The sequence below is a fragment of the Janthinobacterium sp. 75 genome (genome assembly GCF_004365495.1).
Taxonomy (GTDB): Bacteria; Pseudomonadota; Gammaproteobacteria; order Burkholderiales; family Burkholderiaceae_D; genus Janthinobacterium.
This window is the reverse complement of record NZ_SORD01000001.1, coordinates 1,648,706-2,110,078: the sequence shown is the minus strand read 5'-3', so window position 1 is coordinate 2,110,078 and position 461,373 is coordinate 1,648,706. Positions and strand designations below refer to the sequence as shown.

The 461,373-nt window shown below is 62.0% G+C and carries 399 protein-coding genes, 4 tRNA genes, 1 other RNA gene and 8 pseudogenes (2 of these 412 only partly in view); 190 read left to right on the top strand and 222 right to left on the bottom strand.

Annotated features, from left to right (window positions below; genetic code table 11):
• Positions 1–197, top strand: the end of a protein-coding gene (locus C8C89_RS09600) for a diguanylate cyclase (protein ID WP_133989621.1). It extends 1,306 nt beyond the left edge of the window; only the last 197 of its 1,503 coding nucleotides appear in the window; its start codon lies off the left edge, out of view; its stop codon occupies positions 195–197.
• Position 198: 1 nt separating this feature from the next.
• Here C8C89_RS09600 and C8C89_RS09595 read toward each other — a convergent pair whose 3' ends face one another.
• The 5 genes from C8C89_RS09595 to C8C89_RS09575 all read right to left on the bottom strand — a co-directional run bounded on the left by C8C89_RS09595 (position 199) and on the right by C8C89_RS09575 (position 2,585).
• Positions 199–663: an EVE domain-containing protein gene (locus C8C89_RS09595; protein WP_133989619.1), complete on the bottom strand. Its 465-nt coding sequence runs from the start codon at positions 661–663 to the stop codon at positions 199–201.
• Positions 664–741: 78 nt separating this feature from the next.
• A non-coding RNA gene (ssrS, locus tag C8C89_RS09590) (6S RNA) lies at positions 742–919 on the bottom strand.
• Between the two features lie 189 nt (positions 920–1,108).
• Positions 1,109–1,420 carry a cell division protein ZapA gene (locus C8C89_RS09585; RefSeq protein ID WP_034747344.1) on the bottom strand — a complete coding sequence of 104 codons (312 nt, stop codon included), beginning with the start codon at positions 1,418–1,420 and terminating at the stop codon, positions 1,109–1,111.
• The gene (locus tag C8C89_RS09580) at positions 1,420–1,710 is read right to left on the bottom strand and encodes a DUF904 domain-containing protein (RefSeq protein ID WP_306821367.1); all 291 of its coding nucleotides are present in this window, start codon (positions 1,708–1,710) and stop codon (positions 1,420–1,422) included. The genes C8C89_RS09585 and C8C89_RS09580 overlap by 1 nt, the downstream gene beginning before the upstream one ends.
• 128 nt (positions 1,711–1,838) lie before the next feature.
• Positions 1,839–2,585: a hypothetical protein gene (locus C8C89_RS09575; protein WP_133989617.1), complete on the bottom strand. Its 747-nt coding sequence runs from the start codon at positions 2,583–2,585 to the stop codon at positions 1,839–1,841.
• Between the two features lie 534 nt (positions 2,586–3,119).
• Here C8C89_RS09575 and groES point away from each other — a divergent pair.
• The 3 genes from groES (at position 3,120) to C8C89_RS09560 (ending at position 5,834) form a co-directional block, all read left to right on the top strand.
• The gene (gene groES / locus C8C89_RS09570; RefSeq protein ID WP_010400979.1) at positions 3,120–3,410 is read left to right on the top strand and encodes a co-chaperone GroES; all 291 of its coding nucleotides are present in this window, start codon (positions 3,120–3,122) and stop codon (positions 3,408–3,410) included.
• A 50-nt stretch (positions 3,411–3,460) separates the two neighbouring features.
• On the top strand, positions 3,461–5,110 hold the full coding sequence (gene groL / locus C8C89_RS09565) for a chaperonin GroEL (RefSeq protein WP_010400981.1): 1,650 nt from the start codon (positions 3,461–3,463) through the stop codon (positions 5,108–5,110).
• Between the two features lie 214 nt (positions 5,111–5,324).
• Positions 5,325–5,834 carry a hypothetical protein gene (locus C8C89_RS09560; RefSeq protein WP_133989615.1) on the top strand — a complete coding sequence of 170 codons (510 nt, stop codon included), beginning with the start codon at positions 5,325–5,327 and terminating at the stop codon, positions 5,832–5,834.
• A 6-nt stretch (positions 5,835–5,840) separates the two neighbouring features.
• Here C8C89_RS09560 and C8C89_RS09555 read toward each other — a convergent pair whose 3' ends face one another.
• Both C8C89_RS09555 and C8C89_RS09550 read right to left on the bottom strand, forming a co-directional pair.
• On the bottom strand, positions 5,841–7,091 hold the full coding sequence (locus tag C8C89_RS09555; protein WP_133989613.1) for an MFS transporter: 1,251 nt from the start codon (positions 7,089–7,091) through the stop codon (positions 5,841–5,843).
• On the bottom strand, positions 7,088–7,525 hold the full coding sequence (locus C8C89_RS09550) for a PadR family transcriptional regulator (RefSeq protein ID WP_133989611.1): 438 nt from the start codon (positions 7,523–7,525) through the stop codon (positions 7,088–7,090). Before C8C89_RS09550 ends, C8C89_RS09555 begins: the two co-directional genes overlap by 4 nt.
• A gap of 202 nt (positions 7,526–7,727) precedes the next feature.
• Here C8C89_RS09550 and C8C89_RS09545 point away from each other — a divergent pair, with 202 nt between their 5' ends.
• Positions 7,728–8,297 carry a GNAT family N-acetyltransferase gene (locus C8C89_RS09545; RefSeq protein ID WP_133989609.1) on the top strand — a complete coding sequence of 190 codons (570 nt, stop codon included), beginning with the start codon at positions 7,728–7,730 and terminating at the stop codon, positions 8,295–8,297.
• Between the two features lie 81 nt (positions 8,298–8,378).
• The gene (locus C8C89_RS09540) at positions 8,379–9,953 is read left to right on the top strand and encodes an oligopeptide:H+ symporter (protein ID WP_133989607.1); all 1,575 of its coding nucleotides are present in this window, start codon (positions 8,379–8,381) and stop codon (positions 9,951–9,953) included.
• Between the two features lie 49 nt (positions 9,954–10,002).
• Here C8C89_RS09540 and C8C89_RS09535 read toward each other — a convergent pair whose 3' ends face one another.
• Entirely contained in the window at positions 10,003–11,634 is a 1,632-nt protein-coding gene (locus C8C89_RS09535) for an alpha-D-glucose phosphate-specific phosphoglucomutase (RefSeq protein ID WP_133989605.1), read from the bottom strand.
• A 129-nt stretch (positions 11,635–11,763) separates the two neighbouring features.
• Between C8C89_RS09535 and C8C89_RS09530 the strand changes: the two genes are divergently transcribed.
• The 11 genes from C8C89_RS09530 (at position 11,764) to C8C89_RS09480 (ending at position 25,686) form a co-directional block, all read left to right on the top strand.
• On the top strand, positions 11,764–12,288 hold the full coding sequence (locus C8C89_RS09530; RefSeq protein WP_133989603.1) for a sigma-70 family RNA polymerase sigma factor: 525 nt from the start codon (positions 11,764–11,766) through the stop codon (positions 12,286–12,288).
• Entirely contained in the window at positions 12,288–13,403 is a 1,116-nt protein-coding gene (locus tag C8C89_RS09525) for a FecR domain-containing protein (RefSeq protein WP_243857960.1), read from the top strand. The genes C8C89_RS09530 and C8C89_RS09525 overlap by 1 nt, the downstream gene beginning before the upstream one ends.
• Positions 13,404–13,484: 81 nt before the next feature.
• Complete coding sequence (locus tag C8C89_RS09520) at positions 13,485–15,881, top strand: TonB-dependent receptor (RefSeq protein ID WP_133989601.1); 2,397 nt, start codon at positions 13,485–13,487, stop codon at positions 15,879–15,881.
• 266 nt (positions 15,882–16,147) lie between these two features.
• Positions 16,148–18,409: a TonB-dependent siderophore receptor gene (locus C8C89_RS09515; protein WP_133989599.1), complete on the top strand. Its 2,262-nt coding sequence runs from the start codon at positions 16,148–16,150 to the stop codon at positions 18,407–18,409.
• A 62-nt stretch (positions 18,410–18,471) separates the two neighbouring features.
• Positions 18,472–19,218, top strand: a complete 747-nt coding sequence (locus tag C8C89_RS09510) for a DUF4198 domain-containing protein (RefSeq protein WP_133989597.1) — start codon at positions 18,472–18,474, stop codon at positions 19,216–19,218.
• Between the two features lie 2 nt (positions 19,219–19,220).
• Positions 19,221–19,568: a DUF3649 domain-containing protein gene (locus C8C89_RS09505; RefSeq protein ID WP_133989595.1), complete on the top strand. Its 348-nt coding sequence runs from the start codon at positions 19,221–19,223 to the stop codon at positions 19,566–19,568.
• Positions 19,565–21,187 (top strand): PepSY-associated TM helix domain-containing protein, encoded by a 1,623-nt coding sequence (locus C8C89_RS09500; RefSeq protein WP_133989593.1) that lies wholly within the window; start codon positions 19,565–19,567, stop codon positions 21,185–21,187. Before C8C89_RS09505 ends, C8C89_RS09500 begins: the two co-directional genes overlap by 4 nt.
• Positions 21,187–21,540 (top strand): DUF3325 domain-containing protein, encoded by a 354-nt coding sequence (locus tag C8C89_RS09495; protein ID WP_243858283.1) that lies wholly within the window; start codon positions 21,187–21,189, stop codon positions 21,538–21,540. The genes C8C89_RS09500 and C8C89_RS09495 overlap by 1 nt, the downstream gene beginning before the upstream one ends.
• A 111-nt stretch (positions 21,541–21,651) precedes the next feature.
• Positions 21,652–22,194 carry a sigma-70 family RNA polymerase sigma factor gene (locus C8C89_RS09490; RefSeq protein ID WP_101482534.1) on the top strand — a complete coding sequence of 181 codons (543 nt, stop codon included), beginning with the start codon at positions 21,652–21,654 and terminating at the stop codon, positions 22,192–22,194.
• Positions 22,191–23,144, top strand: a complete 954-nt coding sequence (locus C8C89_RS09485; protein WP_243857959.1) for a FecR domain-containing protein — start codon at positions 22,191–22,193, stop codon at positions 23,142–23,144. Before C8C89_RS09490 ends, C8C89_RS09485 begins: the two co-directional genes overlap by 4 nt.
• Before the next feature lie 91 nt (positions 23,145–23,235).
• On the top strand, positions 23,236–25,686 hold the full coding sequence (locus tag C8C89_RS09480) for a TonB-dependent receptor (protein ID WP_101482536.1): 2,451 nt from the start codon (positions 23,236–23,238) through the stop codon (positions 25,684–25,686).
• Here the strand turns inward: C8C89_RS09480 and C8C89_RS09475 are convergent.
• The 10 genes from C8C89_RS09475 to C8C89_RS27300 form a co-directional block, all read right to left on the bottom strand.
• Entirely contained in the window at positions 25,677–27,491 is a 1,815-nt protein-coding gene (locus C8C89_RS09475) for an EAL domain-containing protein (RefSeq protein WP_133989589.1), read from the bottom strand. The genes C8C89_RS09480 and C8C89_RS09475 overlap by 10 nt on opposite strands.
• A gap of 168 nt (positions 27,492–27,659) precedes the next feature.
• Positions 27,660–29,273 (bottom strand): methyl-accepting chemotaxis protein, encoded by a 1,614-nt coding sequence (locus C8C89_RS09470; RefSeq protein WP_101482538.1) that lies wholly within the window; start codon positions 29,271–29,273, stop codon positions 27,660–27,662.
• Positions 29,274–29,500: 227 nt separating this feature from the next.
• On the bottom strand, positions 29,501–30,973 hold the full coding sequence (gene xylB, locus C8C89_RS09465; protein WP_133989587.1) for a xylulokinase: 1,473 nt from the start codon (positions 30,971–30,973) through the stop codon (positions 29,501–29,503).
• 18 nt (positions 30,974–30,991) lie between these two features.
• Entirely contained in the window at positions 30,992–31,882 is an 891-nt protein-coding gene (locus C8C89_RS09460) for an AraC family transcriptional regulator (protein WP_101482540.1), read from the bottom strand.
• Positions 31,883–31,917: 35 nt separating this feature from the next.
• Positions 31,918–33,042 carry a sn-glycerol-3-phosphate ABC transporter ATP-binding protein UgpC gene (gene ugpC / locus C8C89_RS09455; RefSeq protein WP_133989585.1) on the bottom strand — a complete coding sequence of 375 codons (1,125 nt, stop codon included), beginning with the start codon at positions 33,040–33,042 and terminating at the stop codon, positions 31,918–31,920.
• 31 nt (positions 33,043–33,073) lie between these two features.
• Positions 33,074–34,108, bottom strand: coding sequence for an NAD(P)-dependent alcohol dehydrogenase (locus tag C8C89_RS09450; protein WP_133989583.1), 1,035 nt, complete (start codon positions 34,106–34,108; stop codon positions 33,074–33,076).
• 11 nt (positions 34,109–34,119) lie between these two features.
• Positions 34,120–34,947: a carbohydrate ABC transporter permease gene (locus tag C8C89_RS09445; RefSeq protein WP_133989581.1), complete on the bottom strand. Its 828-nt coding sequence runs from the start codon at positions 34,945–34,947 to the stop codon at positions 34,120–34,122.
• Positions 34,935–35,825, bottom strand: coding sequence for a sugar ABC transporter permease (locus C8C89_RS09440; RefSeq protein ID WP_133989579.1), 891 nt, complete (start codon positions 35,823–35,825; stop codon positions 34,935–34,937). Before C8C89_RS09440 ends, C8C89_RS09445 begins: the two co-directional genes overlap by 13 nt.
• Before the next feature lie 135 nt (positions 35,826–35,960).
• Positions 35,961–37,223 (bottom strand): sugar ABC transporter substrate-binding protein, encoded by a 1,263-nt coding sequence (locus C8C89_RS09435; RefSeq protein ID WP_243857958.1) that lies wholly within the window; start codon positions 37,221–37,223, stop codon positions 35,961–35,963.
• A gap of 415 nt (positions 37,224–37,638) precedes the next feature.
• Complete coding sequence (locus C8C89_RS27300) at positions 37,639–37,842, bottom strand: very short patch repair endonuclease (RefSeq protein WP_243857957.1); 204 nt, start codon at positions 37,840–37,842, stop codon at positions 37,639–37,641.
• A 349-nt stretch (positions 37,843–38,191) separates the two neighbouring features.
• Between C8C89_RS27300 and C8C89_RS09425 the strand changes: the two genes are divergently transcribed.
• The gene (locus tag C8C89_RS09425) at positions 38,192–39,409 is read left to right on the top strand and encodes a DNA cytosine methyltransferase (protein ID WP_243857956.1); all 1,218 of its coding nucleotides are present in this window, start codon (positions 38,192–38,194) and stop codon (positions 39,407–39,409) included.
• 101 nt (positions 39,410–39,510) lie between these two features.
• Here the strand turns inward: C8C89_RS09425 and C8C89_RS09420 are convergent, their stop codons facing one another.
• From C8C89_RS09420 to C8C89_RS09405, 4 genes are read right to left on the bottom strand one after another with little or no spacing between them, the layout of a single operon-like run.
• Positions 39,511–40,428 carry an Eco29kI family restriction endonuclease gene (locus tag C8C89_RS09420; protein WP_133989574.1) on the bottom strand — a complete coding sequence of 306 codons (918 nt, stop codon included), beginning with the start codon at positions 40,426–40,428 and terminating at the stop codon, positions 39,511–39,513.
• Between the two features lie 35 nt (positions 40,429–40,463).
• A complete protein-coding gene (locus tag C8C89_RS09415) occupies positions 40,464–41,009 on the bottom strand; it encodes a GNAT family N-acetyltransferase (protein ID WP_133989572.1) in 546 nt (181 codons plus the stop codon).
• A complete protein-coding gene (locus C8C89_RS09410) occupies positions 41,006–41,524 on the bottom strand; it encodes an N-acetyltransferase (protein ID WP_133989570.1) in 519 nt (172 codons plus the stop codon). The genes C8C89_RS09415 and C8C89_RS09410 overlap by 4 nt, the downstream gene beginning before the upstream one ends.
• A 36-nt stretch (positions 41,525–41,560) precedes the next feature.
• A complete protein-coding gene (locus tag C8C89_RS09405; protein ID WP_101482548.1) occupies positions 41,561–42,835 on the bottom strand; it encodes an amidohydrolase family protein in 1,275 nt (424 codons plus the stop codon).
• Positions 42,836–43,219: 384 nt separating this feature from the next.
• Here C8C89_RS09405 and C8C89_RS09400 point away from each other — a divergent pair, with 384 nt between their 5' ends.
• From C8C89_RS09400 to C8C89_RS09390, 3 genes are all read left to right on the top strand, one after another.
• On the top strand, positions 43,220–44,104 hold the full coding sequence (locus tag C8C89_RS09400) for a phasin family protein (protein ID WP_133989568.1): 885 nt from the start codon (positions 43,220–43,222) through the stop codon (positions 44,102–44,104).
• Between the two features lie 165 nt (positions 44,105–44,269).
• A complete protein-coding gene (locus tag C8C89_RS09395; RefSeq protein WP_101482550.1) occupies positions 44,270–46,021 on the top strand; it encodes an ATP-binding cassette domain-containing protein in 1,752 nt (583 codons plus the stop codon).
• Positions 46,011–47,822, top strand: a complete 1,812-nt coding sequence (locus C8C89_RS09390) for an ABC transporter transmembrane domain-containing protein (protein ID WP_133989564.1) — start codon at positions 46,011–46,013, stop codon at positions 47,820–47,822. The genes C8C89_RS09395 and C8C89_RS09390 overlap by 11 nt, the downstream gene beginning before the upstream one ends.
• A gap of 796 nt (positions 47,823–48,618) precedes the next feature.
• Here the strand turns inward: C8C89_RS09390 and C8C89_RS27295 are convergent.
• Entirely contained in the window at positions 48,619–49,281 is a 663-nt protein-coding gene (locus C8C89_RS27295) for a hypothetical protein (RefSeq protein ID WP_243857955.1), read from the bottom strand.
• On the opposite strand from C8C89_RS27295, the gene C8C89_RS27290 reads away from it, so the two are divergent.
• On the top strand, positions 49,280–50,077 hold the full coding sequence (locus tag C8C89_RS27290) for a GGDEF domain-containing protein (protein ID WP_243857954.1): 798 nt from the start codon (positions 49,280–49,282) through the stop codon (positions 50,075–50,077). The two genes, C8C89_RS27295 and C8C89_RS27290, sit on opposite strands and share 2 nt — an antisense overlap.
• A 45-nt stretch (positions 50,078–50,122) precedes the next feature.
• On the opposite strand, the gene C8C89_RS09380 is transcribed toward C8C89_RS27290, so the two are convergent.
• Both C8C89_RS09380 and C8C89_RS09375 read right to left on the bottom strand, forming a co-directional pair.
• Entirely contained in the window at positions 50,123–50,452 is a 330-nt protein-coding gene (locus C8C89_RS09380; protein WP_133989562.1) for a hypothetical protein, read from the bottom strand.
• A 137-nt stretch (positions 50,453–50,589) separates the two neighbouring features.
• The gene (locus tag C8C89_RS09375) at positions 50,590–51,861 is read right to left on the bottom strand and encodes a cytochrome c peroxidase (protein ID WP_101484703.1); all 1,272 of its coding nucleotides are present in this window, start codon (positions 51,859–51,861) and stop codon (positions 50,590–50,592) included.
• A gap of 166 nt (positions 51,862–52,027) precedes the next feature.
• Between C8C89_RS09375 and acpA the strand changes: the two genes are divergently transcribed.
• Positions 52,028–54,172 carry an acid phosphatase gene (gene acpA, locus C8C89_RS09370; protein WP_133989560.1) on the top strand — a complete coding sequence of 715 codons (2,145 nt, stop codon included), beginning with the start codon at positions 52,028–52,030 and terminating at the stop codon, positions 54,170–54,172.
• Positions 54,173–54,239: 67 nt separating this feature from the next.
• Here acpA and C8C89_RS09365 read toward each other — a convergent pair whose 3' ends face one another.
• Both C8C89_RS09365 and C8C89_RS09360 read right to left on the bottom strand, forming a co-directional pair.
• On the bottom strand, positions 54,240–55,181 hold the full coding sequence (locus tag C8C89_RS09365) for a hypothetical protein (protein ID WP_133989558.1): 942 nt from the start codon (positions 55,179–55,181) through the stop codon (positions 54,240–54,242).
• 237 nt (positions 55,182–55,418) lie between these two features.
• The gene (locus C8C89_RS09360) at positions 55,419–55,838 is read right to left on the bottom strand and encodes a hypothetical protein (RefSeq protein WP_133993264.1); all 420 of its coding nucleotides are present in this window, start codon (positions 55,836–55,838) and stop codon (positions 55,419–55,421) included.
• Between the two features lie 281 nt (positions 55,839–56,119).
• Between C8C89_RS09360 and C8C89_RS09355 the strand changes: the two genes are divergently transcribed.
• Positions 56,120–57,190 (top strand): hypothetical protein, encoded by a 1,071-nt coding sequence (locus C8C89_RS09355; RefSeq protein ID WP_101482554.1) that lies wholly within the window; start codon positions 56,120–56,122, stop codon positions 57,188–57,190.
• On the opposite strand, the gene C8C89_RS09350 is transcribed toward C8C89_RS09355, so the two are convergent.
• Positions 57,183–58,142 (bottom strand): LysR family transcriptional regulator, encoded by a 960-nt coding sequence (locus C8C89_RS09350; RefSeq protein ID WP_243857953.1) that lies wholly within the window; start codon positions 58,140–58,142, stop codon positions 57,183–57,185. The genes C8C89_RS09355 and C8C89_RS09350 overlap by 8 nt on opposite strands.
• Positions 58,143–58,251: 109 nt before the next feature.
• Here C8C89_RS09350 and C8C89_RS09345 point away from each other — a divergent pair, with 109 nt between their 5' ends.
• From C8C89_RS09345 to C8C89_RS09285, 13 genes are all read left to right on the top strand, one after another.
• Positions 58,252–59,091 (top strand): phytanoyl-CoA dioxygenase family protein, encoded by an 840-nt coding sequence (locus C8C89_RS09345; RefSeq protein WP_101482556.1) that lies wholly within the window; start codon positions 58,252–58,254, stop codon positions 59,089–59,091.
• On the top strand, positions 59,091–59,909 hold the full coding sequence (locus C8C89_RS09340; protein WP_101482557.1) for a TIM barrel protein: 819 nt from the start codon (positions 59,091–59,093) through the stop codon (positions 59,907–59,909). Before C8C89_RS09345 ends, C8C89_RS09340 begins: the two co-directional genes overlap by 1 nt.
• A 78-nt stretch (positions 59,910–59,987) precedes the next feature.
• Complete coding sequence (locus C8C89_RS09335) at positions 59,988–60,449, top strand: MarR family transcriptional regulator (protein ID WP_101482558.1); 462 nt, start codon at positions 59,988–59,990, stop codon at positions 60,447–60,449.
• Between the two features lie 165 nt (positions 60,450–60,614).
• A complete protein-coding gene (locus C8C89_RS09330) occupies positions 60,615–62,990 on the top strand; it encodes a M1 family metallopeptidase (RefSeq protein ID WP_133989556.1) in 2,376 nt (791 codons plus the stop codon).
• Complete coding sequence (locus C8C89_RS09325; protein ID WP_166674700.1) at positions 62,990–63,475, top strand: DUF6702 family protein; 486 nt, start codon at positions 62,990–62,992, stop codon at positions 63,473–63,475. The genes C8C89_RS09330 and C8C89_RS09325 overlap by 1 nt, the downstream gene beginning before the upstream one ends.
• Before the next feature lie 43 nt (positions 63,476–63,518).
• Positions 63,519–65,552, top strand: a complete 2,034-nt coding sequence (locus tag C8C89_RS09320; RefSeq protein WP_133989552.1) for a TonB-dependent receptor — start codon at positions 63,519–63,521, stop codon at positions 65,550–65,552.
• Positions 65,553–65,657: 105 nt separating this feature from the next.
• Positions 65,658–66,392, top strand: coding sequence for a 2OG-Fe dioxygenase family protein (locus C8C89_RS09315; RefSeq protein ID WP_133989550.1), 735 nt, complete (start codon positions 65,658–65,660; stop codon positions 66,390–66,392).
• Between the two features lie 142 nt (positions 66,393–66,534).
• Positions 66,535–67,896, top strand: a complete 1,362-nt coding sequence (locus C8C89_RS09310; protein ID WP_133989548.1) for a response regulator — start codon at positions 66,535–66,537, stop codon at positions 67,894–67,896.
• A gap of 262 nt (positions 67,897–68,158) precedes the next feature.
• On the top strand, positions 68,159–68,887 hold the full coding sequence (locus tag C8C89_RS09305; RefSeq protein WP_101482564.1) for a CerR family C-terminal domain-containing protein: 729 nt from the start codon (positions 68,159–68,161) through the stop codon (positions 68,885–68,887).
• Positions 68,884–70,305: an efflux transporter outer membrane subunit gene (locus tag C8C89_RS09300; RefSeq protein ID WP_243857952.1), complete on the top strand. Its 1,422-nt coding sequence runs from the start codon at positions 68,884–68,886 to the stop codon at positions 70,303–70,305. Before C8C89_RS09305 ends, C8C89_RS09300 begins: the two co-directional genes overlap by 4 nt.
• Before the next feature lie 13 nt (positions 70,306–70,318).
• Complete coding sequence (locus C8C89_RS09295; RefSeq protein WP_101482565.1) at positions 70,319–71,494, top strand: efflux RND transporter periplasmic adaptor subunit; 1,176 nt, start codon at positions 70,319–70,321, stop codon at positions 71,492–71,494.
• Positions 71,495–71,503: 9 nt separating this feature from the next.
• A complete protein-coding gene (locus C8C89_RS09290; RefSeq protein WP_101482566.1) occupies positions 71,504–74,620 on the top strand; it encodes an efflux RND transporter permease subunit in 3,117 nt (1,038 codons plus the stop codon).
• A 131-nt stretch (positions 74,621–74,751) separates the two neighbouring features.
• The gene (locus C8C89_RS09285) at positions 74,752–75,720 is read left to right on the top strand and encodes a hypothetical protein (protein WP_133989545.1); all 969 of its coding nucleotides are present in this window, start codon (positions 74,752–74,754) and stop codon (positions 75,718–75,720) included.
• Positions 75,721–75,759: 39 nt separating this feature from the next.
• On the opposite strand, the gene C8C89_RS09280 is transcribed toward C8C89_RS09285, so the two are convergent.
• From C8C89_RS09280 to C8C89_RS09220, 13 genes are all read right to left on the bottom strand, one after another.
• The gene (locus C8C89_RS09280) at positions 75,760–76,500 is read right to left on the bottom strand and encodes a tetratricopeptide repeat protein (protein WP_166674699.1); all 741 of its coding nucleotides are present in this window, start codon (positions 76,498–76,500) and stop codon (positions 75,760–75,762) included.
• 108 nt (positions 76,501–76,608) lie between these two features.
• On the bottom strand, positions 76,609–76,788 hold the full coding sequence (locus tag C8C89_RS09275) for a hypothetical protein (protein ID WP_133989541.1): 180 nt from the start codon (positions 76,786–76,788) through the stop codon (positions 76,609–76,611).
• 75 nt (positions 76,789–76,863) lie between these two features.
• Complete coding sequence (locus C8C89_RS09270; RefSeq protein ID WP_101482570.1) at positions 76,864–77,994, bottom strand: glycosyltransferase; 1,131 nt, start codon at positions 77,992–77,994, stop codon at positions 76,864–76,866.
• Positions 77,995–78,103: 109 nt separating this feature from the next.
• A complete protein-coding gene (locus C8C89_RS09265) occupies positions 78,104–79,246 on the bottom strand; it encodes a glycosyltransferase family 1 protein (RefSeq protein ID WP_133989539.1) in 1,143 nt (380 codons plus the stop codon).
• The gene (locus C8C89_RS09260; RefSeq protein WP_101482572.1) at positions 79,246–80,109 is read right to left on the bottom strand and encodes an NAD-dependent epimerase/dehydratase family protein; all 864 of its coding nucleotides are present in this window, start codon (positions 80,107–80,109) and stop codon (positions 79,246–79,248) included. The genes C8C89_RS09265 and C8C89_RS09260 overlap by 1 nt, the downstream gene beginning before the upstream one ends.
• On the bottom strand, positions 80,106–81,140 hold the full coding sequence (gene gmd / locus C8C89_RS09255) for a GDP-mannose 4,6-dehydratase (RefSeq protein WP_101482573.1): 1,035 nt from the start codon (positions 81,138–81,140) through the stop codon (positions 80,106–80,108). The genes C8C89_RS09260 and gmd overlap by 4 nt, the downstream gene beginning before the upstream one ends.
• A 303-nt stretch (positions 81,141–81,443) precedes the next feature.
• A complete protein-coding gene (locus tag C8C89_RS09250) occupies positions 81,444–82,868 on the bottom strand; it encodes a mannose-1-phosphate guanylyltransferase/mannose-6-phosphate isomerase (RefSeq protein WP_133989537.1) in 1,425 nt (474 codons plus the stop codon).
• A 189-nt stretch (positions 82,869–83,057) separates the two neighbouring features.
• Positions 83,058–84,209, bottom strand: a complete 1,152-nt coding sequence (locus tag C8C89_RS09245) for an acyltransferase (protein WP_133989535.1) — start codon at positions 84,207–84,209, stop codon at positions 83,058–83,060.
• Positions 84,210–84,355: 146 nt separating this feature from the next.
• Entirely contained in the window at positions 84,356–85,732 is a 1,377-nt protein-coding gene (locus C8C89_RS09240) for a TolC family outer membrane protein (RefSeq protein WP_243857951.1), read from the bottom strand.
• A gap of 2 nt (positions 85,733–85,734) precedes the next feature.
• Positions 85,735–87,084, bottom strand: coding sequence for an HlyD family type I secretion periplasmic adaptor subunit (locus C8C89_RS09235; RefSeq protein ID WP_243857950.1), 1,350 nt, complete (start codon positions 87,082–87,084; stop codon positions 85,735–85,737).
• A gap of 11 nt (positions 87,085–87,095) precedes the next feature.
• On the bottom strand, positions 87,096–88,898 hold the full coding sequence (locus C8C89_RS09230) for a type I secretion system permease/ATPase (protein WP_133989531.1): 1,803 nt from the start codon (positions 88,896–88,898) through the stop codon (positions 87,096–87,098).
• A gap of 274 nt (positions 88,899–89,172) precedes the next feature.
• Positions 89,173–90,870, bottom strand: coding sequence for a DUF4214 domain-containing protein (locus C8C89_RS09225; RefSeq protein WP_133989529.1), 1,698 nt, complete (start codon positions 90,868–90,870; stop codon positions 89,173–89,175).
• Between the two features lie 441 nt (positions 90,871–91,311).
• The gene (locus C8C89_RS09220) at positions 91,312–92,718 is read right to left on the bottom strand and encodes a FecR family protein (protein ID WP_133989527.1); all 1,407 of its coding nucleotides are present in this window, start codon (positions 92,716–92,718) and stop codon (positions 91,312–91,314) included.
• 197 nt (positions 92,719–92,915) lie between these two features.
• Here C8C89_RS09220 and C8C89_RS09215 point away from each other — a divergent pair, with 197 nt between their 5' ends.
• The 12 genes and pseudogenes from C8C89_RS09215 to C8C89_RS27285 all read left to right on the top strand — a co-directional run.
• A complete protein-coding gene (locus tag C8C89_RS09215) occupies positions 92,916–94,853 on the top strand; it encodes an adenylate/guanylate cyclase domain-containing protein (RefSeq protein ID WP_243857949.1) in 1,938 nt (645 codons plus the stop codon).
• On the top strand, positions 94,850–96,076 hold the full coding sequence (locus C8C89_RS09210) for a tetratricopeptide repeat protein (protein WP_133989525.1): 1,227 nt from the start codon (positions 94,850–94,852) through the stop codon (positions 96,074–96,076). Before C8C89_RS09215 ends, C8C89_RS09210 begins: the two co-directional genes overlap by 4 nt.
• A gap of 43 nt (positions 96,077–96,119) precedes the next feature.
• Positions 96,120–96,449 carry a VanZ family protein gene (locus C8C89_RS09205; RefSeq protein ID WP_133989523.1) on the top strand — a complete coding sequence of 110 codons (330 nt, stop codon included), beginning with the start codon at positions 96,120–96,122 and terminating at the stop codon, positions 96,447–96,449.
• 54 nt (positions 96,450–96,503) lie between these two features.
• Positions 96,504–97,250 carry a Crp/Fnr family transcriptional regulator gene (locus C8C89_RS09200; protein ID WP_133989521.1) on the top strand — a complete coding sequence of 249 codons (747 nt, stop codon included), beginning with the start codon at positions 96,504–96,506 and terminating at the stop codon, positions 97,248–97,250.
• A gap of 164 nt (positions 97,251–97,414) precedes the next feature.
• Positions 97,415–98,215: an ABC transporter permease gene (locus C8C89_RS09195; RefSeq protein WP_133989518.1), complete on the top strand. Its 801-nt coding sequence runs from the start codon at positions 97,415–97,417 to the stop codon at positions 98,213–98,215.
• Positions 98,215–99,438, top strand: coding sequence for an ABC transporter ATP-binding protein (locus tag C8C89_RS09190; protein ID WP_101482583.1), 1,224 nt, complete (start codon positions 98,215–98,217; stop codon positions 99,436–99,438). Before C8C89_RS09195 ends, C8C89_RS09190 begins: the two co-directional genes overlap by 1 nt.
• Positions 99,435–100,769, top strand: a complete 1,335-nt coding sequence (locus C8C89_RS09185; protein ID WP_133989516.1) for an FkbM family methyltransferase — start codon at positions 99,435–99,437, stop codon at positions 100,767–100,769. The genes C8C89_RS09190 and C8C89_RS09185 overlap by 4 nt, the downstream gene beginning before the upstream one ends.
• A 6-nt stretch (positions 100,770–100,775) precedes the next feature.
• Positions 100,776–103,943, top strand: a complete 3,168-nt coding sequence (locus C8C89_RS09180) for a glycosyltransferase (RefSeq protein ID WP_133989514.1) — start codon at positions 100,776–100,778, stop codon at positions 103,941–103,943.
• Between the two features lie 99 nt (positions 103,944–104,042).
• Positions 104,043–105,497: a UbiA family prenyltransferase gene (locus C8C89_RS09175; protein ID WP_133989512.1), complete on the top strand. Its 1,455-nt coding sequence runs from the start codon at positions 104,043–104,045 to the stop codon at positions 105,495–105,497.
• A gap of 27 nt (positions 105,498–105,524) precedes the next feature.
• Positions 105,525–105,866: an SMR family transporter gene (locus C8C89_RS09170; RefSeq protein ID WP_101482587.1), complete on the top strand. Its 342-nt coding sequence runs from the start codon at positions 105,525–105,527 to the stop codon at positions 105,864–105,866.
• Positions 105,867–106,061: 195 nt separating this feature from the next.
• A complete protein-coding gene (locus C8C89_RS09165; RefSeq protein ID WP_133989510.1) occupies positions 106,062–107,594 on the top strand; it encodes a hypothetical protein in 1,533 nt (510 codons plus the stop codon).
• 43 nt (positions 107,595–107,637) lie between these two features.
• A pseudogene (locus C8C89_RS27285) lies at positions 107,638–108,020 on the top strand (integrase core domain-containing protein); the annotation flags it as partial.
• Positions 108,021–108,098: 78 nt separating this feature from the next.
• On the opposite strand, the gene C8C89_RS09155 reads toward C8C89_RS27285, so the two are convergent.
• The 8 genes from C8C89_RS09155 to pepN form a co-directional block, all read right to left on the bottom strand.
• The gene (locus C8C89_RS09155; protein ID WP_133989507.1) at positions 108,099–109,496 is read right to left on the bottom strand and encodes an efflux transporter outer membrane subunit; all 1,398 of its coding nucleotides are present in this window, start codon (positions 109,494–109,496) and stop codon (positions 108,099–108,101) included.
• Positions 109,493–110,695, bottom strand: a complete 1,203-nt coding sequence (locus tag C8C89_RS09150) for an HlyD family secretion protein (RefSeq protein WP_243857948.1) — start codon at positions 110,693–110,695, stop codon at positions 109,493–109,495. Before C8C89_RS09150 ends, C8C89_RS09155 begins: the two co-directional genes overlap by 4 nt.
• A complete protein-coding gene (locus tag C8C89_RS09145; protein WP_208327690.1) occupies positions 110,682–112,376 on the bottom strand; it encodes an MFS transporter in 1,695 nt (564 codons plus the stop codon). The genes C8C89_RS09150 and C8C89_RS09145 overlap by 14 nt, the downstream gene beginning before the upstream one ends.
• A gap of 197 nt (positions 112,377–112,573) precedes the next feature.
• Positions 112,574–114,985 carry a catalase gene (locus C8C89_RS09140; protein ID WP_133989505.1) on the bottom strand — a complete coding sequence of 804 codons (2,412 nt, stop codon included), beginning with the start codon at positions 114,983–114,985 and terminating at the stop codon, positions 112,574–112,576.
• Positions 114,986–115,224: 239 nt separating this feature from the next.
• Positions 115,225–115,578: a YtxH domain-containing protein gene (locus C8C89_RS09135; protein WP_101482593.1), complete on the bottom strand. Its 354-nt coding sequence runs from the start codon at positions 115,576–115,578 to the stop codon at positions 115,225–115,227.
• 396 nt (positions 115,579–115,974) lie between these two features.
• Positions 115,975–116,050: transfer RNA gene (locus C8C89_RS09130), tRNA-Thr, on the bottom strand.
• 116 nt (positions 116,051–116,166) lie between these two features.
• A complete protein-coding gene (locus C8C89_RS09125) occupies positions 116,167–117,168 on the bottom strand; it encodes a class 1 fructose-bisphosphatase (RefSeq protein WP_101482594.1) in 1,002 nt (333 codons plus the stop codon).
• A gap of 35 nt (positions 117,169–117,203) precedes the next feature.
• Positions 117,204–119,858 carry an aminopeptidase N gene (gene pepN, locus C8C89_RS09120; RefSeq protein ID WP_133989503.1) on the bottom strand — a complete coding sequence of 885 codons (2,655 nt, stop codon included), beginning with the start codon at positions 119,856–119,858 and terminating at the stop codon, positions 117,204–117,206.
• A 198-nt stretch (positions 119,859–120,056) separates the two neighbouring features.
• Here pepN and C8C89_RS09115 point away from each other — a divergent pair, with 198 nt between their 5' ends.
• Positions 120,057–120,686, top strand: a complete 630-nt coding sequence (locus C8C89_RS09115; RefSeq protein WP_101482596.1) for a DUF4136 domain-containing protein — start codon at positions 120,057–120,059, stop codon at positions 120,684–120,686.
• 318 nt (positions 120,687–121,004) lie between these two features.
• Here C8C89_RS09115 and C8C89_RS09110 read toward each other — a convergent pair whose 3' ends face one another.
• From C8C89_RS09110 to C8C89_RS09095, 4 genes are all read right to left on the bottom strand, one after another.
• On the bottom strand, positions 121,005–121,934 hold the full coding sequence (locus C8C89_RS09110; RefSeq protein WP_243858281.1) for a quinone oxidoreductase: 930 nt from the start codon (positions 121,932–121,934) through the stop codon (positions 121,005–121,007).
• A gap of 92 nt (positions 121,935–122,026) precedes the next feature.
• Positions 122,027–122,416 carry a methylglyoxal synthase gene (locus C8C89_RS09105; RefSeq protein WP_035821766.1) on the bottom strand — a complete coding sequence of 130 codons (390 nt, stop codon included), beginning with the start codon at positions 122,414–122,416 and terminating at the stop codon, positions 122,027–122,029.
• Between the two features lie 29 nt (positions 122,417–122,445).
• On the bottom strand, positions 122,446–123,366 hold the full coding sequence (locus C8C89_RS09100) for an EamA family transporter (RefSeq protein WP_101482598.1): 921 nt from the start codon (positions 123,364–123,366) through the stop codon (positions 122,446–122,448).
• A gap of 104 nt (positions 123,367–123,470) precedes the next feature.
• Positions 123,471–125,942, bottom strand: coding sequence for an alkaline phosphatase D family protein (locus C8C89_RS09095; protein ID WP_133989501.1), 2,472 nt, complete (start codon positions 125,940–125,942; stop codon positions 123,471–123,473).
• Positions 125,943–126,127: 185 nt separating this feature from the next.
• Here C8C89_RS09095 and C8C89_RS09090 point away from each other — a divergent pair, with 185 nt between their 5' ends.
• The 14 genes from C8C89_RS09090 (at position 126,128) to C8C89_RS09025 (ending at position 137,832) form a co-directional block, all read left to right on the top strand.
• Complete coding sequence (locus C8C89_RS09090; protein WP_101482600.1) at positions 126,128–126,853, top strand: YebC/PmpR family DNA-binding transcriptional regulator; 726 nt, start codon at positions 126,128–126,130, stop codon at positions 126,851–126,853.
• Positions 126,854–126,913: 60 nt separating this feature from the next.
• Positions 126,914–128,182, top strand: coding sequence for a phosphoribosylamine--glycine ligase (gene purD / locus C8C89_RS09085; protein ID WP_101482601.1), 1,269 nt, complete (start codon positions 126,914–126,916; stop codon positions 128,180–128,182).
• Positions 128,183–128,270: 88 nt separating this feature from the next.
• A complete protein-coding gene (locus tag C8C89_RS09080) occupies positions 128,271–128,504 on the top strand; it encodes a hypothetical protein (RefSeq protein ID WP_133989499.1) in 234 nt (77 codons plus the stop codon).
• 127 nt (positions 128,505–128,631) lie between these two features.
• Positions 128,632–129,915 carry a hypothetical protein gene (locus C8C89_RS09075; RefSeq protein WP_133989497.1) on the top strand — a complete coding sequence of 428 codons (1,284 nt, stop codon included), beginning with the start codon at positions 128,632–128,634 and terminating at the stop codon, positions 129,913–129,915.
• A 4-nt stretch (positions 129,916–129,919) separates the two neighbouring features.
• A complete protein-coding gene (locus C8C89_RS09070) occupies positions 129,920–130,564 on the top strand; it encodes a hypothetical protein (RefSeq protein ID WP_101482603.1) in 645 nt (214 codons plus the stop codon).
• The gene (locus C8C89_RS09065; protein ID WP_133989495.1) at positions 130,561–131,364 is read left to right on the top strand and encodes a hypothetical protein; all 804 of its coding nucleotides are present in this window, start codon (positions 130,561–130,563) and stop codon (positions 131,362–131,364) included. The genes C8C89_RS09070 and C8C89_RS09065 overlap by 4 nt, the downstream gene beginning before the upstream one ends.
• Positions 131,365–131,465: 101 nt before the next feature.
• On the top strand, positions 131,466–132,380 hold the full coding sequence (gene hemF / locus C8C89_RS09060; protein WP_133989493.1) for an oxygen-dependent coproporphyrinogen oxidase: 915 nt from the start codon (positions 131,466–131,468) through the stop codon (positions 132,378–132,380).
• On the top strand, positions 132,377–133,048 hold the full coding sequence (gene nadD / locus C8C89_RS09055) for a nicotinate (nicotinamide) nucleotide adenylyltransferase (RefSeq protein ID WP_279587384.1): 672 nt from the start codon (positions 132,377–132,379) through the stop codon (positions 133,046–133,048). The genes hemF and nadD overlap by 4 nt, the downstream gene beginning before the upstream one ends.
• Positions 133,049–133,735, top strand: coding sequence for a ribosome silencing factor (rsfS, locus tag C8C89_RS09050; protein WP_133989491.1), 687 nt, complete (start codon positions 133,049–133,051; stop codon positions 133,733–133,735). It begins immediately after the preceding gene.
• A gap of 6 nt (positions 133,736–133,741) precedes the next feature.
• The gene (rlmH, locus tag C8C89_RS09045; protein ID WP_034747108.1) at positions 133,742–134,212 is read left to right on the top strand and encodes a 23S rRNA (pseudouridine(1915)-N(3))-methyltransferase RlmH; all 471 of its coding nucleotides are present in this window, start codon (positions 133,742–133,744) and stop codon (positions 134,210–134,212) included.
• A 5-nt stretch (positions 134,213–134,217) separates the two neighbouring features.
• A complete protein-coding gene (locus tag C8C89_RS09040) occupies positions 134,218–134,838 on the top strand; it encodes a nucleoside triphosphate pyrophosphatase (protein WP_133989489.1) in 621 nt (206 codons plus the stop codon).
• Between the two features lie 42 nt (positions 134,839–134,880).
• Positions 134,881–136,344, top strand: a complete 1,464-nt coding sequence (gene rng / locus C8C89_RS09035; RefSeq protein WP_034747098.1) for a ribonuclease G — start codon at positions 134,881–134,883, stop codon at positions 136,342–136,344.
• 2 nt (positions 136,345–136,346) lie between these two features.
• Positions 136,347–137,129: an AraC family transcriptional regulator gene (locus C8C89_RS09030; RefSeq protein WP_133989486.1), complete on the top strand. Its 783-nt coding sequence runs from the start codon at positions 136,347–136,349 to the stop codon at positions 137,127–137,129.
• 79 nt (positions 137,130–137,208) lie between these two features.
• On the top strand, positions 137,209–137,832 hold the full coding sequence (locus C8C89_RS09025) for a LysE family translocator (protein WP_133989484.1): 624 nt from the start codon (positions 137,209–137,211) through the stop codon (positions 137,830–137,832).
• A gap of 4 nt (positions 137,833–137,836) precedes the next feature.
• Here C8C89_RS09025 and C8C89_RS09020 read toward each other — a convergent pair whose 3' ends face one another.
• Together C8C89_RS09020 and C8C89_RS09015 are read right to left on the bottom strand one after the other, a co-directional pair.
• Entirely contained in the window at positions 137,837–138,376 is a 540-nt protein-coding gene (locus C8C89_RS09020) for a hypothetical protein (RefSeq protein WP_243857947.1), read from the bottom strand.
• A 72-nt stretch (positions 138,377–138,448) separates the two neighbouring features.
• Complete coding sequence (locus tag C8C89_RS09015; RefSeq protein WP_133989482.1) at positions 138,449–139,474, bottom strand: LacI family DNA-binding transcriptional regulator; 1,026 nt, start codon at positions 139,472–139,474, stop codon at positions 138,449–138,451.
• A 207-nt stretch (positions 139,475–139,681) separates the two neighbouring features.
• Here C8C89_RS09015 and C8C89_RS09010 point away from each other — a divergent pair.
• The 4 genes and pseudogenes from C8C89_RS09010 to C8C89_RS08995 form a co-directional block, all read left to right on the top strand.
• Positions 139,682–140,920: pseudogene (locus C8C89_RS09010) on the top strand (malic enzyme-like NAD(P)-binding protein); the annotation flags it as partial.
• A gap of 254 nt (positions 140,921–141,174) precedes the next feature.
• Positions 141,175–142,386 carry an O-antigen ligase family protein gene (locus C8C89_RS09005; protein ID WP_133989480.1) on the top strand — a complete coding sequence of 404 codons (1,212 nt, stop codon included), beginning with the start codon at positions 141,175–141,177 and terminating at the stop codon, positions 142,384–142,386.
• 50 nt (positions 142,387–142,436) lie between these two features.
• Complete coding sequence (msbA, locus tag C8C89_RS09000) at positions 142,437–144,170, top strand: lipid A export permease/ATP-binding protein MsbA (protein ID WP_133989478.1); 1,734 nt, start codon at positions 142,437–142,439, stop codon at positions 144,168–144,170.
• Between the two features lie 35 nt (positions 144,171–144,205).
• Positions 144,206–145,306, top strand: a complete 1,101-nt coding sequence (locus C8C89_RS08995) for a glycosyltransferase family 9 protein (RefSeq protein WP_101482616.1) — start codon at positions 144,206–144,208, stop codon at positions 145,304–145,306.
• 14 nt (positions 145,307–145,320) lie between these two features.
• Here C8C89_RS08995 and C8C89_RS08990 read toward each other — a convergent pair whose 3' ends face one another.
• The 4 genes from C8C89_RS08990 to C8C89_RS08975 form a co-directional block, all read right to left on the bottom strand.
• Entirely contained in the window at positions 145,321–145,932 is a 612-nt protein-coding gene (locus C8C89_RS08990; protein WP_133989476.1) for a response regulator, read from the bottom strand.
• On the bottom strand, positions 145,919–147,514 hold the full coding sequence (locus C8C89_RS08985) for an ATP-binding protein (protein WP_133989474.1): 1,596 nt from the start codon (positions 147,512–147,514) through the stop codon (positions 145,919–145,921). The genes C8C89_RS08990 and C8C89_RS08985 overlap by 14 nt, the downstream gene beginning before the upstream one ends.
• A 112-nt stretch (positions 147,515–147,626) precedes the next feature.
• The gene (locus C8C89_RS08980; protein ID WP_133989472.1) at positions 147,627–149,015 is read right to left on the bottom strand and encodes an ATP-binding protein; all 1,389 of its coding nucleotides are present in this window, start codon (positions 149,013–149,015) and stop codon (positions 147,627–147,629) included.
• Positions 149,012–149,698 carry a response regulator gene (locus C8C89_RS08975; RefSeq protein ID WP_101482620.1) on the bottom strand — a complete coding sequence of 229 codons (687 nt, stop codon included), beginning with the start codon at positions 149,696–149,698 and terminating at the stop codon, positions 149,012–149,014. Before C8C89_RS08975 ends, C8C89_RS08980 begins: the two co-directional genes overlap by 4 nt.
• Before the next feature lie 156 nt (positions 149,699–149,854).
• Here C8C89_RS08975 and C8C89_RS08970 point away from each other — a divergent pair, with 156 nt between their 5' ends.
• The 4 genes from C8C89_RS08970 (at position 149,855) to C8C89_RS08960 (ending at position 152,780) form a co-directional block, all read left to right on the top strand.
• Positions 149,855–150,676, top strand: coding sequence for a MipA/OmpV family protein (locus C8C89_RS08970; RefSeq protein WP_166674698.1), 822 nt, complete (start codon positions 149,855–149,857; stop codon positions 150,674–150,676).
• A 103-nt stretch (positions 150,677–150,779) separates the two neighbouring features.
• Complete coding sequence (locus C8C89_RS26930) at positions 150,780–151,325, top strand: universal stress protein (protein ID WP_166674697.1); 546 nt, start codon at positions 150,780–150,782, stop codon at positions 151,323–151,325.
• A gap of 46 nt (positions 151,326–151,371) precedes the next feature.
• Positions 151,372–152,370, top strand: coding sequence for a VirK/YbjX family protein (locus C8C89_RS08965; protein ID WP_166674696.1), 999 nt, complete (start codon positions 151,372–151,374; stop codon positions 152,368–152,370).
• A gap of 179 nt (positions 152,371–152,549) precedes the next feature.
• Complete coding sequence (locus tag C8C89_RS08960) at positions 152,550–152,780, top strand: DUF6139 family protein (RefSeq protein ID WP_101482623.1); 231 nt, start codon at positions 152,550–152,552, stop codon at positions 152,778–152,780.
• Positions 152,781–152,845: 65 nt separating this feature from the next.
• On the opposite strand, the gene dnaE is transcribed toward C8C89_RS08960, so the two are convergent.
• On the bottom strand, positions 152,846–156,394 hold the full coding sequence (gene dnaE / locus C8C89_RS08955) for a DNA polymerase III subunit alpha (RefSeq protein WP_243857946.1): 3,549 nt from the start codon (positions 156,392–156,394) through the stop codon (positions 152,846–152,848).
• 137 nt (positions 156,395–156,531) lie between these two features.
• Here dnaE and C8C89_RS08950 point away from each other — a divergent pair, with 137 nt between their 5' ends.
• The 21 genes from C8C89_RS08950 (at position 156,532) to C8C89_RS08850 (ending at position 179,209) form a co-directional block, all read left to right on the top strand.
• Positions 156,532–157,428, top strand: coding sequence for a sulfurtransferase (locus C8C89_RS08950; protein ID WP_101482625.1), 897 nt, complete (start codon positions 156,532–156,534; stop codon positions 157,426–157,428).
• A gap of 485 nt (positions 157,429–157,913) precedes the next feature.
• Positions 157,914–158,996: a dTDP-glucose 4,6-dehydratase gene (gene rfbB / locus C8C89_RS08945; protein WP_101482626.1), complete on the top strand. Its 1,083-nt coding sequence runs from the start codon at positions 157,914–157,916 to the stop codon at positions 158,994–158,996.
• A complete protein-coding gene (gene rfbA / locus C8C89_RS08940) occupies positions 158,996–159,889 on the top strand; it encodes a glucose-1-phosphate thymidylyltransferase RfbA (protein WP_101482627.1) in 894 nt (297 codons plus the stop codon). Before rfbB ends, rfbA begins: the two co-directional genes overlap by 1 nt.
• Before the next feature lie 3 nt (positions 159,890–159,892).
• Positions 159,893–160,441, top strand: coding sequence for a dTDP-4-dehydrorhamnose 3,5-epimerase (gene rfbC, locus C8C89_RS08935; protein ID WP_101482628.1), 549 nt, complete (start codon positions 159,893–159,895; stop codon positions 160,439–160,441).
• Positions 160,438–161,352, top strand: a complete 915-nt coding sequence (gene rfbD / locus C8C89_RS08930; RefSeq protein WP_133989466.1) for a dTDP-4-dehydrorhamnose reductase — start codon at positions 160,438–160,440, stop codon at positions 161,350–161,352. Before rfbC ends, rfbD begins: the two co-directional genes overlap by 4 nt.
• Positions 161,353–161,426: 74 nt before the next feature.
• Entirely contained in the window at positions 161,427–162,197 is a 771-nt protein-coding gene (gene rfbF, locus C8C89_RS08925; protein ID WP_101482630.1) for a glucose-1-phosphate cytidylyltransferase, read from the top strand.
• Positions 162,197–163,264, top strand: a complete 1,068-nt coding sequence (gene rfbG / locus C8C89_RS08920) for a CDP-glucose 4,6-dehydratase (protein ID WP_133989464.1) — start codon at positions 162,197–162,199, stop codon at positions 163,262–163,264. Before rfbF ends, rfbG begins: the two co-directional genes overlap by 1 nt.
• A gap of 30 nt (positions 163,265–163,294) precedes the next feature.
• The gene (gene rfbH / locus C8C89_RS08915; RefSeq protein ID WP_101482631.1) at positions 163,295–164,620 is read left to right on the top strand and encodes a lipopolysaccharide biosynthesis protein RfbH; all 1,326 of its coding nucleotides are present in this window, start codon (positions 163,295–163,297) and stop codon (positions 164,618–164,620) included.
• A gap of 8 nt (positions 164,621–164,628) precedes the next feature.
• A complete protein-coding gene (locus C8C89_RS08910; protein ID WP_208327689.1) occupies positions 164,629–165,162 on the top strand; it encodes a dTDP-4-dehydrorhamnose 3,5-epimerase family protein in 534 nt (177 codons plus the stop codon).
• 13 nt (positions 165,163–165,175) lie between these two features.
• Positions 165,176–166,093, top strand: a complete 918-nt coding sequence (locus C8C89_RS08905; protein WP_208327688.1) for an NAD(P)-dependent oxidoreductase — start codon at positions 165,176–165,178, stop codon at positions 166,091–166,093.
• A complete protein-coding gene (gene wzx / locus C8C89_RS08900) occupies positions 166,090–167,466 on the top strand; it encodes an O-unit flippase-like protein (protein ID WP_133989458.1) in 1,377 nt (458 codons plus the stop codon). The genes C8C89_RS08905 and wzx overlap by 4 nt, the downstream gene beginning before the upstream one ends.
• A 3-nt stretch (positions 167,467–167,469) precedes the next feature.
• The gene (locus tag C8C89_RS08895) at positions 167,470–168,498 is read left to right on the top strand and encodes a glycosyltransferase (protein ID WP_133989456.1); all 1,029 of its coding nucleotides are present in this window, start codon (positions 167,470–167,472) and stop codon (positions 168,496–168,498) included.
• A gap of 57 nt (positions 168,499–168,555) precedes the next feature.
• Complete coding sequence (locus tag C8C89_RS08890; protein ID WP_133989454.1) at positions 168,556–169,818, top strand: glycosyltransferase family 4 protein; 1,263 nt, start codon at positions 168,556–168,558, stop codon at positions 169,816–169,818.
• Positions 169,811–170,503: an acyltransferase gene (locus C8C89_RS08885; RefSeq protein WP_101482637.1), complete on the top strand. Its 693-nt coding sequence runs from the start codon at positions 169,811–169,813 to the stop codon at positions 170,501–170,503. Before C8C89_RS08890 ends, C8C89_RS08885 begins: the two co-directional genes overlap by 8 nt.
• Complete coding sequence (locus tag C8C89_RS08880) at positions 170,500–171,636, top strand: glycosyltransferase family 4 protein (RefSeq protein WP_133989452.1); 1,137 nt, start codon at positions 170,500–170,502, stop codon at positions 171,634–171,636. The genes C8C89_RS08885 and C8C89_RS08880 overlap by 4 nt, the downstream gene beginning before the upstream one ends.
• 60 nt (positions 171,637–171,696) lie before the next feature.
• Positions 171,697–172,908 carry an O-antigen ligase family protein gene (locus tag C8C89_RS08875; protein WP_133989450.1) on the top strand — a complete coding sequence of 404 codons (1,212 nt, stop codon included), beginning with the start codon at positions 171,697–171,699 and terminating at the stop codon, positions 172,906–172,908.
• A 1-nt stretch (position 172,909) separates the two neighbouring features.
• Positions 172,910–173,983: a DUF1972 domain-containing protein gene (locus tag C8C89_RS08870; RefSeq protein ID WP_101482640.1), complete on the top strand. Its 1,074-nt coding sequence runs from the start codon at positions 172,910–172,912 to the stop codon at positions 173,981–173,983.
• Positions 173,967–174,944, top strand: coding sequence for an SDR family oxidoreductase (locus C8C89_RS08865; RefSeq protein WP_133989448.1), 978 nt, complete (start codon positions 173,967–173,969; stop codon positions 174,942–174,944). The genes C8C89_RS08870 and C8C89_RS08865 overlap by 17 nt, the downstream gene beginning before the upstream one ends.
• A gap of 10 nt (positions 174,945–174,954) precedes the next feature.
• Positions 174,955–175,515, top strand: a complete 561-nt coding sequence (locus tag C8C89_RS08860) for a sugar transferase (protein WP_133989446.1) — start codon at positions 174,955–174,957, stop codon at positions 175,513–175,515.
• Between the two features lie 100 nt (positions 175,516–175,615).
• Complete coding sequence (locus C8C89_RS08855) at positions 175,616–177,562, top strand: nucleoside-diphosphate sugar epimerase/dehydratase (RefSeq protein WP_101482643.1); 1,947 nt, start codon at positions 175,616–175,618, stop codon at positions 177,560–177,562.
• Positions 177,563–177,967: 405 nt separating this feature from the next.
• The gene (locus C8C89_RS08850) at positions 177,968–179,209 is read left to right on the top strand and encodes a lipopolysaccharide biosynthesis protein (protein WP_243857945.1); all 1,242 of its coding nucleotides are present in this window, start codon (positions 177,968–177,970) and stop codon (positions 179,207–179,209) included.
• 253 nt (positions 179,210–179,462) lie between these two features.
• Here the strand turns inward: C8C89_RS08850 and C8C89_RS08845 are convergent, their stop codons facing one another.
• Positions 179,463–181,013, bottom strand: coding sequence for a DEAD/DEAH box helicase (locus C8C89_RS08845; protein ID WP_133989444.1), 1,551 nt, complete (start codon positions 181,011–181,013; stop codon positions 179,463–179,465).
• Between the two features lie 318 nt (positions 181,014–181,331).
• Here C8C89_RS08845 and C8C89_RS08840 point away from each other — a divergent pair, with 318 nt between their 5' ends.
• Positions 181,332–181,583 carry an oxidoreductase-like domain-containing protein gene (locus C8C89_RS08840; protein WP_243857944.1) on the top strand — a complete coding sequence of 84 codons (252 nt, stop codon included), beginning with the start codon at positions 181,332–181,334 and terminating at the stop codon, positions 181,581–181,583.
• 8 nt (positions 181,584–181,591) lie between these two features.
• Here C8C89_RS08840 and C8C89_RS27280 read toward each other — a convergent pair whose 3' ends face one another.
• Entirely contained in the window at positions 181,592–183,274 is a 1,683-nt protein-coding gene (locus C8C89_RS27280; RefSeq protein ID WP_133989442.1) for a methyl-accepting chemotaxis protein, read from the bottom strand.
• A 564-nt stretch (positions 183,275–183,838) separates the two neighbouring features.
• On the opposite strand from C8C89_RS27280, the gene C8C89_RS08830 reads away from it, so the two are divergent.
• Positions 183,839–184,558 (top strand): Crp/Fnr family transcriptional regulator, encoded by a 720-nt coding sequence (locus tag C8C89_RS08830; protein WP_101484713.1) that lies wholly within the window; start codon positions 183,839–183,841, stop codon positions 184,556–184,558.
• A gap of 48 nt (positions 184,559–184,606) precedes the next feature.
• Here the strand turns inward: C8C89_RS08830 and C8C89_RS08825 are convergent, their stop codons facing one another.
• Entirely contained in the window at positions 184,607–185,038 is a 432-nt protein-coding gene (locus C8C89_RS08825) for a GFA family protein (RefSeq protein ID WP_208327687.1), read from the bottom strand.
• 120 nt (positions 185,039–185,158) lie between these two features.
• Here C8C89_RS08825 and C8C89_RS08820 point away from each other — a divergent pair, with 120 nt between their 5' ends.
• Together C8C89_RS08820 and C8C89_RS08815 are read left to right on the top strand one after the other, a co-directional pair.
• On the top strand, positions 185,159–185,653 hold the full coding sequence (locus tag C8C89_RS08820; protein ID WP_101482647.1) for a DUF4265 domain-containing protein: 495 nt from the start codon (positions 185,159–185,161) through the stop codon (positions 185,651–185,653).
• Positions 185,654–185,778: 125 nt separating this feature from the next.
• Positions 185,779–186,147: a BPSL0067 family protein gene (locus tag C8C89_RS08815; RefSeq protein ID WP_133989440.1), complete on the top strand. Its 369-nt coding sequence runs from the start codon at positions 185,779–185,781 to the stop codon at positions 186,145–186,147.
• Positions 186,148–186,580: 433 nt separating this feature from the next.
• Here the strand turns inward: C8C89_RS08815 and C8C89_RS08810 are convergent, their stop codons facing one another.
• Entirely contained in the window at positions 186,581–187,306 is a 726-nt protein-coding gene (locus tag C8C89_RS08810) for a pyridoxine 5'-phosphate synthase (protein WP_133989438.1), read from the bottom strand.
• Between the two features lie 128 nt (positions 187,307–187,434).
• On the opposite strand from C8C89_RS08810, the gene C8C89_RS08805 reads away from it, so the two are divergent.
• Together C8C89_RS08805 and C8C89_RS08800 are read left to right on the top strand one after the other, a co-directional pair.
• Complete coding sequence (locus C8C89_RS08805) at positions 187,435–188,148, top strand: YjjG family noncanonical pyrimidine nucleotidase (protein ID WP_133989436.1); 714 nt, start codon at positions 187,435–187,437, stop codon at positions 188,146–188,148.
• Positions 188,149–188,245: 97 nt separating this feature from the next.
• Positions 188,246–188,734, top strand: a complete 489-nt coding sequence (locus C8C89_RS08800; protein ID WP_133989434.1) for a DUF2726 domain-containing protein — start codon at positions 188,246–188,248, stop codon at positions 188,732–188,734.
• Positions 188,735–188,749: 15 nt separating this feature from the next.
• On the opposite strand, the gene C8C89_RS08795 is transcribed toward C8C89_RS08800, so the two are convergent.
• The 5 genes and pseudogenes from C8C89_RS08795 to C8C89_RS08775 all read right to left on the bottom strand — a co-directional run.
• Positions 188,750–189,085: an FKBP-type peptidyl-prolyl cis-trans isomerase gene (locus C8C89_RS08795; RefSeq protein WP_101482653.1), complete on the bottom strand. Its 336-nt coding sequence runs from the start codon at positions 189,083–189,085 to the stop codon at positions 188,750–188,752.
• Between the two features lie 312 nt (positions 189,086–189,397).
• A pseudogene (locus C8C89_RS08790) lies at positions 189,398–189,673 on the bottom strand (transposase); the annotation flags it as partial.
• Between the two features lie 106 nt (positions 189,674–189,779).
• Positions 189,780–191,495: a methyl-accepting chemotaxis protein gene (locus C8C89_RS27510; RefSeq protein ID WP_133989432.1), complete on the bottom strand. Its 1,716-nt coding sequence runs from the start codon at positions 191,493–191,495 to the stop codon at positions 189,780–189,782.
• Positions 191,496–191,544: 49 nt separating this feature from the next.
• A pseudogene (locus C8C89_RS08780) lies at positions 191,545–191,957 on the bottom strand (chemotaxis protein CheW).
• Between the two features lie 176 nt (positions 191,958–192,133).
• A pseudogene (locus tag C8C89_RS08775) lies at positions 192,134–192,460 on the bottom strand (helix-turn-helix domain-containing protein); the annotation flags it as partial.
• Between the two features lie 106 nt (positions 192,461–192,566).
• On the opposite strand from C8C89_RS08775, the pseudogene C8C89_RS27505 reads away from it, so the two are divergent.
• Positions 192,567–192,782, top strand: a pseudogene (locus tag C8C89_RS27505) (tyrosine-type recombinase/integrase); the annotation flags it as partial.
• A 396-nt stretch (positions 192,783–193,178) separates the two neighbouring features.
• Here the strand turns inward: C8C89_RS27505 and C8C89_RS08765 are convergent.
• Positions 193,179–194,063, bottom strand: coding sequence for a site-specific integrase (locus C8C89_RS08765; protein WP_133989430.1), 885 nt, complete (start codon positions 194,061–194,063; stop codon positions 193,179–193,181).
• 176 nt (positions 194,064–194,239) lie between these two features.
• Here C8C89_RS08765 and C8C89_RS08760 point away from each other — a divergent pair, with 176 nt between their 5' ends.
• Complete coding sequence (locus tag C8C89_RS08760; RefSeq protein ID WP_133989428.1) at positions 194,240–194,500, top strand: hypothetical protein; 261 nt, start codon at positions 194,240–194,242, stop codon at positions 194,498–194,500.
• A gap of 3 nt (positions 194,501–194,503) precedes the next feature.
• Here C8C89_RS08760 and C8C89_RS08755 read toward each other — a convergent pair whose 3' ends face one another.
• From C8C89_RS08755 to C8C89_RS08720, 8 genes are all read right to left on the bottom strand, one after another.
• The gene (locus C8C89_RS08755; protein ID WP_166674694.1) at positions 194,504–195,406 is read right to left on the bottom strand and encodes a hypothetical protein; all 903 of its coding nucleotides are present in this window, start codon (positions 195,404–195,406) and stop codon (positions 194,504–194,506) included.
• Positions 195,407–195,623: 217 nt separating this feature from the next.
• Positions 195,624–195,893, bottom strand: coding sequence for a hypothetical protein (locus tag C8C89_RS08750; RefSeq protein WP_133989425.1), 270 nt, complete (start codon positions 195,891–195,893; stop codon positions 195,624–195,626).
• Between the two features lie 237 nt (positions 195,894–196,130).
• Positions 196,131–197,438 (bottom strand): hypothetical protein, encoded by a 1,308-nt coding sequence (locus C8C89_RS08745; protein WP_133989423.1) that lies wholly within the window; start codon positions 197,436–197,438, stop codon positions 196,131–196,133.
• Complete coding sequence (locus C8C89_RS08740; RefSeq protein WP_133989421.1) at positions 197,435–198,580, bottom strand: zonular occludens toxin domain-containing protein; 1,146 nt, start codon at positions 198,578–198,580, stop codon at positions 197,435–197,437. Before C8C89_RS08740 ends, C8C89_RS08745 begins: the two co-directional genes overlap by 4 nt.
• Before the next feature lie 9 nt (positions 198,581–198,589).
• The gene (locus tag C8C89_RS08735; protein ID WP_133989419.1) at positions 198,590–198,925 is read right to left on the bottom strand and encodes a hypothetical protein; all 336 of its coding nucleotides are present in this window, start codon (positions 198,923–198,925) and stop codon (positions 198,590–198,592) included.
• Position 198,926: 1 nt separating this feature from the next.
• Positions 198,927–200,081, bottom strand: coding sequence for a hypothetical protein (locus C8C89_RS08730; protein ID WP_133989417.1), 1,155 nt, complete (start codon positions 200,079–200,081; stop codon positions 198,927–198,929).
• Between the two features lie 54 nt (positions 200,082–200,135).
• Positions 200,136–200,351 carry a major coat protein gene (locus tag C8C89_RS08725; protein ID WP_133989415.1) on the bottom strand — a complete coding sequence of 72 codons (216 nt, stop codon included), beginning with the start codon at positions 200,349–200,351 and terminating at the stop codon, positions 200,136–200,138.
• A gap of 514 nt (positions 200,352–200,865) precedes the next feature.
• On the bottom strand, positions 200,866–201,207 hold the full coding sequence (locus C8C89_RS08720) for a hypothetical protein (protein WP_133989413.1): 342 nt from the start codon (positions 201,205–201,207) through the stop codon (positions 200,866–200,868).
• Positions 201,208–201,294: 87 nt separating this feature from the next.
• Between C8C89_RS08720 and C8C89_RS08715 the strand changes: the two genes are divergently transcribed.
• A complete protein-coding gene (locus C8C89_RS08715) occupies positions 201,295–201,777 on the top strand; it encodes a DUF2726 domain-containing protein (protein WP_166674693.1) in 483 nt (160 codons plus the stop codon).
• A gap of 468 nt (positions 201,778–202,245) precedes the next feature.
• Here C8C89_RS08715 and C8C89_RS08710 read toward each other — a convergent pair.
• The 7 genes from C8C89_RS08710 to ybiB all read right to left on the bottom strand — a co-directional run bounded on the left by C8C89_RS08710 (position 202,246) and on the right by ybiB (position 210,496).
• Positions 202,246–202,324: transfer RNA gene (locus C8C89_RS08710), tRNA-Ile, on the bottom strand.
• Positions 202,325–202,432: 108 nt separating this feature from the next.
• On the bottom strand, positions 202,433–204,673 hold the full coding sequence (gene rpoD, locus C8C89_RS08705) for an RNA polymerase sigma factor RpoD (RefSeq protein ID WP_101482658.1): 2,241 nt from the start codon (positions 204,671–204,673) through the stop codon (positions 202,433–202,435).
• A gap of 464 nt (positions 204,674–205,137) precedes the next feature.
• Positions 205,138–206,934, bottom strand: coding sequence for a DNA primase (dnaG, locus tag C8C89_RS08700; protein ID WP_101482659.1), 1,797 nt, complete (start codon positions 206,932–206,934; stop codon positions 205,138–205,140).
• Positions 206,935–207,063: 129 nt separating this feature from the next.
• Complete coding sequence (locus C8C89_RS08695; protein WP_034746974.1) at positions 207,064–207,516, bottom strand: GatB/YqeY domain-containing protein; 453 nt, start codon at positions 207,514–207,516, stop codon at positions 207,064–207,066.
• Between the two features lie 320 nt (positions 207,517–207,836).
• Positions 207,837–208,049: a 30S ribosomal protein S21 gene (gene rpsU / locus C8C89_RS08690; RefSeq protein ID WP_008451879.1), complete on the bottom strand. Its 213-nt coding sequence runs from the start codon at positions 208,047–208,049 to the stop codon at positions 207,837–207,839.
• Positions 208,050–208,232: 183 nt separating this feature from the next.
• Entirely contained in the window at positions 208,233–209,447 is a 1,215-nt protein-coding gene (locus C8C89_RS08685) for an NAD(P)/FAD-dependent oxidoreductase (RefSeq protein WP_133989409.1), read from the bottom strand.
• A 56-nt stretch (positions 209,448–209,503) separates the two neighbouring features.
• Complete coding sequence (ybiB, locus tag C8C89_RS08680) at positions 209,504–210,496, bottom strand: DNA-binding protein YbiB (protein WP_133989407.1); 993 nt, start codon at positions 210,494–210,496, stop codon at positions 209,504–209,506.
• A gap of 157 nt (positions 210,497–210,653) precedes the next feature.
• On the opposite strand from ybiB, the gene C8C89_RS08675 reads away from it, so the two are divergent.
• The gene (locus C8C89_RS08675; protein ID WP_133989405.1) at positions 210,654–211,331 is read left to right on the top strand and encodes a hypothetical protein; all 678 of its coding nucleotides are present in this window, start codon (positions 210,654–210,656) and stop codon (positions 211,329–211,331) included.
• A 150-nt stretch (positions 211,332–211,481) separates the two neighbouring features.
• Complete coding sequence (locus C8C89_RS08670) at positions 211,482–212,543, top strand: 3-deoxy-7-phosphoheptulonate synthase (RefSeq protein WP_101482663.1); 1,062 nt, start codon at positions 211,482–211,484, stop codon at positions 212,541–212,543.
• Positions 212,544–212,626: 83 nt separating this feature from the next.
• On the opposite strand, the gene C8C89_RS08665 is transcribed toward C8C89_RS08670, so the two are convergent.
• Positions 212,627–213,034 carry a nitrite reductase (NAD(P)H) small subunit gene (locus C8C89_RS08665; RefSeq protein ID WP_101482664.1) on the bottom strand — a complete coding sequence of 136 codons (408 nt, stop codon included), beginning with the start codon at positions 213,032–213,034 and terminating at the stop codon, positions 212,627–212,629.
• 210 nt (positions 213,035–213,244) lie between these two features.
• Between C8C89_RS08665 and tsaD the strand changes: the two genes are divergently transcribed.
• Positions 213,245–214,285: a tRNA (adenosine(37)-N6)-threonylcarbamoyltransferase complex transferase subunit TsaD gene (gene tsaD, locus C8C89_RS08660; protein WP_133989403.1), complete on the top strand. Its 1,041-nt coding sequence runs from the start codon at positions 213,245–213,247 to the stop codon at positions 214,283–214,285.
• Here the strand turns inward: tsaD and eutC are convergent, their stop codons facing one another.
• Positions 214,286–215,074, bottom strand: a complete 789-nt coding sequence (gene eutC, locus C8C89_RS08655; RefSeq protein ID WP_133989401.1) for an ethanolamine ammonia-lyase subunit EutC — start codon at positions 215,072–215,074, stop codon at positions 214,286–214,288.
• A gap of 83 nt (positions 215,075–215,157) precedes the next feature.
• Here eutC and C8C89_RS08650 point away from each other — a divergent pair, with 83 nt between their 5' ends.
• Positions 215,158–216,093: a hypothetical protein gene (locus tag C8C89_RS08650; RefSeq protein ID WP_133989399.1), complete on the top strand. Its 936-nt coding sequence runs from the start codon at positions 215,158–215,160 to the stop codon at positions 216,091–216,093.
• Here the strand turns inward: C8C89_RS08650 and C8C89_RS08645 are convergent, their stop codons facing one another.
• The 22 genes from C8C89_RS08645 to ybaK form a co-directional block, all read right to left on the bottom strand.
• A complete protein-coding gene (locus tag C8C89_RS08645; RefSeq protein ID WP_101482668.1) occupies positions 216,094–217,338 on the bottom strand; it encodes a RimK family alpha-L-glutamate ligase in 1,245 nt (414 codons plus the stop codon).
• A 13-nt stretch (positions 217,339–217,351) separates the two neighbouring features.
• Entirely contained in the window at positions 217,352–218,794 is a 1,443-nt protein-coding gene (locus C8C89_RS08640; protein ID WP_133989397.1) for an aspartate aminotransferase family protein, read from the bottom strand.
• A gap of 71 nt (positions 218,795–218,865) precedes the next feature.
• A complete protein-coding gene (locus C8C89_RS08635) occupies positions 218,866–220,254 on the bottom strand; it encodes an ethanolamine ammonia-lyase subunit EutB (RefSeq protein ID WP_133989395.1) in 1,389 nt (462 codons plus the stop codon).
• A gap of 34 nt (positions 220,255–220,288) precedes the next feature.
• Positions 220,289–221,752: a TIGR01777 family oxidoreductase gene (locus tag C8C89_RS08630; protein WP_133989393.1), complete on the bottom strand. Its 1,464-nt coding sequence runs from the start codon at positions 221,750–221,752 to the stop codon at positions 220,289–220,291.
• The gene (locus tag C8C89_RS08625) at positions 221,749–222,393 is read right to left on the bottom strand and encodes a DUF4166 domain-containing protein (protein ID WP_166674692.1); all 645 of its coding nucleotides are present in this window, start codon (positions 222,391–222,393) and stop codon (positions 221,749–221,751) included. Before C8C89_RS08625 ends, C8C89_RS08630 begins: the two co-directional genes overlap by 4 nt.
• Entirely contained in the window at positions 222,390–222,953 is a 564-nt protein-coding gene (locus C8C89_RS08620; RefSeq protein WP_133989391.1) for a MarR family transcriptional regulator, read from the bottom strand. Before C8C89_RS08620 ends, C8C89_RS08625 begins: the two co-directional genes overlap by 4 nt.
• Before the next feature lie 67 nt (positions 222,954–223,020).
• Positions 223,021–224,136 (bottom strand): acyl-CoA desaturase, encoded by a 1,116-nt coding sequence (locus tag C8C89_RS08615; RefSeq protein ID WP_243857943.1) that lies wholly within the window; start codon positions 224,134–224,136, stop codon positions 223,021–223,023.
• Positions 224,133–225,248: a sterol desaturase family protein gene (locus C8C89_RS08610; RefSeq protein WP_133989387.1), complete on the bottom strand. Its 1,116-nt coding sequence runs from the start codon at positions 225,246–225,248 to the stop codon at positions 224,133–224,135. The genes C8C89_RS08615 and C8C89_RS08610 overlap by 4 nt, the downstream gene beginning before the upstream one ends.
• Entirely contained in the window at positions 225,245–225,883 is a 639-nt protein-coding gene (locus C8C89_RS08605; RefSeq protein ID WP_243857942.1) for a phosphatase PAP2 family protein, read from the bottom strand. Before C8C89_RS08605 ends, C8C89_RS08610 begins: the two co-directional genes overlap by 4 nt.
• Positions 225,880–227,175: a F390 synthetase-related protein gene (locus tag C8C89_RS08600; RefSeq protein ID WP_133989385.1), complete on the bottom strand. Its 1,296-nt coding sequence runs from the start codon at positions 227,173–227,175 to the stop codon at positions 225,880–225,882. Before C8C89_RS08600 ends, C8C89_RS08605 begins: the two co-directional genes overlap by 4 nt.
• Complete coding sequence (locus tag C8C89_RS08595) at positions 227,172–228,002, bottom strand: MBL fold metallo-hydrolase (RefSeq protein WP_133989383.1); 831 nt, start codon at positions 228,000–228,002, stop codon at positions 227,172–227,174. The genes C8C89_RS08600 and C8C89_RS08595 overlap by 4 nt, the downstream gene beginning before the upstream one ends.
• Entirely contained in the window at positions 227,995–229,032 is a 1,038-nt protein-coding gene (locus C8C89_RS08590; RefSeq protein ID WP_133989381.1) for an SDR family NAD(P)-dependent oxidoreductase, read from the bottom strand. The genes C8C89_RS08595 and C8C89_RS08590 overlap by 8 nt, the downstream gene beginning before the upstream one ends.
• Before the next feature lie 10 nt (positions 229,033–229,042).
• Complete coding sequence (locus C8C89_RS08585; protein ID WP_101482680.1) at positions 229,043–230,023, bottom strand: 3-oxoacyl-[acyl-carrier-protein] synthase III C-terminal domain-containing protein; 981 nt, start codon at positions 230,021–230,023, stop codon at positions 229,043–229,045.
• 49 nt (positions 230,024–230,072) lie between these two features.
• Positions 230,073–230,981, bottom strand: coding sequence for an ion transporter (locus C8C89_RS08580; RefSeq protein ID WP_133989379.1), 909 nt, complete (start codon positions 230,979–230,981; stop codon positions 230,073–230,075).
• A gap of 92 nt (positions 230,982–231,073) precedes the next feature.
• A complete protein-coding gene (locus C8C89_RS08575; protein ID WP_101482682.1) occupies positions 231,074–232,825 on the bottom strand; it encodes a cation:proton antiporter in 1,752 nt (583 codons plus the stop codon).
• Positions 232,826–232,933: 108 nt separating this feature from the next.
• Positions 232,934–234,178, bottom strand: a complete 1,245-nt coding sequence (locus C8C89_RS08570; RefSeq protein ID WP_133989377.1) for a metal-dependent hydrolase — start codon at positions 234,176–234,178, stop codon at positions 232,934–232,936.
• A gap of 54 nt (positions 234,179–234,232) precedes the next feature.
• Positions 234,233–235,897 (bottom strand): GDYXXLXY domain-containing protein, encoded by a 1,665-nt coding sequence (locus C8C89_RS08565; protein ID WP_133989375.1) that lies wholly within the window; start codon positions 235,895–235,897, stop codon positions 234,233–234,235.
• Positions 235,894–236,856 carry a DUF2157 domain-containing protein gene (locus C8C89_RS08560; protein ID WP_133989373.1) on the bottom strand — a complete coding sequence of 321 codons (963 nt, stop codon included), beginning with the start codon at positions 236,854–236,856 and terminating at the stop codon, positions 235,894–235,896. Before C8C89_RS08560 ends, C8C89_RS08565 begins: the two co-directional genes overlap by 4 nt.
• A 37-nt stretch (positions 236,857–236,893) precedes the next feature.
• Positions 236,894–237,184, bottom strand: coding sequence for a DUF427 domain-containing protein (locus C8C89_RS08555; protein WP_101482686.1), 291 nt, complete (start codon positions 237,182–237,184; stop codon positions 236,894–236,896).
• 70 nt (positions 237,185–237,254) lie between these two features.
• Positions 237,255–237,920: a DsbA family oxidoreductase gene (locus C8C89_RS08550; RefSeq protein WP_133989371.1), complete on the bottom strand. Its 666-nt coding sequence runs from the start codon at positions 237,918–237,920 to the stop codon at positions 237,255–237,257.
• 90 nt (positions 237,921–238,010) lie between these two features.
• On the bottom strand, positions 238,011–238,655 hold the full coding sequence (plsY, locus tag C8C89_RS08545; RefSeq protein ID WP_243857941.1) for a glycerol-3-phosphate 1-O-acyltransferase PlsY: 645 nt from the start codon (positions 238,653–238,655) through the stop codon (positions 238,011–238,013).
• A gap of 97 nt (positions 238,656–238,752) precedes the next feature.
• On the bottom strand, positions 238,753–239,244 hold the full coding sequence (gene ybaK / locus C8C89_RS08540) for a Cys-tRNA(Pro) deacylase (protein WP_133989369.1): 492 nt from the start codon (positions 239,242–239,244) through the stop codon (positions 238,753–238,755).
• A 37-nt stretch (positions 239,245–239,281) separates the two neighbouring features.
• On the opposite strand from ybaK, the gene C8C89_RS08535 reads away from it, so the two are divergent.
• On the top strand, positions 239,282–240,268 hold the full coding sequence (locus C8C89_RS08535; RefSeq protein ID WP_133989367.1) for an endonuclease/exonuclease/phosphatase family protein: 987 nt from the start codon (positions 239,282–239,284) through the stop codon (positions 240,266–240,268).
• Positions 240,269–240,308: 40 nt separating this feature from the next.
• Here C8C89_RS08535 and C8C89_RS08530 read toward each other — a convergent pair whose 3' ends face one another.
• Positions 240,309–240,539: a hypothetical protein gene (locus C8C89_RS08530; protein WP_133989365.1), complete on the bottom strand. Its 231-nt coding sequence runs from the start codon at positions 240,537–240,539 to the stop codon at positions 240,309–240,311.
• 4 nt (positions 240,540–240,543) lie between these two features.
• On the bottom strand, positions 240,544–240,678 hold the full coding sequence (locus tag C8C89_RS27500; protein ID WP_279587383.1) for a hypothetical protein: 135 nt from the start codon (positions 240,676–240,678) through the stop codon (positions 240,544–240,546).
• A 259-nt stretch (positions 240,679–240,937) separates the two neighbouring features.
• On the opposite strand from C8C89_RS27500, the gene C8C89_RS08525 reads away from it, so the two are divergent.
• From C8C89_RS08525 to C8C89_RS08510, 4 genes are all read left to right on the top strand, one after another.
• A complete protein-coding gene (locus tag C8C89_RS08525; RefSeq protein WP_133989363.1) occupies positions 240,938–242,170 on the top strand; it encodes an efflux RND transporter periplasmic adaptor subunit in 1,233 nt (410 codons plus the stop codon).
• 3 nt (positions 242,171–242,173) lie between these two features.
• Entirely contained in the window at positions 242,174–245,302 is a 3,129-nt protein-coding gene (locus C8C89_RS08520; RefSeq protein WP_133989361.1) for an efflux RND transporter permease subunit, read from the top strand.
• 361 nt (positions 245,303–245,663) lie between these two features.
• A complete protein-coding gene (locus C8C89_RS08515; protein WP_099762251.1) occupies positions 245,664–246,386 on the top strand; it encodes an MgtC/SapB family protein in 723 nt (240 codons plus the stop codon).
• Complete coding sequence (locus tag C8C89_RS08510; protein WP_133989359.1) at positions 246,386–246,697, top strand: hypothetical protein; 312 nt, start codon at positions 246,386–246,388, stop codon at positions 246,695–246,697. Before C8C89_RS08515 ends, C8C89_RS08510 begins: the two co-directional genes overlap by 1 nt.
• Here C8C89_RS08510 and C8C89_RS08505 read toward each other — a convergent pair.
• Together C8C89_RS08505 and C8C89_RS08500 are read right to left on the bottom strand one after the other, a co-directional pair.
• Positions 246,689–248,086, bottom strand: a complete 1,398-nt coding sequence (locus C8C89_RS08505; protein ID WP_133989357.1) for an ATP-binding protein — start codon at positions 248,084–248,086, stop codon at positions 246,689–246,691. The genes C8C89_RS08510 and C8C89_RS08505 overlap by 9 nt on opposite strands.
• Positions 248,079–248,759: a response regulator transcription factor gene (locus tag C8C89_RS08500; protein WP_133989355.1), complete on the bottom strand. Its 681-nt coding sequence runs from the start codon at positions 248,757–248,759 to the stop codon at positions 248,079–248,081. Before C8C89_RS08500 ends, C8C89_RS08505 begins: the two co-directional genes overlap by 8 nt.
• 241 nt (positions 248,760–249,000) lie before the next feature.
• Here C8C89_RS08500 and C8C89_RS08495 point away from each other — a divergent pair, with 241 nt between their 5' ends.
• Genes C8C89_RS08495 through C8C89_RS08485 form a run of 3 tightly spaced genes read left to right on the top strand, consistent with a single transcriptional unit; the run spans position 249,001 to position 254,483 of the window.
• Positions 249,001–250,125, top strand: a complete 1,125-nt coding sequence (locus C8C89_RS08495) for an efflux RND transporter periplasmic adaptor subunit (RefSeq protein ID WP_133989353.1) — start codon at positions 249,001–249,003, stop codon at positions 250,123–250,125.
• Positions 250,118–253,219 (top strand): CusA/CzcA family heavy metal efflux RND transporter, encoded by a 3,102-nt coding sequence (locus C8C89_RS08490; protein ID WP_133989351.1) that lies wholly within the window; start codon positions 250,118–250,120, stop codon positions 253,217–253,219. Before C8C89_RS08495 ends, C8C89_RS08490 begins: the two co-directional genes overlap by 8 nt.
• Positions 253,206–254,483 carry a TolC family protein gene (locus C8C89_RS08485; RefSeq protein ID WP_133989349.1) on the top strand — a complete coding sequence of 426 codons (1,278 nt, stop codon included), beginning with the start codon at positions 253,206–253,208 and terminating at the stop codon, positions 254,481–254,483. The genes C8C89_RS08490 and C8C89_RS08485 overlap by 14 nt, the downstream gene beginning before the upstream one ends.
• 66 nt (positions 254,484–254,549) lie before the next feature.
• On the opposite strand, the gene C8C89_RS08480 is transcribed toward C8C89_RS08485, so the two are convergent.
• The 6 genes from C8C89_RS08480 to C8C89_RS08455 all read right to left on the bottom strand — a co-directional run bounded on the left by C8C89_RS08480 (position 254,550) and on the right by C8C89_RS08455 (position 259,615).
• Entirely contained in the window at positions 254,550–254,738 is a 189-nt protein-coding gene (locus tag C8C89_RS08480) for a hypothetical protein (protein ID WP_101482699.1), read from the bottom strand.
• A gap of 80 nt (positions 254,739–254,818) precedes the next feature.
• Positions 254,819–255,736 (bottom strand): site-specific tyrosine recombinase XerD, encoded by a 918-nt coding sequence (xerD, locus tag C8C89_RS08475; protein WP_180338532.1) that lies wholly within the window; start codon positions 255,734–255,736, stop codon positions 254,819–254,821.
• Positions 255,733–256,233: a methylated-DNA--[protein]-cysteine S-methyltransferase gene (locus C8C89_RS08470; RefSeq protein WP_133989347.1), complete on the bottom strand. Its 501-nt coding sequence runs from the start codon at positions 256,231–256,233 to the stop codon at positions 255,733–255,735. The genes xerD and C8C89_RS08470 overlap by 4 nt, the downstream gene beginning before the upstream one ends.
• 425 nt (positions 256,234–256,658) lie before the next feature.
• Positions 256,659–257,939 carry a TRAP transporter large permease subunit gene (locus C8C89_RS08465; RefSeq protein WP_101482701.1) on the bottom strand — a complete coding sequence of 427 codons (1,281 nt, stop codon included), beginning with the start codon at positions 257,937–257,939 and terminating at the stop codon, positions 256,659–256,661.
• Complete coding sequence (locus tag C8C89_RS08460; RefSeq protein ID WP_071075592.1) at positions 257,936–258,508, bottom strand: TRAP transporter small permease; 573 nt, start codon at positions 258,506–258,508, stop codon at positions 257,936–257,938. The genes C8C89_RS08465 and C8C89_RS08460 overlap by 4 nt, the downstream gene beginning before the upstream one ends.
• A 114-nt stretch (positions 258,509–258,622) precedes the next feature.
• On the bottom strand, positions 258,623–259,615 hold the full coding sequence (locus C8C89_RS08455; protein WP_101484717.1) for a TRAP transporter substrate-binding protein: 993 nt from the start codon (positions 259,613–259,615) through the stop codon (positions 258,623–258,625).
• A 145-nt stretch (positions 259,616–259,760) separates the two neighbouring features.
• On the opposite strand from C8C89_RS08455, the gene C8C89_RS08450 reads away from it, so the two are divergent.
• Complete coding sequence (locus C8C89_RS08450; protein WP_243857940.1) at positions 259,761–261,773, top strand: PAS domain S-box protein; 2,013 nt, start codon at positions 259,761–259,763, stop codon at positions 261,771–261,773.
• Positions 261,774–261,801: 28 nt separating this feature from the next.
• Positions 261,802–262,386, top strand: a complete 585-nt coding sequence (locus tag C8C89_RS08445; protein WP_101482703.1) for a response regulator — start codon at positions 261,802–261,804, stop codon at positions 262,384–262,386.
• 135 nt (positions 262,387–262,521) lie between these two features.
• Here the strand turns inward: C8C89_RS08445 and C8C89_RS08440 are convergent, their stop codons facing one another.
• A complete protein-coding gene (locus C8C89_RS08440) occupies positions 262,522–263,349 on the bottom strand; it encodes a siderophore-interacting protein (protein WP_133989345.1) in 828 nt (275 codons plus the stop codon).
• Between the two features lie 22 nt (positions 263,350–263,371).
• A complete protein-coding gene (locus tag C8C89_RS08435; RefSeq protein ID WP_133989343.1) occupies positions 263,372–263,923 on the bottom strand; it encodes a PadR family transcriptional regulator in 552 nt (183 codons plus the stop codon).
• Between the two features lie 230 nt (positions 263,924–264,153).
• Between C8C89_RS08435 and C8C89_RS08430 the strand changes: the two genes are divergently transcribed.
• Positions 264,154–264,531: a DUF3052 family protein gene (locus C8C89_RS08430; RefSeq protein WP_133989341.1), complete on the top strand. Its 378-nt coding sequence runs from the start codon at positions 264,154–264,156 to the stop codon at positions 264,529–264,531.
• A 19-nt stretch (positions 264,532–264,550) separates the two neighbouring features.
• Here C8C89_RS08430 and queG read toward each other — a convergent pair whose 3' ends face one another.
• Positions 264,551–265,642 (bottom strand): tRNA epoxyqueuosine(34) reductase QueG, encoded by a 1,092-nt coding sequence (gene queG / locus C8C89_RS08425; protein WP_133989339.1) that lies wholly within the window; start codon positions 265,640–265,642, stop codon positions 264,551–264,553.
• 78 nt (positions 265,643–265,720) lie between these two features.
• Between queG and tsaE the strand changes: the two genes are divergently transcribed.
• From tsaE to C8C89_RS08410, 3 genes are read left to right on the top strand one after another with little or no spacing between them, the layout of a single operon-like run.
• Positions 265,721–266,209 carry a tRNA (adenosine(37)-N6)-threonylcarbamoyltransferase complex ATPase subunit type 1 TsaE gene (gene tsaE / locus C8C89_RS08420; RefSeq protein WP_133989337.1) on the top strand — a complete coding sequence of 163 codons (489 nt, stop codon included), beginning with the start codon at positions 265,721–265,723 and terminating at the stop codon, positions 266,207–266,209.
• Positions 266,173–267,573, top strand: a complete 1,401-nt coding sequence (locus tag C8C89_RS08415; protein ID WP_101482709.1) for an N-acetylmuramoyl-L-alanine amidase — start codon at positions 266,173–266,175, stop codon at positions 267,571–267,573. The genes tsaE and C8C89_RS08415 overlap by 37 nt, the downstream gene beginning before the upstream one ends.
• 13 nt (positions 267,574–267,586) lie before the next feature.
• A complete protein-coding gene (locus C8C89_RS08410; protein ID WP_243857939.1) occupies positions 267,587–268,423 on the top strand; it encodes a D-hexose-6-phosphate mutarotase in 837 nt (278 codons plus the stop codon).
• Here the strand turns inward: C8C89_RS08410 and C8C89_RS08405 are convergent.
• Together C8C89_RS08405 and C8C89_RS08400 are read right to left on the bottom strand one after the other, a co-directional pair.
• Positions 268,420–269,451 carry a carbonic anhydrase family protein gene (locus C8C89_RS08405; protein WP_166674691.1) on the bottom strand — a complete coding sequence of 344 codons (1,032 nt, stop codon included), beginning with the start codon at positions 269,449–269,451 and terminating at the stop codon, positions 268,420–268,422. The two genes, C8C89_RS08410 and C8C89_RS08405, sit on opposite strands and share 4 nt — an antisense overlap.
• 157 nt (positions 269,452–269,608) lie before the next feature.
• Positions 269,609–270,259: a VTT domain-containing protein gene (locus tag C8C89_RS08400; RefSeq protein WP_071075583.1), complete on the bottom strand. Its 651-nt coding sequence runs from the start codon at positions 270,257–270,259 to the stop codon at positions 269,609–269,611.
• Positions 270,260–270,528: 269 nt separating this feature from the next.
• Here C8C89_RS08400 and C8C89_RS08395 point away from each other — a divergent pair, with 269 nt between their 5' ends.
• The 9 genes from C8C89_RS08395 to C8C89_RS08355 all read left to right on the top strand — a co-directional run bounded on the left by C8C89_RS08395 (position 270,529) and on the right by C8C89_RS08355 (position 281,022).
• Positions 270,529–271,467, top strand: coding sequence for a peptidylprolyl isomerase (locus C8C89_RS08395; protein WP_101482711.1), 939 nt, complete (start codon positions 270,529–270,531; stop codon positions 271,465–271,467).
• A 69-nt stretch (positions 271,468–271,536) separates the two neighbouring features.
• Positions 271,537–273,444 (top strand): DNA mismatch repair endonuclease MutL, encoded by a 1,908-nt coding sequence (gene mutL, locus C8C89_RS08390; protein WP_133989335.1) that lies wholly within the window; start codon positions 271,537–271,539, stop codon positions 273,442–273,444.
• Positions 273,445–273,542: 98 nt separating this feature from the next.
• Positions 273,543–274,490: a tRNA (adenosine(37)-N6)-dimethylallyltransferase MiaA gene (gene miaA, locus C8C89_RS08385; RefSeq protein WP_133989334.1), complete on the top strand. Its 948-nt coding sequence runs from the start codon at positions 273,543–273,545 to the stop codon at positions 274,488–274,490.
• A 377-nt stretch (positions 274,491–274,867) separates the two neighbouring features.
• Positions 274,868–274,944, top strand: a tRNA-Met gene (locus C8C89_RS08380).
• A gap of 59 nt (positions 274,945–275,003) precedes the next feature.
• Positions 275,004–275,080, top strand: a tRNA-Met gene (locus C8C89_RS08375).
• 183 nt (positions 275,081–275,263) lie between these two features.
• Positions 275,264–275,791: a sigma-70 family RNA polymerase sigma factor gene (locus C8C89_RS08370; RefSeq protein ID WP_133989333.1), complete on the top strand. Its 528-nt coding sequence runs from the start codon at positions 275,264–275,266 to the stop codon at positions 275,789–275,791.
• Positions 275,788–276,792 (top strand): FecR domain-containing protein, encoded by a 1,005-nt coding sequence (locus C8C89_RS08365; protein ID WP_133989332.1) that lies wholly within the window; start codon positions 275,788–275,790, stop codon positions 276,790–276,792. Before C8C89_RS08370 ends, C8C89_RS08365 begins: the two co-directional genes overlap by 4 nt.
• 83 nt (positions 276,793–276,875) lie before the next feature.
• Positions 276,876–279,347 carry a TonB-dependent receptor gene (locus C8C89_RS08360; RefSeq protein ID WP_133989331.1) on the top strand — a complete coding sequence of 824 codons (2,472 nt, stop codon included), beginning with the start codon at positions 276,876–276,878 and terminating at the stop codon, positions 279,345–279,347.
• 115 nt (positions 279,348–279,462) lie between these two features.
• Positions 279,463–281,022, top strand: a complete 1,560-nt coding sequence (locus tag C8C89_RS08355; RefSeq protein WP_243857938.1) for a histidine-type phosphatase — start codon at positions 279,463–279,465, stop codon at positions 281,020–281,022.
• Positions 281,023–281,079: 57 nt separating this feature from the next.
• Here C8C89_RS08355 and C8C89_RS08350 read toward each other — a convergent pair whose 3' ends face one another.
• The 7 genes from C8C89_RS08350 to C8C89_RS08320 all read right to left on the bottom strand — a co-directional run bounded on the left by C8C89_RS08350 (position 281,080) and on the right by C8C89_RS08320 (position 288,094).
• Positions 281,080–282,366 (bottom strand): MFS transporter, encoded by a 1,287-nt coding sequence (locus tag C8C89_RS08350; protein ID WP_133989330.1) that lies wholly within the window; start codon positions 282,364–282,366, stop codon positions 281,080–281,082.
• 506 nt (positions 282,367–282,872) lie between these two features.
• Entirely contained in the window at positions 282,873–283,196 is a 324-nt protein-coding gene (locus C8C89_RS08345) for a thioredoxin family protein (RefSeq protein WP_133989329.1), read from the bottom strand.
• An 80-nt stretch (positions 283,197–283,276) separates the two neighbouring features.
• Positions 283,277–283,972 carry a fumarylacetoacetate hydrolase family protein gene (locus tag C8C89_RS08340; protein ID WP_133989328.1) on the bottom strand — a complete coding sequence of 232 codons (696 nt, stop codon included), beginning with the start codon at positions 283,970–283,972 and terminating at the stop codon, positions 283,277–283,279.
• Positions 283,973–284,049: 77 nt separating this feature from the next.
• On the bottom strand, positions 284,050–285,345 hold the full coding sequence (locus C8C89_RS08335) for an MFS family transporter (protein ID WP_101484721.1): 1,296 nt from the start codon (positions 285,343–285,345) through the stop codon (positions 284,050–284,052).
• A 153-nt stretch (positions 285,346–285,498) separates the two neighbouring features.
• Positions 285,499–286,701 carry a 3-oxoadipyl-CoA thiolase gene (pcaF, locus tag C8C89_RS08330; protein ID WP_133989327.1) on the bottom strand — a complete coding sequence of 401 codons (1,203 nt, stop codon included), beginning with the start codon at positions 286,699–286,701 and terminating at the stop codon, positions 285,499–285,501.
• Between the two features lie 41 nt (positions 286,702–286,742).
• Positions 286,743–287,384 (bottom strand): 3-oxoacid CoA-transferase subunit B, encoded by a 642-nt coding sequence (locus C8C89_RS08325; protein ID WP_133989326.1) that lies wholly within the window; start codon positions 287,382–287,384, stop codon positions 286,743–286,745.
• A gap of 11 nt (positions 287,385–287,395) precedes the next feature.
• Positions 287,396–288,094: a 3-oxoacid CoA-transferase subunit A gene (locus C8C89_RS08320; protein WP_101482721.1), complete on the bottom strand. Its 699-nt coding sequence runs from the start codon at positions 288,092–288,094 to the stop codon at positions 287,396–287,398.
• A gap of 165 nt (positions 288,095–288,259) precedes the next feature.
• Between C8C89_RS08320 and C8C89_RS08315 the strand changes: the two genes are divergently transcribed.
• The gene (locus tag C8C89_RS08315) at positions 288,260–289,087 is read left to right on the top strand and encodes an IclR family transcriptional regulator C-terminal domain-containing protein (protein ID WP_133989325.1); all 828 of its coding nucleotides are present in this window, start codon (positions 288,260–288,262) and stop codon (positions 289,085–289,087) included.
• Here C8C89_RS08315 and C8C89_RS08310 read toward each other — a convergent pair whose 3' ends face one another.
• Genes C8C89_RS08310 through C8C89_RS08295 form a run of 4 tightly spaced genes read right to left on the bottom strand, consistent with a single transcriptional unit; the run spans position 289,088 to position 291,216 of the window.
• Positions 289,088–289,945 carry a ChaN family lipoprotein gene (locus C8C89_RS08310; RefSeq protein WP_133989324.1) on the bottom strand — a complete coding sequence of 286 codons (858 nt, stop codon included), beginning with the start codon at positions 289,943–289,945 and terminating at the stop codon, positions 289,088–289,090. It lies immediately after the preceding gene.
• Positions 289,946–289,988: 43 nt separating this feature from the next.
• Positions 289,989–290,420 carry a YeeE/YedE family protein gene (locus tag C8C89_RS08305; protein ID WP_133989323.1) on the bottom strand — a complete coding sequence of 144 codons (432 nt, stop codon included), beginning with the start codon at positions 290,418–290,420 and terminating at the stop codon, positions 289,989–289,991.
• 8 nt (positions 290,421–290,428) lie between these two features.
• Positions 290,429–290,854, bottom strand: a complete 426-nt coding sequence (locus tag C8C89_RS08300) for a YeeE/YedE family protein (protein ID WP_133989322.1) — start codon at positions 290,852–290,854, stop codon at positions 290,429–290,431.
• Positions 290,855–290,862: 8 nt separating this feature from the next.
• Positions 290,863–291,216, bottom strand: coding sequence for a metalloregulator ArsR/SmtB family transcription factor (locus tag C8C89_RS08295; protein WP_070310209.1), 354 nt, complete (start codon positions 291,214–291,216; stop codon positions 290,863–290,865).
• Between the two features lie 332 nt (positions 291,217–291,548).
• Between C8C89_RS08295 and C8C89_RS08290 the strand changes: the two genes are divergently transcribed.
• Positions 291,549–291,968 (top strand): hypothetical protein, encoded by a 420-nt coding sequence (locus tag C8C89_RS08290; RefSeq protein ID WP_133989321.1) that lies wholly within the window; start codon positions 291,549–291,551, stop codon positions 291,966–291,968.
• Between the two features lie 82 nt (positions 291,969–292,050).
• On the opposite strand, the gene C8C89_RS08285 is transcribed toward C8C89_RS08290, so the two are convergent.
• The 4 genes from C8C89_RS08285 to C8C89_RS08270 are packed head-to-tail and all read right to left on the bottom strand — an operon-like array spanning position 292,051 to position 294,793.
• Complete coding sequence (locus tag C8C89_RS08285) at positions 292,051–292,230, bottom strand: hypothetical protein (RefSeq protein WP_101482727.1); 180 nt, start codon at positions 292,228–292,230, stop codon at positions 292,051–292,053.
• Complete coding sequence (locus tag C8C89_RS08280; RefSeq protein WP_133989320.1) at positions 292,227–292,628, bottom strand: DUF3224 domain-containing protein; 402 nt, start codon at positions 292,626–292,628, stop codon at positions 292,227–292,229. The genes C8C89_RS08285 and C8C89_RS08280 overlap by 4 nt, the downstream gene beginning before the upstream one ends.
• A 2-nt stretch (positions 292,629–292,630) precedes the next feature.
• Positions 292,631–293,215, bottom strand: coding sequence for a DUF1697 domain-containing protein (locus tag C8C89_RS08275; protein ID WP_133989319.1), 585 nt, complete (start codon positions 293,213–293,215; stop codon positions 292,631–292,633).
• Positions 293,216–293,230: 15 nt separating this feature from the next.
• Positions 293,231–294,793, bottom strand: a complete 1,563-nt coding sequence (locus tag C8C89_RS08270; protein WP_133989318.1) for a HAMP domain-containing sensor histidine kinase — start codon at positions 294,791–294,793, stop codon at positions 293,231–293,233.
• Positions 294,794–294,997: 204 nt separating this feature from the next.
• Between C8C89_RS08270 and C8C89_RS08265 the strand changes: the two genes are divergently transcribed.
• Both C8C89_RS08265 and C8C89_RS08260 read left to right on the top strand, forming a co-directional pair.
• On the top strand, positions 294,998–295,336 hold the full coding sequence (locus C8C89_RS08265; protein WP_243857937.1) for a hypothetical protein: 339 nt from the start codon (positions 294,998–295,000) through the stop codon (positions 295,334–295,336).
• Positions 295,333–296,178 carry an HDOD domain-containing protein gene (locus tag C8C89_RS08260; RefSeq protein WP_101482732.1) on the top strand — a complete coding sequence of 282 codons (846 nt, stop codon included), beginning with the start codon at positions 295,333–295,335 and terminating at the stop codon, positions 296,176–296,178. The genes C8C89_RS08265 and C8C89_RS08260 overlap by 4 nt, the downstream gene beginning before the upstream one ends.
• Before the next feature lie 141 nt (positions 296,179–296,319).
• Here C8C89_RS08260 and C8C89_RS08255 read toward each other — a convergent pair whose 3' ends face one another.
• Complete coding sequence (locus C8C89_RS08255) at positions 296,320–296,646, bottom strand: hypothetical protein (protein WP_133989317.1); 327 nt, start codon at positions 296,644–296,646, stop codon at positions 296,320–296,322.
• 663 nt (positions 296,647–297,309) lie between these two features.
• Here C8C89_RS08255 and miaB point away from each other — a divergent pair.
• The 11 genes from miaB to C8C89_RS08200 all read left to right on the top strand — a co-directional run bounded on the left by miaB (position 297,310) and on the right by C8C89_RS08200 (position 308,746).
• On the top strand, positions 297,310–298,677 hold the full coding sequence (gene miaB, locus C8C89_RS08250) for a tRNA (N6-isopentenyl adenosine(37)-C2)-methylthiotransferase MiaB (protein WP_101482734.1): 1,368 nt from the start codon (positions 297,310–297,312) through the stop codon (positions 298,675–298,677).
• Positions 298,674–299,738, top strand: a complete 1,065-nt coding sequence (locus C8C89_RS08245; RefSeq protein ID WP_133989316.1) for a PhoH family protein — start codon at positions 298,674–298,676, stop codon at positions 299,736–299,738. The genes miaB and C8C89_RS08245 overlap by 4 nt, the downstream gene beginning before the upstream one ends.
• Positions 299,722–300,186, top strand: coding sequence for an rRNA maturation RNase YbeY (gene ybeY / locus C8C89_RS08240; RefSeq protein WP_101482736.1), 465 nt, complete (start codon positions 299,722–299,724; stop codon positions 300,184–300,186). Before C8C89_RS08245 ends, ybeY begins: the two co-directional genes overlap by 17 nt.
• A gap of 4 nt (positions 300,187–300,190) precedes the next feature.
• A complete protein-coding gene (locus tag C8C89_RS08235; protein WP_101482737.1) occupies positions 300,191–300,610 on the top strand; it encodes a DUF4259 domain-containing protein in 420 nt (139 codons plus the stop codon).
• A 117-nt stretch (positions 300,611–300,727) separates the two neighbouring features.
• Positions 300,728–301,606 (top strand): transporter associated domain-containing protein, encoded by an 879-nt coding sequence (locus tag C8C89_RS08230; protein WP_071075558.1) that lies wholly within the window; start codon positions 300,728–300,730, stop codon positions 301,604–301,606.
• A 79-nt stretch (positions 301,607–301,685) separates the two neighbouring features.
• A complete protein-coding gene (gene lnt / locus C8C89_RS08225; RefSeq protein ID WP_133989315.1) occupies positions 301,686–303,212 on the top strand; it encodes an apolipoprotein N-acyltransferase in 1,527 nt (508 codons plus the stop codon).
• Positions 303,213–303,360: 148 nt separating this feature from the next.
• A complete protein-coding gene (gene glyQ / locus C8C89_RS08220; protein ID WP_099376578.1) occupies positions 303,361–304,278 on the top strand; it encodes a glycine--tRNA ligase subunit alpha in 918 nt (305 codons plus the stop codon).
• Between the two features lie 53 nt (positions 304,279–304,331).
• The gene (glyS, locus tag C8C89_RS08215; protein ID WP_133989314.1) at positions 304,332–306,434 is read left to right on the top strand and encodes a glycine--tRNA ligase subunit beta; all 2,103 of its coding nucleotides are present in this window, start codon (positions 304,332–304,334) and stop codon (positions 306,432–306,434) included.
• A complete protein-coding gene (gene gmhB / locus C8C89_RS08210; protein ID WP_101482739.1) occupies positions 306,434–307,021 on the top strand; it encodes a D-glycero-beta-D-manno-heptose 1,7-bisphosphate 7-phosphatase in 588 nt (195 codons plus the stop codon). The genes glyS and gmhB overlap by 1 nt, the downstream gene beginning before the upstream one ends.
• Before the next feature lie 16 nt (positions 307,022–307,037).
• Positions 307,038–307,778, top strand: a complete 741-nt coding sequence (locus C8C89_RS08205; protein ID WP_100874414.1) for a lysophospholipid acyltransferase family protein — start codon at positions 307,038–307,040, stop codon at positions 307,776–307,778.
• Positions 307,779–307,822: 44 nt separating this feature from the next.
• Positions 307,823–308,746, top strand: coding sequence for a SprT family zinc-dependent metalloprotease (locus C8C89_RS08200; RefSeq protein ID WP_133993230.1), 924 nt, complete (start codon positions 307,823–307,825; stop codon positions 308,744–308,746).
• Here the strand turns inward: C8C89_RS08200 and waaA are convergent.
• The 4 genes from waaA to C8C89_RS08180 all read right to left on the bottom strand — a co-directional run bounded on the left by waaA (position 308,743) and on the right by C8C89_RS08180 (position 312,862).
• A complete protein-coding gene (gene waaA / locus C8C89_RS08195; protein WP_133989313.1) occupies positions 308,743–310,020 on the bottom strand; it encodes a lipid IV(A) 3-deoxy-D-manno-octulosonic acid transferase in 1,278 nt (425 codons plus the stop codon). The two genes, C8C89_RS08200 and waaA, sit on opposite strands and share 4 nt — an antisense overlap.
• 18 nt (positions 310,021–310,038) lie before the next feature.
• Complete coding sequence (gene waaC, locus C8C89_RS08190) at positions 310,039–311,061, bottom strand: lipopolysaccharide heptosyltransferase I (RefSeq protein WP_133989312.1); 1,023 nt, start codon at positions 311,059–311,061, stop codon at positions 310,039–310,041.
• 4 nt (positions 311,062–311,065) lie between these two features.
• Positions 311,066–312,460 carry a phosphomannomutase/phosphoglucomutase gene (locus C8C89_RS08185; RefSeq protein ID WP_101482743.1) on the bottom strand — a complete coding sequence of 465 codons (1,395 nt, stop codon included), beginning with the start codon at positions 312,458–312,460 and terminating at the stop codon, positions 311,066–311,068.
• 93 nt (positions 312,461–312,553) lie between these two features.
• Positions 312,554–312,862: an H-NS histone family protein gene (locus C8C89_RS08180; RefSeq protein ID WP_101482744.1), complete on the bottom strand. Its 309-nt coding sequence runs from the start codon at positions 312,860–312,862 to the stop codon at positions 312,554–312,556.
• A gap of 390 nt (positions 312,863–313,252) precedes the next feature.
• Here C8C89_RS08180 and C8C89_RS08175 point away from each other — a divergent pair, with 390 nt between their 5' ends.
• The 7 genes from C8C89_RS08175 (at position 313,253) to C8C89_RS08145 (ending at position 319,716) form a co-directional block, all read left to right on the top strand.
• Positions 313,253–314,092, top strand: a complete 840-nt coding sequence (locus tag C8C89_RS08175) for a symmetrical bis(5'-nucleosyl)-tetraphosphatase (protein ID WP_101482745.1) — start codon at positions 313,253–313,255, stop codon at positions 314,090–314,092.
• A gap of 89 nt (positions 314,093–314,181) precedes the next feature.
• Complete coding sequence (locus C8C89_RS08170; protein WP_133989311.1) at positions 314,182–315,102, top strand: AraC family transcriptional regulator; 921 nt, start codon at positions 314,182–314,184, stop codon at positions 315,100–315,102.
• Between the two features lie 141 nt (positions 315,103–315,243).
• Positions 315,244–315,798 (top strand): carboxymuconolactone decarboxylase family protein, encoded by a 555-nt coding sequence (locus C8C89_RS08165; RefSeq protein ID WP_133989310.1) that lies wholly within the window; start codon positions 315,244–315,246, stop codon positions 315,796–315,798.
• 1 nt (position 315,799) lies between these two features.
• A complete protein-coding gene (locus C8C89_RS08160) occupies positions 315,800–316,885 on the top strand; it encodes an acyl-CoA dehydrogenase family protein (RefSeq protein WP_133989309.1) in 1,086 nt (361 codons plus the stop codon).
• Positions 316,882–317,691: an ABC transporter ATP-binding protein gene (locus C8C89_RS08155; protein WP_101482749.1), complete on the top strand. Its 810-nt coding sequence runs from the start codon at positions 316,882–316,884 to the stop codon at positions 317,689–317,691. The genes C8C89_RS08160 and C8C89_RS08155 overlap by 4 nt, the downstream gene beginning before the upstream one ends.
• A 13-nt stretch (positions 317,692–317,704) precedes the next feature.
• The gene (locus C8C89_RS08150) at positions 317,705–318,949 is read left to right on the top strand and encodes an ABC transporter substrate-binding protein (protein WP_133989308.1); all 1,245 of its coding nucleotides are present in this window, start codon (positions 317,705–317,707) and stop codon (positions 318,947–318,949) included.
• A 2-nt stretch (positions 318,950–318,951) separates the two neighbouring features.
• The gene (locus tag C8C89_RS08145) at positions 318,952–319,716 is read left to right on the top strand and encodes an ABC transporter permease (protein WP_101482751.1); all 765 of its coding nucleotides are present in this window, start codon (positions 318,952–318,954) and stop codon (positions 319,714–319,716) included.
• Here C8C89_RS08145 and C8C89_RS08140 read toward each other — a convergent pair.
• The 6 genes from C8C89_RS08140 to C8C89_RS08115 form a co-directional block, all read right to left on the bottom strand.
• Positions 319,713–320,459, bottom strand: a complete 747-nt coding sequence (locus C8C89_RS08140; RefSeq protein WP_133989307.1) for a lysophospholipid acyltransferase family protein — start codon at positions 320,457–320,459, stop codon at positions 319,713–319,715. The two genes, C8C89_RS08145 and C8C89_RS08140, sit on opposite strands and share 4 nt — an antisense overlap.
• Before the next feature lie 147 nt (positions 320,460–320,606).
• Positions 320,607–321,908 carry a dihydroorotase gene (locus C8C89_RS08135; protein ID WP_133989306.1) on the bottom strand — a complete coding sequence of 434 codons (1,302 nt, stop codon included), beginning with the start codon at positions 321,906–321,908 and terminating at the stop codon, positions 320,607–320,609.
• Positions 321,909–321,932: 24 nt separating this feature from the next.
• Positions 321,933–322,898 (bottom strand): aspartate carbamoyltransferase catalytic subunit, encoded by a 966-nt coding sequence (locus tag C8C89_RS08130; RefSeq protein WP_034746695.1) that lies wholly within the window; start codon positions 322,896–322,898, stop codon positions 321,933–321,935.
• Positions 322,891–323,415: a bifunctional pyr operon transcriptional regulator/uracil phosphoribosyltransferase PyrR gene (gene pyrR, locus C8C89_RS08125; protein WP_133989305.1), complete on the bottom strand. Its 525-nt coding sequence runs from the start codon at positions 323,413–323,415 to the stop codon at positions 322,891–322,893. Before pyrR ends, C8C89_RS08130 begins: the two co-directional genes overlap by 8 nt.
• Before the next feature lie 39 nt (positions 323,416–323,454).
• Positions 323,455–323,838, bottom strand: coding sequence for a Holliday junction resolvase RuvX (ruvX, locus tag C8C89_RS08120; RefSeq protein WP_070256114.1), 384 nt, complete (start codon positions 323,836–323,838; stop codon positions 323,455–323,457).
• A gap of 165 nt (positions 323,839–324,003) precedes the next feature.
• The gene (locus C8C89_RS08115) at positions 324,004–324,606 is read right to left on the bottom strand and encodes a YqgE/AlgH family protein (RefSeq protein WP_101484723.1); all 603 of its coding nucleotides are present in this window, start codon (positions 324,604–324,606) and stop codon (positions 324,004–324,006) included.
• 448 nt (positions 324,607–325,054) lie between these two features.
• On the opposite strand from C8C89_RS08115, the gene C8C89_RS08110 reads away from it, so the two are divergent.
• On the top strand, positions 325,055–326,518 hold the full coding sequence (locus C8C89_RS08110; protein WP_133989304.1) for a deoxyribodipyrimidine photo-lyase: 1,464 nt from the start codon (positions 325,055–325,057) through the stop codon (positions 326,516–326,518).
• 92 nt (positions 326,519–326,610) lie between these two features.
• Here the strand turns inward: C8C89_RS08110 and C8C89_RS08105 are convergent, their stop codons facing one another.
• The 6 genes from C8C89_RS08105 to C8C89_RS08080 all read right to left on the bottom strand — a co-directional run bounded on the left by C8C89_RS08105 (position 326,611) and on the right by C8C89_RS08080 (position 335,894).
• Positions 326,611–331,914, bottom strand: coding sequence for an Hpt domain-containing protein (locus tag C8C89_RS08105; protein ID WP_133989303.1), 5,304 nt, complete (start codon positions 331,912–331,914; stop codon positions 326,611–326,613).
• 40 nt (positions 331,915–331,954) lie between these two features.
• Positions 331,955–334,192: a methyl-accepting chemotaxis protein gene (locus C8C89_RS08100; protein ID WP_133989302.1), complete on the bottom strand. Its 2,238-nt coding sequence runs from the start codon at positions 334,190–334,192 to the stop codon at positions 331,955–331,957.
• A complete protein-coding gene (locus tag C8C89_RS08095) occupies positions 334,192–334,770 on the bottom strand; it encodes a chemotaxis protein CheW (protein ID WP_243857936.1) in 579 nt (192 codons plus the stop codon). Before C8C89_RS08095 ends, C8C89_RS08100 begins: the two co-directional genes overlap by 1 nt.
• A gap of 62 nt (positions 334,771–334,832) precedes the next feature.
• Positions 334,833–335,198 carry a response regulator gene (locus C8C89_RS08090; RefSeq protein ID WP_101482759.1) on the bottom strand — a complete coding sequence of 122 codons (366 nt, stop codon included), beginning with the start codon at positions 335,196–335,198 and terminating at the stop codon, positions 334,833–334,835.
• A gap of 35 nt (positions 335,199–335,233) precedes the next feature.
• Positions 335,234–335,656 (bottom strand): response regulator, encoded by a 423-nt coding sequence (locus C8C89_RS08085; RefSeq protein ID WP_101482760.1) that lies wholly within the window; start codon positions 335,654–335,656, stop codon positions 335,234–335,236.
• 85 nt (positions 335,657–335,741) lie between these two features.
• Positions 335,742–335,894: a rubredoxin gene (locus C8C89_RS08080; protein WP_010401308.1), complete on the bottom strand. Its 153-nt coding sequence runs from the start codon at positions 335,892–335,894 to the stop codon at positions 335,742–335,744.
• 96 nt (positions 335,895–335,990) lie between these two features.
• Here C8C89_RS08080 and C8C89_RS08075 point away from each other — a divergent pair, with 96 nt between their 5' ends.
• Positions 335,991–336,848 (top strand): hydroxymethylpyrimidine/phosphomethylpyrimidine kinase, encoded by an 858-nt coding sequence (locus C8C89_RS08075; RefSeq protein WP_101482761.1) that lies wholly within the window; start codon positions 335,991–335,993, stop codon positions 336,846–336,848.
• A gap of 50 nt (positions 336,849–336,898) precedes the next feature.
• Positions 336,899–338,188 carry a glutamate-1-semialdehyde 2,1-aminomutase gene (gene hemL, locus C8C89_RS08070; protein WP_101482762.1) on the top strand — a complete coding sequence of 430 codons (1,290 nt, stop codon included), beginning with the start codon at positions 336,899–336,901 and terminating at the stop codon, positions 338,186–338,188.
• A 125-nt stretch (positions 338,189–338,313) separates the two neighbouring features.
• Here the strand turns inward: hemL and C8C89_RS08065 are convergent, their stop codons facing one another.
• The 9 genes from C8C89_RS08065 to mpl form a co-directional block, all read right to left on the bottom strand.
• Positions 338,314–339,030, bottom strand: a complete 717-nt coding sequence (locus C8C89_RS08065; protein ID WP_133989300.1) for an HAD-IA family hydrolase — start codon at positions 339,028–339,030, stop codon at positions 338,314–338,316.
• A gap of 310 nt (positions 339,031–339,340) precedes the next feature.
• The gene (gene corA / locus C8C89_RS08060) at positions 339,341–340,306 is read right to left on the bottom strand and encodes a magnesium/cobalt transporter CorA (RefSeq protein WP_101482764.1); all 966 of its coding nucleotides are present in this window, start codon (positions 340,304–340,306) and stop codon (positions 339,341–339,343) included.
• A 222-nt stretch (positions 340,307–340,528) separates the two neighbouring features.
• Positions 340,529–341,260 (bottom strand): monofunctional biosynthetic peptidoglycan transglycosylase, encoded by a 732-nt coding sequence (mtgA, locus tag C8C89_RS08055; RefSeq protein WP_133989299.1) that lies wholly within the window; start codon positions 341,258–341,260, stop codon positions 340,529–340,531.
• On the bottom strand, positions 341,257–342,123 hold the full coding sequence (gene aroE / locus C8C89_RS08050) for a shikimate dehydrogenase (RefSeq protein WP_133989298.1): 867 nt from the start codon (positions 342,121–342,123) through the stop codon (positions 341,257–341,259). Before aroE ends, mtgA begins: the two co-directional genes overlap by 4 nt.
• On the bottom strand, positions 342,120–342,977 hold the full coding sequence (locus C8C89_RS08045; RefSeq protein WP_133993228.1) for an energy transducer TonB: 858 nt from the start codon (positions 342,975–342,977) through the stop codon (positions 342,120–342,122). The genes aroE and C8C89_RS08045 overlap by 4 nt, the downstream gene beginning before the upstream one ends.
• Before the next feature lie 131 nt (positions 342,978–343,108).
• A complete protein-coding gene (locus tag C8C89_RS08040; protein ID WP_133989297.1) occupies positions 343,109–345,196 on the bottom strand; it encodes an RNB domain-containing ribonuclease in 2,088 nt (695 codons plus the stop codon).
• Between the two features lie 2 nt (positions 345,197–345,198).
• Complete coding sequence (locus tag C8C89_RS08035) at positions 345,199–345,813, bottom strand: chorismate lyase (protein WP_101482769.1); 615 nt, start codon at positions 345,811–345,813, stop codon at positions 345,199–345,201.
• Positions 345,810–346,394 carry a YqiA/YcfP family alpha/beta fold hydrolase gene (locus C8C89_RS08030; protein ID WP_133989296.1) on the bottom strand — a complete coding sequence of 195 codons (585 nt, stop codon included), beginning with the start codon at positions 346,392–346,394 and terminating at the stop codon, positions 345,810–345,812. The genes C8C89_RS08035 and C8C89_RS08030 overlap by 4 nt, the downstream gene beginning before the upstream one ends.
• Complete coding sequence (gene mpl, locus C8C89_RS08025; protein ID WP_133989295.1) at positions 346,391–347,779, bottom strand: UDP-N-acetylmuramate:L-alanyl-gamma-D-glutamyl-meso-diaminopimelate ligase; 1,389 nt, start codon at positions 347,777–347,779, stop codon at positions 346,391–346,393. Before mpl ends, C8C89_RS08030 begins: the two co-directional genes overlap by 4 nt.
• Before the next feature lie 115 nt (positions 347,780–347,894).
• Between mpl and C8C89_RS08020 the strand changes: the two genes are divergently transcribed.
• The 8 genes from C8C89_RS08020 (at position 347,895) to C8C89_RS07985 (ending at position 354,834) form a co-directional block, all read left to right on the top strand.
• Positions 347,895–348,533 carry a hypothetical protein gene (locus tag C8C89_RS08020; RefSeq protein ID WP_035822115.1) on the top strand — a complete coding sequence of 213 codons (639 nt, stop codon included), beginning with the start codon at positions 347,895–347,897 and terminating at the stop codon, positions 348,531–348,533.
• 19 nt (positions 348,534–348,552) lie between these two features.
• On the top strand, positions 348,553–349,104 hold the full coding sequence (locus C8C89_RS08015; RefSeq protein WP_101482772.1) for a TlpA disulfide reductase family protein: 552 nt from the start codon (positions 348,553–348,555) through the stop codon (positions 349,102–349,104).
• A gap of 82 nt (positions 349,105–349,186) precedes the next feature.
• A complete protein-coding gene (gene aroQ / locus C8C89_RS08010) occupies positions 349,187–349,624 on the top strand; it encodes a type II 3-dehydroquinate dehydratase (RefSeq protein ID WP_101482773.1) in 438 nt (145 codons plus the stop codon).
• A 90-nt stretch (positions 349,625–349,714) separates the two neighbouring features.
• Entirely contained in the window at positions 349,715–350,179 is a 465-nt protein-coding gene (accB, locus tag C8C89_RS08005) for an acetyl-CoA carboxylase biotin carboxyl carrier protein (RefSeq protein WP_101482774.1), read from the top strand.
• Between the two features lie 101 nt (positions 350,180–350,280).
• Complete coding sequence (accC, locus tag C8C89_RS08000) at positions 350,281–351,696, top strand: acetyl-CoA carboxylase biotin carboxylase subunit (RefSeq protein ID WP_101482775.1); 1,416 nt, start codon at positions 350,281–350,283, stop codon at positions 351,694–351,696.
• The gene (prmA, locus tag C8C89_RS07995; protein WP_133989294.1) at positions 351,693–352,637 is read left to right on the top strand and encodes a 50S ribosomal protein L11 methyltransferase; all 945 of its coding nucleotides are present in this window, start codon (positions 351,693–351,695) and stop codon (positions 352,635–352,637) included. Before accC ends, prmA begins: the two co-directional genes overlap by 4 nt.
• Positions 352,638–352,645: 8 nt before the next feature.
• A complete protein-coding gene (locus C8C89_RS07990) occupies positions 352,646–353,884 on the top strand; it encodes a DUF3426 domain-containing protein (protein ID WP_133989293.1) in 1,239 nt (412 codons plus the stop codon).
• An 11-nt stretch (positions 353,885–353,895) separates the two neighbouring features.
• The gene (locus C8C89_RS07985) at positions 353,896–354,834 is read left to right on the top strand and encodes a carbohydrate kinase family protein (RefSeq protein WP_101482778.1); all 939 of its coding nucleotides are present in this window, start codon (positions 353,896–353,898) and stop codon (positions 354,832–354,834) included.
• A 117-nt stretch (positions 354,835–354,951) separates the two neighbouring features.
• Here C8C89_RS07985 and C8C89_RS07980 read toward each other — a convergent pair whose 3' ends face one another.
• From C8C89_RS07980 to ccsA, 8 genes are all read right to left on the bottom strand, one after another.
• Positions 354,952–355,485, bottom strand: a complete 534-nt coding sequence (locus C8C89_RS07980; protein WP_243857934.1) for a YggT family protein — start codon at positions 355,483–355,485, stop codon at positions 354,952–354,954.
• 83 nt (positions 355,486–355,568) lie between these two features.
• Positions 355,569–356,807, bottom strand: coding sequence for a transcriptional regulator (locus C8C89_RS07975; RefSeq protein ID WP_133989292.1), 1,239 nt, complete (start codon positions 356,805–356,807; stop codon positions 355,569–355,571).
• A 782-nt stretch (positions 356,808–357,589) separates the two neighbouring features.
• Positions 357,590–358,741 (bottom strand): ribonucleotide-diphosphate reductase subunit beta, encoded by a 1,152-nt coding sequence (locus C8C89_RS07970; protein ID WP_101482781.1) that lies wholly within the window; start codon positions 358,739–358,741, stop codon positions 357,590–357,592.
• Between the two features lie 224 nt (positions 358,742–358,965).
• Positions 358,966–361,926: a ribonucleoside-diphosphate reductase subunit alpha gene (locus C8C89_RS07965; RefSeq protein WP_133989291.1), complete on the bottom strand. Its 2,961-nt coding sequence runs from the start codon at positions 361,924–361,926 to the stop codon at positions 358,966–358,968.
• Positions 361,927–362,308: 382 nt separating this feature from the next.
• Entirely contained in the window at positions 362,309–362,920 is a 612-nt protein-coding gene (gene ampD / locus C8C89_RS07960; RefSeq protein ID WP_133993226.1) for a 1,6-anhydro-N-acetylmuramyl-L-alanine amidase AmpD, read from the bottom strand.
• Positions 362,920–363,987: a sigma-54 dependent transcriptional regulator gene (locus C8C89_RS07955; RefSeq protein ID WP_243857933.1), complete on the bottom strand. Its 1,068-nt coding sequence runs from the start codon at positions 363,985–363,987 to the stop codon at positions 362,920–362,922. The genes ampD and C8C89_RS07955 overlap by 1 nt, the downstream gene beginning before the upstream one ends.
• Positions 363,988–364,102: 115 nt before the next feature.
• Positions 364,103–364,366 carry a PP0621 family protein gene (locus C8C89_RS07950; protein WP_099762142.1) on the bottom strand — a complete coding sequence of 88 codons (264 nt, stop codon included), beginning with the start codon at positions 364,364–364,366 and terminating at the stop codon, positions 364,103–364,105.
• Positions 364,363–365,166 (bottom strand): cytochrome c biogenesis protein CcsA, encoded by an 804-nt coding sequence (gene ccsA, locus C8C89_RS07945; RefSeq protein ID WP_070218587.1) that lies wholly within the window; start codon positions 365,164–365,166, stop codon positions 364,363–364,365. The genes C8C89_RS07950 and ccsA overlap by 4 nt, the downstream gene beginning before the upstream one ends.
• Positions 365,167–365,493: 327 nt before the next feature.
• Here ccsA and C8C89_RS07940 point away from each other — a divergent pair, with 327 nt between their 5' ends.
• On the top strand, positions 365,494–366,033 hold the full coding sequence (locus C8C89_RS07940; RefSeq protein ID WP_133989290.1) for a hypothetical protein: 540 nt from the start codon (positions 365,494–365,496) through the stop codon (positions 366,031–366,033).
• A gap of 65 nt (positions 366,034–366,098) precedes the next feature.
• Here C8C89_RS07940 and C8C89_RS07935 read toward each other — a convergent pair whose 3' ends face one another.
• The 9 genes from C8C89_RS07935 to C8C89_RS07895 all read right to left on the bottom strand — a co-directional run bounded on the left by C8C89_RS07935 (position 366,099) and on the right by C8C89_RS07895 (position 376,756).
• Positions 366,099–367,037: an ABC transporter substrate-binding protein gene (locus C8C89_RS07935; protein ID WP_101484725.1), complete on the bottom strand. Its 939-nt coding sequence runs from the start codon at positions 367,035–367,037 to the stop codon at positions 366,099–366,101.
• Between the two features lie 190 nt (positions 367,038–367,227).
• Positions 367,228–369,231, bottom strand: a complete 2,004-nt coding sequence (locus tag C8C89_RS07930) for a MacB family efflux pump subunit (RefSeq protein ID WP_133989288.1) — start codon at positions 369,229–369,231, stop codon at positions 367,228–367,230.
• A gap of 5 nt (positions 369,232–369,236) precedes the next feature.
• The gene (locus C8C89_RS07925; RefSeq protein ID WP_101482786.1) at positions 369,237–370,424 is read right to left on the bottom strand and encodes an efflux RND transporter periplasmic adaptor subunit; all 1,188 of its coding nucleotides are present in this window, start codon (positions 370,422–370,424) and stop codon (positions 369,237–369,239) included.
• Positions 370,425–370,515: 91 nt separating this feature from the next.
• The gene (locus C8C89_RS07920) at positions 370,516–370,857 is read right to left on the bottom strand and encodes a DUF3325 domain-containing protein (RefSeq protein ID WP_133989287.1); all 342 of its coding nucleotides are present in this window, start codon (positions 370,855–370,857) and stop codon (positions 370,516–370,518) included.
• Positions 370,854–372,557 (bottom strand): PepSY-associated TM helix domain-containing protein, encoded by a 1,704-nt coding sequence (locus tag C8C89_RS07915; RefSeq protein WP_133989286.1) that lies wholly within the window; start codon positions 372,555–372,557, stop codon positions 370,854–370,856. The genes C8C89_RS07920 and C8C89_RS07915 overlap by 4 nt, the downstream gene beginning before the upstream one ends.
• The gene (locus C8C89_RS07910) at positions 372,554–372,835 is read right to left on the bottom strand and encodes a hypothetical protein (RefSeq protein WP_133989285.1); all 282 of its coding nucleotides are present in this window, start codon (positions 372,833–372,835) and stop codon (positions 372,554–372,556) included. The genes C8C89_RS07915 and C8C89_RS07910 overlap by 4 nt, the downstream gene beginning before the upstream one ends.
• Positions 372,836–372,945: 110 nt before the next feature.
• Positions 372,946–375,147: a TonB-dependent siderophore receptor gene (locus tag C8C89_RS07905; RefSeq protein WP_208327686.1), complete on the bottom strand. Its 2,202-nt coding sequence runs from the start codon at positions 375,145–375,147 to the stop codon at positions 372,946–372,948.
• Positions 375,148–375,260: 113 nt separating this feature from the next.
• The gene (locus C8C89_RS07900) at positions 375,261–376,250 is read right to left on the bottom strand and encodes a FecR domain-containing protein (protein WP_243857932.1); all 990 of its coding nucleotides are present in this window, start codon (positions 376,248–376,250) and stop codon (positions 375,261–375,263) included.
• Entirely contained in the window at positions 376,247–376,756 is a 510-nt protein-coding gene (locus C8C89_RS07895) for a sigma-70 family RNA polymerase sigma factor (protein WP_133989283.1), read from the bottom strand. The genes C8C89_RS07900 and C8C89_RS07895 overlap by 4 nt, the downstream gene beginning before the upstream one ends.
• A gap of 239 nt (positions 376,757–376,995) precedes the next feature.
• Here C8C89_RS07895 and ffh point away from each other — a divergent pair, with 239 nt between their 5' ends.
• The gene (ffh, locus tag C8C89_RS07890) at positions 376,996–378,363 is read left to right on the top strand and encodes a signal recognition particle protein (RefSeq protein ID WP_010401368.1); all 1,368 of its coding nucleotides are present in this window, start codon (positions 376,996–376,998) and stop codon (positions 378,361–378,363) included.
• Between the two features lie 456 nt (positions 378,364–378,819).
• Positions 378,820–379,215 carry an SWIB/MDM2 domain-containing protein gene (locus tag C8C89_RS07885; RefSeq protein WP_071653383.1) on the top strand — a complete coding sequence of 132 codons (396 nt, stop codon included), beginning with the start codon at positions 378,820–378,822 and terminating at the stop codon, positions 379,213–379,215.
• Between the two features lie 138 nt (positions 379,216–379,353).
• Here the strand turns inward: C8C89_RS07885 and C8C89_RS07880 are convergent, their stop codons facing one another.
• Together C8C89_RS07880 and C8C89_RS07875 are read right to left on the bottom strand one after the other, a co-directional pair.
• Positions 379,354–379,971, bottom strand: coding sequence for a lytic transglycosylase domain-containing protein (locus C8C89_RS07880; protein ID WP_101482793.1), 618 nt, complete (start codon positions 379,969–379,971; stop codon positions 379,354–379,356).
• Positions 379,968–381,707, bottom strand: coding sequence for a proline--tRNA ligase (locus C8C89_RS07875; protein ID WP_101482794.1), 1,740 nt, complete (start codon positions 381,705–381,707; stop codon positions 379,968–379,970). The genes C8C89_RS07880 and C8C89_RS07875 overlap by 4 nt, the downstream gene beginning before the upstream one ends.
• Positions 381,708–381,911: 204 nt before the next feature.
• On the opposite strand from C8C89_RS07875, the gene C8C89_RS07870 reads away from it, so the two are divergent.
• Positions 381,912–382,544, top strand: a complete 633-nt coding sequence (locus C8C89_RS07870; protein ID WP_101482795.1) for an RNA pyrophosphohydrolase — start codon at positions 381,912–381,914, stop codon at positions 382,542–382,544.
• Between the two features lie 223 nt (positions 382,545–382,767).
• Here C8C89_RS07870 and mqo read toward each other — a convergent pair whose 3' ends face one another.
• Both mqo and C8C89_RS07860 read right to left on the bottom strand, forming a co-directional pair.
• A complete protein-coding gene (mqo, locus tag C8C89_RS07865) occupies positions 382,768–384,348 on the bottom strand; it encodes a malate dehydrogenase (quinone) (RefSeq protein ID WP_347876581.1) in 1,581 nt (526 codons plus the stop codon).
• On the bottom strand, positions 384,341–384,607 hold the full coding sequence (locus C8C89_RS07860) for a hypothetical protein (RefSeq protein WP_133989282.1): 267 nt from the start codon (positions 384,605–384,607) through the stop codon (positions 384,341–384,343). The genes mqo and C8C89_RS07860 overlap by 8 nt, the downstream gene beginning before the upstream one ends.
• Positions 384,608–384,821: 214 nt before the next feature.
• Here C8C89_RS07860 and C8C89_RS07855 point away from each other — a divergent pair, with 214 nt between their 5' ends.
• Positions 384,822–385,244, top strand: a complete 423-nt coding sequence (locus tag C8C89_RS07855) for a DUF1841 family protein (protein WP_034780276.1) — start codon at positions 384,822–384,824, stop codon at positions 385,242–385,244.
• Between the two features lie 27 nt (positions 385,245–385,271).
• Here C8C89_RS07855 and C8C89_RS07850 read toward each other — a convergent pair whose 3' ends face one another.
• The 3 genes from C8C89_RS07850 to nirK are packed head-to-tail and all read right to left on the bottom strand — an operon-like array spanning position 385,272 to position 389,767.
• Entirely contained in the window at positions 385,272–387,557 is a 2,286-nt protein-coding gene (locus C8C89_RS07850; RefSeq protein ID WP_133989281.1) for a nitric-oxide reductase large subunit, read from the bottom strand.
• Positions 387,558–387,571: 14 nt separating this feature from the next.
• Positions 387,572–388,249: an iron-sulfur cluster repair protein YtfE gene (gene ytfE, locus C8C89_RS07845; protein WP_133989280.1), complete on the bottom strand. Its 678-nt coding sequence runs from the start codon at positions 388,247–388,249 to the stop codon at positions 387,572–387,574.
• A 30-nt stretch (positions 388,250–388,279) separates the two neighbouring features.
• Positions 388,280–389,767, bottom strand: a complete 1,488-nt coding sequence (gene nirK / locus C8C89_RS07840) for a copper-containing nitrite reductase (RefSeq protein ID WP_133989279.1) — start codon at positions 389,765–389,767, stop codon at positions 388,280–388,282.
• A 150-nt stretch (positions 389,768–389,917) separates the two neighbouring features.
• Between nirK and norR the strand changes: the two are divergent.
• Positions 389,918–391,476: pseudogene (gene norR, locus C8C89_RS07835) on the top strand (nitric oxide reductase transcriptional regulator NorR).
• Between the two features lie 154 nt (positions 391,477–391,630).
• Here the strand turns inward: norR and C8C89_RS07830 are convergent.
• Both C8C89_RS07830 and C8C89_RS07825 read right to left on the bottom strand, forming a co-directional pair.
• Entirely contained in the window at positions 391,631–391,972 is a 342-nt protein-coding gene (locus C8C89_RS07830) for a cytochrome c (protein ID WP_071075485.1), read from the bottom strand.
• A gap of 14 nt (positions 391,973–391,986) precedes the next feature.
• Positions 391,987–392,316 (bottom strand): cytochrome c, encoded by a 330-nt coding sequence (locus C8C89_RS07825; protein WP_046684254.1) that lies wholly within the window; start codon positions 392,314–392,316, stop codon positions 391,987–391,989.
• 233 nt (positions 392,317–392,549) lie between these two features.
• Here C8C89_RS07825 and C8C89_RS07820 point away from each other — a divergent pair, with 233 nt between their 5' ends.
• The 8 genes and pseudogenes from C8C89_RS07820 to C8C89_RS07790 all read left to right on the top strand — a co-directional run bounded on the left by C8C89_RS07820 (position 392,550) and on the right by C8C89_RS07790 (position 402,027).
• Positions 392,550–393,419, top strand: a complete 870-nt coding sequence (locus C8C89_RS07820; RefSeq protein WP_133989278.1) for a MoxR family ATPase — start codon at positions 392,550–392,552, stop codon at positions 393,417–393,419.
• A 9-nt stretch (positions 393,420–393,428) separates the two neighbouring features.
• Positions 393,429–394,091, top strand: a complete 663-nt coding sequence (locus C8C89_RS07815) for a GNAT family protein (protein ID WP_133989277.1) — start codon at positions 393,429–393,431, stop codon at positions 394,089–394,091.
• Positions 394,085–395,254, top strand: coding sequence for a VWA domain-containing protein (locus tag C8C89_RS07810; protein ID WP_133989276.1), 1,170 nt, complete (start codon positions 394,085–394,087; stop codon positions 395,252–395,254). The genes C8C89_RS07815 and C8C89_RS07810 overlap by 7 nt, the downstream gene beginning before the upstream one ends.
• Positions 395,255–395,566: 312 nt before the next feature.
• On the top strand, positions 395,567–396,754 hold the full coding sequence (locus C8C89_RS07805; RefSeq protein WP_166674688.1) for a cation:proton antiporter: 1,188 nt from the start codon (positions 395,567–395,569) through the stop codon (positions 396,752–396,754).
• Positions 396,755–397,885, top strand: coding sequence for a YbdK family carboxylate-amine ligase (locus C8C89_RS07800; RefSeq protein ID WP_101482803.1), 1,131 nt, complete (start codon positions 396,755–396,757; stop codon positions 397,883–397,885).
• Between the two features lie 258 nt (positions 397,886–398,143).
• Positions 398,144–398,626, top strand: a pseudogene (locus tag C8C89_RS27265) (sigma-70 family RNA polymerase sigma factor); the annotation flags it as partial.
• Between the two features lie 54 nt (positions 398,627–398,680).
• Positions 398,681–399,460, top strand: coding sequence for a FecR domain-containing protein (locus C8C89_RS27260; protein WP_243858275.1), 780 nt, complete (start codon positions 398,681–398,683; stop codon positions 399,458–399,460).
• Positions 399,461–399,555: 95 nt separating this feature from the next.
• Entirely contained in the window at positions 399,556–402,027 is a 2,472-nt protein-coding gene (locus C8C89_RS07790; RefSeq protein ID WP_133989274.1) for a TonB-dependent receptor, read from the top strand.
• Positions 402,028–402,040: 13 nt separating this feature from the next.
• Here the strand turns inward: C8C89_RS07790 and C8C89_RS07785 are convergent, their stop codons facing one another.
• Positions 402,041–403,120 (bottom strand): alginate lyase family protein, encoded by a 1,080-nt coding sequence (locus tag C8C89_RS07785; protein ID WP_133989273.1) that lies wholly within the window; start codon positions 403,118–403,120, stop codon positions 402,041–402,043.
• A complete protein-coding gene (locus tag C8C89_RS07780) occupies positions 403,117–404,109 on the bottom strand; it encodes a type 1 glutamine amidotransferase (RefSeq protein ID WP_101482806.1) in 993 nt (330 codons plus the stop codon). Before C8C89_RS07780 ends, C8C89_RS07785 begins: the two co-directional genes overlap by 4 nt.
• 219 nt (positions 404,110–404,328) lie before the next feature.
• Here C8C89_RS07780 and C8C89_RS07775 point away from each other — a divergent pair, with 219 nt between their 5' ends.
• From C8C89_RS07775 to C8C89_RS07765, 3 genes are read left to right on the top strand one after another with little or no spacing between them, the layout of a single operon-like run.
• A complete protein-coding gene (locus tag C8C89_RS07775; protein ID WP_243857931.1) occupies positions 404,329–404,637 on the top strand; it encodes a hypothetical protein in 309 nt (102 codons plus the stop codon).
• A complete protein-coding gene (gene dapA, locus C8C89_RS07770) occupies positions 404,634–405,671 on the top strand; it encodes a 4-hydroxy-tetrahydrodipicolinate synthase (RefSeq protein ID WP_101482807.1) in 1,038 nt (345 codons plus the stop codon). The genes C8C89_RS07775 and dapA overlap by 4 nt, the downstream gene beginning before the upstream one ends.
• Complete coding sequence (locus C8C89_RS07765; protein ID WP_101482808.1) at positions 405,649–406,191, top strand: ParA family protein; 543 nt, start codon at positions 405,649–405,651, stop codon at positions 406,189–406,191. The genes dapA and C8C89_RS07765 overlap by 23 nt, the downstream gene beginning before the upstream one ends.
• A gap of 57 nt (positions 406,192–406,248) precedes the next feature.
• Here C8C89_RS07765 and C8C89_RS07760 read toward each other — a convergent pair whose 3' ends face one another.
• The 7 genes from C8C89_RS07760 to kdpF form a co-directional block, all read right to left on the bottom strand.
• A complete protein-coding gene (locus C8C89_RS07760; RefSeq protein ID WP_101484729.1) occupies positions 406,249–406,998 on the bottom strand; it encodes a TorF family putative porin in 750 nt (249 codons plus the stop codon).
• 131 nt (positions 406,999–407,129) lie between these two features.
• The gene (gene kdpE, locus C8C89_RS07755) at positions 407,130–407,828 is read right to left on the bottom strand and encodes a two-component system response regulator KdpE (protein WP_010401402.1); all 699 of its coding nucleotides are present in this window, start codon (positions 407,826–407,828) and stop codon (positions 407,130–407,132) included.
• On the bottom strand, positions 407,825–410,566 hold the full coding sequence (locus C8C89_RS07750) for a DUF4118 domain-containing protein (RefSeq protein WP_133989272.1): 2,742 nt from the start codon (positions 410,564–410,566) through the stop codon (positions 407,825–407,827). Before C8C89_RS07750 ends, kdpE begins: the two co-directional genes overlap by 4 nt.
• 84 nt (positions 410,567–410,650) lie before the next feature.
• On the bottom strand, positions 410,651–411,226 hold the full coding sequence (kdpC, locus tag C8C89_RS07745) for a potassium-transporting ATPase subunit KdpC (RefSeq protein WP_101482810.1): 576 nt from the start codon (positions 411,224–411,226) through the stop codon (positions 410,651–410,653).
• 10 nt (positions 411,227–411,236) lie between these two features.
• The gene (gene kdpB / locus C8C89_RS07740) at positions 411,237–413,315 is read right to left on the bottom strand and encodes a potassium-transporting ATPase subunit KdpB (RefSeq protein ID WP_133989271.1); all 2,079 of its coding nucleotides are present in this window, start codon (positions 413,313–413,315) and stop codon (positions 411,237–411,239) included.
• Between the two features lie 9 nt (positions 413,316–413,324).
• On the bottom strand, positions 413,325–415,130 hold the full coding sequence (kdpA, locus tag C8C89_RS07735; RefSeq protein WP_101482812.1) for a potassium-transporting ATPase subunit KdpA: 1,806 nt from the start codon (positions 415,128–415,130) through the stop codon (positions 413,325–413,327).
• Positions 415,130–415,219 carry a K(+)-transporting ATPase subunit F gene (gene kdpF, locus C8C89_RS07730; RefSeq protein ID WP_034746483.1) on the bottom strand — a complete coding sequence of 30 codons (90 nt, stop codon included), beginning with the start codon at positions 415,217–415,219 and terminating at the stop codon, positions 415,130–415,132. The genes kdpA and kdpF overlap by 1 nt, the downstream gene beginning before the upstream one ends.
• A gap of 463 nt (positions 415,220–415,682) precedes the next feature.
• Here kdpF and C8C89_RS07725 point away from each other — a divergent pair, with 463 nt between their 5' ends.
• The 5 genes from C8C89_RS07725 to C8C89_RS07705 all read left to right on the top strand — a co-directional run bounded on the left by C8C89_RS07725 (position 415,683) and on the right by C8C89_RS07705 (position 423,993).
• Positions 415,683–417,680 carry a DNA topoisomerase IV subunit B gene (locus C8C89_RS07725; RefSeq protein WP_101482813.1) on the top strand — a complete coding sequence of 666 codons (1,998 nt, stop codon included), beginning with the start codon at positions 415,683–415,685 and terminating at the stop codon, positions 417,678–417,680.
• Positions 417,680–419,389 (top strand): molecular chaperone HscC, encoded by a 1,710-nt coding sequence (locus C8C89_RS07720; protein WP_133989270.1) that lies wholly within the window; start codon positions 417,680–417,682, stop codon positions 419,387–419,389. Before C8C89_RS07725 ends, C8C89_RS07720 begins: the two co-directional genes overlap by 1 nt.
• Positions 419,390–419,401: 12 nt before the next feature.
• Positions 419,402–421,213, top strand: a complete 1,812-nt coding sequence (locus tag C8C89_RS07715; RefSeq protein WP_133989269.1) for a J domain-containing protein — start codon at positions 419,402–419,404, stop codon at positions 421,211–421,213.
• Between the two features lie 47 nt (positions 421,214–421,260).
• Positions 421,261–423,615, top strand: coding sequence for a DNA topoisomerase IV subunit A (gene parC / locus C8C89_RS07710; protein WP_133989268.1), 2,355 nt, complete (start codon positions 421,261–421,263; stop codon positions 423,613–423,615).
• 189 nt (positions 423,616–423,804) lie between these two features.
• On the top strand, positions 423,805–423,993 hold the full coding sequence (locus C8C89_RS07705; protein WP_101482817.1) for a LuxR C-terminal-related transcriptional regulator: 189 nt from the start codon (positions 423,805–423,807) through the stop codon (positions 423,991–423,993).
• Here the strand turns inward: C8C89_RS07705 and C8C89_RS07700 are convergent.
• The 12 genes from C8C89_RS07700 to C8C89_RS07640 all read right to left on the bottom strand — a co-directional run bounded on the left by C8C89_RS07700 (position 423,990) and on the right by C8C89_RS07640 (position 441,710).
• Complete coding sequence (locus C8C89_RS07700) at positions 423,990–424,334, bottom strand: hypothetical protein (protein WP_133989267.1); 345 nt, start codon at positions 424,332–424,334, stop codon at positions 423,990–423,992. The two genes, C8C89_RS07705 and C8C89_RS07700, sit on opposite strands and share 4 nt — an antisense overlap.
• A gap of 25 nt (positions 424,335–424,359) precedes the next feature.
• Positions 424,360–426,609 carry a M43 family zinc metalloprotease gene (locus C8C89_RS07695; protein ID WP_208327685.1) on the bottom strand — a complete coding sequence of 750 codons (2,250 nt, stop codon included), beginning with the start codon at positions 426,607–426,609 and terminating at the stop codon, positions 424,360–424,362.
• Between the two features lie 165 nt (positions 426,610–426,774).
• Positions 426,775–427,251 carry a hypothetical protein gene (locus tag C8C89_RS07685; protein ID WP_101482819.1) on the bottom strand — a complete coding sequence of 159 codons (477 nt, stop codon included), beginning with the start codon at positions 427,249–427,251 and terminating at the stop codon, positions 426,775–426,777.
• A gap of 213 nt (positions 427,252–427,464) precedes the next feature.
• Entirely contained in the window at positions 427,465–428,685 is a 1,221-nt protein-coding gene (locus tag C8C89_RS07680; RefSeq protein WP_101482820.1) for an acetate/propionate family kinase, read from the bottom strand.
• A complete protein-coding gene (locus tag C8C89_RS07675; protein WP_133993216.1) occupies positions 428,682–430,097 on the bottom strand; it encodes a bifunctional enoyl-CoA hydratase/phosphate acetyltransferase in 1,416 nt (471 codons plus the stop codon). Before C8C89_RS07675 ends, C8C89_RS07680 begins: the two co-directional genes overlap by 4 nt.
• A gap of 9 nt (positions 430,098–430,106) precedes the next feature.
• A complete protein-coding gene (locus C8C89_RS07670) occupies positions 430,107–432,341 on the bottom strand; it encodes a DUF3141 domain-containing protein (protein ID WP_243858262.1) in 2,235 nt (744 codons plus the stop codon).
• A gap of 102 nt (positions 432,342–432,443) precedes the next feature.
• Entirely contained in the window at positions 432,444–433,568 is a 1,125-nt protein-coding gene (locus tag C8C89_RS07665) for an ABC transporter permease (RefSeq protein ID WP_101482821.1), read from the bottom strand.
• A gap of 4 nt (positions 433,569–433,572) precedes the next feature.
• Positions 433,573–436,320: a ribosome-associated ATPase/putative transporter RbbA gene (rbbA, locus tag C8C89_RS07660; protein WP_133989266.1), complete on the bottom strand. Its 2,748-nt coding sequence runs from the start codon at positions 436,318–436,320 to the stop codon at positions 433,573–433,575.
• Between the two features lie 2 nt (positions 436,321–436,322).
• Positions 436,323–437,396 (bottom strand): HlyD family efflux transporter periplasmic adaptor subunit, encoded by a 1,074-nt coding sequence (locus C8C89_RS07655; protein WP_101482823.1) that lies wholly within the window; start codon positions 437,394–437,396, stop codon positions 436,323–436,325.
• Between the two features lie 17 nt (positions 437,397–437,413).
• Positions 437,414–438,859, bottom strand: coding sequence for an efflux transporter outer membrane subunit (locus C8C89_RS07650; RefSeq protein ID WP_101482824.1), 1,446 nt, complete (start codon positions 438,857–438,859; stop codon positions 437,414–437,416).
• Positions 438,860–438,869: 10 nt separating this feature from the next.
• Positions 438,870–439,655 carry an enoyl-ACP reductase FabI gene (fabI, locus tag C8C89_RS07645; RefSeq protein ID WP_101482825.1) on the bottom strand — a complete coding sequence of 262 codons (786 nt, stop codon included), beginning with the start codon at positions 439,653–439,655 and terminating at the stop codon, positions 438,870–438,872.
• A gap of 612 nt (positions 439,656–440,267) precedes the next feature.
• Positions 440,268–441,710 carry an IgA Peptidase M64 gene (locus tag C8C89_RS07640; protein WP_133989265.1) on the bottom strand — a complete coding sequence of 481 codons (1,443 nt, stop codon included), beginning with the start codon at positions 441,708–441,710 and terminating at the stop codon, positions 440,268–440,270.
• Positions 441,711–441,933: 223 nt separating this feature from the next.
• On the opposite strand from C8C89_RS07640, the gene C8C89_RS07635 reads away from it, so the two are divergent.
• Together C8C89_RS07635 and C8C89_RS07630 are read left to right on the top strand one after the other, a co-directional pair.
• Positions 441,934–442,536 carry a TetR/AcrR family transcriptional regulator gene (locus C8C89_RS07635; RefSeq protein WP_133989264.1) on the top strand — a complete coding sequence of 201 codons (603 nt, stop codon included), beginning with the start codon at positions 441,934–441,936 and terminating at the stop codon, positions 442,534–442,536.
• 8 nt (positions 442,537–442,544) lie between these two features.
• Positions 442,545–443,747, top strand: a complete 1,203-nt coding sequence (locus tag C8C89_RS07630) for a DUF418 domain-containing protein (RefSeq protein WP_133989263.1) — start codon at positions 442,545–442,547, stop codon at positions 443,745–443,747.
• Here the strand turns inward: C8C89_RS07630 and C8C89_RS07625 are convergent.
• The 3 genes from C8C89_RS07625 to C8C89_RS07615 all read right to left on the bottom strand — a co-directional run bounded on the left by C8C89_RS07625 (position 443,738) and on the right by C8C89_RS07615 (position 448,968).
• Positions 443,738–444,991: a cyanophycinase gene (locus C8C89_RS07625; RefSeq protein ID WP_101482828.1), complete on the bottom strand. Its 1,254-nt coding sequence runs from the start codon at positions 444,989–444,991 to the stop codon at positions 443,738–443,740. The genes C8C89_RS07630 and C8C89_RS07625 overlap by 10 nt on opposite strands.
• Positions 444,992–445,144: 153 nt before the next feature.
• On the bottom strand, positions 445,145–447,934 hold the full coding sequence (locus C8C89_RS07620; RefSeq protein WP_133989262.1) for a TonB-dependent receptor: 2,790 nt from the start codon (positions 447,932–447,934) through the stop codon (positions 445,145–445,147).
• Between the two features lie 44 nt (positions 447,935–447,978).
• Positions 447,979–448,968 (bottom strand): MurR/RpiR family transcriptional regulator, encoded by a 990-nt coding sequence (locus C8C89_RS07615; RefSeq protein WP_133989261.1) that lies wholly within the window; start codon positions 448,966–448,968, stop codon positions 447,979–447,981.
• Positions 448,969–449,170: 202 nt separating this feature from the next.
• Here C8C89_RS07615 and C8C89_RS07610 point away from each other — a divergent pair, with 202 nt between their 5' ends.
• Complete coding sequence (locus C8C89_RS07610) at positions 449,171–450,307, top strand: succinylglutamate desuccinylase/aspartoacylase family protein (RefSeq protein ID WP_101484733.1); 1,137 nt, start codon at positions 449,171–449,173, stop codon at positions 450,305–450,307.
• Positions 450,308–450,311: 4 nt separating this feature from the next.
• Positions 450,312–451,700, top strand: coding sequence for a YfcC family protein (locus C8C89_RS07605; protein ID WP_101482831.1), 1,389 nt, complete (start codon positions 450,312–450,314; stop codon positions 451,698–451,700).
• Between the two features lie 62 nt (positions 451,701–451,762).
• Here the strand turns inward: C8C89_RS07605 and C8C89_RS07600 are convergent, their stop codons facing one another.
• Positions 451,763–452,188, bottom strand: a complete 426-nt coding sequence (locus C8C89_RS07600) for a GNAT family N-acetyltransferase (RefSeq protein WP_133989260.1) — start codon at positions 452,186–452,188, stop codon at positions 451,763–451,765.
• 165 nt (positions 452,189–452,353) lie between these two features.
• Positions 452,354–452,551 carry a hypothetical protein gene (locus C8C89_RS07595; RefSeq protein WP_101482833.1) on the bottom strand — a complete coding sequence of 66 codons (198 nt, stop codon included), beginning with the start codon at positions 452,549–452,551 and terminating at the stop codon, positions 452,354–452,356.
• A gap of 274 nt (positions 452,552–452,825) precedes the next feature.
• Between C8C89_RS07595 and argH the strand changes: the two genes are divergently transcribed.
• Both argH and C8C89_RS07585 read left to right on the top strand, forming a co-directional pair.
• Entirely contained in the window at positions 452,826–454,223 is a 1,398-nt protein-coding gene (argH, locus tag C8C89_RS07590) for an argininosuccinate lyase (protein WP_101482834.1), read from the top strand.
• Between the two features lie 499 nt (positions 454,224–454,722).
• Positions 454,723–455,946, top strand: coding sequence for a Xaa-Pro peptidase family protein (locus C8C89_RS07585; RefSeq protein WP_133989259.1), 1,224 nt, complete (start codon positions 454,723–454,725; stop codon positions 455,944–455,946).
• Here the strand turns inward: C8C89_RS07585 and C8C89_RS07580 are convergent.
• The 5 genes from C8C89_RS07580 to paaZ form a co-directional block, all read right to left on the bottom strand.
• Positions 455,943–457,523, bottom strand: a complete 1,581-nt coding sequence (locus C8C89_RS07580; protein ID WP_133989258.1) for a methyl-accepting chemotaxis protein — start codon at positions 457,521–457,523, stop codon at positions 455,943–455,945. The genes C8C89_RS07585 and C8C89_RS07580 overlap by 4 nt on opposite strands.
• A 62-nt stretch (positions 457,524–457,585) precedes the next feature.
• Complete coding sequence (locus C8C89_RS07575) at positions 457,586–457,993, bottom strand: hypothetical protein (protein ID WP_101482837.1); 408 nt, start codon at positions 457,991–457,993, stop codon at positions 457,586–457,588.
• A gap of 10 nt (positions 457,994–458,003) precedes the next feature.
• Positions 458,004–459,266: a hypothetical protein gene (locus C8C89_RS07570; protein ID WP_133989257.1), complete on the bottom strand. Its 1,263-nt coding sequence runs from the start codon at positions 459,264–459,266 to the stop codon at positions 458,004–458,006.
• A 360-nt stretch (positions 459,267–459,626) separates the two neighbouring features.
• Positions 459,627–461,102, bottom strand: a complete 1,476-nt coding sequence (gene iaaH / locus C8C89_RS07565) for an indoleacetamide hydrolase (protein ID WP_101482839.1) — start codon at positions 461,100–461,102, stop codon at positions 459,627–459,629.
• 78 nt (positions 461,103–461,180) lie between these two features.
• Positions 461,181–461,373, bottom strand: the final stretch of a protein-coding gene (gene paaZ / locus C8C89_RS07560; RefSeq protein ID WP_101482840.1) for a phenylacetic acid degradation bifunctional protein PaaZ. It continues 1,859 nt past the right edge of the window; only the last 193 of its 2,052 coding nucleotides appear in the window; the start codon falls outside the window, past its right edge — the gene reads right to left on this strand; the stop codon is at positions 461,181–461,183.

Genomic DNA, 461,373 nt, shown 5'->3' with positions numbered 1-461,373 from the left:
TGGCGCACAAGATACAGGAAGCGATCGCCGCTGCCGCCATCGTCCACGCGCCGTCGCGCGGCGGCCTGGTCACGGCCAGCATCGGCCTGGCGCTCAATAGCGAGGGGCAGACGCCGGAACAATTGCTGGCCGCCGCCGACCAGGCCCTGTACCGGGCCAAGCAGAATGGCCGCAACCGGGTCGAAGAGCAGGCGTAGATCAGGCCTTCAACTTGCCGGTAATGACTTTCCATTGCGCCGGCGTCACGGGCGTGATCGACAAGCGGCTGCCCTTCTTGAGCAGCAGCATGTCTTCCAGTTCCGGCATCTGGCGCATTTCGGACAGAGGCAGCAGCGCTGTCTTCTTCACACCCCGCACGTCGACACTGATCCAGCGCGGCTGGGCCAAGGTGGCCTTGGCATCGAAATATTTGCCACCCTCTTCAAACTGGCTGTGATCGGGATACGCGCCGCTGGCCACTTCGGCGACGCCCGCCACGCCTGGCTGCGGGCAACTGGAGTGATAAAACAACACGCCATCGCCCACCTGCATGCCGTCGCGCATGAAGTTGCGCGCCTGGTAGTTGCGCACGCCGAACCACGGCATGGTGTGCTGCGGCGCGGCCATCAGGTCGTCTATGCTCACGTCATCGGGTTCGGATTTCATCAGCCAATATTGTTTCATCTAGACTCCGTATCAAAGCGACAGACGTAAAAAAACGGTTGCGCACGATGCGGCAACCGTTTTCAGTGGTAATGCAAATTGGGCCCCGCCTGTGCCGCTATGCCGGCATCCCGAACCAAACGGTTCAAGGTGGTCACGTTAGTTCAATTTCGGGTTCGTCGAACGAGCGACGCTCACTCCCATCAAACAAAATTCGCAACCGATGCGCATAAATGGTTCAAGGAATATATGGCAATCGCGAACACCGCAGGGTAGACCCAAGTTTACTCCTTTGATCGCGCATCGCAAAGACAAATCGTACTGTGTCCGCTTAAAATCCAATTAATAACACTGACCAAAACCGTAGCGAGCGGCGATGAATTGTGGCCAAGAAGCGCAGCTGTGCTTGAGCACAGCGAGCATCGCAGGCCGCAAGGCGCGACGCGCAGCAGGTTTGGTTCGGTGTTTAAAAAAGATTTTCCTGGGGCGTCAACGCACTATCGAGCACAGTATGCATGGCCGAGATTTTTTGCTTCACTTCCAGTATCGTCAGCTCCGACAGCGGACCTTGCGGCGACTTCACGGAGAGGAATTCTGCGGCCACGCCCAGAGCGGCCAGCACGGCGATGCGGTCATTGCCCTTGACCTTGCCCGCGTCGCGGATGGCTTTCATTTTGCTATCGAGATAGATTGCCGCTTCGCGCAGCGCACGCTCTTCACCGTCGCGGCACACCATGCTGTAGGACTGGCCCATGATATTGACATCGACACGCGGCATTACGCTTCCCTCTCGTTTTCGGCAATATAGGCGCCCGCTTCCGAAGCGGCTTGCTCCAGGCCAGCTTGCACCAGTTCGGGAATTTTTTCCAGCAACGCTTCCACCCGCTCCTGCGCCTCGCGCATGCGTTGCACATACAGGGCGTTCTCGGCGGCCAGCGCGGCATTGTCCTTGCGCAATTGCGCGTTTTCACGGCGCAGCGCATGGGTCATTTCGGCCAGCAGGCCGATCTTGTCGGATAATTCGTTGAATTCGGAAATCATCCCGCCACTATAGGGCGGACGCTCCATGGGCGTCAATCGAATCACGCCGCTGTCACACATATTTACATCAATGCAGGGCAGTTGGCGGACAATACACACTTTTTCCGGCGCTTTTCGCCAAGTGCGCGCATCTTCCAGCGCCCCGATGGCAGCGTTTACTCGTCGACGTAATCAGGTTCGATATCGAGTCCGCCATAGCGGTTTTCGCAAGAGCGGCGCGTCAGCGTCTGTTGTCCGCCCTTGCCGTCAAGCACCATCGTCAAGTCGCGGCAAGTACGGCGGTAGCTGCCAGGTTTGGCGTCCGTCCGCGAGGGCGTCAGGCGCACTGCCAGCGGCACCGCATTGCCCAAGCCCTTGTTGCTCCACTGGCGCGTCTTGCCATCCTCTTCATCTTTCAAAGTGCGCACGGCGGCCGTCAGCAGCGCTTTCTGTTCCTTGGCATTGAGCTTGGCGATGGTGACGTCCGACAGGAACGGCGGATATACGATAGGTGCCGGATCCTTGCCCTGCACATCCCACTTGCCGCTGTTTTGCGAACAGGTGCGCCGGCTCAGGTCCTGCGACTTGCCGTCCGCCGTGACGACGAATTTCAGGTCGCGGCAGACATGCGCCTTCAGGCTGTGTTCCGTCATGCCGGAATTGCTGAAGTTATACGTCACTTTCACCAGCACGCCACTGTCGCCGCCGTTGTCCCATACATGTGCTTCCTGGTCGTCGTCATCCTTGTTCAAATCGTTGAACAAGTCGTTCAGCAGCATTTCCTTTTCCAGCGGTGTCAGGGTCGCCACGGTAATCTCGTCGACGATGGTGGGCGTTTGCGCGGCGGCATTGCCCAGGCAGGCCAGGCCGATGAGGGTGGCGCCCAGCAGGCGCAGGGCGGGATGGGAAATCGGGAATGGCATGGTGTTCTTTCTGGTGCAAGTAATGATGTGTGACGATATTGATATGCAATTACAATCATCTTATCAAATTCCATAGTAAAACTCTGTATCCTGCGCGTACAGGAACGCCCCCCATGCGGACGGCATGCTAGAGTCGCTGCTGTTGCTGACGCCCGGGAAGTTGGCTTGCGCCAGCGCAAACCCAGTGCAGATGCAGGCTCTGCTTATCGTGTATGTATATATTCCTCTTGAATAAGCCCTTGAAGTTGACCCATACCGTCCCTATAATTAGCACTCGTTAGTAGAGAGTGCTAACAAACTCTTTCGTAGCAATCCTCAGGACTGATGGTGCTTGCCAGACCACTGCAGGGAACGCTACGCGGCGGGCGACGCCGCGATGCACCACTGCCGGATACAGGCAAGGACAGGATGACATGGGGTTTGCTTGACCGTTGCGGGCTGCTTTCAACGGCGGTCACTGAAAGCACGTCTGGCGCTGTGCCGGACATGTATTCATTTAGCAACACTTATCCATTGAACTTTAAGGAGTTTTGTATGAATCTGCGCCCATTGAACGATCGCGTCATCGTCAAACGCCTCGACCAGGAAACCAAAACTGCGTCCGGCCTCATCATTCCTGATGCAGCTGCTGAAAAACCGGATCAAGGCGAAGTCCTTGCCGTAGGCAATGGCAAGATTCTCGACGACGGCAAAGTCCGTCCTCTGGATGTCAAAGTAGGCGACCGCGTCCTGTTCGGCAAGTACGCCGGCCAAACCGTCAAAGTTGACGGCGATGAGCTGCTGGTCATGCGCGAAGAAGACATCATGGCGATCGTCGTCAAGTAATTGTTTCCACGTTGTAGACAGATACATCCCGAAACTCAGGAGAATTGAACATGGCAGCTAAAGAAGTAGTATTCGGCGACGCAGCGCGCGCCAAGATGGTAGAAGGCGTCAATATCCTCGCCAACGCAGTCAAAGTAACGCTGGGCCCGAAAGGCCGCAACGTGGTCCTGGAGCGCTCGTTCGGCGCCCCTACCGTCACCAAGGATGGTGTGTCGGTAGCGAAAGAAGTTGAACTCAAAGACAAGCTCATGAACATGGGCGCGCAAATGGTCAAGGAAGTTGCTTCCCGCACCAGCGACAACGCCGGCGACGGCACCACCACCGCCACCGTACTGGCACAAGCCATCGTGCGCGAAGGCATGAAGTTCGTTGCCGCCGGCATGAACCCGATGGACCTGAAGCGCGGTATCGACAAAGCAGTTGCTGCAACCGTCGAAGAACTGGCGAAAATCGCCCGTCCTTGCACCACGACCAAAGAAATCGCCCAAGTTGGCGCGATCTCGGCGAACTCGGACTACTCGATCGGCGAGCGTATCGCTGAAGCGATGGAAAAAGTCGGCAAAGAAGGCGTGATCACCGTTGAAGACGGCAAGTCGCTGAACGACGAGCTCGATATCGTTGAAGGCATGCAGTTCGACCGCGGCTACCTGTCGCCATACTTCATCAACAACCCAGAGAAACAAGTTGCCGTACTGGACAGCCCATTCGTCCTGCTGTGCGACAAGAAAATCTCGAACATCCGTGACCTGCTGCCGGTACTGGAACAAGTCGCTAAAGCTGGCCGTCCACTGCTGATCATCGCAGAAGACATCGAAGGCGAAGCGCTGGCGACCCTGGTTGTGAACAACATCCGCGGCATCCTGAAAACTTGCGCAGTGAAAGCACCTGGCTTCGGCGACCGCCGCAAAGCCATGCTGGAAGACATCGCTGTCCTGACCGGCGGCCAAGTGATCGCTGAAGAAGTCGGCCTGACCCTGGAAAAAGTGACCCTGGCCGAACTGGGCCAAGCGAAACGCATCGAAGTGGGCAAGGAAAACACCATCGTTATCGATGGCGCCGGCGAAGCTGCCTCGATCGAAGCACGCGTGAAACAAGTGCGTGTACAGATCGAAGAAGCGACCTCGGACTACGACCGTGAAAAACTGCAAGAGCGCGTGGCCAAACTGGCTGGCGGCGTTGCCGTGATCAAGGTTGGCGCAGCCACCGAAGTCGAAATGAAAGAGAAAAAAGCCCGCGTTGAAGATGCACTGCACGCTACCCGCGCTGCCGTGGAAGAAGGCATCGTGCCAGGCGGCGGCGTAGCCCTGCTGCGCGCACGCGCCAACATCACGGTCAAGGGCGACAATCCTGATCAAGATGCCGGTATCAAGATCGTCCTGCGCGCAATGGAAGAGCCACTGCGCATGATCGTGCAAAACGCTGGCGAAGAAGCTTCGGTCGTCGTGGCAGCCGTATTGGCTGGCACGGGCAACTACGGCTACAACGCTGCCAACGGCACGTATGGCGACATGGTGGAAATGGGCGTTCTGGACCCAGCCAAAGTGACCCGTTCGGCGCTGCAAAACGCTGCTTCGATCGCTTCGCTGATGCTGACAACCGACTGCATGGTCTGCGAAATCGCTGACGACAAAGCAGGCGGCGGCATGGGCGGCGGCATGGGTGGTATGGGCGGCATGGGCGGCATGGACGGCATGATGTAATCCCGGCGGCCCCGCGCGCAGGCGACGGCACGCGGGGCCGCACACGCCGGGACAGGACAGGCAGACCAAAAGCTGTTTGCACCTGCCCGGCAGCCCCGAAAGCTATCTTCTACGGAAGGTAGCTTTTTTTTCGCCTATAGATTTTTTGGCAAACCCGTTTGGCGAGCCTGTTTGACAAGCCCGGCGATTGCCCGCCCGCGCGTTTTGCTTTAGCATGGCCGCCATCGTCCTTCTTTCTCACGCCACCATCATGCCGCCACGCGCCTCTTCTTCCAAAACCACCATCATCGCCGGCATCCTGGCCGGTTTGCTGGCCGCCGGGCTAGGCGCTTTCTACCTGCACCAGCAATCCGCGCCGCACGCTGACAATGGCCCGGTCGCGAGCAGCCAGGCGGCGCAGGAGCAGAACGCGCGCGCCGTCGATGCGCTGATGGCATTGCCGGAAATCAAGGCATGGTCGGCCCACATCGAAAAGGCTACCGGCGGCCGCGCCCATGGAGCCGTGATGGAAACGTCGCCCGAGACGCGCCTCGTCGATGGCGTCGCGTGCTATCAGCTGAGCTTTTTCGAAAGCACGCCGGACGCGGCCCACCGCTGGGAAAGCTTTGTCGTCACGCCCGACGGCAAGCGCATCCTCGTCGACGACATCGTCACAGGCGACCTGCTGAGTCTGGAACAATGGCGCAAGGACAACGCGCCCATGCAGCGCATCGCCACCCAGTAATTGCCCCTACGCCGGCGCCCCTTGCGGCGCCGCGCCGCGCACGCGCGCCACCCACCACACCGTCCACAGCGACAAGCCTGCCGCCAGCCAGCCATTCATGCCATAGCCGCTGATATGGCCGGCCGCATCCGTCTGCAGGGTCAGGCCTCCCATCCACGCGCCCAGGCCGCTGCCCAGGCTTTGCAGGGCCGAATTGGCACTTAGAAACGCACCGCGCTTGTGCGGCTCCGGTATCGTCGTCAGCAGCGCCTGCAGCGGTATCGTGCGGCCCGAGACGAGGGCCATAAAAAACGGAAACACCAGCATCAGCGCCAGCAGCGGCAACTGAGGCAAATGCGTCATGAACAGCAGCGGCGCGATCGACATCAGGGAGACCCAGCGGTACACCTGCTGCTTGCCGGCCCGGTCCGCCCAGCGGCCGATCAGGCGCGCCGTGAAGATCGTGGCGCAGCCGCCCGCCAGATACACCCACGTGACGTCGGCCGGCGCCAGCCCCATATTGCCCACCAGCACGGGCGAAATAAAGGGAATCACCAGCATGCCCGCCGTCATGTTGACGATGGACAAGGCAAACGCTTCCAGGTGACGCCGTTCCCGCAGCAGCGCCAGCAAGTTGGGCAGCACCTGGCGCAGCGGCGTGGGAGCCGCGCCCATGTGCGCCGTCAACGATGGCAGCACGCGCGCAGCGCCCAGCCAGATCAGCAGCGACAGCACAACCAGCAGGAAAAACGGCGAGGCCCAGCCAAAGTGGGCGGCCAGCACCACGCCGGTGGGCACACCGCCCACGGCCGCCATGGCAAACGAGGTCATGACAATGCCCGTGGCCGCGCCACGCCGCTCGGCGGGAATCACGTCACCGATGATGGCCATGACGATGGCGCCCAGCACGCCGCCCGTCAGCCCCGCAAAGGCGCGCGACCACAGCAGCACATGGAAGTTCGGCGCCAGCGCACAAGCCAGGTTAGACACGGTAAACAGGCAAAACATGGTCAACAGCAGCCTCTTGCGGTCGAAGCGGTCGATATACGTGGCCGCCAGCAAGCCGGACAGGCCCGCGCACCAGGCATACGCGGAAACGGCGCCCGAGACGGCAGCGGGGCCGATATGGAACGCCTGCATCAGCTGGGGCGCCAGCGGCATCATCACCATGAAATCCATGATGACGGTAAATTGCGTGAGCGCCAGCAGCCACAGCATCGCGCGTTCGCGCGCCGGGGTCAGCATGGGAACAGGCGCGACCTTCGATGCGGCCATCATGCCAGCGCCTCGATATCGGTACGGGCCTGGCGCAGGATGGCGCGCACGGCATCGAGGCGACGGGCATCGGGCTCGCCCGCTCGCCCGCGCGCCAGCACGGCCGCCTTCAATTCGTGCATCAGCTGGCGCAGATCGTCTTCCGCGCCGGCCGGCGCATCGACCCTGGCGGCAATCGCGTCGACATAGGCGCGGTTCGCTGCCAGGAAGGCCAGCCCCTCGGGCGTGATGCTGTGCAGTTTCTTGTTGCCATCGAGGCTGACGACGACATAACCATGGCCCACCAGGCCATGCATGAGCGGATAGATGGCGCCGGGACTGGGCGCATACGCGCCGCCGGCGCGTTGGGCTATGGACTTGATGATGTCGTAGCCATGGCGCGGCTTGTCGGCGATCAATTGCAGCACCAGATAGCGCAAGGTGCCCGCATCGAACATTTTGGGTCCGCGGGCAAGCGGACTGCCAAGCGGGCCCGGCGTGTCTCCCTGAGGGTGGATTGCCGCGCCTACGGGGTATGCCCCGCGCAAAAGATGGAACATGGTGCATCCTTAAGATATATCGCAATAAGATATATCTTATGATTGAAAATGGCACATTGCAAGGTTTACTTTCCGGCATCGAAGACCGATACTCGCCCACATGCCCGCCACCTCTGTCCGCCCCCTCACGCCAGACGACGCCAGCGCCTACCGCGCGCTGCGCCTGGCCGGCATCGCCGAACTGCCCGCCGCCTTCTGCACCACGCACGCGGCGGAAAGCGGCTTGCCGCTGGCACAGATAGCCCAGCGCTTGCGTGCCACTCCCCACCAAATAATATTTGGCGCTTTCAATGGAGAACAGTTGATCGCCATTGCCGGCCTGCGCCGCGAACCGATTGCCGTCGTGCATGACAAAGCCAGCCTGTGGGGCGTCTATGTGGCGCCGCAGGCGCGTGGATGCGGCGCGGGACGGGAGCTGGTACAGGCGGCCATCGACCATGCTTGCGCCATTCCCGAACTGGGCCGCGTGCGCCTGGCCGTGGCGCAGGACAACCACGCCGGGTTGAACCTGTACCTGGGCTGCGGTTTTGCCCTGGCGGACAGCCCCGCATCGGAGGGCATGCTGCAATTGCAGCTGTTACTGCCCCGCCCGGCGCGTGCAAGTGCAAGCGCAAGTGCCGAAAGTAATGTCTTTATGAAAATCAATACCTTACAAATCCCTGCAAAATAGCAGCCAGACCGTTTTTCCTGTTGCAAGCAAACGCGGCAGGCCTTAGCATCGCGGCTTACAAAAAAAACTTGGGGAGAGCCAATGTCATCGGCCGAGACACAAACCGCCACGGGCAAGATGCCCCGGCAAATACCGTACATCATTGCCAACGAAGGCTGCGAACGTTTCAGCTTTTATGGCATGCGCAACATCCTGACGCCATTCCTCATCAGCACCTTGCTGCTGATGATCCCGATCGACCAGCGCACGGGCGAAGCCAAGCACGTCTTCCACACCTTCGTCATCGGCGTGTATTTCTTCCCGCTGCTGGGCGGCTGGCTGGCCGACCGCTTCTTTGGCAAGTACAACACCATCTTCTGGCTCAGCCTTGTGTATTGCGCGGGCCATGCCTGCCTGGCCGTGTTTGAAAATAGCGTCAACGGCTTCTATTTCGGCCTGTTCCTGATCGCCTTCGGTTCCGGCGGCATCAAGCCGCTGGTGGCCTCGTTTGTGGGCGACCAGTTCGACCAGACCAACAAGCACAAGGCCAAGCTGGTATTCGACCTGTTCTACTGGATCATCAACTTCGGCTCCTTCTTCGCTTCGCTGCTGATGCCGATGTTCCTGCGCGACTTTGGTCCGTCAATCGCCTTCGGCATTCCCGGCTTGATGATGCTGGCCGCCACCATCGTCTTCTGGATGGGCGCCAAGAAATACGTGCACGTGCCGCCGGCGCCGCCGAATCCAGACTCGTTCACCCGCGTGGCCCGCACCGCCCTGCTGGCGCGTGTCGATGGCGGCTCGCGCCCGGGCCTGTATGTGGCCTACGTCGGCGTGATCGGCGCCCTGTATGCGTTCTACAGCATTCCCGAATGGGGCTTCGTGATTTCGGCATGTACGGCGCTGGTCTTACTGCTGGCCTTCGGCAGCATCGGCACGGCCATGCAGCTGGAACGCGCGCGCGGCATCCACCCGGACGAAGCCGTCGAAGGCGTGCGCGCCGTGCTGCGCATCCTCGTCATCTTCGCCCTCGTCACGCCGTTCTTCTCGCTGTTCGACCAGAAGGCTTCGACGTGGATCGTGCAGGCGAACACCATGGAAAAACCAAGCTGGTTCCTGCCGGCGCAGATGCAGGCGCTGAACCCGATGCTGGTGATGCTGCTGATCCCGTTCAACAATCTGGTGCTGTACCCGATGCTGAACCGCTTCGGCCTGGAAGCGACGGCCCTGCGCCGCATGACGGCCGGTATCGGCTTTTCCTCGCTGGCCTGGATCGTCATCGGCCTCTTGCAGCTGGCGCTTGACAGCGGCAACGCCGTCTCCATCATGTGGCAAATCCTGCCATACGCCTTGCTGACATTCGGCGAAGTGCTGGTCTCGGCGACGGGCCTGGAGTTTGCATACAGCCAGGCGCCCGTCTCCATGAAGGGCGCCATCATGAGCTTCTGGAATTTGTCCACCACCGTCGGCAACCTGTGGGTGCTGATCGTCAACCGCAGCGTCATGAACGAAGGCGTGATCGGCAAGATCGCCGAAAGCGGCATCAGCGTGACGGCCTTCCAGATGTTCTTCTTTGCCGCCTTTGCTGCCGTGGCAATGCTGGCCTTCGGCCTGTATGCAAGGCGCTACAAAATGGTCGACAACTACCGCCAGGCGGTCATCCCGGCAAAAGCCTGATGCCTGTTTGAACTGTCGCAATGAAGAAGGGCGCCCTCGGGCGCCCTTCTTACGTCGTCACCGTCGGCGCGTCGCGCCCCGTGCGCTCGCGGATCTGCGCCAGCTGCTGCGCCACCGCGATCAGTCCCGCCAGCGCTTGCTGGGTCGGGATGTCATGCTGCGCCAGATCGGCTTCATAGCGCTCCAGGTACAGGCGCAGGGTGGCGCCTTCGGTGCCCGTGCCGGACAGGCGCAGCACGATGCGCGCGCCATCCGTCATGATGATGCGGATGCCCTGCTGCTTCGCCACGGAGCCGTCGACGGGGTCCGTGTAGCTGAAATCGTCGGCCAGCGCCACCGTGTAGCCATCGAACACCTGGCCCGGCAAGGCGGCCAGCTGGCCGCGCACGGCTTCCATCAACTGCTGCGCCCCGGCGCTGTCGATATCTTCATAATCGTGGCGCGAATAGTAGTTGCGGCCATACGTGGCCCAATGCGCGCGCACGATGTCTTCCACCGATTGCTGTTTTTGCGCCAGCAGGTTGAGCCAGAACAAGACGGCCCACAGGCCATCCTTTTCGCGCACATGGTTCGAGCCCGTGCCATAGCTTTCCTCGCCGCACAGGGTGGCCATGCCGGCGTCGAGCAGGGTGCCGAAGAATTTCCAGCCCGTCGGCGTCTCGTGGCACGGTATGCCCAGCGCGCTAGCGACCCGGTCGGCCGCGCCGGATGTGGGCATGGAGCGGGCGATGCCGCTCAAGCCCCCACGGTAGCCGGGCGCCACGGTAGCGTTGGCGGCCAGGATGGCCAGACTGTCCGAGGGCGTCACGTCGAAGCGCCGGCCGACGATCATGTTGCGGTCGCCGTCGCCGTCCGAGGCGGCGCCGAAGTCGGGGGCATCCTCAGCGGCCATGATGGCGATCAACTCTTGCGCGTTGACGGGATTCGGATCCGGATGGCCGCCGCCGAAGTCTTCCAGGGGCACGCCGTTAATGACGCTGCCCTTCGGCGCGCCCAGCATGCCTTCCAGGATGGCCGTCGCATACGGGCCGGAGACAGCGTGCATGCCGTCAAAGCAGATGCGCAGGCCGCCCGCGAACAGGGAGCGGATGGCGTCGAAATCGAACAGCTGCTGCATCAGTTCCCCGTAGTCGGCAACGGAGTCGATCACTTCGACCGTCATTTGCTCGATGCGCACCGAACCCGGTTTGTCGAGGTCGATGTCGGCAGCGTCGCTGATGCGGTATTCGGTGATGGCTTGCGTGCGGGCGTAGATGGCTTCGGTGACCTTTTCGGGCGCCGGGCCGCCATTGGCGATGTTGTACTTGATGCCGAAGTCGCCATCGGGGCCGCCCGGGTTATGACTGGCCGACAGGATGATGCCGCCGCTGGCGCCATGCTTGCGGATCACGCAGCTGACGGCCGGCGTCGACAGGATGCCGCCCTGCCCCAGCAGCACGCGCGCATAGCCGTGCGCGGCCGCCATGCGCAGCACCGTCTGGATGGCCGCGCGGTTGTAAAAGCGGCCGTCTCCGCCCAGCACCAGGGTCTGGCCATGGCAGTCGCCGAGCGTGTCAAAAACACTCTGCACGAAGTTTTCCAGGTATTGCGGTGCGCTGAAGACAGCCACCTTCTTGCGCAAACCTGAAGTGCCGGGCCGCTGGCCGGCAATCGGCGCCGTATTGATAATTTGAATAGCCATCTTGTCTCCCTATCAACTTCCGATGGTAACGCATGCCAGGCGCGCGGCAAAGCGTTGTACGTCTGCCACGGTGCGGTAAACCGCTTAGCGCGACATCCCGGCATGCCATATAATGAGAATCATTCTCATATGCGGCATTCCTGGCTGCGGACTTATACATCGGACGCCGTGGTTGCACGCTATTACCAAGAACTGTTGAACTTTTGCTGGCGCAGCTTGCGCAACCGCGAAGCTGCTGCCGACCTGGTGCAGGAAAGCTATGCGCGCGTGCTGGGCGAAGCGGCCGTGCGCGAACCGCGCGCGCTGCTGTACCACACGGCGCGCAACCTGCTGATCGACCAGCACCGGCGCGCCACCTTGCGCCAGCACGAAGCGCTCGACGCCTTGCCCGATACGGCGCATCCGGCCGCGCCGCGCCATTTGCAGCCGGAACAGGCGCTGGAAAGCAGCCAGGACTGGCAAGCCTGCGTGGCCGCCATCGACGCCTTGCCGCCCCGCTGCCGCGACGCCTTTGTGCTGCACGTCTTCGAGGAATTGCCGCACGCGCAAATCGCCGCGCGCATGGGCATTTCCGTGAGCATGGTGGAAAAGCATATCGCTCGCGGCATGCTCAGTTGCCAGGCGCAGTTGCGTTCTCTGCGGGAATGCGCATAATGCCGTCCATGACCGCCCACCCGCCACGCCATGATTTCGGCCCCTCTGCCCAGGAGCAGGCGGACTTGCGCGAGCATGCCGCTTTTGCCGCCACGCAGGATGGCGTGGCGCTGGCGGCCGCCACCTGGTTCAGCCGGCGGGGCAACCTCGATGCACAGCAACAGGCCGACTTTGCCGCCTGGCTGGCGGCCGATGCGCAGCACGCGCAAGCGTATGCGCAGCTAAAGGATACGCACCGCGCAGCGCGCAAGATTCCCGCGCAGGTGGCCGCCCGCTGGGCAGTGCCACCGGCGGCGCCAGCGCCATTTCCCCGCCGCCCGCTTCTGCGCTCCCTGCGCGTGCTGCCGTATGCGGCCGCCGCCATGCTGCTGCTCAGCGTGGGCGCGGGCGGCTATCAGTGGTGGCAGCAACAAGCCGTGTTCAGCCAGGCGTATGCCACCATGCGCGGCCAGCGCCTGACCGTTGCCCTGCCAGACGGCAGCAGCGTGCAGCTCGATACGGCCACGCAGCTGCACGTCACCCTGTACCGCCAGCGCCGCGAAGTGCGTCTGGCGCACGGTGAAGCGCTGTTCCAGGTGCAAGCGAAGCAGGGCCAGCCCTTTGACGTGCTGAGCGGTCCTTTGAAAGTGACGGTGGTGGGCACGCAGTTTTCCGTACGCAACACCGTGGTCCACGACGGCCAGCTGCGCGTGGCCGTGCAACATGGCCAGGTGCGCGTGGCGGTCGCAGGAAAAGATCTGGTCGACCTGCGGGCCGGCCAGGGCATCAGCAGCGATGCCAGCGGCCGCCTGTCGGCCATCGCCAGCCTGGCCCCAGGCAGCGTGGCGCCCTGGCGCGACGGCCGTGTCACCTTCGACAATGTGCCGCTGGACGCGGCGCTGGCCGAATTCGAGCGCTATGGCGACACGGGCCTGGCCGTGCGCGATCCCGCCGTGGCCAGGCTGCGCATCGGCGGCAGTTTCAGCCTGACACAGCTCGACCGCTTCGCCTCTGCCTTGCCGCAGCTGCTACCCGTACACGTCGTACGCGATGGTGCCATCAGCGAGATCCGCATGGCGGAAAAATGCCTGCGCAAGCCCCTGCGATGCGGCTGCCTGAAAAATAAATGCAAATAGTTCGCATTCTCAGGTGAGGATTTGGCTCGCTACCGCGTCTACCAAGTTAATCGACAACAAATTAACCTGGAGAAATGCAACATGTGGTCCCCCCGCCTCAATCTGACACCCGCCCCGCTCGCCCTGGCCGCCATGCTGGCCCTGGGCAGCATTTCCCTGGCAAAGGCGCAAACGGCGCCCACCGTCAAACTGGCCATCGCCGCCCAGCCGCTGGGGCAAGCCCTGAATGAGCTGGCGCGGCAAGCCAATTTACAACTGCTGTTCGCGCCGGAACTCGTGGCCGGCAAGACGGCGCCCGCCGTCAGCGGTACTCTCAGCGTGGCCGACAGCCTGGAACGCCTGCTGGCCGGCAGCGGCCTGGCAGCTGCCATTGACGGCAACAGCGTCATCATCCGCCCCACGCCTGCCGCCACGGGCAAGGTGGCGACCCTGGCGGAAATCACCGTCAGCGCGCGCCAGGAGGCGACGACCGATACCGAGCTGACCAAGTCGTATGCGGCGCAGGCGGTCAGCATCGGCAAGGGCCGGCAAAGCCTGCGCGAGATTCCCCAGTCCGTCTCCGTGCTGACGCGCCAGCAACTGAACGACCAGAATTTGCTGAGCCTGGACGACGCCATGCGCGGCGTGACGGGCATCACCGTCGAAGCGAGCAGCACGGGCGGCAACCACGGCAACTTTTATTCGCGCGGCTATGCGCTCGACGCGGTGCAAGTCGATGGCGTGATGACGCCGGCCAGCACGGGCAACGACCTGTCGGCCGGCTTCGGCCTGGCCATCTATGACCGTGTGGAAGTGTTGCGCGGCCCCGCCGGCCTGTTCCAGGGCGCGGGCGACCCGGGCGGCACCATCAACCTGGTGCGCAAGCGCGCGCGCGACACCTTCGCCGCCAGCGGCGTGCTCAGCGCCGGTTCCTGGGACCGCTACTATGCGGAGGCGGACGTCACGGGCCCCCTGAGCGCAGACGGCAGGTTGCGCGGCCGCCTGGTGGCCGCCTATGAGCACCGGCGCTCCTTCGTCGACCACGTGTATGCAGAAAAACCGCTGTTGTACGGCACCGTTGCCGTCGACGTGGCGCCTGGCACCGTACTGACGGGCGGCGTCACCTACCAGGAATACAAGGGCCGCCCCGCCTTCGGTCTGCCCGCGTATGAAGACGGGCGCCTGCTCGACGTGCCCCGCTCCACCTATCTCGACCCGGCCTGGAACCACATCACGGAAAAGGTCACGGAGTACTTTGCCGAATTCGAGCATAAACTGGACAACGGTGGCCAGTTCAAGGCGACTGCCCTGTACCGTGAGCAGGACGAACCGTCGCGCAATTTCGGCTGGTCCGACTGTTCGGCCGATCCTGTCACGGGCGACAGTTGCCTGGTCAGCTGGAACTACCGCAGCCACTGGAAGACGCAGGGACTCGATGCCTGGCTGGCCACGCCCTTTCAGGCGTTTGGACGCAGCCACGACCTGATCGTGGGCGCCGACTACCGCCAGGTGCACAAGAATTTCCAGTATGGAGGCGGAGACAATGCGCCGATCAATATTGTTCATCCTGACAACAATATCGCGCAGCCCAGCTACACTTTTTCCAACGGCAACGACAACCGCACCAAACAGTTCGGCCTGTATGCGCGCACCCGCCTGCAGGCGACGGACCGGCTAGCCGTCAACCTGGGCGGGCGCCTGACGCATTGGGACAACCACACCGTCAATCGCAATGCGTATTTCAATCAGTTCACCGATGTCAGCAACACCATCAATGCGAAATTTACGCCGTACGCGGGCCTGGTCTACGAGCTGGACAAGCAAGTGTCGGCCTACGGCAGCTACACGCGCATCTTCACGCCCCAGTCCACCACGGACGCGGCCGGCCAAACCCTGAAGCCACGCACGGGCCAGCAGTTCGAGCTGGGCCTGAAGGCGGAACTGTTTGACAAGAACGTCAACGCGCATGCGGCCCTGTTCCGCATGGAAGATGAAAATCGCGTCATGCCCGATCCGGCCAACCCGCTGTTTTCCATCGGCGCGGGCAAGATGCGCAGCCAGGGCATGGAAGCCGAACTGAGCGGAAGCCCCCTGCCTGGCTGGAACATCACGAGCGGCTATTCCTACACCAGCACGCGCACCCTCGAAGGCAGCGACGACCAGAAGGCCCAGCTGTACACCTTCATCGCGCCGCGCCACAATGTCAACGTGTGGACCAATTACCGGCTGGCCGGCGCGCTCGATAAAATCAGCGTGGGCGGCGGCTTGCGCAGCGTCAGCAGCATGTACCGCCTGAATGGCCCTGTGAAATTCGAGCAGGGGCCCGTCACCACGGTGGGCTTGCAGGCTGGCTACCGCCTCAGTCCCAAGCTGGAGCTGTCGCTGACGGTGAACAACCTGTTCGACAAGAAATACTACACGCGCGTGTGGGCCGCCTATGGTTCCAACTTCTATGGCGAACCGCGCAACGCCATGCTGACCCTGCGCGGCCAGCTGTAACCCTTGCACCGCAGGACGGCCGCCGCCAGGAATGAGGCGGCCGTCCTCGCTTACAACACTGCACTCTTGCATGTCTCACAACCCCGAACTATAATAAGAATAGTTCTCATTCACATTTAGACTCCTCCAGAGCCTGCGCGCAGTCGCCTGACCGATGCGCGGCTGGATGACACGCTGCGCCAGCCAGGCACCACCGCCAAGCAAGCCTCCCACACCAAAAAAACGCCAGCCGCTCGACGGTGGGCACACGAGAAGAAGGTTGTTTCATGGCGCAAGCACGTTCGTTGGCCGGCATGGTTGCCGGCCCGTTTTCCCCACATATTGGCAACATCAGCCTGCGTCCGCTGGTCGTCGCCGTGCATTCAGCCTTGCTGACGGCGGCGCTGGGCGCAGGTGCAGCCCTGGCAACGGAGGTGCCTGCCAAGCCCGAGGAAGCCACCCTCAGCGAGATCAAGGTGCAAGCCCAGCAAGACAAGGCATCGACCGAGCACACAGGTTCCTACACGACAAAACAGATGGCCACGGCCACGCGCATGGGCTTGTCGATCCGCGAAACGCCGCAATCGATTTCCGTGGTGACGCGCCAGCGCATGGATGACATGGGGCTGAACAGCCTGGCAGAGGTGCTGGTGCAGTCGACGGGCGTGACGGTGCAGGAAAATGACAGCGAACGCACCAATTTTTCGGCGCGCGGCTTTTCCATCGGCAATTACCAGATCGATGGCGTGGCCGTCAATTCCGGGTCCAATGCACTGTTCGACACGGCCATCTATGACCGCATCGAAATCGTGCGCGGCGCCACGGGCCTGGTCAGCGGCAATGGCGACCCGTCGGCCACCATCAACATGCTGCACAAGAGTCCCGGCAAGGAGTTCGCCGCCTCGGCCGGCCTGACGCTGGGTTCCTGGAGCAAGGTCCGGCTGGAAGGCGACATCAGTGCGCCGCTCAATGCCGATGGCAGTATCCGCGGGCGTGTCGTCGTGGCGGGCCAGAACCGCCATTCCTATATGGACCTGTACCAGGAACGCAAGCTGGTGGGCGCCGTCATCGTCGAGGCGGACCTGACGCCGGATACTCTGCTGACGGCCGGTATCGACTACCAGAAAAATACGCCGAAGGGCACGAGCTGGGGCACCACGCCCCTGTTTTTCTCTGATGGCACGCCCGCCAACATGCCCCGCTCGTTCAACATGGCGGCCAAGTGGAGCAGCTGGGAGCGCGAGTTCCAGAACAGCTATGTCTACCTCGAGCACCGCTACTCCAACGACTGGAAGATCAAGGCCGCCTACGGGCGCCTGGACAGCTCCTCGAACGGCAAGCTGTTCTACGGCGGCAGCGGCTATCCGAAACGCGACGGCAGCGGCCTGGAAGTCTGGAGCGGCGCCTTCCCCTACGATGAAAAACAGGACAACTTCGACCTGTCGGCCAACGGCACCTTTCCCCTGTTCGGCCGCCAGCACGACCTGGTGCTGGGCGTGAACGGCTGGAAGCGCGTTGGCACGACGAATGAAACCTTGCTGCCCGATCCGCTGCCATTTGCCACCACCATCCCCGACTTCCGCAACTGGACGGGCGACGTGCCCGAACCCAGCCTGACGCGCACGGGTGCGCGCGACGTCGCCACCACCAAACAGTCGGGTGCCTTCATCGCAACCCGCATCAATGTCACGGACAGCTTCAAGGTGCTGGCCGGCGCGCGCGTCTCCAAATGGGAAACCTACAACGACCGCTACGACACCCAGGGCCGTTTTGAAAAACGCAGCTCGGCCTACAAGACGGACGATGTCGTCACGCCATATGCGGGCATGGTGCTCGATGTGAGCAAAAGCACTTCGCTGTACGCCAGCTATACGGACCTGTTCAAGCCGCAAAACCTGAAGGACAAGAGCAACGCCTTTCTGGACCCGATCACGGGCAGCAACGTGGAAGCGGGCGTGAAGAGCGAATTCTTCGACGGCGCCGTGAACGCCTCGTTCGCCGCGTATGAAGCCAGGCAGGACAACCTGGGCGAGGAAGACAGATCTGTGCCACTGACCTTTGTGCTGCCGGACGGCAGCCGTCCCTATGTCTCGACGGGCAAAGGCACGAAAAGCCGCGGCTACGAGGCGGAAGTGTCGGGCAGCCCCTTGAGCGGCTGGCAGCTGTTCGCCGGCTACACGCACAGCAAATCGAAGACGGGCAAGGGCGTGGTGACCAACACCATCCAGCCGACCAACATGCTGCGCGTCTCGACCACCTACCGCCTGCCGGGCGAGCTGCAAAATCTCACCATCGGCGGCGGCTTGAACTGGCAGAACGAGATTTACACGACGGCCACCCTGCCAAATAAAAGCAAAATCCGTGTCAGCCAGGGCAGTTACGTGCTGGCCAACCTGATGGCGCGCTACCAGATCAGCCCGAAACTGTCGGCCAGCCTGAATGTCAACAACCTGTTCGACAAAACGTATTTCCGCCGCGTGGGTTTCTATAACGGCGGCTATTACGGCGAACCGCGCAACGTGGCGCTGAACCTGCGCTACCAGTACTGATGCACGCAGTCCTTGGGAACCCGGCCGATTTTCCATTCACATAAAAAGATAAGGGATACACCATGCACATCACTTCCATCGCGCGCCTCGGCGCCCTCGCCACCGCCCTGCTGGGCGCGGCCATCGCCTGCGGCAACGCCAGCGCGCACCAGATCTGGCTGCAGCAGGACGGCAAGGCGGCCAGCGTGTATTTCGGCGAATTCGGCGACAACCTGCGCGAAGCGTCGCCCGGCCTGCTGGACAAGTTCAGCATCAAGAACGTGACGTGGCTGTCGGCCAAGGGGGCGCAGCCGCTGCAGGCGAGCAAGACGGCCGGCGCGTTCATCCTGAATGGCAAGGTGGGCGCAGGCGAAAGCATCATCGTCGAGGAAGACAACTACCCGTCATGGGAAGAGAAAAAGGATGGCAAGGCCACGCGCACCGTGTGGATTCCCGCCGCGCGCCTGGTCGCCGACGGCAAGGCGCAGGCGCCCGCACTGACGCTGGACCTCGTGCCGACAGGCAAACCAGGCCAGTTCCAGGTCAGCTACCAGGGCAAGCCGCTGGCGCAGGCCAAGGTCAACGCCGTGGTGCAATCGGGCTGGGGCAAGGAAGCGTGGAGCGATGCGCAAGGCCTGGTCAGCTTCCCGCTGCCATGGAAGGGAAGCTATGTGCTGGAAGTCCAGCACACGGACAAAACGGCTGGCCAGCGCGGCACGCAAGCCTATGACAAGGCCATGTTCGTGACCACACTGAGCCTGGTGCAGCCGCAAGGCGTGACGCCGCTGCCGGCCGGCCCTGCCCTGCCACCGAGCAAGGATCACGACTGACCATGCAAGCGCCTGCCAATACTGAAATCACTGAAAAAATGGCGCGTCTGCGGCTCTCCGCCGGCGCCGTATACCGCCTCGGCGTGGCTACGCGCAGCGTGGCGGCCATCGTTGGCGGCTACGTGCTGGCAGCGCTGGTCACCATGCTGCTGTCGGTGAGCCTGCCCATGGCCCGTTCCGAAGCCGTCATGACAGCCACCCTGCTGTCGTTTGCCATCTACACCTGCGCCGTGATGTGGGTCTTCGCCACGCGCAGCGCCCTGCGCGCCTGGCTGGGCCTGGCGATCCCCGCCGCCGTCATCGCCGCCATCCTGCAGTGGATGGATGCACTATCCTGGAGTCTCGCATGAAAGAAGGTTTCCGCCAGTCGATGGCATGGCTGCACACCTGGTCCGGCCTGCTCGTCTGCTGGATCTTGCTGCTGGTGTTTTGCGCCGGCACGGCCAGCTACTACCGCAATGAAATCACACTGTGGATGCAGCCCGAGCTGCATGGCGCCGCCACCAGCCGTGTGAGCACCGAGGAAGCGGCCACTGTCGCGCAAAAAGCCATGCAGGAGCGGGCCACGGGCGCCACGCGCTGGTTCATCAGCCTGCCCGGCGAGCGCAGCCCCGCCACGCAGCTGGGCTGGAGCAAACCGTCGCAACCCGGTGAAAAGAAACGCGGGCGGCGCGGCAATTTTCATAGCGAAAAAGCCGACCCGGCCACGGGCGAGGTGCTGTCGAAGCCACGCGACACGCGGGGCGGCGAATTCCTCTACCGCCTGCATTTCGACCTGCACTACATGTCGGCCATCTGGGGCCGCTGGATCGTGGGTTTCTGCGCCATGTTCATGTTCGTCTCCATCATCAGCGGCATCGTCACGCACAAGCGCATCTTCAAGGACCTGTTTACCTTCCGGCCGAAAAAAGGCCAGCGCTCGTGGCTCGACGCGCACAACGTGACAGCCGTGCTGGCCCTGCCCTACCACATCATGATCACCTACACGGGTCTGGTCACCCTGATGTTCCTGTACATGCCGTCCGGCGCCACGGCCGCCTACAAGGGCGACCAGGACGCCTTCTTTGCCGAAGCCTTTCCCGGCCGCTCGGGCGACAGCAAGCCGGCCGGCGTGGCCGCGCCCCTGACGCCACTGGCACCCCTCGTGCGCCAGGCGGAACAGCAGTGGGGCGGCAAGGTCGAACGCATCTCCGTCAACCACCCGGGCGACGCCAACGCCACCATTTCGCTGACGCGTGCCGGCGGACGCGATATGTCGTCGAAGCAGCCATCGATGGAATTCGATGGCGTTTCCGGCAAGCTGCTGTCCACCGATGGCGCCGCGCAGCCTGGCGCGGCCGCCACGCACGGCGTCATGGTCGGCTTGCACATCGCGCATTTCGGCGGACCGCTGCTGCGCGCCCTGTTCTTCCTGTCCGGCCTGGCCGGCTGCGCCATGGTCGCCACGGGCGCCTTGCTGTGGGCCGTCAAGACGCGCCAGAAGCAAGCCAAGGCGCTGGCCGCCGGCAAGCGCGCCAGCGTCGGCCTGCGCCTGGTCGAAGCGCTCAACATCGGCGCCATCGCCGGCATCCCGATCGCCTTCGGCGCCTACTTCTGGGCCAACCGCCTGCTGCCGGTGACGATGGAAGACCGGCCGAAGGAAGAAATCGCCTGCTTCTTCGGCGCCTGGGCCCTGGCCGCCATCATCGCCCAGCTACGCCCGTCGCGCGCCATGTGGCGCATGCAGCTGGCCGTAGGCGCCTTCCTGCTGGCGGCCCTGCCCGTGCTGAACGTCTTCACCACCAATTCGCACCTGGGCGTGACACTGTTCCTGGGTCGCGGCCCGGTAGCGGTGGCCGCCTTCGACCTGGTGGTGCTGGTGCTGGGCCTGGGCCTGGCGTATGCGGCGTTCAAATTGAAACCGCTGCCAGTGAAGGCGCCCAAACCCGCACCCATCGCCAAGCCGGCGTCAACGATGGAGGCCGCGTGATGGAGCTGTTAGCCAATTTCCTCGTCTTCGCCCTATGCTATGCGGGCCTGTCTTCGCTGTGCCTGGCCATGGACCGCCACTACGCCGACCTGCACGGACGCGGCGCCGAACCGCCCGCGCCGCTGCGCCGCCGCCTGCAGTGGACGGGCTGGCTGGCGCTGGCGGCCGGACTTGCCTGGGCCATGCACATCGCCGGCGGCGGCTACGGCCTCGTCTACTGGATCGGCAGCCTGACGGGCTGTGGCTTGCTGCTGATCTGGCTGCTGCCCTACGCGCCTCACCAGGCCATGCGTCTGGCGCGCATGATCGGCGTGGCGGCCATGCTGGCCGCCAGCGCGATGGCCATTCTGTAGAGATAGTCCTGTGCCGCCACGGCGTGGCGGCACAGCAACAGCGCATTGCGCCAGCACGCTCACCGCGCTAAAATGAGAATAATTCTTATTTGCATTAAGGCCTTCTCCACCATGCCAGGCAGTCCGTTCGCGCCCTCCCCCATGCTTCCCACGCAACTTGAAAGCCATTACCGAGCACACCACGGCTGGCTGGCGCACTGGCTGCAGCGGCGCCTGGGTAATGCTGCCGAGGCGGCTGACCTGATGCAGGATACCTTCACACGCCTGCTGGCCGGCCCCACGGGGCAGCCGCAAACGCCGGCCCTGCGCACGCCGAAGGCCTATCTGGCGACAGTTGCCAAGCATTTGCTGATCAATCATTTACGGCGCCAGTCGCTGGAACGCGCCTGGGCCGATGCGCTGGCCGCGCAGCCAGAGCAGTACCAGCCCTCCGCCGAGCGGCGCGCGGAAATCCTGCAGGCGCTGCAAGCGGTCGACGCCATGCTAGATGGCCTGAAACCGAAGGTACGCGCCGTCTTCATCCTGGCGCAGATAGAAGGCCATGCGTACGCGGACATCGCCGCGCAGCTGGGCATCGGCGAGCGCTCCGTGAAGCGTTACATGGCCGAGGCGCTGACCGAATGCGTGCTGCTGGTGCCGGACTTGCCGGCATGAGCGCCGCTGCTCCGCTTTATCCTCCTCTGTCGCGCAAGGTGGCGCGCCAGGCCGTCGAATGGTATTTATTGGAGCAATCGGGCCAGGCCACATCGGATGACCTGACGGCGTCGGCGCAATGGCGCGCACTCGACCCGGAACATGCGCGCGCCTGGAGTAAGGTACAGCAAGTGAGCCAGACGGCCGGCCGGCTGCCGCCGGAGTTGGCCGTGCCCGTATTGCGCCGGCCGCAGCGACGCGCGGCCATGCAGATACTGCTGGCGCTGATGGCGGCACCCGCCACCTGGCTGCTGGCGCGCCATGAACTGCTGGCCGACTACCGCAGCAGCGTGGGCGAACGGCGCGAGGTGTCCTTGCCCGATGGCGGCACCCTTGTGCTCAACACGGAAAGCGCCGTCGACCTGGCGTATGGCGCCGACGAACGCCGGCTGACGCTGCGCCACGGCGAAGTACTGATACAGACGCGCCCCGACCACGCGGGCAGCCGCCCCTTCATCGTCGCCACCTGCCATGGCCGCATCCGCGCGCTGGGCACGCGCTTTACCGTGCGCGTCGACGACGACAGCAGCCGCGTGACGGTGCTCGAACACGCGGTGGAAATCACGCCGCGCGCGCCCTCGGCCACCGTGCGCACGCTCATGGCGGGACAGCAAAGCCGCTTCGACGCCAGCCACGCCAGCCTGCCCGCGCCGGCGCCGCCGCAAGCCGATGCATGGGCGCGTGGCATGCTGGCGGCGCAGGACATGCGCCTCGATGCCTTCGCCTTTGAGCTGTCACGCTACCGCCCCGGCCTGCTGCGCGTGGAACCGCAGGTGGCTGGCTTGCGCCTGACGGGCGCCTTCCAGCTCGACGACACGGACGCCGTGCTGGACAGCCTGGCGCGCATGCTGCCCGTCGACGTGCTGTACCGCACCCAATACTGGGTCACTCTCGTGGCCCGCAAAAAATAGTTTATAAAAGATGGCCCTTTTTTTCGGCATGGCCTGTCCTGAGGGTATTGCAACGATATCTTCAACGACACTCCACCGGAAAGGCCAGACCATGCACCCACCCCGTTTGACTCCCCTCGCGCGCACCATCGGCAGCGCCGTGATCTTGCTGTCGCTGGCGCAGGCGCCGGCCCTGGCGGCAGCTTCCGCCACCGCCCCAGCCAGCACGCAAATCAGTTTCAGCGTGCCGCCGGGCGAGCTGTCCGCCGCCATCGCCAGCTTTGCCATCGAAGCAAAAGTGAGCGTGGGCGCGGCGGCCGAACTGCTGCAAGGCATGCGCACGCCAGGCCTGAACGGCAGCTACACGGTGCCGCAGGCACTGGCCCGCCTGCTAACCGGCACAGGACTGGAGGCGCTGCCCAGCGGAGAGCGCAGTTACGTGCTGCGCAAGGCGGGCGCTGCATCGCACGGCGCGCCGATCGCCGCCACGCTGGACGAAGTAGCCGTCAGCTCCAGCGCCCTGCGCGACGGCACCACGGAAGGCAAGCGCGGCTACGCAGGCCTGACCAGCGCCACGCGTTTGAACCTGTCGCTGCGCGAAACGCCGCAGGCGGTCAGCGTCATCACGCGCCAGCAGATCGACGACCAGGGTTTGCGCACGTTGCAGGATGTGCTGGTCCAGGCGCCCGGCATCACGGTCGACCATTCGTCGAGCACGCGCGAATACGACCAGGTGTTTTCACGGGGATTTGAAGTGACGTCGTACATGTTCGACGGCATCCCGACCAGCAAGAACCTGGAAGCACGCACCTACGACATGGCCATCTACGACAGGGTCGAAATCATCCGCGGCGCGACGGGCCTGATCAGCGGCACGGGCAGCCCGTCGGCGGCCGTCAACCTGGTGCGCAAGCGCCCGGGCCGCAGCTTTGCCGCCACGGCCGGCGCGCAGCTCGGTTCGTGGGACCGCTACCGCGTCGAAGGCGATGTCTCGACACCATTGACGTCGGACGGCAAGGTGCGCGCGCGCGTCGTCGCCGCGCATGAAGACCAGCGCTCGTTCATCGACCGCTACCAGCAGAAGAAGGACGTGCTGTACGCCATCGTCGAAGCGGACCTGACGCCATCGACAGTGCTCAGCGCCGGCATCAACTATCAACAGGAAAAGCTCAAGGGCGCGGGCCGCGACTTCCCCATGTTTTATGCCGACGGCTCGCAGACGCGCTTCCCCCGCTCGATGAACGGCACGGCCGCGTGGAGCACGTACGAGCGCGAACAGAGCATGCTGTTCGCCACGCTCGACCACTATTTCGACAACGACTGGATCGCCAAGGTCGCAGTCAGCCGCAGCAGCAACCAGTACGATGCCTTGCAGGGCTTTTCCGGCAATGGCTACCCGGACCGCGTGACGGGCGGCGGCATGCGGCTGTGGCTGGCCAACTGGCACAGCAAGCCGCAACAGACCTCGCTCGACGCCTATGTCAGCGGCCCGTTCCAGGCCTTCGGCCGCCAGCATGAACTGGTGCTGGGCGTGAGCGCCTCGGAACTCAAGACGAACAGCCCCATCTATCCGGGCTGGCGCCTCGATGGCTATGACTACACGGTGCCAGATATCCACGCCTGGAATGGCGATATGCCGGTGCCCGACTACAGCGGCACGCGTCTGGGCAGTTCGTACGACAAGGAACGGGAAAGCGGCCTGTATTCGACCCTGCGCCTGCGCCCGACGGATGCGCTGTCGGTGATCCTCGGCGCGCGCCTGTCGTACTGGAAGCGCGACATCCGCAGCGACTATTTCAATGACACGGACCTGTACGATGCGATGCGCGAAAACGGCAAGATCACGCCGTATGCAGGCCTCGTCTACGACCTGGGCCAGCACTGGTCGGCCTACGCCAGCTACACCAGCATCTTCACGCCGCAAAGCCAGCGCGACGTCAACAGCCGCTTCCTGGCGCCGCTCGAAGGCAAGAACTACGAAGTGGGCGCCAAGGGCGAATTCTTCGGCGGCAAGCTCACCACCAGTGCCGCCCTCTTCCAGCTGAAACAGGAAAACCTGGCCGAAGCCGATCCGGGCAATGTCTGGATCATCGGCACGGGCGGCGGTTCCTACGCCTATCACACGGTCAAGGGCGCCACCACGCGCGGCTTCGAAGCGGAAGTCTCGGGCCAGCTGCGCCCCGACTGGCAACTGACGGCCAGCTATGCCTACAGCCGCATCCGCAATGCTGCCGGCGCGCGCATCCAGACCAACCAGCCGCAAGCCATGGCCAAGCTGTGGAGCACCTGGCGCCTGGCGCAAGGCGTGCCGGGCCTGGTGCTGGGCGGCGGCGTGAACTGGCAGAGCAATATCTACATGGATGACCGCGGGCCGAACGGCGAACGCTTCACGCAGAAGGCGTATGCCGTGGCGGGACTGATGGCGCAGTATCAGGTCAGCAAGCAGCTGCTGGCGACCCTGAACGTCAACAACGTCTTCGACAAGAAGTACTACTCGACGGGCATGGGCGGATACTACGGCGATCCGCGCAACGCCGTGCTGTCGCTGCGCTATCAGTTCTGAATGACTTCACTACTTTTGAGCAGCGCCTCGATGCCCTCGGGCGCCATGGCGCGGCCGAGAAAATAGCCAAACGCCTCGTCGCAGCCCATCTCGGCGAGCAGTTCCAGCTGCGCGCCGCTTTCCACGCCGCTGGCGATGGTGCGCAGTCCGAGCGTGCGTGCCATCGCGACGATGGCGCGCACCATGGCACTGTCGTCGCCCGGCTTGCCCAGGTCGTCGACGAAGCACTTTTCGATCTTCACGGCATCCGTGGGGAAGCGTTTCAGGTAAGTGAGCGACGCGTCGCCCGTGCCGAAATCGCTGATGGCAATCGCCATGCCCAGTTGGCGGAACTGGCGCAGTATCAGTTCGCAGTTCTGGTTGCGGTCGATCAGGATGCCGGCGGCGATTTCCAGTTCGATGCAATGCCCCGGCACGCCGGCCGCCTCCAGCGCGGCGGCGAAATTGCGCGCGATATCGCGCTGGTAGAACTGGCGCGCCGACAGGCTGACGGACACCGTTAACACTTGCCCCTGCGCCATCCAGCTGCGTGCCTGTTCCACCGCCGTGGCCATCACCCAGGCCCCCACCGGCAGGATCAAGGCGCTTTCTTCCAGCACCGGCAAAAAATCGAGCGGCATCATCAGTCCAAGTTCCGGGTGCTTCCAGCGCAGCAACGCCTTCACTCCCGTGATCCTGCGCGTCTTCAGGTCCATGCGCGGCTGGTAGAACAGGGCGAATTCCTTGCGTTCGAGCGCATGGCGCAGGGCCGTCTCGAGGATGGTGCGCGAATACGACTGCGTCTGCATGCGCACGGCGTAACGCAAACAAGTACCCGGCGCATGGCGCTTGGCCGCGTACATGGCCAGGTCGGCCTTTTCGATCAGTGCATTGACGTCGTCGTCATCGTCCGGGTAGAGGGCCACGCCCACGCTGGCCGCCACCGACAGACTGTATTCGCTGATGACGAAGGGCGAGGCGATGGCGGCGACGATTTTTTCGGCCACCCGCTCGGCATCGTGCGCCGTGCGCAGTTCCGTCAGCAGGATGATGAATTCATCGCCGCCCTGGCGCGCCACCGTATCGACCTTGCGCACGCACTGCTGCACCCGACGCGCGAACTCCGTCAGCACCTGGTCGCCCACGTCGTGCCCCAGACTATCGTTGATGGATTTGAAGCGGTCGATGTCGATGAACAGCACGGCCAGCAAGCCCTGGTGGCGGCGCGCGTAGGCGATGCCGTGCTCAAAGCGGATCTGGAAATGCAGGCGGTTCGGCAAACCCGTCAGGCCGTCGTGGTGGGCGATGAATTCCAGTTGCTGCTCGGCGCGCCGGCGGGCCGATACATCGTGCAGCAGCAGCACGGCACCCCGCTGCGCCAGCGGCGCGCAACTGTACTGCACGTCAATGCGCTTGCCATCGAGATGGCGCAGCAGCACCGCGCCGCGCGCCACTTCCAGCACTTCCTGCTGCGCCACGCACTCGCGCACCTGGCGCGCCGCATCGATGGGCGTGCCGTCCTGGAACAGCGGCAGCAGCTCCGTCACGGGCTGGCCCAGGCCATCGCCGCCCAGCAGCCCACCGATGGCGCTGGCGCGGGGATTCAGGTACTGCACCACGCCGTCGTGGTCGGTGCCGATGACAGCCGCCGGCAGCGCGTGCAGCAGCGCCAGCGCATCTGCCATGGGCTGCGCCTGCGCCGCCTGCAGCACTACGCCATTCGCCTGGTGCATGCGCCAGGCGCGCGCCGCATGCCACTGGCAGGCCAGCAGCACGCTGAGCACCACGGCAAGGGCCAGGCACAGCGCCAGCAGCAGCGCCGTCATGCGTCACCCGGCAGACGGAAAGTGAGGAACATGGTTTTCCTTTGCAACGCGCGCCATGCGGCCGGGCGCAGATCCATGCGGAAAGGAAATAGTATAAGAATTTCGCCGAATTTTTTGCCTGATCGGGCACCGCTTGACTGGCATCAAGCGCTGCGGGACGGACCAGCGTCAGCTCAGCGAAAGCCTCCGGGCCGGTGCAGCGACGCCGGGAACGGCATGCAGTTTGAAGATGCTGACAGCGTCAGCCAGGCTGGCTGCCTGCTGCTGCAGCGCGTCCGCAGCGGCGGCAGCCTGCTCCACCAGAGCCGCGTTCTGCTGCGTCACGCCATCCATCTGGCTGATGGCGATGCTGATCTGCTCGATGCCATCGCGCTGCTCCACGCTGGCCACGGCGATCTCGCCGATGATGGCGTTCACGCGCTGCACGCTACTGACCACGTCATCCATCGTGCGCCCCGCCTGGCCGGCAAGCACGCTGCCCTCTTCCACCGTGCGCACGGATTCGCCGATCAGCTGCTTGATTTCCATGGCCGCCGCGGCCGACCTGTGCGCCAGGCTGCGCACTTCGGTGGCAACGACGGCGAAGCCGCGTCCCTGCTCGCCCGCGCGCGCTGCTTCCACTGCCGCATTCAAGGCCAGGATATTCGTCTGGAAAGCGATGCCGTCGATGACGGCGATGATGTCGACGATGCGCTTCGACGAGGCATTGATATGGCTCATGGTCTGCACCACCTGCGCCACGGCCTCGCCACCGCGCTGCGCCACGTCGGACGCGCCGCCGGCAAGCTGGCGCGCCTGGTCCGCGTTGTCGTTATTCTGCCGCACGGTGGAGGTCAGCTCGATCATCGAAGCGGCCGTTTCTTCCAGCGAACTGGCCTGTTCCTCCGTGCGCGAAGACAGGTCCATGTTGCCGCTGGCAATTTCGCTCGACGCCGTGGCGATGGCGTCCGTACCGGCCCGTACCCGTCCCACGATATCGGCCAGGTTGCCGCTCATTGCCTTCAAGGCACGCAGCAGGTCGCCGATTTCATCACGGCTGCTGTCGGCCACGACGGCGCGCAAGTCGCCAGCCGCCACTTGCTGGGCGATGCCGACGGCCGCACCCAGCGGCACCGTGATGCTGCGGATCAGCCACCACACGGTGATAGACCCCACGACCAGGGTCACCAGCACGGTTGCCAGCATGGCGATGCTGGCGCTGCGGTGCGCGGCCGTATCCTGCTCCTTCATCTGCGCCATCAGGCTGTGCGACTGCTTGCCGATCGTGGCGACGATGGCGTCGATCTGGCGCGTCGGTTCGCGGTCCATGCCCTTGACCAGCGCATCGACCGTGTGGGCGCTGTCGGCGCGCGCGCCGTCATACTGCTGCAGCGCCGCCAGGTAGCTCACGCCCAGCGCGTCGTGCGCCTGCATGGCTTGCGCCACGGGCGCCGTATCGAGATGCAACGCGGCCATCATCGCCTGCAGGCCGGCCAGTTCCTTGCGCGTCTGCGCGCCGCTGGCCACAAACGCTTCGCGGTAGCGCTGGAAGGCGGCCGCATCGCCGCCGCGCAACAGGATGTTTTTCCATTCCTGCACCTGGATCTTGAATTCCACCTGCGCGCTGCGCGCCGCGTCGACCGCTTCCGTCAGGGCCACGGAGCGCTGCATGGCATCCGCACTGCGCGCGCTGGCCGCGTCGAGCGCGCTCCAGCCGCGCACGCCAACGAACACCAGCGCAAGAAAGAAGAAGGCGCCCAACAGACCCAGGCGGACGGAGATTTTCAAATTCGCAAGTTGCATGTGTTTCTCCAAACGACAAGAACAGGATGGCAACAACGGCGCCGCCAAAAACTATCCAATTCTCACCAAATGGGGAAATCATGCAGCGTGCCCCGTGAAAAACCAAGCGGCGCTTTCGCTAGAGAAACACTTTCAGCATAGAAACAACAAATTACACGAGAAGGTTGACTGTCTGGCCATATTGCAGGACGCGCAGCATGGCCGGGCCGGCAATCTTGCCGATTACGCTAGCGCGCCACGGCCGCTCCCGCGAATTCCTCGCGCAGCAGCGGGTATAACCGCCGGTAGCGCGCCAGCCTATCGTCCAGCATGGCGGAGGCTTGCGGCGCGATCGTTTCCTGCACGGGCGGACGCGTGCACACCTGCGCGGGCGGCAAGCCCGTCACCGCCATCTGCGCCAGGCGCGCCGCGCCCAGGGTGCCGCCGGCCACGCCATGGTCGTGGCGCAGCACGTTCAAGCCCGAGGCATTCGCGCACAGCTGGGCCCAGAAGCGGCTGCGCGAACCGCCGCCCACGAACGACGCTTCTTCCAGGCGCGTGCCGGCGCTGCGCAGGGCCGCATTGCCGTCGGCCATGGCAAAGGCCACGCCTTCCATCACGCTGTAGGCCAGTTCCGCGCGCCCGTGTTCCGTCGACAAACCGAAGAACACGCCGCGCGCCGTGGCGTCGTTGTGCGGCGTGCGTTCGCCGCTCAAATACGGCAGGAAGATGGGGGCCATGCGCGCCTCGACGCCTTCGGCAAGGGTCGCCAGTTCACCGATGTCGGACGACTGCGTCAGCCGCGCCACCCAGCTCAGGCTGGATGCGGCGCTGAGGATCACGCTCATCTGGTGCCAGCGTTCGGGCAGGCAATGGCAGAACGCGTGCACGCCCTGGCCCGGATTGGGCGCAAAGCCATCGCTGCCGGCGAACAGCACGCCCGAGGTCCCCAGCGACAGCAGTCCGGCGCCCGGCTCCACCACGCCCAGGCCCACGGCGGCCGCCGCGTTATCGCCCGCGCCGCCGGCCAGCACTACCGTGTGCGCGATGCCCCATTCCTGGCACAGGGCCGGGCGCACCTGCGCGGCGGCGGCGCTACCCTCGACCAGGCGCGGCATATGCTCGCGCGTCAGGCCCGTGGCGGCCAGCATGCGTTCGGACCAGTCGCGTTTGGCCACGTCCAGCCACAGTGTGCCGGAAGCGTCGGACATGTCGGAAACATACTCGCCCGTCAGCCGCAGCGCCACGTAATCCTTGGGCAGCAAGACCTTGGCCGTGGCACGGAACAGCGACGGCTCGTATTTTTGCAGCCACAGCAGCTTGGGCGCCGTGAAACCCGGCATGGCCTGGTTGCCCGTGATGGCGCGCGACTCGGGCACCAGCGCCTCGAGTTCCACGCATTCGGCAAAGGCACGCGTATCGTTCCACAGGATGGCCGCGCGCAGCACGTGCTGCTGCTTGTCGAGCAGGGTGGCGCCATGCATCTGGCCCGACAGGGCAATGCCGCGCAAGCCGGAAAACGCCACCGGCTGCGCGGCGCGGATGGCGGCGATGACGTCCAGGGTGGCGTGCCACCAGTCTTCGGGATTTTGCTCCGACCAGCCGGGATGGGGACTCGACACGCGCAGGGTCACGCCGGCGCTGGCAAGGATGGCTTGGGCGTCATCGGTGAGGATGGCCTTGACTTCGGAAGTGCCGATATCGATACCGAGATAAGTCATTTGATTCCAAGAGAAAAGTTAAGAATGGCCGTCGCCGGACGGCTCGGGCATGTTCATCAGCAGGCAGGAGCGGAATTTCGACGGCGACATCTGCTTGTGGGCCAAGAACTGACGGTTGAAATTGGAAAGGTTGTTGAATCCCGTGCGGTAGCAGATATCGGTGACCTTCATGTCCGTGTTCATCAGCAGCTCGCAGGCCAGCGCGATGCGCTCCTGATTCACGTATTGAATGAACGAGGTGCCCGTATGCTTGCGGAAGAAACGCGTGAACTTGAGCGTGTTCATCTCCGCCACGTCGGCCACATCCTGCTCGCAAAAATCGAGCGTGATGTTCTGCTTGATATAGGCCAGCACCAGGTTGATGGTCGATGACATATAGCGGCCCGCCTGCGCCAGGTAAGTGACGCTGGCCAGGGGCCGCCGCTCGCGGCAGTCGCACAGCTCGCCGAACAGGCGCGTAAACAGTTCGACCCGGCGCAAGCCCTGCGCCGTCGTCAATTCCTTCATCAGCGGCACCAGGCGCAGGCCAAGCGCATCGGGAAATTGCAAGCCCCTGCCAGCCTCTCCCAGCAGGGTTTTCAGGGGCGCCATTTCTGGGAACAGCAGCGCGCAACGTTCGATGAAGTCGCCGGAAAACTGCAGCACCAGGTCGCGCTCGGGCAAGACCACGCCTTCCGGAAGTTCGCTGACCCAGTTGTGCGGCAGGTTCGGACCTGTCAAGATCAGATTGCCCGCCCCGTAACTGCCGATATGGTCGCCGATAAAAAATTTGCCGTTCGACGTGATGATGAAGTGCAGTTCGTATTCAGGATGAAAATGCCATTTCGCCACGGTATGCGGAAAGCCGTGCGCCCATGCGCGAAACGATTCGTGGATCGGTTTGTGGATCAGTTCCAGGTCAGGCGTCACGGCAGTTCCCTTGCACAGTCTCGGTGCCAGCTATTCTAACCACTTAGTTGAGCACTGAGCGCAACTGCCAGCCCGCTGTCGGCATCGAACAGATGCACGTGCTCTTCATCGAAGGCCAGCGCCAGGGTCTGCCCCACCTGCGCCGCGCTGTTGGCCGCATTCGCCGGCAGCAGCGCCGACAGGCTCAAGGCGCCGCACTGAAAGCTGATCAGCGCTTCGGCACCCAGCAACTCGACCAGGTCAATCACGCACGACAGGCCATGCGTGCCTGCCTGCTCTTGCGGCTGCGCCGCACGCAAGTGGTTCGGGCGCAGGCCGAAGACCACGCGCGTGCCTGCCGACAAAGCCGCGAAGCGTGACGAAATCAATGGCCAGCAGTAGCCGGCGCACACAAGCACCGTTTGCCCGCCGTCTTTTTCGACGACGCCATCGATGAAGTTCATGGCTGGCGTGCCGATGAAGCCTGCCGCAAACAGGGTGCGCGGATGGTTGTACAGTTCCGCCGGCGTGCCGATCTGCTCGATATGCCCGCCCTTCATCAGCACCACCCTGTCGGCCAGGGTCATGGCCTCGAGCTGGTCGTGCGTGACGTACAGGGTGGTGGTGCGCAGGCGTCGGTGCAGGCGTTTGATGTCGGCGCGCAGCTGCGCGCGCAGCTTGGCGTCCAGGTTAGACAGCGGTTCATCGAACAGAAAGACCTGCGGCGTTTTGATCATGGCGCGCGCAATCGCCGTGCGTTGCTGCTGGCCACCCGACATGGCGCGCGGCTTGCGCTCGAGCAGGCTGTCCAGGCTGAGAATGGCCGCCACCTCGCGCACGCGGCGCTCGATCTCGTCGTTCGGCACCTTCAGGCGGCGCAGGCCGAAGGCGATGTTCTCGTACACCGTCATGTGCGGATACAAGGCGTAGTTCTGGAATACCATCGCCACGTTGCGCGCACGGGGCGGCAAATCGTTGACGATGGTGCCGCCGATGTGCAGCTCGCCGCCGCTGATGTCTTCCAGTCCGGCGATCATGCGCAGCAGGGTCGACTTGCCGCAGCCAGATGGCCCCAGCAGGACGATGAATTCGCCGTCGGCTATCTCCAGGTCGAACGGCTGCAGCACGGCCGTTTTCTCATCATAAGTCTTGTGCAGCTGCCTGCAAGCGATGTTTGCCATGGTGTTGTCTCCAGTGTACTGAGTGACTGGCTCAAGCCAGTTCGATCTGAATCTTGACGTCGTGCGGATGGCCCTTGGCCGCTTCCTCAAACGCCTGCACGCCATCGGCAAAGCCGAAGGTGCGCGATATGAAGGGCTTCACGTCGATCTTGCCGGAGGCCAGCAAGGCGATGGCGCGCGGGAAGATGTTCGCGTAGCGGAAGACGGATTCAATACGCACTTCCTTGGCCTGGATGGCGACGATGTCGAAAGGCACGTTCTCGGGCGGCATGCCGACCAGCACCAGGCAGCCGTTCGGGCACAGCAGGTCGACGATATTGTCGTAGGCGCGCATGCTGCCGCTGGCCTCGAAAACGATGTCGGCGCCCCAGCCTTCCGTCAGGTCGCGCACCGTGTCGGCCAGGCTGGCCTGGCGCACGTCGACCGTAGTCACGGCAGGATTGCCGGCGAACAGGGCCAGTTTTTCCGGTACCAGGTCGGCCAGGATGACGCGCGAGCAGCCGCCTGCCAGCGCGGCCAGCGCATTCATGGCGCCGATGGTGCCGGCGCCAATCACCACCGCCACGTCACCCGGTTTGATGGCCGCCTTCTTGGCTGCCTGCAAGCCGATGGCCAGCGGTTCGACGATGGCGCCTTCGCCAAAGCTGACGCTGTCGGGCAGCTTGAAGGTAAATGCGGCCGGATGCACGACATAAGGCGTAAGGCAGCCGTGGATGGGTGGCGTGGCCCAGAAGCGCACGGCCGGATCGAGGTTGTACAGGCCGCGCATGGTGGCTGGAGAATCGAACTGCGGCACGCCCGGCTCCATGCAGACCCGGTCCCCCACTTTCAGGTGCGTCACCTCATGTCCCACTTCCGCCACCACGCCGGCAGCCTCGTGACCGAGCACCATCGGCGCTTCGACGGCGAAGGGACCGATCTTGCCGTGTTTGAAATAATGCACGTCGCTGCCGCAGATGCCCACCGTGTGGATCTTGATTTTCACATCGCGCGGGCCGACCGCGAGCGGCAGGTCGATATCGCGCAGGGTGATGGAATGCGCTTGTTCCAGGACGAGTGCTTGCATGATTGATTTCCTTATTTATGTTTAAGCATGGAGTTGAGCAGGCGTCCCAGGATGCCGACGAACAGCAGCGGCGGCAGCGCCAGCAGCACGGTGGACGCGTTCACCACGCCCCACGGCACTTCCTGGCCCATCGAGGTAAAGGCCGATGCCACCACGGGCAGGGTCATGCTTTTCGACGAGGTGAGCGCCAGCGCGATCATCAGTTCATTCCAGACCAGCACGAAGCTGAAGACGATGCCGCCCATCAGGGACTTCGACGCCACCGGCAGGGCCACATACCAGAACACCTGATAAGGGCCGTAACCATCGAGCGCGGCCGCTTCCTCGATCTCCTTCGGGATGCGGGCAAACGCGGGAATCGACAGCCAGATGATGGTCGACAGGGTCACCAGCAGATACGTCACCACCATCGACAGGCGCGAGTCGTACAGGCCCAGGTCGATCCAGATCGAGATCAGCGGAATGGCGACGGCCACGGGTGGCAGAAAGCGCAGGGACAGCAGGAAGAACTGGATATCCTTCTTGGCCGGAATCGGATAGCGGGCAAGCGCATACGCGGCCGGTACGCCCAGCAAGGCACCCAGCAGCACGGCCACGCCGACGATGGCCACGCTGTTGCCCAGTCCCGTCAGCACTTCCGGACTGGCCAGCACCTGCTGGTAATTGGCCAGGGTGGGGCTGAAGAAAAAGCGCGGCACGGGCGTGACGATGTCCATCAGCTCCTTGAAGGAATTGAGCACGGCCCACAGGATGGGGAACAGCGCCACCAGCACGATGGCGGTGGTAATGGCCGTGGTGGCGGCATGGTCCACGCCGCGCCGGATAGTCAGTTTTCCCATTTGGCGACCCGCTTCCAGAGTAAAGTGAAGATGACAGTCGTGGCCAGCATCATCAGCACGGCCATGCTGGACGCGTACGACACCTTGCCCATCAGGCCGATGCCTTGCGCATACGCGTACATATCCAGGGTTTCGGTGGAGATGCCGGGGCCGCCCTTGGTCATCACGTAGATCAGGTCGAACGAGCGCAGCGACTCGACCATCTTGATGAACACCAGACTCATGATGGGTACCTTCAGCATCGGCAGCGCGATGTACGCATACACCTGCAGGGTGCTGGCGTAATCGAGACGCGCCGCTTCCAGCGGTTCGCCAGGCAGGGTTTCCAGCAGCTTCAGGATGACGGCGCCGAAGAACAGGCCCCACTGCCAGATGTCGACCAGCGCCACCGCGTACAGGGCCGTGGCGGGGTCGGACAGCAAAGCCGTGCCGCCCAGGCCCACGCATTCGAGCAACCAGTTGAGGATGCCCATCAGCGGCGAGTACATGAACTTCCAGATAAAGGCGGCCGAGACGCGCGGCAGCAGCACGGGCACGATCAGGAGCAGCGCGAGAAGATCACGTGTGCGGCCCTTGACTTTCTCGAACAGGAACACGGCCAGCAGCACGCCGACGATCAGCGAGCCGACCACGGTCACCACTTCCCAGATGGCCGACACCTGCACGGCATTGACGAAGCGGCGGTCGCCGAAGAGGCGGATGAAATTGGCAAAACCGACATAGTCGCTGTCGCTGTAGCGCAGCACGCGGTTTTGCAGGGCCAGGTTGATGGCGGCGATGCTGGGCACCAGGCCCAGTATCAGCAGGACCAGCAGCGGCAGCGTCAGAAAGACGGCCGGCAGCCAGGTGTGGCGTTTTTTACGGATGATATGCGGCATAAGGATCAGCTTTCAGGCTCGTTAGCGTAAATCCGGGGTCAGACCCGACGGGGGATTGCGCCCCAGTGGGGCGCAATCCGATCGCGAAGCGACTGACCCCGGCACTTCCGCCGTTGGGTGAAACGGCGATACGCCTTATTTGCGTTTCTGCGCCCGCTGCATCACTTCCGTGGCGTACTCATTGGCCTCATCGAGAGCGCTCTGCACGTCGCCGCGCGTGCCCGTAAACACCTCCTCTAAAACGACGCCCAGGTTGTCGCCAATGTCCGGCCATTCGGGACTAGGCCAGATGGTGACGCGCGAGACGGGCGTGGTGTCCGTCAGGCCCGCCTGGATTTGCGGCTTGACGTGCTTGCGGAAGTAGTCGCTGGCGATGGTGCTGCTGCGGTTGTAGTCGCTGAAAACATTGTCCTTCAGGCGCGCCTGCTCCTGTTCCTTGCCCGTGGCCCACGCGATGAACTTGCCGGCCGCCTGGCGCGTGCATTCATCCTTGGCGCCCGTGGCGGAAATGGCCAGGCCGTGGCCATATGCGGCCGATGCCAGCGGCGCGGGCGGACGCACATAGCCCACCTTGTCGACCACCGAGGATTTTTTCGGGTCTTCCATCCAGTCGGCGAACGGCGTCGACTCGATCATGAATGCCACCTTGCCCGACCTGAATGCTTCGAGCGCGTTGCTCCAGTCGTAGGTGGCGCCACCGGGAGGCGAATACTTGAACAGGTCGCGGTACAGGGTCGTCGCCTTGACGGCCTGCGGCGAATTGAAGGTTGGCACGCCATTGTTTTCCCACTTGCCGCCGGCGGCAAGCATGAACGGAGCCCAGCGCCACACATTCATGCCCGAGCCGCGCTGGCCGCGCGCCGCCCAGCCATACACGTTCGGCGGGCTGTTGAGTTTTTTCACGGCGGCGACCAGTTCGTCGAGCGTCTTCGGCACGGCGATGCCAGCCTTTTCCAGCAGGTCGCGGCGGTAGAACAGGAAGTCGCTGCCGCCGATCAGGGGGGCGAAATACGCCACGCCCTTGTACGAGGCGACGGCGCGGCGGCCCGGCAGGAAGTCGTCGTAGTCGGCGTCCTTGGGCAGGTATTTGAGCAGGGGCACGACCCAGCCTGCCGTAGCAAACTCGGCCACGTTGGCTTCGTCGATGTAATAGATCTGGTAGGAGCCGGCCTTGGTGGAAGCGTCCAGGCGGGCCTTGGAGCGGCGGTCGTTTTCGCCGAAATAGCTGATTTGTACCTTGGTGCCGTTTTTCTTTTCATACTCGGCCAGGGTCTTTTCCATCACGGTCAGGCCCAGGCTTTTTTGCGCCAGCACCTTGAGGACGGGCACCGAGCAGCTTTGCGCCGAAGCGTCGGCAAACCCGGCGGACATGAGGGCGCCCCATGCAATAGCAGTCATGATTTTCATAACACGTCTCCATTTTTATAGTCCGGCGGTTTTCCACCGGTATGCCAACTATAAAAACAAAGACGGCGCGCCACCACTACAAAAGGCGCGGGTTTCTAAATACTTTTTTTCAGCCATCCCTCACCTGCTGGGGGATCGTCAAGAGCCAGGATGTCCTCATTTTCCCGACGACTCACACCCCAGGCAAGACACGCCTACAAGGTTCGCCGAGAAATTCTTTTATCGCTTTCACTACGTTATCAGGATCACGAAGCTCGCACTCCCACACGACCATGACATCCCATCCACATTGACGCAAGGCATAAACTGCTCGTGCATCGCGTAACTTATTGCCACTCAATTTTGAGTCCCAAAAGTCGATACGTGACTTAGGCATGCGAGCCAAATCACAACCTTCATGCCGATGTCAAAAACATCCATGTACGAAGATGACTTTTTTCCTGCGAGGAAACGTCAAATCGGGAGATCCCGGTAGCTTTTTGACATGAATCCGATAGCGATATCCTGCTGAAAACACCAGCTTTCTAACCAACAGCTCTGGCCCAGTATTTTTGCCTTTAACCAGTGCCAACACTCTGCTACGCGATGGCTGATCTATTGTGTCAACCATAATACACCTCATGAAACCGTGCAGAAATAGTGCCTTTCCTTGCATTTTCAACGGTACCTTGAATAACAACAAATCAGTTCATTGAATGCTGTACAAAAACACAGTACAATGAGCCATGCAGAGAGTTTGGCATTGATGTATGTGGGGCGCTGCTGCCTCCCTCGGTTTGGTCCACTTGTGTTCATTGCTTTATACTGCTGCACTACTTAAATACATCCACACAGAAGTTGCCATACACACCATTGCATGCAGACGAGAGTAACAGTTTCCACCCTGCAATGTCAGGTTACTATCAACCACATCGATTCAATAATGTACCGAAAAAGCAGCAGCGTTTCAGCCACCCCAAATGACCATGTATAACACGCCCGCCCTCTTAGTCCAGTCAAACACGCGTACCATTGAGTCAATTGAACTATTCGCAGGGGCGGGAGGACTGGCGCTTGGTTTTTCCAGCAATGATGTTCAGCATCGCGCAGTTGTCGAATGGAACAGCCATGCGTGCAATACCTTGCGCAATAACAAACTTCAGCAGGTGGAACCGATCAGTCATTGGCCTGATGTCATAGAAGGCGACGTACGTGATTTTAACTATACAAATCATATCAATATCGATCTAATCACCGGAGGTCCACCATGCCAACCTTTTTCCATGGGTGGGAAGCACGGTGGATTTCTCGACGAGAGAGATATGTTCCCACAAGCGATACGTGCTGTCCGAGAGGCCCGGCCGCGCGCGTTTACCTTCGAAAATGTGCAAGGTCTAAAACGTGCGGCATTCGCCGACTACTTCAACTACATTCTGCTGCAACTTGAATTTCCCTCACAGATCGCCAAAACGAAAGAGCTGTGGACAGAACACTTGGTAAGGCTGCAAACATACAAGACCAAGGGGGCGCCGAGTGAATATCATGTCTATCACCGCCTGGTCAATGCAGCCAATTATGGTGTTCCGCAAAAGCGCATGCGTATCTTTTTCGTTGGTTTCAGGGCTGATGTTCACAAGCCTTGGGACTTCCCAGCAGAAACACATAGTAGTGATGCGCTGGTGCTGACAAAATGGGCAAACGGAAGCTACTGGGAACGTCACCGCGTTGCTTCCAAAAAGCGTCCGCCACGGCCCGAAGGCATAGATAAAAAGATCCAAAAAATTTTAGATGCTGATCACGGCGCAAACATGCTTGCTTGGCAAACCGTCAGAGATGCTATCTCCGATCTTCCCGACCCTGAGAGATCCTCTACAAGGGACTTGGAGTTAGCGCAAGCACATCGCTTTCAGCCAGGCGCGAGAGCTTATGCCGGGCATACAGGAAGCCCTATTGATGAACCAGCAAAGGCACTCAAAGCAGGTGACCATGGAGTTCCTGGGGGTGAAAATATGCTACGCCACACTGACGGCTCAGTTAGGTATTTTACTGTCAGGGAATCGGCACGTATTCAAACCTTCCCTGACAATTTCATATTTGAAGGTACATGGTCTGAGACCATGCGTCAGCTAGGCAACGCCGTTCCTGTAAAGTTAGCGGCAGTAATGGCGCGCGGTGTATGCGCACTTCTGCGAGAATAAAAGTGGACGCCAGCATGGCAGGAAGATTGCATGAGATGCGCCAAAAGCCCCTGCCCTTCCGCCCTATTTCAAGAATAAATCTGAGTCAAAAAATCGCGCCCCTACTCTGAAGGGGGCATGACCTCAGCGGCTACCTGATCGAACAAAGCACCACCTTTTGCGGGAGTAAAAAAACGCTCCCGGTTAATCTGACGCATATCTGCCATAATCCGCTCAAAAATCTGATGGACATCTGTGTAAGGTGTATGGACTGACAAGTGACCAGCAATTTGATCATTGATCACCTCGATCGATTTCTGGTTTTCAAAAGTTCTATCCGCCCATTCCCGTCCTGGATGCATGGTATCCCAAGGTGACCGCTTATTGACACGCGTATCGGAACTGTCCCCATGCTTCCCAAGACCAAAGCAAATCTTTGTCTCCGAGTTCCAGATCGGTTTAAAAAAGTTGATCAAATAATCTTCGGCCGACTTTTGATATCCGCTTTGCACAATCAAAAATCGACATTCAAAATCTTCAATTTTCAATGTAGTAGTTGCTTTTCGAATACTACGAGCATGTTCATTGAGGCGCGCTGATAACTTTGTTCCTTGGGTTACAGCATCCTTGGCGCCTTGTCGGTCAGGGTCAGCTTTTCCCACGTAGATAGGATGATCTTTATCTTTCAATGGTAAGTAAGGTGAAAAATCACCTCGATAGTAGATCGCATACACCCCGGCACCATAAAATTCAGGGATAGCCGCCAACGAATGCCTTTCCTGCGCAACCATAGTCAAGGCTACTACCCTGCCGGCAGTGCTGGGATCGGAAGGATCGAAAATCGATTCCGGACGCCAAACGGGGTCCAACCTTTCCGTGGTCGCTTTGATCTCAGACACAGCCTTTTCTAGTTCCAAACGGATTTTTTTGACACTACGAGCATCAGTACCTGCGTCAACATTGGCTATTCGAATGGCTAAATCTTGCAATTCAGCAAGCATAGTTTCGAGATGTGGAACGACTTTTTTACTTGTGGCCATCTATTTCCTTACTCTATTTAATATTGACGTTCACACTACGAAAACTGGCGAAAATCCTTGCGGTAGATATTCGTCTCCCTGCCCTCCGGCGGCAGGCGCGAGAAGCGTTCGAAGCGCAGCCCCAGCTTGTTAAGCAAGTTGATCGAGGCCTGGTTCTGCAGCGAGGTGATGCCGTACAGAGTGGGCAGGCGCAGCACGTGCTGCGCATGCTGCACGATGGCGGCCGCCGCCTCCCAGGCATAACCCTGACCCCAGTAGGCGGGACGCACGGCATAGCCAATATCGGGGCCGGGCAGGCTGTCGCGGCGAACCAGCCCGGCCATGCCTACCAAGGCGCCATCGCTGCGGCGTTCGAGGATGTACAGCGAATAGCCATGGTCGCGGAACTGCGCCATGGGCCCCGACTCCAGCGCGGCACTGGCCACTTCCACGGTGTGAATATTGCGCTGGCCGATGTTGGCGATCCACGACGGGTCGTTGACCAGTTCCATGTAGAACGCCGCGTCGTCCAGGGTGGCTGTGCGCAGACGCAAACGGGGTGTCTCGATGACGGTGACCGGCTCTGTCGTGGCGCCACTCATGCCGGCCACTGCATCGGGTCGGTCAATAGCTGGTACATCACGTAGGCGTCGACATAGCCCAGCTGCGCGTGGCGGTAGGCCAGCGGCAGGGTGGCGACAACCGTGAAGCCCAGTTTTTTCCACAGGGTGACGGCGGCCAGGTTGGTGCTGACGACGAAGTTGAACTGCATCGCCAGGTAGCCCGCGCGGCGCGCTTCTTCCATGCAGTGCACGCCCAGCAGGCGCCCCACGCCCACGCCCTGCGCGGCGGGATCGACCATGAACGAGGCATTGGCCACGTGCGATCCATGGCCCGGCTGGTTCGCCACCAGCTTGTACATGCCCAGCAGGCGCTCGCTGCCCATCACGGCGACAAAGCTTTGCACGCCGGGGCCGAACCAGTAGGCGTGGCACTCTTCGCGCGAGGTGTCGGCGGGGAAGGTGTAGGTGTCGCCAGCGGCCACCAGTACCTGGAAGATGGCCCACATGGCGTCGAAATCGGCTTCGTTGGCCGGACGGATATCAATTTCTTTCAAGGCGGTGCTCCCGATAACAAGTGATGGCTGATTGTATCAGCGCCCCAGGCGGAAATTGACCGTTTCGGGCCGGCCCGGCAGTTGCAGACGCGATTGCGCGCGCGGCGCCTCGCTGATGATTTTCCCGCGACGCAGCACCAGGCGCCGCGCCGCGCGCAGGCGCAGCGCTTCCACCGTGGAGCTGCAATCGAGGATCAGCAAGTCTGCATGGCAGCCGGGTGCGATGCCATAACCATCGAGCCCCAGGATGCGCGCCGGCGTTTCCGTCACGGCCAGGAAGCAGTCGTGCATGGCTTGCTGGCCCGTCATCTGCGCCACGTGCAAGCCCATGTGCGCCACTTCCAGCATGTCGCCCGAACCGAGGCTGTACCACGGGTCCATCACGCAGTCGTGGCCAAAGGCGACAGGAATGCCGGCGGCCAGCATCTCGGGCACGCGCGTCATGCCGCGCCGTTTCGGATACGTATCGTGGCGCGCCTGCAGGGTAATGTTGATGAGGGGGTTGGCGATGGCCGCCACGCCCGCCTCGCGGATCAGGGGCAGGAGCTTGCTTACATAATAATTGTCCATCGAATGCATGGACGTCAGGTGCGATCCCGTTACCCTGCCCTGCATGCCAAGGCGCTGGCTGTGGAAGGCCAGGGTTTCGATATGGCGCGACAGCGGGTCATCCGACTCGTCGCAGTGCATGTCGACCATCAGGCCCCGCTCGCAGGCGAATTCGCACAGCAGGCGCACGGATTCCGCGCCATCGGCCATGGTGCGCTCGAAATGCGGGATACCGCCCACCACGTCGACGCCCATGGCAATCGCGCGTTGTAAATTATCGAAGGCGCCGGGACTGCGCAGGATGCCATCCTGCGGGAAGGCTACCAGTTGCAAATCGAGATACGGCGCTACTTGCCGCTTGACGTCGAGCAGCGCCTCGACGGCCAGCAGGCGCGGGTCGCAGATATCCACGTGCGAGCGGATGGCCAGCAAGCCGCGCGCCACGGCCCAGTCGCAATACTGCAGGGCGCGCTCCACCAGGGCGTCCTGCGTCAGTTGCGGTTTCAGCTCGCCCCACAAGGCGATGCCTTCGAGCAGGGTGCCGGACGCGTTCACGCGCGGCAAGCCATAGCTGAGCGTGGCGTCCATGTGAAAGTGCGCATCGACAAACGGCGGCGTGACCAGGTCGCCGGCGGCGTCGATTTCCTGCGCGCCCTGCACAGGCAAGGCGGGGCCGACGGCGGCGATGCGGCCATCCTCGATGGCGATATCGATGGCGCGGCGCCCATCGGGCAGGCTGGCATTGCGGATGACTAGGTCCATGCGGAAACTCCTTCGGTAGACTACGGTGCCTGGTGCTTCAAATTAATTGCCATTTCATACATCTTTTGTGGAATGCTGCAGTGCACGAACGGAGCCACTCGCAAAAGCATAGCCATAGATTCGCTTGCAACACCTTGCGCATGCGCAAACTTCCCGCAAATGCTGCCAGGCGCATGAATAGGGCAAGCATGCGCCGCACGGGCTGAATAAAATAGCTTTCAACTAACTCGAATCACCGCTAGAATATTCATATTGCGTTGCATCATAATCAGGCTCTGATCAGTTACTCAGCACGCTACCCACTTTACAAAACGCGGCCAACTCTGGTTTTCGGGATTTTGCAGAGCGTTTTGCCAGCATTTTAATCCGTACAAAGGAGTAAATATGTTTCCGCTTCCAGAACAAATTTCCAGCGCCGCCAAATCGCAACTGGAAAGCCAGCTGCAAATCTTCAGCACCGTGACCAGCAAAGTCTTCGAAAGTGCCGAGAAAATCATCGCCCTGAACCTGAACGCAGGCAAGGCCGCCCTGTCGCACACGGCGGAAACGGCCCAGCACCTGCTGGAAACGCAAGACCCGCGCGACTTCTTCAGCTACAGCACCAGCCAGGCGCAACCGAATATCGCCAGCCTGCTGGCCTACAGCCGCCAGCTGTTCGGCATCGCCTCGAGCACCCAGGCTGAATTGCTGGCCTCGGCCAAAGCCCGCCTCGATGCGGCCGCGCCTGCAGCCATTCCAGCCCCGGCAGCGGCCAAGCCGGCGCTGGCCGTCGCCGCCCCCGTTGCTGCCCCTGCCCCTGCACCTGCACCTGCACCTGCACCTGCGCCAGCGCCTGCACCTGCGCCAGCAGCGGCACCTGCGCACGTTGCCGCCAAGCCTGCCGCCAAGGCAGTGCCCGCCCCCGCCGCTGTTGCTGCGCCAGCAGCCAAGCCAGCGGCAGCGCCTGCAAAAGTTGCCGAGAAGGTTGCCGACAAACCCGCAGTTAAAGCGGTCGAAGCCAAGCCAGCGGCCAAGCCTGAAACGGCCAAGCCCGCACCGGCGCCTGCCGCCGCGCCAGCGAAGGCCGCCGCCCCCGCCCCGGCCAAGCCGGCTGCCAAACCATTTCCATCGAGCAAACCGGTCGCCAAACCGGCCAGCGCCGCCGGCAAGACTGTGGCCCAAGTAGCCGTCAAGCCAGCCGCCAAGCCGTTGGCCAAGGTTGCACCCAAGGGCATGCCATCGAAACAGCTCGATATGCTGCGCGGCGGCAAAGGCAGCGGCCGCAAGTAAGTCTCGCGCAAGGCAGTGACGCAGCAAAACAACGGGCTACGGCCCGTTTTTTGCGTGCCCGTCCACAGCGCGCTTTTCCGCCTTGTTGTATCCTACGCGTACTTTCCGTCCGCGTGCCCGTCCTTCCGCCCCGCGACACCCCATTACTAAAAACAAAAGGTAACCATGAGTTTATCGAGGCTCATCGCCGGCTTCGTGCGTCAGCATTGGCCGGCGTATGCCGCTGCCGCCGTCATGCTGACCGGCGTGGCAACACTGACCGTCTGGATCCCCCGCCGCGTGGGCGCCATCATCGACGCGCTGGCCGCACACCGCATGACGACGAACGAACTGTGGCTTGAGCTGCTGACCCTGCTCGCCGTGGGCGTCGTCATCTACTTCCTGCGCGTGGGCTGGCGCATCACCCTGTTCAAGGCGGCCTACCAGCTGGGCGTGATGCTGCGTACGCGCTTCTACACGCGCATGTCGCAGCAGGGCGCGGCGTTTTACCAGAACCAGCGCACGGGCGACCTGATGGCGCTGGCGACGAACGACATCGACGCCATCGAAATGGCCGCCGGTGAAGCCATGCTGGCCGGCTTCGACGGCACCTTGACCTTGCTGATGGTGCTGGGCGTCATGCTGCTGGGCGTGGACTGGCGCCTGGCCTGCATCGCCCTCTTGCCCTTCCCCCTGATGGGACTGGCCTTCTGGCGCATTTCCAGCCATATCCACACGGCGTCCACGGATTCATTACAGCGCTTTTCCGCGCTGAACGACCATGTGCAGGAATCGCTGTCGGGCGTGCGCACCCTGCGCGCGCTGGGCCTGGAAGAGCGCAGCAGCAAGCAGTTCTCCACCCTGGCCGGCCATGCAGCCAACGCCAGCCTGACGGCGCAGCGCTGGGAAGCGGCATATGAACCGGCCGTCGGCCTGACCCTGACGGCCGCCACGGCGCTGACTCTGGGCCTGGGCGGCTACCTCGTGTGGCAAGACCAGCTGACCATCGGTGCGCTGACGAGCTTTTCCATGTACCTGGGCCAGTTGATCTGGCCCATGTTCGCCGCCGGCTGGGTGCTCTCCCTGATCGAACGGGGCCGCGCCGCCTGGCAGCGCTTGCAGCCCATGCTCGACGCGCCGCTGGCCATCGACGACCATGGCAGCATCGCCACCCTCACGCCCGGCCCACTGCAGCTGACGGACATCGGCTTCGCCTACGCGGGCCAGACTGCGCCTGCGCTCTCCGGCATCTCGCTGCGTTTGCAGCCGGGCCAGACCCTGGGCCTGGTTGGCCCCACGGGCAGCGGCAAGTCGACCCTGCTGCGCGTGCTGCTGCGCCAGGTGACGCCGCAAGCGGGCACGGCCACGTGGAATGGCCAGCCGCTGGACGCCTACACCTTGCATGCGTTGCGCGCGGCCATCAGCTGGGTGCCGCAGGAATCGTTCCTGTTCTCCGCCACCATCGCCGACAATATCGCCCTGGCCCGCCCCGGCGCCACGCGCGAGGAAGTGGAACGGGCGGCGCAGCTGGCCGACATCCATGCCGATATTTTGCAATTCCCCGATGGCTATCAGACGCACGTGGGCGAGAAAGGCATTACCCTGTCCGGCGGCCAGCGCCAGCGCGTGGCGATTGCCCGGGCCCTGCTGGCCGACAACGGCTTGCTGCTGCTCGACGATGCCCTATCCGCCGTCGACACGGGCACGGAAACGCGCATCCTGCAGCATCTGGAAGAACTGCGCGCGCGCCGCCCCGAGCGCAGCGCCATCATCGCCAGCCACCGGCTGAGCGCCGTCGTCAACGCGGACCTGATCCTGGTGCTGCGCGATGGCCACGTCACGGAAACGGGCAACCACGACGCGCTGATGCAGCGCGACGGCTGGTATGCCAGCCAGTGGCGCTATCAACAACTGGAGGCCAGCCTCGATGCCATCTAAGACCGACCAAGCCACCACCACCGCCACGCAATCCGTGCGCCGCCAGGCCGTGCAAGCCATCGGCCTGCTGCGCCGCGCCGCCGCGTCCGACCTGCGCCATTTGTACTGGGCCACGTTCTGGCTGATCCTTGCCGCCGCGCTGGAAGTGACGGGCCCCATCCTGGGCAAGGCCCTGATCGACCAGCATCTGCTGCCGCGCCACCTGGACTGGACGCGCATGGCGCTGCTGCTGGGCGGCTGCCTGCTGACGGGCTGGGTCGCCTCCGGCCTGCGCTACCTGCAGCTGGTGCGCCTGTCCGGCCTGGCCATGCGCTCGGTGCAGCGCCTGCGCGAAACCGTCTACCAGCACGTGCTGCGCCTGCCCATGGCCTTCTTCGACCGCGCCATCACGGGCCAGCTGGTCAGCCGCGTCACGAATGACACGGAGGCGGTGAAATCGCTGTACGTGCAGGTGCTGTTCGTCATCCTCGACAGCTCCATCGTCCTGGTCGGCACCATGGCTGCCATGGCCTTCCTCGACTGGCGCTTGATGCTGATCGTGCTGGCCCTGCTGCCGGCCGTGCTGGTCATCGTCTTCCTGTACCAGCGCTGGAGCGCGCCCGCCGTCACGCGCGCGCGCGCCCTGCGCAGCGAGATCAATGGGCAGATCGCCGAATCGATCGGCGGCATGAGCGTGCTGCAGGCGAATAATGCGGAACGCCGCTTCGGCACGCGCTTCACGGGCATCAACCAGGACCACTACACGGCGCGCATGCAGGAATTGCGCGCCAACGCCTGGCTGCTGCGCCCCGCGCTCGACATGCTCAACATCGTGCTGCTGGCCGTGGTCATCTTCAGCTTCGGCCGGCGCGAGATGGGCGCCGTGGAAGTGGGCGTGCTGTATGCGTTCATCAGCTACATCGCGCGCGTGATCGAGCCCTTGATCCAGATCACCATGCAGTTCAGCCAGTTGCAGCAGTCGGTGGTGGCGACGGCGCGCGTCTCGGCCCTGCTGGATGAAACGCAGGCGCTCGAACATGCACAGGGAAGGGAAACACCGGCCCTGCGGCAGACGAAAGCGGACATCGACCTGCCCGCCGTCGACATCAAGAACCTGACCTTCGCCTACGTGGAAAACCAGCCCGTGCTGCACGACCTGTCGCTGAGCATACCGCAAGGCGCTTTCTTCGGCATCGTCGGCCACACGGGCAGCGGCAAGTCGACTTTGCTGTCACTGCTGCTGCGCTTTTATCCCGTCACGCAGGGCAGCATCGCCATCAATGGCGTCGCCCTCGACAGCATCGACAACGAGCATTTCCGCGCCGACGTGGGCCTGGTGCCGCAAGATCCCTTCCTGCTGGCCGCTTCGGCGCGCGAAAACATCGACATGGGGCGCGGCTACACGCAGGCGCAGATCGAAACGGCGGCGCGCGCCGCGCATGCGCACGACTTCATTGCCGCGCTGGAACACGGCTACGATACGCCGCTGGGCGAAGGCGGCTCGCGCCTGTCGTCGGGGCAAAAGCAGCTGATCGCGATTGCCCGCGCGCTGGCCGGCCAGCCGCGCATCCTGCTGCTGGACGAAGCGACGTCGCGCATCGATAGCCAGACGGAACAGATCGTGCAGCTGGCCCTGAATGAATTGCGCGGCAAGGTCACCATCATCGCCATCGCCCACCGCCTGTCAACCATCCGCGAGGCCGACCGGATCATCGTGCTCAACCATGGCCGCATCACGGAAGCGGGGCCGCACGAGGCCTTGATGCAGATCGATGGCGGCTTGTACCAGCGCCTGTATCTGCTGCAGCAGCTGGCGCAATAGGGTGTGTTGTCCATGCCCGCCGTGTGCACTTCCACACATTTCTGCGCCCCGCATGATATTTCTTGACTGCAACAGAATATAATCGTTGCGAAGAGTAGTTCATTGTGGGGGGGGCGGGGCGTTGGCAGGCAGACAGAGACGGGCATCGTGGCGAAACGCGCATTGGCTGCTGGTATTGGCCTGCCTGCTGGCGCCTGCCGCCCAGGCCCAGGTCCAAGTCCATGTCGGCAACCTTGAGCAGCATATTGCCGCCGTGCGCGAAGATGGCCGCTTCGTGCCCACGCGCGCCCTGCAGCGCCTGCAAGAGGTGGAAACGCAGGCGCGCAGCGCGCCCCTGCCAGTGCGCGCGGAATTCCTTACCCAACTGAGCACCGTACGCATGCGCCTGGGGCAGAATGACCTCGCCATGCAGCTGGCCGAGGAACTGATCGCCTACGCCCGCCAGAACAAGGACGACGTGGCGCTGGCCAAGGGCATACTCAGCAAGGCCTACATCACGTTTGCCCTGAACGAACGCCGCGCCTCGCACCTGCTGGCCTTCGAAGCGGAAAAGATCGCCAACCGCACGGATGACCTGCCCGTACGCGTGCAGGCCACCATCAGCGCGGGGCAATCGTGGGCAGAGGAAGGCAATTTCCCGTTTGCGCTGGCCAAACTGCAGGCAGCCGTGGACCTGGCGCGCCAGAGCAATTCTCCCTCCAGCCTGGCCGCCGCCCTGAATGCCCTCACCCTGCTGTACACGCAGATGCGCGAGTACGACAAAGGCTTCGAAGTGCTCGACGAGCTGCTGGCCGTATCAAGCACCCTGGAATCGCCAGGCCGCATGGCGCAGGCGAAAAATACGGAATACGGGCTGGCGCTCGACGCGCGGCAGCCGCAACGGGGCCAGCGCGCCCTGCTGGCGGCCCTGGCCCTGGAACGCCAGCTGGGCGCCAGCGGCATGGTGGCCGTTACCCTCGTCAACCTGTCGGACAGCTACCTGAAAGAAGGCGACTACGCGCGCGCCCTGCGCTATGCGTATGAAGCCATCACGGCGGGGCGCCTGGTCAACAATGAACAGGTGGAGGCGACGGCACGCCTGAACATCGGCCAGGCCCTGATTGGCCAGGGACGCTTGCAGGAAGGCAAGCAAAGCGTGGCCACGGGCCTGGCCTACTACGAACGCACGGCCAACCAGCCGGACATGCAGGCCGTGCTGCTGGAATACGGCATGGCGCTGGAAAAGGCCGGTGACATGCGGGGCGCCGTCACGGCGTATCACCGCGAGCGGGGCATTTCCAACCTGCTGTTCGAGAAGCAGCGGCAAAAAGCCGTGTACGAATTGCAAGAAAAATATGAGGCGGAAAAGAAACAGCGCCAGATCGAGCTGCTCAGCCGCGAGAACCAGCTCAAGAGCACCGAGATCGACAACCGCCGCCTGCAGCAGCGTATGGTGGCTGCTGGCGCTGGTGCTGGCCATGGCGTCCGTCATCGTCGGCTTGCTGTACCGCAAGGTGCGCCACGCGAACGTGCAGCTGAACGTCAAGAACCAGGAACTCAAGCGCCAGAGCTCGCGCGACCCGCTGACGGCCTTGTACAACCGCCGCCATTTCCAGGAATTCATGCGCAGCCATGCGGGCAAGCCGCTGCCGGCCTATGGCGACGCCGATGTCGTGGGCGCGCTGTTCCTGCTCGATGTCGACCATTTCAAGCACATCAACGACCGTTACGGCCATGCGGCGGGCGACCTGGTGCTGACGACGATCGCCGAAACCTTGCACGACGTGTTGCGCGAAACGGACATGATCGTGCGCTGGGGCGGCGAGGAATTCCTCGCCTTCCTGCCAGCCGTCTCGCGCGACGGACTCGACGATATCGCGCGGCGCATCCTCAACGGCATGGCGGCACAGGTCATCCATTACCAGGGACAGGCCATCCAGGTGCACGTGTCCGTGGGCTTTGCGCCCTATCCGCTGGCGCCTCTGGGAAGGCCGCTCACGTGGGAACGCAGTGTCAACCTGATCGACATGGCGCTGTACCTGGCCAAGGCGCACGGGCGCAACCGGGCGTATGGCTTGCGCGGTTTCCGGCAGGTGGAAAGAACGACCCTGGAAGCGGTGGAGCAAGACCTGGAACGCGCGTGGCGCGACGGCTATGTGGATTTGAGCGTGGTGCTGGGGGGAACGGACGGGATGGATAGTACAAGTACGGGAACAACGGCGCATGGCAGGCCAGCTGGCGCCAGCGATGGCGTGGCCGCAGCTGCCATCACCTGACGACAGCTGCGGGAGCCGGGCCGGCGCTGGCCGGCCCTGGCGCGATTACTTGTGCGCGGCGTCCTGCATCTTTTCGCCGGCTTTTTCCACTTTCTTGCCAACGGCATCGGCCGCTTCGCTCATTTTCTTGTCGGCGTCAGCGGCGACCTGGTCCATCTTGGCGCCCGTGTCGGCAGCGGCCTGGCTCACGGCGGCGTCAGCCTTGATAGCGGCGGCCTTGATGTCGGCTTCAGCCTTGGCAGCGGCCGCATCGATCTTTTGGCCAGCCTGTTCCGCAGGACCGGCGGCAACATCGCTCTTCTTCTGGCAGGCAGCCAATGCCACGACCATCATCCCGGCGGCGCACACGGTCATCCAATTTTTGCTTACTTTCATGATATTCCCTTTCATTGTTATCAAAAGACACAGATCAGTTCGCAATATACACCTGCCTAAAATTTTCTAGCGTGCGCTAACGCACATAAAAACATGCTTTTGTGGCGTAGTTGTAAGCAATGGTATCTTGATATCTCTCAGCCACTCTTTCCCTGCGCCGGGCGCGGCAGCGTATAGCCATCGGTCAAGGTATGCAGGAAAACAATCACGTCGGCGATCTCCCCTTCGTTCAGGGCGGGCGCCTGGCCCGGCTGGCGGTCGAACGGCGCTTCCACATTCACATTCGCTGCCAGGCCGGGCGGCAGATCGTTGTACTTGTGCACCTTGCCACTGCTATCTTTCGGATACCATTTTTGTGGCGCCGTGTCGCGCTGCACGTAAAAACGCAACACCTGCTCCAGGCTGTCAAAGCTGCCGTTGTGGAAGAACACCTTGCGCAGGGCGACATTGCGCAGGGACGGTGTCTTGAAACTGCCGCAATACTCCTTGTGCTCCGTCAAATCGGTGCGGTCCGGGCCGCACAATCCCAGGTCAAAGAACGCCGGGTCCGCATTCGCCGGCAGTTTGGCATTGCGCGGCACGCCGATATTGATCAAACCATAGTCGGTAAATTGGGGAAAGGCGCCGCCCGAGCTCACCTGGCTGATGTGGCAGGACGCGCAATTGCCCTTGCGTTCATCGTTGAACAGGGCCAGGCCCCGCGCTTCCTGCGGCGTCAAGCTGGCCTGCTTGCGCAGGAAGGCGTCGTACTTGCTGGTGTACGGATAGAAGTCCAACGGGCTTTCCTGGAATACTTCCAGCGACATCAGCGCCCAGCGCAGCGCCTGGCCAGGCTGCTCGAAGATATCCGCGCCATACGTCTGGCGGAACTGCGCCGCCAGCGGCCCCGCCTGCAGCTTGGCGACCACGGCGGCCGCATCGCGGTTGCCCATCTCTCGCCTGGATAACAGGGGCGCAAGCGCCTGTTCGTGGCCAGACTGGGCGCGGCCGTCCCAGTTGCGCCCGCCCGTGGGACCCGCGTCGACGCTGTCGTCGCCATCGTCGTCGTGGTAATGCTCGGTAAACGGGGGGGCATTCTGGAGATAGCGCAGCGACGGCGCGGCGCGCGTGCCCGCATCCTTCAGTTCCGGGCCGCCCAGCTGCACCGCCAGCGCGTTCGGCGGACCGTAGGCGTGTTCGGGACTGTGGCAACTGGCGCAGGCCAGCTTGCCCGACACGGACAGGCTGGGCTCGAAAAACATGGCGCGGCCCATGGCCGTCATTGCCGCTACCGAAGGCTGACGTTTCAGGGTGGGCGCATACGCGCCCGCCAGGTGGGCGGCGGGCACGGCGGGTGCGTCTTTTTGCGGCGCGGGCTGGCAGGCGGACAGCACGCAAATGGCGAGCAGCAGGGCAGGTATCGTTTTCATCATGGGCTGGCAGCGTAGCAACGGCATGTGACAACTGCGTGACAAGTCCCTGCAAAACGTCATGTATCAAGTCCGTACATTACGTCATGTAACAGACGCTGACATGTCACGCAGCTGACATATTGCCTGCCTAGCATGCGACGTTTTCCACCCAGAAGGCATGAACATGAACTTGCACGCCAACACCGCTTTACGTCCCGTTTTACATCCCTCTTTACGGCCCCTGCCGCTGCTACTGTCGCTGAGCCTGGCCGCCTGCGGCAGCAACTACGCCGTCACGCCCCACATCACGGGCCAGGTCATCGGCAGCTACTATGAAAACGCCCAGGTATGCCTGGAAAGCAGCACGAGCAAGCTCACCTGCGACAGCGGCTCGGCAGCCGTGCGCACGGCCGCCGACGGCAGCTATACGCTCGACGGCCAGGGCGCCGTGCTGGCGACCATCGGCACGGACGCGATCCGCCATGAAACCATGGGCGACGCGGGCAGCAAGGTCACGCAAAAGCTGCTGCTGCGCGCCCCCGCCGGGCACAGCGCCTTCGTCAGCGCCCTGTCGACGGAACTGGCGCAAATCATGGACGGCAACGGCGGCGACTTTGCGGCGGCCAGCAGCAAGCTGGCCGCGCGCCTGGGCGTGTCGGAAGCGGGCCTGGCGTCGGACTTCAACAAGGCCAGCGGCGACGAGTTGACAAAACTCAAGGCGGAAAACGCCAGCGTGACGGCCTTGGTCGCCAGCGCCAGCACACAGGCGGCGCCCGCCGATGCGCTGGCCGCCCTGAACGGCGCCCTTGCGCTGAACAATATTCAGACCATCGTCGTCATCTACGCGGAAAACCGTGGCTTCGACAATCTGTACGGCCTGTTTCCGGGCGCGAATGGCATACCGGGCGTCAACCCCACCTCCAGCACCGCCTACGTGCCGCAGAAAGACGTCGACGGCAGCACCCTGCCCGTGCTGCCGCCCACCTGGGGCGGCATGACGGCGGCCGGCCAGAGCACCGTCATCACGCAGGCGCAATCGGCCAATTTGCCCAACAAACCGTTCCAGATCGACGATGCCAGCAGCCCCCTGTACCTGCCGCAATCGGTCATCACGCGCGACCTGGTGCACCGCTTCTACAATAACCAGATGCAGATCAACGGCGGCGCCAACGACAAGTTCGCCGCGTATTCCGATGCGGGCGGCCTGTCCATGGGCTATTACGACGGCAGCAAGATGCAGCTGTGGGACATCGCCAAACAATATGCGCTGGCCGACAATCTGTTCATCGGCGCCTTCGGCGGTTCCTTCCTCACGCACCAGTACCTGATCTGCGCCTGCGCCCCTACCTATCCGAACGCGGACACCTCGGTGGCGAAAGGGTCGATCGCGAAGATCGACGTCGATGCCAAGGGCAACTTCCTGCGCCTGACGCCATCCGCCACGGCGCCGACCACCGTGCTGAACGGCGCGCCCGCCTATGCCAACGACGGCGCGCTGACGCCGGCCGACAGCAGCGGCATGTTTTACGCCGTCAATACCATGCAGCCAGCGTTCCAGCCCAGCAGCAACGCTCCCGCATCCGGCGACAGCAGCAAGCTGTATGCGGACACGGGCAAGGCCAACACCCTGCCGCCGCAAACGCAGACGAATATCGGCGACTTGTTATCTGGCAAGAACATCGACTGGGCCTGGTATGCGGGCGCCTGGAAGGATACGACGGCCCTGGCCACGGCCAGCGCGCGCGCCAGCAGCTTCCCGAACCCGCCGAACTTCCAGTTCCACCACCAGCCGTTCAATTACTTTGCCAATATGGACCCGATAAAGGCACCCGCCTACCGCGCCGCCCACCTGCGCGACTTCGACAGCCAGTTCCTGAGCGATGCCAGCGCCGGCAAGCTGCCGCCCGTGGCCTTCTACAAGCCGCAGGGCAATTTGAACCAGCATGCGGGCTACGCCAGCGTGGCCGACGGCGACGCGCATATCGCCGGCGTCATCGCCCAGCTGAAAAAGAGTCCGCAGTGGAAAAACATGCTGGTCATCGTCACCTACGATGAAAACGGCGGCTTTTACGATCACGCCGCGCCGCCGAAGGGCGACCGCTGGGGTCCGGGCACGCGCGTGCCGGCCATCCTCGTCTCGCCGTACGTGAAAAAGGGATTGGTTGATCATACACAATACGATTCGGCGTCCATCCTGCGCGCCATCACGCACCGCTTCGCCCTGCCCGTGCTCGACGGCCTGAGCACGCGCGACAAGGCGCTGGTAGCCAACGGCGGCAAGCCGATGGGCGACTTCAGCGCGGCGCTGGCCCTGGTGCCGCAAGAGTAAGCGTTGATTCAAACGGCAAGATGACGCCCGCCCGGCCTGGCCGCGGCGGGCGTTTTACCTGCTGGTGCTACTGGTCCGGGGCAAGGCTTGGAATCGCGTCGAGTAGCGAGCGTTCAAGCAATTGCGACAGCGACGCGCGCAGCGCCTGCGTGCGCGCCGCCAGTTCCGGCCGCTTGTAGCGCTCGGCGGCGATCAGGCTGTTTTCCAGGCAGACCCGGTCGCCCTTGGCCAGACAGGCATCGGCCAGGTCGAGCTGGGCGCTGGCTTGCGCCACTTTCACCCTGGCATCGAGTTCCAGGGTGTCGGGATCATCGCCCCAGCGCTTCACGTAGATGGCCAGGCGCGTGGCGGCGAGCTCCGGCTTGCCCGCATCGAGCGCCTGCTTGACGCTGTCTTGCAGCGCCGTCCATGCCTGCGCCCGCTGCTGTTGCCGGTCGCAGGAGGCAGCGGACTTGGTGATGCTCGCCTGCAAGCGCTTGATCTGCGCCGCCGGCGCCTTGGCGCTTTTCAGCACGGCCAGCGCACTGCGCGCCCCGTCCAGGTCGCATTGCGCTGCCAGCGCAGTGGCAGCCTCTACCTGTTCCGCCACGCTGGTCGGCTTGTCGGCGGGCTTGTTGAAGAACCAGATACCGGTCAGCACCACGGCCGCGGCGATCCACGTGCGCAAGCGCACGGGCGGGCGCGGTGGTGGCACCGAACCCTTGGCGGCCGGTTTCGCGGGCGGCACCTTGGCTGGCCCTGGCGCTGCTGCGGCAGCCGGTGGCGGGACGGGCTTGGGAGCGGGAGCAGGCTGCGGCGCGGGTTGCGGCGCTGCTTGCGGCATAGGAATGGGCGGGGCAACGGGCACCGGCGGCGGCATGCGCGGCACCGGCGGCGGCGCTGGCACTTTCTCCAGAACAGGCGCTGCAGCCACCTGGCGCGCGCCGCAAAACGGGCAATGCACCACGCGCAGCGGCAAGCTCCGGCCGCAAGCGGCATTGATGCAAACATCATTCACTGTTTCAAGCACATTCCAACCTTTTCCTGGAGTCATTCCACTGCGTTCTGCCGCAATATTACCTTACGCGCGTACCGCAACGGCGCACCCGCAGCGAGTTCCACTGCCTTGATACCGATCAAAAAAAAGCTCTGTCTCCGGCAAGCAGGGAACAGAGCCAATATTATCGTGATATCAAAGAAGTAGCCGAAACGGCAGAGCAAATGCCCAAGGGCAGGCAACAACGCCAGGGGGATTTATCAGGGTCTCTTACACCTTGACCGCATCAACTTTTGCAATCACCGTGCGCGCAATGATATCCGTTGTCGGACAAGTCTCCATCGCGTCCGAATAAGCAAGCCAGCGCTGCAGGCTTTCCATGCGGCGGATGGTGATGCCCTTGCCATTGATGTAGCCGATCTGCTCGAAATTGGCAGGGCTGGTGGTCAGCTTCGAGACGGTGGGCGCATTGTCGACCAGGCGGTCGTAGGCCTTGCGTGCCTTGTGCTCCCACTTGGCCAGCACAGGGTCGTCAAAGCGGTTGCTTTCAAAATACACGGTGATAGTGCGGTCGTGATTGGCAAAGCCGACGATCGCCGCACCCTTGCGTATGGTCAGCAAGACATCTTCCTTGACGCCCGTGACGGGAACGAACACGGCAGCGCGCCCATCCGTATCCGGCCGCTCCATGGGAATATCTTGTCCGATTATGCTCATCACATCACACTCTTAGTCATCGCCTGTTGGCTTGTTGTCCCTGCATCACTGAAAGCGTGGCCTGCACAGGCTTGCCTTTGCCGCTGCGACGGGCCACTCCCAGGCTGTTTATCAAATAATACATTGCCGGAAAGCACTACACAAGACAATCAGAGGCACGGCAGCCACAGCGCCTCCGCCGGATGGGGAATGGTATGCCCTGCGGCAATCACTTTATAATGCTGCGATTACTTCACGCCAGATACCTCCGCACCATGACGCTTCCCGAGAATGACACCAGCCGGCTCGACGCCATCAGCGCCGCCGCCACCGAAGTGGCCGCGCAAAACGTGGCCGACCTGCTGGCCATGGCCATCTGCCACCGCCCGGACGAGCCGGCCCTGATCGTCTGCGACAAGCGCAGCTGGCTCAACGTCGTGTTGACGGAAGCCTATCGTCAGGCCTTGCCGGACGCGAGCTTCATCGATTTCGACGAGGTCACGCCCGACACCGTGCTGGCCGCGTTTGCCGAGCTGCCCGCCGGCAGCCTCGTCGTGCTGATCCAGTCGACCAGTTTCCGCCTGGAAGCGTTCCGCATCCGCATCGAGCTGTTCAAGCGGGGCCTGAAAGTGATCGAACACGTGCACCTGTCACGCATGCCCGGCGTGCAGGGACTGCACTACATCGCTTCGCTGGCCTACGACCCGGCGTACTACCGGGGCGTGGGCCATGCGCTCAAGGCGCGCATCGACCGCGCCCGCCACGGCATGGTCGACAGCGGCGGCGAGCAGCTGGTATTCGCCTCGCCGTTCGAATCGGCCAAGCTGAATATCGGCGACTATAGCGGCATGAACAATATCGGCGGCCAGTTCCCCCTGGGCGAAGTGTTTACGGAAGCGCAGGACCTGGAAGCGGTGAACGGGCGGGTACGCATCTTCGTCTTTGGCGACACGCACTTCATGGTCAACCGCCCCGATACGCCAATCACCCTGATCATCGAAAAGGGCCGCGTGACGGGCACCGAGCACGCCACGCCCGAATTTACCGCCATGCTGGAGATCATCCGCGCGCATGAAGGCGAAGTGTGGGTGCGCGAACTGGGCTTCGGCATGAACCGCGCCTTTTCGCGCGAGCAGCTGGTCAACGACATCGGCACGTATGAACGCATGTGCGGCATCCATCTGTCGCTGGGCGCCAAGCATGGCGTCTATACCAAGCCCCAGTTCAAGCGCAAGGATGCGCGCTATCACGTCGATATCTTCGCCGTTACCGAAGCCGTCTACCTGGACGACGAACGCGTGTATGCCGATGGCGCCTGGACGGTGGAACCCGTCGCTTTCAGCTGAAAAATCCAGCCGCTTCCAGCTCCCGGTCCCATGGCGGCACGGGCTGGTATTCGGCCACCAGGAAATCGATCAGCGCGCGCACCTTGGGCGACGGCTGGCGGCTGGCCGGGTACAGCGCGCTCAGGTGATTCAGCGGCAGCTCCCAGTCGGACAGCACGGGCAGCAGGCTGCCATCGAGCAGATTGCGCCAGGCGAGAAACGTGGTGCTGTAGACGATGCCCAGCCCCCGCTGCGCCGCCTGGTGCAGCACCAGCCCGTTATTCGCCGTGAAACCCGCCTGCACGCGCACGCTGGCCTCCTCGCGCTGCTCCGCTGCTCCACGCTGGAAATGCCAGTTCGTGCCGTCGGTCAGGTGGCTGAAATGCAGGCACTGATGCTGCAGCAAGTCTTGCGGCGTCTGCGGTACACCCCATTGCGCCAGATAGGCGGGGCTGGCACACAGCACGGCGCGGCATGGCGCCAGCGGGCGCATCGCCAGCGCGCTGCTGTCCGGGATGCCGCCCACGCGGATAGTCAGGTCAAAACCATGGCGTATCGGGTCGAGCAGCGCATCGTCGACAAACAAGTCGGCCTGCACCTGCGGGTGCAACAGGCTGAAACGGGCGACGGCATCGGCCAGCCACGCGCTACCGAAACTCGATGGCGCCTGGATGCGCAGTGGCCCGGCGAGCTCCGCCCCCGCTCCCGCCTGCGCCACGTGCGCCACCATGCGCGCCGCTTCCTGCGCCTGGCTAACGGTGGCCATGCACGGCGCCAGGTAGGCGCGGCCCGCGTCCGTCAAGCTCACTTCGCGCGTGGAACGGTGCAGCAGGCGCGCATGCAGGCGTTCCTCCAACTGCATGATGGTCTTGCTGACCATGGCCCGCGTCAGGCCCAGGCGTTGCCCGGCCACCGTGAAGCTGCGCTGGCGCGCCACCTCGACAAAGATTTCCATTGCTTTTAGTTGATCCATGTCAAAGATTGTCTTCGCTTTGGCGACAATCTGTCAACCGCAGGAAGATTGTCTGCCGCCCTCGCCCATCCTACAATGACGCTTTCCATTGACCTCCGGAGCCGCCGCCATGCTAACAACTGAACAACAGGAACAATACCAACGCGACGGTTACATCATCCTGCCCGGCTTCAAGGGGGCGGACGAAATCGCCGCCTTGCGCGCGCGCGCCGAGCAGATTGTCAACGAATTCGATCCCAGCGTCAGCCAGTCCATCTTCACCACGCGCGACCAGGCCAAGAACACCAACGATTATTTCCTCGCCTCCGACAACACCATCCGCTGCTTCTTTGAAGAAGAGGCCTTCGGCCCGGACGGCCAGTTAAAGCAGGCCAAATCCCTGTCGATCAACAAGATCGGCCACGCCATGCATGACCTGGACCCCGTCTTCCGCAGCTTTTCCAGCGACCCGAAGCTGGCCGAAGTGGCGCGCGACCTGGGCCTGGCAGACGCGCAGGTCTGGCAATCGATGTACATCTTCAAGCAGCCCGGCATCGGCGGTGAAGTGCGCTGGCACCAGGACGCCACGTATTTCGAGACCACGCCGATCAGCGTGACCACCTTCTGGTTCGCACTGGAAGACGCGACCCTGGACAACGGCTGCCTATGGGCGGAACCGGGCGGCCACCGCGGCCCCTTGCGCGAACGCTTCATCCGCAACGGCGACCAGGTTCGCGTGGAAAAACTCGATGCCATGCCCTGGCCGGACGACAGCACGGCCGTGCCCTTGGAAGTGAAGGCGGGCGCCCTCGTCTGCTTCCACGGCTTGCTGCCCCATTACAGCGCGCCGAACCGCTCGTCCGTCTCGCGCCACGCCTATACTTTGCACGCCACCGACGGCCAGACGGAATATGCCGCCCACAACTGGATACAGCGCGACGCAGCGTTCCCCGTGCGGGGCTTCGTCTGATGCGCATCGAAGTCTACGCCGCCCACTGGGGCAATAACGAGCTGCCGCCCGAGGTCTTCATCGACAAGGTACTGGAGGCCGGCTTCGACGGCATCGAGATGTCGCTGCCGCTGGATGCGGCCCTGCGCGAGGAATGGACGGACCGCATCGCCAAGTCTGGACTGCAACTGATCGCCGCGCAGTGGGAAACCGTGTTCCACAGCGACTTCGAACTGCACCGCGCCGCCCTGGCGGAACTGCTGGAAAACGCCTGCCTGGCGCGCCCCGTGCTGGTCAACACGCACACGGGCAAGGATTACTATAGCCAGGCGCAGAACGCGCAACTGCTCGACCTGGCCGCCGCCATCTCGGCAAAGCACGGCGTGCCCATCGTGCACGAAATTCATCGCAGCCGCTTCAGCGGCCACCCGATGCTGCTGCTGCCTTACCTGGCGCAGTATCCCGCGCTGCCATTGACGGCCGACCTGTCGCACTGGTGCTGCGCCTGCGAATCGCTGCTGGAAGACCAGCCGCAGACCCTGGCGCAGGTGCTGCCGCTGGTGCGCCATGTGCACGCGCGCGTGGGCCACGCGCAGGGTCCGCAGGTAGCCGACTTCCGCGCGCCGGAAGCGAAGGCGGCGCTCGACGCCCACCTGGCCTGGTGGGATGCCATCGTCGCCCTGCGCCGCGCGGCCGGCGCCGAGCGCATGACATTCACGCCGGAATTCGGCCCCGCACCGTACACGCAAACCCTGCCCTGGACACAGCAACCCGTGACGGATGCCTGGGAACAGAACGTCGCCATGCTCAATGTGCTGCGCGCGCGCTACGCCGGATAGGTAGCCGCGATCCGGCGCCGGATCGCAGGTCCGGCGCCGCGCATTGCTATTAAGTAGCGCACTATATATACTGTACCCATGGATACCACCACCGCCCCCAACCCTTTGCACCAGGTGCCGCGCCTGGACGGCCAGCTGTGCTTTGCGCTGTACTCGACCTCGCTTGCCATGAACAAGCTGTACCGCAAGCTCTTGCGCAAGCTGGGCCTGACCTATTCGCAATACCTGGTGATGATGGTGCTGTGGGAGCGCGACGGCCTGACGGTGTCGGAAGTGGGAGAGCGCCTGTTCCTCGACTCGGCCACCCTGACACCCTTGCTCAAGCGCATGGAACAATCGGGCCTATTGACGCGCACGCGCGCCGCCAGCGACGAACGCCAGGTCATCATTTCCCTCACGCAGCAGGGCGACCAGTTGCGCCACGAGGCGGCACTGCTGCCCGAGGCCATCCTGGCGGCCAGCCACTGCAGCGTGGAACAAGTTGTGGACATGAAACAACAACTGAACCAGTTGCGCGACAGCCTGATGAAAAGTGAGTAAAAGCCCCGCTTTTCCGAGCAAAATCAGGCAAAGCATTCCACTGACAGTGCCAGGCAAAAGATGGCGCAAAATCCGCCTTTCTTTATTACAAATCGATACAAGGATGGCCTCACCCTGCGTATAGAATAGTTGCCACTATTTCTTTACAACAACATCAGGGTGAATATGCGCTTACCTTTCGGCCCCGTAGCCTCGTTGGCTCTCTGCTTTACCGTGTCGGCCTTCGCTGCCGAACCATTCGACGACAAGTTCCGCCAGCTCGAAGAGGTGCTGCCCACCCCGAACACCTACCGCACCGCTTCCGGCGCGCCAGGCCACGCCTATTGGCAGCAACGCGCCGACTACAGCATCCGCGCCACGCTGGATGAGGCCAAACGCGAGATCGCCGGCAGCGGCACCATCACCTACCATAACCGGTCGCCCGACACCCTCGCTTACCTGTGGGTGCAGCTGGACCAGAATATCTACAAGCAGGACTCCGACGCGCGCCGCATGACCACGGCGCCATCGCGCCAGGCGTGGGCCAGGACGACGGGCGAAGAGACCATGAAATTCGAAGGCTTGCGCGGCATGCTGGCGCGCGGCGACTTCCAGGGCGGCTTCAATATCCGCGCCCTGAAGGGCGCCGATGGCCAGCCCTTGAAATATGTAGTAAACCGCACGATGATGCGCATCGACCTGCCCCAGCCCCTGAAGCCGGGCCAGGACTTCGTCTTCCAGATCGACTGGGATTACCGCATCAATGAACAGAAAGTGCTGGGTGGACGCGCCGGCTATGAAGTCTTCGACGACAAGAACGCCCTGTTCGAAGTGGCGCAGTGGTTCCCCCGCATGGCGGCCTACTACGACGCGGCCGGCTGGCAGCACAAGCAGTTCCTGGGATCGGGCGAATTCACGCTGGAATTTGGCGACTACGACGTGCAGCTGACCGTCCCCGCCGACCATATCGTCGCCTCCACCGGCGAGCTGCAAAATCCGCAGGACGTGCTGTCTTCCGCGCAGCGCGAGCGCCTGGAAAAAGCCCGCAGCAGCGACAAGCCCGTCATCATCGTCACGCAAAAAGAGGCCGAAGCGGCCGAAAAATCCGTCAGCCGCGCGCAAAAGACCTGGCACTTCAAGGCGTCCAACGTGCGCGACTTCGCCTGGGCCTCGAGCCGCAAGTTCATCTGGGATGCGCAGGGCTACAACAAGGGCGGCAGCAAGCTGATGGCCATGTCCTACTATCCGAAGGAGGGCAATCCGCTGTGGGAAAAGTACAGCACGCAAGCCATCGTGCACACGATAGAACAGTACAACAAGTACAGCATAGCCTACCCGTACCCGACGGCCATTTCCGTCAACGGCCCCGTGGGCGGCATGGAGTATCCGATGATCTCGTTCAACGGCCCCCGTCCGGTGAAAGACAAAAAGACGGGCGAGCTGACCTACTCCAAGCGCACCAAATATGGGCTGATCGGCGTGATCATTCACGAAGTGGGCCACAACTACTATCCGATGATCATCAACTCGGACGAGCGCCAGTGGACCTGGATGGATGAAGGCTTGAACACCTTCGTGCAGTACCTGGCGCAGCAGGCGTGGGAAGAAAACTACCCGGCCTCGCGCGGCGAGCCACGCGAGATCGTCGACTACATGCGTAGCCGCGACCAGGTACCCATCATGACCAACTCCGAATCGCTGCTGCAATTCGGTAACAACGCCTACGCCAAGCCGGCGGCGGGCCTGAATATACTGCGCGAGACCATCCTCGGGCGCGAATTGTTCGACTACGCCTTCAAGGAATACGCGCAGCGCTGGAAATTCAAGCGCCCCACGCCCGCCGACTTTTTCCGCACCATGGAAGACGCCTCCGGCACGGACCTGGACTGGTTCTGGCGCGGCTGGTTTTATACCACCGATCCGGTCGACATCAGCATCGACGGCATCAGCGAATACGGCGTGAGTTCCAAAAATCCGGAAACGGAAAAAGCCTGGAAAAAGGCGCAGAAGGACGCCCAGCCGGAGTCCGTTACGAGCCGCGCCAACAAGGGCATGCCGCGCCGCGTCGACGCGCATCCGGAACTGAAGGATTTCTACAACCAGCACGACGACTTCACGGTGACCAACAAGGACCGCAACGCCTACACCGAAGCGCTGGCAGGCCTGGAACCGTGGGAAAAGGATTTGCTGAAACAGGGCAAGCATCTGTACCTGGTCGACCTGTCGAACCTGGGCGGCATGGTGATGCCCTTAATCCTGGAAATCGAACTCAAAAGCGGCAAAAAGTACGTCGAGCGCGTGCCGGCCGAAGTGTGGCGCTACTCGCCGAAAAAGATCACCAAGGTCGTCATCACCGATGAACCGATGGTGGGCCTGGTGCAGGATCCGTACTGGGAAACGGCCGATATCGACACCAGCAACAACGCCTGGCCGAGAAAAATCACACCCTCGCGCCTGGAACTGTTCAAGAGCGAAAAATCGCCCAAGGATAACCTGATGCGCGACTTCAAGACGCCGTTGAAAGGCAGGAACGGCGGCTCCGACAAGGGCGACGAGGCGTGATGCGCTGGCGCACGTTCGCGGCAAGCCTGCTGGCCTGCGCCAGCACGGCGGCTGGCGCCCACAACTTCCACATGGGTATCGCCGACATCAGCTATAACGCGGCCAGCGGCAGCACGGAGGTGGTGCACACCTACACGGGCCATGACGTGGAAGCGCTGCTGACGAATCTGTACCAGCGCCAGTTCGACCTGGGCCAGGAAAACAGCGAAGCGGCGCTGCGCCGCTATGTCGAAAAACAGTTCTACCTCGTGGGGCCGGATGGCAAGCGCCTGCGCCTGAACTGGGTCGGCATGAAGGTCAACGCCGACAACGTGGTGATCTTCCAGGAGATCGAACGTACGCGCCTGGCCCCCGCCACGCGCATCCATAACCAGTTGCTGATCGATTTCCTCCCCAGCCAGAGAAATACCCTCAACGTTCAGGACAGCGGCAAGATCCAGACGCTGATTTTCGACAGCCAGAATACGGAACTGCCGATCCGTTAAGCACTGGCGGGACATTACCCTTCGCCGCCACACCCAAATACCCATGACGCCACGCTATCTCCCCCTCCTCCTTGCCGTCCTGTTTCCAGGCGCCGCCCACGCCGACGACATCTTCCAGCGCGTGCTGGTCGACGGTTCGCGCATGAACCAGCTGGGCGTGGCCGATTCGGCCAACGCGGGCAGCGTCACGCAACAGCAGCTCGACGCGCGCACCAGCTACCGGCCCGGCGAATTGCTCGAAGCCGTGCCGGGGCTGATCGTCAGCCAGCATAGCGGCGAGGGCAAGGCCAACCAGTTCTACCTGCGCGGCTTCAACCTCGATCACGGCACGGACTTGCGCACGACCGTTGACGAAATGCCCGTCAACCAGCGCAGCCATGGCCACGGACAGGGCTGGACGGACCTGAACTTCCTGATCCCCGAACTGGCCATGCGCCTCGATTATAAAAAGGGCCCGTATTCGGCTGCGCAAGGCGATTTTTCCTCGGCCGGAGCGGCATCCGTCGTCTATGCGAACCGCCTGACGCAGGGCATCGCCAGCATGGGCGTCGGACAAAACGGCTTTCGCCGCGCCCTGCTGGCCGATACACTCGATGCGGGCGACGGCAGCTTGCTGTACGCGCTCGAAGCGCAGCATAACGATGGGCCGTTCACGCAGCCGGACCGCTACCACAAGCTCAATGGCGTGCTGCGCTACAGCGAAGGCTATGCCAACAACGGTTTCAACGTCACGGCCATGGCGTACGACGCCAGCTGGCATGCCACCGACCAGATTCCGCTGCGCGCCGTGCAGGACGGCACGCTGGGCCGCTTCGACGCCATCGATGCCAGCGACGGCGGCAAGGCGCAGCGCTACAGCCTGTCGGGCGCCTGGCGCCAGACGACGGACGACATATCGTCCAAGGTCAGCGCATATGTGATCGCCAACCGCCTGGCCCTGTTCTCGAATTTTACGTATGCGATGGACGACCCCGACAACGGCGACCAGTTCGCCCAGCCCGACCGGCGCGTGACAGCCGGCCTCGATGCCAGCCACACCTGGCACCGCCATACGGACAGGGGCAGCAGTGACACCACCATCGGTCTGCAGCTACAGAACGACAATATCCACAATGGCCTGTACAACACACGCCAGCGGCAGATCGTATCAAGCACGCGGCAAGACCATATCGTCGAAACCAGCATCGGCGTCTATGCCGAAAACAGCACCCGCTGGTCGCGCTGGCTGCGCAGCGTGGCCGGCCTGCGCGCGGACGCCTACCGCTTCGACGTGCGCAGCGACCGTGCGGCCAATTCGGGTACGGCCAGCGACCATTTGTTCAGCCCCAGCCTGAGCGTGATCGCCGGACCGTGGCGCGAGACGGAAGCGTATGTCAACATAGGCAATGGTTTTCACAGCAACGACGCGCGCGGCACGACGATCACGGTCGACCCGAAGACGGGTGCAGCGGCCGACAAGGTCACGCCTTTGGTGCGCTCGCGCGCTCTGGAACTGGGCTTGCGCAGTGCCGCCATCGCCGGCCTGCAAACGTCGCTGTCGCTGTACCGCCTGGACTTCGATTCCGAACTGCTGTTCATCGGCGACGCCGGCGCCACCGAGGCGGGCCGCCCCAGCCGGCGCTACGGCGTCGAGTTTTCCAGCTACTACAAGGCGGCCAGCTGGCTGTCGCTGGACCTGGACCTGGCATATGCGCGGGCACGCTCGCGCGGCAGCGACCCGGCGGGCGACTTCATCCCGGGCGCCATCGAAGGCGTGGCCCAGCTGGCCATGACGGTGACGCCGCCAGGGCCATGGTCGGGCTCTTTGCGCTTGCGCTACTTCGGCCCGCGGCCCCTGATCGAGGATAACAGCGTGCGCTCCGCAGCCAGCGTGGGCTTGAACGGGCGCGTCGCCTACCAGATCGACAAGACCTTGCGCGTGGAGCTCGAAGGCTACAACCTGGCCAACCGGCGCGACTCGGCCATCGATTACTACTATGCCTCGCGCCTGCCAGGCGAAGCGCAGCCGGTCGACGATATCCACTTCCATCCGGTGGAATCGCGCTCGCTGCGCCTGACCCTGGTAAAGAATTTTTAACTCAACAAGCATAATTCCTGGCGGACATAACACAGGAGTCGCCGCGAAGTCGTAGAATGCCAGGCTGGATAAACTGATACAGGCCGCGTTCCGGCCCGCACCGCCATGAGCACTTCCGCACCGATCTTTACCGACCCGTCCCACCTCAAGGACGCCTTGCGCGATGACGGCTATGCCGTCCTGCGCCCGCAGGACGTGGCGGCGCTGGCCGGCTGCCCGCTAGCCGCGCTGCGCGCGCTCGAACCCAGCTGGAACACGCTGGCGCTGGACAATTACCTGAAAGATGGCGGCCGCTATCGCCGCCGGCGCCACTCGTGCTTCGTGCAGGATGGCGCGCGCCTGACGCAGACGGCGCACCGCCCGCACTGGCAACCGGTCGAATACAACGCCCTGCACGGCGGCATGCACCGCCTGTTCGAGCCGATCGAGCCGGCCATCGTCGCACAGCCAGCCTGGCAGCAGCTGATCCGCGCGCTCGGTGACGCCTGCTCGCAGGTCAAGGGCAGCCAGCCGTGGTTCATCGAGGCGCACCAGTTCCGCATCGATACGACCGATGGCATCGGCCGCCCCACGCCGGAAGGTGCGCACCGCGACGGCGTCGATTTCGTCGCCGTGCTGCTGATCGGGCGCGAACAGGTCAAGGGCGGCGAGACGCGCATCTTCGAAGCCAATGGTCCCAACGGCAAGCGCTTTACCCTGACGGAGCCGTGGTCGCTGCTGTTGCTCGACGATGCGTCTGTCATCCACGAATCGACGCCGATCCAGCCCATCGGCGAGCATGGCCACCGCGATACGCTGGTGCTGACATATCGCGCTGGCCAGTTCCAGGGCGAGAATTAAGCGTTGGCCACAGCATTCCCTGTGGCCAAAATAGTTACTTGCAAGTTACTTTTGCAGACCTAAATCCGATATAGTCACAGGATGTCGATATTGCGCGCTCACCGCGCCCAGCATCACCACACTGAAATTCTAGGAGAGGTCTGTGGACTCCAACAATCAAATCAAGCCTGACGAAATCGAGATCCTGATCGTCGAGGACAGCCCGACCCAGGCGGAGCGCTTGCGCCGCCTGATCCAGTCGCTGCACTACAATGCCCGCGTGGCGGCGAATGGCCAGCTGGCCCTGGCCGCGATCCGCGAGCGCAAGCCACACCTGGTACTGTCCGATATCGTCATGCCTGAAATGAATGGCTACGACCTGTGCCGCGCCATCAAGTCCGACCCGACCCTGCGCGACATTCCCGTGATCCTCGTCACCTCACTCAACGACCCGAAGGACATCATCCGCGGCATCGAGTGCGGCGCCGACAATTTCATCCGCAAGCCCTACGCGGAAGACTACCTGCTCAACCGCATCAGCCACATGCTGATGAACCAGAAGCTGCGCAAGAACCAGAACGTGGAAATCGGCATCGCCCTGTACCTGGGCGACCAGAAGCACTTCATCAATGCGGAGCGCCAGCAAATCCTCGATTTGCTCATTTCCACGTATGAACAGGCGGTGCAGGTCAACGGCGAACTGCAGGCGCGCGAACGCCAGGTGATCGAACTGAACATGCGCCTGGCGCACCATGCGGCAGAACTGGAAACCATCAACCGCGAAATCGCGCTGAAAAACCTGGAGCTGGCAGAAGCGAGCCGCATGAAGTCCGCCTTCATCGCCAATATGTCACATGAACTGCGCACGCCGCTGAACGCCATCATCGGCTTCACGGGCGCGCTGCTGATGAAACTTCCCGGCCCCCTGACGTCCGACCAGGACAAGCAACTGAACACCATCCGCGCCAGCGCGCGCCATCTGCTCTCGCTGATCAACGACATCCTCGACGTGGCCAAGATCGAAGCGGGCAAGCTGACCCTGTCGATCGAGCCCGTGCACTGCCAGGAACTGATGGCTGAAGTGGCCGACACTTTGCGCCCCCTGGCCCAGCAAAAGGGCCTGGCATTGGAAATGGCACTGGGAGAAGCAGGCCGCCCGCCCGCCATCATCGACACGGACCGCCGCGCGCTGACGCAAATCCTCATCAACCTGCTCAATAACGCCATCAAGTTCACGGAACAGGGTACGGTGCGCATCAGCCTGGCCCAGCGCGAGGAAGACGACGTGCTGGTGACGGAAATGAGCATCGCCGACAGTGGCGCCGGCATCAAGGAAGAAGACCAGGCCAAGCTGTTCCAGGCCTTCTCGCAGCTCGATTCCACCTCCACGCGCCACGTGGAAGGCGCGGGACTGGGCCTGTACCTGTGCCAGAACCTGGCCAACGCCATCGGCGGCGCCCTGTTCTTCAATAGCGACTATGGCTCGGGCAGCACCTTTACGCTGGCCCTGCGCAGCAAACGCTGAGCTTCTGTGCGACGCAACATAAAGTTTGATTTTTTGCCATCCATGACAAGTTCATACAGTAGTTTTACGGTATTGCACCGCACCATTTTTAGCGCTATAGTGGAACTGTCTCCTCCAATTCGTTCTCCGAACATTGGATTCAGCCCGCGCTAGTACGCGGGCTTTTTTTTGCCTGCGTTTTCCACGCATCTTCATCTTTCCTTAACTAAATCAACCGATTTAGTTATATCAATCGTTTGAGATATATGATTAAATCTCCGGCATGATTGAAAAAAACGCCATCCCAACTCCCCATGCCGACGACGGGCGCAAGCCCCGTTCCGATGGCGAGCAATCGCGCGAGCGGCTGCTGCATAGCGCCATCCGCCTGTTTGCCGAACAGGGTTACGCCAAGACCTCCACGCGCGAACTGGCGCAGGCGGCCGGCACGAACGCGGCAGCCATCAGCTACTATTTTGGCGACAAGGCGGGCCTGTACCGCGCCGCCTTTGTCCAGCAATCGTCGAATCCGCAAGACAATATCGCCCTGTACGAGCAGCCCCATTTCACCCTGCGCCAAAGCCTGGAAGGCTTTTATGCGCAAATGCTCGCGCCCATGCAGCAGGGCGAGATTGCGCGCGACTGCATGCGCCTGTGGTGCCGCGAGATGCTCGAACCGACGGGCCTGTGGGCACGCGAGATCGACCAGAACATCCGTCCCGAACACGAGGCGCTCACCCGCGTGCTGGCGCGCCATCTTGGCGCGCCCGACAACAGCGACGACATGCACCGCCTGGCGTTTTCCATCGCTTCGCTGGCCCTGCAACACATGGTGGGCGCCGAAGTGCTGCAAACTTTGCGCCCGCAGTTGCTGGAAACGCCGCACGCCATCGACACCTGGCTGTCGCGCATGACCGACTACGCACTGGCCATGGCCGAAGTGGAACGCCAGCGCATGGGCCTCCCCACTTCTACCACTACCGCTCAACGACAAGCAGAAGGACCAGCATGACGACTATTCGATGCACCGTTCAACGCGCCCTGGCCGCCAGCATCGTGCTGGCGCTGGGTGGCTGCGCCCTGCAGGGTCCGCCCGCAGTGGTGGCCGCCAGCGCACCCGCGCAGTGGCAGGCGCCGCTGCCGCACAATGGCAAGCTGACGGACCTGGCCAGCTGGTGGCAGGGCCAGGGCGACAGCCTGCTGGTGCAATTGATCACCGATGCGCAGCAGGTCAGCCCCACGATCGCCGCTGCCAGCACGCGCATCGTGCAGGCGCGCGCGGAGAAAGTCGCCAGCGGCGCCGCGCTGGCGCCCGCCCTCGACGCGACGGGCAGCGTGGTACGCACCAGCCAGCAATCGGCACAGCCCAGCGGCACCACATCGCAGGCGGCCTTGCAAGCCTCGTGGGAAATCGATGTGTTTGGCGCCAACCGTGCCACGCGCGATGCGGCGCAGGAGCGCTACGACAGCGCCCGCGCGGGATGGCATGAGGCCCGCGTCTCGGTGGCCGCCGAAGTGGCGAACCAGTACTACGCCTTGCGCACCTGCCAGCAACTGCAGGCCGTGGCCGAACAGGATGCCGTCTCTCGCCGCGATTCGTCACGCCTGACGGAACTGAGCGCAGGCGCCGGCTTCCAGCCGCCCGCCAACGCCGCCCTGGCCCGCGCCAGCGCTGCCGAAGGCGCCAGCCGCGCCATCGAACAGCGCGCCGCCTGCGATGTGAATGTCAAGGCGCTGGTGGCCCTGTCGGCCATGCCGGAAGAGACGCTGCGCCAGAAGCTGGCGACCAGCCCCGCCGTTCTTCCCTCGCCCGTGGCGATTGCGGAACTGCCGGCGCAAACACTGGGCCAGCGTCCCGACATTTACAGCGCCGAACGCGAAGTGGCGGCAGCCAGCTTCGAAGTACGCGGCGCGCAGGCGCAGCGCTATCCTCGTCTGAGCCTGGCCGGCTCCATCGGCAAGGGCAATATCCGCGCCGGCGGCACCAGCATCACGGCCAGTACCTGGAGCATCGGCCCGCTGGCCGTCAGCCTGCCCATCTTCGACGGCGGCACCCGCCGCGCCCAGGTCGATGCAGCCACGGCGCGCTACGACGAAGCGGTGGTGAAATACCGCGCCGGCGTGCGCCAGGCCGTGCGCGAAGTGGAAGAAGCCTTGGTCAACCTGGCCAGCACGGACGAGCGCAGCGGCCACGCGAAAACGGCACTGGAAGGCTACCGCGTGTCGTTCGTCGCCACCGAGGACCGTTACAAGAATGGCCTGGCCAGCCTGATCGAACTGGAAGACGCGCGCCGCACGCGCCTGGCCGCCGAAAACACTGTGGTCAACCTGGAGCGCGAACGCAGCGCCGCCTGGGTAGCGCTGTACCGCGCCGCCGGCGGCGGCTGGAACAGCAGCAGCCCCAATGCCCTCGCCAACAACGCCCCCTGACGGATACGACAATATGAAAAAAATGACCTTGAAACCCGTGGCACTCGCCCTTGCCGCCCTTTGCGTGATGCTGGGCGCGGGCGTGGCCCTGTACCCCTCGGCTTCCACTGCGGCCAACGATGCCAAAGACAAGAACGCAGCGCAAAAACCTGCCCTGACCGTCACCACGGCCAAGCCGCAAACGGCCAGCCTGCCCATCAAGCTGAGTGCCAACGGCAACGTGGCCGCCTGGCAGGAAGCCGTCATCGGCAGCGAATCGAACGGCTTGCGCCTCACGGAGGTTCGCGTGAATGTCGGCGACGTGGTGCGCGCCGGCCAGGTGCTGGCCGTCTTCTCGAACGACACGGTGAACGCCGACGTGGCACAGGCGAAAGCGGCGGTACTGGAAGCGGAAGCAAATGCGCTTGAGGCGGCCGCCAACGCGCAGCGCGCCCGCTCGCTGCAAAGCACGGGCGCCATCAGCGCCCAGCAGATCAGCCAGTACCTGACGGCCGAACAAACGGCCAACGCGCGCATCGCGTCGGCCAAGGCGCAGCTGGCGTCGCAGCAGCTGCGACTGAAATACACGCAGGTGGTGGCCCCCGACAGCGGCATCATCTCCTCGCGCTCGGCCACCGTCGGTTCCGTCGTGGGCACCGGAACGGAGCTGTTCCGCATGATCCGCCAGGGCCGCCTCGAATGGCGCGCCGAAGTGACGGCCACCGAGCTGCTGAATTTAAAACCGGGCACCCTGGCGCAGGTCAAGGCAGCCAATGGCAGCGTTTTGACAGGCAAGGTGCGCATGATCGCCCCTACCGTCGATCCGCAGACGCGTTCGGCCCTCGTGTATGTGGACCTGCCGGCCAGCACGGGCAACAATGCGCCATTCAAGGCCGGCATGTACGCCAGCGGCGAATTTGAACTGGGCACATCGGGCGCGCTGACGGTGCCGCAGCAGGCCATCGCCGTGCGCGATGGTTTCAGCTATGTCTTCCGCCTGAATGCCGACCAGCGTGTCAGCCAGATCAAGGTGCAGGCCGGACGGCGCCTGAGCGACCGCATCGAGATTGTAGGCGGCATCGCGGCCGACACCACCATCGTCGTCAGCGGCGCAGGCTTCCTCAATGACGGCGACCTGGTACGGAATGTACAAAACCCGGTCGTGCCACCAGCAGCCAAGACTGCGGCAGCATCTGCCGTGAAAAAATAGGGGGAGGCCATGAACTTTTCCTCCCTATCGATCAAGAACCCGATCCCGGCCATCATGCTGTTCGCGCTGCTGACCCTGGCCGGTCTGCTGGCCTACAAGGCCAATCCGGTGCAGGATTTCCCTGACATCGAACTGCCCATCGTCACCGTCAGCGCGGTGCTGCCGGGCGCGGCGCCGGCCCAGCTGGAAACAGAGGTGGCACGCAAGATCGAAGACTCCGTCGCCACCCTGCAAGGCGTGAAAAACATCTACACCAAGGTGCTCGATGGCGTCGTCACGGTGACCGTTGAATTCATCCTGGAAAAGCAGATTGCCGAAGCCGTCAACGATGTGCGCGACGCCGTCGCCCGCGTCAAGGCGGACATGCCGGCCGAACTGCGCGACCCTACCGTCACCAAGGCGTCCACCGCCGGGCGCGTGGTGCTGACCTTTATCGCCACGGCGAAACCCGGCGTGGACAACCCGCTCGACGCTCCCGACCTGTCCTGGTTCGTTGACAACACGGTGGCCAAGCGCCTGCTGACCGTGCCCGGCGTGGGCGCCGTCAACCGCGTGGGTGGCGTTTACCGCGAAATCCAGGTGGAGCTCGACGAAGCGCGCATGGCCGCATTGAAAGTGTCGGCCCTCGACGTCTCGCGCCAGCTGCGCCTGGTGCAGCGCGAAGCGCCTGGTGGCCGGGGCGACATCAGCGGCGCCGAGCAGTCGGTGCGCACCATCGCCACCGTCAAGACGGCCGAAGAATTGTCACGCGTGGAAGTGCCGCTGCCGGACGGCCGCCATGTGCGCCTCGACCAGGTGGCCACCGTGCGCGACACGATCGCCGAACCGCGCGCGCTGGCCGAGCAGGATGGCAAGACCGTGGTCGCCTTTGAAGTGTTCCGCACCAAGGGCGCCAGCGAAGTGGCCGTCGCCAAGGGCGCGCGCGCGGCCATCGCCGATCTGCAGAAGGAAAACCCCAACGTGGTGCTGCAGCAGTCGATCGACAATGCCTTCCCCGTCGAGGAAAACTTCGACGGCTCGATGGAGCTGCTGTACGAAGGCGCGCTGCTGGCCGTGCTGGTAGTGTGGTGGTTCCTGCGCGACTGGCGCGCTACCCTGGTGGCCGCCGCCGCGCTGCCCCTGTCCGTGATGCCGGCATTCCTCGGCATCTACTGGTTCGGCTACACGCTCAATACCGTCACCCTGCTGTCGCTGGCCCTGGTCGTCGGCGTGCTGGTCGACGACGCCATCGTCGAAATCGAAAATATCGAACGCCATCTGCGCATGGGCAAGTCGCCCATGGAAGCGGCCATGGAAGCGGCCGATGAAATCGGCATGGCGGTCATCGCCACTACCTTCGCGCTGGTGGCCGTGTTCCTGCCAACGGCCTTCATGAGCGGCATTCCCGGCCTGTTCTTCAAGCAGTTCGGCTGGACGGCCGTGCTGGCCGTGCTCGCCTCACTGGTAGTGGCACGACTGCTCACGCCGATGATGGCCGCCTACATCCTGAAACCCCTGCCGCACAAGGAAGAACAGGATGGCTGGCTGATGACGCGCTACCTGACGGTCATGCGCTGGTGCCTGAACCATCGCGGCATCACGGCTATCGCCGCAGCGCTGTTCTTTATCGGCGCCATCGCGCTCGTGCCGCTGCTGCCGACGGGCTTCGTGCCGGCCGCCGACCGCGCGCAGACGCAGATCAACCTGGAACTGCCGCCCGGTTCTACCCTGGCCGAAACGCAGGCCGTGGCGGCCATGGCACGCGACGCGGCCATGCAGACGCCGGGCATCAAGGGCGTTTTCAGCTCGATTGGCGGCGGCTCCAGCGGCGACGCCTTCGCCCCCGGCGCGGCGGCCGAGGCGCGCCGCGCCGTGCTGACACTGACCACCGTGCACCGCACGGAGCGCAAGGAATCGATGGCGGGCCTGGAAACGCAGCTGCGCCACAAGCTCGATACGATACCCGGCGCCCGCTTCACGGTGGGGCCGCCCGACACGGGCGTCAAGATGCAGCTGGTGCTGCGCTCGGAAGACCCGGTGGCACTGATGGCGGCGGCACAAAAGGTCGAGCGCGAACTGCGCGGCCTGAAAGGCATCGGCAACGTCAACTCCAGCGCATCGCTGGTACGTCCGGAAATCATCGTGCGTCCCGACTTTGCCAAGGCGGCAGACTTGGGCGTGACGGCGGCGGCCATCGGCGAGACGGTGCGCGTGGCCACGGCCGGCGATTACGACACGGACCTGACCAAAATGAACCTGCCCGAGCGGCAAGTGCCAATCCGCGTCAAGCTGCCCAACAGCGTGCGCGCCGACCTGGCCGCCATCGAGCGCCTGACCGTGCCCGGCAAGAACGGCCCCGTGCGCCTGGCGAACGTTGCCACCGTGACGATGGAAAGCGGCCCGGCGCAGATCGACCGCCTGAACCGCAGCCGCAACGTGACGCTCGACGTCGAACTCGGTTCGCGCACCCTCGGCGAACTGAATGAAGAAGCGCGCGCGCTGCCGTCGATGAAGAATTTGCCGCCATCCGTGAAGATCGCCGAACTGGGCGACGCGCAGGAAATGGCTTCGCTGTTTGCCAGCTTCGGCCTGGCCATGCTGATCGGCGTGCTGTGCATCTATTGCGTGCTGGTGCTGCTGTTCAAGGACTTCATGCAGCCGGTGACCATCCTGGCGGCGCTGCCGCTGTCCATCGGCGGCGCCTTCGTGGCGCTCCTGATCACGGGCAGCGCTTTGTCCATGCCGTCGATGATCGGCCTGATCATGCTGATGGGGATCGTCACCAAGAACTCCATCCTGCTGGTCGATTATGCGATCCTGGCGCGCCAGGCCGGCATGAACCGCTTCGATGCGCTGGTCGACGCCTGCCACAAGCGCAGCCGCCCCATCCTGATGACGACGATCGCCATGGGCGCCGGCATGATGCCGCTGGCACTGGGCTGGGGCGCCGACCCGAGCTTCCGTTCGCCGATGGCCATCACCGTCATCGGCGGCCTGATCACCTCGACCTTGCTCAGTCTGCTGGTGGTGCCGGCCGTGTTCACCTATATCGACGACCTGGAGCACCTGCTCAAGCGCGGCATGGCGAAACTGCGCCGCCACAAGGCGCCGCTGCGGCGCGATGACAAGGTGGCGCTGGAAAAATAAGCGCCGCCATTGTTTGCAAAATCGCCCCCAGCGGGCAAGGAAGCGAAGGACCGGCCGGCAGGCCGCGCTCCCTCGCTTCCATCTATCTGGCATACTGCGCCCATTCTCCATGAACGCAATCTGCCCTGCCTATGAATTACCGCACCCCGCTCGTCCTGCTACTGGTATCCGCACTGCTCGGCGCCTGCTCGGACAAGACCGCCCCCGCCAGCGCCGACGTGGCAGCTGACGTGGTAGCCGATGTCCCCGCCGCCGCAGATACGGCATCGGCAGAGCACGTGCCGCCGCCGGCCGCCACTGCGCCCAAGACGGAAGAGATGAACACGCCGCAAGCACGCAAGCGCGAGGCGGGCATGATGCGCGCCGTGTTTGGCAAGGACTACCGTGGCGACAGCGACGATGCGCTGGCCGACCTGTCCGATCCGGACAACCATGTCGACAAACTCAGTTATGTGGTCAGTGCCATCAGTCACAAGCTGCTGCCCGATGGCCGCGCCATCCTGGTGGCGAATGCGGAAACGGCCAACACGGAAGGCACGGCAGAATCGGCGCACGCCTCGCCGGGCTTGTTGAATGTCTTTTTCCTGGCGCCCAAGGGCCAGCCGGAAGACGGCCAGTGGCAAGTCGTGAAGCGGTTGGAAAACATCGCCGCCCTGGGTTCGTCAGGACAGCTGGGTGAAGTCCACTGGGTCATGCTGGGCGCGAACAAGCCGGGACTGGCGATACGCCACGGCTATACGGGCCAGGGCTACACCATCACGCAGCTTGCCCTGTTTGAAATCGGCGACGGCATGGTGACCGCGCTCGATGGCGGCATCGACCTGTACTCGGACAATATGGGCGCCTGCACGCCGGACATGGACGAGTGCTGGATGGTCGACGGCAAGTGGCGCTTCGCCCCCGCGCGCAACGGCGGCGCCTACGACGACTTGCTGCTCGATTTCACGGGCGCGTCCGAAAAGATCAAGCCCGGCGTCACGGTCAAGCCGGACGAAGACCCGCCGCGCATCGCCACGCCACTGAACGGTCGCGCGCGCTATGCTTTCGATGGCAAGGGGTACAAACTGGTTGAAGGCAAGAATACGGTGCCTGGCGTCTAATGGGGTCCGACCCGCCGGGTCTGACCCCACGCAAGCCAGCTATCGGCGTGCCGCTTCCAGGCGCACCAGCAGCGGCGCATACATGGCACGCGTATGGCTGCTCCAGCGGGCCATGGCGCTGTCGATATCGAGCAGCAGGCGCTCCGACAACACCTTGTCGCCCTGCTGCAGCGCCCAGATCGCGCACTCGGCGCGGCACTCGAAGCTGTTGTAGCGCGTCAGTGCCTCGTCGAACTCCGCCTTCGCTTCCGCCTGGCGCCCGCTTTGCGCCAGCGCGCGGGCCGTCAGCAGGGACACCATCTCGGGACGGAAATGGGTGTCGTTGCGGCGGATGAATTCCAGGTGCGTCAAGGCCTCGGTGCCGCGCCCGCATTCCAGGTAGGCGCGTGCCGCGCCCAGGCGAATTTCCAGGTCCGATGAAAACGCTCCCTGCAGGCAGGCTTCATACGTCGCTGCCGCTTCCTGCGCATCGCCCGCTTCGAGCAGCGCGCTGGCCAGGCGCATCTGGTTTTGCGCCGTCGGCGTGTACTCGAAAGCGGCCTTCGCCTCGCGCAGTTCGCGGTTGGGATCAAGCACCTGCACGGCCACCGACGCAACCTTGCGCGCGCCTTGCGGCAGGCGCGAATTGGGCAGGTAGATGGCGAAGAAATACACCACGCTGCCCAGCAGCGGGAACATGAATAAAATGAGCAGCCAGTACAGCTGCTGCCCGTTGCGCACCACGTGAATCGCAAAAAATACCGCGATCAGGATGTGGATACCTATGCCAAAAATTGTCATGCTGCGACCTCGTTCGTTCGTGACGGCAGCGGCTGGCACCATGCCGCCGCTTCTCCAGGCCAGATATTACACCGGCCGGTGGCACAGGCTGCGCCGGACACGCGGGCGCTACAAGTCGACCGAAGCGACGAGGATGCGCGCTTTCAGCTGCAGCAAGCCCGCGTCGGCGCTCCAGAGGGTAGGCTGCGCGTTCGCCAAGGCCGCCGCCAAAGCCTGCTTGTCAAGCACCACGGAATGTACGCTTTGCCGGGGAGTGTCGAGTTTGGCCCGCGCCGGCATCAGCATCAAGCAGCAAAAGCCAAGCAACAGCCAAGCAACAGCGAAACAGGCACTGGCGGCACAAGAGCCTGACCATTGCCAGCCTTACATCGCTGCCACTTCCCGGAACAAGGCCGCGTAGACCCGGCCCAAGGCTGGCCCCGAAAACAGGGCTTCGTAGCGTGCTCTGGCGGCACATCCCATGCGATGCGCCAGGCCCTCATCGAGCAGCAGGGTCTGCATTGCGCGGCGCAGCGCATCCGGCGACTCGGGCTGCACGACAAAACCCGTTTCCTCGTGCGCGTTGACAAAGGAAGTCCCCGTGCCGATTTCGCAGGAAATGAGCGGACGCCCGAACATCGAGGCCTCCACCAGCACCATGCCAAACGCCTCCGAGCGCAAGTGTGAAGGCAGGACCAGGGCGCGGCAACGTTGCAGCAAGGCTACTTTTTCAGCATCGCTGACCTGGCCGGCAAACACCACATTGTCCGCGGCGGCCTCCCTGGCCTGGTTGCGCAGGCTCGCTCCCATCGGTCCCGAGCCGACAATGACGATCTTGGCGCCGAGGTTTTTGGCCGCCCGTATCAGGAACTCTAGGCCCTTGTAGTAGCGCAAGACGCCGATGAAGAGAAAAAATGGCTGATCCTCGGCCAGTCCCAGGCGCGAAAATATCTGTGAATCGCCGATTTTGGAATAGGAACTTTCCTCGATTCCCAGCGGAATGATACGGACCTTGTCGCGGATATCGCGATGCGACAGGATCGGGCTGGTTTCGGCATACACGGGCGCATTGGCCACGATCAGGCGCATCGAGCGCAGGGTACGCCACATCAGGGGCGCATAGGCCGGCCCCAGAAAGCGTTGTCGCACCACATCGGAAATATAGGTCATGACCGCCGGACGGTCGGGGCGCACGGCGGCATGCAGGACATCGGCAAACGGCCATGGAAACAGCAGATGCAGCACATCCGCCTCGCGCGCCAGCCGGGCGTAGGTGGAAAACGCAGCGGGACCGCCAAGGTCGCAGGAAGCCGGCGCCAGCCACGAACGGCAACGCACCACCCGCGCCTCAGGGGCTGCCAGCACGGCAGGCACCGGCTGTGGCGACAGGGTGAAAATCGTATTCTTGATACCTTGCTGTCCCGTGCAGAGGGCGATCTGACGTATCGCTTCTTGCAGGCCGCCGGGCGGATCAGGGAAATACGTGCGGTACACATGCAAAACTGCTGGGTTCAAACTGACTGCTCCTCTTACTTATCAATGGACGCGCGCGCCCTGTTCCAGCCTGGAGCCTGCTGCCTGGGCAGGCGCGGGCGGACCAAAAAGAAATAGCGCTCCCGGCGGCTCAGGCCTTTGCGCCCAGTACCTGGCGGTAAGCCGCGACGGTCTTTTCCGCGCACAGGTCCCAGGTGAACTGTTTGCTACGCGCCAGGGCCTTGGCCGACAGCACTGCCCGCAGCGCGTCATCTTCCAGCAATTCGGTGATGGCGTTTGCCAAGCCATCCACATCGCCCGGATCGATCGCCAGGCCCGTGTCGCCCACTACTTCAGGCAGCGAGGACACATTCGATGCGATCACCGGCACGCCGCAAGCCATGGCCTCCAGCGGCGGCAAGCCAAAGCCCTCGTAAATGGAGGGGTAAATCAGGGTTTTCGCGCCGGCCAGCAAGATGGCCAGATCCTCGCGCGACAAATAGCCCAGCTGGCGCACTTCCCCGGAACGCAGCAAGGGTGCGATCTGCTGTTCCAGGGCCGAGGTGTGCCAGCCCTTCATGCCGACCAGCAGCAAGGGATAACGCTTCCTCAAGGCGGGCGGCAGCAACATGAAGGCATGCAGGGCAGACTGCAGGTTTTTCCTCGGTTCCAGCGTCCCGACGGCAATCAGATACTCGCCGTGCTGCAAGCCATGGACTTGCAGCAGGGCCTGCGTTTCGGCTGGCGAGCGGGGGCGAAACATGGACTCGACGCCCAGCGCCACCGGCACGATGCGCTCCGGGGCGATCTGGAAGACATCGATCAGTTCGCGTTTGACGAAGGCCGAATCGGTGAGTATCAGGGCCACCTGGGACAGGCTTTTTTCAAAGAACTGGTTCATCGCCCGCACGCGCTTCACCGGATGCGTATGCGGATAGCGTATCCAGGACAAATCATGCACCGTGATGATCGATGGCGGCTTGCATTTGAACGCCAGGAAATTGGGCTCATGATAAACGTCAGGCTGCTGCGCCCGAATGCCGGACTGGAAGCGAATCTGCTGCACAAACCGCCCTACGGCATATGGGTTCGGCACGAAGCGGGTAATCAGGGACTTGATGGTCAGAATGCCCGGCGCCGCCTGGCTGCGCAACTGCCGGCTCCAGCCCGTGCCATAGAAAAAATTGAGATCGACGTCGCCCCGCGCCTGCAGCGCCTGCGCAAGCTGATAGCTATATTGCCCGATACCCGTCAGCGGCGACAGCAGCGCGGTTGCATTAAAGGCAACCCGCATCACACCCTGCCGCTGGCGGCATGCTCAAGCATCCAAACCAAGGTTTCGCGCAGGGGGGGCTGGCTGAGGCCGGGCGCAACGGCGTCCAGCTTGGCCGAGGAGCCGGACAGGCGGTGAATTTCGTTGGCGCGTACAAAAGCGGGGTTGACGCTGACCTCCAGTTGGTGGCCGGTAATGTCGGCCAGCAGCGCCAACACCGAACGCAGGGTCGCCGGACGTCCGCCGCAGATATTGTACATTTCACCGGCTTGCGCATGGCCGAGCAATTGCAGATAGGCATCACACACGAAGCGCACATCGTTGAACTCGCGCTCGACGTCGAGATTGCCCAGCTCTATCCTGTCTGCCCGGCGGGCAAAGTGATCGACCAGCTTGGGGATCAGGAACGACGAAGCCTGGCCAGGGCCGGTGTAATTGAAGGGACGGGTAAAGAAGATCGGCAAACGATCCAGATAAGTGCGCGCCATATGCTCCATCGCCAGCTTGCTGGTGGCGTAATGGTTCACCGGCGCCGGCGGCTGCGTCTCCGCTATCGGCGATTGCAGGCAATTGCCGTACACATTGGCACTACTGGCCAGCAATACGCTGCGCGGCGGCTGCGCCAGCCCGGCCAGGGCATCGAGCAGATTGAGCGTGCCGATCACGTTCACGTCATAAAAGCTGCCGGGGTCGGCATGGCCGACAAAGCTGATGGCAGCCAGATGCACCACCGCTTCCGGCGCCGCCTCAGCCACTTCGGCTGCCAGGGCGGCCCGGTCATCGAGCTTGGCCCGCAGGGACACAATCTCGTGGCCACAAGCGCGCGCGCGCGCGACAAAATGCTGCCCCGTGAAACCGCTCGCGCCTGTGACTAGCAGCTTCAAAATGAAAAGCCGTGCGTATTGCGCTGTACATCGGCATGCACCATCATCTGGCACAGCTGTTCCAGCGTCGTCGTTGGTTCCCAGCCCAGTTTCTCTTTCGCCTTGAGCGGATTACCAATGAGCAACTCCACTTCGGCCGGACGATAGAACTTCGGATTGACGCGCATCACGGTCTTGCCGGTCGCAACATCGATTGCGACCTCATCTTCCGCGCTGCCCTTGAATTCAAGCGCGATGCCGACTGCCTTGAAGGCCATGGAGACAAAGTCGCGCACGGTTTCGGTGCGGTTGGTCGCCAGCACGAAGGTATCGGGCTCATCGACCTGCAGCATGCGCCACATGCCTTCCACATATTCCTTGGCATAGCCCCAGTCGCGCTTCGCGTCGATATTGCCCAGTTCCATGCAATCGAGCTTGCCCAACTTGATCTTGGCCACCGCATCCGTGATTTTGCGCGTCACAAACTCACGTCCGCGCAATGGGCTTTCATGGTTGAACAAGATACCGCTGGCGCCGAAAATACCATAGCTTTCGCGATAGTTAACGGTCATCCAATGCGCATACAGCTTGGCCACGCCGTAAGGGCTGCGTGGGTAAAATGGCGTGCTCTCGACCTGCGGCACAGCCTGCACCTTGCCAAACATTTCCGATGTCGACGCTTGATAGAAGCGGATCTTCGGATTCACCAGACGAATCGCTTCCAGCAAATTGAGTGCGCCGATGCCGGTGATATGGGCCGTCGCTGCCGGCTGATCGAAACTCACGCCGACGAAGCTCTGGGCGGCCAGGTTGTAAATTTCATCAGGCTGGACGCGCTGTACCAGGGCAATGTTGGAACCGGCATCCGTCAGGTCATACTCCACCAGATGCAGATTCGGATGGTCCTGGATGCCCAGCTCTTCAATACGCCAGAAATTAACCGAGCTGGTACGACGATACGTGCCGTAAACGGTATATCCCTTTTCCAGTAAAAGCTGGGCCAGATAGGCCCCGTCCTGGCCGGAAATACCGGTGATGATGGCTTTTTTCAACTTAGGCACTCCAATTGTAATATATTTTCAGCAAATAATTGCTGTATTGCTAACAGGTAAAGGCAGGCGGCATTCAGGCGCCCATGACGACGCTACGCCCGGCCTGCGGGCTACTGCCAGGGCCAGACAGTTTCCGTCGGTGCGGCGCCTGCAAAGTGACGCGAGGTGCGATGGGGAAGCTTGCCGCAGCAGCTGCCGGTGGCACGCCTATGCTATCTCAGCGGACATTATACTGAAGGAAGCCCCGCACGATAAAAAATACTGGCAGGGTAGCAGCACGCCGCCTGGCAACTTCAATGTATTTCAGACACGTCCATAATTATCCTGGAAGCGGACGATATCGTCCTCGCCCAGATAATCGCCGCTCTGCACTTCGATCATGACAAGGTCGAGCACACCAGGATTTTCCAGCCGGTGCTTGTGGCCTGCCGGAATATAGGTGGACTCATTGGTGCTGACAAACAATTCACGCTCGCCGTTGACGACCTTGGCCATACCGCTCACCACGATCCAGTGTTCGCTGCGGTGATGATGCATTTGCAGGCTCAGGCTGGCGCCAGGCTTGACTTCGATGCGCTTGATCTTGAAACGCGTGCTGTCTTCCAGTACCGTGTACGTGCCCCACGGACGGTGCACGGTGCGGTGCAGCTTGTGAGCGTCATGCCCGCGCGACTTCAGGCTGGCATACAAGTGCTTGACATCCTGCGCATGGCGGCGGTCGGCCACCAGCAAGGCATCCGGCGTATCGACGATGATCAGATTATCGATGCCGACGGCGCCGACCAGGCGCTCCTTGCTCTGGATGAAACAATTACTCACGCCATGCAATTGCACTTCGGCATCGACACGGTTGCCGTCTGCGTCCGGTTCGATCAGCTCACCCACCGCATTCCAGGAACCGATATCGCTCCAGCCTATGCTGCAGGGCACGACCGCGACCTTGTCCGATTTTTCCATCACGGCATAATCGATCGAATCGTCGGCCACCTGCTCAAAGGCCTGGGCATCGAGTTCAATCTGCTGGAAGTTCTTGCCCTGTGCCGTGCTCGACTGCTCCAGGCATAGACGGGTGGCGGCCAGAATCTCGGGGCAATGCAGCTCCATCTCACTGATCATCGCGCCGGCGGCAAAGCAGAACATGCCGGAATTCCACAGGTAGCGACCGCTTTGCAGGTACTCCCTGGCCTTTTCCAGCGATGGTTTTTCAACGAAGCGCAGCACTTTATTGCCTTCGGCCTCGATGTAGCCGAAGCCGGTTTCCGGTGCTTCGGGCTGAATGCCGAAGGTGACCAGCAAGCCCTCGCGGGCCAGCGGCACGGCTTGCGCCACGGCAGCGCCAAACGCCGCCTCGTCATGTATCAAATGGTCGGCAGCCAGCACCAGCAGCAAGGCATCTGGCCCATGGGTCGCGGCCACATGCAAGGCGGCGACGGCAATCGCCGGCGCCGTATTGCGTCCGCACGGTTCCAGGATATAACTATTATTGAGGGCCAGACCAGGCTTGCCGGCGACGGCACGGTATTCGTCGGCAGTCTTGAAAAATAATTCGCGATTCGTTACCGTGAGCACTTCTGCAACATCGGGCAATACGGCGCCACGCAACCAGGCTTTTTGCAGCAAGCTGTGACCGTCGGCCAGGCGGATGAAAGGCTTCGGATGCAGTTCCCTGGAGACTGGCCACAGACGCGATCCCGCGCCGCCGCATAATATAGTTGGTATGAGTTTCAATGATGCTCCCTTAATTGCATGCTCGCCGAAGCTTAAACCTCAAATTGTATCCATAACGGACAGAAAGGGGAATTGCTTCGGGCAATCAATTGTAACAATAACAAACACCGGGCATATAGCCCGGGAAATTAGAGTATTTGATCAGGCATCAACTCAATACCGGGAGACGGATGATTCGCCGCAATTATTTCATTTGCTGCTGGCGACGCCGCCTGTGACAGCAACTGGCGCAGCTTGTCCCGCCCCCTTGTCCATGCCCGATGTACCGTAGTTGCGGCGCATGCGCAGGAAGGGCTCTTCGATGGCGCTATAGCTCAGGGTGGCAAGCGCCCAGGTGGCAGCATAGCTCAGGACCAGCAGGATGGCCGCATTGAGCCACACGCCGGGCACGATGGAGACCAGGCCAAACCATTGCTGCAGCAGATGGATCAAGGCCATGTGCAAGAGATAGAACGAGTAGCTGACCTTGCCACCGTGGTTGAGCATGCGCTCCAGCCAGGCCGGCAACAGCGAGCGTTCGCGCGCCAGCCACGCGACGATGAAGCAGGCCCAGCCGCCGCTTTCCAGCATCGACCAGAATATCCAGAATGCCGACTTGGGCGCAGCGCCGAAGGCGGCATAGTGCGACTGCGCCGCACTGTTGCCAAACACCAGCACGGCTGCAGCCGGCAGCAGCCAGATGGCGTAAGCCTGCAACCTGGCGTGGTGGCGCTGGTAGAGCAAGGCCGCCAGCATACCAATCAAAAATTGATCGAAACGGCCGACGAAGGTGCTGAAATACATCAGCTCGCTATTCTCATTGACCGTATAGGCTGCCAGCTTGAAGAACAACATCAAGGCCAGCAGTTTGAGCAGATAGCGCGGCCCCTGCTCCATGGCAAAGCGGGCCAGGAAGGGGAAAACCATATAAAACAGGAATTCGAGCGAGATGCACCAGGCCGCCCCGGTAACAACCGTGCCCGACGTCGGCGACATGCCGAGGTTGGTAGTGAACAGGTACAAAATATCCTGCGGCTGAAATTTATCGCGGCCGATCGAGGTCGCCAGCAGGAAAATCGTCAGGAACAGGGGAAAAATGCGCAGCAAGCGGTTGCGCACGAAATGGCCATATTCGATGGTGCGCTGGTGCAGCGCGATTTGCATGAACAGGAAACCGGACAGCGTAAAGAACAGGCCGACCCCGGTATGCCCTTCGCTCACCAGGCCAAACCAGGAACTACCCAGCGCGGCACCGCCAGAGCCGCGATAGGCCAGATAGAAGTGGAACAGAAACACCAGCATGGCGGCCAGCCAGCGCAACTGATCGATGCGGGGATTATAGGGAAGATTCAGAGATTTCATCAGAACAATACCGGGCTGCTGGGGAACGTCATTATACGGCGCTGTCCACGCCAGCCAGCGAAAAAAACGACCGGCGCCGTCAGCATGGGCGCCGGTCGCTTTTTTCACTGTCTACGCCAGGTCCGGCTACTGGCTGATGCTGGGCATCAACGGAAATAGTTGGCGATTTCCGTCACGTCGGCGCCGTTCAAGGTACCGGCGGCGGCCTTCAGGCGCACCACACCGAGCAGATAGCTATAGCGCGCCTGCGCCAGGTCGCGCTGGCTGGTCACCAGTTGCTGCTGCGCATTCAGCAGGTCGAGGTTGATGCGCACCCCGCCCTTGATGCTTTGCTCGGTCGCCTTCATCAGCATGGTGCCCGAATCGACCGCCTTGAGCAGCGCGTCGACCTTGGCCATGCTGCTCACCACCACGCTGTGGGCCTTGCGCAGCTCTACCAGCATCCGGTTGGTGCGCACATCGAGCTCGGACTTGTAGCGCTCGGCAGTAGCAACTGCCTGGCGCGACGCCGCACTCACCTGCCCGCCGGAATACAGGGGAATATTCAACTGGAAACCAAGCGAGCGGTTCAGCGTACTCTGGTTAACCGTGGTGATGGAGTCGGAATCGCTGTTGCTGTAGGTCGCAACAAAGTCGAGCCGCGGCATGTGGCCGGCCCGCGCCTTCTGGATTTCCTGCTCGTAGATTTCCACGGTATGACGCGCCGCCCTCAGCTCCGGATTGTTCTCCATCGCGATGGTGCGCCACTCCTCGTAGCTGGCCGGCAGCAAACGCTCGACGCGGAAATTCGGCGCCAGCGGCGCAAGGTTATCCACTTCCATGCCGACCACGCCTTCGAGCGCGTTACGCGCGGACGTCACGGCGTCGCGCCCTTCTATCACCTGGGCCTCCGCCAAATCCAGCCGGGCCTCGATTTCCAGCATGTCGGTCTTGGTCCCCTCGCCTTTTTCAAACATGCGCTTGGTGACCTTCCTGTGCTCTTCAAGTGCATCGCGCTGCGCCAGCACCAGCGCCACCTGGTCACTCGCAAACAGCATGTCGAAGTAGGCGCTCACCACACGCATGGCCACATCGCTGCCGCTCAGTTCGTACTTGGCCTCGGCTTCCTTGCTTTGCGCAACGCCCTGGCGATAGCGCGCCAGCGCGTCCATGGCGAACAGCGGCTGGCGCAGCTGCAGCACGGCGGAACGGCTGAGGTATTGCGGATGGCTCTCTGACTTATACGTGCCCAGGCCTTGGGGCAGGGTCTGGATTACGGTCTGGTCGGCACGATTGCGGCTGCCGCTGTAACTTGCACTCAAGCTGGGCAACAGGCCGGCGCGCCCGATGGCGCGGCTCTCCTTGCCTGCCTCGCTTTCGTAAAAACCCATCTTGTAGGTCGGATCGTTCTTCAGCGCCGCATCGTATGCCTGCTGCAGATTGAGCGCTGCGGCAGAGCCGGCCCCCATGGCCATCAGGGCGCCAAGGGCACACGCCATGGCGCGCAGGCGAAACTGTTGAGTCGTCTTGGTCAAAATCGGCACGGTTATTCCTCGCTCAGCGACGACTTCGACCGGTCGAAGACAGGCTTCAACAGATAGTTCATCATCGTGCGTTCGCCCGTCTTGACGAACAGCTCCACCGGCATGCCGGACTGAATGGCCAGCTTATGCTTGGCGATCAGCACCGCACCTGCGGGCGTCACCTTGACGCGCACTTTATAGTAGGCAAAGCCGGTGCGCTCGTCGACTGTCCGGTCGGCGGCGACGTTGACTACCTGTCCCGGAATATGCGGCGTGCGGTTGGTATTAAAGGCCGAGAATATCAGCTCCACCGGCAAGCCGGCATGCACCCGGTCCACCAGGTTGACCGGCAATTGCCCCTCGACGACCAGGGGGGCGCCGCTAGGCACGATATCCATCATGCGAAAGCCCGAGGGCACGACGCCGCCGTTGGTGAATACATTCAGACCGACCACGATGCCATCGACCGGCGCCTTGACATCCGCATTGGCCAATTCATATTCCTGCGCATCCATGCGGCTGGCCAGCGCTTCCGCTTCCCTCTGCACGTCGGAGAGGGTGGTGCGCACTTCTTTTTGATAATCCTGTATGCGCTGGCTGCGGCGCAAGCCGTACTCGATGATCTGGTGCTGTACGCGGCCGATCTGGCCGAGATCGTCCGACACGGAAGCATTCACCTGGGCGTAGGTACGCTCGAGTTCGAGCAAGCGGTTGCGGGCCACATAGCCTTCCTTGGCCAGGTCGCGCATGCCGGCCAGCTGCTCCGTCAACATGCCCAGCTGAAGCTTCTTGTTTGCAAGAGATTCCTTGATGCCGGCCAGCTGCAGCGTCAAGCCGGCGACGGTCTGGTCGAACGCGCCCAGCTCATTTTGCAGCGAAGACTGGCGCGAGCTGAACAACTGACGCTGCAAACCCATCACTTCCATGACCCGCGGATCGTCCTTCTTGGCCAGCAATTCGGCCGAAAAAGCAGGCTGCTTGGCGCCGTCGCGTTCGGCGACCAGGCGCGCCTCGGTGGCGCGCGCCGTCAGATACTGGCCGCGCGAGATGTCCGTCTGCGACTGCGCCGTCACCGGATTCATGCGCACCAGCACCTGGCCCGCCTTCACCACCGAACCTTCATGCACCAGGATCTCGCGCACCGTGCCGCCGGACAAATGCTGCACCGCCTGGCGGTTCGATTCGCTCGCCACCACGCCAGACAGGGGCACGCCCTTGTCGAGCGGTGCAAACAAGGCCCACAGCATGAAACCGCCAAAGCCGAACAGCACCAGGAACCAGCCGAATCTGGTGTAGCTCCTGGCATCGGTATCCACCGTGACCGGCGTGACTTCATGCGTGACGACCTCGGCCGCCTCTGTTTGTTGTTTCATCAAATTGCGCATTATTGATCCTGTTCCGTCGTTACTTCTGCCGCCGCCTGCGTGGCAGCCAGTTGCGCTGCAGCCAGTTGCGCCGCATGCCGGTGGGCCGCCTCCTGCTGCGCCAGCGCTGCCTTCTGCGCCTGCTCCGTCAATGCCGCCAGCACCTTGTCGGTGGGGCCGAACATCTGCACCTCGCCTTCACGCAACAGCAACAGCTTGGTGGTGGCGCCGATGATGTTGGTACGGTGGGTAATCATGATGATGGTCTTGCCGCGGGCCCGCAGGTCGGCAATGGCTTTCACCAGGGCTTGTTCGCCCACTTCATCCAGATTCGAGTTGGGCTCGTCGAGCACGATCACGGACGGATCGCCATACATCGCGCGCGCCAGTCCCAAACGCTGCTTCTGCCCGCCGGACAGGCCGGCGCCGCCGTCGCCCAAACGGGTGTCATACCCTTCCGGCAGGTGCAAAATCATGTCGTGGACGCCCGCGCGCTGGGCCGCGAGCACCACTTTTTCAGGATCGATGTCACCGAAGCGGGCGATATTTTCGCTCACCGTGCCACCGAACAATTCAATATCCTGCGGCAGATAGCCCATGTAAGGGCCCAGTTCGGCCTTGTTCCACTGATAGATATCGGCGCCATCGAGACGCACCTTGCCCAGCCCCGCCGGCCACACGCCCACCAGCAGGCGCGCCAGTGTCGACTTGCCCGAGCCGCTGGCGCCGATGACGCCCAGCACGTCGCCCGGCATGATCGCAAAGTTAATATTCCGGATCACTGCATTGCGGGTGCCTGGTGGCGCGGCAGTCACGCCTTCCACGCTCAGGGCGCCGCTCGGCTTGGGCAAGGGCATGCCCGCATCGCGTGCAGGGTTGTCGTTCAGCAGGCTGGTCAGGCGATCATAGGCGCTGCGGGTGCTGCTGAAGCTCTTCCACACGCCAATCACTTGCTGCACCGGTGCCAGCGCGCGCCCCATCAGGATGGAGGCGGCAATCATCATGCCGGCCGTAATTTTATTTTCAAGTACCAGCAGTGCGCCGAAGCCCAGCACCAGCGACTGCAAGGAAGTCTGCACGAATTTGGTGGTCGCCTGGATCTTGCTGGCCTTCTCGCTGGCCTCGGCTTGCAACTTCAGGAATTTTGAGTGCAGCTTGTACCAGCGCCCCATCAAATTGGGCAGCATGCCCATCGACTCGATCACTTCGGCGTTGCGCAAGTTGTTGGTGGCCAGGGTGCCGGCCTCGATCGCCATGCTGTTAGCAGCCGCGAGCGGGGCCTTGGTGACGCGTTCGTTAACATAGGCCAGCACTACCAGAATCGCCGTGCCACACAGGGCGAAGACACCCAGCTGGGGTTCAAAGAAGAAAATAACGATCAGGTAGACGGGGAACCAGGGCGCATCGAAGAAGGCGAACAGGGCGTTGCCGGTCAGGAACTGGCGCACGCTGGTCAGGTCAGACAGCGACTGGCCGGCATTGGCGCCTATCTGCTTCAAATTCTGCTCGAAGGCCGCCGTGTAGACGCGCTTGTTGAGCTGCATGTCGAACATGGCACCGACGCGTACCAGGATAAAGCTGCGCACCAGCTCCAGGCCGGCCACAAACAGATACGCCCCCAGCATCAGCAGGGTGAGCATGAGCAGGGTGATTTCGTTGCGGCTGCCCAGCACGCGGTCATAGACCTGCAGCATGTACAGCGATGGAACAAGCATCAGCAGGTTGCTGATGGCACTGAAGACGCCGATCGTCATGAAGGTGCTCTTGAAACCCTGCAGCACACTCGCGAGTTCGGTCTTGGCGTGGGAAATTTTATTGGTCATTTTATCGTGGCAGGTCAGCGGTAAGATACGAGCCATCGGCTCGAAGTACCCAATCATGTCCGGCAGCCTGGCAGCCCAGCTTGGCTGGCCTTAGATTATTGAGCATTGCCATTATCGCTCAAAAACACAAAAATTTGTGATGCACATCACAAATTTTACCCATGAGCAATCGAAATGTCGCCTCTGGAAGACAAAAAACCCCGCCACCTTGCGGTAGCGGGGTTCAGGGATCAGCAAGCCGGCAGGGCCGGCCGCTGCTCGCCTACGGCATCACTTATACAGTGACGATGCCGTTTGCGAAGTGCACGTCGGTCGAGTTCACACCTACCAGGGTGATGTGGATGACATCAGCTGTTTCGGAACCGTATGCCTTGGTTTCCACCGTGACGACGGTGTTTTTACCAGTTTGCTCCAGGAAGATTTCCAGAACTGCATTGTTGCCTGCAGGCAATTTGCCGGTGTTCAGCTGGTAGTCGGTGCCGACGAACAGCACGTCTTTCTTGTCCATACCGGTAATTTGGCTATCGACCTTGCCTGCGACAAAAATGTCGGCTGCATCAGTAGCAAGAGCGGTGGCACCCAAAGTCAATGGCTTGACAAAATCGTGGCTCACGAAGGTGTTCTCGGCATCAGCAACAGCATCCGTCAGGCCTTTCAACTGGGCAACCAGCGCATCGGCAGCACCCAGCTTGGTGACCAGCGTAGCCAGATCGGTGATGGTCTTGTTGGCAGCTGTCACTGCATCGTTTGCAGTAGCCAGGGCACCCGACTTCGCGTTGCCGGCATCCAGCGCAGTAACGGCAGCGGCAGCAGCCAGTTTTGCGGCAGCTGCATCGGTCGAAACCACATCAGCCGCTTCTTTGGCGATGCTTGCATTCAGCAGATCGGTGATGCCTGGGTTGGTCTTTTCGGTGATGTCAGTTGCCAGCACCAGCTTGCCGTCTTTAACTTCGATCAGATCGGTAACTTGACCGTCAGCAGCGACGGTGACTGGCGTACCACCAACAGCTTTATTGTACGATGCCAGAGCACCTGCCAATTTGATATCAGTGGCGGTCACGCCATCAGTGGCAGCCTTGTCGGCAGCAACGGCAGCGGCAGACGCTGCAATCGCCTGGCCCAGACCTGCGACGGTAGCAACAGCGTCGCTAGCAGCCTTGACGCTGGTTTTCGCGGCATCCAGTACAGCTTTATTCGCTGCGACTTGATCAGCCATCAGCGCTGCTTTCAAGACGTCGGACGCAGCGGCGTAAGAAGAACCACCGATTTTAGCATCCAGATTGTTCAGTGCCGTGAGAGCATTCGTATTCAGCGTAGCGCTGTCGGTGGAAGTCTTGGCATCGTTGTCGCCATCGGCGGTAACCAGGAAAGCATCCACGGCAGCGTGCGCAGCATCCAGCGAGGCCAGGGCGCCAGTGACGGTGAATGGAACGCCAGCTTTGACTACTTTGGAAACTTGCGCATCCAGGGCAGCTGGTACGATCGCAGCGGTTGCGCCATCGGCGTCAGTGATGCCTTTCAGGAAGGTCTTGGCAGCATCGTTCGCGCCTTTGCCGCTGTAGCCAGCTTTTTCAGCATCGGTGTCCAGTGCAGCGGTGAAGCTGGTAGCGACCAGTACTTTGCTGTCGTAAGCAACTTTATCGGTACCTTGAGCGCCGGCAGCGATTTTGGTCACGGCTTGGTCGATGGTGAATACCTTGTTGTTGATTGCGTCGATCCAGTATGCCAGGCCAGCATCATCAGGAGCGTGGCCAAACAGGTTAGCGTAGATCTTCGAGATCACGCCGCCGGTGGTGATTTGAGCGTATTCGGTCTGGTATTCGGTCGACGCTGCGAATGCGGCGGAAACAGCCGAGGTATCGCCCTTAGCTGCAGCAACTACGCCTTCCCAGTAAGCCAGGCCAGCTGCATCAGCAGGACGGGTGAAGTAAGCGACGTACAGCTTTTGGATTGCATCGGTATAAGTTGCCATGTATTGCTCCTGAGTAGATCAAAAAGATCATTAAGTAAATCGATTCTGCAGCCACACACTGTGTCTTGCAGCCCAACGTTCCGCATCATGACAGAAGGCAATGCGCATTAATGTGACCACGATCACAAAATGAAAATAAATTTCTCTAAAACATTGGTTTTTTTCGATATTACTATTGGCAATATCAGTAGCAAGGAAAATTATTAATATTAATGCAATTATTGAGTAATCAAAAATGTTGCGAATACATCAGGGGAAAATCAGCTGGTGACGTGCCATGCCCCAGGGAAACACTCAGCCATGCGCCGCCCATGCATGGAGGGGCAAGTGCGTGAGCCGCAACATAAAACACCCCGCAATGAAAAACCCCGAAAGTTGGCGTCCAACTTTCGGGGTTCGGTTCACATGCGCGGCATGCATATTAATGCAGCCGTATGCTGCCTATTGATTTTTAATGCGCCAAGATGTCCCGCCATTAATGGTTCGGCGGGCATCGATGCGCCCGTCAAAGATATACGCGGCGGTACCGCCCTTTTCATTGCTCAATACACCATCGACATTCATATGGCCGGCGCGGCCGTTTGCATTCTCGCCGTACAGGCGGCCATCGGCCGACAGTGCGCCCTGCGCCTGGAACTTGAACGATTCATCCTTGCTGGTCAAATCGAAGGAGGTGGCAAAAGTCTTGCTGCCGAAATTCACGTCCAGGCGGCCATTTGACAGGCTGGCGGTGGCCGTCGTCCGGTTGCCATAGCCGTAGTCGGTATACACATATGCATCGCTGGCGGCCATGCTGAACCCCACGCTGCCATTTTCGCGCGCCACGTACTCCTTGCCGGGCGTGCGGAACAGGGCGAAATTGCCTTTCACGGCCAGCAGTTCCGAGCGACTGCGCTCCTCGGTCAAGTCGATCATCGTGGGGGAAGGCCCGACGCTCTGCCAGCGCCCCCACAGGATGCCGCTATCCTTTTGCGGCACGATCACGGGCGGCACCACGGGTGGCAGCACTGGCGGCAGCACTGGATCAGGCTTGTGGCCCGGGTCGACCACCGGTGGCGGCGTCACGACGGGGGGCACAGGCTCCTGCGGCACGCGGGGGACCACAGCCTGGGCCAGGCTTTCATTTTTCTTCGCATCCAGGTTCGGCTCGACCACGATGGCGGCAGGCGCATTCGTCATGCCGCCGCTCTTGGCCAGCGGTTCATCGCTGCGCGGTGGAGCAATGTTGTCGGGGCCAACATTAGCACTCGACATCAATTGCGGCGCACCCTGGCCGCGCTGAATCTGCAGCAGCAGGCCGCGCTGGCTGGCCGACAATTCGCGGCTGGCCATCCCCTCGCAAGGGCCGGCGCCTTCCCGGCTGCAGGCGCCGGCAAAACCACTGACCACGATGCCGCCGGAAATGACGGCCACGCGCGAGGTATCCTGGTCGGTAAAGACCGTGAAGTCGGTGCCGCGCACGCCAATCGCGGCCACCGGCGTGTTGAAACGGAAGTTCTGGCGCGCCAGCTTGACGGCGTCGCCCGACTTGCTGCGCGCAACGCCGCTCAGCAACTCCAGCTTGATGCGGGTGTTCTCGGGGGTCTTGGCGTCGATATGGTAAGTCACGATGCGCGCCCGGGTATTCGGGCGCAGGATGAACAGGCCATTGTCGAGCGTCTTGATATAGATAAAGCCATCCGCACCGGTCGTCAGCAGCTCGCCTTCCTGCACGGCAGCGTCCTGCAGCGCCGGGCGGTCCACCACCTGCGCCATCCCGGCAACAAAGATGATCTTGCCCGCTTCCGCGGCGTGGGCTAGCTGCGCGCAAAGCGCAATGCTGGCTGTAACTAACAATTTACGCAACATGAGTTCTCCATTTTCCCCATTATCCAGCCTGCCGGGAATTAGATCAGTGATGAGGATCACATTTTATCGAATTCCCCAGGCCTGTGCCCGCAGTTACAATTTGTATCAACTGCTGCAACTGCTATGTGGCAGCGGACACAACACGATATACTTACTATTTATTCACTGCAAGTGTACCCGCACTTTCCCGGCCAGACGTGCTCGATCCCCGCCCACCTTCCCCTGCCATAAGACGCACCGCCCGCCCAGGCCTGGTCCGCTCGGCCATCGCCCTGCTGGCCATCCTGCTGACGATCTGGGCGCAATGGGGCAGCACACCCAGCGCCTCCGTGTTTGCCAATGAATGGGTGCGCGATTTTTTCGTGCGCCTGCAGGCCAGCAAGGCGCCAGAGCCGCGCATATTGGTGGTCGATATCGATGAGGCCAGCCTGGCCAAGCTGGGGCCATGGCCCTGGCCGCGCGACCGACTGGCCGAACTGGTCGAAACCTTGTTGACACATTACAGTGCGCGCGCAGTGGCGCTCGATATCGTCCTGCCCAAACCTTCGGAGGGCCAGGGCGACCAGCGCCTGGCACTTCTGGCCCAGCACGGCCCGCTGGTGCTGGCGCAGATGTTCGATTACAACTTTGGCCGTCCCGAGCCGGTGCGCGACGGCCAGCCAGCCGGCGCCAGCACCCGCTACCCCGGCGGCCAGGTGCAGGCTGCCGGCTACATCGCCAACCATCCAGGCCTGGCACAGGCTCGCCACGTCGGCAATATCGGCTTCATTCCGGACGCCGACGGCGCACTGCGCCGCGTGCCGCTGATGACCACCCTGGAAGGCCAGCACTACCCCGCACTGGCGCTGGCCATCGTCAACTGCTGCCAGGGCGGCGGCGCACTGGCGCTGCCGAACACCGGCCTGATGCGCGTAGCCTACAAGCGCGACTGGAGCGCCTACACCGTGGTGTCGGCGGCCGACATCCTCGACCAGGCGATCGATCCGGCCAGCGCCGCCGGCCGCCTGGTACTGGTGGGTTCCTCCTCGCTGGGCATAGGCGACCGCGTCATCACCCCCTTCCATGGCGACCGCCCCGGCCTCGGGGTACAGGCCGCCGCGCTCTCCACCTTGCTGGACCAGCAAGCAGGACTGGCGCCGACGCCCTGGCCCGGTCGCCTGCTGGGCGTCCTGTTTGCCATTATCGTCACGCTGGGCGCCAGTTACGCCTTCCCGCGCCTGTCGGCAACCTGGAGCGTCGGCTTGCTGGGCGGCGCATCCGTGCTGTGGCTGGCGCTCGCGTATGTCATCAGCCCCCACGACCCGGACTTTTCAACCACCGGGCCGCTCGCCACGAATCTGTTCCTGCTGACGTTTGCCGTCCCCTACCATTGGCAGCTGAGCCAGCGCAAATCACGCTACCTGCTCGATACCCTGCGACTCTACGTGGCGCCGAAAGTGGTCGAGCAGCTCATGCGCAGCGATGTGAAGGACCCGCTCAAACCGCGCCTGCTTGACGTGACCACCCTGATTGCCGACATGGAAGGCTACACCACCCACGTCGAATCGCTGCCGGTGGAGGAAGCGGCCCGGCTGACGCGCGACTTTCTCGATTGCCTGACCGCTCCCGTGATCGACCAGCAAGGCACGCTGGACAAATACACCGGCGATGGCCTGGTAGCATTCTGGGGCGCACCCTTGCCGATCGAACACCACGCCGACCTGGCGCTGGACGCGGCGCACGAGATCCTGCGCCGCGTGGCAGGCCTGAGCGCCGAACGCTGCCTCAACGGACACCCGCCCCTGCGGGTGCGCATCGGCATCGAAAGCGGACGGGCCATGGCCGGCGATTTTGGCACTTCATTTCGCAGCATTTATACCGCGGTCGGCGACAGCGTCAACACCGCCTCGCGCCTGGAACAGGCGGCGCGCGACTTCAGCCATGACATCATCATCGGCACCGGCACGGTCGAGCGCGCACGGCGCCACCGTTTCATCGTGCTGGGTGAACGCATATTGCGTGGCAAAGAAAAACCAATTACCTTATACACTCTTGATTTGAGCATGGCACCTGCCCTTCCCATACCCCCTGCCCCCCGTATTACCCAAGGCATCACGCCTGCCAGCAGTAGCAACAGCATGGACGACGCAGCATGAGCCTTCGGCGCGGCGTACTGCCGTCCGTCCTGGCCTTGTTTTGCATGCTGCTTGCCGTCCCTGCAGTCGCGCAGGAGCCGCCGCCGGCCCACTCCGATCCGTATCAGGAAGCGCTGCAATCGCTGTCCGAGGGACGCAAGAATGATGCATTGAAGCAATTCCAACGTGCCATCGACGAAGAGCCGATGCACGCCGGCGCCATGCTTGAAATCGCGCTGATCCAGTGCAGCATGGGCAATATCAGCGAAGCAGAACGCCTGTTTTTGGAGATCGAACTGCGCTTCAGTCCGCCGCCCGGCATCATCGAACTGATCACCACGGAACGCCGTACCGGCTGCCACGGCAGGCCGGCGCTATCCTCGTCGTCGTTCATCTTCGGGCGCGGCTTCGACCAGAATGTTAACCAGGGCGCAACGAACCCCTATTACTCCAATGTGCAGGGCGAGTTGATGTTGCTGACCGATTTCCTGCCCAAGTCCGACCAGTACAGCTTGCTTGGCGCCGACTACATGCGCGAAATCACGCCCAACGGCAGCATCGGCTTCGCCCAGTTCCAGAGCCGCCGCAACGATACACTGCGGCAGTACGACAGCACTTCGCTGTACTTGGGCGTGGAGTCGCCCTACCGCCTCGGGCGCTGGACCGCCCGCAGCACGGCCATGCTCGGCCTCACTACCCTGGGCGGCAGCCTGTACCAGCGCCAGGCCCAGTTGCAGGCCCGCATCGTCCCGCCGCTGCCGCTGCCCGACAGCCTGCAGTTCACGCTGATGGGCGGCATCACGCATATCCAACACGTAACATTGGCCAACTTCGACGCCAACACCTTCGAGCTGCGCGGCCAGCTCAGCTACCGCAAAGACGATTTGTACGGCAACGCCAGCCTCGCTTATGTGCAGGACCGTGCGGTCAGCGACCGGCCGGGCGGCGACCGCCGCGGCATGGCGCTGAACCTGCTGGCGCGCCGCCTGCTGTGGGCCAGTTGCATCGGCGAGATGGCGTACGTCTACCAAAAGTGGGACAGCGAACTACCCTACGCGCCGGGCATGATCAATGAAGTGCGGCACCAGGCTACCCACGTCATGCGCGGCACGCTGATCTATCCGCTCGGCAAAAATCAGGCCCTGCAACTGGAAGCGCGCTTCGTGCGCAACAATAAGGATATTTCACTATTCCAGTACAACAACCGGCAACTGCAATTGAGCTACCAGTGGCAAAGTCCTTGAACGTATACAATCAGGCCTGTTCAATCTTTTGATCTGGAATGCAATGCACTGGGAATTGATGCTGTTCATCGCCATCGCTGCTGCCATGTCGGCAGGCTGCCTGGTGCCGAACCGCTGGCTGCCGCCTTTGCCTAACGATAAACTGATGCACTTCGCCGGCTTCGCCCTGCTCAGCGCGATTGCCGCGCGCATCGCCAGTGGACCGGGCGAAACGGCGCTGTGGCTGCTGGGCCTGCTGATCGCCGGCTGGCTCATCGAATGCCTGCAGGCGCTGGTACCGACCCGCGCCTTCTGCTGGAAAGACATACTGGCGAACACGGCCGGCATTGCCCTGGTGGCTATCGTCGTCGCATGCAGCAGCCTGTTCGCGTAATGCGGCATGGCGCCTTGCGCCTGCGCCGCCCCTTTGATACCTGACACGACACCTATGACACTTCGGAAGCTGGATGCAAACGCACTGAACAATGAAGCAAGCGGCACTGCTGCGCCGGAAGAACAGCGCCACATTCAAATTCACCTGCGCAAGATCCCGCTGCTGGCCGAACTCAGCGAGGACGAAATCACCCTCGTCAAGAGCGAGGTGCGCATCCGCCACTATGCCAGGCGCGAAGTGGTGTTGCACAAGGGTGGCAGCGGCGATGGCCTGCTGTTCCTGCTGTCGGGCCAGCTGCAAGTCATCGACGTGACCGAAGACGGGCGCGCGGTCGGCCTGCGCATGCTGGAGCCGGGCGACTTTTTCGGCGAAATCGCCCTGATCAACAATTCGACGCGTTCCGCCTCGGTGCTGGCGATGAGCCCGGTGCTGGTGGCCTTCCTGCCGGCGCCGACCGCGATGCACCTGTTTTCGCATTCGCCATCGGTGGCCAAGCAGATGCTGAAATACCTGGCGCAAAAAATCCAGCGCGACTCGGAATTTCGCGCGCTGCTGAGTATCAGCAACACGGCCAGGCGCATCTATGCCTACCTGGCACTGATGCAGACGACGCAGCCGGACGGCATCGTGGTGGAAAACCTGCCTACCCACCAGGACATTGCCAACATGATCAACACCAGCCGCGAAACGGTCACCCGCGCGCTGCTGATGCTGGTACAGCAAGGCATCGTGCAAAAAGAGGCGCACCGACTCTTCATCAAAGACCCCGAAGCCCTGAAAAAACTGGTGCAAGGAGGGTAATTTCTTTGCAAGAAGGTATTGCTCCGGTATCCGGGCCCTGGGGTGGGTACGGTATAATTCCGCTCTTATCAATTCTAGGGTGCTGCCTGCCGTAACGGTAGCGCAATTTTCTCCATGGTGACAGTTTTAGCGGCATTGCCGTCCAGCCGGCTGCGGGGCTGGGCATGATTCCCAGCACGATGCTGCGGGCCCTGTGGTCGTATCGCGGCTTCGTCATCGGCAGCGTAAAGCGTGAATTCCAGTCCAAATACCGTCAAGCGATGCTGGGGGCGGCCTGGACCGTACTGAGCCCACTGGCTCTGATCCTGGTGTACACCCTGATCTTCTCCCAGGTAATGCATAGCAGACTGCCCGGCGTCACCTCTGAATTTGGCTACAGCATCTATTTGTGCGCCGGCATCCTGACCTGGGGCCTGTTTTCCGAGATCGTCACGCGCGCCCAAAACATGTTCCTGGAGCACGCCAATCTGCTCAAGAAAATCAGTTTTCCGCGCATTTGCCTGCCCGTCATCGTGGTCCTCAATGCCAGCCTCAACTTTGTCATCATCTTCGCCCTGTTCGTCCTGTTCCTGATTTTCTCGGGTCAATTTCCAGGCTGGATTTTCATTGCCGTAGCGCCCGTGCTGCTGCTGCAGATCCTGTTTGCCATCGGCCTGGGCATGGTGCTGGGCGTGCTCAATGTATTCTTCCGCGACGTCGGCCAGTTTTTTGCGATCTTCATCCAGTTCTGGTTCTGGCTGACGCCTATCGTGTATCCGGCGTCTATCCTGCCGCCGGAAATGCGCCAGTACCTGGCCTGGAATCCGATGGCCGCGATCACCCAGGCTTACCAGACGATACTGGTGACAGGCCAGGCGCCCGATTGGGGCAGCCTGCTGCCGGCCGCCATCTGCGCCGTGCTGCTGTGCGTGCTGGGCATGCAATTATTCCGCAAACGTGCCGGAGAAATGGTGGATGAACTCTGATGGGCTCGATAACAGTCAGTCACCTGGGCAAGGCCTACAAGCAATATCCCACGCGCTGGTCGCGCCTGGCCGAATGGCTGCTGCCGTTTCGCGGCCCACGCCACCAGCTCAAGTGGATTTTGCAAGACATTAATTTCCACGTTGCGCCGGGTGAAGCCGTCGGCCTGATCGGCATCAACGGCGCCGGCAAGAGCACGCTGCTGAAACTCATTACCGGCACCACCCAGCCGACCACCGGCAGCGTGACGATGCAGGGCCGCGTGGCGGCGCTGCTGGAACTGGGCATGGGTTTTCATCCGGACTTTACCGGTCGCCAGAACGTCTACATGGCCGGCCAGCTCCTGGGCATGTCGGTCGACGAGATCACCCGCTTGATGCCGGAGATCGAGGCCTTCGCCGAGATCGGCGACTATATCGACCAGCCGGTGCGGGTCTATTCCAGCGGCATGCAAATGCGGGTGGCGTTTTCCGTGGCCACCGCGCGCCGTCCCGATATTTTGATCGTGGACGAGGCCTTGTCGGTCGGCGATACGTATTTTCAGCACAAGAGCTTTGAGCGCATCCGTCAGTACCGGCGCCTGGGCACCACGCTGCTGCTGGTGTCGCACGACAAGCAAGCCATCCAGTCGGTATGCGACCGCGCCATCCTGCTCGATGGCGGACGGCTGGCGCGCGTGGGCAAGCCGGAAGAGATCATGGATTATTACAACGCCATGATCGCCGAGCGCGAGAACCAGACCGTGCGCGTCAATGAACGGGCCGACGGCAAGGTGCAGACCATTTCCGGCACTGGCGAGGCCAGCGTGGCCGATATCGCCCTGCTCGACGAGCATGGCGCGCGCGTCGAAGTGGTGGACGTCGGCAGCACCGTGACGCTGGAAGTGACGGTGCAGGCGCATGCCGATATCCCGCGCATGGTGCTGGGCTATATGATCAAGGACCGTTTGGGCCAGGCCATGTATGGCACGAATACCCACCTCAAGCAGATGCCGCTCGAAGAGGTCAAGGCCGGCGCGCGGCTGCGCTATTGCTTCGCGTTCGCGATGAACCTGGGGCCGGGCACGTATTCGGTCTCGACCGCCATCGTCAGCACCGACACGCACCTGGTCAACAACTATGAATGGCGCGACTTGGCGCTGGTATTTACCGTGATGAACATGCACCGGCCGCACTTCGAAGGTACGGCCTGGATAGACCCTACTGTCAATATCGTCCACCTATGACCTTCCTCACCTACGCTCAAAACTTCGAAGACGTGCTGCTGTGGCGCGCCCTGCAGCACGTCAAGAACGGCTTTTACATCGACGTTGGCGCCAACGACCCGGTGCTGCACTCCGTGACCAAGGCCTTTTATGACCATGGCTGGAGCGGCATCAACATCGAGCCGATGCCGTCCTACCACCAGGTGTTCGAGCAGCAGCGTCCGCGCGACATCAACCTGGCCGTGGCGGCCGGTGCCGCAGCCGGCGAGATCACGCTGTTCGATGTGCCGGCCATGAACGGCTGGGCCTCGACCGACAGCGCCGTGGCGCGCGAGCATATCGCCGAAGGCTACGCCGTGGTGGAAACGGTGGTGCCGCTGCGCACCCTCAGCGATATCTGCGCCGAACACGTGCGCGGCACCATTCATTTCCTGAAAATCGATGTCGAAGGCTTCGAGGGCGAAGTGCTGCGCGGCTTCGACCTGCAACGCTGGCGTCCGTGGGTGCTGGTGATCGAGGCGACCCTGCCCGGCAGCCGCGTGAGCAACCACGCCGACTGGGAGGCACTGGTCACCGACCACGCTTACCATTACGCTTATTTCGATGGCTTGAACCGCTATTACGTGGCCGACGAACAGCGCGCCCTGCTCAACGTGCTCAATCTGCAGGCCAATGTCTTCGATGACTTCATCAGCTATCACCTGGACGCGGCCTGGAAGGAAAATACCCGCATTACCACGGTGGCGCAGCAGGCCCAGCTTGCAACAGCCGAGGCGGTGGCGCTGCGCTCGCAAGCCGAGCAGCAAGCGGCCGCGGCAATCCAGGCACAGCTCAGCGCGGGCAGCGCCATAGCGTCGCTTGGCCAGGCCGTCAATACGCTCGAGAGCGTGCTGTCACAGGCGCAGCAGCGCCTGGAGACAAGCGAACGCGAAGCGGAGCAGCTGAAGGCCCGTGTCGCCGCCTACCAGCAAATGGAACAGTGGGCCAACGGCCTGCAACAGCGTTTGGTGCAGATCGAAACGAGCTTGACCTGGCGCGCCATACTGTCCCTGCGCCACGTGACGCAACTGCCGCGCAAGCTGTATGCGCGCAGCCGTAACGGCGCCCGCCTGGTGCTGCGCCGCATCAGCAGCAATGAAAAAGCGCGGCGCTTGCTGATGCCGCTCAAGAAGCGTTTCCCCGCTGTCACAGAGCGCTTGATGCAAATCAGCCGCCAGCAGGCCTCGCCGCAAGCAAAAGTACCGACCCAGGCTGCCCATCTGGCCGTTCCAGCCGAACTGGCAGCACTGCCGCTGTCGGTGCGCGCCGTGCTGGCCGACTTGGCCTCGGCCATGCACTCTTCTTCACGATAATTCATTATGCGTCTCGTCATCGATTTGCAAGCCTGCCAGGACGGCAGCCATACCCTTCCATCCAGCCCGGCAGCGCAAGCGCTGGCCCAGGCGCAGGAACTGGCCCGCAGTGCCGGCACGCACGAAGTCTGGATCGTGCTGCAGGCAGGCCAGCCTGACCAGCTGGAACAATTGCGCGCCGCGTTCAGCGGCCTGTTGCCCTCCGGACAGGTGCGTACTTACGATGTGCCGCTGACGAAAGATGCCACGCCGTGGCAGCGCCGCGCAGCCGAACTGGTGCGCGACAATTTCCTGCTTGGGCTGGCCCCCGACCTGGTCTATACACCAGCCCTGTTCGAGTCCGACAGCGGCACGCCGGTGTGCGCGGCGCGTCCGCTGGCCGGCCTGCGGACCGTCTTCAGCCTGGAATCGGACACGCTGCTGGCCGCACCGAAGAACGCCAATGCGGCGCAGCTCGAATCCTGGCAGCGCCTGCAGACCAGTTTGCGCACAGCCGACTTGCTGCTCGCAGCCACGCCGGCACTGGCCCAGCGCTTGCAGACGGCTTGCGACAAGCAGCCGCAGCAGCTTGCAGTGCTGCCCGCCACGCCACAGCTATGGCAGTTGTTTGACGCCGTCGCCGCACAACCCTCGCCTGCCGAAGCTGCCCCGCGCCGGCCGCGCCTGGCCTACCTGTCGCCACTGCCACCGGAACGCTCCGGCATCGCCGACTACAGCGCCGATGTCATTCCGGCGCTGGCGCAATACTATGACATCGAACTGATTGCGGAACAGGACAGTATCAGTGACATGGCCCTGAGTGCCAACTTCCCGCTGCGCACCCCCACCTGGTTCGACGAGCACGCCCACGAATTCGACCGTATCGTCTACCACTTCGGCAACAATCACATGCATCGCTACATGTTCGACATGCTGCAGCGGCATCCGGGCGTGGTGATCCTGCATGACTTTTATCTGTCGGGCGTGGTCGACCAGATGGAGCGCGGCGGCTATCAGGACAGCGCCTTTTTCCAGGCGCTGTACCAGTCGCACGGCTACAAGGGCTTGCTGGAACAGCAGCGCCTGGGACGCAACGATACGATCTGGGCCTTTCCAACCAACAAGGCGGTACTCGACCAGGCCGCCGGCGTCATCGTCCATTCCGCATTCGCCTGCCAACTGGCGGCACGCTGGTATGGCGCCGACTACCCTGCCCAATGGCGCACGGCGCCGCTGCCGCGCCGTCCGCTGGCACAACAGATAGGCGCCAGCACTGCCGAACGCCGCGCTGCGGCGCGCAGCCGCCTGGGGCTGGGCCCGAACGACTTCGTCGTATCAACTTTCGGCATGCTGGGGGCGACCAAACTCAATGCGGAATTGATCGCCGCTTTCGAAGCGTCGCCGCTGGGCAGCGACGCGCATTGCCGCCTGCTGTTCGTGGGGCAGAACGCCAGCACCGATTACGGCTACGATATCGAACGGCAGATCGCCAGCAGCCCCGCCCGCGAACGCATCGGCATCACCGGTTTCGTCAGCGCCGAGCAGTATGCGGACTACGCCGCCGCTACCGACATCGCGGTCCAGTTGCGCAGCATGACGCGCGGCGAAACCTCGGCCGCCATCCTCGACTGCATGCTCTACGGCGCGCCGACTATCATCAATGCCCACGGCGCCGGCGCCGAGCTGCCCGACAGCGCACTGTTAAAGCTGCCGGACGCCTGTAGCGTGGCCGAGCTGAGCGCTGCGCTGACGCTGCTGCACGGCGATCCCGCCCTGCGCCAGCGCCTGGGCGAAGCCGCCGCCGGACTGATACGTAGCGACCATTCGCCGGCCGCCGCCGCACATTGCTACCACGAGGCGATAGAACATTTTGCCACGCAGCATACGCGCAGCCGCTACCGCGCGCTGACCCTGGCGCTGGCGCGCGTGGCCACGCCTGCGCCGGGCCCGGCGGAGCTGCTGTCCGCCGCCCGGGCGATTGCCTACAATCAAGCACCGACGGCGCCGCGACAGCTTTTCGTCGACGTCTCCGCGCTGATGGATACCGACTTGAAAACGGGCATCCAGCGCGTGGTGCGCAGCGTGTTGCAAGTTTTGATCGATCAGCCGCCGCCCGGTTACCGCGTCGAGCCCGTGTATGGCAATGGCGGCAATCGCCCATATCGCTATGCGCGCCGCTTCATGCTGGAGCTGCTCGGCGTCAGCGAGCTGCAAATGGAGGATGCGCCGATCGAGGCCCGCCACGGCGATATCTTCCTCGGACTCGACCTGTTTACCAATGGCACGTCGCAGAATCGCCAGTTATTGCTCGACATGCGCAAGCGCGGCATCGCCGTGTATTTCGTGGTGTATGACATTTTGCCGATGCTGCGGCCGGAATGGTTCCCGCACGGCACCGAGGATTATTTCGGCATTTACCTGGACACCGTGACGCACGCCGCCAATGGCATTATCTGCATTTCGCGCGCCGTGGCCGACGAGTTGGCGGCCTGGACGGCAACGCGCCCGCAGCTCCGCCGCGCGCCGCTGCAGCTCGGCTATTTCCATCTGGGCGCCGACATCGATGCCAGCAAGCCCAGCTTTGGCCTGCCGCCGAATGCCGACCACGTGTTTGCCAGCGTGGCGGCGCGCCCCAGCGTGCTGATGGTCGGCACGCTCGAACCGCGCAAGGGACACGCCCTGGCCCTGGCCGCCTTCGACCTGCTGTGGGAACAGGGCGAGCAAGTCAATCTGGTGATCGTCGGCAAGGAAGGCTGGATGGTCGACGCCCTGGCGCAGCGCCTGAAGCAGCATCCCCAGCGCGAACAACATCTGTTCTGGCTGCCCGGCGTGTCCGACGAAATGTTGCAGCGCCTGTACAAGGAAGCCTCCGGCCTGCTGGCGGCGTCCGAGGGTGAAGGTTTTGGCCTGCCGCTGATCGAAGCCGCACAGCAAGGCATTCCCATCCTGGCGCGCGACTTGCCCGTGTTCCGCGAAGTGGCGCAGGGACATGCCAGCTATTTTACGGCGGCGACACCGGCCGAACTGGCGGCCACCCTGCACCAGTGGCTTGCTGCACTACAAGCAGGCACGGCGCCGGATTCACGCGCCTTGCCCTGGCTGACCTGGAACGACAGCGCCCAGCAAATGCTGGACGTGGTGCTGCAGCAGCAATGGTATAAGGAGTTGCCAGGCGGCAGCGATACCACGCACTAGCGCTATGGTGCAGCCAATTGCGATTATACTTTCTCATTTAACAATATAAGCGTTCGGCTCCTGGCATCTCCGCCAGGCCGGCGCTCATTGCAAAGCCACATGTCCTCAAACGAATCAAGCACCCTTCCCGCCACCAGTTCCGCCACCTCCCCGCCGCTGGTGGTAGACCTGGACGGCACACTGATTTATTCCGACTTGCTGTGGGAAGCCATGCTGCTATTCATGAAGCAGCATTTCTGGAAAATCTGGCGCCTGCCGTTCTGGCTGCTGCGTGGCAAGTCCGGCTTCAAGCAGCAACTGGCACTGCATATCGCATTTGATCCTGCCACGCTGCCTTACGACCAGGGCTTGCTGGCCACGCTGGCCGAACAGCGCCAAGCCGGCCGCCGACTGGTGCTGGCCACGGGTTCGCAGCGCCGCTTCGCTGAGCAGATCGCAAGCCATACCGGCCTGTTCGACGACGTGATGGCGACCGACGACGAAGGCGTCAACCTGACCTCGCACAACAAGGCCGACGCGCTGACGGCACGCTACGGTCCGCGCGGCTTCGATTACATCGGCAACTCGCCCGTCGACGTGCCGGTCTGGCAAGCCAGCCGCCAAGCCTACAGCGTCACCATGAAACCGTTCGCTCTGGGCGGCGGCACCGCCACGACGCACATGGGCACCCCGCGCAAGCCGGTCATGCGCGCGCTGCTGAAAGCCATGCGGCCGCGCCAATGGCTGAAAAACCTGCTGGTATTTCTGCCGATGCTGGCCGGCCATGCGCTGGACCTGCCCACATTCTTGCAATCGCTGCTGGCCTTTGTCGCGTTTTCGCTGTGTGCATCCAGCGCCTATCTGCTCAACGATGCGCTCGATGCCCACGACGACCGCCTGCATCCGACCAAATGCAAGCGCCCGATTGCCGCCGGCACGCTGCCATTGGCGCTGGCGATGATCAGCAGCCCGCTGCTGGCGCTGGCCGCGATACTACTGTGCGCCACCTTCAATCCGCTGCTGCTGGCCGTGGTGCTGGTGTATTTCGTCGCCACGCTTTCCTATTCCTTCGTGCTGAAGCGCTTGCTGATGATCGACATCGTCACACTGGCACTGCTGTACACGGTCCGCATCCTGGGCGGTGCTGCCGCAACGCAGATTGAACCGTCGTTCTGGCTACTGGCATTTTCCTTCTTCCTCTTTCTGTCCCTGGCGCTGCTGAAACGATATAGCGAACTGTTCAATCTGAAGCGCCAGGGCAAGGATAAAACCAGCGGCCGCGGCTACTCGGTGGCCGACAAGCCCGCCATAGGCGCCATGGGCATCAATAGCGGCATGTTATCGGTGCTGATCTTCATGCTGTATATCAATTCGCCGAACGTGCAAAAACTGTACCCCAGCCAGCACTGGCTGCTGGCTGTCGTACCCCTGCTGGTGTACTGGCTGGGCCGCCTGTGGACGCTGGGCTTTCGCGGCCAGGTCAATGAAGACCCGGTCCTGTATGTCAGCAAGGATGCGGTCTCACTGGTCGTGATCGGCCTGTGCATACTGTTCGTTGCCGGCGCCGCATTCTGACCTCCTCACTCACCATCGATTCCAACCATGTCCTCAAATCTGAACGGCTACCTGTGGTGCGGCTTGGCCGCCGTCGCCAGCGCCCTCGCCACCCTGCTGATCAAGCTGTCCGCCCATGCCGGCGTCGGCTGGACCCTGGCCCGCATGGGCTGGCTGGGCGGCGCCTGCACTACCTATGCGCTGGGCTTTGTCTGCTATTCGATCGCCCTGCAGAAATTACAGATCAGCCTAGCCTACCCGGTGATGACCGCCGCCACCATGTGCCTGGTGGCGCTGATCGGCGCCACGCTGCTCAATGAGCCGCTGCATGCCGGCAAGCTGGCCGGCATGGCCCTGATCGCGGCCGGCGCCTTCATTCTGACGCGCTAAACCGGCCGCGTTAACCTGTGCAGGCGTCGTCATGACCCGCAATACCGGCATGGCCGCCTCGATTCCCGCCTGTACGATTGAAGACTGTCCGCAGCTGCCAAATTTACTGCCTGCATCGACATACATGCTATTTGTGCAATACACTGACGGCACCCTAACGACCGGGCCCGTCCCGACCTTTACTTTGGAGATAATGTGACGTTCAACAAATTGTCCGCCGCCTGGTGGCGTTTTGCTTTCCTGCTCGCCTTGCTGCTGGGTGCTTTGCTCATCAGCACCGAAGCTCAGCATCGTGGCGATGCGGTCGAGTATTCCCTTGTCACCGTTGCCCTGGCCACCCACGGTACGCCGGACGTGCGCCCGAGCGACATCACTCTGGCCAGGTCATTAGCGCCCGCCCTGCAAGGCGTGTACGACCTCGTCGAACCCGGTCTGCGGCAAAACGGCAAGGATCTGTATCCCGCCTTTGCCATTGGCAAGGATGGCAAAGCCTATTCCATCCATTTTTTTGGCTATTCACTGCTGGCCGCGCCGCCGTTCAAATTGCTGCATGCGCTGGGCCTGCCTCCCTTCAAAGCCTACCAAATCATCAACCTTGGCATGGTCTTCGTGCTCGGTCTGAGCCTGTTCCGCCTGTTCGGCTCGGCGCCCAGGGCGCTGCTGGGTGTGCTGCTGTTCATGCTGTGTGGCGGCTGGCACTATGGCGGCTGGGGCAGCCCAGAATGCCTGAGCGCAGCGGCGCTGCTGGCGGCGCTGATACTGTATTGCGACGATGCGCCCATCGCAGGCGGGGTGCTGGCCGGCCTGGCTGCACTGCAAAATCCGACCATCGTATTTTTCTTCGCTTACGCTCCCCTGTTGCGCGCCGGCCTGCACTATCGCGCCGATGCTGGCTGGCGCGTCAGTCTGCGCGCCATGCTGCAGCGGCGGTATCTGCTGGGCCTGGCGATCGGCGTCTTGCTGGCCCTGCTGCCGGTGCTGTGGAATCTGTATCAATTTGGCGTGCCTAGCATTATTGCCCAGCGCGCCTCCGACCCAGCCCTGATCAGCTTGATACGCCTGCACTCCTTCTATTTCGACCTGAACCAAGGCATGATTATGGGCATCCCCGGCGTAATGGCCATGCTCTTGCTCTGGGGCTGGCGCAAGCTGGCAACCGGGCAAATAGTTCACCAGGCGCTGTTACTATTGAGCTGCGTGCTGTTTACCATGGCGCTGGCGATACCGGCGATGGCCATACACAACTGGAATTCGGACGCTGCCGGCGTCATGCGCTACGCCTTCTGGGCCAGCATGCCCTTCCTGTTCGCCCTGTTCTGGCGTTTGCGCACGCTCCCTCGCTGGCCGGTGGCGCTACTGTTCGGCGTCGTTCTGGTGCAGGCCGTTTGCACTGCCGAGGCCAAACGCTATAACTATGTCGAACTGAGCCCGCTCTGCAAATGGATCATGCAGCGGGCGCCCGGCCTGGTGAATCCGGAACCAGAAATCTTTGTCGAGCGTAGCGGACATCTTGAGACCTACCTCCAGCAGGAGCTGATCTATACCTTCAATTTCGGCGGCCGCGCCATCAAGACCCTGTACAACCCGGCCAACACGAAAGTCGACGAGCAGCTATGCGGTACGGGCAATAGGCTGGCGAGCGACAATCATTACCATGATACGGATCGGCAGTGGCGCTACATCAATGGCCCTGTGCGTTGCCAGAATGGCGCAGTGTCGCATCAATGAATCGCCATTCAAACAGCACTGTTGCGATGACCGCTTGAACACACAGCAGTCATGGCTGGGAAGCGGCGCGGTCTACGGCTATCGCAAGGTATCCGGCGACCTGCGCGAGCTGGGCGAGCGATGCGGCATCCATCGCGTTCCCGCATCATGCGCTCAGCGGAGCTGACGCTCTCAGACCGGATACGGCAAGCGCCAGTGGCAAGGCGGCGGCGTGCCAAGCATGAGCCGGCGTGGCAACTGCCATGACAATGCTGTCGCTGAAAGCTTTTCCAGCGTATCAAGCGCAAGACCCATGCAACCCGGGACGACGCCAGGCAAGGCAAGGCAAGGCAAGGCATCTTCGGCTATATCGAGATGTTCTACAATCCGAAGCGCCGTCATGGATTGCATGACAGGCTTTGGACCGCAGAGTTTGAGCGTAGGCATTTTGAACGGCTCGCCGGTGTCTGGCAAACTCGTGGCGATCACGGGCCGGTGGCACAGGTTGCGCCGGACACGCGGGCGCTATTGTCCACCAGCGGACCAGCCGCCGCCCATGGCCCGGTACAGGTCGACCGAAGCGACGAGGATGCGCGTTTTCAGCTGCAGCAAGCCCACGTCGGCGCTGTACAGGGTACGCTGCGCATCGAGTTCTTCCAGATACGATGCGTAGCCATTGCGGTAGCGGTTATGCGCGATGCGCAGGGTATCAGCCGCCGTGGCGCGGCGCGCGTCGTTTTCCACGGCTTGCTGCTGGAGCCAATAGATGGCACCCAGGCTGTTTTCCGTTTCGGCGAAAGCATTCCTCACCACGTTTTCATAGGTATACACGAGCTGGTCGCGCTGCGCGCCGGCCGCATCCGTCTGCGCCTGCACCCGCCCGCCGTCGAACAGGGGGCCGGCCGCCAGCGCCGTCAGCCGCCACAGGGCCGTCGGCGCATGCAGGAAATCAGTCAAGGTGGTGGCTTGCCCGCCGCCGGTCGCCGTCAGCTTGAACGAGGGCAGCAGCAGGTCGCGCGTGGCTGCCAGGCTGGCATTGGCGGCCGCCAGATTGTGTTCCGCGCGCGCGATGTCGGGCCGCCGGCGCAGCAGTTCGGAAGGCAGGCCGGCCGGCACGCCAGGCGCCGACAGTTCGGCCAGCGGCAAGCCGCGCGCGATGGGGCCGGGATTGCCACCGACGAGGACGGCCAGCGCGTTTTCCTGTTCAAAAATCTGCCGCTGCAGCTGCGGCACCTGTTCGGCCGCCGCATGGTATTCCGATTGCGCCTGCAGCCATTCCAGCCGCGAGCTGTAGCCCACCTCGAACTGCTTGCGCGCCAGCTCGCGCGACTGTTCGCGCAGTTGCAGGGTCGATTGCGTCAGCGCCAGCTGCGCGTCGAGTCCGCGCAGGTTCAGGTAGGCCGTGGCCACGCTGGCGGCGATCGACAGGGCCGCCGCATCGAGGCTGGCCTGCTCGGCGCGGTAGCTCTCGCCGGCCGCATCGCTCAGACTGGCCAGCTGGCCCCACACATCGATTTCATAGCTGGCCTGCAGTTCTGCCTGGAAGACATTCGTCACATACGGCACGCCGTTGTAGGCCAGCGTGCGCGTGCGCGTGGGCGAGCCGTCAAAGGCCAGGTTCGGCGCGCGGTTCGCATCGGCCTGCGCCAGGCGTGCGCGGTATTCCTGCACGCGGGCGCGCGCCACGCGCAAGTCGCCATTGCGCGCCAGCGCCTCTCCCACCAGATCACTTAAAACAGGATCGCCGAACGCCTGCCACCACAGCTGCTCCACCTGCGTGCCATGCGCGGACACTGCGCCGCCCTCTCCGTGCTCGCGCCAGCCGGACGGCAGTTGCAGGGCCGACGGGGGCTGCGGTGGCGCATTGGCGGCGCAGCCAGCCAGCGCCAGCACGCCGGTAATCAGCAGGAGGCGGCGCTTCATGGCTTGGCCTTTGCGGCCGCCTTTTTCGGTGCAGGCGGTGGTGCGGGATTGTCCGCCGAGTCGTTCAATACGGCGGAGGTATCGACGCTGACCACCACCGACATGCCAGGCACGAGTCGGCGCGCATTCGCCTGCCCGGCATCAATGCGGATGCGCACGGGAATGCGCTGGGCAATCTTCAGGTAATTACCCGTCGCGTTATCGGCCGGCAGCACGGAAAACTCGGAACCGGTGGCTGGAGATATGCGTTCCACCTGCCCCGTCAGCACGGCGCCATCGAGCGCGTCGACGTGGAAGGTGGCGCTCTGCCCTTCCTGCACGCCGTTCATTTGCGTTTCCTTGAAATTGGCGATCACCCACATCTGGCGCGGCACCAGCGCCATCAGCTGCGCGCCCGAATTCACGTAGGCGCCCTGGCGCACCGTCACCTGGCCCAGCTGGCCGTCGGATGGCGCGACGATGCGCGTGTTATCGAGGTCGATCTTTGCCGCCTTGACGGCCGCCTGCGCGTTTGCCACCGCCGCTTCCAGGGCCTGCTTGTTGACCACCACGCTATGTACGCTTTGCTGGGCGATGTCGAGATTGGCGCGGGCCTGCGCCAGCGCGGCCGCCATCTGCGCCTGCGTGGCGCGCGACTGGTCGTGTTCGCGCTGCGACAGCGAACCGTCGGCCACCAGCTGCTCCACGCGATTCAAGTCGGCGCTGGCCTTGCGCGCCTGCGCTTCCGCGTTGGCCAGGGCCGCCTCGCTGACCGAAATCCCCGCCTGCGCGCTGGCCTTCTGCTGCGCCCAGTTCGACAGCGCCGCCTGCTGCGCCGCCAGCTGCGCCTGCGCCTGCTCGTAGCGCTGCTGGTAGATGCGGTCGTCGATGCGCACCAGCAGCTGGCCTTCCTTCACATCCATGAAATCCTGCACAGTCACTTCCACCACATAGCCGGACAGCTGCGTGCCGATGATGGTCACCTGTCCCCGCACGGTGGCGTTTTCCGTCGTCACGATGGGACTGGTGAACGGCGGCAAACGCCACGCATACAGCACGATCAGCACGCCCACCAGGGCCACGGCGGCAAAGGCCAGCGCGGACAGCCACTGGTGGCGCCGGTCCGGTTGCGGTGGCGTGGTGGTAGCCGCGGGGACTGGCGCAGGAGGCGCTGCAGGTGCGGATGGCGGTACTGGCGGCGTGGTGTTATTTTCTGTCATTGCTCGGTTCCGAATTGGTAATGGGGACGATGGCCATGGCCGTCTGCGCATCGCGCACTGGGCCGACCAGCCGGCGCGCGCCGGTGGTGATGCGGGTCCAGGACTGGCTGACCAGCATCCAGATCAAGGTGGCGATGGCGACGCCCGCGATCATCAAAAAAACATCGTTATAGGCCAGCACATTGGCTTCGCGCGTGGCGATGGCGCCGAGGCGCGCCACGCCCTGGGCGCTGCGCAGGGCGGGGTCCATCAGCACGCCGCCGTAGCTTGCGGCACCGGACTGCACGCGCGCGGCCACCTGCGGGTCGAGCATGGTCAAGTGCTCGACCAGGTAGCTGGAATGGTATTTTTCGCGCGCCGTCTGGATGGTGCCGACGATGGCCGAACCGAGCAAGCCACCCAGGTTCTGCGTCATGGTAAACATCACGGAAAAACTCACCAGGTTGCGCGGTTCGGCGATCACGGCGCCCATGCCGGCCACCATGGTGGGGCCGAGGAAATACGTGCCGCCAAAGGCCAGCAGGAACTGGCTGACATACATGTTGACGGGGCGCGTCTGGCTGGTGGCGTGCGCGTCGATCAACGCCCCGGCGGCGATCAGCAGCAGCGCGAACATCAGCGAACGGTGGAGGGTCGCCGGATTGATCGTCAGCGCGCTGACCAGCAAGCCCGCCACGCTGCCCAGGAGCACCACGATGAACAGGTTCTGCATCTGGTCCGTATTCAAGCCCAGCGCCTGCAGGAAGCCGACCGCCCCCGTCGATTCGGACAGCACGATGCGAAACAGCAGCACGGATAAAAATAGCTTGGCGATCTTGCCCGTGGTGAGCCAGCGCGTGTTGAGCAGCGGGCGTGCGCGGTTATGCTCGATGGCCAGCGAGGCGGCGATCAGCACAATGGAGCACGCCAGGCACACGCCCACCCAGTCGGATTCCATCCACCACGCCGTGCGTCCCTGCGCCAGCACCGCGCACAGCAGGGCCACGCCGGGCGCGAACAGGATGAAGGTGAGGAAATCGAGCGGCTCGAAGGTCTGCACGCGGTCGCCGGGCGGCAGTTTCAGGGCCAGCACGCAACCGAGAGCCAGCAGGGCCAGGCCCAGCTCAAACAGGTACAGGCCATGCCATTCGCCGATCTGCAGCAGTTCGGAGGTAAAGATGCGCGCCAGCGGCAAGGCCAGCTGGGCAAAGCCCAGGCCCAGCACCACCCCCTTCAGGCGGTGCCGCGCGGGAAACGCCTGCAGGGTGTAGTACAGGCCCAGCACCCCCAGCGCGCCGCCCACCATGCCATGCGCGGCGCGCACGGCGATCGCCGACGGCAAGGTATTGGCATACAGATGGGCGAACGTCACCAGCGCATACAGCACCAGGAACGCTTCCGTGAACAGGCGCAGGCCGAACTGCTGGCGGAACTTCACCAGCAGCAAATTCATGGACACGATGGTCATCACGTAGGCAGCCGGCAGCCACTGCATCTGGTAGGCATAGGCGGCCAGCGAACCTTGCAGGTTCAGCAAATTGGCAGTCACCAGGCCGTTGCCCAGCCCCCCCGTCAGCGCGACGATCAGGCCGACGATGAAATACGCGACACGCTTGGGCGTCGAATGTTCGGGCATCGATGGCGACCCGGGCAAGGTCGGGCGTTCGCCCGGCCCCCAGGTGCGAGGTGTGTACTTGTCCATGCAGTAATCGCGATCCGGTTTGCTGAAGCCGTTCTTCGCTGGTGGTATGGAAATGGTTGCAAATGAACAGTTCTAGTCAGCAGCATATCACCGCAGGACGTTTTTATTGTTTACATTGTTGCATGGCGTTGCGCATGCAGAGCAAACAGGGTATGCAACGGGACAGGCGGATCCGGCCCCGTTGCTGATCCAGCCACTCACACCCTCGGCGGATCCGTTTCGCGCGCGAATGCCCGGTGCGCCGCCAGCGCCTTTTTAAAGGCCGCCACGGCTTTCACCACGTCGCCGGACGGCGCGACGATGACGGCTGGATCAGGCTTGCCATCGGGCAGGGCCGCCGGCACACCAGCCTTGTCCAGCAAACCCTTGCCCGCGCCGACGGCAAGCATCGGCTTGCAGTGGCGGTATTGCAGGCGCAGGAAGTCGAGCGCGTTGGCGTCGTCAGCCAGTTGCTGCACGGCGCCCTGGCCATCGGGAAGCACGACGGCGTCGAACAGCACGGACGGTCCCGCTTCGAGCGAGATTTCCACGTCGAGTGGCGCACCGCCGCTGGTGTCGACTTTCCCCAGGAGGCTGCCCACCAGCCGTGGCACGGCGCCATCGGAGAGCAACGATGCATAGATGTTGCGCACCTGCGCGCCGTCGCTGCCCGGCCCCACCAGGATGGCCACGCGCAGGGTATGGATGCCCGTCTTGCCGGGACGGAAAAAGAGCGACAGTGCCGGCGACGGCGCATACGCGGGCAGCGGCTGCAGGGAGGCGCGCGGCATGACGGGCGGCAGCGCCAGGCCCAGTGCATCAGCCAGGCGCTGTGCCAGGGTTTCGTCGACATTGCGCAGCATGGCGACGATGCGCTGGCGGATCACCACCGTCTGTACCTTGCTCAGTTCAAAGCGGAAGGCGTGCACGATATGGTCTTGTTCGACAGGCGTCTGGCTGATCCAGAACAAACGCGCCTGGCCATAGTGCTCGGCGAACTTCTCGGGCTTGCCGCGCACCTTGTCGCCTTCGGCGGGCGCGGGAAAACTGTTGAAACCCTTCGTACCCGCCTGGAACGGGCAGCCACCCGCCAGCGAATTGGGTTCGTAGGCCACCCGGCCACGGTTGATGGCCTGGCGGTGGATGCCGTCGCGCTGGTTGTTGTGCAGGGGCGCCAGCGGAGCATTGATGGGAATTTCATGGAAGTTGGCGCCGCCCAGGCGCGTGATCTGCGTGTCCATGTACGAGTGAATGCGGCCCTGCAGCAGCGGATCGTTGGAAAAATCGATGCCGGGCACGATGTGCGCCGTGCAAAAGGCCACCTGCTCCGTCTCGGCGAAAAAATTGTCCGGGTTGCGGTTCAAGACCATTTTGCCGACGGGGACAAGCGGCACCAGCTCTTCGGGGATCAGCTTGGTGGGATCGAGTACGTCGAAGGGAAATGCTTCGGCCTGCGCTTCCGTGAACACCTGGAAGGACAGCTCGTACTCGGGATACTCGCCGCACTCGATGGCTTCCCACAGGTCGCGCCGGTGGAAGTCGGAATCTGCGCCGCTGATCTTGACGGCTTCGTCCCACACAAGGGAATGCGTGCCGGCCATCGGCGACCAGTGGAATTTGCAGAAGACGGACTGGCCCTTGGCATTCACGAGACGGAAGGTGTGCACGCCAAAGCCCTGCATCATGCGGTAGCTGCGCGGAATGGCGCGGTCGGACATGGCCCACATCAGCATGTGCGTGATTTCAGGCGACAGCGAGGCGAAATCCCAGAAGGTGTCGTGTGCGCTGGCCGCCTGCGGCATGCCATGGTGCGGCTCGGGCTTGACGGCGTGGATCAGGTCGGGAAATTTCATCGCATCCTGGATGAAGAAGACGGGAATGTTATTGCCCACCAAGTCCCAGTTGCCCTCGTCCGTATAAAACTTCACGGCGAAGCCGCGCACATCGCGTGCCGTATCGGTCGAACCCCGTTCGCCGGCCACGGTGGAAAAGCGCACGAAGACGGGTGTGCGCTTGCCCGCCTTGGCGAACAGCGCGGCACGCGTCAGCTTGCCTTGCTCCTTGTAGCATTCAAAGTAACCATGGGCGGCCGAACCGCGCGCATGCACGACGCGCTCGGGGATGCGCTCGTGGTCGAAATGCGTGAGCTTTTCACGCAAAATGAAGTCTTCCATCAGGGTGGGGCCGCGCAAACCCGCCTTCAGCGAATTCTGGTTGTCACCCACGGGCACGCCCTGATTGGTCGTCAACACACAGCCGTTGTCGTCGCTGCGGGCGCCGTCCAGCGAGGCATTACGCGCATTCTCGCCCAGCGCTGGCTGGCCATCGCCCGTCTTCGCTGATGCTGTCGTTTCACCCGTGGTGCTGGCCGTTGCCAGCGGTTCACCCGCTGCCACATGCACGCCTTCGGCAGGCGTGCGCGCCGCCTCGCCATACTGGCCATCTTCCTTGGGATTGACAGCCATGGCGGCGGCCAGCTCCTGGCCGGCGGCCGTTTTTTGCAGCAGTGCGCGGGTCACGTCATTATCCGAGCCCAGGCTGTGCGGCGCCTTGCTGTCGGATGGACCGGACATGCTGCTTAAAACGGAACCCGCACCGTCCGTGGACGGCGTTTTCTTGTTGCTAGCCATGTCATCTCCTGTGAGAAATTCGCCCCGGGAGAACGCTACAACTCCCTCATTCAGCGCACGAACAGGGCAATCAAAATAAGGATGGGAATAGGTATGCCGATTAAACACGACAAAACGGAGCGCATCATCACGCCCCTTTACTGCTTGCTACTGTCTTGTGCGCGTGGGCGCTGGCCCGCCCCGCCATGACGGCGCAGGGAACAGCGCCCACGACAGCACCTTCCAGGAAGGCGTAAAACTTATTTACGCGAACCCAGCAGTTTCGACAGGCCATAACCGGCCGCTGCCGCAATCAGCAAGGATACGGCCGGACGCTCGCGCACATAGCCACGGCCCGTCTCGCCGGCGCGCTGGCAGGCAGCGCCCAATTGCTTGCCGCGGGCCATCAGGGTTTCGGAAGCCTTGCTGACGGTATCGCTGACCTGGTCGATGCGGTCGCCTACCTGATCCACGCCGTCATGCGCGCGCGTGGCCACCTTGTCGGCCAGGGGCTGGGCTTGGCTAGCCACCTTGTCGATGGTGCGGTGCAAATCCTGGCGGGTATCCTGGACGTTGCCATTCAAATCGGAGCTGGTTTTTTCAATCGCGTTCATGATGGTTTCCTTTAACAGTGAATAATTTCAACCATGCTCGATGCCGTGACCGAATCATGATTCTCCTCGCTTCAGGGGAAAAGAAGCGGCTAAACGCTGCCGGGCTGAGCCATATCAAACGGTGGATCAGCAGCAAGCTGTTAGCACTACCTTAACCGCACCCGCCGCGAGCCACTGTGCGCTGCCACACCTTGAGGCACAGGCTTAAATTCCTGTTGGAAATAGCAATCCCCGCCGGCCAAGTGTGGCGGGCGGGGCGTCTTCCTCCTGCAATGGCAAGAGCTGCTCCGGAGGCGCGAGGTGGCTGAGATCCCGCCAGTGCAGGCTGGCGGCGACAAAGTTGCAGACGAAAAAAAACCACCGTTTGAGCGGTGGTTTTTTTCTACTGCGAATACTTGGTGCCGTTGGCCGGAATCGAACTGGCGACCTTCACATTACGAATGTGCTGCTCTACCAACTGAGCTACAACGGCGAAGACCCACATTCTACAAACAATGCACAAAATTTGCTAGTGTCAACGCGAACTTTTTTGCATTTTTTTCGCGGCCCGGCTACGGGCCGCTGAAATCCATGGAAAAGTGCGGCTTTTTACTCCGCGTGGTAAGCCGTGACGCGGGCCACTTCGTCTTTCGAGCCAAGGAAGACGGGCACGCGCTGATGCAGCTTGTGCGGGGCGATGTCCATGATGCGCTGCTGGCCATCGGTGGCTGCGCCGCCGGCTTGCTCGACGATGAAAGCCATCGGGTTCGCTTCGTACATCAGGCGCAGCTTGCCGGGCATTGACGTGTCGCGCAGGTCGGCCGGGTACATGAAGATGCCGCCGCGGTTCAGGATGCGGTGCACGTCGGCCACCATCGAGGCGATCCAGCGCATGTTGAAGTTGCTGCCGCGCGGACCCGTGTCGCCGGCCAGCAGCTCGTCGACATAGCGTTTCACGGGCGGATGCCAGTGGCGCGCGTTCGACATGTTGATGGCGAATTCCTTCGTCGTCGGCGGAATCTGCATATTGCTTTGCGTGAGGACCCACGAACCCATTTCGCGGTCCAGGGTGAAGCAGTTCACGCCATTGCCGAAGGTCAGTACCAGCATGGTTTGCGGGCCATACACGGCGTAGCCGGCGGCAACCTGCTTGGTGCCTGCCTGCATGAAGTCCTGCTCCGTCGGCTGCCCCATGCCTTCCGGTGCTTTGAGCACCGAGAAGATGGTGCCGATGGAAACGTTGACGTCGATGTTCGACGAGCCATCGAGTGGGTCGAACAGCAGCATGTATTCGCCCTTCGGATAGCGGTTCGGGATCGGGTGGATCGATTCCATTTCTTCCGATGCCATGGCCGCCAGGTGGCCGCCCCATTCGTTCGCTTCGAGCAGGATCTCGTTGGAGATGATATCGAGTTTTTTCTGTACTTCGCCCTGCACGTTTTCCGTGTCGGCCGTGCCCAGCACTTCACCGAGGGCGCCCTTGCCGACAGCATGGCTGATGGTTTTGCACGCGCGCGCGACGACTTCGATCAGCAGGCGCAGTTCGGCCGGAATGCTGTTGTTCGAGCGCTGCTCTTCAACCAGGTATTGCGTAAGACTGATGCGTTTCATGAATTCCCTTTTGTTTTTGGTGATGATTTGCTGTGCTAGTTCGCTAAAGCCTTGCTGACCACTTCCATCACGTCATTCGACAGGCTGGCCTGGCCGGCGACTTTTTCCAGCGCGCTACGCATATGGCTTTGCAGCGCAGGCACGTAACGGCGCCAGCGGTCCATGGAGCGCGCCAGGCGGGCGGCCACTTGCGGGTTCAGGGCGTCGAGCGCGATGACTTGCTCGGCCCAGAATGCGTAGCCACTGCCATCTGCCGCGTGGAATTGCGATGGATTGGCGTTGGTGAAATTGAAGATCAGGCTGCGCGCGCGGTTCGGATTTTTCAAGGTGAACGCATGGTGCGTCATCAACTGGCGCACGGCTTGCACGTCGGTCGTTGGTGCGGCCGCCTGCATGGCGAACCACTTGTCGATCACCAGCGCCTCGTTCTCGAAGTCGCGATAGAAACTGGCCAGGGCCGCCTGCGCGTGCGATGGCGAACCCGAATGTATCAGGGCGCCCAGTGCGGCCGCGCGGTCCGTCATGTTGCCGGCGCCGTCGAACTGCTGCTGCGCCAGGGCCAGCTCCGCTTCGCCCGGTGCGATCAGCAAATAGGACAGGGCCAGGTTTTTCAAGGCCCGCTTGCCGGCCGACAGGGCGTCGGGGCTGTAGTCGCCCGGCGTCTGGTTGGCGTGGTACTGCGCCAGCAATTCAGGTTTCATGGCTGCCGCGATAGTGCGGCGCATGAACTGGCGCGCCGCGTGGATCGCCTGCGGGTCGACTTGTGCCATGCGCTCGGCGATGATGGTTTCCGATGGCAGGATCAGGGCCAGCTCGCGGAAGGCAGGATCGAGCGTTTCGTCGGCCAGCAAGGCGCGCTGCGCTTCGATGAAGGTCTCATCCAGCGCCAGCGCTTCGCCAGCGGCGACGGCGACGGTCAGTTTCAGCAGGCGTTCCATGGCCAGGCGCTGGCCCGCTTCCCATCGATTCACCGGGTCGCTGTCGTGACGGAACAGGTGCAGCAGCTGCGCATCGGTATAGTCGTACTCCAGCACCACGGGCGCGGAAAAATCGCGCAGCAGCGAAGGCACGGGTGCTTGCGTCACGTTCGTGAAACGGAAGGTTTGCGACGCTTCGGTCAATTCCAGCACCACGCTGGTAGCGCCATTCGATGCCACGCCGTCCACGTGCAGCGGCAGGTCGCGGCCATCGGCAGCCAGCAAGCCGACGGTGACGGGAATGTGGAATGGCAGTTTTTTCGGCTGGCCCGGCGTGGCGGGGCAGCTTTGCGCCAGCGTCAGTTCAAACGTCTGACTGGCAGCGTCGTAGCACGTGGAAGCGGTGACGATGGGCGTGCCGGCCTGGCTGTACCAGCGCTCGAACTGGGTGAAATCACGGCCATTCGCGTCCGCCATGGCGGCGCGGAAGTCGTCGCACTGCACGGCCTGGCCATCGTGACGTTCAAAGTACAGGTCCATGCCCTTGCGGAAACCGTCGCGGCCCACCAGCGTCTGGACCATGCGCACCACTTCGGCGCCCTTTTCGTAGATGGTGACGGTATAAAAGTTATTGATCTCCACAAAAGAATCGGGACGCACGGGATGCGCCATCGGACCGGCGTCTTCGGGGAACTGCGCCTGGCGCAGGGTGCGCACCTGATCGATGCGCGTGACGGCGCGGCCCGTGTCCGTACCGATCATGTCGGCCGAAAATTCCTGGTCGCGAAATACCGTCAAGCCTTCTTTCAGCGACAGCTGGAACCAGTCGCGGCACGTCACGCGGTTGCCGGTCCAGTTATGGAAGTACTCGTGGCCCACCACCGCTTCGATGCCCGCGTAATCGACGTCGGTCGCCACGCGCGAGTTGGCCAGCACATACTTGGTATTGAAGATATTCAAACCCTTGTTTTCCATGGCGCCCATGTTGAAATCGCCCACGGCGACGATCATGAAGCGGTCCAGGTCCAGTTCCAGGCCGAAGCGCTCCTCGTCCCAGCGGATCGAGTTCTTCAGCGACTGCATGGCGTAATCGGTTTTATCCAGGTTGCCTTCTTCCACCCACACCTGGAGCAGCACTTCGCGGCCGGACTTGAGCCTGTAATGCTCTTCCTGGCATACCAGGCGCGCCGCCACCAGGGCGAACAGGTAAGACGGCTTCTTGAACGGGTCTTCCCACTTGGCGTAATGGCGTCCGTCACCGAGGTCGCCCTCTTCGATCAGGTTGCCATTCGATAGCAGCACCGGATACTTGTCCTTGTCGGCGCGCAGCATGACGGTGTACCTGGCCATCACGTCCGGGCGGTCCGGGAAGAAGGTGATGCGGCGGAAGCCTTCCGCTTCGCACTGCGTGAAGAAGTTATGGTTCGACACGTACAGGCCCGACAGCGAGGTATTGTCCTGCGGCGCCAGCACGGTCTCGATATCGAGCAGCACCTCGTCCGGCGCCTTGGGAATGGTCAGCATGCTGGCCGTCAGCTTGTACTGCGACGGTTTCAGCAGCTTGCCGTTCAGGCGTACCTGCACCAGTTCAATGTGTTCGCCATGCAATTCGATGCTGCGGCTGCTGCTGGCCGGGTTATGGCGCATGCGGATCCGGCTCGCCACCACTGTGCGGGCGGGATCAAGATCGAAACCAAGTTCGACGCTGTCAACCAGGAAGCTGGGCGGCGTGTAATCTTTGCGGTAAATCGTCTGAGGGCTGTCTGTGCGCATAGGGATTTGGGCGGGAGCGGAGGCAAAAGCCTATTTTACCAACACCAGCCCCCCGATAGTCGCGATTCAGCTCAGGAATGTTGGATTCCCTTACACGCAGACATACCAGGTAACATTCTGTAATAATGCATGGAAACAAATAGAACTATTCTTATAATACCAAGTGATGAATTGCGTCTACTATCAGGAGATCATGCAATGAAACGATATCTCACCATCATGATGGCCGCATTGACCGTGTTGCTGACCGGATGCGCCACCACCATACGCAGCGATGTGACCGTTTTCCATGAATGGCCTGCGCAATTGCAGGACAAATCATATGCATTTGAAGCGCCAGCGGCGGAAAACGATACGCTGGAATACCGCAGCTATCAAAACCTGGTGCGCGCGGAACTGGCAAAACACGGCTTCGGCGAAGCTTCCGGCCCTGCGGCTGCCAATTTGCGCGTGGCGATGAATTTTTCCACCGTCGACTATCCTGAGCGCGTGCTGCAAGCCACCGATCCATTCTGGTATGGACCCGGCTACTGGCCTGGCCGCTACGGCTATCGCTACGGCGCATGGCCAGGCTATGGCCGCTTCGGTTACAACCCTTACTGGTATGGTCCGATGGACGTGGAAGAAAGCGTGCGCCATAAATACGAACGCGAATTGCGCGTGACGATCAATGACCGCAGCGGCAAGAAACTGTACGACGTGACCGTGCAATCGACCAGCAACAAGCGCGCCACCTCGCAAGTAATGCCGGCCATGGTAGCCAGCGCCTTTGCCGACTTTCCCGGCCAGAGCGGCGTGCCCCGTAAAGTCGAAGTCAAGGTGGAATAACTGAAAGCGCCAGTCAAAACCTACTGCGCGTCGTGATCTACGGCCTGTGATGCTCACTGCCTCGGCGGCCCCGTACTTCGTACAGTTGCGCTTCTCGACCGCAGCTCCCTTCCGCTCGCTACGGTTTTGTCAGGCGCGAGAAGTCTGGAGTATTTTTAAAAAACCGGCTTGTGCAGCGATGCGCAAGCCGGTTTTTTCATGTCTACGAATAATATGCCTCGGCGGCAAAAGTGAGCACGCCGATCAGGGCCACGGCCAATACCAACACGATCAACAGGCGGCCGAACTTCGGCGTGCCGTCGTTTTCGCTACCGCCGCTCATGGCACGATGATGGTCGAGCCGGTGGTCTTGCGCCCTTCCAGGTCTGCGTGCGCCTGGGCGACATGGGCCAGGCCGTAGCGCTGGTTGATCTCGATTTTGACTTCACCGCTGCTGACGACACCAAACAGCGAGGCAGACATCTCTTCCAGATTCGCGCGGTTCGACGCATAGCTGAACAAGGCCGGGCGCGTGATGAAGAGCGAACCGCGCGAGGCCAGCTCGCTGAGGGTGAACGCGGGCACGGGCCCGGACGCATTGCCGAAGCTGACCATCATGCCCAGCGGCGCCAGGCAGTCGAGCGAGCCCGTAAACGTATCCTTGCCGATGGAATCGTAGACCACGGAGACGCCCTTGCCACCCGTAATCTCGCGCACGCGCTCGACGAAGTTTTCCCTGTTGTAGTTAATGACGTGGGCCGCGCCATGCGCCTTGGCCAGCGCCGCCTTCTCATCGGAACCGGCCGTGCCGATCAGGTTCACGCCCAGCACCTTCGCCCACTGGCAGGCGATCAGGCCCACGCCACCCGCCGCCGCGTGAAACAGAATGGTATCGCCCGCCTTCAGCGCCACCGTGCGGTGAAACAGGTATTGCACCGTCAAGCCCTGCAGCATCATGGCGGCCGCCGTATCGAAGCCGATGCGCTCGGGCAGCACCAGCAACAGGGCCGCCGGCAAGTTACGCTGCTGCGCATACGCGCCATTGATGCGCGCCGCATAGGCCACGCGGTCGCCCACTTTCACTTCCGTGACGCCCTCGCCCACCGCCTCGACGATGCCAGCCCCCTCGACACCTAGGCCATTGGGCAGCGGCTGCGGATACAGGCCCGTGCGGAAATACACATCGATGAAATTGAGGCCGATCGCCTCGTGTTTCACGCGCGCTTCGCCGGGGCCGGGAGGCGGCAGTTCCACATCCACATATTCCATCACGTCCGGGCCGCCCACGCGCTGTACGCGGATGGCTTTGGTGGTAATCGTTGCGCTCACAATATGCTCCTTGAAGAAGAATCGGGAAAACGTCAGGCGGCAGCAACGGCCTGCGCCTGCAGCTGCGACAGCACCAGGTGCGCCGAGGACAGATTCGTCGCGCACGCCACGTTGTGCACGTCGCAGGCGCGCACCAGGGCGTTGATGTCCGGCTCGTGCGGCTGCGGCGTCATCGGGTCGCGCAGGAAGATCACGCAATCGATCAAGCCTTCCACCAGCAGCGAGCCGATCTGCAAGTCGCCGCCGAACGGGCCCGAATGCTTGCGCTCCACTTGCAAGCCCAGCTCGTTGATCAGGCGGCCGCCCGTGGTACCCGTGGCCGACAGTTCGCAGCCCTTGAGAAAGTCCAGGTATTCGCCCGCCAGGGTAATCATGTCATCTTTTTTCTTGTCGTGGGCAATCAGGGCGATGCGTGTTTTCATGGTGAGGATCATTTCAGTGGGTGGAGGAATTATTTCTTTTTCGACAGCAAGTAAATACCGGCTAATACCAGGCTGGTGCCAGCCAGTTGCCAGTTGGTGATCGGTTCATCGAGGATCATCGCCCCCAGGAACAGGGTCGAGACGGGGCCGATCATGCCTGCCTGCGAAGCGACGGGCGCGCCGATGCGTTCGACGGCGATCATCGTCATGAAGACGGGCATCACCGTGCAAAAGATGCCATTAAGCAAAGACAAGCCATATACGGGCATGGGCTGGATCAGCAGCTCGACAGGGCGCAGGATGAAGAACTGGGCAATGCAGGCAAAGCTGGCCACGCACATCGCGTAAGAAACGAGCCGCATCGAACCGATGCGTTTCACCAGTTCGCCGGATCCCAGCAGATACACGGCATACGAACAGGCCGATCCCAGCACCAGGGTCGAGCCGAGCGCCACATTGCTGGCGCCACCCTGCAAGTCGTGCACGAAGACCAGCACGATACCGCAATACGAGGTGAGCAGCGCCAGCCATTGGAGGCGGCTGATGCTCTGCTTGAAGTACACGGTGGTAATCAGGAGCACGAAAGTGGGCGTGAGAAACAGAATCAGCCGCTCCAGCCCCACGGAAATATATTGCAGGCCCAGGAAATCCAGGTAGCTGGACAAGTAATAGCCGACCAAACCCAAACCGACGAGGCGCCAACGGTCGCTGGTCGACAGCGGCGGCTCCGTGCGCATCTTCCACCAGGCGATGACGGCGAACACGGGTAGCGAAAAGATCATCCTGAAGGCGATCAGGGTGACGGCGTCGATCTGGTAGCGGTACAGCAGCTTGGCGACGATGGCCTTGGTGGAAAACAACACCGCCCCGCCCACGGCGATGGCCAGGCCACCGAGATAGACGGAACGGGGAAGCGATGTAGGGGTTGCTTGCGGGGGACTGGAGCTCATGCCAAGATTGTAAGGCAAAAGCTGGGGTCAGCCCCCCGCAAGCGACAGCGCAAGCCTCTGAGTTAGCGGCATTGAGGGTCTGACCCCATAAATTAGAAACAAATTTAAGACACCACCACCGCCGCCGCACCCGCCGCCACCGTGGCCGTCGTCACGCGCGCAATCACGTTCGCCGGCGCCGCCGTGCCGATCAGTTTATTCACCTGCTTGAACTGCGCCACCAGCTTGCCCGGCGTCAAGGTGACCACCGTGTAACCCTGCGCATCCGTGTTCAAATGCTTGATCCACGGATTGTTGCCCAGGCCAGACAATTGCTGTGCCAGGCCCAGCAGGGTGGTATTGAAGTCAGTGCTCGCTTTCAAGCCAGCCTGCACGGCCGCGACCGTTGCATCCAGTTGCGCCTCCGGCACGCCCTTGGCGGCCAGCGCGCCGCGCAGCTGCACGCGCAACTGCTCCAGCAGGCTGTCGACGGTGGGCACGGCTTTGCCCATGGTGTAGTCGAGCAGGTTGACGTCGAGATTGACGGTGCCCAGGCCCGTGACGGGAATCGCCAGCGGGTAGCTGACGAGGGTACCGATGTCGCCCATGCTGCCAGCCGCCGACTTCAGGTAGCTGAAGAAGGAATCCGAGCTGACGCCGGCCGACACCAGGTCCACCATGACGGGCGTGCCGCCGCCTGCCGCGTCGAAATCGTCGCTGACCGTGCCGGCAAAGAAGGAGTGGATATCACCCGTGATGGCCACCACATTGCCGATGGCATTCGTTTTCAGGTGCGCCATCAGATTCTTGCGCTCGCTGTTATAGCCATCCCACTGGTCGCAATTAAGCAGGAAGCGCGTGAAGAATGGCGTCAGCGCGGCTTGCTGGCCCGATGCGGCGACAAAGCTCGATGCCGCGCCTTTGGCCTGCACGTCGGGCTTGATCCAGCCAAAGGTGATCACTTGCGCGGCTGCCGTCGGCGAGCCACTGTTGTAGGCGGCCACCGTGATGCCGGCCTGGGCCGCGCTCAAGCCGGCGCCCACGGCAGCGGCGCCCTGTGCGCTGGCATTGGCGGCGGCACCGGCAATGGCCATGGCCGCTGCCTGCGCCACGCTCGCTGAGGCGCCCGCCGTCGAGGCGGCCACGATGGCGCAGGCCAGCGGCACGCTGCCGCCGACCAAAGGCAGGGTGCTGGCAATGGCCTTGCCCACATTCGACATGGCGCTCAGGGCCAGCAAGGTGGCAATCGCATCCGTGCCATTCAAGCCCATGCGCAGCAAGGACACTTCATTGCCCCACAGCTTCCAGGTCGACGTGGCCGCCTTCATCTTGCTTTTCCACCAGTCGCGCTGCGTGCTGCCCAGCATGCCCACCGCTGCCAGCGGGTCGGCACTGGCCTTCGTGGCGGCCGCCATTTTCTGCCCTTCCACGCTGTCGAACAGCGCTTGCGGCACCAGGTAGCGGCTGCCGATGCTGCCCAGCGGCTTGCCCGTGGCGGGGTTGATGGTCGACTCGGCGATCGCATGGTCGGCGCGGTACAGCCGCTCATCCGTCATCACCAGCTGCATCAGTTTGCCGAACTGGAAATCGCGGTAAATCTGGATGTTCTGGAACGTTGTCGCGGCGCTATCGAAGGTGACGTCGGCCGGCATGTATTCGAACCAGGCCTGGTTGGCGCTGCGGCGACGATTTGGCTGATGCAGGTCGCTGCCATCGGCTGCCACGATGTTTTCATAGGTTGAGGCGTCCTGCCAGGCGTCGTCCGTGAATTCGTGGTCATCCCAGATGGCGATGAAGGCGAAGCGCTCGTGCACGGCTTGCAGGCGCGTGTCGGTACGGTACTTCTTGTACAGGTAGCGGTAGTCGGCCACCGTGGTCGCGTACTTGGCGCCCGCGCTGCCGCTTTTAAACGTGCCGTCCGGCAACTTCAGCTGGTCGTGCCGGCTTTCCACGGCGCCGCTCTGGAAGGCCTCGCCCACCGTTTCATAGATGTAATCGCCCAGGTGGACGATGAAATCGAGCGATTCGTTGGCGGCGATGTGCGACAGCGCGCCCCAGTGGTTGATGCTCCAGTCCTGGCACGTCAGGTAGGCGAACTGCAGCTGGCTCACGTCGGCCGTGGCGGCAGGGGCCGTCTTGAAGCGGCCCACGTTCGAGCGCACGTCGCCGGCGATGAACTGGTAAAAATACACCTGGCCCGGCTGCAAGCCCGTCACTTTGTGGCGCAGGGTATTGTCGAAATCGGCTTTCAGCGGCAATTTCGCATCGACGATGGGTGTGCCGGCCAGGGCCGTATTGCTGCCCAGGGCGGCCGTATTGTCCGCCACGCTGACGATCAGGCGTACAGCGACCTCTTCCTTGCCGGCCACGGCGGGCGCGACGGCATCGAAGCTGGCGGGCACGACGCGCGTCCACAGCATGGCGCTGTCGGCGCGCGGATCGCCCGAGGCCACGCTTTGCGGGAATTTCCAGTCGCTGCCCGATGCCAGCGGCACGCCAGGATCGCTGTAATCGGTGCTGCCGCATGCGGCGAGGCCGACAGTGGCGACAGAAACAGTGATAAAACCGCCCAATTTCAGAAATTGCCGTCTATCCATTTGACTTGCCATGATGTCGCGCCCTTAATCTTGATTATTGGAGTGGTGGGATGATGCATAACATGAAAGCGCGTCACTTTAACAACAAAATGTGTCGGCTTGATGACGGGGCCATGCCGCTTCGCAGGGGGGCAATATGCTAAAATGTCGGCCACAATTGAACACCCGTCTAAGGAAGATTCGACATGGCAGGACATAGCAAATGGGCCAATATCAAGCATAAAAAGGCTGCCACCGATGCCAAGCGCGGCAAAATCTGGACGCGCCTGATCAAGGAAATCACGGTCGCGGCCCGCATGGGCGGCGCCGATATCGCGGCCAATCCGCGCCTGCGCCTGGCGGTCGACAAGGCGGCCGACGCGAATATGCCGAAAGACAACGTCCAGCGCGCAATCAACCGCGGCAGCGGCGGCGTCGATGGCGCCAACTACGAAGAAGTGCGCTACGAAGGCTACGGCGTGGGCGGCGCGGCCGTCATCGTTGAATGCATGACCGACAACAAGGTCCGCACGGTGGCCGAAGTGCGCAACGCCTTCAACAAGAATGGCGGCAACATGGGCAATGAAGGCTCCGTCGCCTTCATGTTCCAGCACTGCGGCCAGTTGCTGTTCGCACCGGGCACCGATGAAGACAAGCTGATGGAAGCAGCCCTGGAAGCGGGTGCCGACGACGTCATCGCCGACGAGGAAGGCGGCTTCGAAGTGCTGACCCCCGTGCACGATTTCGCCACCGTCAAGGAAGCGCTGGAAGCGGCCGGCTTCAAGGCCGAAGTGGCCGAAGTCATCATGAAGCCGGCAACGGAAACCGTGTATGCGGGCGACGACGCCATCAAGATGCAAAAACTGATCGATGCGCTGGAACTGCTGGACGACGTCCAGGAAGTCTTCACCAATGCATTGATAGAGAATTAATCACTTCGCACACAAGGGCGGCACCGCCGCCCTGCAACCCACACTGAACGAACGGTCCCTATGAAAATTCTGGTAGTCGGCTCTGGCGGCCGCGAACACGCCCTGGCCTGGAAACTGGCCCAGTCCGAACGCATACAGATGGTGTATGTCGCGCCGGGCAACGGCGGCACCGCGCGCGATGCGCGCCTGGTCAATCTCGATATCAGCGATCCGCAATTGCTGGCCGACTTCGTTCAGCAAGAACACATCGGCCTCACGGTCGTCGGTCCGGAAGTGCCGCTGGCGGCGGGCATTGTCAACCTGTTCCGCTCGCGCGGCCTGAAAATCTTCGGCCCGACGAAAGAAGCGGCGCAGCTGGAGTCGTCGAAAGACTTCGCCAAGGCCTTCATGCAGCGCCACGGCATCCCGACAGCCGCCTACCAGACGTTCTCTGACGTCGCGCCAGCGCATGCCTACATCGATGCCATGGGTGCACCGATCGTCATCAAGGCCGACGGCCTGGCCGCCGGCAAGGGCGTCGTCGTTGCCATGACCCTCGAAGAAGCGCATCAGGCAGTTGACATGATGCTGTCTGACAACCAGTTCGGCGACGCAGGCGCGCGCATCGTCATCGAGGAATTCCTCGCCGGCGAAGAAGCCAGCTTCATCGTCATGTGCGACGGCAAGAACATCCTGCCGCTGGCCACCAGCCAGGACCATAAACGCTTGAAGGATCACGACCAGGGCCCGAACACGGGCGGCATGGGCGCGTACTCGCCGGCACCGATCGTCACGCCGGCCATGCATGCGCGCGTCATGCGCGAGATCATCGTGCCGACCATCCAGGGTATGGCCAAGGATGGCATCACGTTCACGGGCTTTCTGTATGCGGGCCTGATGATCGACGACAAGGGCACGCCGAAGACCCTCGAATTCAACTGCCGCATGGGCGACCCGGAAACGCAGCCCATCATGGCGCGCCTGAAAACCGACCTGGTCACCGTCATGGAACATGCCGTGAACGGCACGCTCGACGCGGTGGAACTGGAATGGGACCGCCGCACGGCTGTCGGCGTCGTCATGGCTGCCGCCGGCTACCCGGACGATCCCGTCAAGGGCACGCCGATCGGCGACATCCCGGCCGAAACGGCCGACTCCGTCACCTTCCATGCGGGCACCCGCATCGAGGGCGAGCGCCTGGTCACCAACGGCGGCCGCGTGCTGTGCGTGGTGGGCCTGGGCGACAGCATCAAGATGGCGCAGAAGCAGGCGTATGAAACCGTGGAAAAAATCCATTTCGACGGCGCGCAGTACCGCCGCGACATCGGCTGGCGCGGTTTGAAGCATTGATCACCCCGTAGTGATCACACGGCGGGCCGGCGCGGAATCATCCGCCCCGGCCCGTTTTCATTTTGATTGTCATTGCCCTTCCCTCTCCTTGACCACTGCTGCCGGCCTTGCCGCACCCGATAAGGATGCCCCGCTGAGTCCCCTGATCTGGCTGATCCTCGCTTCCTTGCTCGCTGCCGGCCTGGCCTGGTACTGGTTCAGCAGCTATGCCTGGCCGGAAAGAACCCCAGGCTGCCTGGCCACCTCGCCTGGCATGGCGGCTTTGCGCAGCAGGGCCAGCCCATCGGGCGCGAGCGGTGAAATGGCAAGAACTGGCCAGTAATACCGCAGTTCAGGACAGAACTGGATCAGGCACAGATTCAATAGTGCGCTAGGGAAAGGAGATTGCATTGTAAAGTTTATCATCTTGGTTCCTGATCAACCCCCTCCCGATGACAAGCAATCTACCTGTGTCCCCGCATACTTCTGTCGAGGCGCTGCATTTGCTGAAGCTGCTCACGCGCCGCCAGCGCGAGCAGGCGCTGGCGCATCCCGACTTGCCACAGCTCGCCATCGGTACGCCGCTACCCGACACCTTGATGTGGTTGTACCGGCGCCAGATCGTTACGTCCGAGGATGTGACAAGCCTGTCCTTGAGCGTGGCGCGCCACTTCAGCGGCGACGAGCTGGCACTGCGTTTGTCGATATTGCAGCAGCTGGTGGAAGTGCTCAATCGCGTATCGCTCGATCATCTGCGTGACGACATGCTGATCACGCCGGAGCTGTACCAGCGGGCACTGGCACACCTGCCCGGCGACGTTTTGCTGCCCACGCCGGGCGAGGCGCTGAACTGGATGCTGCATGTGGGACTGCTGCCGCGCGCAGAATTCAAGTCCATGGCCCGGCGCATCGAGTCCGGCGGCAGTGATGATGCAAAGCGCGTGATCCAGCATGCGCAAGGGCGCCAGGATGAACATAAAAAGGCGGTACGCGGCGTGATCCTCGATGGCCTGTTTCCCGGTTCGCGCCTGACCTGGGTAATCGTCGCGCCGCTGGCACTGGCCGGCATGGTCTGGTACCTGCTCAGCGGCAATTCTGTGCCCGAGTGCGACTCCAGCAACACGATCACCACCGTGACACGCATGCTCAACAAGGCGGCGCCGGAAGGCACGGGCAAAGCAAGCCTGCACGACGTGAAAGAAGCGGGTTACGCCTCGAAACAAAATATCCGTGGCTGCCTGGCCACGATAGCACTCGATGGCGAGAAGATGGACTATGCCTATACCGTCGCGCGCGACGACAGCGGCAGCAAGAGCCGCATCAGCTATGTGGGCGCGCAACCGTTGCTGGTACAGGCGCGCTTTGGCAACATCCAGGATGGCGACTTTGCCCAGCAAGCCAAGCCCCTGGGACGCGAGGCGATGGAAAAAGCGTTTCGCGCCGGCATGGATGGTGCGCGCATCATGCCCCAGCCACGGCAAGCGTTTTCGCTGACGCGATCGATGGAGCGCACGCGCGAAATCGCCGAAATCGAACCGCTGGCGCCATGCAAGGAAATCTCGCCGGGCGTATATTCCTGCCGCCTGCTGATCGAACGCAATGACGCCGTGCTGAGCATGCTCAACGGCGGATCGGCGGTCATGCTGGAAGGCGACTTCACCTTCCAGCGCAGCAGCGAAGAAAGCGCCGGCAAGGGCTGGTCGGTGACGCCGCAATTTGCCGGCGAACTGCGCCAGGCCAAAGTAAAAGAGTAAGTCCATGCATATCGAACCGCCTCACGCATCGCTGGGCCAGCTGCACCAGCTTGGCCTGATCACCGCACAGGAACTGGACGAGGCCAATTCGGAACGCAATGCCGCCGCCCATGAGCGCCTGCACCCGCCCGAGGATCCGGTCGACATGCCGGAACTGGCGCAGGACGCCGATCTGGTCAGCACCCTGGGCTGGCTGCTGCTCACCGATCTGCTGCCCAAGAATGACTTCGACAAGCGCGTGGCCAGACTGCCACCCCGGCAACAGGCGCTGGCAGCTGAGGGGGTGCGGCACTACAACCGCCGCGAGGTCGACGCCTTGTACGAACTCGATTTGCTGAACCAGTTCCAGCGCGATGCGGCACACGCGGCGGTGCCAGCCGACCGCATGTTCTATTCAGCTTGGATCGCCATGCGCTGGCTGGTGGTCAACGGCGTCCTGCCGACGCCGCAGTTCGAGGCGCTCGAAGAGCGGGTGCGCACACACGGCAGCGAACTGGCGCGCGAAATCATGCAAGCGGCCAGGCTGCGGCACGGCCACGACATTATTCCTTACAAGCGCCCGCCGGCATGGAAAGGCGCCTTGATCGTGCTGGGCATGATACTGGTGATGTCGGTGATTTACGGCGCCGTCACAGGATGGCTAGCATGAGCAGCGATCCGCGCCTCAAGCCGCTCGGCGAACTCCAGCATCTGGGCCTGATCAACAGTGACGAATACGACGACACGCTGGCCGAGCTGCAAATCATCGAACTGCAGCGAGCGCACAATGCCGCCGAAGACATCGATGTACCCGAACTGGCGATGACTGCGGACCAGGTCAAGACGCTGGCCTGGCTACTGAGCACGGAACTGGTGCCCGAAAACCGTTTTTTCCAGATGCTGCACAAGCTGCCCGTCGGCGACCAGCGCCGGCAACTGGCCACCGCAGCGCTGCAGCAGGTGAACCGCGAGGCGGTCGACACGCTGTACGACGAAAACGTGATCAACCAGTGGCAGCGCGACGCTTTTCATGACTGCCTGCCGGACGACTGCCTGACCGCCTCGCCCGTGGCGGCCTTGCGCCATATGCTGAAACAGGGCACCTTGTCGCAGCAGGATTACCAGACGATGCAAACGCGCGTGCGTTCGCATGGCTCGGCACTGGCACGCGTGATCGTCGACGCCGCCGGCAAACCGCCGACCCGGTATGGCCGGCGCGCAGCGCGCCCCTTGCACGTGATGCTGGTGGCGGCCACGCTGGTGATGCTGATGGTCGTGGCGGTTGCGGTGCAGTTGTGGTTCAAGCGCGAGCAGCCAGCGCCGGCCACGCAGCCGGCCGACACGGTCGAACGCACGGACTTGCAGCAGCGCGCCGCGGACGTCGTCGAAGGTGCCCGCCAGCCGGGCGCGGATGCGCCCCAGTTCGAGGTGCAGGTGATACAGGGCAAGGCGCCGCCAACCAGGCCCTGAATCCTCGGCAGCAAGCCCATCGCCGGTTTTGCTATCACAAAAATCCGTTACAGGGTACAATCCGTCCTTACTTTTTTATTCCGGCCTCGTCGGCCCACGCGATGTCGTCAACTCCCTCTCCTTCGGCCGTCAAGGCGTATTTGCTCGATTTGCAAAGCCGTATCGTGCAGGCGCTCGAAGCGCAGGATGGCAAGCCTTTTCTGACCGATACCTGGCAACGTCCCGAGGGCGGTGGCGGCATTTCGCGGCTGATCGAGGAAGGCAATGTATTCGAGCGTGGCGGCGTGAATTTTTCGCACGTCACCGGCGCCGCACTGCCGCCATCGGCCGCGGCCGCGCGCCCTGAATTGGGTGGCAAGGCATGGGAAGCGATGGGCGTGTCGCTGGTGCTGCATCCGCGTAATCCCTACGCACCAACGGTGCACATGAACGTGCGCTTTTTCAGCACGGTGAATGCCGATGGCGCCCCCGTATGGTGGTTCGGCGGCGGCATGGACCTGACGCCGTACTACGGCGACGCGGGCGACGTGAAGCACTTTCACCAGGTGTGCCATGATGCGCTGGCGCCGTTTGGCGCGGAGCTGCATCCGAAGTTCAAGCAGTGGTGCGACGATTATTTCTACCTGAAACACCGGCGCGAAGCGCGCGGCGCCGGTGGCATCTTCTTCGACGACTTCAATGCCCTCGGCTTTGACAACAGCTTTGCGATGCTGCGCAGCGCCGGCGACGCCTTCATCGACGCCTATGTGCCGATCCTGGCACGGCGCAAGGACACGCCCTACGGCGAACGCGAACGCGATTTCCAGTGCTACCGGCGCGGACGCTACGTCGAGTTCAACCTGGTGTTCGACCGCGGCACCCTGTTCGGGCTGCAATCGGGCGGACGCACCGAGGCGATCCTGATGTCGATGCCGCCCGTGGTCAAGTGGCGCTACGACTGGCACCCGGAAGCGGGCAGTCCCGAAGCGGCGTTGTATACTGACTTCCTCGTGCATCGCGACTGGCTGCAGGCGTGAAGGAAAGTGGTACGGCATGCGTGGCGCTACTCGGTGGCAGCTACGACCCGGTGCATATGGGCCATGTCGCGCTGGGCACGCATTTTTCCTGCCTGCTGCACGCCGATGAACTGCGCGTGATTCCGGCCGGCGCGCCCTGGCAAAAGGGTAACTTGGGCGCCAGCGGCCAGCAGCGCGCCGAGATGGCCAGCCTGGCGTTTGCCGGCCTGCCCCTGCCGGTCGTGGTGGACCGCCAGGAAATCGAGCGCAGCGAACATGGCCAGGCCAGCTACACCATCGATACCTTGCGCCAGGTACGCGCCGAGCTGGGAGCGCGCGCTTCCATCGTTTTCCTGATGGGCGCCGACCAGCTGCAGCGGCTCGCGACTTGGCGCGAATGGCAGCAATTATTTGAATACGCGCATATCTGCGTCGCGGCCCGCCCCGGCTTCGCGCTGAATGACACCGCAGTGCCGCAAGTGGTCGCCGAAGAATTTTCGCGCCGCCTGGGGTCACTGGAAAGCATCCGCAACACGCCGCACGGTCTGACTTATCTGGCACAGGACTTCGCGGTGGATATCTCCGCCACCGAAATACGTGCGGCATTACAACGGGGGAATCGGGCAAACTCGCTTGTTTCCCCGCTAGTGCTAGACTATATTGAACAACACAATTTATACAAAAGCTAAATGGACATCAAAAAACTGCAAACTCTCGTCGTTGACGCCCTTGAAGACGTCAAAGGCCAAGACATCGCCGTATTCGAAACGAGTCACCTGACCAGCCTGTTCGACCGCATCGCGATCGTCTCCGGCACCTCGAACCGTCAAACCAAGGCGCTGGCCGCCTCGGTACGCGACAAGGTCAAGGACGCCGGCGGCCAAATCATCGGCATGGAAGGCGAGGAAACGGGTGAATGGGTGCTCGTCGATCTGGGCGACATGATCGTTCACATCATGCAAGCGCCTATCCGCGCTTACTACCGCCTGGAAGAAATCTGGGGCGACACCCCGGTCAAGCTGGGTGCCGCCAAGCGCGCGCCGAAAAAAGCGGCCGGCGACGAGCCGAAAAAGGTCAGCGGCCATCTGGCAGCGAGCAAGGCCAATGTGGAAGCTTCGCCCGTGATCGAGAAAAAGACACCGGCCAAGAAAGCCACGGCAGCCACCGCCGCCAAGAAAGCCCCGGCGAAAAAAGCCGCCTCGAAAGCTGTCGGCAAGACCGTGAAAGTTGCGCCTACCAAGACCGAAGCAGCTGCAGTGAAAGCCTTGAAAGCACTGCCAGAGAAAAAAGTGCGCGCCCCACGCGCGGCCAAGCCGGCAGCCGATGCTGCACCGGCAAAAACCGTGATCAAGCGTATCAAAAAAGTCGAAGCGTAAGCCTCGATGCAGCTCATCATCGCTGCAGTCGGCCATAAAATGCCGGCCTGGATAGAGACGGGCTTCGCGGAATACGCGAAGCGCATGCCGCCGGAACTGCGCATCGTGCTGAAAGAAATCAAGCCGGTGGAACGTTCCGGCAGCAAGACCGCCGCCACGGCGATGGCGCTGGAACGCGAACGCATCGAAGCCGTCCTGCCCAAGGGCGTGCGCATCATTGCCCTCGACGAACGCGGCAAGGACCTGACCAGCGTCGGCCTGTCGCAGCAATTGATGGCGTGGCAGCAGGATGGCCGTGATACGGCCTTCCTGATCGGCGGCGCCGACGGCCTCGATCCGCAACTCAAGGCGCGTGCCGAAGGCATGCTGCGCATTTCCAGCATGACCCTGCCGCACGGCGTGGTGCGCGTGATCCTTGCCGAGCAGTTGTACCGCGCCTGGTCGATCACGCAAAACCACCCCTACCATCGTGTCTGACCCCCATGAAAACGGCTGATCACAAGATCTACCTTGCTTCCAAAAGTCCGCGCCGGCGCGAACTGCTGCGCCAGATCGGCATCGATTTCGAATTGCTGCTACTGCGCAGCGACGGCCCGCGCGGCGCCGACGTCACCGAGGAAGTCCTCGCTGGCGAATCGGCACTCGACTATGTCGCCCGCGTGTCGAATGAAAAAGCCGCCTTCGCCTGGGACCTGGTGCGCCGCCGCCACCTGACCCCGCGCCCCGTGCTGGCGGCCGACACCACCGTCACCATCGATGGCATCATCCTCGGCAAACCGGCCGACCGGGCTGAAGCCGTCGCGATGCTGCAGCAACTGTCGGGCCGCACGCACCAGGTGCTCACCTCGATCGCCGTGCACTACAAGGACTTCGCCGAGCAGCGCACGCAGGTGTCGCAAGTGCGCTTCGGCGCGTTGACGCCCGCCGCCATCGCCGCGTATTGCGCCACGCCGGAACCGTACGACAAGGCCGGCGGCTACGGCATCCAGGGAAGCGCAGCGCTGTTTGTCGAGCATATCGAAGGCAGCCATTCCGGCATCATGGGCCTGCCTCTTTACGAAACTGCACAGTTGCTAAGGCTGGCGGGTTTGCCCCTGCCCTGATCCCGGGTATGATGTCATTCGTTGCCTCCACTTCCCGCCTCCATGAACGAAGACATCCTGATCAATATCACGCCGCAAGAAACGCGCGTCGCCCTCATCCTGCAGGGCGCCGTGCAGGAGTTGCACATCGAGCGCACGCTCACGCGCGGCCTGGCTGGCAATGTGTATTCCGGCAAAGTGGTGCGGGTGTTGCCAGGAATGCAATCGGCCTTCATCGACATCGGCCTGGAGCGCGCCGCCTTTTTGCACGTGGCCGACATCTGGGAAGCGCGCGGCCACGATGGCCAGAACGCGACACCGGCGCCGATCGAAAAAATCCTGTTCGACGGCCAAGTGCTGACGGTCCAGGTGATCAAGGACCCGATCGGCACCAAGGGAGCGCGCCTGTCGACGCAGATTTCCATCGCCGGGCGCATGCTGGTGTACCTGCCGCAAGACAAGCACATCGGTATCTCGCAGAAAATCGAAAAGGAAGCGGAGCGCGAGCAATTGCGCGTGCGTCTGCAAAGCCTGCTGCCGCCCGATGAAAAGGGCGGCTACATCGTGCGCACCATGGCCGAGGACGCTTCTGACGCGGACCTGAAGGCGGACGTCGACTACCTGCGCAAGACCTGGAGCACCATCACACACGGCGCACGCACGCGTCCCGCCACCAGCCTGCTGCACCAGGACTTGAGCCTGGCGCAGCGCGTGCTGCGCGACTTCGTCGGCGATGAAACGGCCACCATCCAGGTCGACTCGCGCGAAAATTATGTGAAATTGCGCGAATTCGCGGAAATCTACACACCCAGCGAACTGACACGTTTGCAGCACTACACGGGCGAGCGCCCCCTGTTCGATTTATATGGCGTGGAAGAAGAAATCCTGCGCGCGCTGGGGCGCAGAGTCGACCTGAAATCGGGCGGCTACCTGATCGTCGACCAGACGGAAGCGATGACCACCATTGACGTCAACACGGGTGGCTTTGTGGGCGGGCGCAATTTTGCCGACACCATCTTCAAGACCAACCTGGAAGCAGCGCACGCCATCGCGCGCCAGCTGCGCCTGCGCAACCTGGGCGGCATCATCATCCTCGACTTCATCGACATGGACAACGCCGAGCACCGCAACGCCGTGCTGGCCGAGCTGAAACGCACGCTGTCGCGCGACCGCACCAAGGTGTCGGTGAGCAATTTCTCGCCGCTGGGCCTGGTGGAAATGACGCGCAAGCGCACGCGCGAGTCGCTGGCCCACATCCTGTGCGAACCGTGCCCAGCCTGCGCCGGCAAGGGTCAAGTCAAGACCTCTCGCACGATCTGCTATGAAATCCTGCGCGAACTGCTGCGCGAGGCAAAACAGTTCAACCCGCGCGAGTTCCGCATCCTCGCGTCACAGGAAGTGGTCGATCTATTCCTGGAGGAAGAATCGCAGCACCTGGCCATGCTGGGCGACTTCATCGGCAAGAAGATTTCGCTGCAGGTGGAAAACGCCTACCATCAGGAGCAGTACGACGTCATTTTGATGTAGTCATGCCCGGCACTGCTTCCTTCTGGCGCGACCCGTTTTTACCCCATGTGGAGAGCCGGCGCGCCTGCCACAGCCGGGCGTGCTACAAGCCCCACAGCCATCCCACATTTTCCATCGGCGCCGTCGACGCGGGCGCCAGCGTATTCACGGGCAGCCATGGCCGCCAGAGCGCTCTCAGCGCCGGCAGCCTGGTGCTGGTACCAGCCGGCTGCGTACACGCCTGCAATCCCCTGCCTGACACCCTCTGGAGCTACCAGATGCTGCATCTCGATGCAGTATGGCTACAGGGCAAGGTGCCGCAGCTGTGCATGGACAACGCCAGCGTGCTGCATGCTCCCGTCCTGTACGCGCAATTCTGCAGCATGAATGCGCTGCTGTTTTCCAGCGCCGGCACGCACGCGAAAAACGCCGCACTGCTGGCATTCCTGCACGCTTGCGCCAACGCCAGCGAGACGACGCCCCTTCCCTCCGGGATGGCAGTCATACCTGCACAGCTGCGCCCCGTCCTGCAGCGACTCCAGGGGCAGCCGCCGGCCAGCCTGGAACACCTGTCGCAACTGGCTGGCATGAGCCGCTACCAGCTGATCCGCGCCTTCCGTGCCGCCACCGGCATGACGCCGCATGCGTATCAGCTGAACCTGAGCGTGAACCGCGCGCGCCATCGCTTGCATGCAGGCGTGGCGCTGGCCGATATCGCCTGTGAACTCGGCTTTGCGGATCAGAGCCATCTGCAGCGCGTCTTCAAGGCGCATGCGGGCACCACGCCGGGACGCTATCGCGGCTGAAGCGCCTGCAATTTTCTTCAATACAGGCTGTAGCCAGCCCCTGCATACTCGCGCATCGCCATTGCCGGAGCCGACTTACATGCAGGATTTCCTCTTCATCGCCGCCGCCCACTTCCTGGCCCTGCTGTCGCCCGGTCCCGATTTTTTCCTCATCGCCCGCAGCGCGCTGGCGCAGGGCTGGCGCGGCGCGGTGGGCGCCTGTGTCGGCATTACGCTGGCCAATGGTGTGTTTATAGTCGCAGCGTTTGGCGGCTTGTCGGTGCTGCAAGCGGACAGCAAAACCTTTGTTATGGTGCAACTGGCGGGTTGTGGCTATCTTTTCTACCTGGGCTGGCTGTTCCTGCGCCATGCAGGCAAGGGCAGCCTGGAAGCCGTGTCTGCCGCCGGCAAGGCGCACTGGCGCGGCGGTGTTGTGATGGGGTTTGTCTGCGCCATCCTGAACCCGAAGAATGCGCTGTTTTATGTCAGCCTGGCCACCGTGCTGGCCAGCAGGCAGACGAGCCACGGTGCGATGGTGGCGTATGGCGCCTGGATGGTCTTTGCCGTACTGACGTGGGATATGGCGGTGGCGCTGACGATCGGCAGCGCCACGCTGCGCCAGCGCTTTGCGCGCGCGCTACCGCTGCTGGAACGGTTATCTGGCGTCATGCTGATCGTGCTGGCGGTGGCGCTGCTGGCGAATATCGCCAGCAGCAGCGTCTGACGGGTCAGGCGGGCAGCGGGTCCAGATAAAACACGGCATACACTTTCAAGGGCGTGGTTTCCGTCGCCTTTTCCGAGCGCACGACGGAGCAGTCGTCGGCGGCCATGCTGCGCCAGTTCTGGATGCCGGCCTTGGCAAACATGGCGTGGGCCGGGGCATTCGCGGCCAGGTCCAGCACCAGGCAGGCGTTGCGCGGGCCGGCGCCGTAGTTGACGGCGCGGATCTCGATGCCGAAGGTCGTCATCCATGGTTCCCACAGACCTTTTTCCTTGCCAGCGGCAATACGGTCCAGCATTTCGCCAAACGTCAGGCCTTTCTTGACGGTATCGCGCAGCGCTTGTAACGACGGCGCCAGGCGCGGGTCAGGCTGCTTGTTGCCGGCGCGGATCTCGGCGATCGCTTTCAATTCCTTGATGATGGCCGCGTCGCGCTCCGTGTAGTCGCGCATGCGTGCGTAAAACTCGGCGTCCAGGAAGGGATTGACGGTCAGCTTGACGGCGCCCTCTTCGCGGCGTTTGGGGGAAGGCGTGGTGGTTTTGGTCATGGCGATGGAGGGCAAAATACGTTGAGGGGCGCCAGTGTACCACCTTGCAGCGGCGCGGCCCCAGGCGTTGCATCAGCCCCTGGGGGCGGCCGTCGATTCACGCACCACCAGTTCGGGTTTCAGGCGCACGTCGAGCACGGGGGAATCGGGCGAATCGATGGTTTGCAGGATCAGCCGGGCCGCTTCCGTGCCGATGCCATGGTGGCGGATGCGGATGGTGGTCAGGGGCGGACGGATCATGTCCATGTAAGGCATGTCGTTGTGGCCCAGCACGGAAATATCTTCGGGGCAGCTCAAGCCCAGTTCGCGGATGGCATCGTAGCAGCCGATGGCCACCAGGTCGCTGCCTGTCACCACGGCCGTCGTCTGTGGCGACTGGCGCAGCAGTTCCAGCAGTGCTGCCTTGCCGCATTCGCGTGAATAGCCGCTGCTTTCAAAGACAAACGCCTGCGAAGGATCGAGTTCGCTGGCCTGGATGGCGGCCAGGAAACCCAGGCGGCGCACGTGGCCCGTGGACAGGTTTTCCGGACCGGCAATGTGCGCGATATGGCGGTGGCCCAGCGCCAGCAAGTGCTCCACGGCCAGGCGCATGCCGACCACGTCGTCGCTGACGACGCAGGAAGCGACGCCCGTCTCGTCGCTGCGGTTGACGGTGACGACAGGCACATTCTGGTCGATGCACATCTTGATGACAGGATCGTGGCGCCGCGCCGTGGCCAGGATCAGGCCATCGACCTGCTGCCCCAGCAGCCGGTTGATGACGAACAGCTGCTCTTCCTCATCGGCGCCCACATTGGCGACGATGGCCAGGTAGCCATGCTTGCGCAAGCCTTCCTCGATGCCCAGCAGAATCGGTGGAAACACAGCATTGGTAATGTCGGGCAAGACCACGCCGATGATGCGCGACTTGCGCGTGACGAGCGTAGAGGCGGCGCGGTTGGGCCGGTAGCCGAGCCGGCCCGCCTCGGCAAGCACGCGCGCAGCCACCTCGGCGCTGACCATTTGCCGCGTTGCCGGGTTCATCACGCGCGAGACGGTGGAAAAGTGCACGCCGCTGGCCCGCGCGACGTCACTTAAAGTGGGGTTCTTGTTTGTCATGGGCTTCCCGGATCGCAATACCGTGATTTTATCGTAAAAATTCCCCATTCCGTCAAAAACCGAGCAAACGCTTGCATTGAAATAAAGCCGTTGCCCAAAGCGGTTTTGGGACTCTTAAGCACAATCCAGCCTTGACAGCGTGCAAACGCTTGCATACCATGGCCCGGATTGACCACTCGGGCCCTGTATGCCCTTCCCAGAATTCTTATGTCTACTTCCCACAGCAAGCACGCCGACCAGAACGGCGAAACCTTCAACCTGAAAGAAGCCGCCCTCGCCTATCACGCCGAACCCCGCGCAGGCAAGATTTCCGTCACGCCAACCAAACCGCTGGGCGACGCCCGCGCCCTGACCCTGGCGTACTCGCCGGGCGTGGCCTTCGCCTGCGAAGCCATCGTGGAAGATCCGCGCACGGCCGGCATCTACACCTCGCGCAGCAACCTGGTGGCCGTGATCACGAATGGCACGGCGGTGCTGGGCCTGGGCGATATCGGCCCGCTGGCCAGCAAACCGGTCATGGAAGGCAAGGCTTGCCTGTTCAAGCAATTTGCCGACGTCGATGTGTTCGACATCGAACTGGCCGAGAACGATCCCGACCTGTTCATCGACACCGTGGTGCGCATGGAGCCGACCTTCGGCGGCATCAACCTGGAAGACATCAAGGCGCCGGACTGCTTCTATATCGAGCAGCAATTGCGCAAGCGCATGAACATTCCCGTCTTCCACGACGACCAGCACGGCACGGCCATCATCGTCGCGGCCGGCATCCTGAACGGCCTTGAGCTGGTGGGCAAGGATATCGGCAACGTGAAAGTGGCCGTCTCGGGCGCCGGCGCCGCCTCGATCGCCTGCCTCGACTTGCTCGTCTCGCTGGGCCTGAACAAGTCGCTGCTGAAGGTATGCGACAGCCAGGGCGTGATCTACCCGGGCCGCGATGCCAGCATGGAAGAGAACAAGGCGCGCTACGCGAATGACACGAGCGACCGTGACCTGGCCGATGCCATGGTCGGTGCCGACATCTTCATCGGCGTCTCGAAGGGCGGCGTGGTGAGCGCGCAGATGGTCGAATCGATGGCCGCCAAGCCGCTGATTTTCGCCCTGGCCAACCCCCATCCGGAAATCGCCCCGGAAAAAGTGCATGCCGTGCGCGACGACGCCATCGTCGCCACGGGCCGCTCGGATTACCCGAACCAGATCAACAACGTGCTGTGCTTCCCGTACATCTTCCGCGGCGCGCTCGACGTGGGCGCCACCACCATCAACGAAGAGATGAAGCTGGCCTGCGTGCGCGCCATCGCCGCGCTGGCAAAAGAACCGTTGCCGGGCCACACCACCAGCGCGCTGACGCCGCTGCAACTGATTCCGTCGCCGTTCGACGAGCGTCTGCGCAGCTGGGTCGCGCCTGCCGTATCGCAAGCGGCCATCGCCACCGGCGTGGCTACCCGCGTACCGGCCAGCGCCTGATACGCATGACAGGCCTGCCGGCCTTGGCAAATTAACGGCAAGTTACCATTGCTTACAAAAAAAACCATGGCTAAAAACCATGGTTTTTTTCATTTTTGCCCTTGAAACCGCCTAAATAGCTATACGGAAGCATATTTCTCAGGGGCGTTCCTGCCAGTGCCTTCGATTACAATGATGCCTACTTTATGTTGCTACATTTGCCAGGATGGCGATGATGTGCGTTACCAAGGATTTTCATGCTCGGCCTGACTTCTGTTTCTGTTTTTCTTTTCTTGGCATTGGCGCTGGCTGTCAATAGCGGATATTCATTCGGAGCCCTGACCCTTCTGCTCGCCAGCACCTTCCTGCTATGGAAACGTCCCCGCCTGAATCTGCAACGCCAGGATTATCTGATGCTCGGCGCCCTGCTGCTGTACTTCCTCATCTTTTCCGCCAATATGGTGTACCACGGCGATCCGGCACGCGAACTCGACATGCCCCTGCGGGCGCTGCTGGCTATACCCGTACTGCTGCTGCTGATTGCCTATCCACCGCGGCCTGAGGCGTGGTGGGGCGGTTTGGCAATCGGCGCTATCGCGGGCGCCGCCTTGGCTGCCACACAATATATCCCAAGCAGCCCCTTCCGGCCACAGGCCGCCACCAGCAATGCTATTCACTATGGCAATGTCAGCATGCTGTTTGGCATGTTATCGTTATGTGGGCTCGAATGGGCCATCAAACAGCGCCACCGAATCGCCTGGAGCGTATTAGTGCTGGCCGGCGGCCTTATCGGAATTTTCGGCTCCGTTATCAGCGGCAGCCGCGGCGGCTGGCTGGCGCTGCCCGTCTGTGGATGCATATTTGTCGTCCACTATGCGAGAACACGCGGCAAGCACTATATGACTGGGCTGGTGGCGGTGCTACTGGCCGTGGCCGTACTGTCTTACGCAGTGCCCAATTCACCTGTGCTTGAGCGAGCGGCAGATGCCGTAGAAGATTTGAAAAAATTTGAAGACAGCGACAACGTCAGCACGTCCGTCGGCCAAAGGCTGGAAATGTGGCGTACCGCACTCACTTTATCAAATGACCATATATGGCTAGGCATGGGGCGTAACGGCTACTTAGAGGCAAAGCAAGAGCTGTCGGCCGAAGGAAAAATGAGCGAGATCGTCCTGAATTACACCAATGCGCATAACGATTACATCGACTCCCTGGTCAAGCGTGGCATCTTCGGCTTGCTGGCCCTGCTGCTGCTTTTCCTGCTGCCGTTGACCCTGTTTGCGCAGGCACTGCTGCGCAGCGCCGCTGCAGCCCGCCCATTTGCACTGGCTGGCGTGATGCTGTGCACTTGCTACATGATTTTTGGCCTGACGACGAGTTCGCTCACCCTGAACATCGGCATCATCATGCTGGTCTTCCCGATGGTGATATTGTGGTCTCTGCTGCGCCATCAAAAGCGCATGAGCTGATTCGTTTTCCGTCTGACCGTTTTTGCTATCCCCTGCAAGGAATCATACCGATGCTCACGCCAGACCTGAAGCGCCTCACCGCGCTGCACGCGCCGTATAAAAAACATCTGGCCCTGGCTCTGCTGGCAATGGTCGTCACGGCCGCCACGGAGCCACTGTTGCCGTATGCGCTCAAGTTATTGCTCGACAATGGCTTCGGTGGCAAGGTCGATTTTTCCTTCTGGCTGGTGCCGCTGATCGTCATCGGTATCTTTGCCATGCGCGGCGCATCGACGTTTGCCAGCAGTTACCTGATGAGCTATGTCTCCACACGCATCCTCAACGAGTTGCGGCGCAGGATGTTTGCCAGCATGCTGAACTTGCCCATCGACTTCTACAACACGCATACGGTTGGCAAAGTCATCAATTCCATCATGTTTGAAGTGCAGCAGATCATTGAGATGGTGACCAAGGTGTTTACCTCGATCGTGCGCTCCTCGCTGACCGTACTGGGACTGCTGGCGTGGCTGCTGTACCTGAACTGGGTGCTGACCCTGGTCACCCTGGTGCTGCTGCCTCTGCTGACCATCGTCGTGCGCACCACGGGCAAGCGCCTGAAAAAACTCAACCGCGACTCGCTGGCCGTCAATGCCGAGCTGACCCAGGTCATCGAGGAAACCACGCGCGCGCAACAGGTGATCAAGATCTTCGGCGGCCAGGACTACGAAAAGGCGCGCTTCGAAGAGCGCGCCGAACAATTGCGACGCTACAGCATGCGCATGACGACGACCTTTTCCGCCACCGTGCCCATCACCCAAGTGATCACGGCAGCCGCCGTGGCCCTGGTCATCGTGATGGCGCTGCTCCAGTCGGAACAGGGGCAAATCACGGTCGGTGGTTTTGTTTCCTTCATCACGGCCATGCTGATGCTGCTGACGCCCTTGAAGCAACTGGCCGAAGTCAACGGGCCCCTGCAGCGCGGCATGGCCGCCGCCGAGGAAGTCTTCCAGCTGATTGACAAGACACCGGAACGCACGGGCGGCAAGCCGCTCGCTGGCCGCTGCAACGGCAACATCGAATTCAGGGACGTGAGCTTTGCCTACCCCGGACATCAGGAGCCGGCCCTGCGACACATCGATCTGAGCATCGCGCCAGGACAAACGGTCGCCTTTGTCGGCATGTCCGGTGGCGGCAAATCGACCCTGGTCAGCCTGCTGCCCGGTTTTTACTCGGCCAGCAGTGGTGAAATATTGCTAGATGAACAAAATATCGACACCATCTCCCTGACGAGCCTGCGCAGCCAGATCGCCATGGTCAGTCAGCAGGTGGTGTTGTTCGACGATACCCTGGCCGCCAATATCGCGTATGGCGATGCATCCCCTGACCGGCAGCGGGTCGAAGCGGCCGCTGCCGCCGCCTTCCTGTCTGACGTTATCGATGGCTTGCCAGAAGGCCTGGAAACGCGCCTGGGCGACAACGGCTCGCGCCTGTCCGGTGGCCAGCGCCAGCGCGTGGCGATCGCCCGCGCCATCTACAAGGATGCGCCCATCCTGATTCTCGATGAAGCCACCTCGGCACTGGATACGGAGGCGGAACGGGCCGTACAAGCGGCGCTGGAGCACCTGATGCAAGGTAAAACCACCCTGGTTATTGCTCATAGGCTATCAACAATTGAACGTGCGGACCGTATCGTGGTATTGTCACACGGGAAAATAATGGAAACCGGCAGTCACCAGCAATTATTGGATGCCAACGGCGCATATGCCAATCTGCACCGCCTGCAATTTTCCCAGCAAGTGCTTTGACACCATCGAATGAATACCTGAAATCGTACTGATACATGACGCCTTTGATTCCCGCCGAACTTCTACAAAAGTCGGACAAAATTCTTTTCATCGCCCATCTGGCGCTGGGAGACTTTACCTACCTGCAGAACGGCTTCCGCGCCTTTGCCGCGGCCTATCCCCATATTCAGATCCACCTGTGGGTCGACGAAGTCCGCCGCACGTCCGACGCCAGGCAATGGGAAGGCTTGCGTACCTATTCGCTGTACGACTGGGTCGAACAGTCGGGCCTGTTCGCCAAGGTGTACCGCAAGACCTACAGCCCCGCGCTGTACGAAGAGTCACTGCGCGAAGCCAAAGCGGAACACTATCCTGTCGTCGTATCATTGGCCCACGTACGGCCACAGCAGTACGCGGATCTTGCCCGCGAGATCAGCCCGAACGGGCTGGTGATCGGCACGCGCAAACCGTTCAGCCCCTTGCGCCCCTGGCATTACCTGGCCTACCGCAAGATCGATGCCGTGCTGGCCTCGTATGCGGGACAGGATGCGGGTGAGCACCATATCAGCAGCGTGTATGCGGACTGGTTCCGTCAATTGACGGGACTCGACATTCCCGTGGCCGAGCGCTATCCCTTCGTGCACATCCCCGAGTTCGCGTTGCAACAGGCGCGGGAACAGCTGAGCGCCTGGGGCTTCGCCCCGCGCCACGGTCCGCTCGTACTCCTGAATCCGTTCGCCAAATCGCACAAGCGCAGCTGGCCGCTGGAGCGCATCGCCGAGATGATCGCACGCATGCAAACGATGCCCAAATGGCAAAACGCCTGCTTCCTGATCAATGCCATGCCGCAGGAACTGGCCAAGGTGAATGCCGTCGTGCAGGCGCACAACTTGCCGCGCACGCAAGCCTTCAGTGCCGTCGACAACTTTTTCCAGCTGCCGGCGATGCTGGCGCAATGCGACCTGATTATCTCGGTGGAAACGTCGATCATGCACCTGGCGAACGCCGTGCATGTGCCCGTGGTGGCATTGATGCGCAAGAAAAATCCCGAATGGGCTCCCTTCGACAGCGCCAACAGCACCGTCATCACGGTGGCGCGGCGCAGCGAGTGGGTCAAGGCGATATCAGTCGATCAGGTATTGAAAACCATCACCTAGATAATTGCTAACGCTTAGCCGGTGCCCAGCATGCTGATGCGCACCAGGTCGGCCACATTATCGACCCCCAGCTTGTCCATCAGGCGCGCCTTGTGCACTTCCACCGTGCGCACGGAAATACCCAGCACCGGTGCGATATCGCGGTTGTGCTGGCCCGTCACCACCAGGTGCATCACTTCCCGCTCACGCGGCGTCAACGCGCGCAGCAAGGCTTGCCCCGCCGCTTGCCGCTGCAACTGGCCGCGCGCATGTGCCTCGCGCGAAAATGCTTCCTCGATGGCTGCCAACAACTTGTCGTGGTCAAATGGTTTTTCCAGGAAATCGCTGGCCTGTGCCTTGAAGGCCTGACGTGCCAGGGCCACGTCGCCGTGTCCCGTGATAATGATGATGGGCAGCATGCATTTGAGCTCCAGCAGGCGGCGCTGCAGGCTCAGACCATCCATGCCCGACATGCGGATATCGATCAGCAGACAGCCGGCCCACTCTGGCCGCCAGCTTTGCAGGAAATCCTCGCCGCAGGAAAACAGGGCCGTACGATAGCCGCGTATACCCAACAGCAAACCCAGCGCATCGCGCACGGCGGGATCGTCGTCCACGATAAACACCGTCAAGTTACTTGTCACCATGTTCTCCTGTCGCGGCCGCACTGGCACGCGCCAGGGGCAGGATAAAACGAAAAATGCCATGCCTGCCCACTTCGGCCCAGAGCTGGCCGCCATGCGCTTCGACTATGGTGCGGCTGAGTACCAGGCCCAACCCCAGGCCGCTGGCCTTGGTCGAGACAAAGGGTTCGAACAGGCGTGCCGCCAGGCTATTGGAAATACCGGGGCCGCTATCTTCCACGGACAGGCGCAAGCGTCCGCCCTCGAGCCGCTCGGCCGACACCGTGATGCGGCGCCGGCCACGCGGCTGGCACATCACCGCATCCTGCGCATTGGCCAGCAAATTACGCAGTACCAGCTCGATTTGCAGGCGATCGGCATTGACCGCCAGCGGCGACGGCGGCGCCAGCACCAGCTCGATGCCATGCTCATGAAACAGCGGCGTGAACTGGCGTGCCATGCCCTCGATCAAGGCGCCCGCCTCCACCGCTTCGAGTTGCATCGCGCCCGTGCGGAAAAAGTCGCGCAGGCGACGCACCACATCCGCGGCGCGTCCCGATTCAACAATCATATGCCCTACCGCACCTTGCAGCAAGGCACCAGTCTCCCCCCGTTCCAGCAGGTATTCACACGCCTTGCCATAGGTGGACAAGGCCGTCAGCGGCTGGTTCAGCTCATGCGCGATCGCCGCTGCCATCTCGCCGGCGGCCGCCAGGCGCATCGTGTGTTTCAGTTCGTCGGCCACCTGGCGCATTTCATCGACGACGATGCCGATAAAAAATCCCACCAGCGCCAGCACGGCATCGAGCAGTTGCAATTCATAAAACTGGATATCGACCGCATGCGTCCATTTCACCAGGGTGATGATGCATAACTGCAATACAAATACAGCCAGCACGGCACCATGCAAGCCCTGACGCGAGGCGGCCCAGATCACGGGGAGAAACAGGAAATAGAAATGCTTGTATTCGGAACGCACGATGGAACCGAAGACGCTCCACAGCACAAAGCAGGCCAGGGCCAGATAAGCCAGGGTTTCCCAGCGCCAGACGGCAGCATGCAGGCGCTCCCGCCCCCGCTCGCTGAACAGCACCCAGATCAGCGGCATCGATACCAGCATGCCTACCGTGTCGCCGATGCCGAAACGCCATACTGCCGTCCCCCATTCGCCGGCCGGAATACGCCCCGTCAGCGACAGCAAGGAGATATAGCCCAGCGCATTGAGCACGGTGCCCATCAGCACGACGGCGACCCAGGTGCCCAGGCGGCTCCGGTTGTCGAAGATATCGCTGCTGCTGAAACTGCGGCGCAAGACTGCGCCGATAGCACCATAGCCAAGCACCAGCCAGGCCGAACAGAGCAAAGTCAGGGGCAGACCTGCCGGCATGCCGCGCACCAGCACCTCGCCAGCCAGCAAGGCGACAAACCACGGCAGCGCCGCCTTGCGGCCATGGATCAACCAAAACACCAGACCCAGCGCGGGATCGGGATTCCAGGGGGTGATGTTCAGCCCGTACATCGGGTCGATATAGGTCGCCCAGTCAAACAGCAGATACAGGCCGACAAAGGCGGGGTATTGCAGGTAGCGGGACAGGAATGGGCGCATAACGGTGTTTTTTGACTGTCCTGCATTATGCATCGCAGGCGTGCGCCACGCCATGCCATCTTGCGTTATGTGCACATATCTTCATGCCATATCACGAAGTCCGCCAGTACACTCAGGCATCGGCCAAGGGCAAACGGACCTCCACCAGCAAGCCCAGGCCGCCATTACCGCTATGCAGCTGAATCGTGCCGCCGTGCAGGCGCACGACAGAAGCGACGATGGACAAGCCCAGGCCGCTGCCCGCCTGCGCCTGCTGCGGGGCGCGGAAAAAGCGGTCGAACACGCGCGCATACAGCGCCGGCGCGATACCCGGTCCCTGATCGGCCACATGCAGCACGGCCTGGCCCCGCTCCGCATGCAGCGACACCGTCACGCTGCTGCCAGGCGGGCTGTACTTGATGGCGTTTTCCACCAGGTTGTCGATCAGCGACACCAGGCTCTCGCGCTGTCCGGGTACGCTGAGCGAGACGCTGGCTTGCAACTCGAGCTCGATACCGCCCGCCTGAGCCAGGCCGGACAGGGCCGCCAACCGGTCTTGCAGCAAACTATCGAGCGCCTGCCGCTGCGGCAGCTCGCCAGCGCCAGCCTGCACTTCGCTGCGCGTCAGCTGCAGCAACTGGCCCACCAGACGCGCGGCACGGTTGCCACTGTTCAAGATACCGTCCAGCAACTCTTGCTGGCGTGCGTCATGCGCCTGGCCCTGCAATGCCTCGACATTCACGCGCATGGCCGCCAGCGGCGTGCGCAGCTCATGCGTAGCGTCGGCGATGAAGCTGCGTTCACGCGCGGCACTGGCATCGACCCGCTGCAGCAGGGCATTGATATTGTCGACCAGTCCCGCCAGTTCGCCATGCGGCGGCTTGAACGCCAGCGGACGCAAATCCTGCGGCCCGCGCGCCGCTACCTCCTGCGCCACCTTGCGCCAGGGGCGCATGGCAAGGCGGATCGACAGCCAGGCCGGCACCAGCAAGAATGGCAGGCTGATCAATAGCGGCAGCAGGTAGTAGCCGTGTGAATTGATCGTGATGAAAAACTGCCAGGCCCCACCCACTTCCAGTACCGTCACGCGCGTAGTCCCCTCTGTCAGGCTTCGGCTGCGCCAGGCCTGCCCCTTGATGTAGATCACTTCCATCTGGTCGGGGCCGGCGCTGCGGATACCGCTGGGCGCTGCGGGGGACTTGTAGACCAGCTTGCCATCGCGCCAGACCAGGATGCGCGGCGCCAGCTCCGGCACTTTCCCCATTTCAAACTCTTCGCGCAAGGCTTCGTCGATCGCGCGCAAGCTCTGCTCCTGGCGCTGCGGCTGTTCGGCCAAATTGTCGGCCACGCTGATAATGGCGTGCAAGACACCCCGACTCACGTTGCTCGCTTCACCCGTTCCCTCGAACAGCACATAAGCCACGGCCAGGCTCCACAGCACGGTCAGCATCAGCATTTGCGCCATCATCAGGCGGCGCACCAGGGTAGGCCGGCGCAGCATGACCCAGAAACGCCCCATCATGCGGCGGCACCCGGCGGGGTGAATGTCTCGCCTTGCTGGTCGATGACATAGCCAACGCCGCGCACGGTACGGATATAACCTTCGCCTATCTTGCGGCGCAGGTTACCCATATGCACATCCAGTGTATTACTGGCATTGGCCAACCCGCCGGGCAGGATATGTTCCTCCAGCACGCGGCGCGTGATGACTCTGTTGGCGCGCATCAGCAAGGTCTTCAGCAAGGCATATTCACTGGCGGTCAGCTCCACCGGCCGCCCATGCACGCTGACGCGGCGCGTGGGCACCTGCAGCAGCAGGCCGCGCAACTCGATGGTGTCGCCATCGAAGCCATAGCTACGGCGCGCCAGGGCACGCACGCGCGACAGCAGCTCGGCCAGCACGAAGGGCTTCACCAGGTAATCGTCGGCACCGCCATCGAGACCCCGCAAGCGCTGTTCCAGCGTGTCGCGTGCGCTGAGGATCAGCACCGGCAGGCGGGCCGCGCGCAGCCGAGCCAGTAAATCGAGACCATCACCATCCGGCAAGCCCAGGTCCAGCAACACCAGCTCGCAACTGTCGTGCTCGATGCTGCGCGCCGCATCCTCCAGGCTGCGCACCCAGACCACTTGCATGCCCTGGTCGCGCAAAGCGATCCGCACGCCATTGCCCAGGTCCATATCGTCTTCAATCAGCAGTATCTTCATGGTGCGTATTAAACCATCACAAGCTGAAGAATGGGTAAAGACGCGCTCTTCATGCAATCTTAATAAAAGGCTCATTTTTCCTTCATGGCACAGGCCGATACTGTCAGCAGTCAATCGAGCCACTCCGGACTCGGTTCTCCACCTGACGGAAAACCCATGCACGCACCCACAACCCTGCTGACCTCGCTGGCACTTGCCAGCGGCATGATCTTCAACCCCCTGGCCGCCGTGGCGGCCGAACCGCCTGCGGAAAACGTCTTCACCATCGGTGGCGGCGTCGCCGCCGTATCCAGCTATTCCGGCTCCGACAAGCTGTCGGCCTCGCCGCTGATCATCCTCGACTACGCCATGGCCAATGGCCTGTTCATCAGCACCTCGCGCGGCATCGGCTATGGCGGCCAGGCCGGCCCCTTCAGCTATAGCGCTGCATTGGGCTACCGCGGCAACCGCGAAGACCACAAGCGCAATGGCGCCAACGGCTGGGGCGGCAGCGATTATCTGAAGGGCATGGGAGAGGTCAAGGGCAACGCCAGCGCCCTGCTCAGCGCGGGTTATTCTCCATTGCCGGGCCTGTCGCTGAGCATTTCAAGCGACATTCCCCTGTCGAATCGCGAAAATGGCGCGAACGTGCATTTCGGCGCGACAGGCCAGATCTACGGCCGCGCCGATGCCAAGGGCGTGCAGCAGGACAGTGTGAGCATCAGTGGCGAGCTGGGCTGGGGCGAACGCAAGTATGTGCAGACCATGTATGGCGTAACAGCCACCCAGGCCGCGAATACCTCGTTCAAGCAATACACGCCCAAGGGCGGGTTCTATGAAGCGCAGGCCACCGTCAACTGGGAGCACCGCTTCGATGCGCGCTGGGGCATCAATACCCTGGTCGGCGTCGAACACCGCATGGGCGACGCGGCCAAGAGCCCCATCGTGCAACGCAAGACGGCGCCGATTGGTGCCGTATATGTCACCTACCGCTATTAAAACAGGGCAGGCATAAGGGAAACACGTACGCTGTTTCGCCAATTTACAGGGGCTGAGGGCATGGATAAGATGATACGGTTTTCCTGCCACGGTCATCTTTTCCATGCATGCATCGCGCCTTGCCACACAACGCCCCCGCGCCCAAGATAGCGCCGAGAGCGAAGGTGCGGGCGGCAAGCCGGACCAGGATACCCTGCTGCTGCTCTTGCCCGTCAAGCGCGCCAGCGACATCATCTACGGTGCGCGCTACGCCAGGCGCTTGCAGGAATGGGGCATCAAGGTTCGCGTCAGCCTGCTGCACGTGACACCGGCGCTGCCGTACCAGGCCGATGGCTTGCCCCAGCACAGCGCCAGCGACTGCCATGCGCTGGACCTGGCTACACAGCAGATGATGCACGAGGCGGGACTCTACCTGAGCCGTTCCCATCTCGCCTTCAGCACCCATATTTTTGCCGGCGAGCTGCTTTTCACGATACTCGACACGGCTGAACTGCTGGGCTGCCATGAAGTTATCTTGCCCGCGCACAGGCATAGCGGCTGGCCCCGCCATTTTTCGGGCGGACTGGCCGCCAGACTGGCGCGCAGCACCCGCAGCACCACCATCTTGCTGGCAAACCACGAGGGCGTCAGCAGCCCGGTACCCGTCTGAGCCAAAACGGCTTGGACGTTCTCTCTTTATCACGGACATGCGCACGATGATGCCAACTATTACCCTGTCTGACGGCTTGATGGCGATGCCAAGCGGCATGCGCCGCTGGCGCGAAATGCTCAAGCTGCATCTGCGCGCCCGCGTGCAACAGCGCCAAACCCGGCTATGGCTACAACTGCTGAACTCGCATCCGGTCTTTCATGATCTGGTACAAGCCTATCCGCACATGATCCACAAGGTCTACCGCCCTTATCTGAGCCTGACGCTGAATTGCGGCCAGCGCGTGGCATTGCTGGCCGAACACTACCGCTTCATCTTGCAGCAAGGCTGGGGCAAGCTGATGAGCCAAGCGGCGCACGGGCCCGTGCGACTGGCCACGGTGCCGGGCAAGTCGGGAGCGCCCTACCATCTGCAACTGTGTTCGCTGCACCCCATGGACCGCGAAGGCGAGATGGTGCTGCAACTGATGCATGAGGATGACGTGCTCTATTCGATCGCCTTTTCTTTCTTTGGCTGCCCCTTGCGCTCCACCCTGGGCGTGAGCGTCGGCTGCGTGCAAGGCCCGAAGGGCCAGGAAAGCGCCCACCGCGTGCGTGAAGCAACGCGCGACCTGCATGGCATGCGTCCCAAGACGCTGATGGTGCGCCTGGTACGCCAGTTGGGATACGAACACGGCTGCCGCAAGATGCTACTTGTCGGCAATATCAACCGCGCCGTGCACCACTCCGCCAAGAAAGGCCGTTTGTTCGCCGACTACAATGCGTTATGGCAAGAACTGGGAGCGCAAGCGCGCCAGGATGGCGATTTTGAGTTGGCGTGCGAAGACCTGCCCTTGCCTGCGCTGCAAGAAATTCCTTCAAAAAAACGCTCGGAAGCGCGCAAACGCCACGAACTGACACTAGCCATGATCGCCAGCCTGCGCAGCGGTCTCGACGCCCATCGCAGCACGGTGCAGGTCGCCACGCCTAGCGCTGCGGTAGCCGCCAACGATGTACGGCAATCAGCCGGCCTCGACGACGACGACTACGTTTCCGCTGCCGCCTGAGCGTCCCTGGCCCCACACGGCGCCCCGCCCCCGCGTCGTTGCTCGCCGTCACTAGCCACACCGCCTTCCCTCTTGCGCCACACGCTAGAACCCATGCGTGGCGCAATCCTGTTACGCTAGCGCTATCGGTCATGCATTACGGTGCGCCGGTTCCCCCAACGCTTACTAGGAGGCAAGTCATGCGCGTAGACATCTACCGCCGGGCCGAGCACGACGGCATTTTTTCCTACCTCGCCGTGCCGGAAGGAAAGCTCATTCCGGAAGAAGTTACCAATACAGACTGGCAGCTCGAAGTACGTGCCAGCGAAGTGGCCGACGATGCCAAGGCCTTGCCCGACTATCATATCGAACAGCCGCACCAGCAGATCGCTGCCAAAGGCTATGCGATCACGGGCCTGAAAGACATGTAAACGTCAAAAGCCAAACCCGATTCACATCCGGTTTGGCTTTGGCGTAGCGCCTGCGCTGCAGCCGGTCAGTATTCGACCGCCACCTCTTGCGCACCCAGCATTTGCTCCAGTGCCATCTGCAATTCATCCGATGGCGCCACTTTCCACTCGTCCCCAAACTGCAGCACGCAACTGACGCCTTGCGGGCTGACCCGCGCAGCGATAGGCAAGCCCGTCTCGGCACGGTGCGGCATGATCACATCACGGATGCGCTTGGCGTCCAGGGTCGCCGGCAACGTCAGGCCCAACTGGCGGCCATACTGTACGCGCGCGGCGATGATGTCGAAGGCGCTCTCGGCCGTGATGCGCAAGCCGCCCGAAAAACGGTCTTCCGACACCTTGCCCACGACGGCCAGGAATTCATCTTCCTTGAAGATTTTCCGGTTGGCGTCGAACAATTCGCCATATACCGTCACTTCCACCGTGCCACTCTTGTCGTCCAGGGTGACGATGAGGATCTTGCCGCGCTGCGTCATCTGCGTGCGCAAGCCCGTGATGACGCCGGCCATCATGCGCGGTTCGCGCGATGGCGACAATTCGGACAATTTCGTGCGCGCAAAACGGCGTGCCTCGGGCGCATACGAATCGAACAAGTGGCCGGAAAGGTAGAAGCCCAGCGCGATCTTTTCTTCCGTCAGGCGCTGCTTGTCGGTCCACACGGGCACCTTGACGTACTCGGGCGGCGCCACCATGTCGCTGTCGTCGCCGCCGAACAGGCTCACCTGGTTCGCCGCCTTGGCGGCCTGGTCCGCGCATTCCATGGCGAACGCCACGGACGCGAGCAGGATGGCGCGGTCAACCTTCAGGCAGTCGAAGGCACCGCTGCGTATCAGCGACTCGATGGTGCGGCGGTTGATTTGCTTTTTATCCACGCGCTTGCAGAAGTCGAACAGGCTGGTGAACGGTCCGCCCGCCTCGCGCGCGGCGATGATCGCTTCGATGGCGTTCTGGCCCGAGCCTTTCACGGCGCCCAGGCCATAACGGATTTGCGTGACTTTCTTGCCGCTCACGGACGGCGCTTCGCCGCTCGGCGTGAAGCGGTAGTCCGATTCGTTGATATCGGGCGGCAACAAGGTCAGCTTGCAGATTTCCAGCGAGTCTTCCACCAGGATCTTGATCTTGTCCGTGTCGTCCATGGCCAGCGACAAGTTGGCGGCCATGAAGGCGGCAGTGTGGTGCGCTTTCAAATACGCCGTGTGGTACGACAGCAAGGCGTAGGCGGCGGCGTGCGATTTGTTGAAACCGTAGCCGGCGAACTTTTCCATCAAGTCGAAGATCTCGTCGGCCTTTTCCGCCGTCAAGCCGTCTTTCGCCGCCCCCGCGCGGAAGATCTCGCGGTGCTCGGCCATTTCCTCGGCCTTCTTCTTACCCATGGCGCGGCGCAGCATGTCGGCGCCGCCCAGCGAGTAGCCGCCGACGATCTGCGCCATCTGCATCACTTGCTCCTGATACACCATGATGCCGTAGGTTTCGGACAGAATCGATTCCGTGCGCGGGTCGGGATAATCGAAGCGCTCACCGTGCTTGCGCTTGCAAAAGTCGGGAATCAGGTCCATCGGGCCCGGACGATACAGGGCCACCAGCGCGATAATGTCTTCGAAACGGTCGGGACGCGCATCTTTCAGCATGCCCTGCATGCCGCGCGACTCAAGCTGGAACACGGCCACAGTCTTGGCCTTGGTCAGCAAGTCGTAGGACGGCTTGTCGTTCAGTGGCAAGGTAGCCAGGTCGAAATCGGCTTGCGCGGGATCGAGCTGCTTGATGTAGCGCACGGCGCGGTCGAGAATCGTCAGCGTGGTCAAGCCCAAAAAGTCGAACTTCACCAGGCCGACGGCTTCTACATCGTCCTTGTCGTACTGCGACACGACGCCCGAGTCGCCGCCCTGCGTGTACAGCGGGCAGAAATCCGTCAGCTTGCCCGGGGCGATCAGCACGCCCCCGGCGTGCATGCCGATATTGCGCGTGATGCCTTCCACTTGCTGCGCCAGCTCCAGCAACTGCTTGACCTCTTCCTCGTTTTCCAGGCGCTCCTTGAGCAGCGGCTCTTCCTCAATGGCATCGGCGATCGACACGGGTTTGCCCGGTTTGAACGGGATCAGCTTGGAAATGCCGTCGCAGAAGTTATAGCCGAAATCCATTACGCGGCCCACGTCGCGGATCGCCCCCTTGGCCGCCATGGTACCGAAGGTGGCGATCTGCGAGACCGCCTCCTTGCCATACAAATCCTTGACGTGCTGAATGACGCGGTCGCGCCCTTCCTGGCAAAAGTCGATATCGAAGTCGGGCATCGAGACGCGTTCGGGATTCAGGAAACGCTCGAACAGCAGGTTGTACTGCAATGGATCGAGGTCAGTAATGAGCAGCGAATACGCCACCAGCGAACCCGCACCCGAACCACGGCCCGGGCCGACGGGCACGCCGTTTTCCTTGGCCCACTGGATAAACTCGGCCACGATGAGGAAGTAGCCAGGGAATTTCATGTTGCAAATCGTGTCCGTCTCGAATTTCAAACGCGATTCGTAGCGCGGCCGTTCCTTTTCACGGCGCTCGGGATCGGGATACAGCTGTAACAAGCGTTTTTCCAGGCCAGCCTGCGATTCGGCGACGAGGAACTGGTCGATCGTCATGCCGGGCGGCGTGGGGAAATTCGGCAGTTGCGGCTTGCCCAGGGTCAAGGTCAAGTTACAGCGTTTGGCGATTTCCACGGAATTGGCCAGCGCGGCCGGCAAGTCGGCGAACAATTCCGCCATGTCGGCCTGCGACAGGAAGCGCTGGCTGTCATTGAAGCGCTTCACGCGCTTGGCGTTGGCCAGCATTTCGCCTTCGGCGATACAGGTGCGGGCTTCGTGGGCAATGAATTCTTCAGGGGAAATGAATTGCACGGGATGCGTGGCCACCACTGGCAAACCCAGCTTGGCCGCCAGCGCCACCGCATGACGCACCTGTGCCTCCTGGTTGGCCTGGCCGCCGCGCTGGATTTCAATATAGAAATGGCCAGGGAAAATCTCGGCCCAGCGCTGGGCATTGCGTTCGGCCAAGGCCAGGTTGCCATTCTCGATAGCAATACCAACATCGCCGAAATGCGCGCCGGACAGGGCGATCAGGCCATTGGCTGCGCTTTCGCCCGGATACAGATCATAGGTATTCGTCGCCAGCGCCTGCAGCCACTCGATGCGCAGCTCGGCGCGTCCCTTGTACTGGTTGGTCAGCCAGGCCATCGACAGCAGTTCGCACAACTGCAGATAGCCCATGCGGTTCTTCGCCAGCAACAACAGCCGCGACGGCTTTTCACGGTTGTCGTCATTCGTGATCCACACATCGACGCCGACGATGGGCTTGATGCCCTTGCCGCGCGCTTCCTTGTAGAACTTGACCATGCCAAACAGGTTCGACAAGTCGGTAACGGCCAGCGCCACCTGCTTGTCCTTCGCCGCCGCCTTGACCACATCGTCGATACGCACCAGGCCATCGACGATCGAATACTCCGAGTGCACGCGCAAGTGGACGAAGGCGGGTCCTTGCGGGGCTTGCTGCATCGCTTGCGGTGAACCTGCCGGAGCACCGGCCTCTTGCATTACCATTTCCATCCTGTGTACCGTTTCGTGCAAAATTCAATGGGGTCTATTCTACCGCGTCGCGGGTACGGACCGGGTATCCTGCCAGGCCTGTCGGGCTTATAATATCGGCTGTTCAGTCTAAGCCGATCGCCATCATGCAAGCCATCACCCCAGCAACACCCGCCGTTTCCGCCGCCGTCAGCCCGCTGGCCGCCACGTTTGTCAATATCGCCGCGTATAAATTCATTACGCTGGCCGATACGGAAGCCATGCGCCCCTTGTATCAGGAGCAATGCCTGGCACTGGAACTGAAGGGCACGATCCTGCTGACGCCGGAAGGCATCAATATGTTCCTGTCCGGCACGCGCGAGCATATCGATGCCTTCCTCGCCTGGGTGCGCAGCGACGAGCGCCTGGCCGATCTGGAGTGGAAGGAAAGCTTGTCGAACGAGCAATCGCACAAGCGCATGCTGGTCAAGCTGAAAAAAGAAATCATCACCATGCGCATGCCGCTGATCAAGCCGGAACTGGGCCGCGCCCCGTCAGTCGACGCGCATACGCTCAAGCGCTGGCTCGACGCCGGCGTGGACGACGCGGGCAAACCCGTGGTCATGATGGAAACGCGCAACGCCTTTGAAGTGGACGTGGGTACGTTCAACAACACGCTTGATTACCGCATTGACAAGTTCACGGAATTCCCGGCCGTCGCCGCAGCGCACAAGGACGAACTGGAAGGCAAGACCGTCGTCACCTTCTGCACAGGCGGCATCCGCTGCGAAAAGGCCGCCATCCACATGAAGGAAATCGGCTACGACAGCGTGTACCAGCTCGACGGCGGCATCCTGAAGTATTTCGAGGAAGTGGGCGGCGAGCACTATACGGGCGACTGTTTCGTGTTCGATTACCGCACCGCCCTGAACCCGAAACTGGAACCGACGGAAACGGTGCAGTGTTTTGTGTGCCGCGCCGTCGTTACACCGCGTCAGCAATTGTCGCCGGAATATGTGTATGAAGTGTCTTGCCCAAACTGCCACGATAAAACGATGCCTTGATGCGCTTACGATTTCGCCATTTCCCTGGCGGAATCTTTCAAAAAAATCAATTCAAAATAGCAATTGATCAGCATTCTCTCTGCCAGGCCTGGCGCTGTCCAGGCGGCTCAAAGAAGCAAACAAATGTAACAATATTGGATTTGTTTGCCATTCTCATAAACACTCGCTTTCTTTGGCTCGTTGAGTCATGTGAAATATTCAATTGCCAGCTGCTTCGTGCCGAACTGCCCACCGGCGGCTTGCCTATGGGAAAACAACAACACACCCTGTGGAAAGCGCTCACTAGTACGCGGGAAAACTGCTGTAAATTCGGCAATTTATGGGGTTCTGAATTATAATCAAGAGTTAAGGATTGATTGATTTTTTCAGTTATTAACCTCATGAAATATACGCATCTTGGATAGACAAATTCTCGTTGCCTACTATTATTAGAGAAATGAATTGACAGCATCTCTTATTTGTATTTTTTTGCTCAGGAAGCTCAAATGATTTTAGTGACAGGTGGCGCAGGCTTTATCGGATCGAATTTCGTTCTGGATTGGCTCGCGCAAAGTAATGAACCGGTAATTAATCTGGATAAGCTGACGTACGCAGGAAATTTAAATAACTTGCTAGCGGTACAAAACGACCCACGTCACCAGTTTGTCAAAGGCGATATCAATGACGGTGCCTTGCTGGCACAGTTATTGGCACAGCATAAGCCACGTGCCATCGTGCATTTTGCAGCGGAGAGCCATGTCGACCGCTCGATTCATGGACCGGCAGATTTTATCAGCACCAATATCAATGGCACCTTCAGCCTGTTGGAAGCCGTGCGCCCCCATTGGCAAGCACTGCCTGAAGCAGAACGTATGGCATTTCGCTTCCTGCATGTCTCAACCGATGAGGTGTACGGGACACTGGGGCCGGATGATGCTCCGTTTACCGAAACCACGCCTTATGCGCCCAACAGCCCTTACTCGGCAACAAAAGCAGCCTCGGACCATTTGGTGCGCTCCTATCATCATACCTATGGCTTGCCGACGCTGACCACCAATTGCTCGAACAATTATGGTTCCTATCATTTCCCGGAAAAGCTGATTCCCTTAATCATTGCCAACGCGCGCGCTGGCAAGCCCTTGCCTATTTATGGCGATGGCCAGCAGGTGCGCGACTGGCTGTATGTCAGCGATCACTGCACGGCCATTCGCCGGGTACTGGAAAGCGGGCGTACGGGAGAAACCTACAATATCGGCGGCTGGAACGAAAAAGCCAATCTCGACGTCGTGCATATCCTGTGCGACATCCTCGATGAACTGCAACCGAAGGCAGCTGGCGGCAGCTATCGCGAACAAATCAGCTATGTTGCCGACAGGCCCGGACATGACCGCCGCTATGCCATCGATGCACGCAAGATTGAGCGCGAACTGGGCTGGAAGCCGGCAGAAACCTTCGACACCGGCATACGCAAGACGGTGCAATGGTATCTGGACAACGATGCATGGGTGCGCGACGTACAATCCGGCGCTTACCTGACCTGGCTGGAAAAAAACTATGTGGCCCGCGCCGAACAGAAAGCGGAGGCATGATGGAAGCCAAACTGGCCCGCAAAGGCATCATCCTGGCTGGGGGTTCAGGCACACGCCTGTATCCCGTGACCATGTCGGTATCGAAGCAACTGTTGCCCGTGTACGACAAGCCGATGATTTACTATCCGCTGACAACATTGATGCTGGCGGGAATACGCGACATCCTGGTCATTTCCACGCCCTCCGATACGCCCCGCTTTCAAGAGTTGCTGGGTGACGGTAGCCAATGGGGGATTAAGCTGAGCTATGCGGTACAGCCATCACCCGATGGCCTGGCGCAGGCGTTTCTCATCGGCCGCGAATTTCTGGGCGATGCGCCGTCAGCATTAATCTTGGGCGACAATATTTATTACGGGCATGATTTTGAATCGAGCCTGTCTGCCGCGACCGAGCGCACTGACGGCGCTACCGTATTTGCCTATCATGTGCAAGATCCGGAGCGATATGGCGTGGTGGAATTCGACGCCAATCAGCAAGCCATCAGCATAGAAGAAAAGCCATTGCAGCCAAAGTCGAACTATGCCGTCACTGGCCTGTATTTTTACGACAAGGACATTGCCGATATCGCCGCATCGATCAAGCCCTCCGAACGGGGAGAGCTTGAAATTACCGATGTCAACCGCGTCTATCTGAACCGCGGAACGCTCAAGGTGGAACGCATGGGGCGCGGCATGGCCTGGCTCGATACGGGTACGCACGAGTCACTGCTCGAAGCAAGCCAATTTATTGCCACCATCGAACACCGCCAAGGCTTGAAAGTAGCTTGCCCTGAGGAAATTGCTTACCGTAAAGGCTACATTACCGCCAACCAGTTGGAACAACTTGCTCAACCGCTGAAAAAAAACGGTTACGGACAATATTTGTTACGCCTGTTGAATGATAATATTTTTTAAGCCATGCATATTCAAACCACTGTCATTCCCGACGTATTGATCCTCGAACCCAAAGTATTTGGCGACGATCGGGGCTTTTTTTACGAAAGCTTCAACCAGCAGCGCTTTGCCGACTTGACGGGCATTACCGCCAATTTCGTCCAGGATAACCACTCCAAGTCCAGCAGGAATGTCCTGCGCGGCCTGCATTACCAGATCCAGCAACCGCAAGGCAAGCTGGTGCGTGTCGTGGCAGGCGAGGTCTTCGATGTCGCCGTCGATATCCGCGCCTCCTCCCCGACGTTTGGCAAATGGGTCGGCGTCGTGCTGTCTGCCGAGAACAAACGTCAGCTCTGGATACCTGAAGGATTTGCCCACGGCTTCATGGTGACCAGCGAGAGCGCCGAATTTCTCTACAAGTGCACGGACTATTGGGCACCCGAGTTTGAGCGCAGCATTGTCTGGAATGATGCGGATATCGGTATTGACTGGCCATTGCATGGCGACGCACCCATGCTGTCGGCGAAAGATCAACTGGGCAAGCAACTGGCAGCTGCCGAGGTCTTCGCATGAAAATCCTCATTACTGGCAAGACCGGCCAGCTCGGATATGCATTGCAGAAACGCCTGCAGGACATGGGTGAAGTGATAGCGCTGGACCGCTCGCAAATGGACTTGGCCGACCTCGATCAGGTTCGAAGCGTGATCCGCGCAATCGAGCCAGACCTGATCATCAATCCGGCGGCCTATACGGCCGTCGACAAGGCAGAGACCGAGCTGGCGCTGGCGATGCGCATCAATGGCGAAGCGCCAGGAGTCATGGCGCAAGAAGCCAAGCGGCTCGGTGCAGCCATCATCCACTACTCGACTGACTATGTCTTCGACGGCAGCAAGGGCAGTCCATACACGGAAGACGATGCAACGGGTCCGCTCAATGCCTATGGCCGCAGCAAGCTGGCGGGCGAGCAGGCGGTGCGCGAAAGCGGCGCAAGCCACCTGATATTGCGCACAAGCTGGATATACGGTGAGCATGGCAACAATTTTCTAAAAACGGTGCTCCGCCTGGCACAGGCGCGGGATGAGCTGCGCATCGTTGCCGATCAACATGGAGCGCCCACCTGCAGCGCCAGTATTGCCGATGCAACGGCCTGCGCCATTGCCACACTGGGTTCGCCCTCCGGTTTCGCGACGGCAGAAGACGCCAGGACTGATGCGTGGAAACAACACTCCGGCCTGTATCATCTGACTGCACAAGGGGAAACCACCTGGTATGGCTTTTCCAAAGCCATCTTGGACCATCCATCAACGTCCAGGAAACCACCAGTCGTCCCTATTGTCACGCAAGACTACCCATTGCCGGCAGCACGGCCGGCCTACTCGGTGTTGTCCAGCGCGCGGTTTATCAAGACCTTCTGTGCGTTGCCGGATTGGCATGATGCACTCACGCTTTGCCTCGATGGCATGGCCAAAGACAACAATCAGTAAGCAACAGAAGTTGTCAATTCAATAAAAATAACGGCGCTAGCAGCCACCACTTCGATCAAGAGGAATAATTAATAATGAAAGCAGTCATTCTTGCCGGCGGCCTTGGCACCCGAATTTCCGAAGAGACACATCTCAAGCCAAAACCGATGATTGAAATTGGTGGCAAACCAATCCTGTGGCACATCATGCAGAGCTACTCAGCGCACGGCATTAATGATTTCGTGATTTGCTGTGGCTACAAGGGCTATGTGATCAAGGAATATTTCGCCAATTATTTTTTGCATACATCCGATGTCACTTTCGATATGCAAAACAATCAGATGGAGGTACACGCACGCAATGCCGAGCCCTGGAAGGTGACCCTTGTCGATACTGGTGACGAAACCATGACGGGGGGCCGATTGAAGCGCGTCCGCGAATATCTGAATGATGAAGAAATGTTCTGCTTCACCTATGGCGACGGTGTCAGCGATGTCGACATCACCGCGCTGGTCGAGTTCCACCGCGCGAATGGCAAGCTCGCCACTGTCACCGCGACCCAGCCACCGGGCCGCTTTGGCGCCCTGAGCCTGGACGGCCACAAGATCAACAGTTTCCAGGAAAAGCCGCAAGGCGACGGCGCCTGGATCAATGGCGGCTATTTTGTCCTTTCTCCAAAAGTCATCGACTTCATCAGTAATGATGCTACCGTCTGGGAAAAGGAACCGATGGAGAGCCTGGCCAAACAAGGTGAAATGAATGCCTTCTTCCATCACGGCTTCTGGCAACCGATGGATACCTTGCGCGATAAAGTGCATCTGGAAGAACTGTGGCAATCGGGCAAGGCGCCCTGGAAGGCGAAGTGATGAATTCCACATTCTGGCAAGGGAAACGTGTTTTCCTCACCGGCCATACCGGCTTCAAGGGAGGCTGGCTGAGCCTGTGGTTGCAGCAGCTTGGTGCCGACGTGACCGGTTACGCGCTGGAAGCGCCCACTAAGCCCAGCCTGTTTGAGGTGGCCAATGTAGCGCACGGCATGCAGTCGGTCATTGGCGACGTGCGCGATGGCGACGCCGTCAAACGCGCCATGGCTGCCGCGCACCCGGACATCGTGATTCACATGGCGGCTCAGCCGCTGGTGCGCTACTCGTACATGAACCCGGTGGAAACGTATGCCACCAACGTGATGGGCGTGGTCAACCTGCTCGAAGCCGTGCGCGCCACGCCAGGCGTGCGCGCAGTGGTGAATGTCACCAGCGACAAATGTTACGAAAACCGCGAGTGGCCCTGGGGCTACCGCGAAAACGAAGCCATGGGCGGTTATGACCCGTATAGCAACAGCAAGGGCTGTGCGGAACTCGTCACGGCCGGCTATCGCAGTTCCTTCTTCAATGCGGAGAAATATGCGGAGCACGGTATTGCCCTGGGCAGCGGCCGCGCCGGCAACGTCATCGGCGGTGGCGACTGGGCGCTGGATCGCTTGATTCCGGACATGCTGCGCGCCATCGGCGCCGGTGAACCCGTCATGATCCGCAACCCCCACGCCATTCGTCCGTGGCAGCACGTGCTCGAGCCGCTCAGCGGCTATCTGACCCTGGCGGAAAAACTGTACACGGAAGGTCCCGTCCATGCCGAAGGCTGGAATTTCGGTCCGTACGATACCGATGCCAAACCGGTGGAGTGGATCATCGAGCGCATGACGCAAGAATGGGGCGCTGGTGCTTCCTGGTCGCTCGATGGCCAGGACCATCCGCACGAAGCAAGCTATCTGAAACTCGATTGTTCCAAGGCCCGCAGCACGCTGGGCTGGCATCCACGTTGGGACATTGGCCGGACCATCGCCAACATTGTCGAGTGGCATAAGGCGTTCGACCAGGGTGCAGACATGCGTGCGTTCACCCTGGCGCAAATCGCCACTTATCAAAATACCTAATAAATCATCCAACAAATTGAAGGCTGTATCATGAGCGAACAACTGACCCAACAACAAATCCGCGAACAGATCGCTGCACTCGTGGCGCAATATGGCGCACTGGCCAGCATACCGAAACCATTCGAACCGGGCGTGACGGTGATTCCACCTGCCGGCAAAGTGGTCGGTGCACCTGAAATGGGCCTGATGGTCGAAGCGTCGCTCGACGCCTGGTTGACGACGGGCCGTTTCAATGACGAGTTCGAAAAGCGCCTGGCCAAATTCATCGGCGTCGAATTTCTGATCACCGTGAACTCCGGTTCGTCGGCCAACCTGGTCGCCTTCTCTGCCCTGACCTCACCTAAATTGGGCGCGCGTGCCATCCAGCCCGGTGACGAAGTCATCGGCGTGGCCGCTGGCTTCCCGACTACCGTCAATCCTATTTTGCAGTTTGGCGCCGTGCCCGTCTTCGTCGATGTCGAACTTGGCACCTACAATATCGATGCCTCGAAAATCGAAGCGGCCATCACGGACAAGACCAAGGCCATCATGCTGGCCCATACCCTGGGCAATCCATTCAATCTGGAAGTCATCGTCGCGCTGTGCAAGAAATACAATCTGTGGCTGGTGGAAGATTGCTGTGACGCCCTGGGCGCCACGTACAACGGCCAGATGTGCGGCACTTTTGGCGATATCGGCACCATGAGTTTCTACCCTGCGCACCATATCACCATGGGCGAAGGCGGCGCGGTCTTCACCAACAATCCGGAACTGAAAGCGATTGCCGAATCGTTCCGCGACTGGGGCCGCGACTGCTATTGCGCGCCGGGCAAGGATAATACCTGCGGCCAGCGCTTCTGCTGCAAGCTGGGCACGCTGCCGGAAGGCTATGACCACAAGTACACCTACAGCCACCTGGGCTACAACCTGAAAATCACCGACATGCAGGCCGCTTGCGGCCTGGCGCAGATGGACCGCGCGGCTGGCTTTGTGCAGGCACGCAAGGATAACTTCGCCTATATGAAAGATGGCCTGCAAAGCTGTGCGGAATTCCTGATCCTGCCGGAAGCGACGCCAAACTCGGATCCATCGTGGTTCGGCTTCCCGATCACGTTGCGCCCGGAAGCCAATGTGGACCGTGTCAGCCTGCTGACGTTCCTCGATCAAAACAAGATTGGTACCCGTCTGCTGTTCGCCGGCAACCTGACGCGCCAGCCGTACATGATTGGTCGTAACTACCGCGTCTCGGGTGAACTGACGAATACCGACCGCATCATGCACGACACGCTGTGGATTGGCGTTTTCCCGGGTTTGACCAAGGAAATGATGGACTTCTCGATCAGCAAGATTGAAGAATTTTTTGGTGTGAATTTCTAAATTACATCATGAAACTAATAGAAGAACTCCTTCCCGCCTGTTTTTTGCTTGAGCCTAGCCGCTTTGAAGATGCGCGTGGCACCTTTGTTAAAACCTATCATGAAGGCATCTGCAAAAGTTTAGGCGTCAATCTGGATATCCAAGAGGAGTTCTATTCTGTTTCACGCAAGGACGTAATTCGCGGCATGCACTTTCAGCTACCGCCGCACGATCATGAGAAGTTGGTTTACTGTACCCGCGGCGCCGTCCGCGATGTGCTGCTAGACCTGCGAAAAGGACCAAATTACGGCAAAGTAGCTTCAGTCGACCTGTCTGGAGAAAACGGCCTGATGGTCTTTATTCCCAAAGGAATAGCCCATGGTTTTGTTGCGCTGACAGAGGAAGCGTTGATGCTGTACAAGACCAGCACGGTGCATGCCCCGTCCGCCGACTACGGCATCCACTGGGACAGCTTCGGATTCGATTGGCAAGTGACGCGCCCCCTCCTGTCGGCGCGCGATGAGCAGCACGGCGTCTTTGCCGATTTCATTTCTCCGTTTTAATAGGATATGTTACGTGAAAGTATTTCTTACAGGCGCTACCGGTTTTATAGGCAGTCAGCTGGTCAAACGTCTGCTTGGCGATAATCACGAGGTTGCAATCCTGGTACGCGAGCACTCTGATCTCAGCGTATTGCATGACGCTTTACCAAAGATCAGCGTGCATATTCATGATGGCAGCTATCTCTCATTACATGCGGCACTGGCGCAAACTCAGCCAGACGTCGTGTGTCACGTTGCCTCCTTGTTCCTGGCACAGCATCAACCGGAAGATGTGACCCGCCTGATCGAGTCAAATCTCGGCATGCCAACGCAGTTGCTTGAGGCCATGCAACAGTTGGGCCTGCGTCGCCTGATTAATACCGGCACGTCCTGGCAGCACTTTGAGGACGCTGCCTACAACCCCGTGAACCTGTATGCGGCGACCAAACAAGCATTCGAGAATTTGCTGGCTTACTATGTATCAGCGCATGGTTTTCAGGCCATCACATTGAAGCTGTTCGACACGTACGGCCCCGGCGATACCCGTGCAAAATTGTTCAGCCTGTTGCGCAAGACAGCCCGCAGCGGCGTCAAGCTGCGCATGTCGCCGGGAGAGCAACTGCTCGACCTCGTGTACATCGATGACGTACTCGATGCCTACCTGTTGGCCATGCACCGCCTCCCCTCGATTGGCGCAGCGGAATGCTATGCCGTCAGCAACCCCGAACGTCTGACATTGAAAGATCTGGTGCAGGTCTACGGCGCCGTCGTAGGCAAAGACCTGCAGATAGAATGGGGTGGCCTTCCCTACCGTCCACGTGAAACGATGCAACCGTGTACACATCAGCCACGCCTGCCAGGTTGGCAGCCACATATCAGTTTGCAGCAGGGGATCGCACGCATGGAAGCCGACACGCTCATCGACGGCTTGCTGGTCGGGCCAAGCAAATGAAAAAAGACATGATCTGGGGCTACCTGTCTCAGTTTCTACAGTACGGAGCAGCTTTGCTGGTTCTGCCATTATTACTGAGAAAACTGAGTAGTGCCGAACTAGGCATCTGGTATGTCTTCATGACGATATCGGCTCTGGTGACGATGCTCGACCTCGGATTCACGCCCACGCTTGCTCGCAATGTCAGTTATGTCCTGGGCGGCGCGAAACGCCTGCTCAAGGATGGTTTCGAGGTGCTGAGCACACCTTCCCCTGTCGACTATAGCCTGTTCAACGCCATCATTCACGCAGCACGGCACATCTTCATGGTATTGGCCGGCTGCGCCTTCGTCTTGCTGGCCACTCTGGGTAGCTGGTACATCGTGCATGTATCGCAAGGGCAGATCGCCGCGCAAGAAGTGTTGCTTGCCTGGGGTGTGTTTGTTGTCGCTACAGTAATCAATCTGTATTACAAATACTATACGCCGTTGCTGCAAGGCCGCGGCCTGTATTCTGCCTTCTACAAATCGAGTGCTCTTTCCAATCTCGGCTTCGTGATTGTCACGGCCATTCTTTTGCAATGCGGACTGACCTTACTAGCGGTGGCTTTGGGATACCTTGCTTCGGCGCTCATTGGACGCTGGCTCAGCTGGTATTATTTTCACGACCAGTCTTTCCAGGCAGCCCTCCATCAGGCGCCGCCTTCCAGCATCTCCACGCATGATATTTTCGGTATTCTCTGGCATAACGCCTGGCGCATGGGCCTTGGGGTTATCGGCGCTTTCCTGATACTAAGAGCCAATACCCTGCTATCGTCGGCCTATCTGGGCTTGGCCACCACCGCCGCGTATGCATTGACGCTGCAGGTCTATTCCGTCTTGCAAAATATGTCGATGGTTTTGTTCAATATCCAGCAACCTAAACTTGCGCAATACCGTGTCGCCAATGACCCAGAGCGCCTGCGTCACACAATACAGCTAGGCATCGGCTACGCACTCGGGATCTTTCTCTGTGGAGCGGTCATCCTAATATGTTTTGGCCCGGCCATGATTAAATGGATCGGAGGTCAAACCGGACTGGTAGCACTACCGCTGCTGATTTGGGTTGGAATCATGGTCCTGCTGGAATTGAACCACTCATTGGCCGCCAGCGTCATTGTCACCGGTAACCGAGTGCCATTTGTCAAACCAGCACTCGTTTCTGGAATAGCTATTGTCACGCTCTCATGGCTCGGCCTGCGTTTTGGAGGAATGGGTCTGACGTGGCTCATTGCAAGTCAATTTACAGTACAACTCATCTATAACAATTGGAAATGGCCATACATGGTCTGGCTCGAACTGTATCGCAATAAAGCGTCGCCTGCGGCCTCCTCGCAACATCAAATGAAAGTGTAACGTTTGAACATTCTTGATATTGAAGACCAGTTTGCCCTTTGTGCAGATCGCCCTTCGTCACTCATCATTGATGGTGGCAAGCACATCATGCCAACACTGTCCATCATGATCCCGACCTATCGCCGCCCAGCCATGCTGGCGCAGGCGATTCGTTCGGTACTGGCCCAAACAAGCGATATCGACTTCGAAATCGTCGTGGTGGACAACGATCACTCAATGAGCGAGCAGATCGACGAGCTGGTTCGTCAATTTGGCGATGATCGTCTACGCCTGTTCCGCAACAGTGAGAACCTGGGTATGTTCGGTAATTGGAACCGCTGCATTGAACTGGCGCGCAGCGAATGGATTTCCATTTTGAATGATGATGATTTATTGCATCCAAATTTTGTCGACGAAATGTTTTCAGTACTGGAGAAAAAGCCAGCGATTAGCATGCTGTACTGTCGTTCCATTTTCATGGATGATCGCGGTAATTTTGCCAGAAAGCTCAAAAGCACGGTAAAACAGGGCCTGAAAAATATCAAGAATACCTGGCTGATGCCGCAGCTGAGCACGATCCCGATTTCGCATGTGTATATGGATGCGCCATCAAGCGCTCTCGGCCTCATTTTCAAGCGCAGCAATGCTATGGAGATAGGTGGCTATAAAGCGTCGGCCTTTCCGAGTTCGGACTACGTATTTTTCACGATGTATTTCCTGCGCTTTGGTGCCAGCAGGCTGAACAAGACCCTGGCTTATTACCGCATACATGAAAATGAGACCGCCAACCCGAGTACCGGTGAAGGTTTTATCGCAAAAAATCTGCAATTACGCAGCAGCCTTGAACAGCATGTCAAGGCGCCGCCTTCGCTGTTGCGCATTTATGCACAACTCTATGCGTTGACCACGATAAAACAATATAAAAGCTTCTGGAATGTCGAGCTTGACCTGGATCGCCTGCGCCGTGAACACGGCTTGACGGATTTGCCAGTCTTTCCGTTTTACCATTTTAGCCGGCTGGCATTGCGTCTGTGGCTGCTCGTTTCCCGGTAACCAGATCGCAGCTATATTGAAATACGTTCAGCAATACTTTTATAAAAAAATAAATTCATGACTTCCACAATTTCGCAGAAGAAAAAGATACTGATTGCTGCCTACGCTATTTCTCCGTATTCCGGCTCGGAATTCGGCGTGGGGTGGAATTTTGTTTCCAAGTTAAGCGAATTTTATGACATTACCGTCATGTACGGCACCTCGGGAGTCTGCATGGGCAATCGTGATGCCATGCTCGCCTATCTGCAATCCCAGCCTGCGGACGGCGTCAAGTATGTCTACGTTGAGCCAAATGCACTGGTGCGCCTCTTCGACTGGATGAACCGTTCGGTGACGCCGCTGTTTTTCTCTTTTTCTTACATGTTATGGCAACGCCAAGTACTGGCAACTGCTAAAAAGTTAAAGAAAAATGAAGATTACAGCCTGGTGCATCAGTTGAACACCATCGGTTTTCGTCATCCTGGTTTTTTGTGGAAACTCGACCTGCCCTATGTCTGGGGCCCGGTAGGCGGAAGTTCGGATTTGAACGATATCTTCTTCCCCATCCTCAGCAGAGGAAATTACCTGCGAAATAAGCTACGTAACTGGACAAACTGGTATTTTCTGCGGCATTCCGCACGCGTCAGGAATGCCGCAACAGCTGCCAAGGCGGTTTTTTGCGCCACCTCGGCGGACAGCGACAATTTCAGACGGTTTCTCAATGTGGATTGCCAGGTTATCCGTGAAAATTCAGTGCTGAACATGAAGGAAGCGATCAAGCCTACAGGTGCCAAGGTGCAGTTCGTCTGGGCCGGCAGCGTCGACGAACGCAAGGCATTGAATCTGCTGCTCAGTGCCCTCGAGCAATTGCCGTCCCGTTCAGACTGGTGCTTGCACGTGATCGGCGACGGACCGAGCAAATCCATGCTGCAGGCCAGGGCCGTGGCATCCGGGCTGGACAAGCAGATAGTCTGGCATGGCCAGGTCCAGCGCGAGGAAGTGCTGCGTATCATGCGCGAAGCAGATGTGCACATCATGCCCTCGATCATGGACAGCAATCCGACTGTCTTACTGGAAGCGTTTGAAATGGGCTTGCCAAGTATTGCTCTGGACCAATTTGGCGCGCATGACCTGATAACGGCAGAAACAGGCTTCAAAGTGAGCGTTAATTCACTGGAAGAAATCATTGAGCAATTGGCACAGCATATAACGTTCTGTCTCGATAACCACGCCACCGTCGACTTGATGAAGACCAATGTCCTGCTCCGCCAAAAGGAATTACATTGGGATATCAGCCTTCGCCAGGTGCGCGACCTCTATGAAAAGGTATCACATGAGTGATTTTTTCTCGGCACTGGCCTCACGGGCGAGAAAGGAGAAATTTGCCATTGATCCTGACGTGCCTCGCTCCTACCTGCTGCGTTTTTTCTCGGCTAAGGTCATTGACCTCCTGCGGGGCGTGCTCGTCTTCCGGCGACTGAATGCACGTATTTTTATCGGCAAGAAAGCCGAGATTTTGTGCGCGTCGAAAATCAGTACGGGTCGCTTCATTAAATTTGCTTCCGGATGCTATGTCGATGCCCTGTCGCGCGATGGCATCAGGCTGGGTAACAATTTCTCCCTGGGGCGGGGTGCGTCCATTGAATGTACGGGTTCCCTGGCCACCTTAGGCGTAGGTTTTTCTGCGGGCAATAACGTCGGCATTGGTTCCTTCAGTTTCCTGGGTTGTGCAGGTGGCGTCAGCATAGGCGATGACACGATACTGGGAAATTTTGTCAGCATACATTCCGAAAACCATAATTTCGAACGCCTTGATATCCCTATCCGCCTGCAAGGCGTTACCCAGCAAGGCATACGCATCGGGAAAAACTGCTGGATCGGCGCCAAGGCCACTATACTTGACGGCGCAAGTATCGGCGACCACGCCGTGATCGCCGCCGGTGCGGTCGTCACGGCGGGAGAATATGAAGGTAATGCCGTATATGGCGGTATTCCTGCGCGCAAATTGAGATCACTCATCGCATGACACAAGCTACTCCCATCCCTCGCGCGGACCACGCAAAAATCGGCCTGGTTTTTTGTCATTTGTTAAATGATGCGTCGGGCAGTCCACGCGTTCTGCGTGGAACGATCAAGGCATTGGTGGACGATCCTGCGCGCGCCATGCTGTTTGTCGGCTCCCAGGGCCGCGGCGTGCTGGAAAACTGCGGTATTCCCATCCGCCGCTATTGGTACCACCGCTCACAGTTTCGTATCATTACCCTGTGCAATCTGATACTCAGCCAGTTATTTCTGCTGTTTTCGTTGCTGTGCGAGCGACAGATTGCCAAGGATGCCGTTATCTATGTGAATACCCTGCTACCATTCGGCGGTGCACTATATGGCAAGCTCACCGGACGCAAGGTCATCTATCACGTGCATGAAATTTCGATAGAACCGAAGCCGTTGCGCGTATTCTTATGCACTATCGCGCGCCTTTGCTCTGCCTATAACATTTATGTGTCAAAGTCGCATGCGGATGCCTTGCCCATCGCTGGCGTGCCGTCCGTGCAAATCTACAATGCGCTTGATGATGATTTCACGGCAATCGCTGCCCAAGCCGTCTATCAGGCGCGCCACGACGGCATATTTACGGTGCTGATGCTGGCTTCGCTGCGCGACTATAAAGGCGTACCAGAAATGGTGGCGCTTGCAGCGGCGCTTGCCGACCGCACGGACGTGCAATTTGAACTGGTTGTCAATGATGATCAGGCTGCCATCGATCAATATTTCGCCAATAGACCGGTCACGGCTAACCTGCGAATTTATCCTCGCACCGACAATCCGGCCATGTTTTACCAACGCGCCGGCCTCCTGTTCAATCTCTCGCGCATCGACAGCTGGATTGAAACATTCGGCCTCACGGTGCTGGAAGGAATGGCATTTGGAATACCGGTGCTGGTACCGCCAGTGGGCGGACCCGCCGAACTGGTTAACGATATGCAAGAAGGTTTTCTAGTCGATTCACGTGACTTCGCCAAGTTAAAGCAAAGAACGCTCACCCTGGCAGACGATACGGCCCTGTGCAAATCCATGTCGGAAGCCGCACGTCGCAGAGCGGACAATTTTTCAAAAGAAAAATTTTCTCAGGCGCTCAGAAGCGTCATGCAAAAACTGTAATAAAGCGCAACACACCGGCCCAATGATAAGACGTGCCCTTCCAATATAACGGGAAATAGTTTGTTAATCAGTAAAATAATCCATACCCCACGTCAGATCGGTGCGCCGTCGCAATTCCTATTCTGGGGACTCCTGCTGTCTGTGCTTGGCCTCTTTTTCAGTTCCAACTATCTCAAGCTGGGCAGCCTGTTCCTGATGGGAATCTATATTTTTCTGCCCGTAAAAAAGGTCCGGCGCTACCATGGGGAAAAGCTCGAATTTTATTTGCTTTTACCATGCGTCATTGGTATTGTTTTTGCCTGGAAAAACCATCTCGCCGATGCGGTCCGGGATATTTTATTTTTTCTCATTCCATACATTTATTTTTTGGCGGGTAAAAGGTTCTTCAAGCAAGGCGGAAATATTCGGGCATTGATTTTTGGCTACTCAAAAATATACTGCGTTATTTTCCTATTGCTTCTATGTTGCTTATGGTATGAAATGGGATTCATAGGCGTCCTGGAGATACGTGATTTTGTCAGCCCTGGCAGCTTCTTGCTGGTTTACTGTATCGTGCTGCTGTATGAACAACGAAAATCATGGCGAAATCTCTTGCATAACCCCTGGTTTATTGCCGTGCACGCCGTTTTCCTCGCACAATTTTCACGCACTTATGTAATTATTCTGGCGGCATTTTTCTTTCTATCCGGAAAGAAAATCGTGGACGCCAAAATAATATGGCGCGCCATCGCCTTTTTTGTCATCGCCGCGCTCATAGCGGGAGCTTTTGGCTTGTATGATTTAATCGGCGAGACTCTGCATAAAGCCATGTCTGAACTGCATTTCAATGACGATTGGACTCAGGAAGACATGGGTACCAGTTATCGTGCCTACGAGATTTTTGCCGCGTTTAATGAATTTAAAAACTATCCTTTTATCAGTAAAATCTTTGGCGGTGGGTTTGGCGCCTTGGTGCATTTGGATTTTTCAGTCGTACTGGGTGGTGGCGAGTATTCCGAAATTCCCTGGATGCACAATGGCTATCTTTACATTCTGATCAAGAGTGGATTGATCGGCATGCTGTGTTATCTAACTTTCCTGGTAAAAATATTCAAGCGTGCCAAACACTGTGTCGATCCCCGTGGCAGAGTCATGATACTTGGCAGCATCGCAGGACTGTTACTGTCCAATATGGTGATCTGCGGTATCTTCAGCAATGAATCCGTATTCTGTTACATCGTGTTAGGCTATTTCTCAAGTTTTCTTGCAACAAAAAAAACAGGTTTACATTAATATGAAAAAAATCGCTATCGTAGGTTCCGTCGGATTGCCAGCAAAATATGGAGGATGGGAAACACTTGTCGACCACCTGACGGCGCGCTTGTCCACCTCCTTCGATTTCACCGTGTATTGCTGCGCTGAAAAATACCCGGAGAAACTGGCAACCTATAATGGCGCCAAGCTGGTCTATATCAATCTGGATGCCAACGGCATGCAAAGCATCATCTATGACCTGTGGTCGATGCTGAAAGCTATCCGTTATGCCGATACGATCGTGGTCTTGGGGGTGTCCGGCTGCGTATTCATGCCAGTGCTGAAACTCATATCGCGCAAAAAATTTGTCATCAATATTGATGGCCTGGAGTGGCGCAGGGCCAAATGGAGTGGCTTTGCCAAATGGTTTTTGAAACTATCGGAATCGGCCGCCGTACGCTTTGCCGACCAGGTAGTGACCGACAACAAAGCGATTCAAGATTATGTCAAAACGCAATATGGACGCGATAGTGCATTGATCGCCTACGGTGGGGACCATGCCGTACGTCCACAACGGGATGATGCCATTTTGGCAGCATACAAGCTTGATCGCGTGAAATACGCATTTAAAGTATGCCGCATCGAACCTGAAAACAATATCGACATGATTATCGAGGCATTCGCCAGCGCGCCCACGATGGATCTTGTCATTGTAGGAAACTGGGACAATAGCGAATATGGCAAGCAATTAAGGCAAAAATATTCCGGCATTGCCCATTTACATTTACTCGACCCAATCTACGATCACACTATCCTGAATCAGCTACGCGCTGCCTGCCAGGTGTATGTCCACGGCCACAGCGCCGGCGGCACCAATCCATCGCTGGTCGAGGCGATGAGCCTTGGCTTGGCAGTGCTCGCGTATGGCTGCATCTTCAACCGCGAAACTACCAAGCAGCAGGCTTGCTTTTTCAATACGTCAGTAGAATTAACTGAACTGCTGAACAATCTGGATGAAGCAAAACTGACGCTCCTGGGACAGCAGATGAAACAGTTGGCGGATCAATTGTATACATGGGACAGAATTTCGAGCGGCTATGCAAACATCTTTTAATCCCCGCAGTTTTCTCGTAACGGGTGCCTCGGGCTTTGTCGGCAGGGCACTGACACAACACCTGGGCGTACAGGCCGGAACGCGCGTGGTGTGCGCTGCACGTAGCCACATCCCATGCCCGGCGCCAAACATGGTGTACTTCCAGTGCGGCGACGAGCTTGACACACAGGACTGGCGCCCGGCGCTCAACGGTGTGGAGGTGGTCATTCATCTTGCAGCAAGAGTCCACGTCATGCGAGATACGGCGGCGTCTCCCGCGGATGAATTTCGTCGTGTTAACGTACAAGGCAGCATCAATGTGGCCCGCCAAGCAGCGGATGCAGGCGTCCGCAGATTCATCTTCATCAGTTCCTTAAAGGTGAATGGCGAACAGACACTTCCTGGACACCCTTTCCAGGCCACTGATGCCGCGAATCCACAAGATCCTTACGGCATCTCCAAACACGAAGCCGAACAGGCCCTGCTGGCCATGGGACGCGAAACGGGCATGGAAATCGTTATTCTGCGCCCCCCGCTAATCTATGGGCCTGGCGTACGCGCTAATTTTGAACGTTTGATGCGTTTGGTACAGCGCGGTGTACCATTGCCATTCGGCGCTGTACACAATGCCCGCAGCATGGTTGCACTAGAAAATTTTGTAGATTTGATTGCTCTCAGTACATGGCATGCACAGGCACCGGGAAAAATATTCCTTGTGTCAGATGACCACGATGTCAGCATTGCACAGTTGCTGCGCATGTTGGCAAGCGGCATGAAAAAACATATTTGGCTGATACCCATTCCTCCCAGCCTGATTGTGGCGTTGGCGCGCCTGGCAGGAAGATCGATGGATGCGAGCCGCTTGCTTGACTCCTTGCAGGTTGATATTAGCGAAACCAAACGCACACTGAACTGGCAGCCCCCCCATGCAATGCAGGACGCCATCAATAAGACGGTGACTTCTTTTACTTCAAAACAATAAAAATACTCCAATGAAAAGACTATTTGATTTCGCCCTTTCGGTGGTACTGCTGCTGGCCTTTGCCATCCCTATTTTCATCGTTACCATCCTTGTCAAGCTGACCTCACCAGGGCCTGCCATTTACTGGTCAGACCGGATCGGGGTGCGTAACAAGATCTTCCGCATGCCAAAGTTCCGTACGATGCGTACAGATACACCGGCCGTGGCAACGCACCTGCTCAATAACCCTGGGCAGTTCCTCACACCGATAGGCTCCTTCCTGCGCAAGTCCAGCCTTGATGAGTTACCGCAATTGTGGAGCATTCTGCGCGGCGACATGAGCTTTGTCGGCCCCCGCCCCGCCTTGTTCAACCAACAGGATTTGATCGCGCTACGGACAGAATACGGCGTCGACCGCATACTGCCCGGCCTGACCGGCTGGGCGCAGATCAATGGCCGCGATGAATTGCCGATTCCGGAGAAGGTCAAACTCGATCTGGCCTATATGCAGCAGCAGTCGTTCTTATTTGACTTGAAAATTATCGTCCTGACGGCACTCAAAGTTGTACGCCGTGATGGCGTCACGCATTGATGAGTTTTACATTGGAAACAGTACAGTTATTGCAATGTTTCAACGACATGCAGCAAAGCCAACGCTGCCCTTATCCTTTCTAAAGTAATTATTCGTCAAAATGAAATTAATTATTGATTTGTCACGCTTTAAAAAACAGCTGATTGCTGTTACAGCTGATTTGATATTCTTGCCATTGACCTTTTGTCTGGCGATTATTTTGCGCTACGATGTCGTCAACCTGAACCTGTTCCTCGGCTATTTTTGGATCATTGTTGCGGCCCCCATCGTTGCCATCCCCATCTTTATCAAAATTGGCCTGTACCGCGCCGTCATCCGCTTCATCGATCAGAAAATCGTGTATGTGGTCGTCTTCGGTGTCACGCTGTCGGTCGCTTTTTTACTGGCATTGGCGGGGCTATTGACGCATATGGCAGGAGTCTCACGCGGCGTGTTTGGCATTTATTGGGTGAGTGCCTTGACCTACGTAGTGGCCAGCCGCTTTCTCGCGCGAGGTGTGCTATTACACCAGATGGGACGTCGCTGTACTCGCGTCGCCATCTATGGTGCAGGCAAAGCGGGCGTGCAACTGGCCAGTGCCTTGCGTGCAGGCCGCGAGTATCTGCCAGTGGCGTTCATCGATGATATGAAAGAATTGCGCGATGCAACTATTTCTGGCATCAAAGTACATCCGTCCAATGCCCTTGCCGACGTGATCGAAAAATATGGTGTGAACGAGATACTGCTGGCCATGCCTGCATTGAACAAAGGCGAACAGAAAAAAATCCTCAATAGCCTTGAACACCTGAAAGTGAAGATCAAGGTTACCCCGCCCGTTGAAAGCCTGGTCAGTGGCGAGTTACGCGTGCAAGATGTCCGCGACATCGAAATTGAAGATTTGCTGGGCCGTGACCAGGTATCGCCCGATCTGTCGCTGATATCCAGTTGCATTGTCGGCAAATCCGTCATGGTCACGGGCGCAGGTGGTTCAATCGGTTCCGAACTGTGTCGACAGATCATCCGATTGAAACCTGCACGCCTCGTCTTGCTGGATATGTCCGAATTTGCTCTTTATTCCATCAAGCAGGAGTTAAAAAGCATCAATGAGGGATATGAGTTGGGTGTCGACATACTCCCCTTCCTCGGCAGCGTGCTCGATACGGAAAAAGCTCAGCGCATCTTGCAGTCCTTCTCGGTGGAGACGCTGTATCATGCGGCGGCCTACAAACACGTGCCATTGGTCGAGCATAATCCCATTGAGGGAGTACGTAACAATGTCTTTGGCACACTCAGCATTGCCAAGGCGGCGATGGCGGCCCATGTCAAATCTTTTGTCTTGATCTCCACGGACAAAGCGGTACGCCCAACCAATGTAATGGGCACTACCAAGCGCCTTGCGGAACTCATTTTGCAGGCATTTACACGCGAGCAGAGCCACACGCGCTTTTGCATGGTACGTTTTGGCAATGTCCTGGGCTCGTCCGGTTCCGTCGTTCCCCTGTTCCGCCGGCAGATCGAAGCCGGTGGTCCGATCACCCTGACGCATCCGGAAATCACACGCTATTTCATGACCATTCCAGAGGCCGCCCAGCTTGTCTTGCAGGCCGGCGCCATGGGCACCGGCGGCGATGTGTTCGTTCTTGACATGGGCGAGCCCGTGAAGATCATGGATCTGGCTGAACGCATGATCCATTTGAGTGGCCTGGAAGTGAAGAGCAAGGCTGCCCCCGACGGTATTGAAATACAACATGTAGGTCTGCGCCCCGGAGAGAAGCTCTATGAAGAGCTATTGATTGGGGGCAATGTAGAAGGGACTGAGCATCCTCTCATCATGCGTGCAGAAGAGTCGGAAATACCTTGGCAAGATTTGAAAAAAATCTTGGAGGAAATGGATCTGGCGTGCAATAACTTCAATTTCGAGACGCTACGCAATCTGCTGCTGCAGGCTGTGCATGAATATGTACCGCAATGTGGTATCGAAGACCTGATCTGGACGGAACAGCAGCGTCAGCAGTCCGAACCGCTAGATAAGCTGCCATCGCTCAAGGAGTCCAATTTTTTGACATGAAACGAACAACTCACTGAAGACTGCTTTGACTAGCAGTGGAGCGGGGAATGTATAGGCAACGAGACAGGAAAGCCAAGAAATTATAGAAAATGCCTATTACATTCCCGCATTACTCCCTATGATATTTTTGTGAAACAATCTGCTCTCCAGGCCTCGAAAAAACAACAATATCGTTTTTCATCCAGATTGCTCCGAAAAAATCGTTGCCTCAGTGTTTGCACTCAATAGAAATCAATCCATTCAGCAAAAATAGCATTACAGAACACATATTATTCAGGCAAGGCATATTGCGAAAGGTCATATCCACCCTGCATCTTCCGGCGGAACTGAACAATATAACGGCCTGGTCCTTTGAAACATCCTTACCTGCCTTAAAAAAATTGCAAGCTGAAATTAGAAAGCGAAATGATGGAAAAATATGACGAATTGAATAACGCGGAATTTTACGTTGAAGATGATGACTTCAATTTGACAAATTTCCTTGCAGTCTTATGGCAATCGCGTGGCGTGATCATCGCGGGAACTGCATTGGTGACGCTGCTCGGCACTTCCAGCGCTTTGTTTCTCGGGAAATACCAAAGCGAGGGTTTTTTACAATTCGGCGGCGCCATTCCTGAAAAAAAAATAGATAAGGACGCGAAGGAAGTAAAAGAACCGCCGCCTGGCATTGCCTTGGCTGACTACAAGCGTTATTCCTCGGCATTAAACACCAGCGAACGTTTTTACGAATTTGTCAGGCAAAACAATATAGAAAACGACCCTGCCGTAATCGCTTTGACCCAGACATTTAGCTCGCGCGGCGGAATTACCAAAGTCATCGAGCCAATATTTCCATTCACCAAACTTGATGCGAAAGAATTGATGGCCAGCACCAAGGATGCCGAAAACAATGTCATCGCGGTGTCCATCAACTACGCGGCCAATACGCCGGAAAGCGCACAACAAGGGGTGAGTTTGCTTGGGCGATATACAGTCGACACTATTGTCTACATGATTTATACGGATATTTTACGCTTCAAGAATTCCGAAATTTCCGTTGCCATTACCAAGTTGGATAATAAAATCATTGAAAACAAGGAAAAAATCGATTCGTATGAACGCAAGGGCAACAAGCTGAAGCAAATCGTTACACGCTATCCGGACGCTGCCAGCCAGGCTTCCCGCCAGCTGGTATCAATCACCGAAGATACAGCGCGCTACCTCTCTCCGCTAAGCCAACTGATGACTAGCGAAGTCGAGATTACTGAAGCGAATGAAGCCATTTACAAGGCAAAGCGGGAACAAAAGCAGTACAAGATACTCGAAGAGTACTATGGCCGCGCAAAAGCATTGGCTGAGAGCACAAAATCTGGCGAGGCCATTCTGCGAGGACTGGAGCCAATCAAGAAAACGGTTTTTAGCAACAAGGATATGGAAGACGAAACGATCAAGGAAGTCTATAACAAGATCAGTGTCGATAATAGTTCCGCCATTAGTCTCTATCTGGAAAAAACACGATTTATTGCCGGTCCCAGCCTGCCCAAGAATCGGACAACCCGTACGTCAATTGCCCTGCTAGGCAGCCTGCTGGCAGGCTTGGGGATCTCTATCTTTTTCGTGCTTGGACGTCGTTGGTGGCAGAATAACCGTCAACAACTGCAAGGCTGATTGCGATAGCACACGCGGCGCTGGCTCCGCTAACTGGTTTGCCAGCCTTCGCTTTGGGCTGTCGCCGGCACAGCGCCTGGATCTCCTGCCGCGCGGCGGCCACAGCCAAAACATGGTGCACGGTCGCCCCCCATCAGCAGCAGCATAAAAAAACCCAAAAAGTTCGCATGGAACTTTTTGGGTTTTATTCATAAATGCATGGGCCTTTGCTTTCCGTACAATAACGGACAACACTCAGCCGCGGCAAAAAGCGTCAACTCTTCAGCAATCCACCCAGCAACGCCGCCACCTTTTGTTTCGGCTTGGCGGCCACAGGCGCCATGCTGGCGGCAGCGGGAGCGGCTGCCTTGGCGGGCTCATACGGCTTCAGGAACCAGGGATCGGCCTTTTCGCGACGAGCGCCAGGACCAAAGGCGGGACGCGTACCGCGCTCGGCGGAGCGGCTGTCGCGGCTCTCGCCAACATGGCGGCTCTCGGGCGCGCGCGCAGGACGCGCCTCGCTACCTTCGGTCCGGCGCGGCGGGCGGCGCTCGCTGTCGCTGCTGCGGGCGGGAGCCGGATTGAAGCCCGTCAATTCACCACGCTTGATGCTTTGCTTGATGAGTTTTTCAATGTCGGCCAGCAAGCGCTCGTCTTTATCCGAATAGATCGAAATCGCGTCGCCCGAGGCGCCTGCACGGCCCGTACGACCGATGCGGTGCACATAGTCTTCCGCGTTGTACGGCAAGTCGAAGTTGATGACGCAAGGCAAGTCAGAAATATCCAGGCCGCGCGCTGCCACGTCGGTGGCGACCAGCACGTCGATTTCGCCCTTCTTGAACGCTTCCAGCGCCGCCATGCGCTCCTGCTGGCTCTTGTCGCCGTGAATTGCCGTGGCGCTCATGCCTTCCTGCTCCAGCACGCGGGCCAGGCGCGAGGCGCCGATCTTGGTGTTCGAGAATACAATGACCTGCTTCAGGTCGCGCTGGCGCAGCAGATGGGCGACCAGGGCATGCTTCTGATCTTCCGTCACCTTGTAGACCACTTGCGTTACCTTGTCGGCCGTCTGGTTGCTGCGCGCCACTTCGATCGTCAGCGGATCGTTGAGGAAGGTTGCGGCCAGCTTCTTGATTTCTGGCGAGAACGTAGCCGAGAACATCAGGTTCTGGCGCTGTTTCGGCAGCAAGTTGATAATGCGCTGCAAGTCCGGCAAGAAACCCATGTCCAGCATGCGGTCGGCCTCATCCATGACCAGCATCTGCACCTGGCTCAGGCTGATGTTCTTTTGCTCGATATGATCGAGCAAGCGGCCCGGCGTGGCGATGACGATTTCTACGCCCCCGCGCAGGAGAACCGTTTGTGGCTTCATGTCCATGCCGCCGAAAACGACGGTCGAACGCAGTGGCGTATGCTTGGCGTAGGCCTTGACGTTTTCCGCCACCTGCACCGCCAGTTCACGGGTCGGTGTCAAGATCAGCGCGCGCACCGGATGGCGTGCCGGCGACATGCTGCTACTGGCATGCGCCAGCAGCAACTGGATGATCGGCAAGGAAAAACCTGCCGTCTTGCCTGTGCCCGTTTGCGCGGCACCCATCACATCGCGGCCTTGCAGCACCACGGGGATCGCTTGTTCCTGGATCGGTGTCGGATGGGTGTAGCCTTGATCGGTCAGTGCGCGCTGGATTTCAGGCGCGAGGCCAAAGTCGGCAAAAGTCAGGGTGGGGGCAACGGATGCGGCAGGTGCAGGTGCAGCGGTAACGGCAGCGGGTGCCGCTTCAGGGGCATTCGCCGGGCTGGGCGTAGGAGTCGATTCGGTTTCAGACATAAATTTTCTGGTGTGCCTCCGCACTGCGGAAGCCATGCTTTCTCAATAAACAACATTTCGGGGCACAGGCAGCTCCGTCTTGCAAGCCATGGATCATCGTTCTTGCGGCACCTCCGTGCTCCGGGACATGCTGTATGGCGTATGCGGAAGCGTCGAAGAGATGTGCTGCGATGGCGGCGGAGATCGCGCCGGCGGAACATCGCGCGCAGAAGATACAATATCAGTGCTGTAAACGATACCCTAATTCAGCGCAACTGTACACGGAAACCGTCATTTTTGAGCAAAAAGCGTTCCAGCGATGGCACGCCGGAATGCCGTATGATGCCGGCTCCGCCGTCGCCTTCCCTCACCATGCCCACCCCGCCTCTACCCCATGATCCGCAACCCCAAGCGCCCAGCAAACCCGGCAACGACGAGTGTTGCCACAGCGGTTGCACCTTTTGCGTGCTGGAAATGTACCAGGAAGACCTGGCCGCCTACGAAGCTGCCCTGAGGGCGTGGCAGCAGCGCCAGCAAGCCGCTGCAGCGCCTGCCAGCCAAGGCATCAAAAAAGCGCGCAAGCGCGCTTAATGTATTCATTAAAAGCTTTCCCACTCCTCCGCTGAAGCCGTGCGACGTGCAGTGCTGCTGGCCAATTGATGCGGTGCCGGTGCGGGCGCTACGGCTGCTGGCGCCTTGACGGGCGCACGCGGCCGGTTTCCAGTGGCATTGGCAACGTCAAGCTTGAAGATGCTGACCACGGCGCTCAGGCTGGCCGCCTGCTCCTGCATCGATTCGGCCGCCGCGGCCGCCTCTTCCACCAGGGCCGCATTTTGCTGCGTCACCTGGTCCATCTGGGCGATGGCCTGGTTGACCTGCTCGATACCGGCGCTCTGCTCGCTGCTGGCGGCCGTAATCTCACTCATGATGTCCGTCACGCGGGTAATGCTGGCAACGATGTCGTCCATCGTGCGGCCCGCCTGGTCCACCAGTGCTGATCCCGCTTCGACTTTCTCGACGGAATCGCCGATCAAAACCTTGATATCCTTGGCCGCCGCGGCCGAGCGTTGCGCCAGGTTGCGCACTTCCGTGGCCACGACGGCAAAGCCGCGCCCCTGCTCGCCTGCCCGCGCCGCCTCGACGGCAGCATTCAAGGCCAGGATATTGGTCTGGAAAGCAATGCCGTCGATGACGGCGATGATGTCGACGATCTTGCGCGACGACGCATTGATCGACGCCATCGTGCCCACCACTTCGCTGACGACCTTGCCGCCCTCGATGGCGATGCTCGACGAGGTCAGCGCCATGGTGTTGGCTTGGCGCGCGTTGTCCGCATTCTGCTTCACGGTCGAGGTCAGTTCTTCCATCGACGACGCCGTTTCTTCCAGCGAACTGGCCTGCTCTTCCGTTCGCGACGACAGATCCTGGTTGCCGGCGGCGATCTGACTCGACGCCGTAGCAATGGTATCGGTGCCGCTGCGTACCTGGCCCACCAGCTTCTGCAGGCTGGCATTCATGTCTTTCAGCGCCTGCATCAATTGCCCCGTTTCGTCTTGCGATTGCACAACAATATGCGCCGTCAAGTCGCCGGCAGCCACCTGGCGCGCCACGCCGACGGCCGCGATCAGCGGACGCGCCACGCTGCGCGCCACCCACAGCGCCAGCAGCATGCCGATGACGACGATGCCCACCAGCAAGCCGATCAGGCTGGCGCGCGAGGCCGCATACGTTGCATCGGCGCTGGCGCTCGAGCGCACGCCGCCGTCCGTATTAATGGACACCAGCTTATCGAGGGCCACCATCATGTCCGCCATGACCTTGGCCGACGGCCCCACGGCCAGCGCGCGCGCCTCTTCCTTTTTCATTTCACGCGACAGGCTCATCATGGTTGCGTGCAAGCGCATGAATTCATCGTTGAGCGCCAGGAAGCGTTCGAAGACTTCGTTCTCGCCCGGCTCCGAAATCAGGCGGCGGTAGTTGTCTCCGTCCGCCTTCAGCTTGGTCTGCGTTTCCGTCATGCGTGCTTCATTCTGCGTCATGTCGGCATCCTGCGCGGCCAGCATGTGCGCCAGTTCCCATCGGCGGAAATCGCTGACATCGCTGCGCATGGACATGGCGGCCAGCACGCTGGGCATCCAGTTGGCGGACAGGTCCGTCGACGCGGTATTGATGCGCGCCATGGAAAAGATCGCAGACACACCCAAAGCCGCCGTCAACAACAGCACGGCACCAAACGTCAAGATCAGCTTGGTGGCAATTTTCAAATCAAAAAACCATTTCATGCGTTGCTTCCTTCATTAAACGGAAATACGGGACAAGGCAGGCGCGCGAACCGGCACATGCACGGCGCGGGCAGTGAAGCGACCATCGCAGGCGTCGCAGGATGAAGCGGAAGTGAGCAGGGTCGAACGGCAGGTGCCGCAACTCCTATCGAACGCGCGTCAAATTTCCACAAGGCAACATCTTATCACCGCCGTACTAGCAAGCAGAGTGATTTGACTGCGGCCTGTGGCCAAAGTTCGCATGTAGCGGTCTGCGTGTCGCATTTTTGCCCAGTCGCAATTGTTTCCACGGGAGAAAACAGAAGCAGGCGTAGGAGTCGGATGACACGAGGCAATGTTCCTAGCCTACATAAGCGCGTCGGCTCATCCGATGCCCGCCCGCAGCCCCTGGCCCTATAGTGGATACAAGATTCAGCACAACGCTAGCAAGCCAGAAAAGCAGCGCCATCCAACAAAATCAGAAGACGAGGCCCTACCATGTACAAAGCTTATAGCAACCTGACCCCAGCAACGAATAGCCACGCCGCCGCCCAGCACAACTGGCAAGCCGCGCCGGCCACGCCCATGATCAGCATCACTGGCGCCCAACAGAACGAATTGCTGCGCGCCTTGTCGCGCGCCGATCTGGAGCGCCTGTTTTGCCAATTGGAACTGGTCGCTCTGCCTGCCGGCAAGCACTTGTTTGATTGCGGCGGCAAGATTGAATACACATACTTCCCCACCAACGCCATCGTTTCCCTGCTGTATGTGATGGAAGACGGCGCCACCACCGAGATCGCCGTCATCGGCCGCGAAGGCGTCGCTGGCGTGGTGCTGTACGAAGCCGAGCGCGCCACCTGCACCGCCATCGTGCAAACGGCCGGCTACGGCTACCGACTGAAAACGGCCTTCCTGCGCGAAGTCTTCAATGAAGGCGGCGCGCTGGCACAATTGCTGATGCGCTACACCAGCGCCATGTTTGCGCAAATGGCACAGAACGTGGTGGGCGGCCGCCATTGCAGCATCGAACAGAAACTGTGCCGCTGGCTGCTGGACCGCCTCGACCGTTCGCTGTCGAATGAGCTGAAGGTCACGCAAGACACCATGGCCAATATGCTGGGCGTGCGGCGTGAAAGCGTCACCGTCACGGCGCGCAAGCTGCAGGACGAAGGCTTGATCCAGTACCGCCGTGGCACGGTCGAAGTGCTCGACCGCGAAGGACTGGAGGCGGCCGCCGGCAATTGCTACAAGGCAGCACGTGCCGGTTTCGAACAGTTCCGCAGCGCCATCAGCGCGCATAACTAAGTCATCAGCGCCAAGTCATCCGCGCGAGCACGCTTCGGCGTGCTTTTTTCATTCCGGGGTGTTGACTCCGCTGCAAACCAGACTCGCCTCATCACAAGCGGCACTGGCGAACCGCCACCAGTGCGGCTTGCGATCTTCAAACGAGTGATATTCAGGCGCAAAGGCGGGCTGGACAGGGTCATCAAAACTTCCCACCAGCAAGGCCACCGTGGGCGCATCGTCGATGGCGCCGATGGAACTGCCGCAAACGGCGCAAAAGGCCCGACTGGAATACTCGGAAGAGCGATAAGTGGCAGGTACACCGGACGTGCCCGTCCAGCGCACCTGATCGCGCGCAAACTCCATCCACACCACAGTCGGCGCGCCCGTGTGCTGCTGGCAATTACGACAGGAACAACTGTGCGGATTGCTGCCCTCGCCTGTCACTTCGAAGCGCACGGCGCCACATAAACAGCCGCCTGCCTGTACCGCGTTCACCATTGCCTCTCCTCGTTTGCACCGTTGCGTACCTCGCCAGCTGGCACGTCCCGGTACAATATTGCCATAAACCCCAACCCGGCGCGACCCGCAAACCAGCGTGCCGGCACTTTGAAAGAATGAATGGAAGACATCAATTGCGAAGGCTTGCCGCACATCCGCGTACTGGCAGGCGAAAACACCCACGGCCCCGTGTATGAAACGCTGCCGGCGCGCCAGATTGACGAGCACGTCTACGAACTGCTGGCCTCGCCTGGCCTGACCATGAACCTGGCGCGCGGCGACATCATCAACATCGCCGACCCGCTCGCCCCCGCCGAAGTATTAAAGCGGGGCGGCAACTTCTGCATCCAGATCTACGACGCCGATACCGTGGACCAAGCCGCAGTCGACCGGCTCGAGCGCGACGTACAGGAGCAATTGGGCGGCACGCTCGACGGCCAGTACAAGGGCAATCTCACCTTCAGCGTGCCGGGCCACCACGGCATCTACAACGTCAACGGCCCCTTCGACGCCTTCCGCACGGCGACGGGCGTGGAATGGTACTTCGCCAACATCTACGTCAACCTCGATGACGACGATGATGAAACCTTGCTCAACTGGTGGGTGGATAGGTAAGCTTGCCCGTACGCCAGGCGAGGCCATGACGCAGGTCAATGCGCCATATTGCTATGGCACACGTCAAGCTGCGTTCCCGCCCCTTGCGTACGCTCTCTGTATCGTCAACCACAGAGAGAAACGATATGCCTTACATTGCGCGTGCCGACTATGCAAAGCAAAAAGAAATAGTGGGAAATGGCGAGTGCGTCACCTTGGTCACGCACCTCACTGGCGCCCGCGCCTCATCGCTTTGGCGCGAAGGCGGCAAAGTGCCGGACCTGCTGGAAAAAGGTGGCATCGCGAAAGGCACGCTGATTGCCACCTTCGTCAATGGCCACTATCAGAATCTGCGGCAGGGCAACCATGCGGCGCTCTTCATTCGCCAGGTGCCTGGCGGCATTGAAATTTTCGACCAGTGGCGCAACCACAAACCCAGCGCCCGCGTGATCCACTTTGGCCGTTCGGTGGCCGGGGCAAGGAATCGCCCCGAATGCTATTCGGTGGTGGAATGAAGCCGCTCGCACTGCTGGCATTGCTCATCGCTGGCGCAGCGATGCGCAATGCTGCTGCTGCCCCCTTGCCTCCGTTTCTTGCCCGCAAGCAGCTACATCGACCTGGAAGCTGCCAGCGGCCAGCCTCGACGGCGTGCGCGTGCTGTCCTATCCGGCGGATCAGCCGCCGGCAGACGCAGAAGCCTTGCCCTTCCTGGCCCCAGTCAGCGAATGGACACGTGCCGGCACACTGTATCAACGCTGGAATATCAATTTTGATGCGCCCCTATATCGGTTTCAGGCGGACTGCCTGTATGCCGGTACCGAGCGCTACCTGCGCATCGATTTGCCGAGAGTCAAACAGTGCATCGCGACCATTCAGCAGCGAACGACAATGGTCAGGTTTCAGTGTAAATAGGCTGCAGCGGTTGGCCAGCGTAAGCGCCCAAGGCTGCTACGATTGACATATTTCAAGATAGCTGCCCAGCACCTTGTCCATGCCCTGCTCGATGCATTCGACCACCAGCGCATGGCCAATCGACACTTCCAGGATGCCGGGAATGTCCAGGAAGCGCGGCAGGTTGTGCAAATCAAGGTCGTGCCCGGCATTCACGCCCAATCCCAGCGCCTGCGCCCGGCGTGCCGCTTGCAAATACGTATCAAAAACGGCATCGGCCTGCGCGCCGCCATAACTTTCGGCAAACCGTTCCGTGTACAGTTCCACCCGCGCCGCGCCCACCTCGCGCGCCCAGTCCAGCGCCGGGTAATCTGCATCGACAAACAGGCTGACACGGATGCCCAGGTCGTTCAATTGCGCAATGGCGGGACGCAATAGCGCCGCATGCTGTTCAATATCCCAGCCGTGATCGGACGTCAACTGCCCCGGCATATCGGGCACCAAGGTGCATTGCGCCGGGCGCGCCTCTTTCACGACCTGCAAGAATTGCGCCGCCGGATAGCCCTCCACATTCAGCTCGCGTCGCCGCTCCGCGCACAGGCGCTGCAACGAGGCAACATCTTCGTAGCGCGCATGGCGTTGATCCGGGCGGGGGTGCAAGGTGATGCCGGCGGCGCCCAAGTCGAGAAAGCGCGCGGAAAACGCGAGCAGGTCCGGAAAGTTGCGGCCGCGCGAATTGCGCAGCAGGGCGATTTTATTGACGTTGACGGAGAGCTGGGTCATGGCAGGAATGGAGTAAGGGTGACAAGTCTGGCAGCGATTGTAGCGGATCGCCCGCACAGCGCACGGTCAACCGAACTCGGCGCTACGTGCTACGATGCAAGACAAGTTCCACGCTTTCAATACTTACCATGACCTACCAGCTATTCCTGTTTGACCTGGACGATACCTTGCTCGATTTCAGGGCGTCCGAAAAACGCTCCTTCCTGCACACCATGCACGAACTGGGTTTGCGCGTCGGCATCGACGGACTGTTCACCCAGTACCAGGCGATCAACGTCGACCTGTGGAAACGTTTCGAGACGGGTGACGTGAGCAAGGATTTCCTGAAAGTGGAGCGCTTCCGCAAGACGTTTGCACTCAATGGCATCGCCGTCGACCCGGAGCTGGCCAGCCGTTTGTATCTGGAATCGCTGCCGGACACGGTCGTGCTCATCGATGGCGCCGAGCAAGTGTGCGAAACGCTGTCGCGCATCGGCGAAGTGGGCATCATCACCAACGGCGTCGAATCCATCCAGAACCGCCGCATCGCCGCCTCTGGCCTGAGCGACTACATTTCCTTCGTCGCCACCTCCGAAGCATGCGGCCACGCCAAGCCGGACGTGCGCTTCTTCGACTATGCCGCCAACATGGCGCGCACATTCAACAAGGAGACAACCGTCATCATCGGCGACCGCTTGGACGCCGACATCCTGGGCGCCAACCGCTATGGCATCGACAGTTGCTGGTTCAATCCGGACAACATGGCCAATACCTCGGCCGCCATCCCCACCTGCGAAGTGGCCAGACTGCATGACATCGTGCCAGTGCTGGACATGCTGCAAGTCAAGCTGAAACAGGCTTGATCTTCCACAAGCGCACCACCTGAAATATGCTGGCAGCGGCACGAAAATACGCCGCTACTCGCGTAACATCAGGACTCGACCATCCTGGTGCCAGCCCATGCCGTCCTACACCGTCCTGCTCGCCATCGCGGCACTGATCTTGTTCTTTGCCATGCTGGCCACGCGCCAGGCTGCCAAGTCCCGCAGGCCGCTGAGCCTGCAAAGAAAACCCGTCATGACGGCGCGCGAGCGGCAGATGTACCACCTGCTGCAGACGGCATTGCCGGAATGCACGGTGCTGGCGCAAGTGGCATTTTCCGCACTGGTGACGGCGATGGGATGGGCAAACAGAAACCGTTTCGACCGCAAGGTAGCCGATTTTGTGCTGTGCAACCAGCAACTGCACGTCATCGCCGTCATCGAGCTCGACGACCGCAGCCACGCCGGCCGCGAACGCCAGGACAAGGAGCGAGACGCCATGCTCAGGCTGGCCGGCTATGTGACCTTGCGCTATGCGACCTTCCCCACCCAGCAGGCGCTGCGCGCCGATGTCGAGCAACTGCTCGTGCAAAAAGCGGGAGTGAAGGCAAGTACCCTGCCCGCCTGACTTCGCGTCAAGAGATCAATCGCGCGTCAGCACTTCCAGTAGTTCAATCTCGAAGATCAAATTGGAATGCGGCGGAATCAAGCCCACCTGCCGCTCGCCATACGCCAGCGCCGCCGGCACCCACAGCTTGCGCGTGCCGCCGGCCTGCATGCCATGCAAACCCAAAATCCAACCCTGAATGACCTTGTTATTGCTCAACACACAGCGGAAAGGCTCCCCCCGCTGATGCGACGAGTCAAACTCCGTCCCATCTTCCAGCCAGCCCCGGTAATGGGCCGTCACCAGCGCGCCACGCGCAGCCGCCTTGCCATCGCCCGCCACGATATCGTCAATCTTCACTTCAGCCGTCATCTCGTTTCATCCTTCATCAATCGCCATGCCGCGATTGTACGACAGCATGAAAAATCTCTGGTCACCCTCCTTTTTGCAAGCTGATTTTGTATGATATGAGTAGGCTTGCTTAAATCTATCCGGCGTCTGGTTGGAGATGGTTCTCCGCGCCACGATGAGAATCGCGCCTATCGGTCCTGAAAAGCCCCTAGGCCTTGCATAGCCGATTTTTTGCCAGGTTATCCGGCAGGCCGGTGTGCCGTTCACGTCATCCAATATCCGCAGTCGCAAAACCAGGTGGGTGTGCTGTAAAACGGTGAGTCTGGGAGGCCTTCATGTTGTCATGGGGGCCTCTTTTATTTCAAATTCGGTATGGTGGGCCGCGATGGCCCATGCCATGCGCGCCAGTTTGTTGGCCAGGGCGCACGCCACCATATTCGAGTGGCGACGCGTGAGCATGGAGCGGACCCATTGCGCCAGCTGTCCGCGTTGGCGTTCCAGTCTCTGCATGTAGGCCCGCGCGCACTGCACCAGCAGGCGCCGCAGATTCTTGTCGCCGCGCTTGCTGATGCTCAGCAACTTGTTTTTACCGCCGGTAATTTACTGGCGAACTCGGCGCTGACGGCTTTCTCGAGAAAATTGAAAATGATTCCTTGCACATGGTCGCTGTCTTATTACAAATACAGTAAATTACATTCTATTTTGGAAACAATAGTTAAAATTGTGCCCAGTTGTCGATGCTGTCGTTGGCAACCAACCGCGCTCGGCGTTCAGCCATGGCATTGGTTGTGATTAAGCGTGGTGCCAGCTTGACAGAAGTGGCCGTAGCGGCAATCTGTCGCAGCGGAATCCTGTCCTTGACCAACGCTTTCTGCCCAAGTTTGAAGATGCTGACCACCTCGGCCAGTGCTGAAGCTTGCTCCTGCAGCGCGCCAGCAGCCGCAGCCGCTTCCTCAACCAACGCCGCATTCTGCTGGGTAACTTCATCCATCTGAGAAATCGCTGAATTGATCTGCTCGATACCGAGGGTTTGCTCCATGCTGGCCGAGGCGATTTCAGACATGATGTCGGTTACGCTCGTGATTGAATGCACGATCTCAGCCATCGTCACGCCTGCCTGTTTGACAAGTTTGCCGCCGGCATCGACCTTGTCGACCGAGTCGTTGATTAGAAGCTTAATTTCCTTGGCCGCTGCGGCCGAGCGCTGCGCCAGGTTGCGCACTTCCGATGCAACGACCGCAAAGCCACGGCCTTGCTCACCAGCGCGCGCCGCTTCCACTGCGGCATTCAGCGCCAAGATGTTGGTCTGGAATGCGATGCCGTCGATGACGCCGATAATATCGACGATTTTGCGCGATGATGTATTAATCGAGGCCATCGTGTCGACCACTTCTGACACGACCGCACCGCCGCGCACCGCTACTGCTGAGGCTGACACAGCCAGCAAGTTAGCCTGGCGAGCATTATCCGCGTTTTGCTTCACGGTGCTGGTGAGTTCTTCCATTGACGAGGCCGTCTCTTCCAGCGCGCTCGCCTGCTCTTCGGTGCGTGAGGATAGGTCCAGATTACCGGCCGCGATCTGGTTTGATGCAGTGGCGATGGTATCTGTCCCCGTGCGTACTTCTGCGACAATCGTGACCAGCGAGGTACGCATCATTTCCATGGCGAACAACAGGCTATCCTTGTCGCCACTGCGCAGCACGACCGCCCGGGAAAGTTGACCAGCCGCAATGGCTCCCGCTACATCGACAGCGTAACTTGGTTCGCCACCGAGCTGGCGCATCAGGTAATGGGTGATCCACAAGCCGATGACAATACCAACGGTAAGACTAAATAATAGAAATATGATCATAAGCATGCGGCTTCGCTGATAGACGTGGCGTGCTTCAACGGCTTGGGCAGCTGAAATTTTTTCCTTTTGACTTGCAATTTCCGTCAGTTTATCGTCGAGGTATTTTGCGTTTTGCGCAAGTTGACCGAAGAGCAAATCAACTGCAGCACTTTTCTCCTCGGCGCTATCGCTCGCAAGCAGTTTTTTTACGTGCGCGCGATTCATGTCATATTCTTTCAGCCCTTTGTGCAGCTCGCTGAACAGAACTTTAGCCGCGTCAGCCGTAAATAAAGACCGAGCCACGTCAAGCCTATCTTCCAAGGTCGTCCTGGCATGGTCGGCCGCTGCCGCGAACTTGGTACGCTCTTCCGGAGTACGCGCCAGGAATTCATTGCGTAGGGCGCGCCCAACTTGGACCAGATTGATGTTCGCTTCTTTGGACGCTGAAATACCCAGCAAGTCGTTCGCATAAGCACGCTCAGCCAATTCATTCATTTTGGCCATGTTGACGATACCAATGACAGCGACAATTGCTCCCAGTACGGCGATCAGCAAGAATCCGGCTAGCAAACGTGCGCGCACGGTGAATTTTTTAAACATGGGTGTCTCCTGTTACGTGGGAATACAAGACGCATTTTTAGGATGCGAGCTAGTGAATGAGGCTGATGTCATCGCTTGCCATCAATTTATCGATATCAACCAAGATAAGCATGCGCTCGTCCAACATCCCCAAACCGATCAGATAGTCGGTCTCAATCGCATTGCCGAACTTGGGGCGGGTCGCATCTGCTCAATTGTGAGCGTCGTTACGTCCAATACGCTGTCGACTACCATGCCCATCACGTTGCCCTTGATGTTCAATACGATCATGATAGTGAGCTGATCGTAGACGGGTTTGCTCAGGCCAAGCTTGATACGCATATCGATGACCGGCACGATCACCCCACGCAAATTGATCACTCATTTGAATTAATCAGGGGCATTTTCCAGCCGCGTAACAGCCTCGTTGCCCCGGATTTCCTAGACTTTGATGATGTCAAGTCCGTATTGTTCTTGGCCCATCGTAAAAACCAAGAATTCAGCCTCAGTTGGGATGTCTTGGGCTACTTACATATTGAGACCTTGTCGGATAGATAAGGCAAAGAGCGCGAATCGCGTCTGCCAGATCGGCCGTGGAGTTAGGCGATGAACTAGTGTGTTCGTTTGCTCGCAGAATTGACCCACTCTGTTTGACCCGCCTTCCACTGCCTGGCAAACGCTGCCACGCGGTCGTATGACCCTGCATAGCCCAGCTCTTTCAGGTCCTCATGGATCTGCTTCAAATTGCGCCGCTGCTTACGCGGCTTAGTCGTCTCGGCCTTGAGCCACCCGGATAGCTGCACCGAGTATTTGTCTAATCCGCTAACTGATCGCCGCTCCGCATAGGAGGGCTCAGTGGTTTCCGATCGCAGATAGCGTCGGACGGTATTGCGAGAGATATCCAGTCGCCTGGCGATTTCTCGTATTGGGATCTGGTCACGAAGGTGCCAGCGTCGAATGATACCGAGTAGAGCCACGTTGATCACTCCGATCTCCTGCCGATAAGACAGGTGGAATTGTGCTACTAACGTGGGTCAGATTCCGTTGCAAATTCGTGGGGAAAGTGGGTCAATTTTCAGTGCAACTTAACATCAAGCAAAACTAAAGCTGTCGGTAGGCCAGCTAACGCATATCTTGCGCCATACGTTTGCGAGTCACTTCATGATGAATGGTGGCAATATCTTAGCCTTGCAAAAAGTCTTAGGCCATCAGAGCTTAACAATGACGATGCGGTACGCTCACTTGTCTCCCGAACACCTCCAAGAAACCCGCCATCTCAATCCCTTGGCACGACTAAATCTCTGTTGAACTTCCGTTGAACTTTTGGTGGGCACCAAATAGAAAAAGGGGCTACGCAATCGCGCAACCCCTTGTTTTTACTACGAATTTTGGTGGGCCTCCCGTGAGTCGAACACGGCACCAACGGATTATGAGACACATCTTCTATCACTAACAAACTTAGCAGAACGTCTCACTCCACCGCCCCAATCAGCATCGCCCCAGTTCTCGTTAGCTCAATAACCTCGACCCAAGCTTGCCTCCCGTCCACAACTATATATTTCTGATTACAAATGGCCATCCCATGCGCCAAAGCATAAGAATGATATAAATTATTTATATCAAATATTGTTCTACGGCACCAAATCCGCCTCAGTTCGTCGATTATCTCAATAGTCATCCACCACTGTCCCCCAAAAAATCCACTCACCCCACCCCAATCATGCCATTGTCGGCCGTCATCAAAACAGGAAGATTAGCGGCATGAATAGCTAGATGCCCCGCCGAAAAATGAGCGTACCTCCGAACCATCTGTGCCGATTGCCAGCCTCCCAATTCCTGTAAAACATGCAATGGGGTACCACGCTGAACATGCCAACTGGCCCAAGTATGTCGCAAGTCATGCCAACGAAAATCATCAATACCACAACGCTTAAGCGCTTTATACCAAGCTGCCGTTGTAGCAGCGATTACAGGCTCGCCATTGTACGTAAAGACGCGCACCGCATGACGGCCATACTGCAATGTAAGCACGCGCATGGCATCGTCATTGAGAGGTACAACAATAGCCTTCCGTGTCTTACTTTGATCAGGATGAATCCAAGCGACCCGGCGCACAAGATCGACCTGAGACCAACATAAGCCAATCACGTTGCCCTTACGTAATCCCGTAGCAAGACTAAACGCCACCATATGCGACAAATGTTCTGGTAGTTCGACCAGGAGAGCGCACGCCTCATCTTGAGTCAAATAGCGCACTCTACGATCCGGCTCCTTAAGCAATCGCACTTTAGGAATGGCATCAACCCACTCCCAATCGACGCAAGCCCTGATCAACACGGAGCGCAACAATGCCAATGTTCTATTTACCGTACCATTTTTTACGCCGGTAGCACGTTTTTTCTTGGTAACTGCGTCCACCACAGAACGATTTATATCGTTTATATCATATTCAGCCAACAGAGGCTCTAACCATCGAAAAATGCACTTATCTGAATTTATGGAAGCCTTATCCGATTTCTCGGAAAGCCAACGCTCGACGGCATCCAACCAAGTCTTTCCATGCAAAGTTTCAAGAACTAATCCAGCCATCTAAAAATCCTTAAATATTGCTTTGAATAAACTATACAACAACGAAGTTATTTGCGCTAAGTTAAAAAGTGTGCTTAAAAATATGTCAATCTTTGTTAGACTTGATAACGATCAATATGAATTTTGAAACACCATTCAGCATTTCAACTTGTTCTTAATTTCACGGAAGAGAAATCATGAGCACAGGAAATATGATCAAAAACGGCTCTATCGATACCAATTCTATTGATAGCCTGTCCCATATAGCAGTAGGGAAAAAACTCGCTACAATCATAAAAAACTCGGTAAGTGAAATGCAGTTACTTGACATAGAAGTACAACTATTAGTGTTGTCTATCCAATCAGAAAAATCTCAAACCACATCCGACACCGATGCGCTAATAAACCAAATTATCATTGACATCCACAGACATAGAGACCCGCGCGGAAGCGAATAGCCATCAAAATGGACATTCTTCCATACAATCCGGCGAACCCGGCGCAGTCGCCAAATAAACGACGCCAAGACCGTTATTGCACCACGTTTGCAGACCCTCCATAGAATGCCCAGAAATGGCCGAAAAAGCCGCTTGAGCAGCCGCCAGCATAGATGTGCAGCCAAGCAGCCGCCACGATTGAATCTCAGGCACCACGATCCCCCTAGACCTGAAATAACGCTTTTGATCAAGCGCACGACACTGCATTTCCTTGCCGCAGTACTTGGCAATGTAACTGGCGATTTTATGCGCGCCAGTGACACCAAAGCCAAAACGATGCGGATCGCGGACGTTGACTTGCCCCATCTGTTCACCATTTGGCCCAAGGCCCAAGACGCTTTGCCAAATCGAGCGCAGGAGCGCATACATTTGCCGACCGGCCACTGCCACATGGAAATGCAGCGCGCCACGTTCCTGTTCCTCAATGACAGCAACATAGTGAAATTGCTTGTGCTTACCCAGCTTGCGGCAAAATGCCTTCCAGTGCTTAAGCGCGGTTTCCCGATCAACCATGTTTTCCCGATATGTCAATGTGACCATGCGATCCGCGCCTATTTGCTTGCAGCAAAGACGGACATTCTTTTTTGCCCGACGCCCAGCATCATCGTCGTTTGCCTCCCTATGCTCAGACTCACCACGCTTAGCCTTCGTTTTGAGCAGCCCAGCCGGACCTACAAAGTGCCGTTCCTTTGTCACCGTCACCTCACACTGTCCGTCAGGAAAAACACGTTTGCGGGCCGTATAGTTATCGTTCCATGTATTCTTGATCCCCTCATCGTCCCACCAGTCGGGGCGATGTTGCGCAGCTTGGTCCGCAGACGAGAAATCAATTGACGCTAAGGCGTTTTCATAATCTAATTCGGTCATTCGGTAGTCCTGTAACGGCAGGTTTATCGAAGGCCCCGGACATTTGATAGATGCCCGGGGCTTTTTTTTGTCGCAAAATCTTTACTCAAAATCCTGTGCTGCACTTGCCCGTAACTGCAATTTCTACTGCTATGTTCTTGAGTGTCCCTTATACAAGTTTAGCGGCGCTTCGCGCCGCCACCCGCGCTGCGCGCAGATAGCGGCCCGAAGCTTTCCGCTACCGTTTGCGCAGCAATTGCTGACGCAATAATTTCTCTATCACCTGATCCGGCGTAATGTCTTTGAAGCGGATATACGCCTTCAATCCTTCCAGCACCTGCGCATCTACATGCACCGTCAAAAATGCCTTGCCATCGTCACGCAAGCGATCCCTGCGATCTTTTTGCCGCTGTGCGCTGGTCTTTGCCGCGCCAGTTGCCGGACGCCCCCTGCCTCGTTTAATCGGGCCGAGTAGATCAATCGTCTTGTCATCCTCAAGCTGTTTCATGTGCATACTTTCAAAACGGTTTTTCAGAATGGGCCGTACTGGCCGACGTGCGACAACGAGGCACTAAACGAGGCGGCAGACTACCCGCTAAAACTTTGAAAACGTGTCGCTCCTCGCTCCGATGCGCACGGGCCTTCTGAATCCTTCACTTCAAAATCAACCGCCGACTTCAATATGCCCTCAAAGATTTTGCCCTTCGGGCCGCTTGTGCCACCACCCCGGAATTAGCGTGACAAGTCACCGTTTTTCTGATGTACGCGGAACTTGTGCGCTCAAGATCAGCACCAGATCAGTATGCAGCTTTGTACCTGATCGAGCGGCCCACGAAGACGGCAGGAAAGAGAAGCCAGTGGAGCTATCGACGTTTTGCGCATCGTTCAAACCGCCAATCAACAGCACCTCACCATCGTTCACCGTCACCGCTGTTTTCACCTGGCGCTTAATCAACGTGGGAGAACCCGTCACGCCGCTGGCCGTTGGTTTGAAACTGGAAATTTGCCCGTCGATGGCGAGATTGATTTTTCCGTTGCCAAGCACCTTTGGCAGCACGTCGACAATGACGCCGGAAGGACGGTAGACGATGTTTTGAACACTGTTGCCGGAATTATCTTTGCCCGTGCTGGAAATCGTCGGCGTTTCATCGCCCACGGTAAGCACCATCTTTTGATAGTCGTCACCCACAATGCGGCTGTTCGACACTTGTTTGAAGCGCCCATCGGTATTGAGCGCATCGATCACCAACTGGAAATTGGTGTTGCGCAGACTGATAGCAGAAGCCGCATTGACACTGCCAAGCGATGCGCCAAACTTCGCGCCCAATACATTGGCCATGATGGAAATGCCGCGGCCCGAGCTGGCGTTATCCGTGACCTCAACCCACGACGCGGACACATCAACCATACGCGGCAACTGATCGAGCGCACCGAGCAACACGCGCATCTTCTTCACCTCCGACGAACTACCCGCAAGCACAATTTGGTGACCAGCAGCAACCGCACTACCAGGGCCGAAGGCAGTAGCCACAACCTGCACCAAAAAATCAGCAGACCGACTCGCCGGCACGTATACCTCGAACTCAGTATCACGCCGCCGGCCAGCAGCAACGACCATCGAATCAACGGCGCCCTCTTCAGCATCGAGACGCACAGCACGCGGCACTGACGTATCGGAAAAAGGCGCACGGGAACCGATAACCGGAGCGTCTGCAGAAGGTAGACGGATAGCAAGTGGAGCAGCACCAGGAGACTGCGCAGAACGCAGATAGTAGACGCCATCGCGCAGTTCAGACGATATGCCCTGATCGCGCAAAATGCCCTCGACAAACGTTGGCAACCGGTCAGCATCGATGGAAGACACGGACACCGTAAGCTTGCGATCAAGGGCAATCGCATCCGGTGAAATTACGAAATCACGCGAAAGCATGTTCTTGTATGTGGCTTGTGCGAAAGCGCCAAGCGACACAGAAGAAAGCTGTATCGAAACAGGCTGACCAGCAGCGAACGCGACACACGGCAGCCAGATAAACAGAATAAACAGTTTTTTCATGACACGCCCTTTACCCAGGTATCAGCATCGATCAACGCAAGCCAACCGCCTTCGATGAAACGAAAGCGCAACGCGGTAACAGTGCGGCCGTCCGACAAGGTGACAAAGTGATCGCTGCCACGCGAGATATATCCGATGCCAGTAAGATTTTTCGATACAACTATTTCGGGCTGTTTTTCGACAATCGTCGGCGCCAGAACTGGCTTGCCGAAGTGATAGCCAAACACGCCCAGGGCGGCACCAAGGCACAGTGAAGCAAAGAGAAATTTGGTCATATGTTTGTGAGGTGGCTTAGGAGGAAGAGCGCGATAGCTCAACATAGGAAGTGCGGCAGGCGTCGCCTGCAATGGCCCGATGAAATCGGGAGGAACACCAGCAACGGCAGACAAATGCCAAGCCGAGAGCAAAGAATGCGTGCCGTGCGGATAGGTATCCGAAAAAACTTGCGTCGTGTTGTATGCCTTGTTCAGATCATCGCCACGGAAGTACCAGCGATCCGCCACCAAAGCATCAGGAGAGGCCCCCAATCGCACCACACCGATATGCAAGCGCGGCATACTACCGTTCGACGCCCCCGCAGTCATCAACGCAATGGCGGGGCTTAAAACAGGCACCCGCATACGATCAAGACGATTCAGTCGCACGACATACTCCAGCAAGGAATCGCGCAACTGCTTATCAACCTGACTGATGTTTTGCATGATGAAAAATACATCCCATCCATACTTACGCGCATGGATAGCCCATTCCAGCATTTCAGCCCGGCCCTTGTCTTGAAAATTCCGAGTGTTCAGCCACGAACCACACTCATCCAGGAGAAGTGCGCCATTGTGCGACTCGTCAAAGCCTGGCAACAACTTAGGCGAAGGCGCAACAGCGGTAATCCCGGCACGGCCATGCTGCAAAATTGGCTCAAAATCGATGAAACGATTACCGCTGCCGATCATGTACAAATCCACTGCAGACGGCTTATCCGGCACCCTTATCACAACGCTCCGATCCCGCGCTGGCATCAGGTGCTCCAGGAAGACGTCGCAGTTGGTAGCAACACGCTTGCCATCACGCAGATAACGGCGAATTTGATCAATAGCAGCCTTGCCCTTGCCGCTTCCTAACTTGCCAGTAATCGCATAAACAGCCATATCGTTTGCCTATTTAACAACCAGATTCAGGCCTTTTTTCTGCATGACGTATAGCTGGCAGCCAAGCCAGACAGTGACGTAGCAAGTAGCGGCAGTGAAAGTGGTGGAATTAAAAGCAATCCCAAGGCCGACAGCAAAACTAGGATGCGAAGAAGCCATGCTGGAAATGCCCTGGGAACAAACGCCCTTAGCGCAGGTATACATAAGCCCGATCATGACGCTAGCAAGCGACAGCATCAGAATCATTGCAGAAAGCCTAAAAGCTTTCTCCAATATCATGAATCTGGAAAATAAATTAATCAGAAAGACGCATAAATTAATAAGCAAAGTACCAAGTAAAGGCATATTAAGCTTTCATTGCAGATTGAACCTGTTGAACGGAGCCGATAAGCGCAAAGAAACAAATTACGCCGCTTATAAACTTGGCGAATATATTTACATAGTCACAAATATCAACTTTTACAGCTATACCGGAGATAGGATTAGGCACATACGGATTACTACAAGCTGCAGTAGGAATTGAAGGGAACCAGTCGCCCAATCCAAGCTTTTCCTTAGTTATGTCTTTAACTCCTTCGATATTGTCTTTATTCGAAGATTCGACAGCGCGATACCCTTTATCGCCCATATCTTCATCGATCCTGGGGATTCCAGTTTCATCGATTCGACATGCAGGTTGACCAGGGGCACCGCATCCATTCCCCTTACCATCACCAGGCGTACCCGTACCCGTGCCAGGAGTTCCCCCAGGAGTGCCCCCGGGCGTACCGCCAGGAGTGCCACCAGGAGTGCCACCAGGAGTACCCCCAGGAGTGCCCCCAGGAGTGCCGCCAGGGTCGCCGCCAGGAGTACCACCAGGAGTACCGCCCGGGTCAGTAGGATTCGTTGGATTAGTTGGGTCAGTAGGATTCGTTGGATTAGTTGGGTCAACAGGCGTGTCGTTACCGTTATATGCCGGAACGTCAGTATTTGGCAATTTTTCAACGCTACAGCTTTGCGCGCTCTCGGTTAACTTAACATCGTAGACAAAAAGAAAAATGCCCGGCTTTGGCGATGATTCTTGGCGCAACTTACCTACGTCAGACTCTCTTGCAACCACAGCTTGGCAAGAATTAATACAGTAAATGTTTTGAAAACCATTACCATCATGCGAAATTTTTTGCACAAACTCAATACTAGTTTGATCCTTATTAGGACGCCCATAACCACTAGGATATTTATACATTCCGACATAATCGCCAAGGTTACACTTCCCTCTTTTCTCGACAATAACTGTACCCTTACCGCCATTCCACGCAGTAAACTTACAAGTCCAAATATCAGGAACAGTAGGATGGGGTTCACACGTACCGTCTTTATTAGGCCGATCCTCAGATGCAGCCCATAAGCGCCATGCATCAGTTAAACTTGCCCTCCCCTCCGCACCATTCGCAACATACTTAATACCTGCGATAGAACTGTTCGCAACGAAAAACAGCAGCAAAAAAATAACGTTTCTCATATTTACACCCGAAAAAAAAGGCGACCGCAGCCGCCCTGGTAATGCAGATGGATTTTAACCAGCCTTCGAGAACGCTTTTTTCATCATCTTGATACCCCAGAAGCCACCGGCGACCAGGACGGCGACAGCGAAGGCCGCAGTGATGTAGCTACCGGCTTGACCGGACAGAGCCGTGATAGCAGCAATACCCGGATCATCAACCGCCAAAGCAGCGCCCGACACGGCAACAGCACCCACCAGAGCCAAACCACGAATGATATTTTTGTTCATTTGCACATCCCTAAAAAATAGCGGTCTACATAAGATTGACGACGACCGAGCGTCAAAATACTGCTAATCCAAAATTTCAATAGAGCGCCGGATAATTCGCTGTATCGCACCAGCCGCGTACCCGACACCAAAGGCACTCAACGCGTACCCGACAGCAGCGGCAATAGACATTATTTGTGCTCCAAAAAACGGGCAATAATGTACTTCGCCAGGTACACAGCACAGACGAACAAACCGGCCAGAAACAGAACAGGCCACAAATTTTTCAGCAAAATCATCGTTGCGCCCCTGCAATCCAACCCAAGGCGAACAGCACGACCACCGCCGCCACGAAAAATATATCCAGGGCCTTATCCTGCGCAGCCAAAGCAGCCGAATACTCGGGGCCTGACTCAACCACATAGGCGCATTTAGACAACTCTGTGGGAGCGCTGGACACCGTGTACAGCACAGCACCAGACGGAGCATCTGGCCCCGTCATTTGTGTGGAATCAACGCAGGAAGGCATGGGAAGTTACGAGGCGGTTTGTTGACCTGGGTTCGCCTTGACGGCGGGAGCCGCTGCAGCGGGTTTTGCTTGGGAAGCAGCGGAAATTGGAGTGATAGAAAAGACCTGTGCGCCGACACGCTTGTCTTGCGAGATCGACACTTCGAATTCGACCTCATACATACCCGGCTGAGTGTCTTTGAAGCGCTCCGGCAACACCAGTTCACCGATTAACGGCTCAATGACGCCAGTGTCGCGGTTTGGCTTATGGACGATGCATTGCGCCATGCGCATATCGTAGTCATTGCCGGTTTTTTTCGAACGGCCAGCCACTTGGGTGACATGCAGAATTTGAATGGTATTTTTCATGATCTTTTCCTTAGAGTGAGTCGCCCGCTAGAACGATTAAGTACGACTGTGATATGTTTATTGCCATCTAGAACTAATGGCAATTTTATGAACACACTTATGTTGTTACTTTCAGTGGTAATTACTGCACTAATATTTCCGAAGCTTTTTAATCCGGGGATTTTTAGGCTTGTTTCAGCCAAATCACCGGAGTCACCACAGATAAAACGAAGGCCAATACTTACAAGCCGTGAGCAACAAATGTTCGCGCTCTTAACAACTGCACTGCCTGAATGCATCGTGCTAACACAAGTAGCGTTTTCTGCTCTCATCACCGCAGATGGCTGGCAATCCCGAAATCGATTCAATCGCAAGGTGATCGACTTTGTTTTATGCAGCAACCACATGAACGTCATCGCAGTGATCGAGCTTGACGACCGCAGCCACATCGGCCGCGAACAGAACGACCATGAGCGAGACGCCATGCTCAAACAAGCCGGATACCACACGATTCGTTACCCGAGCATTCCAACATCAGAAAAAGTAAGAACCGATATCGAATCCCTACTAATGAACATGCACACTTTTTGATACGACTACCGTCAAACACTTTTCACTTAGCACAGATCGGCAACCGAAAAAAACCTCCCAAGGCGTACCAGTGGGCAAACAGGCGGCCCGTGGGCCGGAGACTGAGCGGTTTACATTCAACCTAGATGTGCTATCGTTTACTTACCCAAACGGACAAGCATTTGCGCGTTTGGACAAATACATATTATTGTCCAAACGTGTAAATTGCAAACAGGAAATAACTATGAACTATGCGGAATTGATAGAAAATGCAATGAAGGGACGCCCAACGCTGGCGATGTCCAAGCTGTGGGGACTGCCAAACTCAACGCTGGTGAAGTATGTGAAGGGGGAGCGTATGCCAGACTTCAATACGGCCCTGAAGATCGTAAAAGAAGCTGGCGTAGACCCTGCCGTGGCCTTTGAGGCGCTGGCAGAAGAAGAACGCAACCACAAATCGAAAAATTTCAAATTGCAGTTGCAAGATAATGGTGGGCCTCCCGTGAGTCGAACACGGCACCAACGGATTATGAGTCCGCTGCTCTAACCAAGCATGAGCTAGAGGCCCGGGAACTGCGGCGTGGCGGCGCTGTTGATGCCCGCCTCGCGCGGCCGTTTTGGAAACGGACACGCGAGGATAGGGGTATCAGGGGCGCACGTCAAGCCCTATTGGCTTCTAGTTGCCTTCCAAGAAGCTTTTCAGCTTGTCGGAGCGCGATGGGTGGCGCAGCTTGCGCAGCGCCTTGGCTTCGATCTGGCGAATGCGCTCGCGCGTCACGTCAAATTGCTTGCCCACTTCTTCCAGGGTGTGGTCGGTGGACATCTCGATACCGAAACGCATGCGCAGCACTTTCGCTTCGCGTGGCGTCAGGGAATCGAGCACGTCTTTGACCACGCCGCGCATGGACGCGTGCAGGGCTGCGTCGGCCGGCGCCAGGGTGTTGTTGTCCTCGATGAAGTCGCCCAGGTGGGAATCGTCGTCGTCGCCGATCGGCGTTTCCATCGAGATCGGTTCCTTGGCGATTTTCATGATCTTGCGGATCTTGTCCTCTGGCATCTCCATCTTGATCGCCAGGGTGGCCGGATCGGGCTCTGCGCCCGTTTCCTGCAGGATCTGGCGGGAAATCCGGTTCATCTTGTTGATCGTCTCGATCATGTGCACGGGAATACGGATCGTGCGCGCCTGGTCGGCGATCGAGCGCGTGATGGCCTGGCGGATCCACCAGGTCGCATAGGTCGAGAACTTGTAGCCACGGCGGTACTCGAACTTGTCGACGGCCTTCATCAGGCCAATATTGCCTTCCTGGATCAAGTCGAGGAATTGCAGGCCGCGGTTCGTATACTTCTTGGCGATCGAAATGACCAGGCGCAAGTTGGCCTCCGTCATTTCACGCTTGGCCTTGCGCGCCTTCATTTCACCGGCCGCCATCTGGCGGTTGATGTTGCGCAAGTCCGGCAGCGGCAATACGACGCGCGCCTGCAGGTCGATCAGACGCTGCTGCAGTTCCTTGACGGTCGGAATGTTGCGGCCCAGGATGGCGCTGTATGCGTGTCCTGCGTTGACTTCGCCATCGACCCAGTCCAGGTTGGTTTCATTGCCTGGGAAGACCTTGATGAAGTGGGCGCGCGGCATGCCGCAGCGGTTCACGGCCACGTCGAGAATCTGCTTCTCGATATGGCGCACTTCATCGACCTGGCCGCGCAGGGTGTCGCACAGCTTTTCCACCACCTTGGCCGTGAAGCGGATGCCCAGCAATTCTTGCGAAATGGCTTCCTGTGCCTTGGCGTAAGGCTTGGAGTTGTAGCCTTCTTTCTCGAAGGCGCGGCGCATCTTGTCGAATTGCTGCGAAATGACGGCAAATTTTTCCAGCGCCGTGCGTTTCAGCGTTTCCAGCTGCTCGGCCGAGAAGCCGGCCGCGCCGGAAGCGCTCGCCTCTTCCTCTTCCTCGACTTCCTCTTCTTCCGCTTCGCCCTCTTCCTCGTCTTCTTCGACGGGAGCGGCCACGACAGGAGCGGTGGCAACCGGCTCGTTTTCATCGACGAGGCCGTCGACGATTTCGTCGATCTTGATCTCTTCGTTGGCGATGCGGTCGGCGGCGGCGATGATTTCGGCGATCGTCACGGGACAGGCCGAAATGGCCTGGATCATGTCTTTCAAGCCATCTTCGATACGCTTGGCAATCTCGATCTCGCCTTCACGCGTCAGCAACTCGACCGAGCCCATCTCGCGCATATACATGCGCACGGGGTCGGTGGTACGGCCGAAATCGGAGTCGACGGTCGACAATGCGGCCTCGGCCGCGGCTTCCGCCTCATCGTCGCTGGTGACAACGGCAACGTTATCGGACAACAACAAGGTTTCCGCATCGGGCGCGTGCTCGTAGACGGCGATGCCCATGTCATTGAAGGTACCGATGATGCCTTCGATGGCTTCCGGATCGACGATATTTTCGGGCAAGTGATCGTTGATTTCCGCATAGGTGAGGAAACCGCGTTCCTTGCCGAACTTGATCAGGGTCTTGAGTTTCTGGCGCCGACGCTCGAGTTCTTCCTCGCTCGCTTCCGTGTCGGACGAGAACGCGTCCTTCAACAGCGCGCGCTCCTTCGCCTTGCGGTCTTTGGCCTTGGCCTTGTCGACGGCTTTCAGTTCGGCCCGCTCGACGGCGTTCAGGGCGGCGACTTCATCATTTTCTGGCTGGAATTCTTTTGGCTTACGGCCGCGGCGGCCTGGCACTTTTACCGACGGCAAGACATAGCCGGACGTATCGATGGCCGCCAGTGTGGCGGCGTCGGTGGTCTGGCTGACCACGGGCGCGCTGGTGATGCGCGCTTCTGGCCGGTCGAGCGCCTTTTCGGCTTTCGTGGTAACTTTAGTGGGCTTTACAGCCGCTTTGGATTCGGGTTTCTTGATTGGCACAGGCGCTTTCGATTACACAACGACTTGCTTTACGGTGGATTAGGATAAAGTTTGCTGCCAGTTCCCTGTCTACCTGCGGGAACCACCATCTTCGAACCTGCCGACAACGCAAATTCGACACTGTTACGTTACTTACACCTCATCGGCCACGATCCGCGGGAAGCGCAGCAATTCCTGTCCACCGGCTGTTGCCAGCCGCCTCGGCAAAAATTCCTGCATCGACCGCGTTGGGAGCGAGAGCCTGGCGCGGCTTGCCAGCGTCCGCGAGCCTTGCCCGCAACGCTGAAAACGCCAGTTGGCCCTGGCTGCCGACACGATCCACCGCGCCGATCAAGAGCCTAACTTACTGAAAACAAATACTATTTACGAAACAGAACTAGCTTGCCAAAGCACACAATACTTAGCATTTAATTATAGCACGCGAAAAATGTTTTTCCAGTGCGCGCCATACCCCCAGAGCAAGATTAGCGATTCAATAACTCGGCATCGCGCTCACGCTCCAGATCGCCTTGCTCCTGCATGATTTCGCGGTAGCGTACACCAATTTTCTCCGATGGCAAACCCGACGCAAACAATTGCTGCAATTCCGCCTTCAAGGCATTCAACTTGATCTCGCGGATGGTGCTCACCAGCCACGACAATTCGCTGTCGTAATCGGATTCCGTGCCGGCCGCGATCTCGCCGATGATCTCGTCATATTCGCTGCCCAACTCCTTCAACTGCTGCGCCAAGGCGGCGAAACTGCCATGCTCGCCCAGCGCCTGGCCCACGGCCACCAGCTGCCCCAGGCTGTGGGCTGCGTCCGGTCCCAGGTGCTGGAAGGCGGTCAGGGCCGCTTCGTCGATGCGCATGGTCAAGGGCGGATGCGCCACCAGCATGCGCATGATCTTCAATTCCAGCCCTACTGGAACGGGGCGACCCGATTTCGGCGGCGCGCGTCGCGCCACGGCAACGGGCTTGGCCAGCTCGAACAGGGCTTCGATCTCGGCCGGGGTGGACTGCGTCAGCTGCGCAAGTCCCCGCACGATCTGCAGGCGCAAGGACGACGGCGCCATCAGCTGCAACAGGGGCTTCGCGTCGAACTGCACGCGGGCGCGCCCTTCCGGCTCGGACAGATCATGCTCGCCCGACACTTCTTTCAGCAAAAATTGCGACAGCGGCATGGCTTCATGCACTTGTTGCTCAAAACCTTCGGCGCCAAATTCACGGATATAGCTGTCCGGATCATGTTCCGACGGCAAGAACAGGAATTTGATCGTTTTATTGTCCGACACGTGGGCCAGGCTGGCCTCCAGCGCGCGGCGGGCGGCGCGGCGGCCTGCCTTGTCGCCGTCGAAACTGAAAATCACGTTATCGGTCTGGCGCAGCAGTTTTTGCACGTGGGTGGGTGTGCACGCCGTGCCCAGGGTGGCCACCGCCTGCGGGAAACCCATCTGCGCCAGCGCCACCACGTCCATATAGCCTTCGGTCACCAGCACGTAGCCGGCGTCGCGGATGGCCTGGCGCGCCTCGAACAAGCCATATAGTTCGAAACCCTTGGAAAACAAGGGGGTTTCCGGCGAGTTCAGGTATTTCGGTTCGCCATGGTCGAGGACACGGCCGCCAAAGGCGATAACCTGGCCTTTGGTATTGCGAATCGGAAACATGATGCGTTCGCGGAATCGGTCGTAACGCTTGCGGTTATTCCCCTCTTCATCGACCTTGTCGATCACGAGACCGGCCTCGGCCAGGGCTACCACGTCGTAATCGGGGAAGACGGAGCGTAAATTATCCCAGCCGCCGGGCGCAAAACCCATGCCGAAGCGAGCGGCCACTTCGCCCGTCAAGCCCCGGTTCTTCAGGTAGGCGATGGCTTCGGGCGCGTGGCGCAACTGGCCACGGTAATAGTCGCAGGCCTGCGTCATGGCATCAGACAGGGCCATGCTTTGCGCCTGGATCTGGGCGCGCTGGGCCGGCGGAATCTTGTCGTCCGCTTCCGGCACGACCATGCCCACATTCTGCGCCAGGTCCTTGACGGCGTCGACAAAGCCCATGCCCGAGTACTCGATCAGGAAGCCGATCGAGGTGCCATGCGCGCCACAGCCGAAGCAGTGATAGAACTGCTTGGTGGGGCTGACGGTAAAGCTGGGCGATTTTTCACTGTGGAACGGGCACAAGCCCATGAAATTGGCACCACCTTTTTTCAGCTGCACATAGCGGCCCACGACATCGACGATATCGACACGGTTGAGCAAATCGGAAATGAAGGATTGAGGTATCACTGGCTAGGGCGGGTCTTGTTATAGGTCAAACTATACTACCGCACGTGGCCTGAGGTTGAGCCAGGTCAACGTGTGGGCGATTGAGCGGCTGCCAGCATGGGCCGGCAGCCGATTACTACTATTGTATGCTTACGCTGCTGGCGTCAAGGCTTTCTTGACCAGCGCGGACACCACGGTCATATCGGCGCGGCCCGCCAGCTTCGGCTTGACGATGGCCATCACCTTGCCCATGTCTTGCGGACCGGCGGCGCCCGAGGCGGCCACGGCGGCAGCCACTTCGGCCGCCACTTCTTCGTCCGACAGACCGGCAGGCATATAGCCCGTCAGGTGCACCAGCTCGGCTTTTTCGATGTCGGCCAGGTCGGCACGGCCACCGGCTTCGAACTGGGTGATCGAATCCTTGCGCTGCTTGATCATCTTTTCCACGATGGCAGTCACATGGGCATCCGTCAATTCGATGCGCTCGTCGACTTCCTTGCGCTTGATTTCCGCCAGCAACAGGCGAATCGTGCCCAGCTTGCCCGCTTCCTTGGCGCGCATGGCGTTTTTCATGTCTTCGGTAATTTGTTCTTTCAAGCTCATGGCAATCCTCGTGTTGGTAAGTTGGGCTCGATGCTCGTGCGCGCAGACTAAGAGCACCTAACATAAGCTACTGCGCGTCGCGATTTGCGGCCTCCGATGCTCACTGCGCATTCGCACAGCTGCGCTTCTCAGCCGCAACTCACTGCCGCTCGCTACGGTTCTATCAGGCGTTCCAAGCAGGCGGCCACAAAAGCGAAAACCCGCTGCGGCGAACCGGAGCGGGTATGCGACTCATCTGAAGTATCACTCCAGGCGAATCAAAACAAAACCCGTGGCGAACAATGCGCCGAACTACCCGGGTTGGTTCTGACTGAACAGTCTTAGAATAATTTTTTCGGCAGTTGTTGGCTGCGGATGCGTTTGTAATGACGCTTTACAGCAGCTGCCAGCTTGCGCTTGCGCTCAGCTGTTGGCTTTTCGTAGAATTCGCGTGCGCGCAATTCGGTCAGCAGACCCGTTTTTTCGATGGTGCGTTTGAAGCGACGCATTGCGACTTCGAACGGCTCGTTTTCTTTAAGGCGAATAGTGGTCATGTAAAATTCAAACCGTTGAGGTGGTGTATAGGAAGAGATAGATAGTAGCAGCTTTTATTCGGAAAGGGAAGCCCCTCCCCCACTTGCGTGCGGCATGCAGCCTGCGGTCGCTGCCGGAATGTGGCGTAAACCACGCACCGGGGCCGGCGCACCGGGCGCCAACACCCAATACTACAGAGTTGCTTACTGCAAGGCAATACCTGCCGCCACGCCGGAAGCCCAGGCCCACTGGAAGTTGTAGCCGCCCAGCCAGCCCGTCACGTCGACCGCTTCGCCGATGAAGTACAGGCCCGGCACCTTGTTGGCCATCATGGTCTGCTGCGACAGCTCGCGCGTATCGATGCCGCCGCGTGTCACTTCGGCCTTGCGGTAGCCTTCGGAACCGTTCGGCACGATGGACCAGGCATTGATGGCCAGTCCCAGCTTGCGCAGCTGTGCGTCGGGCATGTCGGCGATGCGCGCGTCCGGCGCCAGGCCGTTGACGGCCAGCATGCAGTCTGCCAGGCGCTGCGGCAGCCATTGCGCGACGATATTGCCCAGCTGCTTCTTCAGGGTGCCCTTGCCTTCGATGAGGGTCTGCGCCACGTCTACTTCCGGCAACAAGTTGATGACGATGGGCGTGCCCGGCAGCCAGTAGCTGGAAATCTGCAGGATCGCCGGGCCGGACAGGCCGCGGTGGGTGAACAGCAAATCTTCGCGGAAACGCGCACCTGTTGCCTTGCGGCCTTTCAGGCTGCCCGTTTCCACATCCACTTCCAGGGCGATGCCGGACAGTTCCGCGAACGGCGCCCAGCTGGCCGCATCGAACGTCAGCGGCACCAGGGCCGGACGCGGTTCGACCATCATCAAATCGAATTGTTTGGCGATGCGGTAGGCAAAATCCGTCGCGCCGATCTTCGGGATCGACAGGCCGCCCGTGGCAATGACGATGCTGGCCGTCTCGATGTCGCCGCTATCGGTCTGCAGCACGAAGCCGCCATCATCTTGCTGGACAACATTTTCAATCTTGCACGGCATGCGCCAGTGCACGCCGCCAGCGGCGCACTCGTCTTTGAGCATGTCGATGATCTGCTCGGCCGATTCATTGCAGAATTGCTGGCCCTTGTGCTTCTCGTGGTAGCCGATGCGGTATTTTTTCACCAGCGCGAGGAAATCCTGCGGCGTGTAGCGCGACAGCGCGCTTTTGCAGAAATGCGGATTTTCCGAGAGGAAATTTTGTGGGGTGGCGTTAATGTTGGTGAAATTACAGCGCCCGCCACCCGAGATGCGGATCTTTTCGGCCAGCTTGGCTGCGTGATCGATCAACACCACGCGCTTGCCTTGCTGGGCGGCAACAGCCGCACACATCATGCCGGCCGCGCCCGCGCCGATCACTGCCACATCAAATTGTTTTGCCATAAGAATTCCGGTCACCGCTGATTACAAAGACGCCATTGTAAACTGCGGCGACGCAGCTAGCGCGGCCGTGCTGCAATCTGCCGCGATGCCATCAGGCATTGCCCCACCTGCTCGGCGATCGACGGCGGCACGGGCACCTCGCCGCGCAGCACGGCAGCGATCCAGGCAGCCGTGGTGGTGGCATCGCGCTCGGCCGGCAAATGCGGCAACTCTTCCACCAGCGCCTGCTTTTCCACCAGCACCGTGCGTTCAGCACCATGGAACCAGTCGATCTGCTGCGCCTTGTTGGCGTTGGCCACCGTCTCGCCTTCCGTGCCGCGCATCAGGAAAGCGTCGCCGCGCGCAGGATCAGAGGCAGTCAGGAAATATTCACCGAGCATTTCCAGGTATTCCGGGTGCGTGTACGACACCAGGCGCAGAGCGGGCCCGGCGAAGGGCTGCATGATTTTCACCAGGGTATGCGTGGAATTGCGCACGCCCAGCACGCGCCGCAGCGACAGCATGTGTGCCAGGCGCGGTGCCAGTGACGCTATGGGCAGGAAGGCCGCTTCCCCGCGCGCCATGGCGGCCTCGGCTTGCGCATGATCCGGCGAGGCCGGCACGCCCAGCGCGGCCAGCACTTCGGCCGTGGTGATGCGGCCAGGGTCGCTGGTGACGCCATGCACGAGCACAGGTGCGCCCGCGCGCGCCAGCAGCAGCGCCAGCAAGGCCGTCAGATTGGCCATCTTGCGCGCGCCGTTGTAGCTGGGAATGATGATCGGAGCAAATTCACCTGCCGGCGCGGCAAGGGGTACGAACGACGCTTCAGCCGCGTCGAGGAAACCGGCGATCTCATCCACAGATTCGCCCTTGATGCGCATCGATAACAAAATGCCGCCCAGCTCCAGGTCCGACACGCGGGCCTCGAGCATGGCGCGGTACAGGGCGCAGGCATCCATGCGCGTCATGCTGCGCGCGCCGTTCTTGCCGCGTCCTATTTCTTTGATGAAACGTGCAGCGGGGAATGGCTCGCCGGCCACGTCGGTATGGGGTATGGAAACAGTCGTCATGGCGCCAGCTTACACGGATTTTTCCCCGTGCAGACGGGCTGGCGGATGGCTTAGGCGCCAATGCAACAGTCTTCCAAGCTATTTTTTTACGAATTTGCATCGCGTCTGCATCCGTACGCGCCGCCGCTACGTATAAGACTGCATGGGAGGACTCATCATGGAACACGCGATCAAACAGGAAACGGCCTTCGTCGGCATCGAAACGAGCAAGCTGCTGCTGAAAGCCGTGCTGCTCTCGGGCGGCGAAGTACTGTGCAAGGTGCTGGAAAACGACATGGCCGGCTACCGCTGGCTGCGCAGCTGGCTGCAAAGGAACGACGTCACCATCACGGGCTTGCGCGTCTGCATGCGCCTCGACATGACGTACAGCGAGGTTCCTGCCCGCGTGCTGGCGGACATGGGCATGCTGGTCTGCGATGCCCAGCCCTCGCAACTGGAAGAATATATACGCGGCCAAGGCTTGCCCGAGGACGCGGGGCGCAGCGCCGTGGTGCTGGCCAACTACTGCGAGGACAGGCGCCCCGCGCACTGGACGCCGCCATCGCCCGCCTACGTGGAGCTGCGCCTGTGGCTGCGCCGCCTGCACGCCATCGAAGGCGTGCGCAAGCAGGAGTCGGCGCGCCTCGATGCCCATCTGCAGGCGGGCCAGCATGCGCTGCACGCCCTGTTGCGCCAGCAGGTCGCCTGCCTGGACGCGCAGATACGCCAGCATGAAACGGCGATACTCGAGCATGTGCGGCGCCATCCCGGCCTGCCCCGGCCACCCGAGCTGGCCGGCAACTACCAGCGCATCGCCCGCTACAGCTTTGGCGCCAGCCTGGCCGGCGGCCATTGAGCGCCCGGGAGCAAGGGGCCGGCGGCGTGCCGGCCCTGCCATAAAAACAACTCATGCATTCCCGTTTTGGCCTCATCCCCGCCGCCAGGCCGCATTTCCGCTACACTATTGCCTCTTAAAGAACGCAATAGCGAAAGCCGAGCCAGAATCATGAATACGCCAGACATCGAAAATATCAACGTCACCTCCTTCGCGCCCATGCCAACACCGGCAGAACTGCACGCCAAGCTGCCCCTGTCGGAGAGCGCCTTCGACACCGTCAGCCGCGGCCGCGAAGCGCTGCGCAACATCATCGACCGCAAGGACCAGCGCCTGTTCGTCGTCGTCGGTCCGTGCTCCATCCACGACCCCGTCGCCGGCCTCGATTACGCGCGCCGCCTGAAAGCGCTGCAAGAGGAAGTCAAAGATACGATGCTGCTGGTGATGCGCGTGTATTTCGAAAAACCGCGTACCACCACGGGCTGGAAAGGCTATATCAACGACCCGTACATGGACGACTCGTTCAAGGTCAACGAAGGCATGGAAAAGGCGCGCCAGTTCCTGCTCGACGTGTGCGAACTGGGCCTGCCCACCGCCACCGAAGCGCTGGACCCCATCTCGCCGCAATACCTGGGCGACCTGATCGCCTGGACCGCCATCGGCGCACGCACCACGGAATCGCAGACGCACCGCGAAATGTCGTCCGGCCTGTCGACACCGGTGGGCTTCAAGAACGGTACCGATGGCGACATCAGCATCGCGGTGAACGCGATCTTGTCGTCGGCGCATCCGCACTCCTTCCTGGGCATTAACGCCGAAGGCAACGTCGCCATCGTGCGCACGCGCGGCAATGCGTATGGCCACGTGGTACTGCGCGGCGGCGACGGCCGCCCGAACTACGATTCGGTCTCGATCGCCATCGCCGAACAGGCACTGGCCAAGGCCAAGCTGCCGGCCAACCTGGTCGTCGACTGTTCGCATGCGAACAGCTATAAAAAGCCGGAACTGCAACCGCTGGTGATGGCCGACGTGGTCAACCAGATCCGCCAGGGCAACCACTCGCTGGTGGGCGTGATGATCGAATCGAACATCGTCAGCGGCAACCAGAAGATTCCGCAAGACCTGTCGCAACTGACCTACGGCTGCTCCGTCACCGACGGCTGCATCGACTGGGATACGACGGCCACGATGCTGCGGGACGCGCATGCGCATCTGCTGAACCGTCCCAAGTAAGCAGCAAAGAGCCGGGGTCAGACCCCCGACCACGTTGGCGCTGACCCTTGCGCTAGCGGCATTGTGGGTCTGCCCCCATATACCTATGCCATCTGCACATGCGGCAGCACGGCGTACGACCCGGCCAGCGCCTGTTCCGCTTTGCTGGCCGGGATATTCAGTTCATTGACGTCCAGGTAGATACGCCCGTCCATGATGCGCACGGCGTACAGGCGCGCCATGCCCTGCACGGGCGCCACCAGGCGGCCCGAATCGAGCTCGATGATCCAGCTGTTCTTCGGCCCCATCAGGTTTTTCTCCATCAGCACCCCGTGCGCCAGCGGGCCACCCAGGCAAGGCACCGTATCGAGCAGCGCGTACACCGTATCGTCAGCCGTGCGGAACAGCGCCACGCCCGGCAAATCCTGCCACGCAAGGCCCCGCTGCACCATGCGCGCACCCGCCAGCGGCATATCCTTCAGGCGGCAAATCATTTTCCATTGTTCTGGCATCGCGAACTCCCTTGAAAAAGGCACACGCTTGCCTAAGCAAAAGCGGTGCCAGTGCCGGTACAGGCGCAAGAAGGGCGAAATACAAGGCAAAACGCCACTGCGGCGCACTGCGCAAGTGCACACTGCCGCCGAAATGGTGCGCCGGCCGCACGGTGGACTGCCCGGCTTTCCTTTACAATGGCGGATTACTCCTCCCTATTTAACACCTTCATGATTGTTCTTGGCGTCGAATCCTCCTGTGACGAAACCGGCCTGGCCTTGTACGACACGCAACGCGGCCTGCTGTCGCACGCCCTCTATTCGCAAGTAGCCATGCACGAGCAATATGGCGGCGTGGTGCCGGAACTGGCGTCGCGCGACCATATCCGCCGCGCCATCCCGCTGCTGGAAGAGACCTTGGCCAAGGCTGGCATCAGTCTGCCCGAAATCGACGCCATCGCCTACACGCAAGGCCCGGGTCTTGCCGGCGCGCTGCTGGTGGGTTCCTCCGTTGCCTGCAGCCTGGGCCTGGCCATCAACAAGCCGGTGCTCGGCATCCACCACCTGGAGGGCCATCTGCTGTCGCCGCTGCTGGCGTCCGAGCCGCCGGAATTCCCCTTCATCGCGCTGCTGGTGTCGGGCGGCCACACGCAGCTGATGCGCGTCGATGGCGTGGGCCAGTACACCATGCTGGGCGAAACACTCGATGATGCGGCCGGCGAGGCATTCGACAAGTCGGCCAAGCTGCTGGGCCTCGGTTATCCGGGCGGCCCCGCCATTTCGCGCCTGGCCGAATTCGGTGACCCGCTGGCGTATAAACTGCCACGCCCGATGCTGCACTCGAAGGACTTCAATTTCAGTTTCTCCGGTTTGAAAACGGCCGTGCTGACGGTGGTGAAGAACCATGAAGAAAAAGTCATCGCGAATATCTGCGATCAGGACAAGGCGAATATCGCGCGCGGCTTCGTCGACGCCATCGTCGACGTGCTGACGGCCAAATGCGTGTCCGCCCTCAAGCACACGGGCTTGAAACGCCTGGTAATCGCCGGCGGCGTGGGCGCCAACGCACAGCTGCGCGCTTCGCTCAACGCGGCCGCCGCCAAGAAGCGCTTCAAGGTGTATTACCCGGAGCTGGAATTCTGTACCGATAACGGCGCCATGATCGCCTTCGCCGGCGCCATGCGCCTGCAAATCAACCCCGATGCTGCCAAGCACGATTATTCGTTCAATGTTCGCCCGCGCTGGCCGCTGGACGAAATCCGCGAAGTCTGATCACTCCAGCAGGAAGTTGCGCGCGCCCGCCAGGGCCGCGCCCTCTTCCACCGTTTCATCCTTCAAGTCCACGCCCGACAATTGCCGGCTGAATGCCTGCGACAGCAGGTAGTGCAGCCGGTACGCGGCCGGCGCATACGCCAGCCCCTCGGGGCGCACATTCGAGATGCAGTTGCGGCGCTCGTCCAGCAAGCCTACTTTTGGGGCCCACGTCAGGTACAGGCCCAGGCTGTCCGGGGAACTCAGGCCCGGCCGCTCGCCGATCAGCACCAGCACAGCCTTCGCTTGCAGCAATTGCCCCACCTCGTCGCCGATGGCCACCCGCCCCTGCGCCACGATATGCAGCGGCGACAGCGTCCACGCCTCCAGCGCCAGCCGTTCGCGCAAGGCGGCCAGAAATGGCGCCGCGTGGCGCTGCACGGCCAGCGCCGACAGGCCATCTGCCGCCACCAGCGCCAGGTCTACTCCCTTGGAGCCACCTACCAGCCGCGCGTGTGAAACGTCATCGAGCCGGCGCCCCAGGTCGGGCCGCTGCAGGTAGATGGCACGCGTGGCGGCGGCGCTATGCAGCTGCACGCAGTCTTGCCCTTGCGCGGCCAAGGCGCGTGCCAGTGCCTCGCCATCGAGCGCCAGATGCACGGCATCGCGCGCCTGGGCGTGGGCCAGCTGGAACGCCAGTTGCGCGCGGGTCGGCACGCTGACGCCGCAGCGTCCCAGCGCGATGCGCGCGACCGTATGCCGGCGCAAGGCTTGCCAGTCACTACCGACACCAATATCCGTTTTAGCCATACAGCCTCCCTGCAAGCGCGTATCCTTGCTACACTGCGCCGCAATTCCAGTTTATCACCGTCACTCACCACGCCAGGAACGCCATGATTGTTGCCGCCGATGCCGCGCAGTGGGACCAGCTGTACGATTTGCCTTTGCTCGAGCGCCTTGGGCCCGCCCAGGATGAAGTTATCGCCCATGTGGCGCAAGTCAATGCCTCCACCGGCGTCGCCGCGCAGCCCACTTCCAAGCAGGTAGACGCTGATTTCCATGCCGACGTGCGCGCGGCCATGGCCACCATGCCGGCCTCCGTGCAGGCGCTGCTCGACGGCGTGCTGCTGGGAGTGGGCTTTGCGCGACAGCTGGGTTCCTCGGCCATCAGCGACATCGTCGTCAGTAGCGAGGGCGTGATCCTGGGCGTAGTGGTGGCGCTCGACGTGGAAGCGTTCGAGGCGCGCACGGCCAATGCCTGGGCCACCTGGAAGGAGAACACGCCCTTCACGCCGCAAGATGGTTATCGCCTTGAAGCGCAGATCGCCGCACCCGAGGACGACAACCGCCAGCGCGCACTGCAATACTTGCTGCTGCACGAATTCGGCCATGTGCTGGCCGCCGGCCGGGGCTTGCTGCCCGAATGGTGGAACGCCGCGAAGGCCATGCGCAGTGCGCACGACTACCACTACCTGCCGCTGACCTGGCAGATCACGCCAGCATTGCAGGTCGTGCCCCTGCCAGGCAACGATTTCTCCCTGCGCGCAGACGTCGTGTATTACCAGGCGCCCCGCCTGGCCGCCAGCCAGATGCGCGACGCGTATGCGCAGCTGCAGGGCACGAACTTCGCCACCCTGTATGCGGCCACCAGCATGCATGAAGACTTTGCCGAATCTTTCGCCAGCTATGTGCACGCCGTCATGCTGGGCCAGCCCCAGCACATCCGCATTTTTCACAATAACGCCCTGCTGCTGCAGTTCGACGGCTACTGGAAAACAGAACGCAGCACGGCCAAGCGCCGGCTGCTGAAGCAGTTATTGGGCAAGTGATCAGTTAGCGGCGCAATCACCGGCAGCTGCCCGCGCCAGCATGGCGCGAAACGCCATAAAGACCTTCTGCATGACCGGACGCTTGTATGGGTACAGGGCTTCGGCATCCATGGCGTGTACGATCATGGCGTTGTCTGCTTCGAACACCAGCAATTCACCGTCACGCGTTTCGGCGCAATCGATGCCCAGATAAGGCATGCCCATGCGTGCATTGATGGCACACAAGGCAGCCGCATGACGCCGCGCAAATTCCTCGTCAAAATGCGCCATGCACCGGGCCTCCTCGGCGCGCTTGGCCGCGCTTTCCTCCATGCCCGCGTTCAGGTAATGAATCATCCAGTGCGAGGACACGGCGTAGTGGCAGATGTACGGCATGCCGTCGATCAGCACGATGCGGTACTTTCGGAACTGGCCATCCTCGCTGCGGTAGTCGACAAAGCGGGCGATGTAAAAGAGTGGCGCGTCGACGGCCTGCAGATAGGCGTGCAAGTCGCTGGCGTGCTCCATCTTTTCCAGGTCGTGGCCCGCGTGCGAACCGAGGGGCCGCACGATCAGGGGAAAGGCGTCGCCGGGCAGCACGGCATCGAGCGGCAATTCCCCCGCAGCTAGCGCCGCCAGCTCCGCGCGCGCGATGCGCACCGTACGTGGCATGGCCACACCGGGAAAATCCTGCAGCTTCCCGCACAGGCCATCGCGCGAGGTATGTGCGATATGCTGGGGCAGGTTGATGACCGGGCGTGGCCAGTCCGCCACGAATTGCGCCAGCAGCGCCAGCAAGGGCTGGTTGGCGTCCGACTCGGCCACGCCCACCAGCAGCACGTCGTGATCCGGCACTTCTTCCGGCAAGGGGCCTTCCAGCGTCAGGTACAGCAGGTCGAGCGCCACGTCGGACTGCTCGACGAGAAACTCGATGGGCGTATTCGACATCAGGTCGCCTGGCCCCATCAGTACCAGCACGCGGATGCCGGGGCCAGATTGCGGCGCTTGCGCGGGCAGCGCATACAGCTGCTGCAAGTCGATCGCCTGCGCCTGCACGGCCAGCGCCATCTCGCGCTCGCCCTTCAATTGCAGCACGGTGGAAAAATCCAGGCAGGCGTGCGCGTCATCGGGATACGCTTGCGCGCGCGCCAGCAGCGCTTCGCCCAGCGGCGCCAGGTCTTCCTGCAGAAAGGCAAGGCGCATCAGGGGCGCCAGGCCGATCAGCGGCGCATATGGCGTGGCAGCGTGCAGCAGCAAATCGTTCATGTTGGCTTTCCTTTCAGGACAGGCGCGCGGCGCCGAAGCGCAGCACGCCCGCCAGCAGCGCATCGATATCCTCGGTGCGCGTACGGTGATTGACGATGGCGGCGCGGATGGCCAGCTGCCCGCCGATGGTGGTAGTCGATGGCGCCGCAATGCCAGACTCGTGCAAGTCGGCGACGATCTCGCCATTGAAGGCATCGCTGTCACCATCGGCGACGCCACGGTGGCGGAAGCAGACGATGTTCAGGGTCACGGGCGCCAGCAATTCCAGCTCCGGTGTGGCCGCTATCTGCTCGGCCAGGTAGCGCGCCAGCACGCAGGTGTGCGCGATGGCAGCGCCCATGCGTTCGGCGCCGTGTACCTTGAAAGTGAACCAGGTTTTCAGCGCACGGAAGCCACGCGACAGGTCGGGGCCGAAATCGCAGGGCCAGGGCGAGCCACCCGCCAGCCCACGCGTTTCGCGCCGCAGATAGGCCGCCGGAGCGGCAAACGCCGCCATATGCCGCGTGCCGTCACGCACCAGCAAAAAGCCCGCGTCATACGGCACTTGCCCCCACTTGTGAAAATCAAACGCCAGCGAGTCTGCGAGTTCAATGCCAGCCAGCAGGGGCGCTACCTGAGGCGAAAGCATGCCCAGTGCCCCATAGGCGCCATCGACGTGGAACCACAGCTGTTCGTGCCTGGCCAATGCCGCCAGCGCCGATAAATCGTCGATGGCGCCCGTGTCCACGGTGCCGGCCGTGCCAGCGATAAAGAAGGGACGCAGGCCCGCCGCGCGGTCACGCGCGATGGTCTGCGCCAGGGCGGCGACGTCGATCTGCTGCCGCTCGTTGACGGCAATGCGGCGCAAGGCAGCCGTGCCCAGCCCGGACAGGTCCATCGCCTGCGCGATGCAGCCATGCGCGGCGGCCGAGGTGTACGCCACCAGCGGCGCGCCCTGCAAGCCATGCTGGCGGGCCTCCACGCCCAGCGCCTGCGTGCGCGCCACCAGCACGCCCATCAAGTTGGCCATCGAGGTACCCGTGACGAACACGCCGCTGGCCGACTCGGGAAAGCCGAACAGTTCGGCCATCCAGCGGGTAATCTGGCGCTCCACTTCCACCGGCATCTGGTTACGCCCGCCTACATTCGCATTCAGGCCGGCCGCCAGCATCTCGGCCAGCATGCCCACGGGCGTGCCGCCGCCATGCACCCAGCCCATGAAACCGGGATGCACATTGCCTACGGCGTAGGGCAGCACATCCTGCATGAAACTGGCGTGGGCCTCACCGAGCTCGCCCGGTGCGCGCGGCAACGGTTGCGCGAATGCCGCGCGGGCGCTGTCCGGCGCCGCCTGCCAAACAGGCCGCTGGCGAATTCGCTGTGCGTAGTCGAGCATGTCGTCGAGCATGCGATGGCTTTGCGCGCGAAACGCATCCCAGTCGTGCGGATCGAGGGAATCGGGGTCGGGTGGCAGCATGATGGCGTCGAATGGGGAGATCGCCGATTATCGCACCGGCGCACCCGCCCGGGGCGTCAATTTGCGCCGTTTTACGCCGGCAGCCGCCCCAGCGCCGCCTGGAAGGCGTGCGCCAGCACCCACTTCAGCCGGCCCTGCGCATCGGTGATCTGCATGTGCGCCAGCCAGGCCTCGAATTCGGGTGCGGGACGCAAGCCCAGCACGCGGCGCGCATACAGGGCATCGTGGAACGAGGTGCTCTGGTAGCCAAGCATGATGTCGTCCGCGCCCGGCACGCCCATGACAAAATTGCAGCCGGCCACGCCCAGCATGGTCAGCAAGGCATCCATGTCATCCTGGTCCGCTTCCGCGTGGTTGGTGTAGCACACGTCGCAGCCCATGGGCAGCCCCAGCAGCTTGGCGCAGAAATGGTCTTCCAGCCCCGCACGCATGATCTGCTTGCCGTCATACAGATATTCGGGGCCGATGAAACCCACCACAGAATTGACCAGCAGCGGCTGATACGCGCGCGCCACAGCATACGCGCGCGCCTCGCACGTTTGCTGGTCCATGCCGTGGTGGGCCCCGGCCGACAGGGCACTGCCCTGCCCCGTCTCGAAATACATGACATTGTTGCCCACCGTGCCGCGTCCCAGCGACAGGGCCGCCGCCTGCCCCTCGGCCAGCAGCGCCAGGTCGATGCCGAAGCTGCGGTTGGCCGCCTGCGTGCCCGCCACCGACTGAAACACCAGGTCGACGGGTGCGCCGCGGCGTATCGCCTCGAGGGTGTTGGTGATGTGCGTGAGCACGCAGGACTGGGTGGGTATTTGATACTGGTCGATGACGGCGTCGAGCAAGTGCAGCAGCGAGACCACCTGCGCCACATTATCTGTGGCGGGATTGATGCCGATCACGGCGTCGCCGCTGCCCAGCTGCAGGCCATCGAGGATGGAGGCGGCAATGCCCGTGGCGTCGTCCGTCGGGTGGTTCGGCTGCAGCCGCGTGGACAAGCGGTTTTCCAGGCCCAGCGTATTGCGAAAGGCCGTGACGACCTGGCACTTGCGGGCCACCAGTACCAGGTCCTGCAAGCGCATGAGTTTCGAGACGGCCGCCGCCATTTCCGGCGTGATGCCGGCGGCGATCCGGGACAGTAGCGCCGTATCCGTCGCGTCATCGAGCAGCCAGTCGCGAAAGTCGCCCACGCAAAGGTGAGAAATCGGCGCAAAGGCGGCGCGCGCATGCGAGTCGATGATCAGGCGCGTGACTTCATCATCTTCATACGGCACCAGCACCTCGTTGAGGAACAGCGATAACGGCACCTCCGCCAGCGCCAGTTGCGCCGCCACCCGCTCCCGCGCGCTCGATGCCGCCACGCCGGCAAGCACATCGCCCGAACGGGGCGGCGTGGCCTTTGCCAGCAGCTCCTTCAGGCTGGCGAACGCATAGGTATGCTTGTCTATCGTATGACTGAAGCGGGGCATGGTTCGGTTCCTCCATGCCCCATTCTACGCCAGGCTACAGGCTGCGCAGCGCCCCTTCCAGCTGTGGATAGCGGAAGACAAAGCCGTCGGCCAGCAAACGGCGCGGTGCGACCCTTTGACCTTCCACCAGCAAGTCGGCCTGCTCGCCCAGCAAGGCGCGCATGGCGAAGGCCGGCGTGGGCATGAAGCTGGGCCGGTGCAGTACCGCGCCCGCCACCTGGGCGAGGCGGCGCTGCTCGATGGCTTCCGGCGCGCAGAAGTTGTACGCGCCGCTCACCGCGCCTTGTTCGCTGCGGCGCGCCAGGTAAGCGACACCGCGGATCACGTCGCGCACATGCACCCACGATACCCATTGCTTGCCGCTGCCGAGCGGGCCACCCACGCCGAAGCGGATCGGCAAGAGCATCTGCGGCAGCGAACCCTGGTGGCCGAAGACGAGGCCAAAGCGCATGCAGCCCACCTGCACGCCAAATTTCTCCGCCTGGCGCGCGGCCGCTTCCCATTCCTGGCACAGCTGCGACATGAAGATGGCTTGCGGCGCGCTCTCCTCCGTCAATTCCGTCGCGTCGCCCTGCGGCTGCACGCCGTAGTAACCGATGGCCGACGCGGACAGCAGCACCCTCGGCTTGTGCTGCGCGCGGGCGATCCACGCCACCAGGTCCTGCGTCAGCACCACGCGGCTGCGGCGCAGGGCAGCCTTGCGCGCGTCCGTCCAACGCTTCCCGACGATGCGCGCGCCGGCCAGGTTGACCACCATATCGATGCGCTGCGCGTCCGATAATTCGTTCAGCGACTGGATGCAGCGCAGCTTGCCGTCGAAGGTCCACGCGGCCTGCTTCGGCTGGCGTGTCAGCACCGTCACCGCGTGGCCGTCGGCCAGCAGGGCGCTGACCAGCTGCTGGCCGATGAAACCCGTGGCGCCCGTCACCAGCACGGACTGTGGCGCGGCGGCAAATCTCAGGTGTTCCTCTTGCTCTGCCGTCTCCTGTACCTTGCGCCGGCCCAACTGCCACACGGCATACGCGTCGCGCAGGCCGGACAGGCCCACGCCCACGCCGCACAGGGCCAGGAAGACGCTGAGCCAGCCATAAGGCTGCCACACGAGGGCCGTCGGCAGGCTCGCCCACTGGCTGCTGTTCAGGGCCAGCAGGGCGATGAAGGCGCCCGCGTTGATCGCCAGCACCGTGTGCGTGACCCGCTCCGTGGCGGGCAAGAGGCGGGTCTGGTCTTCGACGACGAAGTCCCACAGGGTCAGCACGATTTCCACGCCAAACACGATCACCAACACCCAGGCCCAGGCGCCATGCCATTCCCAGGCGGCCAGGCCGACGAACAGCAGGCTGTAGATCAGCGCACGCGTGGCATGGATGGTCAATTCCAGGCGCGCCGAGGCCTTTTGCGGCAGCGCTTCCGTGATTTCATGGTGGTAGATGGTGTCGAAGGCGCCCAGGCAGCCTTGCGCCGCCATCAGTTGCAGGGCCAGCAGATGCGTATTCATGGTGTGTCCTTGTGAAGGGTGGGCGCCGCGCTTTCGCGGAACACGCCGACCTGGGTGAAGGTGGTGCCGAACAGGGCATGGCGGATTTCGATGCGGATGTTGAACTGCTGCGGCGTGTCGTTGCGGTGGCAGAGATAGGTCCTGCCTGGCGTGAGCACCCCGGGAAGTGGCATCCGCCAGCCGAAAAGATCGAGAAAATAGCCATCGCTGGTGAAGTGCAGGTTGCCTTCTTCGACATGCAGCACCAGCTTCATGCCCAGCCCCATACCCACGTATTCGAGCACTTCGCCCTGTGCGCTTTCCGCCATGTAGGACGTGAAGCGGATGGGCGCGCGCCCGTGCAGACGGTAGGTGCGCTGCTTGAAGATGAAGGGGCAGCCGGGACGTGAATAGACTTCGATATCGACGGGGAAGTCGTGGTCGTCGTACGGAATCAGCGCGCCATCGATGAAGGGACGCGTCAGCCAGCCCAGCACCTTGCCCAGGCGCGAACTGGTGAGTTCACTGAGTTCGCCCTGGTAATACAGGGGCTGGCCCGGCGCTGGATTTTTCTCGAAGCGGCGGCGGATGTCCGGATGCAGGGTGAGCCACTGCTCGCCCATCACCTTCCTGAACAGCTCTCCTTCGGAAGGCCCGTTCATGACTTGCCCGGCTTTTTCGATTTCGCCGGCTTGTCGTCCGGACTGAGGAACTTGGCCACCTTGCCGCCCATGGAGAGCATGCGCTGCAGGGTGGCCGGCGGCAGGTTTTTATAGTCGCTGTAAGTGCTGCTGAGCATTTCCAGGAAGGCCAGCACTTCGCCCATGCGTTCCAGGGTGGCCGGCGCAATGGCCGCATCGTGCTCGCCCTCGATCGCGCACTCGCGCAGCACCGTCAGGGTGGGATCGATCTCGCGCCGCTTGCGTTCCTCCATGATGACCCGGAAGATTTCCCACACATCCTGCAGGGCGACGAAATGGTCGCGCCGGTCTTTCAATACATGCGTGATGCGCACCAGGCCCCAGCTTTGCAATTCCTTCAGGCTGTTGCTGACATTCGAACGGGCCACGTTCAGGCTGGCCGCGATGTCTTCCGCCGTCAGCGGTTCGTTGGCCAGGAACAGCAGCGCATGGATTTGCGCCACCGTGCGGTTGACGCCCCAGCGGGTGCCCATTTCCCCCCAATGGAGAATGTACTTTTGCGTGGTGGGACTCAGTTCCATGATTTTCTCTTATTTCTGTCGTTACAGAAATGTAAGACGGAACGGAAACAGAGTCAAGCACGATTCGTCAAGACTTTGCGGGCGGCTGGCCCATGGCGCGCAGGAAGGCTTGCTGCGAGGCGTGCAGCTGGCCATAACCGAGTTCGCGGTAGACGAGGCCGTGGCGCGGCGCCAGTTCGGCCAGGATGCGCGCCAGCGCCGGGTAGTGGCGGTGATTCCAGGTGGGGAACAAATGATGCGTGAGGTGCAAATTCAAGCCGCCGAGCCAGTAGCCGAGCCAGCGCAGGCGGCGCGGTTGCGGCGTCCAGTCGCAGGCCGTGTAAAACGTGTGCTGGTACCAGTCATGCGGCAGGGTGCCGTCTGCGCCCGGCTGAAAAAATTCCACTTCGGCCCAGTGCGTACCGAGGATCAGCGCCACCAGAGCGCATGAGGCGATCATCTGGCCCACGAAATACGCGCCCAGCACGACGTCCCAGGCTATGCCGTGCTGCCGCAGCACCCACATGGGCAGCGCCAGCACCAACGCCACATGGCCCAGCTTCCAGCCCAGGAACGACAGCCAGCCGCGCCAGCCCTGCAAGCGGCTGTGCGCGGCCACGGGTGTCTTGCCGAATCGGTCCAGCCAGTCGCCATACCAGTTCAAATAAGGCAGCGACAGGGCAGCCACCACTGGCCAGTACAGGTATTGATAGCGATATTGGGGCGACCAGCTTTGGTACGGCGTCTGGCGCAGGAATGGATTCGGTTCCGTGTCGAGGTCATAGCCTTCCACGTTGGCATAGGTGTGGTGGAAATGCACGTGGCGGATAGTCCAGAAATCCGTATCCACGCCCACGGGCAAGCCCACCAGCCGGATCAGGATGCGATTCAGGCGTCCCTGGCGGAAGACGGCGCTATGGGCAGCATCGTGCAGGGTATTCATGGCAAGCGCCATGGCCGTGACCAGGCAAGCGACATAGCTGCCGGCGAAGCCCAAGGTGCTGTCAGCGCGCAGCGCCAGCACATACAACAATACCGTCAGCACGGCCAGGAAGACGGCTTTTGCGTGCATGCGCACATCGCCAAAACGGTGCTTTCCTTCGGCCGCCAGGTAGGCGTCGGCGCGCGCGCGCAGTTCGCGGCGGAAGGCGGAATCGCGTGCGGGCTGGAAGCGCAACGGGGGCAAGGGAGGCACTGGCGTCACGCGCGCGTCCCCGCCGCTGCCGGCCACCACAGGCGGCGCGCGCCGTCGAGTCCATGCGCCAGCAACGCTGCCAGGAATGCCGTGCCCCAAGCATCGCGGGCGCCATACCAGCCCAGATACAGGGCCGGCATGGCCAGGGCGATGGCCACCCAGGCGATGGCGCCCCAGCGGCGCGCATCTGACAGGCCACCCAGGGCCAGGGTGCCGGTGAAGATCAGCGCAAACAGGATCGCCTGCTGAGTGCCGGCCAGCGCCGCTTCATGGTTGACGTAATAGATCACCAGGCCAAACAGGATCACGCCACCAATGCCGATGAACAGCTCGGGCACGTGGAAGTTGCCGCGCGACTGCCAGTGGGGAAAGCGCGCGCGCAGCCATTTGAACAGCTTTCCGTTGCTGGCCAACAGGGGGTTGTGCGTGGGCGTCATGCCCTTCACGCCATAGCGCATTTCCACCCCCGCGAGTTCGGGCTGGAAGCTGCCGAACAGCCTGTCCCACAACAGCAGGGTACCGCCGAAATTGCGGTTGATGTAGCGTTTATCGGTGCCGTGGTGTACGCGGTGGTGCGAAGGCGTAACCATGAATTTGTCGAGGATGCCAGACTTGTTCACCAGCGCATTATGGTTATAGAACTGCACCGTGTAATGCAAGGACGAGACCACGAGGAAGATTTCCAGCGGCACGCCAAGCACGGCCAGAATGGCGATGAAGGGGAAATTCGTCAGCGATGAATACCAGGAATTGCGCACGCCCAGCGACAGGTTGAAATGCTCGCCCTGGTGGTGCACCACGTGCACGGCCCACAGCAAAGGGATTTTATGGTGCAGCCTGTGCATCCAGTAAAAGCACAGGTCCCAGGCAAAAAAGGCGAACACCCATTGCGCGGCCACGGGCCACTGGTCGACGATATGCAGGTTCACATGGCGCAGCAGCATGGCGAAGGCCGCCACTTCCACGCCGCGGAATACCCACATCAGGATGTGGCCGGAATTGAGATTGAAAATGACGTCTTTCCACGGCACCGGCGTCTTGCGCACCCATTTCAGGATCAGCAGTTCGGCCAGCACGAAGGCCAGCATGACAAGGAAAGAGAGGGCAAAGGGATTCATCATGATGCGGATTTTATGGAAATGGCGCGGCGGGCAGTCAAGGATACCTGCATTTTCGCCAACATGCCGCCAGCGATGCCCACGGCCAGACCGGCGGCCAGGTCGATGCTCACGTGCCGGCGCAGCGCGATGATGGCGTAGCAGATCGCCAGGCCCAGCATCACGGCCAGCGCGGTGCGCACCAGGTGACGCCTGTCGCACAAGGCCCACACGCACAGCAGGGTCAGGGCGCCATGCAGCGACGGCAGGCAGTTTTGCGCGGAATCGGCCGCTTGCAGCAAGCGCAGCGCCTGCGTGCTCCAGGCACTGCCTTCACCCACGGGCGGATATGCGAGGGTGGTCGGATACAGCAGGAAGACCACGCCGCAGCTCAGGGCAGAAAGCGCCATTGCGCGCGCCAGCCAGCGCACACGCGCTGCATCGGCCACCAGGTAGGCGTAGGGGATCAGGATAAAGAAAGACAGGTACAGCCAGATGGCGGCATCCGTATAGGGAATGGCGCGGTCGATGGCCGTTTCGGGCAGCAGCACGCCCTGCCCTTGCAGCAAGTCGCTGGAAAAATACACAAGGCCGACACTGCCCCAGCCGGCCAGCAAATGCAGCAGGCGGCCGCGTGCAGTCATGGGAGAAGGATTCATGCTGTCGCAAGGCGCCGGATGCGGCGCCGTTTCATGGTGGGGTCAAAGGAAGGCAATTCGGCGCTCATCGTCCAGGCCAGGCCGTCGACGGCCACGCCCAGGCCGCGCAGCACCGTTGCCAGGTGCGCGCGCAGGGCGGCCAGGCCGGCATCGTCCAGGGCCGCGTGCAGCTGCAAGGCCGCTACATCCGACTGCACCAGACGGTAATCGGCGTCCGGCGGCAAGGCTTGCGCGAAGGCCCGCGTCAATACATCGGCAAACACGGCGACGGGTTCGCCGCCGCACGCGGAAGGCAGCAGCAGCATGTCGTCGCAGCGCCCTTCGATGCCGGCGATGGCGCGCGTGGCGCGGCCGCACGGGCATGGCGTGGCGCGCGCGAGCAGGATGTCATCCAGGCGGTAGCGCACGATGGGCTGCGTGATGCGCGTAAAGTCCGTAATCACGGGCACGAAGCGGCGTTGTTCCTCATCCAGCCATTGCGGCTCGACGTGCACATATTCCTCGTTCAGATGCAGCACGCCGTGCTCGCAGCTACTGGCAAGAAAACCCTCGGTGGCCTGGTAGATTTCATGCACGGCGCCAAACGCCTGCACGATCAGGGCGCGGTCCTGTGCTTCGAGCACTTCGGCAACCGAAATGACTTTTTTCGGTCCCAGCACCAGGCTGCCGTCGATGACGCGCAAGGCCAGCTGGCGCAGCACCTGGGCCGGTGCGACGATGACGGAAGGCTGATATTGCGCAAGCTGCGCGCACAGGCTGTCGAACGGTTCGAACAGGTCATAGAAGGCAAAGGTGAGCCACGGCGAGCGCACGGCCGTGTACAAATTGCTGTTCGCGCGCAGGAACAGGGCCACCCGTTCGCCGGAAAACAGCCCGTCTGGCAGCGCCTTGGCCAGCATCACGCCCGCCCATTGGGCTTTTTCGCGAGGGCTGACGGTAAACACGGCGCGCCGCGAGGAGGTGCCCGACGACAGGCCTACGGTGATATCGCCCACGGCAGGCGTGAAGTCGCGGCTATGCTCGGCGGCCATGGCAGAAGCCATCGCCTGCGCTAAAGTGACGCCTTCCGTGTTCATGGCATCAAAGTGTTCGAGCATCAGCGCCTTGTTCATGCTTGGCCACTGCGCCAGGGGCAGCTTGCGGTACGGCGCAAAGTAGCTGCTGCGCGCGCACAGCGTGTCCATGAAACGCGCCAGCTGCTCCTGCTGGTAACTTTCCAGCTGCGCGCGGCTTGCGAAGCGCAAGCGGCGCGTGCGCCAGTACGACAGCAACAGCCAGAAAATACGCTTCACGGGCGGCCCGCCACAGGCAAATAATCGAGCGTATCTTCATGCGTGATGCGTATCTGCGCATTGCCCGACTGGTGCAGCTGGTGCAAGCGGTTCAGGGTCGCGTAATACGGGGCGCGCTTGTGCTGGATGATGAACGACAGTTCGGACGGCCCGCGCAGCTGCTGAAAACTTTCCGGCACCCAGGCCGCGTCCGAGGCCAGCAAGGTCCAGCCGCCATCCTGCAGCACGAAGGCACCGATATGGCCGATGGCGTGGCCGGGCAGGTCGACGATGTAAATCTCGCCTGTGCCGCTGACATCGCGCCCGTGCGTAAACGGCAGCAAGGCGGCCGGCAAGGGCGTCTCCGGCACGCTTTCGACAAAAGCCAGGCGGTCGGCAATGTCGGACGGCAGCAGCTCGGGCACGAAGGCCTGGCGCACGGCGGCAACGCCGGACAGGCCGCGCACGGCGTCCCAGCCCGGTTTTGACGCCATCAGACGCGCGCCGGGAAAGTCGCGCAGGCCGGCGATATGGTCGGCGTGGAAGTGCGACAGCAGCAAGGTGTGGATGTCGCCGGGGGACACGCCATGCGCGCGCAACTGGCCCTGCAAGGACTCCTGCGCGTCAAACGAGATCGGCGTCACCCACGCATACATGCGGTACACGCCCTTCGCCGTGGCGGCGCGGAAGTGTTCGGCGTAACCGGTATCCCACAGGTACAGGCCCGCGCGCGTTTCGATCAGGTAGGCGCGCGAGGGGAAGCAGAGGCTGGCCAGCCCGCTGCCTTTCAAGACCATGCACGATGGGTGGGTGCAGTGGCCGACGCGAAACGCGGTAATGCTAGCCATTGCGTTCCTTGCCCACCTTGTGCGCCGCCGCTTCCTGGCGCATCCACTGCGCCGTCAGGGCGATGCCTTCCTGCAGGCTGACGATGGGACGGTAGCCGAGCACCTTGCGCGCCTTGGCGTTATCGAGCGTCATGTCGAAACTGAGCGCGCCGATGCTGTAGGGCGTGAGGGAAGGCTCGCGCCGCGTGAAACGCGAAGCGAACTGCATCAGGCGCGCAGCCAGCGCCAGCACGCGGTACGGCACGTTGACGATCTCGAACGGCTGCTGCAGATGCTCGCAGAACAGGCTGCGCAAAATGTCGCACAGGCGCGCCGGTTCGCCATTCGTGATGTTGAAGGCGGCGCCCGAAGCGATGGTCTTGTGCACGGTGGCCAGCCACATCGCGTGCACGACATTGTCGACATAGGTGACATCGATGGTGACCGCGCCGCCCCTGGGCAGCGGCAGCTTGCCGCCGCGCTCCTGCAGCACGCGTGCCAGGCGCGGGATCAGCACCTGGTCGTGCGGGCCGAAGATGGCGCGCGGGCGCAGGATCACGCAAGTCATGCCGCGATGGCGGTCGACCGACTCCTGCACCAGCTTTTCCGCCATCGCCTTGGAGCGCGCATAGGCGTTGACGTAAGCTTCTGGGCGGAAGGTTTCCGCTACCTCGTAGCGGTTGCGGTAATCGAAATACATGGCCGGGGTGGAGATGTGCACGAAGCGCGCCACGTGCAGGCTGGCGGCCGCGCGCAGCAACTGGCCCGTGGCCGTGACGTTGGCGGCGATGAAGTCGCGCTCCGGGCCCCATGGCGAGGACAGCGCGGCGCAGTGCCAGACGGTGTCCATGCCGCGCACCAGTTCATCGACCTGGCGCGGCGATGCTTGCGCCAGATCAAGCGCGACGAATTGCGCGCCCATGCGTTCGAGTTCACGGCCGACAGCGGCGTTGCGGCCCGTGGCGCGCACTTCCACGCCCTGCGCCAGCAATGTACGCACGGCATTGCGTCCCAAGCCGCCCGTTGCTCCCGTGACCAGTATCCGCCTCATCGCACCGCCTTCACAGATCAAGAATCATGCCGCCGATGGTCAGGCCTGCGGCCGTGCCCATCATCAGCAAACGCTGGCCTGCGACGGCCCGCCCCGTCATCACCGCCTCGTGCAGGGCGGTGGGCAAGGACGCGGCCACCTGGTTGCCATGCGTTTCGAAGATCTTGATGATTTTAGCATCGGGAACGTCGAGGATGCGCGCCGCATGCGCGAGCCCCAGCGGGCTGGCCTGGTGCGGCACGACCACATCAACTTTCTCCAGGCCGGCGCCCGCTTCCTGCATGAGTTCCGCCAGGAAATCCGGCATCACCTTGACGGCCAGGCGGAACACGGCCTTGCCATCCATGCGGAACAGGTAATCGCCCGGTGCGCAGCCGTTGCGCGGGTTGCGCTCGGTGCCGCCGCCGCGGATTTCGCAGTAGCGCCGCCCTTCCGGATACGTGCCCATCTTGTAGGCGCGGATGCCGGCACTGCCGTCACCCCGCTCGACGATGACGGCGGCGGCGCCGTCGCCAAAGATCATCGACGCTTCCGGCTCGCTCCAGTCGACCCCGCGCGAGGCGAGGTCGGACGAGACGATGGCGATGCGCCGGTAGGCGCCACCGGCCAGCATGGACGCGGCCACGCGGAAAGCGGCCATGAAACTGAGGCAACTGGCGTTGACATCGAAACTTTGCGTGCCTGGCGGCAATCCCGCGTGCTCTGCAACGAAACAGGCCGTGTTCGGCAAAGCCTGCTCAGGCACGCCGCAGGCGCAGATCAGCAGATCGATGTCGGACGGACGCAGGCTGGCGTTCTTCAGCGCGTCGAGCAGGGCGCCGGCGCCCAACTGGCTTTGCGATTCATCGGGCGCAGCGACAAAGCGCGACAGCACGCCGCTCTTGCGCAAGGTGTAGCCAGCCGGATGGCCCAATTTCAGGTCCAGGCTTGCGGAAGTAACGCTATGCGACGGCACGGCTTTGCCCGTCGCGATCAGGCGAACTGGAATCATGTTGGCCTTAACAAAATAAAGTAAATACGGTCTATGTATGGTCTATGCGCTAATCGCGTGCCAGCGGCGGCAATGCAACACCGCAGTTCTTGCAGAAATTGGCATCATCATCGAGCCCTTCTTTCAGGCACGTGGGGCAGGTACGCGTGGTAACCAGCTTGGAACTGCGCTGTACCGTCATTTCGGCACTGATAATGCCGGTAGGCACTGCCAGGATGCCCCAGCCGAGCAGCATCATCAGAGAAGCGATGGTGCGCCCGATGTCGGTGCGCGGCGTGATATCGCCGAAACCCACCGTGGTCATGGTGCTGATGGCCCAGTATATCGAGGTGGGAATACTGCTGTAACCGTTATCCGGCCCTTCCACGACATACATCACAGTACCCAACAGAAAGACCACCATCATGACAAAAGACAAGAAAATGAGGATCTTGCGGCGGCTGGCCAGCAAGGCCCGCCCCAGCACCGTGTATTCATGCACATAGGACGTGAGCTTGAGGATACGAAACATCCGCAGCAGGCGCAAAATACGCACGTCGATCAGCACGTGCGCACCTGGCAGCAGCAAGCCGATGTAAGTCGGCACGATGGCCAGCAAGTCGATAATGCCAAAAAAACTCTTGGCATAGCGCACCGGATGCCGCAGGCACGACAGGCGGGCAAGGTATTCGATGGTAAATAAAATGGTGAAAAACCATTCCAGCGCCGTCAGCCAGGTGCCATAGCGCTCCGCCACGGAGGCGACACTGCTGAGCACGACCACCGTCACACTGATCAGGATAGCGGCGATCAGCAGCAGGTCGAAGGCGCGGCCCGTGCGCGTTTCCGCCTCGAAAATGACGGTGTACACCTGCTCGCGCCAGCCCCGTTCGGGCTTGCCAAATTTTTGCTGCGTTTCCTGCGCCGCAATCTGCTGCGGCGTCAAGGGTGCCGCCCCGCTCTTCGTCGCGGCTTTCATGTGGGTAGTGTGCTCATATACTATTATTGTATAGATAATTGACAAAGCACGGCGACACGCACGTTTGCGCTACAGGTTTCACTACGACAGCACTACGACAGCTTCTTCGCCAGCAGCACGGCATTACGCCGGTCGCGCTCCGCTTGCACGATGTCCGTCGTGCGCGCTTCCGAAAGGCCAACCGTGTGCAGCACGGTGGCCGTCAGCTGCAGAGCCGATTCCAGGGCTTCGGGCACGACCAGGGTGGCGCCCGCCTGCATCAGGGCCACCGCATGCGCCTCGTCGCGCGCACGCGCATACACGGGCAGCTGTGGATATTCGCGGCGGATCGATTTCACGGCATGCAACACGGACGCTGCATGGTCCATGGTCAGTACCACGGCGGCAGCCCGGTCGGCATTGACTTTTTGCAACAATTCCGCGCGCGACGCGTCGCCGAAATACACGGGGAAACCGCGCGGATGCAGGGTCGTCACCAGGCGCGCATCATTTTCTATCGCCACATAGGCGATATCCTGCTCCGTCAGCACCTTGGCCAGCAACTGCCCCACCCGGCCGAAACCGGCGATGATGACGGTGCTGCCCTGCGGCGGCAGCGCGCCGTGCGCAAGGTCGGCCAGCTGATGGTGGTGGCGCTTTTCCCACCAGTTGCCGAAAGCGCGCGCCGCCTTGGCCAGCGCCGGCGTGGCAAACAGGCTCAGGCCCACCACCAGCATGACGAACTGCGCCACCTGCGGGCCGATCAACTTCGTGCCCAGCGCATACGCGACGACGATGAAGGCAAATTCGCCGCCCTGCCCCAGCAGCACGCCCGTTTCCACGGCGCGCCCCCAGTGAAAACCGCCGATGCGGAAAATCACGCTGATGACCAGGGTTTTCACCGCAAACAGGCTCAGCACGGCCAGCGGAATCAAGATCGGCGACTTGAGGATTTCGCGCACGTCGATCTGCATGCCCACCGACATGAAGAATAGGCCCATCAGCAAACCTTTAAAAGGCTCGATCGTCACTTCCACTTCGTGGCGAAATTCCGTTTCCGCCAGCAGCAAGCCCGCCAGCAAGGCGCCCAGCGCCATCGACAGGCCTGCCAGATACGTCAATCCCGCGATACCCAGGGTGCTGAGCAAGGTCAGGGCCATGAACACGTCAGGCTGGCGTTTTTTGACGAAAAACTGGAACAGCGGACGGATCACGCGGCGCCCCAGCAGATAGATCAGCAGGATGGCGCCCGCCGATTTCACGGCTGCAAAGCTGAGCAGATACGCCAGGTCGTCGCTGCGCCCGCTGGCAAACACGTCGATCAGGATGAACAGCGGCACCACCATCAAATCCTGGAACATCAGGATGGAAAAGCCCGCCTGGCCGCTTGGGGTCTGCAGGGAGCGCTGGTCGGTCAGCAACTGCATCACGACGGCCGTAGATGACAGCGACAGCACCAGGCCCAGCACGATGGACGCTTCCAGCGACAGGCCGAAGTAATACGCGACGACGCCGATCAGGCAAGCGCTGACAGCCACCTGCCCCACGCCCGCGCCAAACACCCAGCGCCGCAGCGCCCACAGGCGTTCGGTCGACAGTTCCAGGCCGATCATGAACATCAAAAACATCACGCCCAGCTCAGCCAGGCCGCTGACCTGCTCGGCACGCACGAACGAAAAATACGTCAGCCACGTGAATTCACCAGCCCACAGGCCGAAGCCGAACGGGCCGAACAGGGCGCCGACGGCCAGGAAGCCGAGCACCTGGTTGACCTTCAGGCGTTGCAATAGCGGAATAAAAATCCCGGCCAAGGCGAGAAACAGCAGGGTTTCTCGCAAATACGGTAAGGCGTGTTGCTCTTCCAAAATAGTCCTAACTTAATGACATCCATGCTGAATTAACAATTGTCGCATGCACGGCCACGGCGAAGTAAGTGCACACACGATATTTTTTGCCACAGGGCAACATCTACGCTATTCATGCTCCTGCGCGGGTGGCGCCAGCATGTCGGCACGGGGGCGGTCCCAGCCCGGCACGTAGGCGGGACAAGGCCGGCCACGGAACTGCTGCAGCTCCACGGTCGTAAAATTGGGCAGCATGCCGGGGTTGAAGCGCACGTCCGTCAGCTTGTCCGCATTCAAGCTGGGCATGCGGGCAAAGCGGAACCAGGCGTCGACATAGCAATTATCTTCCTGCAAGGCGCGCAAGGTCGCCAGGCTGCCCGCCGCCTGGGCCGACACGGCGATGCCGGGCGCCAGTTGCTGGCCCCGCTTGCCGGTTTCGGCCAGCCCGGCCGGGCACGCGGCGGGCGCCAGCGATTCGGGCAACAGGCTCAACGTGCCGCGCCGCAAGGTGTACACATCTGTCTTGCTGTCGAGCGAGACATAGATCCAGCACAGGGGATTGCTGGGGAATGCCGTCATGGCCACATCCCACACGCGCGTGCCGGGGTCCAGGCGCTGCACGGCCGCCTCGATGCGCGTACGGCCGAGGGCCGAGGCCACGCCCTGCATGCCAATGAAGGTGGCGGCCAGTGCGAAGGCCAGCAGCAGCGCTCCCCGCCCCCGCTCGCCGGCCCGCCCTTGCAGTATGGCCAGCATCACGCCCAGCCCCAGCAGCACGGCCAGCGAGGCGGGTGCCAGATAGGTTTTATAGGTAAAGAAACACAGGGCCGCCGCCAAGGCCGCCAGCAGCACGCTTTTGACGATGCCGTAGCGCAAGGACATGATCACGGGCACGCCCAGCAGCACCCAGAACATGGGCTCGACAATGAAGACCATGTCGCCATACAGCCAGCGGCTGTCGAACGGGTAAAACGGGTGCAAGCCATAGGAATTAAGGAAATCCATGCCCATGTGCAGGCAGAATCCCAGCAGCAGACAGGCTGCCAGGCCCACGCGGGCGGGCACGCTGCTTTTCAGCAGGCGGCGCGCGCCGGGCCACAGCAGCCATAGCAGCGCCAGCAACAGCAGCGCCTGCGGCAAGGCCAGCAGCAAGGTATGCGTGTGGCCACGGTGGTGCAGCATGTAGCCGAAAGGACGCGGCAACAGCCTGGTCAGGACCAGGTCCAGGTCGGGCGCGTTGCTGGCAAACCAGGCCGTAAACAGAAACAGCGCGCGCCGGGTGCGCTGGGCGGGGGCTTGCGCCTCGGGCGGCAGGCTGCGGTGTACCAGTTCGCCGACCCCGAGGCCGATGAACGAATGCGTAATATTATCCATCGGGCAATTTTACAGGATGGGCCGACCCGACGCGCTCTTGGACTACTACTTGCGCTACAGCGTCTCCAGTTCCGGGCCGCGCATGCCCACCAGCAAGGCGCGGCCATCGGGCAGGACGCGGAACTCGCCATAGCGGGCCTTTTCCCAGCGCGCCGCCTCGCCTTCCTTGAAGAACCAGGCATCGCTGACCAGCACCCAGTTCCCATCCTTGGGCGTCAGCTCGAGCAGGAATTCGCCGGGCGCCAGCGCCTCCTTGGTGTACGGGCGCAGCAGTTCTGCCACGCCGCGTGCATCGCGCCTGGCCACCACGAGGGGCCGCCCTGGCGCCCTGTCCACGCTGGCCAGGGTGCTGAGGACGCCGAGGTTGACGAAATTGAGCCGCATGTAGTCGCCCTGCATCAGCGAACGGGGATCGACGGGTTCCAGCGCCACGAAGATCGCTTCCCCCTTGGCGATCAGCTGCTCTTTCTGCCAGATGCCGATATTTGCCACCAACAGCACCAGCAGCAAGCCCGCCAGCACGCCCAGGCGCACGGCGCGGGTTTCGGTCAGCGCGGCCGCCTGCTTGCTTTCCACCAGATGCAATACCTTGCCGCGCGTGGCCAGCCACGACAGCGCGCACAACAGCGCGCCCGCCATGGCCAGCAGCGCCGCCTTGCTGGCCAGTGGCCAGGCCAGCTGGTAATAAAAGCTGCCAAGTATCCACGCCGCCGCCAGCCCGGCCGCCACGGCCACGCGCGAGCGCCCGCTCGTCAGGCAATACGCGAGGATCAGCAGCACGGGGCCCAGCGCCGGCATGAACCACGCCAGCACGATCAGCACCAGCGCCACACCAATGGCGGGCAACTGGCGCAACGCCGGCCAGCGCCAGCCTGTCCAGACGGCGGCCGCCGTGGCCAGCACGAACGAGACCCCGTTCAAGGCCTGCGCATACCAGGCAGCGCCCTGGTGCCGCGTCACTTCACGCGCCACGTCGCCGGCAATGCCACCGCCGCCCAAGGCACCGCCCAGCATGAAGGTCATGCCGGACCAGAAGGCCAGGCCCAGCAAGATGGCCAATACCCACCCCGTCGACAGCGATTCCAGGAAGGCGGCGATGGGCGCGCCGCGGCCATCGTTGAAAGCCTGCTTCTGCAGCCAGTGCGCGCCCAGCCAGCATGCCAGTGCCAGCATCCAGGCCAGATACAGTTGCGTGGGGTCGTTCTCGAAAATCCAGTCGCGCCCACTATCGACGATGCCCAGCGCCAGCAAGCCGCAAGCGACCAGTCCCAGCAGTACGCGCAGCCAGTCGCGCGGCAGGGATGCCGCCACCACCAGGCATGCCAGGCACATCAATAGCGAGGCAATCTGCGTGGCATAGTCGCGGAACAGGGCGTAGCCCAGCAAGCCGCCGCCCACCAGCAGGCAGGGCACGGCCAGCTGTTCGACAAACAAGGCCACGCCGCGCATGCGGATCAGCAGCACGGACGCCACCAGCACGATGGCGGCCACGACATACGCGCCGGGACCGTGGCGCACCACGCTTTCCAGGCCCACGCCCAGCGCAATCATCAGGGGAATGGCGGCCAGCCAGGCGCCGAAGGCCGTCATCAGCACCAGCGGCCACGGCCTTGCATCCTGCACCGGCCGGCTAGTGCCGGGCGGCAGCACACCAGCGCGCGTGGCGTCATCGATCAGGGTGGCGAGCGCATCGGCCCGCTGACTGTTCAAATTGCTCATGCCGCCTCCTGGCGCGTGCGCCACAGTATTCCTTGCACGGTCAGCGCCAGCAGCACGGCCGCAAACAAGCCCAGCATCACCAGCCTGCCGACACCATCGCCATTCCCCCCATTGAGCAGCACGCGCGCCAGGCCGCCCACCAGCAAGGTGTTGACGCCCAGCGCGACGGCACTCAGGCCGAACACGTCAAAGTAGCGGCGCGTGGCCAGCAAGACGCCGGCGACGGCCAGCAAGCCCAGCCCGGCCCAGTACGGCGATTCGACATGGCTGCCGAACAGGGCGCTGACGGCCGTGCCCGTGATAAGGATGGTGGCGAGTACCAGGCCCAGGCGCAAGGCCCAGCTGCCCGCGCCCGTCCAGCGCGCCAGCAGGGGCGAGACAAAAGCACAGGCAAGCAGCACGGCCAGCCAGCCGCTGACGAAAATGGACAGATCGCTTGAATCGATGCGCCAGCTGTGGTGCGCGTGCGCCTGCATCCACAGGGCTGCAGCCGTGGCCAGCACCAGCATCCACGGCGTCCACAGCACGTCGCTGCGCGCCACCAGGCACAGGGGCAAGGCCAGCGCGGCCCACAGGGCGAACAGCTGCCACGGATCGGCGCCCGTCTGGTACGTCTGGCCGAAATACGCGAACAGGCCGCCAATGGCCAGCAAGGCCAGCAGCAGCAAGGGCACGCGCGCCTTGGGCATGGCAAACGCGCCCGCGCAGGTGGCGGCAAACACGCCTTGCAGCAGGGCAAAGCGGCCCATGCGGCCCAGGTCTTCCCAGTTGGCGGCGACCCAGCAGATCAGGCCCATGCCCAGCAGCGCGGCGCCCAGCACGGCCACGCCGCGCGGCAGCCAGTAGGCCAGGCGCGCAGGCTCGCGCTGGAAGCCGGCCACTTCCTGCAATTGCCGGGTTTGCTGGGCGTCGAGCGCGTTGTCCGAGGCGAGTTGGTACACGGCGAGGCGTAAATCCATCGTCTGCTTTCTTTGTCAGGAAATAGGGGGCGTCAGGTCAGCGCTCGACGCTCACGCCGCGCCAGAAGGCGACGTAGCCGGCAATTTGCCTGGCGGCGTCCTTGGGCTGGGGGTAGTACCAGGCCGCGTTGGCATTTGTCTGGCCATCGACAACGAGGTCGTAATAGCTGGCCGTGCCCTTCCATGGGCAGGTGGTCGTGTGGCTGCTGGGACGAAGGTACTCCTGCGTCACCGCCGCCAAAGGAAAATACACATTGTTTTCAACGACTTGCACCTGCGCATCGGTGGCTTGCGCGATGACGGCGCCATTCCAGCTGGCTGTTGGCATTTGACTATCCTCCCTTTGCGCCGAGTGTAGCGCAAAAAGTCCGCCATGGCGCGCGCCGTTGGCGCCCCGCTCAAGCGCCAGCGATGATCTGGCGCAAGGCTTGCTCAAACACTTCGGGCGGCTGGCCGCCGGAAATCAGGTGGCGCTCGTTGATGATGACGGCGGGCACCGAGTTGATGCCGTTCTGCTGGTAGAACTGCTCCTGTGCGCGCACCTCGTCCACGTAGGCGCTTGAGGCCAGCACCTCGGCCGCTTTCACCGTATCCAAGCCCACCTCGCCCGCCACTTTCAGCAGCACCTCGTGCGAAGACGGGTTCTGGCCCTGCGTAAAATACGCATCGAACAGCGCCATTTTGAATGCCTTCTGGCGCCCTTCCAGCGCGGCCCAATGCAGCAAGCGGTGCGCATCGAAAGTGTTATAGATGCGGCCGCGCTTGTCCATGGCAAAGGTAAAGCCCAGTTGCTCGCCGCGCGCGCGGATCGCTTCGCGCGACTGCGCCATCTGTTCCGGGGTGGAGCCGTATTTGCGTGCGATGTGTTCGCCGATATCCTCGCCTTCGGCCGGCATGTTGGCGTTCAACTCGAAGGGCTGGAAGTGGATGTCGGCCTGGACGGTATCGTGCAGCTTGTCCAAGGCTTGCTCCAGCGACTTCAAGCCGATCACGCACCAGGGGCAGGAAACGTCGGAAACGAAGTCGATACGGATGGGAGTGGGTGTGGCGGGAGTGGAACTCATGGTGGGCAGCCTTTGCGCGAGTCGGTGGCGGCCGCACCGCGCGGCGCCGCAAGCACAGCATATGCGTGCGGGCCGCGGGAAATCAAGCGCTTACTTCTTCATGGCGGACGCCTTGGCCGCATCCTTCTTGCCGCCGATCTTGCTTTCTTTGCCAGAGAGCAAGTTCGCGATGTTCTGGCTGTGGCGGTAAGCCAGCAGCACGCTCATGACGATCACGGCCAGCAAGATGGGATCGACCCCGAACAGCAAGCCATAGTAAAACGGCGCGAACAGGGCTGCCACCAGAGCTGCCAGCGACGAATAACGGAAGGCGTAGGCGATGATCAGCCAGGTCGCCAGAGTCGCCAGGCCCAGCCATGGATTGATACCGAGCAACACACCGAGGGCCGTGGCCACGCCCTTGCCGCCGACGAAGCGGAAGAACACGGGCCACAAATGGCCGAGGAAGACGGCGATGGCCACCAGGGCCACGGCCGTGTCACCCACGCCCAGCGCGCTGGCAAAATGGTCGGCCAGGAACACGGCCAGCCAGCCCTTGGCGCCATCGCCCAGCAGGGTCATGATGGCGGCGCCCTTGTTGCCGCTGCGCAGCACGTTGGTGGCGCCCGGATTTTTCGAGCCATAAGTGCGCGGATCGGCAATGCCGTAGACCTTGCTCATCACCACGGCAAACGATATCGAGCCGAGCAAGTAAGCGGCCACTGTCATTGCCACGGTTGTGATTACTGGATTCATTTCTTCCCTTTATTATGTTTATTACACCAGCATCGAGGCTGGCGCAGCAGAATATACACCATGCTCTATGCCCAGCAACAGGCTTTGGGCGATTTCCTTAATCCTGCAGCGCGCACTGCACCGGCTTGGCTTGCAACAAATCAAGCAGTACCTGCGGCGCCAGCGCGACGAGAAAACCGCGCCGCCCGCCATTGATATAGATACGCTCGAGCGCCAGGATGGATTGCTCCACATACACGGGCATGGCCTTCCGGGTGCCGAACGGCGACGTGCCGCCTATCATGTAGCCGGAATGGCGCTGCGCCACCTCGGGTTTGCACGGCTCGACGGACTTGCAGCCGATGGCGCGCGCCAGTTTCTTGGTCGATACCTTGCAATCGCCATGCATGAGCACGATCATCGGCCGCGCCGCCTCGTCCTGCATCACCAGGGTTTTGATCACCGCGTGTTCCGGCACGCCCAGTTCGCGCGCCGAGACGCTGGTGCCGCCGTGCTCCTCGTAGGGATACGGGTGTTCTTCAAAGGAAACTTGATGCTTGCGCAGCAGCTGCGTCGCCTGCGTTTCGGAAATATGCTCTTTTTTAGCCATGCGTGATACGCTGATCGTTCAGTGAGGAGTACTAATTATGCAGCAAGAAATCCGCTTTGCCACATTCAATGTCTGCAACCTGGCCCCGGCCGGGGCGAAATTGTATGACAACCTGGAACCGTTAAGCCCGGCGCAATACGAGGCCAAGGCGGAGTGGACGGCGCGGCAGATCGACCTGCTCGACGCCGACGTAATCGGTTTCCAGGAAATTTTCTCGCAGGCGGCCCTGCGCGACGTGCTGTCGCGCACGCGCCACTACCGCGACGCCACGCTGGCCGGCTACGATGCGGTCGATACGGCAGGACGCATGCTGCCCACGGTGGCACTGGTGTCGCGACTGCCGCTGGCCGGCGCAGGTGTGGCCCATGCGAACTTTCCCGCCGGTATCAGCCTGCCCGCCGACTCCTATGCCACCGACGACAACGCCTGCCGCTTCGCCCGCGCGCCACTGCACGTGCAGGTGCTCTTGCCTGGAGGACAACTCACCGATGTGGTGGTCGTGCACTTGAAATCGCGCCGGCCCGACTACCGCCATGGCGACAGCAACGATGCAGCCGCCTACGCGCTGGCCAACCTGCGCTCGCTGCAGCGGCGCGGCGCGGAAGCCGTGGCCCTGCGCGTGCTGGCAAGCGAACTGGGCCACAGCGGCCGTCCCCGCATCGTACTGGGCGACTTCAACGACATCGCCAATGCCGTCACCACGGCCATCGTCATGGGTGCCGGTGCACCCTGCGAATCGCATGGTGACATGCCTGAAATGCGCGCGCGCCTGTACGACGCCAACGCCATCCAGCTGCGCCAGGACGCCTTGCGCCACGTGGGCTACACGAATATCCACGACAGCGCCTATATGACGATCGACCACATTCTCGTGTCCGAACATTTCCACGCCAATTCGCCGCGCGCCATCGGCGTGGTGCAGGAAGTAAGCTGCCTGAACGACCATTTGCTGCTGGGCCTGCCGTACGCGTCCGACCATGGCCAGGTCTTGATGCGCGTCAAGCTGCTGGGAAACATTCATTGATGCAGGCACTAATGTAACAACGGCGCCAGCTGCTGCGCCGTTAAGTCGTCGATGGCCAGCCTGGCACCCACCGCGTCACTTCCCGTTCCAAACAGCCGGCTGGCAGACCCGACACGGCGAGCGCATTTTGTACGCTGAGCAATAAATTATTGTGCAGGCATTGCGCCGTCGACAGATTCACGGCCACGCGCCAGGCATGGCCCGCATCGTGCCAGGCGCGCGCGCCGGCAGGCTTGCTGCAGCAGCCGGTTCGGCAAGTCGGTGAGGACATCGTGCTAGGCCAGGTGGCGCGCGTGCTCCCCGTTTTTCTTGCGCTCGCTGATATCGTTGAGCATGGCCAGGTCATTGCTCAATTGCCCCTGGCTGTCGCGGATGGCCGTCAGCGACAGCCTGGCCGGATAGCCCGGCATCCATGCCGGCAGTGGTCTTTGGTCGCCGTTTTTTGCATTCCAGCCCCGATTTTGTGCAATCTGTCGCACGGCGATGGCGGCCGGAGCTGATTCTTCCTAAAGTGGCAACATGCGCATCGCCGTGAACGGCCGCAGCGGCAGGCGTGCTGCCTGCGGCCGCCACGGTGATGCGCTACCCGAATTCCCCCCGGCCAGCGACAGGCCGGGTCCGTACCGAGACCTGGCGCCGAGCCCCTGCGCCGCTCCTGAAAAAAAATCTATGAAAAACGAGACCCTGCCCCCCGCCTCTCCCCTTGCCGCCACGCGCCGCCGGCGCTGGCGCGCCCCCGTGCTGATCCTCGTCGTACTGGGTCTGGCGGGCGGCGGCTGGACGGTGATGCAGTCGAAGCAGCAGGCCGCCAAGGCTGCCGAATTGCAAGCGAGCAAAAAGAAGGAACAGGCCAAGACGCCCGTGCATGAACTGGCGCAGGGCGACATAGCCGCCATCGATGCGCGCGCGCTGGCCATCAGCCTGCCTCTGTCCGGTTCGCTGGCGCCCGTGACCCAGGCCACCATCAAGGCCAAGGTTTCCGGCGTCATCGAGGAAACGACCTTGCAGGAAGGCCAGCCCGTGGCCAATGGGCAAATCCTCGTGCGCCTGGATGCGGCCGACCTGCGCGCCCGCCTGACGCAGCAGCAAGCCATGCTGGACGAAGCGCAGGCGCGCCTGTCCATGGCAGCCAAGAATGAAGCGAACAGCCAGGCGTTGCTGAAGCAAAAATACATTTCGCAGACGGCTTACGACACCACGCAAAACTCGGTCGACCTGGCGCGCGCCAACGTCAAGGCCGCCGCCGCCATGGTCGACATCGCCCGCATCGCGCTGGCCGACACGGTGATCCGCGCACCGATGGCCGGCATCGTCAGCAAGCGCCACCTGCAGGCCGGCGAAAAAGTCTCGCCCGACATGCCCGTCTACACCATCGTCAACCTGGCGCAGCTGACCCTGGAAGCGCCCGTGCCCAGCGCGGAAATCCCCCGCATCAAACTGGGCCAGGACGTGCACTTCAAGGTCGACGGCTTCGGCGCGCGCGACTTTGCCGGCAAGGTCACGCGCATCAACCCCACCACCGAGAGCGGCTCGCGCGCCATGCTGGTCTACATCGCCGTCGACAATGGCGATGGCGCGCTGCGCGGCGGCATGTTCGCCAAGGGCAGCATCGTTACCGAACGATCAATCGTGGCGCCGCTGGTGCCCCTGACGGCCGTGCGCAATGAAAAGCAGGGCCACGTGGTGTATGTGCTGGTGAACAACAAGGTGGTCGCCCAGCCCGTCACGCTGGGACTGCGCAACGAGGATGAAGGCTATGCGGAAGTGACGTCCGGCCTGGTGCCGGGCGCGAAAGTTATCATCGCCAAACTCGATGGCGTCAAGCCGGGCCACAGCGTGACCTTCGCCGCGCCAGCCAGTGCGCCCGCCGCGCCGGCAGCCGTGCTGGCACGGAAGGATTAAGCCATGTGGATGACCAAAGTCAGTATTCAAAACCCCGTCTTCGCCACCATGGTCATGGTGGCGCTGGTGGTGCTGGGCATCTTCTCCTACCGGGGCCTGGGCGTGGAAAGCATGCCCAGCGTGCAGTTCCCGTTCGCCGCCATTGAAGTGAACTACCCGGGTGCCTCCCCCGAAGCGGTGGAAAACGACATCACGCGCCCTATCGAGGACGCAGTCAACACCGTCAGCGGCATCAAGACCATCCGCGCCAACTCGTGGGAAGGACGCGCCGGCGTCTACCTGGAATTCGAGCTGTCGACCAACATGGACAAGGCCATGCAGGACTTGCGCGACAAGGTGGCCCTGGTGCGGCCGCGCTTCCCGAAGGAAGCCAAGGACCCGTTCATCGCGCGCGCCGAAGGCGACAACGAGCGCCCCATCGCCACCATCGTACTGACCTCGACCGGGCATGACCTGCGCTCGCTGTCGACCATGACGGAGCAGATCATCAGCAAGCGCTTCCAGGGCGTGGCTGGCGTGGGGCAGGTCAAGCTGCGCGGCCTTCGCGCGCGCCAGATCCTCATCAGCATGAAGCCCATCGAACTCAATGCCCAGGGCATCGGCGTCGATGAAGTCATCCGCGCCATCCAGGCGACGAATACCAACCTGCCTGCCGGCTCCATCAGCCATGGCGCGGCCGAACAACTGGTGCGCGTGGAAGGCAAGATCAAGGATGCGCGCGAATTCGGCAAGATCATCGTCGCGCGCCGCGCCGTCGGCCCCGTCTACCTCGACCAGGTGGCCACCGTCGTCGACGGCGAGCAGGAAGAGCTGTCAATCTCGCGCATGAACGGCCAGCAAGCCGTGACCATGGAAATCACCAAGGTGCAGGACGCCAACGTGGTCGAAGTGGGCACAGGCATCCTGAAAGTGGCTGCCGACCTGCAAAAGACCCTGCCGCCCGATATCAAGCTGCGCGTGCTGGACGACGAATCGGAGCGCGTGCAAAGCCAGCTCAATAACGTCAAGCGCACCATCATCGAAGGCGCCGTGCTGACCATGGTGATCGTCTTCCTGTTCCTGCACTCGTGGCGTTCGACCATCATCACGGGCCTGACCCTGCCGATCTCCGTGCTGGCCAGCTTCATCGCCATGAAGGCGTTTGGTTTCACGCTGAATTTCCTGACCCTGATGGCGCTGTCCTTGTGCATCGGCCTCTTGATCGATGACGCCATCGTGGTGCGCGAAAACATCGTGCGTCACCTGGGCATGGGGAAAAATCACTACAAGGCGGCCAACGACGGCACCAATGAAATCGGCCTGGCCGTGATGGCCACCACGTTCGCCATCGTCGCCGTGTTCGTGCCGGTCGCCTTCATGGACGGCATCATCGGCCGCTTCTTCCTGCAGTTCGGCATCACCGTCGCCGTCGCCGTTCTCGTCTCCCTGTTCGTCAGCTTCACGCTCGACCCCATGCTGTCATCCGTCTGGCGCGATCCCGTCAAGGACCGCTTCAAGTATGCGCCGTGGCTGGGCCGCTTCATGGCCTGGTTAGAGACGGGCATCGACCGCCTGCACGTCTGGTACGGCAAGGTGTTGAAAGTGGCCCTGCGCTGGCGCAAGACGACGCTGGCCACCGCCGTGGCCCTGTTCGTGGGCAGCCTGATGCTCGTGCCGATGATCGGCGGCGAGATGTTCCCGGAAACGGATCAGGGCTGGGTCAATCTGCGCTTCAAGACGCCCGTCGGCTCCAGCCTTGACTACACGGATTCCAAAGTGCGCCAGGTGGAAGCAGCCTTGAAGGAATTCCCCGAAATCGACAGCCTGGTGGCCAATATCGGCACGCCCGATGGACGCAACGCAGCCGAAGTGAACCTGAAGCTGACGGACATCAAGACGCACAAGCGCCGCTCGCAGCAGGAACTGGAAAAGCTGATCCGCGAACGCCTGGCGCCGATTGCCGGCATCACCCTGTCGGTCGGCAACCGCCCCATCTTCATCGCCATCCTGGGCACCGACGAAGGCAAGCTCGATGCAGTGGCGCACCGCCTGATGGACAAGATGCGCACCATCAAGGGCCTGGCCGACATGGAATACAGCCAGGAAGGCGCCAACCCGTCGACCACGGTGAAGATCAACAACGAGCTGGCCAGCGACCTGGGCTTGTCGGTGCAGCAGATCGGCAATGCCCTGCGTCCGTTCGTGGCGGGCGACACGGTCAGCCACTGGCTGGCGTCCGACGGGCAAAACTACGACGTCAATGTGCAGCTGCCCAAGTCGGGCCGGCAAAAGGTGGCCGACCTGGCCGACCTGTCGCTGGCGTCCAGCAAGCTCGATGCGAATGGCAAGCCCGTCATGATTCCGCTGCGCCAGGTGGTCGATTTCGTGCCGTCGTCCAGCCCGCAGGTGCTGAAACGCCAGGCCTTGCAGCGCAGGGTGGCCATCTATGCGGGCGTGCAGGGCCGCCCTGCCGGAGACGTCGACGCCGACGTGCAGAAAGCCATCAAGTCCATCGACCTGCCGCCGGGCGTGCGCTTCGACGTGGCCGGCAATGCGCAGCAGATGGCTGAAACCATGGGCGGCGCGATGATGGCGCTGGGTATCGCCGTGATCTTTATCTACCTGGTACTGGCCTCGCAATTCGGCAGCTTTTTGCAGCCGATCGCCATCATGGTGTCCCTTCCGCTGTCCCTGATCGGCGTGCTGCTGGCCCTTCTCATTACGGGCAGCACCCTGAACATCTTCTCCGTGATCGGCTTCATCATGCTGATGGGCCTGGTCACCAAGAATGCGATTTTGCTGGTGGACTTCACCAACCAGCGCCAGCGCGAAGGCCTGGGACAGTTCGAAGCGCTGATGGAAGCGGGGCAAGTGCGTTTGCGCCCCATCCTGATGACGACACTGGCGATGGTCTTCGGCATGCTGCCGATGGCCATCGGCATGGGCGACGGCGGCGAATCGCAGGCGCCGATGGGCCGCGCCGTCATCGGCGGCGTCATCACCTCGACCCTGTTGACCCTGGTGGTGGTGCCCGTCGCCTACACCTACCTCGACAGCCTTGGCAAGCGCGCCGCGCGCTTTTTCGGCGGCAGCGGCGGCGGCGAGCATGCCCACGCGGATGCCGCCGACGAAGGCAAAGCACACGCCCACTGATTGACCGGTCGCCTTCACCGTCCCCGCATTGGCGGGGACGACGCGGCGGCTTCCTGAAGAGAGCTTCAGTTGACCAAAGCGGCACCACTGGCTAGACTGTCCCCCGTTATCAATGATATGGAGTGACTCGTGGGTGCTTGTTCCAGTGACAGTAGTCGATTGACCATCGGCGATCGGCCTTAGGCAAGACGCGCGCATTCCGCCCGCCTGGCCCATGGCAAGGTGCGGTTTTACCAGCGGCGATGTACATTCGCCGCCACTTCCCTCCTCATCGTTCCACCGTTATCGTCTGCTGCCCCCTTTCGGGGCGAATTGTCTTCGCCCTTGCACTCGCCTGTTCCTCCTCAGCCGGGAGAAACTGATGGTGGTATTTGACTTTGCGCTGCGCGTTGCCGCAGCATTGACCCTGGGCGCCATGATCGGCGCCGAACGCCAGCTGCGCCAGCGCATGGCAGGCCTGCGCACGAACGCGCTGGTGTCCGTCGGCGCCTCCCTGTTCGTGATGGTCTCCGTGCTCGAAGGCGATCCCGACGGCCATCTGCGCATCGCCGCGCAGGTAGTGTCGGGCATAGGCTTTCTTGGCGCAGGCGTCATCATGCGCGAAGGCATGACGGTGCGCGGCCTGAACACGGCAGCCACCCTGTGGTGCTCGGCCGCCATCGGCGTGCTGTGCGGACTCGGTTTCGCGCTGGAAGCGGCCATCGGCACGGGCTTCGTGCTGGTCGCCAACCTGGTGCTGCGCCACCTGGCGCAACGCATCAACGCCCACGGCAGCGAAGCGGGCATCGAGACGGAAAGCATCTACCGCGTCACGGCCGTGTGCGAGGCGGAGCAGGAAGTGCAGGTGCGCAAGCTGATGCTGCGCTTAATCAGCGGCATGCCGGCGCTGATGCTGCAATCCTTGCACAGCGAAGACGCCGCGCAGGCGGGACGCATCGAAGTGCGCGCCGACCTGCTCACACCCTTGTCAAGCCTGGGATTGCTGGAGCAGATCGTCAGCCAGGTCAGCCTGGAAGGCAGCGTCTCGGCCGTGCGCTGGGCGCTGGTCAACAATGCGGAATTTGTCGCCGAGCGGGGAGTGTGATGATGAAAAAATTCTTCCATTGGTTTGCCCTGCGCGGTCCTGTCGTGGCAACCTACCGCCTGACCGTCACCTGCCCTGCGGCGCAAGCCGACCACGTGGTGCGCCTGCTGCTGGCAGAACTCAAGGGAGCGGGACTGGCGCCGTCGCAGATGCTGCGCAGCTGGCACGAAGCCCGACAGGTGGTGCGCCTGATCGCCACGGTGCTGTGCCAGGCCGTGCAGCGCGCCGTGCTGGTGCGCTTCGTCAACCGCGCGGGCGCCTGGCCGCAAGTGCGGCAGGTGCGCTGGGAAGGCGTGGCGCCGTCAGCTTGAAGCGGGCAGGCGCAGGAGGAACAGCGCGCCACCACCGGGGCGGTTCTGCGCCTCGATACTGCCGCCGTATGCGTGCACGATGGCTTGCGACAGGGCCAGGCCCAGGCCGAAGCCGGGCGCCTCGCCCGCGCGCGCCTGGGCGCCCCGGTAAAAACGTTCAAACAGATGCGGCAAGTCTTCCACGCCTATGCCCGGTCCCGCATCAGCCACGCCCACCAGCGCATGCTCGCCATCGCGCGACACCTGTACGCTGATAACGCTGTCGGGCGGCGAAAACTTCACGGCGTTATCCAGCAGATTGGCCAGCACCAGGTCCACCGGGCCGGCAGCCACCCGCGCGTGCACGGCCACGCCTTCATCGAAGACAATGCGGATGCCGCGCTGCGCTGCCGCCTTTTCAAGGCGCTGCGCGGCCGCGCGCACGAGGGGATTGAGTGCGACGGTTTCCACGGCATTGCGCTCCTGGCCCGCATCGAGGCGCGTGAGCATCAGCAATTCTTCCACCAGCGTCGTCAGGCGCTGCACTTCATCGAGGCAGGACGCCAGCGCATCGACATACTCGGGCGCCTCGCGCGGGCGGCGCAGGGTGATTTCGATTTCCGTGCGCAGGCGCGACAGGGGCGAGCGCAGTTCGTGCGAGGCGTCGGCCGTGAAGCGGCGCTGCGCATCGTAGCCGTGCTCCAGGCGGTCCAGCATGGCGTTCAAGGTATCGACCAGGCGGCCGATCTCGTCTTGCGTGCCGGAATGCGGCAGCCGCTGGTGCAGGCTGGCCTCGCCGATCGAATGCGCCTGCCGCACCACGTCGTCGATGGCACCCAGCACGCGGCGCGTCAGCATTTCGCCTGCCAGGCCCACGGCCGCCAGCAAGGCCAGCGCCATGGCGCCAAACAGCACAGTGGCCGCGGCCAGCACGTGGTTGACGTCGTCGAGCGAACCTGCGACCTGCACCGCCAGGCGCGAACCGGGTTTGAGTACGGGGATGGAAACCATGCGCAGCGGCTCCTCGCCAAACTTGGGCAAGGTTTCAAAGACGGTGTCGCCAGCCGCAAGGCGCGCCAGCAGGGCAGGTGGCGCCGGCAGCTGCGCCGCCTCCAGGTTGCGGCTGCGCGCCAGCACGCGGCCTTCGCCATCGATGATCTGCACCAGGCGGTCTAGCCGCATCAAAGACGGCGGCGCCAGTCCCGACGCCACCTCGTGCACCTGCACGGGCTGGCGCGGCGCGGCCGGCAGCATGGCCATTTCCGTCTCGGCCAGCGCCAGCAAGGCCGCGTCGAGCTGGCCATGCACGGCGCGCGACAGGCCCCAGTAGCCGGCCAGGGCGGTACAGGCAACGATGGCGACGATGACGGCCAGGTGCACCCGCAGCAGGCGCTTGCGAAAGCTAGCCACCGCTGTTTTCCGCCAGGCGGAAACCACGTCCGCGCACCGTATGGATCAATGGCGGCAGGCCAGGCGCATCCACTTTTCCCCGCAAGTTGCGCACGTGGACATCGATCAGGTTGTCGATGCCGATCAGGTCCGCCTGCCAGATCTGCTCGGCCAGGCGCGCGCGGCTGACCACCTCGCCCGCCTGGCGCAGCAGGATCAATAGAATCGCATATTCCTTGGGGGTCAGCACCAGCGGCGCGCCGGCGCGCATCACCTGGTGGCTGACAGGATCGAGCGTCAGGTCGGCCAGCGCCAGCACCAGCGGGCGGCTGATGTCGGAGCGGCGCAGCAGCGCGCGGATGCGCGCCAGCAGTTCCTCGAATTCGAACGGTTTGGTGAGGTAATCGTCGGCGCCCGTGTTCAGGCCCGCCACCCGGTCAGCCGTGGCGTCGCGCGCCGTGAGCATCAGCACGGGCGTCTGGATGGCGCGTGCGCGCAAGTCGCGGCAAAAATCGATGCCCTGCTTGCCTGGCAACATCCAGTCCAGCACGATCAGGTCGTAATCGACGGCGTAGCTTTCATCCTCGCCTTCCTCGGCGCTGTGCGCCACGTCGACCACAAAGCCTTCTTCCTGCAAGCCACGCGCCAGCAGGCGCGCCGCCTTGCGGTCGTCTTCCACCAGAAGAATTCTCATGCCCGCCTTTCCCATTGCACCGTGTTTTCCATGCTGGCATTTTACCGCGCCGTACCGTACGCGCACCGAACCTGAAGAATGATTCAGGCGAACTTGGGCGCTTCTTCAGGACGGCATTGCTATGCTTTCCCGGCGCTGTAGTGACCCCGTTCTTGTGACGCTAGCTGCGCCCCCCTCTGACCGCCCGCCTGGGCACGGCATCCACGCATGCCCCTCACCATCAATAACAAGGAAACACGGGATGAACACGACCACCCGCAACGCCCTGGGCGCCAGCTGCGCGCTCGCTCTCGCCTGCTCGGCCCTGGCCGGCTGCGCCAAACCGACGCCAGCGGCCATACCGCAGACCCAAGCGACGCATCTGGACGATGGCAGTATCGCCGTCGACAAGATGTCGCCGCTGCGCCAGCGCCTGCAGATCGCGCCCGTACTGGAACAGGACATCGCCACGCAGACGGATGCGCCGGGCAGCATCGAAGCCATGCCGGAAAAAATGGTGAAAATCACGCCGCCATTGGCCGGCCGCATCACGCGGCTGCAACGCGCCCTGGGCGACAGCGTCAAGGCGGGCGACCCGCTGTTCACCCTGGACTCGGCGGAACTGAGCGCCGCCTACGCGGACGACAGCAAGGCGAAGTCCGCCCTGCTGCAGGCGCGCCAGGAACTGCAGCGCCAGAAGACCCTGTTCGAGGCGGAGATCACTGCACGCAAGGAGTACGAATCGGCCCAGGCGACCTACGACCAGGCCGCCAGCGACGCCCAGGCCAGCGCCGACAAGCTGGCCCAGTACGGTGCCGGCGCACGCGGTTCGCGCCGCGACTACGTCCTGCGTTCGCCCATTGCCGGCAGCGTGATCGCCATGGACGGTGCCCAGGGCGGCTACTGGAACGATATCAACGCCCCCGTCATGACGGTGGCCGACCTGTCCACCGTGTGGCTGTCGGCCAACGTGGCTGAAAGGGACCTGGCGCAGGTGGCCGTGGGCCAGACAGCCCGCATCACCGTCGATGCCTGGCCCGGCAAGGCTTTCGAAGGCAAGGTCGCGTATGTGGGCGCCGTGCTCGATCCCGAGACGCGCACGGTGAAAGTGCGCGTAGCCATCGATAACCGTGCCGCCACCTTCAAGCCGGGCATGTTCGCCCACGCGCTGTTTTCCGGCGCCAGCCGCCGCGCCATCCTGGTGCCAGCGTCCGCCGTGCTGCAAAGCGGGCCGTCGACGCGCGTGATGGTCGAACGCGGCCCGCTGCGCTTCTCGCCTCGCACGGTAGAAGTGGGCGCCAGCCATGGCGGGCAGGTGGAAATCCTCGCTGGCCTGAAGGCGGGCGAGCGCATCGTCGTCAAGGAAGGAGTGCTGCTCAATGATTGACCGTTTCATCGCCACCTGCTGCCAGCGGCGCGGCATCGTCTGGCTGGTACTGCTGTTCGTCGCCGCCTACGGCGTCTACTGCTGGAAGCAGCTGCCCATCGAAGCCTATCCCGACATCGCCGACGTCACCTCGCAAATCGTCACGCAGGTGCCGGGCCTGGGCGCCGAGGAAATCGAGCAACAGATCACGATACCGCTGGAGCGCGCCCTGATGGGCACACCGGGCATGCATGTGCTGCGCACGCGCAGCCTGTTCGCGCTGTCGCTGATCACGGTAGTGTTCGAGGATGGCAGCGATGGCTACTTCACGCGCGAACGGCTGCAGGAACGGCTCGCCAGCGTGAACCTGCCGTACGATGCCAAGCCAGGGCTCGATCCCTACACTTCACCCACGGGCGAGATCTACCGCTACACCCTGGAATCGAAAACGCGGTCCTTGCGCGAACTGTCCGAGCTGCAGTTCTGGAGCGTAATCCCGCGCCTGCAGCAGGTACGCGGCGTGGCGGACGTCAGCAATTTCGGTGGCCTGACGACACAGTTCATGCTGGAACTCGATCCTGCAAAACTGGACAGCTACGGCTTCTCGCTGGCGCAGGTCAAGGACGCCATCAACGCCAACAACATCAGCGGCGGCGGCAGCGTCATCGACCGCGGCCAGCAATCGTACGTCGTGCGCGGCGTGGGCTTGCTGCACTCGCTCGACGACATGGGCAATGTCGTCGTCAGCAGCAAGAACGGCGTACCCGTGCTGGTGAAAGACCTGGGCAAACTCGCCTACGGCAACGTGGAGCGGCGCGGCATCCTTGGCAAGGATGACAATCCCGACACCATCGAAGGCATCATCCTGCTGCTGAAGGACTTCAATCCGTCCGAGGCGCTGGCAGGCATCCATGCGGCGGTGGACGATTTGAATGACAATCTGCTGCCGAAGGACGTCAAGGTCGTGCCCTACCTGGACCGCAGCTCGCTGATCGACGCCACCCTGCACACGGTCAGCTATACCTTGGGCGAAGGCATGCTGCTGGTCGCGCTGGTGCTGCTGCTGTTCCTGGGCAGTCCGCGCGCGGCCGCCATCGTCGCGCTGACGATACCGCTGGCACTGCTGATCGCCTTCATCTTCATGCACCATTTTAAAATTCCCGCCAATTTGCTATCCCTGGGGGCGATCGACTTCGGCATCCTCGTCGATGGTTCCGTGGTGGTACTGGAGAACATGCTGCGCCGCCGCGAGCGCGAGCAGGATCGGCCCCTCACCCTGCAGGACGCCATCGAGGCGACCCTGCAGGTGGCGCGCCCCATCATGTTCGGCATGGCCGTCATCATCGCCGCCTACTTGCCCCTGTTCGCCTTCCAGCGCATCGAATACAAGCTGTTCTCGCCGATGGCGTATGCGGTGGGCGCGGCGCTGGTGGGCGCGCTGGTGGTGGCGCTGGTGCTGATTCCGGGCCTGGCCTGGCTGGCCTTGCGCAAGCCGCGCCGCACCTTCCATCACCGCCTGCTGGAACAGCTGGCGGCCGCCTATGGCCGCTTCCTCGAGCGCATGGTGGGCAAGAAGCGCTGGGTGGCGATGGTGTGCGCCGCCTCGCTGGCGGGCCTGGCCGTGCTGGGCGGAGGCATAGGGCGCGACTTCCTGCCGTATCTCGATGAGGGTTCCCTCTGGCTGCAGGTACAGATGCCGCCCGGGATTACCCTGGACAAGGCATCCGAGATGGCCAGTGAACTGCGCCGCGCCGCACTGGAGTTCCCGGAAGTGTCGACCATCGTCACGCAGACGGGGCGCAACGACGACGGCACCGATTACTGGACGCCGTCGCACATCGAGGCCAGCGTGGGCCTGCATCCGTACAAGAGCTGGAAATCGGGCCTGAGCAAGCAGCAGCTGATCGCAAAAATGAACGAGCGCTTCACCCGCATGCCAGGCGTCACGGTGGCCTTCATGCAGCCGATGATCGATGGCGTGCAGGATAAATTATCGGGCGCGCACAGCGACCTGACGGTGAAAATCTTCGGCAATGACCTCGATGAAGTGCGCGCCATCGCCGGCAAGGTGGCCAATGTCCTGAAGACTGTCCATGGCGCCTCCGACGTGGCGGTGGACGTGGAGCCGCCGCTGCCGAACCTGAAAGTGGAACTGAACAGGGCAAAGGCGGCCCGCTACGGCATCAACGCGGCCGACGTGGCCGACCTGATTTCCACCGGCATCGGCGGCGCGCCCATCGGCCAGGTCTACGTGGGCGAGAAAAGCTATGACATCGCCGTACGCTTCCCGCCCGCCGCGCGCTCAGACCCGGACGCCGTCGCCAAACTGATGCTCACCGCCGCCAATGGCGCCAGGATCCCGCTGGCACAGGTGGCAAGCATCAGCACCACCTCGGGCGAAAGCGTCATCGTGCGCGAAATGGGACGGCGCCACATCATCGTGCGCCTGAATGCCCGTGGGCGCGACCTGGCCGGCTTCCTGGCCGAAGCGCGTCCCCTGGTGGAGCAAGCCGTGGCCAACGAGCACCAGCGCATCAGCGTCGAATGGGGCGGCCAGTTCGAAAACCTGCAGCGCGCGCAAAGCCGATTGGCCCTGATCTTGCCGATGACCCTGGGCGCCATGTTCTTGCTGCTGTTTGGCCAGTTCCGCAACCTGCGCCAGCCCGCGCTGGTCTTGCTGGCCGTGCCGCTGGCCATGCTGGGCGGCCTTGCCGCGCTGCACCTGCGCGGCATGACCTTGAATGTGTCGAGCGCGGTGGGCTTCATCGCCCTGTTCGGCGTGGCGGTATTGAATGCCGTCCTGATGCTGGCGCAGATCAACCGATTGCGCACCGACGAAGGCCGCAGCCTGCGCGAGGCCGTGCTGGAAGGCGCGCGCGACCGCATGCGCCCTGTGTTGATGACGGCTACCGTGGCCGCCCTGGGCCTGACGCCCGCCATGCTGGCGACGGGCCTGGGCAGCGACGTGCAGCGCCCGCTGGCCACCGTGGTGGTGGGCGGGCTGGTGACGGCGACGGCACTGACCCTGCTGCTGTTGCCGTCCCTGTATTACCTGATCGAGGCGCACCTGCAAAAACGCCTGACAGACAAAGGAGTGAACCATGACACGTTTTAATGTACTGCTGGCGGCCTGGCTGATCGCGCCCGGCGCCATTGCCGCCCCCTTGAGCTTCGAGACCTATCTGGCCGCAGTGGAAAGCCACAGCCTGGAACTGCAGGCGCAGCAGACCAGCATCACCTCGGCCAAGGCGGGCATCGGCATCGCCGGCCTGCGTCCCGATCCCGAATTCACCCTGGGCGCCACGCGCGAAACCGTGCGCAGCGTCGAGCACCGCCCCATCACATGGAACCCGGCCATCAGCATGGCCATCGAGACGGGCGGCAAGCGCGCTGCGCGGTTGAAAGCGGCGCACAGCAATGTCGCGCTGGCCGAGGAGACGGTGGCTGGCTTCAGGAGCGAACTGTATGGCACCGCCGCCGCCGCGTTCACGGAAGCGTGCCGCACGCGCGAAGTCGCCGCGCGCAAGCAACAGACCATGGCGGCCCTGTCGACGGTGGTGGAAGCGAACGCCGTGCGGCGCAAGGCAGGCGACGTGGGCGGCATCGAGCTGCTGCAGTCGCGCGTGGAGCGCGACCAGTTCCAGGCCGAGCTGGCACAGGCGCGCAGCGAGGCGGACAGTGCCATGTTGGCCCTGTCGCCGCCGCTGGGGCGCCAGTTCGATGCGCTGTTTCCGGACGCGCAGCTGGCATGCGACTTCGCCGCGTATGAGAACAAGGATGCCAGCGTACTGGTGGCGCAGGCGCTCGACGCGCGCAGCGACGTGCGCATTGCCCGCGCCACCTTGGACAATCTGCGCGACGGCGCGGCGCTGGTGCGCGCCAACCGGTCCGTCGATCCCACCGTCACGCTGGGCCTTGCCGCCGCGCGCGGCTACCATGACGGCATCGATGGCAGCGGCAATCCCGTCGATGGGTCACCCCGCTCACGCGCATTGAGCCTGTCGCTGGCCATCCCCATTCCCCTGTCGCGGCGCGACAAGGGCGACGTGGTGCAGGCGGAGGCGGGCGTCACGCAAGCGATGCTGGCCTTGCGCCAGGCGGAACTGCAAGCGGAGACGCAAGTGCGCACGGCGCAGCGCCAGCTGCGTGCGGCGCAGGACAGGCTGGCGCGCTACCGTGACGGCGTACTGGTCGATGCGCAAAAGGTGGTGGACGGCATGCGCCTGTCCTACGTCAAAGGCAATGCGTCGCTGCTGGAATGGCTGGCGGCACAGCGTTCAGCCGATGACGCTTATCAGGGCTATGTAGAGGCGCGCGCCGATGCCGCCATCGCCAGCACGCAGCTGCAACTGGCGATCGGCCAGCGGCCGAGCTTATAGCGGGTAGAAGGTAGGACGAGGAGATGCCGGCGCGGCGATGCCGCACCGGTCATCAGGAACGGGGAATTACTGCGGCTGAGCTGGCGCGTCGGTAGCGTCATCGGCGTCGTCCGCTTCCGGCTCATCGCCCTCGCTGCCATCGGCCGGCTTGGGATTGTTCTTCGCTTCCAGCTTGCGCCTGGCTTTTTCCTCGGCTTTCTTCTTCTTTTCCAGCTCTTTTTGCCGTTTTTCGTATTGGAAATTTGTCTTGGCCATTTACTACCTCTTTAGTTTTTAGATGTTACAGATAAGCACATAAGGCACATTATGACGTAATTGGACCAAACACCAAATGTTTAGCCTCGCGGATGATGCTGCGCATGCAGCAGTTTCAGCCGTTCGCGGGCCACATGTGTGTAAATCTGCGTGGTGGAAATATCGGAGTGCCCCAGTAACAATTGCACAACACGCAAGTCCGCTCCATGGTTCAGCAAATGGGTGGCGAACGCGTGGCGCAGGGTGTGCGGCGACAGCGGTGCCGTGATGCCGGCGTTCAGCGCGTGTTTCTTGATGATGACCCAGAACATTTGCCGCGTCATGGCGCCCCCGCGCCGCGTGACGAACAGCGCATCGTCCATCTGGCCATCGAGGATGACGCCGCGCGCCTCCTTCAGGTAGCGCTCGATCCACAGCCGCGCCTGCTCACCGAAGGGCACCAGGCGCGTCTTGCTGCCCTTGCCCGTGATGCGCAGCACGCCATCGTTCAGGCTCAGCTCCACGGATTTCAAGTCCACCAGTTCCGACACGCGCAAGCCGCTCGCGTACATGAGCTCCAACATCGTGCGCTCGCGCAGGCCCAGCGGCGTGCTCACGTCCGGCGCCGCCAGCAGCGCTTCCACCTGCGCTTCGCTCAAGGTATGCACGAAGCGCGCGGGCTGCTTGGCCGAAACCATCTTCAGGCACGGGTCGGCTGCGATATGCTTCTGCCGCAAGGCCAGCTGGTAGAAGCGCTTGAGCACGGACAGGCGCCGGTTCGACGACGTGGCCTTGCTCTCCTCGTGGCGGGCGGCGAAATACGCTTCGATATCGGCCGTGGACACCTCATACAGGCCCTCGCGTCCGGGGCGCGCCACTTCCAGCCAGCGCGAAAACAGACGCATGTCGCGCCGGTAGGCATCCAGCGAGTTTTTCGACAGGCCGTCTTCCAGCCAGAGGCTGTCGCAGAATTCATCGATCAGGGTCGCGTTGTCCGGCGCCAGCAGGCTGTTCATCATGCGTAACCCTCGACGCCTTCATGTGCCAGCAGCCAGCGCTTTACGCCCAGATGAAAACCGCTGGCATCGTCATGGTGGGCAAAGCCGCCCAAGCCGCCGGCGGCCGTGATGCGGTGACACGGAATCACCACGGGATACCAGTTGGCGCCGCATGCCTGGCCCACGGCCCGCGGCGCGGAGCCGATCAGGCGCGCCACGTCGCCATACGTGCGCACCTGGCCGCGCGGGATGCCGGCGATCGCCGCCCATACGCCTTGCTGGTAGGCGCTGCCCAGCGCGGCCAGCGGCAAGTCAAAGACATGATCGGGATCGCGGAAGTAACGCGCCAGTTGCTGGCACGCCCGCTCGGAGACGGCATCCTGCGGCGCCTTCTCGTCGAAGTGCGGCGGCAGGTAGACCAGTTCGCGCAACTGGCCGTCCTGCGCACGCACACCCATGGCGCCAAACGGGGCGGCCACGATGGCACTGAACAGCTCACTGCCCTGTTGTTTTTTCATCTGCTGATCATTATTCAAGTGTGGCATATATACAACCCGCCGGCGCTGGGTACAGCGCCACGGGAATTATGCACCGACTTTGGGCGTGCCGGCGGACGTTTCCCGCGCACGAAAAAAAAGCGCACCAGTCGGTGCGCTTCAAATATTGCTTCACGTTCCCGGTCGTTTGGGTCCGCCGGTGCCGGCTTGTTGCGGCAGACAGCGATGACTCAACAACTTCTGTGAAACGTGTGTCTCCTCAATATATCCCCGGTATCAATACCGTTTTTATAGACCACTCCCCCACCAACCTTGTTGCCAATTCTGTATTTCAGCCTTGCTACCAGGGCGTATATGCATATACGTGTTTCCCCTTAAGGCTGCCCATCATAGCGCATTTATTCGGCAGGATCGACTTTTTTTGCACCATGACGGGGACAACTGTTTTAGTTGTAAATTAAATTTGGCAGCCACAGCGAGATTTGTGGTACGTAGGTAATCAAGCCCAGGAAGGCGAGCATCGTCAGCAGCCACGGCATCACGGCCACGGTCAGCTCCGAAATGCCCATCTTGGTGATGCCGGACGCCACGTACAGGTTCAGTCCCACGGGCGGATGGCACATGCCTACCTCCATATTGACCACGATCAAGATGCCGAAGTGCACAGGGTCGATGCCCAGCTTCATGGCGACCGGGAACAGAATCGGCGCCATGATCAGCACGATCGACGACGGTTCCATGACGTTACCAGCCAACAACAGCAGCACGTTGACGACCAGCAGGAAGCTGATCACGCCCAGGCCTTTGCCCGTGATCCACTCGGCCATCGCTTGCGGGATGTTTTCGCTGGTCATCAGGAACGAGAACAGCACGGCATTGGTGATGATGTACAACAACATCGCCGACATGGCGGCCGAGTCGAGCAAGACCTTGCCCACTTGCTTGATCTTCAAGTCCTTGTAGACGAAGACGGCAATGATGAAAGCGTACACGGCAGCCATGGCGGCCGCTTCCGTGGGCGTAAACGCGCCCGAGTAGATGCCGCCCATGACGATGACGATCAGGAGCAGGCCCCAGGCGCTCTTCTTGAAGGTCACGAAGCGTTCCGTCCAGCTGGCTTTTTTCATGCGCGGATAGTTGTTCTTGCGCGCCAAAAACCAGGTGGTCAAGCCCAGCAGCATCGCCAGCATCATGCCGGGAATCACGCCCGCCATGAACAGCTTGCCCACGGAGGTGTTGGTGCTGACGGAATACATCACCATCACGATCGACGGAGGAATCAGGATGCCCAGCGCGCCCGAGGTGGTGATGACGCCGGCACCGAAGCCCCGTGGATAGCCCTGCTTGACCATGGCCGGCAGGATGATGGAACCAATCGCCACGACGGTGGCGGGGCTGGAGCCGGAGACGGCGGCAAACAGCGCGCACGCCATCACGCCAGCCAGCGCCAGGCCGCCATGCCAGTGGCCCACCATGGAGCTGGCGAAGTTGATCATGCGCCGCGCCACCCCGCCATGCGTGAGGAAATTACCCGCCAGGATGAAGAAGGGGATGGCCATGATCTCGAATTTCTCGATACCCGTGAAAATCTTCAGGGCCACCGATTCGATGGGCACGCTGGTCATGGTAAACAGGAACGTGAGCACCGTCAGGCCCAGCGAAATGGAAATCGGCATGCCGGTCAGCATCAGCGCCAGCAGCAACACAAAAATGATCAGCGCGTTCATGCCTTGGCTCCTTTTTCTTCAGCCGTCAATTCTTCTTCCAGGCCTTCGACATGCGAATGGTCGTGTTTGGGCAAGGCGCCCGTCTTGATGAAATGCACCATGACTTGCAGGAAACGGAAGCACATCAGGTAGGAACCGAGCGGCACGGCCAGGTAGACCAGCCACATCGGCACTTCCATGTCGGCCGAAGTCTGGTCCGTGTGGCCAATCGACCACACGAAGCTGGCGCCCAGGGTCCCGACGATGCCCGTAAACAGGGCGCCGGCGCCCAGGCCGAAGACGATGAAACGGTCGCGCCAGCGGGGGTTCATGCGGTTGATCAAGACGTCGACGCCCACGTGGATGCCCGTGCGCACGCCATACGCGGCGCCGAACTTGGCCATCCAGACGAACATGTAGATGCACAGTTCCTGGGCCCAGCTGGTATTGATTTGTATCAGGAAGTCCTGCACGACCGGTATCGGCAAGCCTGCCAGGTAGCGGTGCACGACCGCGACGAAAATGATGAAGGTGGCGGCGCCCATCAGGGACGCGATCAGCCACTCTTCCAGGTGATCCAGAAATTTCATGGTGGACTTTCAAAGAATGCGGGTACGCAGGCACCCGCGCAGGACGCGCAGGTGCCGGTGATACGGAACGACAGGGGATGCCCTGCCAGCCGCGCCAAGAGGCGCAGCAAACGCTTACTTCGCGCTTTCCTTGTTGATGGCCGAGATCAGATCCTTGCCAATGCGCCCTTCCATGGCCTTCTGCACGGGCGCCAGCGCCTTGCGCCATTCGGCCTGTTCCTGCACCGTCAGGGTATAGATCTGCGTCTTGCCCGCTTTCTTGATGGCGTCGAGGGCCTGGTCATTGTCGCGCTGGGCGATGGCTTTTTCAAACGTGGTCGCTTCGCGCATGGCTTTTTCCAGCTGGCCACGGATATCGGGCGGCAAGCCATCCCAGAATTTCTTGTTGACGATGACGGCATAGCCCAGGTAACCATGGTTCGATACGGTCACGTGCTTTTGCACTTCATGCATCTTTTGCGTGTACATATTCGATGGCGGATTTTCCGTGCCGTCGACCACGCCCGTCTGCAGCGCCTGATACACTTCCGAGAAGGCCAGCACTTGCGGATTGGCGCCCAGCGCGCGCATTTGCGCGTCGAGTACCTTGGACGACTGGATGCGCATTTTCAGGCCCTTGAAGTCGGCCGGGTTGTGCAGCGGCTTGTTGGCTGACATCACCTTGAAGCCATTGTCCCAGTAGGCCAGGCCCGTGATACCCTTGGGTTCCAGTTTTTTCAGCAGGCTCTTGCCGATTTCGCCTTCGGTGACGTTGTACAGCGCCGTCTTGGTGGGGAAAATGTAGGGCAGGTCGAACGCTTCGAATTCCTTCACGCCCAGCGGGCCGAACTTGGCCAGCGATGGCGCCAGCATTTGCACGGCGCCCAGCTGCAGCGCTTCGAGTTCTTCCTTGTCCTTGTACAGCTGGCTGTTCGGGTACAGTTCGACCTTGACCTTGCCATTCGTGGCTTTTTCAGCCAGTTGCTTGAAGCGCTCGGCGGCCTGGCCTTTTGGCGTATCGGTCGCCACGACGTGGCTGAACTTGATGACGATGGGGGCTTGCGCGTAGGCGTGTACGCCGGCAGTGGCGCCGATGGCTGCGCACAGCGCGACGAACAGGGTTTTCATTTGTGGCAGTTGCATTTTTGTCTCCTGAGTGGTTTTTTAAAAAACTTTATTATTTGTCTACTTGGATATTGTGCCAAAGAAACAGCCCCGGCTATTGTGGTTAACCACAATAGCCGGCTCCCGATAAGCCGCTACCCTGCCAGCCATGCCGACTCCCCCCACCCTTGCGCGCCGCTTCAAGCTATCGAGCCCGATGCGCTGGCTGCTGCCCGTCATCCTGCTGCTGCTGTTCCTGTCCATCCTGTTCTGGCTACCCTGGCAGGCGCGCCAGATGGAAAGCAACGAGCGCCAGGAGCAATTGATCGCCGATACCCTGTGGGTGGAGCAAACCATCCGCTTCCAGCTGGCGCGCAACGAGGAAAGCCTGTTCAACCTGGGCGTGGATATCGCCAGCGCCTCGCTGGGCGCGGAAAAAGTGCACGAACGGCTGCAGCAGATGCTGCGCAATGGCCGCGAATTGCAGCGTGTGCTGTGGCTCGACACCAGCGGCAAGGTACTGGCCACCAGCGACAACAGCCTGCCGCATGCCCTGGCGTTTTCCCCGGCCTCGCTGACGGCAGCCGACAATGCGCGCCGCCTGCACCGGGGCCAATATGCCCAGCCTTCGCAGCAAAGCGGTTTTCCCGACGCGCCGCCAGGCGCCATGCTGATGGATTACCACCAGCCCCTGTTCGATGGCCAGCGCTATGTGGGCAGCCTGGTGGCAACCTACCAGATCAGCAGCCTGCTCGATGAAATGGTGCCGTGGTGGTTCGCCCAGGATAACCAGATTTCGCTGATCGACCGCGACGACAAGGTGCTGGCGCGGCGCGCCGCCGCCGGTCCCGGTCACGGCGTGTACACGCACAAGCGCGCGCTCGACGTGCCCGGTGCCACCATCATCCTGTTTACAGACAGCGTGAAAAGCCAGCCCAAGCTGCTGCCCAATTTACTGGTCGGCTCCGTCATCGCCCTGTCGCTGGGTTTGCTGTGGAGCTTGCTTGCCCTGTGGCGGCATATTTCGCGCCGCCTGGTGGCCGAAGGGGCGCTGCGCCAGCAGATGCTGTTCCGCACGGCGATGGAAAACTCGCTGGTGACTGGCATGCGCGCGCGCGATCTGGAAGGCCGCGTCACGTATGTGAATCCAGCGTTCTGCCAGATCGTCGGTTATCCGGCCGAGGAAATCCTGGGCCGCCTGCCGCCCATGCCCTACTGGGTGCCGGAAGCACTGGAGGAATACCAGCAGCGCTTCGTCAAGGCGCTGGCCGGCAATCCCACGCCGCAGTTCGAAACCTATTTTCAGCGCCCGGACGGCACGCGCGTACCCGTGCTGATCTTCGAAGCGCCGCTGGTGGACAAGAACGGCCAGCAGACAGGCTGGATGGGCTCCGTGCTCGACATCTCGGACCGCAAGCGGGTCGAGGAACTCAATCGCCAGCAGCAGGAAAAGCTGCAAACGAGTTCGCGCCTGGCGACCATGGGCGAACTGGCTTCGATGCTGGCGCATGAACTGAACCAACCGCTGGCGGCCATCTCCAGCTACACCACGGGCGCGCTGAACCTGATCCGCCGCGCGATCGAGCATGGCGCGCCCGTCGATCCGAACACCCTGAAGCCGGCGCTGGAGCAGGCCGGCGCACAAGCGCAGCGGGCCGGCCAGATCATCCGCAGCGTGCATGATTTCGTGCGCAAGAGCGAACCGCAGCGCCAGGATATCGCCATCCGCACGCTGATCGACGGCATCCGCGCGCTGATCGACCTGCAGGCGCGCAAATACTATGTCACCATCCAGGAAGAAATCCCTGCCGACCTGCCGCTGCTGCGCGCCGATCCCGTGATGATCGAGCAAGTGCTGCTGAACCTGACGCGCAACGCCATCGAGGCCATGCAGGATGCGGCGCCCGGACGGCGTATCATGCGCCTGCGGGCCAGCCACGATGCGCAGCAAGGCATGGTGACGGTGGACGTAATCGACCATGGCCACGGCATCCCGCAGGACGTGGCCGAGCGGTTATTCTCACCGTTTTTCTCGACCAAGTCCGAAGGCATGGGCATGGGCCTGAACATCTGCCGCACCGCCATCGAATTTCACGGCGGCGCGCTGACCTTCAGCGCCAACCCCGCTGGCGGTACTATCTTTACATTCAGCGTGCCGGCTGCGCCGCGCGCGCCGCACTAAGCGACAACAACGACAAGCCGGAGACACCATGCTACATATCATTGACGACGAAGAGGTCGTACGCGACTCCCTGTCCTGGCTGGCCGCCTCGCGCAGCATCGACGCGCGCATCTACGCCAGCGCCCAGCAATTCCTCGATAGCCTTGACGGCAGCTTCGACGCCGCCGGCGACTGCGTGCTACTCGACGTGCGCATGCCCGACATGAACGGCATCGCCCTGTTCGACCAGCTGGTCAAGCGCGACCTGACGGCACGCCTGCCCGTGATTTTCCTCACCGGGCACGGCGACGTGCCGATGGCCGTCGACAGCCTGAAACGGGGCGCCTTCGATTTCTTTGAAAAACCGTTCAACGACAACGACCTGATGGACCGCGTGCAGCAGGGCCTGGCCAACTCGCGCCAGGCAGGCGAGATGGCCGCCGTGCACGCACGCCTGGCCACACTGTCGACGCGCGAACGCGAAGTGCTGGACCTGATTTTGGCGGGCAAGATGAACAAGGTGGTGGCCGACAAGCTGGGCATCAGCATGCGTACCGTGGAAGTCCACCGCGCGCATATCTTCGACAAGATGCAGGTCAAGACGGCGGTGGAGCTGGCGGGATTGTTGAAGTAATGCAGCAATGTTGGATTACGCGGCGCTTGCGCGCCGCTAATCCAACCTACATTGCAATGTAGGTCGGGTAGGTCGGGTTAGCGCAACGCGCGTAAGCCGACACCACCACCATCACCACCACCACCACCACCACCATCACTCATCATGATGCTCATGGTGCTCTTCCACCCCATGCTTCCAGTAGCTGGCCACATGCAGATGCTGCTTCGGCACGCCGGCGTCGATGAAATGCCCGCGCAAGCCCTGCACCTGCGCATGCTCGCACGCCACCCACACATAACCGTCGCCATCCTGCGGCAAGGCGACTTGCGCCAACGCTTGCAGTAGCAGCGGCCCCTTGCGGCCATTGCGCGCCACCCAGCGCACGTCCAGCTGCGCCGCGCAATCGAGCGCGATCTGTTCGCCGTCTTCGACGATTTCGATCACGGCAATCGCCCGCGCCGTGGCCGGCAGCTGATCCAGGCGGCGGGCGATGGCCGGCAGGGCCGTCTGGTCTCCCACCAGCACATACCAGTCGAAGTCGAACGGTACCAGCATCGAGCCGCGCGGGCCGCCCACGCCCAGGGTCTGGCCGGGCGCGGCTTGCGCCGCCCACAGCGATGCAGGCCCGTCGCCATGCAGCACGAAGTCGATTTCCAGCTCACGCCGTTCGGCGTCGTAGCGGCGCGGCGTGTAGTTGCGGGCGATGGGACGCGCGCCTTGCGCGTACTGGATCGGGTTAACGCCGTTGCCCAGCACGGGAAGCACGGGGGTAGCCTCGCCCGGAGCGGGGAAGAACAGTTTCACGTGATCATCGTGCGCGGGCGAGACAAATCCTTCCAGGTCGCCGCCGGCCAGGGTGATGCGGCGCATGTGCGGCGTCAGCTGCTCGGTGCGCACGACGGTCAATACGCGCAGTTTCAAGTCGTGGCGCACGCGCTCGATGGCATGCGGGCGTGGTGTTGCAGGTGATGCGGTAGTCATTACTTATCCTTGTAAAGTAGGCTCAGTGGCCGTCGACGATGGCGTTCGCCGCCTGTTCCAGCACGGCGGAAACGCGCTCGGCTTCCGCTTCGCTCCAGTTGGACTTGTTCAGCAACAGCGCATGCTTGAGGGTGTGCATGGCCTGGTGCACGCGCTCGGGCAAGGCGTTTTTCGCCTGGACGCGGGCAAACATGTCGAGGCGGGCCAGGATGCCATCCACCTGGGCGCGGTTCTCGTCGAGATAGGCGCGTCCCAGCTCCGTGATCGTGTAGAGCTTCTTGCCGCTGGCGCTTTCGCCCGACGTGACATAGTCCTGCTCTTCCAGCAGGGTCAAGGTCGGATACACGGCGCCGGGGCTTGGGGCGTAGGCGCCGCCGCAACGCTCTTCGATGGCCTTGATGATTTCATAGCCGTGGCGGGGACTGATTTCGATCAGCGCCAGTACGATCAGCGGCAGGTCGCCGCGGCCGAAAACGCGCTCGGCCCGTTCGCCGCGTCCGCCCCGGCCACCGGGGCCGCCATGCCCCATGCCGTCGCCGCGCTCGTCGAAGCCGCGCGGGCCGCGACCGTGCATGAAGTGCTCATGGCGATGTTCGTGGCGATGTTCGCCGGAATGGTGATGCTGGCCGCCATGGGCGTGATGATGGTGATGGCCGCCGTGGCCCTGTTCTGCGTGGTGTGAGTTTCTCATGTTTTCTCTTTAAAGATATATCGTTAGTAGGTATCTCTATTTTATAACGATATATCGATAAGTCAAGGAGGAATTTGTTATGCTCGTCTTCTCCCAATCCACATGCCCATGCCATGCCCGACAAAACCATCGCTGAAAAAATGTTTGTGAAAAATGCCAAGACCCTGGACGTGCTCAATGACGGTGGCGAGCATGCGGCCTTGCTGGCGCAGCTGCCGGCGGAGCGACGGGTGAATGAAGGAGAGCGGGCCGACTGGCTATTGCTGTTCGCGCGCAGCCGCGCGGAACTGGAGCAGCATCTGCCGGTGGCGCAGGCGCGCCTGGCGCCCGGCGGCGCGCTGTGGGTAGCATACCGCAAGGGCGGCGTGAAGGCAGGCAGCGACATCCACCGCGACGATCTGCGCGCTTTTGCGCAAACGGTGGGACTCGACAGCGTGGCGATGGTCGCCATCGATAGTGAGTGGTCGGCGCTGCGCCTGAAACAGGTTTAAGCGCAGTTATAAACGCGGGTCAAGCGATGCCGTGCAGCGCCAGCGCCCATTCGACGTGCTCGCGCACGATGGCCGACGGGTGCTCGCGGCGCGACAGCAGGGCCGCGACGATATCGGCCTGGCCCCGGGCCTTGGCGGCCGCGTTGCCCATGCCGACGGCCAGGTTGCGCAGCCAGCGTTCGTGGCCAATGCGGCGAATCGCGCTGCCTTCCATGCGCCGGTTGAATTCCTCTTCCGTCCAGGCGAACAGTTCCACCATGCCCGCGCTGCCCAGGCTGTGGCGCTCGTCGAAATCGGGCACCACGGCGCGCTGGGCGAACTTGTTCCACGGGCAGACGGTCTGGCAATCGTCGCAGCCGTACACCTTGTTGCCGATCAAAGGCCGCATCTCGACGGGAATGGCGCCCTTCAACTCGATCGTCAGGTAGGAAATGCAGCGGCGCGCGTCGAGCTGGTACGGCCCCAGGATGGCTTGCGTCGGGCACACCGTGATGCACGCCGAGCACTGGCCGCAACGCGGCGTTTCAGGCGGGTCCACGGGCAGCGGCACGTCGACGAGGATCTCGCCAAGGAAAAAGAAGGAACCGCCCTGGCGGTTGATCAGCAAGGTGTGCTTGCCGCGCCAGCCCAAGCCTCCCTTTTGCGCCAGTTCGACTTCCATCACGGGCGCCGAATCGCTGAAGACGCGGTAACCGAAGTCGCCGATCTCGCCCTTGATGCGCTCGGCCAGCTGCTGCAGGCGCGAACGCATGACCTTGTGATAGTCGCGGCCCCGCGCATACACGGAAATCACGGCTGCCGCAGGATCGGCGTCGCGCGCCGCCTCGTGCTCACGCCAGTCGGGCCCCAGCGCCGGCGGCAGATAATTCATGCGCGCGCTGATGGCGCGCACCGTGCCCGGCACCAGTTCTGCAGGGCGCGCACGCTTCATGCCGTGGCTGGCCATGTAGTCCATTTCGCCGTGGTACCCTGCATCGATCCAGGCCTGCAAGGGCGCTTCCATGTGCGACAGATCCACGTCGGCGATGCGCACCTCGGCAAAACCCAGCTCGCGCCCCCACTCTTTAATGGTGCGCGCCAGGACGGCGAGATCGGTGACGGTGGCGGACATAGGGGACTTTACGGAAAACGGCAGGCGCGCGGGCGGTTACAATGACAGCAGCCTCCATTTTATGCGATACCGAAGATAATGACCGAACACTTCAAAGCCCACCTCCACGACGAAGCCGGCACCGCCGCGCTGGGCGCCGCGCTGGCGCGCGCGCTGGCGCCCGGACTGGCGATCTACCTGCACGGCGACCTGGGTGCCGGCAAGACGGCGCTCACGCGCGCCCTGCTGCACGCTGCCGGCCATGCGGGCCACGTCAAAAGCCCCACCTATACGCTGTCCGAACCCTACACGGTGCAGCTCGATGGCCAGCCCATTAACGTCATCCACTTCGACCTGTACCGCATGGGCAGTGCCGAGGAATTTCTCGACGCGGGATTTCGCGAAGACTTCGACGGCCGCAACATCTGCATCGTCGAATGGCCGGAGAAAGCCGAACCGGTGTTGCCGCCGGCTGACCTGAATGTTTATTTGAGCGTTGCGGGTACAGGACGTGATGTAGAATTGCAAGCGTCTTCTGAATTGGGTCTGTCATGCCTTCACCGTCTCAAATTCGCCCCGAACCTTTGATCTCCTCGCCCATCACCCGGCGCACGGTACTCAAGGCCGGCGGCACCCTGCTGTTGTCCGTGTTCGCGCCCATGTCGGCGATGGCGGCGCAAATTCTCGCCGTACGCGTCTGGCCGGCCGAGGACTACACGCGCGTCACCCTGGAAAACGACAGCATCCTGAAGGCGACCCACTTCATCGTCAAGGACCCGGAACGGCTGGTGGTCGACATCGAAGGACTGGAACTCAATCCCACCTTGAAAGGCCTGGTGGCGAAGATTCAGTCGAACGATCCGTACATCAAGCAGGTGCGCGTGGGCCAGAACCGGCCCAACGTCGTGCGCCTGGTGTTCGACCTGAAGGAAGAAGTCACGCCGCAGCTGTTTACCCTGCCGCCGGCCGGCTCCTACAATCACCGCCTGATCTTCGACCTGTATCCCGTGCGCGAGCCGGACCTGATCGCCCAGATGATCGAAAAGGGCGACTGGTCGAGCGACCCTGCCAAACCGCCAATGGCCGGCACGCATACGCCGCCCCCCGCGCTGCCCCTGCCCGACAGCGGCAAGCCGCCCGTGGCCGCAGTGGTGCCACCGGTCGCGCCCATCGTGCCTCCCGTAGCCGATATTCGCCCCGAACAGCGCCCCGAGGCACGCCCATTGCCCGGCCAGAAAGTGGTGCGCATGATTACCATCGCGCTCGACCCAGGCCATGGTGGAGAAGACCCGGGCGCCATGGGTAGCAGGGGCAGCCGCGAAAAAGACGTGGTGCTGGCCATTGCCAAGCGCCTGAAAACCAAGCTGGAGCTGCAGCCGAACATGCGCGTCATGCTCACGCGCGACGCCGATTTCTTTGTCCCGCTGGGCATGCGCGTGGAAAAGGCACGCAAGGTACAGGCCGACCTGTTCGTCTCGATCCACGCCGATGCGTTCATCCAGCCGACGGCGCGCGGCTCGTCCGTCTTCGTACTGTCCGAAAAGGGCGCCACCTCGACTGCCGCGCGCTGGCTGGCCAACAAGGAAAACCAGGCCGATCTGATCGGCGGCGTGAACGTGAAGAACCACGACAAGCAGCTGGCCAGCGTGCTGCTCGACCTGTCGACGACGGCGCAGATCAATGACAGCATGAAGCTGGGCAAGGCCGTGCTGCGCGAAATCGGCGGCATCAACCGCCTGCACAAGGGCTCCGTCGAACAGGCCGGCTTCGCCGTGCTGAAGGCACCCGACATCCCCTCCATCCTGATCGAGACGGCTTTCATCTCGAATCCGGAAGAAGAAGCCAAGCTGACCGACAATGGCTACCAGGACCAGATGGCCGACGCCATCGTCACGGGCATCAAGAATTACTTTGCCAAGAATCCGCCGCTGGCGAAAAGCCGTTTGACCTGACATGGACACCCGCATGAGCAAGAGTACTTTTGGCCAGTTGCCGGCCGTGACCATCCGCGCCGCCGATGGCGCGCAGGCCACCGTCACCCTGTATGGCGGCCACCTGGTCTCGTGGCAGACCAGCGATCGCCAGGAGCGCCTGTTCTGCAGCCGCGCATCCAGCCTTGATGGCAGCCGCGCCATCCGTGGCGGCGTACCCGTGATCTTTCCCCAGTTCGGCGCGCGCGGCACGGGCATGCGCCACGGCTTTGCCCGCGTGGCGACCTGGCAGCTCGCGTCCAGCGGCGAAACCGATGGCGCCGCCCATGCGGAATTTATCTTGCAGCACACGGACCTGCCGGACGCAATCGGCGCCACCTGGCCCTGCGCCTTCACCCTGCGCCTGCGCGTGGCGGTACAAGGCCAATCGCTGGAACTGAATCTGTCCGTGCACAACACGGGCGAGCAGGCGTTCCCGTTCTCGGCCGCCCTGCACAGCTATTTTGCGATTGATCAATTGAGCGAGGCGCGCGTTGGCGGCTTGCAGCGCGTGCGCTATTCGGACGAGACGCCGCAAGATGCCTTGCAGGCGGAAGAGTGGCTGCAATTCGCCGACAAGCTGGACCGCATCTACTACCAGCTGCCGGGCGCCTTGACCCTGCAGTCTGGCAGCCACACGCTGCGCCTGGAGCAGCAGGGCTTCACGGATGCCGTCGTGTGGAACCCCGGCGCGCAAGACGCAGCCGCCCTGCCCGACCTGGCCGACGACGAATACCCGCGCTTCATCTGCATCGAGCCGGCACTGATCCAGCCCGATACGCTGGCTGCCGGCGCCGAGTGGACCGGCCGCCAGCGCCTCGCATTTATTTAATTCGATTCCTTGATGATGCGGCCATTGCCCGCTTGGATGGGCCGCGCATTCAAGGGATACAAGCGGCTGAACAGCGCCATTTGCGCCGGCGAGGCCTGTACCGGCTGCTTCATCACCAGCCACAGCACGCCTTCGCTGCAAGGCGGCTCCGTCATCGATCCCATGTAGGTGTAGTAATCGCGCCGCGTCGGCAGCATCTCGGCCGGGTCGAGCAGGATGGTCGGCTGCATGGTCTCGAACTTTTCCAGCGGCAGGTTGTTCCACACCGTCTGGATGGTCGCTTGCGCAGCGCCGCGTTCCAGCAGCAGGGCCAGCACAGCTTGCCGGCCTTCGGCGTCGCGGTGCACCAGGTGCACCACCATTTCAAACGCCTTGCCATTGATGCGCTCTTCGGAAGGGCGATGGAAATGGAACTGCTGCAGCTCGAACATGCGGTTCTGCACCGTGATGTAATTGCCGCCGCTCACGCCCACCTGCACCGTGTGGCCATTGTCGACCACATTGAACGACGACGGGTGGTAGTCAAAGCTGATACGTTCGAGTTCCACTTTCATGCCATCGCGAATATCGATCGGCGACTGGCGGTTGCCATTGCCACACTTGGCCCAGTCGACATTGATCTTGCTCCAGTTGGCCGGGCCGCTGTCGCCCTCGTACGACCAGTGCGTGCCGCGCGGCACGGGTGGCGGTGGTGGCGGCGCGGCCTTCACCACGGCGGCGCGCCTGGCGCGGGCGGCGGCGCGGGCCGCCTGGGTGGCGCGCATTTCCGCCAGGCGCGCCGCGATGCGCTCGGACAGGTCGACTTCGGCCGCTTCCTCCTTCTCGCGCACGGTGGGCGCGACGACGACAGGCGATTTGGCCTCCTTGCCCTTCACCGATTCGGTCAGGGTTTTCATGGCAGCCGCGCGCGCCGATGCCGACATGGGCGCGGATGCGGCGGCGGTCGCCGGCGCGGGGGCATCTTTGGCGCTTGCCATGGACGCCATGGCGGCAAGGCTGCAAGCTAACAGGGCGCTCAAATGTCGCATGGAAATCCAGAAAGTGAGAATACCCTCTGGTTTACGGCTGGAAAGCAGCAAAACTTGAATCAGCGTGGGAGTAAAACAAAAACAACGAAGAGAAAAACGGGATCCGGGGCCTGCTGCGGGCTGTGCCGCAACGCGCTTGCCCCGGATCCATGCGGCCTTAGGCCGACTTGCCGACCATGCGCTTGTAGAGTTTCCACATGCCACCCAGTACCACTGGCACGACGGCGGCGCCAACACCGATCAGCACGATCAAGGTCAGATGGTCGCGTATCCACGGGATATTGCCGAAGAAGTAACCCGCCGTTACCAGGCCGACCACCCACAACAGGGCGCCCGTCACGTTGTACATCTGGAAGCGCGCATGCGTCATGTCGGAAATGCCGGCGACGAAAGGGGCGAAGGTGCGTACCACCGGCACGAAACGGGCCAGGATGATGGTCTTGCCGCCATGCTTTTCAAAGAATTCATGCGTGCGGCGCATGGCATCCTTGTTGATCCAGCGGTAATCGTGGGTAAACACCCTTTGCCCGATGGCCTCGCCTATCCAGTAATTGAGCGTGTTCCCCGTGACGGCGGCCGTCACCAGCAAGGCAATCAGCAAGCCCAGGTGCATCTGTCCCGTCGCGCAAAACGCGCCGGCGATAAACAATAAGGTATCCCCAGGGAAGAAGAACAGCACCACGAGGCCTGTCTCACAAAAAATAATGGCAAACAGCACTGCATACACGAGGGTACCGTACTGCTCGATCAAGAGACCCAGCGTCTTGTCGACATGTACGATCATGTCGAGGAATTGCACAAAATCCATATATTTTTCCCTAAAGGTAGCGGCGGAATCATACACCACCCGGCCAGCGCAACGGCAGTCCCCGGGCCGATATTTCAGGATTAATTATGTGCTGCCCTTGCGCGTGTGGCAATTTAAGTAAAGGTTAAGGAAATACCCTCGCCAACTTGCGCAGGCCAGCCTTCCTTCCCGCAGGCCATGTTCGGCCCGTACAATGTTTTTTCAGCGAAATATTGCCATTCCGGTATACACTTTCTGACCGGTGCAATCCGCGCCGACCAGGAGAGAATATGTATCTGCATCCACTGAGCAGCCTGACCATGGCCACCGTGCTGGGCCTTGTCCAACTGTCCGCCCACGCGGCACCTGTCCAGATCAAGGCGCCCGCCGAGCTGCCCGCCAAGGCGACGCTCGCCGACGTGATCAAGGCCTCCAAACCGTCCGACTGGCGTCCGCTGGACCCGGACAACACCCTGTACATGGACATTCCCGCCGGTCGCGTGGTGATCGAGCTGGCGCCCGACTTCGCGCCGAAGCACGTGGCCAATATCAAGGGCCTGGTAGCCGAACAGTATTACGACGGTCTGGCCATCACGCGGGCGCAGGACAACTGGGTGGCGCAGTGGGGCGATCCGAACGAGAAAAATCCCAAGCCCATTTTGCATGCCCAGCGCACCCTGCCCGGCGAATTCACCGTGCCCTTGAAAAACGTCAAGAGCTTCACGCGCTTGCCGGACCTTGACGGCTATGCGCCGCAGGTGGGCCATTCGAACGGCTTCCCGTCCGCGCGCGATCCGAAAACCGGCACGGCCTGGCTCGCGCATTGCTACGCCACCGTGGGCGTGGGCCGCGACAGCGCCAGCGACAGCGGCGGTGGCACGGAACTGTACGCCGTCATCGGCCAGTCGCCGCGCCACCTGGACCGCGACATCACTGTCGTCGGCCGGGTGGTCTCCGGCATGCCATTGCTGTCGACCCTGCCGCGGGGCGCTGGCCCCATGGGCTTTTATGACAGCCCCGAGAAAAACGTGCCGATCAAGACCATCCGCCTGGCCGCCAGCGTACCGCCAGAGCAGCGCGCAAACCTGGAAGTGATGCGCACCGACAGCGCCGCCTACCAGGCCGTGCTGGAAGCCCAGCGCCACCGAGGCGGCCCCTGGAGCAAGGTCACGGCCGGCCACGTCGACCTGTGCAACGCGCCGATACCGGTGCGGGAGGTGGCGAAGTAGGCCAACTTTTAGCCCAAGAACAAGGGCTGGGGTCAGACCCGACGGGTCTGACCCCGGTATAATTACCGCATGAACGCTCCCATCACGCCCCACCGCCCGATCCAGGCCCTGCCTGACCAGTTGATTTCGCAAATCGCCGCTGGCGAGGTGGTCGAGCGGCCATCGGCCGTGGTCAAGGAATTGCTGGAAAACGCACTGGACTCGGGTGCCACGCAGATCACGGTACGGCTGGAAGAAGGGGGCGTGAAACGCATCGCGATTACGGACAATGGCCGCGGCATCGACAAGGAACAGCTGCCGCTGGCCCTGGCGCGCCACGCCACTTCGAAAATCGCCTCCCTGCACGACCTGGAAAACGTGGGCACGCTGGGCTTTCGCGGCGAGGCGCTGGCATCCATCGCCTCGGTGGCCGCCGTCACCCTGACCTCGCGCACGGCGGACGCTGCCCATGCGTGGGAAATCGTCGGCTCGCACAATGGCAGCGTCTCGCCGTCGTCCGGCGCGCACGGCACCACGGTCGACGTGCAAGACCTGTATTTCAACACGCCCGCGCGGCGCAAGTTCCTCAAATCCGAACAGACGGAATACGGCCACTGCGCCGAAGTGGTGCGTCGCATCGCCCTGGCGCGGCCGGACGTGTCGTTCTCGCTGTCGCACAACGGGCGCACCATCGACCAGTGGAATATCAGCGAACTGGCCAAACGCAGCGCCCACATCCTCGGCAATGACTTCGCCGAAGCGCGCCTGGCGCTGGACGAGTCGGCCGGCACCCTGCGCATTCACGGCTTTGCCGGCTTGCCGACGGCGTCCAAGGCGCGCGCCGACGGCCAGTTCTTTTATGTCAACGGCCGCTTCGTGCGCGACAAGCTGCTGGTGCACGCCGTGCGCATGGCCTACCAGGACGTGCTGCATGGCGACCGCTTCCCATCGTACGTGCTGGCGCTCGACCTCGATCCGGCCCTGGTCGACGTCAACGTGCACCCGTCGAAGATCGAAGTGCGATTCCGCGACAGCCGCTCCGTACACCAGTTTGTCTTCCACGCCGTGCAGCGTGCGCTGGCGCAGACCTCGGCGACGGCCTTCGGCAGCGTGCCGGCTCCCTTGCCGGCCGCTTCCAGCCTGGGTGCTGGCGACGCTGGCGCCGCCAGCGGTGGCCCCGGCATCTGGCGCCGCGAGCAGACGCAAACCTCGTTCGGCGCGCAATTTACGAACACCTTTGCGCCCGCCTCGCCCGGTGCGGCCCGTCCCTTCTTTGCCGAGGCGCCAGGCATCGCCCAGGATACGGCGGCCTATGGTGCCCTGTTCGGCGGCGGCACCGCAACGTCGCCGATCACGCAGGTCGAGCCCTACATCGCCTCGCCCGAGGCGATGGCGCGCGAAGAATACCCGCTGGGCTTTGCCCTGGCCCAGCTGCATGGCATCTACATCCTGGCGCAAAACACCAAGGGACTGGTGCTGGTCGACATGCACGCAGCGCATGAGCGCATTCTGTACGAACAGCTGAAAAACGCGCTGCAGGCGCAAGTCTCGGGCCAGGATATGCAGGTGCAATCGCTGCTGATCCCCGTGACGTTTTACGCGGATGCCATCGAAGTGTCGACGGCAAATGAAAACCAGGAGACGTTAAAGGCGCTGGGCTTCGACATCGCCGCCCTGTCGCCCACCACCCTCGCCGTGCGTTCCGTACCGACCCTGCTGAAGAACGCCGACGCACAAACCCTGGCGCGCGACGTGCTGCGCGATGTGCGCGAATACGGCGGCTCGCGCGTGCTGATCGAGCGCCAGAACGAGTTGCTTGGTACCCTGGCCTGCCACACGGCCGTGCGCGCCAACCGGATCTTGTCGGTGCAGGAAATGAACGCCCTGCTGCGCCAGATGGAGAGCACGGAACGCGCCGATCAGTGCAACCATGGCAGGCCCACGTGGGTGCAGGTCGAAATTAACGCGCTCGATAAACTGTTCCTGCGCGGCCAGTAGGTCGGATTAGCGCAGCGTAATCCGACACTGCAGCGGCGGCATCACGTCGGCTTACGCTTGCGCTAAGCCGACCTACGCACCACCTTACAAGAGTCAACATGCAAAATACCCCACACCTCCCCCTGGCCGTCGCCATCATGGGCCCCACGGCCAGCGGCAAGACGGCCAGTGCGCTGACCATCGCGCAAGCCATCCCGTCCGAGATCATTTCCGTCGATTCCGCCCTCGTCTACCGGGGCATGGATATCGGCACGGCCAAGCCGTCGAAAGAGGAACTGGCCCAGGTACCGCATCATTTGATCGACATCATCGACCCGCTGGACGCCTATTCGGTGGCGCAGTTCCGCAACGATACCCTGCGCCTGGTGAGCGAAATCACGGCGCGCGGCAAGCTGCCGCTACTGGTCGGCGGCACCATGCTGTACTTCAAGGGTCTGGCCGATGGCCTCGACGACTTGCCCGGTGCCGATCCTGTTCTGCGCGCGCAGCTGGAAGAGGACGCGGCCGCCATCGGCTGGCCCGCCATGCATGCGCGCCTGGCGCAGCAAGACCCCATCACTGCCGCGCGCCTGGCGCCGCAGGACGCGCAGCGCATCGGCCGCGCGCTGGAAATTATCGCCCTGTCCGGCCAGCCCATGTCGGCCTTGCTGGCCCTGCGCGAAAAGACCGTGCTTCCGTTCCAGTTGCACTCGTTCGCGCTGGAACCGTCGGACCGCGCCGTGCTGCACGCACGCATCGCCACGCGCTTCGACGTCATGCTGAAAAACGATGCCTTGCTCGATGAAGTGGAGCAGCTGCGCCGGCGCGGCGACCTGCATCCCGGCTTGCCCTCGATGCGCTGCGTGGGCTACCGCCAGGCCTGGGAGTACCTCGATGGCCGCATCGACCGCGCCACCTTGCGCGAGACGGGCATCATCGCCACGCGCCAGCTGGCCAAACGCCAGCTAACCTGGCTGCGCTCGATGCCGGAACGTATCGTCATCGATTGCCTGGGCTTAGACCCGGCCAGCGCCATGCTGGCACAAATCGTCCCTTTGCTAAAATAAGCGTCGCCACACAAGCACCGGCCAGGCGCTAGGCTCGACTTAGGCTGCGCGCCATGCCGGAACGTATCGTCATCGATTGCCTGGGCTTAGACCCGGCCAGCGCCATGCTGGCACAAATCGTCCCTTTGCTAAAATAAGCGTCGCCACACAACCACCGGCCAGGCGCTAGGCTCGACTTAGGCTACGCGCCATGCCGGAACGTATCGTCATCGATTGCTTGGGCTTAGACCCGGCCTCGTCCATGCTGGCGCAAATCCAGCCCTTGCTGACGCCGTTACAAAAATAATCACGCCGGCAAGCCGCCACGAAAAATCCACAGATTTTTCATGGCCGGCATTGACAAGGAAATGGGAAGACTGGATAATGCTCGGCTGTTGGGTGATATAGCTCAGTTGGTTAGAGCACAGCATTCATAATGCTGGGGTCGGTGGTTCAAGTCCACCTATCACCACCAAAGAACAAGGATCATGGTTCGCATGGTCACAACCAGCATCCGGTCTGACCGGTCTGTTTGGTGATATAGCTCAGTTGGTTAGAGCACAGCATTCATAATGCTGGGGTCGGTGGTTCAAGTCCACCTATCACCACCAAGAATTTGCAGTCTTGATAAACCCGCTCCTGCCTCGCGCAGCGGCGGGTTTTTTCATTGCTGGGCAGCCTCGCGTGCGGCCTGTAAGCAACACCCGCCTCATCCGCAAGCATTGGGGATTGTGGCAAGCCGCCACTGGCGCTTACAATGAGAATAATTCTCATTCATAATCTTTCGCAACCTTATGTCCATCGCCCAGCCCAGCCTGCAACAGCAAGTGCAGTCGCTCTACAGCGAGCATCACGGCTGGCTGCTCGGCTGGCTGCGCAGAAAACTCAGTTGCCCGCATGGTGCAGCCGACGTGGCGCAAGACACGTTCGTGCGCATCATCGCCTCGCGCGACGCCCTCTTCGGCATGCGCGAGCCGCGCGCCTACTTGTCTACCACGGCGAAGCGATTGCTGCTCGACCGCGCGCGCCGCCAGATACTCGAGCGCAGCTACCTGGCGGAACTGGCCCTGCTGGCCGACAGCCTGCCCGGCGCACCCTCGCCGGACGAGATACTGATGGCCGTGCAGGCACTCGAGCAGATCGCCACGGCGCTGGGCGGCTTATCGACCAAGGCACGCGACGCCTTTTTGCTGCACTACCTGGAAGAACAGCCGCAGGCCGCCGTCGCGGCGCAACTGAACGTCTCCACGCGCATGGTGCAAAAATACCTGGTGCAAGCCTTGCTGGCGTGCCGCCACGCCTGCCCGGCCATGGCGGCATGAATAGCCCCCGCACCGATGTGGCAGCCGAGCAGGCCGCGCACTGGATTGTGCGCCTGAGCGCCGACGACCCGGCCGAGCGCGACATGGCGCAGGCCGGCTTCGCCGCATGGAAGGCAGCCGACCCGCTGCACGCGACAGTGGCCGCCGGCATGGAAAACCTGCTGCGTCAATTGAACGCCGTGCGCGAGCCGGCCGGCGGCGACCATAGGCCCGCGCGCGCCGCCCTGGCCGCCATCGCCCAAAAGCGTCCCCGCCAGCGTCTGCGCCAGCTGGCCGCGGCCAGCGCCGTGGCCATGCTGGTGCTGACAGGTGCGCTGGTCATCAGCGAGCGCCCCGCCTACCTGCTGGCCGACCTGCGCAGCCCCACGGGACAATGGCAGACGCACACCCTGGCCGATGGCAGCCGCCTCACACTGGGCAGCGACAGCGCCGTCAACGTGCGTTTCAATGCGGGCGAACGGCATGTGGAGCTGGTGCGTGGCGACATCCTCGTCGATGTGGCCAAGGATGCGCAGCGCCCCTTCATCGTCGATAGCAAGCAGGCGGCGATCCGCGCGCTGGGCACGCGCTTTGCCGTGCGCAGGGAAGACGGCGCCACCATCCTGAGCATGCTGGAGTCCAAAGTCCTGGCGCAGGTTCCGCAACATCCGGCCGTCGTGGTGCAGGCGGGCCAGCGCACGCGCATCACGGAAGATGGCGTGGGCCCGATGCAAGCCATCGATGCGGCCAGCGTGCAGGAGGCGTGGCGCGCGCGCCAGCTGGTGGTCGACGACTTGCCGCTGGCCGAGGTGCTCGACGAGCTGGCCCGCCACCGACCCGGCCAGCTGCATTACGACGGGGCGCAGATAGCGGGTATTCGCGTGGCCGCCGTGCTGCCTCTGGACGACACGGACAAGGCACTGCAACTGCTGATCGACAATTTCCCGCAGCTGCGCATCCGCATGCTGACGCGCTACCTGGTGATGGTCGACGCCCCCGCCAGCGGTCCGGCCAAAAAATAAATCAGAAAATTGTGCGTTCGCGGTTCCAATTTGCGCCTCTCGTGCGTCAAGGCAGCTGAGATCATTCAAAAAAGGCTGTCACCATGTCCGTTCAAGTCCTTGCCGTTTCCCCGAACACCCTGCGCACGCGGCTGCACCCCCTGGCCCTGGCTGCCATGCTGCTGGCTGGCGCCGGCCTGCAGGCCCAGGCAATCGCCCAGGCCGTGCCGGCAGTCGCCAGCTATGCCATCCCCGCCGGTCCGCTGGCCGGTGCCTTGAACCGCTATGCCCAGCAGTCAGGGGTATCCATCGTCATCGACGCGGCCAAGGTGCAGGGTTTGACCAGCGCAGGCCTGCAAGGCAGCTACGCCATCGAGGACGGTTTCGCCGTGCTGCTGCGCGGCAGCGGCTACGCCATCGGCAAGACGGCCACCGGCTATGTGCTGGTGGCCGCGCCGGCGTCCGCACCCACGGCGGCGGCAAGTACCGCCTCGGCGGCCGAGCGCACCATGCCCTCGATTACCATCGTTGGCCAGGCCGAACAAGGCGCCACCACGGAAGGCAGCGGCTCCTACACGGCGCGCAGAATCACCCTCGGCAAGGGCGAGCAATCGATGAAGGACATGCCGCAATCGGTCAGCGTGCTGACGCGCCAGCGCCTGGACGACCAGGGCATCACGGACTTGCGTGTAGCCGTCAACAACGTCACCGGCGTGGTGGGCGTGCATGGCGTGGGCCCGGGCGTGGTGATCACGGCGCGCGGCTTCCAGATCGATCAATGGCAGTACGATGGCGTGCCAATCGACCGCAACACCTATGCGCTGGGTAACTGGGGTCAGGAAAACATGGTCATCTACGACCGCCTGGAAGTGCTGCGCGGCGCCTCCGGCATGCTGGTCGGCACGGGCAGCCCCGGTGGTTCCGTCAGCCTGGTACGCAAGCGTCCGACCGCCGCGCGCAGTGTCAGCATGACGGCGCGCGCCGGCTCGTGGGACCATTATGGCGCCCAGCTCGACGTCAGCAGCCCCTTGAACGCGGACGCCAGCCTGCGCGGGCGCGTTATTGTCGATGAAGACGATACCCATTCCTTCGTCGACCAGGTGTGGAGCAAGAACCGCACCCTGTATGCGGCACTCGACTATGACCTGGGACCGGCCACCACCCTGGGCCTGGCCATCAGCAACGTCAATGACCACGGCCGCCCCACCTTCATCGGCCTGCCCCGCTATGCGGACGGCAGCGCGCTGAACCTGCCCCGCTCCACCTTCACGGGTGCCGACTGGAACCGCAGCGAGGCCAGGCAAACCAACGTTTACCTCGACCTGGAACACCACTTCAACAGCCAGTGGAGCCTGAAGGCATCGGCCGTGAACATGAAGGAAAACACCAGTTCCGTGCACCAGCGTGTGGCCATGCCCATCAATCCCGACGGCAGCGGCGCGCGCTATGGCGACTTTGGCATGGATTTCGACAACCGCAAGCGCGGCATCGATGCTTTCGTACGCGGAAAATTCGACAGCCTGGGCGTGGCGCAGGAAGTCCTCGTGGGCGCCAGCTATGTCACGCTGGCGTCGGACGACGTCTATGCCCGCGCCTGGGAATCCGGTGCGGACGTCTTCAACATCAGACACAACCGCCCATGGCAAGATATCGACAGCATCGCCGCGCGCGGCGTGCGTCCCGTCAGCACTTACGAAGTACGCCAGAAAGGTCTGTATGGCAGCTGGAACGGCCAGTTGACCGGCAAGCTGAAAACCGTGCTGGGTGGACGCTTCAGCTGGTACGACTTCCTGTATGCGACGCCCGAAGGTCCCGAAGAACAACTCAACGCCACCGCCAAGTTCACGCCGTCGGCGGCACTGATCTACGCGCTCGATCCGCAATGGTCGGCCTACGCCAGCTATGCCGACATCTTCACGCCGCAAAGTATCCGCGATGCGCAAGACAAGGTTCTCAAGCCCATCACGGGCAGCAACTACGAGGCGGGCATCAAGGGTGAGCTGATGGATGGCAAGGTCAACACCTCGCTGGCCGTGTTCCGCTACGACCACAAGAACCGTGCCGTCACCGACTATGATGGGGGCATGGTGTGCCCCGACGGGTACTGCTCGCGTGCCTCGGGCAAGGTGCGCAGCCAGGGCCTGGAAGCGGAAGTGTCGGGCGAAGTGGCGCGCGGCTTGCAGCTGTCGGCCGGCTACGCCTATACGACGACGACCTATCTGAACGACCCGGACAATCAGGGCAAGGTCTTTTCCACCTGGACGCCGAAACACATGCTGCGTGTTTGGTCCAGCTATACCCTGCCCGGCGCCTGGGACAAGTTCAGCGTGGGCGCTGGCGCCAACCTGCAAAGCCATACGGTCGATACCGGGTACAAGTTCAAGGTTGCCGGCTTCTCGATCTGGAATGCACGCCTGGCCTGGCAAGCCACGCCGCAAATGGCCCTGTCGGTCAACGTCAACAACGCCTTCGACAAGCGCTATATCATACCGGCCTACAACACCACCGGGTCGAATAACTACTATGGCGACCCGCGCAACGTGCAGTTCACGCTGAAGTACACACCGAAGTGGTAGGCTGACACCTTGCGGTGACGGAACAGGCGGGCCGGCATTCAGCCGTGCCCGCCTTTTTTTCGTTTTTTTTCGTTCAGTGCTAGGCTTGCATTCAAGAAAACATTCACAAAAAACCATGCCCCTATCGCTTCCCCTGTCCAGCGTGCCGCTGGCCCTGGCCCTGTACGCCAGTCCCGCCCTGGCCTTCGACGGCGACTATCAAACCAAGACGCCGTATGCGCCGCAGCAGGACCCGGCCACGTATGCCGCGCCCCCGGCCGGCTTCCAGCCCATCTACACGCAACTGGTGGCGCGCCACGGTGCGCGCGGGCTGACGGGCATGAAGGGCGACGCGGCCTTGTACGCGATGTGGCAGCAGGCCGCCGCGCAGGATGCCTTGACGCCCCTGGGGCGCGAACTGGGCCCCGATATCCTGGCCCTGATGCAGTCCAACGCCCTGCTTGGCTATGGCGTGGCCGGCATCGAGCGGCCCGGCTACGGCAATCTGTCGCAGACGGGCATCGAGGAACACCGGCAACTGGCCGTACGCATGCTGGCGCGCCTGCCCACCCTGTTTGCGCAAGTGGGGCAAGACGCCGCGACGGCGCCGCGCCAGCTCGTCACCATCCATTCCGGCGTGGACCGCGCGCGCGACAGCGCACGCTTTTTCACGCAGTCGCTGCTCGAGCATGCGCCGGCGCTCGCGCCGCTGATGTATCTGCCGCCGGCACCGGCCCCGTATCCGCAGGAACGCACACCGGCCCCACAACCGGATGGCGTGAATCGTTTCCTGCTGTACGCGCACAAGCTGGCGCCGCAGACGGATTTTGTCGCTGATCGCGCCAACCCGTATTTCGCCACCTATGCCGCCAGCCAGGCCTACCAGCGCTACGAAAGGACCAAGCGGCTGGACACGCTGATGACTCCCCCCGCCAGGCAGCCGGCAGCAGCCAAGCATGCGCGCCAGGTGCTGGAGCGCTTGTTCACGCCCGCCTTCCTCGCGCAGTTTAACGGCGGCTCCACCAGCTATGCGGATACGGGCAGCTACACGTTCACCAGCGCGGACGGCAAACTCACGCGCACCCTGAAGGGTAGCGGCAAGACGGCCATCCGCAGCGTGAATGCGGCCGCGACGAAACTGTATGAGCTGTACGCCATCGCCGCCGGCATGCGCCACGAGGTGAAGGCCGATTTCAGCCGCTACATGCCGGCCGACGATGCGCGCTATTACGCCTCGGTGGCCGACCACGAGGATTTTTACAAGAAGGGGCCGTCCACCACGGACAGTGCCGGCGTCACCTGGCGTTTCGCGCTGGCCTTGCGCGAGGATTTTTTCAAGGAAGTCGATGCGCTGGCCGCAGGTGATCTGCGCCACGCGGCCAAGCTGCGCTTCACGCACGCCGAGATGATCATCCCGCTGGCATCGGCCATGGGCTTGCAGCAGGCGCTGCCGGCTTCGGCCAGCTATGGTTATGACAATCATCCATGGCGCGGCCAGACCGTCTCGCCACTGGCGGCCAACATGCAGTGGGACGTGTACCGCAACGGCGACGGTCAACTCATCGTGCGCCTGCTGTACAACGAAAAGGAAACGCCCTTCCAGCCATCGTGCGACAGTGCCCGCATCGCGCCGGGCAGCGTCTTCTACGATTACACGGGGCTCAAAGCCTGTTACGACCACGTGGCGGCGAAATAACGGCGCAAAAAAACCGCCAGCTCAGCTGACGGCTTTCGTACGGCTAGAGGAAAGCAGTTACTGCCAAGCTTCCTTGCCCTCGCGTGGCTTGCCCACCATCAACAGCGCACCCAGGGTCAGCACGGCGGCCAGCGACAGGTAGTAGCCCACGTATTGCAAGCCGTAGTTGGTGGCCAGCCAGGTGGCGATGTACGGCGCCAACGAAGCGCCCAGGATACCGGCCAAGTTGAACGTCAGCGAGGCGCCCGTGTAACGCACTTCGGGCGGGAACAGCTCGGACAACATGGTGCCCAGCGGTCCGTAGGTCATGCCCATCAGGCCCAGGCCGACAGCCATGAAGAGCGTCACTTCCCACGTCACGCCGGAACCGAACATCGGGGCCAGCACCAGGCCGAAGATGGCGATGGCGACGGAGACCCAGATCATGGTGGCACGGCGGCCGCGGCGGTCGGCCAGCACGGCCGAAAACGGAATCGTCAGGGCAAAGAACAGCACGGCGAACAGCTGCACGATGAGGAATTCCTTGCGCGTGAAGCCCAGCTTGGTCGTACCCCAGCTCAGCGCGAACACCGTCATCAGGTAGAACAGCACGAAGGTGGCCAGGGCGATGATGGTGCCCAGGAACAGCATGCGGCCATGCTGGCGGAACACGGTGGCGACGGGCAGTTTGACGACCTCGTTCTTGTCGATGACTTTCTGGAAGTCCGGCGTTTCCGTGATCTTCAGACGCACGTACAGGCCGACGATGACCAGCAGCGCGCTGGCCAGGAATGGAATGCGCCAGCCGTAGCTGAAGAACTGTTCATCGGTCATGGTTTCGCTCAGCAGCAGGAAGATGCCGCCCGACAGGAAGAAGCCGATTGGCGCACCCAGTTGCGGGAACATGCCGTACCAGGCGCGTTTGCCCGGTGGCGCGTTTTCCGTGGCCAGCAGCACCGCGCCGCCCCACTCGCCGCCCAAGCCCAGGCCCTGGCCGAAACGGCACAGCGCCAGCAGCAATGGTGCCAGCGTGCCGATGGCGGCGTAGGTCGGCAGCAAGCCGATGATGACGGTGGAAATGCCCATGGTCAGCAAGGCTGCGACGAGGGTGGCCTTGCGGCCGATGCGGTCGCCGAAATGGCCGAACACGGCCGAACCGATGGGGCGGGCGAAGAAGGCGATGGCGAACGTGGCCAGCGACTGCAGCACGGCGGCCGACGGATCGCCGGCAGGGAAGAACAGTTTCGGGAACACCAGCACGGCGGCGGTGGCGTAGATATAAAAGTCAAAGAACTCGATGGTGGTGCCGATCAGGCTGGCGAACAGCACCGTGCCGGGGGAATTTTTCTTGGGGGGGGTGCTCATTTACTGCGCTCCTTGGGGAGGGTGTCTAAAGGCCATTCTCTGGATGTTTTTTCAGGCAGCAGCACAGCACGTTGTCTAGGCGCGTTGTTGGCATATCATAGCCGTGCGCGCCAGCGTTTGCCGCGCATTTGCTATTAAATTTGCAAACAAAAAACAACGGTTTTTGTTGCCGTAGCGAACTGCCGGCAACGCGCGCTAACGCGCTGTGATCAGTACTGATGTAGAGAAACAACGGTCGTGCGCCATCCGGTTACCCGGGGCACGGCAGGAAAGGCGTCAGGGGATGGGCGACGTGTATCAGGCCCGGCGTATCGCCAGGCATTCCGTACCAGACCCGCGCGTCGGCATCGCGGCATCGGTCATTTGTGGTGAATCCTTGCCTGCGGCCCCTCCGGGTGGAGCAGGCCGGCGATCATCGCGCTGCATCACTAAGGATGCGGTTGATCTTGCTGTAAGCGGCTTATCATACGCGCAGTGGTGCAGTGCGGCAAGATAATGTAAGCCCGTTAGGCCTCGATCAGGGCAAACGCCTTGCCGATCTCCGCGCTGTCGAGCGGGCGTACGAGGCGCACCACTTCCTGGCCGTCCTTGAGAAAGATCAAGGTTGGCCACAGTTTCACCCGGAATGAACGCCCCAGCGCGCGGCCGGGCCCGTCTTCCACGCGCAGGTGCAGCACGTCGGGGTGTTGCGCAAATGCGGCGGCCAGCGGCGCCTGGGTGGCGCGGCAGTGGCCGCACCAGCCCGTGCCAAATTCCAGCAGGGCCGGCCCCGCCAGGGCGTCGATCTCGGCACGCGTGGGTTGCGCTACAGAATAAGTGTCGCTCAGCATGGTATCTCCTTGAGTCAAAATAAAAGCCCGCAAGGCGATTGTGCGCCATGCGGGCTTGCTGTGCTGTGCGCCAGGGCGCTTTACACGATCTTGACGCGCAGTTCGCCCAGGCCGTCGATGGCGCCCACCAGCTCGTCGCCGCGCTGCACGGCCGCCACGCCGGCCGGCGTGCCCGTGTAGATCAGATCGCCTGGCTGCAGGGTGAAGTAGGTCGACAGGTCGGCGATGGTTTCGGCCACGTTCCAGATCAGCATGTCGATGCTGCTGCCTTGACGCAGTTCACCATTCACGCGCAGGGTGATGGCGGCATGGCTGACGTTGCCCGCCTGCGCGGCCGGGGTAATGGAACCGATGGGTGCCGAGTGCTCGAACGCCTTGCCCGTCTCCCAAGGACGGCCCTGCTTTTTCGCTGCGCCCTGCACATCGCGGCGCGTCATGTCCAGGCCTATCGCATACCCCCATACATGGCTCAGTGCATCGGCCACGCCGATATCGCTGCCGCCCTTGCCGATGGCCACCACCAGTTCCATCTCGTGCTGGAAATCCTGCGTTTGCGCCGGGTACGGCAGCTCGCCCGTCGTGCCCGCTGGCACGGGCAGCACGGCGTCGTTTGGTTTCATGAAGAAAAACGGCGCCTCGCGGCCCGTGTGGCCCATTTCCTTGGCGTGGTCGACATAGTTGCGGCCCACGCAATAGATGCGATGGACAGGGAAAGTATCGACGCTGCCGGCGACGGGAACGCTGGGCTGGATGGCTGCGGGAATAACATACGGCATGAGGACTCCTGATCGGCACGATAAAAAGGCGGTGATGAAAAAGGGGACACCGCAGTGTCCCCCATTTTACGGCAACGTTACTTCAGCAGGCCAGAGCGGCTCGGGTCAGGCATGCGGATGGCAACGATGAAGGAAATCAGGCACATGATGGTCACGTACCAATAGAAATACTCTTCCACGTGCCAGGCCTTGAACTGCAGCGCCACGTACTCGGCCGAACCGCCGAACATGGCGTTGGCAACCGCATACGAGAGGCCCACGCCCAGCGCGCGCACTTCGACGGGGAACATTTCCGCCTTGATCAAGCCGCTGATCGACGTGTAGAAACTGATGATGGCCAGGGCGATGATGATCAGGCCGAACGCCGCGTACGGGCTGCTGATGTCTTTCAAGGCATGCATGATGGGCAACACGCACAGGGTGGCCAGGCCGCCGAAGAACAGCATCGAGGTGCGGCGGCCGATGCGATCGGACAGGGCGCCGAACACCGGTTGCAGAATCATGTACACCAGCAAGGCGCAGGTCATGACGGCGCTGGCCGTCTTGGTATCCATGCCGGCCGTGTTGACCAGGTATTTCTGCATGTAGGTGGTAAATGTGTAGAACACCAGCGAGCCGCCGGCCGTAAAGCCCAGCACGGTGATGAAGGCGCGCTTGTGCTTGAGCAAGCCGCGCAGGCTGCCCGCGTCTTTATCCTTGCGCTCGCTGGCGGTGGTCGTTTCCGTCAGGGATTTACGCAGGTTCAGCGACACCAGAGCCGCCAGGGCGCCGAAGACGAACGGGATGCGCCAGCCCCAGGCGCGCAGTTCTTCCAGGGTCAGCAATTGCTGCAAGACCACCAGCACCAGCAGCGCCAGCAGCTGCCCGCCGATCAGGGTCACGTACTGGAACGAGGCGAAGAAGCCGCGCTTGCCCGACTCCGACACTTCACTCATGTAAGTGGCGCTGGTACCGTATTCGCCGCCCACGGACAGGCCCTGGAACAGCCGCGCCACGAGCAGCAGGAACGGGGCGAAGGCGCCGATGGTGTCATAGGTCGGCATGACGGCGATCATCAGCGAGCCGCCGCACATCATCAGCACGGAAATCATCATCGACTGGCGCCGGCCGTATTTGTCGGCGATGCGGCCGAACAGCCAGCCGCCCACGGGACGCATGAGGAAGCCGGCGGCAAAGATGCCGGCCGTCTGCAGCAGCTGCGTGGTCGGGTTACCGGAAGGGAAGAAGGCGTGCGAGAAATACAGCGCGCAGAACGAGTAAATGTAGAAGTCGAACCATTCGACCAGGTTACCGGAGGAAGCGCCAATGATGGCCTTGATGCGCTGCTGGGAAGTCAGCTGCGCAACGTCATGCGGAGTATCGTGGGATGTCATATCAATCTTCTTGTTCATGTAAAAAAGCCAACGCCAGCCTGGTTGCCCGGGCTGGTTTTGCATCATACGCCCTTGATCAGGGTCAAAAAGGTGCCCGGCATACGCGTTAATACGTACTGCCGGCAAATTTTTTCGCCTGCGGACGCACAGGATCTAGACGCGTTCCAGCACCAGCGCAATCCCCTGTCCTACGCCGATGCACATGGTGCAAAGCGCATAGCGTCCACCCGTGCGGTGTAGCTGGTTGACGGCCGTCATCGCCAGGCGCGCACCGGACGCGCCCAGCGGATGGCCCAGGGCAATGGCGCCGCCGTTCGGGTTGACGCGCGGGTCGTCGTCGCGCAAGCCCAACTGGCGCAGCACGGCCAGGCCCTGCGCGGCAAACGCTTCGTTCAGTTCGATGACGTCGAAGTCGGCCAGGCTCAAGCCCGTCATGGCCAGCACTTTCAGGGTGGCGGGCGCGGGGCCGATGCCCATGATGCGCGGCGCCACGCCGGCCGTCGCCATGGCCACGACGCGCGCGCGCGGCGTCAGGCCAAAGCGGGCCGCGTTCGCCTCGTCGGCCAGCAGCAGCGCCGCCGCGCCATCGTTGACGCCGGACGCGTTGCCGGCAGTAATCGTGCCGTCGGCGCGCACGACGGGTTTCAATTTGGCCAGGGTGTCCAGGGTGGTGGCGCGCGGATGCTCGTCGCGGGCGACAACGATGGGATCGCCCTTCTTTTGCGCGATGCTGACGGGGCAGATTTCGCTGTCGAACACGCCCGCCTGCTGCGCCGCCAGCGCTTTCACCTGGCTGGCCAGGGCGAACGCATCCTGGTCAGCGCGGCTGATGCCAAACTCGACGGCCACGTTTTCCGCCGTTTCCGGCATCGAATCGACGCCATACTGGGCCTTCATCAAGGGGTTGATGAAGCGCCAGCCGATGGTCGTGTCTTCCATTTTCATGCCGCGCGAAAAAGCGCTGTCCGCCTTGCCCATGACAAACGGTGCGCGGCTCATGCTTTCCACGCCGCCGGCGATCAGCAAGCCCGCTTCGCCGCTCTTGATGAAGCGTGCCGCGCTGCCGATGGCGTCCAGGCCCGAACCGCACAAACGGTTCAGGGTGGCGCCCGGCACGCTGTCGGGCAAGCCGGCCAGCAAGGCGGCCATGCGCGCGACGTTGCGGTTGTCCTCGCCAGCCTGGTTGGCGCAGCCGTACAGCACGTCGGTGACGGCCGTCCAGTCCACGTTCGGGTTGCGCGCCATCAAGGCACGGATGGGCACGGCGCCCAGGTCGTCGACGCGCACGCCGGCGAGTCCACCGCCATAGCGGCCGAATGGGGTGCGCTGCGCGTCGCAGATATAAGCGTGGGTCATGTTCTTTCCTCCAAGAAAGTGTATCGAGTGTAGATGGTGAATTAGCGGGCGTCCCTCAGCGGCACGGCCGTCAAGGCTTGCAGCTGCTCAAAGCTCAAGCCATCGACCAGCTCGACGACGGCGGCGCCGGCGTGGGACAGGTCAATCACGGCCAGGTCGCTGTAGATGCGGCTGACGCAGGCTATGCCCGTCAGCGGATACGAGCACGCCTGCACCAGCTTGCTTTCACCCGTCTTGGTCAGCAAATCCATCATGACCCAGGTCTTTTTCGCGCCGATGGCCAGGTCCATGGCCCCGCCCACGGCGGGAATGGCATCTCGGTCACCCGTGTGCCAGTTGGCCAGGTCGCCCGTGGCAGAGACTTGAAAAGCGCCCAGTACGCAGATGTCCAGGTGGCCACCGCGCATCATGGCGAAGCTGTCGGCATGGTGGAAATAACTGCCGCCCGCCAGCAGGGTGACAGGCTGTTTGCCCGCGTTGATCAGGTCATAGTCTTCCTCTCCCGGCGCGGGTGCCGGGCCCATGCCGATCACGCCGTTTTCGCTGTGCAGGATGATGTCCGCGCCGGCCGGCAAGTGATTCGCCACCAGCGTCGGCAAGCCGATGCCCAGGTTCACCACGGCACCCTCATGGATGTCGGCCGCCACGCGGGCCGCCATTTGATCTCGATTCCATTTATTCATTGTGATATTCCTCAGGCAGCTTTGAAGCCGGCAGGGCCGGTGGCCGTGCGCGGCACTTGCACGATGCGCTGCACGAACAGGCCCGGCGTGATGACGTGCTCGGGATCGATGCTGCCCAGTTCGGCAACCTCGTGCACGGAGGCAATGCTCACTTTCGCGGCCATGGCCATGACGGGGCCGAAGTTGCGCGCCGTCTTGCGGTAGGTCAGATTGCCCCAGCGGTCGCCCTGCTCCGCCTTGATCAGCGCGAAATCGGCGTGGATGGGCGACTCGAACACATACATGCGCCCGTCGATCTCGCGCGTTTCCTTGCCCTTGGCCAGATCCGTGCCATAGCCCGTGGGGGTGAAGAAGCCGCCAATGCCCGCGCCGGCGGCGCGGATACGCTCGGCGAGGTTGCCCTGGGGCACCAGTTCCAGTTCCAGCTTGCCCGCGCGGTACAGCGCGTCAAAGACGTGGGAATCGGCCTGGCGGGGGAAGGAGCAGATGATCTTGCGCACCTGCCCGTTTTTCAGTAGGGCGGCCAGGCCCGTATCGCCATTGCCCGCATTGTTATTGACGATGACGAGGTCGCGGGCGCCCTGGGCGATCAAGCCGTCGATCAGCTCGGCCGGCTGGCCAGCGCCGCCGAAGCCGCCAATCATGACGGTGGCGCCATCGTGGATATCGGCCAGCGCCTCAAGGACGCTGGAACGCAGTTTGTCGATCATTGCTGTCTCCTACAAATCAAACACATCATCAATTTGTTCGTATAACGAACAAATATTCGTATTTAGAACTTATTCGTGAGAATATGCCTGATCGGTGCGCTTGTCAATTTGCCGTTTTCACCAGCGCCATGGCTATAATTGCCACCTTGACCCATTGGAATTGCCATGACCGCACGCAGCAGCACGCCCGTTTCCGCCGAAGAACTCCCCGATGCCGACGGCGCGCCGCGTCCCGGCGACAGCTATGTGCAATCGTTTGCGCGGGGCCTGGCCGTGCTGCGCAGCTTTGGCGCCGACGCGCCGCGACAAACCCTGAGCGAAGTGGCGGAGCGGGCGCAGCTGACGCGCGCGGGCGCGCGGCGCATCCTGCACACCTTGCTGCATCTCGGCTATGTGGAAGCGGATGGACGGCTGTTCCGCCTGACGCCCAAGGTGCTCGACCTCGGCTACGCCTATCTGTCGTCCTTGCCCGTCTGGACACAGGCGCAGCCGCTGCTGGAAGAGCTGATGCACACCGTGCGCCAGTCGTGCTCGGCCACCGTGCTCGACGGCGACGACATCGTCTATGTCGTGCGCCTGTCCGCGCACCGCACCATGTCGATCAACCTGGGCATCGGCAGCCGATTACCCGCGTACTGCACCTCGATGGGCAGAGTGTTGCTGTCGGGCTTGCCGCCCGAGATGTTGCGCGAACGGCTGTCGACAATGGCGCTGCTGAAGATCACGCCGGCGACCAAGGTCGATATCGACGTCCTGATGGAGGAAATTGCGCAAGTGCGGCGCCAGGGCTGGTGCCTGGTGCAGGAAGAACTCGAGCAGGGCTTGATCGCCCTGGCCGCGCCCGTGTTCGACCGGGCCGGCAAGGTGGTGGCGGCGATCAACGTCAGCGGCCAGACGGCGGGGCCGTCCGTAGCGCATCTGCTGGAACACAGCTTGCCGAAACTGCTCGATACGGCAAGCCGGGTCAGCGCCCTGGTGCGGGTGCAGCAGTGATTATTTTTTAAACTTCGCGCACGGGTCCGGGCGCGGTTGCGCCGGCATCGTTTGCGTCAGGTCGAACGTGCCCTTGTAGCCGCTGCCGCCCTGCTCCAGGTAGCCGATGCTGCGCATGTTCAGTTGCGGGTCGGCCAGCTTCAGCCAGCGGGGCACGCCGATGTCCTTGCGCACGTGCTCATTGCCGGCGATCAGCACCACGTCGCGCGGCGCCTGGTCGCGGATCAGCTTGGCCATCCAGATATCGCGCGCCACCTGGGCGTTGACGACACCTTTGATCATCATGTCGGGCAGCATATTGCAGCGGGCCGCCTGGACTTCCTTCTGTTGCCCTTCCAGAATATCGGCCGGTACGGGCGCGGCCAGGTAAGTGGCGACCATGGCCGGCGGCATGGCCCATTGGATGCCGTCGCGCACGATGCGCGAGGCATCGGCCGGCGACAAATTGCCTGCGACCAGGGTCAGCTGGTAGCTGATGACGAGGTCCAGCACGGGCCGGTACAAGCTCCAGTCCCAGCGCGGCTGTTCCATCACGCGGATGATGCAATCGGGGTCGGCGCAATCGCGCGCGGCGCGCGTCAGCAAGGCCTGGTTTTCGCGGTCGAACTGTTCCATGACAATCACGGGACGCCAGCCAGCCGCCAGGCGGCGCTGCAACTCTGCGACGCGCAAGCGCTGGCCTTGTGCATTGTCATGCACTTCCCCCAGCAGCAACACTTGTGGATTGGGCAAGGTGTCAGCCACGGGCGCGGGAGCGGGCTGCGCTTCCTTCTTCAGCAAGCTGCCGCAGGCGGCCAATGCCAGCACGCTGCACAGTAGGGCGGCGCGCGCGCCGGCGCGGAAAATCACGGTCTTCATGTAAGCGGGTATCCAAAGTGGCGATGCGCCAGATTGTACCGTCTCAGGCCGGCGGGGGTAGCTTGCGGCGCTCCAGCACTTCAAACAGGGCCATGCCGGCCAGCATGGCGGCGACAAACATCCAGGCCTTCGGCTGGCCCGCCAGCAGGGAGACGAGGGCGGGGCCGGGACAAAAACCGGCGATGCCCCAGCCCGCGCCAAAGGCCAGGCTGCCCAGCAGCAAGCGCCGGTCGATGCGCCGCGACGCCGGCAATTGCATGGGCTCGCCCAGCAGCGCCGTGCTGCGCCGGCGCGCCAGCCAGAAGGCGGGCATGGCCACGCCGATGGCGCCGCCCATCACCAGCGCCAGCGATGGATCCCAGGCGCCGGCCAGGTCGAGGAAACCGAGCACCTTGGCCGGGTTGCCCATGCCGGAAACGATCAGGCCCATTCCAAAGACTAGGCCGCTCAACAGGGAAAGGATCAGCTTGCTCATAAGCTTGCTCACAGATGGCGCAACAGATAGACAGTGAGGAAACCGGCCGCCATGAAGGCACAAGTGGCTGCCAGCGAACGGGGTGACAGGCGCGACAGGCCGCACACGCCGTGGCCGCTGGTACAGCCGGCGCCATAGCGCACACCCACGCCCACCAGCAAGCCCGCCACGATCAGCCCCGTCGTGCCCGCCTCGATCTGCACGGGCGGCAAGGCTTGCCACAGCGAATACAGTAAGGGCGTGCCGATCAGACCGGCAAGAAAAGCGATACGCCAGGCCAGGTCGCCACTGCGCGGGCGCAGCAAGCCGCCGAGGATGCCGCTGATGCCGGCGATGCGGCCGTTAAACAGGATCAATAGCGCAGCCGCCAGGCCGATCAGCATGCCGCCCGCCAGCGACGCCCACGGCGTAAAATTCTGCCAAGCAATATTCATGACAAGCCTCAGTCTGCTTCGTCGTTGAACGGGGGGCGCGGCGCGCAAAATTGCGCATACAGCACTTGCAGCACGGCCAGCACGGGTGCGCTGGCAACGCGGTAATAAATCTGTTTGCCGTCGCGCCGCGTGGCCACCAGCATCTCTTCGCGCAGCACGCCCAGTTGCTGCGACAGGGTCGGCTGGCCTATGCCCACTTTTTGCTCGAGGTCGCTGACGCAATGCTCGCCCTGAGATAGCTGGCACAGCAGCATCAGGCGATCGGCATTGCCCATGGCCTTGAGCAGCGAGCTGGCCTTATAGGCCGAGCCACGCATGGCATCGAGGTTGTACTCAGCGTGTTGTGTTGCGACTGTCTCCATCTTGCCCTCCCACAGGCGGTCATGTTGTGCATCATGCGATAAACAATATACTAATCAATATATTGTTTTTCTGCTGGCGATTCGCACAAAAAAACAACAGTGTTTTTTCAGCGATAGCGTGCTCATGCAAAGTGTGAGGCAACGATAGTTTTCGCGCTATCAAAATGATAAATATTCGTAATTTAAAGCAAATATACGTAGCAAAATTGCCACGATTTGTGATGTAATAATATCTCGTCAGAAAAATCGTGATACGCCCCCGTACAGGCGCATTGTCCGTCCAAGCGCATGCCGGTTTCGGCCGCGCCGCACGGTGAACCAGGGAGTCAAAGATGAAGATACTTCAGTCGCTATGCATGACCATGCTGACGCTGTCGGCCAGTGCAGGGAATGCGGTGGCAATCGGAGCTGACACGCCAGGCAACCCGCACACAGTAAACGCCCAGGTCGTGAGCGACGACAGTTTCGGCTTCAATAACACTGCGGACAATCCCGGCTGGGAAACACCGGACTTGCCGTATGCGCGCCTGCTGGCGCAGAGCACGACGCTCAATGCGCCCCCGCGCTGGCGCAGCGCCGGTGCGCGCCAGGGCGCACTGCCGCCGCCCACCGCCACCAACACCCCTGCCGTACAGCACGCGAACGTGCCGCCGCCCGTACCCGAAGCGAGCATGGTCTCGATGTTACTGGTGGGATTGGGTTTACTGGCCTTCAGCATACACGGTGAAAAACAGGAAAAATTCGATGGCTGACCCATTCCGGCGGCCAATACCGCTGCCATAAAAAAATTCCGCCTTGTGCGGAATTTTTTTTGGCTGCTTCACCTGCAAGATCTCACTTGTTGAGCAAGCGGCAAACTCTTTCGATATTGCCCACAGGAATACCAGACTTCAGGGCGCGCGCGATGCAGCCCGCCTTGTCAGGTCCAGAGGCAGACATGAGCACGAAGGCCGTGCCCACGGCGCTGACGGCGACCAGCAGGATCAGCACGCCCTTGACGATATCCCAGTTCATGGCGCCTCAGCAATGTCATACGTGAAATCATAATAATGCTTGCCATCTTCGACGCGGATGGCCAGGCTGCCCGACAGCCCTTGCAACTGGCCAGTGCCCGTGTCGGGTACCACGCTGACGGACAAGCTGGGCGTGCCACGCGCCATGCTGCCACTGTGCTGGAGGTAAAAACTGCCGTGACGCCCGTCCAGGGTGCCTTCCAGCCGTTCCAGCGCCACATAGCCGGCTGAACCTGCCACAGCGGCGCGTACGCTGAGCATCTCGCCCTGCGCGCTGGCCTCGAGGGCGCCGTAGTAGCGCTTGGCTAGCGACAAGCGTCCCAGCCCCGACTGCGCAGCTGTGTCCGACAGGGTTTCCGGGGTGATGGTGACGTCGAACGCACCTGAAATGGTAGGCATCATTACTCCTTGGAAAATGACGATGTGGCGGTCGGATCGGGCCCGTTCAGCAGCGCAAGCAATTTTTGCATGGTGGCCCAGTTGCGCGAGGTGACGCCATCGCCCAACACGACACCCAGTGCCGCCACCACCTTGCTGGCCAGCACGCCCTCGGGGCACCAGGCATACGCGGCCCATCGCCCCAGCGCCAGCGCTTCCGGCTGCCACGGCCGCTGCAAGAGCGGCGCCAGGCGCTGGACATCGGCCGGATTGTTCAGCACCAAGGTCAGCAAGCGGGCCGCATCGGCCGCGGGCGCCAGGGGATTTTGTTCGATCAGTTCGGCAAACTGGCTGGCCGACAGCACCGTCACCCTGGCCGCCACGCCCAGTTTCAGGACCAGCGCTTCCTCGATGCGGGCGGCGGCCTCGGCCGGCGCCACCGCCCCCCCGTCATATACGGCGTTGCCGCTGTTGAGTACCGTGCGTACCTGCGTAAAACCCAGGTCGCCCAGCAGCTTGCGCAGGTCGGCCATGGCCACGCGCTTGGCGCGGCCCACATTGATCCCGCGCAGGAGCGCCACTTGCTGAGTGTTTTCTAGCTGTGCCATGTCTCTTCTCCTTGCCTATGCAGGGCTGCTGCTTTCCGGCAACGGCGTCACCATGGGCAGGCGCAGCAGGAATGTCGCGCCCTGTCCCAGCGTGCTGCTGACGGTGATGGTGCCGCCAAACTGCTTGGCAATCAAGTTGAATACGATATTCAAGCCCAGGCCCGTGCCGCCCTGTCCCCGCCGCGTGGTGACAAACGGGTCAAACACGCGGTCGAGCATGTCGGGCGCGATGCCGCAGCCGTTATCGCGCACCTGCATGGAGATCCACTCGCCGTCGCGACGCACGTCGATATGGATGTTGCCGGCCGTGTCCGCGTCGAAAGCGTGCTCGACACAGTTCAAGACCAGGTTCGTCAGCACCTGCGCCAGCGCACCCGGATAGCTGTCGAGCATGATGTCAGCCGGGCAATCAATATCGATGCTGATGCGCGTCTTTTTCAAGGTCGGCTGCAGGCTCGAGATCACTTCACCAATATAGTCGCGCAATTCGAACAAACGGCGCGCCTCGCTGACCTGGTCGACGGCAATCTGCTTGAAGCTGTGGATCAGGTGCGCGGCGCGATAGGCATTGTTCATGATCAGCCGCGCGCTCTCGCCGGCCGTTTCCAGGTAGCGCACGATATCGGTTTTCTTCACGCTGCCGCCGGCCACCGCTGCGCTGAGGTGATCGGTGGCCTCCTTCAGCACCGAGGCGCTGGTCAGCGCGATGCCGACCGGGGTGTTGATTTCATGCGCCACGCCCGCCACCAGGCTGCCCAGCGAAGCCAGGCGTTCCGACTGCAGCAACGATTCCTGCGCGCGGCGCAGCTCGTCCATCGCCTGCGCCGTTTCCTGCTGCGAGCGGCGCGCCATGTCTTCCGCCTCGCGGCTGCCCTCGATGATGGACTTGAGCTTGCGCTGCACGCCATTGAAGCCGCGGATCACGTCGCCCAGTTCATCGCGCCGGTTTTCCGGCAGCTCTTCGACCTCGTCGCTGCCGCGCGTGGCCAGGTCGAACAAGCCGTCGCGCAACTGCTTCAAGGGCCCGAAGACGATGCGCAGGCTCAGCGCCAGGGCGCCCACCAGGATGATGTCAAGCAGCAACACTTCCAGGACCTTGCGCCGCACTTCGCCGCGCAGGGCCGCATCGATCTGCGCGCGGCTGAAATTGACGATGACCTTGCCGACGATTACCGGTTTACCGCCCGTGGCCGCCGCCACGGCATCGCGGAACACCAGCGGCGCCTCAACGGGCGTGCCGCCCATGGCCACATCGGAGGTCAAAGGCACCAGGGTGCCGGCCGCGTCGCGTACTTCGCCCGCGAACAGGCCCACGGAGGCGTCGTAGACACGGATGCCGACCAGTTCCGGCGGCAGCATTTCAGCCGCGACAATACTGTCGACCTTGGATTTATCGAGATCCCACAGGGCCGAAGGCAAGCTCGTCTGCAAGCGCGTGAGCACGCCGCTGCGCAAGCGCGCGCTGCCCGATTCGAGTTCCTGACTCAGTGTATATTGGGTGTAGCTGCCAGAAATGCCGAGCACCAAGGTGACGATCACGACAAAAAGCAGGGTCAGCCGGACTTGGATACTCACCATCGATCAACACTCCCCGGGCCAGGCCTGCCGCCGGCCCGCGGCGCGGGCGCAGATACGTCAACGGACTTCAGCCTGAATCAAATGTACGGTATGACCTGCTTATTGGCAAGATTTACAGCATCCCCGTTTTAACAGGGCTTTGATACAGCTTGAGACATTGCGTCATGGCAATGGTAATATCCCGCAATCATCTAAGGAGTCGTCATGGCGGTCTTGCATCAACATCTACCCCTTGAACAAGTGCGTCCTGGCATGGTCTTGTCGGATGTCTTGCTCGACGCGCATGGACAAGTGCTGTTGCCACAAGGGGCGGTACTGACGGAAAACATGCTGTCCCTGATGCCGCGCCACGGCATCGACATGCTGCCGATCCAGGCGCCGCCGCCCTCGCCGGAAGAAGTCGCAGCACAGCAAGCGCTCCACAGCGCCCGGCTAGCCCATCTGTTCCGCAAGCATGATCCGGACGATCCCGAGGACGTGGCCACCGCATTGCTGCGCAGCTATGTCACGCAATACCGCCTGGGCACGGGAGGCGCGGCATGAGCAAGCAGCTGACACTCGACGATATTGTCGCCCACCTCGATGACCTGCCTTCGCTGCCCGCCGTCGTCATGGAGTTACTCAACAGCATAGACCAGGAAGACGTCGATATTTCCGTGCTGGCGAAAAAAGTCTCATACGATCAGGCGCTGACGGCGAAAACCTTGCGCCTGGCCAATTCCTCGCAATATGGCTTGCAGGTGAAGGCCACCACCATTCAGCAGGCGATCACTTACCTGGGCTTCCAGACCACGCGCAGCCTGATCACGTCGGCCGCCATCACGGGCTGCTTCCCGGAAGGTCGCTGCCCCGGCTTCGACGACAAGGCCTTCTGGCGCCATTCGGTAGCGACTGCCGCTTGCGCCAAGGCGCTGGCGCGGCAGATCCGCTTCAACCAGGATTACGCCTTCACGGCCGGCTTGCTACATAACATCGGTCGCCTGGTGCTGGTCAGCAGCTTTCCCGCACAATACGCGCAAGTCATCGTGCACCAGGCGGCGCACGATTGCAGCCTGCTTGAAGCGGAGCAGGCCGTGCTGGGCGTAGACCACGTGCAAGCAGGCGTGGCACTGGCCGAGCACTGGAATTTTTCCGACACCATGCGCCTGGCGCTGGCCAACTACCTGCAGCCGGAAACGCCGGGGGCAGGCTTCCTGGCAGCGCTGATCCACGTGGCCAATGCCATCGTCTGCGCGCTCGACCTGGCGCAGGCGGGCGACGACATGGTGCCGCGGGTCTCGACGGTGGCCTGGGATGCGCTGGGCCTGGGCGAAGAAACCTATCTGCAGCTATTCCGCGAAACGGAGTTGCGCTACGACGAAATCACCTCGGCACTGCTGAGCTAAACGCCGCGCCAAATGCCAACGGCTCTCGCCGCGAAGCGAAAGCCGTTATGGGTACTGCGGTGTGTCCATGCCGCCCGGTCCACGCCAGCCTGTTGCCGCCAGCAATGACGCAAGCAGCACAGTCAGCGTGCAACCGCCACATCAGTGCGCGTAATTCGATTCTTGCGCATCGCCGCGATCTTCCGTTTTTGGACGGCCCTGGGCGTCGGACAGACGATACTTGGTGCGGCGGTCGCCCATCAAGTCGCGCAGGTCACGGATGCTCATGCCCGTCACTTCGTGCATGCGGATCAGCAGCGAGGCGCCGACCGGCAAGCGGTGGTGACGGATCTTGCTGATGACGGGTGGTGCCACTTCGAGCAGGCGCGACAGGGCTGCGTCGTTCTTCAGCTGCATCTTGCTCAGCAGAATATCCAGCAGGTGATTCGGGTTGTAACTCTCTTGCGATGCTAATGCATGATGTGTCATGATTTTTCCTCGTCTAGTGAATGTTGAAAGAATGCCGATATGAACTTAAGGCTGGCTTAGAGTGTTTAAAGAAACGTCTTTCCATCGGATTCAGCCCTCCCATCTTGTTGCACTGCCCGCACAGGACTCGCACAGCCACGTCCAGCCAACGTGCACAGCTTGCCGCGTGAGTAAAAGCACTGCAATCCACCAAAATGAATTGCATATAAAACAATATACCAGTCCAAACGCGCCGCATCTGCGCCTCGCGCAAACTTCCTGATTGTTAAATATCAATCAAGCTGCTGGTTGGCTAGCCAACGATGCTATTTCAACACATTAGGATGCCAGCGGGCGCACACAAGGCTTTGCAGCAACTTGTTACAAATCAATGGTGTCCCACGGCAATAAATGCTTTACGGCATCGCCGTGCCGGGCGCCGTATTCACGCTGCAATCTTGTCGGCAAGGTCAGTGCGGCATGGCCCGTCCCGGCGATTTACGCTAAACTATGGCCTGAACTTGCAGCGAGCCTGCCACCGGGCAGCCAGAGGTGCCCGGCCGGTCATCCAGCGCCTCCCGCCCAGAGCGGCGCACGGCGCAAGCCCCCTGCCCAGCTTATTTGCCGCCACACTTATTTGCCCCACTTATTTGCCGCCACATTTACCGATAAGCACCCGACTCCATGCAGAAAAAAGTATTCATTAAAACCTTCGGCTGCCAGATGAACGAGTACGACTCGGACAAGATGGCCGACGTGCTGGGCGCCTCCGATGGCCTGGTGCGCACCGACACGCCGGAAGATGCCGATGTGATCTTGCTCAACACCTGCTCCGTGCGCGAAAAAGCGCAGGAAAAAGTGTTTTCCGACCTGGGCCGTCTGCGCGAGCTGAAACTGGCCAAGCCGCACCTCTTGATCGGCGTGGGCGGCTGTGTGGCCTCGCAGGAAGGCGACGCCATCGTCAAGCGCGCGCCGTATGTCGACATGGTCTTCGGCCCGCAAACCCTGCACCGTCTGCCGCAAATGATAGCCCTGCGCCGCACCAGCGGCGCCTCGCAGGTGGACATCAGCTTCCCGGAAATCGAAAAGTTCGACCACATGCCGCCGGCCAAGGTGGACGGCGCTTCGGCGTTTGTTTCCATCATGGAAGGCTGCAGCAAGTATTGCAGCTATTGCGTCGTGCCCTACACGCGCGGCGAGGAAGTGTCGCGCCGCTTCGAAGACGTACTGACGGAAGTGGCGGGCCTGGCCGCCCAGGGCGTCAAGGAAATCACCCTGCTGGGGCAGAACGTGAACGCCTACCGTGGCGTGATGGAAGGCGGAGACATTGCCGACTTCGCCCTGCTGCTCGAATACGTGGCCGACATTCCCGGCATCGCGCGCATGCGTTTCATCACCAGCCACCCGAAGGAATTCACGCAACGCCTGATCGACGCCTATGCGAAGATCCCGCAACTGGTCGACCATTTGTACCTGCCGGCCCAGCACGGTTCCGACAAGATCCTCGGCGCCATGAAGCGCGGCTACACGGCCCTGGAATACAAGTCCATCATCCGCCGCATCCGCGCCGTACGCCCGAACATGGCCATTTCGTCTGACTTCATCGTCGGTTTCCCTGGCGAGACGCAAGCCGATTTCGACGCCATGATGAAGCTGATCGCCGACGTGGGGTTTGACAACAGCTACAGCTTCATCTTCAGCAAGCGCCCCGGCACGCCGGCCGCCAGCCTGGAAGACGACACGCCGCACGAAGTTAAACTTGCTCGGTTACAACAACTGCAAGCTGCCATCGACGCCAACACGCGCAAATACAGCCTGGCCATGGTGGGCAGCGTGCAAACCATCCTCGTCGAAGGCCTCTCGAAGAAGGACACGATAGCGCGCGAGCTGCAAGGCCGCACGGAAAACAACCGCGTGGTTAATTTCGACGCCGGCCCGGACGCGCTGCAACTGCTCGGCCAGCTGGTCGACGTGCGCATCACGGAAAGCCATTCCTACACCCTGCGCGGCGAACTCGTCGCCAGCGCCCCCGCATTGAAAAGAGCCAGTTGAAAACCAAAGCCCCGATACAGCCGCATTACTTCATCCCCGAGCCGCTGGACAACACGCGCCTGGCGCACTTGTGCGGACCGCTCGATGAAAACCTGCGCCAGATTTCCGCCGCCCTCGACGTGACGATCTTCCGCCGCGGCGAGAAATTCATCGTCGGCGGCAGCAATGCCGAGCGGGCCGTGGAAATCCTCGATCAGTTCTACGCCATCGCCAACAAGGTCGTGCCGCTGGAAGAAGTGCAGCTGGCCCTGGTGGAGCAGCGCGCGGGTCTGTCCGCCGCCTCGGAACACCACGCCAACGCGCCCATCAGCACCTTCGTGGAGCCGGACATCGCCAGCCCCGTGCTGAAAACCCGCCGCAGCGACCTGCGCGGGCGCACGCCGCACCAGATCGCCTACCTGCGCGACATCCTCGAACACGACATCACCTTCGGCGTGGGCCCGGCTGGCACGGGTAAAACCTATTTGGCCGTTGCCTGCGCCGTCGACGCGCTCGAACGCGACGCCGTCAAGCGCATCATCCTGACGCGCCCCGCCGTCGAAGCGGGCGAGCGTCTGGGCTTCCTGCCAGGCGACCTGGCGCAAAAGGTCGACCCCTACCTGCGCCCCCTGTACGATGCGCTGTACGATTTGCTGGGCTTTGACCGCACGCAAAAGCTGTTTGAAAAACAGGTGATCGAGATCGCCCCGCTGGCCTACATGCGCGGACGCACCCTGAACCACGCCTTCGTCATCCTCGATGAAGCGCAAAATACCACCGTCGAACAGATGAAGATGTTCCTGACGCGCATCGGTTTTGGCAGCAAGGCCGTGGTGACGGGCGATGTGACCCAAGTCGACCTGCACAAGAGCCAGACGAGTGGCCTCATCGACGCCGTGCACGTGCTCAAGGATGTGCGCGGTATCGGCTTCACCCAATTTAACAGCACCGACGTGGTGCGCCATCCGCTGGTCGCGCGCATCGTCGATGCCTATGAAACGGCGCAAGCGGCCGGCGCTAACGCCGCCCAGTTACTCCCCCTGATCAAACCAGCAGCCGCCAAAAATGTCCGAAAAAAATAAACTGTCCTTGTCCGTACAATACCCGGACGCCCGCCTGGAAAGCCTGATCACGCGCCCCAAAGTGCGCCGCTGGGTCAAGGCGGCCCTGTTCGCGCCTGCCGAATTCACCATCCGCTTCGTCGATGCCGAAGAAGGCCGCAGCCTGAACCGCGACTACCGCGAAAAGGACTACGCCACCAATGTGCTGACCTTCGCTTACAACGAAGGCGAAGAGTTGGCTGACGACGAGCCGACGCGCGCCGACATCATCCTGTGCACGGACGTGCTGGAAAAGGAAGCGACCGAGCAAAAGAAGAGCGTGGAAGAACACACGGCCCATTTGATCGTGCACGGCGTGCTGCATGCGCAGGGCTACGACCACATGGATGACGAGGAAGCCACCGAGATGGAGGGCCTGGAAACGGAAATCCTCGCGAAACTCGGCATCACCGACCCGTACAAGGAGTAAGACCATGGGAACCTGGGCCACCGACGCCTTCGGCAACGACTACGCCATGGATTGGGCGCAGGATCTGCACGAATACAAAACCCTGGAATTGGTCGAGACCACGCTCGACAATGTCATCGACAGCACGGAAGCGGAGCTGGAAGCGCCGTTCGCCGCCGAGGCGCTGGCCGCGCTGGAAGTGATCGCGCGTCTTCTGGGCAAACCGGGCGAGGACGACCCGGCCACCGCGGAAGTGGACGAATGGGTAGCCGCCTGCAAGAAGAAAGTCACACCGCTTCTGCAGGAAAAAGCGCGCCTGGCGTTCGACAAGATCGTGGCCGAGTCGTCGGAACTGCGCCAGCTGTGGCAGGACAGCGAGCATTTCGCCGACTGGCAGGCCGACGTGCTGGATTTGCGCACGCGCGTGCTGGGCCAGGACGCCTGAAACGTCGGGCAACGGTACACTTCAGCGTATTAAATTTGCATCAAAAGCGGGGAAATCCGGTATTCCCCCACTTTTGGTGTATCCTATATCCCTTCGCAACAACGGCTCACGCCTCCTATGCCCGAGCACCCTAGTGGCGTCAGAACTGACGTCAAGCCCCACCGGTCACTGTTTGAACGCCTGACCGCACTCATTTCCCCCGAGCCAGAGAACCGTGCAGAATTGCTCGATGTTCTACACGATGCGCATGAACGCAAGCTGATCGACGCCGACGCACTGTCGATGATCGAAGGCGTGTTCCAGGTATCGGATCTCTGTGCGCGCGACATCATGATTCCCCGCTCGCAAATGGATGTCATCGACATCAGCAAGCCGATCGAGGAATGGATGCCGGAAGTCCTGTCGACCGCCCACTCGCGCTTCCCCGCGATTGAAGGCGAGCGCGACAAGGTCATCGGCATCCTGCTGGCGAAAGATTTGCTGCGTTATTACGCAGAAGAAACTTTCGACGTCCGCGACATGCTGCGCCCCGCCATCTTCATCCCCGAATCGAAACGCCTGAATGTGCTGCTGCGCGATTTCCGCGCCAACCACAATCACATGGCCATCGTCGTCGATGAATACAGCGGCGTCGCCGGCCTGATCACCATCGAAGACGTGCTGGAACAGATCGTCGGCGATATCGAGGACGAATACGACTTTGACGAAGCCGAGGACAATATCCTCTCGCTCAAGGAAGGCCAGTTCGGCCCCCGCTGGCGGGTCAAGGCGCTGACCGAGATCGAACAGTTCAACGAAGAAGTGGGCAGCCATCTGGTGGACGACGACGTCGACACCATCGGCGGCCTGGTGTCAAAGTACCTGGGCCGCATGGCGCACAAGGGCGACATCTTCGACCTGGGCAATCTGCGCTTCGAGGTGCTGCGCGCCGATGCGCGCCAGGTGCACGTGCTGCTCGTCGAACGCCTGCCCAACGTACCGGAACTGGAACTTTGACATGCGCGTGCTGTAAATGCGTTTCAGACGCCTGGATCCCAACGCCCCCGCCAAACCGCCCCGCAGTACGTGGGCGCGCATGCTGACTGCCGCCATCGCCGGCGCCGTCGCCGTGCTGGCGTTCGCCCCTTTCGGCTACTGGCCATTGCAAATCCTCAGCCTGGGCGTGCTGTTCTACCAGGTGCTGCGCGCCTCGGACGTCAAGGCAAGCGCGCTGATCGGCTGGGCCTATGGCTTCGGCTGGTGCGCGGCCGGCACGCACTGGCTGTACATCTCCATGCACCGCTATGGCGACATGGCCGCGCCGCTGGCCGTCATCGCCGTGGGCCTGCTGGCCCTCTTGATGGCCATTTACGTGGCCCTGGCCATGGGCGCGGCCGCCTGGCTGCGCAAGCGCTGGGTACTCTCGCTGCCGACAATGACGCTGTTGATCTTGCCTTCCCTGTGGACCCTATTCGAATGGACGCGCGGCTGGCTGTTTACAGGTTTTCCGTGGCTGGCCACGGGCTACGCCCACAACACGAGCCCGCTGGGCGGCTTTGCCCCCGTCATCGGGTCGTATGGCCTGGGCTGGCTGGCGGCCCTGTCGGCCGGCTCCCTGCTCTTGCTAGTCCACCCCCTGCGCCGCACGCGCTGGAGCGCGCTGGCCGGCCTGGTCTCGCTGTACGCGGCCGGCGTTGGCCTGCAGTACGTGAACTGGACCCATCCTGTCGGACGCCCGATTACGGTGCGCCTGTTGCAGGGCAATGTGCCGCAGCAGCAGAAATTCGACCCCGGCTTCGTCCTCGGCGCCCTGCAGATGTACCAGAGTGCCATCACCAGCGCGCCGGCCGACCTGATCGCCACGCCGGAAACGGCCGTCACTGTGCTGCCGCACCAGCTTCCGCCCGGCTATCTCGATAGCTTGGCGACTTATTCACAGCAGACGGGCAGCACGATTTTGCTCGGCCTGCCGGTGCTCGACGAGCAGCAGCGCTTCTACAATGCGGCGCTGGGGATCACGCCCAACGGCACGCCAGGTCCTTACTATCAGTACCGCAAGCACCATCTGGTCCCGTTCGGCGAGTTCGTGCCGCCCGGCCTGCACTGGTTTGTCGCCATGATGGCCATCCCGCTGGGCGACATGGGCCGTGGCGCCGACGTGCAGGCGCCGCTCCAGGTGCGCGACCAGCTGGTGCTGCCGAATATCTGCTACGAAGACTTGTTTGGCGAAGAAATCGCGGGACAGCTGGCCAGCGCCCACCACAATGGCAAGCAGTCAGCCTCGGTGCTGCTCAATATGTCGAACCTGGCCTGGTTTGGTGACTCAATCGCCATTCCGCAGCATCTGCAGATTTCGCAGATGCGCAGCCTGGAAACGGGCCGTCCGATGCTGCGCTCGACGAACACGGGCGCCACCGCCGTCATCGACGGCAAGGGCGTGGTGCAAAGCCTGCTGCCGCCGGAACAGCAAGCCACCCTGGCGGCCAAGGTGCAAGGCATGGGCGGCATGACGCCATACATTCTGTATGGCAATAAACTGGTGCTGGCCCTGGCCGCACTGGCCTTGCTGACGGCCTTCCTGCTGTCGCGCGCCGCCCGCCGTGGCAGCGCCGCGCAGCAATAAGCGGCCGATATTGCCCGAAGAGTCACAGTGGGCCCGTAAAAACCGCTAAAATTAGCAAAACTCCGGCCCGGACGCGCTTTCCAAGCAGGCGTCCGGCCTTCAAGCAACCCCTTACAGCGCGCAGCCTCCCGCGCGGCGAACTCATACGATGCTCACATTTCAACAAATTATCCTGACCTTGCAAACCTATTGGGACAAGCAAGGTTGCGCCCTGCTCCAGCCTTACGACATGGAAGTCGGCGCCGGCACCTTCCACACCGGTACCTTCCTGCGCGCAATCGGCCCGGAACCCTGGCGCGCCGCGTATGTGCAGCCGTCGCGCCGCCCGAAAGATGGCCGCTATGGCGAAAACCCGAACCGCATGCAGCACTACTACCAGTACCAGGTGGTCTTGAAGCCCGCGCCGGAAAATATCCTCGACCTGTATCTGGGTTCGCTGGCCGCCTTGGGCCTGGACTTGAAGCAGAATGACGTCCGCTTCGTCGAAGACGACTGGGAAAGCCCGACCCTGGGCGCCTGGGGCCTGGGCTGGGAAGTCTGGCTGAACGGCATGGAAGTGACGCAATTTACCTACTTCCAGCAAGTGGGCGGCCTCGATTGCAAGCCTGTGCTGGGCGAAATCACCTACGGCATCGAACGCCTGGCCATGTATCTGCAAGGCGTGGAAAACGTGTATGACCTGGTATGGACGGAGTGGGAAGAAAACGGTATTACGAAAAAACTGACCTACGGCGACGTTTTCCACCAGAACGAAGTGGAACAGTCGACCTACAACTTCGAGCACGCGAATACGGACCTGCTGTTCGAACAGTTCGGTAACTACGAAGCGGAAGCGAAGCGTCTGATCGAGCTGCAACTGACCCTGCCCGCCTACGAAAAAATCATGAAGGCCTCGCACAGCTTCAATATGCTGGACGCGCGTGGCGCCATCTCGGTGACGGAACGCGCCGCCTACATCGGCCGCGTGCGCACCCTGTCGCGCCTGGTGGCGCAAGCGTATTACGACTCGCGCGAGCGCCTCGGTTTCCCGATGCTGCCCGCCGCAGACCAACCCGCCGCCGCTTAACTTCGAGCCTCCATCATTCGAGCCTCTACACCGCCGTACCAGACAAGAACACCATGAACCAAACACTGCTCATCGAACTGCTGACCGAAGAACTGCCGCCGAAAGCGCTGGCCAAACTGGGTGCCGCCTTCACTGCCGGCATCGTCAACGGCCTGAAGGCGCGCGACTTCCTGGAAGCCGACAGCGTCGCCACCAGCTACGCCTCGCCGCGCCGCCTGGCCGTCTCCATCACCAACGTGCGCGAAGTCTCGCCCGACAAATCCATCCGTGAAAAAGTCCTGCCTGTCTCCGTGGCGCTGGACGCGAACGGCAATGGCACGCCGCCGCTGGCCAAGAAACTGGCCGCGCTGGGCTTTCCCGATCTGACGGTGGCCGAGCTGGAACGCGCCGTCGACGGCAAGGCTGAAAGCTTCTTCTACACTTACACGGCGCCAGGCAGCCAGCTCGCCACCGGCGCGCAGGCGGCATTGATGGAGTCGGCCGCCAAGCTGCCGATTCCAAAACTGATGAGCTATCAGCGCCCGGACGGCACGACCGTGCAATTCGTGCGCCCGGCCCACAGCCTGATCGCCCTGCATGGCATCAACGTTCTGCCTTTGGCCCTGCTGGGATTGACAGCCGGCCGCAGCACCCTGGGCCACCGCTTCCTCACCGACGGCAAGGCGATCACCATCGCGCACGCGGAAAACTATGCGGCTTCCCTGATCCTCAACGCCAGCGTCATCGCCAGCAACGAGGAGCGCAAGGAGCGCATCCGCGCCCAGTTGCTGGACAAGGCCGGTGCCGACCAGGTGCTGATGCCTGAAGCGCTGCTCGACGAAGTCACCGCACTGGTCGAATGGCCGGTCGTGTATGAGTGCCACTTCGAGGAAGAATTCCTGGCCGTGCCGCAGGAATGCCTGATCCTCACCATGCAGACAAATCAAAAATACTTCGCGCTGACCGACAGCGAAGGCAAGCTGCGCTCGCGCTTTTTGATCGTCTCGAACATCGAGACGGACACGCCGGAACACATCATCGGCGGCAACGAGCGCGTCGTACGCCCGCGCCTGTCCGACGCCAAGTTCTTCTTCGAGCAAGACAAGAAAAAAACGCTGGCATCGCGTTTGCCACTGCTGGCCAACGTGGTATACCACAACAAGCTGGGCACGCAGGCGGCCCGTACAGAAAGAGTAAAATCATTAGCCGGCGCCATTGCGACCAAGCTGGGCTACGACGTGGCCCTGGCCGAACGCGGCGCCCTGCTGGCCAAGACCGATTTGCTGACCGACATGGTGGGCGAGTTCCCAGAACTGCAAGGCATCATGGGGACGTACTACGCGCGCCATGACGGTGAACCGGAAGAAGTAGCGCTGGCCGCCTCCGAACACTACCAACCGCGCTTTGCCGGCGACAGCCTGCCGTCCACTGCCACCGGCATCGCCGTAGCCCTGGCCGACAAGCTCGAAACCCTGGTCGGCATCTGGTCGATTGGCCTGGCGCCTACGGGCGACAAGGACCCGTTCGCGCTGCGCCGCCACGCCCTGGGCGTGCTGCGCATGCTGCTGGAAAAACGTTTGCCCCTGTCGATCCAGAGCCTGCTGGGCGACGCCGCCGCGCAATTCGCAGCCATTCCCGGCTTCAAGGACCCGGTGGCGGATGTCACCACCTTCATGCTCGACCGCCTGCGCGGCATCCTGCGCGAACGCGGCTTCTCGCCGAATGAAATCGAAGCAGTCGTGGCGCAAAATCCCGACCGCCTGGATGACATCGTGCAGCGCCTCGAAGCCGTGCAAGCGTTTGCCGCACTGCCGGAAAGCGCCTCGCTGGCCGCCGCGAACAAGCGCATCACCAACATCCTGAAAAAGAACGAGGAAGCAGTCAACCAGGTCGCCGCCGGTGGCGTCAACGTGGCGCTGCTGCAGGACGAAGCGGAGAAAAAACTGGCCGCTGCCGTCTCGCGCGTGCAGCCGGAAGTCGACGCAGCCTTCGCCAAGGGCGACTTCACCAGCACCCTGCAAACGCTGGCGCAGCTGCGCGACGACGTCGACGGCTTCTTCAACGACGTGATGGTGATGGCAGAGGATGTCGCCCTGCGCAACAACCGCCTGGCCTTGCTGTCGTCGCTGCACGGCATGATGAACCGCGTGGCCGACATTTCCAAGCTGGCGGCATAATGGGCACTCCGGCGCTGAAACTGATTATTCTCGACCGCGACGGCGTCATTAATCATGACTCGCCGGACTTCATCAAATCGCCGGCCGAATGGTTGCCGATTCCCGGTTCGCTCGAAGCGATAGCCCGCCTGAACCAGGCCGGCTATCGTGTCATCGTGGCCTCGAACCAGTCGGGTATCGCGCGCGAGTACTTCGACATGACGGTGCTGAACGCGATCCACCAGAAGATGCATACCCTGGCACAGCAAGTGGGCGCCGATATCGACGCCATCTTCTTTTGCCCGCACGCAGGCGCGGACAATTGCGACTGCCGCAAGCCGAAACCGGGCATGTTCCATGAAATCTCGCAGCGCTACAACACCAGCCTGAAAGGCGTGCCCACCGTCGGCGATTCGCTGCGTGACCTGCAGGCCGGTTTCATCAGCGGTTGCGTGCCCTACCTGGTCCTGACGGGCAAGGGCGAAAAAACCAACGAAACGGGTGGCCTGCCGCCTGGTACCCAGGTATTCCCCGACCTGGCCGCCGTAGTCAGCCACCTGCTCAAGGCGCCAGCGGCGCCAGCGCCCACCGTGGCATTCAGTATCTAATTTTCGGAGAACCGCATTGCGTAATATTTCCCTGTTCCTGCGATCCCTGCTGTTCATGACCATCATGATCGTGGCCACCATCGTCTGGGCCTGCGTGTGTTTTTTTGCCGCGCCATTGAGCTACAACAAGCGCTATTGGGTCACCTCGCGCTGGAACGTGTTTATCCTGTGGTGTGCCAAGGTCATTTGCGGCATCCGCTATGAAGTCAAGGGCGCCGAGAACTTCCCGGATGCGCCAGCCATCGTGCTGTCTAAGCACCAGTCGGCATGGGAAACCATCTTCTTGCTGCCCAGCCTGCCCCGTCCGCTGGTGTATGTGTTCAAGAAAGAGATCCTGTACATCCCCTTCTTCGGCTGGGCCATGGCGCTGCTGCGCATGATCCCCATCGACCGCAAGCAGGGCAAGCATGCCTTCAAGAGCGTCGTCGCGCATGGCAAGCGCCGCCTGGCCGATGGCCAATGGATTATCATGTTCCCCGAAGGTACCCGCATTCCCGTGGGTCAGGCGGGCAAGTACAAGAGCGGCGGCACGCGCCTGGCCATCGCCACGGGCGCCGTGGTGGTACCGATTGCGCATAATTCAGGCGAATGCTGGCCCAAGCAGTCATTCCTCAAACGCCCGGGATTGATCACCGTCTCGATAGGCAAACCGATTTCGCCGGAAGGGCAAACCCCGGACAGCATGATGCAACAGGTGGAAAATTGGATAGAATCAGAAATGCGCGTCATTTCGCCTCACGCCTACAACGCTGGCTAGACGGCATCAGCGCGGTCATCCAGGAGCCGACCCTGCGCCAGCAGATGAAGACCATCAAGGTCGGCGATCAACAACTGGATCTGTTCGCGCACGACGTCTCGACCAGCACGCCCCCGGCGGTGCGCCCCATGGCACCGCCAGCGCCGCCCGTGGCGCCACCGCATGTGGCGCCCGCGCCGCCCATCGTTCCCCCTGCCCCATCTCCCCTGCCTTCCCCGCCGCGCACCGCTGATGGCCCGCCACTGCGCCAGCTGCAGCTGGGCAGCCACCTGATCGAATTCGCCCTGCGCCGCTCCACGCGCCGCTCCATCGGTTTCATGATCGACGATAACGGCTTGCGCGTGACCGCGCCCAAGCGCGTCACCCTGGCCGAAATTGACAATGCCATCCGCGCCAAGCAGGGCTGGATTGTCTCGAAGCTGCTGGAACGGGGCGAGCGCAAGGTGCAGCGCCAACAACGCCCACCCGTGGCATGGATCGATGGCGCCGTGCTACCCTACCTCGGTGGAGAGATCACATTGCGATTGCACCAGGCGCCGCGCCACCGCGCCAGCTTCCAGCGCGAGACGAATGAATTGCACGTCTGGGTCACACCCACGGGCAGTGAACAACAATTGAAGGAAAAAGTGAAGGGCTGGTTCCAGCATGAAGCGCGCCAGCTGTTTGAAGCGCGCCTGGACCTGTATGCGGACAAGCTGGGCGTGCGCTACGACTCATTATCGCTATCCTCGGCCGGCACGCGCTGGGGCAGCTGCACCATCGAGCGCAAGATCCGTCTGAACTGGCGCCTGATCCACTTCGCCCTGCCCCTCATCGACTACGTGGTGGCGCACGAACTGTCGCACCTGCTGGAAATGAACCACAGCGCCCGCTTCTGGGCCACCGTGGAATCGATTTATCCCGATTACGATGGCGCCAAGCAGGCGCTCAGAAAGCGCTCGCAGGAGCTTCCAGTCCTGTTTAATTAAACTGCCAGTAAAGGCTTGATGGCCGCAATAGTGCGCGGCGTGGCACCCCGGTGCTGGTTGGCAAACGCCAGCGCTTTTTCTCCCATCAACGATAACCGCGCCGGATCCTGCAGCAATGCCGCCGCTTGCGCCATCAGCGCGTCCGCATCCGCCACTCGCGCGGCGCCGCCGGCGGCAATCGCCTGCTCGGTCACCAGCGCAAAGTTGAAGGTGTGGGGGCCGATCAGCACGGGTTTCCCCAAGGCCGCCGGTTCAATCAGGTTTTGCCCGCCCAGCGGTGGCAGGCTGCCGCCGACAAAGGCGCAATCGCAGGCCGCGTAATACGCAAACATCTCGCCCATCGAATCGCCCAGCAGCACCTGCGTGCCCGCCGCGACGACACCATCCGGGCCCAGACCGGACCTGCGCTGCACGGCCAGGCCGTGGGCGGCAATCATTTTTTCCACCTCGTCGAAGCGCTGCGGATGACGCGGCACGATCAGCAGCAGCGCATTAGCGGGCAAACTGGCGCGGGTATAGGCATCAAGGATCAGCTGCTCTTCGCCTTCACGCGTGCTGGCGCACAGCAGCACGGGACGCTGGCCGATGGCTGCGCGCAGCGCGGCCCCCGTCGCCAGGGCCGCCTCGGGCACGACGACGTCGAATTTGATACTTCCCGTGACGACCACGCCCTGCACACCCAACTGGCGCACGCGCTCGGCATCGTCCTGCGTTTGCGCCGCCACCAGGGTGATGCCGCGCGCCGCATCGGTGATGAGCTTACCCAGGCGCTGCGCCTTGCCCAAGGAACGCTGCGACAATCGCGCATTGGCCAGCACCACCGGCACACCGTGGCGATTGCATTGGTGTATCAAATTCGGCCACACTTCCGTCTCCATCAGGATGCAGATGCGCGGCGCGAAATGGCGGATGAAACGGGCCGGCATGGCGCCCGTGTCATACGGCAGATAGCTTTGCACGAGGCGCGCACCATGTTTGGCGAACAGGGTTTTACCGGTCGCGCGCCCCGTGGGCGTCATGTGCGTGAGGACGATGCGGCAATCGGGCCATGCGGCCAGCAACGCATCGATCAGCGGCTCGGCCGCGCGCGTCTCACCGACGGAGACGGCGTGCAGCCAGAGCGTAGGAATCAGTGGTTTGGCCTGGCGACCGTAGCAGCCCAGGCGCTCGCCCCAATGCTGGCGATAGCCGGGCTCCTGGCGTCCGCGCAGCCACAGCCGCGCCAGCACCAGGGGCAAGGCCAGCCACCAGGCGAGGGTATAAAAAAGTCGCATGATTGTTTAACGTTGAAGTCAGGCGGGAGGATGCTCGGCCAGCAGGCGCTGCGCCGCGGCCAGCACTTCCGGCACGCTGGGAGGCGTACCCTTGTCGCCCAGGTTGATGATGTTCGGCGACCAGTTGCCTTCCGTTTTCCATAGCGGCGAATCGGCATAAATTTCCACCGTTGGGCGCAGGAAAGCGGCGGCGATATGCGTCAGGCCCGTATCGACGCCGATCACCAGCGCCGCGTGGCGCGCCAGCAGCGTGGCCTCGTCCATCGACAGCTTCGGCAGCACGCGCGCATTCGGCAGGCCGGCCGCCAGCACTTCTGCTTCCGCCTTTTCCTTGGGCGAACCCCAGGGCAGCAGAATGGGCATGGGCGAGAGCGCATGGCCGAGGGCGATCCAGTTTTCCGGCGCCCATTTCTTGGCGTCGCGCGCCGTGCCGTGGAAATACACGCAATATGGCGCGGCCCCCATCCAGTCCGGGCGTGGTTCCTTGCCTGACACTGCCGGCAAGCCGAAATCAGCCGTCGTGTCGACCGTGTAGCCGAGTGCGGCGGCGGCTACCAGGCGGCCGCGCGCAACCGCATGCGTACGCGGGTCGAGCGGAATGCTTTTGGTATGGAACAGACGCGAAATACCTTCGTAGCCGGAACCTTCGCTGCCATTCGCCAGGCCAACCTTCTGTCCGCCTGGCGCCAGGCGCGCAGCACCCATGATGATGCCCGTCTTGAGCAAGCCCTGAGTATCGAACACGTAATCGTAGCGCGTCTGGCGCAGGTTACGGAAAAAGGCAGCGATTTCCGCGCGTGTCTCCTTCTTGCCCAGGCTCTTGCGCCAGCGCCGCAGCGCGAAAGGGAAAATGGTATTCACGCGGGGGTTCAGGCGCACCAGGCTGGTGTAGCCTTCCTCGACCACCCAGTCGATGGTCGCATCCGGATAATGGCAGGCGATGTCCGCCACCATCGGCAGGTTATGCAGCACGTCGCCCAGCGAAGATACCCGCACCAGCAGGATTTTCAAGGGCGCCTGTGCGCCAGATTGACCGGCCATGCTGTCAGAACGGCAAAACGGCGTCAGGCTTGGCGGCCAGGATCACGCTCTTGAACTGGCCCTGGATGCGTGCCAGGGCTTGCGGCGTTTCCGCTTCAAAGCGCATGACGATCACTGGCGTGGTGTTCGACGAACGGGCCAGGCCGAAGCCGTCCGCGTATTCCACGCGCAAGCCGTCGATGGTGATGATCTGTTCATTACCGGGGAAGACGGCGTCGCGGCGCAGCATGTCCATCAACGCGACGTTCTCGCCTTCCTTCAGTTCCAGGTGCAGCTCCGGCGTACTGTCGGACTGCGGCAGGGAGTTCAACAGAGCGGAAGGATTGGCTTCGCGCGTGAGGATTTCCAGCAGGCGCGCAGCCGAATACAGGCCATCGTCGAAACCATACCAGCGGTCCTTGAAGAAGATATGGCCGCTCATTTCGCCGCCCAGCGGCGCACCCGTCTCGCGCAGCTTGGCTTTCACCAGCGAGTGGCCCGTCTTGTACATCAGCGGCACGCCGCCATGCTTGCTGATCCACGGCGCCAGATGGCGCGTGCATTTCACGTCATACAAAATCTGCGCGCCGGGGTGGCGGGTCAACACGTCGGCGGCAAACAGCATCATCTGGCGGTCAGGGTAGATGATCTGGCCATCCTTGGTGACCACGCCCAGGCGGTCGCCGTCGCCGTCGAAGGCGATGCCGATTTCGGCATCCGTCTCGGCCAGGCAGCGGATCAGGTCTTGCAGGTTTTCCGGATGCGCAGGGTCCGGGTGGTGGTTCGGGAAATTGCCATCGACATCGCAGAACAATTCGATGACCTCGCAGCCCATGCCGCGGAACAGGTCGCCCGCGAATGCGCCGGCCACGCCATTGCCGCAATCGACGGCGATCTTGATCGGGCGCGCCAGCTTGACGTCGCCCAGGATGCGCTCCAGGTAGGCGGCGCGGATATCGTGCGTGGCATATGTTCCCAGGTTGGCAACGTCCTTGGCGCTGGCGCTGCCTTCGTGGGCGACGATGCTGTGATACAGCGCCTGGATCGCTTCGCCGTGGATCGCTTCGCCCGCCAGCACCATCTTGAAGCCGTTGTAATCGGGTGGATTGTGGCTGCCAGTGACCATGATGCCGGAGCGGGTGTCGAGCACGTTCGTGCCAAAGTAGACCATCGGCGTGGCTACCACGCCCAGGTCGATCACGTCGACGCCAGCGGCCTGAAGGCCCTGCGCCAGCGCCGCCGTCAGTTCAGGCCCAGACAGGCGGCCATCGCGGCCGATCACGACCCGCTGCTCCCCCTTGGCCAGGGCGGCCTGGCCAAATGCCTGACCGATCTTGTAGGCCACGCTGGCATCGAGGGTTTTAGCGATGATGCCGCGAATATCGTAGGCCTTGAAGATCGTTCTGGACAATGGAAGCATGGTGTGGGCGGTATAAGTAAGGGTATCGATAGGGTGCCTGGCAAGGTACAGCACGTGGCTGGCAGCTTGCCACTGCGCCAAGAGTATACCGAATTATACGCGCAGCAGATCGATGGACTTGCCCGATTCTACCCACTGCCTGACCCACAGCGGCTGGCGGCCACGTCCTGTCCACTGTTCAGCGGCATTGTCAGGATGGCGGTAACGTACTGCGACTTTGCCCGTACGCGGATGCAAGCCGTCGAGTATCAGCTGTTTCAGCGGAATGCCCGCTTGCTGCGCGATGGCCATGATCTGTTCGCGCGCCTTGTTCAAGTCTTCACGCTCGCGGCTATTCAATTCCTGCGTCACATTATTTTCCAGCTTGCGTAATTCCTGCATCGTCATCGTTGACAGATCCATTGCTACATCCTTTATATTAATTCAAATAATAAAATCACTTGGAATATACTACATTGCATAATCCATCGCCGTTTGAATCACGGCTATCGACTTATTGATCTACCCAACATCAAGATTAAATGAGGACTATGCCGATAGCGCGCGTGGAAAATGAATAAACATGGATGAAATGGCATTCCGGCACGTGTGAACGGCGTGCCGGCGGATTCCTTTTCGGTATATGGCAGCGGGATATAAAGCAAAATTACATCCTCATGCAGCATAATCGGCATCCGCTTTTTTCATCCCGCTGGCCATGTAAGCAATCGCGCACCTGCCAGGAATACATCTAACGCCAAAAAGCAGCCATGCTTATAATGCATGCGCGTAATTCACTTCACCTCGGCACCTATGAAAACTTACTTTATCGGCGATCTGCAAGGCTGCCATGCACAAACCGTCGAATTGATCGAACGGATCCAGGCAGCGGCAGATGGCCCGTACCGGCTCCTGTTCGCGGGCGACCTGATCAATCGCGGTCCGGCATCGCTGGCCACCCTGCGCCACGTGCATGCGCTGGCGCAGCAGGGCCTGGCCGACAGCGTCCTGGGCAACCACGACTTGCACTTGCTGGCGGTGGCCAACGGCATCCGCCCGGAGCATGCGTCCGACACGCTGGCCGAGATCCTCGATGCGCCCGACCGCGAGCAATTGCTCGCCTGGCTGCGCCACCGTCCGCTCGCCTTGCAGCACCAGGGTCATGTACTCGTGCATGCAGGCCTGCTGCCACAATGGAGCGCAACCCAGGCTTTGTCCCTGAGCGAGGAAGTGTCGACCATGCTGCGCAGCGACGGTTGGGTGGCGTTCCTGCGCACCATGTACGGCAACGAACCGGCCGCCTGGCGCGATGACCTGCAGGGCGCCGACCGGCTGCGCTGCATCGTCAACGCCATGACGCGTTTGCGCTTTTGCACGCCGGACGGCGTGATGGACTTCAAAATGAAGGAGAGCGGCAGCGCGCCGCCGGGCTCCGGCCTGCTGCCGTGGTTCGACGTGCCTGGCCGGCGCAGCGCTGGCGACACCGTCGTCTTCGGCCACTGGTCGGCGCTGGGACTGCAGCTGCACCCCCACCTGATCGGCCTCGATAGCGGCTGCGTCTGGGGCGGAAAACTGTCGGCAGTGTGCCTGGAGGACCGCTCGCTGCTGCAAGTGGACTGTCCCGCCTTCCTGCAGCACAGTGGCAAACAGTAAGCTGCATCGCGCGCATATGCTTAGTCGAAATCGGTCGTTTGCCTTGCCGCGCGTGGCCCGTATGATGCAGCTTTTGCCTGTCCCATCCCATGCATCCTGATACCGACAGACTGGCACGCTGGCTGCTGGGCAGCCTGGAACTTGACACCGCCGTCCTGCATGTGGGCCAGTACTGCGGCCGCTGGCGCGCCTCCACGGCGGGCCGGGAACTGGGCAGCTTTCACCTGGTGCTCGATGGCCATTGCTATTTGCACCTCGATGGGGCGGCACCGATTGCGCTCGGCGCGCGCGATGGCGTCTTCCTGCTGCGCGACTTGCCCCACTTCCTCAGTCCCCACAGCGATCCGCTGCAGGCTGTGAGCGCACAAGCCATGCTGCCGCTGCAGGCGTCCACGGACCAGCCGGCGACGGCGCTGGCGTGCGGCTTCTTTCAATTTCGCGGCGCCCTCTCCGCACTGATCGTCGACTCCTTCCCGCCGTACCTGCTGATACGCGGCGACGCGCCCGCCTTCAGTGCCGCCGCCGCGCTGTTCGACCTGATCCTGGCAGAGGCCGGCGGTGACCCGGAACAGCCATCGCCACTCATCGCGCGCCTGGTCGAACTGCTGTTCTTCTACCTGATCCGCCATGTGGCGCAGGGTGAGCAAGTGGCGGCCGGCCTGCTGTCGCTGCTGCACCAGCCCGCATTTTCGCCGCTGCTCGAACGCATGCTCGACGCCCCCGCCGCCGACTGGTCGATTGAAAACATGGCCAAAGCCGCATGCATGTCGCGCGCCAGCTTCTGCAAGCATTTCGCCAGCGCCAGCGGCCACTCGCCGGCCCAGTTCCTACTCCTGCTGCGCATGAAGATCGCCGCGCGGCGCCTGCACGATGGCGTCTCCGTCGAACGCGCAGCCGAACTGGTAGGCTACCGCTCGCACGCCGCCTTTACGCGCGCCTTCAAGCGGGTCACGGGCGAGCAACCGGGCGCCTACCGGCGCGACCAGCGCCAGCGTCAACTGGCAAGCTGAGGTTCAGCTGAGGTTCATCCTGACCTCAAGGTTTGCGCAATCAAAGACGAACGAGCACAAAAGGACGACGCTGACGTCTGTTGCACGCACGGCATGGCCGATATAATGGCTGGGTGACTTACTAACTTAGCAAGGTACCCCATGTCCCGTCTGACGCTGCACACCCTCGATACCGCCCCCGCCGATAGCCGCCCCTTCGTGGAAAAGGCCATCGCCAACAATGGCTACCTGCCCAACCTGATCGGCGTGCTGGCCAATGCCCCATTGGCGCTGGAAACCTATCTGACCGTATCGGGCATCAATGCGCGCGCCAGCCTGAGTTTGATGGAACGCGAAGTGGTGCAAATCACCGCCGCGCGCATCCACGGCTGCGATTTCTGCATCGCCGGCCATAGCGCCATCTCGCTGAAAAAAGCGGCACAGACGCCTGATACGGTGCGCGCCCTGCAGCACGGCCAGCCGACCGGCGACGCCAAGCTGGACGCCGTCGCCGCCTTCGCCACGGCCGTCATCGCCACGCGCGGCGCCGTCGCCGACGTAGCCTATCAAGCCTTCCTGGCAGCGGGCTACAACGAACAGCAGGCGCTGGAAGTCGTGCTGGGCATCAGCCTGGCCACCCTGTGCAATTTCTCCAACAGCCTGGCCGGCACGCCCGTCAATCCGCAATTGACGCCCTACCTGCCTGGCGCCGTCTGAGATGGCGAACCTCAATCATTGGCTGCACATGCATGCCGACCAGCTCGACCAGTCATCGGTACTGGCTGACACTGTCTTGCCGGCATTGGCCGGCGACCAACTGCTGGCCATCGGCGTGCCACAAGAGCACGGCGGCGCGGGCGGCGACGTACGTGACGCCATCGACGCCATCGCCAACGTGGCCGAGCAATCGGTAACGGCGGCCTTTGTCTTCTGGGGCCAGCGCTGCTTCATCGAGTTCCTGCTGCAAAGCGAGAACCGCGCGCTGGCAGAACGCCGCTTGCCAGGCCTGCTGGCGGGCACGCAGGCGGGCGCCAGCGGTTTGTCGAACGCCATGAAATTCTTGTCCGGCATAGAGCAGCTGCAAATTACGGGCGCACGCCAGGATGACGGCTTGCTGGTCGATGGCGGCCTGGCGTGGGTGACAAATTTACGCAAAGCGGGCTTTGTCGCGGCGGCCGCCGTGGCGCCCAACGATGGCACGCCCCCCGTCATCGTCGCCTTTGACAGCAGCACGGCAGGCGTCAAGCGCAGCGACGATCTGGACCTGATCGCCCTGCGCGGCAGCAATACCGCCTCCGTCAAGCTGACGCAGGTGCATATTCCCGCAGCGGACATCATCAGCGAGAATGCGCCAACCTGGCTGCCGCAAGTGCGCCCATCGTTCCTCGGCATGCAGTGCGGCCTGTCCATCGGCCTGGCGCGCGCCAGCCTGGCGCAGGCGGCGCAGATCTCGGCCGGCTCGCGCAACCAGCTCACGCCGCGCATCGAAGCGCTGCAAGCGACCCTGGAGGCGGCTGTTGCCACCCTGCTGGCCGGCGTGCACGATGGCCGCTTCAAGACGCAGGCGCCGGCCATGTTCCGCCTGCGCATACAGCTGGCTGAATTGCTGCAGCAAGCCCTGATGCTGGAACTGCAGGCCATGGGCGGACGCGCCTACCTGAACGCGGAGCAGCAGGGCTTTGCGCGCCGCTGGCGCGAGTCGTCATTCATCCCCATCGTCACCCCCAGCCTGACGCAATTGCAGGCAGCCTTGCAGCTGTTCGACAGCCAGCAGGCGGCAGCAGCGGCGGGAGCGCCCGCATGACGGCAGCAGTGGAAGCACAAGACTGGGCGCTGCAGGCGCAGGACCTCAGCTACGCCTACCCGGGTACGGCGCCCGTTTTCCAGCAGGTCTCGCTGGGCGTGCGCAAGCGCGAAATTGTCTGCCTGCTGGGCGGCAGCGGCTGCGGCAAATCAAGCCTGCTGCGCGTGCTGGCCGGCTTGCAGCCACCATCGACGGGCGCGATCCAGTTTCTCGACGCACCGATGCGCGAACCGGACCCGCGCAGCGCCCTGGTGTTCCAGCAGGCGAGTCTCTTGCCCTGGCTGAACGTCACGGGCAATGCCGGCTTTGGCCTGGACTTCAAGCACCAGCCGCAGCTGACGCGCGAAGCGCACCAGGCGCGCGTGGCGCAAGCCATCGAAGCGGTGGGCCTGAAGGGCCGCGAAAAGTTGTATCCGTCCGCCCTGTCGGGCGGCATGGCGCAACGCGTGGCGCTGGCCCGCGCACTTGCGCGCGAACCGGAACTGCTGTTCGCCGATGAGCCGTTTTCCGCGCTCGACGCCATCACCCGCGCCGAGATGCAGTCGCTACTGGTCGACGTGGTGCACCGCTGGCACACGGCCGTTCTGCTGGTCACGCATGATATCGACGAAGCCATTCTGGTGGCCGACCGTATTTTGCTCATGGGTGGCAAACCGGGCAACATCGTGCGCGAATGGCCCGTTGCCATCGCCCAGCCCCGCATCGGCCACAGCGCCGACGTCATCGCCCTCAAGATGGACATCCTCGACGCCCTGCAAGCGCTGCAAAAGCAGGACCAGCAGCCCGCCGTCGCCCCCTTTAATTGACCGGAGCACTTCCATGTCCTTCCAAGAAAATAACAAACCCCTGCACATCTGCGCTTCCTCCGATTGCGACTGCGGCCTGACGCGGCGCGACTTCCTGCGCATGTCGGCCCTGGCCACGGCCAGCGTCGCTTCGCCCCTGCTGTTCGCCGGCGACGCCATGGCCCAGCAAGGCCCGAAAGGCGACGACCAGCCCGTGAAAATCGGCTACCTGCCGATCACCGACGCCACCCCGCTGCTCGTCGCCCACGCCCGCAAGCTGTTCGAGGCGGAAGGCTTGCAGGCGGAAACGCCGCGCCTGTTCCGCAGCTGGGCGCAGATCATCGAAGCTTTCGTGGCTGGCCAGGTCAACGTCATCCATTTACTGTCGCCCGCCACCCTGTGGGTGCGCTACGGCGCCAAGTTCCCGGCGAAAGTCGTCGCGTGGAACCACGTCAACGGCTCCGCGCTGACGGTGGCCAACGAGATCAACAAGGTCTCCGACCTGGGCGGACGCACGGTCGCCATCCCGTTCTGGTACTCGATCCACAACATCCTGCTGCAGCAAATCCTGTCCTCGAATGGTTTGACGCCGGTCACCCGCGCGCGCAACGCAGCCATCAAATCGAATGAAGTCAACCTGATCGTGCTGGCACCGGCCGAAATGGTCTCCGCCCTGGCCAGCAAATCCATCGCCGGCTACATCGTGGCCGAACCGTTCAATGCGGCGGCGGAAAACGCCGGCATCGGCAAGGTACTGCGCTTCTCGGGCGACGTGTGGAAAAACCATGCATGCTGCGTCACTTTCCTGTCCGAGCGCGACATCAACACGCGTCCGGAATGGGCGCAAAAAGTCACTAACGCCATCGTCAAGGCGCAGCTGTGGACGCGCTCGAACCAGGTCGACACGGCCAAGCTGCTGTCGAACGTGGGCGAACACCGCTACACGCCGCATCCGCTGCAGGTGCTGACCAAGGTGCTGGCCACGACCGATTACGCCGGCTATGAGAAGCAGGGCCTGATCGTGCACAAGAACTGGCAGCAGCGCCGCATCGACTTCCAGCCGTATCCGTTTGCCTCGTACACGGAAGAACTGGTGCGCGCCATCGGCCGCACCAAGGTCGAAGGCGATACGCGCTTCCTGGCCAACCTCGATCCGAAGTTCGCCGCGCGCGACCTGGTCGATGACCGCTTCGTGCGCAAGGCCATCACGGCAGTCGGCGGCCCGGCCGCCTTCGGCTTGCCGGCCAACCTGCTGCGCAGCGAAACCGTGGCGGTCTGACGATGGCAAGCAAGTTGTTCACGAAGTTTGGCCTGCCCCTGGTGGGGCTGGCCTGTGCCTTGCTGCTGTGGTCCATGGGCGTGACGGCACTGGAGAAATCCACGCCCATCGCGACCGCCTTTGCGCCACTGCCCACGGCGCTGGCGTTCAAGGAAATGCTGGGCGGTTCGGATATCTGGCTGCACGTGGTACTGAGCCTGCAAAGGGTGGCCGTGGGCCTGGGGCTGGCCATCGTCATCGGTGTGCCGCTGGGCGTGCTGGTGGCCATGTCGAAAAGCTTTTCCGGCGCGGCCATGCCGCTGTTCCAGCTGCTGCGCATGATTTCGCCGCTGTCGTGGATGCCGATTGCCGTGATGGTGCTGGGCGTCGGTGACGCTCCCGTGTATTTCCTGCTGGCGTTTGCGGCCGTCTGGCCGATTCTGCTCAATACGGCGGCCGGCGTGGCGCGCCTCGATCCGAACTGGCTGCTGCTGGCGCGCAGCCTGTCTGCCACGCGCAGCGAAATCGTCTTCAAGGTGATTTTGCCGGGCATCACGGCCGATATTCTGACGGGCGTGCGCCTGGCCATCGGCATCATCTGGATCGTGCTGGTGCCAGCGGAAATGCTGGGCGTGTCGGCCGGCCTCGGCTACTTCATCCTCGACACGCGCGACCGCCTGGCGTATTCGGAGCTGATGGCTGCCATCGTGCTGATCGGGATTCTGGGTTTTATCCTCGACTACCTGGCACGCGCCGCGCACGCGCGCTGGCTGCATGTGAAGAACTAAGCGGCCTTTTCCAGCGGCAGCGCGGCGGCCACCGCCGCCTGCGTTGCCGCGGCCAGCTCACGCCGGTGTGCACCGGCCGTGGCTTCCGGCGCCAGGCAGGTCAGGCGCGCCGTGATCGGCGGGCCGCTCAAAATCGCCACCATGCTTTGCGCAAAGCTCATCTCGCCAATGAAGTCGACGGCGTGATGCAAAGCCCCCTTGTCATCCACATACACGAGCGCGAACGGCTGCACCGGCACTTGCGCATCGATGGCCGCCTCGAACAAGTTAGCGTGAAACGGCAAAATCTGCCCTTGCGCGGCGGTCGTGCCTTCGGGGAAGAACGCAATGCGCTCGCCCGCCGTCAATTTATCGACCAGGCCCTGAAAGATCAGACGCAGGTCCCGCTTGCTGCCGCGTGAAATGAAGATGGTGCCGGCGCGCCCCGCCAGCCAGCCAAGAATCGGCCAGGCGCGGATTTCCGCCTTGGCGACGAAACGGCAGGGATGGACGGCATTGATGACGAAGATGTCGAGCCACGAAACGTGGTTCGCCACCACCATCGCATGGTCGAGTGCCGGCACGCTGTCGGCCGGAAGCACCACGTGCACGCCGCAGATATCGAGCAACTGTGTCGACCAGCGGCGGATGCGCCGGTTGCGCCCTTCCAGGTCCAGCCAGGGAAACAGCACGGCGCTCTTGGCCATGCCGCAGCTCAGGTGAATGGCGATGCGCGCGAGGCGGTAGGTAAGCAGAAGTTTCAAATGACACCAAGGTTGGAAGCAAATCCATACAGCCGCGTAGGTCGGCTTAGCTGCGCCGGTGAGGCGCTGCGTAAGCCGACAGGAGCCGCCATGGACTGGTCGGATTACGCGTACCGCTCATCCGACCTACGGCTCCGATACAAATAATTAACGCTGAAACGCCACCTGTCCAGCCACGATGGTCGCCTTCACGATACCACTCAGCTCATAGCCGAGGAAAGGCGTGTGCTTGCCCTGACTGGCCAGCGACGCCGACGACACCGTCCAGCGCCCGTGCGGATCGAAGACGCAGATGTCGGCCGCTTCGCCCACGGCCAGGCTGCCGGCCGGAATGCCGGCGACACGTGCCGCGTCGGACGTGACCTTGGCCACGGCGCGCGCCAATGGACGCGCACCGGCCTGCGGCTGCGCCAGCGCATAGTCGTCGGCCCATTTCAGGGCCAGCGACAACAGCAGTTCCAGGCCCGTGGCGCCCGGCGAGGCTTCGCCGAAGGGCAGCAGTTTTTCATCGTCATCGACTGGCGTGTGGTCCGAGCACATGGCGTCCACCGTGCCATCGAGCAGGCCGGCACGGATCGCATCGCGGTCGCGCTGGCTGCGGAACGGCGGCGTGACGCGCGCGTTCGGATCGAAAAAGCCGATGTCGGCGTCCGTCAGATGCACATGGTGCACGCCCACGTCGCAGGTGACTGGCAATCCTTCAGCCTTGGCGGCGCGGATCAGCTCCAGCCCCGCCGCCGACGAGATGCGGCACAGGTGCACGCGCGCGCGGCTGGCGCGCATCAATTCAAAGATCGTATGCAGGGCGATGGTTTCGGACATCACGGGCACGCCCGACAAACCCAGGCGCGACGCCAGCGGACCGCTGTGGGCGATGCCGCCACGACCGATGTGCGGATCCTGCGGGCGCAGCCAGACCGTGTAGCCGAAAGTGTTCGCGTACTGCATCGCGCGCAGCAGCACGGTGGTGTCTTCGATTGGCTCTTCCGCCTGCGCGAAGCCGATGCAGCCCGCTTCCGTCAGCTCCGCCATTTCCGTCAGCGACTTGCCTTTCAAGCCCATGGTCAGCGCGCCCAGCGGGTGCACGTGGGCCTTGTTCTGCGTCTTGGCGCGGTATTTCAGCATCTCCACCAGGCCAGGCTCGTCGAGCACGGGATCGGTGTCGGGCGGGCAGACCAGGCTCGTGACGCCGCCCTGCAGGGCCGCCTGTAGTTCCGATTCCAGCGTCGCCTTGTATTCGTAGCCCGGCTCGCGCAGGCGCGCGGACAGGTCGACCAGGCCGGGGGAAACCACCAGGCCGGCCGCATCAAAGGTGGTATCAGCCTTGAAACCGGCCGGAGCGCTGCCCACGGCAAGCACTTTGCCATCGGCGATAAACAGGTCTTGCAAGCCATCGATGCCGTTGGCAGGGTCGATCAGGTGGCCGTTCTTGATATGTAGTGTCGTCATGCTCGCTTACTCGTCCTTGGGCTATCAGCCCTGATTACCAGCCAAAATACTCATCACCGCCATGCGCACGGCGATACCGAACGTCACCTGCGGCAGAATCACCGCCTGCGGGCCATCGGCCACGGCCGAATCGATTTCAACGCCGCGGTTCATCGGGCCCGGATGCATGACGATGGCGTCCGGTTTCGCCAGCGCCAGGCGCTCGGGCGTCAGGCCGTAGCTCTTGAAATATTCCTGCGCCGATGGCAGCAGCGCGCCGCTCATGCGTTCATTCTGCAGGCGCAGCATGATGATCACGTCCACGCCTTTCAAGCCTTCATCCATGTTGGTGAAAGTGCGCACGCCCATTTGTTCCAGGCCGCCCGGCAGCAGGGTGTGCGGGCCGATGGCGCGCACTTCCGGCACGCCCAGTGTGGTCAGCGCATGGATGTCGGAACGGGCCACGCGGCTATGCAGGATGTCGCCCACGATGGCCACCGTCAGATTGGTGAAATCCTTCTTGTAGTGGCGGATCGTGTACATGTCGAGCAAGCCCTGGGTCGGGTGCGCATGACGTCCGTCGCCCGCGTTGACGACATGGACGTGCGGCTGCTTGGTGTCGATCAGGTGCTTGGCGATCAGGTAGGGCGCGCCCGACTGCGCGTGGCGCACGACGAACATGTCGGCATGCATGGCCGACAGGTTGTCGATGGTGTCGAGCAGGGACTCTCCCTTGCTCGCCGACGAAGCCTGGATGTTCAGGTTGATGACATCGGCCGACAGGCGCTTCGAGGCGATCTCGAAGGTGGTGCGGGTGCGCGTGGAGTTTTCAAAGAACAGATTGAAAACGCTCTTGCCGCGCATCAGCGGCACCTTTTTCACATCGCGGTCGGAAATGCCGACGAACGAAGATGCGGTGTCGAGGATGTGGTTGACGATAGACTTCGGCAAGCCTTCAATCGTCAGCAGATGTTGCAGTTCGCCGTGTTTATTCAGTTGCGGATTAAGCATGGTGGGTATCTAGGGTGAGCGTGAATTTTCCATCGTCGGCTTGCTTCAGGACCAGGGCCTGGCCCGCCGGCACGGCAGTGAAGGCGGCCACGAAAGCTGCGGCCACCGGCAGTTGGCGCTCGCCGCGATCGACCAGGGCGGCCAGCATGATCTTGGCCGGACGGCCATAGTCGAACAATTCATTGATGGCCGCGCGCGTGGTGCGGCCCGTGTACAGCACGTCGTCGACCAGCAGGATGGTGGCGCCGGCGACGTCAAAGCTGATTTTCGTCGGCTTGACGTCGGCATGCAGGCCTTTCTGGGCAAAGTCGTCGCGGTAGAACGAGACGTCGAGCACGCCCAGGCGATCCACCAGGTTCAGGTCGCGCGCCAGGCGCTCGGCCAGCCAGGCGCCACCCGAATGGATGCCGACGATGGCCACGTTGGGGATGCCCGCCAGGCCGCTCTGCACCTGCTGCAGCAAGACCGCGTACAGGGCCTCGGCGTCGAGTTGGGAAGGATTCGTAGGATGCGGCATAGAGTTCTTAATCATTCAGGATGGGAGGCTAAGGTCAGATTAATAATTCGCGTCGAAATACTGTTGCAGGATAATGGCGGCGGCGCGGTCGTCGATGACTTCACCGCGCTTGGCGGCGATAACGGCCGAGGAATAACGCTCATCGACCAGTTCCACCGGCAGGTTGAAGCGGCCATGCACCTGGTTGGCGAAACGGCGGCAACGCGCGCTCATCTCGTGCTCGGTGCCATCCGGATGACTGGGCAGGCCTACCACGATGCGGCTCGCGCCCCACTCCCTGATCAGGCTATCGATGGCGGCAAACTTCGGCTCATTCGCCGTGGCCGTGATCACGCTGAGCGGCTTGGCCTGGCAAATCATGGTATTGCCGATGGCCACGCCGATGCGTTTCAAGCCGAAATCGAAGGCGAGGATGGTGTCGATGGCGTCACTCGTCACAGCATTTTTCCATAATAAAGATCAACATAGGTGGTGCCATAAACCGTGGCGAGCAAGCTCAAAGTCGGATTGAGTAGCGGAGCTGCTCGAAGGTACAGCGAGCAACGGATGCCCGAAAGTGGGCTGCGCAATAGGTTTATGGCATCCACCTCATGCGTGTCCGGCCTCGCTCGCCAACATGAGGGGATCGATGCCCAGCAATTTGATGGCCGCGACGTAACGCTGCTCGATGGGGAAGTCGAACAGAATGTCGGCCGAGGCGCCCACCGTCAGCCAGCCATTGCGGCCGATCTCGTCTTCCAGCTGGCCCGGGCTCCAGCCTGAATAGCCGATCGAAACGAGCATGCGCTCGGGACCATCGCCCTTGGCGACGGCTTCGAGCACGTCGATCGAGGTGGTAAACGCGATTTCATCGGTCACCGTCAGCGACGAGGAATAGTGCGCACCCGGCGTATGCAGCACAAAGCCGCGGTCGTCCTGCACGGGGCCGCCGAACATGATAGGTTCATTGATGATGGGCGTGTCGCTGCCGGCCGCCAGTTTCAGATCGATGCGGTCAAACAGCACTTCCATGGTCATGTCGGTGGGTTTGTTGATGACAACACCCAGCACGCCGTTTTCATTGTGCTCGCAGACGTACACGACCGTGCCGCCGAAGATCGGATCTTGCATGGCCGGCATCGCGATCAGGAAATGGTTGGCCAGATTCAAGGTGGAGGAACCGGTCGCCGCCGGCTCTCCCACACCCTGCATCAAACGATGCCCTGGTAGAGTCTGGTCAATTTTATTTTTCATACGCGATGCTCTCTCTGTGGGCTTGCTGGCAAGTCTCGCTTACCCCGCTATCGTACGCCTGGCGCAAGCTGCCGCGAATGCTGGGCGGCGCGCACCGTGATGCCAGGCGCTATTCTTGTTATGTTGTAAATTATTATAAATTAGCTATCAATTCGCTTGGCCTTGCGGCTACGCCACGCACGCTTTGCGATTTGCGCAAAATTGAACATCACCCTGCTTGCGGGCGCATGGCCATGCCAATTGTAAAATTGATTGCACAATCGCTGTCGCACATAAACCACCACGAACATACCCACTAGTTTACACTGAATTGCCGCTGCAGCGACGCCAAAGGCACGACGCGAGCGGCCATAAAGCCCTGTTGGCGGCAAAAAATGAGCTATCTTTGACCCTTAACACGCAAATAATGACTATCAAGACTTCCCTGGTGTGGTTCCGGCGCGATCTGCGCGCGTTTGACCATGCTGCACTGCATCACGCCCTGCTCCAGAGCCAGGCCGTGCATTGCGTCTTCGTGTACGACACCGCCATCCTGGCAGCGCTGCCGCGCCGCGACCGGCGGGTCGATTTCATCCATGCCAGCGTGGCCGAGCTGGCCGGCGAGTTGCGCCAGCTGGGCGGCGACCTGATCGTGCTGCACGCGGACGCCGCCGAGGCCATCCCGCGCCTGGCCGCCGAATTGAAGGCCGACGCCGTGTTTGCCAACCACGACTACGAACCGCAAGCCATCGCGCGCGACGCCACCGTGGCCGCCGCGCTCACGCGAGAGGCGCGCCTGTGGTTCAGCTTCAAGGACCAGGTCATCTTTGAAAAGGACGAGGTGCTGACGCTCTCGGCCAAGCCGTACACCGTCTACACGCCGTACAAGAATGCCTGGCTGAAGAAAATGCGCGCCGAACCCGGCTGCCTGGCGCCGTTCGCTGTCGAACCGCACGCCGCCAGCCTGGCGCCACCGCGTACCGGCACGCCTGCGCCCCTGCCCACCTTGGGCGAGCTGGGTTTCGAAGCCAGCAACCTTGCCGAACTGGCGATTCCGACTGGCATGTCGGGCGCCAGCACACTGTTCGAGGATTTCCTGCCGCGCGTGGCCCGCTATGACGTGGCGCGCGATTTTCCCGCCTTGAAGGGACCGTCCTACCTGTCCATGCATCTGCGCTTCGGCACCGTGTCGCTGCGCTATCTGGTGCGCACCATTGTCGACCTGATGGACCGGGGCGGCGGCGGCGATGGCGCGCCCGTGTGGCTGGCCGAACTGATTTGGCGCGATTTCTACGCCATGATCCTGTACCAGAACCCGCATGTGGAAGGCGGCGCCTTCAAACCGGCCTACGACGCCATCGCCTGGGAAACGGGGCCCGAAGCCGATGCCGCGTTTGCCGCCTGGTGCGAGGGGCGCACCGGCTACCCGCTGGTGGACGCGGCCATGGCGCAGCTGAATCAGACTGGCTATATGCACAACCGCCTGCGCATGGTCACGGCCTGCTTCCTGATCAAGGATCTGGGCATCGACTGGCGCCGCGGCGAAGCGTATTTCGCGCTGCACCTGAATGACTTCGACCTGGCTTCGAACAACGGCGGCTGGCAATGGGCCTCCTCGTCCGGCTGCGACGCGCAGCCCTATTTCCGCATCTTCAATCCCATCACGCAGTCGGAAAAATTCGATGCGAGCGGGCGCTTCATCCGCCGCTACCTGCCACAGCTGAAGGCGCTGGGCGACAAGGAAATCCATGCGCCCTGGCTGGTGCCGCGCATGCTGCTCGAACAAAAAAACATCGTGCTGGGGCGCGACTATCCGGAACCGCTGGTGCAGCACGATGAGGCGCGCAAGGAAACGTTGGCGCGCTATGCGGTGGTGAAGGTGGTCGCGTAGGTCGGATTAGCGGGGCAAGGCCCCGCTAATCCGACGATATTGTTGCCTAGGCCGGTGGTGGTGTCGGGTTACGCGCTGCGCCCTAACCCGACCTACGCCACCTCACCGCCCAGCAAGCGCCCCACTTCCGCCAGCAATTCCTCTTCCTGGAACGGCTTGCCGAAATACGCATCCACGCCCAGTTCAAACGCGTGCGCGCGGTGCTTGTCGGCACTGCGCGAGGTGATCATGATGACGGGGATGGCGCGAGTCTTGTCATCGCTGCGCACATTGCGCGTCAAGTCAAAACCGTCCATGCGCGGCATCTCCACGTCGACCAGCAGCAGGGCCGGCATGGCAGCCGGTTCCATTGCATGCAACTGCTCCAGCGCATCGAGGCCATCCTTGGCCAGCAACACCTGGTAGCCTTCGCGCTCGAACAGACGCTGCATCACGCGGCGCACCGTCAGCGAATCATCGACCACCATCACGCGGATGGCAGGCACGGCCAGTGCGCTGGAGGCGGCATGCTGTTCGCTGCTGGCCAGCGCATACTGCGACAGCAGTTCCGGGTGATGCTCCAGGTGCTGCGCCAGCGCCACCGGATTGAGGATCAGCACGATATCGCCCGTGCCCAGTACCGTGGCGCCGGCGATGCCCGGCATGCGCGCCAGCTGCGGCCCCACATGCTTGACCACGACCTCTCGGTTGCCCACCACGTCATCGACCTGCAGCGCCAGCCTGTCATTGCCATTCCTGAGCAGGAGCACGGGCGCATAGCGCAGCGTGGCCTGCGCCACCGGCGTTTCGCCCAGCATGGCCGACAGGTGATGCAGTGCCAGCGACTGCCCGTGCGACGCGATGCACCCGGCTGCCCGCACCTGCTCCAGCTGTTCGCCTTTCAGGTGCAGCACCTGCTCCACCAGCACAGATGGCAAGGCATACGTCTTGCCGTTCGCCGCCAGCAGCACCACTTGCGTGACGGCCAGGGTCAGCGGCAGGTGAATGGTGAAGCGCATGCCCAGGCCGGCCTGTGTCAGCGTCTCCACGCGGCCGCCCAGGGCCAGCGCTTCAGAGCGCACGATATCCATGCCAAAACCGCGGCCTGCCAGTTCCGTCAGGCTGTCGGCGGTGGAAAAACCCGGCGTGAAAATCAGCTCGGCCGCCTGCACGTCGCTCAGAGGCGCATCCGTCGCCACCAGGCCGGTGCCGTGTGCCTTGGCGCGAATGCGTTCCAGGTCGAGCCCAGCGCCATCGTCGGAAAATGCAATCGCCACTTCATTGCCCTGCTGGCTGACCTGCACCAGCAGCTCGCCCGTCTCGCTCTTGCCCGCCACCAGGCGCGCTTCGCGCGGCTCGATGCCGTGCACGATGGCGTTGCGCAGCAGGTGCTCGAACGGCGCGGCCATGCGTTCGAGCACGCTGCGGTCGATTTCCACGCCACCGCCGCGGATGTCGAGGTTAACGCGCTTGTCCACTTCCTTGGCGCTTTGCCGCGCCACACGGAACAGCCGTTCGGCGATGCTGGCAAACGGCACCATGCGGATCTGCATCAGGTCGCGCTGCAGCTCGCGCGTCAGCCGCGCCTGCAGCACCAGATCGTCTGTCACCGCATCGACGCTGTGGCTGAGATTTTCGTGGAACGAGGCCACGTCGTTGACGCTTTCGGCCATCATGCGCGTGAGTTCCTGCAGGCGCGTAAAGCGGTCGAATTCGAGCGGGTCGAATTCGCGCTCGCTGCCGACGGCCATGCGCGAGGCGATCTGCGATTCGGCCTGCATTTCCACTTCGCGCAACTGGCGCCGCAGACGCGCCAGGTTGTCGGAAAACTCGGACAGCGAAGCGCCCAGCACGCCGACCTCATTTTCCATTTTAGAACGCGTGATCGACACTTCGCCGGCCTGGTTCACCAGGCGGTCGAGAATATCGGCGCGCACGCGCACCAGCGCCGCCTTCGGTTCGGCGGCCGGCGTGTCCTCCATGCCCGGCAAGGGCAGCAACGGTTGCTGCAACTGCTCGAACAGGTGCAGCGCATGGTCGTAATGGGCCAGCAACTCCTCGAAGGCCTGTGGCGTGGCGGTGCCCGCGTGCAGCATGTTTTCGATATGCGTCTCGATTTCATGCGCATGCTGGCCCAGGCGCATGGCGCCGGCCATGCGCGCGCTGCCTTTGACGGTATGCAGGGTGCGCAGCAGCATCTGCGCCTGGCTGCTGTCGTGCGGCTGCTGCTGCCAGCTGCGCAGCGCCTCGCCGATCTGCGGCAGCAGGTCGGCGCCCTCTTCCAGGAAGACAGACAATAGATCGAGATCGAGTTCATCGCTGATGCCGGCGCTCGCTGCCAGCAGCGCGGCCGCATCTGGCGGCATGATGGCCGGCGCCGGCGCTTCCGGCACGGCGTGCTCCAACGGCGGCGCGTGTTCGAAGCCGGCGTCGAACAGGTCGTCGCTGGCGCCGCGGTCGTGTGCCGGCGCCTGCACCTGTGCCGGCGCCGGCGCATCAGCCGGCCGCAGTGCATCGGCGACGATGCTCGCATACGCCGCCTCGAACAGGGTCTCGAGCTGCGCCGCAGGGATCTCGGCCAACGCGTCATCCTGCGCTTCGGGCGGCAGCACCGGCGTACCGACGATGCTGGCGTAAGCGGCCGCAAACAGGGCGTCGAGCCGGTCTTCCTGGCTCTCGCCGGGCGGCGCCGTCAAGGTGCGCCACAGGGTGTTGAGCGCTTCGATCATGTCCGGCTGCGATGGTGCCAGGTCGCCCAAGGCAAACGCCTGCAGCATCTGCGCGATGCGCTGCGTGGCCTGTTCCAGCACGTCGTGCTGCCCGGCGCGCAGGCCGGCCAGCGGCACCACCACCGTTTCGATCACTGTCTCTAGCGCGTGCGCCAGGTCGCGCAGGGACTGGAAACCGACCGTGCCGGAAGTTCCCGCCAGGGTATGCACAGCTTGCAGCGCCTCCGCGCTGACGGCGCGCTGTTCATGGCGCCATTCGCCGAAGTCGCGCGTGAGCACGCGCAGCAATTCATCCGTCTCGGCCAGGTAGATGTTGTACAAGGGGAGGCTGATGCGCAGTTCGCCGACGTGCTTGAGGTTATCGTCAGGCGCGTCGTGGGCGGCGGGCGCCGTGGCGGATGGAAAGCCGATCACATTGCCGTTGCTGGCCACGGGCGTCGCCGCGCGCGGCTTGCGCAGTTCAAACGGACCGCCTTCGCGCACGCGCTCGGCCGCCGCCAGCAGCATGCCGGCCTCGCGCTCGCGCCCTGCGCCGCCTTCCAGTTCGGCCAGCCATTCGCTGAGCTGGTACCAGCCGTAATTGAGCAAGGTAAACAGATCATCGCTGACGGGGCGCGCTTCGGCCAGCCAGGTATTCATGACACGTTCGATGGCGCCGGCTGCTTCGGCAAACTGCGCCAGGCCGATCATGCGGCTGCTGCCTTTCAGGGTGTGGAACGAGCGGCGCAGCATGGCCAGGTGGTCGCCGCTGGCGGCCTGCTCGCGCGGCAGAGCCAGGGTGGTGTCAATGAAGGCCAGTACTTCGCGCGCTTCGGCGATGAAGATGTCGAGCATCTCGGCGTCGACACCGGTCACTTCTGGCGCAGCATCCATGCCAGCAGGCGCGGCGGGCGCCAGCGCCTGGTCGAGCAAGGGCACCGGCACGGCGCCGGCGGCGGCGACTTTTTCAAATGGCAGGGCGCGGAAGGTGCCGGCGACGGCATCGAAATGGAAACGCCCGCTGGCCGCTTGCGCGTTGCGGCCCAGCATATCGACAAAAAAGCCCAGTGCGCTGACATTTTGCGCGATCTCGTCGAGCGCCTCGGCATGCGCCTTCGCATTGGCATCCGCATTTGCGTCACCACCAGCCAGCTGCCGCACGGCCGCATCAACCTGCAGCACGGCGGCGCGCGCATCTTCCTGTCCCAGCCCGGCCAACTGCTGCTGCAACTGCCCCAGCACAAGCGCGACGCCATCGAGGCCCCCCGCCCTCGCCCCCGCTGCATCCGCGTAATAGGCGTTAAGCACCTTTTCCACCTGGCGCAGGCCCGTCTTCATTTCCTCGGCCAGCGCGGCGACGGTCTGCCCCTGTTCGATCTGGCGCGACAGCTCGCCCGCCGTGACGGGTGGCGGCGCTTCGCCGGCCAGCAGCGCCTGCAGGCGTGCGGCGATGGTTTCCGCATTGCCGGCAAAATCGTCGGGCAGGCGGCGCACCTGCTCCAGGCCCGTATCGGCAAACAGCAGCGCCATGCCGATTTCATTCTCCAGGGCCGCGCTACGCCCGGTGGCCACGGCTTGCCGCGCCACCGCCGCGCATTCGCGCAGCAGGCTGGCCAGGGCCGGCTGCTTCAGGGACTCCACATGTGCCGCCACCTCTTGCAGCGACGCGTCAAAATCCGTGCCCAGAACGGGATCGAGGTCGGCTTGCGCCAGGCGGCTCCAGCTGGCGCGCGCCTGCGCCAGGGCCGTGCGGGCCCCTTGCAAGGCATCCTGGTCGACTTGACCATAGCGCCGTGTTTCCACGTCGGCGGGCACCTGCCCTTCCAGCGCAAAAGCGGCACGCAGCTGGCGTGCCTCCGGCGTCGGCTCAGTGGCGGCCGCGATGAAGAACAGGGCGTCGCGCAGCATCGGTTCGGGCAGGCTGGCCGTGCCCTGCGCCAGGCGGCGCAATTGCAGGTTGATCAGGCCGAACAGCTGTTTGACGTTGAGCGTGCCCATGCCCTCGCCGCTGGCCGCCAGTCCGGCAAACGCCTGCATGGCGAACCAGAAGGTGCGCGCCGGCGCTTCTTGCTGGGCGTCCGCCACCAAGGTCAGGGTGGCATGCAATTCGCTTGCGTGCTGGCGCCGCGCAGCATCATCCTGCGCCTTCAGGAAGGGCAGCAATGACTTTTCAAAGCGCCCGCGCCAGGCCGGATAATCGGCCAGCGGGGGCGCGTCCGCCAGCGCGATGGCATGCCCTTCCAGCATCGATGAAGGTGGAAAAAACAGGTCCGCCGGGTGTATGCGCTCGGCGCCCAGCATGGTTTGCAGGGCGCGATAGTAGGGGAACAAACGCGTCGGCTGCGGTGGCGTGCCGGCCACCAGGTCTTCCAGGTATTCGATCAGGGCCTGATACAAGTCGGCGACAATCTGCGCATGGTCCAGCGTGTATTCCAGGCTGCCGTCGCGAAAGCGTGCCAGTGCCTGTTCCGCGCCGTCCGTCAGCAGGCTGGCGCCGGCTACGTCCACCATCACCAGCGCTCCATGCGCCTGGTGCAGGTGCGAGCGGGCATGCTGCAGGGCCGTGGCGCGTTCCTCGCGCTCGCGGCCACCCGCTTCGAACAGCGCCGTTTTCGAGCGGCCCAGCGCTTCGCGGATTTCCACCATCACCCACGACAACGGTTCACTGTCGAACGGTTTGGACTGCTGTGGACTATCAGGTGTGCTCATGCATGCCTCGGTAAAAAAATCGCCTGGACTGGCGCAGCGTTCAGGCGGCGACGCGGAAGCGCGACACCGAATTTTTCAGTTCCTGCGCCAGCATCGACAGTTTATGGATCGATTGCGCCGTTTGCTGCGTGCCATCCTGGGTCTGCTCCGTCACGCTCAGGATATGCTGGATATTCAAGGCCACGCCGCTGGCCGAACCGGCCTGCGTGCCCGTGGCGAACGAGATGCCCTGAATCAGTTCGGCCAGGTGTTTCGACACCTGGCTGATGTCGTTCAAGGCAGCGCCGGCCGCGTCGGACAGGTGTGCGCCCTCGACCACGCCCTGCGTGGATTTTTCCATCGCGCGGGTGGCATCCTGGGTATCGGCCTGGATGGTGCGCACCAGCGCGCCGATCTGCTTGGCGGCAGCTGCCGAGCGTTCTGCCAGGCGCTGCACCTCCTCGGCGACGACCGAGAAGCCGCGCCCCGCTTCGCCAGCCGATGCAGCCTGGATGGCGGCGTTCAGCGCCAGCACGTTGGTCTGTTCGGTGATGTCGGAAATGAGCTCGGTGATTTCGCCGATTTCCTGCGACGATTCGCCCAGGCGCTTGATGCGCTTGGAGGTATCCTGGATCTGCTCGCGGATTTCATGCATGCCCTTGATGGCATTTTCCACCGCCGTCGCCCCCTGCTGCGCTGCCGCCACCGACTGGCGTGCCACGTCGGCCGAGACACTGGCCGACTTCGACACGTCGGTAATCGCATTGGCCATTTTGACCACGGTGGCGCTCACGCCCTGGATTTCGCGCGACTGCTGCTGCGAAGCGATCAACAGCTTGCTGGAGATACTTTGCGCCTGCGTCGAGGCGCGGTTGACCTGTTCGGCCGTCGCCGTCACGCGCCCCACCAGGCCACGCAATTCCTCCACCGTGTAATTGACGGAATCGGCGATAGCGCCCGTGATGTCCTCCGACACGGTGGCCTGTACCGTCAGGTCGCCGTCGGCGACCTTCTGCAATTCGTTCATCAGGCGCAGGATGGCCGCCTGGTTCTGGTCATTCTTGGCCTTGGCCTGCTCTTCCTTTTCCTGCGACAGCAGGCGCAGGATTTCCGCTTCCTGACGCCGCCGCTCGGCGTCGCGCGTACGGTTGACGGAGTCCTGCAGCAGCACGCGGCCGATGCCGGCCGCCGCGATCAGGGTCAGCAATACGCCGCCAACCATCATCCAGAAGGCCATGCCCAGGGTTTCCTGGTTCACGTGGTACATCTGCTGCAGCAGGGTCAAACGCTGGCGCAGGTCTTCGTTCTCGTTGAAAATCAGCTGTTCGGCGCTCTTGGCCGAACTGAATTTATCCAGCCGGTCGAGTATCGACGAAACCAGCTTCTGATAAGTGTCGAAACTGGCTTTCAGCGCCACCAGCCGGTCGCGCAGTTCGGCGTCGCGCGTGGGCGCCAATTGCAGCGACATGCTGCCGTTGAGCAAGCCTTCGACGGCGGTACGGAAATACGTCGTGTCGCGCCCCAGCGAAAATGCCGTTTCCGAGCTGATGCTGCCCGACGACAGAAACTCGCTGGCACTGCGACTCATGCGCTGGCTCAGCATCATCAGGCGGCCGATGACGGCCAGGTCGCGCGCGTTGCCGCCGCGCTGCACCTTGAGCGCCGCTATTTCCTCGGTCTGCGCCAGCAGCGCCGGCGACAGTGCGTTCAATTGCTGCAAGGTCTTGTCGAATTCACCCAGCTCCGTTTTCAGGCGCAAGATGGTGCTGGCCGCGCGGTCGCTGCTGGCCCACTTCTTGCGCGCGTCGGCCACCGCCGCCAGCAGGCCGGAACGCGACTCGCCGATATCGCGGCCGTGATACGTCCCTCCGCGCAGCATCAGACGGAAATCCTGGTTCAGCTCATTGCGGCTTTCCTCGAGCTGGCGGAAGGCTTCCGGATTACCCTGCACGGCATTCGGCGCAGCCTTGCCGATGCGCTGCGAATGCATTAACGCGTCGCTGGCCAGCTGCGTCTGCGCCGAGGCGATATTGCCGCTGCGCGTATTGAGGCCGACGAACAGCAGGCTGGCGGCCAGACTCAGGGCCATCACCGTCGACAGGATGCTCAATTGCCTTTGCAGCGGCAAATGGCCGATCAGCGGCAGCTTCAAGTCGCTGACCGGTGCCTTGGCCAGCGACTTGCGCCGTCCCAGCGCGTCGCGCAAGCGCAGCGGCAGGTCGGCCGCCGCGGTCGGCCCGTCAGCAACGTGGTCCGTCTCGGGCATGCCGGTAGTCAGGATAGGAGAATTGGCGCCCATCAGCGTATGTCCTCGTGGTCGGCGAATCCGCCAAAACCGGCATCAAGGAAGCGTTCCGATTGCGCCAGCTGCGCCAGGTCCAGGCGCAGCCACTGCTGCCCTGCGCTGTCGCACAGCGTCTGCGCCGCCCAGGAAGGCACCTCGCGAGGCGCCTCCGGCATGGGCATGGATTGCATCGTGCGCAGCTGGCGCAAGCCCAGCACGCGCTCGACCAGCAGTGCGCAATTGAGGCCCAGGCGGGGAGAAAACGTGATGATGCGGCAGTGGCTGCCGGGCGCGCAGGCCGGTTCGCCCATGTAGCGGGCCAGGTCGACAACCCCAGTCAGGCGTCCGCGCATGGCCGCCAGGCCCAAATACCAGTCCTGCGCCAGCGGCACGCCCTGGATCTGCACCCCGGCGGCAATGACGATTTCACCGAGCTGCGTCAGGTCGAGCAGGCACGGCCGGCCACCGAGCATCACGCCCAGTTCCTTGCGCGCTGCCAGCGCGCCGCTGCGCGCGGCCTGTATCCGCTCGATCAATTGCAGCTGATACTGGCGCAAGCGCCCCTGCCGCGCCCCCATATCGAAAGATGACATGGCGGCAGCGGCAGGCGGGAGGGCCGCTGTGGACACGCCGTGACCTGGCATCGTTTGCATTCTCAGGAAATCGCGGCAATCTTGGCCAGCAGCTCGGCTTCGACCACCGGCTTGACCAGGTAATCGCGCGCGCCCTGGCGCAAGCCCCAGATACGGTCCGTTTCCTGGCTCTTGCTGGAACAGATAATCACCGGCACGTCCTGCAGTTCGGGATCGCGCGCAATCGCGCGCGTGATCTGGAAGCCATTCGCACCGGGCATTACCACGTCCATCAGGATCAGGTCGGGCCTGGCCTGCTTCAGTTGCGCCAACGCGTCGGCACCGTCCTGCGCCGTGACGACGGCATAACCGGCACGCACCAGCATCTCGCTCAGGTAATAGCGTTCTGTCGGCGAGTCATCGACGATCAGAATTGTGTGTATGGCCATCTGCTTCCTTGCTGCGTTGTCAATCAATAAACCACTTACTCAAATTGCCTGGCCAGGTGCAGCCGCACGGCTTCCAGCAGCGCCTCGCGCGCCAGCGGCTTGACCAGGCAGGCGCTGGCGCCTGCCATGGCACCGCGCGCGCGGTCAAACAAGCCCTCCTTCGACGACAGCATCAGCACCGGCGTGGCATGAAAGGCCGCACTGGCCTTGATCAGCGCACACGTGCGGTAGCCGTCCAGGCGCGGCATCACAATGTCGCACACGATCAGCGCCGGCTGGCAGTCGGCGATCTTGGCCAAGGCCTCGAAGCCGTTTTCCGCCACCACCACGCGATAACCTGCCTCGCGCAAGACCTTTTCGGCCGCGCTGCGGCTGGTGGCGCTGTCGTCGATGACCAGTATCGTGGCGCTGGCGCACACGGCATCGGACGGTGCCTCGGGCAGAATTGGACGCGACATGTAATTATTCGACAATCTTTCATACCATAGCACAGGCTGCCGCGATACCAGCGTGCGGCAGCACCATCCCAGGGTTCTGGATTAGTTAAAGCGCCACCATCTCGAAATCATCCTTGCGCGCACCGCATTCAGGACAGGTCCAGTTCATCGGAACATCGGCCCAACGCGTGCCGGGAGCGATGTCTTCGTCGGGCAGGCCGGCCGCTTCATCATAAACCCAGCCACAAATAAGACACATCCACGTTTGGAATTGCTGCGTTGTTTCGTTGCTACTCACGTTCTGCCACCCTTCAATCAAGTAAAATGCTGAATTAGGTATCTTAATCTACCCGCCGTGCAAAACCAAACTTCTCCCCTCATATTAAGCTTCGGCGTGTCCGATCCGGTCGGCGCGATCGGTATCCAGGCCGACCTGGCTACGTTTTCAGCCTTCGGCTGCCATGGCCTGTCGGTCACCACGGGCCTGTTGATCAGCGATACCGCGCGCGTGGAAGACGTGCAAGCGGTCGACCCGGACTGGGTTTCCGACCAGGCGCGCGTGCTGCTGGAAGACATGTCCGTCTCGGCCATCAAGATCGGCGCCCTGGGCAGCGTGGAAAACGTCACGGCCATCGCCGAAATCGTCTCCGACTATCCGAACGTGCCGCTGATCCTCGATCCCTTCATTTCGGCGCTGCCGGAACAGGGCATGGACGACGAAGACATCCTCACCGCCGTGCGCCAGCTATTGATCCCGCAAACGACTTTGCTGGTGCTCTCGCCGGTGGAACTGGAGCGCCTGGCAGAAACCTGGCGCGACGCCGACCCGGACGACACCCTGCAAAACGATGTCGATTACCTGGTAGCTCTGGGCTGCGAGTACGTGCTCGTCACCGGCATGCCGGCCGACGCCAGCAAATCCGGCACGGCCGAAGGCAAGTTGCGCGCCAATACCCTGTTCGGCGAGGACGGCGTGGTGCGCCACGACGAATGGCAGCACCTGCCGGGCATCTTCAACGGTGCCGGCAGCACCCTGTCGGCGGCGGCCACCGCCCTGCTGGCCCTGGCTGAAAACGAAGACGATGTGCCGCAGGTGGTCGTGGCGGCGCAGGAATTTACCACCGGCGCGCTGGCCCACGCGCAGCGCCACGGCATGGGCAAGCTGGTGCCAAACCGGCAGTTCCAGCAGCAGCGCCAGCGCGGCGTCCAATAAGCACAGACCAGACGACACAGACAACGATCCACTTTCAAGGCACGATTATCATGACGACGACTTCACAGAACGACATCCTGTTTGCCCGCGCACAAAAAACCACGCCAGGTGGTGTCAATTCGCCCGTGCGCGCCTTCCGCTCCGTCGGTGGCACGCCGCGCTTCATCACGCGCGCCGAAGGCCCGTACTTCTGGGATGCGGACGGCAAGCGCTATATCGATTACATCGGTTCGTGGGGCCCGGCCATCGTCGGCCACGCCCATCCGGAAGTGGTGAAAGCGGTGCAGGATGCGGCCGCGCTGGGCCTGTCGTTCGGCGCGCCGACCGAAGGCGAAGTGCTGATGGCCGAGGAAATCACGCGCCTGGTGCCGTCGATCGAGCAAGTACGACTGGTCTCGTCGGGCACGGAAGCGACCATGAGCGCCCTGCGCCTGGCGCGTGGCGCCACGGGGCGTGACAAGATCGTCAAGTTCGAAGGCTGCTACCACGGCCACGCCGACTCACTGCTAGTGAAGGCAGGCAGCGGCCTGCTCACCTTCGGCAACCCGACCTCGGCCGGCGTGCCGGAAGATTTTGTGAAGCACACCCTGGTACTTGACTATAACAACGTGGAACAGCTGAAGGACGCCTTCGACAGTTTCGGCGCGGAGATCGCCTGCGTGATCGTCGAGCCCGTGGCCGGAAACATGAACCTGGTGAAAGCCACGCCGCAATTCCTGCAGGCGATGCGCGATCTGTGCACGCAGCACGGTGCTCTGCTCATTTTCGATGAAGTCATGTGCGGCTTGCGCGTGGCCCTGGGCGGCGCGCAGGCGCTGTACGGCATCAAGCCCGACCTCACCGCGCTGGGCAAGGTCATCGGCGGCGGCATGCCGGTGGCGGCCTTCGGCGGCAGCGCGGCGCTGATGCACCACATGGCGCCCCTGGGCGCCGTCTACCAGGCCGGCACCCTGTCGGGCAACCCGGTCGCCGTGGCGGCCGGCATGGCCACCTTGAAACTGATCCAGCAGCCTGGCTTCTACGAGCAGCTGGGCGCCACGGCCAAGCGCCTGGCCGAAGGCCTGACCGCCGCAGCCAAAGAGGCGGGCGTGGTCTTCTGCGCCGACTACATCGGCGGCATGTTCGGCATTTATTTCAGCGCCACGCCACCGAGCAGCTACGCGGAAATGATGGCGGGCGACCGCAGCAAGTTCAACGCCTTCTTCCACGCCATGCTGGACGAAGGCGTGTACTTTGCGCCCGCTGCCTTCGAAGCAGGCTTCGTCTCGGCGCAGCACGATGATGCCGTCATCGACGCCACCATCGCTGCCGCGCGCAAGGTGTTTGCCAAACTAGCGTAAGGTACACACCTGACAAAACCTACTGCGCGTCGCGCTTTGCGGCCGGCGATGCTCACCGTACTAGAGTACGGTTGCGCTTCTCGGCCACAAATCACTGCCGCTCGCTACGGTTTTGTCAGGTGTCGTTACACTGTAGCGCTTTGTAGCACCGCCGCCACCAGCGCCGGCAGCTTGGCCATGTCGCTGAACACGACATGCGCGCCGGCCGCCTTCAGGCGCGCTTCCTGGCCGGCGGCGATATGCCCGCCGCCGATGAATCCCAATACCGTCATGCCCGCCGCCACGGCGGCCGTCACGCCCGTGACGCTGTCTTCCAGCACCAGGCACTGGCCTGGCCGCACGCCAAACGCGGCAGCCGCCGCCAGGTAGACGCCCGGGTGCGGCTTGGCGTGGCCCACCAGGTCAGGCGTAAAGACGCGTTGATCGAACAGCGGCGCCATGCTAGTGCGCTCGAGCGCCGACAGCACGCGTGCGCTGACGCTGTTCGAGGCCACGGCCTTGGGCAGGGGAATGGCGGCCAGCGCCTGCGCCACGCCGGGCACGGCGCGCAATTGCACGTCGCAGGCCGCATCGACGGCGTTGCCGATAGCCATGATTTCGTCGGCCGGCAATTGTGGCAAGCCCAGTTCCTTGTAAATATCCTGCATCAGCGGCACCAGGCGCTGGCCCAGGCGCGGCTCGATCAAGCCTTGCAGGGTAACACCCTCGGGCAGGTTCGGCAGGCGCGGCGCCAGCAATTCCAGCAGCGCTTGCAGGGCCACGGCTTCGCTGTCGATCAGCACGCCATCGCAGTCGCTGATCAGATGGGTGAAACGCGGTGGGGTAGTGGCGGTATCAGGCATGGACTCTCCAGAAAGCAACGGTGACGGGAAATGCGGCGGCCGGCCGGCCAAGGCTGGCATCGCACGATCATAGGTGGAACAGGCGGACGCTACTACGCAGAAAACGTCTCAATGACGATACTTTTCTGCAAAAAGCAGACTACGGGGGGAAGAATCGGGCGCCAGGCAAGCGCTGACGGAAAAATACCAATTCAATACCACGCAATACCAATGATTATCGCTGATTTTTGAATTTGCTGCGTTCGCCTTGGAATCCGGGACGCAGCCCGGTGGCGTATCCGGAACGCGGACGCGTCCCGGCGAAGAATGCTTATTTCAGCCAGCCGCGATGGCGGAAGTACAGGAAGGGCGCGATGGCGCTGGTGATCATCAGGCCCCAGGCCCACGGATAGCCAAACGACCATTCCAGTTCCGGCATCAGCTTGAAGTTCATGCCGTACACGCTGGCGATCAGGGTAGGCGGCAGGAAAGCCACGCTGGCCACCGAGAAGATCTTGATGATCTTGTTCTGGTTGATGTTGATGAAACCGACGGTGGCATCCATCAGGAAGTTGATCTTATCAAACAGGAACGAGGTATGGCCATCGAGCGATTCGATGTCGCGCAAAATCTGCCGCGCTTCCTCGAACTGCTCGGAATTGAGCAAGCGGCCGCGCATCAGGAAACTCACGGCGCGGCGCGTATCCATCATGTTGCGGCGGATACGGCCATTCAAATCTTCCTCGTGGGCAATGGCATTCAGCGCTTCGGCTGCGTGGGCATCGGTAAATTCCTTTTGCAGCACGCGCGTGCTGACTTCTTCCAGGTTCTGGTAGATGCCTTCGAGCACGTCGGCCGAATATTCGGCATCGGTGGCGTACAGGTCGAGCAGCACATCCATGTAGTCGGCAATCGAACCGGGCCGCGAACGGGCGCGCATGCGCACCAGGCGGAACACGGGCAGATCGTCCGTATGCATGGAAAACAGAATCTTGCGGGCCAGAATGAAGGCCACGGTGATGACGCGCGAGGGACCATCGTCCTCTTCGCGCAAGAAGTCCGTGCGCAGATGCAAATCGCCGTTTTCCGCTTCGTAATAGCGCGCCGACGCTTCAATATCCTTGACTTCGTCTTCGCCCGGCAGGGTAACGTTGTAAATGGCCTTGACCCAGCCCCGTTCATCGTCGGTGGGATCGGTCAGGTCGACCCACACCGGTTCGGCATTTTCGAGGTCTGCGCGGCTGTCGATCGGCACCTGGTTGAGCCGGCCATTCTGTAATACAAAGACATTGATCATGCGCGCTCTCAGCCGGATGTTGGGTTATCGTGATGTGCTGGCGCTTGCGCCAAAAATGAAAACAGCGCAAGTGTACCCGCAAAGGCCTTTTCACGACCACCCCCCGGCACCGCTTTTTCACGGAAAAAGTGCGGCGTTGCACCAAGCGAGCCGATTAAGATGCTGCGGCGCAATAATGCAGATTAAGCATTCTTAATGTTATGAAAAGAAAGCCAGCGGCCATCAAGGCAATTCAGCCGCCCCCATGCGGCGCAGGATGACACCCGTGCGCCGGTTCAGGTAGCCAGTATCGCGGTGGCGGTCGTAAAAGCGGGGATTCGGCAGCATCACGGCCAGTTTCGCCGCCTGCGCCGCGCTCAGGCCCGCCGCGCTGACGTGATAATAGTGGCGCGCGGCCGCTTCGGCGCCGAAGATGCCCGTGCCGAATTCCACCACGTTCAAATAAATTTCAAAGATGCGCTGCTTATCCATCAGGCTTTCCAGCATGTAGGTGATGATCAGTTCCTGGCCCTTGCGCACATAGCTGCGCGAACCGGACAGGAACAGATTCTTTGCCAGTTGCTGCGTGATGGTGGAGCCGCCCGCCACGACCTTCTGCTTTTTATTATTTTTTTCGTACGCCTTTTGCAAGGCTTCCCAGTCCACCCCTTCATGCTCGGAAAAATTCGCATCTTCCGAGGCGATGATGGCCCGTTTTAAATTGTTCGAGATGCGGTTGTACGGCACCCACGTTTGCTGGATGGTGGCATTGGGATTCTTGTCCTGCAAGGCAGACAACTGTTCGCGCATGAAGGCCGTGCTGGACGGGTTGTGGTCGACCCACCACCAGATTTGCAGGAAGAAATACAGTTGCACGACGATAAAGGCCAGCACGGGCACGATAAACAGCCACTTGATCCAGCCATAGCGGCTGCCGCGACCAGCTTTGTGCGCGCCTTTCTTGCCGCCGCTCACGAACTGCCCCGCATGTGCGCCAGCAAGTCCTGCGTCTGCGGCCGCACGCCGCGCCATACGTAAAACGCTTCCGCCGCCTGCTCCACCAGCATGCCCAAGCCGTCGCGCACCTGCGCGCCATGCTGGGCGGCAAAGTCCATGAAGACGGTGGGCTGGGCGCCATACATCATGTCCAGCGCCAGCGTGTGGCTGCCGAAGACACTTGCGGGCACGGGCGGTAAATCGCCCGCCAGGCTGGCCGAGGTGGCATTGATGACGATATCGAAGACGCCTTCGGGCTGCGTGTAGCCGCAGGCATGCAAGGCATGCAGTTGACCGGGATGACTGAGCGCATCGGCAAACTGGGCCACCAGCGCCTCGGCCGTGGCCACGGTGCGGTTGGCAATAAGAATTTCCTTCGGCCCCTGTTCCAGCAAGGGCAGCACCACGCCGCGCGCCGCACCGCCCGCGCCCAGCAGCAGGACGCGTTTGCCGGCGATGTCCACGCCCGCGTTGCGCACGATGTCCGCCACCAGGCCCGCGCCGTCGGTATTGTCACCAAGAATGGCGTCGCCATCGAAACGCAAGGTATTGACGGCGCCGGCCGCTTGCGCGCGTGGCGTCAGGACAGTGGCCAGCGCACACGCATCGAGCTTGAATGGCACCGTGACATTCGCGCCCTTGCCCCCTTCGGCGGCGAAACTGCGGGCCGCCAGAGCAAAGCCGTCCAGCGGCGCCAGCCGGCGTTCATAGGCCATGGCTTGTCCGGTTTGCAGGGCAAACGCGGCGTGGATCAGGGGAGACTTGCTGTGGGCGATGGGATTACCAAAGACGCAATATTGATCAGGATGTACTTCCCGTGTATTTAGTTCGTGTGTACTCAATTGCTGCCGCCAGTCAGGTTAGCTTCCATTTTTTCTTCGCGCGTAAATTTGAAACGGGTGATGACGACCCACAGGTCATCCTTGTCACTCGACAACATATTGGGTGGGAAACGGCCGAAAGGCGCCGCGCGGCGCACGATGGCCAGGGCCGCCGCATCCAGCGCCGGGTTGCCCGAGCTTTTCTCCACGCGGGCGCCGCCCTCCTTCTGGTAAATCGTGCCGTCCTGGAAGATGGGGATGTAGACGACCAGTTCGCCATATATCTTGCGGCCATTCTTTTGCGGGAAATTCAGGGTGCCTATTTCCTCGATGCGCTTTTGCAGGGTCTTGTAATACATGGCATAGCCGACCTCTTGCGTGCTGGGCGTAATGAAAGTCTTGCGGGGACGCTTGTTCTGGTCTTCCACGGTCTGGCTGATCTCGGCCGCCATGCGCGCGATGGCCTTGCTGCTTTCCATCAAGTCCGAACCGCTGGCCAGGGGATTGGGCTTGTCTTTTTCCGTGACGGGCGCGGCGCTGTAGGGCGTGGTCTTGGCCGCCTGCGTCAGCAGTTCCTGCTGCTTTTGCTCCAGTTCGGCAATGCGTCGGGCGCTGGCCTTGGCGCTATCGCCCTCTTCCACCTTGCGCATGTCGGGCAAGGGCGACTTGGCGCGGCCCTTGTCTGCCTGGCCACCGCCGTCGAGATTGGCTTGCGCCAGGGCCTCGGCCTTCAGCGGCTTGTTCGCATGCTTGGCGTTGACCAGGATCACTTCCAGGCCGGGATCGGTGGCCACGGCCCGCTGCGGGGCCGGGGCGACAAAATGCATCGCCAGCAAGGCGCCGTGCGCCAGCAGCGACACCGCCACGGCGATCATCAGGAAACGATTCTCTCGGAAAGACTTCACGCGCAACCCAGTTCGCAACAAGCACAAGATGTGCTGAATTCTACGTCAAAGGGCGGTGCCGGCAACAGTTATCAGCACCGCCTTGTGGCTTGGCGGCGGCCTTACTTGACCTCGGGCTCGCTGACCACGTCCTCGCTGGCCAGTTCCGCCACTTCCGCATCGGCGTCGCTGACCTGGTTCGCCGCTTCCGGAGAAGCTTCCGGCGCCACTTCGACCTCCCCGGCGCCTTCGTCGCCCGCATCTTCCTCGTAGTCGAGCTCGGCGTCGGCCGCCGCATCCGGCACGGCGGCAATTTCCAGCAGGCGCGCTTCGATGCTCAGGTCGACTTCATCCCAGCGCAGCAAGTCCAGTTTCACCTGGGCGCCGCGCGCCACCGATGGCATGCCTGGCAGCTTGATGACCAGCGGGATATCGACCAGGCGCAGGATTTCATCTTTCAAGACGACGGCATCGACCTGGCGTGCATTTTCCTGGTGCAGCCAGCGCAAGCACCAGTAGCGTTCCATGTTCGACTGGAAATCGCCATACGCGGCATACGCCGCGTCAAACGCCGAGACGATGGCGAACAAATTCGCATCGCGCGGCTTGAACGGGGCCACCAGCGGTGCCGTCACGCCATGCTCGGCGCAGGCGATAATTTGCCATTGGTTCACCAGGTCCGTGTAGCGGCGCAAGGGCGAGGTGCTCCACGCGTATTGATCCACACCAAGACCCTGATGCGGCGCCGCATGGGTGACCATGCGCACCTGCATTTTTGCCGCCCAGCTATTGCCGCTGCCGCCGCCCTGGCTGCGGTAAATGCCTGGCACACCATGGTCGTGCAGCATCTTGCCCCAGGTACTGTTGGCAAAAATCATCAGTTCAGCGACGATCTTGTCCAGCGGCGCGCCACGCTTGCGGCGCGCCACGGTGACGATGTCGTTTTCCACATAAAAGTTGAAATCGACGCGGTTATTCTGTTCCGGCTTCAGGCCAAACGCTTCGCGCTTCTTCATGCGGCCCTGTTCCAGCTGCTGCGCCCATTGCCACAACACGGCGAAATCGGCCTTGTGCGGGTACTCGCCTTCGCCGCTGGCCAGGGTTTCTTCGTTGACCAGGTCGTCCAGCTGATTATGGCGCAAATTGCTGGCGATGGGCACCAGCTCGGCGCGCGTCTGCGTGCTGATTACCGCCCACTCCGCTTTCGGGTCCAGGGTCGCGTACAGCGACAGGGCCGGGCACGTCGTGCCTTCCGCGAGCGTGAAAGCATTCACGATTTCGTCCGGCAGCATGGTGATCTTGTCGCCCGGCATGTAGACGGTGGACATGCGCTGGCGCGCCATCTTGTCGATCACGTCTTCCGGGCGGATGCCCAGGCCCGGCGCGGCGATGTGGATACCCACCTTGATCGTGCCATCCGGCAATGGCTGCACGGAGAAGGCATCGTCGATCTCGGTGGTAGTCACGTCGTCGATCGAGAAGGCGGCCACGTCGGCCAGCGGCAGCTTGGCCGTCACGGACGGCACGGGCACGCTCGGGAAACCGGCGCCCTTGGGGAAGTTCTCGAACAGGAATTTCGACAGGTGCAAATCTTTTGCCGAAGCAATACCACCAACGGCCAGCATCAGGCGCGGCGGCGTCGTGTGCAATTCCGTGCAAGCCGCTTCCAGCGCCTTGTATTCAATCGTATTCTTGTCGGGCTTGAACAACAGTTGCAGCACCATGGGCTGCATGGACGCAGGCAAACGGTTCTGTTTCAGCTCTTCCACATACGCAACTTGCACCAGCGCCTGCTGTTTTTTCTTTTCGATGCCGGCCAATGCCGCCTTCAAGGACGCTTCCGGCGCCGCCTTGTAGCGGCCACGGCCTTTTTTGTAGAAATACACGGGCGCCGAATGCAGGGCCAGGATCAGGCCGGCCGCTTCCGGCGGCAGCGGGGCATGGCCGAAATACTCGGCGCCCAGCTCGGCAAAGCCGAACTCGTCTTCGCCCGCCACCTCCCACAGGAAATCGAGGTCGATTTCGGCGGCCACGGCCTTGGCTTGCTCCAGCAGCTCGGCCGGGGCCGGTTTTTCATACTGCAGCAGCACGTCCTTGGTCTTGACCTTGGTGCGCTTGCCGCTGGCCATTTCGACCTGGTAAGCCTCACCTGCTTGCGACAGGACCGTGCCGACCTTGAAATCGCCGGATTCTTCAAAAAATAGATTCATTGTTATGCTTTGTTCATTAATGTGTCGGTTGCAACGGTGCGAGTGACGGGCTTCAACTCAAACACCGCCGGCAAAAATACTTCGGTTACCAGTAGCAAGCCCTGGTGGCGCTGATACAGGCAGCGGCGGGCAAAAAACAGCGCCTTTTCATCGACGCGCTGCCCTTCCCGTGCCAGCGCCGCCTGCGCCCGCTGTACCAGCGGGTGACCTGCGCGCAAGCGGGCAAATTCAAGAGTACCGCGTCGCACCATGCGGTCGCCAAACAGGGTCGTGCCCAGCGAGCGCTCGCCCAGCGCGGAAAACAAAGGCCAGTCCGTGGCCGTCGCCTGCATGGGCACGACGGTATGGCCAAACACGGCCGGCCTGTTATCACACCGCAGCAGCACTTCGCGTTCCCACACGCGGCCCGAACGGTGCAGGCCGATGCTGGCCGCCTCGTCGCTCAGGCAGCGTGCAGTTTCCTGATGCAGACATTGCACGCGGAACGCGCTGCTATGCGCTTTCAGCTTGGCCGTCAAGGAACCGCCACCCTTGAGCCAGTGGCGCAAGGCCGGCGGCGCATTGACGGCGTTCACGTGCGCATGCCATTGCGCCTGCCGCAGCGAACCAGGCCTCACCGGGCGGCGTCCGTATGGATGCCACAGAAGGCCAGCACGGGCGCCAGGTATGCGGCAAATTCGCTGATGCCATGGTCACTGCCGTCGATGACGCACTGCTGCGCCCCCTGATAATGCGCCAGCATGTCGCGGTAGTCGAGTACTTCATCGCCAGTGGCGGCAATCAGGAAATAGCGTTGCGGCTGCGTAATTTTCTGTACGGCAAACGCGCGCAGCTCATCGATGTATTCGCGCTTGAACTCGAATGGCTTGTCCGAATGGAACTCAGTCGTCACGCCCACATGCTGCTCCAGGTCGATCAGCGGCACGATGGCAGGGTTGAGCAGCACGGCGCGGCAACCGAGTTGCTCTGCCAGCCAGGTGGCGTAATAGCCGCCCAGCGAAGATCCGATGATCGTCAGGTCGCCCGGCGCCACGTCCTTGACCAGCGACAGAGCCAGTGCGATGGCCAGCTTGGGCGAGGCCGGCAATTGCGGGCACAGCCACTCTGCTTCGCGGCCCAGCGCCTGCATCTGCGCGGCCAGCAGGCGCGACTTCATCGACAGGGGCGACGAGCGAAATCCATGCAGGTACAGAATCATCGGCCCAGCGCCTCCAGCAATTTCTGGTGCACCCCGCCAAAGCCGCCATTGCTCATGACGACGACCTGGTCGCCGGGACGAGCGCTAGCGACCACGGCCGCCACCAGCATATCGATGTCTTCATAGGCGCTGGCAATCTTGCCCAGCGGCGCCAGCGCGTCGCCCAGGCTCCAGCCCAGCGCAGCATGGCTGCCGAAACCGAAGACCAGGTCGGCATCCTTCAGGCTGCCCGGCAGCGCATCTTTCATGGCGCCCAGCTTCATGGTGTTCGAACGTGGTTCCAGCACGGCCAGGATGCGGCCGCTGTCGCCGACGGTTTGGCGCATTTTTTGGCGCAACCCGCCCACGGTGGTGGCAATGGCCGTCGGGTGATGCGCGAAATCGTCGTACACGGTGATATCGTTGACCACGCCGCGCACTTCCATGCGCCGCTTGACACTCTCGAATGTGGCCAGCGACGCGCAGGCCTGGGCAATAGGCACGCCCACGTGGCGCGCGGCGGCGATGGCCGCCAGCGCATTGCTGCGGTTGTGCTTGCCCGTGAGCGCCCACGCCACATGGCCTTCCTGCTGGCCCTTGAAAACCACGTCGAAGCTGCCATCGGCCTGCTCTTGCAGTTGCCAGTTGGCATCTTGGCCAAAACATTCCTTTTCACTCCAGCAACCGCGCGCCAGCACGCGCTGCAGCGACGCTTCGTCGCCATTGAACACGAGGCGGCCGATGCCGGGCACCGTGCGCACCAAGTGGTGGAATTGCGTCTCGATCGCATGCAGATCGGGGAAGATGTCGGCGTGATCATATTCCAGGTTATTCATGATCGCCGTCTTCGCATGGTAATGCACGAACTTGCTGCGCTTGTCGAAGAAGGCCGTGTCGTATTCATCGGCTTCGATGACGAAGAAGTCCGAATCGACGCTCTTGCCATCGATCTTGCCGCTGAGGCGGGCAGAAATGCCAAAGTTCATCGGCACGCCGCCGATCAGGAAGCCCGGCGCGTAGCCCGCGTCTTCGAGTATCCATGCCAGCATGGCCGAAGTTGTCGTCTTGCCATGCGTGCCGGCCACGGCCAGCACCCATCGATTGCGCAAGATGTGTTCGCCGATCCACTGCGGTCCGGAGACATATGGCAGGCTGCGGTTGAGGATTTCTTCCACCAGAGGATTGCCGCGCGAAACCACATTGCCAATCACATACAAATCCGGATTCAACTGGGTTTGTTCCGGATCAAAGCCTTGGATCAGTTCGATTCCCTGCGATTCCAGCTGAGTGCTCATCGGCGGATAGACGTTGGCATCGCAACCGGTGACTTTATGGCCGGCTTCCTTGGCCAGGACGGCCAGACCGCCCATGAAGGTACCGCAAATACCGAGAATATGAATATGCATGTGATCAGTGCGAAAGGTGCACGCTAAAGTAAGTAAGACGGTGAGCTAAAAAAGGGCAAGTGTAGGATTTTACCTGACGCCATGACTTTTTCCGCTTCGGAGTATCATCTCGCTCATGACGAACGATGCATTTGACGATAGCGCGCAGTTGCGCCTGGAAATCGCCGCCGCTGCCGCGCGCCTGGTGGCGCAGGATGGCGCCGACTATGGCAGCGCCAAGCGCAAGGCCGCGCGGCAGGTACTCGGCGACGCGCCGAACCGGCCCAATATACTGCCTGACAACGACATGATCGAAGAGCAGGTGCGGCAATACAATGCCCTGTTCCTGGCCGACAGCCAGCCGGCGCGCCTGTTTCAGCTGCGCACGATTGCGCTGCAGGTCATGGAAGCGTTGCAACAATTTCATCCCCTGCTCAGCGGCCCCGTGCTGAACGGCACGGCAGGCCCCCACGACGAGATCTATTTGCAGCTGTTTGCCGAGAGCGCCAAAGATATCCATATCTTCCTGCTCAATAAAAATGTCGTGCTCGACATGTCGGAAAGCCCGCATTTCAAGGGAGCGCGTTATGATGCGGTCGAGACGGCCAGTTTCTTATGGAAAAACGAAGGCGTGCATGCAGCCATGTATGAGCTCGACGACATGCGCGGCGCGCTGAAAGCCAAGGCAGATGGAAAAGTGCTGCGCACCGATATCGCGGGTCTGCGCAGCCTGCTGGCCGCCAGCCTCGCCGATGGCGTGCCGGCTGCCGACTAACATTGATATAGATAAAGTTATGACAAAAAAGAATTGGATCGCCTGCGCCATCGTGGCACTGATGTTTGGCGGCATGGGCGCCTACGTGGGCATGCATAAAGAGAAGGAAAAAGCGGGGCCTCTGACGACGACCATCGCGCCGGGCGCGACGGGTCCCGTCAACGAACTGTATGCACTGTCCCTGCCGGACGCGGCTGGCGCCACGCAAGCCTTGTCGCAATGGAAAGGCAAGAATTTGCTGGTCAATTTCTGGGCGCCTTGGTGTCCGCCTTGTGTGGAAGAAATGCCGGAGTTATCCGAAGTACAAGGGCACTATGCGGCGAAAAATCTGCAAGTCATCGGTATTGGTATCGATTCGGCCAGCAATATTGCTACTTTTGCCAGCAAGGTCAAGATCGCTTATCCCGTGTATGTTTCCGGCCTGAGCGGTACCGACCTGTCGCGTCATTTTGGCAATGCCACGGGCGGTTTGCCCTTTACGGTGCTGATCGGCGCCGATGGCGAAGTCAAAAAGACCTATCTGGGCCGCTTGAAATTTGATCAGTTGCGCGCCGATCTGGATAAATTGTAAATTCGGAGCGTGCTTTTTTCTCTTGCCAATGCGTATCTTTGGCGGCAAAATGCGGAACTTTCGCTAAAACGGTCTTCCATACATGGCAAAAAACCTCCTTCTGCTCAACGGTCCCAACCTGAATTTGCTGGGAACGCGCGAGCCTGAGGTCTACGGCGCCAGCACCTTGGCCGATATCGAGCAGGCAGCAATGGCGCAAGCCATGGCGGCCGGTGCCGACCTGGTCTGCTTTCAAAGCAACCATGAAGGCGCGCTGATCGACCGCATCCATGCCGCGCGAGCGGAAGGGATCGATGCCATCGTCATCAATCCGGGGGGCCTGACACATACCAGTGTTGCCTTGCGCGATGCGCTGGCCGGGGTCGCCATTCCGTTCGTGGAAGTCCATATCTCGAATATTTATCAACGCGAAACGTTTCGACATCACTCATTTCTCAGCGCGATCGCGCAGGGGACGATCTGCGGGCTAGGTATCGATGGATATCGGCTTGCCATCGACTTCGCGCTTAAAAAACGTTAATCTACGCGATCTGCACGCATTTAGCGCGGCGATAGGTTCTGGACATCACCGCATCACTCATAAAACAAACTACATTCCTAGGGGTTTTACATGGATCTACGAAAACTCAAGACCTTGATCGACCTGGTCGCCGAATCGGATATCGCAGAGCTGGAAGTTACCGAAGGCGAAAGCAAGGTTCGCATCGTCAAATCGTCGGCCATGCCGCAAAACCAGATGGTCATGATGCAGCCGCAAGGCATGCAAGCCCACTACCAGCCCGCCGCGCCAGCCGCCGCTCCCGCTGCGGCAGCTGCCGTCGTGGTAGCCGCCGAGCCAACGGGCTATGTGGTCAAGTCGCCGATGGTTGGCACCTTCTACCGTTCCTCCGCTCCTGGCAGCGCCGCCTATGTTGAAGTGGGCGCTACCGTCAAGGAAGGTGATACCCTGTGCATCATCGAAGCGATGAAGCTTCTGAATGAAATCGACTCCGATAAAGCCGGTGTCGTGACCCAGATCCTGGTCGAAAACGGCCAGCCGGTCGAATTCGGTCAACCCTTGTTTGTGATCGGCTAAAACCCAGTCCACACGGCCGGCAACGGCCGTTTGCAGTTTTAGTCCCTCACACTTGTTGTTTCGCCGGCTCGCCGGCTCTCACAGACATACGCGAACCTACCATGTTTGAAAAAATCCTGATTGCCAACCGTGGTGAAATTGCCCTCCGTATTCAGCGCGCCTGCCGCGAAATGGGCATTAAAACGGTTGTAGTCCACTCCGAAGCCGACAAGGACGCGAAATACGTCAAGCTGGCCGACGAATCCGTTTGTATCGGCCCGGCACAGTCGTCCCTGAGCTACCTGAACATGCCCGCCATCATCAGCGCCGCTGAAGTGACGGATGCACAAGCAATTCACCCAGGCTATGGCTTCCTGTCGGAAAATGCCGACTTTGCCGAACGCGTCGAGAAATCGGGCTTCGTCTTCATCGGCCCCCGCTCCGAATCGATCCGTTTGATGGGCGACAAAGTGTCGGCCAAGCAAACCATGATCAAGGCTGGCGTACCCTGCGTCCCAGGCTCGGAAGGCGCGTTGCCGGATGATCCGAAAGCGATCGTGCAAATTGCCCGCAAGGTCGGCTACCCGGTCATCATCAAGGCTGCCGGCGGCGGTGGCGGACGCGGCATGCGCGTGGTACACACGGAAGCCGCCCTGATCAACGCCGTGGCGATGACCAAGACGGAAGCCGGCACGGCTTTCGGCAACCCTGAAGTGTATATGGAGAAGTACCTGGAAAATCCGCGCCACGTGGAAATCCAGATTCTTGCCGATGAACACAAGAATGCCGTCTGGCTGGGCGAGCGCGACTGCTCCATGCAGCGCCGCCACCAGAAAGTCATCGAAGAAGCACCAGCGCCGGGCATCCCGCGCAAACTCATCGAAAAAATTGGCGACCGTTGCGCCGAAGCCTGCCGCAAGATCGGCTACCGCGGCGCCGGCACGTTTGAATTCCTGTACGAAAACGGCGAGTTCTATTTCATTGAAATGAATACCCGCGTGCAAGTTGAACATCCGGTCACCGAGATGATCACCGGCATCGACATCGTACAAGAGCAGATCCGCATCGCCGCCGGCGAAAAATTGCGTTTCCGCCAACGCGACGTCTTGCTGTCGGGCCACGCCATCGAGTGCCGCATCAATGCCGAAGATCCATTCAAGTTCACGCCATCGCCAGGCAAGATCGTGTCCTGGCATGCGCCGGGCGGCCCTGGTATCCGCGTCGACTCGCACGCCTACGCCGGCTACTACGTGCCACCGCACTACGACTCGATGATCGGCAAAGTGATCGCTTACGGCGCCACGCGCGAGCAAGCGATCCGCCGCATGCAGATCGCCCTGTCCGAAATGGTGGTCGAAGGTATCAACACGAATATCGCCCTGCACCGCGAACTGATGATCGATGCGCGCTTCATCGAAGGCGGCACCAACATTCACTATCTGGAACAGAAACTGGCCGACATGCCGGACCTGGGCAAGAACCTGAATGGCGGCAGCCCCAGCATCGCCAAGAAATCCGAAATCAAGGCGGGCGCATGAGCTGGACGGAAATCGTCATCGAAATCGCCCGTGACAACGCTGAGGCCATGTCCGACGCGTTGATGGAAGCGGGCGCCCTGTCGGTATCGGTGGAAGACGCCGATGAAGGCACGGATGCCGAGCAGCCCCTGTTTGGCGAGCCAGGCATGGAACCGAAGGAAGCGGCGTGGGAACGCAGCCGCGTGGTGGCGCTGACCGACGTCGACGCCGACCAGGCCGCCATCGTGGCCGCCGCAGCCGAAGCTGTCGGCATGGCAACGGTACCGGTGTTTACCATGCGCCCCGTGGAAGAGCAGGACTGGGTGCGCCTGACCCAGTCGCAATTCGCACCGATTCACATCGGCAAGAATATCTGGGTCGTGCCCAGCTGGCACGAGGCACCGGATCCTGCTGGCCTGATCCTGGAACTGGACCCGGGCCTGGCTTTCGGCACGGGCAGCCATCCGACCACCCGCCTGTGCATGGAGTGGCTGGAAGCCAATCCCGCCCCTGGCAAGACCGTGCTCGACTACGGTTGCGGCTCCGGCATCCTGGCCATGGTGGCCAAGAAGCTGGGCGCGCAAACAGTGGTCGGCGTCGATATCGACCCGCAAGCGATCGAATCGGCTGGCGACAATGCCGAACGCAACCAGTGCGAGATCGAATATTTCTTGCCAGACACTTTTGCCACTTCGGCGCACGCCACGGCGAAATTTGACATCGTCGTTGCCAACATCCTGTCGAGCCCATTGAAGCTGATGGCGCCGATGCTGTCGGGCAGAGTCGCCGACGGCGGCGCCCTGATCCTGTCCGGCGTGCTGGCACGCCAGGCGGAAGAAGTCGCTGCTGCCTACGCACCGTTCATCCAGCTGGGTGTCTGGGCCGAGCAAGACGGCTGGGTAGCCCTGCATGGCCGCCTGGGCAGCACGCAAGCGCCTGCGCCCCGCGCGGAAGGTGCATAAGCACTGCAATGGCCCTCGCCACCAAATGCCCCCATTGCAACACGATATTTCGGGTCGCTGCTGACCAGTTGAAGTTACGTGGGGGCATCGTACGCTGTGGCACGTGCAGGGAAGTGTTTGACGGCAATGCCGCGCTGGTCGATCCAGCTGCCGCATCGCCGTTTTTAACGTCTGGCCCCGGCGCTGCCGCCCCCCTGTCGACCAGTTACCCTGCCGACAACAGCCTGCCGTCCGCCACGGACGACGAGCCCATCTATTCTCTCGATTTCGACACCTCGTTCGACCCGTTCGGCATCTTGCCGGAAACGGCGCAGCTCAAGGAAGACGATGGCGAACACATCGAGCTGGACCTCGACATCGGCCTGCCCGACGAGGCGCTGGCCGACGCACCTGTCGCCGCCCCTGTCATTGCACCGGTCGAACCGCCCGAAGCGCCGCTGCCCCAGCCGATGGCGCCCTTCAAGCGCCGCCAGGTCGATGACGCACCCGCCTTCGCCACGTATTTGCGCGACAGCCGCCGCGAACCGAACCTGGAAGCGGGCCCGGCGCCAATATTGCCTGCGACCGAAAAAATCAGCCTGGACAAGCCATTGCCTGTCGCGCCTGCACCAACGCGTTTGGAACCGACCTTGGCCGACCACTCATTTGAAGCAATGCCCGCCCCTGTTGCGCCCGAGCCAGTGATGGAAGCCGAGGCCGGGAAAACGGCAGTGGTGCCGGCCGATGACGAACCGGCCTTTGTGATCCAGGGCCGGCGCCGCGAACAGAGCGGCAGGGCCTTGCGCGTGGCCATGGCCATCGGCTCGGTGGTGCTGCTGCTATTATTATTGCTGCAGGTGATGACCACCTTCCGCAATCCGCTGGCGGCGCAGTTTCCGCAGTGGAAGCCGACCCTGGTCGCGCTGTGCAAGCTCAGTGGCTGCCAGGTCGACTTGCCGGCGCAGATCGAGGCGCTGTCCATTGAACAGGGTGAATTGCAAACCCTCAGGGAACAAACCTTTTCCTACGTCTCGCTGCTGCGCAACCAGAGCCGCAGCGTGCAAGCCTGGCCAAGTATCGAACTGATACTCAACGATGCCAACGACAAGCCGCTCTTGCGCCGGGTGATCGCGCCGCGCGACTACCTGCCGGCCAATATCGACGTGAGCAAGGGTTTTGCGCCTCGCTCCGAACAAACCATCAAACTGTACTTTGCATTAGACCAGCTCACGGCGTCTGGCTACCATATCGCCATCTTTTACCCTTAACCGACACTATCATGACCAAAACATCGCTGATCTGCGGCTCGCTTGCCACCGACACCATCATGCAATTCCCTGGCCGCTTCGGCGAATCCCTGCTGGCCGACCAGTTGCACAAGGTGAATGTGTCCTTCCTCGTGCCCACCATGCGCACGGAGTTCGGCGGCTGTTCGGGCAACATCGCCTACAGCCTGAAAATGCTGGGCGGCGACCCGCGCATCGTCGGCGTCATGGGGCAAGATAGCGCCGCCTACCTGGAACGCCTGCAAAAGTTGGGCATTTCCACCGCCAATATCCTGATCAAGGCCGACAGCTATAACGCGCAGTGCTTCGTCACGGCCGATGCGGACAATAACCAAATCAATGCCTTCCACCCGGGTGCCATGTCGTTTGCACATGAAAACCCGATCGCCAATGCGGGCCCGGCCAAGGTTGCCATCATTTCTCCGGACGGCGACCTTGGCATGCTCAAGCACGCCGCCGACCTGGCCGAGCTGGGCATTCCCTTCATGTTCGACCCAGGTCAACAGCTGCCACGCTTCAATGGCGAACAGTTGATCGACTTCATCAACAAAGCCACGTATGTGTCGGCCAACGACTATGAAATGGAAATGTTGATGGAACGCACGGGCTTGACCCTGCCGGACATCGCCAGCCGCCTGGACGCGCTGATCGTCACGCGTGGCGAAAAAGGTTCGGAAATCTATACGGATGGCAAGCGCATCGACATTCCTGTCGTGGCCGCCAAGGAAGTGCTGGACCCGACCGGATGCGGCGACGCCTACCGTGCTGGCTTGCTGTTCGGCATCACCAATGACCTGGGCTGGGAAACCAGTGGCCGCCTGGCCAGCCTGCTGGGCGCCATCAAGATCGCCACGCAGGGCGCGCAAAACCATGTATTTACGCCAGCCGGTATCGCAGACCAGTTTGAAGCGGCGTTCGGCTACCGCTATTAATAGGTAGGTCGTAGGTCGGATTAGCGGGGCGCAGCCACGCGTAATCCGACAACATCATTGGCATGGCGGGTGACGTCGGGTTACGCTACGCTAACCCGACCTACGCCACCATCACCGTCATCGCAGCACGATAATCATTCCCACCAGCACTTGCGCGACCTGCAACAGAATCAGCGCCACCAGCAGGGACAAGTCCAGACTGCCGACCAGCGGCACGACCTTGCGGATCGGACGCAGCAGCGGCTCGTTCAGGGCCCGTACAAACGGTGCCAGCGGCGCATGCGGGTTGACCCAGCTAAAGATGGCTTCGATGATCAGCAAGGCCATGAAACCGTAGAGTATCCATTGCAGGAAGCGTTGTAGCGACTTGAGCAGCACCACTTCGACGGGAGCGCCGGAAATAAACAGGAGCGAGCTGGCCAGCAGCACGATCAGGAAGGCGCCGATCAGGCTGGCCCAGTCATACCCGCCCACGCCCGGCACCACGCGGCGCAGGGGGCGCACCAGCCAGTCGGACAATTGAAACGTGAATTGCGCCACCGATGAAGGGGGCCGCACGCGTACCGCCTGCATCCAGAAGCGCAGCAGCAGCACGCCGCCCAGCAAGGTGGCAATGGTATCAACGATCAATGTAAGGATAACGATCAGCACGACTAATTCTCCAAAAAAAAACCGCTGTGTGATTGAGTCACACAGCGGCGTGTTGCCTCATCCAGGCACCCGTATCGCAGGAATTACGATGGGCGAGTGCTGGTTGGGAATGGCCAGGCTGCAGCCGGTGCCAACACGGTTTTTGCTACAGGTGCGATAGGCGCCGATGGCTTGGCGACAGGCGCTGCCTTCTTCGGTGCGGCCTTCTTAGGCGCGGCCTTCTTGGCTGCTGGCTTGGCGGCCACGGCGGCTGGTGCCGCTGGCGCCGCTGCTGGCACTGCTGCCACGACTGGCGCTGCGGCTGGCTTGGCGGCAGGTTTCGCTGCTGCTTTCGCTGCCGGCTTGGCTGCTGGCTTGGCTGCAGCTTTCACTGCTGGCTTCGCTGCTACCTTGGCCGCTGGCTTGGCTGCCGGTTTCGCTGCGACCTTGGCGGCAGGTTTCGCTGCTACTTTGGCCGCCGGCTTGGCGGCCACTTTGGCGGCTGGCTTGGCGGCAACTTTTGCTACCGGCTTCGCTGCTACCTTGGCCGCTGGCTTGGCTGCAGCTTTTGCTGCTGGCTTCGCTGCTGCCTTGGCTGCTGGCTTGGCTGCAGCTTTTGCTGCTAGCTTCGCTGCTGCCTTGACCGCTGGCTTGGCTGCGGCTTTTGCTGCTGGCTTGGCTGCTGCCTTGGCGGCCGGTTTCGCTGCTGCCTTGGCGACGACTTTTTTCGCTGCTGGCTTGGCTGCCGCTTTGGCGGCCGGTTTCGCTGCTGCCTTGGCTGCAGGTTTCGCTGCTGCTTTTTTCACTGCGGGCTTGGCTGCTGCCTTGGCCGCTGGCTTGGCTGCTGCTTTTGCTGCTGGCTTCGCTGCTGCCTTGGCGACGACTTTTTTCGCTGCTGGCTTGGCTGCTGCCTTGGCTGCCGGTTTCGCTGCTGCCTTGGCTGCAGGTTTCGCCGCGGCTTTTTTCACTGCTGGCTTGGCTGCTGCCTTGGCGACAGGCTTGGCTGCGACTTTTGCTGCTGGCTTCGCGGCCGGTTTTGCTGCAGCTTTTTTCGCTACAGGCTTGGCTGCTGCCTTGGCTGCAGGTTTCGCTGCTGGCTTGGCTGCCGGTTTTGCTGCAGCCTTGGCCGCTGGCTTGGCTGCGGCTTTCGCTACTGGCTTGGCAGCCACTTTTGCTGCAGGCTTGGCTGCGGCTTTGGCGACGGGTTTGGCGGCTGGTTTCGCTGCTGCTTTGGCAGCTGGTTTAGCGGCAACCGTCTTCGCTGCGGCTGCCGGCTTCTTCGCGGCAGGAGCAGCCTTGGCGGCTGGTTTCTTTACTTCTGATTTCTTAGCGGCTGTTGCCATTTGTCTCTCCTTCATCTGAGATGAGAAATTTAAGCTACAAGATTTAAACCCGTCCGACCCACCACAGGGATAGGCCAGGCGAATTATTCATCGGCACAAACGGTCGTTTGCGCTAATGAATTCGGCACCAGCTGAACTGCTGCAACTCCTCACGTTTGCAGCACTTCAGCCATCGTCGGTGCCACCCTGCTTTATCTCGCAGCTGGTGGCAAAGTCTGAATTCGGTCATTCGTTTTCGATGCCGTGCGTTTTTTCGCTCCTCGCATCGCGCTCGCTACAACACCCATGCGTCAAATAAAAAACCGCCATGCCTGAAAAAATTCGGGCACGGCGGCAGACGAAAACGGTGTGGTTTTGTGCATATCCGTGTAAATCTGTATCCCTGTTTTGCGAGGTTTTTTCGCTACCGCGCTGGTTAAAAAACCCCGCATTCTAACGCTCGCATTTGCAATCTCATAAAGTACACGAAAACCTTGTCAATGCGCAACCGGCACGACACGTTTTCGCCCGCTTTTTTGCACGTTACGCGTGCTATCGCACAATCGCGCGGCAAATGCCGCCACCAGCGTCTCCGGAAACGCTTTTTTACACCCGCGATGCGGCCGTTCGCGGCATCCGAAAAACCTGGCACAAGGCGCTTCACATTGCTGAATGATGCCCGCATTTTTCCGCCGTGACGGCGGCGCTTTTAACCTCGCGCGGCGGCCGCATTTTTCGCCGCCAGCACGCGAAAAAAAAGCGCCGTCACGATGACGGCGCTTTTGGCATTGGCAGGAAAACGCTTATTCCCAGTTCAGCGCACCACCGGTCTGGTACTCGGTCACGCGCGTTTCGAAGAAGTTGCGTTCCTTCTTCATATCGATCATTTCGCTCATCCACGGGAACGGGTTTTCTTCCTGCGCGAACAGCGGCTCGATGCCGATCTGCTGCGCGCGGCGATTGGCGATGAAGCGCAGATAGCCCTTGAACATCGGCGCGTTCAGACCCAGCACGCCGCGCGGCATGGTGTCTTCCGCATACGCATATTCCAGCTCCACGGCCTTCATGAACAGCACTTTGATCTCTTCGCGGAATTCGGCCGTCCACAGCTGCGGGTTTTCCATCTTGATCGTGTTGATCAAGTCGATGCCGAAGTTGCAGTGCATCGATTCGTCGCGCAGGATGTACTGGTACTGCTCGGCAGCGCCCATCATCTTGTTCTGACGGCCCAGCGCCAGGATTTGCGTGAAGCCCACGTAGAAGAACAGGCCTTCCATCAGGCAAGCGAAGACGATCAGGGATTTCAGCAGCTTCTGGTCGTTTTCCACCGTGCCGGTGACAAAAGCAGGATCGGTCAGCGTGTTGATGAACGGGATCAGGAATTCATCCTTGTCGCGGATCGACTTGACTTCGTTGTAGGCGTTGAAGATCTCGCCTTCATCCAGGCCCAGCGACTCGACGATGTACTGGTAGGCGTGCGTATGGATCGCTTCCTCGAACGCCTGGCGCAGCAGGTACTGGCGGCATTCCGGCGCCGTGATGTGGCGATAGGTGCCCAGCACGATGTTGTTGGCGGCCAGCGAGTCGGCCGTCACGAAGAAGCCCAGGTTACGCTTGACCAGGCGACGCTCGTCGTCCGTCAGGCCGTTCGGGTTCTTCCACAGCTCGATATCGCGCTGCATGTTCACTTCCTGCGGCATCCAGTGGTTGGCGCAACCGGCCAGGTATTTGTCCCACGCCCATTTGTACTTGAACGGCACCAGCTGGTTGACGTCCGTCTTGCCGTTGATGATGCGCTTGTCGTCGGCATTCACGCGGCGCGCCACTTGCTCGGCGTTCGCTTCGGACGGCTCGGCACCGGCCGGCAGGTTCAATTCGGTATTCCCCAATGGCGCTTGCTGCGCCGGACGCGGCACAGCTGCCGACGTGGTTTCATCATCCCATGACAACGACATAATCTTCTTCCTTTCCATGCCGGCAAGCCGGCGATCCGCAACAGGTCCGTTGTATCGGACAATACGGACATTAACAACATTGAATCAGCCCGACCGTGCCGGGCTGACAACTTTAAATTTTTTAAAAACCGTCGCGAGCAAGCCCGATATCGGGTCGAGTAGCGGAGCCGTACTTTAGTACGGTGAGCAACACAGAACCCGAGAGGGGGCTGCGCAGCAGGTTTTTACTGGCAAGCTTCGCATTCCTCGAAACCGTCATCACCCGGACGCAGGTAGCAGGCTTCGCCATCGGCGTCGTCCGCTGCCGCAGCCGCAGCCACCACGGGTGCCACCACGGCGGCAGCGGCTGCCGCCACGACCGCTGCCTGGGCGCTCTGCGCGCTGGCCGACATGCCGCCATCGACGGCCACGGCGTTCAGGGCGCCCGTCTTGGAGGTCGATTTCTCCATGTGGGTAGCGGCGATGGTACGCAGGTAGTAGGTGGTTTTCAGGCCACGCAGCCATGCCAGCTTGTAGGTCTCGTCCAGTTTCTTGCCCGATGCGCCAGCCATGTAGATGTTCAGCGACTGAGCCTGGTCGATCCACTTCTGGCGACGCGAAGCCGCTTCCACTAGCCAGCTTGGCGACACTTCAAAGGCGGTGGCGTAGATGTCGCGCAGGTCTTGCGGGATGCGGTCGATCTTCACCAGCGAACCGTCGAAGTACTTCAAGTCGGAGATCATGACTTCATCCCACAGGTCGCGCGCCTTCAGGTCGCGCACCAGGTAGCCGTTGATCTCGGTGAATTCGCCCGACAGGTTCGATTTCACATACAGGTTCTGGAACGTCGGCTCGATACAGGCCGACACGCCGATGATGTTCGAAATCGTCGCCGTCGGGGCGATTGCCACGCAGTTCGAGTTGCGCATGCCGAACTTGGCGATGCGTTCGCGCACCGGGGTCCAGTCCATGGCCGACGAGGAATCGACTTCCAGGTAGCCGCCGCGTTCTTCGGCCAGCAGTTTCACCGAGTCTTGCGGCAGGATGCCACGGTCCCACAGCGAACCGGCGTAGGATTCATAGCGGCCGCGCTCTTCGGCCAGTTCCGTCGACGCCAGGTAGGCGTAGTAGCAGACCGCTTCCATCGAGGTGTCGGCAAACGATACCGCAGCGTCCGAGGCGAACGGGATGCGCATCATGTGCAGGCAATCCTGGAAGCCCATCACGCCCATGCCGACCGGACGATGGCGCATGTTCGAATTGCGCGCCTTCTCGACGGCGTAGTAATTGATGTCGATGACGTTGTCGAGCATGCGCATGGCGGTGCGGATGGTCTTGGCCAGCTTGACGTGATCGAGCTTGCCTTCCTTCATGTGCGCCGGCATGTTCACTGAACCGAGGTTGCAGACGGCGATTTCGTCAGGGCCCGTGTTCAGCGTGATTTCGGTGCACAGGTTCGAGCTGTGGACGACGCCGACATGCGACTGCGGGCTGCGGATGTTGCAAGGATCCTTGAACGTGATCCATGGGTGGCCCGTTTCAAACAGCATCGACAGCATCTTGCGCCACAGGTCCAGCGCCTGGACCTTCTTGAACGAGCGGATTTCGCCGGCGGCGGCCTTGGCTTCGTAGCCCAGATAAGCCTTTTCAAAGGCTTTGCCGACCAGGTCGTGCAAGTCTGGCGTTTCGGATGGCGAGAACAGGGTCCACTCGCCTTTTTCCATGACGCGCTTCATGAACATGTCGGGAATCCAGTTCGCCGTGTTCATGTCATGCGTGCGGCGGCGGTCGTCGCCCGTGTTCTTGCGCAGGTCGAGGAATTCCTCGATGTCCATGTGCCAGGTTTCCAGGTAGGCACAGACGGCGCCCTTGCGCTTGCCGCCCTGGTTGACTGCCACGGCCGTGTCGTTGACCACTTTCAGGAATGGCACCACGCCTTGCGACTTGCCGTTGGTGCCCTTGATATGGGCGCCCAGGGCGCGCACTGGCGTCCAGTCGTTACCCAGGCCGCCAGCGTACTTGGCCAGCAGCGCGTTGTCCTTGATCGCGTCGTAGATGCCTTCCAGGTCGTCCGAGACGGTGCTCAGGTAGCACGACGACAGCTGCGAGCGCAGGGTGCCCGAGTTGAACAGGGTCGGGGTCGAGCTCATGAAGTCGAACGAGGACAGCAGGCTGTAGAACTCGATGGCGCGTGCTTCGCGGTCCGCTTCGTTCAGCGACAGGCCCATGGCCACGCGCATGTAGAACGCTTGCGGCATTTCGATGCGCACGTCCTGGATGTGCAGGAAGTAGCGGTCATACAGGGTTTGCAGGCCGATGTAGCCGAATTGCAAGTCGCGATCGGCAACGATGGCCTTGGCCAGGCGTTCCAGGTCGAAACTGGCAAGTACCGGGTTCAGCAGGTCATTGGCGATGCCCTTGGCGATATATTGCGGGAAATACGTCAGGTACTCGGCAGCAGCGGCCGCTTGCGGCACTTCCTTGCCGAACACTTCCTTGCGCACCGTGTGCAGCAGGATGCGGGCCGTGACCTGGCTGTAGGCCGGATCTTTTTCCATCAGCGCGCGCGCCGCCAGGATGGCAGACTTGTGCAGCTCTTCGACGGGCACGCCGTCGTACAGGTTCTTCACCGTTTCAGCCAGGATGGCGTCGGCATCGACGTGTTTTTCCAGGCCGGCGCAAGCGGCGTTGATCAGGTCGCGCACTTCCTGCATGTCCAGCAAGCGGCGCACGCCGTTATCAAGCACGTTCAGCTGGGGCGCTGCGACTTGCGCGGAGGCGCCTTGCGCCTCCTTCTGCAAACGGCGCTCTTCCATGTGCTTGGCACGGTACAGCACGTAGGCACGCGCCACGTCGTGCTCGCCCGAACGCATCAGCGACAGTTCCACCTGGTCTTGCACGTCTTCGATATGGAAGGTGCCGCCACCCGGATGGCGGCGCACCAGCGCGGCGACGACGCCGTCGGTCAGTTGTTCCACCAGTTCGCGGATGCGTGCCGAAGCGGCGCCCTGGCCGCCGTTAACGGCCAAAAACGCCTTGGTCATGGCGATGGCGATCTTCGAAGGCTCAAATGCCACCACCGCGCCGTTGCGGCGGATGATGCGATAGTCGCCCAATGCCGCGCCCGTGCTCGCCACGCTATTGGCCGCGCCTGGCGCTGGCGATACTGGCGTTGAATGGATGGAAATATCTTGTGGTGATTGCATTGAAGCTCCCGTTGTCAGCTAAAGTCAGCCTGCAGTTTTGCTGCCGCGTGTGTTGTTGAATAGAACGCCCGATGGTCAGGGTTTCTTCAGGTATTTGTTGCTAAATAGTAAATAATATACAGCCAGAAATCATACGGCCAACCTGTACAGCCGGGCTGGCGCGAAACACGATCAAGGGTGATGAAACGCCAGTTCCCGTTGCTATATCAACAAACAGGGTAGCTTTGGTAATAATTCTGAAAACGTCTGTGATGGCACTACATATAGTCTTTAAATCCAAGTTGTGCACTAATTGTAGTGCCCATCGAAAGGCGATGCAATAGTTTTCCGGCATCCTCCAGCGTAATTTTTTGTATTTTCATATACGATTTCGGTTGACTTTTCAGAGCATGGATGGAAAGCCCAATGCCCGCGTAGTAAGCGCTAACGCAGCTTGCCCGCGCACAGTTTCCAGCCAGCATTCTTGATAAAAATGCCAGTCAAAAAACGGCCCCGGATCCGTCTTCCTCCCCGGCGCAATATGCTCGTGGCCGCGCACCTGGGACAGCCCGTAGCGCGCCACCAGTGCCGCCGTCAGCGCCGCCAGGACATAGTATTGCCGCTGCTGGAAGGGCACATCGTCCGCGCCTTCCATTTCGATACCGATGGAATAGCCATTGCAGTGCGGGCGTCCTTCGAACATGGACACGCCGGCATGCCAGGCACGTTGATCAGTGGAAACATATTGCAACAGCGCACCATCGCGCCGCACAAAAAAGTGCGCCGACACCTGCAAGCCACGCAGGTCGGCGAAAGAAGGATCGGCATTATAGTCTACCCGGCCGGTAAACAAGTCCGACACATGCGGTCCGCCAAAGTGGCCTCCCGGCAAGCTGATGTTATGGATCACCAGCAAGTCGACTTGCGCACCGTCCGGGCGCGCATCCTGGTACGGCGAGTCATAGCGCCGCGCGCCGTCGCACCAGCCGTCTTCATCTATCGTCCATGCTGTCATCAAGGTAGCGGTTCCTGTATCGTCAATTTCTGCATGCGGTAGCGTAACTGGCGCACGCTGAGTCCCAGCTGGCGCGCCGCCCGTGCGCGGTGATAGCGCGCCTGCACCAGCGCCTGCATGATCATGTCACGCTCGGCCTGGCGCAAATACATGTCCAGCGGCAAGGCCGGGGCAAGGCCGGACAGCGCCATGCCGGGCAGGCACAGTTGCCGCTCCGACACTGCCGATGACTGCGCCGCCCGCTGCCCGGTGACGCCCGCCGCCGACGGCAAGCCCAGCCCGTCGAGCGCGATCACGCCGCCATCGGCAAAAGCCAGTGCCCGTTCCAGCACGTTTTCCAGTTCGCGCACATTGCCGGGAAACGCATACGCGGCCAGGGCCGCCAGCACCGGCGGCGCCAGGCTCACGGCCTGGCCCGGTGCCAGACGCGCCAGGATTACCTCACATAATACCTGCAGATCGCCGCACCGCTCACGCAGCGGCGGCAGCGCCAGTTCGATGACATTGAGGCGGTAAAACAGATCCTGGCGAAACGTGCCGGCATCCACGCCGCGCGCCAAGCCATGCTGGCTGGCGCACAAAATGCGTACGTCGATGGCCTCGTCCGTACTACCGCCCAGCTTGCGCACGCGGCGCTCCTGCAGGACGCGCAACAGCTTTACCTGCATGGCCAGCGGCAGATCGTCGACTTCATCGAGCAGCAAACTGCCGCCATGGGCCGCCTGGAACAATCCTTCACGCTCGTGCAGCGCGCCCGTATAGGCGCCCTGGCGGCAGCCGAAGAATTCAGCCTCCATCAACGCTTCGGGAATCGCGCCGCAGTTGACGGCAATAAAAGGGAAGCTGGCGCGCGCACCCTGCGCATGGATGGCGCGCGCCGCCAGTTCCTTGCCCGTGCCCGATTCGCCCCGGATGGCCACCGGCGCGCCACTGCGGGCGATGCGGCCAATCTGCGCGCGCAGCGCCTGCATGGGCAGGGAGTTGCCGCTCAATTGCGGCGCGGGCGGCATGCGGCCAGCCCCCAGCTTGCCGGTGGCGGTCAAGGAATGCGGGCTGAGACTGGACATAGGAGAACGCGCCTCTCTGCAGGGACGGTGGCGAACCGCTACGCTGCAGATGCTACGCCGGACGGATGCCGGGGGACGTTACGATACGGATGAGCAACGCGGCGCTAGCCTGTCCTTACAGCGTGGCGTGCGCGTGGCTGCAGTAATCGTGGCCCTTGGCCTGCACGTTTTCGGAGGCCGGGTAGTACACACCGCAATGGGCGCAACACAGCATCAGCTCCGCATCCGGCAATTCCTGTGGCCGGCCCGGCGGCGCAAATGGATTCGGCTGCTGTTGCTGTTGCTGCGCGCGGGCCCGTTGCTGCATGCCCCGGATCTTGCTGCGGATGGCAAACAGCACCAGGAACACCAGCGCCAGCCAGAATAAAACACGTGTCATGCGAATCCTCGGTGTAAAACCACTTCCAGTACAAAACGGCTGCCGACATAGGCCAGCAGCAAGGTGGCGAAACCGGCCAGTGTAAAACTCAGGGCCGTCTTGCCGCGCCAGCCGCGAAAGCGGCGGCCTGCCAGCAGGGCGGCAAACAACAGCCACGACAGCATGGTAAACACGGATTTATGATCCCAGTTGAGCGCCTTGCCAAATAATTGCTCGGAAAACACGATGCCCGACAGCACGGTCAAGCTCAGCAGGATGAAGCCCAGGCCGATCATGCGGAACAGCAGCTTTTCCATGGTCAGCAGGGCTGGCAGCTGGTCCAGCGCGCTGCCGATGAAGCCGCGGCTTTCGCTGCGCGTATGCAAGCGCGATTCCTGCAGCGCCATGAGCACGGCGTGAAAGGCGGCAATCGTCAAGGTGCTGTAGGCCAGCACGGCCACGGCAATATGCCAGCCGAAGACGGCAGACTTGCCCTCCATGCTGACCTGGCTGCCAGGAAAGGCCCAGGCCAGGCCGATGGCGATGACGGCGCTGGGCATGACCATGCGGCGCAGTCCATCCAGGCTGAAATTGCGGTTCTCTATCCAGTAAGCGCCCACCGATACCCACAGCGCGGCCGACAGCATGGCGGAGAAACCGAAACGCAAGGTGCCAGGCGCCATCAGGTCGAACCACAGGGTGGCGGCATGCGCCAGCCAGGCGACGCCGGTCAGGCCGGCAATGAGTCGGGCACGGGATGAGGGAAGCACCGCGCACGCCGCGTACAACAGGGCGGCGATGAAAAAGAAATAGATCTGCATAGTTTAAGTTTACACCATAGCCGACAAGCGCGATTCAAGCGACAGCCCGGGTGACAGGCATTCCGCCGCCAGCCAATGCTGCAAGCCTGCCATGATATCGCGCCTGAGGCGCAACGGGGTAGCGCACCCTCAAGATTTCGACAATCTTTCCTGCTGCGCACTGCCGTAGCGCGGCGGCCACATTGCCATCCTGTTGGGCCAGTCCTATAATTATGTCTATAAAGCAATATTCATCCACCCTTACGCCCTCCCTCCCTCGCCATGTCTTTTCGAAAATTTTCCTGGACCTGCCTCCTGCTGGCCGCCTGCACTGTATTAAGCGGTTGCATGAAAGATGCGCCGTCCCAATCCACGTACGAGGAATATTTCCGTACCTCGATTCAAAGCTATGACCTGTACAAGGACTACTTCGAGATCGCGAAACTGGAAAAGCTCAATGGCTGGAAAGAGAACGAACAGTACGAAATCAAGGGCTCGGCCATCCTGCGCGCCAAGGTGGGCTACCTGGAACTGCTGGCCGACGTGGTCGACAAGCTCGAGACGCAGGCGAAGACCGATGGTTCCGTGGGCATGACCATGGGTCTGGGCCTGATGGCGCGCGGCATGAGCGGCGAAAACAAGGTTTTCCGCGACTTCTGGGCGCAGCAGCAGGAAAAGAAAGCGATTCCCGCGCCGCTGCTGGCCCTCCAGGCGGCGATGACGGCCGAGCGCTTCGACAACCTGCTGCAATGGTCGGACCAGATCGTGCAAGACAATTACGGCGCGATCATCAACCGCCAGCTCAAGAAAGGCGATGAACTGACGCGCATCTATACGCTGAGCTTCCGGCAGACGGAAAAAGGCTGGATGGGCTTTAACGCCCGCTAAGGGCGCTGCACAAAAAAACCTCCGGACCATCGCTGGCGCGGAGGTTTTTTGATGGTTTTACTGATTTACTTCACATTCAAGCTCTTTTTCGCCTGCTCCAGCAAGTCCGTCTTGACCCAGTCCTTGGCCACGGGCGGCTTCGTCATGCGGCCCACGCCCGTTTTCACCATGACATCGGTGGTCACCTGGATATGCTCGGGCGAGATATCGTACGAATATGGCGAGTTGCTGATCGCGTCGTCGAAGTCATCCTTCGTGATCTGGCCGCGGAACACGACTTCGCGCACATACTTTTCCGCCGTCGCCTTATTGTCGATAAAGGTTTTCGTCGCTTCGACGAAGCAGCGCATGAATTTCTCCGCCACGGGGCGGCGTTCCTTGTAGAACTTTTCCGTCATCACCATGGTGCGCACGGGCTCGCCGATCGGCGTGTCGTACGGTTTGATGACTTCGGTGCCAAAGCCCTTGTTGATCGCCTGCGACGATTGCGGTTCCGACTGCATCATGGCATCGATATTCTTACCCATCAGTGCCTGGTTCAGGTCGGCGTAAGCAAGGAACACCAGTTGCACATCCTTGCCCTTGGTTTCGGAATACGTCAGGCCCGCTTGCGACAGCTCGGCCAGCAGCAGCACTTCCTGAATGCCGCCGCGCGTCACGCCCACGCGCTTGCCCTTCAAATCCTTGACGCTGGCGATCTTTTGCCCCATGCCCCCCACCAGGCGCGCACCGCCCTTGGCAAAGCCGGCCACCACATAGATGGGCGCGCCGCCGGCGCGGCCGGAAATGGCAGCTTCGGACGCCGTCGCACCCACGTCCAGCTCGCCCGCGATAATCGCCTGCATCACATCGAGGCCCTTGGCGAAGATATGCTCTTCGACCTTGATGCCACACTTGGGCGCGATTTCCTTGATGTACGACACGGCGCCGTAATGGGCAAACTTCAAATTACCCAGGCGCACGACTTCCTGCGCCTGGGCCGACCCCACGCTGAACGCCAGCATGAGGGCGGCGGCAATACCGGTCTTCAAGGTTGATTTTTTCTGCATCGGGTTCTCCTGTGGTGGTTGGTATGTGCCCGCAAGGGCATAAAACGCGAAACACTGCTTCTTATTATGAGGAGATAGTACCGCGTGTTGGAACCAGGGCAACATTTTTTTGCCGGCAGCCACGCTGCCGGCCTCGTTGGCATACCTACTGTCCGGCCAGCGCCACCACCGGATCGAGTCCCGACGCCTTGCGTGCCGGCATGAAGCCAAACACCAGCCCCGTCACCACGGCGCAGGCAAACGCGCCGGCGATGGCGCTCAGTGAAAAGATCACCGGCACGTCCCATACCAGCAGCAAGCCGGCCACCGTCACGCCGACCACGATGCCAGCCACGCCGCCCACCACCGACACCAGCACGGCTTCGGTAAGGAACTGGCGCAGGATATCGCGCCGGCGCGCGCCCGTCGCCATGCGGATGCCGATTTCGCGCGTGCGCTCGCGCACCGTCATCAGCATCACATTCATGACGCCGATGCCGCCCACCACCAGGGAGACGGCCGCGATCAGGCTGAGCATCATGGTCATGTTGTCCTGCGTCCTGGCTTCGGCGGCGATCGACGCGGCCGCGTTGCTGATGCCATAGTCGCGGATGCGGTGGCGCTCGAACATGGTGGCGTCGACTGCCGCCTCCACCTCGGTCACGCGCTTGACGTCGGTCACCGCCATCACCGTGTACGTCGGCTCGCGCTGGCCGAAGACGCGGATGCCGGCCGTGGAAAACGGCAGCAGCAGCACGTCGTCTTCATCCTTCTCGCCCGTCAGCGCGCCCTTCGCGCTCATCACGCCGATCACCTGGAACGGCACATTGCCGATCAGGATGCTCTGCCCCACGGGGTTGGCCACGTCGGGCATCAGCTTTTCGGCCAGGTGCGCGCCCAGCACGGCCACGGTGGCCATCTCGCGCTCGTCCTCCTCGGTAAAGAAGCCGCCCTTGGCCACCGGCCAGGTCTGGATCTGCGGCAGGGCCGGCCCCGTGCCGCGCACATAGGTCTGCACGTCGAGGTTGCCGTGGCGTATCACCTTGTTGCCGGTGACATTCGGCAGCACGTGGGAAATACCTGGCACATCTTTCAGCGCATCGAGGTCGGCCAGGGTGATGCTGCGCCCGGGGATGCGCGAGCTTTCGCCGCGCGACGCCATGTACAGCAGATTCGAGCCGAACGCCCCCAGCTGCGCCATCACCTGCTGTCGCGTGCCCAGGCCGATGGCCAGCATGACGATCACGGAAGCGACGCCGATGACGATGCCCAGCAGGGTCAAGCCCGTGCGGAAGCGGTTGATCCACAGCACGCGCCAGGCCGCGCGCGCCGCGTCGAGCAATTCCGTGCCCAGCGACGCGCCCGTATCGTGGGCGGCGCGCGACATGTCCAGCGGCGGCAGGGCCGTCGACGTGGCGGGGATGGCGACGGCGCCCGAGTCCGCGATGATTTCGCCATCGCTGATCTCGATCACGCGGCGCGCCTGGGCCGCCACCTTGCGGTCATGCGTAATGAGGATGATGGTGTGGCCCGCGTCGGCCAGTTCGCCCAGCAGCGCCATGACTTCGGCGCCGCTGCTGCTGTCGAGCGCTCCCGTCGGTTCATCGGCGAGGATGATGCGCCCGCCATTCATCAGGGCGCGCGCGATCGACACGCGCTGTTGCTGCCCGCCCGACAATTGATTCGGCCGGTGATCGAGCCGCTCACCCAGGCCCAGGCGCTTGAGCAGCGCTTCCGAGCGGGCGTGGCGGGCGGCGGCCGGCATGCCCGCGTACAGGGCCGGCACTTCCACGTTTTCGCGCGCCGACTCGGTGGCGATCAAATGGTAGCCCTGGAAGACGAAGCCGAAAGCTTCGCGTCGCAACCACGCCAGTTCATCAGGATTCAGGCTGGCCACGTCCTGGCCGGCGAAGCGGTAGGTGCCGTCGCTGGGACGGTCTAGGCACCCGAGCAAATGCATCAGAGTCGATTTGCCGGAACCGGACGCCCCCACGATGGCGACGAATTCGCCGGCGCCGATAGTCAAGGTCAGGCCGCGCAGCACTTCCACGGCCGGCGCGCCGTCATGGCCGCCGTAGCGCTTGCGGATACCCTGCAAGGAAATCAAAGGCGTCAAGGGCGACGGCTGGTCCGGCTGCCCGGCTTGCCCCAGCGACGCGGCCTCGCTCATGGCACTCATAACTGGAACCTGCTGGCGCCGCTGCTGGCCGGCTGCTCGCCCGTGACCAGTAATTCACCTTCGCGCAAGCCTTGCAGCACTTCCGCGCTAAGGCGGTTGCGCACGCCCACGGTGACGGAGCGCGTATTGACCTTGCCGTCCGCATCCATCACACGGGCCGTGAACTGCCCCGGCTTGGCGCCTTCCTCGGTCGATGGTTTCAGCGCCGGCAAGGGCACGGCCAGCACATTCTTCGCCGCGGCCGTGACAAACACCACTTGCGCCGTCATCTGCGGCATCAGTTCGCCATCGGCGTTATCCACGTCGAACAGCACTGTATACAGGATCACCTTGCTGGTCGACGGCGCCAGCGCCGTGCCAGCGGCGGAACCACCGGGCACCGGCGGGGCCGGCAGCACTTGCCGCACCTTGCCGCTCCAGCGCCGCTGGTCGCCGCCCAGGGTGGTGAAGTACACGGGCATGTCCGGGCGCACGCGACGCACGTCCGCTTCCGACACTTCCGTCCATACCGTCATGGCCGACAGATCGGCGATGCGCAGGATGTTCGGCGTCTGGTACGTGGCGTTCAGGGTTTGCCCTTCTTTCGCGTCCAGGCCCACGACCTTGCCGGCCATCGGCGCGTAGATGCGCGTATAGCCGAGGCGCGCCTCGTCCGCCTTCAGGCTGGCCTGGGTCTGGTCGATCTGCGCCTTCAGGTGGTCGATCTTGGCGCCGGCCGAGGCCAGGGTGGCTTCGGCCGTTTCCAGGTCGGCCAAAGGCGTCGAGTCGAACTTGGCCATCTGCTTCTGGCGCACGTGCTGCTGGCCCGCCAGGCGGTGCTGCGCCTGCTGGTCGGCCAGCTGCGCGCGCAAGCCCGCCAGGGCGGCGCGGCCCGCGTCGACCGTGGCTTGCTGCACGCTGGGGTCGATCTCGGCCAGCAACTGGCCTTTTTCCACGGCGCTGCCAGGCTGCACGTGCAGGCGCGTAATCTGGCCCGACACCTGCGCGCCCACGTCGACATAGGTTTGCGGCTGCAGGGTGCCGATGGCCGTCACGCTGGCCTCGATGTTGCCGCGCTTGACGGGCGCCGTGTCGAACACGGTTGCAGGGCCACGCGTGGCCCACAGTGCACCGGCGCCCAACAGCGCCAGCAAGACCGCACCGCCCAGGATGCGGGCGCGGCGGGAAGGAAGGCGGGCCGCCATCAGGAAGCCGCCTTCAATACATTAAAAAAATCAAACGGTGTCGCCTGGCGTGAAAAGTACATCGGTCTATCCTTGAAAATGGCGGTGAACATCACCGCAGGAACGTTACAAGACCTGCCAGCGCGGCGACGGCTGCCAGCAGGGAACTACGCAACAGCAATCGGGGGGCATACGGTAGCAGCAGGGCCACCAGCAGCGCTCCCGCGCCGATGAATCCCAGCCAGGCGACGACGCCGACGGTGGCGCTCCAGCCGGCCACGCAAGGCCAGATGGCCAGCGCCAGCAACAGCGCGCCGGCCAGTTGCAGCGCGCGCCGCACGTTCGGCGCCGCGTCCCTGCCCCAGACCTGGCCATGATGGCGGTCCATCGCCAGCGAGAGGCTGGCCATGCCCGCATACGACAGGCCCAGCGCACACAGGATGGTATTGATCATGACTGTCCTTCCGTAGTGACTTGCAGGCTGGCCGATGGTGCCGGGCCTTCCTTGGCCGCAGCCTTCCTGGCCGGTTTTTCCTTGCGCGTGTGGACTTTCCACGCGCCCCATCCAGCCAGCAGGCCGAAGGCCATGCTGCCCAGTTCCACGCCCGCGCTTTCCCAGTCGCCGCGCACGACCTGCGCCACCAGGTTGTCGCCCGTGCTCAGTACATTCAGGACGGGCAGCAGCAGGCACAGGGCGGCCAGCAGGCACAGTTGCTCGATCCACGCGCGCTTTTCCGCGCGCAGGCAGGCATGCACCAGCATCAGGAACCATACGCCGAAGAAGGCGCGCACTTCCCAGCCGGCGCGCTGCTCGAGGCCGACGGGGATCAAACGGTTGGCCCACAGGAAGCCCACGCAGGCGATCGCCAGGCCGGCAATTGCCGCCACGTTCAGGCATGCGATGACGCGGTACACGCGCTGCGTATAGGCGCCGAACTCGCCGCCGGACTTCTGACGCCGCTTGACCAGGAACAGGATCGCGCCCGTGCCCATCATGGCCGTGCCGGCCAGGCCGCAGAAGAAATACAGCCAGCGCATCGGCGTGCCGCCGAAACCGACCATATGCAGGTTCGACATGACGGAGCGCGTCAGGCCCGCGCCGCCCGTGTCCGACTTGCCCGGCAGGCGTACGGCGACCTGTTCGCCCGTGGCCAGCGCATAGCAGGCCCTGCCCGTATTGGCACTGAGGCGCGTGAGCAATTCCGTATCTTCATTCCAGCCATACATGCAGACGCGCATGGAGGCATCGTTCGGATTGTCCAGCACCACGGCGCGGATTTCCTGGCCGATGGCTTGCTCGGCGCGCAGCGCGAACGATTCCAGCGCGGGAATGGCCAGCGGCTGGCCAATGCGCTCAGGCTTGCCCGCATCGTTCCAGTCGGCCAGGAAGGCCTTCTTGGGATTGTCCATGCCGTATTGCGCCACCACGGGGGCCGGCACATAGTCATCGCTGAAAAATGCCAGGCCTGTGTAGGCGATCATGAACTGGAACGGCAACGTCAGCACGGCCACCGCGTTGTGCGCGTCGAGCCACGAACGCTGGCCCTTGGCCGGGCGGAAGGTAAAGAAATCCTTGAAGATGCGCTTGTGCGTGATGACGCCGCTCACCAGCGCCACCAGCATGATCATGGTGGTGATGGCGACGATCCATACGCCGATGCGTCCCGCGTGCAGCTCGTAGTGAAAATCGACGAAATGGTGGCCGCCGATGGTTTCCCGTTCCGTTGCCTCGCGCGCATGCTCGATGACGGCGCCCGTCAGCGGATCGAGGTCCGCCGAGCCATAGCCGCCGCTGGGCTGGAACCAGTAGGCGGACAGGCCGTGGCCGGGCCGCTGCACGGGCCAGATTTCCCACATGTCCGCCTTCGGATGCTCCTTCGCCATGAAGTCGAGCGCCAGTTCCAGGCGGTGCGCGCGGTCCGTGACCTTGGGCAGCGGCGGATCGTTCGCGTGCGCCGCCTCTTCCAGGGCGTGTTCAGGCGTCATCCAGTGGCCGATCGGGTCGTCGAAGACGGCCAGGGTGCCGGTCAGGAAAATGGCGAACAGCAGCCAGGAAATCCACAGGCCGCTCCACGTATGCAGCCAGGCCATGGCCTGGCGCAAGCCGCCCTGCTGTGGCGTCTTGAGCACTTTATCTACCTTGACGGCGTTCATGCGGCACCTCGCGACAGCAGCATGCCCATGCCGCCGCAGACGATGGCCGGCAGCAGCATGCCTAGCCAGGCGCGGCGCAGGTCCTGCACGGCAAAGACCCAGATCACGGCGCAGGTATACACGACAAAGGCGCTCAAGGTGGCCGTCAGCACGGCTTCGGCGCGCGACAGCGGCAGCACGGCAGACAGCAGCACGGCTACGCCGGACGTCAGCGCATAACCGCCAAAGATGGCGGCAAGCACGCGCGAGAACAACATCATGTTGGCCGATTTCATCATCGCGGCGCTCCCTGCGGCACACGCGGCTTCACGCCATCGCGGGCCAGATTCAACTGCACATCCATAAGCCATGCATCCTTCATCAAGATAGATCATTCAAAAGTGATTATTTACAGTTTGTAGTTCAAGGTCAGCATCAGGTTGCGCGGCGCCCCCGCCAGATTGCCGAAGACATCGGAGTAGATGCTCTGGTAATAATGCTTGTCGAGCGCATTGTTCACATTCAGGCGCAACTCGGCGCGGCTGTCGATCTGCCACGCTGCGTTCAGGCCCAGGATCGCGTAGCGGCCCTGGCGCAGATGGTAGGTGCCGTCGCTCGACTCGGTCGCGCCCTGCCCGTACACCGAGGCGCCGACGCGCCAGCCCTGCGCCGCGCCGGACAGGCGGTAGCTGGTGGCCAGCTTGAGCTGCTGGCGCGGATAGCGGCTGTTGAAATCCTTGCCGATATTGGCCGGATCGCTGTCGCGCGTAAATTGCGCCTTCACATAAGTAAAACCGGCCGACAGCTGCCAGTCGGGCGTCAGCGCGCCCGCCACGTCCAGCTCCACGCCTTCGCTACGCACTTCGCCCGACGCGCGCTGGCAATAGCCCCAGGTACTGCCCGGGCAGGGATTCGGGCCAGCCAGGTCGTCCACGCCCCGGTTTTGCTGGCGGATCTGGAACACGGCCGCGCTGGCATTGAGCGCGCCGCCAAAGTATTCGCCTTTCACGCCCGCTTCATAGTTGGTGCCGCTGATCGGCTTCAAGGGTTGCGCATAGACGTCGGTGGCTGCCTGCGGCTGGAAGATCTCGGTCCAGCTGGCGTAAACGGAATGCTGCTTGTCGAGGTCATACACAACACCGGCGTAGGGCGTGAATTCGCGCGCCACTGAGTAGCCGGCATCGTCCTTGTACCAGCTCACGCGCCCGCCCAGCACCAGCGACAACGGGTCGGCCAGGCGCATGCGCGTACCCGCATACACACCGCTTTGCTCGGTCACGCTGGCCGTGCCCCACTGCGCATAGTTGATGACGGGGCGCGCCACGCTGCCCGCATCCCAGTGGTATGGGTCGATCACCGGCGCGGCCGCGCCCCAGCTGTACGGCGCCCAGCCGCCATAGCTGTTTTTCGACGAACGGCGGTGGCTGGCGCCGACGGTCAGCTCGTGCTGGCGGCCAAACAGGCTGTAGCTGCCGCTGGCATAGGCGTCGTAGCTGGTGTTCGCCAGCTCGGCGCGGTAGCTTTGCGAATTGAAGCGCAAGGTGTCGCCGCGGCGGTTGATGCCGGAAAAGGTCGTGTCAATCTCGGGCGTCTTGCGCGTGGCTGCCAGCTTGGCCTTCCAGCCGTTGCCGAAGCGGTGTTCCAGTTCGGCGAAGAGGGTCTTGTCCGTCTGGCGCCAGTCATCGAAGTCGGTACCCAGATAAGTCGAGCGGGGCAAATTCAAAAAGCTGCCATCGGCAGCCGTCACCACGCCCGTGGTAACGCCGTCGTTATCGGTCTTGCGGTAGTGGGCGCCCACGGTCAATGTCGTGTCGGGGCGTAAATCAGCCTCGATGATGCCGTACAGCTGGTGATTGCGGCCATGCAGCACGTCAACATAGTCCTTCTTGTCCTGCAGCGTCACGACGATGCGCCCGCGCAGGGTCTTCGCTGCGTTGAGCGCATTGGCCGCATCGGCTTCCAGGCGGTAGTTGCTCCAGCTGCCGATGCTGGCCGAAAACGACGCTTGCGGCGTGGCCGTCGGGCGCTTGCGCACCATATTGATGGCCGCGCTGGGCGTGCCGCTGCCCGTCATCAAGCCCGTGGCGCCGCGCACCACTTCGATGCGGTCATAGATGGCCAGGTCGTCATTATCGCCATTGAAAGTGCCATTCGCGCCCAGGCTGGTGGGCAAGCCATCGAACAGGATGTTATCCACGGGAAATCCCCGAGCGCTGAAACTGCCCGAATCACCCGTAAAGTTGCCTTTTTGCGTGACCAGGCCCGTGATCGACTGGACAGCGTCGTCCAGGGTCGTGATGCCCAGGTCATCGATCTGCTGGCGCGTCAGCACGCTGACCGACTGCGGCGTCTCGCGCAGCGACAGATTCAGTTTGGTTGCCGTATTGCTCACGCCCGTCGTATAGGAACCGCTGCCTTCCGTTGTCGCATCGCGCCCTGCCGTGACGGACACGCCGAGCATGGTTTGCTCGGTGGCGGGAGCAGCAGGCGTGGCCTGCTGCGCCAGCGCCGGCAGGCTGGCGGCCAGGCACAAGGCGGCCGCCGCTTGCGCCAGCGGGCGCAGTGCGGAGTGAGACGATGGCAAACTGACAAAATGCAAAGCGTACGACATGAAAATTCCTGATGGTGGCGTCATGAGACGGTGAAAAACAGGCGCCCTACTCTGTAGGTGCCGCGAAAACGAAAAACGGGCAGCCGGATGGCTAAATATTTTTGCGCAGCGTGCTATGGCGCCGGTTCGACGCTGACCCAATACCGCGTGCGGCTGCGCACCTGCACCGGCAGCGAGTTGGGCAGCATGTTCAAAATGCGCTGGGTATCGGCCAGCGGGAATACCCCCGACAGGCGCAGCTGGGACACTGCCGGCGCGCAGTCGATCACGCCAGGGCGGTAGCGGGCCAGGTCGGCCAGAAAATCGCCCAGGGTCACGTCATCGACGATCAGTTGCCCGCGCGACCAGGCGGCCGCATACGCACCGATGGCATGCGGCGCGTCAAGCGCGTGGCGGGAAAATGCCACGCCACGCCCTGCCGCCAGCAGCAGGGGTGCGCCGCCGCTGCGCAGGCGGACTTCAACGGCACTTTCAAGCACCTCCACCCTGCTGTAGTCATCCTGCTGGCGCACGGCAAAGCGCGTCCCCAGCGCACGCACCTGGCCTTCGCGCGTAGCCACCACCAAAGGCGCGCCGCTGCCGGCGCCGTGACCGCTGGTGATGAGGATCTCGCCGGCCAGCAGCTCGATCAGGCGGCGGCTGGCGTCGAAACGCACGTTGACGGCCGACCCCGTATTCAGGCTGAGCACACTGCCATCGCCCAGCACCACCTCGCGCCGCTCGCCCGTAGCCGTGCGATAGTCGGCACGCAGGGCGCGCACGCCATCCCAGGCACCCGCTTTCGCGGCCAGCATGCCGCCGCCGGCCACCACGCCCAGCCACGCCAGCAACTGGCGCCGCTTGCCGTTGACGGCTTTCTGCTGCGTGCCTGCCAATGCCTGCGCGGCCGCACTGCGGTGCAAGCCGTTAAAGCGCTGCGACACCGCTTCGATATGCTGCCAGGCCCGTTCATGTTCCGGGTCGGCCCCGCGCCAGCGCTGCCAGGCGGCGTGTTCCGCTTCGCTTGCCTCGTCCGACATCAGCACGGTCAGCCACTCGGCCGCCTGCTGCTGCACGTCCTCGCCGATGGCCATCGGGCCTGCTGCCTCTGTCACCGCGCTCATGCTGGCAGTGAGAAAAACACCTGGCGGTTGGCACGCGTCAGGTATTGCTTGACCGAGCTGGCAGACACGTTCAGGCGCGCAGCGATCTCGGCATAGCTGAGGCCTTCGAGCTGCGCCAGCAAAAACGCCGTGCGCACGGGCGCTGGCAAGCCATCGAGGGCGGCATCGATTTCCTGCAAGGCTTCCAGCGCCAGCAAGCGATCTTCGGGCGCGGGCGCCACTTCGGGCGGCAAACAGGCCAGCGCCTCCAGATAGGCGTCTTCCAGCACTTGCCGGCGATAGCGGTGCGCCACCAGGCGCCGCGCGATGGTGGCGAGAAAAGGCCGCGCTTCGCGGATCTGCGGCGCCGCGCCGTTGGCCAGCACGCTGAAAAAGGTGTCTTGCGCCAGGTCCGCCGCTTCGCCCGCATTGCCCAGCTTATGCCGCAGCCAGCCCTGCAGCCAGCCGTGATGGCTGCTGTAGAGCGCGTGCAGGTCTTGTTGCTGGGCAAAATCGGCGGCCGACATGGCATCCCTTTCCGGTCAAGCGCAGTGCGCCTGCAAATGTAAATAAGAATTATTCTCATTTTAACCGTGTTTTTGGCTTTCATGCAATCGTGGCATTGGCAGAAATACCAACTAATTCAAAAGCAGGCGAACCGCCAGGCAGCGCAGCGCAAGACCGCCAGGGCCGCGCGATGGGGTAAAATGGCGCCCATCGTCCGGCTTGCGCCGCCCACTCCCAAGCTTTTCATTGCAGGTTCATCATGCTAGATAATCTCACCCAACGGCTTGCCAAAGTCGTCAAGACCATGCGCGGCGAGGCGCGCCTGACCGAAGCGAACACCGCCGACATGCTGCGCGAAGTGCGCCTGGCGCTGCTCGAAGCCGACGTCGCCCTGCCCGCCGTGCGCGAATTCATCGCCAAAGTCAAAGAAAAAGCCATGGGCGAGGATGTCATTTCCTCGCTCACGCCAGGCCAGGCCCTGGTCGGCGTGGTGCAGCGCGAGCTGGCCGCCCTGATGGGCGCCGATCTGGGACCGGAAGCGTCGCAGATCAGCTTTGCGCAGCAGCCGCCCGCCATCATCCTGATGGCCGGTCTGCAGGGTGTGGGTAAGACCACCACCGTCGGCAAGCTGGCGAAATACCTGAAGGAAGAAAAGAAGAAGAAAGTGCTGACCGTCTCGGCCGACGTGTATCGTCCTGCCGCGATCGCCCAGCTGCAATCGGTCACTGCCCAGGTGGGCGCCGACTTCTTCCCGTCTTCCAGCACCGACAAGCCGGTCGATATCGCCCTGGCCGCGCTGGACTGGGCGAAAAAGCATTACCACGATGTGCTGATCATCGATACGGCCGGCCGCCTGGGTATCGACGAAGAGATGATGCGCGAAATTGCCGCCGTCCACAGCGCAGTGAAACCGATCGAAACCCTGTTTGTCGTCGACGCCATGTTGGGCCAGGACGCCATCAACACGGCGAAAGCCTTCAACGATGCGCTGCCGCTGACCGGTATCGTGCTGACCAAGCTCGATGGCGATGCACGCGGTGGTGCCGCCCTGTCAGTGCGCCACATCACGGGCAAACCGATCAAGTTTGCCGGTGTCTCGGAAAAACTCGACGGCCTGGAAGCGTTCGACCCGACCCGCATGGCCAACCGCATCCTGGGCATGGGCGACATCCTCGCGCTGGTGGAAGAAGCGCGCAAGGGCGTCGACAGCAAGGCGGCGGCCGACCTGGCGCAAAAGATCAAGGTCGGCGGCAAGTTCGACATGAACGACTTCAAGGCGCAACTGGGGCAAATGAAAAAGATGGGCGGCATGGCCAACCTGATGGACAAGCTGCCGGCGCAGTTCCAGCAGGCGGCTGGCGGCAAGAACATGGATCAAGCCGACAAACAGGTGCGCCGCATGTGCGGCATCATCGATTCGATGACGCCGCAGGAGCGCGCCAAACCTGAACTGATCAAGGCCACGCGCAAGCGCCGCATCGCTGCCGGCGCCGGCGTGCAAGTGCAGGAAGTAAACCGCATGCTGACGCAATTCGAGCAAATGCAGACGATGATGAAGAAATTGTCGGGCGGCGGCATGATGAAGATGATGCGCTCCATGAAGGGCATGATGCCTGGGATGAGGTAAGGCTCCAAAATCCGCGATGAGGAAAGGCTTCAAAATCCGCTGCGCGGTGGTCCTTGCGGCCGGCGATGCTCACCGTACTAAAGTACGGTTGCGCTTCCCGGCCACAAATCATCTCCGCTCGCTGTGGTTTTGAAGGCCTTTTTGACGCTCCGTATCTAAACTCGACAGGTCAGAAAACATCGTTCCACATAGCGCCGGATTGCATTTTCATGTATCCGGCATCACTCTTCCCTCCCCCCGCAGCCCCCCTCCCCGCATAGCCAGCAAGCATGCCATTTACGGGCAAAAACGCCGTTCTGCGTCCCCAAGCGGTGCGCCCGGGCGACAGCATGGCCATTTCCCTGCTTTTTCCTCGTAAAAACGTGAAAAACACTTGCATACAAGGTAAATCCACACCAATATTAGCCGTGCGATTAATTGCGCAATTTCCCATGTGTTTGTTAAGGAGGCTCGAAGATGGCAACAGCCAAAAAAACCCCAGTAGCAGCGCCAGCCAAAGCAGCAGCAGCCAAGCCTGCAGCAGCCAAAAAAGCAGCACCCGCAGCCAAAGCAGCAGCTAAACCGGCAGCGGCGAAGAAAGCGGCAGCACCGGCAACACCACGCAAGCCAAACGCAGCATTCATGAAAGCAATGACGCCATCGAAAGAGCTGGCCGCCGTTGTTGGCGCAGCACCATTGCCGCGCACGGAAGTGACCAAAAAGGTATGGGATTACATCAAAAAACTCGATCTGCAAGATCCGGCCAACCGCCGCATGATCAATGCGGACGACAAGCTGAAAGCTGTTTTCGGCGGCAAAGCCCAAGTCTCCATGTTTGAAATGACGAAACTGATCTCCGATCATTTGAAATAATCAGATACGCGCCGGCCCAACACCGAGCGAGTGCCCCGCAGCTGAATCAGCGAGCGGGGCATTTTTTTGGGGGGGCAGACCCTCAACACCGTTATCACAGAGCTCTGCGCCAACGCTCCCGGGGTCTGACCCCAGCCTTCATCTGAACTCCCACTGCCTCCACGCCGCCCGCACGGCATTCGGATACTCGGCCCGCCCCCGGCTGCCGTTATACCGCCCCAGCGCCAGGTACAAGTCCCCCTTTTCCATGTCCAGGTACATGCGCAAAATCGCGCAGCCATAGCGCAAATTCGTTTGCATGTGGAACAGTTTGCTGCGGTCGCTATCGCCGATGACGCCCGTCCAGAAGGGCATCACCTGCATGTAGCCGCGCGCGCCAGCCAGCGAGACGGCGTATTTTCGGTAGGCCGACTCCACCTGGATCAGGCCCAGCACCAGGGCCGGCTCCAGGCCAGCGCGGCGCGCTTCGTACCATACCGTCTCCAGAAACTCCGTGCGCAACTGCGCGTCCGGCAGCTTGCGCTGCAGGCGTTGCGACATTTGCGCCAGCCATTGCTGGTAGCGCTGCAGTTCGATGGGGGTGGCAAATTTGGGTTGCGGCGGGCGTTCGTCGCGGATCGCGTGCGACAGGGCCAGGCGGACGGAGTCGGCCAGCGCCTCCTCTTTCTGATTACCGGCCTGCGCCGGGAAAGCGCAGGCCAGACTGGCGGCCAGCGCGAGCGCGCCAGCCACCTTGCTTACGGATAAACGCTTCACTGCGCCATTTTGCCTTGGATGAAGGCGACGATCTCGTCCGGCGCTACGCCGGTGGCTTCCGCGTCGCGGCGGCCCTGGTATTCCAGCTTGCCTTCTTTGAGGCCGCGCTCGCCGATGACGATGCGGTGCGGCACGCCGATCAGTTCCCAGTCGGCAAACATGGCGCCAGGACGCAGGCCGCGGTCATCGACGATGACATCGACGCCAGCGCCTTGCAGGGCCGCGTACAGCTTCTCCGTCTCTTCCTTGACCAATTCGCTGCGGTCCATGCCCATCGGGCACAGCACAACTTCAAACGGCGCGATCGACGCTGGCCAGATGATGCCCTTGTCGTCGAAGTTCTGTTCGATGGCGGCGCCCAGGATGCGCGTCACGCCGATACCATAGCAACCCATCTGCAGCGGCGCAGGCTTGCCATTTTCGTCGAGGAAGGTGGCTTTCATGCTTTCCGAGTACGCGGTACCCAGCTGGAACACGTGGCCCACTTCGATGCCGCGCTCGATGGCAAGCAAGCCCTGGCCGTCCGGCGAAGCGTCGCCGGCGACGACATTGCGCAAGTCGGCCACAATGGCAGGCTCGGCCACGTCACGGCCCCAGTTGGCGCCCGTGTAATGGTAACCGGCGTCATTCGCGCCGCAAACGAAGTCGCTCATATGGGCGACCGTGCGGTCCGCCACCACGGTGACGGGTGCTTGCGTGCCGATCGGGCCCAGATAGCCGGGAATCGTGCCATAGACTTCCAGAATTTCCGCTTCGGTCGAGAAACGATGGCCGGCCAGACCGGCAACCTTGCCTACCTTGATCTCGTTCAATTCATGGTCGCCGCGCAGCAGCAGCATGAAATGCTGTTTCGTGACTTTCTCGTCCTTGCCCGTCGTTTCCACCGTCAGTGCGATGGTTTTCACGGTTTGCGACAGATCGATCCCCAGCAAGGCGGCTACGGTTTCGCACTTGACGGTGTCCGGCGTGGCCGTTTTTGTCAGCGCCTGGGCAGCAGCTGGGCGCTCGCCGGCTGGCGGCAGCGCTTCGGCCGCTTCCATGTTGGCGGCATAATCGGACGTCGGGCAGTACACGAGCGCATCTTCACCCGTGTGGGCGATGACGTGGAATTCATGCGAACCGGAACCGCCGATGGCGCCGTTGTCGGCTGCGACAGCGCGGAATTTCAGGCCAAAGCGCGTGAAGATGCGCGTGTAGGCGTCAAACATGACCTTGTACGATGCCTGCATGCCGGCCAGGTCGCGGTCGAAGGAATAGGCGTCCTTCATGGTGAATTCGCGGCCGCGCATCAGGCCGAAGCGGGGACGGCGCTCGTCGCGGAATTTGGTCTGGATGTGATAAAAGTTCAACGGCAACTGGCGGTAGGACTTGATTTCGGTACGCACGACGTCCGTGATGACCTCTTCCGACGTCGGCTGGATCGCGTATTCGCGGCCGTGGCGGTCTTTCACGCGCATCAGTTCGTCGCCCATCTTGGTCCAGCGGCCCGTCTCCTGCCACAGTTCGGCCGGCTGCACGAGCGGCATCAGCAGTTCGATGCCCGCGGCTTTGTTCATCTCGTCACGGATGATGGCTTCCACCTTGCGGATCACGCGCAGGCCCATCGGCATGTAGGTATAGATGCCGGAACCGAGGCGTTTGATCATGCCTGCACGCATCATCAATTGGTGGCTGACGATTTCCGCGTCAGAAGGTGCATCTTTAAGTGTGGAAATAAAAAAACGGGAGGCGCGCATAACGGTGAATTCTTTTTAAAAAGAGAGGGTTATAATCAACCTAATTTTAAAGGATTAGCTGGCTGATGCGTCCATACTTTACACAAATGCGCTCAATTGGTGCGATTCCGGCGCTTTTCGCACCCCGAAAAGGTCACCGGCTTGCGAAGTTGTGGGTAATTATGTAAAAAAGGACGCACTGTCGCAGAAAGTTTGAGGTGCATTATGCTCGACCGTGAAGGGTTTCGGCCCAACGTCGGCATCATCCTGCTAAACGCCCAGAACGAGGTGTGGTGGGGCAAGCGGGTGCGCGAGCACTCATGGCAGTTTCCGCAAGGCGGTATCAAATATGGCGAAACACCGGAACAAGCCATGTTTCGCGAACTTGAAGAGGAAATCGGACTCAGACAGGAACACGTCAAAATTGTCGGCCGCACCCGCGACTGGCTGCGCTATGAAGTGCCAGACCACTTCATCAAGCGCGAGATTCGCGGCCATTACCGTGGCCAGAAGCAGATTTGGTTTCTGCTGAGAATGTGCGCGCGCGATAACGACGTCAATCTGCGCCTGACCGACCATCCCGAGTTCGACGCCTGGCGCTGGCATGAGTACTGGGTCCCGCTCGATGTCGTCATAGAATTTAAACGCGATGTCTACCAGCGCGCCTTGCAGGAGCTGTCCCGCTTCCTGACCTGGCCCGTGCATGGCAACGCGCAGCAAGCGCACCGTCACACGTCGCGCTATCTGCGCCAGCCCCATGCGCCACGGGCGCAGGATGGTACGGCCCTGGCCAAACCTTGCGACGGCGTTGCCGCCGAAGGGTGTACACCGGAGCTGATTCTGCCAGGCAAGGGGTAGTCCACCGCAATGAACGCACTCTCCCACGCAAAAGGGGCAGCCTGAACAGGCTGCCCCTTTTTACATACCGGTAAGAAACTTTCTTTTAAAAATGCAGACAGTTTCGACACCTAACAAAACCGTAGCGAGCGGCAGTGATTTGTGGCTAAGAAGCGCAACCGTACTCTAGTACGGTGAGCATCGCAGGCCGCAAAGCGCGACGCGCAGTAGGTTTGGTTAGGTGTTAATTAGCGGCGGGAACGTCCAGGGTAATGGCTTTCAAGCCCAGGATATTGCTGCTGTACTGGCGGATCTTGTTGGCCAGGGCTGGGTCATTGTTCAGCTTTTGGCCGTACGACGGCACCATTTCCACCATCTTCGCCTGCCATTCCGGCGTTGCCAGGCGGCTCTTGAATGCCGTTTGCAGCACCTTGATCATGATCGGCGGCGCGGTCGAGGCGCCTGGCGATGCACCCAGCAGGGCAACGATGCTGCCATCGGCGGCGCCGACGACTTCCGTGCCGAACTGCAGCAAGCCGCCTTTGACAGGGTCATCCTTGACGATCTGCACGCGCTGGCCAGCATTTTGCAGGGTCCAGTCTTCCATCTTGGCGTTCGGCAAGTATTCGCGCAGGGTTTTCAAACGGTCTTCCGGCGTGTTCATGACCTGTTCAACCAGGTATTTCGTCAGCGGAATATTGTCGTAGCCGGCTTGCAGCATGGGCTTTACATTGCCCGTGCCGATCGAGGCAGGCAAGTCGATCCAGGAACCGTTTTTCAGGAACTTGGTCGAGAAGGTGGCAAACGGGCCAAACAGCAGGGCTTTCTTGCCGTCGATGATGCGCGTATCGAGATGCGGCACGGACATCGGCGGCGAGCCGACGGATGCCTTGCCGTAGACCTTGGCCGCATGCGCCGCCACCAGTTCCGGATTGGTGGTGACCAGCCATTGGCCGCCCACCGGCACGCCGCCGTAGCCCTTGGCTTCAGGAATGCCCGATTTTTCCAGCAGCGGCAGCGAACCGCCGCCGGCGCCGATGAAGACGAACTTTGCGCGCATGGTCTTTTCCTTGCCGGCGGCCAGGTCTTTCACCGTCACGTTCCACACGCCATCGGCGCCGCGCTGGATGTCCTCCACCTGGTGGCGCAGGTGCAGGACCATGCCATGGCTGTCCGTCAGGTATTTCACCAGACCGCGCGTGAGGTTGCCGAAATTGACGTCAGTACCGATTTCCATGCGCGTCGCGGCCACTTTCTGGCCCTTGTCGCGGCCTTGCATGACCAGCGGCGCCCATTGCTCGATCTGCGCCTGGTCTTCCGAGTACAGCATGCCCTTGAACAGGTTTTCCTTTTGCAGCGCGGCATAGCGTTTCTTCAGAAAGGCAATATTGTCATCGCCCCAGACAAAGGCCATGTGCGGCACATTGTTGATGAAGGTTTGCGGCGCGCCCAGGTGCTTGTTGGCTACCTGATAGGCCCAGAATTGCTTGGATATTTCGAATTGCTCGTTGATGGCAACGGCTTTTTTCGTCTCGATGCTGCCATCGGCCGCTTCCGGCGTGTAGTTCAGTTCGGCAAAGGCCGAGTGGCCCGTGCCCGCGTTGTTCATCGCGTCCGAGCTTTCGGCGGCCACGGAATCGAGGCGCTCGACCATTTCCATCGTCAGCGATGGATCGAGTTCCTTGAGCATGCTGCCCAGGGTGGCGCTCATGGTGCCGGCGCCGATCAGCAGCACGTCGACCGGTTTTTCGGACGAGGCCGGAGGGGTCTTGTTACATGCCGCCAGGATCAGGCACGACATCAAAAGTAATAGCGATTTACGCATTCGTAACTCCATTTTTGGATACTGAAGGATGATTCTTGCGCGCCACCGTGGCGACACCATCGCGGCTATCGACGGATCCGACGAAAAACAGACCAGCCTCCGGCACGCCAAGGCGGCAGGACAGGTCAATGTCGATGGTGATAGGCATGCTGCCGTGCTCCGGAATATCCCGAGAGCAATATCTGGTGGCAAAGGTGCGGGCAAAGGACAGCGCGGACTGCGTTGTCGGCTGAAAAACCGGCAATGAAATCGCCGTCATGTCCAGTGCAAATATCAAGAGCGGCGATTTTATCACCGTTATTTGACGCCGCCGGGCCGCAGCGGTAGTGGATAATACTTACTGCAGGGTATTAAATGATGGTGACTATAGGGTCTTGAAAACTGGTGCCAGACGACAAAAAGGGCATCCTCGATGCCCTGAATTGACGTACGCGGTACAATGCCGGCTGCCCTTTAGCCATAGTCAGTCAGCCATGTTCAACCCCTCTTCCGACGACGTGCGCCGTTTCTTTTGTGAAACATTGCGCAAGCACCGCGCCCATGAAATCCTTACGCCGATGGAAGCCATCGCGCTCGACTGGATTCTGGAACACCCCGAGTACGAAAACGAACTCTCCGACGTCGAAGCGGCACTGGCGCGCGACTACTCCGTCGAAGGTGGTCAGGCTAACCCGTTCTTGCACCTGTCCATGCACCTGTCGATCACGGAGCAGGTGCAGGTGGACCAACCGCGCGGCATCCGCCCGGCCGTCCAGCAACTGACCCAGCGACTCGATTCGGCCCATGCGGCCCAGCATGAAGTGATGGAATGCCTGGGCCAGATGATCTGGGCTTCGCAGCGCTCGGGCTTGCCGCCGGACACGGACGCCTATATAGACTGCGTGCGCCGCCGGTAGGAACACAGGTGCTGTACCAGTACTACCTCACATCGGTTTTACTGCAGCTTTCATACGCTGAGGCAATACCTGTGCTGGCCCTTTTTCCAGCAAGCCCAGCACCACTTGCAGCGCCATGGCGACGGCGCCGACGATGAAGACCACGTCACCGAAGGTGCGTATCCAGCGCAGGTTCTGCAATAGCGGCTGCTGCATGAATTCCTCACTGCGCGCATACCACAGGCCTTCCGTCACGCTGGCGTGGAACTGGATGACGCCAATCGGCAACAAGCTGGTAAAGATCATCAGCACCAGGCCCGCGTTCAAGCCCCAGAAAGCCGTCTTCATCAACGCAGTGCTGAAGCGGTAGTCGGGCCGTAAATAACGTAGTACCAGCAAGGTAAAACCCAGCGCCAGGAAGCCATACACGCCGAACAGCGCCGCATGCGCATGCACGGGAGTCGTGTTGAGGCCCTGGATGTAGTACAGCGCCACGGGCGGATTGATCATGAAGCCCAGCACGCCCGCGCCCAGCATGTTCCAGAAGGCAACGGCGACAAAGCACATCATGGGCCAGCGCAACTGCTCCATCCACGGCGCACGCTCCTTCAGGCGCCAGTTTTCCCACGCTTCATGCCCCAGCACGATCAGCGGCACCACTTCGAGCGCGCTGAAACTGGCGCCGATGGCCATCACCGGCGTGGTGGTGCCGGCAAAGTACAGGTGGTGGAAAGTGCCGGGTATGCCGCCCAGCATGAACAGCGAGGCCGACGCCAGGCTGGCCGCCGTGGCCATGCGCACCGACACCAGCCCCAGAGTCGAGAAGATGAAGGCCAGCGCCGTGGTGGCAAAGACTTCGAAGAACCCTTCCACCCACAGGTGCACTACCCACCAGCGCCAGTATTCCATCACGGACAGGTGCGTGCGTTCGCCGTAGAACAGGCCGGCACCATAGAACAGGCCGATGGCGCCCACGGACGCGGTCAGCAGCGCCAGCAGATTCTTGTCGCCGCCTGGCTGGCGCAAGGCCGGCACGACGCCGCGCAGCATCAACACCAGCCACAGCAGGATGCCCACGTACTTGCCGATCTGCCACAAACGTCCGAGGTCCACATATTCATAGCCCTGGTGACCGAGCCAGAAGTTCCAATCGGGCGGCATGATTTGCGCAATCGCCAGGTAATTGCCGATGAAGGAGCCGACGACTACAAGCACCAGTGCCCAGAACAGCACGTCGACGCCCAGGCGCTGCCACCTGGGATCCTTGCCGCCATTGATCAAGGGCGCGAGGAACAGGCCAGCGGCCAGGAAGCCCGTGGCGATCCAGAACAGCGCGGCCTGGATATGCCAGGTGCGCGTGAGTGCATACGGGAACCAGCGCGACACATCGATGCCGTAGAACTGCTGTCCTTCCACCGTGTAATGCGCCGTAAAGCCACCGATGAAGACCTGGAAGATGAACAGCGCCACCACCAGGAACAGGTACTTGCCCAGTCCCCGCTGCGAGGGTGTGAGGGCGAACGTCGTCAACGGGTCGCGCGGGCCGGGCGCGGGAAGCGCTTCGTCGTGGTCGCGCAAAAAGGCCCAGCCCCACACGAGGAAGCCGACACCGGCCAGCAGCACCACCACGCTGGCGACCGACCAGACGAGGTTTTCGCCGCTGGGCTGGTTGCCGATCAGGGGTTCATGCGGCCAGTTGTTCGTGTACGTGACTTTCTGGCCCGGACGCTCGGTGGCGGCGGCCCATGCCGTCCAGAAGAAAAACTGCGTCATCTGTGCGCGCCGCTCGGCACTGGGCAGGGTATTTTCCTTCATGGCGAAATGTTCGCGGCTGGCGTGCAGCGCTGGCGCGTCGGAAAACAGCTGGTCGTAATAGTGCGCCGTGTTGGCGATGGCTTGCACGCGGCGCGGCGACAGGTGCAGTACTTGTTCTTCATCGACCCGGTTGCCGCGGTATTCCAGCTTGAGCGCTTCGCGCAACGCCGCCTGCGCGGGGCCGTCAAGCGCCGCGTACGCCTTGCCATGCTGCTCTTGCGCTGCCAATTCCAGCCAGGCCGTCAGTTCGCGGTGCAGCCAGTCGGCCGTCCAGTCGGGCGCCTGGTAAGCGCCGTGGCCCCAGATGGAACCCAGCTGCATGCCGCCGACGGATTGCCAGGCTGTCTGGCCATCGAGGATGCCCTCGCGGTCGAACAGTTGCCGGCCATCTTGCGCCAGCACTTGCGCGGGGATGGGCGGTGCCTGCCGGTAGACTTCGACACCGTAGTAGCCGAGCAGCGAAAACGTCACGATCAGCACACCGATCAGTGTAAACCAGAGTTTTTTGTAGGGACCCATGGGTCTTTCCTTTGTCAGTGCACCACGGCCGGCGCAAAGCGCTCGAACAGGATATTGTTTTCGGTATGAATGTGCGCCATCAAGTCTGCACGGAAGGTACGCAGGCCCGTGTAGAGCGCGCGCCAGGTGGTGCAGGCGCCGGCCGGCGCGGTGATATCGTTCGTCATTTCCGCCATGGCGCGCAAGGCCACGCCATGGTCGTCATGCTCCATGCGCATCACGTTGATGGGCGCGCCGGCCCGGGGGCCATGGCCGCGCACGATCATGGGGAACAGCACGTCCTCTTCCTTGCGCATATGGCTTTCCAGCTCCTGCGCCATGGCCGACAGATGTTCTGCCAGCCCGTGCGGACAGTCGGCGCGGTCGCCATGCACCTGCTCGACCTTGCGTGCCAGGCGTATCAGCTCTGGCAGCTGCTCGCGGTGCACGGCGTGGTAGCGCGCCAGGATATGCTCCACCAGCTCGGTGGCCGGGGCTTCCTGCCAGTCACGCTCGCCACTGGTATCGGCGCGTGCTGCCAGCACTTGCAGTTCCTCGACGATGGGCGCCGTGTCCACGCCGGCCGCTTCGGCCGCCGCGCGCAGGGTCTTGTTGCCGCCGCAGCAAAAATCCAGGCGGTGGGCATCGAACAGGCGCGTGGCGCCAGGGATGCGGCGGGCCAGCTGGCCCAGGGATAGGTCGATCATTTCCATAACAGTTCCTTGATGATGAATGGGGGTGGTTTATTGCACGGCGCCCGCGTGGTAGACGCCCGGTACGGGCTCGCCCGTCACTTCCAGCACGCCAACGGCGCCCTTGCCGGCGCGCGACAGCGCATGGTCGACCAGCAGATAGCTGCCCGGGTGCTGTACCTTGAGTTCGACGATGGTCGCGCCGCCCGGTGCCACGAGGGTGGTTTGCACGTCGTGTTTCGGGCTGCTGATGGAGCCTTCGCTATATACCTTGTCGAAGATCTCGCCGATGATGTGGAAGGATGAAATCTTGTTCGGGCCGCCCACGCCGAAATAGATGCGCACCGTCTCGCCGACCTTCGCCTGCAATTTGTGCGTCTTGCTCAGGGCGCCTACTTCGCCATTGAAGACGTAATAGTCGGGCAGTTCATTGGCCATTTTTTCCAGGTTAGGTTCCTGGTGCACGGGCGCGCCGTGCGGACGGCCCGTGTACATTTCGCCCTGCATCACGTAATACTCGCGGTCCACTTTGGACAGGCCGCCTTCCGGTTCGACCAGGATCATGCCGTACATGCCGGCCGCGATATGCTGCGGCACCAGGGGCGTAGCGCAGTGGTACACATACAGGCCAGGATTGAGCGCCTTGAAGGTGACCGTTTTTTCCTGCCCTGGCGCCACCTGCGTATGCTGTCCGCCGCCATGGCCGCCCGTCACCGCGTGCAGGTCGATCGAGTGGATCATCTTGCTGTCCTTCGCATTGAACAGGGTCAGTTCCACCGTGTCGCCCACCTTGGCGCGCAGCATCGGACCGGGCACTTGCCGGTTGAAGGTCCAGTAAGTAAAACTGGTGCCGTCATCGAGCTTGCCCGGCAGCTCCACCGTCTCCATGCGGTACTTGAGCAACTGCGGCGCGCGCGCGCCGATGGCGGCCGGCACGGAGGCCGGGTTGGCAGCCACGCTGACAGCCGAGGGATCGGGACCGCGCATCGGCGACGGCGCGGGCGTGTACAGGGCCAGCGCGGCGGCCTGGCTGGACTCGTTGGCCGCGCTACCGGTGCCAGCAGCCTTCGGTGCTCCGGCTTCGGCCTGCGACGTCCCGCTCACTTCCAGCTTGCCTTCCATGCCGATCTGGCGGTGGCCGGGGATCGAGCAGTAATAGGTGAACGTGCCGGCGCGCGTGACCTTGAAGCGCACGCTGGTGCTGCCGCTACTGGCGCTGAATTTGGCGGATGCCACGTTGAGTTCCGGGATCAGCAGATCGTGCTCGGCGCCTTCGCCGCTTTTCAGCACCAGTTCGACCGTGTCGCCCACGTTCGCCGCCAGCACGGGATTGACCTGGCCCTTGGCATCGATGAATACCATCTTGCCGTCGACGATATTGGTTTGCAGTTCATAGCGCTTGAGCGCGGCGGCGGCAGAAAGTTTGGCCGCAGTAGCGGCAGCGCTGGCCGGCAGGCTAGCCTGGGCTTGCAGGGACAGGGGCATGGCCAGGACGCAGACGGCGGCGGCAATGGCGCGGAGGGAGGGAGTCGTTTTCATCAAGCTTTCCTTGGTCTTGTATGCCGGTTCGGCACTCTTGTCTAGGCAAACCGTGTGCCAGGAAAAACTTGTTTTAAATCAACGATTTGAAAAATGCAGGGTCGTAATGACCCATGTTTGCCGTGGTTCCTTGTACCCTGCATGGTACTTATGACCACCACCGCCATCCACCTGCTGCTACTCACCGATCTGGTCGCCGACCTGCCCGTGGCCGTGCGCCTGCAGCGCCTGGTAGGCAGCCTGCGCGCGCACTTCGGCTGCGAGGCCGTGGCCTTGCTCAAGCTCGATGGCGAGCACCTGCGCCCCGTGGCGATGGCCGGCCTGGCCAGCGACGCGCTGGGACGCCGCTTCGCCGCCGCCGACCACCCGCGCCTGGCCGCCATCCTGCAGCGGCGCGGCGTGCTGTGCTTTCATCACGACAGCTCCCTGCCCGATCCCTACGATGGCCTGATCGCCGAGCGGGCGGGCGAGCCGCTGCCCGTGCACGACTGCATGGGCATGGCGCTGGACCTGGAAGGCGAACGCTGGGGCGTGATTACGCTCGACGCGCTACAGGTGGGCACCTTCGACGCGCGCGCGCAGCGCGACCTGGGCGAGCTGGCCTGCGCCATCGAAGCGGCCGTGCGCGTGACCCGCCTGGAGACGGAAATCCGCGCCCTGCGCCTGTCGGGCGGCGCCATGCTGGCCGATGCGCAAGCGCCGCGCGAGGAACACGACTTCGTGGGCCAGAGCAGCGCCATCATGCAGCTGCTGCACGAGCTGCAGGTGGTCGCCGAATCGGACCTGCCCGTGCTGCTGCTGGGCGAGACGGGCGTCGGCAAGGAACTGTGTGCGCACCGCCTGCACCGGCTGTCGCGCCGCGCCGGCAAGCCCCTGATCCACGTCAATTGCGCGGCCTTGCCCGAATCCCTGGCAGAAAGCGAATTGTTCGGCCATGTGCGGGGCGCGTTTTCCGGTGCCGTCAGCGATCGGCCCGGGCGTTTCGAGGCGGCCGAAGGGGCACCCTGTTTCTCGATGAAGTGGGAGAGTTGCCGCTGTCGATACAGGCCAAGCTGCTGCGCACCTTGCAAAATGGCGAAATCCAGCGCCTGGGCGCGGACCGGCCGCGCCGGGTCAACGTGCGGGTGATCGCCGCCACCAACCGCAGCCTGCGCGAGCATGTGCGCGACGGCTCGTTCCGCGCCGATCTGTATCACCGTTTGTCCGTGTATCCGGTGCAGATTCCGCCGTTGCGCGAGCGGGGCAATGACGTGCTGCTGCTGGCCGGCGGTTTCCTTGAGCTCAACCGCGCGCGCCTGGGGCTGCGCAGCCTGCGCCTGTCCGCCGCAGCGGAAAACGCCTTATGCCATTACCGCTGGCCGGGCAATGTGCGCGAACTCGAACATGTGATCAGCCGGGCCGCGCTGAAAGCGGTGATCCGCGGCGCGGACCGCAAGGACATCGTGACCCTGGAAACGGATATGCTCGACCTCGATGCGCTGGAGACGCCAGCCGGTACGGACACGCTGCCGCCAGTGCCAGGCGCGTGCGGCACGCCGGCGGCGCCGCTGCTGTCCATGCATCAGATCGTGGAAGCGAGCCAGCGCCAGGCCATCCGGCAAGCGCTGCTCCTGCATCAGGATAACTGGGCCGCCGCCGCGCGCCAGCTGGGACTGGACGCCAGCAACTTGCACAAGCTGGCGCGCAGGGTGGGACTGAAGAACAACTAGGCAAACCTACTGCGCGTCATGATTTGCGGCCGCCGATGCTCACTGCCTCGGCGTCACCGTGCATTCGCACAGCCACGCGTTTCGACCATAACTCAGCGCCGCTCGCTACGGTTTTGTCAGGTGTGAGAAAAACGAATGGATCCGGCGATACCGCTCAGCGGTGAATGACCAGGGTGGTCGGCAAGCTGTGCAGATAGGCGGCCAGGTCCTTGATGTCCTGGTTGCTCAGCGGTTTCACCTGGCCCGTCATGATGGCGTTATTGCGGCCATTGGCCTTGTCGCCCCGTTTATACGCCGTCAAGGCGTGTTCCAGGTAATCCTTGTGCTGGCCCGCCAGTTTTGGGTACGACGGATCGATGGGCGAGCCGTAATCCTTGCCGTGGCAGGTGGCGCAGCTGTATTTTTCGGCCAGAGCCTTGCCCGTGTTGATATTGCCGGCGGCGCTGGCGCCGAACGAGACAGTGGCGCATACGAGGGCGGCGAGTAGTGTTTTCATCATCTGGCTGGTCCTCAGTTCGGCTTGGCTTGTTGCGCATAATACGCGGCGACATCGGCGATATCCTGGTCGGACAGGCTGCTGGCGATGCCCTTCATGCTCGGGTGCTTGCGGTCGCCCTTCTTGTAGGCTTGCAGCGCATTCTCGATATATTTTGCCGGCTGGCCACCGATCATCGGCACCTGGAACACTTCGGGGAAGGTCGCCTTGTAACCGGGAATGCCGTGGCAGCCGATACACATTTCCACCTTGGCAGGGGCTGCCTTGGCGTTTCCTACAATGTCAGCCGCTGTGACGGCATTTGCTATGCCGGCAAGCACGAGAAGTGCAAATATTTTTTTCATAGTGGCAATGTGAACAAAGGTAATCGGAGAAACGCCAGAGCTGGTTTTTATTGATCTTATGTGTTGACAATTAAGGTTGACAATTAATCTGCTGCTTGCCGATTCTAGCCAAGATATTCTTGCAAGTCCACCTATAAAACCCGCATTGTAGGCAGGCAGGCACAGCCCGTCCGCGTGGCGGTGCGCCACAGTTCTGTTTATACTCTCCATTTCCCTACTTTGGCAGACCGCTCATGCAAGCACAGCACACCCAGCAAGGCCAACGCTTCGAAGGTTCCGACAGCTATGTTGCCACCGCCGACCTGAAACTGGCCGTGAACGCGGCGCTGACCCTGCAGCGCCCGCTGCTGATCAAGGGCGAACCGGGTACGGGAAAGACCATGCTGGCAGAAGAAGTGGCCGCCGCGCTGAACATGCCGCTGATGCAATGGCATATCAAATCGACTACCAAGGCGCAGCAGGGCCTGTACGAATACGACGCCGTTTCGCGCCTGCGCGATTCCCAGTTGGGCGACGAGCGCGTGCGCGACATCCAGAACTACATCGTCAAGGGCGTGCTGTGGCAGGCATTCACGGCGCCCGAACCGGTGGTGTTGCTGATCGACGAGATCGACAAGGCCGACATCGAATTCCCGAACGACCTGCTGCGCGAACTGGACCGGATGGAATTCTATGTCTACGAGACGCGCGAAATGGTCACGGCGCGCCACCGCCCGCTGGTCATCATCACCTCGAACAACGAAAAGGAATTGCCGGACGCCTTCTTGCGCCGCTGTTTCTTCCATTACATCAAATTCCCGGACAAGGACACGATGGAGCAGATCGTCGCCGTCCACTACCCACACCTGAAACAGGAATTGCTAGCCCAGGCGCTGCAAACCTTCTATGAAGTGCGCGACGTGCCAGGCCTGAAGAAAAAACCCTCGACGTCGGAACTCCTCGACTGGCTCAAGCTCCTGCTGGCCGAGGACATCCCCTTTGACGCGCTGCGCAGCAAGGACAACAAGGCGGTCGTGCCGCCCCTGCATGGCGCGCTGCTGAAAAACGAGCAAGACGTGCATCTGTTCGAGCGCCTGATGTTCATGTCGCGCACCAACCGCTAAGGAGCTCCGGTGAACGACATCAGTCCGGACAAAGTCTTCGTGCCCCTGGAACTGCACGGCATCCGCCTCGAAGCGCTGGCGCCGCACCACGCGCCCGGCCTGCGCGCGGCGGCTACGGATGGCGAACTGTGGAATCTGCGCGTTACCTCCGTGCCCGAACCGGACCAGGTGGACCAGTACATTTTCAAGGGAATCGAGATGCGCCCCGCGCGCTTCGCCTTTGCCGTCATCGACGTGGCCAGCGGCGAGGTGCTCGGCACCACCAGCTACCACGACGTGGTGCCAAGTATTGGGCGCCTGGAAATCGGCTACACCTGGTATGCGAAGCGCTGCCAGCGCAGCCACGTCAACACCACCTGCAAATTGCTGCTGCTGGCGCACGCCTTTGAGGCCCTCGGCTGCGCGCTGGTGGGTTTTCGCACCGATAATTTCAACCATGCCTCGCAGGCGGCCATCGAGCGCCTGGGCGCGAAAAAGGATGGCGTGCTGCGCCACCATGCGCTGCGCCGCGACGGCACCGTGCGCGACACGGTCATGTACAGTATCACGCGCGGCGAGTGGCCCGAGATCGCCGCCCACCTGCGTTACAAGCTGGCGCAGCGCCCTGTCGCCGCGCTGCCTTGCGCAGGAGGCGAAGGGACCGCGGCAGGGACAGAGGAAGCGCCATGCTGATCGATTTCTTCTTCACGCTCAAGGATGCGAAGATTCCCGTCTCGATCAAGGAATTTTTGACCCTGCTCGAAGCGCTGCAAAAGAACGTCATCGACGCCTCCATGGACGATTTCTACTATCTGGCGCGCCTGACCCTGGTCAAGGACGAAGCCCATTTCGACAAGTTCGACCGCGCGTTTGCCCAGTACTTCAAGGGCGTCAACGCGGCCTTTGACACGAACGCGGCGATTCCACTCGACTGGCTGCTCAAGCGCATGCAGCGCGAACTGTCCGAGGAGCAGAAGACGCAGCTGGAGAAATTCGGCTACGACAAGCTGATGGACCGCCTGAATGAGCTGCTGAAGGAACAGAAGGAACGCCACGAGGGCGGCAGCAAGTGGATCGGCACGGGCGGTACTTCGCCGTTCGGCAATGGCGGCACAAATCCGGAAGGTATCCGCATCGGTGGCAAGGGAGGCAACCGCACGGCGGTGAAAGTGTGGGAAGCGCGCAGCTACAAGGATTACGACGGCGAGCGGGAACTGGGCACGCGCAACATCAAGGTGGCACTGCGCCGCCTGCGCAAATTCGCGCGCGAAGGCGCGGAAGACGAACTGGCCCTGGACGCCACCATCGCCGCCACGGCCAACAACGCGGGCTACCTCGACATCCGGATGCGGCCCGAACGCAAGAACCGCATCAAAGTACTGATGCTGTTTGATGTGGGCGGCAGCATGGACGACCATATCGAGCGCACCGAGGAACTGTTTTCGGCGGCGAAGACGGAATTCAAGAACATGGAGTTCTTTTACTTCCATAACTGCGTCTACGACACCCTGTGGAAGAACAACCGGCGCCGCAATGCCGAGCGCTTTCCCACCTGGGACGTGCTACGCAAGTATCCGCCCGATACCAAGCTGATTTTTGTCGGCGACGCCACCATGAGCCCCTATGAAATCCTGCAGCCGGGCGGTTCGGTCGAATACAACAACGAAGAAGCGGGATCGACGTGGCTGGCACGCTTTACCCAGGCGTTCCCGAAATTCATCTGGCTCAATCCCGAGTCGGAGGGATTGTGGCAGTACCGCCAGTCGATTGGCGTGATCCGGCAATTGATGAACAACCGCATGTTCCCCCTGTCGATCGACGGGCTGGAACGGGGCATGCGTCTGCTCAGTAAATAAAAGCACGCAACAAAAAGTCCATGGCGGCAGGGGGCCGCCATGCCGTACACTGCGACACGAAACTACCGTGCGGAGCATCTCCGCTGCGGGCGGGTACCATACGCTGATACCAGCCCTGCCCTAACCTGCTGCATCCTGTGCGCGGCCGCCATGGCTGCGACACTGTTCGATTGCGCACATCGTGCGCGCCTTCTGCTCCGGTAGAATCGGCGCATCGCTCTGCGCAAACTATGCACCATCGCTGCACCACGACCTTGCCGCGCCAGCCCCGTGCTGCCGGCCGGTGCCAGCGCCATTTTCAAAGGAATGAGCATGCAAAGTCTGATCTCGATCGCCGCCGACCTGTCCTGGCCGTTCGCCATTACCCTGGCCTGGGTGGTGGGCGAATTCGGCCACCGCTGGACTGGCCTGCCACGCATCAGTTTTTATGGCGTGATCGGTTTCGTCCTCGCGCAGACGCAGGTAGGCGTACTGCCGCAGACGGACGCCGGCCCCATGCTGGTGCTGGCCGACGTGGCCTTCGGCCTGATCCTGTTCGAGGTGGGCTACCGCATCAACCTGCGCTGGCTGAAGAACAATCCGTGGATCGCCGTCACGGGCCTGGTCGAATCCTTGCTGACCTTTGCCGTTGTCTACTTCATCGGCATCGAATTCGGCAGCACCTCGATGACGGCGCTGCTGCTGGCCTCCCTGGCCATGTCCACCTCGCCGGCCACCATCATGCGCGTCATCAACGAGGAACGCAGCTCAGGCCAGGTCACGGAGCGCATCGTCCACCTGACGGCGCTCAACTGCGTGCTGGCCGTCTTCACGTTCAACATCATCGTCGGCTTCTGGATGTTCCAGAGCTCCACCGACCTGATCGAAGCGAGCAGCAGCAGCGCCGCCGTGCTGGCCGCCTCCGTGGCCGCTGGCACCGTCTTCGGCATCGTCGTGCCGGCCATGCTGCGCCGCCTGGGCAATATGGCGCAGGATGCCACCGTGGCGTTTGCCCTGTCAGTGATGCTGCTCGTCGCCCTCACCTACACCACCAGCCTGTCACCGCTCCTGGCCACCCTCACTTTTGGCCTGGTGGCGCGCCACCGCCGCGTCGCCTTCAGCCAGGCGCAGCGCAATTTCGGCGCATTGGGCGAACTGCTGACGGTGCTGCTGTTCGTCTATGCCGCCTCGACCCTGGAATGGGCCAGCGTGACGGCCGGCGCGGGCCTGGCCCTGGCCGTCGTCGGCGGGCGCCTGCTGACGAAAGTCGTCGGCGTGGCCGCGTTCTCGCATGTGAGCGGCATTTCCTGGCGCAAGGGCGTGCTGACGGGCGTGGCCCTGACGCCCGTCTCCGTTTTCATCATACTGCTGCTGGAACACGCGCGCCAGCACGGCGTGAACTTCGGCGACGAATTGAACGCCCTGGCCGCTGTCACCCTGGGCCTGGAACTGGTCGGGCCCGTGCTGGTGCAGCGCGTGCTGATGCTGGCCAAAGAAACCCATGAAATCAAGGAGCGCTAAATGCCGCTGGAACCCTTTGGCCAATCGGCCGCGCTGACCTTCGGCGTCGAACTCGAACTGCAACTGGTGAACCTGTCGGACTATGATTTGACGGCTGCCAGCCCCGATCTGCTGCACCTGCTGAATAAAAAACCGTTCCCGGGCAACGTCACGCCGGAAATCACTGAGAGCATGATCGAGATTAACTCGAGCGTGCACACGCATCACGGCCCCCTGCTGGAGCAGTTGCAGGAAATCCGCGACACGCTGATCACGGCCGGCGACAAGCTCAATATAGGCATTGCGGGCGGCGGCACGCACCCGTTCCAGCAATGGTCGTCGCAAAAGATCTTTTCCAAGCCCCGATTCCAGGAGATTTCGGAACTGTACGGCTACCTGGCCAAGCAATTCACCATCTTTGGCCAACACGTGCACATCGGCTGCGCCTCGGGCGATGACGCCATGTTCCTGCTGCATTCGCTGAACCGCTACATCCCCCACTTCATCGCCCTGTCAGCGTCTTCGCCCTACGTGCAGGGGCGCGACACCCTGTTCGATTCGGCCCGCCTGAACTCCGTGTTCGCGTTTCCCATGAGCGGGCGTGCGCCTTTTACACTGAGCTGGGACCAGTTCTCCAACGAGTACTTCGCCAAGATGGAGAACACGGGCATCATCAAGAGCATGAAGGATTTTTACTGGGATATCCGCCCCAAGCCGGAGTTCGGCACCATTGAACTGCGCGTATGCGACACGCCGCTGACAGTGGAGCGGGCCGCCGCGCTGGCCGCCTACCTGCAAGCGCTGTGCCGCTACCTGCTCGAACGCAAGGAAGCGCCGCCGGTGGAGGACGATTACCTCGTATACAACTACAACCGCTTCCAGGCTTGCCGCTTCGGCCTCGATGGCGCCATCACGCATCCGAAAACCTATGAGACGATGTCGCTGCGCGAAGACATCATGACCACCCTGCGCAAGATGGAGCCGCATGCCGAGGCGCTGGGCAGCACGCCGGCCTTGAAACACCTGTCGGACGTGGCCAAGCAATGGAGTGACGCGCAATACCTGCGCAAACAGCACAGCCTTCAGGGCAGCGCCGAGGGCATGGTCGACTCGGCAATCCGATGTTTTCGCGGTGAGCCGATGAATTATTGACGCTGCACAGCATGAAAACGTAGGTCGGATGAGCGGCGTAGCCGCGTAATCCGACTGGCGCCGCCAACAATGTTGTCGGATTACGGTCCTTCGGACCTAATCCGACCTACGCGCTGACGCAGCAACGCGCCAAAAAACCACACCCCGCCTCCCCGTCATTTACAGCCCCCACCCCCGCTTGTTACAATAAGTGAGAATGATTCTTATTATTGTTTAAAAACACCAGTCCACCCGGACCGGCCATGCAAGGGGAACGCGATGCCGCTGGCAGAGCCGCTACGACGCCAGGACATCGCGACACTGTATGCCAACCACCACGGCTGGCTGCAGGGCTGGCTGCGTAAAAAACTCGGCAGTACGGCCTGCGCAGCCGATGTGGCGCAAGACACCTTCATGCGCCTGCTCGACCGCGAAGACGCCGTCGCCGCGCGCGAGCCGCGCGCCTTGCTCGCCACTGTCGCGCAACGCGTGCTGTTCAACCATTACCGTCGCCAGAAGCTGGAACAGGCCTACCTGGACGTGCTGGCGCAACTGCCGCCCCTGCACACACCGTCGCCGGAAGATCGGGCAATGCTGCTGGCCACCGTGTTTGAACTCGACTGCATGCTCGACGGCTTGCCGCCCCCCGTGAAACGGGCTTTCTTGCTACGCCAGCTCGACGAGCTGCCGCAGGAAGACATCGCGCGCCAACTCGGCATCTCGCTGGCCACAGTGAAACGCCATCTGCAGCGGGCCGGCAGCGCCACCCAGGCGTGGCAGCAGCTGCAAGCGCAGCACGAGCATCTGCCGCCCGCCATGCACGCGACCCTGCTGCGCGCCTGCGTGCAGGCGAATGCGCCGCGCCGCCATGCCGTCAAGACCCTGGCCCTGCTGCTGACCTGCGGCGCCTCGCTGTATGCGTTCGAACGCCGCAGCCCCTGGCGCGACTGGACAGCCGATTACCGCACGGGCGTCAACCAGCACCGCGTTGTAACCCTCGATGATGGCACGCAGCTCACGCTCAACACCAGCAGCGCCGTGAATGTCGATTACAACGGCGCGCAGCGCCGTATTGAACTGCTGGCCGGTGAAATTTTCATCGCCACCGGCAAAGATGCAGTACAACGCCCCTTCTTCGTCGACACGCGGCATGGCAGCCTGCAGGCGCTGGGCACGCGTTTCACCGTACGCCTGCACCAGCAATACGCCAGCGCCGGCGTGCTCGAAGGCGCCGTCGCCGTGCTGGCCGGCGATGGCGCACAGCGCCTTGTGCTGCATCCAGGCGAAGGCGCCCATTTCGACGGCACGAGCTGCCACCGCCAGGCGCTGGCACCGTATGGCGGCGCATGGCTGAACGGCATGCTGGTGGCGCGCGACATGCGCCTGGCCGATTTCCTCGCCGAGCTGTCGCGCTACAGCGACCATCCACTGGGTTGTACGCCCGCCGTCGCCAACCTGCGCGTGTCCGGTTCCTACCCACTGGCCGATGTGGGCGCCATCCTCGACGCCGTCAGCGCCAGCCTGCAACTGCGGCGCAATACGGTCACGCGCTTCTGGGGCAATCAGGTGGTGCGCATCGAATTGGCGGCCCACTGAAGAATATTTTCAGCAAAGTGAGCTGTTTCGCCGTGCTCGCGTGACTTGGTAGATAGGCAGTCTCCATCTTGCGCATCCACGAAAGGTTTTATTCCATGTACAACGCTTCGCGTTCCCTCCTTACCCGCACCGTCCTGGCCTGCGCCCTGTCGCAGATCGGCATGGCCCTGGCCCTGCCGGCGCCAGCCCTGGCACAAAGCCAGCAAGTACGCGTCTATGGCATCCCCGCCGGCCCGCTCGGTGACGTGCTGACGCGCTTCGGCAGCGACAGCGCCATTTTATTGTCGTTCTCCAGCGAGGCTACGCAAGGCTTGCGCAGCGCCGGCCTGCAAGGCAGCTATGACGTACAAGACGGTTTCCGCGTGCTGCTGGCCGGCAGCGGCCTGCAAGCCGTGCCGCAATCGAATGGCGGCTACCTGCTGCAAAAGATCCCCGCCAGCGCCAGCGCACCCACGGCGGACAGCCGTGGCGTGACCGTCATGAGCGGCGTCACCGTGGTGGCGGCGGCCGAGCGCAGCGCCGCCACCAGCGGCACGGGCAACTACACGGGCGGCCCCGCCAGCGGAGCCACGGGCCTGGCCTTGACGCAGCGTGAAACGCCGCAATCGCTGACCATCGTCACGCGCCAGCAGATGGATGACCAGAACAGCAATGCCGTTTCCGACGTCATGAAAAACGTCAATGGCGTGAGCGTGCAAAACTATGACAGTGACCGCTGGAGTTTCCAGGCCCGCGGCTTTTCTGTTACCAATTTCCAGTACGATGGCGTGTCGGCCATATATGACGGCGTCTACGACTGGGGCACGACGAATAGCGACATGGCCATCTATGACCGCATCGAAGTGCTGAAGGGCGCTACGGGGCTGATGAGCGGCTCGGGCGACCCATCGGCCACCGTCAACATGGTGCGCAAGCGCCCCACCGCCCACTTCGAGGGCTCGGCCACCCTGGGTGCCGGCTCGTGGGACAACTACCGCGGCGAAGCCGATATCTCCGGCCCCCTGAATGACAGCCGCACGCTGCGCGGCCGCCTGGTGGGCGCCTACCAGGACAAGCACTCCTACCTGGACCGCTACACGCAGCAGAAATCCGTCGCCTACGGCATCATCGAGGCGGACCTGACACCAGTCACCTTGCTGACGGCCGGCTTCACGCACCAGGATTACAAGCCACGCGGCTCCACCTGGACGGGCTTCCCCTTGCTGCTTTCCGATGGTTCGCGCACCGATTTCCCCACCGCGTGGAACCCGGCTACGGACTGGAGCCGCCGCGACATGCAGAACACCACTCTGTTCACGTCGCTGGAACATAGCTTCGCCAACGAGTGGAAAATGAAATTGAGCGCCAACCAGTTGCGCAGCAAGCATGACAGCGTTCTCGGGTCGGCCAGCGGCGGCAACCCACGCCCCGACACAGGCGAAGGTAGCTATTTCTTCATGGGAAAATACAAGGGCGACCGCCGCCAGAGCACAGTCAACGTCGACGCCAGCGGCCCGTTTACCCTGTTCGGTCGCCAGCATGAAGCAATGATCGGCTATTCCACCTCGACGGCCAAGCAGGATGGCCCCGTCTACGAATCGATCTATCCACCCCTCGATGGCAGCTATTTCCACTGGCGCGGCCAGTATGCGGAACCGGCCTTCAAGCGCCTGGGTAACGACAACGACCGCACGCGCCAGAGCGGCCTGTATGGCGCCGCGCGCCTGCATCCCGTCGATGCGCTGTCCATCATTGTCGGCGCGCGCGTCAGCAACTACAAGCAGGAACAGGACCGCACTTTCTTCGACGCCGGCACCGCACGCATCACCTCGCGCATCGAAGAAAACAACGTCATCACGCCGTATGCGGGCGTCGTGTATGACCTCGACAAGACATACTCCGTGTTCGGCAGCTACACGAGCATCTTCGCACCGCAGAGCAATCGCGACATCAACCGGCGGTTTCTATCGCCCGTGCGCGGCAAGGGGTTTGAAGCGGGTGTGAAAGCGGAATACCTCGACGGCAAGGTCAATGCCAGTGCCTCCCTGTTCCAGATCCGTCAAAGCAACGTGGCCAGCTCTGTGGGCGAAGTCAACGGCGAAGAAGCGTATAAAGCCATCGACGGCGTCACCAGCCGCGGCGTGGAAATGGAGGTGACGGGCGAAGTGGCCAAGGATGTGAAGCTGAGCGCCGGCTATACCTACACCCACGTGCGCGACGCGGATGGCAAGGACGTGTTTTCCACCATGCTGCAAACCACGCAGCCTGCCCACCTGCTGCGCGTGCAAGGCACGTGGCGCCTGCCGGCCAGCCTGGACAAGCTGACCGTCGGTGGCGGCATCAACTGGCAAAGCAGCTACGACGGCAATATCTGGAATCCCGCCATCGAGGATTATTCACGCATCAAGCAGGGCAGCTACGCGCTGGTCAACTTGATGGCGCGCTACGAGATCAGCAAGAACGTCACGGCCAGCGTCAACGTGAACAACCTGCTGGACAAGAAGTACTTCACGGGACTGGGCCTGTTCCAGACGGGCTTCTACGGCGAACCGCGCAATGTGATGTTCACCGTGCGCACGAAGTTCTGACGCGAAGTTCTCACTAAGCACCGTACAGCGCCAGCGCCCAGGCTGGCGGGCGCAATTCCAGCGCCAACGGCAGGTAAGCGGGATCGAAGCGCGCCGCCAGCAGGTACACATTGGCGGCGCCCTTCGGCTCCCAATTCCCCGTAAAGCCCTTTTCACCGGCCGCCACGCGCTTGCGGTCGAAGGGCACAGCGCTCTTTGCGAATTCCTCGTGCGTCTTTCTGCCCTGCGCATACGGCGCCAGCCAGGCCAGCGCCTCGGCCAGGCGCCGCGCTTCCGGCGCGTCATACCAGTCATCGCCATGCGCCTGCGCCATCAGAGCTGTCGTCAGCAGCGGCTCCAGGCTGTAGGTGGTGTAATGCAGGGCGTCGCGCTGCTCGAAGTCGAAGGGCACGCCGCCTGCGCCGATATTGCGCGGCACGTGCGCCAGGAAGCGCTCCTTCGCGCGCGCAATCAGCAAGGCCTCGCCCGTGACATACGCGGCGGCCGTGCCGATCTTGATGCGGTGGCTATGCCAGTTGTTGCGCGCCGTGGACGGACCGCCCACCTTGATGGGATCACTCAGATACCCCTGCGCCAGGGTGCGGCAGAACACGTGCACCTGCTCGCGCTCGACGCCGCTCAAACGCTCCTGTACCAGGTCAAAGCCCATCAACAGGCTGGCCAGCTCCGTCTCATCGACAGGGCTGAACGATGGCTGATAAGAACCGCTCCAGGTCAGCAACAGCTGGCGCGCTGCCTCGAAATGCGCCATCTCGCCCGACAGTCTCCAGGCCAGCGCCTGCAAGCGTGCCTGACGCCAGTCTTCCTGCGCCTGCTGGCTGGTCTCGCGCCCGCCCTCGCCCTTCAGCAAGCCGCCCGTGCGCACTTCGGCCATCAGGTGCACGGGCCGTGCTGCATCCTTGCGCGCCGCCTTGAGCACCTGTTCGGCAACGGCCGGCGCCACCCGCGCCTTGAGCGTGCGGGTGCGCGCCGCGGACATCAGCGCAAACGGCGGCGCGCTATCACGCGGGTGCGGCGCGGCGCGCAAACCGGCCAGGGGCAGCGCCAGCAGGCCGCCCAGCAAGGTGCGCCGGCGCGTAAAGTGCGCGCTCAAAACCGCGTTTCCCGCGCCGCGCGCAAGAAGTTATCGAGGATGGGCGTGCAGTCGAGCAACTCGACGCCGCCCGCCGAATGAAATTCCGGGTGCCACTGCAAGCCCATGACGAAGCGCGCCCGCTGGTAGCGGATGGCTTCGACGATATTGTCCCCTTGCGAATACGCTTCCACGGTGATATCGCGCCCCAGGTCCTTGACCGACTGGTGGTGAATGGAATTGACGAGCGCCTCGCCCGTCTTCGGGAACAGGCCCGCCAGGGACGAGCCTTTCGGGAAGACGATGGTGTGGCGGTGGCGGTCATACAGGTCGTTGACGTGGGAGGTCGCGCCATCCACGTCCGAGGCGATATCCTGGTACAGGGTGCCGCCAAAGCCCACATTGATGAGTTGGCAGCCGCGGCATATGCCCAGCACGGGCTTGCCGGCATCGACGAATTCGTGCAGCAGTTCCAGTTCGTACAGGTCGCGCGCGCGGTCGCCGCTCCATTCGGGCCGTGTGGCCGCCTCGGAATAGGTCTGCGGCGAGACGTCGGCGCCGCCCTGCAGCACCAGGCCGTCCAGGTGACGCGCATAGTGGCGCAAGGTGATATTGCTCGGGTGTAGCTGGCCACTGGTATTGACCGTCGGGATCATGAACACCAGCACGTCGCGCGACATGACCCATTGGGCGATCGACTCTTCCAGGTATTGCAGGTTCTTGCTGCGCAGGCCAGTGGCGCCCGGCTCCGGGTGGAAAATGCGTGCCGAGATGCCGATGCGCAGAGTACGCCGCATGAAATCGCGGCTGGCCTTGTCGCGCATCGAGCGGTAGCGCGACGAGATCACCCGCCAAGCCAGCGCCAGCGGCGTGTCGTTATCCTTCAGGTAGCGGGGCGCCGCATCGCGCGCACGGTGCTCATCATCGGGTGCCCTGCCGACCCGGTCGGGTCGCGCCGGCGGCGCTGGATCGGGGGAAGGGGAATGCTGGGGATCTTTTTCGTCTGACATGGTAAGGCTGACTGAAAGCGGAGACGTTTTCAATATAAACCCCTGCCTCCCAAAGCACGATTCAATTTTGTAACAAAAGCACATGTGCGGCGCATCCACGCAACAATTCCGCGGCCCAGCGCATACAGCCCGTTTACGCGGGCGGCCTCGCTTTTTAGAGAATCTTTACGCCCCCGCTGCTAATCTTGAACGTACCTCAACCACCGCTGCAAAGCCACCATGGAACCCCATTCACGCCTGCAAACGCATCAAGCACATCAAGCACTGCCCCACCGCCACCCCCGCCTGCCCACTTTCCTCATGCATATCACGGTCGACAAGTCCTGCCTGGCCGAGCTGCGCCAGCTGGTCGTCAAGACGTGCGGCGGCATGCTGTCGTTCATGCGCGTCGAGGCGGTCGACCACGCCGAACGCATGAAGGTATGGCTGTGCGTGACGGAGCCGGCCCTGCGCCTGACCATGGATGCCGTCATGCGCCTGCTGCCGGCGGCGGAATTTGGCCGCATCAGCCAGGGGAAATCGTCATGAACCAGTACTCCTGCGAGCAGGCGATGTCTTCATCGCGCATTACCGCGCATTTCCAGGGCATCTGGGTGCCGATGGTCACGCCATTCCGTGATGGCGATGGCGAAATCGACTTCGACGCCGCCCAGCAGCTGGCCAGCGAACTGGCCGCCAGCGGCATAGATGGCCTGGTGGTGTGCGGCACCACGGGCGAAGCGGCCATGCTGAGCGCCACGGAGCAAACCATGCTGCTCGAAAGCGTACTCGAAGCCATCGGTCCCCGCTTCCCCGTCGTAATGGGCGTGGGTGGCAGCGATACGCGCGGCGTCGTCGCCACGGTGCAGCGCTATCACGACCATCCGCTGGCCGGTCTGCTGGTCTCGGCACCGTCCTATGTACGCCCTTCGCAAGACGGCATCGTGCGCCACTTCCAGGCCATCGCCGCCGCCACCGACCAGTCCATCGTGCTGTACAACGTTCCTGCCCGCACGGGGGTCAATATCGAACCGCAGACGGCGGCGCTGCTGGCGTGCGACTCGCACTTCGTCGCCATCAAGGAAGCGGGTGGCAAGCTGCAGCAACTGGGCGAACTGCTGCTCGACACGCGCCTGGACGTGCTGTGCGGCGACGATGCGCTGCTGCTGGCCAGCCTCTCCATGGGCGGCCATGGCGCCATGTCGGCCGCCGCCCAGATACGCCCCGACCTGTATGCGCAGCTGTACCACCTGGTCAAGCAGGGCCGCCACGGCGCCGCCGGCGCCCTGTTCAAGGTCATGCTGCCCGTCATCCGCCTGCTGTTTGCCGAACCCAATCCTGGCCCAGTGAAGGCGGCGTTGGCCATGCAGGGCAAGGTGCGTGACGAGCTGCGACTGCCGATGACGCCGATGTCTTCGGCCGGCAAGCACAAGCTGGCCGAAGCACTCGAACCACTGATGGCACTGCCCGTATGGACAGCCGGCGACAGGGACGCGCCACGCGAAGGCTGTTTGCTGCAACTGATCTCCGCCGCCAACCTGATGCCAGCCGTGCGCCAAGATGATCATCGCCATCACGGATGAACGCGGGGGGATGGAGAAATCCATCCTGGCCGGGCGGCTGGCCGCCTCGCGCGCGCTGGCCGGACGCAAGGTATTGCTGCTCGATGCCGATCCACGCCAGGGAGCCATGGAGCAGGCCAGGAATATGCACGACGGGGCCAAGCACGGCAGCATGACGCGGCCAAGCCTGATGGCGCGTGCCATCAGCGCCAAGGGCCTGCAGCCGGAGCTGGAACACCTGGTGAACTGCTACCATGACATCGTCATTGACAGCGAAGGCCGCGACTCCATGGGCAGCCGCTCGGCCCTGATCGCCGCGCGCGTGCTGGTGGTGCCGCTGGACGGTGTCGTGGACGGCGCCGCGCAGGCTTGCCTGGCGCGCCGCATCGCGCACGCGCGCAGCGTCAATCCTGACCTGCGCGTCCTGCTGGCGACGGACACGCAAGCGGCCCCCGCCCATGCCCTGGCCGCACAGATTCCCGCCTCCCGCGTGGTCAGCCTGGGACAGCTGTATTGCGCCGTCTTTAACCTGCCAGCCTAGCTCTGCATGCAAAAAAAAAGGCGGCGCATGCGCCGCCTCTCCTTTTATCTCCGTCAATTAAAACGTTTTGCTGACCGTCAGTTGCAGCGCTGTCTTGCCCATGAATTTGCCATTCACCGGCGACGCATAGGCCGACTTGCCCGCGTTCGTGCCGATCACGGCCAGCGCGCCTGTCACGATGCCGAAATCGCGCGTGACGCCCACTTTCCAGTCCGTGTAGCTCGACGCATCATTGTTTTTGACCTTCTGGTGGCCAGCGTGCAGGGTGCCGGTCCAGCCGTTCGTCAGGTCGATATTCGCGCCAATGTCCAGGTAGCCGCTGTTCTTGCTGTTGACGATACCGAACAGGTTGGAGACGGCGTGCGAATACTTGATATAGGCGGGACCATACGACAGCTGGCCGTAGACTTCCTGCGTATCCGCGTCGGCCAGGCCGGCGATACCCTTCAAGCCATTGTCCGCATACACATACGCGAGCACGCCCACGTCATAGCCGATATCGGCCGTCAACTGGCCGCGCTTGCCCGCATACAGATCCACTTCCACGTCGCCACTGCCGCCCGCATCCTTGGTCCACTTGATGGTGGAGGCCCAGGCGCCCGCATACAGGCCGGTGGGGTTGTTGACGTAATCGACGCCGCCCTGCAGCGCGGGTTTCAAGCGCGTCTGCGAAATGCCGCGATAACGGTAGTCGGACACGCCGGCCACGTTGAAGCTGACTTCATTATCGGGCTTGGCCTCTTCCGCATGGGCCAGGCTGCCCGTAAAGGCGGTGGCGACGGCAAGTGCAAGTAGCATTTTATTCATGGTTTTTTCTTCTTCATGGGTGGTATGGGCCTTTGCCAACATGGCGCAGCTGGCCCGCCGCTGCAAAACAATGGGTAAAGCGTCCCCCCGGCGCGCGCGGCGCCCGTTTTCCAACAGGGGATTAACAGTTGTTAGAGCGGCAGCAGCAAGCGGTAGCCGACAGCCGTTTCCGTCAGCAGGTACTGCGGCTGGGCCGGGTCGGCTTCCAGCTTCTGGCGCAGATGCCCCATGTAGATACGCAGGTAGTGGCCGTTTTCGCTATTCGATGGCCCCCACACTTCACGCAGCAGTTGCGGATTGGTGACCACCCTGCCTGCGTTCTTCACGAGTACCGACAGCAAGCGGAATTCCGTTGGCGTCATGTGCACCAGTTGCTTGTTGCGCGTCACCAGCCGGTCCTTCAAGTCGACCCGCACGTCGCCGAACTGCACCACACCATCGTCGCTGGCGGCAGGCTGGCGCTGACGGCGCAAGGTGGCGCGCACGCGGGCCAGCAGCTCGCCAACGCCGAACGGCTTGGTCAGGTAATCGTCGGCGCCCGCGTCCAGCGCGCGTATCTTGTCCTCTTCGTCGACACGCGCCGAAAGCACGATGATGGGCACGGCCGACCATTTGCGGATGTCAGCGATGAAGTCGATGCCGTCGCCGTCGGGCAGGCCCAGGTCCAGCACGATCATGTCGGGCCGGCGAGTGCCGGCATCGATCAGACCCCGCTGCATGGTGGCGGACTCGAAAATCTGCCAGCCCTCGTCCTCCAGCGCGGCACGCACGAAGCGGCGGATTTGCGGCTCATCCTCAACCAGCAAGGCGGTGGCGGAAGGTTCGTTCATGATGGTTTTCCTGTTTCATAGTCGTTGGCGTCATCGAGTTCTATCTCTGGCGGCGCAGGGGGCGTGCCCAGCGGCAGGCTGAACACGATGGCAGCGCCCTGTCCCGGCGCGTGCGGCTGCGCGTGGATGGTGCCACCGTGGGCTTCGACGATGGCGCGGCAGATGGCCAGCCCCAGTCCGACGCCCGGCTTGTTCGATTCGCGCTCGCCGCGCGTGAATTTTTCAAAGATGGCTTCTTCGCGGCCAGGCGGCAGGCCCGGGCCATCGTCAAACAACCTCACCTGCAGGAACTGGCCGTGCACCCCGGCCGCGACCGTGATGGTGCTGCCGGGCGGCGTGTACTTGGCCGCGTTTTCCAGCAGGTTGCACAGCACGCGCTCGATCAGCACGGCGTCGTAGCGCACCAGCGGCAAATCCGGCGCCAGCTGCGTCTGCACGGCATGTTGCAGCAATTGCGGGCCGCTGGCGCGCAGCGCGCTGCCCACCACTTCTTCCAGCGCCTGCCATTGCAGGTTCAGGCGCACCTGTCCGCTTTCGATGCGCGCCATGTCCAGCAAGTTCGCCACCAGGGCGCTCATGCGCACGGTTTCGGACTGCAGCGAGCGCGCCATGTCCAGCTGCGCAGGTGACAACGCCGGCCTGGACAGGGCCAGCGATTCGGCCAGCCCCACCAGCGACGTCAATGGCGTGCGCAAGTCGTGCGAGAGTGCCGCCAGCAGAGAGTTGCGCAGGCGCTCGGACTCCATCTGCAGCAGCGCGCCCTGGGCCACGTCGATGTAATGCACGCGCTCGAGGGCGATGGCCGCCAGGGCGGCAAAGGTATCGAGGTGCTGGCGCTGCTCCGGTACCAGCAGCCAGCGCCCGTGCTGGGCAGCCTCCAGCGGCAACAGCGCCAGCACGCCCCGCGTGCGCATCGGCGCGATCAGCGGCAGGTAGAAAATGGGGGAAGCAGGCAAGGTATCGGTACCCGTGCCAGCGGCCTGCGCATGGTCGAAGGCCCACTGCGCGATGCCCATGTCCAGCGCCTCGCTTCCGTTCGGGGTCTGCAGGCTGCCCTCGTCATCAGGCAGGAGCAAGGAGGCGCGTGCGCGGAAAGCCCGCTCGATGGCGCTTTTCGTGATATCGAAAATCTGCTCCGTCTGCAGCACGCCGGACAATTCCCGCGAAAACTCGTACAGGGCGCGGGCGCGCGCTTCGCGGTGCGATGCAACGCGTGCCTGGAAGCGCAGGCCGGCCGTCAGGTGGCCTGTGATCAGGCCCACGGCCAGCATCACCCCAAAGGTGATCACATACTGAAAATCGCCCACGGCAAACGAGAAGCGGGGCGGCACGAAAATGAAATCGAAGCAGGCCACGCCCACCAGGCTGGCCAGCGCCGCCGGCCCGCGCCCCAGGCGCACGGCCACCAGCACCACCGTCAGCAGCGACAGCATGGCGATATTGGCCAGGTCCAGGTAGGGTTGCAGGGGGACCGAGGCCAGGGCCGTGCCCAGGCTGGCGCCGGCGGCCAGTATGTAGCGCCAATGGCGCGATGGCCTGCGCGTCGCCTCCGCATCCTCGCCCGGCGCGCGCCGGGGCGCCGCATCCGCTGGCGGCAAGCCTACTTCGATCAAATCGATATCGGGTGCCAGGCTGGCCATGCGCACGGCGGGCGGCGCATGCCACAAGCGCGCCAGTGCACCGGCGCGGCCACGGCCTACGATGACTTTCGATATATTCGCGCTGCGCGCATACTCGACCACGGCGCCGGCGATGTCGGCGGACGGCACAATGGCCGTGCGTGCGCCCAGGTCCTGCGCCAGTTTCAGCGTTTTCAGGATGCGTTCGCGTTCGCGCGCCGGCAGACGCTGCAGGCGCGGCGTTTCCACGTACAGCGCGTGCCATTCGGCATTCAGCTGGCTGGCCAGGCGCGCCGTGCTGCGGATAACGTGTTCGCCACCCGCGTGCGGCCCCACGCAGGCGAGCAGCGCGGCGCCCGTCTTCCAAACGGAATTGATGGATTTCTCGACGCGGTAAGCCTGCACGTCGTCCTGCACCCGGTCCGCCGTGCGGCGCAAGGCCAGTTCGCGCAGGGCGATCAGGTTACCCTTGCGGAAAAAATGCTGGGATGCCCGCTCGGCCTGCTGCGGCTGGTATACCTTGCCCTGCTTCAGGCGGCGCAGCAATTCATCAGCCGGAATATCGACCAGCACCACTTCATCGGCGCGGTCGAACACTGTGTCAGGCAGGGTTTCTGCCACGCGCACGCCCGTGATCCCGCCCACCACATCGTTGAGGCTTTCCAGGTGCTGCACATTCACGGTCGACAGCACGTCGATGCCGGCCGCAAGCAACTCCTCGACATCCTGCCAGCGCTTCGGATGACGCGAACCGGCCACGTTCGAATGGGCCAGTTCATCCATCAATATCAGCGACGGCGCGCGGCGCAGGGCCTCGTCCAGGTCGAACTCGAAAAGGGTCTTGCCCCGGTATTCGATCGCCTTCAAGGGGAGTACGGGCAAACCGTCAAGCTGGGCGGCCGTATCCTGGCGCCCATGCGTCTCCACCACGCCCACCAGCAGATCCTGGCCATCGGCCAGCAGTTTGCGGGCGGCGGCCAGCATCGCATAGGTCTTGCCGACGCCGGCCGATGCGCCGAAGTAAATGCGCAGCCGGCCGCGCGCGGCTTTCTTTTCCTGTGCCTGCACTTGCGCCAGCAGGGCATCAGGGTCGGGGCGTTGGCTGTCGTTGGGGAGCATGGGTATCTTTTAATTGTCGATTAGCCCAAGAACAAGGGCTGGGGTCAGACCCGACGGGTCTGACCCCGATATCACTGCATCATCTTACTTCGCGGCCGCATCGAGCGCCAGATTCAGTTCCAGCACATTCACCCGTGGTTCGCCGAAAAAGCCGATATACGCGGTTTTCTGTACCTTGGCGATGGCGTTTTCCACCTGCGCCAGCGGCACTGCGCGTACGCGGGCCACACGCGGCGCCTGGTACAAGGCTGCCGCCAGGCTGATTTCCGGGTCCAGGCCGCTGCTCGATGCCGTCACCAGGTCGACGGGAATGGCGCGCGTGTTGCCTGGATCAGCTTCCTTCAGCGCGGCGATGCGCGCCTTGACGGCGTCCACCAGGGCCGGATTGGTCGGTCCCTGGTTCGAGCCGCTCGAACCGGCACCGTTGTTGGCCATCGGCGCGGTGGCCGATGGACGGCCCCAGAAATACTTGGGCGAGGTGAAGGACTGGCCGATCAGCATCGAACCGACGGGCTTGCCACCACGCTCGACGATGCTGCCATTGACTTCATCGTTGAAGGCCAGCTGCCCGATGCCGGCCGTGGCAAACGGATAGACGACACCGCAAATCACGGTCAGTGCGGCAAACAGGACCAGGGCGGGACGTACGATAGTGCTCATGATGGTTCCTTTAGACTAAATTGAGTGCGGACAGCAGCATGTCGATCAACTTGATCCCGATGAAGGGCAGGATGATGCCGCCCAGGCCGTAGATCAGCAGATTGCGACGCAACAGGCTGGCCGCGCCGATGGCCCGGTATTGCACGCCCTTCAGGGCCAGCGGGATCAGCACGACGATGATCAGTGCATTGAAGATCACAGCCGACATGATGGCCGAGGCGGGGCTGGCCAGGTGCATGATGTCGAGCGCCTTCAACTGCGGATAGGTGCCTACGAAGGCGGCCGGGATGATGGCGAAGTACTTGGCGATGTCGTTCGAAATCGAGAACGTCGTCAGCGAACCGCGCGTCATCAGCATCTGCTTGCCGATTTCAACGATTTCCAGCAGCTTGGTCGGGTTCGAATCCAGGTCGACCATATTGCCAGCCTCTTTTGCCGCCTGCGTGCCCGAGTTCATGGCTACGGCCACGTCGGCCTGCGCCAGCGCCGGGGCATCATTGGTGCCGTCGCCCGTCATGGCCACCAGGCGGCCTTCGGACTGGTAGCTGCGAATCAGCTTGAGCTTGTCTTCCGGTGTCGCTTCGGCGAGAAAATCGTCCACGCCAGCCTCGGCTGCGATGGCCGCAGCCGTCAGCTTGTTGTCGCCCGTGATCATGACGGTCTTGATGCCCATGCGGCGCAGTTCCGCAAAACGCTCCTTGATGCCGCCCTTGACGATGTCCTTCAGTTCCACGACGCCCATGACGCGGCCATCGTCGACCACGACCAGCGGCGTGCTGCCGCGGCGCGCGATATCGTCGACGGCGCGCGCCACCTCGGCCGGATATGGCTCGCCCAGCGCTTCCACATACTTTTTCATGGAATCGGCCGCACCCTTGCGCAGCTGGCGCACTTGCTGTTCGCCAGGGATGTCCACACCGCTCATGCGCGTTTGCGCCGTGAAGGGCACGAAGGTGGCGTGCAAGCTGGCCATTTCGCGTTCGCGGATGTTGAACTTCTGCTTGGCCAGCACGACGATGCTGCGCCCTTCCGGCGTTTCATCGGCCAGCGATGCCAATTGCGCCGCGTCGGCCAACTGCTGCTCCGTCACGCCGGGAGCAGGCACAAAGCTTGACGCCTGGCGGTTGCCCAGGGTGATGGTGCCCGTTTTATCGAGCAGCAGCACGTCCACGTCGCCCGCCGCTTCCACGGCGCGGCCCGAGGTGGCAATCACATTGGCTTGCATCATGCGGCTCATGCCAGCCACGCCGATGGCCGACAGCAGGCCGCCGATGGTGGTCGGAATCAGGCACACCAGCAGCGCGATCAGCACGGTGATGGTAACGGGCGTGCCGCTGCCGGCTGCCGCCACGGAAAACAGCGAATACGGCAGCAAGGTCACAGTGACGATCAGGAAGACGATCGACAGGGCCACGAGCAGGATCGTCAATGCGATTTCATTCGGCGTCTTCTGGCGCTTGGCGCCTTCGACCATGGCGATCATGCGGTCGATGAAAGCTTCGCCCGGGTTGACGGAAACGCGCACCAGCAACCAGTCCGACAGCACGCGGGTGCCGCCCGTGACGGCGGAGAAATCGCCGCCCGATTCGCGGATCACAGGTGCCGATTCGCCCGTGATGGCGCTCTCGTCGACGGAGGCCACGCCGGCCGTCACTTCGCCGTCGGCGGGAATGACGTCACCCGCCTCGACCAGCACCGTCATGCCCTTGCGCAGGTCGGTTGCCGGCGTGGGCAGCCAGGAGGTGCCGTACTTCGGCGTTTGCATTTTCTTTGCCATCACCGTTTGCTTCAGGGCGCGCAACGAGGCCGCCTGGGCCTTGCTGCGGCCTTCGGCGAGCGCTTCGGCGAAGTTCGCGAACAGCACGGTAAACCACAGCCACACGGCGACGGCGACAATGAAGCCGAACGGCGCTTCACCCTGGCCGTTCAGGGCCTGGATGGCCAGCAGGGTCGTGATGATGCTGCCCACGTAGACGACGAACATCACGGGGCTGCGCCACTGCGTGCGGGGGTCAAGTTTTTTGAACGCATCGACGATGGCAGGGCCAATCAATGCGGAATCGAACAAGGTCAGGCTTGTGCGTGACATGGTAGCCTCTTATTTTGTAAAAAGTTGCAGGTGTTCGACGATCGGGCCCAGGGCCAGCGCGGGAACGTAATTGAGCACGCCGACCAGCACCACCACGCCGATCAGCAGGCCGATGAACATGGGGCCGTGCGTAGGCATGGTGCCGGCATTGGCCGACAGGCGCTGCTTGGCCGCCAGCGAACCGGCCACTGCCAGCACAGGTACGATCACGCCGAAACGGCCGAACCACATGGCGATCGCCAGCATCACGTTGTAGAACGGCGTGTTGGCGGACAGCCCGGCAAACGCGCTGCCGTTATTGTTTGCCGCCGACGTGAAGGCGTACAGAATCTCCGAGAAGCCGTGCGCGCCGGGATTGGCCACGCCGATCTTGCCCGGTTCGACCATCACGGCGATCGCCGTGCCCGTCAATACCAGGGCTGGCGTGACCAGGATGGCCAGCGACACCATCTTCATTTCATAGGCCTGGATTTTCTTGCCCAGGTATTCAGGCGTGCGGCCTATCATCAGACCGGCGATGAAGACGGCCAGGATGGCGAACATCAGCATGCCGTACAGGCCCGTGCCCACGCCGCCGAAAATCACTTCGCCGAATTGCATCAGCAGCAGCGGCACCATGCCGCCCAGGGGCATGTAGGAGTCGTGCATGGAATTGACTGCGCCGCACGATGCCGCCGTCGTCACCGCCGCGAACAGAGTCGAGGAGCTGATGCCGAAGCGCGTCTCCTTGCCTTCCATATTGCCGCCCGATTGCAGGCTGCTGGCCTGCTGGTCCACGCCCAAGACCTGCAAAGCGGGATTGGCTTGCTGCTCGGCGCTCATCACGCCGGCTGTCATGACGACAAAGATCAGGGTCATGGCGGCCAGCACGGCCCAGCCCTGGCGCAGGTCGCCCACCATGCTGCCGAACGTGAAGCACAGGCCGGCGGGAATGATGAAGATGGCCAGCATCTGCAGGAAGTTCGACAGCACGGTCGGATTTTCATACGGATGCGAGGAATTGGCATTGAAGAAGCCGCCGCCATTCGTGCCCAGCAGCTTGATCGATTCCTGCGACGCGACGGGGCCCATGGCGATCGTCTGCGTGGTCGCCACTTGTGCTTCCATTACGGGCTTACCGGCGGCATCCACCACGGGCTGACCATCGGCCGTCATTTTCGGCGTTTCATACGCCACCTGGTCGAGCAGCGTCACTTCCTTGTAGGCGGAAAAGTTCTGGATCATGCCTTCGCCCATGAAGACGACGGACAAGGCCAGCGACAGCGGCAGCAGGATGTACAGGGTGGAGCGCACCAGGTCGACCCAGAAGTTGCCGATCGATTTACCCGAGCGCGAGGCGAAACCGCGCACCAGCGCGAAGATCACGGCGATACCGGTGGCCGCCGAAAAGAAGTTCTGGCATGCCATGCCCAGCATCTGGGTCAGGTAGCTCATGGTCTGTTCGCCGCCGTAGCCCTGCCAGTTGGTATTGGCGACGAAGCTGACGGTGGTATTGAACGAGGAGTCGGGGCTGACGGCACCCAGGCCCTGTGGATTAAGTGGCAAGAAGCCCTGCAGGCGCTGCAGGCCGTAGACGAAGACGGCGCCCACGGTATTGAAGACGATCAGGGCGATGGCATAGCTTTTCCAGCCCATGGCCTTATCGGCAGGCAGGCCGGACCAGCGGTACAGCAGGTTTTCCAGCTTTTGCAGCCAGCCCAGGCCACGCACGGGGCCATCGCCGGCCACCTTGGCCATGTAGAGGCCCAGCGGATAGCCGGCGGCCAGCAGTACAACCAGGAAGGCCACCAATAACAGTATCGATTGCGTCGTCATCACAGTTCCTCCGCCTTCAACAGTGCCACCAGCAGGTACACGAGCAGGCCAGCCGACACGACGGCGCCCAGCACATAAAACGCGTTCATTTGACGCTCCCTAATTTGTCGCAAGCGACGGCAAAGCCGACCACCACGACGAAAAAAACGGCAATCAAGCCGAGATACACGATATCCATTCCCACCCTCATTCAGGTTTGTTTTGATAGTGAGCAGATTAGCCAAAAGGGTCTAAAAAATTCGTAAAGACTGGAGAGTCAGCTGTAAACAAGATGTAAAAACGGGGGCTTTAGGGAATAAAATCGTCCACAATGGGCGCAAAACCGCGCGCGCAGCGCACTGTTGTTGCCCTGGAGTAGCGCTATTGCTCGCTGGACAAGATAGAATGCGCGAGCGTCCGCACAAGGACGCCATGCCTGCCGCACTGCCCTCTCCCAGTGACGCTGGACGGGATATACTGTATATTCATACAGTTATCGCCGCCGTTGTCACTGCGCCCTGCAGTGCCCTGGCCTGGCGTTCCAACCACTGTCTTTACTTAGCTTGAACACGTATGGCCACTAAAAAACCAGCATCCGACTACAGCGAATCATCCATCCGTGTCCTGAAGGGACTGGAACCCGTCAAGCAGCGCCCGGGGATGTACACCCGCACTGAAAATCCGCTGCACATCATTCAGGAAGTGATCGACAATGCCTCCGACGAGGCGCTGGGCGGTCACTGCACGCATATCGCCGTCACGCAAAACACGGATGGCAGCATCACCGTAGAAGACAATGGCCGCGGTATTCCCGTCGGACTGCACCCGGAAGAAGGCGTGCCGACGGTGGAAATCGTGTTTACAAGGCTGCACGCGGGCGGCAAGTTCGACAAGGGTTCGGGCGGCGCCTACGCGTTTTCGGGCGGCTTGCACGGCGTTGGCGTGTCCGTCACCAATGCGCTGTCGACGCGCCTGGAAATCACCGTCTGGCGCAAGGAAAGCGACGGCAACGGCTTGCACCACATGGTGTTCGCAAATGGCGACGTGATCGAACCCTTGAGTTCCCGCCCCGCTCCGCGCGACGGCAAGAAGTCGGGCACGCGCGTGACGGCCTGGCCCGATGCGAAGTATTTTGATTCGCCCAACATCTCGCAAACCGAGCTGCAGCGCTTGCTGCGCTCGAAAGCCGTGCTGCTGCCGGGCGTGACCGTCACCCTGACCAACGCGAAAACCGGCGACACGCAGACCTGGCTGTACGCGGAAGGCTTGCGCGGCTACCTGACCGAATCGCTGGCGCAGGTGTCGAATGGCGAAACCCTGATTCCCCTGTTCGAAGGCGCGCAGTACGCGGGCCCGGACTCGGAAGGCTTTGCCGAAGGCGAAGGCGCGGCCTGGGTGGTGGCGTGGACGGAAGAAGGCGCCATCGTGCGCGAATCGTATGTCAACCTGATTCCCACCTCGAATGGCGGCACGCACGAATCGGGCTTGCGCGACGGCCTGTTCGGCGCCGTGAAAAATTTCGTCGAGATGCACTCGCTGCTGCCGAAAGGCGTGAAACTGCTGCCGGAAGACGTGTTTGCGCGCGCTTCCTTCGTGCTGTCGGCGAAAGTGCTGGACCCGCAATTTCAGGGACAGATCAAGGAACGCCTGAATTCGCGCGACGCCGTGCGCCTGGTCTCGACCTTCACCAAGCCGCCGCTGGAACTGTGGCTGAACCAGCACGTCGACTACGGCAAGAAGCTGGCCGATCTCGTGATCAAGCAGGCGCAGTCGCGCCAGCGTTCACTGCAAAAAGTAGAAAAGAAAAAATCCTCGGGCGTCGCCGTCCTGCCGGGCAAGCTGACGGACTGCGAATCGTCGGACATCACGCGCAATGAACTGTTCCTCGTCGAGGGTGACTCGGCGGGCGGTTCGGCCAAGATGGGCCGCGACAAGGAATTCCAGGCGATTTTGCCCCTGCGCGGCAAGGTCCTGAACTCGTGGGAAACGGACCGCGACCGCCTGTTTGCCAATAACGAAATCCACGACATTGCGGTGGCCATCGGCGTCGATCCGCACAGCGTGGGCGACACGCCCGATCTGTCCGGCCTGCGCTATGGCAAGATCTGCATCCTGTCGGATGCGGACGTGGACGGCTCGCACATCCAGGTACTGCTGCTGACCCTGTTCTTCAAGCACTTCCCGGCCCTGATCAACAAAGGCCACATCTGCATCGCCCGCCCGCCCCTGTACCGGGTCGATGCGCCAGCGCGCGGCAAGAAGCCGATGCAGAAAATCTATGCGCTCGATGACGGCGAACTGGTCGCCATCGAGGACAAGCTGCGCAAGGAGGGCGTGAAACAGGGCGCCTGGTCGATCTCGCGCTTCAAGGGCCTGGGCGAGATGAACGCCGAGCAACTGTGGGAAACGACGATGAACCCGGACACGCGCCGCCTGCTCCCCGTGACTCTGGGCGAAATCGACCACATGACTTCCGCCGCGCGCTTCAACATGTTGATGGGCAAAGGCGAAGCGGCAGGACGGCGCGCCTGGATAGAGGAACACGGCAATGAGGCGGAGGCCGATATCTGATGATCATCGGCATCGACCTGGGCACCACCAACAGCCTGGTCGCCATCTGGCGCGACGGCAAGGCTTCCATCATCCCGAATGCGCTGGGTGAACACCTGACGCCGTCGTGCGTGAGCATCGATGACGACGGCACCGTGCTGGTTGGCCGCGCCGCGCGCGAGCGCCTGCAGACGCACCCGCAGCTGACGGCCGCCGTCTTCAAGCGCTACATGGGCAGTGAAAAGAAGATCACCCTTGGCACGCAGCAATTCCGTCCGGAAGAGCTGTCGTCGATGGTGCTGCGCGCGCTGAAGGAAGATGCCGAAGCCTTCCTGGGCCACAAGGTCGAGGAAGCCATCATCACCGTGCCCGCGTACTTCAGCGATGCGCAGCGCAAGGCCACGCGCATCGCCGGCCAGCTGGCGGGCTTGCGCGTGGAGCGTCTGCTGAACGAGCCGACAGCCGCCGCGCTGGCCTACGGCATCCGCGACAAGGAACAGGAAAGCAAATTCCTCGTCTTCGACCTGGGCGGCGGCACGTTTGACGTGTCGATCCTGGAGCTGTTCGAAGGCGTGATGGAAGTACGCGCCTCTGCCGGCGACAATTTTCTGGGCGGCGAAGACTTCGTCACGGTGCTGGTCGACGCCTTTTTGGAAGGCAGCGGCTTGCGCGACGCGGCCGGCAGCCGCCTGTTCGACCCGCGCCAGCAGCAGTTGCTGCGCGATGAAGCCGAGCGCGTTAAGCGCCTGTTGTCGGAGCAGCCATCCGTGCGCATGGCCACGCGCTACGAGGACAAGGAATACAGCTGGGAAATCAGCGAAGACAGGCTGGCGCAGTTGTGCGAACCGCTGCTGGCGCGTTTGCGTCTGCCCGTGGAACGGGCGCTGCGCGACGCCACCATCCGCGCTGCGGAATTGAATGAAGTGGTGCTGGCCGGCGGCGCCACGCGCATGCCGCTGGTGCGCAAGCTCGTATCACGCATGTTCGGGCGCTTTCCCGCCATCCACCTGGACCCGGACGAAGCCGTGGCACTCGGTGCCGCCGTGCAGGCTGGCCTCAAGATGCGCGATGCGGCCCTGGACGAAGTGGTCATGACGGATGTGGCACCGTATTCGCTGGGCATTTCGATTTCGCGCCAGGTCGGCGCAAACCAGTATGAAGGCGGGCATTACCTGCCCATCATCGAGCGCAACTCCGTGGTGCCCGTCTCGCGCACGGAAAACATCACCACCATCTACGACAATCAGAAGGAAATCAACGTGGCGATCTTCCAGGGCGAGTCGCGCCTGGTGGCTGACAACGTCTTTCTCGGCAAGATCAGCTTCCCGATACCCGCAAAAAAGGCGGGCGAGATCGGCATCGACGTGCGCTTCACCTACGACGTCAGCGGCGTGCTGGAAGCGGAAGTAACGGTACTGGCCACGCAGGAACGCCACAAGATGATCATCAGCGACAACGCGGGCGTGATGACGCCGGAACAGATCGAGCAGCGCTTTCTTGAACTGGCCGACCTGAAGATCCACCCACGCGAACAGATGGAAAACCGCACCCTAGTCACGCGCGCCGACCGCCTGTACGAACAGTCACTGGGCGACGTGCGCCAGTATCTGGCGGCGCACACGGCCAATTTCCAGGCCGCGCTGGAAACGCAGGACCCGAACACCATCCGCAAGGCCCGCCAGGCGCTCGACGAGGTGTTGCGCCAGGTCGAGAGCGAAAGCTTCCTGTAAATGGACGGTGGCATGCACAACGGACAGCGCAGCCTGTGGGATATCCTGGGTACGGAGCCGACCGGCGACGAACGCGCCCTCAAGCGTGCGTATGCGAAGCGCTTGAAAGTGACGCGTCCCGAAGACGATCCGGCCGCCTTCCAGGAACTGCGCGAAGCGTATGAATACGCGCTGCGCCATGCGCACCTGTTTGCTGCGGAGTTGCCGGAACCGCAATCGGCTGGGGCCGAAGCGGAAGCGGCGGAAGTGCCAGAAGCGACGCCCATGGAACCGGCCGACCTGTGGGGCGTGATCGACGATGCGGCGCAGGAGCCGCCCGCAGAACTGTGGGGCATCATTGCCCGGGAGCCCGCACCGCCGCAAGAACAATGGGGTGTGGTCGCCATCGATCCGACGCAGGAAGCCGCCAATCTGTGGCAAGGCTGCCTGGCGCAGACGCGCCACGCCGATGCCAGCGACGTGCTGGCCCGCATGCTGCAGGACGACGCCATGCTGAACCTCGACGTGCGCGAGGAGTTCGACCTGTGCGCGCTGCGCTATTGCGCCGGCGCCGGCTATGACCTGGCGCTGCGCCAGGCCCTGTTCGAGCAGCTGGGCTGGGACCGCGATTTTTCCTACCTGGCGCGCAGCCATGCGGACCTGGTGCGCAGCGCCGTGCAGCGCTACCGGGCGGACCGTTCGTTCGCCCATTTCAGCGACAACCGCGACAGCTACCCCGGCCTGGACTGCCTCATGTCGCAGCAGCCGCCATCGGCCTACGCGCGCCAATTGTTCGACCGAAAATTCACGCTGCAACTGCGCGAACTGCTGCACGCGATACGCTGGCAGCACGCCGAGATGCTGGCCTGCAAGCTCGATACGGACCTGTTCGAGCAGTGGGAACACGCCGTCCATGCCAAGCGCTACTTCAAGCAGACGGCGCTGGCCTCGAGCGGCCTGGGTTTCGTGCTGCACTTCATGCTCGCCGGTGTGCTCGATGCAGCCGGCTTCAAGCTCGGCGACACGGCCGCCTATGCCAGCCTGCTGGGCTTCCAGGCGCTGGCCTTTGCCCTGCTGGCCATGCATGCCTTGCGCTGGCCCGCGCCGCTGTTCGCGCGGCTCGACACGCTGCAGGAAGCGCTGCAGGAACGCCTGCCCGTGCTGTGGGCGCGGCCCGGCTTGCGGCAACTGGGCTGGATCGTGCCCTATCTCGTGCTGGCGCTGCTGCTGTTCCTGCCCGAGCGCAGCGAGACCATGCACCTGGTGACTGCGGCCGGTTTGTGCGCGTCGGCACTGCTCGCGTATGCGCTCAATCGCCAGCTGCTGCATGGCATGCTGCTGCTCCTGTGCCTGGGCCTGTCGCTGTTCGTCGCCATGTTCATGAGCGGCAAAGGTTCCACCGCGCTGGCCATCGGCGATGCCATGCCATTGATGTTTTGCCTGGCGGCGCTGGCCCTGCGCAGCGCTACCGGCCTGTATGGCGATTGCGGCTGGCCCGAGGCGCTCTTGCCCCGCCTGCGCGCGGCATGGCTGGTCGGCTGTGCGGGCTTGCTGTCGCTACTGTATGCGCAGCAGTTGCCAGCCCCCCTCGTCGGCGCCACGCTGTATGCCTGGTCGTGCGCCGGCTTGCTGTTTTCCCCCAGCGATTTCAAATGGAAGACGATGTGGCCGCTGGTGCTGGTGCCCTCCATTGCCAGCTTCGTGCTGGCCGGTCAGGCTCTTTCCATCCGCGCCATGCCAATGATGCATAACAGCGTCGAACTGGCCGTGGCCGTGCTGTATCTGACCTTGCGCTACATGTATCTGACGTACGGCAAGTCCTTTTCCAAATCCAGGCTGTCATAATCAGCCCCACGAATTCAACCGCAACCACTAACACCGAAACAAGCGCCATGTCCACACAAACCAATTTATTTGACGATGCCCAGCCTGAGCCGATCGAGCCGGATGAACCGGTATTCGACGGCGAAGCGCTGACCCTATCCACCTTTGCCGAGCGCGCCTATCTCGATTACGCCATCTCCGTCGTCAAGGGTCGCGCCCTGCCCGACGTGTGCGACGGCCAGAAACCCGTGCAGCGCCGCATTCTGTATGCGATGAATGAACTGGGGCTCAATTCCACGGCCAAGCCGCGCAAATCGGCGGCAGTGGTCGGCGACGTGCTCGGTAAATTGCATCCGCACGGCGACCAGTCCGTGTATGACGCGCTGGTGCGCATGGCGCAGGATTTCTCGCTGCGCTACCCCTTGATCGATGGCCAGGGCAACTTCGGCTCGCGCGATGGCGATGGCGCCGCGGCGATGCGCTACACGGAAGCGCGTTTGACGCCCATCGCCAAGCTGCTGATGGATGAAATCGGCATGGGCACGGTGGACTTCCAGCCCAACTACGACGGTTCGACGGAAGAACCGAAGCTGCTGCCGGCGCGCCTGCCGATGGTGCTGCTGAACGGCGCCTCCGGCATCGCCGTGGGCCTGGCGACAGAAATCCCGTCGCACAACCTGGCGGAAGTGGCGAAAGCGGCCGTGGCCATGATCCGCGATCCGAAGATGACGCACGCCGAACTGATGGCCATCATTCCCGGCCCGGACTTCCCCGGCGGCGGCCAGATCATCACACCGTCCTCGCAAATCCAGGACATGTATGCGAGCGGCCGTGGCAGCATGAAAGTGCGCGCGCGCTGGAAGATCGAAGAGCTGGCGCGCGGCCAGTGGCAAGCCGTGGTAACGGAACTGCCGCCCGGTACCTCGTCGCAAAAGGTGCTGGAAGAAATCGAGGAACTGACGAATCCGAAGATCAAGCTGGGCAAGAAGGCGCTGTCGCCGGACCAGGTGGCCCTGAAGGCGCTGATCCTCAATTCGCTCGACACCATCCGCGACGAATCGGGCCGCGCCGCGCCCGTGCGCCTGGTGTTCGAGCCGAAGTCGAAGAACCAGGACCAGACGGAATTCATGCTGATGCTGCTGGCGCACACCTCGCTGGAATCGTCGACCTCGATCAACCTGGTGATGATAGGCGGCGATGGCCGCCCACGCCAAAAAGGACTGGGCGACATCCTGCGCGAGTGGATCGACTTCCGCTTCGAGACCGTCACGCGCCGCACCGGCTACAAACTGGGCAAGGTCAAGGACCGCATCCATATCCTGGAAGGCCGCGAAGCGATCCTGCTCAATATCGACAAGGTGATCCAGATCATCCGCAATTCGGACGAACCGAAAGCGGCCCTGATCGAAGCGTTCAATCTGTCCGAACGCCAGGCCGACGACATCCTGGAAATCCGCTTGCGCCAACTGGCGCGCCTGGAAACGATCAAGATCCAGCAAGAGCTGGCCGAGCTGCGCAAGGAAGAAAAGTCGCTGCAAGACCTGCTCGACAACCCGGGCTCGATGAAGCGCGCCATCATCCGCGAAATCGAGGCGGACGCCAAGCAGTTCGGCGACGCGCGCCGCACCGTGATCGAGGAAGCGCAAAAAGCCGTAGCGGAACAGAAGGTCGTCGACGAGGCGGTCACCGTCATCATTTCGGAAAAAGGCTGGGTGCGTGCGCGCACCGGCATCGGCCACGATGCGGCGCAGTTCACCTTCAAGGCGGGCGACACGCTGCATGGCGCATTCGAATGCCGCACGGTCGACACCCTGCTGGGCTTTGGCAACAACGGCAGGATTTACTCGGTTCCCGTCTCGGCGCTACCCAACGCGCGCGGAGATGGAGTGCCGATCACGACCTTGTGCGACCTGAGCGGGGGCACGCCGGGCAACGCCGTGCGCATCCTGCATTACTTCGCGGGCAATGGCGCCACCAACTTGCTGCTGGCATCGAGCGCCGGCTACGGCTTTATCGCCAAGGCGGGCGACATGAGCAGCCGCCTGAAAGGCGGCAAGGCCTTCATCACCCTGGACGACGGCGACGTGCCCCTGGCGCCGAAGGTCATCCCCGATGCAGCCAGCGCCCTGGCCTGCCTGACGGAAGGCGCACGCCTGCTGGTGTTTGGCCTGGATGAAATGAAAACCCTGTCCAAGGGCGGCACCGGCGTCAAGCTGATCGACCTCGATGCCAAGGACAAGCTGCTGGCCGTGCAGCCGATCACCCAGCGCGGCGTGGTGGTCTCGGGCATCGGCAGGGGATCGAAACCGCAGGATGCGTCGCTCGGTGCCACGGCCCTTGCCGAGCACTTCGGCAAGCGCGCCAAGAAAGGCAAGGCGCTGGCGGCCAAGCTGAAACCGGTGTCCATGGCGGCCATCGGCTGAGCGCCACCCGTCCATACGAAAAGACAGGTTCGCCTGTCTTTTTTTTCGTCCATCGCCGCGTACCGGCAACAGGAGAAAATAGTTTTACAGATACGCGCCGCGTTCCCGTTATCCCTGCAGGCATGCCACCGGCATGCCGCCCATGGATAGGAGAACAGGGATGAGAAGTCAGTTTTCAGGCACAGCGACATGCAGCGCCTGACCCCGGCCGAGCGGCTGGTCGCGGCCATGGCGGCCGAAGGCTTGCCGTACAAAAGTATCGCCAGGGAGCTGGGCAAGTCGCCGGCCACCGTACGCAACCAGCTACATGCGATTTATCAGAAACTCGGCGTGGGCAACCGCACGGCGCTCGCCTACAAGCTGCGAGGCGCGCTTTAAGGCCGCGACAGGCGCAGCACCTCGGGCGTCGCTTCAACGATATCGATCACGTCCTGCGCCCCGCTTGCATCGCCCAGCGCGTAACGCCCCATGCCCAAAGGCCGCAGCCGGGTAACGGAGCCGGCACGGGGACGGTCATCGGGGCCGGGTGCCACGGACGTCAATGTCGCCTCCTCCTGCGCCATGGCGGCGGGCGCGCCGAACTCCAGCACCTTGCGCCCCTTGCGGCTGGGAGGAAAGGTGAACGTGGCCGTGGGCCGGTACACCTCGATACCATCGGCATCCTCCTCGAAGGAATGCGTCCAGCTACCGCTGGGCAATGCCGTTGTCATGCCGTGCATGCTGCCTCCCGTTTACACATTGACGTCAGAAACACGATACCACGCCGCCCAGGCTTTCATAGCCGCTCACGGAGGGCGACCAGGCCGTCCCGTTCCACGCCTTGTGGAACAGGTCGCCATTCGTGCCAGTGACAAACACATCGAGGCGATTCGGCGCCCAGGCCGTGGCGCGTGGCCGCGAGGTGCACACGCCGCCCAGGTTGTCAAAGCCCGTCAAGGAAGGCGACCAGGCAGATCCATTCCACGCCTTGTGGTACAGGGCGCTGTCCGTGCCGATGACGAACAGGTCGAGCCGGTTTGGCGCCCACGACACGGCTTCCACTTCGCCCACGCAGATGCCACCGAGGCGCTCGAAGCCATCGTTGGACGGCCACCATTGCGCGCCATCCCACCACTTGTGGTACAGGGCGCCATCGGTTCCCGTGACAAACACATCGAGGCGGTTCGGCCCCCACGCCACCGCCTTCGGCAACGAGGTGCAGATGCCGCCCAGGCGCTCATAACCCGTCAGCGACGGCTCCCAGGCCGTGCCATTCCACCACTTGTGGTACAGCGCATGGTCGGAACCGATCACGAAGACGTCGAGGCGGTTCGGTCCCCAGGCTACCGCTTCCGGCCGCCCCAGGCAGATGCCGCCCATGGCTTCGTAGCCCGTCAAGGATGGCCCCCAGGCGGCGCCATTCCACCACTTGTGATACAGGCCGCGGTCCGTACCGACGACAAACACGTCAAGGCGGTTTGGCCCCCAGGCCACGGCGCTGGGATCGCCCACGCACAGCCCGCCCAAGGATTCATAAGCTGTCAGCGACGGTCCCCAGGCCGTGCCATTCCACCATTTGTGGAACAAGCCGCTGTCGGTGCCCGTCACAAATACGTCAAGCCGGTTCGGCGCCCACGAGACCACCTGCGGCGCACTGGTACAGATGCCGCCCTGCCCTTCATATCCGGTGACGGACGGCGCCCAGGCCGTGCCATTCCAGGCCTTGTGGTTAAGCGCGCGGTCCGTGCCCGGCACAAAGACGTCGAGGCGGTTCGCGCCCCAGGGCACGACGGGAGATGAGCTCTGGCGCGGCGTGGCGCCGGTGCCGCCCGACCCCGTGCCGATGCTGGCGCGCGGGCCATCGAGACAAGCCTGCATGCGCGCAACCTGGCCTGCCGTGAACATGAACATGGCCGGATCATCGACATAATCCATATAGTTCATGAACATGTCGCCATTCGGCCCGTTGCTGCAGGACACCTGGGGAAACGAGGGCTGGCCCGTGTTCGGCCCGCCCTGGTTCGGCGTGTCGGCCACGTTGTCGGTGCCCGAGCATCCGGTGCCGTCGTCGCCCCAGATATGATTCAGGTTCAGCCAGTGACCGATTTCATGCGTGGCCGTACGCCCCAGGTGGAACGGTGGCGCCGCCGTGCCGCTCGTGCCAAAGGCCGATTGCAGGATCACCACGCCGTCGGTGGCGGCCGGGCCGCCGGGGAACTGCGCGTAGCCAAGCAAGCCGCCGCCCAGCTGGCACACCCAAATATTCAGGTAACTGTCGGCTGGCCAGGCATCCATGCCGCCCGTCGCCTGCGACTTGACGGCATCGTCCGCACCAAAGGACGTCACCGTCGTCTGGCGCCGCTCGATGCCGCTGGTGGCCGCGCCATGCGGATCGATCGTGGCCAGCACAAACTCCACGCGCGGATCGGCCGTCAGCGGCAGGAAGGGCGCCGGCGTGCCGTTCACATCCGGATTGACGCGGCGGAAATCGCGGTTCAGCACGTCGATCTGGCTGGCAATCTGCGCAACCGAAATATTCTGCGCGGCCGTATTCCACACCACGTGCACGACCACCGGTATCTGCGTCGCGCCGGAACGTCCGGCAATGCCGCTGTCGCCCTCGTACAATCCGGCCTGATTTTCGATATCGGCGCGCACTCTGGCATAGGAAGGATCTTCGCTCAGCAGGCGGCGATGCACGTCCATCGTGGCGCAGGTACGCGTCTGCGGCGTGCCCCCTCCCTGGCCGCCGCCGTCGCCGCCCATGCCACCTCCGCCGCCCCCACTATCGCGGTCGTCCCCCATGCCGCCGCCACCGCCCACGTGCATGCAACTGGTGCCAGCCGTGCCATGCGATGCGTGCAGCATGCCGCCGCCTGGCATGGCATCGCCGCCGGCCGCATCAGCGTCGGCCTGCATGTCACCTTCGACCGGCATGGATTGCATGGCGGACATGGCTGGCGTGCCTTCAGCCGTACTGGTAGCCGGTGATTTTTTCGTTTTAGCGATGCTCATGATGTCCCCCTTGGTCTGTTTGCCAATTCACTATGGCACGGCGAAAAGAGGAGCATTTGCGCCAGATCAAGACTGGCAAGCGGTGCAAAAGAAAAGCGGCAGGCGAAAAAAAAGACAGCCGAAGCTGTCTTTTGGGCTTGCAGGCCGTGGCCCGCAAACGGGAAATTACTTGGCGGCGGCGGCCTTGACTTCAGCGTCGGCCTTGGCCTTGGCTTCTTCCGTCTTGGTGGCGGCGATGGCTTTATCGGCGTTCGCTTCCACTTTTTCCTTGGCGACTTTGGCATCCGCTTTCACGGAGGTTTTGCCCGCTTTAGCATCGGCCTTGGCAGCAGCCTTGTCAGCCTTGGCTTGCGCCTTCATTTTGTCTTCCGGATCGGCATCGACTACTTTGTCGTGGGCCTTGGCCTTGGTTTTGTTCGCCTTGTGCTGGGCGTCGGCTTTCTTTTCGTCAGCCTTCATTTCAGCCTTGGCGACATTGGCGTCAGCCTTGGCATCGACTTTGGCTTCCTTGTTGGCAGCCTTGTTGACGTCATGCTGCGCAGACGCTTGGGCGCTGGCAACGGCTGGGGTAACTGGCGACGTTTGCGCGATGGCAGCGGTGGCAAACAGGGTAGCGATCAGGGCGGCGAGTAATTTGTTCATGATGAGACCTTTCAATATGGTTTAATTTTATTCTTACTAAAGGCGGGCAAAATGTTCAAAATTTGCCAGGCATCGCGCTGTTTCTTGATGTAGCGCAATGGCATGACTTCATAGTAAAGATAACTGGCAAACCACACAGTGCGTTAGCGCACTCAACGGAAAATATGTGCAATTCGGCAAATTTCCGCTGAGTGCGATGGCACTGTCAAATCCTCAAGCGCTCACTGCCAGCGCCGCGTGGCGTGCCGCCACCCACTCTTCATTGGCCGGCTCCACGCCCACCACGATGCGGCTGGCATCGCTGGAAATGCGGCTGGCGTTGCGCGCATTGGCCTCCGCGTCAAGCACCGGGCCGATGAAACCCAGTTCGGCGCAGATACGCTGGCGCAGTTCGGCGCTATGCTCGCCGATACCGGCCGTAAATACCAGCATGTCCAGCCCACCCAGCACGGCCGTCAGGGCGCCGATCTCGCGCACGATGCGGCGGATATACAGGGCCAGCGCAGCGCGGATCCGTTCGCCCGTGGCATCCTGCCGGTCCTGCTGCGCCAGCAAGACTGGTGGGTCGGCCGACACGCCCGACACGCCCAGCAAGCCCGATTCGTGGTACAGCACATGCGCCACCTTTTCCAGCGACAGTTTTTCGATTTCCATCAGGTAGATGACGGCACCCGGATCGAGCGAACCGCAGCGCGTGCCCATCATCAGGCCATCGAGCGCGGAAAAACCCATGGTGGTGGCAACGCTGTGCAAATTGTCCATGGCGCACAGGCTGGCGCCGCTGCCCAGGTGGGCCACGATGACCTTGCCGCGCGCGACAGCACCAAAACGCTGCTCCAGCACCAGCGACTGATATTCATACGACAGGCCGTGGAAGCCATAGCGGCGCAAGCCCCGCTCCCATGCATCGTAAGGCAGGGCCAGCATCTGTTCGACCTGCGGCACCGTGTGGTGAAAGGCCGTGTCGAAGCACGCCACCTGGGCGATATCGGGACGCGATTCCAGCAGCACCTCGATCGCCTCCAGTGCGAAAGGCTGGTGCAGCGGCGCCAATGGAACGAAACTTTTCAGGTCCGACAACACGGCAAAATCGATGCGCACGGGGGAGAAATACTTGCTGCCGCCATGCACCACGCGGTGCGCCACGGCGCGCAGCGGGCGCCCGGCCAGCTGCGCCACGACCTGCGCACGGATGGTTTCGAGGGCTGCGTGATGGGGCTGCTCCGGATCGAGCTGCAGGGATACGGCCGGCAGGCCGCCGGCGCGGTAAGTGGCGTTCTCGCGGCCGATGCCTTCGACCTTGCCGCTCCATTGCGCCTGCTGCGGCAGCACGCCACCCGCTTGCTCGAACAGGGCGAACTTGATGCTCGACGAGCCGCAATTGAGCACCAGGATCAGGGCGCCATCGGCGGCATGTTGGACTGCTGCGCTCATGGTGGCGTGCTCCGGTAATGATTGGCCAGCATCACGGCGATGGCGCACGAAGCGATGCGGCTGGCACGCGAATCGGCGCGACTGGTGAGAATAACGGGAACCTTCGCCCCCAGCACGATGCCGGCGCTGTCCGCGTCGCCCATGTATTCAAGCTGCTTGGCCAGCATGTTGCCGCTTTCCAGGTCGGGCACCAGCAAAATATCGGCACGGCCCGCCACTTCCGAGACGATGCCCTTGACAGTGGCGGCAGCAATTGAGACGGCATTATCGAAGGCCAGCGGGCCATCGAGGATGGCGCCCGTGATCTGCCCGCGGTCGGCCATCTTGCACAGGGCGGCCGCATCCAGGGTGGCAGGCATGTCCGCATTCACCGTTTCCACGGCGGCCAGGATGGCCACGCGCGGCCTGGCCACGCCGATTACGTGCGCCAGGTCGATGGCGTTGCGCACGATGTCGGCCTTCATGGCCAGGTTCGGCGCGATATTGATGGCCGCGTCCGTGATGATGAAGGGGCGCGGATACGCAGGTGTCTGCATCAGGAAGCAGTGGCTGATGCGGCGCTTGGTGCGCAAGCCGGCGCTGGCAGACAGCACGGCCGACATCAATTCATCCGTGTGCAGGCTGCCCTTCATCAGCGCCTCGACTTCGCCCTTGCCTGCCAGCTCGGCGCCACGCGCGGCGGCGGCATGGCTATGTTCGACGTCCTCGATGGCGATGCCGGCCAGACTCAGACCAGCCTCCAGCGCCACCGCTTCCAGGCGCGCGCGCGGCGCCACCAGCACGGGCGTGATCAGGCCGGCCGCATGGGCGTCCAGCGCGCCCGACAGGCTCAGTTCATCGCAAGGATGGATCACGGCCACCTTGATCGGCCCCAGCGTGCGCGCATGCTCGAGCAGGCGCCGCGTGCCGTCGCCGTTATGCAGGCGAACTTCAGGCAAGGTAGCGCGCACTCTTTCGATCTGTTCGGCGGGCGCGATTACCTGCGCTTCGCCGTCGAGCACCACGGCGCCATGCTGGTTAACACAGCGGCAGGCCAGAGTCACGTGGCGGTTGCGCGGTTCGAGCGCGGTGACGGTGACGCTGATGGCCAGCGTATCGCCCACGCGCACGGGCTGCAGGAAGCGCAGGGTCTGACCCGTGTAGACAGTGCCGGCGCCGGGCAGGCGCGTGCCCAGCACAGCGGAAATGAGGGCGGCGCCCCACATGCCGTGAGCGATGACGCCCTCGTAGCGGCTGGAGGCTGCAAATTCGGCATCCAGGTGCTGCGGGTTGTCATCGCCCGACATCACCGCAAACAGGGCGATATCGTCCATGCTCAGGGTGCGCGTGATGCTGGCGCTGTCGCCGATGGCGATCTGGTCGAAGGTGCGGTTACGCACGATATGCAAATCATCGTCTTGGGTAGTAGTCATCATGGTCTTCTATGCAGAGATAATGTTTTTGGCAGGTTTTCCTTTGGCCTTGGCCGGGGGAGCAAGCTGAGATGCAGGCTGGGATGCGCGTGCGGCCGCCGGCAGCGCCTTCGCATGCGCCTTGATCGCACGATCGAATACCGCCAGCATCTGCTGCAGGCTTGCTTCCTCATCCGGCGTGGGCGCTTCGGGCACTTGCAGCACTTGCTGCAGCCATTCGCCCAGCGCGCCGATGGCATCCGGTTCTGCACGCGACAGCAAAGTTGGCAAGGTGGAGATGGCGGCATCGAAATCATGCAGCATCAAACGTGCCTGCTGGCGCACAATGCCGCGGAATTCTTCCATGTTGAAGCCTTGCGTGTATTGCGGCTTGACCAGTTTGAGGGCCAGGTTGACGCGGCGCTCGTCGGCGATCATGCGGAAGCGGTAGATGTAGAACAGTGCGCGTACGGCCGCTTCCACCAGGCCGCCGTGCTGCATGTCCTCGTCCATCTTGCGCGTTTCGCAGCGCACGTATTCGCAGTGCTCGGGCGAGATGCCAGGGTGGGGGCGCGGCGGCGTAGCGTCGCCGATGGCTTGTCCCGTCAGCGCCTGTACCAGGGGCGAACCGTACACCAGGTCGAAGGTCGTTTCCTGCACGGTATCGCGCCAGTCGCGCCAACTGTTCAAGCTGGCCGTGATGGCGCCGGAGATGGCCTCCTGCATGGCCAGCAGCGGGTTGTCCGGCGCCACCGGTTGGCGGTGAGCACGCACTTTCTCCGCCTCCTTGGCTACCAGCCTGGCCAAAGGATTGTGGTCCGTCCAGCGCTCGTACGACACGCGCAGCGGATGCGTGAGCTGCAGGAAGCGTGCCGACTGCGGCGTGACCATGGCGCGTACCCACGGTTGCGCGAAGGTACGGTACAGTGCCAGGTTCACCTCGGACACGCGCGCGGCAGCGGCGAACTTGCGGTCGTTTTCCACGCTTGGCTGCACGATGGCGCGCACGTCCTCTATGCCGCGGTGCTCGACCTGCAGCACATAGTCGCCACTGGCCAGGTCGGCGTTCGGCGTATCAGGCGTCTTGTCGACGATCCTCGCTTCGTAAATGCCGGCCGGCAGCAGGTTGATCAGGTCGATATTGCTGGCGAATTTCTGGTGTTCCTTGTGTCCCACCTTGGACGACACGAAAATACCCAGGTGGCCGATGCTGTCATGTACGGCATACACAATGGTCTGGTCGTGCAGCAGCACATCGTTGTCGTCGCGGTACAGGTCCGTGATCCAGCCCAGGGCCTGCGGCGGCGGCGTGATGTTGTCGCCGTTCGAACAGAAAACGACGATGGGCGAACGGATATTGCGCAAGTCCAGGCGCACGCCGTCGGAGGTGATCAACTCCGCCGTGGCCAGGCGGTTGCCGATGAACAGATTGTCGACGATGTACTGCATCTCGACATCGTTGAGGAACACGTGGCCGCCCCAGTATTTTTCAAATTCCAGGTAACGGGGCGCTTCCGTATCGATGTGCGCGTACAGGTTGTACTGCTTGCTCCACAGGGTGTTGGCCGGATTCAGCTTCTCGAAATTCTGCACCAAGCTGGCGCCGTCGAAACGGCCGTTGCCCAGGTCGCCCGCCAGCGCCGTGGCCCAGCTGCCGCCCATCAGCCCACCCGCGTAGCGCATCGGGTTGCGGCCATGCCAGCCGGCCCAGTACGACACGGGTGCGCCGGCAACGATGATGGGGCCGAACAGCTCCGGTCGCATGGCCGCGGTCATGAGGATTTGCCAGCCCGCCTGGCAATTGCCGATGACGACAGGCTTGCCCTCGCTCAGAGGATGCAGGGCGATGACTTTTTCCAGGAAGGCCGCCTCGGCGTGCATCACGTCTTCCACCGTCTGTCCCGGCACGGGATCGGGCAGGAAGCCGATGAAGTAGCACGGATGTCCGGCGCGCAGGGCCACGCCGATTTCGCTCTCGGCCTTGAAGCCGCCGATGCCGGGACCGTGGCCGGCGCGCGGATCAACGACGACGAACGGCCGCTTGGCTTGATCGGGCTCCGGTGCATCGGGCGTCAATATGCGCGCCAGGCCGTAGTTGACGGGACGCGCAAGCTCCAGGCCGGACATCACCAGTTCGGCGGGAAAATCCAGCACGTTCGGCACGTCCTCGGCCAGATGTTCCTGGTACTGGTTGCCGCGCCGGCGCATCACATCGGCGTACAGCACGATGCGCTGCCACGAGTCGCGTGCATAGTCGCCCAGCATGCCCAGGGACGGCAAGCCGCCGGTGGAGAAAAATGGAGCAGTTTCGATCTTCATGGCTATCCTTTTCATGCAAACAAACGCCGGAACATTCCGGCACGGGGGCTACGCCATCTGGCTGATGGTCTTGCGAAAGCGCGCCAGCGCGAAGGTAAACAAGGCCGTACCAATGGCCAGCAGTGCCAGGAACGGTTTCCACACCACGTCGATGCCGGCGCCCCGGTACAGGATCGCCTGGCTCAATTCGACGAAATGCGTGGTCGGCGCGATCAGCATGATGTTCTGCACCAGCTCGGGCATGCTTTCGCGCGGCGTGCTGCCGCCCGAGAGCATCTGCAGCGGCAGCAGCACGAGGATCAGGAGCATGCCGAACTGCGGCATGCTGCGCGCCACGGTGGCCAGGAAAATACCCATCGAGGTGGTGGCAAACAGGTGCAGGGCCGCGCCGCACAGGAACAGCGCGATCGAGCCTTCGATCGGCACATGCAGCATGCCGCGCACCACCAGGTTCAGCGACAGGGCGGCGGCCAGCAGCACCACCAGGCCCATCGACCATACCTTGCCCAGCATGATTTCGGCCGGCGTCACGGGCATCACCAGCAAGTGCTCGATGGTGCCGTGTTCGCGCTCGCGGATCAGGGCCGCGCCAGTCAGGATGATTGACAGCATCGTCACCTGGTTGATGATTTCCATCAGCGAGCCAAACCATGCCTGGCTCAGCGAAGGATTGAAGCGCGCGCGCATCACCAGCTCCACCGGCGAGACCGTTGCGCCGCGATAGCGCTTGGCGAATTCGGCCACTTCGCCGGCGACGATCTGCTGGATGTAGCCGCTGCCGCTGAAAGCCTGGCTCATGCGTGTGGCATCCACGTTCAGCTGCAACTCCGCCTGGCGCCCCCCCAGCACGTCCGACTGCAGCTTGGGCGGTATCGTCAGCACGAAGGTGTACTGCCCCGCGTCCAGGCCCGCATCGACCTGGCTCTGGTTGATCATGGCCGGCGGCGTGAACTGCGGCGGGAAAAAGGCCGAGGCGATGCGTCCGGACAGCGGCGATCCGTCCTCGTCGACGATGGCGATCGAGGCCATGTGCAAGGTTTCCGGCTTGGCCGTGGCGGCCACGTAGATCGCCAGCGTAAAGGTATACAAAATCAGGACCAGCATCATCGGATCGCGGATCAGGCTCCAGATTTCCTTCACGCCCAGGCGGTAGATATTTTCAAGATGGCGCATACGTTTACGACTCCTGTTTCTTCAGCAGCGCCACCGTCACGCCGAGGATCACGGGGATCGCCACGATCAGAGGCCAGAACGAGGCGTGCAGGTCGCCGAATCCCAGCGCCTTGTTGAATACGCCGCGGCTGATATTGAGCATGTGCGTGGCCGGGTACATCAGGCCGATCGCCTTGCCCACGCCTTCCATCGAGGAGACAGGATTGAGCAGGCCGGAAAACTGGATGGCCGGGATCATGGTGCCGATCATGGTCACGAACAAGGCCGCGATCTGGCTGCGCGTAAACGTCGAGGCGAACAGGCCGATGCCGGTGGCGCAGATGTTGAAGATGAAGGTAGCGCCGATCAAGGTCGGCAAGCTTCCCTTGATCGGCACACCGAAGGCCGTCACCGCCAGCAGGGCCATGAGCACGAAGTTGAGCATGGCCAGCAGCACGTAAGGCACCTGCTTGCCGAGCAAGAATTCCAGGCGCGTGACGGGGGTCACGTACAGATTGATGATGGAACCCAGTTCCTTTTCGCGCACCACGGATAGCGCAGCGAGCATGGCCGGCAGCATCAGCAGCAACAAAGGAATCACGGCCGGCACCATGGCTGGCAGGCTTTTCACGTCCGGGTTGTAGCGGTAGCGCGTCTGGATGGCGACGGGATTGTTCATCTTGATGCCATAGCGGTGCAAGGCCTGGTCGGCCAGCCACAGTTGATGCATGCCCTGCACGTAGCCCTGCACGGTTTCGGCGCGCATCGGCATCGCGCCGTCGATCCACGCTCCCACCTGCGCAGGCGCGCCGCGCTGCACGTCGCGCGCAAAGCCAGGGGGAATCTCGATGGCCAGCGACAATTCGCCGCTGCGCATGCGCTTGTCGATATCGGCGTAGTCGCGCAGCGGCGGGCGCTCGACAAAGTAGCGCGAGCCAGCCAGGTTGTTTGTGTAATTCTGGCTCAGGGTCGTCTGGTCGTGATCGAGCACCGCATAACTGAGGTCTTCGACGTCCAGGCTGATGCCGAAGCCGATGACGAACAGCAGCAGCACGGAGCCCCCCAGCGCGAGCGTCAGGCGCACGGGATCGCGGCGCAATTCCAGCGTTTCGCGCCACATGTAGCTGAGCATGCGCCCAAGACTGAAGCGGCTTCGCTGCTGCTTCTGCTGCGGCGCCTGCGCTACCGCTTCCTGCAAGGGTGCCGCCGTTTCCGCCACTGTCGCCGCTGCCGTGCCACCACCCGCTTCTTCCAGGTAGGCGATGAAGGCCGCTTCCAGCGATGGTGCACCCTTCTTGCGCACCAGTTCTGCCGGTGCATCGCTGACCAGCACTTTACCCGCATGCATCAGCGAGATGCGGTCGCAGCGCTCGGCCTCGTTCATGAAGTGGGTGGAGATGAAGATGGTAACGCGGTCGCGCCGCGCCAGCTCGATCATCAGGCGCCAGAAATTGTCGCGCGCGATCGGGTCGACGCCGGACGTGGGTTCGTCGAGGATCAGCATCTCCGGCTTGTGCACCATGGCCACGGCCAGCGACAAGCGCTGGCGTATGCCCAGCGGAAGGCTGTCGGGCAAGTCGTCCATCACTGCGCGCAAGTCGAAGCGCTGCGCCATTTCATCGATGCGGGCAGCGATTTCCGCTTCCGGCACGTGGAACAGGCGCGCATGCAGCACCAGGTTCTGGCGCACCGTCAATTCACTGTACAGCGAAAACGCCTGCGACATATAGCCGACTCTTCGGCGCGTGTCGATATCGTTGGAATCGACTTCCTTGCCGAACAGCCAGGCCTTGCCTTCCGTCGCCGGCAGCAGGCCCGTGAGCATCTTCATGGTGGTCGACTTGCCGCAACCGTTCGAGCCGAGAAAGCCGAAGATCTCACCGCGGCCAATGCGGAAATTCACATGATCGACGGCCGTAAAATCGCCGAAGCGCATGGTCAGGTCCTGCGCCTCGATGGCGACATCCTGCGCACTGGCGGCATCGAGCGGCGTGATCACCACTGGCTGATGGCCCGCCCGCTTGGCTTCGGGCAGCAGCTTGATGAAGGCGGCCTCCAGGTTATCGCTTTGCGTACGCGCCAGCAGTTCGGCCGGAGTGCCCGTATCAAGCACCTTGCCGTCATCCATGGCGACCAGCCAGTCGAAGCGCTGCGCTTCGTCCATGTAGGCGGTGGCGACCATCACGCTCATCTGCGGGCGCTGCACGCGGATGCCGGCGATCAAGTCCCAGAACTGGGCGCGCGCCAGCGGGTCGACGCCGGTGGTCGGTTCATCCAGAATGAGCAGGTCGGGATCGTGGATCAGGGCGCAGCACAGGCCCAGTTTCTGCTTCATGCCACCCGACAGTTTGCCCGCCGGGCGCGCCAGGAAGGGATGCAAGCCCGTGCTGCGGGTCAGCTGGTCGATGCGGCGGCGGCGTTCGGCGGCATCGTGGCCGAACAGACGCGCGAAGAACTGCAGGTTTTCCTCGACCGACAGGGTCGGATACAGATTCTTGCCCAGGCCTTGCGGCATGTAGGCGATGCGCGGGCAGACATCGTCGCGATGGCGCGCATCGCGCATGTCGCCGCCCAGCGCCATCACGCTGCCTTGCTGCACGACGCGCGCGCCGGCCACCAGCGACAGCAGGCTTGATTTGCCCACGCCATCGGGCCCGATCAAGCCCACCATGCGGCCGGCCGGCACATCGAGGTCGATGCCATCGAGCGCCACCGTCTTGCCGTAATGCTGGCTGACGCCCTTGATGCTGACGACAAATGGGGTCACGTCCATGGTCACTGCGGAACCTTGGCCGTCAGTTCAGCCGGCCATGCCTGCTTTGTATCGAGACGCACCCAGGCTACGCCGGGCAAGCCCACTTTCACCAGCGCCAAATGCTTTTGCAGCAGCTCGCGGCTGATCTGGGCTTTCACGCGGAACATCAGCTTCTGACGCTCGCTGGCCGTTTCCACCGTCTTCGGCGTGAACTGCGCGCTGGCAGCGACAAACGAGATCGTTGCCGGAATCACGTAGTTGGGCGCTGCGTCGAGGATGATGCGCACTTCGCCGCCCATCGCCACCTTGCCAGCCGCCGTCTCGGGCAGGAAGAAAGTCATGTAGACGTCCGACAGGTCGACCAGGTTGAGGACCTTGCCGCCACCGGCAAGTACTTCACCCTGCTGCGCCACCAGGTATTGCACGCGGCCGTCGCGCGGCGCGGCCAGCTGGCCATCGGCCAGGTCGGCGTCGATGCGTGCGGTGGTCGCTTCGGCGGCCGTCACTGCGGAACGCGAACCGACCACCTGTGCCTTGGCCGCATCGATGGCCGCCTGCGCCGCCGTGACCTGCGCCTTGGCCGCATTCAGGGCTGCGGCCACGCTGCGCACGCGGGCGCGGTCATCGTCAAGTTCCTGCACCGAGGAAGCGCCCTCTTTCGACAAGGTTTCCGAGCGGGCCAGGCGGCGCCGGGCCGCATCGAGTTCGCTTTCACGCTGCGCCACCAGCGCCAGCGCGGCCGCCTTGTCGCTCTCGCGCACGGCCACCTGGGCCTGCGCACCGACCACCGCGTCGGACGCCTGCTGCTGGCGCGCGCGCGCCTCGTCACGCTGCGCCGTCAGCGAGTCCACCTGCATGGTGGCCAGCGGCTGGCCCGCCTTCACGAAGTCGCCCTCGCGCACGAGGATGTCCTTGACGCGGCCGGACAGCTTGGTGGCGACGTCGATTTCGGTTGCTTCGATGCGGCCATTGCCGCTGACGAAACCTTCACCGGGTCCGGTGGGGCGCATTTTTTGCCAGGCCACAAAGCCCAGTATGAGAACGGCGGCGACCAGCGCGGCGGGGATGAGTTTTTTCTTCAGTTGTGGAGTCATGGTGTCGGCAATCGCAATTAATTGGAGAACGTGGTGGCGGCAGCGGGTGCGCCGCCGCCCAGGGCGGCATACAGGCTGACCTGGCTGGAGAGCAGCGCGCGGCGCGTCTGCACCAGTTGCTGCTCGACCGTCAGCAGGTCGCGCTGCGCATCAAGCACTTCCAGGTAGGGCGCGGCGCCATTGTCGTAGCGCAGCTTGGCCAGGCGCGCACGTTCGCTCTGCGCGGCCAGGGTAGTCTTGCCGATGTCCACCTGCAGCGCCAGCCAGCGCCGGTTCGACAACGCGTCGGCCACTTCGCGAAACGCGCCCTGAACGCTCTTTTCATAATTGGCCACGGCCACGTCGCGGCGTACCTCGGCCAGGTCCATGTTGGCGCGGATGCGGCCCGCGTCAAAGATCGGCAGCACCAGGCGCGGCGCGAAATTCCAGGCGCCGCTACCCGAATCGAACAGGCCGCTCAATTCAGCGCTGGCCGTACCGTAGGCCGCCGTCAGCGAAATGGTGGGAAAGAAGGCGGCGCGCGCGGCGCCGATATTGGCGTGCGCGGCGCGCAGCTGATGCTCGGCCGCCACCAGGTCGGGGCGCTGCGCCAGCAAGGCAGATGGCAAGCCCGCATGCAAGGGCTGCAGCACGCTGGCGTCATCGAAGCGGCGCACCTCACCAGCCACCGGCGTCAGGTCGACGGGGCCGCCCACCAGCTGGGCCAGAGCGTGCGCCTGGACGGCACGCGCCTGCTCCAGCTGCGCCGACAGCGACAAGGCCTGGCTAAGCAGGGTTTCCACCTGCGTCAGATCCAGCTTGGAAATCGAACCGACCTCGAAGCGACGCGTAAAGATGCGCAGCGACTCGGCGCGGCTGTCGACCGTGGCGCGCGCCAGCGCCACCCGTTCATCCAGTTCGCGCAAGCCCAGGTAGCCATTGGCCACCTGCGCCACCAGGGCCACGCCGACGGCGCGGCGCGCCTCGTCGCTGGCCAGCAAGGTTTGCAGCGCGCTGTCCTTCAGGCTGCGCACGCGGCCCCAGAAATCGAGCTCCCATGCGCTCACGTTCAAGCCCGCCTGGTACTGCGCGCTTGTCATGGGGCGGCCCGTCACGCTCAGGTCACCGGGCACGCGCGCACGGCTGCCGGAAGCGCCCAGCGCGATGGTGGGGAACTGCTCCGCGCGCTGTATGCCATACGCGGCGCGCGCCTCTTCCACGCGCAGGGCGGCGATGCGGATATCGCGGTTGCTGGCCAGCGCCTGCGTAATCAGCGCCTGCAGGCGCGCATCGGCAAAATAGGCTTGCCAGGCGATATCGGCCGCGTGCGCGCCGGCGGAATCGGTTTCCGGATACTGCTCCGCCACGGGGAGCGGCGGTGGCGCGTACGGCGGCGCCATCGAGGCGCAGCCGGCCAGGGCAAGCGTGGTGGCCAGCGCGGCCATCCTGGCGCACGCGGATAATGCGGGAACAGGCATGATCATCTTCTTCCAGTCAATTCAGAATGTTGTAGCCGCCATCGACATACAGGGTGCCACCCGTGATGGCGCGCGCGCCGTCGCCGGCGAGGAAGGCGCACAACGCGCCCACGTCCTCGATAGTGGCCAGGCGCCGCATGGGCGAGCGTTCGATGGCGTCGGCCATCAGGCGGTCGAAATGGGCAATGCCGGAAGCGGCCCGGGTCTCCAGAGGACCCGGCGAGATGGCATTGACGCGGATGCCTTGCGGGCCCAGTTCGGCGGCCAGGTAGCGCACCGATGCTTCCAGCGCCGCCTTCACGGGTCCCATCAAGCCATAATCGGCAATGACTTCCTCGGCGCCCAGGTAACTCATGGTCATCAGGCTGCCGCCGTCCGGCATCAGGGGTTCGGCCAGCTTCGCCATGCGCATGAGGGAGTGGCAGGAGATATCCATCGCCTGCGCGAAGCCGTCAGCCGAACTGTCCGTCACGCGGCCATGCAAGTCTTGTTTGGGCGCGTAAGCGATGGAATGGACCACAAAATCGAGCCCCCCCCACTGCTGCGCGATCTGCGCAAACAGCGCTTCGAGCTGGCCCGGCACGGCCACGTCGAGTGGCGCCATGATGGCCGCCTGCACTTGCTGCGCCAACGGTTCCACATGTGGACGGGCCTTGTCATTGAGCCAGGTGACTGCCAGTTCGGCACCGGCTGCGCGCAATGCGCTGGCGCAGCCCCAGGCGATGCTTTGCGCGTTGGCGATACCGACCACCAGCCCCCGCTTGCCCTGCAAAGGCAAGTACTGCTGCAAGGCGGCCGTCATGCCTGAACAGGACGCAGTGCGGGCCAGGGAGTGGCCGCATGCACGCATCGCACTGCGCCGGCACGCATGGCGGCGGCGCAAATGGCCAGGGTAACGCCGCCGGCACGCGCATACGGCAAGGCAATGGGAGTGTGGGGGTGTAAGGTACTGCACGCGTCAGGCGCGGGGATCTGCATCTTCATGAATCGGGCTTCCGTCACTGAAATTCGAGGCCAGCACCAGTGCATTCTCGGGGAACTGGTACGGGGCGAAATTACTCTACAGCATTTAGAAGCGTGATTCGTGATAAGTCCGATCCGCATTTCATGACGCTTTGAGCTAGGTCAACTATAAGTGCGATTGCGGCAATGCAACATTGATGTAAATCAAATTTTACCTCAATATTATCTAAATGAAATATTTTTCAAGCAAGCGTGCGGGGATGCTTATTTGATAATTCCACTGGGCTGGCGGGAAGAAAAGTGACTTTGCCAGCGAAGGCAGGAATTGCCAGAAAAACAAGCAACACTGGGCAGTGGCGGGCGGTGGGTGGTGAAGGATGGACAGAATGAGGGCCATGCTATTGCGTTGCAACATGGCCCGCCATGCCTTGCGGGGTTAAGCTGAACGGCCTTATTTGCGCGGCGCCGTGGCGGGACGCGAATACAGGTCGATGATGGTGCTGATGCCATCCTGGCATACGGAGCAGAACGTCTCGCTGCGGTCGAACATGATGCACTGCATCTCCGGCCGGTAGTAGCCGGACGATTCGTAGTTGGCGCCTTCAAAGGCGCCCACCGCATGGCGCTGCGGCGCCTTCGAGAACAGCTGTTGCGTGTACGCCAGGTCGGCCTTGAACAAGTCGCTCATCTCGCTTTCCGGGCGGTTGGCCGAACGCAGGGCGGCGCGCTGTTTCTGGTACTCGCGCGCATGGATGTCGTACGCCTCCTTCGGCCATGGCGTGGGCAGCGGCGTGCCCGCCTTGACATGGTTCTTCCATTTCAGCCTGGCCGGATCGCGCAGCGCCGTGGCATTCGGCTCCCACGGTTCCTGCCGCTCGCCATTCGACTGATAGGCCACGGGCGAGGTGTAGTACTCGTCGGCCAGGCCGGCGAAATGGTGGCCGAATTCATGCACGAACAGGTAATTGGCCCAGTCGTTGTTCGCTGCGGCCGTGCTGAACTGGCCAAAGATGCCACCGCCGCCGTAGGTGTCGTTGTTGACGAGGATTTCAATGAATTCATACGGCGCATATTGCGCCAGGTCGCGCAGGGCGCGGTTATCCGTCGTCAGCACATAGCGCTCGCTGCCGAAGATATCGTAGCGCGTGCCCAACGGCGACGCATGGTGCACGCCCGTCGATGGACGCGACACACCCGACTCCTGCGTCGGCGCGGCCATGGCCCACACATTGAAATCATTGGCCCGTTCGCGGAACGGCGACACAGTAAACAGGTGCTCGGCCAATTTCCGCGCCGTCGCTTCGAACTTGCCCATTTCCGCGGCCGTGTAGCCATCTCCCATGATCAGCAGGTCGACCTTGCCGGACGACGGACCGCTGACACGGATCGGGATCGGTTTGACGGGCGCCGGCGGCTGCTTGCGGATCACATCCTGCGCCGCCGGGTCGACATCGGTGCTCCATACAATGGAAAACAGGCCACGCTCGTCGCGCTTCAGGATGCGTACGCGCACGGGCTGCTCCGGCTGCGGGAAACGCACGGATTCCTGGAAGGCGCGCGTGGTGGTTTTCGCTTCATCGGTGCTGGCCCACTCGCCGAAGATGGTGGAAAAGCCGCGCGAATACAGCACCTTGCCCGACTTGATATCGACCACTTCCAGCAGGTTGTTGCCGCGGTTGCTGTCGTCGATAGGGCGCGCCGGATTGCCAGGCCATGGCAAGGGCTCGACCAGCACGCGTTCAACCGCATAATGTTCGCCCAGCGCATTGCCGCTGTGCTGGTAATCGAGGCGCATGGTGGCCTGCTGGGCGGCAATGGTCGCCGCCGCGACAGGGAGCGTGCCGGCGGCCAGCGCCAGAGTGCAGAGGAAGGAGCGAATCGGAGTCTGCTGCATGTCATTCCTAAAACGGTAGAAAAACAGGTGAAGGGAACGGTTTTCCAAACAATCAGCGGGCTCGCCGGCAGGCGCGGGGAAAACCGCTGCGGCACATTGTAGCGACAGGAAGGGGGCATGCAAAGCGCCCATTTCACCCGATACGCTTGACCATGCCAACCTATCGGCTTATATTAGATTGACTAGTCGATTAATGAATTAATACGGAAAACGGACAGACACCATGCGCACCATCGATCCTGATAAACACGCGGCCCGCCGTGACGCCATCGTCGCCGCAGCGCGCCACTGCTTTGCCCGCAAAGGCTTCCATCAGACCAGCACGGCCTCCATCTGCGCGCAAGCGGGCATGAGTCCCGGCAACCTGTTTCATTACTTCCCCACCAAGCAAGCCATCATCGCCGCCATCGTCGACCAGGAAGGCAACGAGACGGCCGCCTATTTCGCCGGCGTGCAAGGCAGCGCCGATGCGTACCGCGCCCTGCTCGATTTCATGGACCTGGTGCTGGCGCTGGCGGCCGACGGGGATTTTGCGGGACTGGCGCTGGAAATTTCTGCCGAAGCGATGCGCGATCCAGATATCGCGGCCAGGGTGGCGCGCAACGATGTCGTGCTGCGCGCCGGCGTGCAGGCGCTGCTGGAAAGCGCCGCTGCGCAAGGCCAGGTCGACACCGCGCTGGATGCTGCGCAAACGGCCAGCTGGATCGCCGCGCTGATCGACGGCATCTTCAATCGGGTCGCCGTCGATCCCCAATACGCACCGCTGGCGCAGCGCGCCAGCTTGCACCTGCTGCTGGCGCGCTTCCTGCGCCCTGCCCGCTCATGAGCGGCGCCATGACGGCAACACCGGCGCGCATCGCTGACGTCGACGCCCTGCGCGGCTGCGCGTTATTCGGCATTTTGGCCGTCAATATCGGCGCCTTCGCCACGCCCTGGTTCGGCCTGGGCTTGACCGATCCCGCCTTTCACGGCGGCGTGGACCGCGCCACGCATTTTCTCGTCGCCCTGCTGTTCGAGACCAAGTTCTATCTGCTGTTTTCCTTCCTGTTCGGCTACAGCTTCACCTTGCAGATGCAGGCGGCCGCGCGCGCCGATGCGCCGTTTGTGCCGCGCATGCTGCGCCGGCAAGCTGGCCTATGGCTGATCGGCGCCCTGCATGCAGTGGTCCTGTTTCATGGCGACATACTCACCACCTACGCCCTGCTGGGCATCGTGCTGCTGGCGCTGCATCGCTGCGGCGAACGCCAGGCACTGTCCCTGGCCTTGATTCTCGTCACCGTCTGCGTGGGGTTCTGGGGATGGATGGCCTGGATGCAAAGTCTTCAGCCGGCGGGCGACGCCGCCCAGCAGGCCGTGGCCATGGCGCAGAAAGCGGCAACCGCGCTGGCCGCCTACCGCGCCACTCCGGCCACCGTCATCCTGCAGCATCTGCGCGAACTGAGTGACATCTGGATCGTCCTGCTGCTGGTACAGGCGCCGTGCGCGCTGGCCATGTTCCTGTGCGGCCTGGCTGCCGGCAAGCGCGAGATGCTGCTGCACGCAAGCGATTACCTGCCTCTGCGCCGCCGCCTGCTGTGGGCCGGCACGCTGGCGGGATTACCCGGCGCCGCCTTCTATGCATGGACGTCCGTGTATGTGCAAAGCCAGGCATGGCAGCTGGCGGGACTGGCCGTGGGACTGGCGACCGCGCCGCTGCTGGCCGGCACCTACCTGGCGCTGGCGCTGGCCCTGTTCGAGCGCCTGCGCGGCGGAACGCTGTTCCCCCTGCTGGCCGATATGGGCCGCATGGCCCTGTCGAACTACCTGCTGCAGTCGGCCATCTGTGCCTGGCTGTTCCTCGCGTACGGCGCACGGCTGATGGGCAGCGTCTCGCCGCTCGGGGCACTGGCGCTTGCCGTCATCCTCTTTTGCGTGCAGCTGCCACTGAGCCGCTGGTGGCTGCGCGGCCACGCGTATGGCCCTGTCGAGTGGCTGCTCAGGGCATTGACGATCGCCGCCTGGCCACGCTGGCGGCGCGCCAACGCCGCTTATTTGTAGCGGTACAGCGGCTGGCGCAGCTGGATCGGGCGGATATCGAGGCGCAGCTTCAGCACCGAATACGCTTCCGCCTCGGTCGAGCTGTAGCCGACGCTGTTGACGGTCTTGCTGAACCTGAATTCAAAACCCAGGTCCGGATACGGATCGCGCGGGTTGCCAAAGGCGATGCCGATGGCTTCCTGCTGCGCGTTGTCGATCAGGTTGCCCATCAGATCGAGCACAGCGTTATTGCCGAGGATATCGTTGGTAAACACGGGCTCGCGCATGTCCGGCTGGTTCGGATCGAGCTTGTTGTCGGCCTTGTCCGGCGACGGCGTAAACACGCGCGTGACGAGGTTGAATTTGTCGCCCCGGTCCAGGTAGCTGATGGCGGCGTTGCTGATATTAAAATTTTTCACGCCACGGTCGCTGATGGCGCCCGACAGGTCGATCAGCAAGGCGCCGCTGTAGCCGATGACTTCCACGTCGCGCATGGCGTCGACCACCATGGCGCTGTTTTCATCGATGCCCAGTCCCAGGTGATAGCCTTTTTTCAGCATCACGGGAATCATGCGCGCAAAGCGCCCGCGCACCAGCAGATGCTGGTCCACGAAGACATCGCTGCCGATGAAGCCCAGTCCCGGCGCAATCTCGCGGCCATCCGTCACGCCCATCTTGAGCATGTCGAGCACGGGTTTGGCGTCATAAAACATGGTGGTGCTCATGATGGCCGCACCGGCGCTGGAACCGGCGATCACGCCGCCGCTGCGGTAGACCGACCAGATGGCCTCCAGCGCGGCCGTGCGGCTGCCGTCCGGGCGCAGCAAGGCTTGCGTGATGCGCCCCTGGTCGCCACCGGCAAAATAGATGCCGGTGGCCGACTTGATCTGCGTGACGATGGCCGGATCTTCGGCGGCCTTGCGGTAATCACGATTGGCCAGTTTGACGGCCAGTGGCACGAAAAAAGCATCGGCGCCATATTGATTGAGTTTCTTAATGATGCTTTCACCCGATTTTTCCGGATTCATCGCGGCCGAGGCCAGCACGGCAATACGCGCGCCCGGCCCGCCCGACAACTTGACGATGCGCTGCCAGACTTCGGCATTGTCGGCGCGCAGGCCGCCACCGATGATGACGAGGGTGCCCTGCGGGGCGCTGCCGATGGCACTTCCGCCAGGCGCCGCCACGGCATGGAAGCTGCACAATGCCAGCGCGAACAGCAGCGCGGCGCGGAAGGTGTGATACAGGCTTGAAGATGATTTCATGGTACCTCTCGAATACACGGAAAGGGGCACGCGCCTGGCGCGCGCCCTTGCTGCCCAAACCACTGCTTGCAACCCAACTCCATCGAACTACGATATTACTTGCTGCATATGACAGCGTTGTTGCGGTATCTCCACGCTTCAATGTAAAACTGCTTACTTGAAGCTGTAATTGGCGCTGGCATAGAAGCGCCGGCCACGCGGATCCGAATAGCTGGGATCATAGCCGGACAGGAAGAAGTACGCCTGGTTCGAGTACGGCGGGCTGGTATTGAACAGATTCTGTATGCCCGCGCGCAGCTTGAACTGCTTGCTGACCGCATACGCGCCCGACATGTCCCACAGCGTGTACGCCTTTACCCGGTTCGACTTGACCACGCTGCCATCGTCCGTGTTGATGGCCGAGTTCTGGTCATCGTAGCCGCTCGAATAGGTGTTCGACAGGCTGGCCGAATACGGGCCGTTGTCCCAGTCGAGGGTGATCGTATGGCGCCAGCGCTGCACCACGCCGTCCGTGACGAATTTATTCAAGTTGCTGATGAAATCGTCTCCGGGGCTGGTCTGGATTTTCGAATCGAGCACATAGGTGCCGCTCAGGTGGCCGCCAAAACGTCCCCAGGCCGTTTTTACGCCATGCAGGTCGGCCGTGATATCGATGCCCGCAGCCTTCTGCGCGCCACGGTTTTCCTTGCGCAGCTCGATATAGTCGATTTCATTGTCCTTGTTGCGGTGCACCAGATCGCCGTATTTGGCCAGGTTGCCCAGGATGATGTCGTCGCCGATTTCGCTGATCAGATCCGTGCGCTTGATGTTCCAGTAGTCGGCACTGAAGGTCCAGTGGTGGCTCGGTTCCAGCACCAGGCCGACCGTGAACTGGCGGCTGCGCTCCGGTTTCAGCTTATCGTTGCTGTAGCGGCGCGTATCCCAATTATCGGCGCAGACGGAGTAATCATTGTTCTCGCTCGCGCAATACACGGGATCCGGTAGCGTCGCCGTACTGCTGTAGGCGGTGGGCCGGTGCAGGTCCGACATCGACGGCGCGCGGAAGCCCTTGCCAGCCGACGCGCGCAGCAGCACCTGCTTGCTGGGCATGTAGGTCAGGCCGATCTTCGGACTAAGGGCACCGCCCACCTGCTGGTAATGGTCGTAACGACCAGACAACTGCGCCTGCCACTGCTTGGTAAACGGCAGCAGCAATTCGCTGTAGATGGCTTGCACCTTGCGGCTGTCGCTGGTGGCCACGCCGCCTTCGGGCGCCGCGTCGTTGTTGATGTTGTCGCTCATCAGCAATGCCGATGGACGGAACTCGGTGCGCTCGCGGCGCACTTCGCCGCCCACAGCCAGCGCCATGTCGCCGCCACCCAACGCCATCAGCGCGCGCGATGCCTTGAAGTCGAGTGCATCCATGGTGCCGCGCGCATGCCGTACTTCGTCATTGACCTGGATGCTGTCGAGCAGCGCCCTGCCCTTCGCGTTCGATGGGCCAAACGGGTTGATGTCGCCGGAGGCGATGCCTTCCAATAGCTTGTCGTACAGGACATAACCATGCGTATCGCGGTCCTTCACGATGTTGACGCTGTGATTGAAGCCCACGTCGTAATCCCAGCCGGCGAGCGTGCCGCTGGCGCCCACCACGAAACGCTGGCTCTCGCTGGTCAACTGGCTGGTGCGCATGCCCGCCTCATTAAGGCGCATGCGCAGTTCCAATTCGCGCGCAGTCGGATTGCCGTCTTCGTCGATGATGCTATCGAGGCCGGTATTGGCCAGTTGCGGTACCTTGCTGTAATCGAGATAGCCGATCACGCGCGCCGACGAACCCACGTAATAGCTGCGCGAGCGGCTCAGCGCCACTTCCGCGTACAGCTGGTGATCATTATTCAGCTTCAGTACGCCGCGCGTGAGCAAGTTCTGCTTGTCCGTCTTCGGGTACAGCTCCGTGTCGCCCATGTAATCGTAGGTACAGGCATCGACGCCGCCCGTTCCGGCCGGCAGGTACAGATTGGCCGGAGGCGAACAGTTCGGTATCGACAGATTGATCTGTCGGTTGGTAATCGGCTTGCCATTGAGCAGAAAGCCATTGTCCTGCAAATAGTCACGCTGCTCTCCCGACAGGCGGATATTCGCCGGGCTTGTAAAACTTGACAGCAAATGCCCCAGGCGCTGCGGAACCTGCAGGTTAGGAATGAACTTGCGCTGCGAGGAGCTGAGGCGGTCTGTTTTTTGCAGGTCGACCACAGCAAAGATATTGTAGCCATCCGTGGCCAGGTCGCCCGTGCCGGCCGTGATACTGGCCGTGCGCTTGCCGGCGCCCCCTTCATCGGTGCGGCTGCCGTAGACATTCAGCTCCACGCCCTGGTAATCCTTACGCGTAATAAAGTTGATGACGCCACCGATGGCGTCCGTACCGTACAGGGCCGAGGCGCCGTCGAGCAGCACTTCCACGCGCTGCAGGGCGGCGGCGGGAATGTTGTTCAAGTCCACGCCGGCATCGTCGCCCGGCGAGGCAAAGTTCGCCATGCGCCGGCCATTGAGCAGCACCAGGGTCGATGAGGTTCCCACTCCGCGCAGGTTGGCGCTGTTGAAGCCGCGCTGGTCGCCGCCCACATTGATGCTGGCGCCGTCGGTCAGGCCGCCCACGTTGGCTGACACGCGCGCCATCAGCTCGGCCGCCGTCGTAACGCCCGCCTTTTCGATCTCGGCGCGCGTGATGACCTGCACCGGCAGCGCCGTCTCCGATTCCAGGCGCTTGATGGCCGACCCCGTGATCTCCACGCGCTGCATTTTTTTCGGCGCAGGCTCTCCATCCTGTTCCTGCGCCTGCGCGGCGCTGGCCAGCATGCCCAGCGCAGCCGACACGCTCAAGGCGCCCAGCGCGAGACGCACGCCTTGCGCCAACGCCGATTCGCGTGGAAATATGGAACGGTCGTCCTGTCTTTTCATGTGCATTGCATCTCTCCCCGATGGTGTATGTCTGATTTTTGTCATGATTTTTATACTGCCTTGCGCTGCCTGGATACTGCTTTCCGGGGCCCCGGCACGCCATGCTCGCCGCCATACAGATAGGCGGCAATGACTTCGCTCAGGCGGGCCGCTTTTTCAACGTTCTTCTTGTTCGATACCATCAGCGCCACGGCCAGCGCCTCGATCATGGCCAGCGCGGTGCTGGCGCTGCTGGGCAGGACAGGATGCGTGCTTTGCGCATACAGCGCGTGATCGGCCAGTTCGGCGAGGGGGGATGCTGGAGAGTCGGTGAGCGCCACGATGCAGGCGCCGCGGTCGCGCGCGAAGCTGGCCAGGCCGATGCAGTCGAGCGTGTAGCGGGGGAACGAGATCACCACCAGCACGTCTTGCCCCGTCAGGTTGACCAGGTGTCCGGCCGCCACTTCCGAACCGCCGATGCCCACCACTTCCACCACATGCGGGCAAAACGGCTGCAGATGCTGCACCAGCATGCCCGCCAGGTTGGCCGACAAGCCAAAACCCATCACATACACTACCTTGGCGCGCGTCAGGCGCCGCACCACGGCCTGCATGGCCGGCGGCGACAGGGCATCGGACGTGGCCGCGATGTTCGCGGCCGCATACTCCAGGCTTTCCGTGATGGGTGATGTGGCGCGCGCACGCCGTTCTATCGTGCGGCGCAATTTGTCGACTGGCTGCAACAGCGATTGCAGGGTTTCGGCCATGGCGCTGCGCATAGCCGAATAATTCTTCTGGCCGATGTCGCGCGCAAAGCGGCTGATGGTCGCCGTCGATACCTGGCAGCTATCGGCCAGTTCCTCGATGCCCAGCGCCGTCACGCGCATTTGGTTGCGCAGCAGGTAATCGGCGATCTGCCGCTGCGAGGCCGAGCCGCTGGCCAGCACGTACATCAGCGCTTGCCCCAGCGGCGATTGCGCGAAGGCGGCATCGGGCGACGACAGGACGGCGGCCACTGGCGTGCGGGAGCTGTTACGGGCAGGACTGGCGGATGATTTCATATCACTGGCGGCCTGTGTTCTTGTGCATGGCGGATGAAGGATAAAAAGGCGAAAACGGGTCGTTGGAACTTACTCTACTCATATCAAAAAGAAAACTCAACAAATATTTGTAAAAGGATTTTCATTGATTTACTTCGTGAAAATAATGCTACATAATCGACCGAAATCCATCAACCGCGCCCCGTTTTGGGGCGAATTCACCATGCAAGTACAACAGCATCCCATCTCCAGCGCGCACGCCAGCGTATCTTGCCAGTTGAGCAGCTTTCACTTTGGTACGGCGGCGGCCGGCAGCCGCAGCGGCAAGAAGGTGTATATCCAGGCAGCGCTGCACGCGGACGAAGTGCCGGGCATGCTGGTATCGCAATTCCTGCGCCGCGAACTTCTGGCGCTGGAGGCGGCGGGCAAGATCCACGGCGAAGTGATCCTGGTGCCGGCCGCCAATCCCATCGGCCTGGCGCAAGCCATCCATGGCGCGCCGTTTGGCCGCTTCGACCTGACCACGGGCATCAACTTCAACCGCGCCTACCGCCACGTGGCAGATGAATTGAAAACCACGCTCGATGGCCTGCTGGGACAGGATGCGCAAGCCAACGTAGCGCTGATACGCGAGCATGCGCGCGCCGCCGTCGCCGCCTGGCGGCCGGGCACGGACGCGGAAACACTGAAAAAAACCTTGCTGGGCATGGCAATCGATGCCGACATCGTGCTCGACCTGCATTGCGATAACGAAGCGGCACTGCACATCTATACAGGCACGCCGCTGGCGGCGCAGATCGCGCCCCTGTCCGCACTGCTGGGCGCGCGCGCCGTGCTGCTGGAACTGGCTGCCGGGGAAGAGCCTTTCGACGAAGCCTGCAGCCGCCTGTGGTGGGATCTGGACGCGCACTTCCAGGGACGCTATCCAATCCCCGCCGCCTGCCTGTCGACCACCGTCGAATTGCGCGGCGAAGTGGAAGTGAGCTACGCCCTGGCAGAGCGCGATGCCACTGCCTTGCTGCGCTTTCTTGCCATCGAGGGCGTGCTGGAGATAGCCGGCGCCGGCGACGACCTGCCCGCACCGCAATGCGAACCAACGCCGCTGGCCGGCGTGGAGCCGATCCTCGCGCCGCACCACGGCGTACTGGTGTATCTGCGCGAAATGGGCGATGTGCTGGCCGCCGGCGATGCAATAGCCGACTTGATCGATCCCGTCAGCGGCGAGACGACGACCTTGCGTTGCACGGTCGCCGGTGTCTTCTTTGCGCGCAGCGCCCACCGCCACGTCCTGCGCGGCATGAACGTCGGCAAGGTCGCCGGCGCCATCGCCTTCCGCGGCGGCAGCCTGCTGAGCCAATGACGCCATGAGAAAATTCAAGCTCCCCAACACCTTCGTCCTGCTGTGCGGCATCCTGGCCATGATCGCCCTGGCGACATGGCTGGTGCCGGGCGGGAAATTCGATACGCAACTGGTCAACGGCAAGCAGCTGATCATCCCCGGCACGTTTCACTACGTGGACAACAAGCCGCAGGGACTGGCTGCGCTGATGATGGCGCCCATCAAGGGCTTCGTCGACGCCAGCCTGATCATCGGCTTCGTGCTGATCGTCGGCGGCGCCTTCGCCGTGCTGCAAAAGACGGAAGCCTTCGATTCGCTGATCAAGGCCATCGCCAAGGCGCATACCAGTTCGCGCTTCGTGCGCGCGGCCATCATTCCCGTCTTCTTCACCATGTTTTCACTGGGTGGCGCCACCTTCGGCATGAACGAGGAAGCGATTCCCTTCATCCTGATCTTCGTGCCGCTTGCCCTGGCCCTGGGCTATGACACCATCACGGGCGTATCGATTCCCTTCATCGGCTCGCAGGTGGGCTTTTCCGCCGCCTTCCTGAACCCGTTCAATGTCGGCATCGCGCAGGGTATCGCCGGCGTGCCGATCTTTTCCGGCATCGGCTACCGCCTGATCGTGTGGGCCATCGCCACGGCGGTCAGCATCGTGTTTTTGATGTGGTACGCGGCGCGCATCAAGCGCCATCCGGAAAAAAGCCCGACCTATCTGCTCGACATCGAAAAGCGCAGCGAACACTCGATGGACCTGGACAGCTTTGCCGGCATGACGCGCACGCACCGTGCCGTGCTGTGGATTTTCATGGCGACCTTGCTGACGATGGTCGTCGGCGTCGTCAAGTACGACTGGTTCATCGATGAAATCGCCGCCCTGTTCCTGGTGATGGCCATCGTCGTCGGTCTGGTCGGCCGGCTCGACATGGACAGCCTGGTGGCGTCTTTCGTGCAGGGCGCGCGCGACATGGTGAGCGTGGCGCTGGTCATCGCGCTGGCGCGCGGCACCATGATCCTGGCGCGCGATGCGCAGATCATCGACACCATGCTGCATGCGCTCACGCCCCTGGTGGCGTCGTCAAGCCCAGTCTTTGCAGCGCAAAAGATGTTCTTCATGCAGTCGGTAATCAATTTCTTCATCCATTCCGGCAGCGGCCAGGCCGCGCTGACCATGCCCATCATGGCGCCGCTGGCCGACCTGGTGGGCGTGACGCGCCAGACGGCCATTCTTGCCTTCCAGTTCGGCGAATTCACCACGCCGATGATTCCCACCTCAGGCATCACCGTCGGCGTGCTGGCGCTGGCGCGCGTGCCGTGGATTACCTGGGCCAAGTGGATGATCCCGTTGCAGCTGATCTATCTGGTGCTCGCGCTGCTGCTATTGATTCCCCCCTGCCTGATGCACTGGCAGTAAAGAAAGCCACGGCGATGCACAGTCGCCGTGGCTTTTTTGCGCCCGACGCTCAAGGTAATCAATCAACGCTGGTAGATGTCCGGCACATAGCGTTCCATCAGCGTTTCCGGGCGCAGCGGCGCCGTAAAACCGTAACGCGCGTACAGCGTATGCGCCGTGCTGGTGGCCAGCATGAAACGGCGCAAGCCCTGCAAGTCGGGATGTGCCATCACGGCGTCCATCAGGCGCTTGCTGTAGCCGCGGCCGCGGTACTCTTCCAGTACATACACGTCGACCAGATAGGCAAACGTGGCGTAGTCGCTGACCACGCGGGCAAACGCCACCTGGCGGCCGTCAAGCGTGCCGCCGAAACACAGCGAACGGTCGATGGCGCGCTGTACGGTAGCCAGCGGGATGCCGATGGCCCATGTCGATTGCGTGCTGAGAAAATGGTGGATGGCCGGAACGTCAAGTTCCGCCTTGTCGGTACTGATCATCAAAGCTGACATTGTGCAGGCCTTGCTATCGTTGAAAACACGATCATCGGTCTTTTTTCTGCTGCTGTCACCTGGGCTGGAAAGAACCGGGGGGGCGACGCCCGTTCTGACTGTCCATGTACGGTACTGCTGTGTGCTACTGATATTTTTCGTACTAGCTGCATTGCATCGCCACTCTTACAGGGCGGCTTTTTCTTCTGCGCTCAGGCGCTTGGCGCTGACATACACGGTGTGCATGGTGGCTTGATCGGCGCTGGCGTGGATGGTGGCTGGCGCAGCGCGGAACTTCGGCACGGCGGCGGTGGCCAGACTGGTGGCGGCGGCGATGGCGACGATGGCAACGAAGATGGCTTCCATGTTTTTAGCGATGTTCATGATATTTTCCTTGAGGTTGAGGGGTGTTGCTGTTTGTCCTGCGATGATTGAACTGTAGGCCGATCACCGCTGAACTGCCATCGGATTGCGACAAAACGCACGATTTGCGGGACAGAATACAAAAAGCCCGGATGGAACGCGCAACAGCGCCCGTACCGTGGCATTTGATGCTTGCCAGCCCCATTACTGGCCATTTCAGCGCCCTGCAAGCCCCTAAAAGCACTACCGCAGGCCAACCTTGTTTATAATCGCCCTACACTAAAGGACTTCTTTCATGACTGATCAATTCTCCAAAAAGGGCGAAGCCTGGTCGGCCCGGTTTTCCGAACCGGTCTCGGACCTCGTCAAGCGCTACACAGCTTCTGTATTTTTTGATAAGCGCCTGGCGCTGTTCGACATCGAAGGTTCGCTGGCCCATGCGGAAATGCTGCATGCGCAAGCCATCATCAGCGCGGCCGACTACGCGGAAATCCAGCGCGGCATGGCGCAAATCTCGCAGGAAATCGCCGCTGGCCAGTTCGAATGGCTGCTGGACCTGGAAGATGTCCACCTGAATATTGAAAAGCGCCTGACCGAACTGGTAGGCGATGCGGGCAAGCGATTGCACACGGGCCGTTCGCGCAACGACCAGGTGGCCACCGATATCCGCCTGTACGTACGTTCTGCCATCGACGACATCACCACCCTGTTGGCGACGTTCCGCAGCGCACTGACGGACCTGGCAGAGCAGCATGCCGACACCATCATGCCGGGCTTTACCCACATGCAGGTGGCCCAGCCGATTACCTTCGGCCACCACATGCTGGCGTATGTCGAGATGTTCGGCCGCGATGCCGAACGCATGGCCGATTGCCGCAAGCGCGTCAACCGCCTGCCGCTGGGCGCAGCCGCCCTGGCCGGCACCACCTTCCCCATCGACCGCCTTCGCGTCGCCAAGACGCTGGGCTTCGACGACGTCTGCCACAATTCGCTCGACGCAGTGTCGGACCGTGATTTCGCCATCGAATTCTGCGCCGCTGCCTCCGTGCTGATGATGCACGTGTCGCGCATGGCCGAGGAACTGGTGATCTGGATGAGTCCACGCATCGGCTTCATCGACATCGCCGACCGCTTCTGCACCGGCTCGTCGATCATGCCGCAAAAGAAGAACCCGGACGTGCCGGAACTGGCGCGTGGCAAGACAGGCCGTGTGTATGGCCACCTGATCGGCTTGCTGACCCTGATGAAAGGCCAGCCGCTGGCCTATAACAAGGATAACCAGGAAGACAAGGAACCGCTGTTCGATACCGTCGATACCGTCATCGACACGCTGCGCATCTTCGCCGACATGGCCGGTGGCATCACGGTGAAACCGGAAGCGATGCGCGCGGCAGCCCTGCAGGGTTATGCCACTGCGACCGACCTGGCCGACTACCTGGTCAAGAAGGGCCTGCCGTTCCGCGACGCCCATGAAGCGGTTGCCCTGGCCGTGCGCGCCTGCGTCGATGCCGGTTGCGACCTGGCCGACCTGTCGCTGGAGCAGCTGCGTGCGTTTTCCCCGCTGACGGGTGAAGACGTGTTTGAAGTGCTGACCCTGGAAGGCTCCGTCGCCGCGCGCGACCACGTGGGCGGCACTGCGCCGCGCCAGGTGCGCGCCGCGATCGCCCGCGTGCGCACGCAGCTGGAAAAATAAACCGCGCTTGCGCGCACAAGCGCCCCGCTGCATCGCTGCAGCGGGGCGTTTTTCATTGCGCGAGGATTGTCGACAACACGGAAAAGGCGGCGTCCGTCTGCGACGCTTCCAGCAGCAAGGTCAGCTGGGCGGATACACACCCACGGTAGCCGTGCCGATGGCACAGCTGACACGCCAAAGGGCGTAGGAGCAGGAATTACGCAGCGCCCTGATCGAGATACCTGTAGCCGTCGATGCCTACAAGCGCGCTTGGGACAATAGACGCATCAAGCTGTCGCTGGGCGCGTCCGGCTATCCGAAAAATCTCGATGAACTGGTCGAGGGTGTGCCCGACCAGTTCAGCGCCGCAAACAGCACTATGCGGACTGGCATTTCATTATCCGCACGACCTCGTGCTGCCCCCGCCCGATGCCGCCGGCGGCGCGCCCTGGCTCCAGCAGAAAGGCGCGAACTGATATCATGCCCGCATTCCAAATCAGCATCGAGCAAAGGAGCAGGCATGAGCATAGGTGGCACTTCCATCGAACAGGCATTGGCATCGCTGTCGGACATGACGGGCGGCATGGTTGCCATCGGCAAGGACGAACACGCGCAACGCATCGCCAAGGCGCAAGCATTCATGCGCGAGCAGGGCATCGCCGCGATCTACCTGAACGCGGGCGCCAACCTCACCTACTTCACGGGCACCAAATGGTATGCCAGCGAACGCATGGTGGGCGCCATCCTGCCGGCCAGCGGCGAGATCGAATACATCGCTCCCGCCTTCGAGGAAAGCACCTTGCAAGGCTTCATGCTCATCGAGGGCATGGTCAATTGCTGGGAAGAGCACGAGAGCCCGTACCAGCTGTTCGTCGACGTACTGGCGCGCATGGGGATTGCCCAGGATGCGGACGCGCCGCCGCGCGTGGGCATCTGCGAAAGCGCCGCCTTCTTCATCTATGACGGCATCCGGCCGCTGGCACCCGGCTACGCGCTGGAAAATGCGCGTGCCGTCACCGCGTACTGCCGCAGCCGCAAGTCACAGGCCGAAATCGCCCTGATGCAGCGCGTGATGGACATGACCCTGGCCGTGCACGTGGCCACGGCCAGCATGCTGTACGAAGGCATCACGACGGTGGAAGTGGAAGAATTCATCCAGCGCGCGCACCGCAAGGTGGGAGCACCCCGCTCGTATTTTTGCATCGTGCTGTTCGGCGAAGCGACGGCCTATCCGCATGGCGTAAACTACGTGCAGACACTGAAGGCAGGCGACACGGTACTGATCGACACGGGTTGCCAGGTAATGAATTACATCTCCGACATCACGCGCACCTATGTGTTTGGCGCCATCAGCGAACGCCAGCGCAGCGTGTGGAACAGCGAAAAGGCGGCGCAGGCAGCGGCATTCGCCGCCGCCCGGCTGGGCGTGCCCTGCGGCGACGTGGACCGCGCCGCGCGCGTCTCGCTGGAGGCCGACGGCTTTGGCCCAGGCTACAAGCTGCCGGGACTGCCGCACCGCACGGGCCACGGCATCGGCCTCGATATCCACGAATGGCCTTACCTGGTGGGCAATGACACGACGCCGCTCGACGTGGGCATGTGCTTCTCGAACGAGCCGATGATCTGCATCCCCGGCGAATTCGGCATCCGCCACGAAGACCATTTCTACATGACGGAAAACGGTCCGCGCTGGTTCACCGAACCGGCACACAGCATCGACCATCCGTTCGGCTTGCGGACTTAAGCCGCCTTCGTCAACGCCAGCCGCCGTGCCGCCGGCACGGTAGCGATCGGCGCCAGGCTGCCCTGTGTCAGCTTGAACACGGCCAGCGCCGTGCCCAGTTGCACGGCCTGTTCCTGCAGCGATTCGGCGGCCGCCGACGCTTCTTCCACCAGCGCGGAATTTTGCTGCGTCATCTGATCCATGCTGCCGATGGCCACGCCGATGTCGCCGATGCCGGCGCTTTGCGCCTGGCTGGCGGCACTGATCTCGGCCATGATGTCGGCCACTTTTTTCACGGAATCGACGATCTGCCCCATGGTCAGCCCAGCCTCGTCGACCAGTTTCGAACCGACATTCACCTTTGCCACCGAATCGCCGATCAATTGCTTGATCTCGCGCGCTGCTGCCGCACTGCGCTGCGCCAGGTTGCGCACCTCAGATGCCACCACGGCAAAGCCGCGCCCCTGCTCTCCCGCGCGAGCCGCTTCCACGGCCGCATTCAAGGCCAGGATATTCGTCTGGAAGGCGATGCCGTCGATGACGCCGATGATGTCGACGATGCGCCTGGATGAATCGTTGATCTCACCCATGGTGGTAACCACCTGGCTGACTACCTGCCCGCCTTTGACCGCCACCACGGATGCCGACACGACCAGTTCATGCGCCTGCCCCGCATTGGCGGCGTTGTCGCGCACAGTACTTGTGAGGCTGTCCATGCTGCGCGCCGTCTGGTCCAGGCTGCCCGCCTGCGACTCCGTACGCGCGGCCAGATCCGCGTTGCCCTGGGCGATTTCCGCGCTGGCCACCTGGATGGTTTCGGCCGATGCCTTGATACCGGACACCATGCCGGCCAGCCGGCCGCGCATCTCCTTCAGCGCCGCCAGCAGGCTGGCCTGGTCGCCCGCCTCGGTCACGATCTGCATCGAGAGGTCGCCGTCGGCCACGGCGCGTGCGATCTGGCGCGCATATTCAGGCTCGCCGCCGAGCTGCTGCCAGATGGCACGCACGACGAAATGTGACACGGCCACCAGGCAGACGATGACGGCCAGCGCCACGGCAATGCTGGTATTGAGGGCATTGCGCACATTGGCCGCGCTGCGTTCGATGCCCTGTTTGAACTGCGTCTGCGCCTGCTCATTGGTCTTCGCCAGGTCCGTATTGAGCACGGCCAGCGCACCCTGCATGCGCGCCACGGTCGCTTGCGGGTCACCCTCTTCCATTTCCAGCATGATGCGCGCCGCGCTCAGTGCCGGCGCATAATAGGCATCGAATTCCTTTGCCAGGCGCTGGCCCTGCTCGCGCTGCCCGGGGATCGCCGCAAAGTCGGCCAGCTTGGCACGCAGCTTGACCGCCTGGCCGCCGACTTGCCCGATACGCTCCTTGTCGCCTTCGCTGACGGCATCGCGCAGGGCGTCGCCGACGGCAGCCACGTCCAGGGTCAGCGACTTGGCCATGTCGAGCACGGGATAGTCGGCGCTCTCGGTGGCGTGGATGGAATTGAGCGTGGCCGTGGACAGATAGGCGCTGACAGCCAGCCCCAGCCCGAAAATCACGGCCGAGATGACAGGCAGCGCCCATATCTTGCGTTTGATGCTCATTGCTGTCTCCTGATTTTTGATGAATTATCGGGCCGCCGCATGGCGTGCGGCCCGAGCGGGCTTTATGGCGCCGTCAGCACAACTTTCACGGTGCCGTCGACGGCACTCTTTTCGATATAGCCGATAGCTTTCGGATCGGCCGCCACGGCCTTCTTCACGTCAGCGCTATTGGCCACTTCCTTTGGCAAAGTCGCCTTGCCCGTGAACACCAGCTTGGACCAAAGGGCCTTCGCCTGCGACGGCTCCTTGTCCGTCACCTTCTTGTAGAACTCGGCGCGCACAGGGGCGCTTTCCGGCTGATCGATCGGCGTCATGGCTGTCGATTTTCCGAGAAAGAATTGTGCCACCTGTTCATTCGTCATCGCACCGGCAGCACTCTTCGAATTGACCACAACGACTACTTCAGCCATGGCAGGAACGGCAACCGACAGCGCCAGCAAGGCAGCCACATTCACAATAAATGGTTTCATGCGGCGCTCCTTAGAAAACGAAATCGATGGCGGCGGCAGCCACCGTGACTGGGCCATGGAAGCCAGGCTTGGCTTGCACGAAGAGACCTGGGCCATTCTTCGGCTTGATGCGGTCGATCTGCACTTTCAGCGCGGCCGAACGGTGGAAGTCCCAGCGCACACCGATGCTGTCCGTCGATTGCTCCAGCTGATTGCGCATAGTGGCCAGCGCGTCGACGCCTGCCGACAGGGCGCGCAAGGTCGGCGTGCAGGCGGCAGGATAACCGGCAGGGCAGGCGGCCGGCACGGTGTTGTTCACGCGGCCATCGGCCTTCAGGCTGGCGTGGCTGTAATACGGAAGGAAGGCACCGATGCGGTAGCCTCCCATCACGTACCACGAGGTGCTGTCGCTGACATAGCTGTCCGTCTTGCGCTTCGCATATTCGGACTGCACCAGGACATTGTTCCAGTCCAGGCCCAGGCCCACGGAGGTGAATGACGCCTTCTTGTCCTTGACTTCCAGCGCATCGGCCAGGGCACCCAACTGGGAGATCCGATAACCATGACCAGCCGCGCGCAAGCTGCCCATCAAGGTATTCAGGCTGAGCGAATCGTTGATCGTCAGCTTGGTCTCGGCACGGCCGAAACGCACAGTAACGGGGCCATGTTCGGCCACTACGTTGAGGGCGACGATGGACTTGCCTTCCACCTGCACGGTCGAATCTGGCCCTGTAGCCAGGGTCGCCTTGGTGCGGCCCAGCGCCAACTGCGTAGTGATGCTGGTGTCGCCCGCGCTGAACTGGTAGGTGCCGTCGATGCCGTCGATGCTGTTCAGGGGCACCTGCGAATACATTTCGCCCGGTGGGCGCAGCATGGTGTTGGTATAGCCCACGTTACGGTAATCGGAAATCATGAAGACGGGCAGACCCATGCGGCCAACGCGCACACTGAAGCTGTCCGACACCTTGGCCTTGGCAAAGGCCCACGCCAGTTCAGCGCCGAAATCATCCTCGCCATCCTTGCGCGCCAGTCCCTGCACGGTGGCCGAGAGCCAAGGATTGACGGTGACATTGGCCTGCAGACCCAGGTTGGAATCGACGCCCGTGCGGGCAGTGCGGCCCGCGCCGGCAGCCTGGTTCGGACGCGCAAACTGCGCCTTGTCCGTATCGGCCATGGTCAGCGCGGCCGTGCCGTAACCGCTGATCTTGACGGTGGGACCACTGGCCTCGTCGGCGTAGGCGTGGCTGATGGCCAGGGGAATGGCCAACAGGAAAATCAGGACGTGTTTATTCATAGTAATCAAATACCCGTAGCGGTGAACATTAATCGTGGAGTGGACTCGAGGTCGATGGCTCACCGGCCGTAAAAGGCCGGGTCCGTTTTTTCGCGCCGCCATCGCCCAGGGCGTGCATGGCAGCGTGACCAGTGAGTAAAACCATGCTACAGAGAAAAGGTTTTACGTTGGAAAGTTTTCTTGAGGCAATGAGCGAATTCGCCCGTTTTCATGAAAAAAGCACGCCTTCTAGAGGGGTTTATCTAAATAGCACGCGGTGCAAAACCACACTTTCGCCAGACTTTTCATACACTTATGGATAGTTCAGCCGGTACAAAGTCCTGGCGCCCTGCCAAGCGTGCCAGTGTGCTTCTCAGGCCGTCAAGCGCACGCCGGTGGCGCCGGCAAGGGGCCGAACAGCGCCTCCAATGACAGGCCGATGGCCAGCAAACGGCTGTCGCTGGCCAGCGGTCCGTCGACCTCCATCCCCACCGGTAAACCTGCAGCCGTCAAACCCGCAGGCAGGGACAAACCGGGAAGGCCCGCGTTGCTGGCCGGGTCCGTATTGCGGATCAGGGTGGTAAACGCGTCGCCAGGCGCACCGTCCGCCACCGCGATGACCGACGAACCCTGCACGCCATCAATGGCCACGGCGCACACGGGCGTCGTCGGAAAAAAAATGGCATCCAGGCGGTGGCGCGCAAAATGGTCGCGGTACAGCGCCTGCAAACGGGGCCGCTGCACCTGCACGGCATCGGGATACGCGGCACCAAACGCGTCGCCCAGGATGGCGCCAAACGCGTGCCGCACATCGGGGCTGGCCACTTGCGCGGCGATATCGTCCAGCGTGATTTGCGCGCCGCTGGCGGCCAGGTAGGCGGGAATCGCCTGGCGCGGCTCATGCAGCGCCAGCGGGAACGACACCTTGCCGTTCACCGCCATCACGTCTTCCATGCCGATATCGACCAGCACCACGCCCGCCTGCGCCAGCGTCTCCCTGGCTTGCGCCATCACGGCCGCCACGTCGGCGTCCAGCGGCTGCCAGAAAGCGGCCGGCACGCCGAAACGCAAACCGGCCAGCGGCTCCGGCGATGGCACGGGAAGGCCGGACAGCACGCTGTCGAGCAGAGCCACGTCGGCCACCGTGCGCGCCATCGGGCCCACCGTGTCGCGCGTGTGGCTGATGGGGACCGTGCCGCTGGAATCGTAGCGGCGCTGTATGCCGCCATCGCCCACGGACGGGCGCAAGCCAACGATGCCGCACAAGGCGGCCGGCACCCGCGTGGAGCCGCCCGTATCCGTGCCCAGGCCTGCCGGCGCGATGCGCGCGGCGATCGCCGCCGCCGTGCCGCCGGAAGAGCCACCGGGGATGCGCGCGCTGTCATACGGGTTTTTCACGTGGCCGGCGAAACTGGAAAAATTCGTGCTGGTGGCGCCAAACGCCAGTTCATGCATGTTCGCCTTGCCCAGGATAATGGCGCCCGCGTCCAGCAGGCGCTGCACGCTGGGCGCGTTCACGGCCGGATGCCAGTCGCGCAAGGCCGGCGTGCCGGCGGTCGTCGGCATGCCGCGCGCGTCGATATTGTCTTTTACAACGATGGGCAAGCCGGCCAGCGGCGGCAAGGCGTGGCCCGCCGCGCGCGCCGCATCGACCTGCGCGGCGGCTTCCAGCGCGGACGCCGCATTGAGCGTGATCAGGCTGTTCAAGCCGGCTTGCGCGCGGGCCTGCGCCAGCAGGGTATGCATGTAGTCGACGGCGCCCAGGCTGCCATTGGCGATGGCGGCAACGGCATCGCTGGCGCTCAGGGCCAATTGCGCCTGCACGGCGATGGAAGGTTGATCGTCTGCCTTGCTCATGATGTATCTCCAAAAAAAATGCGCCGCCCTAGCGTACATCGCAGGCGGCGCCGGTCAAACCTGTCCTGCCAACGTGGCTTACTCGCGCTTGGAGACCAGGGTCAGGATGTCGTAGCTGGCCACCAATTCCTCATTCTGGTTGGTCACCTGCACGTCCCAAGCGACCACGCCCTGGCCCACGCCAAACACGTCCTTGCGGTTACGGTCGACCTTGCGCTTGCAGGTCAGGCGGGCGCGGATGGTGTCGCCGATGGCGACGGGCGCGACAAAA

Bases quoted from the DNA above. Each gene is read 5' to 3' on its own strand.
- C8C89_RS07665 (WP_101482821.1), bottom strand. From the start codon at position 433,568: ATGCGCCATCTTGAAAATATCTACCGCCTGGGCGTGAAGGAAATCTGG.
- C8C89_RS08820 (WP_101482647.1), top strand. From the start codon at position 185,159: ATGGAAGACATCAATTGCGAAGGCTTGCCGCACATCCGCGTACTGGCA.
- C8C89_RS27280 (WP_133989442.1), bottom strand. From the start codon at position 183,274: ATGAAATGGTTTTTTGATTTGAAAATTGCCACCAAGCTGATCTTGACG.
- ampD (WP_133993226.1), bottom strand. From the start codon at position 362,920: ATGACAGCATGGACGATAGATGAAGACGGCTGGTGCGACGGCGCGCGG.
- C8C89_RS07950 (WP_099762142.1), bottom strand. From the start codon at position 364,366: ATGACACGTGTTTTATTCTGGCTGGCGCTGGTGTTCCTGGTGCTGTTT.
- C8C89_RS09435 (WP_243857958.1), bottom strand. From the start codon at position 37,223: ATGACTGCTATTGCATGGGGCGCCCTCATGTCCGCCGGGTTTGCCGAC.
- C8C89_RS09110 (WP_243858281.1), bottom strand. From the start codon at position 121,934: ATGGAATATGTGGATGTGGAACTGCCGCCTCCCGGCCCCGGCGAAGCG.
- C8C89_RS08910 (WP_208327689.1), top strand. From the start codon at position 164,629: ATGAAACTAATAGAAGAACTCCTTCCCGCCTGTTTTTTGCTTGAGCCT.
- C8C89_RS09515 (WP_133989599.1), top strand. From the start codon at position 16,148: ATGGCGCAAGCACGTTCGTTGGCCGGCATGGTTGCCGGCCCGTTTTCC.
- C8C89_RS08730 (WP_133989417.1), bottom strand. From the start codon at position 200,081: ATGAGAAACGTTATTTTTTTGCTGCTGTTTTTCGTTGCGAACAGTTCT.
- C8C89_RS08500 (WP_133989355.1), bottom strand. From the start codon at position 248,759: ATGAGAATTCTTCTGGTGGAAGACGACCGCAAGGCGGCGCGCCTGCTG.
- ytfE (WP_133989280.1), bottom strand. From the start codon at position 388,249: ATGGAAATGATCGACCTATCCCTGGGCCAGCTGGCCCGCCGCATCCCT.
- glyS (WP_133989314.1), top strand. From the start codon at position 304,332: ATGAACCAAACACTGCTCATCGAACTGCTGACCGAAGAACTGCCGCCG.
- C8C89_RS09480 (WP_101482536.1), top strand. From the start codon at position 23,236: ATGCACCCACCCCGTTTGACTCCCCTCGCGCGCACCATCGGCAGCGCC.
- C8C89_RS09540 (WP_133989607.1), top strand. From the start codon at position 8,379: ATGTCATCGGCCGAGACACAAACCGCCACGGGCAAGATGCCCCGGCAA.
- parC (WP_133989268.1), top strand. From the start codon at position 421,261: ATGTCCACACAAACCAATTTATTTGACGATGCCCAGCCTGAGCCGATC.
- C8C89_RS09185 (WP_133989516.1), top strand. From the start codon at position 99,435: ATGACCTTCCTCACCTACGCTCAAAACTTCGAAGACGTGCTGCTGTGG.
- C8C89_RS08550 (WP_133989371.1), bottom strand. From the start codon at position 237,920: ATGAGTTCCACTCCCGCCACACCCACTCCCATCCGTATCGACTTCGTT.
- argH (WP_101482834.1), top strand. From the start codon at position 452,826: ATGACTGATCAATTCTCCAAAAAGGGCGAAGCCTGGTCGGCCCGGTTT.
- C8C89_RS08485 (WP_133989349.1), top strand. From the start codon at position 253,206: ATGACACGTTTTAATGTACTGCTGGCGGCCTGGCTGATCGCGCCCGGC.
- C8C89_RS09445 (WP_133989581.1), bottom strand. From the start codon at position 34,947: ATGGGAAAACTGACTATCCGGCGCGGCGTGGACCATGCCGCCACCACG.
- C8C89_RS09315 (WP_133989550.1), top strand. From the start codon at position 65,658: ATGAGCACTTCCGCACCGATCTTTACCGACCCGTCCCACCTCAAGGAC.
- C8C89_RS07655 (WP_101482823.1), bottom strand. From the start codon at position 437,396: ATGACTCCACAACTGAAGAAAAAACTCATCCCCGCCGCGCTGGTCGCC.
- C8C89_RS09065 (WP_133989495.1), top strand. From the start codon at position 130,561: ATGAGCAGCGATCCGCGCCTCAAGCCGCTCGGCGAACTCCAGCATCTG.
- C8C89_RS09190 (WP_101482583.1), top strand. From the start codon at position 98,215: ATGGGCTCGATAACAGTCAGTCACCTGGGCAAGGCCTACAAGCAATAT.
- C8C89_RS09180 (WP_133989514.1), top strand. From the start codon at position 100,776: ATGCGTCTCGTCATCGATTTGCAAGCCTGCCAGGACGGCAGCCATACC.
- C8C89_RS08585 (WP_101482680.1), bottom strand. From the start codon at position 230,023: ATGATTCCAGTTCGCCTGATCGCGACGGGCAAAGCCGTGCCGTCGCAT.
- C8C89_RS08800 (WP_133989434.1), top strand. From the start codon at position 188,246: ATGCCGTCCTACACCGTCCTGCTCGCCATCGCGGCACTGATCTTGTTC.
- fabI (WP_101482825.1), bottom strand. From the start codon at position 439,655: ATGACGGCCGCCTTGCAGCAGTACTTGCCTTTGCAGGGCAAGCGGGGG.
- C8C89_RS09070 (WP_101482603.1), top strand. From the start codon at position 129,920: ATGCATATCGAACCGCCTCACGCATCGCTGGGCCAGCTGCACCAGCTT.
- C8C89_RS09175 (WP_133989512.1), top strand. From the start codon at position 104,043: ATGTCCTCAAACGAATCAAGCACCCTTCCCGCCACCAGTTCCGCCACC.
- C8C89_RS09115 (WP_101482596.1), top strand. From the start codon at position 120,057: ATGAAACGATATCTCACCATCATGATGGCCGCATTGACCGTGTTGCTG.
- C8C89_RS07760 (WP_101484729.1), bottom strand. From the start codon at position 406,998: ATGAATAAAATGCTACTTGCACTTGCCGTCGCCACCGCCTTTACGGGC.
- C8C89_RS07680 (WP_101482820.1), bottom strand. From the start codon at position 428,685: ATGAGCGCAGCAGTCCAACATGCCGCCGATGGCGCCCTGATCCTGGTG.
- C8C89_RS08325 (WP_133989326.1), bottom strand. From the start codon at position 287,384: ATGAATAAATGGAATCGAGATCAAATGGCGGCCCGCGTGGCGGCCGAC.
- C8C89_RS09030 (WP_133989486.1), top strand. From the start codon at position 136,347: ATGCCCGGCACTGCTTCCTTCTGGCGCGACCCGTTTTTACCCCATGTG.
- C8C89_RS08015 (WP_101482772.1), top strand. From the start codon at position 348,553: ATGACAAAAAAGAATTGGATCGCCTGCGCCATCGTGGCACTGATGTTT.
- C8C89_RS09335 (WP_101482558.1), top strand. From the start codon at position 59,988: ATGGATACCACCACCGCCCCCAACCCTTTGCACCAGGTGCCGCGCCTG.
- C8C89_RS08110 (WP_133989304.1), top strand. From the start codon at position 325,055: ATGACTATCAAGACTTCCCTGGTGTGGTTCCGGCGCGATCTGCGCGCG.
- C8C89_RS08815 (WP_133989440.1), top strand. From the start codon at position 185,779: ATGCCTTACATTGCGCGTGCCGACTATGCAAAGCAAAAAGAAATAGTG.
- nirK (WP_133989279.1), bottom strand. From the start codon at position 389,767: ATGAAAACGACTCCCTCCCTCCGCGCCATTGCCGCCGCCGTCTGCGTC.
- C8C89_RS08515 (WP_099762251.1), top strand. From the start codon at position 245,664: ATGGTGGTATTTGACTTTGCGCTGCGCGTTGCCGCAGCATTGACCCTG.
- C8C89_RS08605 (WP_243857942.1), bottom strand. From the start codon at position 225,883: ATGAATCCTTCTCCCATGACTGCACGCGGCCGCCTGCTGCATTTGCTG.
- rfbB (WP_101482626.1), top strand. From the start codon at position 157,914: ATGATTTTAGTGACAGGTGGCGCAGGCTTTATCGGATCGAATTTCGTT.
- C8C89_RS09415 (WP_133989572.1), bottom strand. From the start codon at position 41,009: ATGAGTGGCGCCACGACAGAGCCGGTCACCGTCATCGAGACACCCCGT.
- C8C89_RS07870 (WP_101482795.1), top strand. From the start codon at position 381,912: ATGCTCGACCGTGAAGGGTTTCGGCCCAACGTCGGCATCATCCTGCTA.
- queG (WP_133989339.1), bottom strand. From the start codon at position 265,642: ATGTCCGCCACCGTCACCGATCTCGCCGTCCTGGCGCGCACCATTAAA.
- C8C89_RS08840 (WP_243857944.1), top strand. From the start codon at position 181,332: ATGATGCCGGCTCCGCCGTCGCCTTCCCTCACCATGCCCACCCCGCCT.
- C8C89_RS08625 (WP_166674692.1), bottom strand. From the start codon at position 222,393: ATGAACGGGCCTTCCGAAGGAGAGCTGTTCAGGAAGGTGATGGGCGAG.
- pyrR (WP_133989305.1), bottom strand. From the start codon at position 323,415: ATGCCGCATCCTACGAATCCTTCCCAACTCGACGCCGAGGCCCTGTAC.
- C8C89_RS09500 (WP_133989593.1), top strand. From the start codon at position 19,565: ATGAAAGAAGGTTTCCGCCAGTCGATGGCATGGCTGCACACCTGGTCC.
- C8C89_RS07940 (WP_133989290.1), top strand. From the start codon at position 365,494: ATGAAAGATGCGCCGTCCCAATCCACGTACGAGGAATATTTCCGTACC.
- C8C89_RS08830 (WP_101484713.1), top strand. From the start codon at position 183,839: ATGATCAGCATCACTGGCGCCCAACAGAACGAATTGCTGCGCGCCTTG.
- ccsA (WP_070218587.1), bottom strand. From the start codon at position 365,166: ATGCAGATCTATTTCTTTTTCATCGCCGCCCTGTTGTACGCGGCGTGC.
- C8C89_RS08725 (WP_133989415.1), bottom strand. From the start codon at position 200,351: ATGAACAAAAATATCATTCGTGGTTTGGCTCTGGTGGGTGCTGTTGCC.
- rfbC (WP_101482628.1), top strand. From the start codon at position 159,893: ATGCATATTCAAACCACTGTCATTCCCGACGTATTGATCCTCGAACCC.
- C8C89_RS08030 (WP_133989296.1), bottom strand. From the start codon at position 346,394: ATGATTCTGTACCTGCATGGATTTCGCTCGTCGCCCCTGTCGATGAAG.
- C8C89_RS09200 (WP_133989521.1), top strand. From the start codon at position 96,504: ATGACACTTCGGAAGCTGGATGCAAACGCACTGAACAATGAAGCAAGC.
- C8C89_RS08685 (WP_133989409.1), bottom strand. From the start codon at position 209,447: ATGGCAAAACAATTTGATGTGGCAGTGATCGGCGCGGGCGCGGCCGGC.
- C8C89_RS09550 (WP_133989611.1), bottom strand. From the start codon at position 7,525: ATGTTCGATGCGGGCACCTTGCGCTATCTGGTGCTGCAATTGATCGCC.
- C8C89_RS08985 (WP_133989474.1), bottom strand. From the start codon at position 147,514: ATGCGCCCATTCCTGTCCCGCTACCTGCAATACCCCGCCTTTGTCGGC.
- C8C89_RS07875 (WP_101482794.1), bottom strand. From the start codon at position 381,707: ATGCGCGCCTCCCGTTTTTTTATTTCCACACTTAAAGATGCACCTTCT.
- hemF (WP_133989493.1), top strand. From the start codon at position 131,466: ATGTCGTCAACTCCCTCTCCTTCGGCCGTCAAGGCGTATTTGCTCGAT.
- C8C89_RS09145 (WP_208327690.1), bottom strand. From the start codon at position 112,376: ATGGACAAGTACACACCTCGCACCTGGGGGCCGGGCGAACGCCCGACC.
- C8C89_RS09560 (WP_133989615.1), top strand. From the start codon at position 5,325: ATGGCCGCCATCGTCCTTCTTTCTCACGCCACCATCATGCCGCCACGC.
- C8C89_RS07765 (WP_101482808.1), top strand. From the start codon at position 405,649: ATGATCATCGCCATCACGGATGAACGCGGGGGGATGGAGAAATCCATC.
- xylB (WP_133989587.1), bottom strand. From the start codon at position 30,973: ATGACTTATCTCGGTATCGATATCGGCACTTCCGAAGTCAAGGCCATC.
- C8C89_RS08965 (WP_166674696.1), top strand. From the start codon at position 151,372: ATGATGCCAACTATTACCCTGTCTGACGGCTTGATGGCGATGCCAAGC.
- C8C89_RS09265 (WP_133989539.1), bottom strand. From the start codon at position 79,246: ATGCGGGTTGCCTTTAATGCAACCGCGCTGCTGTCGCCGCTGACGGGT.
- C8C89_RS07585 (WP_133989259.1), top strand. From the start codon at position 454,723: ATGAGCATAGGTGGCACTTCCATCGAACAGGCATTGGCATCGCTGTCG.
- C8C89_RS08855 (WP_101482643.1), top strand. From the start codon at position 175,616: ATGAAATTAATTATTGATTTGTCACGCTTTAAAAAACAGCTGATTGCT.
- C8C89_RS08740 (WP_133989421.1), bottom strand. From the start codon at position 198,580: ATGGCTGTTTATGCGATTACTGGCAAGTTAGGAAGCGGCAAGGGCAAG.
- C8C89_RS08865 (WP_133989448.1), top strand. From the start codon at position 173,967: ATGCAAACATCTTTTAATCCCCGCAGTTTTCTCGTAACGGGTGCCTCG.
- C8C89_RS09350 (WP_243857953.1), bottom strand. From the start codon at position 58,142: ATGGATCAACTAAAAGCAATGGAAATCTTTGTCGAGGTGGCGCGCCAG.
- C8C89_RS08530 (WP_133989365.1), bottom strand. From the start codon at position 240,539: ATGTCCTCACCGACTTGCCGAACCGGCTGCTGCAGCAAGCCTGCCGGC.
- C8C89_RS08675 (WP_133989405.1), top strand. From the start codon at position 210,654: ATGGAACACGCGATCAAACAGGAAACGGCCTTCGTCGGCATCGAAACG.
- kdpB (WP_133989271.1), bottom strand. From the start codon at position 413,315: ATGTCACGCACAAGCCTGACCTTGTTCGATTCCGCATTGATTGGCCCT.
- C8C89_RS08950 (WP_101482625.1), top strand. From the start codon at position 156,532: ATGCAAGCCATCACCCCAGCAACACCCGCCGTTTCCGCCGCCGTCAGC.
- C8C89_RS09320 (WP_133989552.1), top strand. From the start codon at position 63,519: ATGACGCCACGCTATCTCCCCCTCCTCCTTGCCGTCCTGTTTCCAGGC.
- C8C89_RS07900 (WP_243857932.1), bottom strand. From the start codon at position 376,250: ATGAGCGCGGTGACAGAGGCAGCAGGCCCGATGGCCATCGGCGAGGAC.
- C8C89_RS09375 (WP_101484703.1), bottom strand. From the start codon at position 51,861: ATGAAAACGATACCTGCCCTGCTGCTCGCCATTTGCGTGCTGTCCGCC.
- C8C89_RS08020 (WP_035822115.1), top strand. From the start codon at position 347,895: ATGACGAACGATGCATTTGACGATAGCGCGCAGTTGCGCCTGGAAATC.
- C8C89_RS09015 (WP_133989482.1), bottom strand. From the start codon at position 139,474: ATGACAAACAAGAACCCCACTTTAAGTGACGTCGCGCGGGCCAGCGGC.
- ybaK (WP_133989369.1), bottom strand. From the start codon at position 239,244: ATGGCTAAAAAAGAGCATATTTCCGAAACGCAGGCGACGCAGCTGCTG.
- C8C89_RS08570 (WP_133989377.1), bottom strand. From the start codon at position 234,178: ATGGATAATATTACGCATTCGTTCATCGGCCTCGGGGTCGGCGAACTG.
- C8C89_RS08535 (WP_133989367.1), top strand. From the start codon at position 239,282: ATGCAGCAAGAAATCCGCTTTGCCACATTCAATGTCTGCAACCTGGCC.
- C8C89_RS07910 (WP_133989285.1), bottom strand. From the start codon at position 372,835: ATGATGAAATCGGCCAACATGATGTTGTTCTCGCGCGTGCTTGCCGCC.
- C8C89_RS07970 (WP_101482781.1), bottom strand. From the start codon at position 358,741: ATGTCGTTGTCATGGGATGATGAAACCACGTCGGCAGCTGTGCCGCGT.
- C8C89_RS08885 (WP_101482637.1), top strand. From the start codon at position 169,811: ATGAGTGATTTTTTCTCGGCACTGGCCTCACGGGCGAGAAAGGAGAAA.
- C8C89_RS09595 (WP_133989619.1), bottom strand. From the start codon at position 663: ATGAAACAATATTGGCTGATGAAATCCGAACCCGATGACGTGAGCATA.
- groES (WP_010400979.1), top strand. From the start codon at position 3,120: ATGAATCTGCGCCCATTGAACGATCGCGTCATCGTCAAACGCCTCGAC.
- purD (WP_101482601.1), top strand. From the start codon at position 126,914: ATGAAAATTCTGGTAGTCGGCTCTGGCGGCCGCGAACACGCCCTGGCC.
- C8C89_RS09545 (WP_133989609.1), top strand. From the start codon at position 7,728: ATGCCCGCCACCTCTGTCCGCCCCCTCACGCCAGACGACGCCAGCGCC.
- C8C89_RS08645 (WP_101482668.1), bottom strand. From the start codon at position 217,338: ATGAACGATTTGCTGCTGCACGCTGCCACGCCATATGCGCCGCTGATC.
- C8C89_RS08765 (WP_133989430.1), bottom strand. From the start codon at position 194,063: ATGGCTGGATTAGTTCTTGAAACTTTGCATGGAAAGACTTGGTTGGAT.
- C8C89_RS09580 (WP_306821367.1), bottom strand. From the start codon at position 1,710: ATGGAGCGTCCGCCCTATAGTGGCGGGATGATTTCCGAATTCAACGAA.
- C8C89_RS08365 (WP_133989332.1), top strand. From the start codon at position 275,788: ATGAATAGCCCCCGCACCGATGTGGCAGCCGAGCAGGCCGCGCACTGG.
- C8C89_RS08560 (WP_133989373.1), bottom strand. From the start codon at position 236,856: ATGGATTTACGCCTCGCCGTGTACCAACTCGCCTCGGACAACGCGCTC.
- C8C89_RS09290 (WP_101482566.1), top strand. From the start codon at position 71,504: ATGAACTTTTCCTCCCTATCGATCAAGAACCCGATCCCGGCCATCATG.
- C8C89_RS07640 (WP_133989265.1), bottom strand. From the start codon at position 441,710: ATGCAGCAGACTCCGATTCGCTCCTTCCTCTGCACTCTGGCGCTGGCC.
- C8C89_RS08165 (WP_133989310.1), top strand. From the start codon at position 315,244: ATGTCCCGTCTGACGCTGCACACCCTCGATACCGCCCCCGCCGATAGC.
- C8C89_RS07955 (WP_243857933.1), bottom strand. From the start codon at position 363,987: ATGTCCAGTCTCAGCCCGCATTCCTTGACCGCCACCGGCAAGCTGGGG.
- C8C89_RS08890 (WP_133989454.1), top strand. From the start codon at position 168,556: ATGACTTCCACAATTTCGCAGAAGAAAAAGATACTGATTGCTGCCTAC.
- C8C89_RS08320 (WP_101482721.1), bottom strand. From the start codon at position 288,094: ATGATCGACAAACTGCGTTCCAGCGTCCTTGAGGCGCTGGCCGATATC.
- C8C89_RS09530 (WP_133989603.1), top strand. From the start codon at position 11,764: ATGCGGCATTCCTGGCTGCGGACTTATACATCGGACGCCGTGGTTGCA.
- C8C89_RS09490 (WP_101482534.1), top strand. From the start codon at position 21,652: ATGCCAGGCAGTCCGTTCGCGCCCTCCCCCATGCTTCCCACGCAACTT.
- groL (WP_010400981.1), top strand. From the start codon at position 3,461: ATGGCAGCTAAAGAAGTAGTATTCGGCGACGCAGCGCGCGCCAAGATG.
- C8C89_RS08355 (WP_243857938.1), top strand. From the start codon at position 279,463: ATGCCCCTATCGCTTCCCCTGTCCAGCGTGCCGCTGGCCCTGGCCCTG.
- rpsU (WP_008451879.1), bottom strand. From the start codon at position 208,049: ATGACCACTATTCGCCTTAAAGAAAACGAGCCGTTCGAAGTCGCAATG.
- C8C89_RS08480 (WP_101482699.1), bottom strand. From the start codon at position 254,738: ATGGCCAAGACAAATTTCCAATACGAAAAACGGCAAAAAGAGCTGGAA.
- tsaE (WP_133989337.1), top strand. From the start codon at position 265,721: ATGACCGAACACTTCAAAGCCCACCTCCACGACGAAGCCGGCACCGCC.
- C8C89_RS08135 (WP_133989306.1), bottom strand. From the start codon at position 321,908: ATGACGACACTACATATCAAGAACGGCCACCTGATCGACCCTGCCAAC.
- C8C89_RS09005 (WP_133989480.1), top strand. From the start codon at position 141,175: ATGCTCGGCCTGACTTCTGTTTCTGTTTTTCTTTTCTTGGCATTGGCG.
- C8C89_RS08665 (WP_101482664.1), bottom strand. From the start codon at position 213,034: ATGCCAGAACAATGGAAAATGATTTGCCGCCTGAAGGATATGCCGCTG.
- C8C89_RS08470 (WP_133989347.1), bottom strand. From the start codon at position 256,233: ATGAAAAAACAACAGGGCAGTGAGCTGTTCAGTGCCATCGTGGCCGCC.
- C8C89_RS08795 (WP_101482653.1), bottom strand. From the start codon at position 189,085: ATGACGGCTGAAGTGAAGATTGACGATATCGTGGCGGGCGATGGCAAG.
- C8C89_RS07580 (WP_133989258.1), bottom strand. From the start codon at position 457,523: ATGAGCATCAAACGCAAGATATGGGCGCTGCCTGTCATCTCGGCCGTG.
- C8C89_RS07610 (WP_101484733.1), top strand. From the start codon at position 449,171: ATGCAAGTACAACAGCATCCCATCTCCAGCGCGCACGCCAGCGTATCT.
- acpA (WP_133989560.1), top strand. From the start codon at position 52,028: ATGAACTTGCACGCCAACACCGCTTTACGTCCCGTTTTACATCCCTCT.
- C8C89_RS07860 (WP_133989282.1), bottom strand. From the start codon at position 384,607: ATGACGGCGATTTCATTGCCGGTTTTTCAGCCGACAACGCAGTCCGCG.
- C8C89_RS08465 (WP_101482701.1), bottom strand. From the start codon at position 257,939: ATGAACGCGCTGATCATTTTTGTGTTGCTGCTGGCGCTGATGCTGACC.
- C8C89_RS07630 (WP_133989263.1), top strand. From the start codon at position 442,545: ATGACGGCAACACCGGCGCGCATCGCTGACGTCGACGCCCTGCGCGGC.
- C8C89_RS08430 (WP_133989341.1), top strand. From the start codon at position 264,154: ATGCCCGACAAAACCATCGCTGAAAAAATGTTTGTGAAAAATGCCAAG.
- C8C89_RS08760 (WP_133989428.1), top strand. From the start codon at position 194,240: ATGAGCACAGGAAATATGATCAAAAACGGCTCTATCGATACCAATTCT.
- C8C89_RS07600 (WP_133989260.1), bottom strand. From the start codon at position 452,188: ATGTCAGCTTTGATGATCAGTACCGACAAGGCGGAACTTGACGTTCCG.
- C8C89_RS09395 (WP_101482550.1), top strand. From the start codon at position 44,270: ATGAGTTTATCGAGGCTCATCGCCGGCTTCGTGCGTCAGCATTGGCCG.
- prmA (WP_133989294.1), top strand. From the start codon at position 351,693: ATGAGCTGGACGGAAATCGTCATCGAAATCGCCCGTGACAACGCTGAG.
- C8C89_RS08440 (WP_133989345.1), bottom strand. From the start codon at position 263,349: ATGACTACCGCATCACCTGCAACACCACGCCCGCATGCCATCGAGCGC.
- C8C89_RS08315 (WP_133989325.1), top strand. From the start codon at position 288,260: ATGACCGCACGCAGCAGCACGCCCGTTTCCGCCGAAGAACTCCCCGAT.
- C8C89_RS07595 (WP_101482833.1), bottom strand. From the start codon at position 452,551: ATGAACATCGCTAAAAACATGGAAGCCATCTTCGTTGCCATCGTCGCC.
- C8C89_RS09235 (WP_243857950.1), bottom strand. From the start codon at position 87,084: ATGAAACAACAAACAGAGGCGGCCGAGGTCGTCACGCATGAAGTCACG.
- C8C89_RS08495 (WP_133989353.1), top strand. From the start codon at position 249,001: ATGAACACGACCACCCGCAACGCCCTGGGCGCCAGCTGCGCGCTCGCT.
- C8C89_RS09125 (WP_101482594.1), bottom strand. From the start codon at position 117,168: ATGAAACGCATCAGTCTTACGCAATACCTGGTTGAAGAGCAGCGCTCG.
- C8C89_RS09155 (WP_133989507.1), bottom strand. From the start codon at position 109,496: ATGAAGCGCCGCCTCCTGCTGATTACCGGCGTGCTGGCGCTGGCTGGC.
- dapA (WP_101482807.1), top strand. From the start codon at position 404,634: ATGAACCAGTACTCCTGCGAGCAGGCGATGTCTTCATCGCGCATTACC.
- C8C89_RS08850 (WP_243857945.1), top strand. From the start codon at position 177,968: ATGATGGAAAAATATGACGAATTGAATAACGCGGAATTTTACGTTGAA.
- C8C89_RS08255 (WP_133989317.1), bottom strand. From the start codon at position 296,646: ATGACACATCATGCATTAGCATCGCAAGAGAGTTACAACCCGAATCAC.
- lnt (WP_133989315.1), top strand. From the start codon at position 301,686: ATGCTGACTGCCGCCATCGCCGGCGCCGTCGCCGTGCTGGCGTTCGCC.
- C8C89_RS07625 (WP_101482828.1), bottom strand. From the start codon at position 444,991: ATGAAATCATCTTCAAGCCTGTATCACACCTTCCGCGCCGCGCTGCTG.
- mpl (WP_133989295.1), bottom strand. From the start codon at position 347,779: ATGCATATTCATATTCTCGGTATTTGCGGTACCTTCATGGGCGGTCTG.
- rsfS (WP_133989491.1), top strand. From the start codon at position 133,049: ATGGACATCAAAAAACTGCAAACTCTCGTCGTTGACGCCCTTGAAGAC.
- C8C89_RS09305 (WP_101482564.1), top strand. From the start codon at position 68,159: ATGATTGAAAAAAACGCCATCCCAACTCCCCATGCCGACGACGGGCGC.
- C8C89_RS07825 (WP_046684254.1), bottom strand. From the start codon at position 392,316: ATGAAAAAAATATTTGCACTTCTCGTGCTTGCCGGCATAGCAAATGCC.
- rng (WP_034747098.1), top strand. From the start codon at position 134,881: ATGAACGAAGACATCCTGATCAATATCACGCCGCAAGAAACGCGCGTC.
- rfbG (WP_133989464.1), top strand. From the start codon at position 162,197: ATGAATTCCACATTCTGGCAAGGGAAACGTGTTTTCCTCACCGGCCAT.
- C8C89_RS07810 (WP_133989276.1), top strand. From the start codon at position 394,085: ATGCTGATCGATTTCTTCTTCACGCTCAAGGATGCGAAGATTCCCGTC.
- C8C89_RS09575 (WP_133989617.1), bottom strand. From the start codon at position 2,585: ATGCCATTCCCGATTTCCCATCCCGCCCTGCGCCTGCTGGGCGCCACC.
- C8C89_RS07695 (WP_208327685.1), bottom strand. From the start codon at position 426,609: ATGAGCATCGCTAAAACGAAAAAATCACCGGCTACCAGTACGGCTGAA.
- C8C89_RS08290 (WP_133989321.1), top strand. From the start codon at position 291,549: ATGAAGATACTTCAGTCGCTATGCATGACCATGCTGACGCTGTCGGCC.
- C8C89_RS09230 (WP_133989531.1), bottom strand. From the start codon at position 88,898: ATGACCAATAAAATTTCCCACGCCAAGACCGAACTCGCGAGTGTGCTG.
- C8C89_RS08735 (WP_133989419.1), bottom strand. From the start codon at position 198,925: ATGCCTTTACTTGGTACTTTGCTTATTAATTTATGCGTCTTTCTGATT.
- C8C89_RS09325 (WP_166674700.1), top strand. From the start codon at position 62,990: ATGCGCTGGCGCACGTTCGCGGCAAGCCTGCTGGCCTGCGCCAGCACG.
- C8C89_RS07905 (WP_208327686.1), bottom strand. From the start codon at position 375,147: ATGTCGTACGCTTTGCATTTTGTCAGTTTGCCATCGTCTCACTCCGCA.
- C8C89_RS09140 (WP_133989505.1), bottom strand. From the start codon at position 114,985: ATGGCTAGCAACAAGAAAACGCCGTCCACGGACGGTGCGGGTTCCGTT.
- C8C89_RS09020 (WP_243857947.1), bottom strand. From the start codon at position 138,376: ATGACCAAAACCACCACGCCTTCCCCCAAACGCCGCGAAGAGGGCGCC.
- C8C89_RS27290 (WP_243857954.1), top strand. From the start codon at position 49,280: ATGGCGTCCGTCATCGTCGGCTTGCTGTACCGCAAGGTGCGCCACGCG.
- C8C89_RS08270 (WP_133989318.1), bottom strand. From the start codon at position 294,793: ATGGTGAGTATCCAAGTCCGGCTGACCCTGCTTTTTGTCGTGATCGTC.
- rbbA (WP_133989266.1), bottom strand. From the start codon at position 436,320: ATGGACGTGACCCCATTTGTCGTCAGCATCAAGGGCGTCAGCCAGCAT.
- dnaE (WP_243857946.1), bottom strand. From the start codon at position 156,394: ATGCAAGAGGCCGGTGCTCCGGCAGGTTCACCGCAAGCGATGCAGCAA.
- C8C89_RS09495 (WP_243858283.1), top strand. From the start codon at position 21,187: ATGGAGCTGTTAGCCAATTTCCTCGTCTTCGCCCTATGCTATGCGGGC.
- rlmH (WP_034747108.1), top strand. From the start codon at position 133,742: ATGCAGCTCATCATCGCTGCAGTCGGCCATAAAATGCCGGCCTGGATA.
- C8C89_RS07855 (WP_034780276.1), top strand. From the start codon at position 384,822: ATGTTCAACCCCTCTTCCGACGACGTGCGCCGTTTCTTTTGTGAAACA.
- C8C89_RS08450 (WP_243857940.1), top strand. From the start codon at position 259,761: ATGCCGACTCCCCCCACCCTTGCGCGCCGCTTCAAGCTATCGAGCCCG.
- C8C89_RS08630 (WP_133989393.1), bottom strand. From the start codon at position 221,752: ATGAATACGCATCTGCTGGCCCTGCAACTGATGGCGGCGCAAGGCTGC.
- C8C89_RS08200 (WP_133993230.1), top strand. From the start codon at position 307,823: ATGAAGACCATCAAGGTCGGCGATCAACAACTGGATCTGTTCGCGCAC.
- C8C89_RS27300 (WP_243857957.1), bottom strand. From the start codon at position 37,842: ATGGTTGACACAATAGATCAGCCATCGCGTAGCAGAGTGTTGGCACTG.
- hemL (WP_101482762.1), top strand. From the start codon at position 336,899: ATGACGACGACTTCACAGAACGACATCCTGTTTGCCCGCGCACAAAAA.
- C8C89_RS08520 (WP_133989361.1), top strand. From the start codon at position 242,174: ATGTGGATGACCAAAGTCAGTATTCAAAACCCCGTCTTCGCCACCATG.
- mqo (WP_347876581.1), bottom strand. From the start codon at position 384,348: ATGCGTAAATCGCTATTACTTTTGATGTCGTGCCTGATCCTGGCGGCA.
- C8C89_RS09225 (WP_133989529.1), bottom strand. From the start codon at position 90,870: ATGGCAACTTATACCGATGCAATCCAAAAGCTGTACGTCGCTTACTTC.
- C8C89_RS07615 (WP_133989261.1), bottom strand. From the start codon at position 448,968: ATGAAATCATCCGCCAGTCCTGCCCGTAACAGCTCCCGCACGCCAGTG.
- C8C89_RS26930 (WP_166674697.1), top strand. From the start codon at position 150,780: ATGCATGCATCGCGCCTTGCCACACAACGCCCCCGCGCCCAAGATAGC.
- C8C89_RS08590 (WP_133989381.1), bottom strand. From the start codon at position 229,032: ATGAGGCGGATACTGGTCACGGGAGCAACGGGCGGCTTGGGACGCAAT.
- C8C89_RS08350 (WP_133989330.1), bottom strand. From the start codon at position 282,366: ATGAGCACCCCCCCCAAGAAAAATTCCCCCGGCACGGTGCTGTTCGCC.
- C8C89_RS08090 (WP_101482759.1), bottom strand. From the start codon at position 335,198: ATGGCCATACACACAATTCTGATCGTCGATGACTCGCCGACAGAACGC.
- rfbA (WP_101482627.1), top strand. From the start codon at position 158,996: ATGGAAGCCAAACTGGCCCGCAAAGGCATCATCCTGGCTGGGGGTTCA.
- C8C89_RS09470 (WP_101482538.1), bottom strand. From the start codon at position 29,273: ATGCAACTTGCGAATTTGAAAATCTCCGTCCGCCTGGGTCTGTTGGGC.
- C8C89_RS08510 (WP_133989359.1), top strand. From the start codon at position 246,386: ATGATGAAAAAATTCTTCCATTGGTTTGCCCTGCGCGGTCCTGTCGTG.
- C8C89_RS27295 (WP_243857955.1), bottom strand. From the start codon at position 49,281: ATGGCCAGCACCAGCGCCAGCAGCCACCATACGCTGCTGCAGGCGGCG.
- C8C89_RS08230 (WP_071075558.1), top strand. From the start codon at position 300,728: ATGCCCGAGCACCCTAGTGGCGTCAGAACTGACGTCAAGCCCCACCGG.
- C8C89_RS09100 (WP_101482598.1), bottom strand. From the start codon at position 123,366: ATGAGCTCCAGTCCCCCGCAAGCAACCCCTACATCGCTTCCCCGTTCC.
- C8C89_RS08825 (WP_208327687.1), bottom strand. From the start codon at position 185,038: ATGGTGAACGCGGTACAGGCAGGCGGCTGTTTATGTGGCGCCGTGCGC.
- C8C89_RS09555 (WP_133989613.1), bottom strand. From the start codon at position 7,091: ATGATGGCCGCATCGAAGGTCGCGCCTGTTCCCATGCTGACCCCGGCG.
- C8C89_RS09285 (WP_133989545.1), top strand. From the start codon at position 74,752: ATGAATTACCGCACCCCGCTCGTCCTGCTACTGGTATCCGCACTGCTC.
- C8C89_RS09150 (WP_243857948.1), bottom strand. From the start codon at position 110,695: ATGACAGAAAATAACACCACGCCGCCAGTACCGCCATCCGCACCTGCA.
- C8C89_RS08650 (WP_133989399.1), top strand. From the start codon at position 215,158: ATGATTGTTGCCGCCGATGCCGCGCAGTGGGACCAGCTGTACGATTTG.
- C8C89_RS09380 (WP_133989562.1), bottom strand. From the start codon at position 50,452: ATGAAAGTAAGCAAAAATTGGATGACCGTGTGCGCCGCCGGGATGATG.
- C8C89_RS08720 (WP_133989413.1), bottom strand. From the start codon at position 201,207: ATGAAAAATACCATTCAAATTCTGCATGTCACCCAAGTGGCTGGCCGT.
- C8C89_RS08095 (WP_243857936.1), bottom strand. From the start codon at position 334,770: ATGTCATCTTTCGATATGGGGGCGCGGCAGGGGCGCTTGCGCCAGTAT.
- C8C89_RS08260 (WP_101482732.1), top strand. From the start codon at position 295,333: ATGAGCAAGCAGCTGACACTCGACGATATTGTCGCCCACCTCGATGAC.
- C8C89_RS08100 (WP_133989302.1), bottom strand. From the start codon at position 334,192: ATGGGCGCCAATTCTCCTATCCTGACTACCGGCATGCCCGAGACGGAC.
- eutC (WP_133989401.1), bottom strand. From the start codon at position 215,074: ATGGCTAAAACGGATATTGGTGTCGGTAGTGACTGGCAAGCCTTGCGC.
- C8C89_RS08080 (WP_010401308.1), bottom strand. From the start codon at position 335,894: ATGTGTCTTATTTGTGGCTGGGTTTATGATGAAGCGGCCGGCCTGCCC.
- C8C89_RS07930 (WP_133989288.1), bottom strand. From the start codon at position 369,231: ATGAGCGAGGCCGCGTCGCTGGGGCAAGCCGGGCAGCCGGACCAGCCG.
- C8C89_RS09475 (WP_133989589.1), bottom strand. From the start codon at position 27,491: ATGACGGCGCTGCTGCTGGCGCTGTGCCTGGCCCTTGCCGTGGTGCTC.
- C8C89_RS08640 (WP_133989397.1), bottom strand. From the start codon at position 218,794: ATGCTGCCACCCGACCCCGATTCCCTCGATCCGCACGACTGGGATGCG.
- C8C89_RS08610 (WP_133989387.1), bottom strand. From the start codon at position 225,248: ATGATGAATCCCTTTGCCCTCTCTTTCCTTGTCATGCTGGCCTTCGTG.
- C8C89_RS07965 (WP_133989291.1), bottom strand. From the start codon at position 361,926: ATGCAATCACCACAAGATATTTCCATCCATTCAACGCCAGTATCGCCA.
- C8C89_RS09510 (WP_133989597.1), top strand. From the start codon at position 18,472: ATGCACATCACTTCCATCGCGCGCCTCGGCGCCCTCGCCACCGCCCTG.
- C8C89_RS08285 (WP_101482727.1), bottom strand. From the start codon at position 292,230: ATGAACTGGGATATCGTCAAGGGCGTGCTGATCCTGCTGGTCGCCGTC.
- C8C89_RS08105 (WP_133989303.1), bottom strand. From the start codon at position 331,914: ATGAGCACACCTGATAGTCCACAGCAGTCCAAACCGTTCGACAGTGAA.
- tsaD (WP_133989403.1), top strand. From the start codon at position 213,245: ATGATTGTTCTTGGCGTCGAATCCTCCTGTGACGAAACCGGCCTGGCC.
- C8C89_RS27510 (WP_133989432.1), bottom strand. From the start codon at position 191,495: ATGTTTAAAAAATTCACCGTGCGCGCACGTTTGCTAGCCGGATTCTTG.
- C8C89_RS07620 (WP_133989262.1), bottom strand. From the start codon at position 447,934: ATGCACATGAAAAGACAGGACGACCGTTCCATATTTCCACGCGAATCG.
- C8C89_RS08170 (WP_133989311.1), top strand. From the start codon at position 314,182: ATGCATCCTGATACCGACAGACTGGCACGCTGGCTGCTGGGCAGCCTG.
- C8C89_RS09105 (WP_035821766.1), bottom strand. From the start codon at position 122,416: ATGAAAACACGCATCGCCCTGATTGCCCACGACAAGAAAAAAGATGAC.
- C8C89_RS07935 (WP_101484725.1), bottom strand. From the start codon at position 367,037: ATGCTGGCGTTCAGCGTGGGGTCGGCCCAGGCGCAGGAAGTCGTGCGC.
- C8C89_RS08400 (WP_071075583.1), bottom strand. From the start codon at position 270,259: ATGGATTTTGTGCAATTCCTCGACATGATCGTACATGTCGACAAGACG.
- C8C89_RS08155 (WP_101482749.1), top strand. From the start codon at position 316,882: ATGACGGCAGCAGTGGAAGCACAAGACTGGGCGCTGCAGGCGCAGGAC.
- C8C89_RS07780 (WP_101482806.1), bottom strand. From the start codon at position 404,109: ATGTCAGACGAAAAAGATCCCCAGCATTCCCCTTCCCCCGATCCAGCG.
- C8C89_RS09340 (WP_101482557.1), top strand. From the start codon at position 59,091: ATGCGCATCGAAGTCTACGCCGCCCACTGGGGCAATAACGAGCTGCCG.
- C8C89_RS09440 (WP_133989579.1), bottom strand. From the start codon at position 35,825: ATGCCGCATATCATCCGTAAAAAACGCCACACCTGGCTGCCGGCCGTC.
- C8C89_RS09485 (WP_243857959.1), top strand. From the start codon at position 22,191: ATGAGCGCCGCTGCTCCGCTTTATCCTCCTCTGTCGCGCAAGGTGGCG.
- C8C89_RS09585 (WP_034747344.1), bottom strand. From the start codon at position 1,420: ATGCCGCGTGTCGATGTCAATATCATGGGCCAGTCCTACAGCATGGTG.
- C8C89_RS07895 (WP_133989283.1), bottom strand. From the start codon at position 376,756: ATGTCGGCCGCCGATTTTGCCCAGCAACAAGACCTGCACGCGCTCTAC.
- C8C89_RS09535 (WP_133989605.1), bottom strand. From the start codon at position 11,634: ATGGCTATTCAAATTATCAATACGGCGCCGATTGCCGGCCAGCGGCCC.
- ybiB (WP_133989407.1), bottom strand. From the start codon at position 210,496: ATGACGACTGTTTCCATACCCCATACCGACGTGGCCGGCGAGCCATTC.
- xerD (WP_180338532.1), bottom strand. From the start codon at position 255,736: ATGATGAACAGCCTGCTGGCGCCGGACAACGCGACCCTGATCGATGAA.
- C8C89_RS08980 (WP_133989472.1), bottom strand. From the start codon at position 149,015: ATGATGGGGCGTTTCTGGGTCATGCTGCGCCGGCCTACCCTGGTGCGC.
- C8C89_RS08970 (WP_166674698.1), top strand. From the start codon at position 149,855: ATGCACGCACCCACAACCCTGCTGACCTCGCTGGCACTTGCCAGCGGC.
- C8C89_RS27500 (WP_279587383.1), bottom strand. From the start codon at position 240,678: ATGCCGGGCTATCCGGCCAGGCTGTCGCTGACGGCCATCCGCGACAGC.
- C8C89_RS08455 (WP_101484717.1), bottom strand. From the start codon at position 259,615: ATGAAAACCCTGTTCGTCGCGCTGTGCGCAGCCATCGGCGCCACTGCC.
- C8C89_RS08435 (WP_133989343.1), bottom strand. From the start codon at position 263,923: ATGCACGGTCGCGGCCCGCGCGGCTTCGACGAGCGCGGCGACGGCATG.
- C8C89_RS09425 (WP_243857956.1), top strand. From the start codon at position 38,192: ATGACCATGTATAACACGCCCGCCCTCTTAGTCCAGTCAAACACGCGT.
- ybeY (WP_101482736.1), top strand. From the start codon at position 299,722: ATGTCCGAAAAAAATAAACTGTCCTTGTCCGTACAATACCCGGACGCC.
- C8C89_RS08130 (WP_034746695.1), bottom strand. From the start codon at position 322,898: ATGCTTAATCCGCAACTGAATAAACACGGCGAACTGCAACATCTGCTG.
- kdpF (WP_034746483.1), bottom strand. From the start codon at position 415,219: ATGAACGCGTTTTATGTGCTGGGCGCCGTCGTGTCGGCTGGCCTGCTC.
- C8C89_RS08995 (WP_101482616.1), top strand. From the start codon at position 144,206: ATGACGCCTTTGATTCCCGCCGAACTTCTACAAAAGTCGGACAAAATT.
- C8C89_RS09295 (WP_101482565.1), top strand. From the start codon at position 70,319: ATGAAAAAAATGACCTTGAAACCCGTGGCACTCGCCCTTGCCGCCCTT.
- C8C89_RS07830 (WP_071075485.1), bottom strand. From the start codon at position 391,972: ATGAAAACACTACTCGCCGCCCTCGTATGCGCCACTGTCTCGTTCGGC.
- C8C89_RS08810 (WP_133989438.1), bottom strand. From the start codon at position 187,306: ATGACCCAGCTCTCCGTCAACGTCAATAAAATCGCCCTGCTGCGCAAT.
- C8C89_RS08150 (WP_133989308.1), top strand. From the start codon at position 317,705: ATGTCCTTCCAAGAAAATAACAAACCCCTGCACATCTGCGCTTCCTCC.
- C8C89_RS08185 (WP_101482743.1), bottom strand. From the start codon at position 312,460: ATGCTTCCATTGTCCAGAACGATCTTCAAGGCCTACGATATTCGCGGC.
- C8C89_RS08300 (WP_133989322.1), bottom strand. From the start codon at position 290,854: ATGAATATTGCTTGGCAGAATTTTACGCCGTGGGCGTCGCTGGCGGGC.
- C8C89_RS08345 (WP_133989329.1), bottom strand. From the start codon at position 283,196: ATGCTGAGCGACACTTATTCTGTAGCGCAACCCACGCGTGCCGAGATC.
- C8C89_RS08180 (WP_101482744.1), bottom strand. From the start codon at position 312,862: ATGGATCTGTCAACGATGACGATGCAGGAATTACGCAAGCTGGAAAAT.
- C8C89_RS08410 (WP_243857939.1), top strand. From the start codon at position 267,587: ATGAGCAAGAGTACTTTTGGCCAGTTGCCGGCCGTGACCATCCGCGCC.
- C8C89_RS08310 (WP_133989324.1), bottom strand. From the start codon at position 289,945: ATGAAGACCGTGATTTTCCGCGCCGGCGCGCGCGCCGCCCTACTGTGC.
- C8C89_RS09360 (WP_133993264.1), bottom strand. From the start codon at position 55,838: ATGGAGCGGCCGGATACGGATGGGCGCGCTGCCGTGTTCGTTCCCGTC.
- C8C89_RS07885 (WP_071653383.1), top strand. From the start codon at position 378,820: ATGGCAACAGCCAAAAAAACCCCAGTAGCAGCGCCAGCCAAAGCAGCA.
- C8C89_RS08750 (WP_133989425.1), bottom strand. From the start codon at position 195,893: ATGAAACAGCTTGAGGATGACAAGACGATTGATCTACTCGGCCCGATT.
- C8C89_RS08040 (WP_133989297.1), bottom strand. From the start codon at position 345,196: ATGAATCTATTTTTTGAAGAATCCGGCGATTTCAAGGTCGGCACGGTC.
- C8C89_RS08595 (WP_133989383.1), bottom strand. From the start codon at position 228,002: ATGGCTAGCATTACCGCGTTTCGCGTCGGCCACTGCACCCACCCATCG.
- C8C89_RS08870 (WP_101482640.1), top strand. From the start codon at position 172,910: ATGAAAAAAATCGCTATCGTAGGTTCCGTCGGATTGCCAGCAAAATAT.
- C8C89_RS09195 (WP_133989518.1), top strand. From the start codon at position 97,415: ATGATTCCCAGCACGATGCTGCGGGCCCTGTGGTCGTATCGCGGCTTC.
- C8C89_RS08335 (WP_101484721.1), bottom strand. From the start codon at position 285,345: ATGACATCCCACGATACTCCGCATGACGTTGCGCAGCTGACTTCCCAG.
- C8C89_RS08620 (WP_133989391.1), bottom strand. From the start codon at position 222,953: ATGGAACTGAGTCCCACCACGCAAAAGTACATTCTCCATTGGGGGGAA.
- C8C89_RS08960 (WP_101482623.1), top strand. From the start codon at position 152,550: ATGCGCGTAGACATCTACCGCCGGGCCGAGCACGACGGCATTTTTTCC.
- C8C89_RS08845 (WP_133989444.1), bottom strand. From the start codon at position 181,013: ATGTCTGAAACCGAATCGACTCCTACGCCCAGCCCGGCGAATGCCCCT.
- msbA (WP_133989478.1), top strand. From the start codon at position 142,437: ATGCTCACGCCAGACCTGAAGCGCCTCACCGCGCTGCACGCGCCGTAT.
- C8C89_RS08975 (WP_101482620.1), bottom strand. From the start codon at position 149,698: ATGAAGATACTGCTGATTGAAGACGATATGGACCTGGGCAATGGCGTG.
- C8C89_RS08295 (WP_070310209.1), bottom strand. From the start codon at position 291,216: ATGGAGACAGTCGCAACACAACACGCTGAGTACAACCTCGATGCCATG.
- C8C89_RS08265 (WP_243857937.1), top strand. From the start codon at position 294,998: ATGGCGGTCTTGCATCAACATCTACCCCTTGAACAAGTGCGTCCTGGC.
- C8C89_RS07675 (WP_133993216.1), bottom strand. From the start codon at position 430,097: ATGACTACTACCCAAGACGATGATTTGCATATCGTGCGTAACCGCACC.
- C8C89_RS08415 (WP_101482709.1), top strand. From the start codon at position 266,173: ATGCCTTCACCGTCTCAAATTCGCCCCGAACCTTTGATCTCCTCGCCC.
- C8C89_RS07915 (WP_133989286.1), bottom strand. From the start codon at position 372,557: ATGAACGCCGTCAAGGTAGATAAAGTGCTCAAGACGCCACAGCAGGGC.
- ugpC (WP_133989585.1), bottom strand. From the start codon at position 33,042: ATGGCAAACATCGCTTGCAGGCAGCTGCACAAGACTTATGATGAGAAA.
- C8C89_RS08555 (WP_101482686.1), bottom strand. From the start codon at position 237,184: ATGCCAACAGCCAGCTGGAATGGCGCCGTCATCGCGCAAGCCACCGAT.
- miaA (WP_133989334.1), top strand. From the start codon at position 273,543: ATGCAAAATACCCCACACCTCCCCCTGGCCGTCGCCATCATGGGCCCC.
- C8C89_RS08360 (WP_133989331.1), top strand. From the start codon at position 276,876: ATGTCCGTTCAAGTCCTTGCCGTTTCCCCGAACACCCTGCGCACGCGG.
- ffh (WP_010401368.1), top strand. From the start codon at position 376,996: ATGCTAGATAATCTCACCCAACGGCTTGCCAAAGTCGTCAAGACCATG.
- C8C89_RS07720 (WP_133989270.1), top strand. From the start codon at position 417,680: ATGATCATCGGCATCGACCTGGGCACCACCAACAGCCTGGTCGCCATC.
- C8C89_RS07685 (WP_101482819.1), bottom strand. From the start codon at position 427,251: ATGAACAAATTACTCGCCGCCCTGATCGCTACCCTGTTTGCCACCGCT.
- C8C89_RS08175 (WP_101482745.1), top strand. From the start codon at position 313,253: ATGAAAACTTACTTTATCGGCGATCTGCAAGGCTGCCATGCACAAACC.
- C8C89_RS08085 (WP_101482760.1), bottom strand. From the start codon at position 335,656: ATGTCGCGTCCAATTCTGCCCGAGGCACCGTCCGATGCCGTGTGCGCC.
- C8C89_RS07635 (WP_133989264.1), top strand. From the start codon at position 441,934: ATGCGCACCATCGATCCTGATAAACACGCGGCCCGCCGTGACGCCATC.
- C8C89_RS07925 (WP_101482786.1), bottom strand. From the start codon at position 370,424: ATGGCGGCCCGCCTTCCTTCCCGCCGCGCCCGCATCCTGGGCGGTGCG.
- C8C89_RS07990 (WP_133989293.1), top strand. From the start codon at position 352,646: ATGGCCCTCGCCACCAAATGCCCCCATTGCAACACGATATTTCGGGTC.
- C8C89_RS09220 (WP_133989527.1), bottom strand. From the start codon at position 92,718: ATGTTGCGTAAATTGTTAGTTACAGCCAGCATTGCGCTTTGCGCGCAG.
- C8C89_RS09420 (WP_133989574.1), bottom strand. From the start codon at position 40,428: ATGGCCACAAGTAAAAAAGTCGTTCCACATCTCGAAACTATGCTTGCT.
- C8C89_RS08565 (WP_133989375.1), bottom strand. From the start codon at position 235,897: ATGAGCAATTTGAACAGTCAGCGGGCCGATGCGCTCGCCACCCTGATC.
- C8C89_RS07650 (WP_101482824.1), bottom strand. From the start codon at position 438,859: ATGATCATGCCTGTTCCCGCATTATCCGCGTGCGCCAGGATGGCCGCG.
- C8C89_RS08860 (WP_133989446.1), top strand. From the start codon at position 174,955: ATGAAAAGACTATTTGATTTCGCCCTTTCGGTGGTACTGCTGCTGGCC.
- C8C89_RS08635 (WP_133989395.1), bottom strand. From the start codon at position 220,254: ATGCCCCGCTTCAGTCATACGATAGACAAGCATACCTATGCGTTCGCC.
- C8C89_RS08235 (WP_101482737.1), top strand. From the start codon at position 300,191: ATGGGAACCTGGGCCACCGACGCCTTCGGCAACGACTACGCCATGGAT.
- C8C89_RS07670 (WP_243858262.1), bottom strand. From the start codon at position 432,341: ATGCTGGGCGACTATGCACGCGACTCGTGGCAGCGCATCGTGCTGTAC.
- waaA (WP_133989313.1), bottom strand. From the start codon at position 310,020: ATGCGACTTTTTTATACCCTCGCCTGGTGGCTGGCCTTGCCCCTGGTG.
- C8C89_RS08280 (WP_133989320.1), bottom strand. From the start codon at position 292,628: ATGCCTACCATTTCAGGTGCGTTCGACGTCACCATCACCCCGGAAACC.
- C8C89_RS09525 (WP_243857960.1), top strand. From the start codon at position 12,288: ATGCCGTCCATGACCGCCCACCCGCCACGCCATGATTTCGGCCCCTCT.
- C8C89_RS07605 (WP_101482831.1), top strand. From the start codon at position 450,312: ATGAGAAAATTCAAGCTCCCCAACACCTTCGTCCTGCTGTGCGGCATC.
- C8C89_RS07775 (WP_243857931.1), top strand. From the start codon at position 404,329: ATGGAACCCCATTCACGCCTGCAAACGCATCAAGCACATCAAGCACTG.
- kdpC (WP_101482810.1), bottom strand. From the start codon at position 411,226: ATGAGCACTATCGTACGTCCCGCCCTGGTCCTGTTTGCCGCACTGACC.
- C8C89_RS08370 (WP_133989333.1), top strand. From the start codon at position 275,264: ATGTCCATCGCCCAGCCCAGCCTGCAACAGCAAGTGCAGTCGCTCTAC.
- C8C89_RS09245 (WP_133989535.1), bottom strand. From the start codon at position 84,209: ATGAAATCTCTGAATCTTCCCTATAATCCCCGCATCGATCAGTTGCGC.
- C8C89_RS08805 (WP_133989436.1), top strand. From the start codon at position 187,435: ATGACCTACCAGCTATTCCTGTTTGACCTGGACGATACCTTGCTCGAT.
- C8C89_RS07820 (WP_133989278.1), top strand. From the start codon at position 392,550: ATGCAAGCACAGCACACCCAGCAAGGCCAACGCTTCGAAGGTTCCGAC.
- C8C89_RS09280 (WP_166674699.1), bottom strand. From the start codon at position 76,500: ATGACAATTTTTGGCATAGGTATCCACATCCTGATCGCGGTATTTTTT.
- C8C89_RS09205 (WP_133989523.1), top strand. From the start codon at position 96,120: ATGCACTGGGAATTGATGCTGTTCATCGCCATCGCTGCTGCCATGTCG.
- C8C89_RS07805 (WP_166674688.1), top strand. From the start codon at position 395,567: ATGCAAAGTCTGATCTCGATCGCCGCCGACCTGTCCTGGCCGTTCGCC.
- rfbD (WP_133989466.1), top strand. From the start codon at position 160,438: ATGAAAATCCTCATTACTGGCAAGACCGGCCAGCTCGGATATGCATTG.
- C8C89_RS07920 (WP_133989287.1), bottom strand. From the start codon at position 370,857: ATGATCAATACCATCCTGTGTGCGCTGGGCCTGTCGTATGCGGGCATG.
- C8C89_RS09405 (WP_101482548.1), bottom strand. From the start codon at position 42,835: ATGGACCTAGTCATCCGCAATGCCAGCCTGCCCGATGGGCGCCGCGCC.
- C8C89_RS07800 (WP_101482803.1), top strand. From the start codon at position 396,755: ATGCCGCTGGAACCCTTTGGCCAATCGGCCGCGCTGACCTTCGGCGTC.
- C8C89_RS09040 (WP_133989489.1), top strand. From the start codon at position 134,218: ATGAAAACGGCTGATCACAAGATCTACCTTGCTTCCAAAAGTCCGCGC.
- C8C89_RS07750 (WP_133989272.1), bottom strand. From the start codon at position 410,566: ATGCTCCCCAACGACAGCCAACGCCCCGACCCTGATGCCCTGCTGGCG.
- C8C89_RS09390 (WP_133989564.1), top strand. From the start codon at position 46,011: ATGCCATCTAAGACCGACCAAGCCACCACCACCGCCACGCAATCCGTG.
- gmhB (WP_101482739.1), top strand. From the start codon at position 306,434: ATGGGCACTCCGGCGCTGAAACTGATTATTCTCGACCGCGACGGCGTC.
- C8C89_RS08745 (WP_133989423.1), bottom strand. From the start codon at position 197,438: ATGAAAAAACTGTTTATTCTGTTTATCTGGCTGCCGTGTGTCGCGTTC.
- C8C89_RS07850 (WP_133989281.1), bottom strand. From the start codon at position 387,557: ATGGGTCCCTACAAAAAACTCTGGTTTACACTGATCGGTGTGCTGATC.
- C8C89_RS07725 (WP_101482813.1), top strand. From the start codon at position 415,683: ATGGCCACTAAAAAACCAGCATCCGACTACAGCGAATCATCCATCCGT.
- C8C89_RS09330 (WP_133989556.1), top strand. From the start codon at position 60,615: ATGCGCTTACCTTTCGGCCCCGTAGCCTCGTTGGCTCTCTGCTTTACC.
- C8C89_RS08160 (WP_133989309.1), top strand. From the start codon at position 315,800: ATGGCGAACCTCAATCATTGGCTGCACATGCATGCCGACCAGCTCGAC.
- iaaH (WP_101482839.1), bottom strand. From the start codon at position 461,102: ATGAGCAAGGCAGACGATCAACCTTCCATCGCCGTGCAGGCGCAATTG.
- C8C89_RS08340 (WP_133989328.1), bottom strand. From the start codon at position 283,972: ATGCCGTATGTTATTCCCGCAGCCATCCAGCCCAGCGTTCCCGTCGCC.
- C8C89_RS07985 (WP_101482778.1), top strand. From the start codon at position 353,896: ATGACCAAAACATCGCTGATCTGCGGCTCGCTTGCCACCGACACCATC.
- kdpE (WP_010401402.1), bottom strand. From the start codon at position 407,828: ATGAACGAACCTTCCGCCACCGCCTTGCTGGTTGAGGATGAGCCGCAA.
- C8C89_RS08395 (WP_101482711.1), top strand. From the start codon at position 270,529: ATGTATCTGCATCCACTGAGCAGCCTGACCATGGCCACCGTGCTGGGC.
- C8C89_RS09025 (WP_133989484.1), top strand. From the start codon at position 137,209: ATGCAGGATTTCCTCTTCATCGCCGCCGCCCACTTCCTGGCCCTGCTG.
- C8C89_RS09345 (WP_101482556.1), top strand. From the start codon at position 58,252: ATGCTAACAACTGAACAACAGGAACAATACCAACGCGACGGTTACATC.
- C8C89_RS08460 (WP_071075592.1), bottom strand. From the start codon at position 258,508: ATGAAATTTCTGGATCACCTGGAAGAGTGGCTGATCGCGTCCCTGATG.
- kdpA (WP_101482812.1), bottom strand. From the start codon at position 415,130: ATGACGACGCAATCGATACTGTTATTGGTGGCCTTCCTGGTTGTACTG.
- waaC (WP_133989312.1), bottom strand. From the start codon at position 311,061: ATGGCCGGTCAATCTGGCGCACAGGCGCCCTTGAAAATCCTGCTGGTG.
- C8C89_RS08065 (WP_133989300.1), bottom strand. From the start codon at position 339,030: ATGCCTGATACCGCCACTACCCCACCGCGTTTCACCCATCTGATCAGC.
- C8C89_RS09090 (WP_101482600.1), top strand. From the start codon at position 126,128: ATGGCAGGACATAGCAAATGGGCCAATATCAAGCATAAAAAGGCTGCC.
- C8C89_RS08145 (WP_101482751.1), top strand. From the start codon at position 318,952: ATGGCAAGCAAGTTGTTCACGAAGTTTGGCCTGCCCCTGGTGGGGCTG.
- C8C89_RS09520 (WP_133989601.1), top strand. From the start codon at position 13,485: ATGTGGTCCCCCCGCCTCAATCTGACACCCGCCCCGCTCGCCCTGGCC.
- plsY (WP_243857941.1), bottom strand. From the start codon at position 238,655: ATGAATCCAGTAATCACAACCGTGGCAATGACAGTGGCCGCTTACTTG.
- C8C89_RS08670 (WP_101482663.1), top strand. From the start codon at position 211,482: ATGAATACGCCAGACATCGAAAATATCAACGTCACCTCCTTCGCGCCC.
- C8C89_RS07705 (WP_101482817.1), top strand. From the start codon at position 423,805: ATGCAGCGCCTGACCCCGGCCGAGCGGCTGGTCGCGGCCATGGCGGCC.
- C8C89_RS07715 (WP_133989269.1), top strand. From the start codon at position 419,402: ATGCACAACGGACAGCGCAGCCTGTGGGATATCCTGGGTACGGAGCCG.
- C8C89_RS08880 (WP_133989452.1), top strand. From the start codon at position 170,500: ATGACACAAGCTACTCCCATCCCTCGCGCGGACCACGCAAAAATCGGC.
- C8C89_RS09210 (WP_133989525.1), top strand. From the start codon at position 94,850: ATGAGCCTTCGGCGCGGCGTACTGCCGTCCGTCCTGGCCTTGTTTTGC.
- C8C89_RS07700 (WP_133989267.1), bottom strand. From the start codon at position 424,334: ATGCACGGCATGACAACGGCATTGCCCAGCGGTAGCTGGACGCATTCC.
- miaB (WP_101482734.1), top strand. From the start codon at position 297,310: ATGCAGAAAAAAGTATTCATTAAAACCTTCGGCTGCCAGATGAACGAG.
- pepN (WP_133989503.1), bottom strand. From the start codon at position 119,858: ATGCGCACAGACAGCCCTCAGACGATTTACCGCAAAGATTACACGCCG.
- C8C89_RS07790 (WP_133989274.1), top strand. From the start codon at position 399,556: ATGTACAACGCTTCGCGTTCCCTCCTTACCCGCACCGTCCTGGCCTGC.
- C8C89_RS08580 (WP_133989379.1), bottom strand. From the start codon at position 230,981: ATGAAAGCCGCGACGAAGAGCGGGGCGGCACCCTTGACGCCGCAGCAG.
- C8C89_RS27260 (WP_243858275.1), top strand. From the start codon at position 398,681: ATGCACGCGACCCTGCTGCGCGCCTGCGTGCAGGCGAATGCGCCGCGC.
- C8C89_RS07575 (WP_101482837.1), bottom strand. From the start codon at position 457,993: ATGAAACCATTTATTGTGAATGTGGCTGCCTTGCTGGCGCTGTCGGTT.
- C8C89_RS09505 (WP_133989595.1), top strand. From the start codon at position 19,221: ATGCAAGCGCCTGCCAATACTGAAATCACTGAAAAAATGGCGCGTCTG.
- C8C89_RS08045 (WP_133993228.1), bottom strand. From the start codon at position 342,977: ATGATCGCCGTGGCGGTGTCGCTGCTGGCGCACGGCGCCTTGCTGGCG.
- C8C89_RS08405 (WP_166674691.1), bottom strand. From the start codon at position 269,451: ATGCGACATTTGAGCGCCCTGTTAGCTTGCAGCCTTGCCGCCATGGCG.
- rfbH (WP_101482631.1), top strand. From the start codon at position 163,295: ATGAGCGAACAACTGACCCAACAACAAATCCGCGAACAGATCGCTGCA.
- C8C89_RS09095 (WP_133989501.1), bottom strand. From the start codon at position 125,942: ATGGATAGACGGCAATTTCTGAAATTGGGCGGTTTTATCACTGTTTCT.
- accB (WP_101482774.1), top strand. From the start codon at position 349,715: ATGGATCTACGAAAACTCAAGACCTTGATCGACCTGGTCGCCGAATCG.
- C8C89_RS08525 (WP_133989363.1), top strand. From the start codon at position 240,938: ATGAAAAACGAGACCCTGCCCCCCGCCTCTCCCCTTGCCGCCACGCGC.
- C8C89_RS08755 (WP_166674694.1), bottom strand. From the start codon at position 195,406: ATGACCGAATTAGATTATGAAAACGCCTTAGCGTCAATTGATTTCTCG.
- C8C89_RS09135 (WP_101482593.1), bottom strand. From the start codon at position 115,578: ATGAACGCGATTGAAAAAACCAGCTCCGATTTGAATGGCAACGTCCAG.
- C8C89_RS08445 (WP_101482703.1), top strand. From the start codon at position 261,802: ATGCTACATATCATTGACGACGAAGAGGTCGTACGCGACTCCCTGTCC.
- C8C89_RS07570 (WP_133989257.1), bottom strand. From the start codon at position 459,266: ATGAATAAACACGTCCTGATTTTCCTGTTGGCCATTCCCCTGGCCATC.
- C8C89_RS08695 (WP_034746974.1), bottom strand. From the start codon at position 207,516: ATGAGCTTGAAAGAACAAATTACCGAAGACATGAAAAACGCCATGCGC.
- C8C89_RS07975 (WP_133989292.1), bottom strand. From the start codon at position 356,807: ATGGCAACAGCCGCTAAGAAATCAGAAGTAAAGAAACCAGCCGCCAAG.
- C8C89_RS09355 (WP_101482554.1), top strand. From the start codon at position 56,120: ATGACGCTTCCCGAGAATGACACCAGCCGGCTCGACGCCATCAGCGCC.
- glyQ (WP_099376578.1), top strand. From the start codon at position 303,361: ATGCTCACATTTCAACAAATTATCCTGACCTTGCAAACCTATTGGGAC.
- mutL (WP_133989335.1), top strand. From the start codon at position 271,537: ATGAACGCTCCCATCACGCCCCACCGCCCGATCCAGGCCCTGCCTGAC.
- C8C89_RS08115 (WP_101484723.1), bottom strand. From the start codon at position 324,606: ATGCAGGGTGTGGGAGAGCCGGCGGCGACCGGTTCCTCCACCTTGAAT.
- C8C89_RS08305 (WP_133989323.1), bottom strand. From the start codon at position 290,420: ATGAGCAAGCTGATCCTTTCCCTGTTGAGCGGCCTAGTCTTTGGAATG.
- pcaF (WP_133989327.1), bottom strand. From the start codon at position 286,701: ATGACCCACGCTTATATCTGCGACGCGCAGCGCACCCCATTCGGCCGC.
- C8C89_RS09170 (WP_101482587.1), top strand. From the start codon at position 105,525: ATGTCCTCAAATCTGAACGGCTACCTGTGGTGCGGCTTGGCCGCCGTC.
- wzx (WP_133989458.1), top strand. From the start codon at position 166,090: ATGAAAAAAGACATGATCTGGGGCTACCTGTCTCAGTTTCTACAGTAC.
- C8C89_RS08275 (WP_133989319.1), bottom strand. From the start codon at position 293,215: ATGGCACAGCTAGAAAACACTCAGCAAGTGGCGCTCCTGCGCGGGATC.
- C8C89_RS09400 (WP_133989568.1), top strand. From the start codon at position 43,220: ATGTTTCCGCTTCCAGAACAAATTTCCAGCGCCGCCAAATCGCAACTG.
- C8C89_RS09450 (WP_133989583.1), bottom strand. From the start codon at position 34,108: ATGCAAGCACTCGTCCTGGAACAAGCGCATTCCATCACCCTGCGCGAT.
- C8C89_RS08715 (WP_166674693.1), top strand. From the start codon at position 201,295: ATGAACACACTTATGTTGTTACTTTCAGTGGTAATTACTGCACTAATA.
- C8C89_RS09300 (WP_243857952.1), top strand. From the start codon at position 68,884: ATGACGACTATTCGATGCACCGTTCAACGCGCCCTGGCCGCCAGCATC.
- corA (WP_101482764.1), bottom strand. From the start codon at position 340,306: ATGATCAATGTCTTTGTATTACAGAATGGCCGGCTCAACCAGGTGCCG.
- rfbF (WP_101482630.1), top strand. From the start codon at position 161,427: ATGAAAGCAGTCATTCTTGCCGGCGGCCTTGGCACCCGAATTTCCGAA.
- C8C89_RS08490 (WP_133989351.1), top strand. From the start codon at position 250,118: ATGATTGACCGTTTCATCGCCACCTGCTGCCAGCGGCGCGGCATCGTC.
- accC (WP_101482775.1), top strand. From the start codon at position 350,281: ATGTTTGAAAAAATCCTGATTGCCAACCGTGGTGAAATTGCCCTCCGT.
- aroQ (WP_101482773.1), top strand. From the start codon at position 349,187: ATGGCAAAAAACCTCCTTCTGCTCAACGGTCCCAACCTGAATTTGCTG.
- C8C89_RS08990 (WP_133989476.1), bottom strand. From the start codon at position 145,932: ATGGTGACAAGTAACTTGACGGTGTTTATCGTGGACGACGATCCCGCC.